Here is a 461,373-nt window from a genome sequence, read left to right as displayed (position 1 = left end):
TGCTGGCGGGCAAACCTTTGAAGCTGATTTGGTCATCTTGAACGGCGACTTGTTGTCCGCTTACCCGAAGCTGGTCGAAGAAAAGCACCGGCCGTCTTTCACAGACGCCAAAATCAGCCGCTTTGAACCGTCGATTTCGGCATTTGTCATTACCGCCGGACTGAACATTCATCATGCGGACTTAAAGCATCACAATATCTTTTTTTCAGGCAATTACCGGCAGGAATTTGCCGACTTGTTCGACACCCAAAGCTACAGCCAGGAGCCGACTGTCTATATCAGCAATTCCTCTTATACGGATTCAACCGTTTCTCCGGAAGGAAGCAACCTGTTCATCCTGGTCAATGCCCCCGCACTCGGTGCTGACGGGGAACTGCAAATTGATCCTGAACAGTACAAAGAGCGGATTTATGACTTTCTTGAAACTTATGGCATCGACATCCGGAGCCATCTGGCAGAAGAACGGATATTTACCCCTTTATTCTTGAAGGAGGCTTTCAGTGCCTACCGGGGGGCTTTATATGGGCCTTCCTCCCATCGCAAAGCCGACGCGTTCCTGCGCCCGGCAAACGCCAGTTCCGATATCGAGGACCTATACTTTATCGGCGGGAGCACCCATCCCGGCGGCGGCTCGCCGATTGTCACCATAGGTGGACAGAATCTTGCCAAGCGCATCATCAAAAAGTACACAAACTAAAAAAGGATTCAGTGCCAGTTGGCGCTGAATCCTTTTTTAGCTTATACAGTTTCCATGCTCAGAAAAAGCACGCAAGGTACTCTTACAAACAGGCAAGTATCGACTGCTTTGATTTATCGGAAACATAATGCTTTTCCCGGAACACCATGTATTCTTTGTCACGGATGGCAGACAGGATCTCCCGGTAAACAAGCCCGGCCCCTTTAACCGCCATGCGCGACTGCAGCGGATACTCGTGAATGGTTTCAAATGAATGCCGGTAATAACGCTCTGCTTCTGCAGCGAGTTCTTCCCATACGGAAACAAAAGCGCTGTTCACATGGCCTTGCAGCAAATCCGCTTCTGTCAGCCCATGCTTTTGCATGATTTCCTTCGGCAGATAAATGCGGCCGATTTTCAAGTCCTGCCCGATGTCGCGAAGGATATTGGTGATTTGCATCGCATACCCAAGGGACACGGCCCCTTCCTGCAGGACGGCCGTTTTGCCAGGAGCCAGGATTGGAAGCAGCATGAGTCCGACGCAGCTCGCTACATGATAACAATAGTCCATCAAATCATCGAGGGTTTCGTACCGGCTGATCACCAAATCCATTTCCTGTCCTTTGATCAGGCTATGGAAAGCCCCCTCATCCATTTGAAAGTTTTCAAAAACGTCGGCAAGCGCCACCCACATGGCATCGTCCCGGTCATAAAAGCCAGCAAGGAATTGCTGGAAAGAACGTTTAAACCCTTCGAGTTCCAGGACCGGATTGTTTCCTTCATCCACTATGTCATCAACTGTCCGGCAAAATGCATACACCGCCCATACCGCTTTCCTTTTCTCTTTCGGCAGCAGTGAAAACGCCTTGTAAAAGCTTTTGGAATTGGCAGCAATAATTTCTTCGCAGCGATTGTAAGCTTCCCTTATCTCGATCATAATGAACCGCTCCCTTCACTCATGAACTCCCGTTCTACTTCTTCTGCCAGCAATTTGGCTCCCTGCATGACAATCGGAATGCCTCCGCCCGGATGGACCGATGCCCCGACTGCGAACAAGCCGCGGGTTTTATAAGGTTTGACCTGAGGACGGAAAACGCCGGACTGGAATAGCGTCGGACCGATGCCGAAGCTTCCGCCTTTGAATAGTCCGAATGCTTCCGCTTCAGAAGGCGTCCGAACTTCCATCCATTCCGCCGCTTCTCTCAATCCCGGAAAAGCCAATTGCTCTGCTCTGTCTATCACTGCATCAATCCATTCCTTCTCTGAAGCCCAGTCAACATCTGAACCCGAAGGTACAGGAATCAGGACATACAAGACACCTTTTCCTTCCGGAGCAAGCGAAGGGTCGATTTTAGAAGGATGGAATGTATAGAACGCCGGGTCTTCCGGCAATTTCTTTTCTCTGAAAACATTTTTCATATGGTCTGAATAGCTGGTGCCGATGAAAAACTGGTGTACATTGACATCTTCGTATACTTTGTCGAGCCCGAAATAAAGCAGGACACACCCCGAAGAAGGTGTAAATTCTTTCTTTTTCGGAGCTGGCAGGACATTTTCAATTGACGGAAAGTCTCCATTATAGATTACGCCGTCGAACGGCAGAAATCCTTCCTCCGTTTCAACTCCTTTTGCTGCATCCCCTTCGATCCGGATTCTTTTTATCGGCGTCGAAGTGTGGATGGCAGCATTCGGCCGGCTCCGCAGTTCTTGTTCGAGAAGCGGAATCAAGCTGCCGTAGCCGCCTCTCAAATAGTGAACGCCATGCTCATGTTCACTGAACGGCACAAGTGAATAAATGGCCGGTGCATTGAACGGATCTCCACCAATGTACAGCGCCTGCAGCGTATAAGCCAGCTGCAGCCTTTCATCCCTAAAATAATTGGACATCAATTTTTTTACAGACTGCTGCGGCTTTAGTTTCAGCAATTTTTTCACATTGCCAGGCGTCCAGAAATCCGCCTTGTTTACAAAAGAATGTTCCAGGAACGCAGGCGCCCCGATTTCAAAACGTTCTTTGCCTTCTGCCATAAAACGACGGAATCCTTCCTGTTCTCCCGGAAAGACTTTTTCCACTTCTTTCAATTGGCGGTCAAAATCGGGATATTTCGTATAAACCTTGCCGTCCGGAAAACGAATCGTATAAAGCGGATCGCACAACAGCAACTCATAGCGGTCTTTCTCTATTCCCGCTTCTTCCAGCAGTTTTTGAAACATTTTCGGCAAAAGGACAATGGTCGGACCTTCATCAATGCGGAACCCGTCCCGTTCGACAAACGTCAGACGGCCGCCGAGTTTCGGTTCTTTTTCAAAGATGGTGACTTCATGGCCTTGGCGGGTCAGAAAAAGCGCACTCATCAGGCCGCCAACTCCGCCTCCTATAATGGCAAATTTCATCGGGACCCCTCCCATGCCGGAAGCGGGGAAATCGGCACCGCTTTTTTCCCGTACTGTTCAAAAATGCCGTTGGCCGTAATCCGCGCTGATTCTAAAATGGTTGGAAGCCCGCTTCCCGGATGCGTTCCACCTCCCACTAGCCAGCAATTGTCCAGTTCTTCGAATTTATTATGCGGGCGGAAAATCATCATTTGCGATAATTGATGCCCCAGATTGAAGGTTGCACCCTTATATACCGAGTAATCCTGTTCCCAGCCAAACGGCGTCAACAATTTTTCTTCTACGATATGGTTTCGCAGCCCTTTAAATTCGGTTTTCTCTTCGATGATATCCAGTACGAGGTCACGGAATGCTTCCTGTTCCTGCTCCCATCCGACTTCACTGAAATTGTTCGGCACAGGTGCCAGAACATATAAAGCGGACTTGCCTTCAGGCGCCAAAGTCGGGTCAGTGACGCTGGCGTTTTGGATGTAGATGGACGGATCTGCCGATAAAATGCGGGAATTGGTGATTTCTTCGACGTTTTTCTTGTAATCCTTTGAAAACACAATGGTATGGTGTGACAAATCGTATTTCTTATCAAGGCCAAGATACATCATGAATGTCGAACAGGAGTATTTCTTTTTCTCCAATTTCTCAGGGGTGTACTTTTTCAAGATGCCCGGTTCCACTAAATGGGTCATCACATGGGCGAAATCCCCGTTGATGATCACTTCATCCGCCAGTTCCGTTTCTCCGTTTTCCAGTTCCACGCCTTTGACGGCACGGTTTTCAATCACCAGTTTTTTCACGCCGTTGCCGGTATGGATACGGCCGCCAAGTTCCTTAACGACTTTAGCCATGGCTTGTGACAATTGGTTCACCCCACCTATAGGATGGTAAATGCCGTATGCATGCTCCATATAAGAGAGAATCGTAAAAGCCCCTGGGCATTCCCAAGGCGACATGCCCAAATATTTCGATTGGAAAGCAAATGCCATTTTCAGGCGCTCATCTTTGAAATAGCGCGATAGCACTTCATAAAGCGTTTTATTGACTTCAAGTTCCGGCAGCGCTTTGATCACTTTTGGCTGCATCATGTGAATCAAGCGGTCCATGCGAGATTGCAGCAAAGGCGTCAGCGCTTCCAGCTTTTTCCCGGTCTCTTTCATAAAACGGACGTATCCTTCTCCGCTTCCTTCAAAGTTTTCATCAATCTGTTTTTTCATCTCATCGAAATTGTGGGTCATCACTAGATTTTGATCCTCAAAAATCAATTCGTACATCGGGTCCAGTTTTACAGCCTCCATATAATCGTTTAAATTCCGCCCTGCAATTTCAAACAGTTCCTCGACTAAATGAATCATGCTCAGGAAAGTCGGACCGGTATCGAAGACAAATTCCCCGAGCCGCAATTCTGCATTGCGCCCTCCTACTCGATCATGTTTTTCATAGACATCCACTTCATATCCTTGGCTTGCCAATAACATTGCAGCGGCTAAGCCGCCAGGACCTGCGCCAATAACAATCATTCTTTTTTCCATGACTTAACCTCCGTTCAGCCTAACTTCTAAAAAAGTTAGACATTTCTTATACATATTATATATAACAGCTCTCATATAAACCAGTGATAAGGATTTTAAAGAATTTAGAATTGCCACTTATTCATTTTCCTATGACGTAATAATCAGGTTAAGCGGGAGTTTCTGCAGACGCTATTGCAGCGTAAAAAATCCATATGAACCGGAAGATGGGGCAGAAGCGATCTAAATGGAAAAAGGTTGGCTATTCGCTATTTAAATTAGACTACATATGAAAAATTTCCCTCTTCCTTTCTTCTTTAAACGCTTGCCATACTCCTTTAATATGGCCGATAAACATATTCCCTTCCATGATTAGCTGAAAGCAGCCCAGTAAAAAGGCACAAAAAACCCGGCAAGCAGATTTCTTCGCTTGCCGGGTTTCAAGTATTTATTTCAGGATTTTAATTTTGACATTTTTTCTTCCCCATTTAAGCGCAGCGCTTTTTGTTGGGATGAAAACATCGATTTTGTTGCCTTTGATCGCTCCGCCAGTGTCGCCGGCGACTGCATAACCGTAGCCTTCAACATGAACTTTGGTGCCTAATTTGATGACTCTCGGATCCACGGCAATCACTTTCAAGCCGGGGTTTTTCTTCAGGTTAATGCCGGTTCTCGTAATTCCGGAACATCCTTTGCATGAAGCCGTATAAGCCGATGCAGAAACGGTGAATTCCTTAACCACTGATCCGGAAGTTGAACGTGATGGTGTTTTCGCTTTTGCTTTTGCTGGTTTAGCAGCTGAGCCTGTGACTTTTAATTTTTGTTTCGGTTTGATGACATCGGATTTTAATTTATTCCAAGATTTCAGGTTGCTGACGGATACTTTGTGCATTTTAGAAATTTTATATAGGGTATCTCCACTTTTAACTGTGTATGTACTTGCTGCTGCCGAACTCTCAAGTGATGTGCTAAGGAATAAAGCTAGTGCAAAACTTAGAATGATCAATAGTTTTTTCAAGCTGTTCTCTCCCTTTGTTTGTGTTTTATTAACTTAAACAAAAATAGCACGCCAATATTACAGGCATGTAACAATAAGGGACAGGTTTCATTACAATTTGACTCTTTTTCGTGACATAAGTACCCGAAATCGTAATAGAAGATAATTCAATGTATTCATTTTATAGGGATATTAGTTATATAATATGTAGGATATTTCCTTTTATCACTTCATTATCTGCTAAAAAACATAGAAAAACGGATGCTTTCAACAAGCATCCGTTTTTAGAAATCATTTATTTGCTTTATGCACTTTTAAGGTTTTGCCTTTTACGGTTTTGTCTTTCATCGCCTTCAGCACCATCGGCCCTTTGCCGTTCAGGATGTCAATATACGTTACGGTATCCTGAATTTTAATGATTCCGATGTCTTCTGCCGTCACACCCGGAATGCTCGTGAGCGTGCCGACAAAATCGAATGCCCGCAATTTCTTCTTTTTCCCGCCGTTGAAATATAGCTTTAAGATATCTTTGTTCACTTGCTCGTTCTTGTTCTTTTTCAGCGCTGGGCGGCTTTCCATCTTTTCCTGGAAGGCCGGTTTTGCTAAGCTGATTTCTTCGGCTGACGGTGCACTCCGCTCCGGAATTTCAAAACCGATATAAGCTTCGATTTCTTTTAGGAACTTGTCTTCATAAGGTGTCGCGAATGTAATGGCTTTTCCTTTTTTGCCGGCGCGTCCGGTTCTGCCGGCGCGGTGCACATAGCTTTCCTTTTCCAGTGGCACATCGAAATTGACAACATGCGTAATGCTGTCAATGTCGATTCCGCGGGCCGCTACATCTGTCGCCACCAAATAACGGAACTCGCCGCGCTTGAACTCATTCATGACAGCAAATCGGTCTTCCTGCATCATGCCGCCGTGCAATTTATCGCAAGTGTAATCGTGTTTTTCAAGCTGCTCCACCACAAAGTCGACATTGTCTTTCGTTCGGCAGAAAATGATGCAGCTGTCCGGGTTTTCAACAATCGTAATATCCCGCAGCAATGCAAATTTCTTTTTCTCTTCCACCCGGTAAAGCGAATGTTCAATCCGGTCTGTCAGCGTTTCAGTAGAAGCAATCTTAATATGTTCAGGGTTGTTCATGTATTTGCGTTGAAGATTCTCCACATTCTCCGGCAGCGTCGCCGAAAACAGCATTGTTGTCCGCTCGGCAGGAAGCTTGTTGATGATGGCCTCCACTTGTTCAATAAAGCCCATATTCAGCATTTCGTCCGCTTCATCCAGCACCAAGTATTCAATCCGGCTCAAGTTCAGCGTGCCCCGTTCGATATGGTCCATTACGCGGCCCGGCGTTCCAACGACCACATGGCATTTCTGTTTCAATTCTGCCTGCTGGTAAGCAAAAGGCTGTTTGCCATAGACGGCTGCCGCTTTGATGCGCTTGAAGCGTCCGATATTGGTGATGTCTTCTTTTACCTGATCGGCGAGTTCCCGTGTCGGCGTTAAAATAAGCGCCTGCGGTTTGTTTTCTTCCCAGTCGACCAATTCACAGATGGGAATTCCGAAAGCTGCAGTTTTTCCGCTGCCTGTCTGCGACTTTACCGCAACGTCAGTCTTTGAAAGTGCAGACGGGATGACTTTTTCCTGCACTTCTGTCGGCTTCGTATACCCCAATCCTTCCAGTGCCCGCAGTATCGGTTCACTAATCTTGTAATCTTCAAATCGTTTTTCGTTCATGTGTTTGTTTGCTCCTTCTCCGCTCAAAAATATATAGGTTGCTCTATTATGGCACGAAATGACCGCTTGCTTCCATTAAACAACTATTAAGTTTTATTTCAGAAAAGCGGAAGCGCCTGATCAGCTTCGACAAGCGCTGGAGGGACTGGCCGCTACAGCTGGACAAAACAAGACAAGACAAGACAAGAAAACCAAAAATAACTGCTTAAACAAAAAATCAGCGGAAGCTTCTCCGCTGATTTTTTTGTTATTGATCCAACAAGCTGACGGATACTTTGACATCGAGCTCCTGGCTGCCGCCTCTGTATACGCCCTGCACCGGGCTGACGTCATTATAGTCACGGCCGACGCCGACCCGGATATGATGTTCAAGCGCTTCTACGTTGTTGGTCGGGTCAAGGCCTACCCAGCCGATTCCCGGAACCATCACTTCGACCCAGGCATGGCTCGCAGCGTCCCCAACCAAAGCAGAGTTCTCGCCAACGTACAAATAGCCGCTGACGTAGCGGGCGGGAATTTGGCTGCCGCGCAAAATCCCCAGCATGACGTGCGTGATGTCCTGGCAGACACCCTTCATCAAATCAAATGACTCTTCCGCTTTGGTCGAAACGGTGGTGGATTCCCCGTCATAGGTAAAACGGTCATGGAGATAGCCCATCACATCAATGGCAAACTGAACCGGATTGTCCATTTCGCCGATATCTTGCTTCACTTGCTCTACTTGTTCCGGCGACAGGTACGTATATGCGGTATTGCTCAAATAAGGCAAATACTGCTCGCTGAACAGTTTGGAATGGAAAATTGCATTCATTTCCGGTGAATATTCGATGCGGTGGATAAATGGGCTTTTTTGGATGCTGACAATCGACGTTGTCTTCACTTCCAGATGCTGATGATGTTCAGCGATAAAGAAAGTTTCCACATCGTTGCCCCAAATATCGATATGCTCTTTAGTCAGCGTCGCCGGCGTGATGTCGGCCCGGTAGGACAAGAGGCGCTGCGTTTCATCCGTTTTCGGTTTCAGGCGGATGGAGTTCATGCTTTGGTCGACAATCGTTTCGTACTTGAATATATTTGTATGCTCTACTTTATATTTCATCGTAGTAATTCCCTTCGTACTCATGGACTGAGATTGGGTTTGAGTTTGGGTGCCGGTTTGTTCAGATGCCGGATCGATCAAATAATAGGTTTTTGAAAATAACTGGCTGATTTCATTGCAGCCGTCCTGGAAATGATTTAAAAAGTCCATCATTTCGTCAGCGGTCAGATGGTCAATATCAACTTCGTTGAATTCGGTTCTTACTTGGTCAAGCTTAGCAAGAAGCTCCCAGGAATAGTGGGATACCTTCCCGCCTTCCAATTCCTCCACCGCTTCCCTCACATGATCCAGGCAATAGCGGATCGAACGGGGGAACGCTTTATCGGAAATCAGGAAACTAAGCACTTGGCGCGGATCCATTTTGGGAAGATGGGCTTTTAAATACGCCTCGTAGCCTTTCGTCATCCGCAAGGCAGCGAGCCAGTAATAATAGTCTTCCGTTTCTTCCTGCAATTGCTGCTCATACGTCCGCTCGCACACAACATTTAAAATGCGTGCTGTTTTCTCTGCCCGCTCCAGCCACTTGCCAATTTTGATAATCTGATATTCCACACCCCGCTGCATAGCGGATTCAATGATCCCTTGGGAAGTAAGGGAAGTCATTTTTACCAGCTCTAAAAAGCTGCGCATTTCATGGGTTGCACATTGCTGCGGATCGATATTCTGCAGCGCCAAATAACAGCTGTTCCATATTTGCCAGTACTCATCGGTGATATGGTCCCGGCTCACCCGTGCATTTTCCCGTATATAGCGGACACAGTTCGCCACTGAATTCAAGTTTTCATCGGCCATCACCAAGTAATGAATCAGCTTATCTTCATTGTAAGGAGAGAGGGAATGCAGCCCTTCCAGCTCCTGGGCGGAGGCACAGATTTCATATGTCAGCCTCCAATCGCTTTCCCGGATCAGATCTTCATCGGAAGCTTCAATCATCTGCAGGAGCTGCACATCCAATATGCGCGCATTGTTTTCCGCCCGTTCTGCGTTTCGGGACATCCAATACAAGGAATTGGCTACTCGACTCAGCATTAAAGAGCCCCCCTCTCTTCTTTTTCTTTATAAACCCATGTATCCTTGCCGCCGCCCCCTTGAGAAGAATTGACCACAAGTGAGCCTTGCTTCAACGCCACACGGGACAAGCCGCCCGGAAGGACGCGCGTTTCCGCACCCCTCATAACAAATACCCGCAAATCCACATGGCACGGATAAAATTCCTCTCCTTGATAAGCCGGTGCCCTCGACAGTTTAATCGTCGGCTGCGCAATATACTGATGCGGCGTTTCGATGATTTTCTCCCTGAAAATTTCAATAAGTTCCTTAGAGGCATGCGGCCCGACAAGCATGTCATAGCCGCCGGATGCTCCGACATTTTTCACTACCAGCTCTTCCAGATGTTCAAGCACCCATTCCCGCTCTTCGGGGTTATCAAGCAGATACGTCTTCACATTGTCGATAATGGGTTCTTCTTTCAGGTAGTAGCGGATCATATCAGGCACATACGCATAGATTGCTTTGTCGTCTGCCACTCCGTTCCCAATACCGTTCAATATTGCGACGTTTCCGTTGCGATAAGCCTCTACAAGGCCTGGCACGCCAAGCGCTGAGTCTTCCCGGAAAGCTTCCGGATCCAAGAAGTCGTCGTCGATGCGGCGATAAATAATATCTACCCGCTTAAGCCCACGGATAGACTTCATGTACACAATATTTTTCCGGACGACAAGGTCCCGCCCTTCAACTAAATCGATGCCCATTTGCTGTGCCAGGAATACATGGTCATAATAAGCGGAATTGTACATGCCCGGCGTCAACAGCACGGCAAACGGCTTGTCTCCCGTAGATTTGGGTGCATGGTCCAAAATGGCTTTATGTAAGTGGGACAATTGATGTTCGAGCGCATGGACCGAATGATTGCTGAAAAATTCAGGATACACTTGCCGCATCACATAGCGGTTTTGATACACATAGGACATACCGGAAGGGTTGCGCAAATTGTCTTCGAGCACATGATACTTGCCATTTTCATCACGGATCAAATCGATGCCAGCCAGAAAAATATGGTTTTTTAGCGGAACATCAATTCCTTGTACTTGTTTCGCATAGTAATAAGGATTTTCTTCAACCAGTCTTCGGGGAACTACGCCGTCATCAAGAATTTTTTGCTCGTGGTAAACATCGTCCAAAAAACGGTTGAGGGCTTCTGTCCGTTGAACCATTCCTTTTTCAATGGTTTTCCATTCATCCGGCGAAATGATAATCGGCACAAAATCAAAAGGCATGGTCCTTTCGGTGCCGACGTTATTGTTGTAGACGGTGAATGTGATGCCTTGGCGCAAAAATGAAAGCTGGGCCGTTTCATGTTTTTCCTTTAATTCGTCTTTTGAAAACCCATTGAGCAGTTCATAGAACTTCCGGTAATGGGGTTTCGGCAGACCTTCTGCTGTAAACATTTCATCAAAAAAAGGTTTTACATTATATGACTCAAACATGGTAGCCCTCCCTCTTTTAAATAGAATTTTCTGTTAATTTTAGAGTTACAAAAAAGCTATAGCTCTTTCGTAAAGGAGCGATAGCTTTTCCATGTTTTTATTTTAACCTTTTTTACTTGTAAAATGTTGAATTTTTAGAAGATTTCGAGTCATTGGAATCTTTTTCGGCTAAGTCTTTTTTCAGCGATTCTGTGTATTCCGTGCTGCCGCCGTAAATGCCGCCTGACGGAGTAGAATCAATCGCAGAGCTTCCGCTTGTAGCCCCAGTTGCACCGGCTCCAGTCGTTGTAGATCCAGGAGTTGTAGATCCAACAGAACCTGCTGAACCGCCGGCTGTTCCTGATGTACCGCTGCCGGTTAGGTCAGAGCTCGATAAGCCTGAAGTGCTTGTAGTTGATGTGGAAGAAGTCTTATCTGAAGAACCGCCCACTTCGTCCTGAAGCGTCTTGTTGGCTTTATCCAACGTATCCTTCTCTTTATCCATCATTTTCTGCTGGCTCTCAATTGCACTTTTAACTGACTCTACAGCTTTGTTGACGCTTGGCTTCACTTTATCTACCATGCCGCCTGATTGCTCGTTAAAACGCTCCAACCCTTTTTTCACGTTTTCTTTAAGGTTACCGGCTTGAGTGGTAGTAGTTCCATCCGACTCCACTTTTTTCTGGGTCATTGCCGCACCAATCGCAGCTCCGATTCCCAATAGCACTAATTTGCTGAACACACCGCCTGAACGTCTGGCCATAGTTATCCACTCCTTTTAATTTTAAAAATATACTGTCTTCTTAGTATTTACTGCTTTAGCCAATTTTAAACCTTTAAAGAAAAATAAAAGACACCTTTTGGCATAGAAGGTGTCTTTACAGTCCGATTCAGTTTATATAATCTTGCCTTCTTCGATCATTACCTGTTCAAATGCCTCTACAACTTCCGGATCATATTGGATGCCGGCCAGCCGTTTAATTTCATCCACTGCGTACTGCGCCGTAAAAGCTTTGCGGTAGGCCCGGTCTTCCGTCATAGCATCAAATGTATCGCAAACACCGATAATTTTCGCTTCCACCAAAATTTCATCGCCTTTTAAACCAAATGGATACCCTCGGCCATTCACACGTTCATGATGCTGTTCTACAATATCCGCCAAATCTGCATACGCAGTCTTGCGCAGCATTGCTGCACCGTCACCCGGATGCTTTTTTACCAATTCAAACTCCTCATCCGTCAGTTTATCCGGCTTTTTCAGCACTTCTTCCGGAATGTTGATCTTTCCGATGTCGTGGAGGATGGATGTAACAAATAAATTATGAATCTTCTCTCTACCTAATTCTAATTTTGCTGCAGTTTTCACAGCATAATGAGCAACTCTAGAACTATGTTTGAAAGTATACCGATCTTTCCGTTCCACTTCTTCCCCAATTTTTCGTAAATCGTTTATTTCATTACTTAACGTATGGAAAGTAGGATGAGTTGAAACATACAACAAAGTTACATCTGTTTTTGCGCTAATAGAAACAGGTTCTTTCAAATTTCTAGCTGAAAAGAAATCATCCGGTCCTATTAGAATTAACTTCCCATCTATTTCTACTTCCATTTCTCCTGATAATATATAAAAGAATTCCTGTACACTGGCATCTTCGCCAGGAAAAAGGACTACTAATTTATCTTTTACCACGGTTTGTTTCATCATTTCGATTCCACCACCGCGTCCTAATAAACTAAGAGAAGTGGCACCATTTCTCACAGTTTCTAAATAGCCATCTTTTAAAATTTCCAAGCCTTCCACCAACGCACTTCCTTTCAAAACACTACAGGAGTATAGATAATCTATACTCCCATAGTACTCTAAATATATAGTTGTAGACAACCATTCTTACCAACCGATAACTACTAAAGGATCAATCAATGCTACACGGTCAGGGAATTGGACAGGCACCCATTCAATTTCAACAGTGATTCCAGCTGCTGTGGCATTTTCAACGCCGATACGCGTCATTTCTCTCGTTTTCATATCCAATTCGTGGATCAATGCAGTTACTTCTTCATCGTATTTTGCTGTCAAAGCTGCTTTCGTCCCAGCATCCTTAGCAGCATAATACTCATCGCGGTACTGATCATACATATTTTGTGCTTCTAGTTGCGCTTCAGCAATTTCAGCGTAAATCTTCGCATTTACATTCTCTATTTCAGTTAAGCCTTGCGCTATTTCCGGGCTCATTGCAGCTTTCTCTGCGGCAAATACTGGCGTACCTGCCATTACTGCTAAAAGAACAAACAACATCACAGCAACCAAACTCTTTTTAAACATCTTTTTTCCTCCACTCATTCTTTATTGTGACGAACGGGACAGGTTTTAAAACTTACCGAGGGCTCCCCTATTGCCTTCAGTGCATAAACCATCAAAAATCTGTCAGTTCACCCACCTTAGTATATATGAACTAGGCATAAAGAACAATGATTTTCGGTATTTTTCTGCACGTTTAGAATTTATTTACTTTTAATCACTTTTTTACATACAAAAAGAACCAGGGCAAGTGCCTGGTTCTCATTTTTTTATGGCAATACCGTTGTCCCCATGAGGAAGCGATCGCATTCCCGGGCAGCTTCGCGCCCTTCGTTGATAGCCCAAACAATCAGGCTTTGTCCGCGGCGCATATCTCCCGCCGCAAATACGCCTTCTACATTGGTCATGTATTTGCCGTATTCAGCTTTTACTGTTGAATTTGCTTCTGTTTCTACATTCAATTTTTGGATCAAGCCTTGATCCGGTCCGCTGAATCCGATGGCAAGCAGCACCAAGTCCGCTTTCCAGACTTTTTCCGTACCTGGAATTTCCTCGCGGATACGGGTACCGTCTTCGCCAATTCTCAGTTTCACGTTAACAGTATGCACTTCTTTTACATTGCCTTCTGCATCGCCGACAAACTTTTTCGTCATGACGGCGTACGCTCTTGGGTCATCTCCGAATGCAGCTGCCGCTTCTTTTTGCCCGTATTCCACCCGGTGAACACGCGGATACTGCGGCCATGGGTTGCCTACTTCGTCGCGGATGGCCCCTTTTTTATCATATACATCGAATTGGACAAGGCTTTTGCAATTATGACGGACGGAAGTCGCTAAGCAATCCGTTCCTGTATCTCCGCCGCCAATGACGATGACGTCCTTGCCTTCTGCTGAGATATAATTGCCGTCTTCCAAATTGGAATCGAGCAAGCTCTTTGTATTGCTGTGCAGAAAATCCATTGCATAGTGGATGCCTTTCAGCTCCCGCCCTTCTACTTGAAGATTGCGGTGAATGGTAGCACCCGCACACATGATGACCGCATCAAAATCGGAACGCAATGCCGATACCGGATAATCTTTGCCGACTTCGGTATTGGTAATGAAGATGATGCCTTCCTGTTCCAGAATCCGGACGCGGCGCATGACGACGTCATAAGACAGTTTCATTTCCGGTATGCCATAAGTCAACAGTCCGCCGACCCGGTCACTGCGTTCAAACACCGTGACCAAATGTCCTGCTTTATTCAACTGGGCAGCTGCTGCAAGGCCGGCAGGGCCCGACCCGATGACGGCCACTTTTTTGCCGGTCCGTGTTTTTGGCGGTTCCGGTACGACCCAGCCTTCCGCAAAGCCGCGTTCGATAATGGAACGCTCCACTGTGCGGATAGCGACAGGCGGTTCATTAATGCCCAACACACACGCTCCTTCACAAGGAGCCGGGCACGCCATGCCGGTAAACTCCGGAAAATTATTCATAACATGTTCGCGGTGCAGCGCTTCTTTCCATTGCCCGCGGTAAACCAGATCGTTCCATTCCGGTATAAGGTGGTAAACCGGGCATCCGGTCGTGACACCGCCGATTTCCATCCCGGACTGGCAAGTCGGCACGCCGCAATCCATGCAGCGCGCACCTTGCTTTCTTACTTCTTCATCCGATAGCGGAATCGTGTAATCGGACCAGTCTTTTGTCCGCTCCGCCGGATTGCGTTCTTTCAATGTCTGCCGGCTGTATTCCATAAATCCAGTCGCTTTCCCCATCGTATCCCTCCTATTCGCTTATCCCGTTTTAACGGCCAGTGCACTGTTTCACTGATTGAAGTTTGCTGTTTACTTTCCTGCGCCGGCCATTTTGCTTTCTTCAAAAGCGGCCATTTCGGCATCAAACTTGGACATGCCGCTGTTTTGCAGGTTATTGATGCGCTCATTGATCTTCAAGTAAGCTTTCGGAATGACCCGTACAAATTTAGCAGAGTAAATTTCCCAATTTGCCAGAAGGCGCTTGCCGTTCTTACTATTTGTATAGCCGACATGCTTGGCAATCATTTCACGCAGTTCTTCAATTTCTGCTGGGTCTGCCATGGGCTGCAGATGAACCATTTCCGCGTTGCAGCGGTTTCCGAATGTGCCATCTTCATCAAGCACATAGGCGATTCCGCCGGACATTCCAGCTGCAAAGTTTTTGCCCGTTTTCCCGAGAATCGCGACACGGCCGCCGGTCATGTATTCGCAGCCATGGTCGCCGACTCCTTCAACGACAATGTTCGCTCCGCTGTTGCGGACAGCAAAACGCTCGCCTGCCAACCCGTAAATATAGGCTTCACCGGCAGAAGCTCCGTAGAACGCGACATTGCCGATAATAATATTGTTTTCAGGCAGGAATGTTGAATCGCCTGCCGGGTAAGTGATGATTTTTCCGCCGGATAAACCTTTGCCGACGAAGTCATTGGCATCGCCGACTAATTTCATGGTCATCCCTTTTGGTGTAAAAGCACCGAACGCTTGTCCTGCTGATCCTTTGAAATTCAAGTTAATCGTATCTTCCGGCAATCCTTCTGCGCCGTACTTCTTGGAAATGGCACTTCCGACAATGGTCCCTGTTGCCCGGTGGATATTGCGGATGGCCGTGGTTACCTCAACCCGTTCTCCGGTTTCAATCGCTTTTTCACAGCGCGGCAACAATTCCTGGCAATCCAGGGTCTTTTCCAACTCATGGTTTTGCTTAACCGTGGCATAGCGGCCTACTTTTTCAGGCAGGTCCGGCTGGTACAGCAGCGCTGATAAATCGATGCCTTCCGCTTTCCAGTGATCGATCGCTTTATTGGCTTCAAGCACATCGGTCCGGCCAATCATTTCGTTGATCGTACGGAAGCCGAGTTCCGCCATCAATTCACGGGCTTCTCTCGCGATAAAGCGCATGAAGTTGGCTACGTGTTCCGGATCTCCCATATATTTTTTGCGGAGTTCCGGATTTTGCGTCGCAATGCCGACCGGACATGTATCCAAATGGCAAACGCGCATCATGACACAGCCAAGAACAACCAATGGCGCTGTTGAAAAGCCGTATTCTTCTGCTCCCAGAAGTGCGGCAACCACTACATCACGGCCAGTCATCATTTTGCCGTCTGTCTCGACGACGATGCGGTCACGCAAACCGTTCAGCATCAAAGTCTGGTGGGTTTCTGCAAGCCCGATTTCCCAAGGAAGCCCCGTATGCTTCAAGCTGGTTTTCGGCGCGGCGCCCGTCCCGCCGTCATAGCCGCTGATCAGAACAAGATCCGCACGCCCTTTTGCTACGCCTGCTGCAATCGTTCCGACGCCGACAGCTGAAACAAGTTTTACGCTGATGCGGGCCGTCGGATTGGCGTTTTTCAAATTGAAAATCAGTTCCGCTAAATCTTCGATCGAATAGATATCGTGATGCGGCGGCGGGGAAATCAATTCCACACCGGGTGTTGATCCACGCACTTCAGCAACCCATGGGTAGACTTTTTTGCCTGGCAGATGGCCGCCTTCTCCCGGTTTCGCGCCTTGTGCAACTTTAATCTGGATTTCGTCGGCATTGACCAAATAATGGCTCGTAACACCGAAGCGGCCGGATGCCACCTGCTTGATTGCACTCCGTCGATTGTCGCCGTTTTCATCCGGGATAAAGCGTGCGACTTGTTCGCCGCCTTCTCCTGAATTGCTTCGTCCGCCAATCCGGTTCATGGCGATTGCCAGTGCTTCATGCGCTTCCTGGCTGATCGATCCAAAACTCATGGCGCCTGTTTTAAAACGGGCACAAATCTCTTCAATCGATTCCACTTCTTCAATCGGCACAGGTGTCCGTTTTTTAAATGCCATCAAGCCGCGGAGCGATTGGACATTGGACGTTTCCTTCGTGAGGAGGTTGGTATATTTTTTAAACGCTTCGTAATTATTGGTCCGGCAGGCATGCTGCAAAGTGTGAATTGTCGACGGGTTGTACTGATGGGTTTCCCCGTTCGCCCGGTACTGGTATTCATCGCCCGGCTGTAGGAAAGTATCGCCGGCTACGCGTTCCGGATAAGCCTGTTCGTGCCGCATCAGTACTTCTTTTGCAATGATATCCAAGCCGATGCCGCCGAGGCGCGATGAAGTTCGTGTAAAGTAGCGGTCGATGACATCCATATGAATGCCGACAGCTTCAAAAATCTGCGCTCCCCGGTAACTTTGGATGGTTGAAATCCCCATTTTCGACAGCACTTTGATGATCCCGTCCGTGACAGCATTGACATAGTTGGTCTCGGCTTCCTCAAACGGGATGCCAGTAATATCATCTATCGTAATCAATTCGTTGATCGATCGGAACGCCAAATAAGGGTTGATCCCTTCTGCACCGTAGCCAAGCAGCATGGCAAAGTGATGGACTTCCCGGGCTTCCGCCGTTTCAATCAGCAGGCTCATTTTGATGCGGGTTCCTTGGCGGATCAAATGGTGGTGAAGGCCGGACACAGCCAGCAAAGCCGGGATGGCTGCATACTCTTTATCGACGCCGCGGTCGGATAAGATCAGCAAAGTAGCTCCTGCTTGAACTGCCTCATCCGCTTTTAAGAACAGAGCTTCAAGTTCCTGTTCCATCGCTTGCGGGCCTCCCGCTTTCGGGAACAGAATCGGAAGCGTCACTGCTTTAAATCCATCAATTTTTTGCTGGCGCAATTTCTCCAATTGCAGATTCGTCAAAATTGGCGTCTCCAAGCGGATGTGGCGGCTGCTTTCAGGTCCTGGCTGCACCAGATTGCCTTCTGCCCCGATGGTCGTGCGGGCTGCGGTGATAATATGTTCCCGGATAGCATCAATCGGTGGATTGGTGACTTGGGCAAATAATTGTTTGAAATAATTGTACAAAAGCTGCGGTTTTTTCGATAAAACAGCCAACGGCGAATCATAGCCCATAGAACCGACCGGATCTTTTCCGTCTGTCGCAAGCGGTTTGACGATTTTCTGCAGCTCTTCCGTCGTATAGCCGAAAGCCAGCTGCTGTTCCAGCAACACCGACGAAAGGTCAGCTTTTTGGTTGTCTGCCATTTCCGGCTCCGGAAGGTCTTCCAGATCCATCATATTGTTTTCAATCCAATCGCGGTAAGGCAGTTCGGCCGCGATTTCCAGCTTAATCTCTTCGTCGGGAATGATTTTTCCGGCTTCCAGGTCAACCAACAGCATCTTCCCTGGATGCAGACGCTCTTTGTAAATGATGTCGTCCGCAAAGATATCGAGTGCCCCGACTTCGGAACCGAGAACAATCATGCCGCTTTTCGTCACATAGTAACGCGCAGGGCGCAAACCGTTGCGGTCCAGGCACGCCGCAATTTGCTTGCCGTCCGTAAAGACGAGCGCCGCCGGTCCATCCCACGGCTCCATCAATGTGCTGTGGTATTCGTAAAAATCTTTTTTCTCCTGTTTGATCGTTGGATCGTTTACCCAAGGCTCGGGTACCATCATCATCGCTGTGTGGGCTAGAGATCTTCCAGACAAATGCAAAAATTCAAAGCAGTTGTCGAACATCGAAGAATCGCTTCCAGTTTCATCAATAACCGGCAAGACTTTTTTCAGGTCTTCGTCATTAAAGTAGGGCGAAGTGCAAAGTTCCTGCCGGGCGCGCATCCAGTTGACGTTGCCTCTTAAAGTATTGAACTCACCGTTATGGATCGAGTAGCGGTTTGGATGGGATCGCTGCCAACTCGGGAATGTATTGGTACTGAAACGGGAATGAACAAGCGCAAGCGCTGATTTAAATTCCGGATGATTAAGATCAATGTAAAAAGAATCCAGCTGCTCCGGAATCAGCATTCCTTTATAAACGATGGTGCTCGATGAAAGGCTACTGAAATACACATCTTTGTATTTTTCCTCCAAGCCCATTTCGTGTTCAATCCGTTTACGGATGATGTACAGGCGACGTTCCAAGTCCATACGGTCTGTCAATTCATCTGAAGCGCCGATAAATACTTGGCGAATAACCGGTTTTGTTTTAGATGCCACTTTACCGACGAATGAATCATTGACTGGAACCGGGCGCCAACCTAAACAGTTTTGCCCTTCTTCTTTTACAATCCGGCGGATAATTTCCTTGATTTCCATACGCAGGTCGTAATCTTTCGGCATGAACAGCATGCCGATTCCATATTTTCCTTCATCCGGTAAAGTGATACCTTCTTTGTCGCATTGTTTTTGAAAAAAGCGGTGCGGGATTTGAGTCAGGATTCCTGCTCCGTCCCCGGTACTCGTATCGGAAGATTGGCCACCCCGATGTTCCAGATTACAAAGTATATTTACGGCATTCTGTACAATTGCATGTGATTTTTCACCATTTATATTGGCAATCATTCCAATTCCGCACGCTTCATGCTCCTGGTCCGGTTGGTATAAGCCTTGCTGTCGCGGGTATTCTTTCATTTTCATAAAAACGCCTCCCTCTATTACACATAACTATTGTAATGTCAGAATATTTTAACACAGAATACGCATATATATACAGTTTTTTTGCGTAAAAAATTACATTTTTTTATCTAAAAAAAGTCGATTAATTATTGAAAACGCTTACATATCAATAGTATACCAAGTCAAAATCTTAAAATTCCGTGTGCATATATATACATAAACGTAAATAAAAAAGCCCTACTCCTATGTAGGGCTTTTCCGGTTTTTCACTGTTATTTCGCAGTTTCTTTAAACGAACGAATGACTTCAAGGAACGCTTCGCCGTATTTTTCAAGCTTGTTGGCGCCGACGCCATTCACTTCCAGGAACTCTTCTGCCGTTTGTGGACGGCGAGCGCACATATCCTGCAATGTTTTATCCGAAAAGATGACAAACGGCGGAACGCCGCCTTCATCAGCAAGTTCTTTCCGTATTTTTCGCAGTTCTTCAAACAAGGGATCATTTTCTGAAATGCGTTTGGTCACAACCGCTCCTTTTCGCATCACTTTCCGTTTGCCGAGCAGGACGTCTCTGCCGCCGTCCGGCACATAAATGGTCGGATACGCGCCTTGTTCTACGGCGAGCAGCTCCTGCGAAATCATGAATTCAATCAGATTGGATACTTCTTTTGCCGATTGGTGTTTTAAAATGCCATACGTCGACAGTTTATCGAAACCGAAATCCAGGATTTTTTTATTGCGTGAGCCTGTCAGCACCTGTGCTGTCATCATCTTCCCGAATTTCTGCCCCATCCGCACCACACAAGACAGCACCATCTGCACATCTTTTGTAACGTCCTGGCTTTCCCGCTCATCGTTGCAGCTTCCGCAATGCCCGCAAGGTTCAGCCTGCAGGTCCCCGAAGTAGTGGATGATGAATTGCTGCAGGCAGTTTTCCGTATGGCAATAATCGACCATGGCCTGCAGTTTCACCAGTTCACCGGGAATCCGGCTTGGGTCCTGTGCCTGATCGATCAAAAAGCGCTGAGTTTGAACATCCTGGGATGCATAAAGCACAATGCACTCACTCGGCAAGCCGTCACGGCCTGCACGCCCCGCTTCCTGATAATAGCTTTCCATGTTTTTCGGCAGCTGGTAATGGATGACGTAGCGGATATTGGATTTATTGATGCCCATTCCGAAGGCGTTGGTCGCCACCATCACATTCACTTCGTCGTTCAAAAATTGTTCCTGCCCGGCTTTCCGTTCCGCATCCGGCATTCCGGCATGGTATTTGGCCGCTTTTACGCCTTTCTTAATCAGCATATCGTAAACCGAATCCACCGTTTTGCGGGTAGCAGCGTAAATGATGCCAGCCTCTTTATCGTTTTTCTTTACGTACTCTTTCACAAACCGCTCCCGGTCCTGTCCTTGGACCACGGAAAAAGTTAAATTTGCCCGTTCAAAACCGGTCATGACCGTGTGCTGTTCTTCAATGTCCAAAATACGGCAAATGTCTTCGCGCACTTGCGGTGTCGCTGTTGCAGTCAAAGCCAGCACCGTCGGATTGTTCGGGAATAGTCCCGCCATCCGGCTGATCAATCGGTAGCTTGGCCGGAAATCATGGCCCCATTGCGAAATACAGTGGGCTTCATCCACCGCGATCAATGGCACGTGCACCCCCTGCAGTTCGTTTAAAAACATTTCCGAATCCAGGCGTTCCGGTGCAATATACAAGAGCTTCACGGCTCCGCGCTGAACGTCATATAAAGTTTCCCGCACTTCATCAAAGCCGAGGGAACTATTGATATAAGCTGCCGGAATCCCCGCAGCCAATAACGCATCCACTTGGTCCTTCATAAGGGAAATCAGTGGGGAGATGACAATTGTCGTCCCTTCCATCACCAATGCAGGAATCTGGTAGCACATCGATTTCCCGCCGCCTGTCGGCATGACACAGATCGAATTATGGCCTTCGAAAACTTGCGTAATGGCTTGCTCCTGGCCGGTCCGGAACGTCTCATAACCAAAATACGACTGCAATAATTTTCTTGCTTCTTCCAACAAAATTAAACACTCCCATAACTCGTCTCGTAATGAGTAGCTTATCATATTTCCAGCCAAATTTTCTCTTTCCGAATTCGCTGACACCGGCAAAACAAAAAAACTGTTCTAAAAGCCTAAGCTTCCGGAACAGTTTCCGCTTTTTCCAGTATGAAAAAATAAGGTTCTTTATCGCCTTTATGATCCATCATGCCCAACAGCACCCCTTGCTCCACTTTCCGGAAATGGTCGATGATCGGCAAATGGTCATAAACCATAGCGGCGCTGGATTTTCCGCGATGCTCTACCCGGCGCATCCTCGCTTTTCCACCTTTCGCTTTCACCAGTTTCCGCATATCCATAATGGGGACCGGGTCAACGGCAAACACTTCACCGTTGAGTCCTGTAAATAATAACGGATCAACGTTTTCCGCATCGTGAAAAGCTTTGCCGTACCAGTTCAGTTTCTTCAAGACGCCGTCAAGCGAGTGGCCGGTCCGGAATTCATGCCCTTCCCAAGTGCCAAGCAATTCTTCCAAACTCACCGGTTCCAATTCATCAAAAATCCGGCAGGCTGTATGGGCATCTGTTTCTCCTTGATTTCTGATAGCCCAGAATTCCGCTGCAGCATCCATCTCGGTCACTCCTTTAAATTTCCATATCCCAGAGTTTCGCCTCTTCTTCTTTCATCTGCTTTTCCGTTTCCGGCGGATAAACCGTCCGGTACTTATGAGAATCAAGCGGAATGATTTCAATCATTTTTTCAATCATATCTGCCGGGTCGAATTGATTCTCAAGCGCCTGGTCCGCTTCCTCCATATCTTCTTTTTTGGTGAAATGGATCCCTTCGTCGTACCATTTCCATTTCGCTTCTGCACTCCTGTCGTTAAAGCCTGTTTCGAAAGCACCCGGATTAATGGTCGCCACCTGGACGCCAAACCCTTCCAGTTCTTTTTGCATGGTAGCTGCAATTCCTTCGATCGCATGCTTTGTAGCTGTATAAGGCCCGACGTAAGGAGTTGTGGTGATCCCTGCCATCGACGATATGAAAATGATTTTCCCTTTCCCTTTTTCGACAAATTTGCGCGCCGCAATCTGCGCCGTTTCAAGTGTGCTGAAAACGTTCACTTCAAACAACTCACGGAAATTCATCATCGGCACTTCCGCAAGCGGACCACCTTCGTTGATGGCCGCGTTAGCGACAAAGATATCAAAGTCATACTCCAGCATCTGAGCAAGATCCTGCGGATTCTTGATGTCCATTTTAAAAACTTCCAAGTCCACGCCCTTTGCTTTTGCTTCTTCTCTTAAAGAAGTCACTTGCGGTGCAGTCTCTACAGGCGCAATCACCCGGTGCCCTTTTTCAGCGAGTCCCAGCGCAGCGCCTTTCCCCAGCCCACTGCCAGCTCCTGTGATAAGTATTGTCTTCTCCATTCATTTAGCCTCCTAATTCTTGTGCGTTTATTTTCTATCTTCCCGGACATTGCAGAGATAAACAATTTCACGAAAAAGGGCCTCGCACTTCTGCTTGGCGGGGCAATTCCGCTCCCGATACGGGCAGTGATTTTAAGTTTCTACTATTAAAATAGCTTTAAGATGCAGAATGAAATAGCAGGCAGGAAGTGCTTTACTCCTGCTTCCGTTATTTAAAAATCCGAAGGGACCTAGAATTGTTCTCATTTCTTATAGAACGTCGCCTGACCCTTGCCTGATTACCCAAAAATCCTGCTGCCTTTTTTAGTTGTCGTTCCTTATACCTTTTTTCATCCAACTGGATTTTAAAGAAACGATTTCACATAAACAATAAGACCTCTGAAATTTATAAAAGCAATAGAAAAAAGCCCATTCGTAATAAAAATGGGCTTTTTTCTAAAGTTTTTTCAAAATAACAATTAAGAATTAACGGCACCGTAACTTCCCATACGGCGTTTCACTTGAATATATGACGCTGCTTCAGCTATCTCATTTTTATTTAACGGCTTATTATCAAGCACTAAATTGTAATCACTTATAGTCGAGTCGTCTTGCAGATCCAGGTCAATGACTTTCTCAGTCCGATCCAATAGACGATCAACTGAAACATCGAAAAAATCAGCAAGCATGGAAAGATGGCTGACAGAAATCTGTTTTTTCCCACTTTCATAAGCCCAAACTGTACTTTTCGCAAACCCGACCTCTTCAGCTAATTGTTCTGGGGACAATGATCTTTCTTCTCGCAAGTCTTTAATTTTTTTCCCTAGATCTTTCATATATGTTCCTGCTCCTTCTATGAGTTAATTTCTAACTATTTCAAATATACTGTATGTTGAAACATACTTCAATATATTTCTATAACATTTAGAAAGATTTTTGAAAATTTCAGTAACATTTTCGACATAATTCGATTCTCTCTCTTAATAAAACCGGTTTATTTCTAATTTCCCTTTTCTTTTGCGGTGTACACCCCTATTAAATCGCCATTTCTTTAAAAATACCAAATTATTTCAACTATTCAATCTAAAGAGTTATTCTAATAAAACTTTAACCTGGAATTCGTTTAAGAACTAAATTAATTTTTCTACTTTTAGAGCCTATTTTACTAATTCTCAAATTTATTTTGATTTTTAATAATAAAAAAAGTATTATAGTAACATACATTAAAAGGAGGTTGTAAGATGTCTGACAAATTCAGTCGACAAGACATCGTAAACAGTGTTCCGCAAAAAGGTTTTTTCGGACATCCTAAAGGGCTGTTTACATTATTCTTTACAGAGTTTTGGGAGCGTTTCTCGTATTATGGTATGAGAGCCATCCTTGTTTACTATATGTACTATGAACTGTCCCAAGGCGGACTCGGGCTTGATCAAACTATCGCCCTTTCCATCATGTCCATTTACGGTTCACTCGTATACATGTCAGGTATTATTGGCGGATGGTTAGCCGATAGAGTCTTCGGTACTTCAAAAGCCGTATTCTACGGTGGTATTTTGATTATGGCTGGTCACATAGCTCTTGCTATTCCAGGAAGCCTGCCATTATTCTTCGTTTCCATGGTATTAATCGTTTTGGGTACCGGATTATTAAAACCGAACGTTTCTAGTGTAGTCGGTGAAATTTACGCAGAAAACGACAACCGCCGCGATGCCGGTTTCAGTATTTTCTACATGGGCATCAACTTGGGTGCATTTATTGCTCCTTTAATCGTCGGTACTGTCGGCATGGACATCAACTTCCACCTTGGCTTCAGTATTGCCGCCGTTGGGATGTTCTTAGGGCTAGTACTGTTTGTCGCAACGAAAAAGAAAAATCTTGGACTTGCGGGAACAATTGTACACAACCCGTTATCTCCAGCTGAAAAATCACGCACCATCAAAATCTTTTCAATCAGTGCGATTGTTATCGCTGCAGCCGTTTACTTCGGACTCCAATATGGTTTCCTGACGTTCGATAGTTTCATTGCAATTGTCGGAATCTTCGGCTTGGTTATTCCAACAGCTTACTTTATTGTGATGTACCGCAGCAAGAAAACAACCGAAGTGGAACGTTCACGCATCTTGGCTTACATTCCATTGTTTATCGCTTCGGTCATGTTCTGGGCAATCCAGGAGCAAGGTTCGACCATTCTTGCAGCTTATGCGGATACACGGACCGATTTGGAATTTGCAGGGATCACCATCTCTCCTGCCTGGTTCCAGTCGCTTAATCCTTTGTTCATCATCACATTAGCACCAGTATTTGCTTGGCTTTGGGTACGCTTAGGCAGCCGCCAGCCATCAATTCCGCAAAAGTTCTCATTGGGCCTATTGTTTGCCGGGATTTCCTTCCTGGTCATTCTTTTGCCAGCTTACTTCGGCGGAACAGATACATTAGTAAATCCTTTATGGTTAGTCCTAAGTTACTTGATCGTTGTATTGGGTGAACTTTGTTTATCTCCTGTCGGTTTATCCGCAACAACAAAACTGGCGCCTGCTGCTTTCTCTGCACAAACAATGAGCCTTTGGTTCTTGTCAAACGCAGCAGCACAGGCAATCAATGCTCAGCTCGTTAAATTCTATACAGTCGAAAACGAAATGATGTACTTCGGAATCATCGGTGGAGCTTCCATCGTCTTAAGTATTATCCTGTTCCTTTTCGCACCAACCATCCAGCGCTTTATGAAAGGCGTAAGATAATAGATAAAAGGACTGCCGAAAACTATCGGCAGTCCTTTTATTTTCGCTTCACACGGCTGCTCAAAATTAACCGCTGGACAATATTGTGAAATTAAAAAGGCCCGGAAGCAACATGCTTCCGGGCCTTTTCCATCTATATTCTTAACTTTCCTTAATAACTAATCCCATCTGCCGCGCAAATGCCAGGGCCTGCTCAGTGGAGACTTCACATCCTGCAAGTTTTTCTGTTGTCACTTGAATGTTCTCAAACGAATTGCTGCTCAAGTCGATGCCATTCAAGCTGGTCTCCACAAAGTTTACATCATTCATGTCGCATTTGTGGAATTCCGTCCCTTTCAGCTCAGCTTCGTAAAAGTCTGCGTATCGCAGCGAGGAAGTTTCAAAACGGGCTGTGTTGCACAAAGAAAAGCCGAAGGTTGCATAATTCAATATACAGTCCTTGAACAAGGTATGACGGATACCCGCTTCGGCAAAATTGGTGCCAACCAGTTTCGAATTATGGAACTCCGTCCGGTGAAACACTGCGCGGCTAAAATCGGCATTCGATAAATCACAATTTAAAAACAGTACATCCATAAATTCGCTCCGCGGCCAGACGACTTCTAAAAAATTCACATTCTCAAAAATCACCCGATCGACATGCAGCGCTTCTTCCCTGCCGTAGTCGATGGTTTCTTGTGTGATTTTGCAGTTGCTTATGTATTGGTCATCAAGAGACTCGAGGAATGATGCCGTTTCGAGATTATCCGGAATGACAGGTACTGAACGCTTCGTTTTTTTCATTTTTTTATTTCTCCTTCTATATATAGGTAACGGCTGCTTCATAGTAAGAAGCAGCCGCCAGTGGAGCATCCATTTTATTTACTTACTAACTCTTTGTTCAAACAAGATTCGATGACGCGCGGTTCTGTAAGCCGGTCATCTGTCACTTCTGCCTGATATAGTTTGTTGTTATGCATGAATTTGAAAATCCCGTTATTGAAATCGGTTCCGATGTCTTTAAAGAAAATGCCTTCGTACTGGCATTCTTTTGTCTGGGAAAAACTGATTTTGTAAGTTTCTCCGTCCCGGACCAGATAACAGCGGACGCCTTTTTCAAATTCTTCGTGGTCATCGCCCTTGATGCTCCGTTCAACTGAAACCACATGGAAATCGACAAAAGGAATTTCCCGCAGCAGCGTGTTCATGAATGAACCTTTGGTAATCTCTTCCCAGCGGCTTCTTGCCGTTTGGCCAACAATAATTTGGGTGATATTTAAATTATGGGCCACTTCCGCAATAACTTTTGCAGAGGGGCGTTTCTCATTATCGCGAATAATGAATTCTTCTGCTCCATATTCTTCAGCCAGCTCTTTCCAGCGCTCGACATAAGCAGATTTTTCCGCATCAAATTCATCGAACGGAAGAGCATCCACCGTTAAGATATATAAGGGGCAATCCAGCATGTTTGCGAGTTTGTTGCCCCGGTTGATCAGGCGCTCACCGTTCGGTCCGTAAAATACACAAACCAATATGCTTTCATCCATCCGTCCTCTAATTTTTTTCATTGTGTTTACCCCTCCAGGGATTGTTATTCATAAGCCGTCATTTCAAAACTATGAAATTATACTGCGAATCCATCTAAAAATCAAGAGATGATGGTTTTTCATTTCGCCAGGCCTTCCGTTTGATTGCTTAGTTTAGACCATAGCGGACTTCACAAATGAAAGCAAGCCCTTTTTCCTGTATAATTTAATACGTATGCTTATACTTGGACAATAACCGGACAAGGGGTTTTAAAAATTCTTTTCTTTCTTATTTCTATTCCCGTTTTTCTTTTTTCTATTCTGATTCAGGAGGTTTTGCTATGCACTTATTGATTTTAGCCATTTTGTTCCCTTTTCTTGCTGCAGCTCTCATCCCTATCATACATAGGCGTCTCGGCCCCTTGAATATTGGCTGGCTTGTATTAGCTGTCCCGTTTATCTTGTTTGGAATTTTCGCCTGGCAGATTCCCGGGATCTCCTCAGGGGATACAATTGCTGCAACGCTAAATTGGATTCCTTCCCTCGGCATTAATTTTTCGATTTACCTGGATGGGCTCAGCCTGATACTTGCTTTATTAATTACAGGCATGGGAACCCTTGTCATTCTCTATTCCATCTATTATTTATCCCCAACTGATTCACTGCCGCATTTCTATGTTTATTTGCTCCTGTTTATGGGGGCGATGCTTGGAGTCGTACTGTCGGACAATTTGCTTGTCCTATACGTCTTCTGGGAATTAACAAGCATTTCCTCATTCCTATTGATCGCTTTCTGGTTCCACCGGAAAAACTCGCGCTACGGAGCACAAAAATCCTTATTGATCACTGTATTTGGCGGATTCGGGATGCTTGCTGGATTTATCATGCTGCATACGATGACCGGTACGTTCAGTGTCCGCGAAATTGTGTCAACCATTGGACAATATGCGGACCATGGACTTTTTTATCCGGCGATGTTCCTGGTACTCCTCGGAGCATTCACGAAATCCGCCCAATTCCCATTTCATATCTGGCTGCCTGACGCGATGGAAGCCCCTACGCCAGTCAGTGCGTATTTGCACTCCGCCACTATGGTTAAAGCCGGAATTTATCTGGTTGCCCGCTTCACTCCGGTTTTCGGCGGCACGTCTGCCTGGTTCTGGACAGTGACACTTGTCGGCCTCGTAACCTTGTTCTGGGGTTCGTTCTGTGCAGTCCGGCAAACCGACCTGAAAGCGCTGCTCGCTTATTCAACGGTCAGCCAGCTCGGTTTGATCATGAGCCTATTCGGAATGGGGTCTGCCGCCCTTCATTTTGGAGACGGTGAAGCCGGTGCTGTTTATGGCCTGGCAACATTTGCTGCCTTGTTCCATTTAGTGAACCATTCCACGTTCAAAGGCGCATTGTTCATGGTTGTCGGCATCGTCGACCACCAAGTCGGAACACGGGACATCAGGCGCCTCGGCGGACTGATGGCATTTTTGCCAATTACATTCACGTTTGCTCTCATCGGCAGTTTTTCGATGGCCGGGCTTCCCTTGTTCAACGGATTTTTGAGCAAGGAAATGTTTTTCACTGCTTCCATCAATGCCGCGAGCCTTCCCGCTTTTTCTGCAGAAACCTGGGGTTGGCTGATTCCGGTCATCGCTTGGACGGCAAGCGTCCTGACTTTCGTCTACTCCATGATCATCGTTTTCAGAACGTTCTTCGGCAAGCACCAGCCGAAGAAATTGGATAAGAAACCGGTGGAGCCGCCGTTTGGCATGCTCGTCTCACCTGCCATCTTGTCCATCCTGATCATTGGTATATTCTTTGTGCCAAACCTGCTTGGCGACCATTTGCTGCGGCCTGCATTAAACGGCATTCTGCCAGGTATTACAGGTGCAGCCCCCCATATCTCGGCTTGGCACGGCTTCAATACAGAGTTATGGATGACCATCGGCATCATTGTCATCGGCTTTCTTCTATATAAATACTTGCGCATCTGGAAAAAAGTTTACGCAATCATTCCGGATGGCTGGACTTTTAACGCCCTGTACAATAAATTCCTGGAGTCGCTAGAAGAAAATTCAAAGTGGGTGACATCCAAGTACATGACAGGTTATTTGCCTCATTACTTCGCTTATATTTTCGGCTTTTTCATCTTAGCAGCCGGCGGAACGCTCCTATTGACCGGTGCGCTCTCCATCGACTTTTCGTCAGACACACCGATTCCAAGCTACGAAGTGATCCTGGCAATTGTAATGGCAATCGCCGCAGTGGCGATATTGTTTGTCAAATCGCGCCTGACTTCGGTTTTGCTGAACGGAGTTCTTGGTTATTCCATCGCCATTTTCTTTGTCCTGTTCCGGGCACCGGACTTGGCGTTGACCCAGCTTGTTATCGAGACGGTGACGACAGCGCTATTCCTTTTATGCTTCTATTTCCTTCCTGAATGGAAACCGGAAGCATCTTCTAAGAACCTTAAAATCCGGAATGCCGTTATCGCGGTTGCGGGAGGGCTGACCGTCACTTTAATTGCTTTGTCGGTCCGCGCGGACAATTTGTTTGAGTCGATTTCAAGTTATTACGAAAATGCCTACGAACTGGCTGGCGGAAAAAATATCGTCAATGCCATTTTAGGGGATTTCCGCGGCTTTGATACAATGCTTGAAACGCTTGTTCTTTTCATTGCCGGCATCGGAGTCTATACACTCATCCGGATTAAAGGCGGAAAGGAGACACGAAAAAATGAAGATTAACGACGTAATATTAAAAACGGTATCCCAAGCAGGCGTGCTGATCATTTTAACTTTCGGCGTCTACCTTTTCCTCTCCGGCCATAATCAGCCGGGCGGTGGATTTATCGGCGGCCTGGTTCTGGCTACGGCTTTCGTGCTGATGTTTTTGACTTTCGACTCGGAGACCGTCAATAAAGCCATTCCGTTTGATTTCAAGAAAATATCGGCTCTTGGCGTGCTGCTCGCCTTTTCAAGCAGTGCGCTGCCCATGTTTTTCGGCCAGCCTTTTATGAGCCAGACGTTCGGCTATTTCGATCTGCCGATTTTCGGAAAGACTGAACTGGCTACCGTAACCCTTTTTGAATCCGGAGTGGCTCTGACGGTAATCGGAGTAGTCGTAAATATTATTACTAGTATAAGTGAGGATGAATAGCGGATGGAAACGATAATCATATTGTTGGTCGGCATACTTACTGCCGTTGCCATCTACCTACTCTTATCCAAAAGTTTGGTTCGCGTCATCCTCGGAACCGCCATCCTGTCGCATGCAGTGCACTTGCTGATTCTTGCGATGGGCGGCTTAAAAGAAGGCACTGTCCCGTTGCTCGGCGAAGAAGCAGAAAGTTATGTTGATGCGTTGCCGCAGGCATTGATTTTGACGGCCATCGTCATCAGTTTCGCTGTTACAGCTTTCATTCTTGTTTTGGCCTACCGTGCTTATCAAGAACTCGGCACAGATGACCTAGATGAAATGAGAGGTGTGAACGATGAATAACATCATATTGCTTCCTGTTTTAATTCCCGTTATGGTCGGGATACTGCTGATTTTCTTGCGTTCCTACGGCCGAACACAGGCATGGTTCAGCATCGGAACGATGGCCGCAGTGGCCGGCATTTCTTATTATCTATTGGAAAAAGTGCAAAGCGACGGCATCCAGCGACTCGATTTCGGTGGATGGGCACCGCCTTTCGGCATCTCGTTTGTTGCCGATTCGTTTTCGCTTTTGCTGGTGCTGACGGCTAGCATCGTTACGTTTGTCTGTCTGATGTATGCCCTGTTTTCCACGAACAGATTGCTGCAGACAATGTATTACTATCCTTCTGTACTGTTTTTGATTGCCGGTGTAAACGGATCTTTCTTGACCGGCGACTTGTTCAACTTATTTGTTTGCTTCGAAGTCATGCTCTTGGCGTCTTATGTTCTTCTGACACTTGGAGGCGCAAAAAGGCAGCTTCGCGAAGCCATCAAATACGTGGTTATCAACATTGTTTCTTCCTGGTTCTTTTTGGTCGCATTGGCGTATCTTTACGGAGCCGTCGGAACATTGAATATGGCCCACTTGTCGGTTCGCGTAGCTGAAGCCGGACAAGGGCCGCTCCTTACGACGATTAGTATTGTATTCATGATTGTCTTCAGCCTCAAAGCCGGGCTTCTTCTTTATTTCTGGCTGCCGGGTTCTTATAGTACACCTCCTGCCGTGACTTCCGCCCTTTTCGGCGCTTTGCTGACCAAAGTCGGCATTTACGCATTGTTCCGGGTATTTTCACTGATTTTCAATCACCAGCCGGAAATTACCCATGCCATCATCGGAATCATGGCCGGCTTAACGCTGATCGGCGGGAGCATCGGGGCTATCGCTTATAACGACATCCGAAAAATCGCCGCTTACAATGTCGTTATTGCGGTCGGGTTTATCCTGGTCGGCCTTGCCATTTCCACACCGAATGCAATAGAAGGCGCAATCTATTATCTGATCCATGACATGGTTGTAAAAGCGCTGCTCTTCTTGCTGGTCGGCACTGTCATTGCACTTACCGGAACTGCCCAGCTTCATCAGATGAGCGGTTTGATGAAAAACTACCCGCTGCTCGGCTGGTCTTTCTTTATCACGATGCTGTCGCTTGCCGGCGTTCCGCCGCTCAGCGGTTTTATTGGGAAAGTCCTGGTTTCGGAAGGAGCGATTGAAAGCGGCGCCTATATCTTATTGGCATTGTCGCTCCTGTCCAGCTTGTTTGTGCTGTATTCACTGCTCCGCATTTTCAAAAACAGTTTTTGGGGAGAAACCATCGTTGGTAAAGAAGATCAGGTGCCTTTAAACAGCCGCTTCTTAGTTCCATGTTTGGTGCTTGTTCTTCTGACGTTTGGAATCGGACTCGGAACAGAAGGTTTGTCTGCCTACGTTACAAACGCTGCAGAAACTTTGCTGAATCCCGACATTTATGTGGATGCGGTACTGGAAGGTGACCGTCCATGACGCTTGATATTCTGCTACTAATCCGCAGTGGAGAAAGGACTGTTTGCTGATGCCCGCTCAATTTCTGATCAATATTATGATTGCCATCCTCTGGACTCTGCTGATGGATGAAGATGCCTTTTACTTGTCCACCTTTATTGGCGGATATTTGATCGGCATCGGCATCCTGTTCATGATGCACCGTTTTTTCGGCGCCAAGTTTTATTTGCTTAGAATTTACTCCACCATTCGATTATTGTTTATATTCATTTCAGAGCTGGCCCAATCCAGCTTGCTGATCATAAAACAGATCCTGAGCCCCAAACTCAATATTAAACCGGGGATTTTCACTTACGAACACAGCATGGAAGGCGCTTACGAATTAACGACGCTTGCGCTTTTATTGACCTTGACTCCAGGTTCGGTCGTCATGGAAGTTTCCCCGGACGGAAAAGTCTTTTACATCCATGCCATGGATGTCGAAGAATCGAGAGACACGGTACTGCGTTCCATCAAGACATTCGAAAAAGCCATCATGGAGGTGACCAGAGGATGATTGAAACGATTTTAACGATTTCCCTGTCCCTATTCTGCCTGGCCATTTTGCTGGCCCTTTACCGCATTATCTGGGGCCCGTCGATGCCGGACCGTGTTGTCGCACTGGATATGATCGGTGTAAACCTCATTTCAGGAGTGGCAGTATTTTCAGTGGCACTGAACACGCATGCTTTTTTGGAAGTAATCCTGATTGTCGGCATTCTTGCTTTTATCAGCACCATTGCGTTTGCCCGCTTCGTGGAGAGGGGGGATATCGTTGAGCATAAGAGAAATTATTGAATGGGTGGGGGTTATCCTGATCCTCCTCGGCTCTATTATGGCCGTGATCAGCGCCTTCGGCATTCTCCGCCTGCCCGATGTCTATACACGCTCCCACGCAGCAACGAAAAGTTCGACGCTCGCGGTTCTATTGTCCCTCAGCGGCACGTTCATCTATTTTTGGGCTACCGAGGACTTCATCAGCGTCCGCTTATTCCTCGGAATCACTTTCGTGTTCCTGACAGCCCCGGTTTCAGGGCATTTGATCACGCGGGCTGCTTACCGGTCAAACGTTAAGCTTGCTGATATTTCCACTGAAGATGCCTTAAAAGAAGTCATCCATAAAAAAGATACAGAACAATAAAAACAGGCTGTCGAGAAACCCTGACAGTCTAGAACCATTCCGCTTCAGGCGGACGCTTTTCGCGGGCTCGCGCCGAGCCGCTTCGTCGCTTTGCGACTCCAGGGTCTCGACGGCTTCGCTGTCCCGCAGAAGTCGCCGCCTTCCGCTTCATTCTATTTTCCCGCTTCTTTACAAGATGTCACGTGTAAAGAAGCGGGAAAATCAAGCAATCCGTAGTTTCATGCCCTTTCTTGATATGGAGCAAAACAGCGGAGACTCCCGCGGGACAGCGCAGTGCCGAAATCCACTCGGCTCTCTGGCCGAGTTAGTTCGGCGCAAGCCCGCAGGAAAGACATTGGGCGAAGCCTGCGAGCCCAAGTCTTTGCGACGAAGCTAGCACAGCGATGCAGGAGCATATGTTTTTAGCGGAGCTGTTTTGCGGAATATCGGCGATATTCTAATGGGGGATCTTTTCTACATCTTTCTCAACAATCTAAAAACAGGCTGGAATCATTTCCAGCCTGTTTTTTTGCTATGTCACGTTTATGTTAAAAATGCTAAGGGAATAACAGGAAAAAAAGCAGTGGAGGAGTTGTAGATGGAAAACGTCAAAGATACGTTCAAGGAAGTTGCCGCTGCTATCTTGCCTGTCACCATTGTCGTCATCATTTTGCAAGTCGCGTTGATGCGCCTTCCTCTTGAAGCCCTGCTCCAATTCTTAATCGGCGTCCTCTTTGTCAGCATCGGTTTTTTCCTTTTTCTTCTCGGAGTAACCGCCGGATTATTGCCAGTGGGCGAAATGATCGGCAAGAAGCTCCCTAAAACCAAAAAATCCTGGCTGATCATCGGCACTGGCTTTCTTCTCGGACTGGCGGTGACCATTGCAGAACCGGATGTCCGGGTTCTTGCCAAACAAATCGACCAAGTGTCCGCCGGCTCAATCAGTTCAGGCATATTGGTGATGGCAGTAGCGCTCGGCCTGGCTATTTTTGTGGCTGCCGCTATGGTTCGCACGATTTTTAGCATCCCCATCCATTACATGCTGATTGGCGGATATGTATTGGTGTTTGCTTTGTCCATTTTTGTCCCTGACGCTTTTATCTCCATCTCATTTGATGCCGGCGGTGTAACGACCGGACCGATGGCAGTACCTTTCATACTGGCTCTCGGCGTCGGTGTCGCTTCCGTTTTGCGCACTCCTTCCGCTTCTTCCAGTGAAGGCTTTGGATTGATCGGCCTTGCTTCCATCGGCCCTATTCTGGCAATCATGCTTCTGGGGGTGCTTTTCAAATGAATCTTCATGTATTCGACGGCTTTTTGGGCATCCTCACGGAAGTCGGCATGGCACTCGTCCCCCTCTTCATCTTCTTTGCCCTATTTCAGGTTTTCATGCTTAAATTGCCCAGGCAACGGGTATTTCAAATACTACTTGGATTTGTCCTGACATTTTTTGGGCTGGCTTTCTTTTTGCAAGGCGTCCATGTTGGATTTTTTCCGATTGGCCAAATGATGGGTGAATCGCTCGGAGAAATGCCTTATCAATGGATCATCATCCCAATCGGCTTTGTTCTCGGATTTGTTGCCACTTTTGCGGAACCCGCTGTGAGCATCATGAACGATGAAGTCGACCGCGTGACAGGGGGCTATATTTCTGCCAAATTGATGCTGTATACCGTTTCAACCGGCGTCGGCATTTCCGTGGCCTTGTCGATGGTGCGCATCCTTTTCGGGATTCCGCTTTGGTACTTTCTCATTCCAGGATACTTGCTTGCTTTTATTCTCGTATTTTTTTCACAAGCTATCTTTATTGGGATTGCATTCGATTCCGGAGGCGTCTCCACTGGACCAATGACGGTAACTTTTATTTCGGCAATGGCGGTTGGCGTGGCTTCGGTTACCGAAGGGCGGGATCCTTTGGTGGATGGATTCGGACTGATTGCTCTCGTCGCCCTTACGCCCATTCTGGCTGTGCTGATATTAGGGCTTATTTTCACAAGAAAAGGTGGGGCTGAAAACGATGAATCTGAATCATAGACTGATGATCGCCATAGTTAAACGGGGCCATTCCCGGGCTGTCATTGCTGCCGCCAAGGAGGCAGGCGCGGACGGAGCCACCATTCTTTACGGTGAAGGGATTGGCCGCAACGAAAAGCCGACTTTTTTTGGCCTGCCGGCAACCCATGAAAAAGACGTCGTATTCATCGCCATCGACGGCAGCCTGGAAGACGCCGTCGCCGAAGCTGTTTCCCGTGTAGGGAAGCTCGGCATTCCGGGGTATGGCCTCGGCTTCACTTTGCACTTGAACAAATTGCTGGGTGTCCAGCATCTCTCAAACCGTGTAAACTATGTTAGAGCCAAGAAAGGTGGACAAACGATGCAGTCGTCTCCTGAACGCTTCCAACTGATTGTAACCATTGTGAACAGCGGAGATTCGGAAAAAGTGGTGGCCGCTGCTGCAAAAGCTGGCGCAGAAGGTGGAACCATTCTTACTGGCAGAGGGACCGGCATCAATGAACAGCGCAAATTTTTCAATTTTACGATAGAACCGGAAAAAGACGTGGTCCTCACGCTCGTACCGGAGAGCTATACCGAGGCAATCGTCGACAGCATCCAAAACGCCATCGACCTTTATGCTCCAGGGAAAGGCATCGCGTTTTTGATTGATATTGAAAAAGTATTCGGCGTCAACCATTCTTCCCTTGACCGGTATCATAAATGAAAAACGCTGGAACCTTTTACGGTTCCAGCGTTTTTACTTGGATTTGTGCAAATGCAGGAAGGTCAGAAGCACAATCCAAAACGGAGTTCCTTTTTGCTTTCCGGTTTTTTTAAACTGGCTGCGCATCCGGTCCCGCTCGATTTCTGTCCGGATATCTTTCATTCTTTGGCGCACTACAAATTCATCTGTTCGGAACATTTGAATCCCCTCCTTTTCAAAGAGCCAGTTCTCCAATGTTCTGCAATCCCGTTCTCACTTTTTCTTCCGCTTGCCCCTGTTCGACAATCCGCCCTTCATTTACACGCAATTTGCTCTGCAGGGCTCCTTTTACTTTTTTGTCCGTCACTTGTATTTCCCCTAATAAGTCAATAGCCGCGACTTTGGTGCGCAAAACTTCTTCTGTAACATCATCCTTCAACACAAGTATGCCTTCCACAATCAAATTAACCGGATGATCCATCCACAAAAACTGATCATTTGACCATCCCTGCTCTCCTTCAATTAACACGTAGTGATGCTCATAAGAAAGCACTTCCGTTTCCAGCCGGTCCAGCCGCTCATACAGGAGGTCTTCCAGTTCCTCACTGCAGACAATATAAGATTTGGAATCAATTTTTCCGATTGCTTTTTCAAACATTTCCCGGGAAATATCTTTTTCAAAAATCACCGGTTTTTTAGTCCACAGCTTTTTTTCCTGGAAACTTTGGATTGAGCGGGAATTGAATTTCACTTTCTTCTTCAGGACATCGTATCCATTTGGAATCACGATCATTACCCCGTTGGGCAAAGACGCCATTTTCTTGTATACGTACGCTTCGTGCTCTTCCTGAATAGTCAGCACTCCATTAACGTCAAGGTTGTGGATACTTTCATCAAACAGTTCCATGTCGACTTCTTTCGGTATGTTGAAGACTCCGTTCATCACCAGGTACATGGGCTCTTCTGCCGCTTGCAGAAATGCATTGCTTAAAACAAAATTACCTTCCAGAAATTGCGGTGGTGCGCCTGCATAGCCCTTTATTTTCCGGCTTCCTTTTGCAAAAATCCGGTTAACCGCCCCCAACAGGCGAGAAGGCGCATAAATCTCGCCGTTGACAATAAAATCCAGCCGCTTGCCCTCCAATTGTTCCGGCTGGACGTCTTTGCCGATAATGACGGTGCCGTTAATGAGCTGCCTAATATCGCCTTCTAACGAATCGAAATATGCTGCATCCATTTCCAAAGTTCCGTTATAATAAACAAAGCCTTCCGGCAATTCAATGGCCGCTCCCACATTTCCGATATTCAGCAGCGAAAGCAGGTGCGAGTTGCCTGCCCGGTACAAAACCGCTCCCACATTGTCGATTCTTTCATACTCTCTTGTGCTTTCTTCCGTCGCATTCAATAAATTCAAAACGCCCACGTTGCCAATTCGCTGTCCCATCAAAGATCATCCTCCAAAAAGTTTCTCAATTTGTTGATCGCGTAACGCAGTTTATACCGGACTGTGGCGGCGGGAATGCCCAGCTGTTCACCGATTTCTTTGCTGTTCATACCGAGCCAGTACCGTTTGAAGACAAGGTCGCTCAATTCCGGTGTTAACCGCCCAAGCAATTCAGTTGTTTCAAGCCTGTGCATCGCCAGCGGCTCTTCCGGCTGCTCCAGTTCTTCTTCCCAAACCGACAACCGGTTTTCTTTTCTCCGGTCATCGATCAAGCGATTTTTCATCACCCGGAAAAACCATGCCCGTTGTTTATAGATAGGCAACTCTGAGAGAGCTTCCTGTTTTAATGACTTTTCCCAGGCGTCCTGCACCAAATCATAAGCTTCCTGCTCGTGCCGGGAAATGGAGCGGGCGAAACGAAGCAGGTCATCTTTTAAATTTTCATGCATCGTTTCCGCTTCCATTCTACTCCCCGCTTTCTGTTGTCTTTCCTTATTCATTAAGATAACGGATGAAGAAGGCGAAGTGTTTGAAAAAATGATAACTTTTTTGAAAAGAATAAAAGCATCTTACTACTAGAAGCATATTTATTGAACAACGGGGCGTATTTTAATGTTAATCGAGCGTATTTCGCGGCTAGCTGTGCGTATTTTAACCTTAGTGGAGCGTATTATAATAAAAGACAAAAAAAACCGGCAAACCGCTGTCGCGGCTTGCCGGTTCTTGCTATTCCTTAATACGGTTCTGCTTCGTGCCCTTTTGCAGCTGCACCTTGCGCTACTTTATTGGCTGCTGGCTTGCCGTAAACTTTAGGCTCTCCAGCTTTCATTTCTTCATTAGCTTTAATCTTCTGTTCCATGTTTTCACGAACACGGCGGCCGTAGTCTTCATCCGCCTGCGTGAAGTGGTGGATCATTTCTTCCTGGATTCTTGGATCGCATACCGATAATGCATCCCCCAGGTTGTTGATCAATTCTTCTCGTTCCCAGTCCTCAAAACTGCGGTATGTTTCTCCAGCCTGTCCGTAGTTGTTTGTACGGTCAATCGGCTGGCTCACCACTTTGTCGTTGTAAGCCGGTTCATGAGGCGGTGCCACTTTTTCCGCTTCTTTTACGCCGCCAAGAACAGATGGCTCGTAATTGATATGCGGGTTTGGCACATGTTCTGCCGGACGGTCCATCATGCCGCCGTACTGGTTCGTGGCGACACGTTTTTTCGGTGCGTTGACCGGCAATTGCAGGTAGTTTGCCCCTACACGGTAACGCTGCGTATCAGAGTACGAGAACGTGCGCCCTTGCAGCATCTTATCGTCAGAGAAATCAAGGCCGTCTACTAGAACTCCGGTACCGAATGCAGCTTGTTCAATTTCAGCATGGTAGTTTTCCGGATTGCGGTTCAAGACCATTTTACCGACAGGAAGGAACGGGAATTTATCCTGCGGCCATAATTTTGTGTCATCCAGCGGATCGAAATCAAGTTCCGCATGCTCATCATCGCTCATGATCTGAACGAACAATTCCCATTCCGGATAATCGCCGCGCTCAATGGATTCAAACAAGTCCTGCGTGGCATGTCCGGTATTTTCCGCCTGGATTTCATTGGCTTCTGCCTGCGTTAAGTTGCGGATGCCCTGTTTTGGCTCCCAGTGGTATTTAACGAGAACTGCTTCGCCTTTTTCGTTGACCCATTTGTATGTGTTTACGCCTGAGCCTTGCATGTGGCGGTAAGTTGCTGGAATGCCCCACGGCGAGAACAGGAACGTAATCATATGCGTCGCTTCCGGAGTGCGTGCTACAAAGTCAAACATGCGCTCAGGATTCGGTACGTTTGAAACCGGATCGTTCTTAAATGCGTGGATCATATCCGGGAACTTCATCGCATCACGGATAAAGAAGATTTTTAAGTTGTTGCCGACCAAATCCCAGTTGCCGTCTTCTGTATACATTTTAACTGCAAATCCGCGCGGGTCGCGTGCCGTTTCGGAAGAGTGGCGTGATCCAGCCACCGTAGAAAAGCGCACCATAAGCGGCGTCTGTTTGCCTGCACCTGAAAATACTTTTGCGCGCGTATACTTTTCTACCGGCTCATCGCCGACTTTGCCGTATGTTTCAAAATATCCAAACGCACCTGCCCCGCGTGCGTGAACAATCCGTTCAGGAATTTCTTCACGGTCAAAATGTGAAATTTTTTCAATGAAATGGTAGTTCTCCAAAGTGGCTGGCCCACGATTTCCGACCGTCCGTATATTCTGGTTGTCTTTGACCGGATGCCCTTGGCGGGTCGTTAAAGTTTCTTCGCTTTCGCCTGTGCCCATTTTGTTCTTGAAGTCTTCATTTTTTTCAGTCATGAAAATCCTCCTCCACAATAGTCTATCAACCTATAATCTTCCCATTTCCAGAAGAAATTAAACATTTCCGCTTCGTAAAAAGGAGCAGATGTCCGCATTTTTCTTCTAGATAGACAAAACCCCTAAAATGTGAAAAACTTGAAGAAGTATTTTATAGAGAAAGCAGGGCTGGAAATGAGTGTAACACTGAAAGAAAAAGGGAAATTGGACCCTTTGAAAGTATTTTTAAAAGTATCCGCCGCTTTTTTGGTGTCTGTCTTTTCGAGAAAGAAAGAACAGAAAAAAATTGCTTTGGTCGGGGGAAATCTCGGTGAAAAATACGAAGACAATGCAGCAATTTTCCATACATACTTGCACAATCATCATGCGGACCAAGTAACTGCGTACTGGATGTACGATCCGAAGACAAGCTATGCGACAGACGGACAAATACCGAATGCTGTGCCGCTTGGGAGTTTCCGCAACTATCTGCTCTTTTTCAAAGCGGATTATACCTTTCACGGACATTCGCTGATGTACGATATCGCCCCTTCCGTCGATAAGTTTTTATTCCTTAACCGGAAAACGATTATTACCCACGTCAGCCATGGCATCGAAGGATTCAAAAAAATTCTGATCCAAAAAGAAGATGTACCGCTTTTGAAACGGACCAATTACTTTAACTGTGCGTCTGTTTACGAAAAAGACTTGAAACTGAACGAATGGAAAATTCCTGAACGCAAATTAATTGTGACGGGACTGCCGCGTTTTGACCGCTACGCCCATATCAAACCGGCTAAAGAAGTAAAAAACATCCTGATGATGATGACTTGGCGCGAATGGCTGTTTGATTTAAGCGAAGAAGAATTTATGGAAAGCGCTTATTTCAAAAACACGTACGGTTTGATCAGCCATCCCGGCATCCGTGAACTGATTCAGCAAAACGGATTGAAAATGCAGATTACGCTGCACCCCTTTATGAAGAAGTTTAAAAAGCATTTTGTTGGCCTAGCTGACCCGGCAAGCGGAATCGAATTCCTGTCATCGACCAACCCATCCATCTCGCAGGCCATTGTCGAGAATGACATGCTGCTGACCGATATCACGAGTGTTTCGTGGGACTTTTTGTATTTGAACAAACCCATCATTTTCAATATGTTTGACCGCGAGGAATATTTAGCGCAGCGCGGCACTTATTTAAGCTTGGAAACGGATTTATACGGATACAAAGCCGATACCATCGAAGAAGTTTATTTTTATCTGAAAAAAATCGTTGAAGAAGGCATTACGACGAATGAATGGTTCCCGAAAGCCACCGACTACATCGATTATTTTGACCATCAGAACTGTCAGCGCCTGGCGAAAAGAGTGCTGGGTGTCTAAAACAATGTAAAGCACCTGAAGAAACCGGTTGAACCGGCTTCTTCAGGTGCTTTTGTTTGTCCGGTTCAAGTTCCGGATTTATCCAAATAGTTATACAGCGTATATTTGGATACATCCATCAGTTTAGCCATCCGCTGGACCGCCCCCTTAATCAGGAACAACCCTTTTTCGTCCAGGTAAGTCAAAAACGCCGTGCGCTCGTCCTTGTTCATGGCCGATATCGGCTTCCCTATTTGTTCGATGCCTTCCTGGATGATTTGCGTTTCCAAATCATTGATGGTGATTGAAAACGCTTCGTCCGACTCTTTTTCCGGACCCGTGGATGTCAGGCCATCCATCACGGATTGCGCCATCATCAAATGAGTGAGATCAAGATTGATGCACAGGCAGCCTACCAGATTTCCGGCTTCATCGTGTATCATCATTGAGCTTGATTTCATCTTTTTCTGGTACGGGGAAACATTCGGATAGTTGACGATAACGGTTTCCCCGCTTTGCCCTTGCCTAAGGATCTCCAGACCCAGATTGGTTACCGGGGACCCTACATTCCTTCCCGTGACGTGCCGATTGAAAATAGCGACGATGGAAGCTGCTACATTCGTGAAGTCATGGACGGATACTTCACAAAAATCGCCGAAGGTTCTGGCGATGCCTTCTGCAACAGAGATATAACTTTGGAGTGCGGGATGAACGGATTCAGCTACCATATCTTTGTTCACAGCGGTCGCGCCTCTTGAACCGGCTTTTCACTTGCCCCCTGGAAAAGCCGGCCGTTTGCAAAGACGTATTTCGGTGTTTTCAAGGTCTCCAAGTCTTCCAAAGGATTGCCTTCCACCACAAGCAGATCGGCCAGCTTCCCTTTTTCAATCGACCCGATCAGGGAATCTGCTTTTACTGCTTTAGCAGCCATGAGTGTGGCTGAACGAATTGCTTCTTGATTGCTCATGCCGTTTGATGCCATTAACATCAGCTCTTCTGCAAGCAAGCCCGGAAAGTTGAACGGAGTACCTGCATCCGTTCCTGCCGCAATCGGCACTCCCGCTTCCAGCGCCAGCTGGAAACTGACCGAATGGTCGTCAATGATTTTCTCGACTTTTGAAACCATATAATCCGGAACGGAACCAGGCTGATCCAGTATCAAGCGCGGCGCGATGAGTGTCGGCACAAGAAAAGTCCCCCGTTCAAGCATCAGTTCGACCGCTTCAACATCCAGCAAATAAGCATGTTCGATAGTCGTAACCCCTGCACGGACTGCATTTTTAATGCCTTCGGTGCCGATGGTGTGCGCAGCCGTCGTTTTCGCTGCATGTTCCGCCTCCTGGCACACGCAGCGCATTTCTTCTTCGGACAGCTGTACAGCGCCCGGATCGGTCCCTTTTGTCAGCACACCGCCGGTCGCCATCACCTTCAGCACATCCGCACCTGCTTTCAGCTGCTCACGTGCCGCCCGCGTGACGGCGTCCACTCCGTCCGCTTCAATCGCCATGACATGTCCGTGCCCGCCGGTCATGACAATCGGCCGGCCCGCAGCAAATACCCGGGGACCGGTAATCGTCCCTGCCTGTACCGCATTGCGGTAGCTGATATCCGCATTATAGCGGGTACCGAGATTGCGGACAGCCGTTATTCCTGCCGCGAGAAACTGCGTGCCTTGCTGGACTGCCCGATAAGCGATGTCTGCCGGGCTTTCGTCTTTCATTTTCGCAAAGGGATCCGGAGATGCATCCATCCCCAAATGCACATGCGAATCGATCAAGCCAGGCAGGACCGTCATTCCGGCGCCATCGATAAGAGTCGCTTTTCCGCCTCCTCCTTCGACGGTTTGGCCGACTTCCAAAATGCCTTCTTCATTAAACAGAACTTCCCCTGATTCAATCACATCGCTGCTCCCGAAAGCGAGAATCCGAATATTCGTCAGTTTGTACACAGGCCGCACCTCACAGTTTCATATAGTTTTTTTCGTTATATTGCTGAATCAATGCGTGATACAATTCAAAGCTGATATTCCCGCCGCTGACCATGACCACAACTTTCTTACCTTTCAGATCTACACTTCCGCTCAGCATTGCCGCCATCGCAGCAGCACCTGAGGGCTCCACCACAAGCTTGGCGCGCTCTGCCATAAATGCTACACAATTGGCAATTTCCGCTTCCGACACCAGTACCAAATCGTCCACATAGCGCTGCGTATGGGCGAATGTCAGGTCTCCCGGTTTTTTCGCCATCAACCCGTCGGCAATCGTCTCCACTTTGTCCACTTCGGTCGGCTTCCTGTGCTGCAGCGACGTGTACATCGCCATCGCACCTTCTGTATTCACGCCAATCACTTTCAGCGTTGGTTTGAGTTCCTTCAATGCTGCGGCGACACCCGATATCAAGCCACCGCCGCTTACCGGCACAATCACCGCATCCGTTTCCGGCAGGTCTTGCAAAATTTCCAAACCGATTGTCCCTTGTCCGGCAATGACGTACGGGTCTTCAAACGGATGAATCATCGTACGCCCTTCTTCGCGGTGAAGTTCAAGCGCTTTTTCGTACATATCAATTGAAGTGGTGCCATATTCAATCGCCTGGGCGCCGTATTGCATGATGGCATTCTTTTTGCTCGCTACCGGATTTGTCGGCATGACAACCGTGGCACTGATGCCAAGCTGCTGTGCCGCATAGGCAGTTCCTGCCCCGTGGTTGCCGGCAGAAAAAGCGACGATGCCATTTTCCTTTTCTTCATCGGTCAGATTTGCGACTTTGTTATAGGCGCCCCGAATTTTGAATGATCCGGTTTTCTGGAGATTTTCCGTCTTCAAGTAAATCTGGTTTCCTGTCAGTTCGGAAAAGGTACGGCTGTCCTGCAGCGGAGTCGGAATAATCACTCCCGCAAGATTCGCTTTTGCCTGATGGATTTGCTGCAATGTGACGTACATGAAAGAACTCCCTTCTAGTTTTGGATTTCTGCAATCATTTCAATTTCCACTGGAATATTAAACGGCAAAACGCTCGTGCCGATCGCCGACCTGGCATGGCGTCCGTTCTCCCCAAGCAACTCAGCCAATAAATCGGAAGCGGCATCGATAACAGATGGCTGAGCGTAGAAATCTTTCGCGCTGCTGACAAAGCCGAGCAGCTTCACCACTCGCACATTTTCCAGGCTCCCCACTTCTCCGTGGATCATACTCAGCAGATTGACTGCCGAAATTCTCGCGGCTTGCCTTGCATCTTCCAAGGAAACCTCTTTTCCAACCTTTCCTGTATAAGCCGCCTGTCCTTCCACAAATGGACCGGCTCCTGAAACAAACAATAAATTCCCCGTTCTTCTCACCGTCACGTAATTCGCCATAGCGGCTGGGGGTGACTTTGGCCATTCGAGGCCGCGCTCTATCAACTGCTGTTCGATTGTCATGGCTCTCCTCCTTTTTCCATGACTCCATTCTATGTCAAAACTTTCACACAATTCAATAATTTTTTTGAATTCTTAAAATTTTTTGTGATATAGTAGTTTTATTAACTTTAATTCTTGAATAAAGGATGGATCACATGACAAAAGAATTGTTCTTGGAAGACAGTTATTTAACATCATGCGAAGCAGAAATTACGGCTATCGATGGAGATAAAGTGACATTGGATCAGACGGTTTTCTATCCCGCTGGCGGCGGACAGGAAACCGATACCGGTGTATTGATCCAAAACGGGCAGGAAATAACAGTCGTGAAAGTGAAGAAAGAAAACGGGGAAATCTTCCATTACGTCAGTGAGCCCGATAAGCTGTCGCTTGGACCTGTGACGGCTAAATTGGATTGGGACCGGAGACAAAATCTGATGAAGCACCATACCTTGCTCCATGTCATCGCTGCTGTTTTTAATCAGGAGCATGATTCCTTATGCACGGGCAATCAAATCTATCCGGATAAAGCGCGTATCGACCTGACCGGCATAACTGAACTCAGCCAAGAAGAAATCGATGCGCTTGTCTCCAAAGCGAATGATGAGCTGGAGCGCAACCACGAAGTGAGTGTCCGGACTTTGCCGCGGGAAGAAGCAGAAAATATTTCAGGTGTAATCAAAACCATCGTCAACTTGATTCCGAAAGCGGTTAAGGAAATCCGGCTCGTGAAAATTGGAGATATTGATGAACAGGCCTGCGGGGGCACGCATGTGAAGCAAACCGGTGCAGTCGGAAAGTTTGTTCTCGATAAAACCAAAAACAAAGGCAAAGGCGTTACCCGCCTCGAAGTCCGCACCATTTAAAAACAAGCCCTCACTTAGCGTGAGGGCTTGTTTTATATCGTAACGGTCAGTTCAACCGGGCAATGATCCGATCCCCATACGTCTTTATGGATTTTCGCACCTTTTAGCATAGGAGCCAAATTTTCAGAAGCGATGAAATAGTCGATGCGCCATCCGACGTTCTTTTCCCGGCAGTTGGAGCGGTACGACCACCACGAATAGCTGCCCGTCTGTTCCGGATAAAAATAGCGGAACGTGTCGACAAATCCGCTGTTCAGGAAGTCCGTCATTTTGCCTCTTTCTTCCGGAGTGAAGCCGGAGTTTTTCAGATTTGCCCGCGGATTCTTCAAATCGATTTCCTGGTGGGCGACGTTCAAGTCTCCGCACAGGATCACCGGCTTTTTGCGGTCCAGTTCTTTTATATAGGAAAGAATGGCGTCTTCCCATTCCAGGCGGTAATCCAGCCGCAGCAAGCCGTGCTGGGAATTCGGCGTGTAGACGGTCACGACGAAATGTGTGTCGTATTCGAGGGTGATGATGCGCCCTTCTGTATCATGTTCTTCGATTCCGAGCCCGTAATAGACAGCCAGCGGCTTTTTCTTTGTGAATATCGCCGTACCGGAATAGCCTTTTTTCTGAGCATAATTCCAATATGTATAGTAACCCGGAAGATCCATCTCAATCTGGCCTTCCTGCAGCTTTATTTCCTGCAGGCAGAACACATCTGCATCCACGGCTGCAAAAAAATCCATAAAGCCTTTTTTCATCACGGCCCGCAAGCCGTTGACATTCCACGAAATCAGTTTCAAAACACTTACCTTCTTTCATTCAGATACTCTCAGTCTATCGGAAGACCCTGCCTCTCTCAAACAAAGCGTATTCCTCGAGGAAGGTGTTACAGTTAATTGCCATCCGTAATAAAATTTTGTAAAATTTCAGTGAATTTAAAGAATGGTGCATCATTTTTGCTTGCCATCTTGTACAATGGGTTTATCTGGTACTTAAGGGGAATGAGACATGAAAAAATTCACCAAAGAAGAGAAAAGCTGGGCGTTTTACGATTGGGGAAGTTCCGCTTATTCCATCATTATCACCACTGCTGTTTTTCCATTGTTCTATAAAAATGCGGCAACTGAAGCAGGCGTCAGCCTGTCCGATTCCACCGCTTATCTCGGCTACACCATTGCCATCTTCACATTCATTTTGGCGCTGATCGGGCCTATTTTAGGAACGCTTGCCGATTACGAAGGCATGAAGCGAAAATTCTTCACAGCGTTCTTCCTGCTCGGCACCATTTCTACGGCGATGCTGGCGTTTATTCCAAGCGATAATTGGCTGATGCTGCTTATCTGCTATACATTTGCCGCTCTTGGCGCTACGGGTGCCAATGTGTTTTATGATGCCTTTATCGTAGATGTTACCACTGAAAAACGCATGAACAATGTCTCGGCATTCGGCTACGGCCTTGGCTATATCGGATCGACGATTCCGTTTATCCTGTCGATTGCAGTCATCCTGCTGGCAAGCAATGGTGTAATCCCGATTTCTACAATCAATGCAAGCCGCATCGCGTTTCTGATTACAGCTATATGGTGGGTTGCGTTCTCGCTGCCCCTGTTCCGGAATGTGCGCCAGCGCTATTTTATCGAGAAAGAACCGAATCCGGTTGCCCAGAGCTTTAAGCGCCTCAGCAAAACCGTCCGGGAGATCCGCCAGTATCGTGCGCTGTTCCTGTTTTTGCTGGCTTATTTCTTTTATATCGACGGCGTCGGCACCATTATCTCGATGTCCACCGCTTACGGGACGGATCTTGGGCTGTCGTCGACCAGTTTGCTGATTGTCCTATTTGTTACCCAAGTAGTGGCCGCACCGTTCGCCATTTTGTATGGCCGTCTGTCTGAGCGCTTCACCGGCAAGAAAATGCTGTACGTCGGGATTTGTGTGTATATTGTCGTCTGCATCTACGCCTTCTTCCTGGAAACAATCACCGATTTCTGGATTCTGGCGATGCTTGTGGCCACCAGTCAAGGCGGCATCCAGGCGCTCAGCCGCTCATATTTCGGTAAACTCGTACCAAAAGAAAATTCCAATGAATTTTTCGGATTCTACAATATCTTCGGCAAATTCGCCGCCATCCTGGGCCCGCTTCTGGTAGCTGTCACTTCGCAGATTACCGGGAATTCCAGCATGGGCGTCTTCAGCCTCGTCGTCTTATTCGTCATCGGCCTTGTGATTCTGTCACGTGTGCCGGAACCGGTTCCGCATGCACCGGTCGATGAAGTGGCGCCTGATTGATGAATGAATAAACCGATCCGGCGCGTGCCGGATCGGTTTTTTTCGTGGTTGGGCGTTAATGGTCGGGGTTGGCATATCTTATTGGCGGTTTAGCAAAAGGCCGCCTGACCTCCTATTGGCGCTCGCGAAATCTCATTTTTGCGCCTTTTTCCTGCTCTAAATATTTATTATGAAAAGAAGTATAGCCACTCCCTTTCTTGCATGCTATGGTTTTATTTAAAAAAATGGAGGGATGGCTGTGATTTTGAAAACCAGGGGAATTTCACTCGAAAGGGAGCGGCTTGAGATGCTGCTCCGGCGGCTGCCGAAAACGCATGCTTTATACAAGGAAGTGAAGGAAGATTACTACAACGATTCCGCCGGGATTGGCGGCGAACAGCGTTTTGATGATTATGTAGCCGCCAGCCGATTGCCATTCCCCCATATTTTCCTGCACAATGTATCGTTAAGGTCTTTCCAGGCTTTTCAGTTGGATTCGCTGATGATTACGCCATGGTGTGTTTATGTCTGCGAAGTCAAAAACATGAGCGGGCGCCTCCGCTTTCAACAATCTCCCCTGCAGCTCATCCAGACCAAAGAAGACGGCAGCGTCATTGGGCGCAAAAGCCCCATCGAGCAAATCGACACGAACGGGTGGCTGCTGGATGAATGGCTGCACGCTTCCGGTGTCTCTTTGCCGATCCGCTCTGTACTTATCCTCTCCTACCCAAAACAAATTCCCGAAAATGTGCCTGATACCCACACCATTCTGTTTTCCCACCAGTTGCCGATGTTCCTCAATAAACCCCAAAGTGCATCAGCAGTCATGGGTCTTAGTGAAATGACCGAGTTGGCGAATAAAATCCTGGCTGCCCATTCGGATTATGTACCCAAACCGATCTGCAGCAATCCGGCATACCCGCTGCAAATGATGATCCGCGGCGTATGGTGCGTGGCATGCGGGCGTATCGGCATGAAGCGAACTTACGGCACCTGGCTGTGTCCATTTTGCGGGGAATCCGATAAACATGCGCATGTCCAGGCCATTCAAGACTGGCACCGGCTGACTGGCGGGCCGATTACGAACCGGATGTGCCGGGAAGTGCTGCAGATTGAGGACCGCCATTTGGCTAAACGGCTTTTGCACGATATGGATTTGAAGAAAAAGGGGACTTTTAAGGGTGCAAAATACGTTTTGGAGGCGAGTTGCTCGTATAGGGTATGAAGTTGCTCGTATATGCCCCGAAGTTGCTCGTATATTACTTGAAGTTGCTCATAACGCGCCAGCAGTTGCTCGTAAATGAAAACACAAAAAACCCGGCAGCCATTTCAGGGGCTGCCGGGTTTTTCAACGCTTATTTTTTATTGTTTTTATTCGCTTCCGTGGAAACGATTGTAGCTCCGCCTGATGCATTTGTTGTTACATCTGCATCGCCAAGCTCTACTACTTCAATCGACCCTTTGTCTTTAGAAGCTTCTTTTTCAGCTTTTTTGATTTCTTTTTCAGCTTGCTTTTCAGCTTTTTCGTGCTCTTTTTGCGCCTTTTCTTCAGCTTTCGCTTCCTGCTTAACGACTTTTTCCTGCTTTTTCAGTTCTTTTGTTTCCTGCATTTCCTGGCGTTTTGCTTTCAAATTGTCCACTGGGCCTTTAACTTTTTCTTTGACGGTGCTTGTGACACCGCTTGTCTTTTCTTTAGCTTGCCCCAGCGTGCCTTTCGCTTTATCCGTAACGCCGCTTGTCTTTTCTTTCACTTGGCCGACAGTGCCCTTGGCTTTTTCCGTAACACCGCCAAGCTTCTCTTTCGTGTCGGACGTTTTTTCTTTTACAACCGCCTGCATTTCTTTGCCGCTCTTCGGAGTCAGGAGGAGTCCGGCCGCAGCGCCGACAATGGCTCCGGTCGCTGCGCCTTTAAGGAATGAACTGCCGGTGATTCCGCCGCTCGAAGGTGGAGCCGGAATTTTGCCGATGCGGACAAGCCGCTCTTCCACTTCATCCACGATTTCTTCCAACGTGCGCCCTTTTGCTTCAACTAGAGGAACATTCATGTGAAAATCTGTTAAGTCCTCTTTGTCTCTGACGACCACGCAGTCATAATCCATCGCTTCTGTTTTATCATCCAACATCTCAGCTTCGTAGCCTCTTTTTTGCAATGCTTCTTTTACAGATGTAAACGGTTCTTCTACTGCAATTTTCACCATAATCTTGTCCACTCCTTTTTGAAATGTGTTTATCCCTGTATTTCCCCCTAATTCCTTACAACTAAACACAAAGCGGATAATGAAATATTTTTAATTTAACTGTAATTTAGACGAGTTGCGCAAAAGCTTCTTTACGACAACCGCTCCGAGCACTGCCCCGGACAGGCTGGAGATGAAAAAAGGCGGCAGGAAAAACAGTGCGGCCAGGTCTGTTCCCATTAAAATACGGGCATAAGGCACGGCAACGAGCGAAGCGATGATTCCGGTCCCGACTACTTCACCCGCAGCCGCAAACCAGACTTTACCGAATTTGGCATACATCACGCCAGCAATGAGCGCCCCGATCATTCCCCCAGGAAAAGCGAGGAGCGAGCCGGTTCCTGTCAGCACCCGGACAACTGCCGTCAAAAAGGCAATCAGCAATGCCGGCCCCGGCCCCAGGAGGACCGCTGCAATGACGTTCATCGCATGCTGGATCGGATAAGCGCGTGCGATGCCTGCCGGAAAAGAGACAAACGCTGAACCGGCGACACTGATGGCAACAAACATGGCAATCAGCACAAGTTTCTTAGTGCTCATTTTTCAGCACCTGCCTTTATCGATTCATTAAAGCGGCTGATTTGGAGGGGAATGCTCTCCGCTTGGGCAATGGCAGAAATCACCGCCACACCGTCCGCTCCTGCAGACCAAACCTGCCCGGCATTATCTGGCGTGATGCCGCCGATGCCGATTACCGGAAGTTCAGGATAACGGCTTTTCACAGCCACGATTCCTGAAATGCCTGCCGGGCTTTTAGCATCCGCTTTTGACTGCGTGCCAAAAACCGGGCCCATGCCGACGTAATCTGCACCGCTCCTTACGGCTTCTTCCGCTTCTAGCATTGAATGCACGGATACCCCCAAAATCTTGTCCGGCCCCAATAGGTGCCTTGCCGTACTTGCTTCCATATCTTCCTGTCCAATATGGATGCCGTCAGCATCAAGAATGCGGGCAAGCTCGACATCGTCATTGACGATGAACGGCACTTGATAGTCACGGCACAGCTGTTGGCATTCCGCTGCGAAATCCAGCAGCCGGTTCCCGGTTAAAGCACCTGCTCCTTTTTCCCTTAATTGGAAACAGCTAATGCCTCCTGCCAAAGCCGCTTCCAGGATCTCTATCGGATCCCGCCCCGCTGCATTCTGGCTGCCCAATATAAAATAAACTCCCGGCTTACTGAATAACCCGGACATGTTCGACGCCTCCATTTCTGCGCACGTTTGCCTGGTAGGCTGCATGATTGGTCGGCCCGTGTCCGGCGCCGATATGCAATTCTGCGCTGAGCGCTGCCTGGATAAACTGTTTCGCGGTGCAAATAGCGCTTTCCACCGGCTTACCCTTAGCCAGTTCCGCCGTCAGCGCGGCAGCAAATGTGCAGCCGGTTCCATGGGTCTGGCTGGTCTTGATGCGCGGCGAACGAAACAGCCTTTCTTGTCCGTCCTGCGCGAGGTAATAGTCTTCCGCAATTTCCGGATTTGCTGCATGGCCGCCTTTGATCACGACCGATGCGGCACCAAACGACAGGATTTTTTTGGCTGCCTGCTTCCTTGACGTTTCGTCATAGATGGAAACGCCGCTGATCACTTCCGCTTCCGGAAGGTTTGGCGTCACCACGAATGCCAGCGGCAGCAAGTGCTGCTTTAACGCGTCCACCGCTTCCTGCTGCAAAAGGCTTGCGCCGCCCTTGGCAATCATGACCGGGTCCACTACTAGGTTCTGCCAGCCGTATTGCCGGATGGCGGAGGCGGTTTCTTGAATGATTTCCGCATCAAACAGCATGCCCGTTTTCAATGCGGCAATCTGAAAATCCTCTCCGACAGCCCGCAGCTGTTCTCTCACTCCGTATAGCGGCACCGGGTAAATGCCTGTGACGCCAAGCGTGTTCTGTGCGGTCACTGCTGTAATGACCGACGTGGAATAAACACCAAGTTCCTGAAAGGTTTTAATGTCCGCCTGGATACCAGCTCCTCCTCCAGAATCAGATCCGGCAATGGTCAATGTTTGTGGAATCATCGCTTTAGCTCCCCTTCCTTTTGATTCATGAATTTATCCAGTTCGTCTTCGTCTATCGCTGCCAACCGGTCTAAAAATGCACGTTGAAATTCTCCCGGAAATTCTGCCTGCCGGCTCGCCAGTTCTCCTGCAATGGCGTAATAGCGCATGGCAGCTGCCGTTGCTTCAAAATGAGCTTTGGGATACACAGCCAGAAACGCTGCCACTGCAGCGCTGAGCAAGCAGCCCGTTCCTGTTATAGCTGCCATTGTTTTATGGCCGTATCGAATTTTAGAAAGCTGCTCACCGTCCGTGACAAAATCCGTTTCACCGGATACGGCCACAACCAATCCATAACGTTTGGCGGCAGTCCGAGCCAATTCCCCAACATTTCCCTTTCCTTCCCCTGCGTCGACGCCTTTTGCCTGCCAGTCGGCACCCACAATTGCTGCCAATTCTCCGGCATTGCAGCGGATAACAGAGACTCTCACTTCTTCCAGGATTTTATTGACCGCGTTTTTCCGAAATTCCGTCGCGCCTACTCCAACCGGATCGAGCACGACCGGCGTTCCAAGCCCGTTGGCTGTTTTCCCGGCAATCAGCATGCTGTTTAAACTTTGGCTGTTCAAGGTTCCGATATTAAGTGACACCGCATCCGCTAAAGCGGCCAGTTCAGCCGCCTCTTCCGGCGCTTCACCCATAATGGGTGAGGCCCCGAGCGCCAGCAGCCCGTTTGCCTGGAAGTTCGAGACGACGTGATTGGTGATGCAATGGACGATCGGGTTTTCTGCACGCACTTTTTCCAGCATTTCAGACACCTGCCTGGCTATACGTATTTATCGTCCAGGATTCTTGCCGCCATGCCTGCTCCCAGAAATTCCATTCGTAGTAGCTGCTTCGGCGGAACCGGTCTTTCAGCTCTGTCCGGCGTTTTTCCGGCAGGCCGGATGCCAGTCTGTCCATGCGGTCCTTCTGTTCTTTGACCAATTCGCCGAATTCCGCCGATCCGTATGTGCCAATCCAGCGGTCATAGATCGGATGGTCGGGTTTGGCGTTCTTTAGCCGTTCGCCAATTTCGTGGTAAAGCCAGTAGCAGGGCAGAATCGAAGCGACCACATCAGCCAAGTCGCCTTCTGCCGCACGGTACATATGAGAAACATAGGCATAGGCACTCGGTGACGGTTCAAAAACTTCCCAGTCCTCATCCGTAATTCCTAGCAGTTCCATGAACGACTCGTGCAAAGCAAGTTCAGCGGCGCACGTATGCTCGGAATGAAAAGCAAAACGTTTTGTCGTCTCGAGATCGGTTGCTTTGACTGCCCCGATAGCCTGGATTTTTGCGAAATGGCTTAAATAATAGGCGTCCTGCATAACATAATGCCGGAATACATCCAGCGGCAGCGTGCCGTCCGCGATGCCTTTTACAAACGGATGATCAAAACTTGCCTGCCATAACTCGTTGCATTCGCTGCGTACTTCTTCACAAAATTCCATTTCTCCATCTCCTTTGAGTTTCGGCTTTAGCGCCCGGCTTTTTTGGTCTCCGTGCACGTCTGCCGTTTTGCCAAATAAAAAACGCCGCTTTCCAGTAAAGGAAAGCGGCGTATGCAGTCAAATTAAGTAAAGCAGCATGCGTTCGCCACTTCCCTCCGCTGGTATGATCCAGATCAGGTTCAAAGGGTCCGAGCTTATGCCCGTCTCAGCCGATATCCGGCTCCCCTAGTGGTGTTAATTATTCGGTTGTCAAAATCACTTTAACACAAATTTACGAAACTACAACAGGCTTTTCTGATTTTTCAGGCTTGATACGCTCCCCGCTGACCGGATCAAAGAAATGGACGCGCGACATATCGAATGCAAGGCGCGCTGTCTGGCCCGGCTCGATGCGGTTGTCGGCATCCACGCGGGCAATAAATTCCTGTTCGCCGTAAACGGCATAAATGATCGTTTCAGCACCCGTCAGTTCGGATACAGTAATGACCGCATCGATATCGCTGTGCGGAATGCCTGTTAAATCTTCGTTGTTTACATGAATATGTTCAGGCCGGATGCCAAGCGTAATCGGCGCACCGTCATAGCCTTGATTCTTAAGTATATTCAATGTTTCAGCAGGAATGTCGATAATGCGGTCGCCCATGACGAATGCACCGCCTTCTAATTTCCCGTCAAAGAAGTTCATGGCCGGTGAACCGATAAAGCCGCCGACAAAACGGTTGGCCGGGAAATCGTATACTTCTTTCGGGCTGCCTACCTGCTGGATCAGGCCGCTCTTCATGATGACAATGCGCGTCGCCATCGTCATCGCTTCTGTCTGATCGTGCGTCACGTAAATAGTCGTGGTCTTCAGGCGGTTATGGAGCTTGGCGATTTCAGCACGCATTTGAACGCGAAGCTTGGCATCCAGGTTGGATAACGGCTCATCCATCAGGAACACTTTGGCGTCGCGTACAATCGCACGACCCAAAGCAACACGCTGGCGCTGCCCTCCAGAAAGCGCTTTCGGTTTCCGGTCCAGGTATTCTTCCAGGCCGAGAATGGCAGCAGCTTCATTTACCCGTCTTTTGATTTCCTCTTTTTTGAATTTGCGCAGCTTTAATCCGAATGCCATGTTTTCATAGACCGTCATGTGCGGATAAAGCGCATAGTTCTGGAAAACCATCGCGATGTCGCGTTCTTTCGGCTGAACGTCATTCATTCGCTTTCCGTCGATGAAAAACTCTCCGTCTGTTATTTCTTCCAAGCCGGCAATCATGCGAAGCGTTGTGGATTTCCCACAGCCCGAGGGGCCGACAAAGACAATAAATTCTTCGTTTTTGATGTGAAGATTAAAATCGGTTACGGCGGTAGCACCATTATCGTATGTCTTCCCTAAATTGTTGATTAGAATCTCTGCCATTATGCCACTCCCCATTCTTTTTTACCTTAATTATAAACAGTTTTCTGTATATTACAAATCGCAAATTGGAAAATAAATGTTCATACCCAATTTCAAAACCGCTTAAACTCGGTATTTAGTCCTATTATCTGTATATTTAGATTACTCTTTGAAAAGAAGGAGTAGTTGTTATATACTTCTACTAGACATGAGAAGCTGGAAGATTTTACGGTTCTTTTTCTAATGAAAAAGGGGCATTTTTTCGCTGAAAATCAGGCAAAATCGTCTCTTTACTTCGACTGTCGAAGATATTATTTGTACTTATTTTCAAAATACACCAAAAGGAGTGGAACAAGATGAACAAATTAAAAATTTTCATCGTCTTAATTGCCGGCCTTGCTTTGATTCTCAGCGGCTGTTCGGGCTTTCAGACGAACAACAGCGGCGGCGACGAGGCAGCGGTAAACGAAGACGGCAAAACTGTCGTCGATTTTTGGACGTTTTGGGGATCCGAAATCCGCCGTCCGATAATTGAACAAATCATCACGGATTTCAACGAATCGCAGGAGGAAATTGAAGTAAAACACACTTATCTGCCATTCGGCGATATCTGGACCAAAGAATTGGCAGCCATCGCTGCAGGCGATCCGCCTGATGTCGTCATCAACGACATCAATGCCACTGCTCTCCGCGGCCAGAAAAAACAGGCGATGAATTTGTCGACGTTTTTGGAAGAAGATGATATTTCCAAGCGCTTCTATCCGGAACTTTGGGACGCAACTCTTTATGAAGGCGATTCATACGGCATTCCTTTTAATACCGATACACGTGTACTTTTCTATAACAAAGACGCCTTTAAAGAAGCGGGGCTGGATCCTGAAAAACCGCCGACTACCTGGGCAGAGCTGGAAGAATATGCAGCAAAACTCGACAAAAAAGAAGGCAACAACTATGACCAGATCGGCTTCTACCCACTTTGGGGAATCGGCTATGACGTATGGCTCTTGAATGCCAACGGCCAAAACTATTTTGACGAACAAGATAACTTTGAAATTGATACGCCTAAAAACGAAGAAGTGCTGAACTGGCTTAAATCCTGGAAAGACAAATACGGCGATGACGTCATCAACTCCTACCAGGCCCAAATTGACAGCCAGCAAGGACACCCGTTCTTCAGCGGCGATCTGGCGATGATTGCCCAGGCACCGACCTTCTACACACAAATCCGCGACTACGCACCTGATTTGAATTTCGGCGTCGTCGAACTTCCGGAATATGAAGAAGGCAACGGCCACACGAGCTGGGGCGGCGGCTTTGTCGCTGAAATCCCGGAAGGATCGAAAAATTCCGAAGCAGCTTGGGAATTCATCAAATATTTGACAGACGTGGAAGCGCAGGAATACTGGGCAGTGAAAAACTTCGACAATATTGCCAATGTCGAAGCGGCGGAAGCGGCGGCAAAATCCGATGAATTCAATGAAGACGGCACCATGGTATATGAAAAGGCCGTTGAGAACATGGAGCATACTTTATTGACTCCGGTTCCGGTATTTGCACCGGACTTCAGCAGCCTGATCAATCCGAACGTTGATGAATTCCTGCTCGGTTCGATGACAGCGAAAGAAGCGCTGACGAAATCGCAGACCGATGTCGAGAACTTAATCGAGAAAAACAAGTAACAAGGAGGTGTCACTTTGGGGAAAAAAAGATTGACCATGCGGCGCAAAGAAAGCATATATGGCTATATTTTCGTGTTGCCATGGATCATCGGCTTTCTCGCTTTCACTGCGGGGCCTTTGGTATTTTCATTTGTGGCAAGTTTTACAAACTATAATATTACATCGCAGATGGACTTTGTCGGAGCAGAAAATTATCAAGGGCTTTTCACTGAGGACAGTCTTTTTTGGACCTCCCTTTGGAATACCTTGTACTTCGTTATCTTTTCTGTGCCGTTGACCACAATCGGCGCTATTTTCCTATCGGCGCTCTTGAATCAGGACATTCCCGGCATGCGCATATTCCGGACGCTGTATTATTTGCCGGCAGTCCTGTCAGGTGTGGGCGTTTATATGCTGTGGATGCAGCTGCTTGATCCGGGAACCGGGATGGTCAATCTGGTCCTCAGCTGGTTTGGCATTGACGGACCGAACTGGCTGTTTGACCCCGACTGGACAAAGCCTTCCATCATTTTCATGAAGCTATGGAGCGTCGGCGGCTCGATGCTGTTGTATCTGGCGAGCATGCAGGGCGTTTCCAAATCGCTTTATGAAGCGGCTGAAATCGACGGCGCCAATACATGGAAAAAGTTTTTCCACATTACGATTCCGATGATTACGCCGGTCATTTTCTTTGATGTCGTGACCAGCCTGATCGGCGGCTTCCAGATTTTCCAGGAAGCATACGTTATGTCCAATAACGGCGAAGGCGGACCTGCCAACTCCTTGCTGTTCTATAACTTGTACATGTGGAAGCAGGCCTTCACCAACTTCAATATGGGCTACGCCATGGCGATGTCATGGATTCTCTTTGTCATCGTCTTCATCTTGACGATTTTCAATCTTAAACTCGCTCCCCGTTGGGTGCATTACGAAGGGGAGGAGAAGTAAATGGACAAACCGACGGATAATCTCGACTATTTAGACAAGGCAGATGATCTGAAAACCATTGAAACGGCGAATGAAAATCCCAGTTTCTTTGAACACCGGGGCAACCGCAAAAACATCCTGGTGGTTTTCAATTTTGTCCTGCTCGCGATCGGTAGTTTGCTGATTCTCTCCCCTCTCTGGTGGATGTTTGCGACTTCCCTTAAAACGATGGCGGAAGTGATGAGTTTCCCGCCGTCGTTCTGGCCGGAGGATTGGCTGTTCTCAAACTACATCAAGACATGGGAAGCGGCGCCTTTCACCCGCTACACCATCAATACGCTGACCATCACGATTCTGGTCGTCATCGGCAATGTCTTATCCAACTCGTTCATTGCCTACGGCTTTGCAAAAATCCCGTTCCGCGGCAAAAATGTCCTGTTCGCCATCGTTCTGGCGACCATGATGATTCCCGGATTCGTTACCCTGATTCCGCAGTATGTGTTGTTTGCGAACCTCGGCTGGGTTAATACGTATTACCCGCTGATTGTGCCGGCGTTTTTCGGCAGCGCATTCAATATCTTCCTGCTGCGCCAGTTCTATATGACAATTCCGACTGAATTGATCGAAGCCGCAAAAATGGAAGGCGCCAACCATTTCTACATTTGGTGGAAAATCGGATTGCCGCTCACCAAGCCGGCAATCGCCACCGTCGCCATCTTCTCGTTTAACGGCGCTTGGAACGACTTTCTGGGGCCGCTCCTGTACTTGAACGACGAGAACCTGTATACGCTCCAAATCGGCTTGCAGGTATTTAAAGGGCAGCTCAGCACCCAATGGAATTACTTGATGGCCGGCTCGCTTCTTGTATTGCTGCCAGTCATCCTGATTTTCTTCTTTTTCCAGAAATACTTTATCCAGGGCATCAACCTCCAGTCCGGAGGAAAATAAAGAACGCGTGGACGCAAAATCCCATCGGCAACGATTGCCGATGGGATTTTTTATTTTTCATAAATCGCTATTTGTCCGTAAATCACTGAAAGCTTGAGTTTATTTGCGTTTAAAAGTTTTTATTTGCGTTCACACTGGGTTTATTTGCGCTTAAAACAGTTTATTTGCGTTCAACAAAATTCGACACAAAAAAGGGCATCCCACACAGAGGGATGCCCTTTTTCAACCAGCCTGCTCTTATAGAGCAGCTGTTTTTTCTTTTTTGATTTGTTTGCTTCGCAATTGGCCGCAAGCCGCGTCGATGTCCGCGCCTTGTTCCTGGCGCACGCCGCAGTTGATGCCTTTCTTTTTCAAAGCGTCGAAGAAAGCGCTGATCGCTTCCGGTGTGCTTTGCTGGTACTGGTCATGCTCGCTGACGGAGTTGTACGGAATCAAGTTGACGTATGACAAGTGGCGCTTGTCTTCAAGCAGCTTCGCCAATTGGTTCGCTTCTTCAACATGGTCGTTGACGTCGCGCAGCAAGATGTATTCGAATGTGATGCGGCGGTTGGATTTCTCCAAATAGTAATCGATGGCCGCCATCAATTTCTCGATCGGGTAGGCTTTGTTGATTTTCATGATGCGTGAACGCAATTCATTGTTCGGCGCGTGGATAGAAATTGCCAGGTTAACCTGCAGGCCTTCGTCCGCATAATCGTAGATTTTCGGCACGATACCGCTTGTTGAAACGGTAATGTGGCGAGCTCCGATAGCCAAACCCTTTTGTGAGTTGACGACATTCAAGAAGCCCATCAAGTTTGTGTAGTTATCGAACGGTTCGCCGATCCCCATAACCACGATGTGGCTAACGCGCTCATCTTTTTTCTGTGCATCAAAGTGAGCCTGCACTTGCATGATCTGCTCGACGATTTCGCCCGCGTTTAAATCGCGGCTCTTTTTCAAAAGTCCGCTGGCGCAGAAACTGCAGCCGATGTTACAGCCGACCTGTGTCGTTACACAAACCGAGTTGCCGTATTTAAAGCGCATCAAAACCGTTTCAATCAAGTTGCCGTCCTGCAGACGGAAAAGGAATTTGATTGTGCCGTCAGCAGATTCCTGCTTGACCGCTTCTGTTAAAGTACGGATCGCAAAGTTCTCTTCCAAAAGCGCAATGACCTCTTTACTGAGGTTGTTCATCTGGGAGAATTCAGTGACGCGTTTAATATATAGCCAATCCCAAACTTGTTCAGCACGGAATTTCTTTTGTCCATTTTCTAAAAACCATTCTTTTAATTGATCAATCGTCAATCCATAGATGGAATTTTTCATTATTAGTACCCTCATTTCAGAATTTCACAATTGCTTATTATAATACTAAAAATTACCTTTGACAACAACTATTTTTGTTTATACAGAAAAATCTGTTTTTAATAACGGATTAAATCATCTGCTTCTGGGTAAAACTGATATATAAAGGAGGCGATGAAATGGGCGAAATCACACATGTCGGGCTGGCAGTCCCCGATTTGGACCAAGCAATGGACTGGTATTGCAAAGTGTTCGGCTTTTACGTGCTCGCAGGTCCTTTTGACTTTGACGCAGCAGAAGCGGAACCGGATAACATGACCCAGGATCTGCAAGGGCCTGAAGTCCAGAAAATGCGCAATGTGCATTTGATGTCGCTTGGCGGAATCGGCATTGAACTGTTTGAGTTCCAGGAACCCCTATTTAAAGGAGAAATCGCATTTCCCCATAAGGGATTTTTCCATATCTGCCTGATTGTCGACAACCTAATCGAGACCATCGAACGGATCGTCCAACACGGGGGCAAGCAGCGCAGCAAAATCTGGAAAACTTCAAAAACAAAACCGCATTACCTGGTTTATACCGAAGACCCCTTCGGCAACATTGTCGAACTCTACACCCGCAACACATCCGACATGTACGGCGGGCAATAGGAAAAGCGGAAAGAGCCGGTTAGCTTCGACAGGCATAAGACGATTCGGCGAAGCGGCGTTTTTTGCCGCACAGCCGGAGTGGCTTATGACCCGAGAAGCTGGCTCTTGCAGCTGGACAGTAAGAAAAGCGGAAGCGCCCGTTTTAGCCCCGACAAGCGCTGGAAGCCTTGCCGGTAATGGCGTTCTTTGCCATTGCAGGCGAGGCTGAAGCGACTCGAGGGGCAAGGCGCTGGAGTCTGGACAATAACAAAAAGCGGAAAGAGCCGGTTAGCTTCGACAAGCAAGTTATGGGCCAAAGGGAATTTGGAACATAACTTTGCGACGAAGCACGAAGTGCTGCAACGCACTTTCATGTCCCAAAGCTAGCGCAGCGATGCAACGCTCTTTCATGTTCCGAAGCTAGCGCAGCGATGCAGGAACAGGGACAGGGACAGGAGCTGGACAATAAAAAAGCGCAGCCGCTCGCACCATCCCTAAAAAACCAGCCTTTCCGTCGATTCGGAAAGGCTGGTTTTTATCAGTTTACACCAATTGTTCTTTTTTCGGCAGCATCGAACCATGCTGAGCCAAGTTCGTGTGCCATGCAAAAGCTTTTTCCAGCACGTGCGGTGTTTGGCCGCCGCGCGTCAATGCTTCTGCGTAATACTCGCGAAGAGCTTCGCGGTAAGAAGGGTGGACACAGTTTTCAATGATGAGGCCGACGCGTTCACGAGGCGCAAGCCCGCGAAGGTCTGCATAGCCCTGCTCTGTCACAACCACATCCACATCATGTTCCGTATGGTCTATGTGGGACACGAACGGCACAACGCTTGAAACTTTGCCTTCTTTGGCAATCGACTTCGTGACAAAAATAGCAAGGCGTGCGTTTCGGGCAAAATCACCTGACCCTCCGATGCCATTCATCATTTTTGTGCCGCATACATGGGTTGAATTGACGTTTCCGTAGATATCAAATTCAAGTGCTGTATTAATGGAAATCAAACCGAGGCGGCGGATAAGTTCCGGATGATTCGAAATTTCCTGCGGACGAAGAACAATTTTATCGCGGTATTTTTCAAAATCTCCGTAAACCTGCTTCATTTTCTCTTCAGAAAGCGTAATTGAACAGCAGGAAGCGAAATCCACTTTGCCGGCGTCCATCAAATCGAATACAGCGTCCTGCAATACTTCCGAATACACTTCCAGGTTTTTAAACTCCGAATCGATCATGCCATGCAGCACGGCGTTTGCCACGGACCCGATTCCGGATTGAAGCGGCGCCAATTTTTCTGTCAATCGTTCTGCACGGATTTCCGAACGCAGGAATTCAAGCAGATGGTCGGCCATCATTTTCGTTTCCTTGTCCGGCTGGACGATTGTCGAGGCAGAATCTTCCTGCTTTGTAAATACGATGCCTCGGATTTTATCCAATTCGACCGGTATGCCGATTGTTCCAATGCGATCATCGACTTTGGTCAACGGAATCGGCATGCGCTCGCCTTGCTTTCCAGCATCGTAAATATCATGGAGCCCTTCAAATAATTCCGGCTGTGCCATATTGATCTCCACAATGATGTTTTTGGCATGTTTTGCAAAGACCGCTGAATTCCCTACAGACGTTGTCGGGATGATCATTCCATCTTCAGTTATCGAAAGCGCTTCCACAATCGCAAAGTCAATTGTTTCCGTCACATTGGTGCGAATCCATTCCGCTGTATGGGATAAGTGATGGTCGACAAACAGCATTTCGCCTTCGTTGATTTTTTTGCGCATCGCCGGCTCTGCCTGGAACGGCAACCGTTTGTTGACAATGCCCGCTTCTGCAAACAATTTATCGATATCCGAACCCAATGATGCCCCTGTAAATACATTCACTTTGAAGCTTTCTGTTTCCGCCCGCTTTATTAAAGCAAAAGGAACCGCCTTTACATCGCCGGCACGCGTAAATCCGCTAAGGCCCAATGTCATGCCGTCCTGAATCCACGAAGCCGCTTCTTCAGGCGTTACTACACGATTCTCTAATCCAGCAGCTCTTACCCGTCCAAGTTTTTTCTCCATATTTATCACTCTCTTTCGAAGTTAATAGGCAAACCTACATTTGACACGAGATAAAGCGTTTTCATGAGCGACCGCTCAGTTTTAATCCGTTTTGTTCTATTAACAGCGTCTGTTATTTTCTAATTATTAGATAACTTTATCTCAAAATGTGTCTAAAATGTGTTTTGCGGAGTAGAAGAGTGTTAAAAGTGGTTAAGCCAGATAATTTGCCACCTAAAGCAGCACTTTCTAAAATCCGAGCAATTTCCGGAAATAACTTGAATAGGATTGGCTGACCGGTATGCGTGCACCGTCATTCATTGCCAGCACAAAAGTCGAATGCGTATCCGGATAAATTTCTTCTATATGATGGACATTCACGATAAACGATCGGTGGCAGCGGATGAATAAGTCCCTCGGCAGCATATACTCAAATTCCTGCAGCGAGTTTTTATTTGTGCCCCAAAAGTTGTCCGCATAGACATAGGTCTTGCGGTCTTTTACTTCCAAATATTTTACGTTGCCAAACGGAATCGGCTTCCAGCCATCGGCGCTTTTCACAGTGACGACGGACTTGCCGTCTGTAAAAGCCGGATAAATCGCCATTACCACTCCCTCAAGCTGCCCGTCCTGTTCAAACGGAACGGCCATTCCGTGGTAAGGCACCCCAAAGATTTCCTTGTCAATAAACTCCGAAGCTTTCTGCTTTGTTTCCAGCGCTTTGTACGCAATGGTTCCTTCTTTTACCGGATCGCCGATTTGAATCTTCAGATCGATCCGTTTGCTTGGCCTGTAATAGATATATTCCTTTGTATTTGATACCGCAATTGAAATTTCATCCGAAAACAGTTCTCCAATGACATCCAATAGCGAATCGAGTGTAAGCCTTTCCATGAGCGGCCTCCTGTCTTTTTATTCAATGCTTAAATTATAGCGCAGCACCCTGCCCGCTCCCAGTCCAAATTAAAACAGCCACCCCTTTTAAGGGCAGCTGTTCGATTTTTCGCCATATCTCCTTACAGCATTGTGCCGGTTTGCGCCAATTTCGCATGCCACGAAAAGGCCTGTTCCAGCACATGCGGCGTCTGGCCGCCGCGCGGCAAAGCTTCCGCATAATAACTGCGCATTTTTTCTTTATACATCGGATGCACACAGTTCTCGATAATCAGCGCCGCACGTTCCCGCGGGGCCAGCCCCCGCAAGTCCGCATAGCCCTGTTCCGTCACCACGATATCGACGTCGTGTTCCGTGTGGTCAATATGAGTGGCGAATGGAACGACGCTCGATATTCTTCCGCCTTTGGCGATCGATTTGGTGACGAAGATCGAAAGCCGCGCATTGCGGGCGAAATCTCCGGATCCGCCGATGCCGTTCATCATTTTTGTCCCCGACACATGGGTGGAGTTGACGTTTCCATAAATATCGAATTCCAAAGCCGTATTGATCGAAATCAGTCCGAGGCGGCGGATGATTTCGGGATGGTTGGAAATCTCCTGCGGCCGCAGAATCAGTTTGTCGCGATATTTCTCGAAATTGCCATAGACCTGCTTCATCTTTTCCTGAGACAAGGTGATGGAAGAACTGGAGGCGAAACGGACTTTCCCTGCATCGATCAGCTCGAACACGGCATCCTGCAGCACCTCCGAGTAAACTTCCAAATCGCCGAATTCTGAATCAAGCAAGCCGTGCAGGACCGCATTGGCGACAGTCCCGATTCCCGATTGCAGCGGAGCCAGCTTTTCTGTCAGCCTTCCCGCCCGGACCTCGGAACGAAGAAAGTTCAGCAAGTGCTCCGCCATCAATTCTGTCTCTTCGTCTGCTGCCGCAATAGTCGAAGGTGAATCCGGCTGATGCGTAAAAATGATGCCCCGCACTTTCTCCAAATCGACTGGAATCCCGGGAACTCCGATACGGTCGCTCGCACGGGTCAGCGGGATCGGCGAACGCTCCCCTTGTTTGCCAGTGTCGTAAATATCGTGCAGCCCTTCAAACAAAGCCGGCTGGGCCGTATTGATTTCCACTATGACATTTTTTGCGTACTGCACAAAAAGAGCCGAGTTGCCGACCGATGTTGTGGGGATGATCAATCCGTCTTCTGTGATGCCGAGCGCTTCAATAATCGCAAAGTCAATCGGTTCAATGACTCCCGCCTTGATCCATTCAGCGGTTTGGGACAAGTGATGGTCAACAAACAGCATGTCCCCTTCGTTGATTTTCCGGCGCATCACCGGGTCGGCTTGAAATGGCAGGCGTTTGCGCACGATGCCCGCTTCTGCAAACAAACGATCGATATCCGAGCCTAAAGAAGCCCCGGTAAAAACATTCACTTTGAAACTTTCCGTTTCCGCCCGCTTGATCAGCGCAAGCGGCACCGCTTTGGCATCTCCTGCACGCGTAAATCCGCTGAGCCCCAACGTCATGCCGTCCTGAATCCAAGAAGCCGCCAGCTCTGCGTCGATAATCCGTTCCTGCAATTGAATGGCTTTGATCCGTTCAGTGGTATGTCCCATCACAGTCACCTTTCGTGGCTTGAATGTCTTCTGTTACTGCCTTAATTATACCTTACCTTTATGCAGTTTTAATAAACCCCTGTTCCCTGTTTCTACTATATTAAGCTTTATATTCACATCGCTGTAACAAAACCAGCAAGGATTTTAAGCTTTGTAAGCGTTTCATTTGCTTTTAAAAACGTGATTTCCAGATAATTTTCTAAGGGGATTTCGAGCAAAAAGGCTTTGTGACGGGCTTCATAAATGTTGAGAATATTTATATAACGAAATAATAAATTGTTTTGATATCGTGATATTTTTATGTGTAAAACACATTGACTTTGAAGGTTTTTCATCATAATATAGGAAAGTTGTCAAAACAAGTAGAGTTTGTACAATAATTTTAATTGAATCGAGGCACCATTTAATGTCTTCACCTCAACGCAAAAAAATCAGTATATTAATGATTACAATGTTTATTACGATAACAAGTTTCGGGATTACCGGACCGGTGATTCCGGCTTATCTGGAATCGATCAATCAAGGCGGGATGGCTTCGGGAATGATTATCGCCATCTTTGCCGGCGCGCAGCTCCTGTTTGCCCCGCTCGGCGGCAAATGGACCGATCAATTTGGCCGCCGCAAAATGATTATTATCGGTCTGATGCTGATCACTGCCGGCGGTTTTTTATTTTATTCAACTGATACCTTATGGGTTTTATATGCTTCACGGGTGCTCGGCGGAATCGGCGATGCGTTCCTGATTCCGGCTGTCTTCGCTTATACAGCAGACATCACGACGCCTGAACAGCGCGCAAAAGGCACCGGCCTTGTGACGGCTTCCATGTCGATGGGGCTCGTAGCCGGTCCGGCGATCATGCTGTTCATGTCTGATTTCCATGTGAAAGCGCCGTTTTTGATGTCGGCATTCATCACGCTTTTAGCAGTTCTGTTTTCAATCGCCTTTTTGAAAGAAAGCGATCCTTTGCGGACCGGGCAAGCCAATGTACGTGATTTGGATGACGAAGAATCGATGTCCAAAAAAATTGCCCGCTCCACCAAAATGCCGTATTTCATTCCATTGATCATTACGTTCGTGATGAGCTTCGGTTTGATCGCTTACGAATCAATTTTCGGGCTGGTGCTCAACGATGAGTTCAATGCCAGTGTTCAGGATATTGCCCTCATGTGCATCGCCATCCAGGGCGTCAGCGTTCTGACGCAGTTGTTTGCAGTCGAGCGGCTGATCCGCCGCTTTGGCGAAGTGCCTATCCTGATTGCATTCCTCGGAGTCGCTTCGGCCGGCTTCCTGCTGGCGCTTGTGGCCAATACATATGCCATGTTCTTTGCCGTGACATTGATTATTTTCATGGCGATGTCCATTCTTCGCCCGGTGTTGAATATCCTTGTTTCCAAACTGGCAAAAGGCGAAGTCGGCTTTGCCATGGGTCTCAGCACTTCTTTCATGGGCATCGGCAACGTTATTGGACCGATTTCAGCAGGATTGCTGTACGACATCAACCTGGTCTTCCCGTTCATTCTCGGACTTCTTATGCTGGCGGTCACCATTTCGATTACGGTCGGCTGGCACATTACACGCAGCAAAAAAGCTGCAGCAACGTCCGAAGAAGCACTTTCATTTGAAGCCGAATCCGCTCTTTAAGGACCGGCTGGCTGTTTAACCTTTACATTTCCGACGCTTTGCTTTTGGTGAAAGAAATTTATTCTATAGAAATGAGGCTTTTCCTGTAATGTCTTCTCAACAACGCAAAAAAATTACGATCCTGATGGTGAATATGTTTATCGCCATCGCCAGCTTTGGAATTATCGTCCCGATTCTCCCTGCCTATCTCGTGTCCATCAACCAGGGCGGCACCGCCGCCGGGTTGATGATCGCCATATTCGCCGGAGCCCAGCTTCTGTTTTCGCCGCTCGGCGGCAAATGGGCGGATATTTACGGACCGCGCAAAGTCATCATCCTCGGCTTGTCGCTGTTGACCGTTTCCATGCTGATGTTTTATGCGACGGATTCAATTTGGCTTCTTTACGCTTCACGCATCGTCGGCGGAATCGGCGACGCCTTTCTTGTTCCCGGCATCTTTACGTATGTAGCAGGCATCACGACAGCCGCTCAGCGCGCCAAAGGTACCGGCCTTGTAACAGCTTCGATGTCACTCGGATTGGTCATCGGACCTGGAATCGGCGGCTTTTTAGCTGATTTTGACTTGAAATTGCCGTTCCTGGTTTCGGCGATCGTTACGTTCACAGCTGTCGTCTTTTCAATGGTCATGCTGAAAGAAATTGCTCCGACTGCCGACAGCACGAAGCAGGCGGAAGAGTTTGCAAAAGACGAATCGATGCTGGAGCAAATCGGCCGTTCCGTCAAAATGCCGTATTTCATTCCATTGATCATCACGTTTGTCATGAGCTTTGGGCTGGTCGCTTACGAGTCGGTCATCGGCATGTATTTAACGACAGAATACGGTTCGACTTCCAAAGACATCGCCATGATGATTACCGCTACCGGTCTTGTCAGCGTCATTGTCCAAGTATTTGTCGTCGACCGCCTGGTGCGCCGCTTCGGCGAAGTGCCGGTACTGATCGCTTTCCTTGGGCTTGCGACTGCCGGTTTCCTGTTATCGCTGGTTGCTGGAAGCTACGCTTCGTTTTTCGGTGTGTCGCTCGTCATCTTCCTGGCAATGGCCATCTTGCGGCCGGTGCTCAATATCCTGATTTCCAAAATGGCAGAAGGCGAAGTCGGCTTTGCGATGGGCATGAATACGTCCTATATGAGTCTTGGCAATGTACTGGGGCCTTTGTCTGCCGGCCTGCTGTTCGACTTTAACATTAACTATCCGTTCATTCTTGGCCTCGGCCTGTTGATCGTGACACTTTCCATTGCGATGGCATGGCGCAGTTCACGTGCAGCCAAAGCTTTGGCGCTTATGCGCATTGAAGAATCTGAAGCTGAGTCTCTTGTTTAAGAGATTCAGTTTTTTATTGGCAAAAAATACAGGTCGACGAGGCATAAATTTCATCTCCCGAAATAAATTCCCTAAACTCAGTTCAGTTGCATTGACAAAAACTGCCTGCTCAAATTACTATAGGTAGGCTGAGAAAAAAACTCGGAACTATATATAGAAGAAAAGAGGCTGCTGCCCATGTCTACGGACCAAAGAAAAAAGATCATCATATTGATGATCAATATGTTTATTGCCATCGGAAGCTTCGGCATTATCATCCCGATCCTTCCCTCTTATCTCCAATCGATTAACCAAGGCGGCTTGGCTGCCGGCCTCATGATTGCCATATTCGCGGCGGCACAGTTTGTGTTCTCGCCGGTTGCCGGGAAATGGGCGGATCAGTATGGTCGCCGGAAAATGATCATCTACGGGCTGGCCGGTTTGACGCTGTCCATGTTTGTGTTTTATCTATCGGATTCCATCTGGATTCTGTACCTGTCACGCGTAATCGGCGGAGTCGGAGCTGCTATGCTCGTTCCGGCCATCTTTGCCTATATCGCTGACATTACAACGTTCGACCAGCGGGCTAAAGGAAACAGCCTGGTTTCTGCTGCCATGTCGCTTGGCATCGTTGTAGGGCCCGGAATCGGCGGATTCCTGGCTGAGTACGACTTGAAATTGCCGTTTTTGGTATCGGCACTCGTTTCGTTAGTGGCCGTCCTCTTTTCAATGATCTGGCTGAAAGAAAACGATGCCGTTGAAGCGGATCCGGCATTGGCAGCTACCTTGACTGATGAAGAATCCATGATGAAGAAAATCGGACGCTCCGTGACCATGCCGTATTTCATCCCGTTGGTTATCACCCTTGTCATGAGCTTCGGTTTGCTGGCGTATGAATCGGTCGTCGGATTGTATCTCGACAACCAGTTCCAGTCGACCGCTAAAGACATCGCCTTTATGATTACGGCTACTGGCATCGTCGGTGTGATTGTGCAGCTGTTCATCGTGGACCGCATTGTCCGCCGCTTCGGCGAAGTGCCCGTACTGATTGCTTTTATCGGTGTCGCAGCAGCCGGTTTCCTGTTGTCCTTGTTTGCCGGAAGCTACGCGATGTTCTTTACCGTCTCACTGATTATCTTTATGGCCACTTCCATTTTGCGTCCTGTGCTCAATACGCTCATCTCCAAAATGGCTGAAGGCGAAGTCGGATTTGCGATGGGCATGAACAATGCTTACATGAGCATCGGCAATGTCATCGGACCGCTTCTTGCCGGAGTGCTTTACGATTTCAATATTTCTTATCCGTTTATCCTGGGATTTGTGATGCTGATGGTCACCATGATGATTACGGTCACTTGGCAGCGTTCACGCGTAGCGAAAGCCAATCCCGCTTTGTAATTCGATAAAACTGGAACCCTTTGCCGGGGTTCCAGTTTTTTTATACATTCTTTTATCCTCCTGCCCCTAAAGCTTTACTGAATGGCTCCAAAGGTTGTATAATAATTATACAGACATGTTAAAGAAACGGAGGTATAGCTATGTATAATATTAAAGCAGCTGCTAAGCTTTTAGATATGCCAAAGGTAACCATCCGTTCCTGGGAAACCCGATATAATGCCATCACACCAGCGCGCACTGAATCCGGACACCGCCTTTATTCGGATCAGAACCTGGAAGATTTGAAATGGCTTAAAATACAAGTGCAGGAAAAAGGCTTTAAAATCAGTGAAGCCGTCAAGCAGCTTCATGCTTCTAAAAGAAAACCCGCCGAAAAAGCGATGATGCCGACTACGTCGACAGAAGACGATCCGTTCAGCAAGTCAATCCAGGAACTATATTTGGCGGCTTCCGAGATGGATACGGAACGCTTCAACTATCTGCTCGATCTGAACTTTTCTTTATTCCATTATCGTACGGTCTTTTTCTCCATCATCGCACCGTTGATGGTCCACATTGGAGAAGAATGGGAAAACGGCTCACTTACGGTGGCTCATGAACATATGATCAGCCACCTTGTACAACAACGCTTTTCTCATTTCTTCCGCATTTTCCCGACATCCACAGAACTGCCGAAAGTGATGGCGCTGTGTCCAAGCGGCGAAAACCATCAGCTGGGTCTTTTGCTGTTCACTTTGTTCTTGCGGGAAAACGGCTTCCCTGTCATGTATTTCGGACAGGATACACCGATTGACGGGCTGCCGGAAGCCGCGCGGCAGCAGCAGACCGAAATCGTCTGTATGTCGATATTGGACCCTAAGCTTTTGCCGACCGTCGAGCATTACATCGAAGAGTTGTCCAAAGAAAATCCGCGCATGCGTTTTCTTGTGGGCGGCAAGGGCGCAGAGCAAAAGCTGCACTCCAGCAAGGTCTGGTACCTGGGCGAAACTTATGAATCTTGGCAGCAATGGCTTGATGAACAAAAAGAACTCCCTTTAAGCAAAGCTTAAAGGGAGTTCTTTTCTGTATCCGTCCGATTTAATTTCAGCCCATAAAAAAAGATCTGCAATTTATTGCAGATCCAGATCCTGATAATCTTTTTGGTACGGGCCGTTGTCTGTCACTTCCGAATGGTAGAGGGCTTTCAATGCAAAGTTCTTTTCCAATTCCATATCTTTCATCAACGTTTTCAGACGCTTTTTCAACTCCGGATGATCGCTTACGAGCTGTTCCATTTTTGATTTCGTGTATTTCATGGGGATTTCCAACTCCTTTCGATCTCTTTCATCCATTATACCACCACAGGGCGGTTTGGAGGAACTGTGCCGTGCCCACAGAAAAACGCATCTGCCTCAGGACAGATGCGTTTTTTCAATTAACCGATGACATGAAACACAAAGTTCATGAGGAACAAGCCGGCGATGATGTAAAGCGTCATCGATACTTCCCGCCATTTTCCGATCGCAACTTTCAAGATCGGGTACAGGATAAAGCCGATGGCGATGCCGTCCGCAATGCTGTACGTGAAAGGAATCAATGCCACAATCAGCAGCGCCGGGAAGCTTTCGCTCATGTCCTTCATATCCAGGTTGCGGATATTCTGAACCATCAAGCCGCCGACAATGATCAGGATCGGCGCAATGGCGCTGTCCGGAATCAGTTTGATGGCCGGAATGAAGAACACCGAAACCATAAACAGGATTCCTGCCGTAACCGACGTCAAGCCGGTCCGTCCGCCAGCCGCCATGGCCGCCGTACTTTCAGCGCTCGCCACCGTCGGGCTTGTGCCGAAGATGCCGGATGCCATTGATGATACAGAAGTCGACTGGAACGCACGTCCGAATTTCTCAGGGCGTTTCACAAACGACACCTGCCCCTGAACAGTGCCGATGTTCTCGAAAACGATAACCATCGTCAAAGAGAAAACAGCAACCCAAAACGCCATCGACAAAATCCCGTCAAACGACAGCGCACCGAACACAGCGAACGCTTCAGCGGCCTCGATGGACGATCCGCCCAATGCGCTCATATCGATCAGACCGAAAAACGACGCAATCACGGTTCCTGCCACAACCGTAATCAGGAAATTCCCCGGTACATTGCGGATAAACAGCACAATCGCCACGACAAACGTCAAAACCGTCGCCAACACATGCGGTTCACCGAGTGAGCCGAGTGCCAGAATCGATGACGTGCCGCGTTCGACAATGCCGCCTTTTTCCAGGCCAATCAGCATCAGGAACAAGCCGAGCCCTACCGTAATCGCTTCTTTCAGCGAATACGGCACCGCTGCATTCAGCAGTTTCGCAAGAGGCGTGAACGCGATGACGACGAAGATGAGCCCTGAGATGAACACAACAGCCAGTGCTTCCGGCCACGACAAGCCCATCGACTGGACCATCGTGTACGAGAACAAGGCGTTGATCCCCATGCCAGGCACCAAAAGAATCGGCGCATTGCCCCAGAAACCCATCACCAGACAGCCAAATACGGATGCCGCAATCGTTGCGACAATCGCCGCTTCAAGCGGCATGCCGGACTCCGATAAGATCAGCGAATTGACCGCAATGATGTACACGACTGTAAAAAAGCCGATAACACCCGCAGACATTTCCCGTTTCACCGAAGTTCCATTTGTTTGAAGACCAAAAAAGCGGTCCATCCAATTAAACATTCACAAAACCTTCTATTAAATTAGCCCTCTCCCTACCCGCTCTTCCCATATGTAACAGGTGAGCCAATATAGGAGTTTAAGCCAAAAAAAGGATGCTGTCAAGGTATTTAACTTGAATGTGGTTTATTCGTTTTCCACATTCAAACAGCAGCAAATTAATGGGTTTTTGCATCATTTATTTAGCTGATTTCAAGCTGTGTGAATGATGCTATACTGCATTTAATTCACTAGAAGGAGGCATGCATTTGGAATTGCGTATACTGACAAAAACGGAAGCGTTGGAGCGGCTCGCCGGCCGGCTTCCGGCAGCTCATCCCGAAAAGAATTATATACAAAGTGAATGGAACCGGGCAGTTGCCGGGTATAGAGGCGAAAGCCGACTTGCTTCACGTATGAAAGAATTTCATTTGGAAGAGACGTTCGACATGCTGTGGGATGTAAACCTGAAGTTGGGTAATTGGCTCGTACAAATGGATGCTCTTCTGTTGACCGAGCGCTGCGCCATTATTATCGAATCGAAAAACATCAGCGGCAAAATCCATTTTGATGACAACACCGGCGAATTTTACCGGTTTGACGAAGAAGATGTGAAAACGGTGATGGAAGACCCGCGCGTCCAGCTCAACAAACACATCCGCTTTCTGGCGACATGGTTCAAGGCACGGAAAATCACTTTGCCTATCCGCGGCTTGATTGTGTTCACCGCGAAAAAGTGCGAGTTCATTGCCAAACCAGCCGATGCTCCGATCTGCAAAACGTATCAACTGCCCGAAACCCTCTTAAAAATCTGGACAGCTTCTCCCCCAAAAGTGCCGGATGTAAAATTACTGAAAATCAAAAAGACGCTTCTAGCAAATCAAACCCCTTTTAGACAAACTCCATTGTGCAAAAGATACTTCATTGATCCAATTGAGTTGAAACCCGGCGTCTATTGCCGAGGCTGCCAGTCGTATGCCATGCAGCGTGTGAAGCGAAGCTGGCAATGCTCAAGTTGCGGAGAACGAGACAGTTCCGCTCATATACTGGCGGTGCGGGAGTATTTTACGCTGGTCAGCAGCGAACTGACGAATCAGGAGTTCAGGAGATTTTGCGGGATAGAATCTCCGTTTGTGGCTTCCCGTCTTTTAAGACAGTTGGACTTGGATAGGACAGGTGAATTGAAAACCACTACGTACAGATTAAAGTAAATGTCTAAGCTCGTTGCACATACCAACGAGCTTATTTGCCGATTTTTGTTGAACGCAAATAAACCCTTGGCGAACGCAAATAAACTTTTTTAAGCGCAAATAAACTTCTTGCGAACGCAAATAAAACTTTTTAAACGCAAATAAATCTCGATTTTCAAGCCCTTCACCGCATTTCGCCTGCGAAATGCATCCATTCCTGCCCTTAAAAACGCACTTTCGACGCTTTTCAACCCAAAACCAACCCATAAACGGAAAAAGCGGCCGCAACAGACGGCCGCTTCCTTAAAGAAGGACGCTTTTCGCCAGCGAAAAACGTCCGATAAGCAAAAACCCCTCTCCGCCAGTGGACGAAGAGGGGTTTAGTTTGTGAATTTATTATTACATGAACATACCGGCAATGGCCGCACTCAGAAGTGAAGCGAGCATCCCGGCCGCAACCGCTTTGATACCCAAACGCGCGATATCCGGACGGCGGCTTGGAGCCATCGCTCCCAATCCTCCAAGAAGGATTGCCAATGAGCTCAAGTTAGCAAAGCCACATAGTGCGAAGCTGACAACGAGAACCGTTTTTGGTGACAAGTTTGCAATTTCAGGGGCAAATGCAGTGTACGCAACAAATTCGTTAAGCACCAATTTCTGTCCGATGAAACTACCCGCTTGTACAGCTTCTGCCCAAGGCACACCAATTGCCCAAGCCAGAGGTGCAAAGATAACGCCCAAGATTCCTTGGATCGTCAAGTTGTCTGTACCGAACCAGTTGCCGATTCCGCCAAGCATCCCGTTCAATAAGGCAATCAAAGCGATGAACGCAAGCAACATGGCGCCGACATTCAATGCCAATTGCAATCCATCCGCCGCACCGCGTGCAGCAGCGTCTACAACGTTGACTGAAGCATTGTCTTTTTCCATGACAAAATCTTTTTCTTCAACTTTTTCAGTTTCCGGCAACATGATTTTAGCCATGATCAGACCGGCTGGCGCTGCCATGAAGCTGGCTGCCAATAAATATTCAAGAGGTACACCTAAAAGCGCATAACCGGCAAGCGTCGAGCCGGCTACCGAAGCAAGTCCACCCGTCATAACCGCGAAAAGCTCGGATTTTGTCATGCCGGCGATGAACGGACGGATGACAAGCGGTGCTTCTGTCTGCCCAACGAAAATATTCGCCGCAGCTGAAATCGACTCCGCTTTACTTGTTCCAAGAAGCTTCGATAATGCGCCTCCAAGAAGTTTGATGATAATCTGCATAACACCCAAATAGTAAAGCACCGAAATAAGAGACGAGAAGAAAATGATGATCGTCAATACTTGGAAGGCAAATACGAAACCGAAGTTTGTCGTATCAGCTGCAGGGCCGAATACAAACGAAATCCCTTCTCCAGCATAGTTGATGACGTTTTGGACAAGGTTTGAAAGTTTAAGGAGCGCTGTTCTTCCCAATTCCCATTCCAAAACCATAAATGCAAACGTAATTTGGATAGCTAATCCACCCAAAATCGTTCGCGGACTGATTGACTTTCGGCTGCTTGATAATAGGAAAGCGATTCCCAGAACAACGAATACGCCGAAGATGCCCCATAATAAATTCACAATTTCACCTCATTATTTTTTCCGGCTTGAAACGCTTTCATTTCAGCCAGTTCGTCAGTTAATTAGTTTACTGTCGTCAGACATCTTACCAAATCCACGAAAAGAAGTAAATGGCTATCCTGTGACAAATTCTTATCGTAAAAGTTGTTATAATGCAATGAAAATTCAAACAGGCATCCAGTAGAATATCCTTACTTCCTGTTCTTCGCAGGTTCCGCTTTTTTCAGGAAAAATGCCAGAAATACGCCGATGCCACTCAATACACCGACCACGATAAACGAAATATTTACGCCGCGCACGAGCCCTTCTGCACCGTATTGCTGCGGGTCCAAAGCCGTACCGGTCATAATGGTGACGAGCAGCGCTGTGCCGATTGAACCGGAAACTTGGCGCATCGTATTGCTCATCGCCGTGCCATGCGGGATGAGACGTTCAGGCAGCTGATTGAGCCCCGCCGTCGTGACCGGCATCATCACCATTGAAACCCCGAACATCCGGATGGCGTGCATGACAGCCAAATAAGTGAAAGAAGTCGTTGTCGTCAACACAGAAAATTGGAACGTGGAAACCGTGACGATCAGCAGCCCAATCACCGCCAGCCATTTGCCCCCTGCCGCATCGAAAATCTTACCGGCCACCGGATTCATCGCTCCCATGATGATGGCGCCCGGCAGCAGCATCAGGCCCGATTCAAAGGCGGTAAAGCCGTGCATATTCTGCATGTAAATCGGCAAAATGGTCGCACTGCCAATCATCGAAATAAAGACAATAACGCTCAATATCGTCGACAAGGTAAAAATGCCATAAGAAAATACACCGAATTCCAGCAGCGGCTCCTTCAACCGGGATTGACGGCGGATAAACACGATCAGCGAAACAATGCCGACTGCAATCGAGGCGATGACGGGCCAGCTTCCCCACCCCGAATTGCCGGCACTTGAGAAACCGTACAAGATGCCGCCGAAACCAAAAGTGGAAAAGATGACAGACGGCAGATCCAATTTTGGGAAAGTCTGCTTGGTCACATTGCGCAGCAGGAAATACGCCAGCACAAAATCAGCGACGGCAATGGGAATCACGATATAAAAAAGGGCGCGCCATGGATACTGCTCCACAATCCAGCCGGACAAGGTCGGGCCAAGCGCTGGAGCAAATGAAATGACCAGCCCGAACAAGCCCATGGCTTGCCCGCGCTTTTCAACAGGGAACACGATAAATAGAATGGTTTGCGTCAACGGCATCATGATGCCGGCGCCGGAAGCCTGCACAATGCGGCCGACCATTAGCAGCGGAAAGCCGGGAGCAAACGCACAAATGATCGTTCCGGCCGCAAACAAGCCGATGGCCGCCAGGAACAAGCGGCGCGTCGAAAATTTGCCGATCAAAAAGGCGGTAATCGGAATCATGACTCCGTTCACCAGCATAAAAACCGTCGTCAGCCACTGCGCCACATTGGCGTTGATGTCCAAATCGTCCATGATATGCGGCAAGGCGGTGGCAAGCAAGGTTTGGTTCAGAATCGCCACGAACACGCCCGCCATCAATACGGCCAAAAACGGCCCTTTGCGGAAATTTTTATCCGTGATGGATTGCTGCTCATTTCTCAATGCCACTCACCTCCGCATGTTGAAAGTGAAAATCTGTCTATATTGCTGATTACCCGTTGGTGTATCAAAAAAACGCACATCTTTTCAGATGTACGCTGTTTTTTCACAGATTATCCGCAGTCTTTCAAACGGATTTGATTAAACGGTTGTAGGTTCTTCCGCAACCGCCCGCGCCTTTATCTTTTTACGATAACGAACACGGTAAAATACCAGATAAAGCGCTGGAATCATGACCAGCGTAAAGATACTGGAGAAAGCGAGTCCGGCAATGATGGTGATCGCCAGTGCTTCAAACAGCGGATCGCCGGACAATGCCACCGGAATCAATGCCACAATCGAAGTCAACGACGTTAACACAATCGGTTTGATGCGGGCGTAGCCGGATTCGATAATCGCATCCTTAATATTAAAGTCTCCGGACAATCTCCGGACTTCCACGAAATCAATCAAGACCACCGCATTCCGCACCACGATCCCCGTCAAGGAAACGATTCCCATAACGCCAAGGAAGCTAAGCGGCGTCTGGGTGATAAAGAGCCCGAGCATGGCGCCCGATATGCCAAGGTACACAGCAATCAGCACAAGGAACGGCAAGCCGAATGATTTGAACTGGAAGGCAATCACCAGGTAAACCAGCAGGATGACCACCAGGAACAAGAGGCCGATTTCCGTGAAGAAGGCTTCCTGGTCCGAATTTTCCCCGCCGGTTGACAGTTCATAGCCATCTGTCAGATCTGCGCGCTGTTCATCCACCACAGCGAGCATCTTGCTTTCAAAATTATCCACTTCGCCAAATGCCCGCAGCGTAATGGAACGCTCCGCATTTTGATGCGGAATCTGTGCAACAACAGACGTTTCTTCAGGCGTCAGCAATTGATCAAGCCCCACCAGCTGAGGCGGTCCTTGCTGCGGCCCTTGCCCGTTCAATACCGGCAGCTGGAAGTCAGCGAGATCAATGTCTTCTCCGTCTTCAATGCCCGCCTGCTTCAATACCACATCATAAGACGTCTGCCCTTCATAAATGCTATAAAGCGGAACGCCTTGCGTCAGCAGCTGCAGCTGGTTTGTCACCGTGCTGAGCGGAATCCGGTTTTCATCCAATGCGGCATTGTTCGGTTCGTAACGGATGGCCGGCACCGCTTCCCCGAGGTTATCGGTGACAACGTCCGCTCCGCCAGCCAGCATATCTGTTGTCAACTGGTCACGCAGCGCTGTCAATTCCGCCAAGTCAGCGCCTTTTACCGTAACAGTTACCGGTGCTCCGGTCGGTGGCCCCTGGACAATCGTGCTCAGGAAAATTTCTGCATCAGGGTACTGTTCCCGGAGTTCCGGCTGCCATTTGTCGATAAAGTCAGCAGCCGTTGTCTGTTCCCGGTCAATCCGAAACGCAACTTGTCCTGTGTTCGGACCGGTATTGTCCATCGATGAAGCGAACAGATTCGGCAAGCCGTCACCTGTAAAAATCGATACTTCATCAATATGCGGTTCTTCATCCTGCATTTTCCCTGTCAATTCCTGAAGAAACTCATCCGTCTCTTCAATGTTTGTGCCTTCCGCAAGCCGCACATCCATTGTTACTTCTTTGCGGTCAGCTGCCGGGAAAAATTCAAATGGCGTAAAGAATGCCAACGACAACAAGCCGGTTGCCAGCACCAAACCGCTGATTCCCACAAGCAAAGGCCGCTTCAGCACACCGCGCAGGATTTTCTCCGAATAAAACACCGCCATTTTTTCAAGCGGCTTTCCAAGGAACCCAGGCGTATCGGAAACTTTCTTTTTGCCGCCGCGCTTGGTTTTCAAATACTGCATAATCGGCACAAGCGTAATCGACAGCACGGTTGATGCAATGATGGTCGTAATCAAAATGCTCGGCAGTGCTTTGATGAATGCGCCGTTGCCGCCTGACAGCAGCAAGAGCGGCGAGAAGGTTACCACAATCGCAAGGCTCGATGCGATGATCGAAGAATAAACTTCTTTCACGCCGTTGACGGCGCCGTCCATCGGAGAATCTCCGAGCTTATAGCGGCGCTGGATATTGTCGTTGACAACAATGCTGTCATCCACCAGAATCCCGATAGCGATAATCAGGCCGATTACGGAAATCTGGTTCAAATCGACGCCCATGAACGGGATCGGAATCAGGCCGATCAGGACTGAAGCAAGAACAGTCAAGGCGACAGCAAGCGCTCCGTACAAAGTCAAGCCGGCAGTGGTAATGATCAGAACTGCCAGTACCGCAATCAGCAATGATTCATACAAACTGTCAAAAATCGTATTCACATTCTCTGCCTGGGATTCGTAGCGTTCCGCTTCGACTCCGGCCGGCAAGGTATCGACGAAGGCTTCAATCACTTCCGAAGCCTTCTCATCCACAGAAGGCACGTCCTGAGCCGATTTCAAAAAGACGGTATACGAAATGGCCGGCTGCCCTTCATATGTAACAATGTCTGTTTTGTTTTGATTGACGCTTTCGATTGTTGCTACATCTTCAAGAGGCACTGCTGCAGAACCGACGCGCAGTGTTTTTAATTTATCGACCCCTTCTTTCTGCTGTACGGTCAGGAGCAATTGCTCGTTGCCATTGTCATGGGAGCCAAGCGACAGCGGCTGGTTCGCCTGCTGAAGCGATTCAAGCACTTCAAATGGCTGCACTCCGCTCTGGGCAAGCTTGTCCGTCTGGAGTTCAACCAGGATCTGGCGCCCGTCCAAACCTTTAACTTCCGTTCCTGCAACGCCGTTTACCGCTTCCACTTCTTCGCTTAAATCAGCGAACGCCGTTTCCATTTTCGCAAGCTCCGCTTCATCGCCGTAGAACATATACGACACCAGCGGGAAGGTCAAATCAAGCTTTTCGACAGTAGGTGCCTGTGCCTGGTCCGGAAACTGGGACGATGCACGCTGGACTTGCTGCTGCATTTCCGTTACCAAACCATCTGCATCAACCCCGTCCTCGATCTCCAGAGTAATAATAGAAGCCGAATTCGAAGAAACCGACTGCATTGTGGAAATGCCGTCCACTTTCTGCAATTCGCGCTCAATTGGATTTGTGATCGATGTTTCAATTTCTTCGGGGCCTGCGCCGGGCAATATGGTGGAAACCAGCACGAGATTCGGCGGCGTTTCCGGAATTTCACGCTGCGGCAGCGTCGTAAATACATATGCTCCTATAACCGTAAGGATAAAAAACAGGAATAAAAACAATTTGCCCCGTTCAAGTAAATAACGCATATGACACCTTCTTCCTTTAAATTTTGTATAACTATTGTATAACTATTTTCTATGTATAGCTATTCTGAACTCCCGGATGCAAAAAAAAAAGACCGGATTTCTCCGGTCCCTTTTTAAGACAGCGGCAGATGCGTCGTTTTCTGTTTCATGTAATACGCTGCAGCAAAAATGGCGATGGGGACCAAAATGCTGAGCCGGAACCAGATGCCCTGGCCTCCAAGGAAGATCAGCATCATTGGAACCAATATGGCGGCACCGCTCCAAACAAGCGCTTTCCACGAACTTTTCCATAAACCGTAGATGAACAGGATGACTGAAGCGATAACCAGCGACCAGAGCAGTATACCCATGACAAAGAGGCCCATCAGCAGTTCCTCCTCAACCGTAATGTCTTTCTGCTTTTCTATACCCCGTTTATTTTCTTTCAACGCTTTTCAAATAAAAAAACCAGATGCAAAAAGCACATCTGGTCTTCGGAATTATAAATTTTTAAGGAACAGCCGGATCACATCGGCACTGCCGATAATATTGCCGGCCGCCGTTCCCAGGTTGGTGAGAACGACTACCAAAAGGACCCGCGTGACTTTATTGTCCCAGAAGCCTTTCAACGTAAAGACATCTTTCGACAGCGTTTCAAAATCGCCGACATTCGGGCGTCTTACGTAAGCCTGCATCAGGCCTGAAAACCAACCGGCGGCAAGCAGTGGATGCAATGCGCCGACCGGCCCGCCGACAAAGGCGGTCAAAATCGCCAATGGATGGCCAAATGCCAACGCTGCGCCGATTGCGCCAAGCGAAGCGGTCCATAAAATCCAACTGATCGTGCCATCGATGCCCGCTGCCGGGTTATTGTAAAACGTGATGGCAAGCAGCGCGATCAAAAGAATCGGCAGCGCCCATCCGATGATGGTCGGCCATTTCGATTTCGGCGGCACTTCGGACAGCGCTTTTAAATCATGGTCATTATGAATCTCTTTCGTAATCCCCGGTACATGGGCGGCCCCAAGAACAGCCACCACTTTATCCCCCGGTGCGTCTTTGATTTTCTGCGCCAAGTACTGGTCGCGTTCATCGATCAGCGGTTTTTTCAGCCGCGGAAACGATTGAGTGAAATCGTTCAATACTGCGTTCAGCGTATCCTGTGATTTCATTTTTTCAAGGTCTTCCTCGGAAATCGTCTCTTTGCTGAAAATGCTGAAGAATACAGAAGTCAATAGCTGCGCTTTCCCCATAAACCCGATATTGCTCCAAATCCGTGAGAACGTCACTTGGATGTTGCGGTCGGCAAGCACCAGTTCTGCCCCTGTTTCTTTGGCTGACGTAATTCCCTGAATCATTTCCTGGCCAGGCTTGATGCCAAACTGGTCGGCTAAACGGTTCTGAAACGAAGAAATTGCCAAGTTCATCAGCAGCAGGCTGGATTTCTTTTCTTTAATGACTTTGAAAATATCAGTCTCTTTCCATTTGCTGTTTTCCATGACTGACTGGTAGCGCTGTGCATCAAGTTCTATGCAAACCGAATCCGGACGTTCCGTTTCGATGACCTGCTTGACTTGTTCTGCACTTTGGCGCGATACGTGCGCTGTCCCGATGAGGATCAGTTCACGGCCGTCAAGCTGGATGCGTGTAATATTTTCTTCATGCATAAAATTTCTTCCTTCATAGAACTGATTTCTTCCCGCAGGAACGCGAAAAGACTGTCTATTTCAATAATGAATCACAACACCGAAAATATCAATGCAAGGCTCTTCGTTTCCCGATTTTTTTCGCAGGAAAGCGTCACAGTTCCGGCGCATTGAATGTATCGCCGCCTTGGATTGTTCCGCTGTCAAATCCTTTATAGAACCAGCGCTTGCGCTGTTCGGAAGTACCGTGTGTAAAACTTTCCGGAACCGCATAACCGCGCGAACGTTTCTGGATGGTGTCATCTCCGACGGCACTCGCAGCCGTCAAGGCTTCTTCCAAGTCCCCTTCTTCCAAAAGGTCCATGCCTTGTGCGTGGTGAGCCCAGACACCCGCATAATAATCAGCCTGCAATTCGAGCTTGACCTGCAATTTATTGTATTCCTCTTCGCTCAGCTGGTTCCGCAAAGGCTGCACTTGTTCCATAATCCCGAGCAGGTTCTGTACGTGGTGCCCGACTTCATGTGCAATGACATACGCCATCGCAAAATCGCCCGGCGCCTGGAATTGCTGCTGCAGTTCATCATAGAAACTCAAGTCAATATACAGCTTTTGGTCGCCCGGACAATAGAATGGCCCGACTGCCGCTCCCGCTGTTCCACAGGCAGATTCAACACTGCCATTGAAAAGGACGAGCGTCGGTTCAGCGTATTCCATGCCCTGTTCCGCAAAAACCTCTGCCCAGACATATTCCGTATCCGCCAGCACAACCGACACGAAATCGGCCAGCTCCTGTTCCTGCTCGGTTTCCACGTATGGTTCATTCGATTGGGTGCCCGTGCCGATGCCATCCATGAGGACTCCCGGGTCACCTCCGAGAAACGCCACCAGAAGAACAATGAGCAAGCCGCCGATTCCGCCGCCTGCCACTAATCTTCCTCCGCCACCTCCGGAACCTCGCCGGTCTTCGACATTTCTACTGGCTTGTCTGCCTCTCCACTTCATAAAAATTCGCTCCTCGCAAATACACTTTTCTTAAGCTTATACCCCAATTACAGCACGTTCTAATCCACTTTACGGAAGCCGGTAAATCAGGAAGCGTTCCCGGAGGTCGCGTTCGATGCCCGGAAGCGGAATTTCCGCCGCCTGTTCAAAGAGCGTCCGGTTTTCCAAATAGTCTACGTAATCATTCGAGGGAAAAAACAGGATCAAGTCGACCGGACGCGGTGCCCCTTCCACCGACTTTAAAATATTGTTGACGGTAGACATGAAAATCTGGACTGAAAACGGATTAAAGAAATAAAACCGGTTGTCTCCCGGCGCAATATTATAATCCTGTGCCAGGCAGCAGCAAAAATCAATCTTCCCTTTGGCCTGTCTGTGCTTCTTCTCAAAATTTGCCCGATTTTCCAAAGCTTGTTTGTAAAAGGTTTCATCTATCTCGACGCCGGCCGACTCCAGCCCGAAGCGGTGATGCACATAGAAATTCAGCCGACCTTTGCCGCAGCCAAAATCAACGAGCCTGTCTTCAGGCGCCAGCCGGTATTCGCCGAACAGAATGTCCAGCAGCGCATACGGCGTGGGCTCGTAGCGGTTATGGTGCAGCGAGTCCGGAAAGCCCGCTTGGCTTTTTGCCGTGCGGATGTTCAATTGTTCATCGCGTTGATGCTCATTCACAGCACTTCCCTCCATTTCAGTAAAAATAGTACGCCCTTCCCTTGCATTTGGAAAGAGAATTTGATAAAGTTTAGCTAATTCAATATTTTCTTGCTCCTGTAACATGGAGTGAGGATAGAGGCGCAAAAACCATCAGTACACGAACCGAGGAGTATGAGATCCTTTGACGTTCCTGGAAAGGGGGATTTGCCGAAGCGGTGAGACACTCATGGTCGACTCCGCTGGTTCTGCATTAAACAAATGCAGGACTGTCATATAGGAAACTATATGGAGGGCTATCTGACGCACGGAAACGATGGAGTGAACATTGTTTCTATACGCAGCAACGAGACCCTCGTTGCTGCTTTTTTATTTTACATGCGGCTGGTCCATCACCTCTGATTCTAAAAAAAAAATGAGAAAAGGGTGGTATTATGAATTTCGGCCAAATTATTACAGCAATGGTGACGCCATTTGATACAAACGGAGAAATCGATTTTCCAGCAACGAAAAACTTAGTGGAGCATCTAATCGCGAACGGATCAGACGGACTCGTGGTAGCCGGTACGACCGGTGAATCTCCGACCCTATCGACAGAAGAGAAAGTGCAGCTGTTCAAGTTCGTCGTGGAAACTGCAAATGGACGGGTCCCTGTAATTGCAGGAACCGGATCAAACAACACGCGCGCATCCATCTCTTTGACCAAACAAGCCGAGGACGTCGGAGTCGATGCCATTATGCTGGTGACGCCGTATTACAATAAACCTTCACAGGAAGGAATGTTCCAGCATTTCCAGGCCATCGCCGCATCAACGCGCCTGCCAATTATGCTGTATAACATCCCGGGGCGCAGCGTGGTCAACTTATCTGTAGACACCGTTGTTCGTTTGTCCCAAATTGACAACATCGTCTCCATCAAAGAAGCGAGCGGCAACCTGGATGCAGCAGCTGAAATCATTGAACGCACCGCTGATTCCTTTACGCTTTACAGCGGAGACGACAGCTTGACCTTGCCGATTCTTTCAATCGGAGGCAACGGCATCGTGTCGGTTGCGGCGCACATTATCGGCAATGAAATGAAAGACATGATTACCAACTTCCGAAACGGCAACAATACAGCTGCAGCTGCGGCACACCGCGGCCTGCTGCCAGTCATGAATGCATTGTTTGCTGCGCCAAATCCAGTGCCGGTGAAAACGGCCTTGAATCTGTCTGGCGTAGAAGTCGGAGGCGTCCGCTTGCCGATGATTCCATTGAACGAACAGGAGACCCTAACATTACGTCAGGTGTTATCGTCCGGCAGAGTCAACTCTTGATTAGATTTAATAGATGAAAAACAAGAAGAAAAAGAGAGAACTTATCAACCGATATTCCGCAAACCAGCTCCGCTTGCCGCGGGCGTCTCCGCTGGGTTGCTCCATATCGAGGGAGAGCAATGAATAAATAGCATGCTTACTCTTCCACTCTTTTTGATAAAAAGAGTTCTCTATATAAAAGAGTAAACCGAATGAAGCGGAAAGTGGCGACTCCAGCGGGAGCAGCACGAGCTGAAGACCCTGCACTGAGCGCAGCGAAGGAAGCAGCTGAAGCCGTGCCCGCGGAAAGCGTCCACTTGGAGCGAAATGAATAAACGCTTCTTTTGTTTCTCGACCGCTAAAAAAACCGCTGAAGCCAACGCTTCAGCGGTTTTTCTCTTACTTCATTTCAGTCAGTTTTTTAAATGCCTGTTTCAAGCTTCCGCCTAATGACAGCTGATTGACGTCGATTCCGAGCTGGATCATGGTTTGGGCTATTTCCGGACGGATGCCGGTCAATACTGCCTTTACGCCGATCAAGTTCAAGGATTGCGTCAGTTTGATGATTTGCTCGGCAACCATCGAGTCGACTTTTACGACTCCCGATAAATCGACGATCAGAACCGAAACCTGCAGACGGCCAACAGCAAGCAAAGTCTTCTCGAGGATATGCTGCGCCCGGTCCACTTCAATGGCTCCGACAATCGGCAGGACGGCGATTTGGTCATTTACCGGAACAACCGGCGATGACAACTCGAGGAATTCTTTCCTAGCAGCTGCCAGATTCTTCTGATAGGAGTTGATGTAAGTAGAGCTGTACGAATGGGCCGCGTGGTCCAGCAGGGAATGGAAAAACTCCATGACTTCAAACAGAATTTTCAGCGGCACTTTCTTCTGGATTGCCTCTGTTTTAATCACCTTGCCGATATGCTTGCGGTACAGATGCGTTTCTGCCAACGCTTGATCAAGCGACATGCCTTCTTGCAAAAAATAATTCCCGGTAGCTTCTCCCCAACTGGAAATTTCTTCAAAAACCGTCTCCGGATCTGTGTAATTTTGAATTGATTTCCCCAACAGCGTGATAAAGCCCGTCCGGAATTGAGAAACAGATTCAAGAAATTCTTTGTACTGTTCAATCTCTTCAAGGCTGGCGTTTTTTAAAGTTTCTTCCTGTATAAGTTCGGCAATCAAGCGTTGATCTTCTACCACACGCTCTCCAAGCAACCTGATTTCTCTTTCCATTCGGACCTCCATAAGCAACATTCGTAAGATTTGTTGAATTTATTATAACTGCAGAAAGTCCGTTCGGATACGCCCGCAAAGATATTTTTTCTGAGAAGCCTGATATTGTCTGGCTAGACTTTCTTCAAGTAATCCAGAATTTTTTCAATTGTTTCTTCTGAGTGGCTGACATGCGGATTATGGCCTTCCCCTTCTATCCGCACTAACTCGCTGTCCCGTATACGGCTGTGCACAAAAGCTACTGCTTCTACAGGTGCAATGGCGTCATTCTGCATTTGAAGAATCAGCGTCGGAACCGCTACCAGCTGAAGGTCGTCCCGGACATCTGACAAAAACGTCGCTTCCGCAAACTGTTTCATAATGGCCGGATCATTTGAGCACAGGAGCCGTTCAAATTCTTCCGCAAATTCCGGCCGGTCAGCATTTTTCAGGACGACAGGGGCCAAATATTTTGCCCACCCCTTATAATCCGTTTCTAGCATTTCCAGCATTCCTTCAATATCTGCCCGTTCAAACCCGCCATGGTATCCCGGTTCATTCAAGTAATGGGCAGAAGGGGCAATCATGATTAAATTCTTGATCAAATCCGGCCGTTCGATAGCGGCTAATGCACCAATCATGCTGCTGACCGAATGGCCGATAAAAACAATATTTTTCAGACCCAATGCATCACAAAGCTCAATCAAATCCTGCTTATAGCCATGCAAAGTCCCGTAGCGTTCTTTTGAATAAGCTTTTTTATCGCTTCTGCCAGATCCTACATAATCAAACAGCACGACGCGGTATTTCGTTTCAAAGGCTGGCGCAATATTGTCCCATATGTATTGGTCACAGCCGAATCCATGAGCAAAAACCAGCACCTTTTCTCCGTGGCCTAAGCAGCGTACATTATTTCGCTTGCTTACAGTTAAATTCATTTGCGCCTCCAACTCTGGAGCATAAAATTATTATATGCCTTCCTTTCATTCTATCGAACACGCAGGGAATTAAACAGGATAAGACCTTAAAAACCCCTTCTGCCTGCAGGCAGAAGGGGTTTTGGGCCAAATATTGTGATTCTAAACACTTACGCAACTGTAACCCGGTTCCGTCCGGCATTTTTTGAAGCATATAAAGCCTGGTCCGCTCGAGCAAACAACAAATCCGCATTATCACCGGGTTCATAGGCTGCAACACCGATGCTTACCGTGATGGCAACATGGAGCCATTCGCCATGTTCAATTTTTCCGCGAAGTTTTTCCGCGAATTCCTGCGCTTTCCGTTTACCGACACCAGGCAACACAATGACAAACTCTTCTCCACCCATACGGGCGGCAGTGCCGAGCCCGTTTGCTTCATTCAGCAGCTTCCAGGCCAATTCCTGTAAAACTGCATCCCCTGTTTGATGGCCGCAAGTATCATTGATACGTTTGAAGAAATCAATGTCAATCACAAGCAGCGACAGCGGTCTTCCTGCTTCCGCCTGGCCAGCCATTTCGGACATCATTTCTTCCAAATAACGCCGGTTTTTCAATCCGGTCAGCGGATCGGTAGTGGTCATCTGCAAAAGGTTAGCGTTCAGCTCTTCCAGCTCCAGCTGCTTTTGCTCAACTTCAGCCAGCAAGTTTTGAAGCTTGGAATAGGCTTCTGCCGTTTCCTGATTGATTTTTTCAGCATTGCGCTTTGCCAGCAGCAATTCCTTTTCATATTCACCGCGGATGGTCATCGGAATCAAGGCACATTCGTAAAATCCGTTCCGTTTGACCGTGTTCATCAGCACCGGAACCGGTCCAGCCGCACTTTTTACGGTCAAAAACATTTCATCGACCCTTCCGTGTAAAGTAATGGAAGGCATAAAGTACGTTTGGAAATAGACACGGGAGGCGACGGTCAGCAGGTTATGGATATTGCCAGGCACATGATGTTCCGCCCCGACCAATTCCCGCATCGCCAAGTTCATCTCGATAATCTTGTAATTTTCATCAATCACCAAATAGCAAAATGGCGCCAAGTTCAATTGCACATCCATCCCCGAATCCCCTTCCTAGTTTTCCAAGTATTCCTTTATCATCCTTACCGTTTCTTCCGAATCGCTGATATGCGGATTATGTCCGGCCGCATTCATCAACCTTAACTGGCTTCCTTTAATGTTCTCATGGACATACTGTCCCACTTCCGGCGGTGCGATGGCATCAAAGCGCGTCTGAAGAATCAGTGTAGGAACCGAGACTTTCGAAAGCTCGGAGCGGACGTCTGATGTGAAAGTCACTTCCGCAAACTGGCGCGCAATCACGGGATCGTTGGAACACAGGATTTCCTCAAAATCTGTTGCCAGATGTGGTCGATCTTCGTTTTGCATGACGACTGGCGCCAAGTATTTTGCCCATTCTTTATAATTGATTTCCATCATATCGAGCAGCTCATCAATATCGGATTTTTCAAAGCCGCCGTGATAATCCGGTTCGTTCAAATAATAAGGAGAAGGGGCAATCATGATCATCTTATCGATCAAGCCCGGACGTTCAATGGAAGCGAGCATGCCGATCATGCTGCTGACCGAATGGCCGACAAACACAATGTTTTCCAAATTCAACGCATCGCATAAATCGAGCAAATCCTGCTTGTATCCGTGCAAAGTTCCATATCGTTCCGTGGTGTAAGCCGATTTATCGCTTTTCCCTGCTCCTACGTAATCGAACAGCACTACCCGGTACTTTTCTTCGAAAGCCGGGGCAATGTCACTCCAAACGTATTGGTCACAGCCGAAGCCGTGCCCAAAGACCAGCATTTGCTGCCCTTGTCCGAACAACCGGACGTTATTGCGTTTTAAAATATCTGTATCCACCATAAAAAAACACCCCTTTGTAAATTCAAAAACAAGCCATTCTGCTTTTAAACAGTAAGTTCCATCATACCACTAAAAGGAAGAAAGCAAGGACTTATACCAATCCTACTATACACTGACGCCAAAAATGAACAAAAAGGTTCGGTAACTTATACAAATTGACATAGCAAAAAAGGCAGTTGGGAATTGAGTCCAACTGCCTTTTTTATGTAGAATTGCCTGTTTTGAAAAATTGCCGGACTTCATGACTTCAATTACCGTTTCCAGTACATTACCAGCTCGCTTTTTTCACTCCAGGAATCTGCCCTTTATGCGCGAGGTTCCGGAAAGCGATGCGCGACATTCCGAATTTCCGTAAATAAGCTCTCGGCCGCCCGGTCTGCGAACAGCGGTTTTTCAAACGGATGGGGTTTGAATCTTTCGGCAGTTTTGCCAATGCAGCATAATCGCCGTTTCCCTTCAACTCTTTCCGCCGCTCTGCAAATTGCGCTGCCACTCTTCTTTGTTTTTGGTCTTTTGCAATCTTCGATTTTTTAGCCATCTTTTGCTCCTCTTAAAAATATTCATTGTGATTGATTTAAGTTTTTATTTTGTTTCCCGGTGCAGCGTCATTTTTCTAAGCCGGGGACTGTATTTCTTTAACTCAATCCGCTCAGGGTTATTCCGCTTATTTTTTGTAGTCGTGTAATTCCGGTCTCCTGTTTCCGTGCAAGCTAAAATGATATTCACTCTCAATTTTTTCTCCTCCTTGGTAAATTGCTTTTTACCTTAAGCATTAACATGCCGGCAGCGGATCCTTTAATAACTTCCAATCCGATGCGAGCTCTTCATCGGTCAGCAAGCAACCGTCTAACTGTTCTGCAAGTGCTTTCGGATCGATCTGTATTCCGATCAACACAAGTTCCGTCATTTTACTGCCTTCTTCCGCTTCCCAGGTCCCCGCCCTTTCAATGCTTAGAGATGGTCCGGCTTGAGATAACAAGACTGCCGTATCATTGCGGGTCGCAAGCCATAAGAAACCTTTCGCCCGAATCACTTCCACCGGCCAATCGAGCATCCATTTTTCCAAGCGCTCCGGGTGGAACGGCTTGTCGCTGCGGTAAACAAATGAGGAAATACCGTATTCCTCTGTTTCAGGCACATGTTCTTCATTGAGTTCTCTGATCCAGCCTGCACTTTGGCTTGACGTTTCAAAATCAAACAAGCCGGTATTCAGCACTTCGCTTAAAGCGATTTGCGAATAGGACGCTTCGATGATCCGAGCTTCAGGGTTTAGGGCCTGAAGCGCACCTTTTAGCTCCAAGCACTTTTCTTCCGGCAGCAAATCGATTTTGTTTAACACCAAAACATTGGCAAATTCGATCTGGTCAATGAGCAAATCTGCAATTTCACGGTCATCTGCTGCGGCAGCCTGTTGCTTTCGGTCAAGCAATGTCTCTCCAGATGCAAGGTCCTGCCAAAAAGCGTCGCCATCCACCACCGTAACCATCGTGTCCAACCGGCATAAATTCAGCAAGTCCACATTCAAGGTTTCATCTATGTAGGTAAATGTCTGGGCTACCGGAACCGGTTCACTAATTCCGGAAGATTCGATGACGATATAGTCAATATCTCCGCTTTTGGCGAGCTTTTCCACTTCCAAAATCAGATCTTCCCGAAGTGTGCAGCAAATGCAACCGTTTTGCAGTTCCACCAATTTTTCTTCAGCCCTTAAAAAGTTTATCTGCTTCACCAAAGAAGCATCAATATTCACTTCGCTCATGTCGTTCACAATGACCGCCACTTTCAGCTTTTCGCTGTTCTGCAAAATGTGATTCAATAATGTCGTTTTCCCCGAGCCCAAATAGCCGCTCAAAACCGTCACCGGGATTTTGCCTTCCATATGCCTGTTTCCACCCTTCCTTCTTTGCGCACCCCTTAAATCGTAATCATTACGTTTTATATACTACAGACCGTTCTTTCACAAATCAAGCCTTTTATGCATAAATAAAAAATCAGCCGCATTTAGAGCGGCTGATTTAACCTGCAGCTATTTGCCGGCCAACTTCTGCTTGCCTTTTACGAGCGTTTTTCCCGTTTCATCCGTTCGCGCAATCCGCCTTCCACTTCGCTTCCCGCTTCCATCGGTTCATACAGCGAACCGGTATTTGGCTCCATCGGCGGAGCGTCTTGGATGACTTTTTGAACAAACTTGGCATTGGCCGATTCCGTCGCGCCCGGCATCAAATGGCTCGACAGAACCGAGGCTTTCGATTTCGCGCCCACTGCCACAGATTCCTGCGGTTTATCAAGCAGCCCGACGATGGCATCAATGACGATTTGCGGATCGTCCATCGGCTTCATTTCAGCGGCATGGCCGGTATAATTGCCGGTATGGATAAACCAAGGCGTATCGGTCGCCCACGGCATGACTGTACAGACATGGATATCCTCATATCCTTCGAGCCGCATTTCTTCGTTCAGCGCAGCACCCAGTCCGGCAACGGCATGTTTTGACGAGCTGTAGCCGGCGTAATACGGAAACGCAATTTCGCTCGTAACTGAACCAAGATTAATGAGAATGCCTTTTTTCGTTTCCTTAAAATGGCGCAGTGCGAAATGGCTGCCATTGATGACTCCTTTAACGTTCACTTCGATGACGCGCTTCAAATCATCGGTCGGAATATCGGTGAATGGCCCGATAGCCCCGATGCCGGCATTGTTGATCCACACATCGATTTTGCCGAATGCCGAGAGCGCCTCTTCAAACAAATGCGCGACATCCTCTTCTTTGCTGACATCGGTCGTCACTGCAATCGCACGCGGCCCCAGTTCCTCTGCCAGCGCCTCAATCAAAGCGGTACGGCGTGCAGCCAATACGACATTTGCCCCTTCAGCAGCAAGCTGCCGGGCGACGCCTTTCCCAAATCCGCTCGACGCTCCTGTAATAACTACGGTCAGCCCTTCGCGGGACGTTTTTTTGGCCATCATAATTCCTCCTGTCCTTTAATTATTTTTCACCGGCCATTTTCTTTTCAAATCGTTCGCGCAGGTCGCCCGATACACCAGTCCCTTCCGGACGCGGCTCAAACAGGCTGCCTGAAGTCGCAGGCGCAGGGGGTGCTGCTTCGAGCATCTGCTGAAACTGCCGGCTGTTCAGCGAACGTGTCGTTTTCGGCAAGACATTGCTTAACGCTGCAGTTCCTTTCACTTTGGCACCGACTTCCAGATTCTGCTCCGGATTGTCAATCTGGCTAAGGATGGCATCCACCACTTGCTGCGGATCGTCCGCCGGCCCGATGACGATTTCATGGCCGCTGTAATTGCCGGCATGCACTGTCCAAGGCGTATCCGTCACCCACGGATCGACGGAACAGATATGAATGTCCTTGTAGTCTTCCAAACTCAATTCCTGATACAGGCCATTGGTGAGGCCGGATACACCGTATTTGCTTGCGGTATAGGCTGCGCCGAATGCAAGGGGAACTTTGCTGGCAAAAGACGCCACATTGATCAGCGTGCCGTGTTTTTGTTTTTTGAATTGGTTAAGGGCATAATGGCAGCCATAGAGCGTCCCCAGAAAATTGACTTCCACCGTGCGGTTCAGGTCTTTCAGCGGCGTATCGGTAAACGAGCCATACGTTCCGGTTCCGGCATTGTTGATCCAGACATCGATTTTTCCGTACGCAGAGACCGCTGTTTCAAGCAGCCGAGCGATGTCTTCTTCTTTTGTGATATCAGCTGTCACTGCAATCGCATTCGGTCCGCATTCCTCTGCCAGCTTCTCGATTTCGTTGGTTCTGCGCGCGGCGAGCACGACGTTTGCCCCTTCTTTTGCCAGCTGTATAGCCACTCCTTTTCCAATGCCGCTGGATGTGCCGGTGATTACTGCCGTCAAGCCTTCGCGTAAGCGTTCATTAGGCATGCTGTTTCCTCCCCGTTCTTTTAGATTTTCCCCTTCTCACTTGTCTCCTGTAAGTTTCTTTTTCAGCCGATTGCGCATTTCTCCGGAAACTTCGGTGCCTTCATATTTCGGCTGGTGAAGGCTGCCCGCCGAATTCCCCGCTTCCGGTGCAGACCGCAGCATTCCGAGCAGCGACCGGCCATTCAAATATTCGACTACTTGCGGCATGAGTTCGAAAGAAGCCACCGCCGCTTTCGATTTGAACCCAACATCCACATCCGCTTTCGGCTGATCGATCAGACCGATGACAACGCCGATGACTTTTTCCGGAACGTCCACTGGCCCGAGCACAATTTCATGGCCGCTGTAATTGGCGAGATGCTCCACCCAAGGTGTATCTGTCACCCATGGATGCACCGCGCAGATATGGATGTCGCTATGCCCTTCCAGTTTCATTTCTTCATATATACCGCCCGTCATCCCGGTGATGCCGAATTTCGTGGCAGTGTATGCGGCACCGAATGGCAAGGGTACTTTGCTGACAAAGGACGACATGTTGATGAGCGTCCCATGCCCCTGTTTTTTAAATTGCCGGAGCGCCAAGTGGGTGCCGTACATCGTTCCGATCATATTGATGTCGACCAGGCGGTTCAGATCTTTCAACGGCGTATCCGTAAAAGATCCGAGAATGCCAAGGCCGGCGTTATTGAACCAGACATCGACCTTTCCGAACCGGGACAAAGCCGTATCCATCAGGTGCTGCATATCGCCTTCATTACTAATATCAGTGGTGACGGCCACCGCATTCGGGCCGCATTGCCGGGCCAGTTCTTCAATCAGCGAGGTCCGGCGGGCTGCAAGCACCACATTGGCCCCTTCTTCCGAAAGCTTCCGTGCAACGCCTTTTCCAAAACCGCTTGATGCTCCGGTAATGACCACGGTCAGCCCTTCACGCGAAGCGTGCTTCGCCATTTTTATTCCTCCTTTCAACAGGTAAGTTTTAGATGGTTTAGCCATACCCCTTTTCCACTAAGAGAAACGTGCCTGACGCCTCGAGCCGGAACGGTTTCGAACAAAAAAATAAAGCCGGCCAAATGATGAGCCGGCCGGCTTTAATGCGGTTGTTTCTTTATGGACGTTGTACTATTTAATAGCTCAATGCTTTTTCGTAAAGCCATCTTTTCAAATTGCCGATGGACGGGAAAGAGACGGCTTCTCCGGTAAGCTTATTTTCTGCGCTTATAATGACATCAAACTCATCCTGAACGAAAGACCATCCGTCTTCAATAAGAGTGCGCGCCGTTTTGATCATCATGCTAGATCCTTTGATCACTTCCATTTTTATAGCCTCCCTTTCGATTGGTGTAATTTATTATAATAGATAACCTTAAAATTTTCAGACTTTTCTATCAAATTATTTTTCTATTCCTTATTTTTTCTTTAATTAAACCCTCTATCTTTTTTTATTGATCATTTCTCTATAAAAATGTGAAAAATAAACCAAGAGAAAATTTTTTCTTCCATATAGCAGCCTTATCATTATACTTCCTTCAATTATTGGATCACAAACCTGATGCCCTGTTTTAAATTTGTCTATTTTGAGAAGATGTTTAGCCGCTAAAACACCGGGTACATAAACACTACCTTGCTTTTTAAAAGGGATTCATCAACTACAAGGAGGAATTCGAAATGGAAAAAAGAGGTAACAAACTTATAGGTGTATATGACGTACAGGCAGAAGTATTAAGCCAAGTGAACGAATTGAAAGCTCAAGGGTATACCGAGGATGATATTTATGTTATCGCCCGGGACAATGACCAATTGAATATGATCCGGAGACAGACAGATGTCAACCTGGATACGCAAGGCTCTACAGGCCAGCAGCAGGATGAAGGATTCATGGGGAAATTCGTGAACTTCTTATCCGGAGATGACAACACGCGCAGTGCGTTTGACAACATGGGATTAGACCCTGCGGACCGTGATGCATACTACCACCAAGTGGAAAACGGCAAAATCTTATTATACGTAGACAAAGAATACGGTGATTCCTATAACAGCTACCGTGACCGTACAAGAAGCGATTCTGCAATCGCTGGAACTGCAACGGATGCACCGTTCAGCACAGGCGGCACAACGGGTGCGGATTTCGATTCGAGCAGAACAACTGGCACGAATTTTGATTCTACAGACAGCACATTCGGCAGAACAGGCGATACGGATGAAGAAACGCTTCGCCTTCACGAAGAGCGCTTGAACGTAAACAAAGACCGCGTGCAAACCGGCGAAGTGAATGTCGGCAAACACGTTGTTGAAAGCGAACAGTCCATCGAAGTACCGGTGGAACGCGAAGAAGTGTATATCGAACGCCGTCCGGTAAACGAAGAAGCTTCTGCAACTGAAGGCGGTTTGGGTACTACAGGGGCATATGAAGACAATGAAACAATCCACGTACCATTGACGGAAGAACGAGTGGAAGTAACGAAAAAAGACGTCGTTTCTGAAGAAATCGTCGTCGGCAAACGCAAAGTGCAGGATACAGAAACAGTGAACGAAACCGTCCGCCGCGAAGAAGCGGATATTGATGAAGACGGCCAGCTTAACAAAAACCGTACCGATGCAACAAACCGTACGGATCGCGACCGTTTATAATTCATTCAAAAAGCAGCCCTAGCGGCTGCTTTTTTTATTGCCTTTTACTCTTGAGTCGCCGCTATGGCAAAATAAGTCCCTTCAATAGAAGTGTACTCCACCCGTTCGAAATGGGCTTTGAATCCGGCCTCTGCAAGCAGTTCTTCCCACTCCGCCATCGAAAACAAGCCCGACTCGGCCCGGTCGTATTCCCGGAACACATTACCTTCTTCATCCCGCATCACATAGACGTATTCGGTTTCCGTTACATGGTCATCCGGATCGCTGTCATAAGTCCATTCCAGATAGCGCATGCCTTTCTTTCCTTGGTCGATGCCGCCGTGGCTCGTTTCCGTCTGAAAAGTTTCCGTGAAATGGTCCGTCATGATCAGCAAAATTCCGTTTTCGTTCAAGTGCTTTTTTGCGTTGTGCATGACTTCCAGTAAATCAGCCGCCGTCGTCAAATACATAATGGCATCATGGATGAAAACGAGATCGAACTGCGAACCAAGATCCAAGCTCCTCATATCTCCCTGGATATGGTCGCATTCCGGATTCAATTTCCGGCTGATTTCGAGCATGTCCGGCGATAAATCGGTCAACACCATGGAAAAATGCTGCTTGAAGTAATACGCATTGCTGCCTCCGCCGCTGCCGAATTCTACCGCCGTCCGGACGCCAGGATGATAGCGCCGGATAATTTCCAGGTACAGTCCCGCTTCTTCTTCGTATTCTGTATGGGGAGACATCAGCGGCCACCATTCTGCCAATTCCTTGTACAGTTTCATCTCGCTTCTCCGCCTTCCGTTTTTAAATTGATTGAACTATAAGCCCATTCCTTCCACATGTCAATATGGTTCATCCGAACGGATTGAAAATGGTTTTTAAGGGAACAACTAAGTAAAACCGGAAAAGGAGTGGATTCCATGCTGTTTGAACATTTCCGCCAAACCACAATTGATACGGAAGGCGCACAGATCAACCTTCGCTACGGCGGCGAAGGCCCACCGCTCCTGCTGCTTCATGGCCATCCGCAGACGCATGCAATGTGGCATTTGATTGCGCCGTGGCTTGCCGAGCATTTCACCGTGGTGATGCCGGATCTCCGGGGCTACGGCGACAGTTCCAAACCGGAATCGGCCGAGGACCATTCTACTTATTCGAAACGCGAAATGGCAAAAGACCAAGTTGCGGTCATGAAAGAACTCGGATTCGACCGTTTCTCGGTCGCCGGACACGACCGCGGAGCGCGCTGTGCTTACCGGCTGGCACTCGATTTTCCGGAAGCCGTCGAAAAACTGGCCGTGCTGGACATCATCCCGACCGGCGAAACGTTCCGGCGCGCCAACAAGGATTTCGCCATGGGATACTGGCATTGGTTTTTCCTGGCGCAGCCTTTTGATTTTCCGGAACGCGTCATCGGCCAGAACCCGGACAATTTCTATTTTCAGGGCACCCGCCATTTATTCCATCCGGAAGCACTCGCGGAATATTGGCGGGCAATCCATCTTCCCGGTACCATCCATGCAATGTGTGAAGATTACCGGGCGGCCGCTACAATTGACTGTGACATTGACGAACAGGACCGCGCAACCCGAAAAATCAACTGCCCCACTCTTGTACTTTGGGGCGAAAAAGGTTCTTTGCCGAACTGGTACGATGTGCTGGACGTGTGGCGCAGCTGGGCGGACGATGTAGAAGGGCACGGCATCGATTGCGGCCATTACCTGGCTGAAGAAGCGCCGGAGGAAACTTGTGCGGAGTTTTTAAGATTTTTCAAAAGCAACTCTTAAAAAGCAGGTCCAATTAATGGACCCGCTTTTTACGTTGCCCTGTTTAAAATTCTTTATCTACATATCGAAAAATTCAGATAACTATATTGACTTATGCTATTTGTCTTGCTATTTTTGTATTAAGTGTGCGGAATTAACCATTTCTTTCTGCCTAATAAAATAATCATTTTTATTCTTTCCTTCCCTTGCCGATTCATGCCCTAAAGATTCGTCATCCCAACATTCACTGGAGGTAAAAAAATGAAAAAGACGGCCGCCAAAAAAATATTAATCCTTAGCGGAATCTCCCATATGATTGACGTCGTAGAAACCGCAAAAAGAATGGGGTTCTACACCATCGTGACGGACAAGGCACCTGGCTCCCCTGCGAAAGCATACGCCGATCGGTCCTACGATGTCAGCACCTCGGATATGGACCGCTTAGTGGAAATCGCACAGTCGGAAGGGATCGACGGCGTGTTCAATGGTTTTGATGACTTGAATACGTGGAACGCTTTGGCATTGTGCGAAAAATTGGGAATGCGCTATTACGCAACGAAAGAACAGCTGGAAATCTGTTCGAACAAAGACCAGTTCAAGGCATTTTGCCGCCAATTCAACGTGCCGGTCATCGGCGAATATGAAATCGGTGCAGACTTGAATGAGGCAGATCTCGTCGCCTTGAAGTACCCGGTCATCGCCAAACCGGTTGACAGCTATGCGAGCCAGGGCATTACCGTGTGCTACAGCCCGGAAGAACTGAAGGCGGGCTATCAAAAAGCCCTTGATTATTCCAAATCTCAAACAGCCATCATCGAACCGTTTATCGACACGCCTTACGGCACCATGATGTATTATACGGTCCAAAACGGGGAAGTGTACTTGTCCGCTGTCACAGACCGCCACGTGCACAAGCAGGCAAAGGAACATCCGCCGCTGCCGATCGCCGTCGCTTTTCCGTCCCGCCATAAAGAACTTTACCTGGAAAAAGTGGATCCGCAAGTGCGGGAGATGATCCGCGCTATGAATATCAACAACGGCGTTCTGTTGATTCAGGCTTTATATGAAAATGAGGAATTTTATATTTACGAAATGGGCTTCCGGATCAGCGGTTCCCAACACTATACGATCGTTGAAAAGCAAACCGGCGTCAACCTGCTCGAAATGATGCTCGACTATGCCGTCGGCGAAAATGTTGCCAAATACGACATTTCGAAATACGACAACAGCTATATGCCGTATCCTTCGTGCAATTTGCCGATCCTGCTCAATCATGGGACCATCGCTGAAATCAAAGGGCTTGAAGAAATCCTGGCAATGCCCGGCATATTGAACGCGGTCATCAACCGAAAAGTGGGCGATGAAGTCAAACCGAACGGATCCTACAGCCAAATGTTCGGCCGGTTCAATATTTCCGAAAACTCGCTTGCCGCTCTTCACAAGACCATCGATCTCCTTTATACAAAGCTGGAAATTGTCTCAACGGAAGGCCTTGACATGAAGCTAGTGAAATACCAGCCGACAGAAATCGAAGCCATTTCCTAAAGCCTGCGGGACAATCCGGCCAACTAAAAACGGACATCCTCTTTAAGGCTGTCCGTTTTCTCATTTTCAGCTTTTTGCTGTGTATTTTTTCACTGCCGGCAGAATTTCATTGCCGATCAATTCAATATTCCGCAGCAAGCGGTCGAACGGCACACCGCCGAAGTCCATTTGGGCGATATAGCGCTGGTGGTCGAACACTTCATGTTGATACAGGATTTTTTCGATGATTTGCTGCGGGCTGCCGATGTTCATCACATCATGTGGATGCGCCCCCTGGTAGAAATGCGGCTTTGGATAGCCCCGGCCGTTTGTCAGCATCATGCCTTTGTCGATATGCGGATGCATTTCATCAAATGCCTGCTGCGTCGTTTCGGCCGCATGGAAAAATCCGGCCGTCGCCACCGGCAGCTCAGCCGGATCGAAGCCGCTTTCGGCCGCGGCTTCCCGGTAAGCGTCCACCGTGTACTTAAAGCTTTCCGCTGGTCCGCCGAGTGTGGCAAGCATCATCGGAACTCCTGCGTGCCCTGCTTTAATGGCACTTGCCGGATGCCCTCCGACCGCACGCCAAATCGGCAATGAGCCGTTCTGTGGGCGCGGGATGATGCGGGCGTTGCGGAGCGGTGCCCGGAATTCGCCGCTCCAATTGACCACTTCCTGTTCGTTGATCTGAAGCAGCAAGGCAAATTTCTCTTCATATAATTCTTCATAATCTCTGATGTCATAGCCAAGCAATTCAAACAGTCCGATGCGCGACGCGCGGCCGGCGACTATTTCTGCCCGCCCCTCCGAAATCAAATCAATGGTGGCGAAGTCTTCAAACACGCGCACCGGATCGGACGTGCTGATGATGGTCGACGAGCTCGAAATCTTAATCTTTTCGGTCGCTTGGGCAATGGCCGCGATTACCGCGGTATGCGCCTGCGTGGCGAAGTAGTCCTGGTGGCTTTCACCGACACTGAAAAAGTCGATTCCTGCCTGTTCCGCAAGCTTGGCCAACTCAATTATTTGACGGATGCGTTCGCCGGCTGAAATCCGTTCGCCTGTCCGCGGATCCGGGATGTGGTCCCCTAATGTATATAGCCCGAATTCCAGGCCATTTTGCTGATTGATGCGGTATTTCTCCATATCTTCCATCCTTCCCTGATACATGCATTAAAAAATATCTTGAATTCAGTATATCTTGCCATCGACAGTAAAGTAAGTAAAGTGCTCTTCTTTTTTCAAGCTCTTCTCTAAAATCTTTTTATCAGAGAAGGTGGGAATAATTTTACAAAAAATTGTTATAATCTGTAATAAATATGTTTCTTTATTTTCTTTTAAACTCTATAATAAATGAAAGAGAATTTCTTTTTATCAAAAAAGTACTTTTATATCATATATTTTAATTATCAGTAAATTTACAATAAATTTATCGCCGGCTCTTTTGTCCGTGGAATGCCCTTACTCTGAATGAGGTGAAGACCATTTTAAAGCCTGAACCCCACAAACTGTTTATTTCCTATTTAATATTTCACGTAACCATCTATTACATATGGCTTTTTTATGGCGGCTTTAACGAAACGGTTGAAATGGTCGGAACATACGCCATCCCTTTTTCGGCTTCATTGATTGCTACGCTGACGCTTTATGCCGTTTACCGGAAGATGCAAGGCCCAAGAAAGTATTTTTGGTTTCTTTTTGCACTGGGCTGTCTCAGCTATGCCATTGCAGAAGGCATCCGGATCTATTATTCCCTGATTCCCAAAAGCGAAGTGCCTTACCCGGGATGGGCAGACCTTTTTTATTTTCTCCAGATTCTTTTTTTCATCGCTGCTTTTCTTCAGCAGTTGTGGCATAAGAAAAAAAACAGCAATCAAATTAAATTCCTGTTTGATATGTGCATCATTATAGCTGTTTTTACGGCAATCAGCTGGCATTTTGTAATTCAATATGTATTTTCCGAAGGTTCGCTTTCTCCTTTACTGCTCGCTACATCGATCGGTTATCCGGTCGGAGATTTGATGCTCTTGTTCTGTGCGGTCAGTTTTTATATCCGGACGGACATTCTGTTCTCCCGTCCTGTTTTGGCGCTGATTTGTGCAAGCTCGGGCGTCCAGATTTTCGCCGATACAGCCTACCTTTATTATTCTACCAAGTCCGACAGCTATGTTTCCGGAACTCTTTTCGACCCGCTATGGACAGTGGGCCTTTTGCTGACGGCTCTTGCCGGCATATACGCACTGCAGGAACAAAGAAAAGAAGCGGATACGCCGGGCTTGACCGCTGACGCAGGGCCAGCCGACGACGACGGCATTTCGCTGCGAATGTTATTGCCCTACTTTAGCCTCGTGCTGCTGTTCATCGTCATGGTTTTTGAAAAAGACGGCCCCATGAAAGGCCTGATTGCCGGAGCGGGCATATCGGTCGCCCTAATTATATTAAGGCAAGTCTTCACTGTGCTTGAAAACCAGAAATTATTGGCCCAATATCATGATTTAACTTCTATGCTGGAAGAGAAAATCGAACAACGGACCGCCGAACTCAGCACGAAGAACGAACAATTGGCAGTAGCCGTGCAGAAAATGGAGCATATGGCTTACCATGACGCGCTGAGTGGATTGCCGAACCGGAGGCTGTTTTTGGACAAATTGAATGACGCAATTGCTTCAGCCAAACGCCGTTCGCATCAAATCGCGGTAGTCTTTGTCGACTTGGACCGCTTTAAAAACATCAACGATACTTTTGGCCATGAATTCGGCGACTTGCTGCTGCAAGGGTTCTCCAAAAAGATGGCTGAGAACCTGCGCCAAATCGATACGGTATCGCGGCAAGGCGGCGACGAATTCACCATCATCCTGAATGACATCAAAGCCACCGAAGACATTGTGCCGCTTGTCAAAAGAATCCAGTCCATCCTCGAGAAGCCGGTAGTAGTTAACGGCCAGGAATTGCATGTGTCCATGAGCATCGGCATTGCCGTTTATCCACAGGACGGTGAAACGACCGAGGAATTGATGAAACACGCAGATATCGCCATGTACCATGCAAAAGAAAACGGGAAAAACAACTACCAGTTTTTCTCCGGCGATATGCAGGCGACCATATCCCGCAAAATCCAGCTCGAAAACGATTTAAGGGATGCGCTCGATAACGAGGAATTCATTCTGCATTACCAGCCGCAAGTAGAAGCAGCCACTGGAAAAATCATCGGCATGGAAACCTTGATCCGCTGGCAGACATGTAACGGGACGATCATTTCGCCCGCCGAATTTATCCCGCTGGCGGAAGAAACCCGCCTGATCATCCCGATTGGAAAATGGGTGCTGTACAATTCCTGCATGCAGGCGAAAAAATGGCACGACGAGGGCCATCCCCATTTAAAGCTTGCCGTCAACTTGTCGCCCCTACAATTTATGCATGACGAATTGTTGGATACAGTCCAAGAAGTGCTCGAGGCGACCGGCTTTGACGCTTCGTCACTGGAACTGGAAATCACGGAAAGCGTCGCAGTCTATGATGCGGAAAAAACGATTGCCCGTATGCAGGCATTGCGGAATATGGGGGTTCGAATCGCACTGGATGATTTCGGCACCGGCTATTCGTCCTTGGTTTATTTAAAACAATTCCCGATCAACAGCTTGAAGATCGCCCGGCCGTTTATCCAGGACATGGTGGCCAATCCAAAAGACAAAGCACTTGTCGAAGCGATTGTTTCGATGGCCCATAGCCTGGAATTGTCCGTCATTGCAGAAGGTGTGGAAACGCCTGAACAACTCGCGTCCCTAAAAACGCTGAAATGCGACGAGATCCAAGGTTATTTTTTCAGCCAACCGCTGCCTGCAGAAACTCTCGCCTCCTTGATCAATAAAAAAATGGACTCCATTAATATGCGGTAATAATAAAAACCCCCTTTCCCGTTTTAAGTTTTAAACGGAAAGGGGGTTTTAAATGCACCAGGCCGATTTATTATTTTCGGAAATTCAGCTGTCTAAAGACAATCTCCATAAACTCGTCAATCGATGAAGAATAATTGTTCCAGTGATGATACCATTTCCGGATTGTATCCAGCAGCCAGAACGGCATCGGGGTCCCTTTGATCAAACCGTAGTATTCGCTATGCGCTTTTTTCAGATGCTCCCACCGGAAATCGTTGCCCGGCTTGATGTATTCCGATACATCAAGCAGTTTTGCGCGCCCATTTTGCAAAAGGATGTTTTTCAAATGGATGTCGCGCGGATTCATCCCTTGCTTTCGTACAAAATCGCGGGCCGCTTCCACATCGGCAATCACTTGATCCGGAACCGGAATGCCCTGCAGCAGACAGTCAAAAAGCGTCGGCCCTTCTTCGTATTTCAAGACCAGCAGCCGGTCCGTGGCGCCAAAGCATTGGGAGAAAAATCGCGAGTCCCCCAGCCGCTTATACACTTCCGCTTCCGCTTCGAGTTTGTCCTGCTTGCCGTCTGCATATACCTTAAACGCATAGCCGGGTTCTATGAGCGACTGGAACACCGCGGCATCTGTTCCAACGCCGATGCAGCGCATGTCCCCGGCTACCCCTTGTATCGTGACCGGCTCATTGTCCGGGTGTGACGTTACGGTAATGTTGTTCAATGATTTGGAAGCCGCCTGCCATGATTGTTCCATGCCATCTCTCCTTAAATAGGAATTGCCAAAAACCTTCGTCTTGTTCCACTCAGTATAAAGAAAGTCGATTCCGAGGGACAGCAACAGCTCCTTGAAAGCCCAAGGAAAATAGATTGGTACCGTTCAATAAAACTGGAACCGCTCATATATTCGGCTTCGGAACCGAAAGTTTACAAAGCTTAATATTTTCTTTAAAGCAGCTTAGCAATGGTCTGCCATACTGGATGGCGTAAGCGAATGAGAGGAGATGGAGACATTGAAAATTGCAGTAATCGGCGATTTGCATTATCCGGCACTCGAAGAAGGCTATTTGTTGACAGAGGAAGAGCGCAACGCTTTTTACGAGACGTTTCTGGAACGCTTTTTTTCAATTCAAGCAGACTTGTATGTATCCGTTGGCGACTTGACGAATTACGGGCTGAAAGAGGAGCTCGAGGAAGTCTATGCCTTGATCGACCAGCACCAGAAACCGTTCGTTCATGTACTTGGGAATCACGATGTCTACGGTATGACACGCAACGAAGTGCTGATGGTTACCAAGCAGCAGCGCTACCAGGCCATCACGACAGATGCAGCTACCCTCGCTTTTCTCGACACCGCAAAAGAACAGGACAACGAGGACTGGGGAGGCACAATCGACCCGGAGCAGCTGGACTGGTTTGATGACGTAGTTGAAGGAAGCGGAAATCTGCCGCTGATTGTGTTCGCCCATCATCCCGTCCACGGCACGACGACGAACTCCAATCAGGATAAGCTCTGCATCCCTCCCGACATTCCAGTGTGGACTGTGTTAAGCCAAAAACGAGGACGCGGGCTGTATGTCAACGGCCATAACCATTTCAATTCGATTGTCGAGCGGAATCAGTGGAGCTTCATGCAGATTGCCGCCGTTCTCGACGAACAGGCAGTGCGCGTCATCGAAGTGTCGGATTCCGAGATTTCCATCCACTCCATCGACTTGTACGACCCGGAACTCAACAAACAGGCGCAAGTGATCGGCAACGCCATCAGCCATTTTCAGCTCAACCCGCATCCGCTCGGAACCTTGAATGACATGCAGCATCGCATCGCATTTCCTGTACGGACAGATAATCGGGAGAAAGTATAAGCCTTACAGCTGCATCCAGCAGGCAAGCCGCCCATTGGCCTGCCTGTTTTCCATTTACTAGCTTGCCCTGCTTCCAGAATTGAATATTCTGTGTCCGCTCCGCGCGAATAAATTGGTCATGCCCTCAGTAGAACGTGCACTTCCCTTCCGTTTTATATTAATATAGGTAGTGCTTGGAAAATTGGAAGGGGTTTATTATGGCTAAATATTTATATAAATTAGGGCAATGGTCCATGAACCATGCGAAAGCGGTGATTGCAGCAGCACTCATCCTGCTGCTCGTGATGGGCGGGCTTGTGCTCGGTTACGGCTTTGAATTTGATGAAGATTTGTCGATTCCCGGCACGTCTTCGCAAGATACGATCGAAATGATGAAAGAGGAGTTCCCGGAAGTCGGCAATGCCGGCGGCCAGATCCTGCTTGTCCACAAGGCGCCTGAAGGCAAAACCTTGATGGATCCGGATGTTGCGGAGAAACTGAACGAAGTGGTCCAAAGCGTCCAGGAAGACGAGGCAGTCGAAGCGGTCTATACGCCCGACATGCTGATGAACTACAACAAAGACCAGACCATCGCTTACTCAATGGTCATGTACGACACGGTCGCAGCGGATGTGTCCGAGGAGTCGATCGCCCATGTCAAAGAAGCGATTGAGATTACGGAAAACGCCGGCATTCAGACAGAACTGTCCGGCGATGTCGAAGTGCATCCTTTTAAAATGGAAATGGCGACGGAAGTGCTTGGCGTACTCGCAGCCTTTCTGATTCTGTTTTTCACTTTCGGCTCACTGCTTGTCGCAGGCATGCCGATTGTCACTGCCGGAGTCGGTCTTGGGATCGGACTTCTTGGCGTCGTATTCGCGACGAACTTCACGTCCATTTCAACCGTCTGTCTGTCACTTGCTGCGATGCTCGGGCTGGCGGTCGGCATCGACTATGCCTTGTTTATCCTGTCGCGTTTCCGCCAGGAATATGAAAAAGGCTATTCCATCAAACAAGCCGTCGCGATTGCCAACGGCACTGCCGGAAGCGCCGTCGTGTTCGCCGGCCTGACCGTTGTCATCGCGCTGCTCGGTTTGTCCGTGCCGCAAATTCCATTCCTGTCGATGATGGGCTATACGGCTGCGGTCGGCGTATTTCTGGCCATCGTCATTGCAGTGACTGTCGTACCGGCTGTCATTTACCTGCTGGGCGATAAAATGACCCCGCCGGCTGGGCGCAAGAAAACGGTCAGCGAACGGTTTACCGACCGCGTCAAACTGTCCGGCAAGCTCATGAACGGCTGGGCGCGCCTTGTCGGGAAATTCCCGTTGGTGGTTGCTCTTGCCGGCATGGTGATTCTCGGGGTCATTTCTATCCCGTTTTTCCACATGGAACTGGGATTACCGGATGATGGCTTCTACGGAGAAGACACCGATGAACGCCAAGCTTACGATCTTCTGAAAGAAGCCTACGGTGAAGGCTATCACGCTTCCCTTGTCGTCGTTGCAAAAGCGGAAGAAGGCGGCGAAGTTCTGAGCCAGCTGGAAACGCTGCAAGCGGACATTACCGCGATGGACCACGTTGCCTATATCTCGAATGTCATCCCGAAAGAAACGGGCGACATGGCCGTCATCACCTTGAATCCGGTGACTGGCCCGAATGATGCCGAAACAAAAGAGCTTGTCAATGAAATTCGAGATGCCGACTACGAAGGCATGGAATTGTTCGTCACCGGTTTGACCGCCGTCAATATCGACACTTCCGATAAATTGGCCGACGCGCTGCCGGTATTTGCGACGCTGATCATCGGACTGGCATTTGTCCTGCTGGTCATCGTATTCCGTTCGATTCTTGTGCCGCTGAAAGCGGTGCTCGGATTCGTCCTGTCCCTTGGTGCCACTTTAGGGTTTGTCACTTGGGTCATCCAGGACGGCAATTTCTATGAACTGTTTGGCTTCTCTACGTCGGGCCCTGTCCTGAACTTCCTTCCGATCATCGTCGTTGGTATCCTGTTCGGCCTGGCGATGGACTATGAGATGTTTCTCGTCAGCCGGATGCGCGAAGAATTCACGCATTCGGGCGACGCCCGGAAAGCGGTGCTTGCCGGACTCCGCGACAGCGGCGGCGTTGTGACCGCTGCCGGACTCATCATGATTGCGGTATTCACCGGCTTCATGATGGCACCGGACCCGATGGTGAAAGTCATGGGCCTTGCGCTGGCGTTCGGCGTGCTGTTCGATGCATTCATCGTCCGGATGATGATCGTGCCGGCTGTTATGCTCTTGATGGGCAAAGCTGCCTGGTACATGCCAAAATGGCTGGACCGGATCGTGCCAAACATCGATGTGGAAGGCGAAACCATCATGAACGAAATGGAAGCGCCGGAACGGCTGAAAGGCAAAGCCGCTCCAAATACAAAAACTGTGCAGCAGTAAAATTTAAGACCAATAGAAAACAGCCGCCTTTTTGAAGGACGGCTGTTTTTTGTTCTGTTATTCAATTCCGCTGTAGCTGCAGACGACATGGGCAACAGCTTTTGCCGATACCAGCAGCGCGTCTTCATCGATGTCGAATTTCGGGTGGTGGTTCTGGTAGATTTCTTCTCTCCCTTTCGGCATGCAGCCGATATTGAAGAACAGCCCCGGCGTTTTTTCCAGGTAATACGCAAAATCCTCAGATCCTGAGAATACCGGGAACTCCACCACTTCTTTTATGGCCGGATCGTTGGCGTTCTTCAGGATCGACACGACGTTCGCTGTAACTTCCGCATCGTTGCATAGCGGCGGATAGTCCGGTGTATAGGTCAGGCTGCATTCAACGCCGAACTCCAGCTCAATCCCTCTCGTGATGCGCTCTATTTCCCGGGCAATAATTTCCTGCGTCTTGTCGTTCATGTAGCGCACGTCGCCTTCAATTTCGATGCTGTCCTTGATGATATTAAAGGACCCTTTCGCGTCGAACGAACCGATGGTGACAACGCCCATTTCGAACGGGTTCAAGCGGCGGCTGACAACGGTCTGGATCGCTGTGATAAAATGAGCGCCTGCGACGATCGGGTCGTTCGCCTGGTGCGGCGTCGAACCGTGGCCGCCTTTGCCTTGGATGCGCAATTTGAAATACGTACGCCCCGCCATGGCATAGCCGCTGCGGTAGCCGACCGTGCCGGCTGGGTGGCTTGGAAACAGATGCGTGCCGAAGACATAGTCGAGGTCATCCAGTATGCCGGATTCGACAATGCTTTTCGCTCCGCCCGGCGGAGTTTCTTCCGCGTGCTGGTGGATGATTTTAACGGTTCCGGACAATTCCTCTTTTATCCCGATCAGGCAGTCGGCGAGAACCAGCAGGTACGCGGTATGGCCGTCGTGGCCGCATGCATGCATGACGCCTTCGTTCTGCGACTTGAACGGCACGTCTGCTTCCTCAAAGATCGGCAGCGCATCGAAGTCCGCCCGCAGCCCGATTGTTTTGCCGGGCTTGCCGCCTTGGATGGTGACAATGACGCCGTAGCCGTTTCCAACATGCGTCTGTACGTCGACGTCTTTTCCTTTGTAGAAATCCGCGATGAACGCGGCGGTTTTCTCTTCCTGGAACGACAACTCCGGATGCTGATGCAGATGGCGGCGAATCTCGATCATTTCATCTTTTCGGCTTTCGAGCATGTCGAGCAGCCGCTGTTTCACAGAGTTTGCTTTCATTTCCTGTGTCACTTGCTTCCTCTCCTTTTGTCCATATGTATTTTATAGTCCTTCTACCATTAACCTTACAATGGCCGATGTAAAATTGCACAGAAAAAGAGGGCTCTCCCGAATAAATTCTAAGAAGCCCTCTTTTCATTCATTTTTTATAAACTTTTCACGGCCATCCCCAGAACGGATCCGATCCGTTCAGCAGTTAAGTGCCCGGCTTTTCTTTCCAGTCATGCGCACTTCTCACCCAGCCGCCGATTGCGGCCCCCATGGCCGCCTGCGGCGAATCGAATTCGATGTCTTCCATCACCAGCAGCTGATTTTGAAACGGAATGAGCCGCTTCTCAAGCACCAGTTTCTCCCGGGACCGGACGTATTTCTTCGGGCATTTCGGAGAAGTCGTGGCAGCGAATTTCGATCCCTGTTTAACGACGAAGCACTGCCCTTTGCAGTAACCGGCGGCGTCCGCCCCGCGCTTTGACTGGATGTACAGCAGTTCCGGTTCCTGCTCAAATTCCCTGAACATCCCTGCTTCAAACGGAGACACCGCCCGTTGTTCGCCGCTTGCCGGATCCAGTTCGAAAAACTGATACAATTCCCCGTAGGTATCGTGAATAATCTTTCTCAGGTAAACCTCTTTGGCCATGGCGATCCTCTCCTTATACAGACAATCTTCTTTAACTGTATATAGAAGAAATGCGTATAAAAGAAGACAATAAACTCCTTTTCCAATAACGCCGAAATTGCTGAACTTCCTTCGTTAAGCCGGCGAATCACAATCATCATCCGCAAGGAGCAAGAATTACTGTAGTCCACCTTTCAGAGAGGCTATCTATGCTATGATAGAATTGTAATTATTTGTATGAATATCCAATAAGTTTTAATTTTAAGCAAATCTGAAAACAAGAATCATGAAAGAGGTGCCTTTTTGATAAACAGAAATTTGTTAATGTATACTGCAATAGGAGTCCTATTGGGTTTATTCCACGATTCCATTTGGGCCGGAGTCGGAGCAATGGTTTTGATTTACATTGCCGTGCGGCTGGATGAACTCGTCAAACTGATGAAAAACAGCAGGCAGTAAACGATGCGGCCTGCTTCACGCAAAAGCCCGCGGATCCGAAATGGATCCGCGGGCTTTCGTTTTTCATGGACTGCGCCGTTACGCTGCCTTTTCTTTCTTTTTCTTCACACTGATCAACGCGCCGACTGCGACGATTCCAAGCAGGACGCCCCAGAAAATGAGCTTCCATTCTGTCGAATGGGCAAAGTCATACGGCAGAATCCCGAGCTTTTCGTGACCTAAGGTGAGGACGGTCAGCTTGACGCCCACCCAACCGACAATGACAAAAGCGGTGGTTTCCAGTTGCGGGTAGTTTGCCAGGAGCTTGACGAATTTGTGGGCAGCAAAACGCATGATGATGATGCCGACCAATCCGCCGGCAAGCATGACAGCAAACTGGCCGCCGTTGATCCCACCGATTTCAAAATCGCCCAGATGCGGCAACGTAATCGCCAGCGCGACGGCTGCCAGCATCGAATCGATCGCAAAGGCGATATCCGCCAATTCAACTTTCAATACCGTCATCCAGAAGCCGGACCCTTTTGTCGATTCCGGCTCGAGGGAATGCTCTTTCCCTTTCCGCTGATCGTAAATGTGCTTGAATGCGATAAACAATAGATACGCGGCTCCGAGCGCCTGGATCTGCCATACATCCACCAACAAGGTAATCATGAACAGCGCTGCAAACCGGAACACAAATGCCCCCATCAACCCGTAAAACAACGCCCTTTTTTGCTGCTCTTTCGGCAAGTGCTTCACCATAACTGCCATAACTACCGCATTATCGGCAGCGAGCAAGCCTTCCAATGCGACCAGGACCAGCAAGACCCATAAATACTCCAATAAAATTGCTTCCATCTCTTATCCTCCTTTAATTTTGCCAACAAAAAAGACCCCTGCCTAATAAAAGGCAAAGGTCTCGCTAAGCAAAATTATCTGCTATCACATCCGATGGCTACGAACCATGTAATGACGACTGTGAAATAGGTTTCCCTACAGCTACTCCCCTTCGACATAAAGTCAAAAGTCTATTGAGTTGTTATTAATATTATAACCTAGACAAGTAGTCTGTGAACTCTTGAATTTGTCGAAATTATGGCGCATCTTCGTTCTGTGCTGTCTTCTTTAAAATCAGGGTTTCCTTCTTAGATTCAGTTAATTCCGTACTGGCTGATTTTCTTGTATAAGCTGACGCGGGAAATTCCAAGCAGCTTTGCAGCTGCACTTTTGTTTCCATAAGTTTCAAGCAATGCTTGTGCAATGCGCTCTTTTTCCAATTGATTTTTCTCTTGTGCCAATCCACCTTGCTTTGTCTCTTCTGAAATTCGAGGCATGATATATCGGAGATTTTCCGGCTTGATGGACGAGCCATCAATAAGGATGACCATTCGTTCTACCACATTCCGCAACTCACGGATATTCCCCGGCCAATCATAGTTCACACAAAGCTCAATGGCCTTTTCTGAAATGACAGGTGGCTCTTTATGGTGATTAAAGGTAAATTCATGGAGAAAGTTTTCCATCAGCACCGGAATGTCTTCTACTCTTTCGCGCAGCGGCGGAATTTTCAGCGTAACGACGTTCAAACGATAATATAAATCTTCCCGGAACTGTCCCTTTCTGACCATTTTTTCTAAATCGCTGTTAGTTGCAGCAACAATCCGGATATCCACTTTAATCGGCGAATGGCTGCCGATTCGGGATACTTCACGTTCCTGAAGGACACGCAGCAGTTTAACCTGCATATCCAGCGGCAACATGCCCACCTCATCCAGAAATAGCGTCCCGCCGTTTGCCTTCTCCACTTTCCCTGCCTTGCCGTTCTTATCTGCTCCGGTAAACGAACCTTTCTCATAACCGAAAAATTCGCTCTCGAACAGCGCTTCCGGGATCGCTCCGCAATTGATTGGAATGAATGCTTCATTGCTCCGGGCACTGGCTTCATGGATGCCTTGGGCAAACAGCTCTTTTCCGACCCCGCTTTCTCCTTGAATTAAAACTGTAGCATTGGTCTTCGCCACTTTTAGCGTCAGATTCTTAATGGTCTGCAAAGCCGGACTTTGTCCTTTGATGTTTGATAGCGGTCCATTCTGTGCTTTTAGATTATATTGCTGCTTAACTTTTTGAAGTTCCGTTGTCGTCAGTGACAGTTTTTCATTGAGCTGCACAATATTAGAAATGTCTTGGTCAATGGCTACCGCTCCTACCAGTGCGCCTGACGCATTGAATATCGGCGATGAGCTGATTCGGACATGTTTGTCTGGACGCGGCTGATGATATACATTGAACACCGGCTCACGGGTTTTTAAAATCTCAAGTAATTTCAAGTCCTCTTTCTCAAAGAATTTGTTTATCTTTTCCCCAACAATTTTTTCTTTTGAAATACCATACAGGCTTTCCGCTTTATCGTTCCAATATTGTACTTCTCCCTCTTCATTCACGATGGAAATTGCTTCCGATGTTGTTTCAAGCAAAGCCTCTAAATAATATTGGCCATTCTTTTCTGCCTCGCTTTTCATGATTGCCACCTGCTCTCTTGTAGACCTTCTGTTAATTAACACTTTACACACTTGTAAACACTCTGTACATATTTGAGAGACAGAAAATTCTTTTAATGTTTATTCCAATGGGTTTTTGAAAGTTGGCACGCTTCTTGCATATTACTAGTTATGTAAGCGAATTCATTATTCGAAGGAGGCACCCAAATGATTGTTTCTGAGCAACTAATCCAAACAATAGATGCCCATACGATGGGAGAAGCTGCCCGCATCGTTATTGATGGGATCCCTGAAATCCAGGGTGACACTATGATGCAAAAAAAGCAGTACATGCAAACCCACCTTGATTCCATTCGAAAACTATTGATGCATGAACCGCGGGGGCACCTCAATATGTTCGGCGCCATTTTGACAAAGCCTTGCAATCCGGAATGTGACCTTGGGGTTCTATTCATGGATTCTGGCGGTTACTTGAATATGTGCGGGCACGGGACGATTGCTTCTGTAACGGTTGCAATCGACCATGGCCTCATCGAAAAGAAAGACCGCTTGCTTCTCGACACGGCTTCAGGCATCGTCACTTGCTTTGTCAGTTACGAAAACGAGCGTGTGAAAGAAGTATCGTTCGTCAATGTCCCGTCTTTCTTGTTCCTAAAGAACGTATCTGTTGATGTGGCTGAGGTTGGCCCAGTTCAAATGGACATTGCATTCGGCGGCAGTTTCTTTTCCATAGTGGATGCCGCACAGTTCGGACTGGAACTGTCAATCGATGAGCAGGATCAAATTACGCGCCTTGGCATTGCAATCCGCAAAGCAGCAAATGAACAATTAACCATCGCTCATCCCGAAATTCCGGACATCTCCACTGTCGACCTGGTCGAATTCAGTTTGAAACGCGGCGATCACCATTATAAAAACACCGTAGTCTTTGGTGACGGCCAGTTGGACCGTTCCCCCTGCGGCACAGGCACTTGCGCGAAACTCGCTACATTGCCCCTTGCAAAAAACGAAGAAATCATTCAGGAAAGCATCATTGGTTCGAAATTTAAAGGAGCCATAATAGCAGATGCCCAAGTTGGCGACTACAAAGCAATCATCCCGAAAATCACCGGTTCTGCTTGGGTTACAGGAATGCACCAATTTTCATTGGACGTAACCGACCCATTTACAGAAGGTTTTCTATTAAAATAGACGGAGGCGAATAAAAATGAACGCAACAAAAGATTTTTTTATGATGTTGTCACAGAATAAAGCACTAAATGGAGCGGCAAAGCGCTGGGGCTTAAAACTTGGAGCGCAATCTGTCGTTGCCGGCACTACGATTGAAGAAATGGTGGAAAGCATCCGCAAATTAAATGCGGAAGGCATTTCTGCTACGATAGACAATCTTGGAGAGTTTGTTTTCGAAAAAGAAGAAGCTCTCCAGGCGAAACAACAGATTCTAGAAGTGATTGACGCTATTCACCAGCACCAGCTGGATGCCCATATTTCTTTAAAGCCGACCCAACTTGGCCTCGATATCGATTACAAGTTCTGCTTGGAAAATTTGCGAGATATTGTCGCCAAGGCACATGATTACACTATTTTTGTCAATTTCGATATGGAAGACCATTCACATCTGCAGCCTTCATTCGATATTCTCGAAGAATTGCATCAGGATTACGACAATATCGGCACCGTCATCCAAGCCTATTTCTTCCGCGCGGAAGAAGACCTTGAAAAATACAAGAATTATCGTCTCCGCATCGTCAAAGGCGCCTATAAAGAACCAGCCGAACTCGCATATCAGGAAAAAGCGGAAATTGACACCAATTACATCCAATTAATCGAATACCACCTGCTTCACGGAAAGTTCACATCAATTGCAACACATGACCACCATATCATCAATCATGTACTGCAGTTTGTAAAAGAACATAATATCCCGAACAGCCAGTTTGAATTCCAGATGCTGTATGGGTTCCGCAAAGATCTTCAATTGGAGCTGGCCAAAAAAGGTTATAATTTCTGTACGTACGTTCCGTTCGGCAACGACTGGTATGGCTATTTTATGCGCCGCTTGGCCGAACGCCCACAGAATTTAAATCTGGTCGTCCGTCAAACCTTCAACAAAAAAACAAATGCAATGATCGGCATGGGAATGGGCATGTTCTTGCTTGGCCGTTTAAGCAAAGGATCAGCAAAAGGCTAATATACGCTCCATATTACACATTCAAGGGGGAAGGTTAAGATGGAATCAATTAAATTCAGCCAAATTTTCGCTATCGGATTTATGCTTTTCGCCATGTTCCTAGGTGCAGGAAATGTCATTTTTGCGCCAATGGTCGGCCAGCAGGCAGGCACCAATACATGGATTGCCATGGCAGGTTTTTTAGTGACAGGCGTCGGCCTGGTGCTGCTTGCCATTATCGCTTTGACACGCGGCGGCGGGACCGTAGAGAAACTGGCATCACGCGTGCACCCGGTTTTTGCCATCGTCTTTTCAATCCTGCTGTTTTTAACACTTGGACCGATTTATGTAATTCCACGGACAACTTCTGTCGTTTATGAAATCGCTGTTTTTCCGCTGATGGCTGAAAACGCAAGCAATACACTGTTCCTGTTTGTTTTTTCAGTGCTGTTTATTCTTTTAACGGTGATCTTGTCATGGAACACAACAAAATTCGTCGACCGGCTCGGGAAAATCATCACACCGATTTTTGGCATATTGCTGGTTATCCTGATTGCTAAATCACTGATTACGCCAATGGGCGGCTTCGGCAAGCCAATGGGCGAATACATCTCCGCCAGCAGTGCATTCCTCGAAGGCTTTACACAGGGCTATTATACAATGGACGTACTCGCCGCTTTTGTTTTCGGCGGAATTTTCATCAAATCAATCGGAGCCATCGGCATTCAGTCACCGAAAACAATTTCGAAAGTCTTCATCCAAGCAGGCCTTATTACTGTCGCCGGCCTGGTGCTGCTGCAAGTGTCAATGGCGTGGCTAGGCGCTACCAGCCTCGACCAAATCGGCTACAAAGAAAACGGCGGCGAAGTTCTGGCGCAAAGTGCAGTTGTACTGTTCGGCCAGATCGGCATCTTCCTTATCGGGACAGTCATTTTCCTGACTGGCATCACGACTAATGTCGCGTGTTTGTCAGCAGTGGCCGAATATTTCGAACGTCTAATGCCATCCATCTCGTATAAAAAGTGGCTGATTGTGTTTGCACTGATGGGGCTCATCATCACCAACTTCGGCTTAACCACAATTTTGACAATGGCTTCACCGGTTCTGTTGCTGCTTTACCCGCTGGCCATTGCCTTGATTGTCCTGATCTTCGCCAACAATCTATTTAAAGGACATCGTTCTGTCTATATCGGCACGATGATTGGCGTCGGCATCGTTGCTGTATTGGATGCTTTGAAGGAAGCTGGAATTGCGCCCGATGCCATCAACCGGGCATTCGGCTTTATCCCCCTCTTCGAAAATGGGGCAGGGTGGATTGCCACTGGCATTATCGGGTTTTTTATCGGGTTCTTTGTTGCAAAGAGCCGGCAGGAAGATACTGAACTGATTGCGAATACTCCAAGTGAGCAAGTTAATTTAAATTAATAGAGAATGAAGCCAGCCGCTCTTGAGAACGGCTGGCTCTTTTTATATGTTTATTGCTTCCTTTGACTATTGTTAATCTATTACGAAAATTTATTAAGAAACATGTTACAATATCGCTAATTATCTCTTCATATTCTGAATGTGATTGTTCGAAAGGAGCCCAGTATGAAAACTACACTTCAGCAGCAACAAAAACTGAATATCGCTATGACTCCTGAGCTAAGGCAGGCGATTGAACTGCTGCAGTATTCAACTGCCGAGCTTGAACATTATATCCGGGAACAGGAAATAGAAAACCCGCTCATTGAATTGAAGGAAAAGGAGAATCGAGACCTTAGTACAACAGAATCCCTTCGCTCCTATCCTGCTCGGCAAAGCGCAGAATGGCCGCTTGAAGCACTTGTCGGCAACGAGGAAATCACAAGAGACTCTTTGTACAGCAGCGCTAAACTTATTTACTCTGATAAATCCACGCAAAAGCTATTGAAGTTTCTAATCTATAATCTGGATGACAACGGCTATCTGGATTTGTCCGGACAGCCTGTCCCGTTCAGCAAAGACCAGATTGAAGCAGGCATCCTTCTCCTCCAAAAAGCAGGGCCGACAGGGATAGGTGCCAGAGATTTAAAAGAATGCCTGCTGCTGCAGCTCCAAAACTTGCACCCTGAAGAAACTGCTGCAAAAAAGCTGGTGGAGCAATACTTGGATTTGCTAGCCGAACGAAAATGGAAAGAGATATCTTTAAAGATGAAGATTTCCTTAGAGGAAATTAAGAAAATTCATCAGTTGATTCGGACACTTCATCCAAAGCCTTGTACTTTCCTTGGCGCATTCACTCTGGAATACGTGATACCGGATATTATTGTGGCAACTATGAATGGCCAACTCACTTTCAAACTGAATGACAGCCATCTCCCGGATATCCAGATGAACAGTTTCTATTCGCCGGTTCATCGCCCAAAAGATAACGCATCCTCCTACCTCCAGACTCAGTTCCAAAAAGTCCAATGGCTGCTTAACAGTATTGAACAACGGCGTAATACACTCATTAAAATAGTATCTGTCCTTATAAATAGGCAGGAGAAGTTCTTTAAAAACGGTTCCAGCCATTTGAATCCGCTTACACTTAAAGACGTTGCAGAAGAAATCGACATGCACGAATCCACGGTAAGCCGAGCTGTATCAAACAAAGTGGTTCAAACTGCTTTCGGCTCTTTTGAGCTAAAGCAGCTATTTCCTTCCAAACTGACAAACGCTGAAGGTGAAGAAGTGTCCCAGACTTCGGTTAAGTCACTAATACAGGTCTTTATTTCGCACGAAGACAAAGACAAACCGTACTCCGACCAAAAAATTGCCGATTATTTGGCTTTATGCAAAGGCATCCCCATTTCAAGGCGCACCATCAGCAAGTATCGGGAGGAACTGAAAATTCCTGCAGCCAGCAGACGTAAAGAGATATAAATACAGAAAAACCCGCAGATTGATTTTATCATCTTCGGGTTTCATTTTTTCAGTCTCTTCGCCGTTATACCGCCGTCTACCATAAATTCCGAACCTGTGGAATAGGTGGAGTGCTTCAATAAAGCAGCTGGCAAAAAGCCTTTTCCCCACTTAACTGAAAAGGCCCCGATTCTACTATTATTTTTTATATTAGAGTTTTGAATCCAAAGACTTTTGTTGCAGCTTATTGTAATACCGGACACTGGTCATAGCGCCTTCATCCACCATTTCGGCATCGTCAATACCCGAAGGCTTCCCTAAATTCCGGACATATTTGGTGTTTAGTTTTTCTGCGGCTTTGTTCAGCTGCGCTTTTACCTTTTTCCGGTTTTCACTCTTTGAAAGATATGCCGTTCCTGCTACAGCTCCCGCTGCTCCAACTAGCTTAGTGATTTTACCCACTGCTATCAGCTCCTTTCTATCCCTTAATCCACCGCTTTCCTGGCGAAGAGAAAACATCTGCTTTTCACCCGATATTCATTCTTCCTATTCCCTCTTCCTGCAGGAATATGTCTGCAAAGGCAAGATGTCCCTTATAAACTACTTTTAAAAATATAGGGATTGAAGAAGATCCCAGCAACAAGGCATTGCATACAGGAAAAAGGCTCCGGATCCATCTTGGATCTGGAGCCTTTTGTTTATTTACTGCGCCGTCATGCCACCGTCCACCACAAATTCCGAGCCTGTGGAATAGCTGGAGTCGTCCGATGCCAGGAACAGCACCATGTTCGAAACTTCCTCCGACTGGGCCACACGTTTCAACGGGATGTGCTGGGCAAATGCTTCGACAGCCGCTTTTGTGTCTTCCTGCATGATCATCGGTGTCGCGATGACGCCCGGGTGAACCGAATTGACACGGATGCCGTAATGCGCACATTCGATGGCTGCCGCTTTTGTCATGCCGCGCACCGCGAATTTTGTATCGGTGTAGCCGATGGCACCCGCCACCAAACCGTTCATCGATGAAATGTTGACGATCGAACCGCCCCCTGCTTTTTGCATGGATGGGATAATCGCTTTCATGCCAAGAAAGACGGAAACCTGGTTGATGTCGACGATGCGGCGGTATTCTTCTTCCGTCGTCTGTAAAATCGATTTCGCCATCGTAATGCCGGCGTTGTTGACCAACACGTTAACCGGTCCAAATGCTCCTTCCGCTGCTGCGACAACGCTTGCCCAATCCGCTTCGCTTGTGACATTCTGCTTGATGAACAATGCATTGCTGCCCAGTTCCGCAGCAAGTGCCTTTCCTTTTTCTTCGTTCAAGTCCGTCAAAACGACTTTCGCGCCTTCTTTGATGAATTTCTGTGCATGGGCCGCACCCATTCCCTGTGCCGCTCCTGTAATGATGGCAACTTTTCCTTCTAAACGAGCCATGTGTTTTCCTCCTAAAAATTGAATGTGTTAAACTAAAATAAACTACATATGTAAATTTACAGATAAATTTATTGATTGTCCATCTAAATGGTTTGATGTCATAATAAATTCACGAATGCGTTCTTTTCCGGACGATACAGGAGGTTCCCACATGACAAACAGCGAAGACCGGCGTACGATGCGCACCCAAAAAAAGCTGAAAACGGCGCTGCTTACTTTATTGAAGGAAAAAGAACTGAACCGGCTGTCGATCACCGAAGTCACTCAACAAGCGGGATGCAACCGGGTGACGTTCTATTCGCATTACAAAGACTTGCAGGAACTGCTTGCGGCCATTGTGGATGACTACCTGGAAGACCTTCAGACTTATTTCCGCAAAAGCTTCCAGCACCTGGAGCGTTTTTCCTCATCGGATGCAGAGCGCCACCTCCCCATTTTCGAATTCCTCTACCAGAACCAGCGGATCTCCTCACTGGTCATCAAAGGCGAAGTGCTCCCGGGGTCCCAGAACCAGTTCTGCGATAGCCTTTTCCAAGTATCGGAACAATCGCTGCGGCTGGAAGAAGCGAGCGACGTGGAAGTCCCAGCGCTAAATTATTTCATGACTTACGGCAGCCTCGGTTTTTTTCTTCACTGGATCAACGAGGGCTTTAAAGAAGAACCGTTGACGATGGCCCGGAAAATGGCCGCTCTGCACGGGAAAATGTATGGCGGTGCTGTGGTTATTGAGGAGTAAATGTTCATAGACAGGAAAAAACCCGCCGCTTCCCCCGGCGGGTACTGGATATGTGGATGATTTTTCACTAAAACGGGGATAACTTTGCCGTTTCGTCATTCTTTACGACTTATCCACATGTGGATAAAAAATAAACGCATTTCCTCTTTTCTATACACAGCTTATTAAACAAAAACCCGGAGCTGAGTGCTCCGGGTTTTCTATTTTGACACCTTCAATTCGTTCAACCGGTCAATCAATTCACTAAGCGGCATATCCGCCATAGATTCGAGCCGGTGTTCGACTTCGCAGAAATCCATCGTGTGGGTCACTTCATTCGGCACAATGACGCAGCCCATGCCGGCGCGTTTCGCCGCAAGCGAACCGTTTGCCGAATCTTCAAATGCTACACATTCCTCCGGTTCGAGCCTCAGGCACTCCGCCGCTTTTACGTACAACGCGGGATCCGGCTTCACAATTTCCACATCGTCGGAAGTCCGAATGCAGTCGAAGTAGTAGAACAAGCCCAGGTTCTTCAGATGCTTAGACACCCATGCGTAATCAGAGCTGGATGCCAGCGCGACCTTAAGACCAAGCTCTTTTGCCGCCTTCAAATAGTCCTCCACGCCGTCCCTTGCTTTTTCCTCGGCAAGTTTCACGTGGAACTTTTCCTTCAGTTGCTGCTGCAGATGTTTGTGCTCGATTTCTTCTTCAATCATCTCTTCGAGGTAGTGGAAAGGCGAAAAGCCGGTCTGCGTCCCGATCTCTTGCTGCCAGCGCTCAATCGGCAGTTCGCTGCCGTATTCCGCAAATATGTCCTGCAGCACTCGGTAATGATGGGTCTCGGTATCGAGTATGAGTCCGTCAAAATCGAAAATAATTCCTTTGATCATGGTGCAACTTCCTTTCAACTTCAATAATTGATTAAAAAAGCACCGGATAGAGGCACTCTGCTATTCTGTGTAATCCGCTTCAATATAGAATTTCACCCGGTCACCGACCATATAGTACTTAGAATAATGGACAGGCATTTCATTCGGGCCGAAGATAATTTTCTTGACCAGAATAACTGTTGAGGTTTTATTGATTCCCAGATGCCCACAAAGTTCAGTTGTCGGATGGACATATTCAATCTCTTTTTTCACTTTTGTAAAAGGCACTTTGAATTTCTCGCGAATCAGCTTGAACGTAGATACACTGTCGTCCAACAGTTCATAAATGCCCGGATATACGTCCAGCGGCAAATAAGCATAATCAACACTGAAAGGGCCTTCTGCATCTTTCACAAGGCGCACCAGCTCTACAAATTTGGTTTGCTCATGCGAAAAGACTTTCGAGAGATCGGCGTCGCTGCTAATGATCTGCTTGTGCAAAATTTCTTTTTCGATATTGTTTTCTTCTGTTGACAAGCCTTCTGTAAATCCTTTCAAATTCAGCAAATGAAGGTCTTTTTTGGACGCACGAACGAATGTCCCTTTGCCGCGAATTACCTCAATAATGCCTTCTTCCCCGAGTTCTTTAATCGCTCTGCGGATGGTAATGCGGCTGACATCGAAGCGTTCACACAGTTCCGATTCGTTGGGGATCTTGTCTCCGGCTTTCAAGTTATTGGTTTTGATCAATTCCTTGATGCCAGCCTTTATCTGCTCGTATAACAATATTGGGCTATCCAAATTTATGCTGTCTCGATTCATCGCTCAGACTCCCCCTATACTTAAATTTTGATTTTTCCATTGTTTTTACTGTACATGAGGAGCAGTTCTAAAACAAATTTTTAGAATTCTTTTGGATAGCCAAACCCGCCATAAACTCCGCATGTCGTCTCCGCGGATTTCGTCGCTTTTTTTATCGCCTCTTCCATACTTGCTCCGTTTATATAATTCACTAAAAACCCGCCGATTAAACTGTCACCGGCGCCCATCGTATCCAGAACTGGAATTTTTGTCAGTTTCTGCTCGAAAATTTTATTTTGATCGATAAACAAAGCCGGTTCGCTCCCTCTTGTTAATGCGGCCGCTTTAAAATTCAAGCCCTTCAGTCTTTCAATGAACCAGTTCAATTCTTCTTCCGGCAAATCTGCTGCCGAAAAAAAAGCATATTGTATATAAGGAGCGATTTTTTCAATATAGTCCATTTCCAAATGATTTGAGAAGTCATAAGAAATGTCAATTACTCCCGCAAGCTTAGCTAATTCACTTTCCATTGAAGAATAGCAGCTCACATGGCACACATCGAAGCCTTTGATATAGTCAAGATCCTCGTCAATCAGCTGTAGTTTCAACCGGCGCTGAACCGTATTTTTCGCCCCACTTACAAACACCCGATCGCCATCTTCTGTCAGTGCAACCCCCGGTTGGCCGCTGATCCCTTCCGCTGTCCGGGCCAGTTCGAAATTGATCCCTTCTTCCTTCAGCGCGTATTTAATGTGCGCCGCTTTATCATCGGTTGCAAATATTCCGATATACGCAGATTCCTCCGCCCCATTTTTCCGGGCATTGACGGCAACGTTGACGCAGTTGCCTCCCGGATAGTATTTTTTCTGGTCCAAATAACAATCCACCACATTATCTCCCACAGCAATCAATTTCATCCCAAATTCCTCCTCTTATCCTTTCACAGATCCTTCCGACAATCCTCTCACTAAATACCGCTGCAAGAACACCAGCAGAATCACCATTGGAATGGTCGCAATTACCATTCCCGCAAGCAATACTCCCCAATCAGTTCTGAGCGCATCCCTGAAGTTCATCAGGCCTGACGGAATTGTCTTCAATACATCCGAATCAATAAAGACTGTAGCAAACATGAATTCATTCCAGGCAAAGTATGCCGTCAAAACAATCGTCGTCACGATGATCGGAATCGACAACGGTAGATAAATACGGGCATAGATGCCAAACTCACTGCAGCCATCGATGATCGCCGACTCTTCCAGTTCTTTCGGGATGCTCAGAAAGAATGCCCGAATCAGGATGATTGTCAGCGGCAGCCGATATGCCACATATGTCAGAATCAGCGCCCAATGTGTATTAATCAAATTTAGCCACGTCAATAGTTCAAACAACGGAATCAATGCGACCTGAGGATTCATCATGATGCCACCGATAGTAAAAATCAGCGCCACGTCAATCCAGCGTGATTTGTAACGTGACAGTGTAAACGCTGCCATCGAGCCGATCATGACGACCAGCACAATCGTCGCCAATGTTACGAAGAGACTGTTAAAAAAGTATCCAGAGATCCCCATCGACCAGGCCGTTGCATAGTTCTCGAAATGCCAGACGGAAGGCAGACCCCATACATTGTTATAAATCTCATCATAACTTTTTAACGAAGAAACAACCATCCAGAAAAGTGGATAAAGGATGACAAAAGCAAACAGCAATAGGCCGAGAAGAACCATGTTTTTCGTCACTTTGCCCTGAAGGCTGGTTTTCAAGGCGGTTTTGGCTTTTTTTGTAGGCCGCTCCTTGTTAACCATTTTTTCGGGCGCAAGCATATCGACTTTGATATTTTCATTTGTTTTTGTCATCCTACTCATCCTTTCCGGTTCCGGAAACCTTGATTTGAATCAGGGCAAAAATCGCAGTAACAACAAAGATCAGCGTAGCAACAGCCGATGCATAACCCATATTGTCTTTAAAGAACCCTTGCTGATACATATAAACCGACATGGTCATCGAGCTTGTGCCCGGACCGCCGTTGGTCAAGATATATGGTTCGTTGAAAACAAGCATCGAGCCTGTAATGGTAATCAGCATATTGACGAAAAGCGTTTCTTTTACCTGCGGAACCGTGATGCTGAAAAACTGACGGATCTTTCCGGCACCATCTATGTCAGCCGCCTCGTACAATTCTTTCGGAATTTTTTGGATCGCTACGATAAACAGCATCGTGATAAAGCCGATGCTCTGCCATTGCGACATCGCAATGACCGCATAAATCGAGGTCGTCGCATTCCCGAGCCAAGGCACAGCCAAATTTCCTAAGCCAATCAGCTCCAAAAAGCTGTTCAAAAGCCCCATTTGAGGATTGTAGATGAAATTGAAAAGCAGCGCGATGACCGAAATTGAAATCATTACCGGTATGAAATAGACAACCCGCAGCATCGGTGCAATCCGGCGGAACAGCTTGTCTTCAAGGATCGTCGCGAGAACCAGCGCGAAGGCCACTTGGAAAACCACTGAGATGATAGCGTACTTGATGTTGTTGATCAATGCCGTCATGACGATCTTATCCCCAAACAACTGTTCAAAAGCAGAGAAACCAACAAACTCTTTGGTCGGAGAAAATACACTAAAGTCAAAGAAACTGTTATAGAAGTTTTGAATGAGTGGCATATAGATGAAGATGCCTAAAAACAAGAGGCTGGGCAATATGAATAAGATTGGGACAATCCGGTTTCTTCTAGCAATCATACCTGCACCTTCTTTCATTTTAATAAGTCCTAATATTCAAGTGAACATTAGGACTTATCCAGTTCTGCACTGTTGCTATTTCTGATTTTGTGCTTCTTGCTGCGCTTCTTTCAAGATATCCTCAGGGGTTGTCTGTCCTGTAGCCAAGCTTTGTCCGCCACGCATAAAGACATCCGCTACGTTGATATTGACTGCATTGTCGAACCATGGTGCTGTCGAAGTGGCATTGGTGATCAATTCGTATGCCTCAAGGCTTGCCGGATTAACGTTTTCTTCTGTGACCGCCCCTTCAATGGCGTTCAGCTGGCCGTCTGTTTTCGTGAAGTCGGCAGCCGTTTCTTCCGAAGTCAGGAATTTCAGGAAGTCGATCGTTTCTTCCGGTGCGTTTTTGCTGACCATCCAGCCTTCCGGTGCGCCGGTAAGTGCTGTCGGATCGCCTTTTGCCCCTTCAACTTCCGGGAAATCGAAGAATCCGAATTCCACATCTCCCGCTTCCTCGACCATTTTGATTTCCGCGAATTGCATGTACAAGACCGGCACTTCACCGGCAGCAAACATATTGCGCGCCGCCTCGTGGTCGATTGCCGTGGAGACTTCGCCCATATAGCCCGTCAGTTCCTCAAAGATTTCAAGTCCCTGCACATAGCCTTCATCCGTGAATTCGGCCGTTTCGGCATTATAGTCTTTTTCCAATACAGCCGGGTCCACGACACGTTCGAAAATCGTACCGAGGTAATGCGAGATCGCCCAAGTGTTCGTCAAGCCTTCCACCAGCGGCTCTTTATAGCCCGCATCCTGCAACTGATCCAGTGCTGCAATCAGCTCATCGTAAGTTTTCGGCACTGCAATATTGTGCTCTTCAAAAATCGCCTTATTATAGAAGAACGCTTTGCCGTCCACCGTGAACGGAACGCCGTAAGTCGTGTCATCAAAGGTAAAACCGCCAAACTGGGAATCGATGATTTTCGATGACCATTCTTCATCTTCTTTGATGACATCATTCAATGGCATGATGCGCTCGGAAGAAACCAGGTTCTGAGCGAATGAATCCGACCAGGCCGTGAAGATATCCGGCAATTTGTCGCTGGAAACCAAGACGCGAATCTTTTCTTTGTAAGCATCGTTCAGCACATAGTCTACATTAATGTGGACATCGGGATTCTGCTCCATGTATTCCTTAATCTTTTCATCATAGAAGGATTTTCTCGGTTCGTTCGGCCACCTGTGGAAAAAGTCGATTTCGGTTTTCCCATCTGCACTGGCGTTTTGTTTCTCACCTGAACTGCATGCACCCAACATCGTCGAAAGCAGAAGCAACAAAATCGAAAAGAACAGTGTTTTCTTCATTTCGTATCCCCTTTCTTATGAACCCCGCTTGTTTTTAGTAATCCATTTTCCACATATATCTTCTGACGGATAACGGATGGCCCGTGTGTTCAGCCAAGGCATCCGCATACAGGCGAAGAACCGAACCTGTCAGTGCCGGACCGAAATATTCTTTCAAGTCTTCATCGATGCCGCCGTAATTCAAGGTTTCAATGTCGACCACTTCCACTTTGTCACTGAATTTCTGTACGAAATCCAATGCGCGTTCATCAAGCGGGCGGCTCGCTCCGTCGCCTTTTACAACCAGGAACGGCACATCGTAATCTGTGATTTCAAATGGCCCGTGGAAGAACTCGCCTGAATGGATGGCATTAGAGTGGATCCACAGCATTTCCATCAACAGGCAGCTCGTGAACGAGTATGCATGGTGGATGTATGCGCCGCTTGCCATTGTGTAGATGATTTTTTCACGTTTGTTCTTTTTGCCGAATTCGTTCGCCGCATCTGCAAACTGCTCGACGTTTTTCTCGATCAGTTCGCCAACTTTCGGCAATTGATCAACCACGCGTTTGTATTTCTCATTCGGTGCCAATACGTTCAGCACTTCGAAGATTAAGGTATAGAAAATGCCGACTTCGCCGTCAATGGCATCTGAACCGTCTTTATAGTTGTAGTGCACGATGTGTTCCGCAGCCTGGCATAATGGAGACTCCGCTTCCATGGAAATGGACACCGTCAACGCACCTTTTTCACGGGCGAAACTTGCCGCTTCCACCGTTTCAGGAGTCGTGCCTGAGTGCGAACGCAGGATCACCAGCGTGTTTTCGCCGACACCTTTTGGATTGCGATGGATAAATTCATTTGCTGTGTAAACGAAGCTTGGAACTTCTGTTTCTTTGCTAATGAAATATTCCCCGAAAGACAGTGAAGCCATTGAACCGCCGCATGCTACGAAGTAGACATTTTTGATATCGCGAGCCTTAACTGCTTCAACGACACCTGTAATCTGCGCCGCATGTTCCGGTTTCATTGCTACTTCTTTTGATTCTTTAATAATTCCGCCTACTACTTCTTCGATTAATGTGCCTTGATCCTGTTTCATTTCAACACCTCCAAAATTTATAACGTCATATGACGTTATATTATTGAGTATTATATGCTATAGTATTTTAAATAGTCAATATAATTTGATAATTTAATTTATTTTATTTTTTCGAGCAAATGTGACAGAGCGCTTCCTGTAGATTTACCGGCTTTTTACCGCAGTACAGTTTCTTAAATATAGATGTATAAGAAAAGAAATGCCTATAACTCCAATAAAGAGAGGTGTTCAATATGGAAAAAGAATTGTTCTCTCTATTTCCTTCTTGTGAAATGTTCACGGAATATCCAGCAAAACCGGTGCAAGGATTTTACGTTTTCCAGCAAGCCGAAAAAGGCCGTTGGTTCAAAATCCATAAAAAAGATGTCAGCACACGTGACTACGCTCTATTAACTATGCTGTTCACGGAAATAAGACCGGAAGCGGACGCTCCTTCCGTCTCAAGAAGATGGCTGTCTTACTTGGAGAGCGACGGAGAACCGCCAGTGCCTTTCAAAACAGACATCCGGATCATCCAATTGTACTTCGGCGAGCAATTGATAGAACAAACGGAACTTCAAGAAGCAAGCTGCGCATTTTTTGGAAAAGCCGTGCAGCTGGTGTTCGCATCTCCACATGAAGCTTTATTGATTGAAGTAAAAACGTGTGCAGCTCACGAGCCGGAAAGTTTTTCTTCTTATATGAGCGCTTTGGAAAGTGATTTCTATATCAAGGCGAAAATGTATATCGGCAAATTCCAGCCTGCCGACTCCCGCTTTCCTGCCCACTTCGCAACAGAAAAAGAATGGTTCCGAAAATCGCTGGCGAACGGAAGTGCGGAGCACATCTATACAATGGAGAATCTTTTTCCGCTGCATTTAATTGAGCAAATGCCCAGTGATATGAAAGAAATCCTAGTTAAAGAAGTGCTCACACCGCTTAGTTACGACCAGGAAATTCTGGAGACGGTGCGCACCTTTTTCGAAAACGGATTTAATGCTTCCGTCGCATCGAAAAAGCTCTACATCCACCGCAATACATTGCAGTATCGCTTGAACAAATTCCAAGAAATCACCGGCATTTCGCTTAAAGATTTCAACGGTGCACTTGTCGCTTATTGTGCCAGCATACTGTCAAAAGAACCTGAGGCATAAAAAATGCACAAAAAAGGTACCGGATCTTTGTGCATGTTTGCCATAACCAAATGGACGGTGCTGTAGTATTGTGTGTTTTATCATCAAATCACTGAAAGAATCTGGAGGGGATTGGAATGGCAGGATTGAATTTGACGAATATTAAGAAGGTATACGATAAAGGTGTGGTGTCCGTACAAGACTTCAACCTGGAGATCCGGGATAAGGAATTTCTCGTGCTCGTCGGGCCGTCAGGCTGCGGGAAATCAACGACGCTGCGGATGATTGCAGGACTTGAAGACATTTCCGAAGGCGATTTGTATATCGGCGAAAAACGGGTGAACGACGTGTCGCCGAAAGACCGCGACATTGCGATGGTATTCCAGAACTATGCCTTGTATCCGCATATGAACGTCTACGACAATATGGCATTCGGCTTGAAGCTGCGCAAATTCAAAAAAGACGAAATCAAAGAACGTGTCGACAACGCCGCCAAGATTCTCGGGCTTGACGATTACCTCTACCGCAAACCGAAGGCACTGTCCGGCGGCCAGCGCCAACGTGTGGCATTAGGACGTGCCATCGTCCGAGACGCCGAAGTATTCCTGATGGATGAGCCGCTGTCGAACCTGGACGCCAAACTCCGCGTCCAGATGCGTGCGGAAATCCAGAAACTGCATCGCCGGCTACAGACGACAACGATTTACGTGACGCATGATCAGACGGAAGCCATGACCATGGCAACACGCCTTGTCGTCATGAAAGACGGGCTGATTCAGCAGGTCGGCACACCAAAAGAAGTGTATGACGAGCCAAACAATATGTTTGTCGGCGGTTTCCTCGGCTCGCCGTCCATGAATTTTCTAAATGGGCGCCTCGTTGGCGAAAAGTTCGTGATGGGCGATGTCCAAGTGAAAGTGCCGGAAAGCAAACTCGCGGTTCTGCGTGAACAAGGATATGACAGCAAAGAAGTTGTACTCGGCATCCGTCCAGAAGACATCCACGATGAACCGCTCTTTATCCAGCATTCCCCGCAGACAAAAATTCAGGCAGGTGTCGATGTCGCGGAGTTGATGGGCGCGGAAATTATCCTGTACTCGAAATTGAACGGACAAGATATTGTTGCCCGTGTCGATGCACGCTTTAACGTCGAAGCTGGACAAACCCTTGATATGGCATTCGATATGGAGAAAGTGCATTTCTTTGATAAGGAAACGGAACTGCGGATCAAGTAAAAAGGGGCCGGGTATATACATTTTTCCACTAGCCGTATTTATGGATGCGGCTTTTTGCAATTCCTTCTCTTTTTGTCCACATGTGGACAAGTCTTCTAAAGAAATCTTCTTTATCCACACTCCAATGTATTAAAAGTGAATAAATTCCTTCGCTCCCCCACTTCCTGTATGATGAAAAAAAGGAGTGATGACATGATTTTCCTCATTATCTGGCTTCTCCTGATCGGCTATGCCATGTTCTTGGCCCCGCCCGGCGAAAGTCCGGATCCCGTATTTTCAAAAATCCTGAGCGGCGATTGGGGCGGCATCGATCCGCTCGTATTCGCAGTCTTCAATTCGCTCGGCCTGTTTCCGCTCGTCTTTCTAACTATTCTTCTCTTGCACGACCGGCAGAAGTGGCCGGCATGGCCATTCGCTCTTCTGTCGCTCGGGACCGGTGCATTCTCGCTGCTGCCTTATTTCGCATTCGGCGACCGGCCGGCGAAAAACCGGGCCCGCATCCGCATACCGGGCTGGCTTGTGCGTTTCCTGTCTTCGCGCTTCTGGCTCATCGTCCTGATGGTGATGTGGATCGGCAATCTGTTGACCCTGCTGCAAGGGTTCTCGCTCGCAGCTTACCGGGACGCCTACTTCGCTTCCGGCCTCGTGTCTGTCATGACCGTCGACTGGTTTGTGCTGTGGGGCTTGTCCGTCTACGCTACATACCGCTACTTCCCTAACGCGAAAGCTAAAGGCTTGGCGTGGATTCCGATTCTCGGGCCGGTGCTCGTGATGTGGGTCAACCGGAAGGATTTGCCGGCAAAATAAAAGCAGGACAAATCAGTAAGGAGCTCACATACTTGTGAGCTCCTTTTCGTATAAGTGACTGGCGCTGAGATTTATCAATAAATCCTGTATGTGCTCCCGCTTCTTCAAAACAGCAGCCAAACGTTCTCTTCACTGTTCCGCTGCATCATCGCTAAGAACATACGGATCACAGCTGCTGGGCATTCCGCTTTCAAAACCGGCCATGAACGCGGCCGTTCGCTCGGCTGGCGTGCCATGGTCCTCGTCACCGATCCCTTCAAATTGACCGGCACCGGATAAAGTCTCCATTGCTTGTTCAACGACAACCGGCTCCAACAATTCAGGGTCATAAGCCGAGTAAGCCCATACGCCGGTCAGACAATCCGCATTCAGTTCCGTCCTTTTAACGGGCACCAGCCTTTCCTGATCCGCTTGAGAGGACAGCCACCCCCATTCGCCCTGCAGCGAATGGGCGTACACATGAGCCATGGCAGCCGCTACTGCAAAATTTCCAGCGGCAGCGCCGGCTTCCGGATCCTCATTCAATGCCACTAAGCTTTCCCAGATTTCCATCGCCAGCTCATTCGCAAAAACGATCGCATCGTCCTCTGCACAATAGAAGGCATCTTCCGGACCGGTAGTCCCCGTAGAGACGCAACTGCTTGTTTCCGTTTCACCGGCATACGGCAGGCTGTAATCGACAACCGGCATATTGTGGCCTCCCTGAACCATCAACTCCGCCCACAAGTTATGGACATTATTGATAACCAGATCAAGAAAGCTGGTCATGGCTGCACTGCTTTTATCCGCCGTATAACCATAGTCCACTGATTCTCCAGGTCCCGCTGCCGGCGCTTTTGGCAGTTCCATCATTTCAAGCTCCCCGCTTTCTCCCTCCGTTTGCTGTCCGGCATTTTCGGCAGTCGACGTTTCCTGTTCCGGTCCGCATGCCCCCAGCAATAAAACCAACAATGCAACTGCAAGGAAATTGCTATGCTGTTTAGACACGTTAACTTCTCCCTTCCTTAAATTTTTCTTGCTCCTTTGCAACTTAAACTTTCACCTCCGTCTTATGCCGTCCGTATTTTAAAAATTTCAGACTGCATCCGTTGTTCCAGAGAGGCTGCTTCTATGTAAAAACCAGTTTCTTTCCAGTATACTATAATTATCTGATTATTTTGATAAATTCATTATATTTGAGAAACTACTTCAGCTCGCTAGAGGCTTCATTAAAAAATGTACTTCCATCGTTGATCTTTTCCAGCCCCTGCAAAGGAAAAACAGAAAAAGAAGCTTCAAATGGATCGACATTATCCGGTTGAATTTTTCAAAATGTGTTTTTCATTGATTTCACCTCGAACTATCATGAACATACATAAGCGTTAAAACCAGAAGGAGGGATTAGAGTGGATAAATTGATGGAAGGCAAAGCGGGATTGGTGACAGGAGCGGGATCCGGCATCGGACGCGGCAGTGCGCTGGCATTTGCACAGGCAGGCGCAAAAGTGATGGTCTCGGACAAAAATGAGGACAGCGGCATAGAAACGGTGCGCCTGATTCAACAAGCGGGCGGCACCGCAGCCTTCTTCCGCTGCGACGTATCGGAAGAAGACGATGTGAAAGCGTTGGTCGATGCAACAGTGGCTGAATTCGGCCGTTTGGATTTCGCCCATAACAACGCTGGGATCACGGCGAAAGTCGCTCCTATTGCGGAATCCGACAGCGCCGACTTTGACCGGGTCATCAAAACGAATCTGTACGGCACTTATTATTCGATGAAGCATGAAGTGCGGGCCATGCTGAAGACGGGCGGCGGCGCCATCGTCAACACCTCCTCCGGTGCCGGGCTTGAAGGTGTGCAGAACATGATCGACTACGTCGCGTCGAAATTCGGCATCAACGGCATGACGAAAACGGCAGCGCTTGAATACAGCAAGCACGGCATCCGCGTGAACGCCATCTGCCCTGGCCTCACCGCAACGCCTGACGTCGAAAACTGGTTCGCTGCCGCACCGGAACAGGCAAAAGCCATCAAGGCCACACTCCCTTCCGGCAAGCTGGTGACGCCAAACGATTTAGGGAACGCCACAGTGTTCCTTTGTTCGGACTTGGCCGGCCAGATCAACGGCGTTACGCTCCCCGTTGATGGCGGTTTTTCGGTCGGAAAGTTTCAGAGTTGATGCCTGGATTTACGGGAATGGCACTAGAAGGTTCACAACTAAAATGCGACAACGTAAAAATGCTTATGGGCATATCCCGTAAGCATTTTTATTATTTCAAGCAACAATCACCTGAACCAATCTGGCATAAAATATATTTTACTTTAAAAAAATATAAGTTTACTTTACTTTTATAACAAATTAATTTATATTCTTATTAAGAGGTGATGGTTATGAAGAAGAATTTTGGGGATTCGATTTCAAATAAAGTGTATGAATATCGAGTACTTGCCAGAATGTCTCAGCAGGAATTAGCAGAAAAAGTCGGAGTTTCCAAACAAACCATCTTCGTCATGGAAAAAGGAAATTATGTTCCGACTCTCCTATTGGCATTTCGGATCGCCGATTTTTTCGAAGTTGATGTAAATGACATTTTTACTTATGTGAAAGGAAGTGACCAAGTTGACAACTAATTCAACAGAAATTTCCAATGCCATTTTTGAACCGTTAAGATCCTGGGCCGAACAATCCGCAGGAAATTGGAATATGCTTATCGGCAGCGGCTTTATCCTGCTGATTATCGCCTGTATCCTGGCCTACGCTTTTTATAAGAAGATTGGGGATGAGGATGAACGGACAAAGCAAATATCGTTGAACAGTGCTTTTATCCTTTTATGCGTCGTCATTTTCTGCGACATCGTTTTCCCGAAAGACTATATGTGGCAAGTTTTCTTCTTATTTAAATATTCGTTTGCGATCCTCGCCGCCGGCATTTACCTGGCTGTCCGGTACCAAAAAGATTTTCTAAGCTGATCAACTGGAAGGGAAATCCGAAAAACGAAAAAGGCACCGCTCCAAGCGGTGCCTTTTCCTTATTAATAAAGTTGCAGGCATAAACGGCTTTTACACCGTTTTCATCCTTGCCCTGGTTGTTCCTGTCCATCTGCCTTATGCACATGTGGATAACCTGTTTCAGTTAACTTTTCCGGTTATCCACAGAAACATTTACTTCAGTCCTTCAAACAGCAAGACCCGGGCCGGTGAAGCATCCGTGCCGATCAATTTCAACGGAGCCGCAACCATAAAGTAGTCGCCTTGCTCAACGTCCTTCAGACGCAACCCTTCGATAATAATGATGTCGTTCCCGAACAATGTTTTATGCGTCGGATGCCCTTCCTGGCTTCTTTCAACCCCAAGAGCATCGGTGCCGACGCCGCGGATTCCGATTTCAGCCAGATATTCCGCCCCGTCTTTTGCCAGGAAAACAAAGCCAAAATCAAACGCTTCCTCAAACGAATTTCTTGTTTTGAACAAAACAAAGTCGTCCTTCTGGAGGCCAAACCCTTCCAGGTCCGCTTTTGAAACCCGATCCTCCACTCCAGTCAAATCCAGCACTTTGCATGGCCCCACCAATTTATCCAACGCAACCGACTCAAATGTTTCGCCTTCCTCCACCATATGAAGCGGTGCATCGATATGGGTGCCGGTATGGACATCGAGTTCCAACCGCGTTTCCGTGACATAGCCGTTTGTCTGCCGATTGAGTTTCGGCTGTTTCTCCGGTTTGTCTTTGTAGACGGTCATGCCTTCATAAATCGAGCCTGTGATATCGTACATTTTCATCAAATCAACCCTTTCCTTATGGATAGCTGCATAAACACCTTCGCATGTTTTGGATCCCACTGTCCAGTGGAGTATTTGAAAAATATTTCCTGGGGCACGAAATACATTCGTGTTTTTTAAGCCCTTCCCTACCATTGGAGCGCATAAATCATTATACTATAACCTGTTGCTACATCCATTCAGGATGAATTTAGGAGGATTTACAGTATGAACAATCAAAGTCCCATCACAGGATCCAATCCGGAAAATGGTTCTGTCGAACTTCAAAACGATTGGTCCATGGAAGACATGACCCTTGTGTTATTTGGCGCAACGGGCGACCTGGCGAAGCGGAAATTGTTTCCGGCCCTCTATAATTTATATCTTGACGGCAAATTGCCTGCCAAACTCTCCATCATCGGTTTGGGGAGAAAATACATTTCAGACGAGGACTTTCAGTCAAATGTGGAAAAAGCGCTTCGCGCCTATTCAAGAAGAAGCGTCCAAGCTTCAAATCTGCCGGATTTTCTATCAAAATTCCGCTATTTCACTTTTGACGCGACAATTAAAGAATCTTACGAGAAGCTGCTGGAACTGGTGGAGAGCCGGGAAAACGAACTCGGAATTCCGCAAAATCGGCTGTTCTATTTGTCCGTAGCGCCAAGTCTAGTGGACGTAATCACGACCAACCTCCACGCAAGCGGCCTGGACCAAAACGAAGGCTGGAAACGCCTGATCATTGAAAAGCCGTTCGGCAGCAATGTGGAAACGGCTAGACGATTAAACGATAAATTGCGGAAAACCTTCAGCGAAGATGAAATTTACCGAATCGACCACTACCTGGGGAAACCGATGGTCCAAAGCCTTAATACCTTGATCTTGGCGAACCCCGTGCTGGATTCCTTGCTGGACCAAAAACTGATTTCCAATGTCCAGATTACAGCAAGTGAAGTTGTAGGGGTGGAAACGCGGGCTGATTATTACGATAAAGCCGGGGCAATCCGGGATATGGTTCAAAACCATCTCCTTCAGCTTGTCATGATGGCGGCCCTTTACCTGCCGGAGAACCTGGCGGAAAACAAAACCCGGGCCAAGAAAACGGAAATCATCGAGTCTCTTCGGCCGATTCCAAAAGAAGAAGCCCACCAGCATGTGGTCCGCGGCCAGTATGAAGCCGGGGAAATCCACGACGTCCCGGTCATCGACTATAAAGAGGAACCGGGAGTTGACGCTTCCTCAAAAAATGACACGTATTTTGCGGCGCGTCTGGCAATCGACCATCCATCCTGGGAAGGCATCCCGTTTTATATACGCACCGGGAAGCGGATGGACAAGAAGTCCACACAGATCGTCGTCGAATTCAAACACAAGATGGTCGATTCCAATCGATTGCCGGGAACTTCTCCGAACTTACTGGTGCTGGAAATCAGCCCGAACGAAAGCATTTCGCTGCGCGTCAATTTGAAAGAGCCTTCCGACAATCAGTTCAAACCGGTGTGGATCGACTTCTCGGTCAACTCGGAAAACCAGCCGGAAGCCTATGAACTTCTGCTGTTTGACGCCATCCTCGGCGATTCAACGTTTTTCGCACACTGGAAAGAAGTCGAGCTGTCATGGGAATGGATCGAGCCGCTGCTGGAGGCCTATCAGGAAGACCTGCTGCCTTTGCATACGTACCGCGCAGGCTCAACAGGTCCCGAAGCTGCAGATGAGCTGCTGCAGAAAGACCAGCATAAATGGTGGTAATACCAGCTTTCGATATATAAGTTAAACTAGTAATCTTTCATTACCGATATTTCGCAAAACAGCTGTGTAAAATCGTGTGCTCCTGCGCGCTACGTCGCAAAGGCATGGCACAAATTTCCTTTGAGCCATGCCTTTGCCGCGGGCGTCTCCGCTGTTTTGCTCCATATCTCAGATAGTAAAGCTAAACAAGAGAATTGTTAAATTCCCAAAGTGCTAACCCAGCGCCGGCGCGTCCATGGGATGGGCGAAGTAATGAGACGAGTGGGCTTCTCGGCTCATTGCGGGGGCCATGCCCAAAGCGTCCGAAGCGGTGTATGAAATGATGATTCTTAAGTTTAACTTATATAAAAATATTTGAAAAAGAAGTCCGGGAAAACCGGAATTCGGTGTTCAAAAAATCATAAAAGAATGGGGCAGGATAACATGAAACAGCAAATCGGCGTGATCGGTTTAGGCGTAATGGGCACAAATCTCGCATTGAATATGGAAAGCAAAGGCTATTCGGTAGCTGTCTATGATTACTGGACAGAACGGGTCGACGGGCTATCTCTGAACGAAGCCCAGGGGAAAAACATCCAAGGTGCATACAGCATCGAAGAATTTGTTTCTTCCCTGGAAACACCTCGCAAAATTCTACTGATGGTCCAAGCGGGAAACACGACCGATTCGGTCATTGAATCGCTCATCCCCCATCTTCAAAAAGGGGATATCCTGATGGACGGCGGAAATTCGTTCTTCAAAGACACCAACCGGCGGACGGCCGCCATCGAAGAAGCCGGCCTGCATTTTATCGGCGCAGGCATTTCCGGCGGTGAGGAAGGCGCCCGCAACGGCCCGTCCATCATGCCGGGCGGATCGAAAGAAGCCTACGAACAGGTCCAGCCGATTCTAGATGCCATTGCCGCGAAAGTGGACGGCACTCCCTGCAGCACGTATATGGGTCCTCTTGGTGCCGGACATTATGTGAAGATGGTCCATAACGGCATCGAATACGGCGATATGCAGCTGATTTCCGAAGCGTATTTCATCATGAAACAGGCATTCGGCATGAGCGCCCCGGAAATGCATGGCATCTTTGCCGAATGGAACAAAGGGGAACTGGACAGCTACCTCATCGAAATCACGGCGGACATTTTGGCTAAGAAAGATGACGAAACCGGCAATCCGCTCATCGACCAGGTGCTCGATGCAGCCGAACAGAAAGGCACCGGGAAATGGACAAGCCAAAACGCATTGGACTTAGGGGTCTCCCTCCCGATCGTGACGGAATCGGTATTTGCCCGGTTCATCTCCGCCATCAAGGATGAACGCGTCGCGGCAAGCAAGATCCTGAAAGGCCCGGAAGCGGAAAAACCTGCAGGAGATTCCAAGGAATTGATCGAAGCCATCCGCAAAGCGCTGTATATGAGCAAAATCTGCTCGTACGCCCAAGGCTTTGCGCAGATGCGCGCCGCTTCCGACGAATACGGCTGGAACATTCCCTACGGCGATGTCGCGATGATTTTCCGCGGCGGATGCATCATCCGGGCACGGTTCCTGCAAAAGATCAAAGAGGCGTTCGACCGCGATCCGGAACTGCCTAACCTTTTGGTAGATCCATACTTCCAAGGAATCATCGAAGAATACCAGCAGTCCCTGCGCCAAGTAGTAACCTTGGCCATCCAGCAAGGCATCCCGGCGCCTGCTTTCTCAAGCGCCCTGGCTTACTTTGACAGCTACCGCTCTGCGGTATTGCCGGCCAACATGATCCAAGCGCAGCGGGATTATTTCGGTGCCCATACGTATAAGCGCACCGACAAAGAAGGCATTTTCCATACAGATTGGTCATCTAATTAACAGCTAGAACAGAAAATTGACAATCCAATAAAGTCATCTGCTGACATGAGTCCGGTTTTCCTGCCGGACTCATTTTTATATTTTTTCCATCCCCCTGCAGGCAGCAGAAACGGACGCCCGTTGACTCTTTTAATGATTTGCTAGGTATTTTCAGCTACTAATTAATTTTTAAGGAATAAGACATCGTTAAAAAGTATATACAAAAAAATCCTTAAAAATAGACATAAAGTAATTAGACCAAAGTCACGCCCCCAAGTACAATGAGGAAAATCATCTGAAAAAGGCAAACTTATCCGAAAGGGAAGGACGCAAAGCCATGAGCCTATCCACTGCATCTGCAGTGCACGGTCGTCAGGTTGCCAGGCACCCATTCTGCGGGCCTCGGCTTACAGAATGGAGGAAAAATAGAATGTTGAAAAAAACGTTGGTAATTATCATGACAGCAGTTTCGCTGATGGCTGCTGCCATCCCAGGGCACGCGCAAGCAAGTGAAGTTTCCCAGCCCGTCCGTGCGACATGGCTTTGGAATCCCTGGATGTTCGTGAATGATGAAGAAGGCACTTTGGCGTTCCTCGAAAGCAAACAAGTGAACAAAGTATATGTCCAGATCGACCCGGACGTTTCAAAAGCGGCTTATGGCAGTTTCATCAGCAAAGCGAAAGCGGTGGGAATCGCCGTTTATGCACTTGATGGGGCCCCTTCCTGGGTGGCGCCAAAAGGATATATCAACCAGGACCGGTTCTTGTCCTGGTTGACCGATTATCAAAACCAAGCGCTACAAACTACCCGATTTGAAGGTGTTCATCTGGACGTTGAACCATATCTGTACAGCGGCTGGAACTCCAACCGTGCGGCCACCGTGAAATCATACCAGGCACTTCTGAAAAGAGCTTCTGCAACCACTGTGAAACTGGGGCTTCCGCTCGAGGCCGACATGCCGTTCTGGTTTGACGAAATCTCTTACAAAAACACTTACGGCAACGGCCTGCTTGCAGAATGGGTCATCGCCAATACCGCTGGCGTGACCATCATGGCGTACCGTGATTCCGCGCCGATGCTGATCGAAATCGTCAAAAACGAAATGGCCATGGCCCAGCGCCTTGGCAAAGGCGTTGTCGTCGGCGTTGAAACCGGAGAGACCGATGAAGGCAGCATCATCACGTTTGCAGAAGAAGGCGAAGCCTTCATGAACCAGCAACTTGCAGCCGTCGCTTCCCATTACTCCGGCAATCCCGCCTACAAAGGCAATGCCATCCACCACGTCGGCAGCTGGATGACGCTTCGTCCGTAAAAAAATCCGAGACGCTTTGATGCATGCCATCAAAGTGTCTTTTTTATTGACTTCCCTTCATTATCACTGCTTTTGCACGGCCGCTGCCTGAAAAACAAACTGTATTGAAATTAAGCATGAGATTTTATATACAAATTTTCTATTTATAAGTGACTTTACAAATTATTACTGTTTACAAAAGCATCCTGTAACCCTTTATAGTATAATATCAACCATCCAGATACTTTTTTAAGAAGGTGACCAAGATGGCTAAGACAAATTACAAAGCATTGCTTGCCAATAGAATGGAGCAGGACTTTTCCAAATGGCTCGCACAACCGCACGTCCAAGAACGGGAAGTTTACCGGTTTTTACATACTATGAAAGGCACGGCAGGCACGATTGGGCTTATGGAACTGTCCGAGTTTTGCGGACAGCAGCTGGATTCTTTTGCAGAAGACAGCACGGAGTTGCTGCCCGTCCAGGCATTGAACTCGCTTATGGAAACATTGAAGGGCTTTTTCGCGTCAGAAGGAGCCGTTTCGGAAAAAGCAGCAAGCGATCGTGAAGAAGCGCCGGTCAAGGAATCGTTTGTATTGGTCATTGATGCGGACGCACAATTTGCGGCTTCCGTAAAAGAAGCACTGGAAGCAAAAGGCATTCCCGTCGTCATTGCGCTCGATGCCCAAAAAGGGATGGAATTTTTCTATACCCTGCAGCCGCAGATGGTCATTTTGGATCGGACCTTGCCGGACGCCGACGGGTTTGAACTGGTGGCCCAGATCCATGAAGCCACCAAGAACCGCTTTCTTCCGATTGCCGTAATCAGTGCGGACGACCGGATGGAGAACCGGATCCGGTCGATGGAACTGGGCGCCACCGATTTTCTTGCCAAGCCCTTGGATATGCCCTTTTTCACGGCTTATGTCAGCAACCGCCTGCGCAGCCAAGAAGGGCTTTCGCATGGATCGCTTTACGATGAACTGACTGGCGCCGGCAACCGGACGTATTTCAATCAGGTCTTGCAGCAAACGGCCGCATTGGCAGACAAGACCAAAACCGTTTTCACCCTTGTCCTGCTGGATCTGGATCATTTCAGGAAAGTGAATGACACTTACGGCCACTTGGCCGGAGATGAAGTTCTGCGCACATTCAGCGCGCTCCTTTTGAAAATGAAGCGGGAGTCGGATTATTTCTTCCGGTACGGCGGGGATCAATTCGCCTTGATCCTGCCGGATACAAACGCCAAAACAGCCGCCGCGCTGATTGACCAAATCCGCTCCGCTTTTGCGGAAACCGGCTTTTCATTTTCTTTGTCCGAGCCGTTCCAGGTCAGCTTTTCTGCCGGCATCAGCGAATACCGGCAAAAACGAGATGTACCAGTGAACATGGCTGACAGCGCCTTGTACCAGGCGAAGCAGAATGGCCGCAGCCAGACCATCGTCTCCGAACGGACAGCGGACGACATCAGGCGCCACCTTAACCTCATCATTGTCGATGACGATTCCCTTGTGCGCCGCCTGGTTTCCAAGCAGTTTTCGGGCTGGAAGCCGCAAGATTTCGACCTCCGCATCGAGGAATATATCGACGGGGCGAGTTTTGTGGAATCCTCGTGGTACAAGCCCGAGGAAAACTACATGATCCTGCTTGATGGCATCATGCCGAAAATGGACGGCCTTGAGGTCCTGAATCATATGCGCAGCCAGTATCCGCATGAAAACATCATCATATCCATGCTCACTTCCCGCAACAATGAATCGGATATTGTCCTGGCACTGAAAAACGGGGCGGATGATTATATCGTCAAACCGTTCTATGCCCAGGAAGTTGTGGCGCGCGTCGAGCGGCTGACGATGAGGATGTTCAAATGAGCCTTTATTTCGCCTTGATCCTGAGTCTCTCCCTATTCCTTGCCCAACTCATCTTGCTGCTCATCCTGGCTTGGCGCAAACAGAAAATGGCCGCGAAAGAACAAGCCATCGCCGAGCAATACCTGGCATTAACCGATTCGTTCAGCTCTTATATGATGGATCCTGCCGATGACCGGTTCATCCAGGAAATCCGCAGCACCCCGCACCGGACCGTCGTTCTTGAACGGCTGCTGAACGGCTACGTGTCCGTGACAAAAGGCGGTGTCCATTCGCCGCTTGTCGCAAAGCTGTCGGAAGAGTTCCTGGCCGCGCATTATGCCAAACAGCTCAAGCGCAACAATTGGGCCTTCCGGATGAATACACTGTACTTTATCGAGGACTTCCATATCGAGTCCCTCAAGCCCTTGCTGAAGGAAAAGCTCCGCAAGAGCTCCCAGCTGGACCAGGAAATGCAGCAGCTTATCCGGACCCTCGCTTCTTTGAACGAACCGGAGACCCTTTCTGTATTGGCGCAGTATCCCGATGCACCGGTCCGCCTGTACATCGATGTCTTTAAACGGCTCGAAGAACCAACAAGGCTCGAAGAGCTGGATGCCGCGCTGCGGAATGATCCCCCGAACAAAGCGCGGAAGCATGCAGCGATTTCCTATATCGGCATGGCCGGACTGATCGCCTTCCTTCCCCGCATCGAGGAAGAATTGGGGACACAGGAAGGGGAATTGCGCATCCAGGCTTTGAAAGCGATCCTCAATTTGCAATACTTGAGCGACCCCGGCTTATTGCTGCCTTTTTTCCAGTCGGCTTTCTGGCCGGAGCGGATGTATGCCTCCCGGATTGCCGGAAGGCTGCAATTGTCCCGCTTTAAAGAAGTGCTCAGCGATCTGCTCGGCGATTCCGTTTGGTGGGTGCGCTATTCTGCAGCTGAAGCGCTGGTCCAATTTTCGGACGGCGATATTCTGCTTGCCCACCTGTCCGCCAACCATCCCGACCGTTATGCCCGCGATATGGCAGACCAGTGGAAATCGTCCCTGTTAGGAAGTGAAACCTGATGCAAAGTTTTTTCGAAATTACCGCCTATGCCATCATCGCGTATATGCTTTTTTCAAGTTTAAGTTATTTAGGCTTCTTTATGCTGGCATTCCGGAAAGTGAAGCGGGAGGATAAACTCGACCGGAGGGAATCCACCGAAGACTTTCTCCGGAACCAGAATACGTATCCGGTGTCGATCCTGGTGCCCGCCTATAATGAAGAAGTCGGTGTTGTCAGCACGGTCCGCTCCCTTTTGGCGCTGGAATACCCGGAAAAAGAAATCATCGTCATTGACGACGGATCGAAAGACGAAACGTCCAACCGGATGATTGCCGAATTCCAGATGAAAGAGATTCAATTCGCTTTACGCAAGCATATCGAAACGGCCGAAGTCCTGGCGATCTACCAGTCCAGCATCTTCCCTTTTATCCGCTTGATCAAAAAAGCGAATGGCGGAAAAGCGGATGCCCTGAATGCAGGCGTCAACTTATCTTCCTACCCGTATTTCTGCGCAATTGACGGAGACTCGATCCTGGAAAATGACGGGCTCCTCAAAACGATGAAGCCCATCATCGAGTCCGATGGCCAGATCATCGTAACCGGCGGATCTGTCCGGATCGCCAACGGCTCCACCATTTCCCGCAGCAAGGTGGAAGCGATCGACCTGCCGAAGAGCCCGGTCGTCCTCATGCAGATCGTGGAGTATTTCCGTGCGTTCCTGATCGGCCGGATCGCATTGAGCCACATGAACATCCTGCTGATCGTCTCCGGCGCATTCGGGGTTTTCAACAAAGAGCGCGTCATCCAGGCAGGCGGATACAACAAGAACACCGTGGGCGAAGATATGGAATTGGTCGTCCGGCTGCACCGCCTGCTCCGGGAAGAGAAATCCAGACAGCGCATTGAATACGTCCCGGACCCCGTGTGCTGGACCGAAGCGCCGGAATCGCTCGATGTGCTCCGCTCGCAGCGGATACGCTGGCAGCGCGGTTTGTTCGAAACGCTGTGGACCCACCGCAAGATGATGATGAACCCGAGATACGGCTCGGTCGGTCTGTTGTCGATGCCTTATTTCCTGCTTGTGGAACTTCTCGGGGCGGTGTTTGAGTTTGTCGGGTATTTCATCATATTCGGGGGCTTTTTCTTCTCGCTCGTCGATCCGACTACAGCCGGCATCCTCTTTTTAGTGACGGTCTTCTACGGTTCGTTCGTTTCCGCACTGGCTGTCCTGCTGGAGGAATTGACGCTCCATAAATACCCGAAAGCCTCCCATCTGGCCCGCCTCTATTTCTGGGCGCTGACCGAAGCCTTCTGGTACCGGCCGCTCATGGTCGTGTGGAGAGTCCAGGGAATCTTCGCTGCGTTCCGCAAAAAAGCCCATTGGGGCGACATGAAACGCAAAGGCATCTCATCTTAAGTTTTAGGAGGCAAGATACATGAAGAAAATACTCGTGGCAGATGACGAAGACATTTTGCGTATCCTGATTTCCGATACGCTCGAAGACGATTTTGAAATCGAGGAAGCGGAAGACGGCAAAGAAGCGCTGGAGAAAATCCGGGAGAACGATTATGACTTGATCATCCTCGATTACATGATGCCTTACCTGACCGGCCTGGAAGTGCTCGAACAGATCCGGAAAGACCAAAATGCTACCCGCGTGCTGATGCTGACGGCAAAGGCCCAGGATGCAGACCGGGAACAGGCGATCCAAAAAGGGGCGGATTATTTCATGTCCAAGCCGTTTAGTCCGATTGAACTCCTCGGACTGGTAGAGAAAATATTGGTTTCCTAACAAAAACGAACAGGCCCCAAGCGGACCTGTTCGTTTTTCGTTGCAGCCTATTCCAGCAAGCCCCTGTTTAATGGTCGCCGTCCAAAACCGGCTCTTTTTCGGGGTAGAAAATAACGCCGCTCTCATGCTGGCCATCGAGCAGTTTTTTCATCACTTTCGATAAATCGACCGGTGCATACGGTTTTGTCAGGTAATGGCTGATTTTCGTGATTTTCTGGACGTCTGCGCCCGGCTCCAGGGCAGATGAAATCACAATCGGGATCGCCTTCGTTTCCGCATCTTTCTTCATCATATCGACCAAGTCCCAGCCGTTCAATTCTTCGCCGAGCATGATGTCGACGACCGCCCCGACAAGCGGGGAGCGTTTCGCCTCTTTGAATGCTTCCTGCGGGCTCGTGTGGTAGATCACTTTAAAGCCGTTCTGCTTCAGTTCCTCCGACAGCAATAGCGCAAGGCTCATATCGTCTTCGACGATCATCACCGGCGGATTGCCTTCTGTGCCTTCGTGATTGGTGTATTCAACCGTCTCCGACAGCAGCGGCAATTCAAAATGGATCGCCGTGCCCTGCCCTTCCTCCGACTCGATCCAGATCGTCCCATCGTGCTTCTGGATGATTTCCTGGCAGATGGCCAGGCCGAGGCCGGTTCCCCCGATTTTCCGGCGCGAACTATTGTCGATGCGCTGGAATTTGGAGAATAGTTTCGGGATGTCTTCAGCCGGTATGCCGATGCCTTGGTCCTGAATCGACACATGCAGGTTTTTCGAATCGTTTCTCAGGGAAATCGTTACGTTGCCCCCCTGCGGCGAGAACTTGATGGCGTTGCCGATGAGATTCATCAGCACCTGCGCCAGACGCTCGCGGTCTCCTTCGACGATGACATCGGAGGCATCATCGACCAGGACGATCGGATGCGTCGTCTGTGTACGGAATTTTTCCGCCGTCTCGATGATCATTTCACTCATCGACAGCTTGCCCATGCGATAAACCTGGTTGCCGGACTCCATGCGCTGCAGATCCAAAAAGTCATTGATCAAATTGGTCAGGCGCCGCGCTTCTTTGTAGATCGTCTTCAAATAGCGTTCCTGTTTTTCGGGCTTCAGCTGCTTGTTTAACAGCAGTTCAGTGAAGCCGAGCACGCTCGACAGCGGCGTCCGCAGTTCATGGCTGACGGTGCTGACAAGCTCGGACTTCATCTTGTCCACTTCGCGCTCCTGTGTCACGTCCCGGTGCACGAAAATCGTCCCTGTCTTCTCTTTATCCACGACAACCGACGTGCTGTAAACATCGATCACGCGTTCATTCGGTTCTGTGACGGTATACTGGAAGGAATTCGACGCCGAATCTTTTTCGTCGATGCATTTGTGCAAGAACGCCAGCATCGCTTCAGGAGCGGTCGTCTGCTCCGCCATGGCGCGCATCCATACTTTCTGTTCGACATTCGCATCAAGCGGCACATCGCCGCAGTCCAGCATAAGGCTCATCGTTTTGTTGCGCTGAACCATATCGCCGTTCTTCGAAATAAACTGAATCCCTTCGTTGATGTTATTGATGATGCGTTCGTTGAGCGTCCGCTCGTGGATCGCGGCGTCATACAACTGAATGCGGTCGATCGCCAGATGAATCCGGTTCAAAAGCCCGCTGATGTCCTGCTCTTCTTCTTTCGAGAACGTCCGGCCGACACGGGACAAACCGATCAGCGCAATGTTTTCCTGTGCTGCGTTTTTCACGGCAGCGTACAGATCACTGATGTACACTTTCCCCACCGCAATGCCTTTTTCATGATGCGCTTCCCGCTGCATCACAAACGACTCACGGCCCTTCAGCCGCTCGGTCAGATACGGGGTCCGCTCGTCCCGGAACTGCAGGAACATATCCTCTGTAAATCCTTCCAAGGCGAACTCCCCGGTCTTTGGCAGCCACAACACCCCGCTATCGATTTCATAGGTGTCCTTGAAATACCGGAGCGTCGCGTCAGCCAATTTCTGCTTGTCCAAGGTGAAGGACAGGATGTGGTTCAGATCGTTGTACCGGATGAGCCGGTCTTTTGCCTTCTCGGTTTCTTCCAGCGATTCTTCCAGTTCGGTCTGCTTTGCCTGCAATTCGCCCTTGTTCAGCAGCAGCGCCTGGTTCTGCGATGTCAGCTCTTCCTGGTTCTCCTGAATGGTGCGGATCATATTGTGGAATGTCTTCGATAAAACGCCCAGTTCATCCGACCGGTCAAGCGGCTTGTAAGCGACTTCCCGGCCGCCGACAAATCCTTCGATCGATTCCCGCATGCCCTCTAAAGGCTTCACGATATCATTCAGCGCGCGCAGAATAATCAGCGCGATGACGAGGAACAGCAAGACGAACAGCAGCGTCAGTACAAAAGCAAAGTTCTCAGCTTCGTCTAAAAGGTCTTGGTTCAATTGCTGTAAGCTTTTCTCTGAAGCCCTCTCATACGCCTCAGCAAAGGCAATGAATTCGTTCACCTCTGTGTTGGTGCCGCTGCGTGAGATTTCACCCAGCAGCGCGTAATCATCCGCGCGTACAGCTGCAATCGAATTTGGCAGCGATTCACTTTCATACCATTCAAGGAACTCGGCCAAATCCGCAATCGGCTCCCGTTCATCCGGAGTCAGCGACAGCTCGTTTATTTGCTCGATTGTCCCTTTTAAATTTCGGAGTTCCGCAAAGGCGAGTTCAAGATCCTCTTCATATTTGAAAGAGTAAAAGCCCCTTATCCGGAAAAACAAATGATTCACCGAGTTGGAAAGTTCTCTCACCATTTCCTGCTTTTCTAAAAGCGCGGTGTACTCAGCTTTCTGTTCCTCTTGCTGCTTGTTCATATAAAAATAAATTCCAGCAACCAATAACGAGCAAACGAGCAAGGAGGATATGGTCAACCTCAAATATTTATGCCTGATTCCTTTTTCCCTTGAATTATGCATGCATGTGCCTCCTGGATTGTGTTTGCTTCCATTCCTGTTCTTGGGTCTATCTTATTTACATTGTAATGCAATTTCCATAAATATGCTTTTTTATTTTCACAATAAATGACAATCCGCTAACGTGCAGGCGGACGGAAAAACATGCTAAAAAAGCGGGTAAAATGTTCACTAAAAATTAAAACAACACGCTGATTTGTCATCAAGGCCTCGGCCGGATGCATCAGCGTGCTGTTTTTTTATCTTATGAATGAAAAGCCACGGACCGTTGAAGTTATTCGAACAACGGGCTGACCGGCTTCTCGTTGTGGACGTGCTCAATTGCTTCCGCGAGCAGCGGCGCAACTGAAAGAATGGTGATTTTCGGAATGCGTTTTTCCGCCGGCACGTGAATCGTATTCGTAACGACCAGTTCCGTAAGGGCCGACTCTTCGATGCGGCGGATAGCGTCGCCCGATAAGACACCGTGCGTGCAACACGCATAAACCGCTTTGGCGCCGTTTTCCACCAAGACATTGGCCGCTAAGGTGATGGTCGCTGCCGTATCCACGATATCGACGATGATGATGACGTTCTTGTCCTGGATATCCCCGACGATGTTGACCGTCTCGGGCTGGCCCGGACGTGAGCGGCGCTTGTCGATAAAGCCGATCGGCACATCAAGATGATCCGCCAGCTTGCGGGCTCTTCCCAATCCGCCGTTGTCCGGCGCCACAACAATCGCATTTTCCAACGCTTTGTCGTGGAGATGGTCGGCAAGGATGGTTCCGCCAAGCAACTGGTCCACCGGCATGTCGAAGAAGCCTTGGAGCTGCGGTGCGTGAAGGTCCATTGTAATGATGCGGCTCGCCCCGGAAGTTTCCAGCATATTGGCCACCAGCTTCGCCGTAATCGGCTCGCGTGAACTCGCTTTCCGGTCCTGGCGCGCATAGCCGTAATACGGAATGACGACATTGATTGATTCCGCGGATGCCCGCTTCAGTGCATCAATCATGATCAAAAGTTCCATGATGTGCTCATTTCCCGGCTGCGACGTCGACTGGACGAGATACACTTCGTCCCCACGGACGCTTTCCTCGATATTGATCTGGACTTCCCCGTCGCTGAAGCGCGTAATGGAACTCTTGCCGAGCTCACAGCCAAGGCGCTCCGCGATTTCCTGAGCGAGTTCCGGATTTGAATTCAAGGTGAAGAGCTTGAAGTTTTTTCGTAATTGGTATGGCAATGTGTGGTCCTCCTTCGAGGGGGTTTATTTTGTGAAACTTGATAACTGGGTGATTGTTATGAAGGTCATGGCTGCCGTTAATTGGTTGCAGTTAACTTTATAATAACCTTTTGCTAATGTAATAACCAACTCTTAGGAGGTATTTTTATTTATGAATATTTCTGTAATGACCTTAAATTGCCTTATACGATTTAATACTTACAGAATTTAATCCGTATTGTAAAAATGCTGAGTCTAATATAATTGTTTTAATTCATTTTTAAAGATACCGACTTTCTTTCAAAATAGGCATGCAGCCGATACTCTGCTATCTCTCGAGTCCACTTGTACAGGTACTCATTTTCTTCCTCAGAAGGCTGCAACTTAATCTCAAAAATCCCATCCTCAAATGAGACAACTCTCTCTTTTGCACTCCCGCTCCATTTAGTCATAGGCATCGATGATATCAAGTCAGCAATCTTCTTCTGATCATATTCCTGAAGTCTTTTCCCTTGAGCATCGCTAAAATCAATATTCATGCGATAGTCCTTTTCAGTTAAGTATCTATGGAAAAACGGAGCTGCTTCTTCCGGAGTTATCGGCTCTAACCATCTATCTACACCTTTTGAAAGCATATAGCTCAGGACGACCATCTTATAGCTTTTGGTCATACCCGTCTTTTCAACTTCCAGAAGCCAGTTCTTGTATTTCAACCATATGTCTTTTTCTTCTTCTGTCAGTTCACCTGCATAGGCCAGCATTCCAAAATAGCTGCCGAATTCTTGTTTTACGGTTTTCGAATCGACATTCGCATGCAGATGAAACTCCAAATACGTCGGACGGCTTCCCGTTTCTTTTTTCAATTCCCGGTAAGCCATTACAAGCGCTTCTTTTCGGGGAGCTCTTTTTCTGCGCATTTCCTCCAGCAGATTGATTACTTGCAAATCTAAATTGAAATTACAATTGATTGGGACAAGCGGTTGAATCGTTTTATTTCCCTTTGACTTCTCTTCTTTATCAAAGACCGCCAGTTTCAAATCGGCATTGCGGTAATTTCCGATGAAATCGATGATGACGCAATGCGACTTTCCTTCCGCTATTCGTAACCCCCGACCAATTTGCTGCGTATAAACCGAGAGGGATTCAGTCGGCCGAATGAAAAGAAGTGTATCCACTTTTGGAATATCGACGCCTTCATTGAATAGATCCACCGCAAAAATAATCTCAAGTTCCCCGGAATCCAGTTTGGTTCGGGCCGTTTTGCGCTCTTCCGGATGAGACTCACCGTGAAGCGCAATAGAGCTAGTTCCCTGACGCTGGAAGAAGTTACTCATATAAACAGCTTGTTTCACTGAAGAACAAAAGACAATCGTTCTGGTCTGCTTATACCGGTTCCATTCATCAAAGATTTTCTGCGCAAAATCTTCACGGAGCTGGACTTGAAGCAATTCCTGTTCATCGTACCGGGTTCCCCGCCACGGAATTGCTGAATAATCCGTATCGTCATAAACCCCGTAATAATTAAAGGGAGCCAGCCAATTGCGTTCAATCGCATCGAGGAAATGAATCGAAATCGCCACGTTTCCATCACATAAAGCGTAAACGTCTTTATTATCCATACGATCAGGGGTCGCAGTTATCCCCAACAAAAACTTCGGCTCAAAATGACTCAGTAAACGCTCATAAGTCGGGGCTGCCGCATGATGGAATTCATCCACTACAATCAAATCAAAGGCATCTTTTTCAAAGCGGTCCAGGTGATACTGGCTGCCCAATGTATAAATAGAAGCAAAAATAAAATCCGCATCCGTCCTTTTTTCGGAAGCATTGTAAAAAGCGCTCGACCGCTCCGGATGGACATGCTTGAACGATTGCTCAGCCTGAGTTAAGATTTCTTCTCGATGTGCGACAAATAAAACACGCTTAAATTTTTCTGCAAAAAAAGCAGCTAGATATGTCTTTCCTAGCCCTGTCGCTAATACCACCATTGCCCGGCTGTAATCTTCAGCCATTGCATTTCCCAAGGCATTCAATGCCTCTTGCTGGGCGGGTCTTGGAGAAATATCCATACTGTAAGGCACAGAAGTCTCTGCCACTTCCAGCTGTTGTGGAAAAGCTGATCCTACTGTCATCTCTATTTCTTCCGCTTCCGACCATACCGGACTAATCGGGCGCTTAATATTCGCTTCTGTATGTAAGGACCGATACTCAGCTAATGTCTCTGTATTCAAAGGCACTGTCTGATCGGCATAGAAATACTTATGAAACTGCGTAACCGCTTCATCAAAAACTTCCGCATCAACAGATGTCGGAGCGATCAAGTTCCATTCCACTCCTGTTGTTAAAGCGGATGCCGATAAATTCGAGGAACCTACAACCAAATTCGCAGTCTCAGTCCCTCTAAACAAATAAGATTTCGGGTGGAAAGATGTTCCGCCACTTTTCCAGATTCGAATCTCTGCAGAAGGCACTTCTTCTAACAATATTTGAAGAGCATCGGGCTGCGTCACAAAAAGATAATCGCCTACCAGTAGTTTAACCGGTACCCCTCTTTCGGTTGCTTGCCGCAAGAAAGGAAGGATCTTTTTCACTCCTGATTTCATGGCAAAAGCAGTAATCCAATGAATCTCGACTGCTTCTTTTGATAACCGCTCTAAATGCGATAGCAAATGAGAAGTCACCAGTTCCAGCTTAGTCATCTTCAACCTCAATTAAGAAAATACGCTTTTCAAAGCCTCCGCGCTTTTCCGCTTTTGCCTTACGAACTTTTTCCAGTTCTTCAAAAGAGGAACCATGGATTTTTGTGGCTGCGTGAAGGAGTTCCAGGATGTCCGCTAATTCTTCTACTGCTTCTTTATTAGTTTTTGCTTCGTTGTATTCGGTAAGTTCTTCGCCTAATTTCTTTTTTAATTCAATCTCGTATTCTTTTTCCTTAAGAATGCGAGACGATAATTCTTTTCCTGTCTTTTGAATCACTTGAGGTATATAATCACGGACTAGCTTATTGTATATCGGCATAAACATCTTCCTTTCTATCTTATTCTTAGCTCTCTTCGCTTGTAATGTAATGATATAACTTACTCTCCAAGCCCTTCTCCATCACCAAATGCATATGCACCACAGGAATCTCTTTCCCATTCTTATCTTCCATCGTACTCTGCTCAATCATATTTTTATCCGGAACAACTTCCCCTAAGTAATAGAAGTCGCCGCCTTCATCGTCGTCTTTTTTCACAAATAAATGCAGATCGATGCCTTGTTCTTTCGCATTGATGATTTTGATGACTTCTTCAGAGGCTAAAGTTCGGTTACTTCTAGTCGACCATTTAAATACCTCTGGATTGATAAAGCCTTCAGTATAAGCGACACTCGATTCGACTTCATCGTGTTTATGGTACGTGACGAAGATTGGGCAGGTGCCGTGTTTTGTTTTATAGCCGTAAATAGTTGAGCTTTCGTCATTGGACCAATTTAATAAGCGGCACGCATCTTTTCGTGTGTATTTTTTGTACAATGTTAATGGCTTTTCACAGGAATATTGTTCATTCAGAAAGGTGGCACTGCTTACAATATCCTGAAGCATTTCTTTAAACCTTAGATTAGCGTTTAAGCGTTCTTTAATCTCCGTATTAAAAGACAAAGCGTCCTCTGCTTCAAATAAGACAAGCGGCTTGTTTCCATACTTTTTCTGCGTAGCCTCCGTGTAAAACGATAGATTCAAAATACGCTCCACTGATTTAAAATTATCTTTATTGGCGGTGCACCCTTGAAGTTCTAACTCTTCGAAATATCTCTCTTTAGAAATACTTCCTTCATTTAAAAGTAGTTCGAGTAACTCCACTTCATGTTTCCGCTTACCGTTTAAGATTTCTTGCGACAGCATCGTGATCACTTGGTCTTCGTAAGTGGAAAGAACCGGTTCGATTTCTTTTAACTTCAAGAGGAAGCGGTAGTAATTCACGTATTTTTGTACGATGACGAGTGGATCTAGCGAATTGTGAATGATGAAATCTTGCAACTTTGGAACTTCGCCAATTCGATTCTTGAGTTCGTTATAGGCATCTCGCAGTAATTTCATATCCGTTAAGTTGCTGCGCTTGATGGCATTAAAGACGCGGTTCTTGGCAATTTCTTCGAAGTTGACGGTCGAAACCCCTTTGATGTAACTGGTGTCTTTCATATGCCGGCGGATATTGTCTTTGTTTTGAGAGCGATCACCGGATAACGCGACGGGAATCAGGTAATTATTTTTGTAATTCCCGATAAAATCGATGATCGTTACGAATTCTTTAGAATTGTGCTTGCGTAGTCCTCGACCCAACTGCTGGATAAAGATAATGCTCGATTGTGTTTGCCGCAGCATTACGACTTGATTTACGCTCGGAATATCAATTCCTTCATTAAAAATATCGACGGTTAAAATATAATCGAGCAAACCATTCTCTAGACGATCAACCTGGCGAATTCGTTCCTCTTGCGAATGATCACCTGTTAAGGCTATTGTTTGAAGCCCTCTTTTATTTAACGCCACCGACAGCTTTTCCGCTTCGTCTTTTCGGCTGCAGAACATCAAGCCTCTAACGTCTTCACCTGAGTGGCCGTAATAATGAATTTTTTCGAGAATGTGCTCCACGCGCTCTTCGGTGACCAGTTTTGAAAAAGCCGTCGTTTCATCAATGACACCTCCTTCGTACTCGATATCGGTCACACCGAAATAATGAAACGGACACAGCATGTCTTCTTCAAGCGCTTCTTGTAGACGAATTTCATAAGCGATATTGTAATCAAACAGTTCGTAAATATTAAAGTCGTCGGTTCGTTCCGGTGTCGCGGTCATGCCCATTAGAAATTGGGGTCGGAAGTAATCAATAACTTTCTGGTACGATTTCGCTCCGGCTTTATGTACTTCGTCGATTAAAATATAATCAAATGCTTCCGGATCAAATTGTCGAAGTGTCTCTTCTTTTGAAATGGTTTGAATAGTAGCGAACAAGTACCGAGCATCTGTTTGTCTCGAAGACCCCGATAAAATACCAAAGTCTTCTTCTGCCCCGCCTAAAATTTGAAGAAAATCAGACTTTGCTTTTTGCAATATTTGTTCGCGGTGAACGATAAACAACATTCTTTTTGGTGCGAAGCTCCGAACATCAAATGCCGATAAGTACGTTTTCCCCGTTCCGGTTGCTGAAATGACCAAGCCTTTATCATGACCGGCTTCTCGCACCAATTGGATTTCTTGAAGCGCCGCTTGCTGCATTTTATTTGGCTTAATTTTCAAAGCTTCTTCAATCGCATTTGTTTGGTACACTGCTGGAAAGTCGGTGACTAAGCTTACTTCACGATTATTTACAGGCGGCACATAGGAAGATGCATAGTGTTCGATCCATTCTTCTGTTAGAGGAATGGCAGTCTCCCACACTTCTTCAAATTGATCGTTAAAATGGTTAACGATTTCTCCATTTTCTAAGGAAGTTAATTTAACGTTCCATTCGTAATTCACCTTTAATGCATTGGCCGTTAGATTGGAGCTGCCCACAATTAAGGAATGGTGCGTTTCATGATTAAAGATATATCCTTTTGAATGGAATCCTTTTTTATTAGCCAGGCGTACTTCGACATTTGTAATTTTCAATAGCTCTTTAAACACTTTGGGCTGATTAAAGTTAAGAAACGTCGATGTTAAAATACGCCCTTTGATCCCTTTTCGTTCTAAGTCTAGAAAATGCGATTTCAATGTAGCCAAACCACTTTCCGTTACAAAAGCAACGGAGAAAAGAAACGACTGGCAGTGATCGAGCTCTTCAAGAAGTGCATTTAATACATTTTCGTTTGTATTGTTAACAAGTAAAGTTGGTTTAAACCGCTCTCCACTGTGTTGAGTTTGATCGATAAATCCTTTGTATAAAGACTCCTGTAAATTCTGCAGTAAATTCATCGTCAACCACCATTCGTTTTCTACTTAGTTTTGATTCACAAAAGTCCGTGCAATTTTTTCAATCGCTGGAATGTCAGCTGGTGCCCACTCCAATTGTTCTAATTCATTTGATTTTAACCATTTGATCGCAATATGCTCTGTTAAGATCGGTTCGCCTTTTAGAAGCGTGCAGTAAAACGTTGTTAAATGCACAATGCCGAAATCGTATTTGTGGACAGTGTGTTCCACTTGTTCACCGATCTCAATTTCGCAATGCATTTCTTCTTGAATTTCACGCTGCAGGGCTTGTTGAGGTGACTCGTTTTGTTCGATCTTGCCACCCGGGAACTCCCATAGTCCAGGTAAGGCTTTTTTCGTTCCTCGCTGTGCGCAAAGAATTTTATCGTTGTCTGTGATGACCGCTCCTACTACATGGATGTTTTTCTTCATTAGATCCTTCCTCACTTCATAGATTTATAAATACTTCCGATAATTCCCTCTCAAAAACACTTCCTCAATCTGGCTTGTAAAGACCTTCGTATTCAAAATCTTTTTCCCAATCAACCGGCTGGCGATCATTTCGGTTTCCTTGAAATCCATGTCCAGGTCTTCGGCCGCCTTCTTCACTTCGACAATTGCGGCGTCTTTCGCGTTTCCGCCGGACTCTTTCGCTTTTCTGCTTTCTTCAAATACGTAAGTCAGGACACGAGCTTCTTCATGGTTGAGCTTGCCCGTTTCGACAAACTTCTCGATAAAGCTCTTTTCGTTCAGGATGTCTTTCAGCACTTTTGCCGCTTTGAACTGCGGGGCCTTCGAGGCCGGAATGGTGATTTCTTCGCCGGTCTGCGGGTTGCGGCCTTTCCGTTCTTTTTTGTCGGTGATCCCGAACGTGCCGAAGTCGTTGATTTTCACTTCGTCGCCGTTTATCAAGGCCTGGGTGATGCCGCTCGTGATTTCATTGACCACTTTGGCCGCCTGGTCTTTTGTGATGCTGCTTTTATTTGATACGGCTTGGATCAGCTCTTTTTTGTTCATCGTCTTTCCCCCTGTTTGGTAAGGCGCCTGCTTTTTGCCGCCTTTTTCTCCTATCCTCCATTATACATTTATAAAAGTGGGAATTGTGGAAATAAGGGCTTTCCGGATGTAGTATAATTCGGTTAAGGAGTTGCTTGCTATGGATGAAAAAGACTGGCTGATCATTACGACCATCTACGAGGAAAAGAACATCACGAAAGCGGCGAACAAGCTGTTCACTTCGCAGCCGGCGATCACGTATAGGCTGAACCAGCTGGAGGAGGAAGTCGGCGTGCGCCTCATCTGGCGCCATAAGAAAGGCATCAAGTTCACGCCTCAAGGCGAATACGTCGTGCAGTACGCCAAGGAAATGCTGATGAAGCTCCAGCAGACGAAAGACTACCTGCTCAACACGGGCGACGAATTCGCCGGCATGATCCGCCTGGGCGTATCGAGCAATTATGCCCGCTTCGTCCTGCCCGATGTTCTGAAGGAGTTTTCCGAGAAGTACAGCAACGTCCAGTTCAAGGTGTTCACCGGCTGGAGCTACGAAGTGCTGAAGGAAATGGAGCAGGACAATATCGTCCTCGGGATTGTGCGCGGCGACATCTACTGGCAAAGCAACAAAGTGCTCTTGAACCGGGAGAACCTGTGCGTCATTTCAAAGGATCCCATCGACTTGCCGAACCTCCCGAAAGCGCCGCGCATCGTGTTCAATACCGACCCGAAGCTCCAACAGATGATGGACAGCTGGTGGTACAGCAACTACTCCCAGCCGCCGACCATCAATATGGAGATTGATAATATTGAGACTTGTACGAAGCTCGTCTCAAGAGGCCTTGGCTATGCCATCGTACCGGAGCTTGCCATTACGGAAATGCCGGAGCTCCACAAAATGACCTTGCTGGACCAGAACGGGCAGCCGTTCGACCGGCCGACCTGGCTCATCTACAAAGAAACGGACGCGCTGTATCCGGCGGTCCAGAATTTCATCGACTTTTTGACTGGCTCTTCCGCCGCAGGTGAAACAGATTCAACCGACGAAACGGCAACCTAAAAGGATTTCTCAGGAATGGCAAACCCCCTGGCTTTGGATCAGCCAGGGGGTTATTGTTGCCTCTTCTTTATGCATTTACTTTCGCTTGCTTGGAACACGTTGCCGCTGCGGCTCCCGCAATTTTTCCGAAGACGGCACCGGACATCAAGCCGGATCCGCCTGGGTAATTGTCGTAGAAAATGCCGCCGATCATTTCGCCTGCTGCAAACAGCCCGTCGATTGCCTGGCCGCCTCTATCCAACACTTCGCCTTCCGGATTCACATGCAATCCGCCGAACGAGAACGTGACGCCGCACGTAACGGGATATGCATAGAACGGGCCTTGTTCGATCTTCAATGCCCAGTTCGATTTCGGCGGTGTGATGCCCCGAGTGCCTTTGCCGTCTTTCTCGTTCGGGCTGTACTCGCCTTCCTGGACAGCCGCATTGTATTCCTGAATCGTCTCCAAAAACTGCTCCCGGTCGACCGGCAATTGCGCAATCAGTTCTTCCAGGGTGTCCCCTTTATATTCCGTTGTCTCTTCCAGATTGTATTCTTTCCGGAGCAGATACCGGACCTGGGCGTCGTAGATCTGGACCGCCATCTGGTCCGGCTGCTTCAGAATTTCGCGGCCGTATTTGGCGTACGTGTAGTTCCTGAGGTCCGCGCCTTCGTCGACAAAGCGCTTGCCGTCCTTATTCAGCATGATGCCGAGCGGATACGAATGCTTTTTGAAGATGTCGCCGGGTTTCGAGAAGTCGCCGACTTTCGGCGCGTTGTAGTCCGTGCCGATCGAGTGGCAGCCGGACCACTGGCCAAATGTTGCAGCGCCCGCTGCCACTGCCATGGACAGCCCGTCGCCCGTATTGAATTCCGTCCCCCGGACGATGGCCGCTTCCCATTCTTCCCCTAAATGCTCCATCCGCATTTTCTTGTTCGCTTCAAAGCCGCCGCACGCGAGCACGACCGCGTTCGTCTCTACCGTCAGCTCCTCGTCTTTTCGGTTGACGGTGATGCCGGTGATCCTGCCCGCTTCTTTTTGCAGGCCGGTTGCCGCCGCTTCGTACCAGACCTCGATGCCGAGCTTCGCGGCGCGTTCGTTCAATTGCTTGATCAAGCCGACGCCTTTGTCCGCCGTCTTGACCGGCAGCCCGCCCCAGAAATGCCGCTTGCCGTCTTTTTCGAACGACTGGTTGTCGTAGATCAGTTCAAACGTGATATCGTTGTCTTTCATCCAGGCAATCGTTTCAAACGACTTCGACACCAATTGGCGGGCAAGTCCCGGTTCGCTCCGGTTGCCGGTCACCCGCATGAGGTCGTTGTAGTAATCTTCCTCGCTGTAGTTCGGCATCTCGATCTTTTGCGCTTCTTCTTCCGAGATGTTGACAATTTCCTTGATGGACTCCAGCCCGTTATAGGCGAAGCGGATCGCACCGTCCGTGAAGAACGAGTTGCCGCCTCTTTTTTCTTTCGGCCCTTTTTCCAACACCAGCACCTTCGCCCCGGATTCGTGCGCGGAAATCGCCGCACAAAGCGCCGCATTCCCTGCTCCTACTACCACTACGTCATATGTCTTCTCTGCCATCGTGATTCCTCCTTAAAGTTCTTCCTGCTTTTATGATAGAGTGAAATTATCAGAAAATAAAATTGAAAAAATCTATAAAAAATCATAAAAGAATTTTATCGTTAACTTAATTTTTAACAACATTTATTTATTATGATTATTGATACCTTCAATTGATGAAAATAAAGGCTGTTCTCTACCAAACCGGGCGGTTGGAACGCTATAATGAAGGCATAGTTCAATGGCAAATACAGTCGAAGGTGGTATGGATTCATGCATACTTTTCGGAAATATAAAAACTCGCATCTGCAAGTGCCGGTGAAGGCGCCTCTGCATTTCAACGAAGCGACCGGGAACGAGGAAATGGGCTTGCTCATTGCGAAACTGAAGACCATCTTTTCGGAAGCGAAAGAGCAGCAGCGCGAAGTCGTTTTCCTGTGCATCGGCTCGGACCGCTACATCGGTGATTCGCTCGGCCCGCTGATCGGCAGCATGATGCAGGAGAACGGCATTTCCCATTCGGTTTACGGCACCTTGGAAGAACCGGTCCACGCCTTTAATTTGAAAGCCGCCTTAAAAGACATTCATAGGCAAAACCGCAATCCGCTTGTCATCAGCATCGACGCGAGCCTTGGCACAAAAGAACAGGTGGGCAATGTGCTGTTCAACGAAGGCCCGCTGGTTCCGGGGAAAGCGCTTGAAAAGATGCTGCCGGAAGTCGGCGACTACCACTTCCAGGGCATCGTCAATTACCTCGATCCGTTTCCGAGTTCCCAGTTTTTGAACGACACGCGCCTTCATACGGTCATGAAACTGGCCAAGCTGATCACAGAGATCATTGTGGACAGCGACAACGAACAATAAAAAGGGATTCCGCCGAAGTTGGCGCAATCCCTTTTTGAGTTAAATTGCTCCGGTGATAAACGCCACTGCGATGATGGCGATGCAGCAGATAAAGGCCCATTTGAACGCAAACTTCTGCAGTTCGCCGATATCTTTTTGCACCATGCCGGCAACCAGCAGCGTGGAAGCGACTAGCGGGCTCAGGAAGTGGATCGGCTGGCCGAGAACAGACGCCCGCGCTATGTCGAGCGGGCTGACGCCGTAAGCGGCTCCCGCTTCTGCCAGGATCGGCAGGACGCCGAAATAATAGGCGTCGTTCGAAAGCGCAAACGTAAACGGCATGCTGGTGATCGCCACCACGAGCGGGTAGAACGAACCGACGGAAGTGGGAATGATGGAGATCAAGGAATTGGAGATGGCATCAACCATCTGCGTTCCGGAAAAGATCCCTGAGAAGATCCCGGCTGCAAAAACCAGCACAACAACGGTAATGGCGTTGCCGGAATGTGCCAGAATCCGTTCTTTTTGAAGAGCCAGGTTCGGATAGTTGATCGCTGCTGCCAGGACAAAACCGATGATAAAGCTGATCGGCGCCGGCAGCAAGCCGATCACCAAAACCGTCATGACGGTCACGGCCAGAATCAGGTTGACCCAGATCAGTTTCGGCCGTTTCAAGTCGTTTTCCACCGCATGCGTAGCGGCGACTTGCAGCATGCTTTCCGAGCCTGACGGAATCTTCTCCACGGAGATGATGCCAAGTCGGGCCCGTTCTTTCTTGCCCATCAGATACGCGACACCTAATACGCTGAGCATCCCTGCCAGCATCGTCGGCACAATCGGGATGAAGAATTCATTGGCATCCAGGCCAAGCGAGGCGATGGCTCGTGTTGCCGGACCGCCCCACGGCGTCATGCCGCTGACGATACTTACAGACAAAATGGAGATCGTCGCGAGCACCAGCGGGTTCATCCCCAAGCGCAGATAAAGCGCCAGCATCGCCGAAACGGTGATCATGTGCGTCGTCGTCCCGTCGCCGTCGAGCGCTGCAATCATCGCAATGACGGCTGTGCCCAGTGCAATTTTCACCGGGTCCCCTTTGACGATTTTCATGACTTTGTTGATCAATGGATCAAACAAGCCGGCATCGATCAAAATGCCGAAGAACAAAATCGCGAACAGCAGGAGCGCTGCCGAAGGCGCAACTTGCTTCAGCCCCTCCATCATCATATCGCCAAGCCCCGACCAGAACCCGCCGATTAACGCAAAAATTATCGGAACCACTACTAATGCCGCTACCGGCGACATCTTTTTCGCCATAATCAGATACGTAAATACAACAACCATCGATACCCCTAAAAATGTAAGAATAACAATTACCCCCTTTGAATGTATTCGCTTACAATTCTTCCAAAAGCGCTCTGTCCCTTTGGCAGCTTAGATTTTGAATTAGTTATAAGAATATTTCATCTACTCCAATAAGTAAAATAGATAAATCTTATTAGAAATGAACAAAAAAACTTATAATCCATTTTTATAACCGGTTCATTTTAAAAAGAAGGGTGGTCGTTGAGAAAATCGATGAATGTCCGGACCGTTGATAGCTTCAGAAATTCCTGGTTGTACATGAGCCACGTGTCCCTTGTAACCGGTTCCCCGTTCTCGTAAAACAACGGGTATTTATAAAGCTCGTCTGAAGGGCGCAGGCAGATCTCCGGCAAAATGGCGATTCCGAGATCGTTTTTCACCATCTCTTTGCAGGTTTCCTGCCGGTCCGTTTCCATCGTGATCATCGGCGGCTCGATATAGCGGTTATGCCACCAACTGCTGATGATGTCTTTTAATGAACTGTCCGTCTTGTAATTGATGAACGGCAGTTCAGGAACTTTCTCCAGGTCGACTTCCTTCTTGGAGATCAAAAACAATTGCTCCGTCTGCAGCAAAGTCTTCGATCCTGTCCAATTGTAATCGCCGCGCAGGATTCCGAGATGAACCTCTGATGAATTAAGGAGCCCCATGACATCCGCACTCCACCCCGTGTTTACGCTGAACTGGACGTTTGGATGGGCTGTTAAAAATTCCTTCAATAATGGCGGCAGTTTGTACTGCGCAAAATTGCTCGAAACACCTAAACGGATCGTCCCCCGGATTTCCTGCTGCATATTTTGCAGATAATCTTTTGTATTTTGAAGCTTCGTGATCATCTCTTCCGCGTACTGGGATAAATAAATTCCTTCCGCCGTCAGTTCAATCCCTTTTTTCGTTTTGAAAAAAAGTTTGGTCCCGACTTCTTTTTCCAGGTTTTTTAGGCGGTACGTTAAAGCCGGCTGCGAAATGTATAAGCGCTCCGACGCGCGGCTGATGTTCTTTTCTTCATATAGTACTTGCATGGCTTCCCAATCTTTTTCATCCATTTTCGTCACTCCATTTATGTTATAAGTATTTTCGATAAGGGTTCGAACAAAATATCTATTTCACTTATGACTCAAAATACCATAGTCTATTTTTAGAAGCAATAGAATTTTCAGAAAGGTGGTTCATCCGATGAGAATACCGATTGCCGTGATGCGCGGCGGAACCAGCAAAGGAGTATTTATCAATTATGGAGATATGCCGGAGGACCGTGTGTTGTGGGACAGCTTCCTGCTCGACATCATGGGAAGCCCGGACCAGCGGCAAATCGATGGCCTCGGCGGAGGAAACTCCCTAACCAGCAAAGCCGCCATCATAAAAAAGTCGGACATCGACGGAATCGATGTGGAATATACCTTTGCGCAGGTCAGCATCGAAAATCAGCTGGTGGATTTCAAGGGGAATTGCGGGAACATCTCTTCTGCGGTCGGCCCGTATGCCATTGAACAGGGCCTCGTCGCAGCAGTTGCACCTGTCACAGCCGTCCGGATCTTTAATACCAACACACAGAAAGTGATCATCGCAGAAGTCGAAGTGGAGGATGGACGGGTGAAAACGGAAGGGCAATGCGAAATCCCTGGTGTTCCTGGGACCGGCTCCCCCATCTATTTGTCGTTTACCGATGCGCAAGGCGCTGTCACCGGCAAGCTGTTTCCGACCGACAACCCGATTGACCGGATCGACACACGAAACGGCCCGATTGACGTATCCATCATCGATGTCGCCAATCCCCTCGTTTTTGTGAAAGCGGAAGACGTCGGACTCACCGGGTCGGAACTGCCGCATGAATTCACGGCGGAAAAGCTGGCGGAGTTGGAAGAAATCCGTTCCGTTGCTGCTGAAATGTGCCTGTTTTCCACAAAGGAAGAAGCGACGGTAAAATCGCCTGCCGTACCGAAACTGACGATCATTGCACCTCCCGAAACGTATTTCGACGTCAACGGCGTTGAACGGAAAGCGGACGGAATGGATTGCCGCATCCGGATGATGTCGATGCAAAAACCGCATCAGGCCTTGGCCATCACCGGCGCCATTTGCACCACTGCCGGCGCCTTTCTAAAAGACACGGTTTTGAACGACGTCATCCGAGTCGAGAATACGATCCTGCGCTTAGGCCACCCGTCCGGCATCATCGAGACGAAAGTGGACATGATTGCGGGACATATCAGCAACATCAAAGTCGTCCGCACCGCCCGGATGATCCTGGAAGGGTTTGTTTATACGAAACACCATTACCATTACAGCAAACCCTTGGCTTCAGGAAATGTCTCTTAAAGCTTGGAGCGTTGTGTATAAAATAGAAAAAGGGCTTTCCAGGAGACTGGAAAGCCCTTGTTTCTTCACTTTTCTTTCTCCAAAACCAGCTCATACATTTTCTTCGGCCGGCCGCGTTTCCCGGAGTTATTTTCCTCGGTCAGCGCACGGACCAGCCCCATTTGTTCGAGTTCGCTCAAGATTCTTCTCGAGTTCCGGTCCGTGTTTTTCAACAGCGACGTCAGCATGTCACTGGAAAAATGCGAAATGTTCTTCATCTTGATGTATTGATAAACTTTCAACGGAATCTGTTCCCGGTATCCCTTCTCCTTTAAAACCACACTCCAAAAAGCGGGCAAAGGAATGTTCGGCACCGAGTCGGCGCCTTCCTCTCCAAACTGGCTTGTACTGACGCCCTCTTCATCCACATAGATAATCTTTCTGCCGTCTTCTATCCCTTCGTACTCGAACGCCTGCTGCACATGTTGCTCGGCGCCGTGGATGGTATAGCCGCTGCCGATCCCGATATTGAAGCGGAGCGACGTTTTCAGGCTGATTTCATCTGCAATCCGGGAAAAAGGCAGCTCCGAAGTAAGGAGTTCGTAATCCCCTTGTGTCGTGTAGATAAAGTGGGTGCCGGCTCCTCTGTTGATTAGCGAGCCATTCAGTTTCCTGGTGATCTGGAGAAGTTCCAGTTCAAATTCCAGTTCTTTTTGCTTTTCAGCAAAATTGTAAACCGTCTTTTTCAGGTTTTCTCCGCCCCCGACCAATTCAAAGCCGATGATTGCGACTTTCTGCTTTTCGTAGACTTGGCTTTCAGCGCGGGAGACCAAAAGATCCAGCACGGTTTTGATCGCCAATTTCGAAGGCACGACCCGGTAACAAGGAATGCCCAGTTTTTGCAGCGCCAAATAAACCTTCAATAAACAAGTAATCGCCACTTGGGTTCTTCCCGATTTAACGTTCTCAAAATGGAATTTGATAATCTCATCGTATTCGATATAGCCCTTATAGGACAAAAGCTCAAACGAAATCTTATCTAGACGGTATTCCGAGAACAATGAATTTACAATCGATTCGTCAACCGTATCCAAACTCATTCGTGAAACGAATTGGCCATGTTCCTGCATCACTTGCAGACAAGTACCGAGCAGGGACACACCGTGCTGAGGCGGAAATAGGGCCTCATTTTCTGAAATCAGGCCTCTTTCCAAGCAATAGTAATAAGGTACTTGACCTGAAAAAATCCATTGCGTGACATCATAGCGATGCGCCGATAAAATTTTCGGCAACTCTTCAGAACCGAAATACTCAAATTCCACCAATTCAATCCGTGGATCCAATTCAGCGACTTCACGTATAACTTGCAAGGAGTCTGGAGGGCCAAGTGCTCCAATTCGAACTTTCATAATGTCAACACCTTTTCATTAAACTGTAGCGGAATCCGGCAGTATGCTGGTGTCTTCATTTAATAACGGGTGATGACAAGCAACAAAGTGATCAGGCAAAATTTCTCGATATTCCGGCATATCTACTTTACACTTTTCTGTCGCCTTTGGACATCGGGGATGAAAAGGGCAGCCGGAAGGAGGATTGCTGGGGCTCGGAATTTCCCCTTTGATCAATTGGTGTTCCTTCCTTAATCTCGGATCCGGTATCGGAACGGAATCAAGCAAAGCGTGCGTATAGGGATGCAGCGGATTTTCAAACAGCTCGTCGCGGCCGGCAAGCTCCACCATTTTCCCGAGGTACATGACGCCGATCCGGTCGCTGATATGGCGTACCGCCGGCAAGCCATGAGCGATGAAAATATATGTCAGATCCATTTCCTTCTGCAGCTTTTTCAAGAGATTCAGAATCTGCGCCTGGATGGAGACATCCAAAGCCGAAACAGCTTCGTCGCATACAATCACTTTCGGCTTTAGCGCCAAAGCCCGGGCAATTCCGATGCGCTGCCGCTGTCCGCCTGAGAATTCATGCGGATACAACTTCATCTGGTGCTCCCGGAGCCCTACCAGTTCCAGCAGTTCCGTGACCTGCTTTTTCAGTTCTTTTCCCGAAGCCAGCCCATGGACGACCAGCGGCTCCCCCACCAGCTGCTCCACGGTCATGCGGGGGTTCAGGGACGAGTAAGGGTCCTGGAAGATGACCTGCAAATCCCGCCTTGCCTTGCGGAGCTCCGCCTGTGTCATATGGGCAATATCTTCGTTCTGGAAGTAAATATTCCCTTCCGTCGCATCCAGTAAACCGAGCATCAAGTTGCCGGTGGTCGATTTGCCGCAGCCCGACTCGCCTACGATGCCGAGCGTTTCGCCTTTATAAACTTTAAAATTGAGCCCGTCCACCGCCCGCACTTTCGTGTTCGTCTTTTTGATAAAGCCCTTTGACATATCAAAATGCTTTTTTAAATTTTTCACTTCCATGATTACTTGGTCTTCTGCAGTGTTCATTCAGGTCCCTCCTATCCTTTCACCTTGATGCAGCGCTTGGAATGGGTTTCGGACACAAATTCCAGAGCGGGATGGACTTTCGTACATTCAATGTCCCCCAACGGACAACGCGGGTGGAATTTACAGCCGGTCGGCATCGCCGCCGGATTCGGAACTGTGCCTTCGATGGAATACAATTCATCCACCACATCGTGGATTTTCGGGATGGAGGCCATTAACCCCTGTGTATAAGGGTGGAGCGGACGTTCAAACAATTCATTGATCGGCGCCTGTTCCACGACTTCCCCGGCATACATGACGATGACCCGGTCGGCAAGCTCGGCCACAACACCCAAATCGTGCGTGATGATCATGATGCTTGTATTGGACTTTTCCTTCAAATTCCGCAGCAAAGTCAGAATTTGCGCCTGTATCGTCACATCGAGCGCGGTAGTCGGCTCATCAGCAATCAACAGCTTCGGATTGCACGACAGCGCCATCGCAATCATGACCCGCTGCCTCATCCCGCCGGAAAGCTGATGCGGAAACCGCCCCATCACTTTCTCGGCATCCGGAATCCCGACCGTCTCGAGCATTTCAATGCCTTTTTTCTGCGCCTGGTCTTTCGACAGTTTATAGTGAAGCATCAAGGTTTCGCGCAATTGATAGCCGATTGTGAAAACCGGATTCAATGCGGTCATCGGTTCCTGGAAAATCATCGCGATTTCATTGCCGCGCAATTGCCGGTACTGTTTTTTTGTTAAATTCCGCAAATCTTTATCTTCAAATAGTAGTTCTCCGTTATACACTTCTCCATTGGCCGGCAGAATGCCCATCAAGGCAAGCGACGTGACGCTTTTGCCGCTGCCCGATTCTCCGACAATCGCCAGCGTCTCTCCTTTTTCTACATCAAAAGAAACACCGTTGACAGTCGAAACATAGCCATCCTCGGTCTTAAAACGGACCTTTAAATCATCTACGCTTAAAAGGCTTTCACGCATGCCTTCACCTTCCTTCATTAATCTTTGATTTTCGGATCTAATACGTCACGCAGCCAGTCGCCTAGGAAGATGACTCCCAGCACCGTTACCGTTATGGCAATGCCCGGGAATGTGGCTACCCACCAGCTTGTCGCGATGTATTCTCTCCCATCACTCAGCATCAGGCCCCAGGAGACATCCGGCGGCTGTATACCAAGTCCGAGAAAACTTAAACTTGCTTCCAGAATAATTGTGGTGGCAACATTCAATGTGGCAATGACGATAAACGAAGAAATGACGTTCGGCAAAATGTATTTCATGATGATCCGGAAATCTTTTGCGCCGATCGCTTTGGCAGAACGGACATAATCCCTTTCTTTTATGCTGAGCGTTTCGCTTCGGACCATGCGGGCATAGACCACCCACGACGTTCCTCCAAGAACCAAAATCAGCGTAATCAGGCTCGGCCCCATTACTGCCAGAATAATTAGCATGAACAGGATATTCGGGATGGCCAACAGCGAATCCACTGTCCGCATGATGATGAAATCCCAAACTTTTCCGTAATAACCCGCAACCAGCCCCAACGCCATGCCGATTGCACCGGCAAGAAGAACGGCACTAATCCCGATCAGCAGTGAGATGCGGGAGCCGTAGATGATCCGGCTCAGGATATCCCTTCCGAGATTGTCCGTCCCCAGAAGAAATTCCGTATTGCCGCCTTCCAGCCAAAACGGCGGCAGCAGGCGGTTGATGACATCCGTTTTAGCCGGATCATGCTGCGCCAGCAGCGGAGCCAAAATGGCCATCAGCACTACAGCCGCCACAATGATGAGGCCAATCATTCCTGTCTTGCTTCTGAGCAGCCGTTTCCCAAGCTTTTTATAAGAGGCCTGGGTTTTAACTTTTCCGCTTTCTGCGATAGGTTCCATTACCTTTGTCAATTCCATGACCTCCTTTAATCATATTTAATGCGAGGGTCCAGCAAGCGATAAACCAAATCCGCAATCAAATTGCTCAGAATTACAAATATGGCAATGATGAACGTAGCAGCCTGTACGACCGCCATATCCCGCAAGTTCACAGATTGAACGAGCAATTGGCCAAGCCCCGGCCAAGCAAATACCGTTTCCGTGATCAATGTACCGCCGATGAGCGTCGACGTCTGCAGCGCCATGATGGTCACAACCGGAATCAGGGCATTCCGGAAAGCATGCTTATTGACAATGATCGCTTCGCCCAGCCCCTTGCTTCGGGCGGTGCGGATAAAGTCCTGCCCCAGAATTTCAAGCATGCTTGAGCGGATCAGCCGGGTCATTTCCGCTGCAATGCCCGTACCTAAAGTTAAAGCGGGCAGCACCAGATGGCCTAATGTCCCCCTGCCGGAAACCGGAAAGAATTGAAACGTTACGGATAGCAAAAGAATGAGCATGATGCCCAGCCAGAAATTCGGCATCGCTTTCCCCAGCACCGCTCCACCGGTGATAAATAAGTCAAAAAAACTGTTTCTTTTAACAGCTGATAATATGCCGAGCGGAACCGAAATGATGATGGCGACAATCATAGCGGCAATGGCAAGTTCCAATGTAGCAGGCAGCCTTTCTAAAATGAGGTTCAGCGCGTCCGTGTTGTAGCGGAACGAATCCCCGAAATCCCCGGTAACCAAATCGCCCAGATAATTGAAATACTGAATCATGATTGGATCGTTGAACCCCATCGACTCTCTCAACGAATCCCTTTCCGCATCGGTTGCCGTTTCAGGCAGCATCAAGGAGACCGGGTCGCCTGTCACCCTCACCAGCAAAAAGACAATCAGCGTGATCAGAATCAGAACAGGAATCGTCTTTAGCAAGCTTTGGAAAAAATACTTCATATGAAACCTCCCGATTAAAAAAAAGGGGGCATGCCCCCTTCTTTTATTTCAATGTAATTGAGTCTGCATAGAACATTTCGTTTAAGAGCGGTTCGAACTCAACACGGTCGTTGACTCCGGTAATGGCGTTCAACTGGAACATGTAGATCTGCGGGCGCTCTTCCGCAATAATTTCCTGTGCTTTTTGGTATTGCTGCGCTCGCTCTTCTGCATTCATGTTTTGTTCAGCAGCCAACAGCAAATCATTGACTTCAGGATTGTTGTAATCCGATTCGCCTTTCGCTTCTTCCGTCGTCAAACGGTCCAGCGCCAAAGAAGCATCGAACATCGAGTTTCCGTAGCCGATATAGAACATTTCATTGAACGCTCTTTCTTGGTAGCGCTGGTTGAACGCACTCCATTCCATCAATTCCAGGTTTACTGTGATTCCGACTTCCGAAAGCATTGCTGTAACCAGTTCGACCGTTTCCTTATCTTTCAAGTAACGGCCGTTCGGTGCTGCCATCGAAATTTCAAGTCCGTCCGCATAGCCTGCTTCTTCAAGAAGCTGTTTTGCTTTTTCCGGATCGTAAAGTGTTTGTTCGTACAGATCTTCGTTGGCTCCGACGTTTCCTGGCGTGACTCTTGTACGTGTAACCGTACCTGCACCGCCAAGCAACGAATCCACAATCGCCTGCTTGTCAATCGCCAAATCAATCGCTTCTCTGACTTTCGGGTCGCCTGTCACACTGTCGGCATCCGTGCGCAGCGTGAACATCATGACCCGTTGAGTAGGTGATTGAACAACCGATACCCCGTCCGTGTTGTCAATTCGTTCAATATCTGTAGGAGGAATGTTCACGGCAACGTCAACTCCGCCTGTCAGCAATTCCGAAACACGCGTTGAATCTTCCGGGATGCTGCGGAAAACAAGCTCTTCCCATTTAGGCGCATCACCGAAGTATTCCGCATTCGCTTCAAGCGTCAAACGGTCGTCTTTTTTCCATTCTTTAAATTTGTATGGTCCTGTGCCGATCGGCTGCTCAAGGAACACTTCCCAGCCTTCTGTTTCAATATAATCCTTCGGCAAAATACTTGAACCCAGGCGCGATAGTCTGTTCAAAAGCGCTGGCTCCGGGTTTTTCGTGATGATTTCAAACTCATAATCGCTTACCACTTTCACTTCCTGGATCTGATTGTAGTTCCCGTGCTCGAGCAAGGTATCGTCTTTCGCGATTCTTTCCAAAGTGAATTTCACGTCATCTGCTGTCAAATCTTCGCCGTTATGGAATTTGACGCCTTCTTTCAATTTGAAAGACCATGTCGTATCGTTCACGTTTTCCCAGCTTTCAGCAAGATCGGGCTGGAAGCCTCCTTCACCGTCATTGGTTACAAGGTAATTGAACATGTTGACATGGACCGCTTCTGTAGAAGTCGTGTTATGATCGTGGATGTCGAATGTCACAATATCTGTTCCGTTTGCAATCGTCAGCGTTTTGCTGTCGCTTTTCTCAACCGGTTCTTCCCCTTCGGAGCTGCTGCTTTCCCCGCCGCCTGAACATCCAGCCAAAACCAGCACCAGCACAAGGAATAATGCCCATAGTTTTTTCTTCATCCTTTTTCCCCCTCATTCTTTTTTAAGTAGTTGTATGTCAACAAACCAAGCACCGATATCCCGTAAAGGAACGCTTGTTCATCTACATCAAAGCGCGTATTGTGATTCGGGAAAGCGGTCGCTTCTCCGTTTTTCGTGCCCAGCCGGAAAAAGACGGATGGCACTTCCTGTGAGAAATAGGCGAAATCTTCCCCGCCCATCGAGGGCAGGCTGATCTTTAATGCATCTTCTCCATACAATTCACTGATGGTATCCGAAAGCAATTCACGTGCTGAGCCGTCAATTTTGATGGAAGGTGTTATAAACTGATAGTCCAGCTCGCATTCTCCCCCGAAACTTTGTGCGATTCCGGAAGCGATGGCCGCCATCCGCTCCGGCATCTCTTTGCGGGTTTCAGGCTTCAGCGTACGGACCGTCCCTTTTAGTAGAACGGAATTCGGGATGATCGTCGCTTTGCTGCCTGCTTCGATCTGTCCGAAACTCAGTACGACCGAGTCGAGCGGATCAACCTGCCGGCTGACAATCTGCTGGAGCGCCACGAGAATCTGGGCGGAAATCATGATCGGATCGACGGTTTGGTGCGGGTGGGCTGCGTGCCCTCCCTTCCCTTTCACTTCAAGTTCAAAGATGTCAACCGCCGCACAGCTGTATTCGGCTGTGGTGACCGAAAATTCTCCCGTGTGAAGTGTGGGATGGACATGGAGCCCAGCCATCAAATCGACTTTGGGGTTTTGGAGGGCGCCGTCTGCAATCATGGCAGCCGCTCCTTCTCCAATTTCTTCAGCAGGCTGGAAAATCAGCTTGAGCGTCCCGCACGGAAGACCTTTCTCCGAATATAGTTTTGCCACCCCCAACAAGATGGCCGTATGGGCATCATGTCCGCATGTATGGGCTGCCCCGTCCCGCTGGCTCCGGTAATCCGCCGCAATTTCATCCATCATCGGAAGAGCGTCCATATCGGCCCGCAGTCCAACGACCGGGCCCGGCACCCCGCTCTTCAGGAGGCCGACAACGCCTGTTCCTCCGACGTTTTCCGTGACTTCGTATCCCCATTCCCGCAAGCGCGCCGAAACGATGCCTGCTGTCCGCGTCTCCTGGAACGACAATTCCGGATTTTTGTGCAAGTCTCGCCGGATTGCTACGACTTCTTCAAACAGGGAACCGATTGCCTCATGCCACTCCGGATGTGTATTCGCTAAATTTGAAAATTCCCGGCTGCTGCCGACAGTTACTGTCATGAATGCACACTTCCTTCTTTTTCAAATTGCTTGCTGAATTCAAAAACAAGTGCTGCGATCATTTTAATGCCTTCTATATAGTCTTCTACGTTAATATTTTCATTCGGCGCGTGGTTATTGGACTCGAAATTCCCCACCCCGAAAGATGCTGAAGGAATTCCGAGGGCCTGGCATAATTCATACATTGGACCTGTCCCGGGAGTATTCGGGACGATATTCGGTTTTTTATCACCGTACTGCTCCGCCACTGCAATCATCGCTTCTACAATGGCTTCGTCGGGTTTCGTGCGCGCCGCCCTTTCAGAGCTTGTCACATGGATTGAAATGTCTTCAAAGCCATTGGCATCCAGATGCTGCCTCAACTGCGCCAAAACTTTTTCAGGATCTTGCCCGGGCACTAACCGGAAATCGAGTTTCGCTTTCGCTTCTGAAGGAAGCACAGTCTTCGTCCCTTCCCCGGTGTAGCCTGAAACAATGCCGCAAATATTGCATGTCGGTTCGAAAATATGCTTTTCTTTTAAACGATGCCCTTCCAGGTTCAACACGAAATGCTCAAGGCCGAGCTTGTTCAGCGTTTCTTTTTCATCGAGCCTGTAACGCGAAAGCATTTCATCGTCTAAAGCTGTAATCGGTTCAATGTCATCATAAAATCCAGGAATGAGAATTTTTTCGTTTTGATCTTTCAATGAGTTCAATGCCCAAACCAATTTCCATACCGGACTTTCGATGATGGCGGCTTGAGCAGAATGCAGATCGGTATTTGCCCCTCTGGCTTGCAGTTCGATATACAACATTCCTTTGACCCCGAGGCTGACTTGCGTAGCGCCGTCCGCATCCCGATACCCGAACTCCCAGACACAGCCATCGGAATGTATCTTCTCTGCATACTTCTCAGCAAATTCCGGCAGATTCAAACTGCCGATCTCTTCTTCCCCTTCAAATATGCATTTGATATTGACCGGCAATTCTTCCCCCACCTCCTGGATGGCATGAAGGGCAGCTAAGCGGGCAATCAGATTCCCTTTATTATCGGCTACTCCACGGGCAAAGATTTTCCCATTCCGAATGTCCGGTTCAAACGCCGGAGTTTCCCACAATTCAACCGGATCTTCCGGCTGCACATCGTAGTGGTTATAGAAACTTAAAGTTCTATCGGATTTTCCCTTTAATTCGGCAAAAACTACCGGAAAACCGGAAGTCTGCAATTTTTCCGGTTCAATGGAAAAAGCCGTGTCGAATAATTCATCCAAATATTTTACCGCGTCTTCCATTCCTCTATTCTGAGCAGCTACACTTGGAATTTCACAAAAATCAGTCAGCCATTTTATGTACAGGTCCCGGTTGCGTTCAATAAATTGATCAATTTTTCCCATCCATTTATCCGCTCCATTCAATTAAGGAAATTTTCCTTAATGTTTTCTAATACTTTACACGCCTTATCAAATACATGTCAATACAATTTTCAGTTTTTTCAAAATCAATTGATTTATTAATTTATTTATGATTATGTATAAATAAAGATGAATTCAAAAGGAGAATGAGGCCCATGAACGCAATTTATGACTATTTAGAACAAAATAAAGATCGAATCAAGGAAGATTTACTGGAATTGGTAAAAGCGGAGTCACCAAGCCACCGCAAAGAAAAGGTCGATAATTGTGGGAACATTTTAAAGGAAATCTTCCAAAATAGGTTAAATGGTAATTGGAAGCTTGAAAATTTTAACAGAGAACTTACTGGAGACCACTTTTTATTTACGCTCGAAGAGCCCTCTCCAAAACCCCGCATCCTTTTTCTAAGTCATTTTGATACGGTATGGGAAGTAGGTGCCCTTCCGATAATTGAAAAAGGCGAAGATATTTACGGTCCTGGTGTTTTTGATATGAAAGCAGGGCTGCTGTCATCTATCTGGGCTGTCCGTTCCCTTCAGCAGCAGATGGAAGAGTTGCCTTTCTCCCCGGTTTATCTTTTCACAGCCGATGAAGAAATCGGCAGCAAAACTTCCCGTTCGGTAATCGAAGAAGCAGCCAAAACGTGTGACGCTGTATTTGTGATGGAGCCGCCTGTCTCTGAATCATTTGCGTTGAAGACGGAAAGAAAAGGAGTAGGCAGGTATACACTGGAAGTAAAAGGGGTCAGTTCACATGCCGGGAATCATCACGAAGACGGCGTCAGCGCCATATATGAACTGGCACAGCAAATCATTACATTAGAAGAACTGACAAATTACGATAAAGGCACTACCGTAAATGTCGGGGTGATCAAAGGAGGAACGAGCAGCAATGTAGTTTCCGCTTCTGCAGTGGCTGAAATCGATTTCCGCGTAACATCCACCGATGAGGCAGATAAATTAATCCAGGTCCTTGAAAATCTGCATCCGCTTCACCCTTCTGCCGAACTTTCCATCACTGGCGAATTGAACCGGCCGCCTATGGAAAAGAGCCTCGGAAGCGAGCAGCTTTACCAAAAAGCAAAACTTGCCGGAAAACGTCTCGGGTTTGAGATCTACGAAGCAAAAGCTGGTGGTGGAAGCGACGGCAATTTTACGGCCGCTCTCGGCATCCCGACGCTTGATGGTTTAGGAATTCCAGGCGATGGCCCGCATGCCATCCACGAACATATTCATTTTGACCGCTTCAGTGAGCGCTGTGCTCTTGTAGCGGAGCTTTGTTTGGAGATTGGGAACAGTTAAGCTAAGAATCGAATCTCCTCATAGAAAAAGGGCTCTCCAGTCTCCTGGAAAGCCCTTTTCTTATTTATTTCTGAATCATTTCCGTAAATTCCCCAAGCCGCTCCAACCCATTCAGGTTGCCGTTGCAGACTTCGGGGTCCTGGCAGATGTAGTTGCCGCGCTTGATGTAATTGTCCTGCCCGGAGCTTTTCGTCTTGGCAGTGAACATGCCGACTTCGCTGTGGCGGTTGCAGATGGCGCAGATGCCTTTTTTGTGGCTGCGCGCCAAGGATCCGTGGATGCCTTCCAGGCGCCCGTCCTTTTCGTAGACGAGGTACATCAGGTTCGAACTTTCGGTCCAGGCGAGGTACGACAGCTTCTTGAAGTCGATGTTCTCGAACTTCGGCCCTTTCAGCTTTTTCGCTTTCGGGAACAATTTTTTTAAAGCTCCGTCGGTCACCGTCTTGAACGGGATGATGTACGGCTCGAGCCCTTCGAGAAACGCTTCGGCGTCCGCCTTTTCCTTGACGCTTGCGAGCGGGTTCAGCACCGCTTTTTGTTTGGCGTTCAGCGACGGGAACAAATTGAACACTTTTTCGTGCGAGAGATGCCGGAGGACGCTCAGCACTTCGGCGTCGTTGCCGGTCGCCTGCCCGGTCACGAGGATCCGCGTCTGGTCTTTAATAAAGTTAAACTGGTCGTTCCGGATGAATGCTTCCGGACGTGCGCCAGTATTTCCTGTTTTATCGGTTGTTTCTTTTACATGTATCATTGGAGCCACTCCTTATTTTTTGGATTGAATATCTATAAGGGAGCCGTGTACAGGGAATGACACATTGACGGGCGATCTAGTTCTTGCTTGCCCCACACAAAGTATCGCCATTCGGAGTAACCGGCTTTGCATGAGTTTTGCGTGACGCTGACAATTGATGCTGCATTGTCATCTGATACCACTTCCTTTCAAAAACAGGGATTTCTCCCTCATGGGTTTATCATACTCGAATTGCCTGTTGGTTTCCAATTGAAAAGTCCAAAAGTACACAAGCCGCTAGTATGGAAAATCGCTGGAAAGTAAAGCATAAAAATATCATTGCCGCCCAAGATTTGATATCCGATAATTGAGAAGACCAAACCGACTGGAAATCGATTACTGAAAAGGAGTTTTTTATTTGAAGCAAACAATTTGGACGACAGTCATCAGCTTTGGAGCGATTGCCCTGCTTGCGGTCGGCGGCTATTGGTTCATTCAGCGCGAAGCCGCAAAAGGCGAAGAGCCGCGTGCCGTTTCTGCCAGCGTCCAGGCTCCGGAAGTGCAGCAACCCGAACGGACGCTGGAATTTACCGATACCCCTTTTTCTGCCGACATGGATGAAAAGAAGCTGCAGGACCACCTTCACGAGATGAGCCACAGCAAAGTCTACGCAGCCGACAAATGGGGACAGGTGCGGCTGATCACGCCGGCGAATATCGCAGAGCTGCAGACGATTGTCGAAGCGGGGGATTTCGAGGAAAAAGATTTTTACCAGAGTACGCTCGAAGCTTGGCAGAAAGGCGACTTTTCCAATGCCGTCGATGTCCATAACACCATTTGGAGCTGGCACGGCGGAACCATTGGCAAAGCGAGCCGGCTGATGACCGAAGAAGAAGAACAGGCCTATACCCGTTCAAACTTCTAAGCCAAACCGTCCACTATAAAAAAGAAGATGCTTGTAACGGCATCTTCTTTCCAAGCAATAACGAAATTTTATGTAAGATCGAGTTTCTCAAAATGCTCCACAACCGGAAACGGTTCATAAAAGGGATGCAACAATCGCTTCCATTCCAAGTATTCAGGAGATTGCCTGAACCCTACAGTATGGTCTTCTAATCTTTCCCATTCCACTAGCAGCAAATACTTCCCTGTCACTTCCATGCACCGCTGCAATTCGTGGGACAAGTAGCCGTTCATCGAAGAAATAATCGCAGATGCTTGTCGAAAAGCCTCTTCGTACTCTTTCTCCATGCCCGGTTTTACGTAAAGAACTGCAGCCTCTAAAATCATGTGAACCCTCCTTCTTCTGCCAATTATGACTTCTTTTATTGATTCCCTTTAAAATTCCCGATTCCTTCTTTTCGAACAGAAAGGGAAGAGACAGCACCGCGCATGCGGCGTGTCTCTTCATTTTCTTGTGCCTATTCTTATGACTTTCTCATGATCAGCTGGCGCAGTTTCAAGTTCTCCCCGAAGTGCAGGATGCCTTTCGGGTAGACTTTGGCTGCAAAATAGCCGAATGCAAATGTGGTCAGGACAAGCAGCCCGATGGACAGGCTGATTTCCGCAAACGAAGCCGCATCTTTCATAATCAGGATGATCATATTGAATGGCGACGTAAACGGGAATGTTGCCATGAACTTCGACAGCGTCGAAGTCGGGTCATCAAGTACGAACAGGATGCCGGAAAAAGCGCTGACCATCAACAGGATGGAAATCGGCATCGTTGTGCCGTTGAGTTCTTCGGGACGGCTCACCATCGAACCAAATACCGCATACAGGGAGGCATATAACAAATATCCCAGTAAGAAGAAGATAAAGAAGTACACGCAGTGCTCGATGGTCAAAGCCGAAAGATTCAATTCAAAGTTTCCGAGGCTCTGTGCCGGTTCCACGATTCCTGATTTCAAATACAGCGCGACTGATCCGAAGAAAGCCGCAAACTGCACGAGGCTCGCCAGCGCAATGCCGAAAATTTTTCCGAAGATCATCGCCAGCGGGTTCACTTTAGTCACCATCACTTCCATGACGCGCGACGCTTTTTCCGAGGCGACGCCGGTGGCAATGGTGGTGCCGTACATCATGACCGCCATCAAGATGAACATCAGCATCAAGTAAATCACAAAGACCGAAACTTCGTTCTCTGAAGTGAACGACCCTTTTTCCATGGCGACTGGCACGAACAGGGCTTGCTGGTCAGCCGCCGATATGCCGTTGCTGTCGGCAATCCGTTGCGTATTTTTCGCTTGCAGATACTGAGACAGCGACGAATTCAAGACGACGTCGTTGTTTTTTGAGAAGTACGTGACGGAATAATTGCTTTCGCCTTTATCGATTATGTACAAGCCCGCAATTTTTCCTTCCTGGGCATCTTCCTTCAACGAACTCACCTGGCTGTCCGTTCCTTCTTTCCACTCCCAGTCTGTCAATTGCCCTTCCAGTTCCGCCAGCTGGATCTCCGGCGCGTTGGAGATGACCGCCACTTCCTCTTTCGCGTCTGCAAAATTCTCGAGTAGGCTCGGCAGCGAAATGGCGAAGATGGAAATCAGGATCAAGGCGAGCGTTGTCGTCAGGTACGACTTGGATGTCACTCTTTCCCGGAACGATTGCTTGAAGACCAAATAGAAGTTTCTCATCGTTAATCCCCTGCCTTTTCAATAAATATTTGGTTGAGCGACGGGTCAGCGATGCCGATTTTCCGGATCGCCACCAAGCTTTTCAGTTTCTCGATGAGGTGCAGCCCCTGTTCCATGGAACTGACCTGCAATTGATATTCTCTTCCTTTTTTCACGAAATCCGTCTGCAGCCCCACTAAATGTTCCTCTAGCGGCTGCGAAGATTCAATATTCACATACTTGAAGCCGTACCGTGTTTTGATGTCTGAAATGGCGCCCGACAGCACCACTTCGCCGTGCTTCATCAAATACACGCGGTCGCAGAACGATTCCACGCTTTCCATCCGGTGGCTCGAAAAGATCAGCGTTTTCTTCAGCCCGATCAAATCTTCGATCACACTTTCGAGCATTTGTGCATTGACCGGATCCAAACCGCTGAAAGGCTCATCCAGGATGATCAGGTCCGGATCGTGCATCAGCGCCGCGATCAATTGAATTTTTTGCTGGTTTCCTTTTGATAAATCCCCGGTGTCTTTTTTGAGGTACTCACTGATTCCCAGGCGCTCGATCCATTTCAAGGCTTCCTGTTTGGCGGCGCGCTTGCTCATGCCTTCCAATTGGCCGAAATACACCAATTGGTCGAGCATGTTCATCTTGGGGTACAGCCCTCTTTCCTCCGGCAGATATCCGAGTTTCACTTCTTTGCGGGAAAACGGCCGGCCTCCCCATTCAATGCTGCCGCTTTCCTGCTGCAATAACCCGAGAATCATCCGGATTGTCGTGGTTTTCCCCGCTCCGTTTCTTCCCAGCAGCCCCACGGCTTCGCCTTGGTTGACCGATAAAGACAAGTTCTTTACCGCGTGGTAAGGTCCGAAATGCTTGTTTAAATCGTTGATCGTCAGGTTCATCCTAATCTCCCTCTCTTTAGAAAAATGCTTTATACACGACAATGACCAGCACACCCGCCAGTACACACAATGCGTATTGCCATAACTTGTTCATCCAACTCATCTCCTTAGTCTGTAATCCACTGAATGGCCGTTTCTTTTGAATTCACTTGCCTGTTTTCGAAGACAATTGACAGCTCCCCGTGCAGCAGAACCGCCTTTTCGTAGCTTTCAAGCACTTGCTTTTCATCGGTGTTCTTTTCATGCGAAAGACCCAACCGAAATCTTTTTTCTTTTGCCAGCTCTGAACCGATTTCCCCAGTTTTTTTAAAGTAATTGTGATCAAAATCCAGTTCGAACCGGCCCGGCTGGCTGATGCCTTCCACGGCTTGATGATCCAGGATGACAATTTCGGGTTTTGGAAAATCCGGCGCCTGTGAAAAAGCGCGGAAGCAGATCTGGGCAAGTGTATTCACGTGGATTAAGGGCTTGCTTCCGGCTGCCAACAAGTCCTCTTCCGCATTTTTGTAAATCGTAAACGGGTAAGCAATTTCCATTTTGTTCTCCTTTCTCATTTTCATTCTAAGTTATGCAGAAATTAAAGTTTTTGGGTAAAAAAACTTGTTTAAATATAAGTTTTCAGACGAAATAAAAGAGCTAATTTTACTAATTATTTTCAACTAAGCTTCCGTCTTATGATGAATACAAGAAAAAATACTTAAACAAAAAGGGGATTAATACTAATGAAAAAATTACTTGTTTCTCTTACAATCATCGCTTCTCTTGCTGCTGCCGCTGATTATTCTGCCACTGCTTCCCAACCTACTGAGATCAACATTGGAACTTCTACTGAAGTCAGTGAACTAAATGTTCCTATCATAATAGATCTATTGGATCGAGAAAACGATACTGTTTAATAGGTTTTTATCAGAAGCCATTCAGTGAAATTGCTGAATGGCTTCTTTTTTACAATACTTTTTGGTAAATGGGATCGAACAAGCCTTTGATTTTATCCTGCTCATAGAAATGAGCTAAATATTCACTTGACGCCCCTTCCACTCCCATCATTTCTTCATTGGATAGTTCAACTAAATGATGATCCGTTTTCAGTGAAGTTTCTTTCTTTCGCAGAAAACCAAGTAAATTATTCTTCATTTTGCTTCCTCCTTTTACTTCTTCATTTATTTAATCAAGGCAAGAGAGTTGTAGGCATTGACGATTCCTGCTCCAAAGCTCTTTTTGTCGCCCTTCAGAGCACCTTTTTCGAGGATTTTTTTAACTTCATGGACTTTAGGTTTTTTCCCATGCATTTCTTCATATTCAGCAATTACAAGGGCCGCTGTTGCCGAAACTTTAGGTGCTGCTAAAGAAGTGCCGGTCATGAATTCATAGCCTTTTTCAAATCCGGCGTACTCGCTTGTTATTGACTGCATCAAATTAGTCGGATAAGTCGTAAGGGTCATATGCCTGACATCATAGAGACCCTGATCGGCAAGAGGGCCGTAATCCCCTCCTGGCGCACCAATTGATACATTCTTTCCATAGTTAGAGTAAAAAGTTAACGCATTGTCTTTGTTGGTTGCAGCTACTGTAAACACGTCATCTAGCCCCCCGGGCATGTGGAGCTGAGCATCTTTCGAGAACCCTCGGGCAGCTGCCAGTTTTTTCGCGTTGAAAATATCGTATCCGGCACTTTCCGTACCTGAAGATGCAACGACAAAGCTATTTTCTTTTTCTGCATATTTCAATGCACGTTTGTATGCTTCATAAACAGCTTTTTCGTCCTTGTTCTTTAAGGATTTGTAAACACCTAAGCTTAAGTTAATCACGTCCATGTCGTCGTTCGCAGCCGCTACAATGGCTTCAATAACGTCGCTTGAATCGGCATTTCCAGTGTGGAACACTTTATAGGGAACTATTCCGATTTCCGGGGCAATCCCTTTTATATGGCCGTTGGCAGCAATCGAACCTGCTACCATCGTGCCATGTCCCATATAATCCTGCGTATCTGCCACTCCATCAACGAAGGATCGGCCCTTCGAAACAATATTCGCCTTTAAATCCGGATGATTGAAATCCACGCCACTGTCTACAATCCCGACTTTTACGCCGTGGTTTCCGCTTTCTATATCCCGGCTTGCTCCATTTTGAGTGACGAGTTCAATATCCCATAGCCATTTTGTATAAGTGGAATCTTCTTCATTCTCCATGTCTTGAGAAGCGGAAACGGCAGCCAGCGACGTTAAAGTTGAAACAGGCGGCATACTGCTTGGCCGGACATCCCCCGCTTTAACGGTCTGGTCTTCCCCTTTTTCCGTAATCAGCGTTCCGAATTCATTTTGAACATGCTTCTTGATTTTCTTGCTTTGAGCGGGATTGGAAGCTTTTACCGTCAAGGTTTCAATTTCTTGGACCGCATCGATTGACGCACCGGGATCGATTCCTTGGATATCTTCAGCAATCATCCGCAGATTTGTACCTTCTTGAAACAGATAAATCATTTTCGCTTCTTCTTCCGCTTGAACCGGTAGTTTAGGGAATCCGGCAGCCTGGGCAGAAGGCGTTAAACAGCTCATGCTGACACTTAAAGCCAAAATTCCTGCCAGTGCTTTTGGCAATTTATGCTGAACGTTCATTTTTCAACTCTCCTATCAAAGTCTGGGCTTTACACAGATTGTAGTAATATCCTTTTTCTTTCGTTAATTCTTCGTGATTGCCGATTTCCACGATTTGGCCATTATCCATAACGATGATTTTGTCTGCATTTTGAACTGTACTTAGCCGGTGGGCAATGACAACCCGGGTGCATGACATATAGTTGAGCTCACGATCGATAACACTTTCTGATAAGGTGTCTAATGCGCTGGTCGCTTCATCCAGAATCAGAATCGGCGGATCGGCGGCCAATCCCCGTGCAATCAATAGGCGCTGCCTTTGGCCACCGGAAAAGTTCGCTCCGAACTCAGAAACCGTCGTGTCAAAGTTCAAGGGCAAATCCATGATTTCTTTGTAAATATTGGCTTTTTGGGCGGCCACAATTACATTTTTCTTTTCAACATGGGTTCTTTGCGCCCTGATATTTTCAGCGATTGTCTTATTAAAGAGCCGGGCTTCCTGAAATACAACGCCCATGGATTTGCGCAAAGCCGCAATATTCATCATGCTGCTTTCTTTTCCATCAAATTTAATCTTTCCTGCTGTAGGGGTATAGAGCCCTAACAGCAATTTAACAACCGTACTTTTTCCAGATCCGGAAGATCCGACAATCGCCACTTTTTCTCCCGCAGAAATTTTAAACGAGACATCTTTGATGGCCATTTCACTAAAGTGATTATGCCGGAAAAACACATTTTCAAACTCAATGTCTCCTTTTAGGACAGGGTTTTGAATTTTCAATGCTTCGTTTTTCTGATCTTCAACTTCTGATTTGGCTTGCATGACGTCATATAGGCGCTGGAGATAGGATCCTAAATAAGTCAGCTCGCCGTATCCATTGCCAATAGAGATAATAGGTGTAATGAAAGCCATTGCTAAAGCATTAAAACCCAGCACAGTGCCTAAGGTCATCGTTCCTGCAAGAATGGCTGAACTGCTGTACCACAGCAGAAAAACAGGAAGGATGAACTGGACAGAAGAAGCAACGGTATTAATGGATGCTACCCAGATCGAGCGTTTTTCCGCTGTTTTCAATTGACTGTGGAAAAGGCCTTTCCATTCAGAAAACACCATGTTCTCCAGGCCCATCACTTTAATATCACTGATTCCATTGATGCTTTCCGATAGGATTCTCTGCACTTTTGATTGGGCCGAAACATCCTGATCCGATAATTTCCTCGAAACTTTTGTACTGGTCACCAATAAAGCAAACACTGTAATCCCGATTAAAAGCACCGTTGTCGTCATTTGGATTGAATATTGAAACATGATCGCTAAATACGTGAAGACCAAAATACCATCTATCAAAAAAGAAATAACCTTTGTGGATAGGATTTGCCTGATATATACATTGGAATTAGCGCGAAACAGCAATTCACCTACCGAACGATTTTCAAAGAAGTTATAAGGCAAAGTCAGCAGTTTTCCGATAAACGTTTCCATCAGTGATTTGTCGATGCTGGTTTGCAGTTTAGCAACCAGGAAACCTCTGAACCATGAAAGAATTTGAAAACTGATAAATAACACGAACAAGCCAATACCGATCGAACTCATTGCATCGCCATTTTTCGGCACAATGATATTATCAGTGATCCAAGTAGTCATCCATGGCACTACAAGGGTGAAAAGCTGCAAAACCAAAGAGCCGAACAGAATCAAGAAAATCAATTTCGGTTTTTTCAGTGCAAAGGATAAAAAGAATTTGATATGCGAAGGTCCCTTGCCTTTAACAAACTGTTCCGTTGGCGTTAAACAAAGAGCAAAGCCTGTATATTTTTCATCGAACTCTTCATGGCGGATTTTTCTTCTGCCTAAAGCTGGATCCACCACCACAATGTGTTTTCTTGAAATGGATTCCAATACAACATAGTGCTTATTTTCCCAATGGATAATTGCCGGGAGCGTCATGTCCATAAGAGCTTCTTTGGCAGCTTTAAACCCTTTCACGTCTAAATCGTAATGCTTCCCGATCAGCATCAGCTGATACAAGGAAGTTCCGCCTTTAGGCACTCCAAAGTTTTCTCGCAATTCAGCCAGCGAAACGTATTTTCCATGGAACGCAAATACCATGGCCAGGCTTGCAAGCCCGCACTCACTATGTTCCATTTGTTCGATGAAGGGTACTTTACTAGCCATATATCCCTCCCCTTTCTAAACTTGAACTTCTTTAAAATGGTTTATTGTATAAAAGGGAGGCCTCGAAGTTTGATCTATAGAACGTTCTTCCTGGGCATGAAGCCAGCCGAAATAATAAACACCAATTCCAATTTCAACTCGTGAAGTAATCTCCCACTTTTCTTTAATGTTAAAAATCAATTCCCCTACTCTTCTGCGGCTGATAAATAGCAGCTTTGCTATCTCCACGTCCTTTTTTCCTTTAGCGACTAAGACAGCAACTTCACGTTCTCTGTTACTTAATTGCTTAATCTCCATCCGATTGTGTCCCCCCATTAATAAATGAATTTATTTGTTAAGTTAACTATAAAGAAAGGCGATAGGTGAATAGAATAGGTAAAAAAACAGGAAGTACACTGCGAAAAAAAGCGGTATAAAACCTACCCTTTTAACCAAATTCCCTTTATATGGATTTTTTAAGAAGGCGGGAATCTAAGCGCCTTTAGCATCTTTCTTCCATATAAAAAGCAGTTCAATCAATAGGGATCATGGACGGATCCCCTCGACTGAACTGCGCTTATACTCTTTCAATTATTTAACCCAATAATAAGACTGGCGGTACTTCTTCGGGATTCGACAGCCTCAATAACTGCAGGCCGATCCCAGCCAGGCCGGTAAATAAGCTGGGCTGGATAAATCCTTTTGGCCCGTCTACTTGATAATAGCCGCGTGCTTCTTTTTGCAGCACGTGATTGTATCCTCTCCGTTTCGCTTCTTCTAAAAAATCGGCTTTCCGGAAGTGTTTTACTGCTTGCAAAAACAGCTCTGTATCTCCAAAGTTTCCATGGCATAAAGAGTCCGAACGCTTATAGCCATGCTTCCGAAGATTTTGAATCGCTTGGTTTATCTCCCCCTCCAGTGATGGAGCGGCTGTGTATTCAGACATCACAATCCTGCTTAACCCAATCCCCATGGAGCCATGGCACCACTGATGGACATACTGATTTTCAGTGCTGCGGTTATCCTTCCAGGCCCCTTTTTCAACATTAAAAAGCGATTGATCAAAACGCAGAGCTTTTTCGGCGGTTTCTTGGTAAGGCTGTTTTCCGGTCAGGTGGGCTAACCTAAAGAGGCTTTGGGCTATTCCGCTTGTGCCATGTGAAAAGCCGCCTAAATAATTGCCGGATTCCCCGGATGCCCAAGCTGCTTGGTCCGGAGCTGGAGCATGGCGGTTTGCCAACAAATGATCACCGTACAGTTCAGCTATTTCCAGATACTCACGGTCACTTGTCCATTCATAGGCATTCATTAACAAATGGCAAATGCCTGCAGCTCCGCCCAGGAAATCAAAAACTTCGTCCTTTTGGACATTTTGCTTCAACTTTTCTTTGATTTCTTCGATTTTCCAATCGTATTCGTTGCTGCCGAAGTTTTTATGGAAATGCAAAATCGGATATAGCAGAGAAGCGGATCCGGTGAATGAAGAAACCAATCCCTGGTTTTCAACCATTGGCGCCACCGCTGACTCCAATGTGGCTTCTGCAGCCAGTTTATAACGCTCTTCCCCTGTTTCTTTCCATAAGTATTGGAAAAAGAGAGACATACCGCCAAGGCCATCGTAAAGTCCTTGCAGGGCAGGCGCTACAGACCAATTCCCTTCACCTGTCGGCGTTAAGCACAGAAGAGAAGCTTTGTCTTTTTTCTTCGAATAGCGGAGCTTACTCAGAATTTCGTCTCCAATCGATTGGGCTTCCTTTACAAACAACCGGTCCACGTCAGTTGGCACGGGTTTGTTGTTCCACTTTTCTTCTTGAGGATGCACCTCTTCTTTTTTTGTGCCGACAAGCGAAGTTCGAATCCATCCCAGCTGCGTTTGAAGTTCTTCTTGATCATATCTTTGAATTCGATCAACCACTAAGTCATACCCGCTTTGCGCAAATACATCGTCGATTTTCGCTCCGGTACTCGAATATAGATTTCTTGAATCAACTAGCGAGTTAAAAAAAGGAATATCTCCTGCCATTAAATCCAAAATCTCATGATGGATGATGCGCTTGTCCTTATAAGGATAGAACCATAAGCGATCGTATAGATTTTCCAAATACAATGCATCTCTCATATAATCGGGATGGCTGGATTCATTAAGGAAATTGAAGTACTGCTGAGTGGCTCTGGCTACCACACGGATTTTCTCATGTCGAAACGCTTCAAGCGGCCCTTTGGTGCTTAGCAGTTCTTCTTTATGGTCAATAAAGAAATTAAAGATGTTTTCAAACCCGGTTAAAATATCCTCTAAATAGTCTCCCGCATCGATTCCTTCTCCATTCAAAGCAGGAAGATTATTGGCACCCCGGAACCGCTCAGACTGCATGGAAAATTTCATGTCATCCGTCATGGAATTTTCAAGTTTCAGCACTTTAAAAGGCAGCTCCTGCTCTTTCCCATTAAGGGCACTGAGATCAATGCCTTTTCCTTCTGCATTCTTAAACATAGCAATAGGAAGCAATCCGGTGCCCACTACAGAATCAGCCTGTTCATACTTCAAGTCCACTTCGACGGAATCCGGAAAATCCAATTTTGGACTTTGATGAAATAAAGTTTCATGGTCAATGATATACGGCGTGTCGCCGCCTGCTATAATATTTTCCAGGTGGAAGTCGGCCCCTTTGATCGAGTGCATCAATCCCAGAAGAACACCGAACCGCTGATAGTAGTGTTTCACTTCTTGCTGCGTAAGGCAGCTGCTGTACAAGACGCACTCTTCCCAACCATGTGTACCACAATCCAGAATTTTATAGGGAGATAATGTGGGGAATTCCACTCTTTCGGCAATCCAATTCAGCAAGTCGTGATATTTTAATGAGATGGAGAGCCCTTTAGGTTTATAGATGATTGTTTTTCCGTTTTGAAAAACAAACTTTCCGACCGTCTTGCCTTTCTGGTGGGTATCGCCCAGACCAAATTCAATGGAATCCAACACCAGGTTCTCTAAACTAAACATCTCGGTCAATGAGTTGAAATCATTCATATATCTTTCGAGAGTAAGCTTTACATTCTCAAGAAAAAACTCGCTCCGCAAAATAAGGATTCTCGTCAGCACCGCATACTCTTCATAAAACTTTATCAACTCAGAGGAATTCAACGCTTTCTCTCTAATGAATGACTGGAATCGTTCTTCAGCTGTCGAACCATAAAGTTCATCTTTCAATTTGGAAATGTGCATTTCCAAAACAATGGACCTGGACGCTTGGGTGATCAATTGGCTGCCGATCGCAAACATCAGCGTTTCTTTAATCTTCGCGATATTCGCCTGTTGTTTGCCAGAAAGCCCATTCAACATCACATCCAGCCGATTGGAGATATACGATAGGAATGGGTGAATAAATAAGCCTAAGTCGAGCTGTTCTTTCATTTTTTCTTTTCCTTTAGAAAGATTCAGTCCTTCTACCACAAGATCTAAATTCATTTCTGATTTTAGGAAAGCTGTCATTTCTTGAATTTCTTTTTCACCTAATTTTTTTTCATTCAGAGGTGTAACCATTTCAGCAAAGCGTTGTTCGGAAAGGCCCGAGACCGTTAATTTTGATTGGAAAATGTCATCAGAAGCCATTGAAAGCCGATTTCTCCATTTGTTTATAACCGGAGCAGGATCAATTCCTTCCTCTTTTAAAAAACGGCTTCTCTCGTGACTAAATAGGGCATGGATATATTCTCTGTGATTTGTCTGGTTCAATACTTTCTCCATCTCTTCCACTCCTTTTCAATGATAAATTTGAGAATATATACGAATAATCATAAATATTCTCAAATTCACTATTCCTAAAAATAATAGTGGAGGAATGTCCTCCACTATTAAAGTTGATCAGCAATATTTGATTGAGAAGAGCATGCCCGTCGCAAATGCTGCGATACAAGCTGGTGTCGTTTCAGGTGCTACATCTGACGCGCCTTGTACTTCTGCCAGCTCTTCCATAGTCAATTCGTTAAAGGCTTTTCCAGATGGATGAGGCGTCACTTTTTCAATACCATCACGAATTTCAGGGTTTTTCCATGCATCGATAATTTGTTGTTTAGTCATTTTAATTCCTCCATTTTTTTAGTTTTAATTTGATCAGCAGTTTCTCATTGAAAAGATAATAGTGGCGCCAATTGATGCGGCAATACATAATGGCGTTGTTTCCGCGTTTACATCGGAAGCTCCTTGAATTCCAGCTAATTCTTCACTTGAAAGCTCATTCATTGTTTTGCCTACCGGATTTTCAATTTCATGATTGCGGATTTCAGGATTTTTCAATGCGTTGATTTTTTCTTCTCTCGACATGGATGTCATCTCCTCTTTTTTTTATTGTTATGGTCTTGCTATACTCATATTATTATGCGCTAGAATTTTCTAACACTACGCAAAATTGCAAAATATTGTATAATGAGATTTAATTGTATAAACTTGTAAATATATTGATGTTTCATCCATATGACCGGCTGGCTAAGGATACATTTGAAATAAGATTGAGACGAAAAGGGTGAGAGAATGGAAATAGGTGAAAGAATACGTCAGGTCAGAATACATAAAGGACTCACTCAAACTGAGTTAATCAAGGGGATTTGTTCTAATACGTATATAAGTAAAATTGAGAGCGGCAAAGCAAAACCTTCGTATTCGTTTATTATAAAGGTTGCCAAAGTGATGGAAGTGGATCCGGAATTTTTGCTCAACATGAATATGAAAAACGTTGAACCGGACATCTATAGGATTTATGAAACTTATATTCAGACCGAGAAAATCGATTCCCAGGACCTTGCTTTATTAAAACTCCATACAAGAGAAAGCCATTCAACTTCCACTTTAATCAAAATCTACTATGTATTAATTTCTTATTACACCAAATACGATATGGAAGAAGCGCATAATTTAGTCGAACAGGCAAAAAATATTATTTCATCTGCTCATACCACAGATGAAAACGAAATTTCTTATTACTTTCATGCCCTTTTTACTTACTTCTATATCAATAAAAAATATTCAGAAGCCTTATTCTATGCGGGTCTTCACCTCGACTCTTTACAGCATGAAGAAACTTCGCTGCGGGCTGGAAAAGCTTATTTGAACTTGGCACAAGTCCGAACAAAAAGTGACGAAGATTTAGAGCTTGCAAGGATTTATACAAAAAAAGCATTACAGATTTTTAAGGACCATAACTTCAATGTCGGAATTGGAAATTCTCTGGTTCAATTATCTATCCAATATCATCGCAATGAATTATACGATGACGCGTTAAAAAGTCTGGATGAACTTTCACAGTTCTCTGAAGGGTTTAATAAGCATTATTATGCGCCGATTATAGAATACAACTACGGAAGGACTTACCAAAAACTCGGAAATTTTGATCAAGCCGTTGAACATTTTGTAAACAGCATCAAATATGACATGGATCAAAATGAAGAAAAACAAACCATTTATGCCATTATGGCTTTAGCGGAAATACATATTGAAAGAAAAAATTGGGAAGAAGCTAATAATTATATAAATAGAGGCTTCCGTTTAACCACATTGTTTACACTGCCCAATACACATATTAAACTTTTGCACTTGCGCTCTCACATTTATAAGGCTCGATTTGATTTTCCTGCCTACGAAAAGGAACTCCAACAAGCGGTCCAGCTGGCTCAGGAAGGAAATTACCCATTGCTCGTCAAAGAAATCAGCATCGAACTCGCCGAGCATTATCATGAGGCCCGCGCCTATAAGATGGCAGCCAAGTATTATCAAATTGCGCTTCTTCGCTGAATTGCCTCCTGCAAACCACAATCAAAAAGCACCCCGGAAGTTAGGTTTCAACCTAGCTTCCGGAGTGCTTCTTTTTTGTTCTGTATGGTGTTCCCCTTAAACCCGCTCATATAAATCCATCGACTTTGAGCGATAAGCCGGGAAAAATTCCGTCTCTTCCTGTATATCGAGCTCCGCACACAATTTTTGGTACACGGTGCCGTTCCAGATTTTGCGTCCTGTGTAGAATTTAAAGGCGGTCTGTCTGCCGAATTGCTTTTTGAATACCAACAGATTGTCATCCGCGCTGTTCGTTCTTCCGCCGCCGCCGTGGATGACGTCGATGCCATGTTCTTTTGCCCAAAGCGTCAAGGCATAGTTCAGAATCGAGGCCGGCGAGAAGCAATTGAATTCCGACAAAGTTCCCGATAAATGTGTGTGTGCCAGATTTTTATAGACGAAGTTTAAGCCGGCGCCGATGACGCGCCCTTCGTACAGCACTTCGACGAGCAGCACATTTTCGCCTAACAGCGTAAGCAGCTGATCGAAATACACATCTCCGAAAAAGTAATACGTATCGGCATGATTGCGCTCCATCGTGGCACAGTAGATGTTCTTGAATTCACTCAAGTCGCTTGGGTTTCGGGTCACGCGGTATTCCACTCCTGCTTTTAAAGCCTGGCGGATGTTTTTCCGGGCCGATTTTGAGAATTCCACTTCCACCGGCTGGTCACAATCCTTCAGGTTTGTGCCAACCGTATCGCGAAGGTGCGTGACATCGTAGCAGGCCAGAAAATCTTCCGCATTGTTCAGCACGGGATGGAACCGGATAAATTCACTGACGATCCGACGCTCAGTGCAGTACTCCTGGAACGCGGCTTCAAACGCTCCAACCAACTCCGCCTTCCGCCCCTCTTCACAATGCAGGATTTGCGGTCCGCCATAACCGTAAGGCGTCACCAGATCATAGTACGTTTCGCCGTCAACCGGCAGCGGGATTTCACGCATGATGAACGAATGCTTTACGGTTCCGTACATATGCTGGAAGGTAAAAACCTGAAAAATCCCTTTTTCGATTTTTTCAAACAACCGTCCATACTTTTCCTCAAAATAGATATCCTGCATCCCAATGCACCCCTTTTCTCTATAAATGAACGGCCTCTCCTGCATCTCCAGCTTAGGAGACTTGTCTATATTCCATATGGTACAAAAGTTAAGTGAAAATCAGGTGAAATTCGGAGGACGTTTTAAAGTTTTTAAAATAAATTTTATTTTATCGCACAAGATTTTCTTGCAAGATTTATCCAGCAAACTTTTTTGGCTAGGTGGTTATCATCGCAATATTCATCATTCTGGTTACTCTAACTAGACACCTGAAGGGGGCTCATTCAATTTACCGGGAGCCTTAATTGAGCACTTGTAATCGATTTATTAATTAATAAAAAATTACCAATAAACATATAATATTAATAAAAATGTTTTTTTATTTGCTTGATGACAAAAGTTAAAGGAGGCAGCTCATATATTACATTTGTGCGGCTATAACTTTAATTAGTGCGTCAATCAGTTTGTATTTTTCTGTTTTAACGGTTAGAAAAAGTGAAGGAGAAGGCAAAATTACGGCTTTATATGTAACTGTACGCAGCTTTGCTTTAGTATGTATTTCCATCGTGCCTTTCTTTATCCTTTCAAAGGAGCTAGTAAGCATCACGGCTGCAGCAATGATCATAGTACAGTTTTTGGATGGATGGATCGGGATTAAAATCGGGGATAAATTTGAAACGTTGGGGCCATTTATAACTTCGGCTGTGCATTTGGTTGTTTTAATTGTTTATCTTTCCTGATAAGTTGCCGTCAGGAGTTTAATCTGATTAGCCCCCAGCAAACGAGTGCTTTAGTAAAAAACTGAAAACCAGCCCGCTATAGTAAAAGGCCGTGCTGCAAATGTCGAATTTGCAGCACGGCCTTTTACTTTCTGTTGCCCATTATCAGAGCACCTTGTACCAAATCTCCACTTGCTTGCCGGTCTCAATGGTACGGATTTTTTCCAAATCGATTTCAAGGTCTTCCAACTGTTCAAACAAACGGAGCCCTTTTCCAAGAATAATCGGGGCAATTGCCATCTGCAGCTCCTCCACCAGCCCTGCTTTGAGTGCCTGCCGGAAAACATCCGCCCCAAGAATCAGCACATCTTTTTCCCCCGCCGCTTCCTTTGCTTGCCGGACCGCGCTTTCAACGCCATCAGTGACAAAGGTGAACGTCAACTGTTCGTTTTCTTTTGGATGCTTAGCCGGCGGATGGTGCGTCACTACAAAAATCGGCACCTGAAACTCATAGTCCGCGGCGTAGGAATCCGCATCTCCCAAATCAAACGTACGGCGACCTAATATGACCGCTCCGGTCCTTGCCATCATGTCGTTGATTTCCTCGTTCGGCTCAAAACTGGCATACAGCTTGTCCATTCCCCCCTCACGGTCGTTGACATATCCATCGAGCGACATGATCATTCCAAAACAGACCTTTGCCACATTGTTTCCTCCCTTTTCTCCGGTTAATTTGGATTGTGCAGCCCGCTAACAGCAGCATCTTGGTTTATTTCTTGCTAGTAGATTCCTTGCCGCAGCCGGTTTTTCCTGCTTTCAATACAGCTATTAGCAACTAAGTTATTTCCAAAAAAATGAAACCATTACAGTTAAAAACGGTATATATAGTATCAGATTAATTTTTCTCCTCCCGAAAGGAATGAAGACATGTTTAAATCTAATGCCTCCAACCAGATTCTGCGAATTGCAGGATTATGGATTGTTTATTTTATCGTTTTCTTCACCAGTGACACCTTTTCCTATTCTCAAAATACAGGCTTTTTCATGATTGCTACAGGATTCTACATTTTGATGACGCTTCTTTTGCTGTGGAGGATCAAAAACACACGCTACAGAAAAAGCGAAGGCAGAGAAGAAGCATAAATCGATTTAATCGAAAACTACCGGTAGTCATTTGAATGTTGAAAGGTTCTTGCCACCCTTTTTATCATTCAGGATTAACGGACTGTTATCCGTATACTCTAGGGGTGTTCTATGAAAAAAATAAACTTTTCCATCCTGATAAAATTTGCAGTTCTCGTATTTTTATTTGCCACTTTTTTTCTTCAATACGAATTCTTATTTGCCACTCGCATCGTTTCAGTTGTTTTTGTCCTGACAATTTTAATGGTCGAAATCAAAAAAGATTATTTTGCCGCTCACAAAGTGGCGTTTGTCTTATTAAATGCAGTCATTATGGCCGCATTGATTGGAAGTATTTTATTTGATAATAGTACAGTAAACACCCCGGCTAATAGCCGCGACTTTTTAATTCCGGTCTTTGTGTACACATTGATGGTTATTGAGTATAAAGATTTATATAACCAAACAAGTAATGAGAACCTCTCGTAGATTGATATATTTTTGCGGCACCAGAATTGTTAGATACAACTGACAATTCTGGTGCCGTCTTCATAACAGGCAATATTAGTTCACATCATTTATCGTCAGCTCCTGTTCCGGGGCAAAGCTGACGTATTCTTCCCCGTCCACTGCGGCGTCCATTCCTCGCCTTTACATCCTATGTATTCTATAGATTGATGAAAATCACAAACGACAATAGAGCAATGACAATCATACTTTTCATTTTGCTGTCTTTCCACTGATTAAACGTGTTAAATATGCCGCCAAGAACCAATAAACTTATCCCGCTTATTTTGATTATATCTATACCAAACAATGATGCCACTTGCATTAGGAGCGTGCCGGCTGAGATAAAGCCGATCGTGGAGATGAACCGCCATGAGCTGAAATCACTCCGCACATCCGCTTTATCCTCTGCACTCATTTTCCAGTAAGCCCAGCTCATCATGACAAGCGGTGTCCCCCACATAATGATGAATGTTACGAGCCCATCCGTATCTATATTCAATTACCGTCCCTCCCGTTCAATCAATATCCGTCATAAAACTAAAACGACAGGCTTTGAAAAAGTGTAATAGTAATAACGAACGCTGACACAGATCCCGCAGATAATAAGGTGATTATTTTCAAGCGATTGATCTCTTTTGCAGGTTTTACAGCTTCTTTGGAAACTGCAATCCATATTACTGTGGATACTATAGCTAAAATAATCATAAAACTATTGGACATATTCAATTCCTCCTTCTTCAAATTTCAAAATCGCGCTCTTTTCTTATGGTTTTTGGAGTTGAATTTCTTTTCGAGTTCGTCAAATTCGTCACTGTCAGCCGCTGGAGGTTCTAGTTCTTCTTCTCTCACTTTCATATTGATCGATCCGGAACACAAAGCGAAGATTAATGCACCTTGCCAACTGATTGAAATACCTGCCATGAAGTGGTCAAGTAATGCGACTAATCCGAAGGTGGAACCTGTCTGCAAAACAAATGCCGGCCAACCTTTGCTGGAATTTATCATATCAAGCGATTTTAACGCCCGGGGTATCGCATTTGTAATGAGCGAAAGAGGCAATTCCAAGAAAAGATATACAACAAAGAAAAGCACTAAAGCGCCAATAGAGTCATAGTGAAAACCAAGAAGCCTTAAAAATACGTATTCAAAAAATGTAATTGCCATCACTATTGCGAGGACAATACCTGCGCTGACGGCGATCGGAATGAACTTCTTTATTTATAACGCCCCCCGCCTGCTTATGCCTCGATGATCAAGAACCGTAAATCATTAGTGCAAGTTCTCAAGTTATTCGTTTGGCTATCCTTGGAGTTCCATGCTAAAGAAACATAAGAAATTACTATCATTCTTTTTTCTTAAAACAGTTTTCACAAATGAATTCCCCTTCGTTCTTTAAGTAGGCTTTAATTTCGGTAAATCCTTTTCTTTTGGGGTAGCTCATTTTAATGAAGACGACTTCGTCCCCTTCAATTTCTTTATTGCATGAAGCGCATCGGGGTTTTTCGTTGAACAAAATCATCGCCTCCAGTTATTGTTCTTAAAATCGGTCCCTTAAACAAACCTGCAGTTGAAGCATAACTTGATTGCACTTATAAATACTTCACAGCACCTGCAGTTCTCTAAGAGCCCTCGACATTTCACTTCTTGTAACGGAAATCTTATTCTTAAGGTGTTCATTTTCCCAGACTTCGTCACTAAAAAAGCTTTTAAACGATTGGTTTTTCTCTCTTGGCACGACATGCATATGGTAGTGAGTTAATTCATCTACCCCTCCGCCGTTTTGGCAAATCGTTATTCCATAAGGGCTGTATAATTTTTTAATCGTTTTTGAAAGCAATTGAGCAGCGTTCATGACGGCAACCGCTGTTTCTGCATCAAAGTCATCAACATAGCGAAAATGTTTTTTCGGCAATATCAAGGTATGCCCTTCATTGAACGGATCGTGATCCAATATGCACGTGACAAAGTCATCTTCGTAAACTATATTCACCGGCAACTTTTCATTCGCTAAAGAACAACCCAGACATTCTTCATCGTTATGTACTTGATTATTTCCCATTTAATGAACCCCCCGCAGAAAAATTTGCAACACTGAACAACAAACAATTGGCCCAGAAGGCTTTTTACGGATTCTCAGCAACGACTCGTTTTAAGTAGCCCTCCGGAACTTCCATCGTTTCCGCTAAATGCCTTGTGTGGTGCTTTCCATCCATCGTTTCAATATCCACCAGAAGCTTGTCATCGCTGGCGAGTTGATAAGGTCCATCAAAATTCAACTCAACAGTTTCTCCCTCTTCCAATTCAATAGAAGACGGCAGTTCCTGGCCCTTGTATGAATAGCCCAGCGACGCCGCCGAATCGTAATGTCCGATGGTGGTGATGGCCATCGGTTCCGGCGCCGTAAATGCATAGTGGATGCCTTGCTGATCCATGATGCCTTCCGCCGCTTCGTCTTCTTTCAAGACAATAAGCGTCGTTTCAACCGGTTCATAATCCGAATACGTAATCGTGGCAGACGGAGCACGCCAAGACATTTTCTCGAAGTAATCAAGTTCTTCCTCCGTTAACCGGATCACGTCTTCCCGCAATTGATAGCCATCTTGGTCAAGAAGGCTTTTTGTTTCGATGGTCTCCCGAGTCGTTCCGGCTGGATAGAATCCTCTGCCGTCAATTACGGCTTCTTCCAAGCGGGTCTCGTCTTTTTTGATGGTAATATACGAAATCGTTATAGTTTTATTTGTTTCATTCATCTGCGCAGAAACTACGACCGGTTTCTCAATACTCGCTTTTGGCCATATCATATAAATGCCCACTGCAAGAAGAACAGCCAATGCCGCTATCCATTTTTTCATGTTAAAACCTCTTTCTTTTTCCTTCTAATTGTATTACGTGGAAGAACCTGGATGGTTTCATTCTCACCGAAAGAGGCCAAACGCCTTTAGATTCTTTTTCATGCATTATCCGGGAAGTTTTTTGGATGAAGGAAGACAAGTTCAAATGGGTTCAGAGTGAAATTGACCAGACGCCAGTTCTTTTTGGAAAGAACGGGCGTCTGGTCAAAATTATCAGGATTCAATTCAGAAGCAAGGCATTTTCGTTCAAGCGTTTCTTCCAAGTGCAGCAGCATGATTTATCAGAACAAATTCAATAAAACGAAAGCCAGGACGAATGCCACAATAAATAAAATGACCCGTGCCAGCCGTTTTTCTTTTTCTGTCAAGATTATATCCAGCAGTATGGCAATTGCAATAAGAGCTAATGATATGTATGTTGCTGCGGTTGTCTGGAAGATGAGATTAATTGCAAGAGCCGCAATAAGAATCAGGAGACCTATTGGTTTCGGGATACGCATCACCTCTTTCTTAAACGTATGTATTCTTTTGATAGTAGACTATGGAAAAGATGAACTCAAGGAATGTAGGAGTAGAAAGAAATCTACTCCACATTTAAAGGAAAAACATAATGGCTAGCACCCTGTTCCCAAGTCGCTACCACTTCATAGACCGTTCTTCCGCTTTCTCCGTTAAGCTGCACCTCTTTGAACGACCCTTTCAACTTATCCGCAGTGTCCCATATGTTCACTTTGTAGGAGATTGGTTCTTCTTCAAATTTGAGTTTAATGGAAGTAGCTAAGTTTACTGCAGGAGCTTTTCGGCCACCGGCCAATTTAGAAGGCGGCAGCGACTCTGCTTCTACAGCGACCATGCCGCCTGCTTCTTGATCAAAATAACTCCATGTATAGGCACCTAAAGCAGCAGCAATTTCTTCTTCATGAATTGTTACTGTTAAAGAAGGCGGTTTTTGTGAAGCGGCGTTTAAGTCTTCGTCAGGATTGCTGTTTTCAATTTCGATGGCTTCTTTTTCTGGTGAACAACTCCACAGGATAAGAATGGCCATTAAGCTTATGTATAAAATTTTAAAGTTCATTTTAAGTTCCCCTTTATTTCTATTGGACACATTATGGGGTGAAAAGTTACAGAACCACCTGCTGGTTTGAAATTCTTCAGAGCAAGGTTAAAACTTTACTCCTTATAAACTTCTTCAAACTTCCTTTATTTGGTAAATTTCCATTGGTTTTATATTTTTATAACCCTTGAGATTTATCTATGTACAATTACGGAGGTAAGGCTTGTGCGAAAAACGATTATCTATTTTATCGGTTTCTTGGTTTATGCTGCATTTTTAGTAGGTTTAGATTACGTGGAAGAAGACCAATTAAATCTCCAATATAACCTTTCCCGCGCGTTATTTATTATCGCTTTTATAAGAGTGGCTTTTTGGTTCACTCGTAAAATGGAAAAAGAATCTGATGAAGAAACCCGGAAGTAATAAGTGTACATGATTTCCTGGCGCTCATCGGTTTCTTGCTTTTGATAGGAAGGAGTTGTTTGGTTTGAATGAATTGCTTTTATCCAAAAAGTTCATTCCTGTTTATTTCATCACTGGTCTATTAGCTATTGCCCTGTTTCGATCTATCGATTTTTCATGGCTGGAAGTTTTTTTATCGACCTTTCTTGTTTTTTTAGTCGGCATGATCTCTTTCATCCAGAATTTCGTGCTGACTAATGAAATTAAATAAAGTAAATAAAAACAGCAAAAAGCCTCAGATTATTGAGGCTTTTTTCCGAAATAATGGCGGGCATTCACATAAAAAGCAGTGCCTACTAAAAATAGCAGCAAACAAATCCAGGTTGCAATGCCGGAGTATTGGTCGTTGAATACATAGACGCTTAAAAAATTGACGGCCATAAAGAGAACCAGAACGGTATACATCCCTATTATAGATTTCACATTATTCCCTCCTCTAATTTCACTTCGATATTGCCGGAGCTTTTTTTCATTCCGTGCCTTTGGATCTGCAGTTGCTAGATCATAAAAAGAGTTTTACTTTCTTTCAGCACTTATCTTCCGCAGTAAGAGATTGCCTTCCTACAAAACCGCTTTACGCTGTCGACTATTCTCTTTTACCAGATTCAAAATCTGCAGCCCATCACTTGGCCCCCCGCCTAAAAAGGAAGGATAGGTAAAGGGAATCAACGGACTTGCGAATAGGAAGAAACTCGCTCCTGCAAGATTGATCAGGATATTGCCTGGTACCCCAGAGAAGAAATGAGAGATATAATACAAGGCGGCAAATCCCAATAATGAAGCAACCGGCCCGCCTATCAGCATCGTCAGTCTTTGTTTATAGGTAGGGGGCGGCAACTCTTTTGAATTGATAGGTTGACAGAAAGCGTAAAGCGCTACGGTTAAATAGCAGGTAATTCTTCCAAGCTTCAGCTTCAGTTTTTTCTCTTTGCTCGATGAACCCATATAAATTTCCGCTTTCGCTTTTTTATTCCGTAAAATTGTTGCTATTGCATGGCCCATCTCGTGTATAAAGAGAGCCGTTGAAATAATCAGGAAGACCATCATTACTTCTAATAACATCCCCAAAAAGATCCCTCCGTTTTCCTTTTAGTCACTTGCACCCCTCGTTTTATTCCCTGGAAATGATAAGGCTAAAAAAATCCTTTTCTTTACTACGTTGGAAATAAATAAAAGATTCAATTAACATGAAATTTCCATTTGGTTTTCAACCCATTCGTAAAGGTACACCTAGTAAAAAAGAGAAAAAGCATGCTGATCAGCTCTGCTTTTTCTCTTTGGTACTTGTTATTAGAGGATTTCTTCCCTATTGATGAACGGTCGCGATTGAATCGTCAAGAGCGATGGTTGAGGGAAGAGATGCTTATCCGGTTTCTGCCTTCGTCTTTTGACCGATAGAGCGCTGTATCCGCCAAGCGGAATAGCTCTTCCAACGACTCCGTCTGGGTTGGAAACTCTGAGATTCCGATCGAAACTGTGACAGTACGGCCGGGAACCAATAAGGTCTGTTCCACTTCTTTCCGTATTTTTTCTGCCACCTGGTAGGCAGCTAGGCGATCCGCATCCGGCAGAAGAAGGACAAATTCTTCTCCCCCATATCGAAAACAATAATCTGTGTTCCGGATAAGCGTTTGAAGCGCTTCAGCCAAGCCTTTTAATGCCCGGTCCCCCATTTGATGGCCAAATGAGTCGTTAATCGATTTAAAATGGTCGATGTCCAGTATGAGCAAGGAAAAATGCCGATTCTGGCTGGACCAGACGTCCAGCACTTCTTCCAGTTTCCGGCGGTTCGGCAAGCCCGTTAGCGCGTCCGTCCGTGCTGACTGCGTGAGTTCCTGGTTGTTTCTTTCGAGTATTTCAAAAGCGATTGCCACACTCTTCGTTAAGATATCGGCTTCCCGGTTCCAATGGGGCTTCATCAGATTGTCCTTGAGAGGCTGCGATACGCTCTTTCCTTCCGCTAATCCATTCACCAGATTTCCCAGATGCGTGAAAGGGGCTGCCAATTTGCGGGCGATGAAGATGGAAAACAGGAGCAGCAGCAAAGACGGCAGCAATAAATTCTTCAGCACCTGCAGAAATTGATCAACCAACAAATCTTCTGCAAATGAATAAGGCGTCTGCTGCACAATCCCCCATCCCGCTTCAGATACGTTACTGTAAGCAGCAAGCATTGGAATTCCCTCGGTATTCGTAATTAATTCCATGCCGTCTTTTCCTTGCGTCAATTGACGGACCACCGGATTTTCAATGACGTTTTCTCCGATTTTTTCACTCTTCGGATGAAACAAAAGTGTTCCGGCCGGACCCACAACATAATAATAGGAACCGTTTTGTTCTACCGCATCATTGCCAAGAAGATGGTTCAGGACGTTCTGCTCCTGAAGAAAGATCGTTCCGCCAATCATCCCCCGATACGTGCCGTCTTTGGAATAAATCGGCTGGCTCATCAAAATGATTAAGCGGTTTGATAAGCCTGTATAGGGAGTAGTCAAACCGGGCTGTTTGGCATCCAACGCTTCTTTTGCTGATCCTTCTGTTATTTTTTCTCCTTTTAACCCGATGCTGTGGGGGCTGATAGCCCGGAACATGCCTGTTTCGTCTATCCAGGAAAGAGAATTGAAATAGCCGCTGCTTGTTTGCAGAAGATCCAAATGTTCCTGAATTTCCTGGTCGCTCATCCCTTCATTTTCCTCCAGAAAATCCACGGTGGCTTCCAGATTTTTTCGCATCGAGACGAATAACGAATCGACCGAATGGCTCATCTTTTCCGCTTTGGAGTAATTCAGGGATAAATAAGTCGTCGCCAAAGAATTCTTACTGGAATGATAAGAAGAGATGGTAAGAATCAGCAATGTAAGAATGACTGAGGCAGAGACTAGAGAAGTCAGCAAGGTGGCCAAGTTCACTTTCCGTCCGTTGAATAATGGCTTCATTCAAAAATTTCCTTTCAAAACGCTTTTGAGAAAAATCAACTTCTTCCATTATATAGATATTCCCTTTTATTTATCTAGTTAAAAGGCAAATGCTTCTAAATAATAATGAGCTTGGAGATCCATCTCCAAGCTCATGGCATGCTGCTAGTCATTAAACAATTCCGGTCCTCCATTCAAAACATTCCACCTTGATCGTTGTGCCTTCCTGCCTCCCGTCGTGCATCTGCTTCCGCTAAGTTCTGGTTCAAAGTCTTTTCTTTCTTTTTAAGGCTATATTTCCCCCTCGTTAAAAAGTCCACCAGATAACCGCCTACAAATAACGCTGCCAAGGAGCCCCAAAAAATCCACATCATCCAATGCATATACTTCTCCCCTTTCATTTCGTTATCACTTCGATCGCCTTCCTTATCATACGAATTTAGCTGGAATAAGTTTCAATAATTATAATTTTCTGAACATAAACTCGAAATAAAAAAATTTAAAATAAATTTCCAAATAGAAGACTTTTATTTCCCAATTGCGTCTAACAAGTAGAAGCAATAAATGAGGGGGCGAGGTTCTTTGTCGAGTGAGAGAAAAAGCGAAATCACTGAGTGGTATCAGCAGCACAGCGATTCGATATTCAGGTATATATTGCTGATGGTCCGCGACAATCAACAAGCTGAGGATTTAACGCAAGAGACGTTTATAAAAGCATTCAATTATTATGACAATTTTGAACGAAAGGCAAATCCGAAAACCTGGCTTTTTCGCATTGCCCATAATCTCACCATCGATTTTATTCGAAAGCAAAAGCCGCTCGAGCTGTTAAAGGACCTTGTCTTTCCCGGAAAAAATACGAACAATACCCCTGAAGGAATTGCGGAAATAAAAGAGAACTCAACAGAACTTTATCAGGCGTTAGGAAGGCTGAAAAGTCCGTATCGCGAAGTCATCATCCTGAGAAAAATAAGAGAGTTCAGTATAGAAGAAACGGGAGAAATACTAAATTGGCCCCAAAGCAAAGTGAAAAACACCCTTTTCCGTGCCCTTTCCGCATTGGAAAAACAATTAAATAAGGAGGGGATTATCCATGAAAAAAACTGATGGTACTCATACCTCTTTGGATGATCAGCTGAAACAATTGGATCAGGATATCATTTGGGACCCGAAGCACAAAGCAAAGCTGCATTCCCGAATTTTATCGAGCTTGGATAAGCAACAATCCAAAACCCGGTTTTTCAGTGGCTTTAAATTCGCCTCCAGTTTAGTGCTGTGCATGATCATTTTAATAGCGGGCTATCTGTTCCTTTCACAAACTATCCTGCAAGAAAGCGGCGAAATGACCACAGGAACAGGCAACAGCTCGGATGAAAAACCTGCCTCGGCAGGAGAAGATGAGGTGGATGCCAATAAAAGCAAAGAATCCATTCAAGCTGTCATTGAAGAAGAGTTCAATGGGCCAGACGAAAAATATAAAGAATTATCGAGCGCCGCTATGGAAGCCCAAAACAAGGTGGAAACCCAGGAAGAGTTCGATGCGTTACAGCAAACACCGGTATGGCAGGATTATATGAACTACATGGCAGATACGTACGCTTCCTATTTCACCGCAAATGGATACGACAATTTTTTAAATGCGACGCCAGCTTTCATGTATAGTGGATTTGATAACGACTATGAAATGGCAGCGTCGGATATAAAAATCAGCCAAAACGAACACAACCCGAAAATGTACAAGTTTACTTTCGCAGTGGAATACAAAAACGCCGACGGAGAAACTGCGCTGTATAATTTCGAAGGCGAAGCCTTTGCTTCTGAAGAAGGCAAAATTGAAAAGCTTCAATTCCTGGACAAGGAGGACCTGCTTGGACATATGAATGAGAATCATCTAGATTGACGCTGCCTTCTGGCGGCGTTTTTTCTGTACTGAAAAAGAGAAAAAGTATTGCCAATCAGCCCTTCTTTTTCTCTTAAGATAACTAATGCTTTTGATGGTATGTGAATATAACTAATCCTAAAAAAAATTTGCCAAATCGCAACAAAGTTATTTCATACTGTATCCACCTATTTTCTCTTTGTAAGTTAGAGACAAAATGTTATTAAAACGTTTCAGTTACTTTTATATTTCGTTATTTTCCCCGAAGTTCCGTTCTATCAGTTGTGCTTTTCTTCAAAGACTGTAGTCGATGAAAGTAATGCGTTGCGATTTGATAAAGTTTTCCCTAAGATCCATAAAATCGATTATCGGTAATCTCAAAACTCTTGTGGTTATTTAATTACCGGTAGTGATTAGTTCTACTACTATGATTTCATAAAAATGATGCAGCCTGACGAGAAGGCTAGGCAAAGGGAGTAACCCTTGTTTAGCCTTTATGAATGTAACTTATTTCTTAATAAGCTACATTCATAAGAGTAAGTTTTTTATATTTTTAGTAAATTAAAAAAATGTATAAATAATCCTTTATTTAAATTTACTTATATGTAATAATTTGTATTGAGTTCAAAAAAAAAGAAAAAGAGGTGTTTTTATGAAGAAAATTTTTTCGGTTTTATTGGCAGTAGTTCTTACAGTAGTTTCATTCGGCTTAGCTAACGGAGAAGCATCAGCAGCAACAGCTACAAACAGAACAGTCGCATTGTCTTCAAGTGAACCAACTGACTCTACTACTCGGGTAGTAGCGAATTATATGGGGAGTTGGAGTGTAGTAAACACTGGTAAGTACAATGTAAGCTTCCGAATATTTAAGAATGGAGATCCTATTGGAGGATATACCACTGTGGCACCAGGTGTAAGAAATGGTACTAACTTCGCTACAACGCCAGGAGCTGGATATTCTTTAAGAATTTACTGCAATAGCCCTTCAGGCACTGGATGTGGAGCAGCAGGAGTAATTGCAAATTACAAGAATTAATTTAATGATTTAAACAACTTTTATCTTGATTAAATCCAATATAATATGGATTAAGAAAAAACGTTCAGCCGAGAAAAATCGGCTGAACGTTTTTTTATTTTAGTGGTCCAATAAGGCCTATTATGGTCTTTTTCTGATGTATTCTCAAAATATGAAAGGGTTTTTAAGAATAATCGCTAATTTGCCGGATAATGTCATGCACATTGACATGGGATCTTTTCTCGACAATCTTCCCATCAGCGATTCGCAGAAGCATCATAAGAGAAAATTGTACATCTTTTCCTGTAGCTTGAACCCCCATTAACGGGATGCCTGTATGTTTGCCTTCAAAAATCAAATAAACAGCCACTTGATCTCCTTCAGCGAACACCGATTGAACCGGCATCCTGAAGCCAGGAAAAGCATCGAAGTTCTTCTTTTCGGATTCCACAAGGCCTTCTGCCCCCTAAAATGGTGTATCGATTTTTGGATAGAACACAAAGTCAGGATGAACAAACTCTTTTAAAGCCCCGTAATCTTCTCGTCCAATCGCTTCGTAAAAACGGCGAACCAGTTCTTTAATCGTTTCAACTGACACGGCAATCGTTCCTTCCATTATTATATGGATAGGGCAGCAGAACTGCTCGATTTAAAGCTTAGAATGAATAGGAATCACCATCATTTGGAATAACTACATTCGAATCCATGTCTTTTTCTTCCGCAAATCTCTTCAAATCTGCTCTGGAGAGGTTCCAGTGGTTGACCGCTTCCATGTGAACAGCGATAATTGTCGCTTCAGGCGCCGCTTTATGCACTTCGTAGACATCTTCTTCGTTCATGACAAGGGAACCTCCTTGCAGGAATTGGTTGTCTCCTGCGTTCACAACGATGACTTCCGGGTTGTGGGCATCAATCGTTTTTTGCACTTCTTCATACCATACCGTGTCTCCGGCTACATAAAGCGTTTTTTCATCTTCATGCTTGAAGACAACACCGCATACATGGCCGGCCATTTTCAAGATTTCGCCTCTGCCGTGCTCGCCTTTTGTTTTGATCAATTGGATGCCTTCAAATACCGTATTTTCCTGAAGAACTTCGATGTTGGTGAAGCCTGTGCCTTCAATCTCGGTTTTATCCTCTTCATTTTGCGTGAACAACTTTATGCCTTTTGGCAACGCGTCTTTTGCTGCATCGTCCCAATGGTCCAAGTGCGTATGCGTAACAATTACAGCATCCACGCCAGCAATGACTTCTTCAATTGAAACGGGTAAGCTCACGAGCGGATTGTTCTGGTCTTGTCTTGCTGAATTTGGAAAAGGCGGAAGCGTTCCTTTCTCTGATAAAAATGGATCAACTAAAAACTTTTTCCCTGCATAGTCTACAACTAATGTTGCGTTGCGAATGGGGCGGATGTTCATAATTCCAACTCCTTTTGTTTGATGTCCACCCATTGTATACTAGAGCCAATTCGAATTTAAATAGATTAAATAAAGTCTTTTGCCGCTTTGACTTTATAAATGAAGGGAATTGAAAAAATCTTGGATCAGACGGATTTGCGAATTTTGGACGAACTTTCCAAGAACAGCCGAATCACCATGAAAGAGTTGAGCGAAAGGGTCCATTTAAGCAGCCCCGCCACTTCGGCACGGGTGGAAAAATTGGAAACCTCGGGCATCATTGAAGGGTATACCATTCAAGTGAACCAACTGAAAATGGGCTACTTTGTCCATGCAATGATTAGCGTCATCATGAAAAGCAGCCACCACGAACCCTATCTTTCCTATATAAAAGCACAAGCTCCTTTTGTCATTCAGAACTATAAAATCAGCGGGGACAGTTGTTACCTCCTGGAATGCAAATTCCCCTCCAACGAAGTACTGGATAAATTTTTGGTTGGATTGAGCGACTTTGTCAATTACAAATTATCCATCATCATTAGCAAATAAATCCCACTTGTAAAGACCCCCGTGTAATGGCTGCTTTTAGAAAGCTTCATTACACGGGGGCTTTTTAACTGTCAGCTCATGAAACTATCTTTAAGTAACCGTTCGTAAAAGTACACTTATACAGACAACAAAATAGGAAAAAAGCTATTAAGCTCTTTCCCTTCCGATAACCCCTCATATGTAAACCAATTTTAAAATCAGAAGGTGCATCTACTTAAAACCTTTAACTTAAGAACACATATTTCATATTAATTTACTGACAGTATTTTGTTTGTCTGATGCGCTTTGAATAAGTTGTTCGAAGCAAAGAACAAAAATATTGGTGGAAGCAATGTGAAAATTGATAACACTCCAGCCAAAGAGAGTAAAAGAGCTGAAATAAATTTATTGAGTTTCATTGTGAAGAGTGTAATCAAACTCAACAATGCTGATATTCCTAGCATGTAAAACGGGTATTTTAAAAATTTCTGTACAAAAATCAAAATGTCACTTGTAAATTGTTCAGAGGTTGCAGAAATTTCCTCACTGCTCATTTCTCGTTGTGCTTTTGGATCATTCTCGAATATCTCAATAAGAACATTTTGAACTGATTGATTTGTATTAAGAGAGTTTGCGAAAAAACCAGTACCTATAAATAGAATAAACAAGAGCAAAAAGGAAATAGCTACCAGTCTATACGGAAGACGTCTTTTATTCGTTTCGATATGTATTCCTCCCATTTTTGAATATTATGATTTATTTTATTGTAACCAAAATTTAACATTCCTTCAATCAGTCTCTGGAATTGAATGTATCTAAGACCTCAGACTTACATAGAAATCTAAAGATATTACTTCTATTAAATCTTTATTAAACCATTCGTAAAACCATACTCTTACAAATTTAAAAGTAAAGAAACTCAATTTCGAGCTTCTTTACTTCCGATAAACTCATGATATGTAAACTTATTAATTGGCAAGTATACCAAATCTTCAGGATGGCAAAACTCTTTCTAGTGATGTAAAATTTTTGTTATCTAATTTCAACAGTGGCCAGGAGGAGCGCCCATGCCAATCGAAAAAAAAGGGAATCTGAAGTGAGTAGTTATATTTCCAGTTTATTGCGCAACCATTTCGGAAAAGGTCCATCGTCCGTACATGTGGTCATCCGGCCTCCCTTTATCACCCTCAATATACACGGCTTTTTGTCCCCAATGGAAAAGGCCTTAGAAAAAAACAAGAATTCGCAAAAAGTCATCGAAGAAACAAGACAACTCGTCATGAAGGAGTTGAAAGTGGCTATTAAACAACACTTTCACGAGGAGTTTGGAATTGAGCTTAACGAACTTTACGTGGATTGGCATCTCAAAACAAGAACCGGTTTGATTTGGGGAGTCATGGAAGAGGAAGTCAGAAAAAATCCATTTGGATGGCCGAATGACGTAAATAAAAAAGCGTTTCATAAAAGGAGCAATGAGGCACACAGTAGAGCAGTTAAAATTCCTGCACACACAGAATCGTATTGGTTGGATAATCGCACAATTCTGGTAAGGCGATCAGGAATTCTGACAGGAATTGAAAAATCGTTGGTCAAAAATGGCCTTACTAAGGAATTAAGGATTGCCAGGCGCCCTTTGGAATACAAGGCGTTTAGCGAAGCAGGTGTAGAATCCGTGTTGAAACGTAAAATTAGGGATGTATTCCTGGATTGGAATTTCGAGACCGATATGGGGTACCTTGTCTGCATCTTGGAACCGCAAACGCCATAAATTCACATCAACGTTGAGGGACTTCGAACTCAGTGTATCAGCAGCCACTTTTCCGCTGATAGATGCGTAGGCTTTGTCTGCACTTCAAAAGTTCCAATTAAGAACTGATGAACAATTTTCTTTAGATGTGCAGTGCAATTAAACGCTGATTTTACTTTATGAACGCAGAATGGTGTGTTGTCAGAATTTCCTTTCAATAGTAAGTCATATTGATAGGTGTTTGAACGCCTTCATGTTAGGCTTGCCTTGCAGCGAACATTCTAAAGGTTCCCTGTTAGACCACCGAAGTATCAACAAACCGGACTGTTGTCTGTTCTTAGGCTTTATCTTCAAAGTTGCTATTCACAGGCAAGCAGGCGTTGTGAAAGCATTCCGTACCCTCTATCAAAACGATAGAGGGTTTTTCTTATTTTTCACTTAAACTAAAATTAAGCTCTCTAATTCAAATATAAGCGTTCGTAAAAGTACACCTTTTCGAACGCTCTAAATCTGCTTCAAAACTTATAAAAAGAACGTTCGTAAACGTGTCAAAACACTTTACGAACGTTCTTTTATTTCCACCCAGGTTTACGAACGATCACTCATTGCTTCGCCCTGTTTGATTGATCCACAGAAGCCAACTCATTCCTCAACCCGAACCAGCCCTTCCTGCAGCGCTTCCTCCAGAAACGGACTTGGTTTGCTGACGGAGAAAAGCTGCAGTTCGTGCATCGCCCGTGTGCAGGCGGTGTAGAACAGCCGCCGCAGGCTTTCCTGGCCGTAAACTTGTTCCGAGGCGTCATAGAGGATGACGGCGTCAAACTCGATGCCTTTTGCCAAATACGACGGGATGACGATGACGCCCTGCTCGTATTCGGCAGAGCCGGTCTTCAGCCGCTTCAGCCCTTCGATGCCGGACAGGGCTTCATGGGCTTGCGCGGCTTCGGAAGCTGACTGGCAGATGATAGCAATCGTACCGAACTCCTCCCGCAGTTCCGCGACCCGTTCCATGATGCGGCGATGCAGTTCTGCATGATCCTCGACTTGCGTCAAAATCGGCTTTTCGCCTTCCCGCTCAAACGGGATGATGGCATCTCCTTCCGGCACGAGCCTGCGGGTGAATTCAATGATTGGTTTGGTGGCGCGGTAGCTTTGTGTCAGACGGATCGTTTCGGTTTGATCTGCTCCGTACAGATTGGTCAGCACGTCAAAATTATGGAATTCACCGGCATGTGCAAAAATTGCCTGATTGAAATCACCGAGCACCGTCATGCGCGCTGCGGGGAACAGCCGCTTCAGAAATTCAAACTGGAACGGCGAGTAGTCCTGCGCTTCGTCGATGACAATGTGGCGGATCGCCGTGTTCGTCTGAAATCCGAGAATCAGCTCTTTCAACAGCAAAAACGGTGTGGCATCTTCGTAGAACAATTCCCCTTCCGCGAGCTGATCGAGCGTCTGCCGGCAAATGGCTTCCCATTCCGTGGGCAACTGTTCCTGGCCGTTTTCCAAAAAGCCTGCAAAAAGCTGGCGGTACAGCGCTTTGACATCGACAAAGCGGTAAGCCCGGATCTTTTTTCGGAGCGGCTTCAGCTTTTGGTGCACCACAAGCCGGGCCAGTTCTTCCGGTTCCATTTCGTAGTCGCTCACTGCTTTTCCTTTAAAACCTTTTTTCGCTGCCAAGTAGGCGTGCGCTTTCTGATAGGAATCGTTGCTGAGCAGCTCCATCTCCTCTTCTACCCATGGCTCTTCCCACTCCTGCTTTTCAAATTCATCAAGCTCTTTCAATAGCCAGTCCTTTAAAAGCTCCAACCGGTTATGAAAACGCAGCGTGGTGTCGCGGGAATAAAACCGCGCTTCGATGGCTTTGGCGCTCGCAATCGGATGTCCAGCGAAACTGATGCGCTTGAATATCATGCCGGACTTCTCCAATGTCCGCCGGTACGATTTGATGGCTTCGAAAAACTGGACCGACGCCTTGAAGCGGATGCCTGCCACACGGGCCGCATACGCCGGGTCGTCCCCGTTCGTCAGCACATATTCCAATTGGCCATACGGATTCTCGAGTTCGAACTGCGCACTCAACCGGTGATTCAGGTATTCCTGGAACGTCACTTGCTGCATATTCTCTTCGCCGAGTTCCGGCAGCACGTTCGACACATAGCTCGAGAACATCGCGTTCGGTGAAAACAGGATGATCTGGTCGGCGTTCAATTGGTCCCGGTATTTATAGAGAAGATACGCGATGCGCTGCAGTGCAGCTGAAGTCTTGCCGCTGCCGGCTGCCCCCTGTACAATCAGCAGGCGTGTCCGGTCATGGCGGATGATGCGGTTCTGTTCCTGCTGGATCGTAGCGACGATGCTGTGCATCTTTTTGTCGGCGCTTTTGCCGAGCACTTGCTGCAGGATTTCATCCCCGATCGTCACGCTCGTATCGAACATCGACTGCAGGACGCCGCCGTGGATCAAGTACTGCCATTTCTTCTCAAGCTGCCCGTTGACTTCGCCGCCCGGCGTACTGTAGGATGCAGGACCCGGCTGGTGGTCGTAATAGACGCTCGAGACCGGCGCCCGCCAGTCGTAGACGAGAAATTCATCGCCTGTTGAATCGGTCAATGTCGAGATGCCGATATAGACTTCTTCTTTTTCAGGTTCCCCTTCTTCATGAAAGTCGATGCGCCCGAAATACGGCGTCCTCTGCAGACTTCGGAGTGCCGCCAGCTTTTTGGCGGACTGCCGGTGGGTGCTTTCACTGACGGACAAGGCTTGCGCCTCCTGCCGCAAACCGATGATCGTTTCCAGAAAATCGTCGAACGAATCAAGGCTTACTTTGTTTTCATCCCAGAAATGGCGTCGGATGTTGACCACTTCGTCTTTTTGGCGCGATGTGTCTGCTTCCAATCTTCGGAGCTGTCCGGTGACTTCCTGCATCACGCGGTCCACCCGTTTTTGCTCCTGCTGAAATTCCGGATTCACATGAACCACTCCTTACAAAATGACTAATCCCTGTGCGAATTAAGAATCGAATACCATTTGGTTTTCTTCATTAAATTGTAGTTGGATTTGGAATCTAACATAGGGCTCCCGCTAAAGCATCAGCCGCCGATGATGAGCTGGTAGCGTTCAGCGGCGCTGTAGATCTGTTTCGCCTTTTCGATGATCGGTCGGTCGACCATTTTGCCGTCCAGCATGAAGACGCCGGCGCCTTTCGCTTCGTGTTCGGCATGGTGCAGCACTTTCAACGCCCAGTCGATGTCTTCCCGCGACGGGCTGTAGACTTCGTGGATCGTCTCCAGCTGTTTCGGATGCACCGCCATTTGGCCGTTGAAGCCGAGTCCACGCGCTGAAACGGCGCGCTTTTGCAGGCTTTCCGTATTGTGGATGTCGGCGAACACAGTGTCGTAAATGCCTTCGACGCCCGCCGCTTTCGCATAGGTGACGATGCGGGAGCGCGCATAAATCGCTTCAAGCCCCGCTTCCGTCAGCGTCAAGTCTGCATCCACTGCATAGTCGATGGCGCCGAATGCGACCCCGCTGACGTTCGGGTTGCTGAAGATGTCTTCCAGGTGTACAATGCCGACGGCGGTTTCGACAAGGACGATCAGTTCGCCGTAAGCTCCCATGCCTTCCCACGTTTCCTGTACTTGCTGGGCATTTTCCGCTTTCGGCAGCATGATGCCGTTGACGTTTTCATGCCGGGCAAGTTTGACGTCTTCCGTGTACCATTCGGTGCCGTACTGGTTGACGCGCAGGAAAATGGGTTTTGCCGGTTTGTCCTCCAGTTCGTCGAGCGCCTCCTTAATAACAGCGCGGGCAGCCGCTTTTTCATCCGGATGAACGGCGTCCTCCAAATCCCACAGCAAAGCATCCGCTTCGCTGCTGACGGATTTCAGTAGCCGCTCTTTGTTCGTTCCTGGTGTAAACATCAGACTTCGGTAAATCATCCTTTATCCCCCTTAAATGATGCCGTCTTTTTTTAGTCCTTCAATTTCTTCCGGAGTCATCCCCAATTCGCCGTACAGTGTTTCATTGTACGAACCGAGTTCCGCTCCGGTATGGCGGATTTCTCCCGGTGTACGCGACAGTTTCGGTGCCACATTGAGCATCTTGACGCTGCCGAAATGTGCATCCGGCACGTCCGCGATGTTTTCCCGGTGGTTGAAATGCGGGTCATTCACAATGTCTTCAACCGTATAGACCGGCGCAATCGTCGCTTCAAATTGGACAAAGCGCTCGAGGATTTCGTCTTGCGTGTACCCTTTCATCCAGTCGGCGATGATCGCTTCCAGTTCATCGACGTTCTCGAGCCGCTTCTGATTGGTGGCGAACTTCGGATTCGTTATCAAGTCTTCCCGGCCGATCGCCTTGAAAATGCGTTCGACAATCGGCTGCGAAGTGCCGGATATCGCGAGCCATTTTCCGTCTTTCGTTTCGTATAAATTGCGCGGAACGGTCCAGCCCGTGCGGTTCCCTTTCCGTCCCGGAATGACGCCAAGCTGGTCGTATTCCATAACCTGATTGCCAAGCATGCCCATGAGCGCTTCGTAAATCGGCAAATCGATGTACTGGCCCCGTCCGTCCTCCGAATGGTCGCGTTCATAAATTGCCACCATCGTGGCATAGGCACCCATCAGCGCCGTCGCGTAATCGGCGAGCGCGAAACTTGGCAGCACCGGACCTCTATCCGGAAAACCGTTGACCTGCGCAAAGCCGGACATCGCTTCCGCGAGCGTACCGAATCCCGGCCGTTCCTTGTAAGGACCGTCTTCGCCGAAGCCCGACACCTTCACAACAATCAACCCGGGATTGTCTTTTGACAATGATTCATAGGTGATGTTCCATTTCTCCAAAGTCTTCGGCCGGAAATTCGTAATGACGACGTCTGCTGTTGCAGCCAGTTTATGGAACAGTTCCTGGCCTTTCGGCGTACTGAAATTCAGCGTAATCGGCTTTTTGTTGCGCGACACGAGCTTCCACTCAAGCGACTCGCCGTCTTTCTGGCGGCCGGCATTCCGCAGCGGGTCTCCTGCAGGGTGCTCCACTTTGATGACGTCCGCCCCGAAATCCCCCAAATATGTCGCCAGCATCGGACCGGCAAGCACCGTGGACGCGTCAACGACCCGCAGTCCTGCAAGCGGCAGCTTTCTGTTTTCTTCCATTGCTTCACTCCTCGGATGCTTCTGAAAACGTTTTCAGAATTTTCTCTTATCATATAGTCAATTTTGTGAATTGTAAACCTCTTGGATACAAAAACCAAAATTCTTATCCTTTGATTTAATAGGTAATGCGATGAATATTTTTAGAAGAAATCGTTTAGGCAAACAAAAAACGCAAGCAACTAGTTATTAGTTACATGCGCTTCTTTAAACTGATGTGTATAGAAATGCCTTTTCAATTTCACCCCGCTTTTTTCATTTCTTTGATCAACCGAAACAATTGGGCTGTGGTTACTTGCAGGTTCATACTTGCTGCCTCTGGATTTATTGCCTCAGCTAGTGACATCGGTTTTGTCAAAATCGAGAAATATGAAGTGATTCCCCGGTCATTCAAATCGCCTGCTTCTTCCGTGACACTTCCTGCTAAAGCAATGACTGGGACCCCGAAGCTTTTAGCTAATTGGGCGACACCCAGCGCAGTTTTGCCCATAGAAGTTTGGGCATCCAGCTTTCCTTCCCCTGTCAGGACGATATCAGCCGTTTGAATTTTCTCCGGCATTCCAATGCTTTCGAGGATCAAGTCGATGCCGCTGTTTAAATCCGCTTGTAAAAAGCCCAGGAATGCTGCCCCTAAACCACCTGCTGCTCCTGCTCCTTCAACCAAACAAATGTCCACCTTCAGATCTTTGGCCATTACATCTGCCAAATTTCGGAGCCCCCGGTCAAGTTCCGCTACTATTTCAGGAGTGGCACCTTTTTGCGGACCGAAAATATGAGCAGCCCCTTTCGCACCGAAAAGTGGATTGGTTACATCGCAAGCCACTTTAAATGTCGCTTTTTTTATGGACGGATGAATTCCTTCGTCGTCGATTCGATAAATGTCATTCAGTGTTTGCCCCCCTAAACCCACTTCTTTGTTTTCAGAATCCAGAAAACGGAATCCCAGCGCTTGAAGCATGCCGACACCCCCGTCATTTGTCGAACTTCCTCCCAACCCGATGACGAAGTCCTGACATCCTTTTTCTAGGGCATCTATAATCAGTTCGCCTACACCATAGGTTGTGGTGAACATCGGATTTCTCTGTTCATCTGAAACAAGCGGCAGCCCGCATGCTGCAGCTATTTCGATAACCGCAGTCTGTTGATTTCCCAGAACCCCGTATGTTGCATCCACTTTTTGCTGAAGCGGACCTGTTATCGGAACCGTGACAAGAGTTCCGCCTGTAGCGGTTACAAGTGACTCCACTGTCCCTTCTCCGCCATCCGCCAAGGGCAAGACTTCAATATCTGCGTGCGGGTAAACTTCTTTGATTCCCATTGCAATTGCTTTACTGCTTTCTACAGAAGATAAACTTCCTTTAAACGAGTCCATTGCAATTAATACCTTCACATTTACACCTACCTTGTCTGACTTAGAAAAAAGTCGCAATCGAATTTGAACGATTACGACTTTTCCTCCCAATTAAACTTCCGCTTTCACTTTTGCCAAATTCTGAATAATTGCATCTGTAACTTCCACTGTATCATAGGAACCGCCTAAATCCCGGGTTAGTATTCCTTGTCTTGTCGTTTCTTCAATCGCTTTATTTAAGCGGACCGCTTCTTCTTTCAGGCCAAGATGATCCAACATCAATGCCGCACTGCCGATGGTGCCGATCGGATTTGCAATTCCTTTCCCGGCGATATCCGGAGCAGATCCATGAACCGATTCGAACATGCTCGGTGTTCTTCTTTCCAGATTCAGGTTTGCACTCGCTGCAACTCCAAGGCTTCCGGCAAGAGCACTTCCCAAATCCGATAAAATATCGGCGAACAGATTAGACGCCACGACAACTTCCAAGTCTTCGGGATGCAAGACAAACTCTGCAGCCATTGCATCAACAAGCCGCTGATCCGTTTCAACATCCGGGTAGTCTTTGCTGACACGCGCAAATACTTCATCCCATAGCACCATGCCGTATTGCTGGGCATTGCTCTTTGTGACGCTTGTCACTTTTTTCCGGTCGCGGGTCCGCGCCAAATCAAATGCAAAACGGATAATGCGTTCGCAGCCTTTTTCCGTGAACAAAGCCGATTGGACTGCGACTTCATTGCCCGTTCCGCGGCCGGCGAAATTACGTCCGCCGATCCCCGAATATTCCCCTTCGGAATTTTCGCGCACCAAAATCCAATTTAACTCATCTACATTCGGATGGTTCAACCTTCTTGGCACTCCCGGCAAAAATTCAACCGGCCGTATATTGGCCCATTGATCGAACCCTTGGCAAATGGCGAGGCGCAAGCCCCATAAACTGATATGATCCGGCACTCCCGGGAAACCGACCGCTCCGAAATAAATCGCATCGTGGTTTCGGATCTGCTCCACGCCGTCTTCGTCCATCATTTTGCCGTTTTCCAAATAATATTCACAGCCCCAAGGAAAGTAATCGCTTTCAAAAGAAAACTTGCCTTCAGACTCTTCAGCCATATAATCCAATATGCGCATGCCTTCTTTAATAACTTCTTTTCCAATTCCATCGCCTGGAATAACCGCTAACCGAAATGTTTTTGTTTCACTCATTATATAATTCCTCCTCTAGTTGCCATGATTGGCATATTTCTTAGTATTAATCTGTATATTAGATTAATGTATACGTTGTTGTCAATAACTATTTCAACTTTTTCGATAATTAAACTAATAACTTATATTTCAGGTTTATTTTAAGGTTAAAATCAACAGTTTTGAATATTTACTAAATTCATGTTGACATTAACGTATACGTAGTTATAAAATTCTAGCAAGCAAGACGATTGCAGCGAATTGAAAGGCGTCATGGATTTTGTGTAAGCGGTATCATTATCCCAAAAAAATTTATGGAGAAAGAAGGTTGAATTTATGATGACTGCAAAACGGGTTTGGGTTCAAATGTGGGCGTGGAATGATCAGGCTAAAGCAATGTTAAAAGCAATTTTGACCCTTAATGTCTTGGCTATGAGCACTGCCGCCCGTTCAACGGGGAATTTATCAAAAGAAGAAAAGGCAGAATACGCCAATTCCAAAAAGCCGAACGAAAAATCGGCAAACTATACGAAGCTTCAATTAATCGGTTTGGTACTCGGCCCGCTCCTTTTCCTATTGATCAAGACCTTAGTGTCTCCTGCAGATATGTCCCCTACAGCCGTAACCGTTTTGGCCGTCGTTGCTTGGATTGCTGCCTGGTGGGTGACGGAAGCGATGCCGATTCCGGTCACTTCGCTGCTTCCTTTATTGTTATTCCCGCTTCTCGGCGTCATGGAGACCGGCGCTGTTTCCGCAAACTACGGAGATCCATTGATTTTCCTTTTTGCTGGGAGCTTCATGATCGCTTTATCAATGGAAAAATGGAATTTGCATAAACGCATTGCGTTATCCATCATTTCGTTTGTCGGCACCAACCCAAGTACGCTTATTCTCGGATTTATGGTAGCTACAGCCTTTTTATCGATGTTTATTTCGAATACTGCTACGACGATGATGATGGTTCCGATCAGTTTGGCCGTTACGAAGCATGTTGCAGATTCACTTAAAGAGAACAGCGGAATCGACACCACGCCGGGCAAGTTTCCATTCGGCACTGCCTTGATGCTAGGTACTGCTTATGCCGCGACTATTGGAGGGTTCGGCTCGCTTGTGGGAGCACCGGCAAATATTATTTTAGCGGCAACGGTCAATAGCCTGTACGGCATTGAAATCTCATTTGCCCGCTGGCTGCTATTCGGTGTTCCGATGGTGCTGCTTTTAATTCCAATTATTTGGCTTTACTTAACCAAAATCGCGTTTCCTTTAAAAGTAAAAAGCATTCCTGGCGGCAGGGACATCGTTAAGAAAGAACTGACCGGCTTGGGCAAGATGAGCTACGAAGAAAAAGTGGTGTTAACGGTTTTCACTTTAACGGGCCTCGCCTGGATCACCCGCAGTTTTATCCTGAATAATTTCATCCCTGGCTTGGACGATACCTTGATCGCTTTGTTTGCGGGTATCCTTCTCTTTGCCATTCCTGCAAAGAACAAAGAAGGCCATATTCTGGATTGGGACACCGTTTTGAAATTGCCTTGGGGAATTTTGTGGCTCTTTGGCGGCGGCCTGGCACTGGCAGCCGGCATTATGGAATCCGGGCTCGACCAATGGATCGGCGGGCAATTGACTGAGTTCGGAAATATCCCGCTCTTCATCACCATTGCGTTGATTGTCGGAACCATCACGATCATGACAGAATTCACTTCAAACACAGCTACCGCTACAATGGTCTATCCGATTGTTGCTGTAGCTGCTGCAACACTTGGAACTGACCCGATTGTCCTGATGGTTGCAGCCAATATGGGCGCGACATTCGCTTACATGTTCCCGGTTGCCGCTCCGCCAAACGCCATCGTCTTTGGCACCGGCTATGTGAAGATGAGCACCATGGCATTGACCGGTATTTGGCTCAATTTGTTCTCCCTCGTTTTCACGGTTATCGTCGTTTACTTCTACGTGCCGATTATTTTCGGAAATCTGATGTAAACAACTCCAATGCTATAGAAAAAGCGGCTTTCTCCATTCCGGAGAAAGCCGCTTTTCTAATTGTTAATAATTTCAATTTGATTGATTTCACCCAGAACTTCAAGGATTTCTTTCTGTGCGCGCCTCCGATGAGATTGAATCAGCATACTGGCTGCTTTGCCATCTTTTGCACGCATGCAAAAAACAATCGCTTTATGTTCGGTAATTGAACGCAGCGGAAGAGGACGGTTCTTAATCGTAAATAATCTTGCCCGATACGACTGATCCGCAAAGCTGTCAATTACCGTTTTTAAACGCTTATTGTGCGCATACTTAATGATAGTTGCATGAAATAAATCGTCCAGATAAGACCATTTTTTTAAATCTTCTTGAGCGAGTGCCGCTTGCTGATCATCGATAATCGTTTCTAAATAATCTAATTCTTCTTCTGTGGCATTAGCAGTCGCTATTTCGATGGCCAGGCTATCGAGAGTGGTGATAATTTCATACACTTCTTTCAAATCTTCCTGCTCGATTGGTTCTACAATGAATCCACGTCTTGGAACTAGTCGAACGACACCTTCAATTTCTAATCGAACCAATGCTTCTCTGACAGGTGTACGGCTCATCTGAAGAGTTTCGCTGATTTCGCGTTCAAGAAGAGCTGTGCCTGGCGGAAGAATTAAATCCCGAATCGCAAGCCGTATTGTATGATAAGCCCTTTGAGGCAACCGATACTGTTCCATTCCTTTTAAATTCTGAATGAATAGTTGAAGTTCTTCTTCTAAATTCATACTTGATGTCACTCCAAACTATTTCAATTTTGCCTTTCGGCTTACTTATCATTCATTATAACTGCATAAAAAATTTCCAACAATTACTTACCAAACTTTCTTATTCATTAAAGTTATTTAATCCGCTCGGGATGCGTATACAGATTAAACGAGCCTTTTCGGATAAAACCGACCGTCGTGATGCCGAGCTCTTCAGCAAGCGACAGCGCAAGTTCCGTCGGGGCCGATTTTGACAGGATGATTTCGCAGCCGATCTTGGCCACTTTCAACAGGATCTCCGACGAAATGCGGCCGCTGAAAACGATCACTTTGTCGCGCACGTCGATGTCGTTTCGCAGGCAATGGCCGTAGATTTTGTCGAGCGCATTGTGCCGGCCAATGTCCATGCGCGGCAGGAAAAAGCCGTCGGTGCTGCAAAGCGCGGCGTTGTGCACGCCGCCGGTCTGCCGGAACATGTCGGCGCTGCCGTCAAGCTTTTCCATCAAGGAAAAACAGTCTTCCGGCGACAGGGTCACCCGGACGCTATCCATCGTTTTCGCCGTCAAGGCGTCGTGGGCAAATACAAAACCCTGCCGGCTCATGCCGCAGCACGATGTAACAAAGCGTTTGTTCTGCAAATTCTCATAGAACGGATACACTTTATCCGCTTCGATATGGACGATGCCCTGTTCGGTGTCGACGCGGATGTTCCGGATGTCGCGGTGGTTCGGGATGATGCCTTCCGACGCCAGAAAGCCAACTGCCATGTCTTCGATGAACTCCGGCGAGCAGACGATCGTGATGAATTCACGGCCGTTGATCCGGATGGTGATCGGCTCTTCGGTCACGATCCGGTCTTCCTGCCCGCTGAAGACGCCGTCTGTATAGCGGAGCACTGTCCGCGTTTTTTGCTGCTCTTTTTGCATAATCGCCAACCCCCCTTCCGAAAAACCATTTATTGATTGATTATTCCGTTAATTTATTGTAGCACTCTATGAAATTGATTATACTATTACCACAGAGGATAAAGCGCCGCAAAAGGACGGCGCCGTTTTTATTTTGAGGAATGAGGGAATGTTCGAGTAAAAAAAGGAGGTGCCGGCATGCCGGTCAAAATCAACGGTTCGCTGTATCCGTTCCAGGAAGGCCAGACGATTCTCCAGGTGATCAATGCGCACGGCATTACACATCCGCAGATCTGTTATTTGCCGGAAGTCGATCCGATCGAAACCTGCGACACGTGCATCGCGGAAGTCGACGGACAGCTGGTGCGGACTTGTTCCACCAAAGCCGCTTCCGGGATGGATGTCCGATTAGCTTCGGCCCGGGCAAAAGAAGCCCAAATGGAAGCGATGGACCGGATTTTAGAGAATCATATGCTGTACTGTACGGTCTGCGACAACAACAACGGCAACTGCAAAGTACATAATACCGTGGACATGATGGAAATCGAACACCAGAAATACCCGTTCGAGCCGAAATGTTCAACAGATGCCGTCGATTTCACTAATCCGTTTTACCGCTACGACCCCAACCAGTGCATCGCCTGCGGGCAGTGCGTCGAAGCGTGCCAGAACCTGCAGGTCAATGAAACCTTGTCGATGGACTGGGAACGGGACCGTCCGATTGTCTTATGGGACGGCGGCGCGAAAATCAACGACTCATCTTGCGTCAGCTGCGGCCACTGCGTCACGGTGTGCCCGTGCAATGCGCTCATGGAAAATTCGATGCAAGGCGAAGCCGGCTTTATGACCGGCTTGAAAGACGAAGTGCTGACGCCGCTGATCGATCTTGTCAAAGACGTTGAACCGGGCTACAGCGGCATCCTGGCAGTTTCCGATGCGGAAGCGGCGATGCGTGAAACCCGCACGAAAAAAACCAAGACGGTGTGCACGTTCTGCGGCGTCGGCTGCACGTTCGAAGTCTGGACGAAAGACCGGAAAATCCTGAAAGTCCAGCCGGTCTCGGAAGCGCCGGCGAATGCCATCTCCACCTGCGTCAAAGGGAAATTCGGCTGGGATTTCGTCAACAGCGAAGAACGCCTGACCACCCCGCTGATCCGCCGCGGCGATGAATTTGTCGAAGCCACGTGGGAAGATGCGCTCGACCTCGTCGCCAAACGCCTCGGGGAAATCCGGCGGGAGCACGGCAAGGATGGCGTCGGCATCATTTCTTCGTCGAAAATCACCAACGAAGACAATTACGTCATCCAAAAATTGACCCGCCAAGTATTCGAATCGAACAATGTCGACAACTGCTCGCGCTATTGCCAGACACCGGCAACGGACGGTTTGTTCCGAACGGTCGGCATGGGCGGCGATGCCGGCACCATCAAGGATATTGCAAGTGCAGGCCTCGTCATCATCGTCGGCGCCAATCCGGCGGAAAGCCACCCGGTTCTGGCGACGCGCGTGAAGCGGGCGCATAAGCTGCACGGCCAGAAACTGATTGTTGCGGACCTGCGGAAAAACGAAATGGCTGAACGCGCCGACATCTTTATCCGTCCGAAGCAAGGCACGGACCAGGTGTGGCTGATGGCCGTCACCAAATATATGATTGACCAGGGCTGGAACGACCAGCGCTTTATCGATGACAACGTCCACTATTTTGAAGACTTTAAAGAAGTGCTGGAAAAATACACGCTCCGCTATGCCGAGCAGGAAACCGGCCTCTCGCCGGAAACGCTCATCGGAATCGCCGAAGCAATCCGCGATGCAGACGGCACGTGCATCCTGTGGGGCATGGGCGTCACTCAGAACACCGGCGGCTCGGACACGTCCGCTGCCATCTCAAATCTGCTATTGGCGACCGGCAATTACCGCCGTCCGGGAGCCGGGGCGTATCCGCTCCGCGGACACAACAACGTGCAAGGCGCCTGCGATATGGGTTCCCTTCCCGCCTGGCTGCCGGGCTACCAGCACGTGTCGGATGATGCGGCACGCGAGAAGTTCGAACAGGCATACGGCGTCAAAATCAGCGACAAACCGGGCTTTGACAACGTGTCGATGCTGCGCGCCGTTGACGACGGCATCATGAAAGCGATGTATGTCGTCGGCGAGGACATGGCGCTGGTCGATTCCAACTCGAACCACGTCGATGAAGTCCTGTCGAAACTGGAGTTTTTCGTGGTGCAGGATATCTTCTTCTCCCGCACGGCGCAATACGCCGATGTCATCCTGCCAGCGGTGCCGTCGCTCGAAAAAGACGGCACGTTCACAAATACGGAACGCCGCGTGCAGCGGCTTTACCAGGCGCTGCCGGAACTTGGAGATGCAAAGCCCGACTGGTGGATTGTCCAGGAAATCGCGAAACGGCTCGGCGCGGACTGGGATTACAGCCATCCTGGGGAAATCTTCGCCGAAATGGCCAGCCTGACGCCGCTCTTTGCTCAAGCCGACTACGAGTCGCTCGAAGACTGGGAAAGCTTCCTGTGGGGCAGCCATGACGGATCGAGCACACCGCTCCTGTATGTCGACGGCTTTAACTTTGACGACAAAAAAGCGCGTTTTGCCTTGTCGGACTGGGTCGAACCCGTCAAGTTCGCGGCAGAATTTGACCTTCACATCAACAACGGCCGCCTGCTCGAGCATTTCCATGAAGGCAATTTGACGGACCGCTCAACGGGCATCCACGAGAAAATCCCGGAAAACTTCGTCGAAGTGTCGCCTGAACTCGCAGAAGCGCGGGACATTTTGGACGGTTCAATTGTCCGGCTGGTTTCTCCTTACGGCGCCGTCAAAGTGCCGGTCGTCGTGACTTCGCGGGTACAGGGCAATGAACTCTTTTTGCCGATGCATTCCACGAATAAGGAACGCGCCATCAACTTTTTGACCGGTCCGGCAACCGATCAGCGGACCAACACGCCGGCCTTCAAGCAGACGAAAGTCCGCATGGAAGTGCTGCAAAGGGACGGCCACAACCCGCTGCCAAAATCGAACCACCGCACCAAAAAGCGCCATCCGACTCGCGGCGTGGAAGTCGAACGCAAATGGCGGCGGCCGGATCACGTGCCGCTGACCGACCAACCGAAAGAAAGGTGATGTGCTTTGGCAACACCGATTACGCGAATCAAGAAAAAACAGCTCACACCGGAAGAGCTCAAGCTGCAGCGGCTTTTTGAACTGGAAACCCAGGTGGCCGAACAGCAGCAGTCGCTCAAAAAGGTGCTGGAAATTACCGGGGAACTCGATAAAGCGGGAATCCTGGATGCGGTCAATGCGATGGTGAAGGCACGCGAAGATTTGATGGATATCACTGTCCAGCAAGCCACACGCGAACCCGTCACGACGCTCATCAACAATTTAATGAATGCGGCGGGGGCGTTGACGGCCATTGACCCGGCGACGACGGCGAAACTATCGGCCAGTGTGCAGCGCGGCCTCCAGAACGCGGAAGCCGGCCAGTCCGATCGCCGCAAACTGAGCATGTTCGGCCTGTATAAAGCGCTGCGCGACCCGGACATCAACCGCTCAATCCGCTATGGCCTGCATTTTTTGAAAGGCATGGGGAAAGAGCTGGAGCGGAAGTAGAACTCTTCCGTAAGGTACGGGTTCAGAGTATGCATAAGAAAAGCACTCCTGACGTGAAGGTCGGAGTGCTTTTTTGCTTGGATTCTTTTTTATACTTCTTCCGAACGGTCCGTGGCCGGCGGCGGTGTGATGGAAAGGTCCGAAATTTCCTGGCGCCATTCCGATGTCATCTGGATGTCGAGTGCGCCGAGAGACGGTTCCAATTGTTCCAGGTTGCGGGCGCCGATGATCGGCGCGGTAACGCCTGGATGCGCCATGACCCAGGAAACGGCAAGTGACGCCGGGTGATGCCCTTTGTCTTTCGCATACTGCGCGAAGCGGTCAGCCGTTTCGAAGTAAGCGGCATCGGCGTAGCGCTTTTCGTAATTTTTCTGTTCGACGAGGCGGCCCTGTTCCGGCTTTTTGCCGCCGCCGTATTTGCCTGTCAAGAGCCCGCCGCCGAGCGGGCTATACGTAATAACTCCCATATTTTCTGCTTCTGCGAGCGGCAGAATCTCGACTTCCGCCTGCCGCTTCACGAGATTGTACATCGGCTGGATGCACTCGAATCGCGCCAGGCTTTCCCTGTAGGAAATGCCGAGTGAGGTCGCGATTTGCCAGGCCGCCCAGTTGCTGACGGCCGGATACAGGATTTTGCCCTGGCGCTGGAGATCGTCCATCGCCCGCAACGTTTCCTCGATCGGCGTTGCCAGGTCGAAGGCATGGACAAAATAGAATTCGATGCGGTCGGTGTTCAGCCGCTTCAGGCTCTTCTCCACTTCAAGCATGATGTGGCGTCGCGACAAGCCGCGGTTGTTGACGTCTGTTCCCGTCGGCCCGTTCACTTTTGTGGTCAGCACCAAATCGTCGCGGCTGTCTGCGATGCACCTGCCCAAAATCTCTTCCGATACGCCTTTGTTGTAGACATTCGCGCAGTCAAAAAAATTGATGCCAGCTTCCCGGCAGCGTTTGAACATCGCTTTCGACGTCTCTTCATCGGCATTGCCTCCGAATGACATCGTGCCAAAGCAAAGGCTTGATACTTTGATGCCTGTTTTCCCTAATGTGCGGTATTCCATTCGGTTTCCTCCTTTATGGATGGCGGATTGGTTTGGATTTCACGTGGTGTCTGAAAAAAATTGTGTAGGTCCATTATTGCGGAGTTGAATTTTTCAGTCAATTATTTCAATCAATCAACGGCATGGCCTTCTCCATAGAAAGAGCATGCCTATTTCCTGGGAAATAAAATTGGCGCCTAACGTAAAGTGCAAAAATAAAAGCGTGCCAGAAATCATTCTTTCTGGCACGCTTTCTATATAAGCTCTTTTAAATACATTTGGAATGCAGCGGCCATATCGTGTAGCGGCTCGCGTATCCGGCACCGCCACGTTTCTGTAACCGCTGCATTGGTATTCTGTACCCGATTATAACTCAAGAAAACAAAAAATTCAAACAATTTGAATCGCGGTTTGATTCATCTTATTTTACTCGCCTTTTTCTTTGCTTTCCTTCGTTACTATCCTCATCGCCGCAAGCAGCAGCACAATGACCACGGTGAGTATGCCGGCCATGAACAGCCAGGCGTATGTAAAGGCACCGGTCGCATCGACGATGTAGCCGAACAACGGCGGGCCGATGATGACGCCCCACGAACCGAGCATCAAACTGAAGCCGCTGGCAATGCCGGCTTGCCCAATCGGCACCAGTTCCGTCGCGGCATTCATCCAGATTCCGTTAAAGCCGGAAATGCAGAAGCCGAACAGGATGGTAATCGGTACAAGCACCCAAAACGGCGTACCCGGCGGCAGCAGCGCCATGCCGAGCGCTACTCCGATGGAAACAGCAGCTACGATTACGAGCACGATGATCCGCTTGCCGTGAAAGATGCTGTCGCTGATCATCCCCCAAGCCACCCGGCCGAACGAACCGCTGACTTCGGAAATGACGAGCAGCATGCCGGCAAGGACCAGCGGGATGCCAAGGGATTCATAAGCGAACAGCACAATATAGGTGTTCAAAATCAGCTGGCTCCCGCTTAGACCCATCGCACCGAGGCTGACCAAGACGAGCGGCTTTTCTTTAAACAGCTGCAAAATCGAAGCGAACAGGCGGGCCGGTTTCTCGGAAGCTCCGCTTTTTTCCTGCTCGGCTTGCGGGTCAAGATAGAATCTATAGGCAAAGATGCCGGTGAGGATCAGAAGCACGCAGGCGCCGATCATCACCGGGCGCCACCCAAAAGCCACAGCGGCCGGAAAAAGCAGCAGCGCAGCAAGCGCTGACCCGAGCGTTACGCCCATCTGCTTGATGCCCATGGCGGTTCCCCGCTTTTCGGAAAACCAGTAAAGGATGCCTTTGTTCGAAGTCGGATGCATGGCGCCGTAGCCCGCTCCGCCGAGAACGACCAACAGGAGGATCAGCCAGTAAAACGAAGTCACAGCCATCAGAATAAAGGAAAGGCCAAGGCAAAGCGACAACAGGAACAGCAGCCTTTTCGAACCGACGCGGTCCACCAGGAAGCCGGCCGGAATTGCAATGAGCGACTGGCCAAGGAACAAGGCAGCCGGCAGCATGCCGATCTGCGCTTTCGTCAAACTCAGGTCGTCCCCGATCAATACGCCAAGAGGCGCCAGGCTTCTGCCGACAAATGCCACCATGATCTGGGCAATCAGCAGCCAGGTCAGCATTCGCCACGGATTGACCGACAGAAAAGCCCCATTATGCAGGATTGTCTTGTTCATCTCATCATCTCTTTTCAAGCTTGGAGCGGCCGTTTGCCTGCCCCTTTAAGCAAAGTGTATTTCCAAGGATACCCGGATCCTAAAAAAAGCCTGTATAGAATGAATTCTATACAGGCCATGAAGTTCCTTGTTTTGTAGCTTATTCAATTGGATCGTTCTCTCTCTTAAATTTCGGAACTCAGGACGATTTCGCCTTCCGGGGTTTCATTGCCGGCTTCCGGTTCACGAGTGATGGCAATCGTGTCCCAGCCTTCCGTGTTTTCTGTGATCGAGTAATAGGCGGAGCCTTGCTGGTCTGCATCCGGCGTGAATGCACCCGCCGGCACCGGCTGCCCTTCTTTCAGGAGCCAGATCTGGTACACTTCATCGCCTTGGAGCTGTTCAAGCTGTTCCGCCTGCACTACGACTTCGAAGGAACCCTCTTCCTGGATGATGGCGGCTTTCGCCGATCCGCCAAAGGCTTCTCCCGGCTGGAGTTCGATTGACTGGAACGCACTTTCCGTTGCCGGCTGCTGTTCGTCCGCCAGTTTGAAAAATGCATAAGCATTGCCGAGAAGCGACAGCAGCAACACGGCAGCAATCAACGGCGTCCAAGGGCTGCGTCTGGCTTTCGGTTTGGCCATCGGCACCGTTTTTTCTTTTTCCACCGGACGTTCAGGTTTTGCCGGCTGTTGCGGTTCTTCTTCAAAAACATTGGCGAGGATCCGGGATTTCATTCCCACTGGCGGTTCTGTGGGTTCTGCAAGATACGGGAGCTCACCGACTGCATCCACCAGTTCGCGGCAGTCTGCACATGTTGCCAGATGCTGTTCAAATGCCTGTTTTCCTTCCGCTGTCAGTGTTCCATTCAGATAGTCCACTACCTGTTCACAGTTAGTATTCGTCATCGATAGCCCCCCTTTCTTGCACTCCGTGCAGTGTTTTTTTCAATTTACTTAACGCCAGCCTGATCCGGCTTTTGACCGTGCCAAGCGGAATATCGCACATCGTTGAAATCGTTTCATGGGTCATGCCTTTAAAATAGAACAGCTGGATCATTTTCTGCTGTTCGCCTGAAAGCTCCGACACTGCTTCTTGGATCTGTTCTTTTTGTTCCTGCCATTCGGCCAACTCGTCGACGGCCGTCTCGGAACTCACCAGGTCGCCGATTTCTTCAAGCGGCACCGCAGGCTTTTTCTGTTTGCGGATCAAGTCAATCGCGGAATTGCGGGACATGGTGAACAGCCAGGACGTGAATTTGCCCTTGCTTTCGTCGTACTCCCCTTTGCCCCGCCACAATTTGATGAATACTTCCTGCAGCGCTTCTTCCGCCAAATCGCGGTCTTCTGTCATTTTATACAGAAACGAGAACAGGATTTTCTCATAGCGGTCATATAATTGTTCAAGTGCAGCTTTATCTTTTTGCTGTATGCGCGTGTATAGCATAAAGTCGGAACTTTTCTCCATGGATGTTCTCCTTTTTTCCGCTGTCATTTCTCAAGCTTACTACAAAGGGAAAGGGAGGAGAATGCTGGCGGATTGAAAATATGGAATTTGTAGAAAATATGTGAAAATTGATGTCCAGCCAACCCTTCGATCACGGTTCTACTGACTAAACGCTCCATAACCGATTCTAGTTCACTTTCAGAACAATTAAAGACCTTATGTTTGATAAACTAGCGTCACATCGTTACCATTTTTATTTTATTCGAATTGTTTAATAAATGGTTAGAGGGGAATCCTAGCTATTAGGAATAGACAGTACATACCTACTCAAAGGAGGAAAAGAATTGGGACATTATGTAGAAGTGGAAAGCGGCGTCAAAGTATTCGTAGAAGATGTGGGCATCGGACAGCCGGTTGTCTTTATCCATGGCTGGCCATTGAATAACAAATCGTTTGAAATGCAAATTGGAGAAGTGGTACAGGCCGGGTTCCGCTATATCGGAATCGATTTGCGCGGTTATGGAAAATCGGATAAACCGTGGTCCGGCTATGACTACACTACTCAAGCAGGCGATGTAAAAGCCGTCGTCGATCACCTCGGACTTGAAAATATCGTGCTTGGCGGTTTTTCCATGGGTGGGCCGATTGCCATCCGGTATTTGACCAAATACGGAGCAGAAGGCGTGGATAAATTATTGCTGATGGGTGCGGCGGCTCCGCTTTTCACGCAGCGGAATGATTTCACCATTGGCATGCAGCCGGCTGAAGTGGATGACATCATCGCCCAAATCAAAAAAGACCGCCCTGCTTTTCTTGCGCAATTCGCCGATATGTTCTTCGAGCAGAAAAAATCGGAGGAATTTCTTGTCTGGTTCCAGTCGCTTGGCCTTGAAGCAGCGGCACATTCGACCATCCATTCCGCCATTGCCCTACGTGATGAAGACTTGCGGGATGAACTGGCTGGCATTTCCCTGCCGACTGCCATTTTCCACGGACAGAAAGACCAGATCTGCCCTTATGAGCTGGGAGAGGAATTGGAACGGCAAATTTCCAATGCTTACTTGGTGCCCTTTGCAGACAGCGGGCACGGCATCAATGGCGACGAGCCCGATAAATTCAACGAAGAATTGGTGCGGTTTTTGAAGGGTGCCACTGCCCCAAAAACGGAATAATTTCGTGGACCCTTGTCGGTTCAGAAAAAATAAGATGCAAACACGCCCAAAGCCATTCTTTGGGCGTGTTTCTTTTGTTCCCATTTGTGATGTTCAAATAAACAATATTGCATGGACTAGCTTATCTTCTGATTTTCTGGAGAGCCGCCGCAGAAACAGCAAGAATGGCTCCCAAAAGAATGAACAACCGCCAGTTTATTGAGTTGTTTTCGGCATCTTCTAAAACAAGTTCCTCTTTGTCGGCAAATACTGCATCTGCCAAATCCGTATTGGCGGTCGTCGGTGAACAAAGGGGATGCACCCAGTTCTCCCCTTCTTTGTTAAGGAAAAATAACAGACTCGAGTGAAGCTGGCTTTGCCCCCACATCAAATCTTCCTTTACTGTGATGATTTCTCGGTCCACGCCCTTAAAGCTTTTCTCAACCCTTACCGTCATCGTTTTCACACTGGTGCTTTCGCTGATTTCTTCTATTGTACCGATTATGACCGCGTCGTATTCCTCGTAAGCGATTTCGGGCGGCGCTGGTTCTTCACAGGACAAAGCGCGGCTGTATTCCGGCCATAAAACGATGGAGAGGAACAGCAAGACGATTATTAATTTTTTCATATCGGCACCCCTGATTTCCATTTACTCTCTATTAAATGAAGTAGACGGTGGCCTGATAAATTTCGTTTCGCCCACTCTTATTTTATTTCTCCAAAAAGTGATCTAAACCCAAAACCGCTCCGTTAGGTGTGTAAGAAATAAAAAAACGAGGAGTGGTTTTATGAAATGGAGAAAAATTTTAGCACCGGTACTTGGGGCAGCCTTGCTGATTCCCGGAATGGGCACCACCGCATTCGCGGATGAAATGCCGAAAACAGACACAACGGGCGTGGAGCTTCGCACGGCACTCGATTCCCTGTTATCTGAACACTATGTGCTTGCAGTCGATTCGATGATGAAAATTTATGACGGAGACCCTGCTGCTGAAGCAGCTTCCGCAGCGCTTGAAGCCAATGCGAAAGACATGGAACCGGTCATTGCATCGGTATACGGCGAAGAAGGCGGAGCGGCTTTCGGGGACATTTTCAATAAGCACAATCTTGGAACCGATGACTACGCGATGGCCGTAAAAGACGGCAACAAAGACATGGAGAAGCAATCACTCGATCAGATTCAGGCATTTACTGAAGACATGGCGGCTTTCCTTGCTACTGCAACCGAAGGCAAACTGCCCGAACAAGCAGCCCAATCGGCACTCCGTGAGCACGAAGATTTCGTCCAGGACACATTCGACCTTTATGCAGCCGGTGAATACGAAGCGGCTTATACGTCTTACCTGGCCGGCTCCAAACAAATCTTCGGCGCTGGCAGTGCCATCAGTGGCGCAATTGCAGCGCAATTCCCGGACAAATTTACCGATCCGAATACAGCAGCCGGTGATTTCCGCTCAACTGTGAACCGCATCGCCGCTGAACATTTTGCCTTGGCACAGCTCAGCATGGCAAAAGGCTTTAACGGAGCCGAAGACTTCGACTTTGCCGATTGGGCACAAGACCAGAACACTGAAGAATTCCGTGCAGCCATTGCATCTCTTTACGGAGAAGAAGCAGGTACACAATTCGTCCAGATTTGGGACAATGAACATATTTCCATCCAAAGCGAATTAGCGGCAGCCGCGGCTTCAAAAGACCAACCGGCTGTGGACCAGGCGACAACGGCTTTAACCGGAGACTTTGCTGAATCATTAGGAACATTTCTGAGCACAGCTACGGAAAACCGTATGCCAAAAGACGGCACAGTTGCCGGAATAACAGCTCACGAACAATCGGTTGCCGACACGTTCAATCAGTATGCAGCCAGTGACTACGATGCTTCCTACGATTCTTACCGTGCGGGCTACGCTATCATGTTTGATATCGGAAAAGGCTTGAGTGCAGCCGTTGTTGATCAGTTCCCGGACAACTTCCAAACGGCAACGCCAGAAAAAATGCCGAAAACCGGCTTTGGCGGCACTGCTGAAGAGTCCAATACCATGATGCTGTGGGTTGTATTGAGCAGCTTGATCTTAGCTATCGCTGGAACTGTTACGTATTGTCAAAGTAAACAATCTTAAGTGGGTGAGAGAGCGATTCGCTCTCTCTAGTCCCGTTTGGAAGGAGAGCTGAAAATGAAGCCTTTTGTGACCATGGGCATCGCCGTTTTCTTGTGCGGCGTCCTGTTTTTCCTGCTGAACCCTTTAGCAGAGGATTCTCTTTTAAATGAAACAGCCAGCCCCTCGGAAGAAACTGCGAGTGGCTTGGCAGCAGAAACAAAAGAAGAGCCAGCTGTCGATAAAATTGCTGAATTTCCGGTCTTTCCTGAACAACGGGAAAAACTGAAAGCCTTGCAGCAAAGCCGGCTCGAAAGCACCAAAGGCATGGAACCCGTTTTCATTGATATTCCTTCAATTAATGTAAAAGCGGCCATCGAACCGACGGGTGTTTTGGAAAACGGCGAAATGGGCGTCCCCGAAAATGTAGATCAGGTCGGCTGGTTTGAACCGGGATACAAACCCGGTGCGAAGGGCCATTCCGTATTTGCAGGACATGTCGACAGCTTGACCGGCCCGGCTATTTTCTATGACTTGAAGAAAGTGAAAGCAGACGAAAAAGTGGTGTTAACGGACGCCGACGGGCGAAAGATGGTATTCAACATCACCGCCATCAAGAGCTACGAAACCGATGAGGCACCGATTGAAAAGATCTTCGGAAAATCGGATGCGCGCATGATCAACCTGATTACATGCACCGGAGATTTCAACCGCTCGATCGGTTCGCACGAAGAGCGGCTGGTCGTCACGGCGAAGCTCGTTTCAGACTCCGCTACTGCCGAAAAGCTCCCTGCTCCACCGTCGCAAGTGACGGCCACTTCCTCTAGTCTTTCCTGGCATGCGGTGCGGGATGACGCCATTATCGGCTACCGAGTGTATGAAGAAAATCCGGAAACAGGCGAAATTAAGAAAATCGAAACGGTTTCCCTGTTTGACCGTAAAAAAGTGGCCATTCAAAATACTGCTGGCAAACGCTATTTCATCACTTCCGTTGATGTCGATTTGAACGAATCGGAAAAAGCGGAAGCCATGCAATGAATGTTATTTCTGAAGATTGTCGGACCATCTGCTTCGTAAAAAGCAGATGGTCCGACTTTTTGTTTTTATTTTTTGCTGACCGGGGTCAAACAGGAAATTTATGTTAATGTATAGAAATATATAACCAGGCAGGGGTGCTCCTTTTGAAAAGAAGTTTTGCAATGATGATTTTCGCACTTTTATTATTCGTTTTATCTGCTCCGCTTGCCGCCCGAATGGTACTTGAAAAATTTCATGAAGCTTCTATGGAGCGACAGTTTCAAATCGAAAGTCCAGCGTACTTGTCCGGCAATTATTCCTGGCATGGCACGGATGTTTCGGTCTCCTATGATAACGTGACCGATTCGTATCAGGATCCTTGGGGTGAACCTTTTCTGGCAGCGGACATCCAACTGGCAATCAATGATGAGATTGCTGTTGAATTGCCAAACTACGCGGTAAGGGAAGATTATGTGGGGAGAGGACAATACAGCAGCCATATGGTGCATTTTCTCGTCCGAGAGAAGAACCTTGAAAAATTGGTCATTTTTTTGAATATGTCACGGCAGCATATTACCGAAAACGAAAACGGAGACCATATCGGCTACGTATCTGATGAAGAATTGGCATTTCGCACTTATACGATTTCCCAAGACGGCTCCATCGAAAAAGATGATTTCTTGTTCACGGAGCGTACTGGCTATCAGACAGAACTCATCAACCACAGTGCCATGTATCCCGTTATCATCGGTTACTATACAGACGCCTGGCATTCCTTCCCTCTCTTCCTTTTTCCATTTAGCTTTCCTTTTTTCACGTTTATACTAGGAGGAACAATTTTGATCTCTCAAGTTATTGTCTTCTTAAAAAACCGTAGTTTTAAAACCACCGGTTAATATGAAAGACAAGCTTTCCCCACTTGAACATGCAAGGGCTGTGAAAGTTAATATAGCCTGAACGCCACCTTGAAAGATTTCCGGCATCGGGCTATGCTACCCTTAGTAAACTAATCTTTGCATCGGTGTTAATATCCACACTTGTTTATCCAGCAGTTTGGAATTAGAAATAATTGAATGCATGAAGGGGTTGTAACGATGAATTCTTTTGAGGAAATATACGACCGGAAAAACAGCCGGTCCGTCAAATGGGATGCGATAGCAGACATCTACAATGTAGAGGATGCTTCCGGCATCTTGCCGATGTGGATAGCGGATATGGATTTTCCTGCTCCGCCGCCGGTCCTGAAAGCTCTGCATGACCGGGTCGAGCATTCTATTTTTGGCTACTCAATCATGTGCGAAGGCTGCCGGACTGCCGTAATCAATTGGCAAGCCAAACGAAATGACTGGAAAATCGAACCGGATTGGATGATGTTCCATCACGGCATCATTCCGGCGATTGCATCGATCATTGAAACTTTCACAGAAAAACACGACAAAATTCTGGTCACACCGCCTGTCTATCCGCCGTTTTTCCAGCTTGCCGAAAATCAGGATAGGGAAGTTCTATATTCCGCATTGCTGGAGCAGGATGGCTACTACACCATCGATTTTGAAGATTTTGAGGAGAAGCTGCAGAGTGCTGCTCTTTTCATTTTCTGCAATCCACATAATCCCGGCGGCCGTGTATGGACACAGGAGGAACTGCAGGAAATCATCAGGTTGTGCACCAAGCACGATGTCCTGATTATTTCGGATGAAATCCATGGCGACTTAATCCTCGAATCCAACCGCCATATTCCCTTAGCAAAAATTGCCGGCGAAGAAAGCGGACGGATCTTTACTTGCCTGTCACCCACGAAAACCTTTAACTTAGCCGGCATCCAAGTCGCGATGATCGTGGCCACCGATAAAGAGAAACGCGCCAAGCTGGAAAAGCATGCACTGGCTCATGGAACCGGAATACTGAATGCTTTCGCGCCGGTCGCGTTGACAGCTGCCTATAACGAAAGCGAGCCTTGGCTGGAGCAGGTGCTGCAGGTAATTTCGGATAATATGGACTTTGCAATCCAGGAATTGGCGCAGAAAATCCCCACCCTTCGAGCAGTGAAGCCCGAGGCCACTTATTTGCTGTGGATCGACTACCGGGCATTGGGGTTATCAGAAGCTGACATCATGGAGAAATTGCTCGTCACCGGAAAAGTCGCTTTGGAACCCGGCAGCAAATACGGGGAAGTTGGCCTCGGGTACTTGCGCCTGAATGTAGCTTGTCCGCGGGCTGTACTAGCAGACGGAATCAATCGGATGGCCGCTGCATTAGCGTAAGCGAAAAATTGAAACTGTTTTTAAAAGCCGGTCCCAACGACCGGCTTTTTCATGTTCTGTTTGTGTCGAGGGAATTTGAAGCATGATAAAAAACCGCAGAAATTCTGCGGTTTTCGTGCTTCTTGTTAGTTGTTAAGCAAATCGTTGTATTCTTTCTTGATTTTTTCCATCGTTTCAGGCAATTCCTCGCCCCACCGGTCGTTCGCTTCATTGAACACGACATTGCCTTCAGTATCCAGCATGCCATATCCTCTGTACGGAACGTCTCCATTTTTCATATTGAGCAGATCCACAATTTCCAAATCCGGATCCGATACGAATGGAAGGCTTTCCCCGTATTCATTCTTCAAGGCGGTATACAGTTCCAATTGCTGTTCTGGCGTATCGCCGCTAATAACATACGTGTTTACATCCAAGCCCTCTAACACGTCCAAGTTTGAGTGCAACTGAACCAGTTGCTGTTGGCAGTGGCTTCAGGTGTAAGTCGTGATAAAGAAGAAAAGAACAGGCTTTTCTTGCGGGAACGCCACTTCTTGCTTTTCCTGATTCAGTAATGTGGTGGGTTCGCTCATTTTCTCCGTACCACAGCCCGAAATGACAACAGCAGAAATCAATAAAAGGAGGAGCAGTTTTGATTTCATCGAAAATTTCTCTCCTTTCTGTCGGTTAAATTAAATCCATCCTATTCTAACACTGAAACGATCCCCCTTCTTTGAAATAGAGGAAAAGTTGATAAAATGCCATAATTTTTACTAAAGAATGAACGTTTTAAGTTCCTCCAGAAATTTACATGATTTTACATAAACTTTTCAATGAATTCATACCCCTGAAACATTCGCCCTCTACACTGATAGTGAGCAGATTCCCAAGGCTTATATTATTTTAGAGGAGGACAAGAACATGAATCGCAATTTGAAAAAGAAGGCAGCTGGAATTTCAATCGCTGCTGCTGTTGCCATTTCTTCTTTAGGACTTGCAACAAACGCGGATTTGACCGAAGCAAAGGACAAGAAAAATGAACCAACCAACGTCATCATGATGGTGATGGATGGAACAAGTGCAGGCGCCACGAACCTGGCAAGATGGTACAAAGGCGGAGACCTCGCCATGGATGAAATCCTGGTAGGCGGCATGCGCACCCATTCAGCAGAATCTGCCATTACTGACTCTGCTCCAGCAGCGACTGCTTTAGCGACCGGAAACAAATCCAACGATAAGGTTGTTGGCCTTCTTCCTAAAATCGTAAATACGCCCGGAGTCGACCCGGTAGATCCGGAAGATACATACAAACCCATTGCCAACGTATTAGAAGGAGCTAAATTATCAGGGAAAGCCACGGGAATTATCTCGACTTCCGAAATTCAGCATGCAACACCGGCAGGCTTTTCTTCCCATGCCCTTCACCGCAGCAACTACCAAGACATTGCGGAGCAGCAGGTATACCAAGGGATTGACGTAGTACTTGGAGGCGGAAAAGAGTCCCTTGCTCCAGGATCTACGAAAAATGCACGCGTTGACGGTGAAAACCTGATCAATGTGATCAACGAAAACGGCTACGATTTTGTTGAATCGAGAGAAGACCTTTTAAATTCAACATCTGACAAATTGTGGGGTTCATTCGCCCCTTCCGCTCTTGCCTATGATTTTGACCGAAAGGCAACAGAAAACAGCGAACCTTCCCTTGCGGAAATGACCAAAAAAGGAATCGATACGCTTTCCAAAGATAAAGACGGCTTCTTCATGTTTGTTGAAGGAAGCAAAGTCGATTGGGCAGCACATGCAAATGATACAGTCGGGATTCTCAGCGATGTACTGGCTTTTGACGACGCCGTAAAAGAAGCAGTGGACTTTGCGAAGAAAGACGGCAATACAATGGTAATTGCAGTCAGTGACCACGGAAACAGCGGGATTACGATGGGGAACGTCAATACAAACTCCAATTACCCGGAAATTCCGGTTTCAACGTATATTGACCCACTGAAAAAAGCGACAATGACGGTTGAAGGCGCGTTAAAGCAATTAAAATCCGACCGCTCGAATATAAAAGAAGTGGCAGCACTGTACGGCCTTGATAACTTGTCTTCAAACGAGCTCAACAGCTTAAAAGCATCCAAAACTTTGCAGAGCGATATGACCAAAATGCTGGCGAACCGTGCGAACATCGGCTATTCGACGGCCGGCCACACAGGAGAAGATGTCTTCCTATACGCTTACGGCCCGTCTAAGCCAAGCGGTCTTGTCGATAATACGGACATTGCGAAAGCGATGGCAGGATTCATGGCATTCGACCTTGAAAAAGTCTCGGACAAGCTGTTTGTCAATGCCCGGGAGTCTTTCGAAAGCAAGGGCTATACAACTCGCATTGATGTAACCGATGCGAACAATCCGGTGTTCATCGCCGAAAAAGCGAAGATTAAAATCGAATTGCCGATCAATAAAAACATTGCACACGTAACACAAAACAAAAAGTCTTACACAAAAACACTTGATGGGGTAACCGTCTATAACGGAACAGATTTCTACGTATCCAAAAAAGCGTTGAACCTTTCCAAGTAACATGCACCTACCCGCTGCCTCCCGGTATTTTCATTACCGGAAGGCAGCTTTTTTTATTTTTCGAGATGCAGGGCTTCCTCTAAGGCGTATTTTAACGTTAACCGAGCGTATTCTTGCCTTAACCGAGCGTATTTTAACTCCAACCGAGCGTATTTCTTTCATTACTGGGCGTATTTTCGAAAATCGCCTAAAACGGGGCTGTTTAATGAAAGACAATATTTCCACAACAAAAAAAGCTAACCTTTTAAGGCTAGCTTTACATATTTTTCATTTAGTTCTGTTTGCGTGCGCGAAGCCCGATTGTTGTTGCCAAGCCAGCAAGCATCAGCCCGCCAAGGATCCACATGATTGGCATTGACGATTCGTCAGCTGTTCCGCCCATGCCTGTTTTTGGCATTTCTGATGGCATTGCCGCTTCACCGAACTGATCCGGGAATTGATCGACAATCGCTGCCGATAATCCAGCCGCCGGCATTGTCATATGCGCGTATGCTTCGCGGATCGAGTTGTAAGCTGTATCGTAATCACCCGCTGCGTAAGAATCGAACGCAACTAGCAATTGGTCCACGTGTGCAGTCAAGCCTTCTTCCAACGCATCCGCGGGCACTCGTCCTTCAGTTGCCGCATCCAACAACGCTGCTTGTTCTTTAATGTACTCGTCCAAGTCGGCTTTAGCCTGCTCCTGGCCTTCTGCATTGCCTTCACCTGTCGCCACTACGTAATCCACGAAATAGCCGATATGCGATTTCCAGATTTCCGAAAACTGCGCGCCCGCTTCTTCGCCGTAGACAGAAGCCACTGCTGCTGATAAGTCATCCGCATTGGCAATCAAAGCCGCAGATGCCTGGCCGAAACTTTCTGCGCCATCAGCACCGTCCTGCATCGCCATCGCCGCTAATCCGGCATGTTCCGTAAATGTCATGTTCAACTGCGCACGAAGATCAACAGCCGGTGTGTCAGGGTTGGTGTTATCGAATTTCTCCGGGAACTGGTCCGTGATTGCGATGGAAAGTGTTTCTGCGAACATGCTCATATGATGGATCGACTCGCGCTCCAGTCCATAAGCCGTTTCAAAGTCTCCCGCAACGTAAGCGTCAAACGCTTCAACTAGCTGGTCGACGTGCATGTCCAAACCTTCCTGAACAGCAGCTGCCGGCAATCGGCCTTCTGTTGCTGTATCAAAGAATTCGGACTGGGTTTTCTTGTATTCTTCCAAGTCGGCAAGCGCTTTATCTTTTCCTGCCTGGTCTTCTTTAGCTGTAGCTGTTACGTAATCAACGAAGTAACCGATATGCGACTTCCAGATTTCATCAAACTGCGCCGCCCCTTCTTCGCCGTAAACAGAAGCCACTGCCGCTTTCAAATCATCTGCGTTTGCCAATAGCGCGCTGGATGCCTGATCAAAGTCTTCCGCTCCGTCTACACCTTTTCTCATGGCTTCAACTGCTAAAAAGGCATGTTCCGTTAAAACCGTGTCCAGTGCAATGCGAAGCTCAGCAGCCGGTGTTGCTGTGCCGCTTTCCATAGAAGCTTCATTTGAAGAATGCGCGCCGTGCCCATCTGCCAGTGCAGCCGTCGGTACGAGTAAAGAAAGTGTCAATGGAAGTGCCACCAATAATTTGTTCAGTTTCATCTAAAACATCTCCTTTTTCCTGTTTAATTTAGTTCTGACTACTAAACGGGGCAAGGATCGGTTTTAGATCACTTTTTTAAAAAATAAATAAAATATATAAAAAAAGCTTTCCAGTTAGCCGGAAAGCTGAGATTGTAGACAAAAGAATATTTACGCAATATAGCCGAATTAACATACAACAGGACATACCGGATCCTTAATATGGAGACAATCTAGAGGTGTCGCTTTTCTTCCTCAACTAGATCATTGTTCACTCTCATATTGAAAAGAGAGATCCAACCGGACCGGCCACGAAGACTCCTGTGGGAGCAGTAAAGGAGCAACGCGACTGAGCGATGAGAGCTGAAGACCCCGCAGGAAAGGCATTGACCGAAGCCTGCGAGGCCAAGCCTTTGCGACGAAGCTAGCGCAGCGATGCAGAAACAGGAGCACATGGTTTTCAGTGACGAGGAGGCTGAAGCCGAACCCACGGAAAGCGAAGTGGCCGGACCGGTTGATTTTATTCACTATTCATCATTTTTTCTACAGTTTAATCCTCTTCAGGCAAATTCAATATTTTAATCGTTTTAAAACCCAGGATCACTTTGTAATGGAGTCCCCAGTTCGCTGAAAACACTTCAAATTCCGAATCGCTTACGGAAAAGTGCATGACGGTGTCGTTCTCGTCGTCCAGAATGACGTAGGAATTGGCATTTGAAAAAAGTTTAAATGATTTGTCGATAATCAATGTCCAGCCGTTTTTCAGGCCGTGGCTTTTGTTTGCCATTTCAACACCCCTAGTTGGATTATAACGGAGAATTGAAAGATTGGTCACGCTTTATTTTACTTCTATATTTATTACTGCAATCCCTGTCACACAAATGAAATGGCTAAAATGGTTTTCTTCGCTACGCAATTCTTCTATAATGAAAGAAGTCTCAAATAGAAGGAAATGACTTATGGAACAAACATTTTGGTTTATTTATGCAGCATTACTCGGTACAACTACAATCGGTTTTCTATTGCATAGCCGCAAGGCAGCTTTTCCGGTCAAATTCGATTTGGTCGTTTCTGTTGTGACCTGGATTGGATTGTTCGGATTTGTCACCAACAACCAGATCCTTGATCCGCTTGTCTGGAAAATCGTCTTTTTCGGCGCCCTCCTTTGGGATGTCCTTTTCGCTTTTAAATTAAAAAGCCAGTTTGAAGCCGAAGAACCGGAAGCAGCAACCGGCGCGGCCGGCACTATTTTCATGGCAGTCTCGACTGTCATCCTGCTGGGGCCTTTGTATTACGGGCTATTCCAGTACGCATTTTAACTAAAATAAGGAACTTCCCGATAACAGGGAGTTCCTTGTTTTTATTTTAGACTGCCTGCTGTGCGGTTTTTTCACGCTTTTTAGCCGCTTCTGCCAGTAAACTTACGGAAACCATCGAGAAGAAACCGAGTACGGAGCTGAAAAACATGGCTTGGAAAACGTGTTCGACCGTACCGGAGCCCGTCAGGTACATATAACAACCTGCGCCGCTCAAGACAGAGGCGATAGCGCCTGATTTATTGGCATGCTTCCAGAAATAGCCAAGGCCGATTGGTGCCACGATGCCGCTGATGATTGCCGATGTGCCGAAATTGGTCAACAGCGCCAGGGATTCCGGCCGGCTGAATGACATATACAAAGACACGAGGCCGATGAAAATCAAGGAGACTTTCGATGCTTTCAGCACTTTGCCGTCGAGTTCCTGTGCCGTCAGGTTTTTGTTTTTATACAACACAGGAACCGCAAGCACCTTGAACAAGTCATTCCCGATGCTGTTGGTGATGCCGAGATATAAGCTGTCAGTCGTCGACAGGATGGCGGAAATCAAGCCCATCACCATCAAAGCGACGATGACCACAGGGAAAGCTTCCAGGATATACGCCGGAATGGCGCTGTCCGCCGAAGCTAGACCGGGCAGGATAATGCGTGCGGCAAGGCCTGCAAATACCGAAAAGACGGATAGAACAAACAGTGAGACGCCGGCCGTTAAGGTGAACGTCCGCAAGTCCTCTTCTTTTTCGACCGTCAGCACTTTGTTCATCAAATGCGGCAACAGCACAAACGAGAACAGCAGCCACTGGATGCTCAAGATGGCAAAGCCGCTATAGAACGGGCCGCCGGTAGACAAAGGCGATACGAGCGCCGGATCGATTGCCCGCAGTTGGGTGTGGAGCGTGCCGAAGACATTCCAGCCGCCGCCGATTGTCCACAGGAGCGACACGAACAGCAGAATCGAGACCAATGACATCGCTAAGCCCTGTACACCGTCGCTGACAATCTGGGCAAACGCGCCGCCGAGGCTCACATAGACGATTGTGATGCCGACACCGATGGCGATGCCCCACATATACGGAATGCCGATGACCGTTTCAAACATCGTCGCCAGACCGACGTTCTGCCCGACGATGTAGTAAATATTGAACAGCACCAACAGCGCCACGAGTACTTGCAAAGTTTTGCTTTTGTAGCGGTTCCCGAGCCACTGCGGAAGCGTCAGGCTGCCGCCGTTTTTCTGGCCGTAGCGCCAGAATGTTTTGGTGAACAGCAAGAGACCGAGCCACGTGACGCCAAAGCAGCCGATCGTGTACCAAAGCGTCGACAATCCGTATGTATAAGCCCAGCCCGGAACGCCGAGAAATAGATTTGCGCTGGCATAGGAAGTGCCAAAGCTCAGGCCGACAATCGCCGGGCTGATTTTCCCTTTGGCAAGGGCAAAGCCTTTCATCGAACCGCTGTGGACTGCTCCTTTTCGGCCGAGCCATGTGGTCCAGGCAAAATAGCCGACGAGCATCACAATGATGAACGGCAAAAGCCATGTTGTGTCTTCACGCATTGCCTTCCTCCCCTTTCCGTTTCGGTTTCGGTTTCGGATAGATCTTATTCCACAAAGTCAGTCCCGCAATCCAGAAAACCGCGACGCCGATCCAGTAAGCTGTCATCATCCCATTCCCCCTTCAGTTTTTCACCGGTTCATGCAATTGCTTGTAGGCTGCACCTGGATGCGATTCTTTCAATTTGCTCTCGCCTTTTCCGTAGATTTTCTCGCGGTACGTTCCTTCTGCGTATTCTTTTTGGACGAGCCCGCGCTCCTGCAGTACGGGAACCACCAGTTCCACAAAGTCCACGAAACTTCCCGGAGCCAGTGTGTAGGCAAGATTCAAGCCATCGGCGCCTGTTTGCTCCACCCAGTTTTCGACTTCATCCGCAATCTGTTCTGGAGTTCCGACCGCAACCGGCCCCCGTCCGCCGATGCCGACAAATGTGGCGAGTTCCCGGATGGTCCATTTGCGGTCCGGATCGGCGCGTGTGAACACTTCCACTGCCGACTGCATCGCGTTGCTCTGGATGTATTCCAAAGTGTCGTCAGGGTCGTAGCCGGAAAAATCGATGCCGGTCCAGCCGCCAAGCAGTGCAAGTGCACCCTCGTAGCTGACATAGCTCTTCAGTTCTTCGTATTTGGCCTGCGCTTCTTCTTCCGTCTTGCCGACAATGGCGGTGAACGTCGTGTAGACGATGACGTCTTCCGGTTCCCGGCCGTTTGCCGTAATCCGTTCGCGCAGGGCGTCGATTCCTTTTTTCACTACTTGGACGGTCGGGCCGGCTGTGAAGACGGATTCCGCGTGCTTGGAAGCAAATTCACGGCCGCGCGGCGAAGCGCCTGCCTGGAACAAAACAGGGGTGCGCTGCGGCGAAGGTTCCGATAAATGCGCGCCCGGCACTTTGAAATACTCCCCTTCATGCCGGATGTCATGGACTTTTGAAGGGTCGGTGTAGACTTGCGATTCTTTATCACGGACTACTGCCCCGTCTTCCCAGCTTCCTTCCCACAGCTTGTAGCAGACTTCCAAGTATTCCGCTGCGTAGTCATAGCGCTGGTCGTGGCTCATCTGGTCTTCGAGGCCGATATTGAGGGCCGCACTTTTCAGGTAGGACGTGACGACATTCCAGCCGACCCGCCCTTTCGTCAAATGGTCAAGCGTCGACATTCGCCGCGCAAATGTATAAGGATGTTCATGGCTGACCGAAGCCGTCACGCCGAAACTTAAATGTTTGGTGGCTGAAGACATCAGCGGCACGACGAGCAAAGGATCGTTGACCGGCGTCTGGACCGCGTTGCGGAGAGCGGCGTCACGTGAACCATCGTACACATCGTATGTACCCAATACGTCGGCTAGAAAGATGGCATCAAACTTCCCTTTTTCCAAAAGCTTCGCAAGCTCGATCCAGTACTCGCTGTCTTTATACGTATGGGAGCGGTCGTCTTCATGCCGCCATAAGCCCGGGGACTGGTGCCCACCTGCACATACCATTTCAAATGCATTCAAGTAAATCCGTTTCTTCGTCATATTATTCCTCCTCATTTTTTGTTTCGGAATTTGTGCGGCTTCGTTTTGCCAAAATATAAAAAGCCCTCTTTTCTCAACAAACGAGAAAAGAGGGCTGTGTAATGGACGATTCCGCTCTCTTATCTCCCAAGAAAAATTCTTGCTGGAATTAGCACCTTTCTGACAAAATGTCAGAGGTTGCTGAAGCGTCAACGGGCCAGTCCCTCGGCTTCTCTGGATAAGATTATTAAATTTAAATCCAATCATAGTACTAGGAAATTGATAAGTCAACCAAACATTTTAAATTATTTGATTATTCATCCAACATTTATTTACCTCTGATTTCTCTAAAGCTTTAGCTCATCACCTTTAAAGCGCTTCCAACTTTTTTGAAATTTTTTTATTTTTATTGTCTTCTTTCTCCATAAATCCTATGATGAAATGAATAAGGAATAAGGGGTTGGGGTTATTGCGGAAAACAGAGGCGTATTTGATAAATGAGGTGTTCACCAATTCCAAACATTGAGGAGAAAAACATGACAAACATTATTCCAAACCTGTTTACCGGAGAAAAGCTGAAGCTTTCTCAGCCGCGTGAAGAAGATACAGAACTGATGCTGAAGTGGGGAGAAGATTCCGATTATCTGCGGAACATCGATACTGAGTTCGCACTTCCCCGCACGCAGGAACAGCTCGCGAGCGAAGGCGCACCGAATCCCCATGAAGTATATTTCCGTTTGCGGACAATTGAGGAGGACCGTTTGATCGGCTTTATCGTCATCCATTCCATCGAGTGGAACAACCGCGCGGGCTTGCTGGCAATCGGCATCGGCAATGCCGAAGACCGCAGCAAAGGCTTCGGAACGGATGCCTTGAAACTGATTCTGCGCTATGCATTCCATGAACTGAACCTGGACCGCGTCGGTCTTGAAGTAATCGAGTACAATGGAGGCGGCATCCGCGCTTACGAAAAAGTAGGCTTTCAAATTGAAGGCCGCAAACGCTCGATGGTATACCGCGACGGCAAGCGCTTTGACGTCATTGTCATGGGCATTTTGCGCTCGGAATGGGAAGCGATTCAAGCTGAAAATTAACGGAAAGAAGCCGGACATCTCAATGGATGTCCGGCTTTTTTATGTCAGCTTTCTCATTCTTCCAGCTGTTTGATGGTTCTGATCGGATTGCCGCCGACGAAAGCATTGGCTGGAACATCTTTGTTGACGACCGCACCGGAAGCGATGACCGCGTTGTCGCCGATGGTGATGCCCGGATTGATGACAGCACGCCCGCCGATCCAGACATTGTCTCCGATTCGAACAGGCCTCCCGGCTTCCGGTCCGGCAATCCGTTCTTTGGCATTTAAGGGGTGCGTTGCCGTGTAGATGTGGACGCCCGGCCCCATGAGGCAGTTTGCACCGATCCGGATTTCGTTGACGTCCAGAAAAACGCAGTCAAAATTGGCGTAGAAGTTTTCACCGACATGGATGTTGTAGCCGTAATCACAGCGGAATGCCGGTTCGACCACCAAAACCTCCCCCGTCGAGCCAAACAGTTCTTTCAACAGGGCGGTTCGCCGGTCCGTGTCCGCTTCGAGCGACTGGTTGAATAGCCGGGTCAGGCGCCGCGCATGCAGCCGTTCTTCCTGCAGTTCCGAATCCGCCGCATCGTAAAGTTCGCCTTTCAGCATCTTCTCTTTCTCGCTTTTCATCTGATGCCCTCCTCTTTCTGCATTTATTGCTCTTATCATCCTATTTTTCAGGTTAAATGGCTACCGGAAAAATCAATTGCGACAGGTAAATGACGAGCGCCACGGTAAAACAGCTGAATAAGGTAGTGAGGACAACAACTGATGAAGCGACTTCGGGATAATTATTGTATTCCAGCGCCAGGAGCGACGCACTCCGGTTGGAAGGAAATGAACTGGCAATAAACAGCGCCTGCGCGACTGTCCCTTCGATCTGCAGTAGGAAAATGATGGCGAGGCCGACAAGCGGGGACAGCACGAGCCGGAACAACGACGAGAAAATGACCACTTTCGAAAAAGATTTGATCTGGATATAAGCGACTTGTCCGCCAAGTGTAATGAGCGCAATTGCAATAAAGGCGTCGGCCGCATTTTCCATCGGCACATAGATGAATTGCGGCAATCGGATATCGAAAATCCGGAATAGGAAGCCGAGGACCAACGCATGCAAAATGGGCAGCCGAATGATTTTTTTCAAGACATCTTTGCCGTCTGAAGATGCAGCTACGGAATTATAAAATCCCCATGTATAGGTCAGGATATTCTGAGCGATGGCCACAATGATCTGGATCGACAGGCCGACGGGATTATGAACAAACACCAGGCTGCTGACGGGAAGACCGTAATTGGCGGAATTGCTCAGGACAGAACTGTTCTGAAACGTAGACGACAGCTTGCGGTCGAAATGAAAGCCCTTCGTAATGAGCGCCGACGCGAGAATCAGAATTCCGTTGAACAAAGCCAGGTAAAACAGCACCAACCCCACCGTGCTGCCTGAAATATCTGCTTCGTAAATATTGATAAAACAGACGATCGGCAGCAGTAAATAAATAAGCAGTTGGCTGAACGTCTGCAGATTGAAATGGAATTTGCGGTGCAGCAGCACGCCGCTGAGTACCAGTACAAACATCGGCACGATGACGTTAATGATGACATCTAAAAAAATGGCCATTGAGAACCTCCTTTCTCTCAGCAAACAAAACGCAAGAAAGAGCCTCTGTAAACAAAGGCTCTTTCTTTCACATCAGTTGATCGCTTTTTCCAAATGAGCTTTTGTCAATCCGATCAATTCGGTCAAATCTCTCTTTTCGTCAATCGTGTACATCGCAGTCCGCAGTTTGTTCGCCTGTTCAGCGCCGATGATCGGATGGGTCAGATTATTGAATTTCCGCGCCAAGTCCTCATCGGTCATTGGGTTCTCGATTGAACCGGTTGCGTGTTTCACGACATGTTCGATTGTGCTTCCGTCTTTCAGGAACGCCGTGGCGTAGACTTCTTCTTCCTTGATGCTGACGTCGACTTTCGGCGAAATTTTCGAGCGAAATTCAACAACTGCCGGATCCACGACTTTGTCGTCTGCGTATTGTGCTTCACTGGCATCGCCTTCCAAGAACGCGACAGCACCTGTGTGATAAATGCTGAATTTGCCGGCAAGGCCGGTCGGCGGCGTCGGTTTGCCGGTCAGCTCCAGGACATACGGATTCACCGTCAGTTCGATGCGCTCCACGTCTTCCGCCTTCACTTGCTTGCCAAGTGCGATGCAGGCATCAATCGACGGATGCAGAACTATGCCGCAAGCGTAGGGTTTGAAGGCATTCTTCAGCAACTCCCACTGTCCGCCCCAATTGACATTCACTTTTGACAGGTCGTGTTCAGGCGCCAGCACATTGGCAAACCCGCGTTTCGCTTCCAATACTTCGGTGGAACTGGTGAAATTCTTTTTGGCGAGCAGTGCCGCCATCAGGCCGTTCTGTGCCGCTTTTCCCGGATGGAACGGCTTCGTCATCGTCCCGAACATTTCACGAAGGCCAAACGACTGCGTGCCCGCGATGCCGAGCGCCCAAATCATCTGCTCCTCGTCGAGTTCAAGCAAGATGCCCGCTGCGACAGCCGCCCCGAACACTCCTGTCGAACTCGTGATGTGGTAGCCCAGATGGTAATGGCTTGGATAGACGGCATTAGCAATGCGCAGTTCCGCTTCACAGCCGAGGATAAACGCATGCAGCACCTGCTCGCCAGTCAGATTGAATTTCTCAGCGAGCGCCAAAACAACCGGCGCAACCGGACCGCTTGGATGATGGATGGTATCGAGGTGCGTATCATCGTAATCGAAAATATGCGAAGACATGCCGTTGATCAAACTGCCGAGCAACAGATCCACTTTTTCCGTACGGCCGAAAATCGATACTTGTTCTGCTGAATTAATATCTTCTTTCAGGCCAAGCACCATATCGACCGATGGATGTTGAGATGCGCCGATAGCTACACCCATCCAGTTGAACAAACTTCGTTTGCCGTGAAGCTTCACTTCTTCCGGAATGTCGCTCATTTTTGTCTTCATTATGTTTTGTACCAATGTTTTGGTTTCCATCATCCATTTCCACCCTCTTCAATTTTTTTAAGCGCATTTTCTTTTGCTTTTCGCACATGGAACCTTGCCGTGCTTTCCGCAAAATTCCCATCCCCCGATTGGATTGCGCCGATCATCATTTTGTGTTCTTCGATATTCTCAAGCGGACGCCCCTCGTGCGACAGCGATGTCGCCATCATCAGACTGATTTGCGTCTGCAGCATCGTCATGATCGCTTCCAAGTAGAAGTTCTCGGACAGCCGCGCCAGCGTCAGGTGGAATTCTGAATTGATTTCAGACAACTCCTTGATATTGTTTGCGACCGCTTCTTTTTCCGCCCGCGCAACGTAGTCCGTCAACTCATCAATGATTTCAGGCGTCTGGATTTGTGAAAGCGTCCGCGCCGCCAACCCTTCAAGAAGCTCCCGCACTTCATACAGCTGCTTTACTTTCTCGACCGTCAACGTAACAACTTTCACGCCTTTATGCGGTACATGTGTCACAAGCCCTTGCTCTTCCAGCTTCCGGATCGCTTCCCGGACCGGTGTCCGGCTGACGCCGATTTTATTGGCCAGGTCTCTTTCCGTCAGCGTCTGCCCTGCTTTTATGTCGCCTGTGCGGATGGCGTTGTATAAATAATCATAGACGGAGTTTTTCTTTACTTCAGTAATGGGAATCATGGATTGGCTCCTGTTCTTTCGTTGAATGGTATACCATCTTTTAATTCAGTATAGATAGTAGGGAATATCTAGTCAATATAATATCTGAATTTCATAAATTGTATACCAAATAAACAGTGCCGAAATTGTCTCAGTGCCATGCATCCATTGCTGGGGCGTGTAAAAAAGAAAAAGGCTTTTCGGAAAATCAGTCCGAAAAGCCTTTTTTTGTTGTATATCGGTGAAAATACGTGCGGACAATTTGTTCGGCGCTTTCTTCCAGCAGTTCTGCCGCATTTTGCATCGCTTCCTGGAGCGTCATGGGTGAGTTGATGATGCTGTGGACACTGACAACACCGTAATTGTGCAAAACATCGGTGCCTTTTCCAACGGAGCCAGCGAGAATAATGGTTGGCACATTCCGGCCGTCCGCCCGCTGCGCAACCCCGAGAGCAGTTTTTCCGAATGCCGTCTGGCGGTCCACTTTTCCTTCACCTGTCATGACCAGATCGGCATCCTGCAGATGGCCATCGAGCCCGATATAATCCAGGACCACATCGATGCCGCGTTTCAGTTCAGACGGGAAGAATGCCTGGAATGCACCGCCGATTCCACCTGCTGCCCCTGCACCTGGCCGGTTATGCAATTCCATGCCGGTTGCCTCCCGAATCCGGTCCGCCCAGTTCGTCAGGCTCCGGTCCAAAAACTCCACGTCTTTCGGCGAAGCGCCTTTTTGGGGGCCGAAAACATGGGATGCTCCGTCTAGCCCGATTAGCGGATTTTCCACATCCGAAGCAATGACGAAACGGCTCTGGCGGATCCGCTCATCAAAATTTGTGAAGTCCAGTCCACTGGCTTTCTCCAATTCACCGCCGCCTGGACCGATTTCCTGGCCGCTGTTGTCGAAAATCCGCAAACCCAAGGCTTGCAGCATACCGGCGCCGCCATCATTTGTGGCCGAACCGCCAAGCCCGACGATGAATGAGGAAAAGCCGTCATCAAGCGCCTGGCGAATCAATTCGCCGGTGCCGAACGTCGTCGTTTTCAGCGGAGCAAGCTCTCCTTCCGGCACCAGATGCAAGCCGGAAGCGGCTGCCATTTCAATGACACAGGTTTTTCCGTCCCCCAATACGCCATACGCCGCTTCAACTCTATTGCCGAGCGGTCCGGTTACGCTTAACGCCTTTACTTTTCCGCCGGTCGCCGCCACTAAGGTTTCCATCGTTCCTTCGCCGCCGTCCCCGATCGGAAGCAATACCGTTTCAACATCCGAAAAAGCTTTGCGGACTCCTTTGGCGATTGCTGCTGCCGCCTCGACGGCGCTTAAACTTCCTTTAAACGAATCCGGTGCAATAATGATTTTCATCCGATTCCCTCCAAACCGCTTCCTTCTGCTTACCCAAATTATAGGGATATGGCGGCCATTCGTCTATCGCTTCCACAACTCCAAGTTTTTTTCATTATGCAGCCTCTGTGCTTGTCTATTCCCTGCTCATTTCATACGATAAAAGAAAATGAGGAGGCTGATGGAATGGACAACGAAGAACGTTCGGTTTATATTGACGCCGATCCTGAAACTGTCTGGCATGCGCTGACCATTGAAGACAATTTCTCTGCCTGGTATGCGCCGGGATCAGTATGGCGGATTCCGGAGCTGGAAGTCGGCTGCAAAGCGCTCTTCACATTGATGCCAAGCGAACACAATCAGCTCGAAGAAGGCGAACACGTCGACATGAGTTTTACGATTACGGAAGTCGTGCCGTATAGCCGCTTTTCCTATACGGCTGATGAAGATGAGCTTCATTTTATTTTTGATGTGCGGCCGGAAAATGCCGGCAGCCGGGTAACGGTCAACATGGACGGTTTTGGATTGAGCCTCGAAAACTTGAAGGCTTTCGCAGAAGGCAGGGAACTTCCGAATGTCTAAGCATACAAAAAAGCCGCCGCTCTTTTTAAGGAGCAGCGGCTTTTTTGCTTCAGATGCCTCGGTCTTCCAACCGTTTTAAGTCATTCCGGTGTCCCATGACAATCAGAATGTCGCCGAGTTGCAGCTGGTCATTCGGAAGCGGCGCAATGTCCACTTCTTCCTGCCGCTTGATCGCCAGTACGATGCATTTGTATTTTTCACGGAAGTTCAACTGGTTCAGCGTTTTATCCGCCACTTTAGCGGATGCCACCAGTTCAATGATGCTGTATTCGTTGGACAAATCGATGTAATCGATGATTTTATCGGAGTGCATATGCTGCGCAACGCGGATGCCCATTTCGTTTTCAGGCTGGATCACTTTGTCCGCGCCCACTTTCTCTAAAATCTTCTGGTGCTGCAGGTCCCGTGCCTTTACCCAGATTTTGGCGATGCCAATTTCCTTCAGCATCAACGTACACAGAACACTTGCCTGCAAATTATCTCCGATTGCCACGATGGCGTGGTCAAAATTCCGGACGCCGAGCGATTTCAATTCGCTTTCGTCGGTCGCATTGGCCACAACAGCATGAGAGGAATAATCCCGCAAATAATCCACCCGGTCAACATTGGTATCAATGGCCAGCACTTCATGGCCCAGCCGGTATAGCTCTTTGCATACACTGGTGCCGAATCGGCCCAGCCCAATTACCACAACTTGTTTTTTCACTGCATTCCCTCTTTTCTGCCGCATCCTGCCTCTTGGCTACAGTATAGCTTCTCGCACCCAGGAGTTGAAGCATTTCATTTTAATCGCTTGAAATTAGCAGAAGTCTCTATGAGCTGCAGCCAATGCGCAGTGAATTGCGACCAATCTCTCCTGAGTTGCAACCACCATGCAATTTCATCAACTGCCTCCTTACTGCTCAAGCGGCAGCATCGGCTTTTCTTCCGAGTAGCGCGAATACATCGTGCCGGCAATTTCCATCTTTCCACAAGCCGAATCGGTGCAGGAGAAAATATAGGATTGCTGCTCAGTCTCCACTACGACACCGTAATGATAGGGATAGGCACCGCCTTTGTTGCGGTCCACTCCCGGCTTGACGGCAAAAACCTGTTCCGTTTCCGCCAGCTTTTGATAATCCGCACTCGCTGCGACAAGCGCCGTCATTTCCCCGAGCATGATGCGGTCTTCTTCGTTGGGTGTAGACTGCCCCACCCAAACTCCTTTGCCAATCAAATAGACATTCAACAGCAAACTGCCTACAAGCAGCCAGATTCTCCATTTTTTCATCTTTCTATTCTCCTCCAGCAGGAAATTTCTGTCTTATACTATCAACGCCTTTAGATAACAAAAGTTACCAATGAATTCAACTTCTTATTCACAAAAGCACTTTAGCGCACCAACGCGTTAATTCATGAAAATTTTTCTTGATTTTTGTCAGAATATTTTTTATAGTTATCTCTATATAATTTTTTAAAACTTAGAAGATACAGGAGTGTTGGCGATGAAAGAATTTATCAGCAAGCTGTTGAACGGCATGAGCATTGGCGTGGTCGTTGCTTTGATACCGAACGCATTATTGGGAGAAATTTTAAAGCTGCTGATTCCTCATTTTCCGCCTTTGCAGCATTTATTGGACATTACCGTATTCACCATGAGCTTATTGCCGGTTTTGATCGGCGTCATGGTAGGGATTTCATTTAAATTAACGCCGATTCAAACTGCCAGCGTCGGCATCGCTTCAATGGTCGGCAGCGGCGTCATCATCAAAACCGCTGAAGGAGTAATGACTTTGAACGGCATCGGAATCGTGCTGAATATCGGGATTACGGCCGCGTTGACGGTGCTGTTTGTCCAGTTTCTTGGCGATAAATTGAAAGCTTATGCCATTCTATTGATGCCGACTCTGAGCATCTTGATTCCTGGTATGGCTGGATATTTGCTATTGCCGTATATGAAACAGTCCACCGGCTTTCTCGGCCAGATTGTCGAACAGATCACAATGCTTCAGCCCGTGCTGATGGGCGCCATCATCGCCATGATTTTCTGCATCATCATTCTGCTGCCGATTTCCACTGTCGGCGTCGCAACGGTCATCATGCTGTCGGGCATCGGCGCCGGTGCAGCCAATCTCGGAATCGTAGCAGCTGGAGTCGGCCTCGCCATCACCAGCTATAAAGCGAATTCGCTTGGAACCGCACTTGCCCATGTTCTCGGTTCACCGAAAATCCAGATGAAGAACTTTTTGATGAAGCCGAAAATCGCAATTCCGATGCTGATTACAGCCGCTGTCCTCGGTGCGCTTGCCGGCGTTCTCAATATCCAAGGCACGCCTTACAGCGCAGGCTTCGGTTTGTCAGGTCTTGTAGGGCCGCTGAATTACATGAACCTGGCCGAGGGCGGCTGGAATCCCCGCAATGTAACGGTCATGCTCAGTACATTCCTGGTGCTGCCCATTTTGCTGAATATCGGCTTGATCTATCTCTTCTCACGCAAGCTGAAAATGATAAAATCCGAAGACTATAAATTGAATTTCGATTGATTGTGGAAAAGAGGCTCTTTGCAGCCTCTTTTTTTGTTTTTAAAAAGGGATACAACTCCCGTATAATGGGCTAACACCCACTATTCGGTCTGCCATAAAGGAGAATTCTAATGAAGACAATAAAGTTTGGAGAACAAACAGAAGGCATGGAATACCCCGTGAGAAAAGGCGTTTACGCGGTCATTTTCAATGAGCAGAAAGACAAGCTCGCCGTCGTGCAATTGACGCGCGGACCGGTTTTCCTACCGGGCGGCGGGCTGGAAGAAAACGAATCCCCTGAAGAATGCCTGAGACGGGAAATGTTTGAGGAAACGGGCCATGAGCTGGTTGTCGGAACGTATATCGGGCACGCGCAGCAAGTCTACCGATCCAGCCAAAACGGCCCCGTCATAAATGACGGCTCTTTCTACCTCGCCGCAATCGGCGGCAAAGTGCAGGAGCCGATTGAAGAAGACCATCACCTGAAATGGCTTCCGGTCAGTGAAGCCGTTGAACGCCTTTTCCATGAACACCATCGCTGGGCGGTGCAGGAAGGGCAGAAGAAAAGCGGCTTGAATTAAAAGAAGCATCAAAAAAGCAAGAAGCTCATAAAGCTTCTTGCTTCAGACTGTAGACAAAGTGTAAATGAATCGAAATGCATAAAACCAACCGGACCGGCCACTTCGCTTTCCGTGGGCTCAGCTTCAGCCTCCTCGTCACTAACGTTCCTGCGGGGTCTTCAGCTTTCGCTGTCCCACAGGAGTCTTCGTGGCCAAACCGGTTGGGGCGTCTCTCTTTGATTCGAAAGTGAACGGTGATCCTATCGAACCAATCATCTAGTTAAAAAGAAAAGCGGCACCTCTAGGTAGCCGCTACGCTAAGGATCCGAAGTGGAAGCCCGCGGAACGCGTCCAGCTGAAACGGAGGATCCGGGACGCCCTGTTGTCTGTTCATTCATTTCTCATGCGTAAAAATTCTTTTGTCTACAAGCTCAGGCAAGAAGCTCATAAAGCTTCTTGCTTTTTTCAGTATCCCACTTTACTTTCCTGCTCGATCGCCGCAAACCCTTTCACCATCTCCGCCAGTTCCGGCTCTTCAATGGTGCGGAAGTCGAGGCAAACCCGTTCGTCCTGGATCCGGGCAATAATAGCGGGCCGGCAATTCCGCATTTTTGCCGCCAATTCCTGGGCCGACAGGTGAATATGCGAAACGGCTACCATGAATGTCGGCAGTTCCACGCCCGGCATTGTACCGCCGCCGACCTGGGAGGTGCTTTCTTTTAAATAAAGGCGGTAGGCAGACGTTTGCGTCTCCATCTCCGCAATAAAGGCTTCCGCCTGTAGACGGATGTCTTCCGGCGTCCGGATGACGTCCCGGACTGTCGGCAATTCCATCGCCGCCGCTTCGCCGATAACATAGGCTTTTAAGGTTTCCTCGAGTGCCGCAAAGGTCAGTTTGTCGACCCGCAGCACGCGTGCCAGCTGATGCTTTTTCAGCCGATCAATCAGTTCTTTTTTCCCGGCGATGATGCCGGCCTGCGGTCCGCCAAGCAGCTTGTCGCCGCTGAAGGACACAAGGTCGGCACCTGCAGCGATTACTTCCTGCACGAGTGGTTCATCGCCAATGCCGTATTTTTTGAAGTCGTAAAGCGCACCGCTTCCCAAGTCTTCATAAAACAAGACTTCTGCGTGGCGACGCTTCAACTCGGCAAGTACAGCAGTATCCACAGTTTCGGTAAAACCGGTGATCAGGAAATTGCTGGTGTGGACTTTCATCATCATAGCAGTTTCTTCCGTAAGGGCATTTTCATAGTCGGCCAAATGTGTTTTATTGGTCGTCCCCACTTCCACCAGATGCGCACCGCTTTCTTCCATAATGGAAGAAATCCGGAAAGAGCCGCCGATTTCAACAAGCTGGCCGCGCGACACCAGCACTTCTTTGTTTTTTGCGAGAGCGCTCAATACCAAAAACACTGCCGCTGCGTTATTGTTGACCACCATTGCCGCTTCAGCTCCGGTCACTTCCTTGAGCAAATCCTCAATGATGTCGTGGCGAGAGCCCCGCTTGCCTTCTTCAATATGATATTCCAAATTTGAATAATTGCGTGCCGCTTTAGTGATGTGGGCGACAGCACGTTCGCTCAGCCGTGAACGCCCCAAGTTGGTATGCAGGACCGTGCCGGTGGCGTTAATAACCCGCATCAAGCGATCATCGTTCCACTTCCGGGCTTTTTGGGAGGCATTTCCGAAAATGACATTCGTGAAGTTATCGGCAGAAGGCGCAAAAGCCAATTGGCCGCTCAATACCTCTTCACGCAATTCACGGAGTTCCTGCTGGATGAATCTCGTCGCCTGTTCAGTGGTTAGCCGAAATTCGTTAAGGAATTCCGTAAAGCGTCTGTCTTTTTGCAGTTCATGTACCGGCGGAAGCTGGCGCAAATATTGTTTCATCTCAAATCCTCCATCTGCTCGCGGAACTTCCTGTTTCCGCAGGCAGCCTTTCCGCAATCTCTATTTTTCTATTAGCCGGATGACTTTATCGATATCCGGATACTTTCCCGTCTCGAGCTTTGAATGGACCTTGACGCCATTGGCCGTCACTTCAAAAGCTCCTCCTGAACTTGGAATCAATTCCAGTGAGTCAATCTTTGAAGAAAAGTGGTTGAATAACTGTTCCGCAAACCTTGCGGCTTTAGGGGCGTAGTTTCACTGCATGCAAAATTGAACTGAAATTTTGTAGCCCATGCCGATTCCTCCTTGGTTTTCTTCTATAATAACTATTGCTCTTTTTTAATTCCAGTCGTCCAATAGCGCTGTTCTTCCCGGCGTTCCGTCAGATTCAGGCCATCCAGCAATTCCAAAAATGGAATCAAATATTTTCTGGAGACATCGAGCGCATCCTTGGCTTCTTTCAAGCCGAACGCCTCTTCCGTTTCGTTCCGCAGTTTAGCGGCTGCTTCGTCAAAAGCCGTGCGGTGGATCAACGTATCGTCAAGCAGACGGTAAGCCTGCCGGGTATTCAATAAATAAAGCGTCAGTTCAGGGATGTCGTTTTTCGGAAGCGGCGTGCCTTCAAAATATTCGTCCCACTTTTTCACTTTCAGTCCGTCCTTTTCCAGTGCAGCGATAATATTTTCCATACGTGTCTTCCACTTTTTCGGCAAATGCGGCTCAAAAGAAGCGAGCGCCACGAACTGGCCGGTTTTCTTGATATCGCCTCCGCCGCTGAGTGCAGTTAAACTGAATTCGATAAACGGTTTCGGGTAAGCGGCACTGAGCGACTGGACCAGTTCCGCTTTGCCGAGGCCGGCTCTCATCGGAAATTCTTCGTGGTAATCGGCAAGGCGGGCCGCTATTTCGTCCGTTATTTTCGCCAGCGTTTTCGTTAGGCTGTATCGTTTCGGAGCCACTTCCAAAAAGCGCCCTTCTTCGATTCCGGATGCTAAGGTATCCAAAAGCACATGCTCATCGAGCGAAGTGTGCTGGATCAGTTGCTGAAGGTCAAGGATGACGTGCTTGTCTAATGCATCTTCCACTAAATCTTGCGGCGTGCCTTCTTTTCTCGACTGCAGCATCTCCATGGTTTCTCTGCCAAAGCGGTACTTCACGCCTTTCGGCTGAATCACCCAGCCGCCGCCGAGCGTTTCCACCGGCGTCGGCCGCCGCAGAATAAACCGGTCTCCGCGCCGTACGACAATTTCCTCATCCAGCCGGATTTGGCACAGCACCTCTTCCTGCGCCGGCGCCAATTCGTTGCGGTCGAAAAAAACGATGGTGCCCATGACTTCAGACGTGCCGACATGAACTTTTACCGGGGAGCGCTGCTTAAGCGGCGTGAAGTCCGCCTCGATAGGCTGAAGCGCTACATCAATCGTATCGGTTACGACAAAATGGTCGGATGCGACAAGCACATCGCCGCGTGTGACCTCTGCTTTGTCGATGCCGCCCAAATTGATGGCTGTCCGCTGCCCTGCACGCGCCTGCGGCTGTTCCTCGTGATGAACCTGGATCTGCCGCGCTTTCACTTTCAAGCCTTTCGGAAGCAGCGTCAGCTGGCTGCCTTGCTGGACAACGCCTTCATAAATCGTGCCGCGAACCACCGTGCCCTGGCCCTGGACAGTAAACACCTGGTCAATCGGAAGCCGGAATGAACCGTAGGCATCTCGGAATTTTACTCTTTTCAATTCCCGAAAAATCGTTTCTTTCAGTTCATCAAGGCCTTTGCCGGACAAGCTGTCGACTGCGACATAAGGTGCTCCGTCAAAAATCGTTCCTGCCAGCCGGTCCTGAATATCTTCCGTCACCAGCTCCAGCATGTCTTCATCGACCCGGTCGATTTTGGAAATGGCGACGATGCAATGTTCAACGCCAAGAAACTGAAGGATTTCAAGATGCTCTTCGGTCTGCGGCATGACGCCTTCATCCGCTGCCACGACCAGAATCACCAAATCGATGCCGGCTACGCCCGCGATCATTTGGCGAATAAACCGTTCATGCCCCGGAACGTCAACAATCGAGACATGGGCACCGTCTTCGGTCTGAAGCGGCGCGTAGCCAGGCTCAATCGAAATGCCGCGTTCTTTTTCTTCTTTCAGCCGATCGGTATCGACGTTTGTCAGCGCTTTCGTCAATGTTGTTTTGCCATGGTCAATATGCCCGGCCATGCCGATTGTAAAATAAGTTTCGTCCATTCCGCTTCCACTCTTTCCTTAATTTCTCATACCCTTACTTTAATCCTCGCCCAAAGGGGTTTCAAGTGAAGGGGTCCGGTTTCATAAAAACCCCTCTTTTGGCATTCCTAAAGCACCTTCCTTGCGCTTCCCTTTTTTTCGTTATAAACTAAGACAGGCTTAGTCATTACGGGGTTGGATGGGTGACTGGTGTCTTCCTGGGTCTTCAAAACCCTGAGGGGCCTGCGTGCCAGGCTCGGTGGGTTCGATTCCCACACAATCCCGCCATACATAGAACTTTCGAAAGGCTGCCTTTTCCAGGCAGCCTTTTTTCATGCTTGCATGCAGGCACGAAAAGTGACAAATCCCCCTAATTTCATGATAATTGATAAAGGAACTTGTTATAGTCCTGTAGTTTGCCAAAACCCTCTGCCTTCAGAGTGAATAAAGGATTGAAAAACTTATGAAGATTGTACTGGCCGCGCCGAATTATCCGCAGCTGCGGGGCAACACGGTAACGGTCCGGCGAATGGCCGCCAACCTGGAGCAGCTCGGCGTTGAAACACGGATTGTGTCGACCACTGGAGAAAACCGGGCAGCCTCTCTTCCCTCTGCAGATCTTGTCCATGGTTTTCATGCGTATTATTTCCATCAGTTCCTGCAGAGTCTGGATAAGTTGCCGGACCCGTATATCATCACGATGACCGGTACGGATTTAAACGTGGATTTATTTGATCCCCAAAAGCGCGAAGGCGTATTATCCGCTCTTGCCGGCGCAAAAGCGATTCATGTGTTTGACCAATCCGCGCAGGACTTGCTGCTGAAGGAAGCGCCGGAGTTTAAAGGGAAGGTTTTCCCGATTGCCCAGGGAGCCAGCAGTTTCCCGAAAGACCGTCCGCCTTTCCCCAAAGAAGACGGAACGTTTTTATTCGTCCTTCCTGCTGGCATACGGAAAGTGAAAAACATTCCGTTTGCCGTCTCGGCGTTGGAAAAGCTTCACCAAAGCTATCCGCACCTCCGGCTCTGGCTGGTGGGGCCGGTTCTTGAAGAAGCCGAAGCGGAGACTGTACTGGCCCTGACCGAAAAGCATGCCGGCTGGATCCGCTATCTCGGCGCTCTGCCCCATGAACAAATGGGCGCTGTCTATGAACAAGCAGATGCAGTATTAAATACATCGCTGTCGGAAGGCCAGCCTGCTGCTATTCTCGAAGCGATGGGCTACGGGCTTCCGGTGCTGGTTTCGGATGTCCAAGGAAACAACGGAATGGTTGAACATCGCAGAACCGGGTATTTATACAATGGCCAGAATGAATTTCTGGAGTATGCCGAACAGTTGATGAATAATAAGGAAGTGCGGCAGCGGATCGGCCAGCAGGCAAAGCAATATGCAGCTGACGAGCATTCCGCTTTGCATGAAGCGGAAGCGCTGCTGAAGATTTACAAGCGCGCCGTAGAATAAGCTTTGTTTTTCTGCGACGCGGCAAGTGATTTTATTCGAATAAAAGGAGTGAATCAATATGACTGAAAAAGATATGGTCAAATTAACGTCTTTATCATCTAAAGGTGGTTGAGGCTGCAAAATTGGTCCTGAGGACCTGGCGCAGGTTCTGCGTCATTTACCGAGAAATGTAGAAGACCCTAATTTGCTTGTCGGACTGGATACAGCCGACGATGCAGGTGTTTATAAAATTAGCGATGAAGTCGCACTTGTTCAGACACTGGATTTCTTCACGCCAATCGTGGACGATCCGTATATGTTCGGACAGATCGGTGCGGCCAATTCACTGAGCGACGTTTATGCGATGGGCGGCAAGCCGCTGACCGTCATGAACATTGTCGCTTTCCCAATCAACACACTTGATAAAAGCATCCTGGCCGATATTTTAGCCGGCGCTTCCGATAAAGTGAAAGAATCGGGTGCCACACTTGTCGGCGGGCATTCGATTGATGACAAAGAGCCGAAGTTCGGCCTTTCCGTCACCGGAACCATCCATCCGGACCGCATCCGTTCAAACGCCGGTGCGCGTCCTGGGGACCGCTTGATCTTGACAAAACCGATCGGCGTCGGCATTCTGACAACTGCCATCAAACAAGGCATTCTGGAAGAAGACGATTTGAACGAAGTGATGAACGTGATGGCGACATTGAACAAAGCCGCGGCGGAAGCCATGGATTCTTATACTGTCAATGCCTGCACCGATATCACCGGTTTCGGCCTTCTTGGCCATGCGATGGAAATCGCCAAAGGCGGAAACGTCGGCGTGACCATTTCAAACAAAAACGTGCCGGTACTTTCCAAAGCGAAAGAACTGGCTGAAAAGCATATCATTCCAGGCGGAACTTACAAAAACCACAGCTGGCTGGCACCAGACATCGATTACGATGACAGCATCAGCAAGCTCGACCAATTGATTCTGTGCGACGCTGTTACATCCGGCGGATTGCTGATTTCCCTGCCGGCTGATGAAGCGGAAGCGCTGCAGCGCGATTTGCAGGAACGCAACGTCCAATCGGCCATTGTCGGCGAAGTAACCAGTGAAAACGCAGGACGCATTCACGTGATTTAATCTAAAGCAAGGACTGTAGATAAAGTCAAAAGTAGATAAAGATGTATAAACCCAACCGGACCGGCCACTTCGCTTTCCGTGGGCTCGGCTTCAGCCTCCTCGTCACTGAAAAACATGTGCTCCTGCTGTGTCATGTTGAATGACAGCGACTCTTTATCCACAATTTCAGAATCCGGAACGTAAGGCGGCGACTCCAGCGGGATAGCGAAGTGCCGAAATCCACTCGGGACGCAAGTTCCGAGTTAGTTCGGCGCGAGCCTGCGGAAAGCGTCCGCCTGAAGTGGAGGAGTCGTTTTCGATTCAGGTGATTTCTCTTAATTCCAGCGAACGAATAAGTATCCTTTTGTCTACAAACTAAAACAAGGACTCAAAAAGAGTCCTTGTTTTACATAATGCTTTAAAACTAAAAAACAGAATAAGTGAGGTGTTTCCATTGAAAAAATGGAACCTATTAGCACTTCTGCTGTTCCTGGCCATTATTTTGGCAGCATGCGGAAGCAGTTCAGAAGAAGAAAGTTCAACATCCGACGGAGAAGCAGAAAAAGACGCCTTTACAATCGGAGTTATTCCGGTTCAGACAGAAGGCCAAATGGATACCGCAATGAAAAAGCTTCAAACTCTTTTAAGCGATGAACTTGGCCGTGAAGTTACGATTGAAGTTTATCCCGACTACAACGGTGTGGTTGAAGCAATGAATTACGACAAGATCGACATGGCTTACCTTGGGCCTTTGACTTATGTCATCGCCGAGGCGAACAGCAATGCCAAAGCGATCATCACGCAATTGATTGACGGTGTGCCGTACTACCATTCTTATATCGTGACCCATAAAGACAGCCCATTGACTTCCATTGAAGACCTTGTGGCAAACGCCGGAGAAACCGATTTCGCGTTTGGTGACATCAACTCCACTTCCGGTTCCTTGATTCCTTCCATTGAATTGCAGGACCAAGGCGTCTATACCTCTGAAAATGACAATAAATTCGCTTCTGTGCGCTTTACCGGTTCACATGATGCGACTGCTTTAGCTATTCAGAACAAACAAGTAGATGCCGGTGCAATCGACAGCGCCATTTACGACCAATTGGTCGAATCCGGAAAAATTGACGGCGACCAATTCAAGACCATCTGGAAATCAGAGGAATTGTTCCAGTATCCATGGGCAGTCCTGGAAAGCACAGACGAAGAAACCATCAAAACTTTGCAGGAAACCTTCCTGGCAATCGAAGATCCTGAAATTCTCGATGCATTTGGAGCAAGCGGCTTTACCGAAGCGACCAATGCCGATTACGAAAGTATCAAACAAGCAGCAATCAAGCAGGGAATCATTAAAGAATAGAGTTGATCATGGGTGTGGTTTAAAAAAAGCAATCTACTGACATTGGCGATATTGATTCTTTTTGTGTTTATCAGCATGCGGCTGACAGAATTCGATTTATCGAAATTCAAGGATTTCCGCAATATGATCGATTTTCTGTCGCAGTGGTTCCCGATGGACTTTTCTTTGCTGCCGGATATGGTACAGGATACGCTTGAAACATTGGCGATGGCCTTCCTCGGAAGCGTGCTTGGCCTTGTGATTGCGCTGCCGATCAGTTTTATCGCAGCCCGCAACACATCGCCTTCGCCGTTCCTGTTCCAAACTTCACGCGTTGTGCTGAGTTTTGTCCGTTCGATTCCGGAAATCGTTTTCGGGTTAATCCTGCTGACGACACTTGGTCTTGGGCCATTTCCGGCAGTAATTGCCATCATGTTCCATAACGTCGGCGTGTTCGGCAAATTGATTTCGGAGTTGATCGAAGCAGCAGACCCGGGCCCGCAGGAAGCTATGAAAGCGGTCGGGTCAAGAACATGGGTAGCCAATCTGTTCAGCATTTTGCCGCAGATTTGGCCGAATGTCCTGTCCCAGTTTTTTTATCGTTTCGAAGTGGCCATCCGGACGTCACTCGTTCTCGGATTTATCGGCGGCGGCGGGATCGGGCAGCGCTTGTTCAACGACTTTAAAACCTTCCAGTACTCGTCCGTTTCACTGGACGTACTGATTATCATGGTGATGGTCATCATCATCGACTTTTTAGCCAGCTATATCCGGAAGCGGATTATATGAAGGAGGCAGGCTCAATGATTGAAATCAACAACCTCTCTGTCCTTTACGAAGGAAACACGGTGGAATCTCTTTCGGATGTGAATCTGTCGCTTCAAAAAGGCGATTTTATCTGCGTGCTCGGCAAAAGCGGCGCCGGAAAATCCACTTTCATCCGCTGCATCAACGGCCTGCAGAAACCGACATCCGGAGAAATCCATTTGAACGGCAAGACGATCACCAATGCCAGTGAAGACGAATTGCGGAAAATCAGACGGGAAATGGGCATGATTTTCCAGCATTTCAATTTAATTCCCCGGCTTAGTGTAATGCAAAACGTATTGACCGGCACATTCGGTTACCGCCCTTCTTTCAAAAACCTGGTCGGCTGGTTTTCAGCGGAAGAACTGGCTTTCGCCAAAAGCGTCATTGCGGAAGTCGGCCTTTCTGAAATGATGGACCGCCGGGTGGAACAGCTGAGCGGTGGACAGAAACAGCGTGTCGGCATCGCCCGCGCCATGGTTCAAAAACCGTGTGTGCTGCTCGGCGATGAACCGGTCGCGAGTCTTGACCCCGGCACTTCCAACCGGATTTTCACTTTGCTGAAAGAAATGCACGAGCGGCTCGATTTATTGACCATCATCAATGTGCACGATATTGATCTGGCGAAGCGTTATGCCACGCGCATCATCGCTTTGAAAGACGGCAAAGTCATTTTTGACGGCCTGCCGAAAGATTTTACAGAAGCGGAATATCAGGAAACGTACGAATCGCAGTCTCAGGAATATTATTTTGGCGCGGAAATTTGAATGGAGAAGGAGTGGAGTCGCATGATTAAAAGCCCTTGAGCAGTGGACAGTTCCAGAGTCGTGTACGACTCTTCCAACCCGGATATTTTAACCAGCGTTCCAGGCGAAAAATCTATTATCCTTACATTTGACGACGGTCCCAGCCGCGTGCTGCCGCAGATTCTGGATGTGCTTAAACAGGAAAACATCCCTGCCGCTTTCTTTTGGCAAACACGCCTGCTGCATCCGAAACGGCCGTGGAAACGCGTGCTGGAAGAAGGCCACCAAATCGGTTCGCATACCGTTAACCATTCCAATTTGGTAAATCTGCCTTTCGAAAAACAATACAAAGATATTCAAAACAGCATCGAAAAAATCGAACAAGTGACGGGCGAGGAAGTTACGTATTTCCGCCCACCGTTCGGCCAGTTTAATGATGATACTTTGCGGGCCGCGGAAGCGCTGAATGTAAAACCCGTCATGTGGCGAGTGGCTTCGATGGATTGGGAGCTGCAGAACAACCCGCAGCAAGTGGTCTGCACCGTTAAAGATAATCTCGAAGACGGTGCGATCATCCTGCTCCATGAACTCCAGCACACTGCCGATATCCTGCCGGACCTGATTCGGGCAATCCGGGAACAGGGCTACGGGTTCAAAAGCCTGCCAAATGGATAACATAAAAAAACAGGATTCCTCTAATGGGGAATCCTGTTTTTTTATGTTACGACTGCGCGAATTCTTTTACGGCGTCATCCGGGATAAACCCGACTGAACGGTTCGCTTCTTCGCCGTCTTTTATCAAGATCAAAGTCGGAATGCTTTGGACACCGAATTGCCGGGCAAGTTCCGGCGCTTCATCCACATCGACTTTGTAAAAATGCACTGAATCGAGTTGTTCAGCTACGTTTGAGACCACCGGCCCCAAGAAACGGCAGCTTGGTCACCAGTCGGCAGTGAAATCGAGAACTACCGGTTTGTTGGCATTTTTTACAAGCGTGTTGTATTCGTCTGTTTTGATTGATTTAACCATTTTCAAACCTCCCTTGATTGCTCTTGATGTTACTTGTTCAGTGTAAGGGCTAGCGTTTTTTACATCAACCTATCTGCTCTAGCCGGAGCTAAGGATGCTCAGATTTACGGCTGGACGAACTTTTCGATGTCATCAGACAAGGATTCCTCATCCCATGGATACCATAGCCATTGCCCATCTTCGTTATAAAGGTGAAATGCATGAGCAAACGGCTCATCGGTGTAAAAGATCATTCGATACAGTTCCGGGTCCGGCCGGTTTGCGCTCTGGGCTTTCGGTTCAACATCCTCAGTCAGCAATTCTTTGAATTCTTCCAGCTCCCCTTTTGTGATGCGGTTCAGCAATTCCGGGGTTTGCTCTCCGGTGTAAAATTCAACCGCCTTCACTCTATCCAACACCACTTCTTTGAAGTGGTGAGGAAAATCTTCCTCCGCTTCTTCTGCCAGATACAGGCGATAGCCATTCACTTCTTGCTCGTCCTTTACCGCCAGAAAGTCCGCCAATTTCTTGACTTCATATAGGGCTGTGCCTTTTTCCCAGAAAGCGGCATCCCCATTTTTCACCTTGTAATTGGTGCTGTTGATATTGTCCGCTACTTTGAAATCCACTTCCCCTGCCTTTTTCCCAATTCCATTTTTGTCGCTGACAATAGCCGTACTGACTGCTGTATAATGCTTGCCTTCAAATTGGATAAAATCCACCCAATCGATGATGCTAGCCCCTTCTTCTGCGGGCTGCAATTTCTGCTTTTCAATCTCTTCCGCTTCTGCATTGCTTGCCGGAACATCCCTTTGGCAAGCCGTTAAAGCCAATGTAGCCATCATCAATACCACAAATCTTTTCATCCTATTGTCCCCCAATGGTTTCTTTCAAGAGAAGACGTTCCGAGGAAATAAATGGTTACACTAGTATTTACTTGAACCCGCTGATTGGCCAAAATTTATTGCTCCAACATGGCTGCTACAATCGCTTCGACATGAATTCCCGTTGTGTTCAGCTGTAGAATAGCTGAATCTTCCGGTTTGATCAGCATCGGCAATTCCGTGCAGCCGAGAATGACGCCTTCGATCCCGTCTTCTTCGGCCATGCGGGAGACGATCTTCAAGAAAGCTTCCTTTGTATCGCCTTTGACCACACCTTTTTCCAGTTCATCGACAATTTTCTGATGGATGAGATCCTGCTCCTGCTGCGTCGGGACCACGATTTCTTTTTGCCGGCTGTTGAATACTTGTTGAAAAAAATCATTTTTCATCGTAAATTTGGTGCCGAGCAAGCCAATTTTGCCAAGCTTCATGTCATCAGCCCGCCGGACACTTTCTTCCACAATACTGATCAATGGAATTTTAGTTCTTTGCTGGACCGCATCAAAGACGATATGCGCCGTATTCGCCGTCAGTACAGCGAATTCTGCTCCGCCTTTCTCAAGAACGCCGACCGCTTCTACCAGATAATCCGTCAGCTCTTGTGTTTGATTGTCCTCAAGCATTCCAAAGATTTTGTACATATTGATGCTATGAATCAGGAATTCAGGCAAACTTTCCGGGTCTCCCGTCTTTTCCTGGTATTTCGTAATGATGGATTGATAGTAATCCACTGTAGCTTCCGGTCCTGTACCGCCAATCATGCCAAGCTTTTTCATTGGGTTCTCTCCTTTGCTGATGTGATTCTGCCTATTGTTTCCTATACCCGTTATTTCCGTCGCCTCACCAATCAGCTGTGCATCTTAATCAGGACAATAAAAAAGGAGAAACAGAAGTTTCTCCTTTCAAAATTTATCCCTGATTGGTCGGGCGGACGATGATTTCATTGACTGCCACGCCGTCCGGCTGGGAAGCTGCGTAGTAAACGGCGTTCGCCACATCTTCACTCGTCAGCGACGGAATATTCGGGTCTTCAAAACGCGGCTTGATGTCCGGGTCGGTAATGAACGAAGCCAGTTCGGTCTGGACGACGCCTGGTGAAATGCTGGTCGTCTTAATATTCGTCTGCGCGAGCTCTTTGCTCAAGCCTTCCATGAAAATCCGGGCTGCAAATTTTGTGCCGGAGTAGACCGTTCCGGAAGGGAATACATTGTGGCCCGCTACTGATGACGTCGTAATGATGTGGCCGCTGTTGCGTTCCTGCATATGCGGCAGCACTGCCGCAATGCCGTACAGGACGCCTTTGACATTCACATCAACCATGCGGTCCCATTCGTCTATTTTCAATTTGTCCATAAACGACAAAGGCATCAGCCCGGCGTTGTTGAACATGACATCGATTTGGCCGTATGTATCAATCGCAAACTCCGCCAGCTCTTCCACTTCAGGATAAGACGTTACATCCGTCACTTTAATGACCGCTTCTCCGCCTTCTTGTTCAATCGCTTCTTTCAGTGTTTGCAGCCGGTCTTCCCGCCTTGCAGCAAGCACCACTTTGCCGCCTTCACGGGCGAACTTTTTGGCTGTCGCTTCGCCGATCCCGCTCGATGCCCCGGTGATGATGATTACTTTTCCTTCTACAGTAGACATTCCCCATCCTCCTTAATAAATAACCCACAATTCTTCAACTGCCAGCATTCAAAACGGCTTCCAGTTGAACCCCTTATTGCCTCAGGCTTTATTGTTTCCTTCGCCAAACGCTTTCTGTTTTCCTGCATGGAGAAGAATCCTGTCAGCAAACAGGCTTGATTGTCGAATGTTTTCTATCAAAAAAACAGGCCGTTGAAACTTATGGGCCTGTTTTAACAACTTTATATTCTCTGACTGTGATTATTGCGCAGTATATCAACCATCAATGTGATGCCAGTCACAATTGCCGCTTTCCCTGCCAATTGCCGCTTTCCCTGCCAATTGCATCTCTACTGTCTCTTTATATGGAAAATCTCTTCCAGACACTTATAACCATGTTTTCCTGAAAAATTATAACACCCATCTTTCAAGATATATAAAAGGCATTCCATCCTTTTGAACGGATTCCTGGTTCACCAATTTCAGCCTATCAGTTTAGTACGTACTTTTTTTTTGAACAGTGTTCAATGAAATCTTTCGTTTCTGCGGTTGCCCGCATCTCGCGGTCCTGCATTAGAAGCTGAATTTTTTCAATCATTTTATGTCCCAGCCCTTCGCCCCGGAAAGAAGGAAGTACAGAGATGTGGTGGACTGTAAAATACGTATCGGCGACTTCCACGCCAACCAGTCCGATATAATCTTCTTCATTTTTCAGCAAGTACAATTGCCAATCCGGATCTTCGGTGTAGCGGTTCATGGTTTGGCACAGATTTTTTACGTTCCGCTCATTCGGCATAAAGGACAATAACCCCATCGCAATTTTCTGGCATGATTTCTTATATCTGACTAACATAAGCCCGTCCTCGCTTCGTTTTAATGTGTTGGTTTTGCTGTCTGCAGGCGTTTTTAATTCATGTATACCTGGCCATCTAATTCCTCAAGCACTTCAAGTGCTGCTGCCAGCCGTTCGGCAAAGTATTCTGGACGCTCTTTCGACTCTAAATGCACACAGACAATATTCGGATTCGAAATCAGGCGCTGATTAAAATCCGTTGGCAATGGAATTGGATAAGCGTTGAAATTGGATAAGAAGCACGGAAACTCTTCAGGCAAAAGATAAATTTCCGCTTTGTTGTGTGCCATTCCGTCTTCTCGGAAACGATTAAAGGAGATGTCAAAATCCAAAGTACAGCTGAAAAAAGCGGTATTGGCATGAATTTCAAGCGTTCTTTTCTTTTTGACAATACAGCCTTTGGGCTGCAGCTCAACTTCCGACTTTAGCAGCATCCCCACTTTTTCAGCCACTTCTTCTAAATGTTCCATCTTAACCCACTCCTTATAAATTTTTAACATTCCTTTTAGTTCAACTGGATAAAGTCGTTTGAAACGATTTACAATGAGCACATCTTTTGTACTTCTTTTCTTTTATAAGCAGGTCCACATAGTTTGGACAATTCGTAAACTCTCTGCTTTCAATCGGCGTTCCCACAAAGCCACAACGATCTCCCGCAAACTTTTGCTGATGAATACTTTTTTTGTTGTGATCAATAAAATACTTCATCAATTCCGCTCCTTTTTCCGGTCCAAACATACAAAAAACGCCGAAAAGAATGTGAAGAAATTCTTTTCGGCGTTGTTTCCAGCTCTATTGTCTGTAACATCCAACCAGAGTATTTAGTTATTTATGATAAGGTAAAGTTTTTAGATTTCGGTCAGCACAGAAACACTAATGTTTTCTGATTACTTACATCCTATAACGCGTTCACCAAAATGTAAAATCTTTAGACCTATTTTCGCCAAAAAAATTTAACAAAAAGTTAAAAATTCGACCCGGAAGTTGCGGATACTTTTTTATACCCTTCCCTAAAATTTGTTAAACCCATTTTAACAAAGGCAAATTTCTCATTCGAATCTGAATTTTACTTGACGAAAACTTTCATCCACCCTCTGACACTGTTGATGAACCACAACGCGTCAACGTCCACCAGTTCATTTTTCAGCATCACTTTTTCTTCAATCTCCCCCCCATCAATCAAGTACTGACGGAAAGTTCCCGGCAATAATCCACAACTGACAGGTGGGGTAAAAAACTTTCCGTTTTTTTCAACAACCAGATTGCCGATTGTAAATTCAGTCAGTTCTTCTTTTTCATTCCATAACAACACCGAAAAAATATCGCCGCTGCTCTTATGTTCATCGTAGATTTTTCTATAAGTCGTTTTATGGAATAGAAAAGGATTGGCACTGTCTATCGGAGAAGCAGCCAGCCTGCACATAACCGGTGCTTTGATTGGCTGGGTTTCGAGTGCTTCCACAAAGACATTTCCACCTTTATCTAAAAGCAGCCGCACTTTGAAAAAGCCCACTGGATGTTGTCGTGCCAAGTTTTTAAGTGCTTGTTCTATCTCTTCCTTATTTCTCGGGAAATGAAAATACTTAGCTGAATCGCTCAAGCGTTCCAAATGATAGGCCATTAACGGATACGTTCCGTCTTCCAGCTTTAAGGATTCCAGCAGTTCAAACTCCGGACGCTTCGCTGTCAGGATTTGTGCCTTGGTGTACAGCTCCTGGTATTCGCCTTCTGAAGTCGAGTCCCAAGTAATGCCTCCACCGACGCCGTAGCGCGCCGTTTCCCTTTCTGCATCAATGACGACTGTCCGGATCGGCACATTGAACACCGCATTTTTTTCCGGCGTGATAAAGCCGATTGCGCCGCAATACACTTCACGCGGCGACTGCTCCAGTTCCGCGATTGTTTTCATCGTGCTGATTTTCGGTGCGCCCGTGATCGAGCCGCATGGAAACAGCGCTTTGAACCAATCGTATACAGTCGCTCCGCCTATGAGTTCCGCTTCCACGGTCGACGTTAACTGATGGACCGTGGGATAGGTTTCCACTTCGAAGAGTTTTGCGGCATGCACCGTTCCGGGTTTCGCCAGGCGGCTCAGGTCATTGCGAAGCAAATCGACGATCATCAAGTTCTCGGCCCGTTCTTTTTCTGAAGCTACCAGGTGCCCGACGTTTGCTTCGTCTTCTGCCGCCGTGCGTCCGCGAGGCGCCGTCCCTTTCATCGGCTTAGTGGTCAATTTGCCGTTGTCGACACGGAAAAACAGCTCGGGCGATGCTGACAAGATCCGGTATTTCCCCAGATCCAAATAAGCGCCATAGCCCGCTTGCTGATTTCTGGCCAGCTGATGATAAAACGAACGGTCGCTTCCCGAGAACTTTGCATGCAGCCTTTCCGTGTAGTTCACTTGATAGGTGTGCCCTTCTTCGATGGCTTCTTTGATTTTTCCAATGCCTTGTTTATAGCGGCTCACCGAACTCGCCATATTCCAATCCGATACTTGGTAGGGTTCTTCTATTGCTGCGTGTTCCAGTGCAAGCGGCTGTTCAAAAAGTCCGAACCAGACGAGCGGCATTTCTGCACCTCGGCGGACCTGCATTTCCGGCTGAAATGCGGGAGCTGCTTCGTAGGACACATAACCGGCCGCATAATAGCCGTCTTTAATTGCCTCTTCGATGCTTTCCATAATGGCCGGCACTTCTTCTAAACGCTCCGTCTGCAGCACTTTTACGGGGTTTTGGAATACGGTAGGCTGGATATTGCCATTGGCATCTTGGAACTCAAACATAAGGTAAGGGTTAGTCATTGCGCCGCCCTCCTCTTCTGACTGGCCTTCCATGCTCGCGCATCTTCATAGCAGTTTTGCAGCATGCGGAAGCCCTCTTCCGTCAAAATCGACTCTGGATGAAACTGAATGCCGGTGATCGGCAGCGTCCGGTGCCGTACGCCCATCACGACGCCGTCTTCCGTTTCAGCAGTAACGATCAAACAATGCGGCATCTCCGCTTGATCGGCAATCAGTGAATGGTAGCGGGTGACGTTTGTGGGAGAAGCAATTCCTGCAAATACCCCTTTTCCATCGTGGTTCATCAGCGAAACTTTGCCATGCATCGGCTGCATTCCTTTGATGATGCGCCCGCCGAAATGCTCGACGATGGTCTGATGCCCCAGGCAAACGCCCAGGATGGGAAACTCTTCCGTAAGTGAACAGAGAATTTCCTTGGTCGCGCCCGACTGGACCGGCCGCCCTGGACCCGGTGACAGCACAATCAAATCCGGCGAGAAGTTTCTCACTTCTTCGGCTGTAATTTGTCTTTTTTGAAAAACGGCCACTTCCGGGTCAAACTGCTCCAGGTAATGGACCAGGTTATAAGTAAACGAATCGTGGTTGTCGATGATGACAATCATGGGTGCACCTCTTTGCATTCATTCTATTGGTGGTTTCATTATACTTTTTTGTGCTCGCAATGTGTGAATTCGGAGATAAAAAAGGAGTGCTGCAAGTAAACTCGGATTTGCCGCAAGTAATGTCCCAATTACCACAAGTAAATTCTCTTTGCTGCAAGTAAAATCTTCTTTCCGCCAAGAAAGCCCGGCCATATGAAATGGCCGGGCTTTCTATTATTCAAAAGACGAGCTATTGGCTGCGGCAAGCGCCTGGCCGATCTGTTCGGCAGCTTCTTGGAGCAGCGGCAGAAATTCTTCGCGCAGCACATTCTTGCTGACGCGCCCCGCATGCACGGAACAGTTCATGGCGGCAATCACTTTGCCCTGGGCGTTGCGGATCGGCACGGCAATGGAACGCAGACCTTCTTCGAACTGCTGATCGACGCCGCCCCAATCTTTCTGGCGCACCCCTTCCAGCACTTTAAGAAACTCCTCTTTGTCGGTAATGGTTTTATCCGTGAATTTTTCGAAGTTCATTCTTTCCAGGTACGTTTCCAGTTCCGCTTTCGGCAGATTGGCGAGAAGCACATGCCCCATGGATGTCGCATATGCCGGAAGGCGGGAACCGACGCCGAGGTTGATCGACATGATGCGTTTTGTGGAGACACGGGCAACATAAAGGACATCTGTTCCATCCAAGATGGAAATGGAGCACGACTCCCCGGTCTGGTCCACGAATTGTTTCATAAATGGATGCGCCATGCTCCAAGTATTATTGGAAGACAGATAGGCATAGCCCAATGATAACGTCCGTGCCGTTAAAGAATAGCTGCCGTTTTTCGATTCTGCAAAGCCGAGCGCTTCAAGCGTCAAGAGAATACGCCGTGCTGCCGGTCTGCTAAGCCCCGTTTTTTTGGCCGTATCGCTGACTGTCATGGATGGATTTTGCTGCGAAAAAGCTTGTATGACTTGTAATCCACGCTCCAGCGACTGGACATAGTCCCCCGATTTTTTAAAATTGTCTAATTCTTCTGTTGACATTTGCTTGGCCCCCTGTGTAAGATGAATTTGTACGAATAACGATGCGTTGTACGTTAATCGTACAACAAAATCATTAACATTGCAAGCGCTATTTCCGATCTTTTCTTTTTTGCTAAAGATGAATGCGTTTACATTTTATGAACTGGCTTATGAAGGCAATTAGAAACGACCATACTAAATTATTGGGAGGAATTCAGATGACAGAAACGACCGTAAAAAATGAGCGTGTATTGACAGCTTATGAAGGCTTTGTGAAACACTTGAAAAACTTTTTGGATGAGCAGCAATTCAATCATGAAGAATACACGAACTTTGTAAAATGGGCAGACCGCCTTGGACGCAGCGGTGAAATTCCGCTGTTCTTGGATGTCTTCGTTGAGACGCATGTGCTTGAATCGAAATACAAAAACTCCCCTGGCACAGAACCTTCTCTTTTAGGGCCATATTATGTAGAAAACTCGCCATTGCTTGAAGAAGCGCCATTCGTTATCCCACAGCGCGAAAACGAACCTGGCGACAAATTGGTATTCTTCGGCAACGTCAGCTCCGTAAACGGACCGCTTAAAAACACAAAAGTGGAATGGTGGCAGGACGACGCGGACGGTTTGTATTCGAACTTTGACTCAACAGCTCCGGATTTCAATCTGCGCGGCCAGTTCCATACAGATGAAAACGGCGATTTCGAAGTGCATTCAATTGTCCCGATCCCTTATCAGATCCCGACGAGCGGACCGACTGGCGAATTTACGTTTGCAGCAGGCTACCACGCTTACCGCCCTGCACATATCCATATCAAGTTCGAACACGAAGGTCATGAAACATTGATCACTCAGGTATTCTTTGAAGGCGACGAATGGCTGGAGACGGATGTGGCCGGCGGGGTTCGCTCCACTTTGCTGACTAAATTGGTCGACAAAGGCGACCATAAAGAAGCCGCATTGAACTTCGTTATGAGAACTGAATAAGCGTAAATCCTATGGCTGTCGAGGAACTCTTGGCAGCTTCTTCTTCTTTATAGGCATGGCTAATCTTTGAACCGAGGTGGAACCGATGGAATTGTACAAAGTGAATGTGAACGGTAATGAGATTCAAATAGCGGATTATCCAGGGGAAAAAGGTCCGATTCTGGCGATCCACGGGCTGACCGGCACCCATAAGAATATGCATTATTACGCAGAAAAGCTGAAAGGCGATTACCGGTTTATCGCGGTGGACCTCCGGGGACGCGGAAACAGCTCGGAAGCAGATTCCGATACGTCTATTTTCAAGCACGCGGAAGATATACTCGGGCTGATTGACGAACTGAAGCTGGAAAACCCGATTTTACTCGGTTATTCGATGGGCGGCTTTATCTCTGCCATCGTGGCAAGCCGGTTAGAGTCCGTAAAAGGACTGATTTTATTGGACGGAGCTGCAAAAACGACCGAACACCAGCGCGGAATTATCCAGCCGTCGCTTGGCCGAATCAGCCGCCATTTCAACTCCAAGGAGCATTACACAGAAGAAATAAAAAAAATCTACGCAAACCTTGGCATCAAATGGACAGATGTCTTGCAGGATACGGCAGAATACGAAGTCGGGCCGGCCGATGGGCACTGGGAAAACAAAGCGGATGAATCCCGTATTGTTGCCGATTTCGAAAGCTTCTATGCATTCGACCCGGCAGCAACCGGCAAAACTATCAGGTGCCCGACTCTGCTTGTGTATGCCGAAGGAAATATCGGATCCATGCCGCCGCTGTTTTATCTCGACGATTACAAAGAAACACAGGCTTCCATCAAACAAATCGACACGGTCGTTTCGGACTCTAACCATTACACCATGGTATTTGAAGAACGGAATGATATTCAGAAAGAAATCGATGCTTTTTTAGCGAAATTGTAATTCAGTAACCATGGGGAATGGGAGGAACATCAATGAGTTTTTCATTTAAAAAGTTGAATCAAAGTATGTGGAAATCCCACAAAGAAACGAAAGACCTGGTGACCATGGCAGAACTCCGGGCACACGGCAATGCCGGGGCGGCAACTGCTGAATTGCCGGGAAAGAAGAAGTTGGCAGACGCTGGAAACGAGCAAACGGAGCGCAATAACTCGTATAGTACGATGCAATTGGTTGGGCTCATCTTAGGGCCAATCCTGTTTTTCCTGATCCTCTTCGCCCTGCCGCTGCCCGGCCTTAGCTTTGAAGGGAGCGCGGTGCTCGCCACTACGGCCTGGATGGCGGTTTGGTGGGTGACAGAAGCGATCCCACTCGGCATCACTTCTCTGATGCCGCTAATTTTATTGCCATTATTGGGGGCTGTCGACGGCAACACTGCCGCTTCGAGCTACGGCGCATCGTTGATTTTCCTGTTTATCGGGGGATTTGCGCTCGCTTTGGCGCTCGAACGCTGGAATCTTCATGAACGGATTGCCATCACAATCATCAGTGCGGTAGGCGCCAGCACATCCGGCCTTGTTCTCGGGTTCATGCTGGCCACCGGCTTCCTGTCGATGTGGGTTTCCAATATGGCGACCGTCATGCTGATGATTCCGATCGGCCTGGCGATTATTGCCAAAGTCGTGACGTTGATGAAAGAAGACGATGTCTATACAAAAGAAGAAGAAACGAAATTCACCAAATCGATCATTTTTGCCATCGGTTTTGGCGGCACGATCGGCGGCAGCGCCACTTTGATCGGAACCCCGACCAATCTTTTGCTGGCTGGCTTAGCTGGCGAATTGCTGGGCATTGATATATCCTTTGGCCACTTTTTCCTTTTCGCCTTTCCATTAATCGTCCTTTTGATGCTGTTTGCCATTTTCTACATCACAAAAATTGCTTATCCAATGAAAGTTAAAAAGATTACGAACGGCAAACAATTTGTCATCGACCGCAAAAAAGAGCTCGGCAAAATGTCTTATGAAGAAAAAATTGTACTGACGATTTTTACGATTACCGCCTTTATGTGGGTAACCAGAACGTTCATCTGGTCGGATATCATCCCTGGATTGAGCGATACGATGATCGCTATGGTCGCAGCCGTTCTGCTGCATGCGATTCCGTCGAGGGGGAAACCGGGTGAGCGCATTCTGACCGCTGATTCCTTGAAGCACATGCCATGGGGGGTTCTGCTTCTGGTCGGCGGCGGCCTGGCACTGGCATCCGGATTTAACGGAACGGATCTGGCTGGCTGGATCGGCAATCAATTGCTGCTGCTGGAAGGCACTTCTTACTTCCTTGTTCTGATTGTCACAGTGCTTTTGGGGATTGCGATGACGCAAGTCACTTCAAATACGGCGACTGTAACGATTCTTATTCCAATTACAGCTGCATTGGCAATGGCGATTGACGTCCATCCCCTGCCGTTGATGACCGCTGTTGCCATGGGTGCCGGTTTTGCGTTTATGCTGCCAATCGGAACGCCTTCAAATGCCATCATCTTTGCCACAGGCAAAATTACAATGATGGATATGGTCAGAAAAGGCACGTGGCTGACGGTTCTTGCATTTGTTTTGATCGTGGCATTTGTTTACTTTATATTGCCGATTGTTTTCGGCATCAACCAGTTCGAATATCCGGCAAATTTAAAATAATTTTTTCTAGGAGTGCACTATATGAGCAAAGCGTTGGAGTATTTCAAAGAAGTTTATGATGTTGTTCCCGGGTGGGTTCAGAAAATGCACGATTACAGCCCGGAAGTCCTGGATAAATATACCGGCCTCCGCGGAGAAATCATGCAGGACGGCTCGCTGTCCCGCAAAGAAAAAGACGCATTGATTGCCAGCATGAACGCAGCGCGCCTGTATTCACGCAGCATGCTGTTCCACACGAAAGGCGCCGTCGATTTCGGCTATTCCGCCTCTGAACTGCTGGAGTTTTTCCTGACCGCTTACTTGTACAAAGGCAATGCGGCCTTGAAAAAAGCATTCGAAGCAGTGCCTTACGCGCTCGAATTGAGCGGCAAACCGGTTGTGCTTCCGGAAGCCGCTCCTGAAACGGCCGATGATTTGCTCGGCACGATGATCGGCTGGCTGAAAGATGAGGAGACGGCTTATCTTGAACAAGTGGTTTCAGCAATTAAGCACGGGAACGAAGAAGAACTATCGGCTTTGATTCTGTCAGACGGAAAAGTTTCTTCAAAATTGAAGTATTTGAATATGGCTGGCAACTTTATCGTGGAACTCGACGGCAGCGGAGCTGCACCTTGGATGGAAACAGCGCGCGCAGCCGGTGCATCAGAAGCGGACTTGGCCGACCTTGGCTATATCTGTATCCTGACGGCCGGCATCCCTGCCTGGTTTGAACTAAGCGACTCATTAAAAACAGTGGAATAAGCACGGAATGGAGGAACACGATGTCAAAAATACAGCATGACATACAGCAAGCATTATCCCATGTAAAAACCGGAGACACGGTTCTGGTCGGCGGCTTCGGCTTGATCGGCGCTCCTCTTACCTTAATAGATGGTTTAACGGAGAAAGACGTCCGCGATTTGACGATTGTCAGCAACAACCTCGGAGAGTCCGGCAAAGGACTCGGCATTCTTCTGAATCAGAATAAAATCAAAAAAGGCATCGGCTCTTATTTCACGAGCAACCGCGATGTCGGCGATAAATACCAAAGGGGTGAAATTGAACTCGAACTCCTGCCGCAAGGGACGCTCGCCGAATCGATGCGGGCGGGCGGTGCCGGAATCGGCGGCTATTACACAACGACCGGCGTCGGCACGGACCTTGCCAAAGGAAAAGAAGAACGTGAAATCGATGGCGTAAAATACATTCTGGAAAAAGCGATCCGTGCAGATGTCGCCTTAATCCGCGCCCATAAAGCAGACACGTTAGGAAATCTCGTTTACTACAAAACGGCACGGAACTTCAATCCTTTGATGGCGACCGCTGCCAAAACGGTCATTGTCGAAGTGGACGAAATTGTCGAACCCGGCGAGCTGGACCCGGAAGCCGTTGTGACGCCGTTCATCTACGTCGATGTGATTGTAAAAGCGCAGCAAGTCCTGACGAAAGAAGGAGTGGTGAGCGTATGACGGTCCAAATGAGCAAAGCGGAAACCCAGCACATGATTGCAAAACGTGTAGCCCTTGAACTCCAGGGCCCTTGTACGGTTAATCTCGGCATCGGCATCCCGACACTCGTTGCTGAATACATGACCGCAGAGGATATCTACCTCCACACGGAAAACGGTCTGCTTGGAGTCACCGATGTCGAGGAAGCGGATATCGATCCGAATTTGGTTAATGCCGGAAAATTGCCGGTCGGAGAAGCAATCGGTTCGTCCTTCTTCAACAGTTCGGATTCGTTTGCGATGATTCGCGGCGGCCATGTCGATGTTGCGATTCTCGGCGCACTGCAAGTCGACGAAACCGGTGTGATTGCCAACTGGGCGGTTCCCGGCAAGAACATCATGGGCGTCGGCGGTGCGATGGATCTGCTTGTCGGTGCAAAAAAAGTCTTTGTAACAATGAGCCATACGTCCAAAGACGGAAGTTCCAAACTGCTGCAAGAGTGCACGTACCCGATTACGTCAACACGCCAAGTGGACATGATTTTCACGGAACTGGCCGTATTCAAAGTGGAGGATGGACAATTAAAACTGGTTGATTTGATGCCGGGTGCAACGATTGAAGAAGTCCGTGAGAAAACGGAAGCGGCATTTATGGAGTAAAATGCAGAAAGTGGGTTTATTCGCATGAAAATACGTTCTTTTGAAGTTTATATATTGGATTTGCCGACCATCCGCCCCCATCAGCTGGCGATGCACACGATTACCGTGCAGACGATTGTGGTCGGCTGCGTGAAGGACGACGAAGGCCGCGAAGGCTGGTCGGAAGTAGCGACGATTGGCGGCGCTTCCTACGGCGAATCGACGCCGGAAGCCATCAAGGCGAATATCGATGCCTATATCACCCCTCTGATTATCGGACAGAATCCGAATCATTTTGACCGGATCATGAACGATGTCGCGAAACTTGTCCGCGGCAATTATTTTGCCAAAACCGTTGTGGAAAATGCCATTATCGACTTGGCGGCGAAAGCGAAAAACATCCCCGCTTTCGAGTTGTTCGGCGGCCAGATTCATACATCCCTGCCGATTGCATGGACGCTCGCCAGCGGCAATACCGAAAAAGACATTGAAGAAGCACAGGAAATGCTGGAGAAAAGACGCCATAACATCTTCAAGCTGAAAATCGGCAAAGGCGATCCGTTCAAGAACGTCGAGCACGTCCGCCGCATCAAAGAAGCGCTCGGCGACGCGGCGCGCCTGACGGTCGACGTCAACCAGGCGTGGGATGAAGACACGTCAAACTATTGCATCGCAGCACTCCAGGACGGCGGCGTGTCGATGGTTGAGCAGCCCTTGCAGGCCTGGGATTTTGAAGGCATGTCCCGGCTGACCGCTAAATTCAGCGTGCCGATCATGGCAGATGAAGCGGCGACCAGCATCCAGGACGTTTTCCGGATTGCCAAAACCCGAGCCGGCAATTCGATTGCCTTGAAACCGTGCAAGCACGGCGGCATGACGCAGACGAAAAAAGTGGTCGGCATTGCCGAAGCGGCAGGCCTCGGCCTATACGGCGGCACGATGATCGAGTCGAGCCTCGGCACGGCGGCCTGCGCCCAGCTGTACTCAACCGTTTCCGACTTGAAATTCGGCACCGAAATTTTCGGTCCCCTATTGTTTAAAGACAACGTCACGGTCAATGACATTAAGTTCGAGAATTTTGAAGTAGTTGTTCCGGACGGTCCAGGATTCGGCATGGAAATCGACAAGGAAAAAGTGAAGCATTACGCACGGGAATTTTCCGGAAAACAGGAGATGATGAATTGAAGAATGCAGTGATCGTAGATTCTGTCAGAACCGCCATCGGAAAACTGGGCGGCACAATCGGCAATGAAACCGTCGATCGGATCGGCGCCCATGTTATCGAAGAATTGCTCCGCCGCACAGGGCTCGAACCCGCTTCAGTAGAAGAAGTGATTATGGGACAGGCGAAGCAAAGTGCAGACGTTTCAAACTTGGCGCGCGTTGCTTTGCTGCGCGCCGGCCTCCCGGTCGAAGTGCCGGGCTATACGCTGCACCGCCAATGCGGTTCAGGCGTCCAGGCAGTCAACTCCGCGGTTCAGCAAATCGGCATGGGCTTGAGTAATATCATCATCGCAGGCGGCGCCGAATCGATGAGCACCGCGCCTTATTACGTCAATAAAGTGCGCTTCGGTACGGGTTCAGGCGACGTCATGCTGAAAGACCCGAACACAGCGAGCCAGCCCGGTTCGCAGCCGGTGGAAACATACGGCGAGCTGAATATGGGCATCACGGCGGAAAACGTCGCAGAGAAATACAAGATTTCGCGGGCAGAACAGGATGAGTTCGCTTTAGAGAGCCAGGAACGGGCAGCGAATGCGATTGAAAAAGGCTTGTTTGATTCGCAGATTGCGCCTTATTCTGTGAAAGCACGCAAAGAGACAATTGCTTTTAAAACGGATGAGCATCCGCGCCAAACTTCGCTCGAAAAACTGGCGGCATTAAAACCGGTATTCAAAGAAGGCGGCACCGTTACCGCAGGAAATGCCAGCGGCCGCAACGACGGCGCAGCCGCATTACTTGTCATGTCGGAAGATGAAGCATTGAAACAAGGATTCCAGCCGAAAGCGCGCGTCATTGCACAGGCCGCAGTCGGCTGCTCCCCGGAATTAATGGGAATGGGTCCCGTGCACGCAACGTTCAAAGCGTTGAAGCAAGCGGACTTGAAAATTGAAGACATCGACATCATCGAACTGAACGAAGCCTTCGCTTCTCAGGCCGTTGCCTGCATCAACGAGCTTGGTGCAGACCGCAGCCGGGTCAATCCGAACGGCGGCGCCATTGCGATGGGCCACCCGATCGGTGCGACAGGCGCCATCCTGTTGACCAAGCTCGTGCATGAACTCGAGCGCACCGGCAAGAAATACGGCGTTGTAACGCTGTGCATCGCCGGCGGCATGGGGATTGCGTCGGTTGTGGAGAATTTGAGGGTTTAAAGACTAAATAGAAAAGCCGGCAGATATCAAAATCTGCCGGCCTTTTTATTTATTAGTCTAAAAATTGGGTATCCGCAAGGGATGCGAAATCAGGTTTTTCTTTCAGGAATTTAAGATCGAATGAAGCGTCGCCGAATGCCTGAATTTCTTCAGGAGCAAGTGCAGTGTCGAAAATCATGTTCTTCCACGCGCCGTCGATTACTGATTTGTCCAGCTTCTGGCCAGTGATATCATCAATCGCAGTGATGGTGATTTCCTTCGCTTCTTCCGGGTTTTCAGCGATAAAGGCAGTCGCTTCTTTATGCGCATCTACAATGCCTTGGACCATTTCCGGGTTTTCTTCAACCAATTGTCCCGTAGTGACCAATACGGAGGCCGGCAATGTTGTCCCGAACGAAATTTCATCCGATTCAATGATCACTTCAGCGCCAGTATTCTGTTCGAGAACGGTTGCCCATGGTTCAGGAGCTACAGCCACATCCACTTTTTCTGTAGCAAACATGGCTTCATATTGAGCCGGTTTGCCGGTTTGGTGAAGCATTTTCCCGCCGATGCGGTTGGAAGTGATTCCCGCTTCTTTCATAAAAGTTTCAAATTGAACATCGTGCGTGCAGCCTACGCGAGGCGTAATGAATGTTTTTCCAGCCATATCTTCGACCGATTCAATGCCGCTGCCTTTTCTCGCCATTACTACCGTACCGCCTGAAGCGCCGCCAGCAATCATGGTCACGTCAGCGCCATTCGTATAGTTGTTCATCGCCGGACCCGGCCCTACCAAACCTCCATCAATGTCTCCGGTTTTCAAAGCCGTCATGAAGTCTGATCCATCCGCAAATGTAACATACTCGACTTTTGTTCCTTCCGGCAGATTTTTCTCATACAAGGCTTTTTCTTTCGCGACCATCGATGGGACGTGGTCAAGGTTCGGGAAATAGCCGATTGTCACGGTTGAAGCATCATCTTTTGCTGTTTCCGCTGAACCGCAAGCTGCAAGAATTCCAGCTAAGGCGATGATGGCCATAAATCCAATGAATTTTTTCATTCTATAGTTCCTCCTAAAGGTTTTATTCTGCTATGAATTATGCTTCCAATCCCCATCGTCTGAGGACGTTTTTTTCAATGCGCTGGAAAATCAATTGATCGACCACTGCGCCGACCACCCCAATGATGATCATGACGCCGATAACGAGCGACATATTGCCGAAATCGGATGCATACCGAAGCGTGTACCCAAGCCCGGGACCTGCACTGAGCAATTCCCCGGCCATCAGTGCCCGCCATGCAAATGCCCAGGCAAGTCGCGCCCCGGTTACCAAATAAGGGACAGAAGCCGGGATAATGACTTTCATGAATAAATCAATGCCGTTCGATCCCATCGTCCGGGCTGCCCGGATATAGAGCGGATTGACGTTTTTAATGCCTGTCCGGACATTCAATGTCATGACGAATGTTCCGCCCAAGATGACAACGAATATGATCGCGCCTTCGCCAAGCCCGAACCACATCATCGCCAGAGGCAGCCAAACGATGCTCGGTACGCTTTGCAAAGCAAGCACCATGGTGCCGAGTGTATCATCGGCCGTTTGAGAACGGGCGAGCAAGATCCCGACGCCCGTACCGATCAAGATGGATACCACAAGACCAATGAGCAGCCGGCGGAAACTCGCCGCCAAATCATAGACCAAGGTTAAATCGGAAAAGCCGGCAACCAATGATTCGTAAACACTAAGTGGTGAAGGCAAGATGGTTTCATGCCAGAGTTCAAACCGTGACCCCAGTTCCCAGAAAACGATGAGTGCTGCAAAGAAAATCAGGCGTTTAACTAGTGGCTTCATATGCAAGCTCCTCATTGACAACCTTATCAATTTCTTTCTTCAGCATTTCCATAATGTCCCCTTCAAGAACGGCCATTTCCGGCTTATGCTCTTCGCGCGGGCGGGGAATATTCACTTTGATGTCAGCCAGAACCGTTCCAGGCCGTGTGCCCATGACGATAATTCGGTCAGACAGTTTAATCGATTCAGAAATACTATGTGTGACAAAGACAATTGTCTTTTTCGTATCGATCCAGATTTTCTCCAATTGGCCATGCAGGCGGCTTCTGGTCTGCTCATCGAGCGCACCAAAAGGTTCATCCATCAATAACACAGCCGGATCCATCGCAAGAGAACGGGCAATCGATACGCGCTGCTGCATACCACCCGACAATTCATGCGGATAATGGTTGGCGTAATTGCTAAGCTGGACCATCGCCAGGAAATGGCGGGCCCGCTCCAAGCCATCCTTTTTGGACATTTCTTTCCGCAAAGGAAACATCACGTTTTCTGTCACATTCATCCAAGGAAAAAGCGCAGCTTCCTGGAAAACCATCCCTCTGTCCTTGCCCGGCTTTTCCACTTTTTTGGCGTTGACAATAATTTCTCCCGAAGTTGCTCCGGTCAAACCGGCAATCATCGAAAGCAGTGTGGATTTGCCGCAGCCTGAAGGTCCGAGAATGGAGACGAATTCCCCTTTTTGAATGGATAAATCGATATCCTTCAGAATGGTATTTGGCTTTTGATTTTGATCTAAATAAACTTTATTAATTTGTTTTATATCAATGAACATATTAAAACATACCTTTCCTATCGGATTACATTATATAAAGTATAGAGAACTCTAAAAGATTGTCAAGCTTGCTTTTTTATCCATAAAAAAAGAAGAGAGGACTTCCTCTCTTCTAAAAAATGTTCTATTCATCAAACAGGTTCATACTAAGGTATCGTTCGCCTGTATCTGGTGCGATGCAAAGGACTTTTTTGCCTTTCCCGAGGCGCTTGGCAATTTCGATCGCTGCGTAAATGGTAGCTCCAGCTGATGGGCCAACAAAAATCCCTTCTTCGCGGGCAACTCTTTTGAAAATATCGATGGCATCTTCATCGTTGATCGCCATAATTTCATCGTAGACTTGGGTATTTAGGATATCGGGTATAAATCCAGGGCTGGTGCCCACCAATTTATGTTTTCCGGGTTTTCCGCCGGACAAAACCGGCGAGCCTTTTGGTTCCACGACTGCTATATATAATTCCGGCAAATGTTCTTTCAAGGTTTCTCCGGTTCCTGTAATCGTTCCGCCGGTACCTGCGGAAGCGATGAAAGCGTCCAACTCGCCGTCCATTTGTTCAAGTATTTCCAAAGCGGTGGTGGTGCGATGGATATCCGGATTCGCCTCGTTTTCAAATTGCTGCGGGATGAAACTATTTGGAATTTCTTCTTTTAGTTCAAGTGCTTTTTTTATGGCTCCCGGCATTTTTTCATGGTCCGGCGTCAGCACAACTTCAGCGCCGAATGCTTTCAATAAATTAATGCGTTCTTGTGTCGCATTATCCGGCAGCACAAGAATGGAACGGTAGCCTTTGGCAGCTGCCACCATCGCAAGGCCGATGCCGGTATTTCCGCTAGTCGGTTCGATGATTGTTGCTTGTTCTCCAATAAGTCCTTGTTCTTCAGCCATTTTAATCATATTAAAGGCTGCCCGGTCTTTGACGCTTTTGGACGGATTGAACATCTCGAGTTTGACATAGACATCCGCTGCATCCTCTGGCACGATTCGATTCAATTTGACAACCGGAGTGTTGCCAATCAGATCGGTTATATTATTAACTGGTTTCATGAAGAAAAACGACCTTTCTTTATCTGGGTTATAGGATTTATCTTATATTGTAATACAAGTGGAGCAGGCAACCAACCAGGAATCCTCCAACATTCTAAAAGCATACTCATCTGAACGCTGAAAAACCGGTTAAGTAAGTTCCATAAAATACCTGCAAATACCTCTACAACCTTTTTTGGCTTTTCTTCTTATGATTTTTTCTTCCACTCAACCATCAATAGCCTGAGAAATAAAAAACAGGCCGCAACTATTGCGCAGCCTGCTTCGATTTCATTTAATCATTGTCGTTGTCATCATCTGAATCGTTATCATTGTCGTTGTCATCATCTGAATCATTGTCGTCATCGTTATTGTCGTCGTTCTGGTTGTCATTCATCTCATTCTGGTCATCGTTATTCGAATCATCGTTGTTGCCGTTGCCGCATCCTGCAAGTACACCGATTGATAAAACGGCTGCGGCACCAAGTTTCCACCATTTGTTTACTGCCATTCATTTTCCTCCTTCAGCATGGATATTCTCCTTTTAAGCTCTATACCCGTCTGCTTTCCAGGAAAACACCGCTAGCCGCTTGAGGAGGCTGGCCATCAGTTTCTCACAGCGTGAAACATCTGTTTCCTGCGGCGCCAGTTCAATTTTCAAAGTGGCCGCCAAATCCGTCTTTACAAACAGCATGTCCCGGAAGCGGTCGACAGCGCCGCAGAATTCGGCGAAAAAGCTGTCGCCGGTTCCGAAAACAGCCGTCACCAATCCGGGTTGTTCCGAGCTCTCAAATGCCTCAAACAAACCATGCATTTCTTTCGGAATCTCGCCGCTGCCCCATGTGTATGTGCCGACCAGAACTGCATCGTAACGGGAGAGTTCACTAAGCGGAAAGTCCGTTACTGGCCAAAGCTCCACTTCCATCCCCTTGGAAAGGCCGATTTCCTGCAATATCTCCGCCACCGCTTTCGTATTCCCAGTGACAGATGCGTAGACGATGGCAATCCGCGGCTCATAGTTCGTCAAAGCCATTCGACTGCGACACTTTCGAATAGGTCCGGGATTTCTGCTCGAAAAAGTCCGATTTGGTTTCATTCATCATGTCATCGCCAAACACCTGGATCCATGGCATCGGGTTGCTTTGTTCTGCGTACAGATTGTCGAGACCGAGCTGGCGCAGGCGTTTGTTGGCCAAGTATTCGACATAGCCTTCAAATTCGTCCAAATCAAGTCCCTGGATGTCCTTCAGAATGTGGCGCGCCCATTCTTTCTCCAGCCCTACCGCTTTGTCAACAGCGTCGTAGACGTATTGGATATTTTCTTCGGTATTCAGTTCCGGATTTTCCGTCAGCATGATGCGGATAAACTGGGAAATGAAATACGCATGCTGCATTTCATCGCGTTGGATGTAGCTGATCATCGTACTCGTTTTGAGCATTTTCTGCTGGCGCGCCAAATGATAGAAAAAGGCGAAGCCGGCGTAGAAATAAATGCCTTCCAGGTTGATCGAATTGACGCTCAAGCGGAACAAGGTCTGCGGCGTTGGGTTCTGGCGGAACGCCTCGTAGGCATCCAGAATCAGGTCGTTGCGCTTTCTTACGATTGGATCGCTTTTCGCCTGGTTGAAGCGCGCATTTTGCTCGCTGATCGACACCAGTGAACTCAGGATATACGAATACGACTCGTTGTGCACCGCTTCCTGCTGGGAAATGACCGCGAAAATCGCCTTGAAGCTCGAGTCGGTGACATAGTCCATCGCCTGGCTCATTGTCGGCGTCTGCAGGCTGTCGAGCGACGCCAGCTGCGTGTTGATGCGCAGAAACACGTCGCGTTCGACGTCCGTCAAATGATCCCATTGCTTGATGTCGTCCTGCATATTGATTTCCTGGGCTTTCCAGAAGTTCGACAAAAGCGTTTGGTACAAGTCGTACATTTGCGGATAGGCGATATCGTTCCAGTTCAGTAAACCAGAAGACTCCCCGTTGATGATGCTGGTGGATTTATTCGGCTGCTCGGGATTGAGCAGCTTGATCTTTTGCAATGGTGCGTGAATGGACATAGTGGTTCCTCCTTAGCTTTGGCATGCTTCGCATTCTTCGATTTCCGCCTGGGATGTGCTGCGGACGTAATACGTCGTCTTCAAGCCCTGCTCCCATGCTTCAAAATGCAGTCCCAGCAATTCTTTCGCTTTGATGGTATGCGGCACATAGAAATTGAAGCTGATGGCCTGGTCGATATGGCGCTGGCGGGCCGCGTTTTGGCGGATGCTCCAGTTCTGGTCGAGCACGTGGCGCGCGCGGCGGTAATAATCATAGGTGTTGTGGTCAAGGTCCGGCGCCGTCACTTTGAATTTGAAGTTTTTCTTTTCTTCCGCAAATTCCACCGCATAGAGCGGATCAATGCCGTCTGTGGAGCCGCCGATTTTGGCCGTCGATGAGTTCGGTGCCACCGCCATCATCCAGCCGTTGCGGACACCATTTTCCGTAATGGCGCTTTGCAGTTCGTTCCAGCGAACGCTTGTGTAGCCTTTGCGTTCAAAATACTCGCCAGTCTCCCATTCGGAGCCTGCAAATTCGCGGTAAGCGCCTTTTTCCTTGGCGAGTTCCATGGAAGAGCGGATCGTGTGGTAGGCGATTTCTTCATATAATTTATCGGCGAAGGCCACGGCTTCTTCGGTTTCCCAGTGGATGCCTTCGAGCGCCAAAAGATGGTGCCATCCGAAAGTTCCTAAACCAACTGCTCTATATTTCTTATTTGTTGCATCGGCTTGGCCGACGGAAATGGTATTCAAATCAATGACGTTATCCAGCATGCGCATCTGAATCGGCACAAGGCGCTCCAGTACTTCCGCTTTCACTGCGCGCGGCAAGTTGATCGATGACAAGTTGCAGACGACAAAATCGCCCGGCTTGCGGATCATTACTAGGTTGCCGTCTTCGTCCGTATACTCTTTCGTGATCGTTGTAGCTGACATATTCTGGGTTATTTCTGTACACAAATTACTGCAGTAAATCGACGTACGCCCTTTGCCGCGCAAGTGCTTGTTCGGGTTCTGGCGGTTGACTTCGTCGCGGTAGAACATATACGGCGTGCCGGTCTCAAGCTGCGACACCATGATGCGTGCCATGATGTCCATCGCCCGGTAGGTTTTCCGCGGCAATAACGGGTTGCCCACCGCTTCTTCGTATTTTTCCTGGAAGTGCTTAATGTCCGTTTCATCGTAAAAGTCTTCCAGGCCAAGCGCAGTTCCGGCTTCGTCTTTCCAGCCCATGATGGTCTTCACTTGGTGGGGGCAGAACGTATGCCATTCGCCGGTGCTGCGGCCGTTTTCATCGGTTTCCTTCAGCTTTTCCATGAACAGGTCCGGAATCGCCACGCCGGTGAAAATGTCGTGTGCTTTCCGGCGCTCGTCGCCGTTGTTTGTCTTCAAATCCAGGAAGCCGTTCATGATGTCTTTATGGAACACGTCCAGGTAAATCGCCACCGCGCCTTGGCGCTGGCCGAGCTGGTCGACGCTGACCGCAGTGTCGTTGACAAGGCGGATCCACGGAATGACGCCGGACGAGTTGCCTTTGAATTTTTTGATGTCGGAGCCGAGCGCCCGCACTTTTCCGTAATAAACGCCGATGCCGCCGCCGTCTTTGCTGAGGCGCGCAATGTCCCAGTTGTTCAAGTAAATGCCGTCAAGCGAATCGTCCACCGTATCGATAAAGCAGGAAGACAGCTGGCCAAAGCTCTTGCCGGCGTTTGACAGCGTCGGCGTGGCAACGGTCATATACAGATTGCTCATCGCCCAATAAGCTTCCTTCACTAAGTCCAGCCGCTTTTCCTGCGGTTCGTTTTGCATCAAAGTCATCGCGATGACGAGGAAACGCTCCTGCGGCAATTCGTGGACATTTCCTTCGTAATCCTTCGCCAAATAGCGGTCTGCCAGTAAAAACAACCCGATGTAATTGAACAATAAATCGCGGTCTGCCTGGATTTCATTGCCCAGAGCCTGAATTTCCTCTTTTGAATAGCTCTTCAGCAAATCGCCGGAATAGATGCCGATGCTGCTCAGTTTTTCCACCAGTTCATAAAAATCTCCGTATTTGGATTCTGCCTGGTAGCCCCGGCTTTTCGCCGCTCCTTTATACAAATCGTTCAAATAAAGTTCCGCGGCAACAAATGTCCAATCCGGCTCGGCCATGGAAATGCGGTTGAGCGCATAAATCAAAGACTGCTCGCCTTTTGCCTGCGTTTCCAGGTCTGCAACTTTTTCGAGCAGCGGTGCGGCGTCGAGTTTGTAGACATCTCTCGCCCGCAGGATCGCGTTTGTCACTGCATCCTTTTCTGTGTGGGTGATTGTATTCATATCAAACCAGCTCCTTTGCGTATTCGTTGATTTTCATGCGGCGCTGCTTGCGGTCCTGTGCACTTTTGAACAGCTTTTTCTCGTGTTCCGTTTCCGGCACCACTCCCGGCACCGGCGTCGGCTTTCCTGCTTCATCGACGGCGACCATGGTCAAAATGGCGGTGGTCGTCAAGGTTTTCTCGCCTGACTCGATGCTTTGGCATTCCGCTTTCACGTACACTTCCATCGAAGTGCGCCCCGTGGAAATGACCACGCCTTCCAGAAGCAGGACATTGCCGACCCGTGCGGACGACAGGAAGTTCACCGTATCGATCGATGCGGTCACCACCGCTTTGCCGCTGTGTTTCATCGCCGTAACGGCGGCGATTTCATCGATATAGGCGAGCACTGCACCGCCGAAAATGGTCCCCATGTGGTTCGTGTCCGGCGGCAGCACCAATTTGGTCTGGATGGTCCGCGAACGGCCTGCTGTAATTTGCTGTGTCATTTTCATTCCTCCAGTCGGTATTTGTGCATACAAAAAACCCATCTTCTCAAGCGAGAGGATGGGTCGGATAAACGTAAATAATCAGGCGGAAACCGGCAAAAAACCGCTGCACCGCGCAGAGTACCTTCGTTATACCTCCCAGCTCCCGGAGAAGGTCATTAACTTATAACGATGGCAGGTCTCCTGGCTCGTGCGTCTTCCTACACTATGTCCTTCCCGTCCGTTGGACAGTGGATTGCCATAGTTCGTCAGCACTTACAGTTGCGGGTACAGCTCCGTTTTTCAGCGGATTCCCTATTAAGCCTTTTCAGGCACCATTGTTATTGGTTTTACTATATATGGGGTTGTTAGTCTTTAAATACACTAAATATTGTATTCCTAAACTATAAAGGAGCAAATGTTTTTTTACAAGCCTTTACAGATAAACAATATAAATCAATGCAGCAAGGACAATTCGGTAAATTGCAAAAGGCACCAGTTTGATTTTGTCGATCAATTTCAGGAAGAATTTGACGACGACGAGCGCCACGATAAAGGCACTGATGAAACCGACGATAAAGAACGGAAGGGCATCCATCGTGAAGTACTCCCAGTTTTTCAACAGTGACAGGCCGCTGGCGCCCAGCATGATCGGCACCGCCATGATGAATGTGAAGTCAGCTGCTGAGTGGTGGCTCATTCTCAGCAAAACCCCGCCGGCAATCGTTGAACCGGAACGCGAGAATCCGGGCCAGAGGCCGAGGCACTGGAACAGCCCCATTCCGAATGCCTGCTTGTAGGTCATCTGGTCAACCGTGTCGATATGCGGTTTTTTCTTGGTGACGTAATCGGCGATCAGCATCAGAATCGCTCCAAGAACAAGCCCGATGATGACCGTTTCCACAGAAAACAAATATTCATCTATGTAATCTTCGAACAATAAGCCGAGAACTCCGGCCGGAATCAATCCGACAATTACTTTTGTTAAGCTGAGCCGCTGTTTTTTGCCGGCTGTCTCTTTTCGGTTCAATCCGAGCAAATCTTTGAAACGGTCTTTAAAAACGATGACAACAGCGAGGATCGATCCCAGCTGAATGACGACTTTGAACGTGTTCGCGACCGGCTCTGTGTAAAGTTCTTTTGAATTCAGCCAAATGTCATCGACGATGATCATATGGCCCGTTGAAGAGACCGGCGCAAATTCCGTCAAGCCTTCAACAATCCCCAATACCATTGCCACAAATAATTCCCAAAACTGCATGTTCTTTTTCTCCTTTGCCCTCAACTAATTATCCTCTTTATAAAATAACCCAAATAGGCAGTAAAAACAGCCGGCCTTAATGAAAAATTTTGCCAAGTATTTTTGCCTATTGCTTTTAAATTTTTGCCAGTCTTATCATACACCTTTTTCAGCCATTTACACAGCCTATCCGAAAAAATTTATAAGCGTAAGAAAGATTAAAAAAGCAGCCATTTACCTGTTATATGAAAATACTAACTTTCTGAATCCTTTTACTTTTCGCTGTTGAATACTTAACTCTTTCATTAAATTAAAATCGTGCTATGATATTAAATTGTGATTTTAAAATAATTATTTGATAAAAAGTTTACATAGTTCAGTTAATCTTATAAAAATGGAGATGCACGATGAAACACCAGACAGGTTATTCTTTCCACTACGGCTGGGTGATTATTGCCTTAGCGGCTTTATCCCAGTTTTTCTCTGGCCCCGGACAAACGTATTCCAATGCGATTTTTATTGATTATTATATAGACGAATTCGGTTGGAGCCGTTCAACGGTTTCCGCCATCTACTCAAGCGCTACCTTGGCAGCAGGATTTCTGCTGTTCTTTATCGGCCGGCTCATTGACCGCAACGGTTCAAGAAAGATGGCCGTCATTGTCTCTTTTGCCTTGGCGATCGCCTGCTTTTTCAATAGTTTCGTAACGAGTCTCGTCATGCTCTTTATCGGGTTCTTTTTTATCCGGCTTCTCGGACAAGGGTCGATGGGGCTGATTTCAAGTTCCTTGATTCCACAATGGTTTGTTAAAAAAAGAGGGCGCGCCATCAGCATCGCTGCCATTGGCGGGCTGGTCAGTTCAGCCGCTTTCCCGCTGATGAACGTCTGGCTCATCGATGCTTTCGGCTGGCGGGCTTCGTGGCTCATCCTTGGCGCCATTGTCGTTGTCTGCTTTACCCCGCTCGCTTTTTTCCTGATCCAAAACTCCCCTGAAGACATGGGCTTGCTTCCGGATAACGGCAGTGCCGCCAAAGCAGAAAAATCCAATCCTGCACTCAAAGAAGCCAGTTGGACCGTCAAAGAAGCAGCCGCTACCCGGTCGTTCTGGCTGCTGCTGGTCTGCGCCATCATTCCCGGCATCGTCAATACCGGCCTGACGTTCCATTTGCTGTCGATTTTCTCTGAGAAATCACTATCCCGTGAAGCGGCTGCCAGTGTATTGAGCTTAACCGCATTAATCGGCCTTCCGGTGACGTTTCTTGCGGGAATCGTTCTCGAGAAAGTAAAATTGCAATACATGCTCACTCTTGTTTTTGCCGGCGAAATCGCTTCGTTGCTTTTATTGCAAACCGCTTCCAGCTTTTCCGTCGCCATCTTGTTCGGGATAGTTTGGGGCGTCAGCATGGGGATCGAGCGAATCGTCATGGCTGTGGTCTGGCCCAACTATTTCGGCCGCAAGCATATCGGCAGCATCAGCGGCATTTCGATGGCCATGATTGTTACCGGATCGGCTCTTGGACCGTTGCCGCTCGGCATCGCGTTCGACCATTTCCATGGCTACGCTGAAATCTTGTGGGGCATCATGCTGTTTCCGGCAATCGGGATTCTGGCCGCTTTGGCGGCCCATCCTCCCGTCAAACAACATCAGCCAAAAGCAGAAGAAGAAAAATCAGCTACCGCGAATCACCCGGCGCCTTTACTCCAAGAGTAATGGCGTTTTTGTATGCCTGCGGAACCGGCTGCTCCAGTCCATAACGGACAAAAGCGGTATCCACCTGCGGATACAGGCGCTCTGCGAGTGCTACCGTTTCTTCCAGTATCGCTGTCAATTGCTTCACGGCAGAAAGCGGCGGTTCCACATATAGTTGACGCAGCCGGAAATCGATTTGTTCCGGCACCACCGGCAATTCGGCAAGGCGTTTGTAAAACCATTTGTAAGTCGGAAAATAAGACTTATTCAATGCAAGCAAGACCAGGAACAAGCCGTCCAGAATGGAGTTTAAAATGCTGTAAAATGCCGTCGGATTGTCCCGCCTCGCTGCATACAATAACTGCCGAAGATGAAAATGAGGCAAATAGGCTTCCAGAAATTCCACCGCTAATTGGTCCGGATACGCACCGATCCGCTCTTTGATTGGCTGCAGATAGCCGGCACCGTAAAGCGGAATGGCGAATTGCATCGTATCCAGCACATTGCTGGCATCGAGGTCGATGCTGAACTGGTCCACCACCTTGTCTGCAACTGCCTCTTCCTCCTCCATGGTTCTATGCCAAACATCGACAGGAAACCCGTCAATCAGATAGGCGCTGTCATAGCCGATATCCATTTTGGGATAGCGGCGCTCTGCATTCAAACAGTTGAAAACTGCAAGCCGGGTTTCGGCATCAGGCTGATGATGCCAGTAAACAAGCAATTCCAAATCCGAATAGGCATCGGCGTATCCTCTCGCTACCGAACCGCCAGCAGCAACCGCATGCACTCCGCTGAAATTCGACAGTTGTTTGCTTAAATTTTGCGCGAGTTCAAGCCGCCACTTGGCATGCTGATTCATTCTCGGCAGTTTATTAGAATTTCTCATGATCCGCTTTTTTCCTTTCGCACCAGAAGCGTTCGACGCCCGGGTACTTCTCACCAAGGCTGACCGCTGTAAAACCTGCTTTCCGGTAGAATTCCACAGCTTCCTGGTCCGTTTCAGCTACTACGACGAAAGGTGAGTGTTCCGCTTGAATCCACTCAATCATTCGGCCGCCGATCCCTTGTCCTCTCGCTTCAGGAGATACGGCGATGTGTCTGATTTCCAGCTGGCCTTCTTCCAAATGAACACCAATACATCCAACAATGCCTTCTTGAATTTTAAATCCGTACAGCCGGTGATTGGCGGCCGCCATATATCCCTCATATGCCTTCTCTGCCTGGCCGGACGACGTGGCGTAGCCCAGCAGGCTCTTTATTTCCCGGGAAATAAAAGGGGAAACAAGTTCTTCCACTGTTAATGGACTTTGCTGCAAGCCCTTGAGCCATTCTATAAAAGCAGCGGCCATTTCATCCGTAAACTGATGGCCGACACCGTCGTATAAAATCATCTTTGTCTGTTGGGGCCCGTACTTATCAACTCGGCACTCATAATAAGCCCTCTGCCCTTCGACTGGAATGACCGGATCCTCTTTTCCGTGAAGCAGCAGCAAAGGCGCCGGACACCGCGCCGACTTTGCCGGGTCGTATTTTTTCCATTGCTGTTCTTCTTCTGGTGATAAAGCCAGCCGCTGATCCCTTTTTCTCAAAAGCTGTTCTGTCAGGAGAAACGCTCCTGAACCATTGATGCTTGCCACTCCGGCCAATTGGTTTTGCTGCGCTCCGATGCCCGCCGCGATAAAGCCGCCCATAGAACTGCCGGCCACAATCAATTGGCTCGCCGGAATTTCGAGTGCTCTCAGAAATTCGTCGAATTCATCGATGCTTTCAAAAATCGTTTTCCAAAAATATTCTTGCAAAATTGTTGGATAGAAAGGATTGGCCAACGGATTTCGCGAGTCATGATAAGGAAGCTCAGGCAAAACGACGGTATACCCTTCCCCGGCCAAAGTTTCGGCAAATTCCAAGTAGCTTTCAGCAGTCGTCCCCCAGCCGTGGTAGAAAATGACCGTCAGTCCTGCATTTTTTCCGTTCACCGGTTCGACTGTATGATAGGGAAATCGCCCATTTGTGATTGTCTTCATCAAACTTCTCCTTTTTTCTTTACCGGTTCCCACTACCGTTTTGCTATCAGCAGAAACCGCTTTGAATTGGTGCGGATGCCTTGTTCTTGCCTGTTCTCTTCAATAAATCCATTCAGCACTGCTAAATCATCCGGCTTCTCGCCGAAATCCGGAATGATCGGCGTGTGGGTCAACAGGAAAATCAAGTCTTCCGGCGTTTCGTAATATTCATCCGCATCATACTCAAACGCCTCTACTTTTGAAAAGCCCGCTGTCTTTAGTTTTTGTATGTAGGCCTTTTTCAAGGTTCCGTCCTTTTCCCCAAAATTCTGCCCCCGCCCGAATGCCTTCTTCAAATTCAGCTTGTCGCCTTCACTGACTTGCTGCGTCAAGAAATAGCCTCCCTTTTTCAAGACCTTGGCAAGCTCTAAAGCGTCAAATGAACAATGCCGGCTTGATGCCAAGTCGAAAAAGCCTTCCGGAAATCTCAAGTGTTCCGCTGGCAGCTGGAAAAACCGGACATTCGAAACCTGTGAGTTTGCCAGATTGGCGCGGGCCGTATTGATCATTTGTTTGGAATTGTCGATTCCGACAACTAGAGAAAAAGAGCCGGCGATTTCCAGCACTTTTTCCCCTCCCCCTGTACCGATGTCCAGTAGAATATCGGAAGGTTTTGCCTTGTTTACCACTTCTCTGTAAAAATCCCAACCTGTCCCTTCTACAATGCAGCGAACCGAGCTGAAATCCCAGCCGTTCGTTTGGCCGATTTTGTCGTAAAATTCCTGTTCCATCATGCGAATCCGCCTTCCCTTAACTTCACCAGTGTATTAAAATCTTTTCGGTCTTTTTGCTTCTTTCTGTTTTCCCTCTTCTTTAATCTTTTCTTCTTTTTGAAGCGAAAACCCTTTTTATTTGCTAAGGCAGGAATGGCTGCAAAAAGCGCGAAGTTAAAGAAGAAGAAACGGTGGTGTAGATGGAGGACAATAAAATGGCAAACATGAAACTGCAGTTTGAAGGGAAAGAAGTGAGCTACCTGCAATACGGCGATAACAGCAAGCCGCTCCTGGTCTGTTTCCACGGACTGGCGGGCAGTGGCTTGTACAGTTTCGGCAAATTGATTCCTCGGTTGGAAGAACGGTACCAGCTCCTTGTACTGGACAGTCCCGGACACGGAAAATCAGCAGCGCTTGACCGGGAAGAAGATTATCTCTTTTCAAATCTGGCCCTTTGGTTCAAGAGAGTTTTGGATCAGCTGACAGAGAAGCCGTTTTTTGTCATGGGGCATTCCTGGGGTGCGGACCTTGCTTTGCATTTTGCCCGGCATTATCCCGACCGGGTGCTTGGAATCGTCCTTCTTGATGGCGGCTTTACGTTTCCGCAGAACCAACCTGAAATGACATTCGATTATGCGCTTTCCGGCTGGAACGATTATATGGATAACCGGACATGGTTCCGAAATTGGTCCGCTGCTGCAACAGAATACAGGCCATACGCAAAAAAATGGGACAGTGATATAGAAACATCTATTCAAACGATTTTTCACCGGAATGAAAAAGGTGAATTTGAATTACGGGTGTCTAAATTTACGGTGCTGTCAATCATCCATGCGTTTTTCCAGGAGCCCTTTACCAGCGTATATCCTTTTATCCAGGCACCTTTGCTGCTAATTTATCCAGATTCACCGAAAGAGCTGGAGGATGCCCGGGCTTTGGGGATTGCACAGCTGCAGGAAGCCATAGAAGATGTAAGCATCCGGAGAATTGAACATGCAGGCCACATGCTGCAATGGGATAAACCGGACGAAACGGCGGATGCCGTATCAACATGGTTGGATGAAATATGCCATTCTGCCAGCACTTCATAAAAAACGCCCCGGAGCATCGATTGCTCTGGGGCGTTGATGGTTATCCTGTTTTTATTTCGCCAGTACTTTTTGGATTTCTTTCTCGAATGATTCGGGTTTGTCTTTCGGCGAATAACGGCCGACGATGTTGCCTTCTCCATCCACGAGAAACTTCGTGAAATTCCATTTGATGCTGCTGCCGAGCAGCCCTTTGGTGTTGTCGGTTAAGTATTTAAACAGCGGATGTGCTTCTTTGCCGTTGACTTTGATGATGTCGTGCATCGGGAACGTGACGCCATAGCTCATCCGGCATGCCTCTTCCGCTTCTTTTGCATTTGCCAGTTCCTGTGCAAACTGATCAGATGGAAAACCAAGAACTACAAGGCCTTGGTCTTTATATGTTTTGTACAAATTTTCAAGGCTGTCGAATTGACCGCTGAGTCCGCATTTGGTCGCCGTGTTGACAATCAGCATCGCTTTGCCCTGGTATTCGCTCATGGGGTAGGTTTTTCCGTTTGCATCCGTTACCGTTAAATCATAAATTCCCATTGCACATCACTCCTTTTCTTGGCTTTGCCATTCTACAAATCCATTTCGCTGAAAAAAGCGTTCAGTTCTTTCAGGTTTTTCATCAGCGTGATGGCGTTGACGTCTATAAAATTGCAATCAATCAGTTTTTCTGCGACCGCCTGTTCAATCGGCTGATGCTCCCTCTTCGCTTTTTCTGTCAGCGAAATGATGAAAGCACGCTTGTCGCCAGGCGATTGTTCTTTGACAAGCCAACCGCGTTCCATCATCCGGTTGATGATTGGATTGAGCGTCCCGGTCCCGAGGCCGAGCCTTTCTCCGATGTCTTTCATCAATAAATGATCTTCTTCCCATAACACAAGCAGCACCAGGTACTGTGTGAATGTCAGATTGAACGGTTCGAGCACCCGTGCGTACATCTTTGTGAAATTGCTTGATGCTTTATAAACTTCAAAACATAATTGCTGATCCAGTTTCGACAGCTGATCCATTTCAACCACATCCATTATCTATTTAGATAACGACAATTTCTACATCAATGGAATTTTTGACTGCTTTGGAGTACGGGCAGTAGTTATGCGCTTTTTCCACGTATTTGTGTTTCAGCTCATCGTCAATGCCGGTAATTGTTACTTCCAGTTTGGCCGCTAATTTAACGCCGCCATTTTCTTTGTCACCGATGAGAGAAATTGTCGCTTTGACTTCGCTTTTTTCCACTTTCACTTTATCATGTTCCAATACCAATTCCAATGCGCTGTTAAAGCAAGAACTATAGCCTGCTGCAAATAGTTGCTCCGGATTGGTCGCTGTTGTCGCTTCGCCGCCAAGTGCCTGTGGTTTTGCTACGTCCATGTAGAAGATATTGTCTTCTGAAAAAACTTCCCCTTGTCTGCCGCCCGTATTAATAACTGTAGTTTCGTAAAGTGCTTTCATCATTCATTCCTCCAATGTGTTTGTATCGTACACGATTTACATTAAACTAAATCGTGCGCGATGTAAATTAATCTGCTTGAGCCACCGTTTTATTTTTTTGCACAAAAAAAGCTGCCTCTCTCGGCAGCTTGTCTTCCATCAATCTACGTCAACCCAGCCTGTTCCCTCATCTTTCGGCTGGCTGTTCTTTAGATCGTTCGCTTTTTTGTTTTTGCTCGTATATGGCTTGGCATTTTTAGCTTTCTTGGCGCCTGTTTGCCAGCGCGTCCAGCCTTTTTTGCCGGTTCCCCGTCCAATTCCGCTTTTTGCTTTATCTTTTTTAGGCATGTTATCACTCCCGTACTGTTGCCCTGTTATAGCGCGATGACATAAAGCTTATCACATCTGGCAGTAAGAGTGAACTTTTTTCTCCGGATGGAGGATGGGTGGGTTTTATTCGCCCAGCCAGGAAGAAGCCGATCTGCTTTGCCATTCCTGTTCCAGCATTCCATAAATCAGCGAATCCCGCCAGCCGTCTTTCATGCGCAGATTTTCTCGGAGCGTCCCTTCCCACATCATGCCTGCTTTTTGCAGCACTTTTTTTGATCCAGCATTTGCGGGATCGCATGTAGCAAAAATTCGGTGGAGGCCCTGTTTGCTGAACCCGTAGCCAATCAGCAATTCCGCCACTTCGGTCGCAATTCCTTTCCCCCAGTAATCCGGATGGAGGATATAGCCGATTTCCCCGACACGGTTCACCGCATCCTGAAGAAACAGTTCCCCTGCACCGATCAGCTGGCCGTTTTCTTTCCAAACTACTGCATAAGCAAACTGAATCCTATCGGTTTTCGCAGCGTGTTCCAGCAATTGCTTGACATAGGTCCGGCTATCTTCTTCTGTATTGGGCCCCCACGGCTGATAGCGGCTGACGGCTTCGAGTGCAGCGTACCGATGGACAGCCGGCCAATCCCCTTTTTCAAATTCCCTTAGGTAAAACCGGTGTGTTGAAAGTTCCGTTTCCATCCCTTTCACCCTTTCCGCAATCGCCGCTTGATAGCCCGGATTTGGCCCCGATGGCTGATTTCATCCTCCATGACGTGAAACCAGAGATAGTAGTTATTGTACGGTACACCGTTCGGCCAATAGCGCTCTTCGTAAAGCCAGCTGTCTTCTTTTGTTCGAAGCTTATCGAGCGTCGCGGACCGGAGCTGTTCCAGTCCGGTTAAATAATCAGCCAAAGTTCTCCCTTTGAATTCTGAACGCGCCTCGTCCCCTAGTTCAATCGCAGCTCCCCATTGCTGCCATTCCTCTTCGGTAAAGTCCCGGTCTTCAAATGAAATCAGCTGATGCACTTTCTCGATGGCCGCGATATGGGCAAGCAGTGCGCCGATTGAATTGCCGCCAGCCTCTTCTATGAAGTCCAATTCGCTCGTTTGAAGTTCTTTTACGTCATTCAGTGTGACGCTGCGTGAGTGTTCAAGCATAAAAGCCAGTTCCCTGATTTTTTCCGTAAACCCTTCCAGCGGCTTGATGGCATAGTTCATCGTTCCACATCCTTCAGCAGTTTTTTAAAATAGCCGAGCGTCGCTTTTTCATTTAATTGATACGCTGCGCCGGTCCGGACGTAGCCGGCTTTTTCGTATAGCCGGCAATTGCCTTCTTCTTCAAGGATCGTCGCAAGCTCCCAGCTAACGGCTTCCGGAAACTGTTTTTCTGCCAATGCCATTGCTTTTGAAGCGATTCCTCTCCCCTGGTAATCCGGATGAATAAACAAAGGGCTGACCCAAAAGCGGTTTCCCGCTTTCCAGTGTATGCGAATCGCACCGCATAACCGGCCGGCCTCCATAATTTTAAAGAACGTGCTGTCGGGCCGGATTAAGCGTTCAGCGATTTTGTCGATTGATTCATTCGCCGGGCTGGTATCGTGATCCTGGTATTTTTCAAGCAATGGCAAAAAGGCATCATACTGCATCCCGAAAAGGGAGTTTGCATCTTTCAAATGTGCTTTCTCCAATTTTATAGCCAACTCATTTCGCCCCTTTGCCTACGCTTCTAAACAAGCAAGAATTTTTGTTGAAAAAATAGCCCCCTTCTCCGCCGTTTGAGCGAAAAAGGAGGTATGTTCAGCCTGCACTCTAGTAAAGAAACGGAATCAGCCGCGCACGCTTTTTCATCCATTCTTCATACTGCACACCGAATTTCTCGATTAGCAGTTTTTCTTCGTAATCGATCCGTTTCAAGAGTGCCCATATCATCAATGCTCCGCCCACAACTGCCGCAATCGGGCTGGTAAAATAAAGCGGCATGCCGATGGCGATGAAAAAAAGGCCGGTATAAAGCGGATGCCGCAGTTTCCGGTAAGGCCCCGTGCTGACAATTTCATCTCCTTCGCGTACCGTCACGTGGCGCGTGAATTGCGATTTCAAGTGCAGGATGCCCCAAAATCGGAAAAAGACGCCCGCGGCAAATAGAATTGTGCCAATCACCTTGAGAACCGGTGCGATTTCTTCGGCCCGCATTTCCCGAAGGAGAAACGCCGCCAGAATCGTTCCAAGCAAAACCGCCAAGATCCGGTAAAACGACCCTCTTTCCACTGGGTCGCTTGCAGTCCCGCGGTTCCGAAACAGCAGAAACTCAGCAATCCAAACTGCTCCGATTAATGTGAAAATCCAATCAATTAGCGTCATTATCCATGCCCCATTTTCTAGTCTGTTCCTTAAAATATAAAGAACATTCCAACAGAATACAACTTCCAGTCCAACCCCTCCAAATAAAACAAGCTTTCTTTCCGTTTAATGCGGAAAGAAAGCTTGCCGGTTTTCAATCTTCGGTTGTCGACACTTCAACCAGCATGGCGGTAAAGACGGTGAATATTACCATTAAAGATAAGACCATCGTGAACATGTTTATCATCTCCTACCAAGTTTTAAGTCCTTCTGAGCCAGGTGGTGCGTGCTGGATCATGCTGCTGAGCGGAATCGCATAAGCGATGAAGATCAAAGCGAATGCAATGCCGATCCAGATTTTCCAGTTCTCCAAAAACTTCGGTGAGCTTTCTCTGTCGCTGTCGGCGAGCGGAAACTCGACGATGTCTTCCGGTTTTACGGCTTTCGGCGACAGGAACATCGTCATGACAACGATATACATCAGCATCATCGCGGATATGAACAGGATGCTTCCTCCGATCGCCATTGTTACGTGGCTGGTCAGGATGCCGTCAAACCACTCCAATGCAGCCGGATGGTTATTGTAAGAAGAATAAGCGGTCCGGCGCGGTGCTCCAAGAAGCCCCAGTACGTGCTGCGCTGTCGACATCAAGAGCATGCCGATGGACCAAGTGATGATTTGGACAAAGCCGAGTCTTTGCATCGATTTGGTGAACTTGCGGCCGGTCAAATACGGAACCAGCCAGAACGTCATGCCCATGAACGTCATCGCAACAGGCGTGCCGACCGTGATATGGAAATGTCCGACAATCCATAGTGTGTTGTGGACGACTTCATTCAATTGGAAACTTGCATTGATGATGCCGCCGGCACCGCCGGGAATGAAGAATGCCATTGCGATGAAAATCGATGTGAAGCGAACGTCTTTCCAAGGCAGCATGGTAAACCAGCCGAACAAGCCTTTTGCGCCTTTTTTGCGCCCCGAAGTTTCAAAAGTGGCGAACATCGAGAAAGCGGTCATAAGCGACGGGATGATTACCATGAACGTCAGTACAACCTGCAGGAATTTCCAGAAGTTCGAAATGCCGGGTTCGGTCAATTGGTGGTGGAAGCCGACCGGAATCGAGAACAGGATAAACAAGACAAATGACAGACGCGCCAGGGAATCACTGAATACTTTTACGCCAAGTAGTTTTGGCACGATCAAATACCAGGCCATGTATGCCGGCAGCAGCCAGAAATACACGAGCGGGTGTCCGAAATACCAGAACAGGGAGCGGCTCAGTTCAACGTTGATCGTGTCGGTCCAGCCGAATGCCCAAGGGATGTATTGGAACAGGACCGTTGCTACAACGCCGAGGCAAGCAATCAGCCATAACACAAGCGTCGCAATCGTCATGAACGCGAAGAGCGGACTCATTTCGCCTTTATGGGCTTTTCGCCATACCAGGTAATGGGCGATCAACGCGAAACTGCTGATCCATGTGCCGACTACATAAAGCGCCAGTCCGACATAATACCAGCCACTTGCTTTCAGCGGTGCATAAAACGTATAAAGAACAGATGCTTCTCCGGAAACGATCATAATTGTAGCCAGAACCGTACCGGCTAAAGTCACCCAGAAACCGATCCAGGAAAACAGCCAGACTTTCGGGCCGAACGTTCCAAGTGTTTTGCTCATGCCGGTAACAAAAAATCCGAAAATGAAAAAGGCGGTATAAATAAGGGCTAAAAGCACGCCATGAGCAGTTAAGATTTGGTAATAATCAAGCCAAGCAGGCAATTGCAAGGCATCGTTGCGGATAAATACTTGAAGCAGGCCGCATAATGTGCCGATTAAGAATGCCGTATAGGCGACACCGATATTCCATAATGCGATTTTCCGGTCTTTTGCAGCAATCATGTTAATACACCTCTATTTCGTTGTACATCAAATGGTGTCCCGTTCCGCAGTACTCATTGCAAAGAATCAAATACTTGCCGGGCTTTTCGAATGTGTAGGATTTGGTTGTAATCTGGCCGGGAACGACCATCAAATTGACTTTTGTGTTATCAATGGTAAAACTGTGGACCACGTCCGTGCTGGTCACTTTAAAAATGATTTCTTTTCCGGCCGGCACTTTCAGATCCGGTGCGTTATAACCAAACGCCATCGAGACCACTGCCACTTGATACGTGTCGTCATCAAGCTGCGTCACTCCCGGGTTGTCAAAAGGCGCCGTTTCGTTCACTTTCTTGGGATCAATCGTTTCCATTCCCCCTGCCGGTGTGTGGTCATGTGAAAATGCACTTACGCCGACAACGCTTAAAAACACCACCAGTGCCGCTACCCCGAAGGCCAGCCAGATTTTTTCGTATTTATGAAGATGCATCTTGATCTACTCCTTTTTCTTCTACTTGGATTAAGCACTCTCACTTATCTTGCGACATACATTAAATACACAGCCACCCACATGGCAACAATGACAATTCCAACAAAAAGTACGCTGATCAGCGTCCCTCTTAAGTCGACATCGTGCGCTTCATTTTTTTTGCTCATTTCCCTCACCTCTTATGGTTCATCTCTTGAGTACAGAGTAATCTTTTCCACTAACAGACAATGTGACTTTTCTCACACCTGTGTGATTTTTTATAGGGGTTGTCAATTTTTAGACAAAAAAAGAAGCCGCACCGGACTTTTCCCGGTCAGCTTCTTCGTTTTATGTCCAACTTTTCTTTTTTACGTCCAACTCAAATTGCTTTACGCCCAACTGCCTTTTCTTAGCCTGCTCAGTCAATCCTGCACAAAGAAATGGGGCAGTTTTCACAATTGATTTCCACTTTTAAATGGCGGAGATCCCGCACCAGCAGCTTTCCATCCACCACAGAAAGTTTCCCTTCTTTTTTCAAATCACTCAGCATCCGGTTCACCACTTCCCGCGTCATGCCGCAGAAATTTGCCAAATCCTGATTGGTCAGAACCAAGTCAATCAAGATGGCATCGCCTTTTTCCACGCCGTGGCTATTGCACAGCCGGATCAACGTAGAATACAGCGCCCCTTTTTTGCCGTGAAGCATCAGATCGCGGAATTTTGTCTGGGTCTTCTGCTGGTCAATGCCCATCCACTTCATAAAAGCGGCAGCCAGCCGTGCGTTTTCAAGCAATGCATCTTCCAGATCCTGTATGGCAATTTTGAGGCAGCTGACATCTTCAAGCGCTTTGGCATCGAGCATATAAAGCGGATGCTCTGAAAAAACCGTGACTTCTCCGACCAATTGGCCTGGACCGCAAATCCGCAAGGTCAGTTCACGTCCTTCCGTCGTCACTTTGCCGATCTGTACTTTTCCGGAACGGATGATATAGATGCCTTTGACGGAATCTCCTTCCCGGAACAGGTACGCCCCTTTTTTATATTCTTTCGTCACATGCTGAATGGACAGCAATTCTTTTAACTCTGGAGATATCGCTGCACCTGATGTTTTCTTGACCATACAATCACCTCGATTATGCCTTTAATTTTGCATTTTATTGATTAATATCGTACCATATGTGCGTTTTGTTAGCTGTTGCATTTTTCCCATCCCTCCATAAATTGGACAAATCTCTCTTGAAAATTTCGCGAAAAGAAGGAACTGTTTATCCGTTTCACGAAATTAACTATTATAGAGAAGGAGGAAGCTGCTATGACTATGTTATACAAACAGATTTTGGTGGCAGTTGACGGTTCCAGACAAGCCGAACTGGCTTTTAAGAAATCCGTTGGCATTGCCGCAAGAAACAAAGCGGTCTTATACTTAACAAGTGTCATCGATAACCAATCTTTCGGAACCATCGAATCCTACGGCCGTGAATTTGTCGAGGAATCTAAAAAATATGCCGAAAAATTGCTGGCAGATTACCAGGCAAGAGCTGTCGCAGCTGGCGTACCTGATGTAAACATTGTCATCGAAGTCGGTTCTCCGAAAACGCTCATCCCTGTTGAACTGGTTCGCCGCTTCAATATCGATTTGATCATCTGTGGAGCTACCGGCACCAATTCCGCTGAACGCATCTTCATGGGAAGCGTCTCCGAACGCATTGTGCGCGCCGCTAAATGCGATGTTTTGATTGTACGGACGGAAGAAAAAGAAGAGCAATAATAATAAAATTATTTCACAAAAACCTTTGCTGTTATAACCAGCAAAGGTTTTTTTCTGTTTTTTCGCTCAATTATTGAAATTATCTATATTACCCAATATTACTCCCTTTAAACTATTTGATACAAAACTGTAATAAAAAATAGTTTTTTATGATGGTACAATACCTTTGTCGGTTTTTTTAAGGACATTGTCCTTACAGAATATTTAATTACATCTTCTCGAAGATTTTATAGGAAGAAAAGGCATAAGCCGCAGATAGTTGGAAGGGGAAAAGCAACGTGAACAAATTATCAAAATGGGCACTCGCTGCCATCGCAGCAATATTGGCTTTATCAATTTCAATTCCTGAAGCAAGCGCAGATAAGCTAAGCGACTTGGAAAACAAGAAACAGCAAGTCGAGCAGAAACAGGGCGAATTGAACTCAGGAATTCAGCAAAAAGCCAACGAAATTTCTCAAAACGATTCGAAACTTGAAGAAATCGCCAGAAAAATTTTCGAATTGGACAGCAAAATTCAGGAAACACAAAACAAAATCAACGATGTACAGGCTCAAATCGACCAAACCAAAGCCGAAATTGACGCTTTGCAGGCTTCGATCACTGAATTGCAGCGCAAAATTGATGAAAGAACCGCTTTGCTCCAGGAACGCGCACGTGCAATCCAATTGAGCGGCGGGTCCGTGGATTACATAGATGTCTTGCTTGGCGCAAACAGCTTCATTGATTTTATCGACCGTTTTTCAGCAGTTAATACCTTAATCGAAGCGGATCGTGAAATCATGCGCGAACAAGCCGCAGATAAAAAGCTGCTGGCAGAGCAAAAAGCCCAAGTTGAAAAGAAATTGGCAGAGCAGGAAGTCCGGAAAGCCGAGCTTGTCGGATTGAAAAACTCGCTTGACGGCCAGAAAAAAGAGCAGGCTCAGCTTGAAAAAGAATTGAACGCGGAACAGAAGCGTTTGGCGAATGAAAAAGCAGCACTTGAAAAAGAACACCAGAAACAAATGAACATCAGTGCAGGACTGGAAAGCCAGATTGCCAAAGAACAGGCGCGCCTTGCAAAAATTGCAAGAGAAGCGGAATTGAAGCGCCAGCGTGAAGCGGCCGCTGCAAGAAAAGCACAAGCGGCTAAAGCAGCTGCCAGCTCAAGTTCTGTTTCAGCTGTCTCTCACGCTTCCATGCCTAAAGCCGGAAGTTCTACATTCATTAAACCTTCTGCTGGCCGTTACTCATCCGGCTTCGGCGGACGTGACATCGGAGCAGGAGCTGAATCCCATTTAGGGCTTGATATCGCTGCCCCTACCGGCACACCAATCGGCGCTTCGGCAAGCGGATACGTATCATATGCCGGTTACATGGGCGGATACGGAAATGTTGTCATTTTGACGCATTCCATCAACGGCCGTTCATATGCCACTGTTTATGGACATATGAGCCGTGTCGGTACTTCAGTAGGACAAGCAGTTTCACAAGGCCAGAAAATTGGTGAAGTTGGAAGCACCGGGCGTTCTACAGGCCCTCACCTTCACTTTGAAATCCATATCGGTTCTTGGAATGGCGCGCGTTCAAACGCAGTCAACCCGGCACCTTATATTCGATAAATTTAAAAAGGCGGCCCCAGACAATCACTGGGCCGCCTTTTTGATATTTCGAGATTAACTTGTTGATATTCCAGCACATACGGCCGGTTGTTTCTGAAATACGATTCACAGCAAGGAAAATACGATTTCAGTTTTTATTTGCCGCCGTACAATTGCTGCAGTTCTTCTTCTTTCATCGTAAAACGGTGTTCTTCTGCCGGAAAAGCGCCGGATTTCACTTCGTCTACGTAAGCACTCAGACCATTTTTCATGATTTCGCCCGTTTCTGCATAAGAACGCACAAACTTTGGCAGATGGTGCGAGCCGTATTTCAATGTGTCGTGGTAAACCAATACCTGTCCGTCGGTTTCCGCCCCTGCCCCAATGCCGATCACCGGAATCGACAAAGCCGCGGTTACTTCGCGCGCCAATTGATAAGGAATGCACTCAAGGACCAGCATACAAGCGCCGGCCGCTTCGCAGGCCTTGGCATCTTCCAGCAGTTTCTGGGCAGCATGCGCAGTTTTCCCCTGCACTTTATAGCCGCCGAGTACACCTGCCGTCTGCGGCGTTAATCCAAGATGGCCCACTATCGGAATGCCGGTGCGCGTCAGCAAACGGATTACATCCAGCACTTCATCGGCACCTTCCAGTTTTAAGGCTTCTGCGCCGGTTTCCTGGAAAATCCGTATGGCCTGCTGGAGGCTGCGGTCCAAACTGCCATGGTAGGAACCGAATGGCATATCGACTACGATGAACGTATCTTTCGCTCCCCGCCGCACCGCTTTTCCGTGGTGAATCATGTCTTCCACTGTCACTTTTACTGTCGAGTCATACCCCAGCACGACCATGCCGAGAGAGTCCCCGACCAGAATGACATCCACTCCTGACTCTTCTGCCAGTTTGGCGGAGGGATAATCATAGGCAGTAAGCATGGCGATTTTTTCGCTTTGTGTTTTCATCTTGATGAATGAGGCTGTGTTCTTCATTTCTTTCTCTCCTTCCGGGAGGAAAACCGGCTAAAAAGCCCGTCTGTCCTGAATTGGACAGACGGGCAGAAATTTATCAAGTAGGTTTCTCCGTCCCTGTCATTTTCAGATCAAGGCAGAACTATTCAATTGCTTCGTGTGGCCTTGCCGGTGCAGTTCGCTTGGGATACTGCCCTCATCCTCACTATATCAGAAGCCGAACTGGAGTGGCAATCTTCAGAATTCATTTGCCGTCTGATTTTACCAATAAGGTTTAGCCCTTTTGCATAAGCGGGTATGTAAAGGTAATCAGAAAACAAGTAGCGTTTCTGGTTTAACAAGTTAGGTAGCAAGAGTCAGCTGCTCGATTCAAAATAGAAGAATTTATCATTTGGTTGGATGTGGCAGACAGTAGCGCTGTAAACAACGCCGAAAAGGGTCTTAGGATTCTTTTCGGCTTTTTTGTAGTTAACTCAAAGAAAGGATGGAGAGTGCAATGAAATACGTAGTGGACCATCAAAAAAAACATGTTCATGAACAGCGATATTCACAAGACCGGTGTGGAGTGGACCGTATCCCATCTGACGCAACTGAATTTACAGACTCAAAGGACTATATCCAGAATCTTGAGAGCAGCCACTCCTATATGAAATGCCCATACTGCCATGAAGTTCCTCTTTTGATCGATTAAAATTTTCAGCGCCATAAATGAGAAAGGAGTACCGATTGCGGCACTCCTTTTTTATGATAAGGGATGATTATTTTTGCTGTTTTTCCAACGATTCCAAGACAAGGATCATATAGCCGATGTCCTTCTCAAAGTTCCAGTCGACAAAGGTTTCCAGGATATTTCGTTTTAATGATTGTTGTATATTCGACTCTGCCACTACTGTATACTCCACGGGCCTTTTGGCAATTTTCAGCTGTTCTTCAAAACCGTTTTTTATCAGTTCTTTTTCAAGTTGAAGCAAAATGCCAAAACGCCGGATTAAGACTGTCCGATCATTCAACCAGTAAATATATGTTTCTTCCGGTTCTTTCTGCGCTTCTATGCTGCCGATTTTCACTTGCCTGTAGAGGTCTTCTTCATCTACGTCTTCCGGCCATTGCCAGGCTTTCTGCTCTTCTTCTTCGTTCAACACCACGAAAATCATTCCGGTTTTTTGCTCAAGATGCCAATCTGCATAAACTTCTTTAACATCCAGCTCTGCAATTTTCCACAAATTCAGTTTGATTTCCTGTTTCAATTCATTCATCAGAAGATCCCGTGTTTCAAGCACTCGTTTCCATTCCTGCTGCTCCACCAAGATCCTTTCCGTAGGAGCTAAAAAACCACGGAGATGGATGGCGATAAATGGCCGGGCAATTGTTACGTACACCGATGTTGGCCCTTTGCCGAAATGCGTGCGCAGCAATGTAGAAAGATAGCCCCCGATTTCACTTTGCATCGTTTTTTCCTTTGGCATAAGACCGCATCCCCCTTTTTCCAAATTTCACCAATACTTTCATTTGCCTGTATTGTTTCTGTTTTTCCCCACTGAACAAATTGCAAACCACTCCGGCTCTTGCCGCCGCATATTTTAAATAAAAACGGGCGCTAGAAAAAATCACCGTCCCTTTGGCAGACGGTGCTTCTCCTCGCGTTGCTCATTAGTTGATTTGTCCTGTTTAATCAGGCTTTTGATTTAACAGTGGCATTCCAAAGGAGCGAACCGACCCCTGCAATGGCGGCAGCTGTCAGAACGGGGTGCTTGGTCGCTTTCACGTACCAGCTGCCGGAACGGATCCAGCCCACATGGGTCCCTCTTTCATGCATGCCATACCCGGCCTCATATAAAGCGTTGTCTTCCACCGAACGGGACGGCCGTTCCGATTGCTGCGTACGGAACATTGTGAGTTCCATTGCTTTATCTGTCAGGCGCGGCGCCAGACCGCCGACAACGCCTCCCCATTTTGCCTGGAAACCGACATACATGTCCCGTTTTGGATGTTCGGCTGTATAAAGGATTGCCTCTGCTACAGCTTCAGGAGGATAAATCATGCCGACATGCGCCGGCTGTTTCTCCAAATAGCTGCGGGCATGCTCGTTGTAAGGCGTATCGATTCTTCCTGGATGGATCAGTGTGACGGATACTGGAGCTTTTTCTTTTTCCAGTTCCATGCGCAAGTTTTCCGTCCAGCCGTGCACCGCAAATTTGGCTGCCGAATACGTTGACTGCACTACCACTCCCCGGTCTCCAAATACACTGCCTACATTAATCAAGGCACCGGGAACGCCTCTTTCCTTAAAGTGGTTGACGGCAATTCTCGATCCGTAAACCTGGCTCCAGAAATTTGTGTCAAACATCCGCTTCATATCATCAATGCTGACTTCCATCGCTTTCCCGAAAATCGAAACCCCCGCATTATTGACCCAGGTATCAAAAGTTCCAAATTCGCTGATTGCTGTTTCCGCGATTCGCTGCACATCTTCTTCGCGTCCGACGTCCGCTTTCACCCAAACGGCTTCATGCCCCTGTTCTTTCAGCTCGTTGACCAACTGCTTTAACGCTTCTTCATTGCGGGCAGCCGCTACGATTTTCGCCCCTTTTGCCGCTGCCATTCTGGCTGTCACCAGGCCGATGCCGCTCGATGCACCGGTAATGACCATGACTTGGTCCTTTAGTTTCTTTAATTTGATTTTGCCTTTATACGGTTTGCTTTGCTTTCCCGAAAACCGGCTGCTGGGGTTTGACTGATTAGTATCCATCATATATCCCTCCTTAAATCGTTATCCCCCTTTTACCCGCTGAACCGATCATTAAGCCATATTCCCCCATTTTTTAGACATCTGCAATATTTCAACCAGATAAAAAAACACCCCGAAAGTTAGTTTTTCAACTTTACCTTTCGGGGTGTACAGCCGGTCCAAATTCTATCTTTTCATGATTTATTCGTTCGCTGCACCCAGAATTCCATCGGGTTATCCTGGCTTTCTGCCAGCGGCATCTGCGTCATCGACAAGCGGCGTTCTGATGCAGGTTTCTGCAGGTCTTCATAAATGATTTTAGATTTCCCAAGCCCGGCCTGCACCGCTTCTTCAAGGGAAGCACAGTAATAAGCCGTTTCTATTCCCGCCAGATACATCGCGCTTAAACACATCGGGCACGGCTCGCCGCTCGCGTACATAATGGTTCCCGCCAAGCTGTCTGTGTTCAACGCTTGCTGAGCGCGCCGGATGGCGAGCATTTCAGCATGGCCGCTGACGTCCTGCACTTTATGCAGCTCATTGGCGCCTTCCGCTATGATGGCGCTGTCTTTGACCAAAACCGCACCGAACGGCTGACCGCCTTCCTGGACATTCTGCAGTGACAGTTCCACTGCCCTTTCCATGAACCGATCCATTTTCAGCCCTCCTTTTAAACCGACAGCACAAGTACTCCGCCGCAATGCGACACCGGGTGGAATTCACAGCGGCAAATTCCTTTTAGTGCTTCACGAATTTCTTCATATACAAAATAAAATTCATCGTGGTCCCAATATTTGATGCTGTCTTGTTTGCACTGCTCCAATTGCTCCCGCGTTTCAAAAGCGATATCCCCAATGTAGATTTTTCCGCCTTCCCCCAAGGAAGGCAGCAGCTCCTGGATAAAGTCCACTTTTTGATCATCGTTCAAGTGATGCAGTGCATACGTGCTGATGATGGAATCGTAGGTTTCCTCTTTCAGTTCCGCCGGCAAACCGTCTGCGATATCCCCTTCAATCAGTTTCGCTTTCGGCATTTTCACTTGGGCAATGGCTATCATTTCTGCGGAAAAATCCACGCCGTCGATCTGGTGGCCTTCCTCATACAGCCTGCTTGCCAATATCCCTGTACCGAATCCGATGTCGAGGATATGGGAACATTCTTTTTGCATGGCTTCATTGAAAATCGTATTGAGGATTTCTTTGTATCCTGCAAACGGATATTGGTTATTTTCTTCACTGATTTTCACTGTCTGATCATAATCGTTCGCCCATAAATCAAAGCCTTGTTTGTTTAACATTCTTTTCCTCCTGAATATCCTCTATAGTTGATGTTTCCAGCGCATAGACGCATACGTCCTGGCCGGACAATTGAATTTCCTTCTCCAATGCTAAGCCGGTCCGTTCGGCCACTTTTCTGGAACCGATATTTCCCGGCTGAATCAGCGAAATCAACCGCTTTTTGCCGAGCTGTTCCGTGCCGTGATCACGGAGTGCGGCGGCCGCTTCTGTCGCATAGCCTTGTCCCCAGTAATCCCTGGCAATCCAGTAGCCAATTTCCAGCTCTTCTTTGCCTTCAATTTTCTGCTTGACGAGACCGGCATGGCCGATTGGCACATCGTCTTCCGAGCGAACCAGAAGCCGCAATCCGAGTTCCGGGTTTTCGCGGTATGAACGGTAAATCCAATACAAAAATTCCAATGCCCCTTCCCGGCTGCGCGTCTGTCCGTTGCCAATAAAACGGACCACTTCCGGATCATTTAAAAGAGAGCAGAGAAAATCGAAATCCTCATCCCGGTACTTCCGGAATTCCAGTCTCGCTGTTTTTATTCTTCCGCCGCGCTTGTCATCCTTTTCCCACTCTTGACGCTTTAAAGGCTGCACCTTCACTTTCGGCCATTTGGCTTTCCAGTCCTTTTTCTGCAAGCGGCTTTCGTAAGCAGCCGCCAATTCTTTGTTCATCTTGAAATGCGGCGTCGGCTTCACTGTCATTTCCAAAACATCTTGTATGCCGCATGGTGCTGCCAGCACAAGTTTTGCTTCCGAATCCAGCTTCACACCCAGAGCTGTTGCGGTTTCCGGGAATTTTGAAATGGCATCGACCGAAGAGCTGTAAGGTGCAAGTCCATTGATTTGGTGCATCCGCGCCTGGTTTTTGACCGACCACGGAACATCCGGCATCAGCGTCTGCAGCTGTTGTTCAATTTTCTTTTCTTCCGATTCTTCCGTCTGGTTTTTGTCGAAATAAATGACATCGATGTCTGCTAAAGGAGTCCGTTCCTTATAGCCATGAAGGTCGTCCCAGACTTTGGAGCGCACAAATCCTGCGCATATCCACCAATCCGGCAAATCCAGTGTTTTAACAGCTTTTAGAATTTCCATCATCCGGACATCCTGCTCGATGGCCGACACGATATCCTGTTCACTTTTAAACATAACGCACTCCTTCTACTCCTTTTTATAGACCACAAACTGCAGCAGAAAAGCCCGCAATACATTCCGCAATTCCAACGGCCGGGTAAGCATCGGCAAATGGCCGGCATGAAAAGTTTCAACCAAATCGGGCTGAAAGTTCACAATCATCCGATCCTGCAAGGAAACGCTGAGTTCTTCGTCTTTCATCAATTTGATGTAGAGTTTGGGCACTTCGGGAAGATTTGCCTCGACCCGGTCGGTATACAGCCGCACGGACTCAGAAGAAAAGCGCTGCACAATTTCTGCGGCCTGCTCCTCCGGCAGCTCTTTGCATAAACCTTTTCGAATGGCTTTTTCTGGAGGCTTTGTACCGGCTATCCGCAACAGAACGTGCAGCGACAGGCGTTTGGCAACCGGCAATACTGAAAGGAACGATTGGCCCGGCTGCGGAACAGCCGCGCCGATTGCCACCGCACCCACAATGCGATCTCCTAATTTCTCCGCAAGCTCCATCGCCAGTACGCCGCCGAGTGAATGCGCTACGAGCACGAACTTCTCCACTTCCCATTTGGCAATTTGCTGGCCGATAGAGGTTGCATAGTCGCGCAAAGACAAGCGGTTGTGCTCTTTTCCAGAAAGTTGCCTCGCCGGAAAATCGACCAATAAATAAGGGATTTCCAGGCCATTCGTGACCGGCTGCCAAATTGAACGGTCCAATCCAGCGCCTTGGATAAACACAAAACCCACCAACTCGTCCGGTTTCATCCTCTCCACTCCCTCTACCTATTTTAGACCCAGATAGTCAGCAGGCAGCTCCTCTTCATGTATTTGGCCATCGAAGAAAACACGATAGGCGTGGGCATTCGGCCGCGAACTGACAATCCGGTGAATGTTTTGGCCAATGTAATGGAGAGCCGCGCCGTCGTCCGCAGCTACGCCGCCCTTGATTGTTCCCGCTGCAATCATCTGTTGATACGCAGGCCTTCTGTCCATTTCTCCGTCATAATGCGGACAGTTGCTTCCTTTAAGAAACCCAAGGCTCTGTATGGGCATCAATTGTTCCCCGTAGGAATCGGTCACTCCGTCTTCAAACCAGCACAGCGAGCCTGCACTGATGCCTGCCAGCACAATTCCCTGCTCCCAGGCTTTCCGCAAAATCGTGTCTAATCCCCACTCTCGCCAGAGGACCAGTAAATTTTTCGTATTTCCGCCGCCCACGTAAATAATGTCTTTCTCCAAAACAAACGCTTCCAAATCTTGAGCGGGTGGTTTAAACAGCGACAAATGGGAAGGCTCACAATCCTGTTCATCAAAAAAACGATAAAAATTAGCGATATAGGTATCGGAATCTCCGCTCGCCGTCGGTACAAAACAGATTTTCGGTTTAGGCTTTTGGGATTGGTCCAGTATGTATCGATCGAGCAGCGGATTGTCCGGCTCCATTGAAAATCCCCCGCCGCCAAGTGCAATGATTTGTTTCATCCTACTTCGTCCAATCTGATTTTAATAAGGAAAACAGCAAGGCGTCGTGCGATTTTCCGGCTTGGTACAGATAACTCCGCAGCTTTCCTTCTTCTATAAAGCCAATTTTTTTTAAAAGATGGCTCGATGCCTCGTTGTCCGGAAACGTCACTGCCCCCATCCGCACCAAATCCAGGTGTTCAAATGCATAAAGAAGCACCGCTTGGACTGCTTCTTGCATCAGGCCCTTCCGCCAATAATCGGGGTGCAGTTCATAACCGATTTCGGATTTTTTGGCCCGCACATTCAAATTGTTCAGGCCGATGGTGCCGATAAATTCTTCACTTTCCTTCCATACGATTCCCCAGCGGATTCCCCGTTTGCTTTCAAAAAGCAGCTGAAACGAATCAATGACAGCGCCTGCTTCCTGCAAATTGAGCAACGGATTCATGCCGTAGTAGCGGGTCACGTCTTCCCGGGACATGATGCGATAAAAAGGTTCGGCATATTGCTGGCCGATGTGCACCAGACTCATCCTCTCGGTTTCAAGCACCGGAAATTCCATGGCAACTCCCCCTTTAAATTCCATATATCCCTTTTTCGCCGTCTCTTCCCTACTATCCTGTTTTTTTGCCTAATAAAAAAGGCCCGCTGCGCATAATCAGCGCAACAGGCCTTGCATTTCTTTAGATAAAGCGGGCGATGTCTTCAAGCGGCAGACGGGAAGTGCCAAAAGCTGGCGCTGCTGCTTTTCCGACTGCGATCAATACGATCGGGAAAAGGTGGTCCGGCAACTCAAAGCGCTCCGCAAATTTCGCTTTGTCAAAACCGCCCATCGGAATGGTATCGTAGCCGCGGTCTTTGGCAATCAGCATCAACTGCATCGAAATCAAACCGGCGTCGTATGCGGCGATGTTCATTCGTGCTTCTACTGGAGCATTCGGGTACACTTTGTACGTGTTTTCAATGGTCCGCTCTTTGATGGACTCATCCATGTGGCCTTCTTCTACATTTTGTGTATAGATCTTTTCTACGTTCTTATACGCATCGATGTTGCCAAGAACGGCGATGATGGCTGAAGACGTTTCAACCTGCGCCTGGTTATTGGCAATCGCACGCAATTCTTTTTTCACTTCCTGGTCCTGGATGACGATGAAATTCCAAGACTGCAAGTTGCTTGAAGAAGGAGCGGTAGACGCAAGCGTCAGCATTTCTTCCAATTCATCTTTTGAAATTTTAAAGTCCGGATCGTATGCCCGCACTGATTTTCTTTCTTGCATTACTTTCACTACTGGGGATTCTACATTGACTGTCATGGTGTTGCCTCCTTAAATTCAGCTTACTTTTAGTAAGTCACTGAGCATAACTTACCACTGCTGAAATAAAGAGTCAAAAGAGTTGCTCAGCTCCGCATAGTCCCTGCCCTTAATCTTCGGGATTGATGATCGCCAGAATTTGATGGTCCTGCCAGGCGCCATTAATCTGGACATTTTTAATAGCGATGCCTTCTTTATGGAATCCGGCTTTTTCCAGGACGCGAATCGATGCCTCGTGATGCGGCATGACTCCCGCTTCGATGCGGTGCAGCCCCAGTTCGCGGAATCCGTACTCGGCCAGCAGCCGGACCGCCTCTGTCGCATACCCCCTGCCATTGTGGTTCTGGTCGATGGTATAGCCCATAATGGCGCTTTGTACTGGCCCCCGAACCACCTGAACCAGATTAATTGAACCGACCAGCACATCCCCGTCATTTAGAAAAACACCGAAATTGTACTGGTCATCGTTCTGCCAGCTTGCTTCCTGCATTTGCAGCCGAAGCGCCTGCCCTTCAATTGAATAGAAATCCGGACGGCGAGTGACGGAAAACTGTTCAAACAGTTCTTTGTTCCGTATTTCCATATCCACTAAATCCTCTAAATCATTTACTGTCAGCTTTCGCAGGTAAATTTTTTCACCCTTCATCATTTTTCACTTCCCTTTCTCTTACTTATTTCCAGATAAATGAAACATTTTCCTGCTCTTTGCCGTATAAAAGGGGAGGTGAAAGATATGTATATAAATATAGAAGAACCGACCCGAATGATTTCTCCTGATGCGGTCCGTGTCTGGCGCTTGTCGAATTTCACAATGGAAGCCGCCATGTTTATCGTGATTTGCGCACTTCTTTTTGCCAGCAATCATTTCGGCTGGTGGCAATGGGTCACCTGGATTTTATGGGCAGCAATCGGAATTTCTTTGCTTTCTTCCTTCTACTCGGTTTGGTTCGAACCCGCATGGCTGCAAAAAACCTGGCGCTACGAAATTGATGAAGAGTATATTCAATTGCAGCATGGACGGTTCAACACGCACCATACCTTAATCCCCATGGCCAAAGTGGAATACGTGACGACCAACCAAGGGCCGTTCCTGAGAAAATACGATTTGTATGACCTGACAATCGGAACCGTCACTTCTTCCCATAAAATTCCGGCCATCCCGAAAGAACAGGCGCTTGCCCTTCGCGCGCAAATTGGAGTTCTGGCAAAAATCAAAGATAGCGACGAAGAAATGGATGTGGCCCCATGATGGAAGCCGAAAGACAGCAATTCCATTTTAGCTGGCCGTTGTTTCAATTGGTGTCGTTGGTGAAAGGCAGTGTCTTCTTCATTTTTTATCTGTTTATCTTGAAAGCCGGCAGCGACTCGGCTTTTATCCTGACGCTGAAAGGCCTGTTTATTGCATCCATGGTTTTTTCCGTCATCAAGATTTTTTTGAATTGGGTATACACCCGGTATGAAATTTCCGAAACCACCGTTATGTTATACCTTGGAATTTTCGTCAAAAAGCAGCGCAATGTGGAGCTGAAGCGGATTCAGAACATCCAGCAGACCACTAATTTTCTGCATCGTCTGTTAAAACTGACGTCGTTGACGCTTGAAACCGGTACGGCCGGAGAAAATGCCGCTATCAAATTCCCGGTATTGTCCCATGCCGAAGCCGACCGGATCAAAGGGCTTGTCGAAGAAGCAAAACGGGTGCATGCCAAACCGCATAATCCGGAAATTGAAGAAGAAGTGCCGGCTGCCCCGCCACCGCTTCCTGAACGCAAGGTTCATTTCACAGCAGGCACTAAAGATCTGGTGAAGGCTGCCTTTACATCGCTAAGCATGTTCGCCATTTTTCCCATTCTCTTTTCGTTGTATTTTCAGTTTGATGACTTTTTCAACCTGGATGAAACATCCCAGTCTGTTTTCGCCTTTTTTGCATCCCGGCTTTGGCTGCTTATCCCTGTTATCGCAATAGCTATCCTGCTTTCAGCCATTATCGGGTTTATCACTACGTATTCGAAATACGGAAAATTCGTCATTTCCGCTGACCATCAACGGATTTACATCCGCAAAGGTGTTTTTACGGAAACCCAATTCTCGATCCGAAAAGACAAAGTTCAGGCAATCAAAATTGAACAGCCTGTTCTGAAACGCTTTCTCGGGATGGCAGAAGTGAAGTTGCTGAGTGCCGGAAGTATCGGAGATGAGGACAATGAAATCAATTCCCTTTTCCCATTTTTGCCTGTGAAAGAAGCATACCGCCTTGTAGAGGAGCTTTTGCCGCAGCATCAGATTTCCCGTTCGGCACAAGCCTTGCCAAAAAACGCTCTATGGCTTCGGCTGCTGCGCCCGTACTATTTCTGGATTGCAGCAACAATAGCCCTTGCCGTTTTTAAAATGGAATGGCTCTGGCTGTCGGCTCCGCTTTTCGCGATTTTCATCATTGCCCGAATTCTGGAGTACCGCTGCACGCGCTACAATATAACGGAACGGTTTATCCAGATTCGGACAGGTGCATTTTCAACCAATACTTTATTGACAAAGCGTGTGAAAATACAGGAAATCCAAGTCACGCATAGTTGGCTGCAACGGAAGTTCGGCGTTTCAAGCCTTCATTTCCATAACCGCAGCAAGCCGCTTCTCGTCTCTGAACTGAAAGACGTTCCACGTGAAACAGGTGCACAGTTTTATCACTGGTTTAAAGATCGTACGCTTTTCGTGAAATAACCTGAAAAAAGGGACTGTCCCATAAGTCTATTAGTCGACTTATGGGACAGTCCCTTGCTTCTCACAAAGCTTTGTGGAATACTATTGTTCTGTTTCTGTTTCTGCATCGCTGCGCTAGCTTCGAAACATGAAAGAGCGTTGCATCGCTGCGCTAGCTTCGTCGCAAAGGAGTTGTCCCAAATTACTTTTGGGACAACTCCTTTGCTTGTTGAGAAAGATATAGAAAAGATCTCTCTTAGAATATCTCCGATATTCCGCAAACCAGCTGCGCTTGCCGCGGGCGATTCGCCAAGCCTCCTCAGCCGCTGCGCGTCTTGCGGGGTCTCGGCTGTCTCGCTTTCCCGCAGGCGTCTCCGCTGGTTTGCTCCATATCGACAGTGAACTGCGAATAAAAAGCATGTATACTCATCGATTCTTTCTGATAAAAACAATTCTTTATTAAAGGAGTGATCCGAATGAAGCGGAAAGTGGCGACTCCTGCGGGAGCAGCGCGAAGGAAGCGGCTGAAGCCGGACCCGCGGAAAGCGTCCATTTGGAGCGAAATGGATTATAAAGTGGAATGTTTCTCGACAACTCCTTTATCGTTTTGCTGATTGGATGCGCATCCGCCACAGTTCCTCTGCAGCACCGGAGCCGAACAGCACTCCAAAGGCGATCAGTATAAATCCGAGAAAATGCGCCTCGGTTAAAACTTCCCCGAGGAAATAAGCGGATCCCAGGAGTGCGAATAAAGTATTCAAATTGATGAAAATTGCTGTTTTTGTCGGTCCTATCTGCCCCACTGAGTAGTTGTACAGCATATGGCCTATTGCTGTGCCAAGAACTCCGGAAGCGACGACCAGCAGCCAGAACAGGCCATCCATTTCTGCAAACATGCGCCATTCCCCCGGTTCCCGGAATAGGCTGATCAGAAATAATCCTGCTGAACCCAAGAGAAACATATACGCAGTCAGCAGGCGCGGATCGAGTGTCTTTGATGCTTTGCTTATCACCATGTAGCTTAACACCTGGCCGAGTATCGCCAGGAATATGTATGCATCTCCAACCGAAATCCTGCTTGTTTCGCCATTTCCCGCGAGCACCGTCGCCGTCACCCCGACCAAACCTAAGATAAATCCAAGCCATTGCAGCCTAGACGGTTTTGAGCGCAGAAGAAATAAACCAAAGACAGCTGTCATAATCGGACCCGTGCCGATGATCAATCCTGCATTGGTTCCGGATGTCAGCGACAGGCCGACGGATATAAAATAATGATGGATCACTACGTTCAGCGCAGACCCCGCTATGACGTAGCGCCATTCCTTTCTTGTCAGTTTTCGGACAAGCCCTGTAAAAAACAGCACGGTGAAAACCGTAACAGCCGCAAGAAAAATACGGAAAGACGTCATGGTCACCGGTTCCATTTGAGCTGTTAAATATTTGACTGCAGGAAGATTAATGCCCCATACAAACATGACGCCGACAAGGATGATATATAGTCTTAGATGACTCATCGCTATCCCTCTTTTTACGGATCTTTCAACCCCTCATTTTGTTTTCTTCATAAGGACAGGCGGCTTTGAAATAACGCTGATGTTCTTTTAAGTTCCTCTTTTTCTTCGCCTATAAACGCTTTACAGACATAAATTCGCCTACAGATTTACTAACCCGCTGCTATTCGTCTATGGTTTTTCGGAACCCACAAAAAGCCCGGTAGCCGAGAGATTCATAAAATGTCCGGGAGGTCTGGCTCGCCAAGAGCTCAAAGCGGGTCTTCGGATAAAGCGAATGGATAAAGTTTAACAAGTAAGTGCCCAGTTTCTGCCCTCTCCAGTCTGGATGAACCAGCAGCTCCGCAATATAAAATGTGATATGTCCATCCGTAAGGCCGCGCAGGCAGCCCACCACTTGCCCTTCCATTTCTGCTATAAAAGCGGCGTTGGAATGGCGCCAGGCTTGTTTCGTGTCCTCGCGCTTTTCTGCCAGGTTGCTCCACCCTTCTGCTTTATTCAGTTCATGGATTGCCGGGAAGTCGCGTTCTTCGTAAGGGCGGATGGTGATCGATTTTTTCAGTTCCAAGACGGGCTCTTCCTTTCCTTGATCAAGCATCTTCGCTTTGTTTTAAGTGGAGCTCTGTTCGGCTGCTTTCTTCTGCTTCATCGAATAACACGGATGTAAAAAATGTCAGAATGCCAATCAGCAGACCCGCCCCGAACAAAATGCCGCCAATCAGCATAAAACTGCCGGTATAGGTCTCGACGACCAAATAATAAAGTTCAGGATCGCTCCCGATATCCATATTCCGCAAAAGCCAATTGTTCCCCTGTGCCATGCCGAAATGAACACTGGTAAAAATCAATATCAACCCGGCAAGCATCAATAATAAGACAAGCCATACCAGGCCTTTAATATGTTTCGCCATTACTCTATCCCCCTTCCGCCCACTGCTCTTCCGGCTACTCTCCCTGAAAACAGGCAGCCGCCGAGAAAAGTCCCTTCAAGCGAGCGGTAGCCGTGGACGCCCCCGCCGCCAAATCCACTTACTTCCCCGGCCGCATATAGACCGGGAATCGGCTGTCCGGCATCATTCAAAACGCGGGCTGACAAATCCGTCTGCAGACCGCCGAGTGTCTTGCGGCTGACAATGTTCAAGCGCACGGCAATCAACGGACCGTTTGCAGGGTCTAGAATTTTATGCGGCTTCGCCACCCGGATCAATTTATCGCCGATGTATTTGCGTGCACCGTGCAGCGCAGTCACCTGCAGGTCTTTTCCGAATTTATTGGTCAGCTGAAGGTCGCGTGCTGCAATCTGGCGCCGGATATGTTCGGTGTCTAGCAGCGCTTCGCCGGTCAGCCGGTTCATCCCGTCGACCAGTTCTTCTAATGTATCGGCAATGATAAAGTCTTCGCCTTTGTCCATAAATGCCTGCACCGGCGCTGTGGCACCCGGACGGATGCGCTCCAATACCTGCCGTATGCTTTTGCCGGTGAGGTCCGGATTTTGCTCAGAACCCGACAACGCAAATTCTTTCTCAATGATTTTTTGCGTCAAAATGAACCACGAATAGCTGTAGCCGGTTTTCTGGATCGCTTCCAAGGTGCCGAGCGTATCGAATCCCGGGAAATTCGGCGCCGGAAATCGGTCACCCTTCGCGTCCAGCCAGATGGATGATGGACCAGGCAAAATCCGGATGCCGTGTTTGCTCCAGACCGGATTCCAGTTTTTGATGCCTTCCGTGTAATGCCACATACGGTCGCGGTTAACGATGCGCCCTCCGGTGTTTTCCGTGATGGCGAGCATCCGGCCGTCGACATGCGCCGGCACCCCGGACAGCATTTCCTGCGGCGCTTTTCCCAGTCTTTCCGGCCAGTTTTTCCGGATCAGCTCATGGTTGCCGCCAATGCCGCCGCTCGTAACAACGACCGCTGCCGCTTCATGGGAGAATTCTCCGATTTTCTCACGTGAGCTCGCTTCGCCGCGCTGCGCATCGCTTGGAGCGAGCACTGAACCGAACACTCCCGTTACAGCAGAGTCCGCAGTCACTAGCCCATCCACTTGGTGGCGCGGGCGGTATTCAACTATTCCTGCCTTTATGTACTCCCGCAGCTTCCGCTCAAACGGCTCGACGATTCCAGGACCCGTTCCCCAGACAATATGAAAGCGGGGAACCGAGTTGCCGTGCCCTTCTGCCAGATAGCCGCCGCGTTCCGCCCAACCGACCACCGGGAAAAATTTCACGCCCATTTCGGCCAGCCATGCCCGCTTTTCGCCGGAGGCGAAATCAACATAGGCCTCGGCCCATTTCCTGCCCCAGAAATCTTCATCTTCTTCTCTATCAAAGCCGGCTGCACCGAGCCAGTCCTGCCAGGCCAGCTCTTTTGAATCCTTGATGCCAAGGCGCCGCTGTTCCGGCGAATCGACCAAAAACAAGCCGCCAAAAGACCACCACGCCTGCCCGCCGAGCGATGCTTCCGGTTCCTGATCGAGCAGCAGCACTTTTTTGCCGCTATCCGCGATTTCGGTTGCTGCCACTAACCCTGCAAGCCCTGCCCCTACTACGATTGCATCGTACTTCATCCCGTCATTCCCCCTTTTGCTTCCAATCTTCTTCTCTATTTCCATCGTAGCAGAAGCGTTTAGGAGATTATAGCTATTTTTTAGTATTTTCTGATAACATGGAATGACTAAGCAAAATACGATTAACATTAGGGGGAATCCAGAGGGTATGAATTTACAGACTTCTAATCCACCTGCTTCCGTTATGCTTCGATTCAAGGCTTTCCTGTTTGATTACCTTTTAATTTTCATCTATTTAGTTCTGCTGGCAGCTCTCAACGTCCTGCTCTTCCCATCCTTGCAGGAATTCTTTAACGGATCTCTGGCAGTTGCCCAGTTTACCGGCTTTTTGATGGTTACCTTGCCCGTATCCCTTTACTTTATTGCCAGTGATTCAACGCTTTTCGGCCAGTCTTTCGGCAAAAAGAAGATGGGCATATGGGTAGTGAATCGAAATGGAAAGCCGCTTTCTTTCCTCCATTCGGCTTTTCGGACGGTTTTGAAATTCCTGCCTTGGGAACTGTCCCATTATCTCGTTTACCGGCTGGTGTATTTAGGGGATTCGCCGGTGCCGGTCGGCTACTCTATGGTTGGTGGAATTATTTATGCACTGATGTTCGCTTACCTCCTGACAGCTTTGTTCACAAAAAACAAACAGTCTTTATACGATTTAATGGCCGGAACGGCTGTCATCAAATCGGCCGGGAAATAAAAGCTTTGGAAAAGTCCAAGTTTCCGATAGATACACCCAAATTCGCCCGCTTTATGCTCACACCACTCCATATCAATATAAAAAGCGTTCGAACTTGCTGGAAGACAAGTCCGAAACGCTTTTTTCATTCCATATGATTGCGCTGAAATTCGGCAATGCTTTCATACTCTTCTTTCAAAAGACGCGATAACCGGATATAGATTGGCAGCAGTTCTCTGTAGGTTTTGCTTGGCGTCTTGTCCGGGTGATGGGTACGAGTTTCGCCGATCATGTCAGAGACGATGCTGAAGTCTTCAATTTCGCCCGTTGCATACATGCCGAGCACGACCGCTCCGAGGCAGGAACTCTCAAAGCTTTCCGGCACGGTGACCGGTTTATCGAAGACGTCTGCCATCAACTGGCGCCACATGTCCGAGCGGGCAAATCCGCCAGACGCTTGGATATGCACGGGTTCGCCTATCAACTCTTCAACGGCGAGCAGAACCGTATACAAATTGAAGACAATGCCTTCCAGCACAGCCCGGATCATGTGCTGTTTTTGATGATGGATGCTTAGTCCAAAAAAGGAGCCTCGGGCGTTGGCGTCCCAAAGTGGCGCCCGTTCGCCCGTCAGATAGGGATGAAACAACAGCCCGTCTGCACCGGCATTTACGGTGGAAGCGATTTGAGTTAATACGTCGTAAGGATCGATTCCCAGCCGCTTGGCGGTTTCCACTTCCGAAGGCGCAAACTCATCCCGCAGCCAGCGCAGGACGATGCCGCCATTATTGACCGGCCCCCCAACGACCCACTGGTTTTCCGTCAATGCATAACAGAACGTCCGCCCTTTTGGATCGGTTTTCGGCTTTGGCAAAACCGTTCGGACCGCCCCGCTTGTCCCGATCGTAACAGCCACAATGCCAGGGGCAACGGCACCTACGCCCAGGTTTGCCAAAACACCGTCACTGGCCCCAACGACAAATGGCACATCTTCCCGGATTCCCATAAATGCGGCATATTCCGGCTTCACTCCTGCCATCTGATATGTCGTCGGTACAAGGTGCGACAAACGGCTGGCTTCCACTCCGGCAACTTCTAGTGCGCCTTCGTCCCAATCGAGGTTCTCCAAATTGAACAATCCGGTGGCAGAAGCAAGCGAATGATCAATAACATATTCACCGAATAATTTATGGAAAATAAATTCTTTGATGCCGATAAATTTTTCGGCCTGTTCAAAGATAGCCGGTTCCTCTTCCTTTAGCCAAACCAATTTGGACAGCGGCGACATCGCATGAATCGGCGTACCTGTCCGAAGGTAGATGGCATGCCCGTCCATTTCTTCCTTGATCTTTTTTGACTGCTTGGCACTACGGGTATCCGCCCAGGTGATGCTTCGGGTCAGCAGCTTTCCGTCTTTTCCGACAGCAATCAAACTGTGCATCGCCGCACTGAAAGCCACCAGCTTTAAAGCTTGCGCAGGAATGCGGCTTTTGCGGATCGCTTCCCTCACAGTAGCCAATACTGCATGGAAAATTTCTTCCGGGTCCTGCTCGGCCACAAGCTGGTTCGGCGTATGGAGCGGATAGAAAACGGTTTCGCTTTCTTTTACTGTCCCGCCCCTATCGAAGAGCACTGCTTTCGTTGAAGTTGTTCCTATATCGACGCCAAGATAATAGGATTTTTCGGGCACCCGGTTTCCCCCTTTCTGGATGTTTCGGTGAGATTTTAATTCGTTCCCTTACCTTTCTTCACCCAGCGGCTGAATCCTCTTTCTCTTCGCGGTGCCTGACAGCCGCACAATCCAGGCACAATTGAAAAAAGCAGCTGCACCAAGTGAAGGCCGCTTTTTCCAGTTCACTCTTCTTTGTTTTTCAACGGAATCCAAATTTCCGAATAGGAATCCGGCTGGTACGCATTTTCGTGTGGGTATACTTCGAGCTCCGGTGTGCCTGCTGGTTCGTAAGGATTGGATGGAAACCATTCTGTGAAAATCTTTTTCCAGGCATCCTGCATGGCATCCGGCATCGGGCCATGCACTTCAAACACGCCCCATTTGGATGCCGGAATCTCCATCTCTTCGAATTCTCCTGCCGTGCTGTCTGTCTCAGCTGCAATCCAGTAATCCATATGGGTGCCTTCTCCTGCAACGCAGACACCCAACACCCCTTCAATCTCTCCGCGGTTCAATTCAAACAGCTTTTCATCCAAACCGCTGGCGTTGGTTTCCTGCCACATCTGCGGGATGCCCCGCATGTTTTCATCGTTCAAAGTTGAAAATGTCCGCTTGAAGCCCACCACTTTAAAGCTGCCTCTTTCCACGACTTTGTACTTCATCGGTTCTGCTCCTCTCAGTTTCACCTGGATCACCAGGCGGTTATAGGATTTCAGCCCTCCCAGATTTCTTCGGGCTTCGCTCGGCGTGATGCCGTGCTGCCGCCGAAAAGCCTTGGCGAACGCTTCCGGAGTGTCATAGCCATATTTGTAGGCGATATCGATGATCTTGTTGTCCGTAGTCGACAATTCATGGGCCGCCAAGGTCAAACGCCTCCCCCGCAGATATTCTCCAACCGTCATATCAGTCAAAATCGTAAATGTCCGCTGAAAATGAAACACCGAAGCATTTGCCCGCCTTGCAATTTGTTCGATGGCCAGCGGCTCCTCCAAATGGTCTTCCATATAGTCGATTGCCTGTTGCAGCGATTCCACCCATCCCATATCGCTCACTCCTTACTTGTATCTTATTCCTTTCGAAGAGCAGGTTCCTGTCAATAAATGCTCACTTCAGACAGGTCTTCATAATGTTTGCAGATTCCTTCCGCCTCGTTCATACTTCTATCATAATGTGTGATTTTTCAAAAAACTACTTTAATTGGAGGTCAAACGATATGGAGCACTTGCAAGATACCACCACTTTGCATAATGGCGTGAAAATGCCCTGGTTCGGTCTGGGGCTATCCGGGGCTGAAGACGGCGACGAAGTAGCCAATGCGGTCAAAACCGCCATCGGCCATGGCTACCGAAGCTTCGACACCGCTGCCTTGTATGGCAATGAAAAAGGAGTCGGCCGAGGAATCCGTGAAGGACTTCAAGCAACCGGCCTCTCGCGCGAAGATTTGTTCATCACTTCAAAGGTCTGGAATTCGGACCTTGGCTATGAATCAGCGCTTGCCGCTTATAACACGAGCCTCAAGAAAACCGGTTTGGATTATCTGGACCTGTATTTGATTCATTGGCCAGTTAAAGGCAAATTCAAAGACGCCTGGCGCGCGCTGGAGACTTTGTATAAGGAAGGCCGCGTCAAAGCAATCGGCGTCAGCAATTTCCATATCCACCACTTGGAAGAACTGCTGAAAGATGCCGAAATCAAACCGATGGTCAACCAGGTCGAATACCATCCGCTTCTGACACAAAAAGAGCTTCACGAATTCTGCAAATCCCACAGTATTCAGCTGGAAGCCTGGTCCCCGCTTATGCAAGGCAAACTGCTCGAGGAGCCGCTGCTCGTGGAAATTGCTTCGAAGCTTGAAAAAACTGTAGCCCAAGTCATTCTTCGCTGGGACCTGCAAAACGGCGTCGTCACCATTCCAAAATCGGCCAAGGAATTCCGCATCATCCAGAACTCCCAGGTTTTTGATTTCGAACTTACGGAAGAGGATATGGAACGTATTTCCGCATTGAATGAAAACAAACGGAGCGGAGCCGATCCGGATAATTTCAATTTCTAAACAAAACCGCTGCCCTCAAAAGGCAGCGGTTTTCTGATTCAAATGATTGAAAAGCAGTTGGAGTCCTGTAAACAGCAAAATTCCATCTGATTTGCAGGTTTGATACCGACTTTATCTTCCTATTCTTCCTCTCTAAAAAGATTCTGTCTGCGCCCCCTTGTATTCCCGCTTCAAAATTGTGTACATGGCAAGATCGACAAATTTCCCTTTGATGACCATATGGTCCCGCGCTATGCCCTCCTGCTGCATGCCGAGCTTTTCCGCGAGGCGCCGGGACTGGACATTATCCAGCATAATCGGCGCTTCGACTTTGTTTAATCCCATTTGGTCAAAACCGAATGCCAATAAGCCATCCGCGGCTTCCCTCATCAAGCCTTGGCCCCAGTATTCATGTGATAGCGTATAAGCAATTTCCGCTTTAAAGCGCTTTGGCAGCCAGTTAACATAGTCGATGGTGCCGATCATTTGACCGGTTGCCTTCAATTCAATTGCCCACGTCAGTTTTTTCTGCTGTTCGTATGCTTTTAGAATAAAAGCCAAAAACTCTTTTGTATCTTCAATTGTTTTATGTACATCCCATGGCATGAACCGGGAAACAGCCGGCTCAGAAGCGTAGCGGAACATGTCTATTGCATCGGCCATCACCAATTTCCGCAGAATCAACCGCTCAGTTTCCAGAATCGGCACTGTTTGATAAATCTCGTTCATCCTCAACATTCCTTCCCTCTTCATTGATTGCTGGCCATTGCTGCTTTTTCATAAATCGATATTTCCCAGGAAATCACGGTGGTGCTGTCTCGCACACCTTTTTCCCGGATATTTTCCAACAGCGCCGCTACACCTTGCTCATTTGAAACGTCTTTAAAACGTTCCTTTATCGCTTGCGGTTCCGCGAACGGTTCACCCGGGCATTCAATCAAACCATCGGTCGTCAGGAACAAATGATTATCCCCTTGGCGCAATTCCCGGGTGCCGCTTGAATAACAAGGCACTGCTCCTTCAAAAGTGTTCACTTGCCCTATCCATTCGTAAAATTGGCGCTGGTTCAGCTGATATTGCCCAAATTTAGCCAGTTCCGGATGAAACAGATACAACAGGCAGTCGCCGACCGAAAACCACCAGACGTATTTGCCTTTTCGGACGGCAATCAAACAAGCCGTTTCTCCCTGGACATTCCGGCAGACTTTGCGGAATTCTTCCGCTTGGAACATAGCGAGCACCTTTTTTTCAAACGACTGAAAATAGGCAAGACCAAGCGGCTGATTCAACAAAATTTCCAGCGTTGCTTTATGGGATTCCACTTGTTCCAAGACTTTCTCCGCGCTCTCTGCCGTATTGTGCGCATCCAGCAATAGGACGAATTCCCAATCTGTCTGTGCGTTCATCCACACCAGGCAGCCGTCTTCGTTCTTGTACTGCCCCGCCGCTGAATTGCCGCCGAAGCGCCCAATAGTTAAATGGCTGAAAGAAAGGACATGCGGCCGGTCGACAAAATTGTCGCCGCTCCCGACCCAACTAAAGCTTTCCGCTGCTTTTTCCAAATGCCCTTCCCCCTTTTTGGATATTTCTAAAATTATATGGGAATTGGTGGAGGAATGGAACAAAATTCCTTAAGGTAAATGAGAAATCCGTTTTTTTGTACAAAAAAAGCCGCTTGCCGAAGCAACCCGCTTTTTCTTTAGTTTGCTATTCATTTAAAATACTTTCTTCCAGCATGTCGGATTTATTGCCGTAAACTTTCGTAATATGGCCGTCTCCCCATGTGCAAAGTGAATTCAAGATTCCTTCAAGGCTTTCCCCGTATTCACTCAATTCGTACTCCACTTTTGGCGGCACCTGATTGTAAACAATGCGGTTAATGACGCCATCAGACTCCAATTCGCGCAATTGCTGCGTCAGCATTTTCTGAGTAATGTCCGGCATCAAGCGACGCAATTCACTGGTCCGCTTCTTGCCTCGCATCAGGTGGCACAAAATGACGCATTTCCATTTGCCTCCAATGACTTCCAGTGTTGCTTCTACCGATATGTTGTATTTCTTATGCTTCATCATTTCTTCTCCTTTTCATGGGAACCAAAAAGTTCCTATAGTACTTTTCAGTGTCTATAGCACTTTAAAGTGCGTACTTCTCTTTGTTTTCTGTATGTCCCATACTAACATTTATCGGTTGAAACACAACGATATTATTCTTATTTTGGAGGAGAAAAGAATGTCTACAGATAGAAAAAGAAGCACCTTTGCCCTTTTAGCTTTAGCACTCAGTGCATTTGCCATTGGCACTACAGAATTCATCAGCGTCGGCCTGTTGCCGATGATTGCAGAAGATCTGGATATCTCGGTTACCACCGCTGGCCTCACCGTATCCATCTATGCACTGGGCGTCATGTTCGGAGCACCGGTCCTTACCTCGCTGACGTCCAATATGTCACGGAAATCTTTATTGCTTTGGATTATGGTGGTTTTTATCGCCGGAAATTTGATGGCGGCCATGGCCGGAACAGTTGGTTTGCTGCTGATTGCCCGTGTCGTTTCTGCTCTTGCCCATGGCATCTTCATGGCAATTGGCGCAACGATTGCCGCAGACCTTGTTCCTTCTCATAAAAGAGCAAGTGCCATTGCCATCATGTTTACTGGATTAACGGTTGCGACCGTCACGGGCGTCCCATTCGGCACTTTTATCGGTCAATTATTCGGATGGCGCTTTGCATTTTTCACAATTGTCATCATCGGGGTTATTGCGTTGATCGGCAACAGCATCCTGGTTCCATCCGATTTGCCGAAAGGAGCCCGCACGACATTTGGCGATCAGCTTAAATTAGTTACAAATGGCCGATTGCTATTGGTTTTTATCATCACTGCATTGGGGTATGGAGGAACGTTCGTTGTTTTCACGTATTTATCGCCTTTGCTGCAAGAAGTTACCGGATTCAAATCCGGAACCGTCACGCTGATTCTGCTGGTTTATGGCCTTGCCATTGCTGCCGGGAATACCATCGGCGGCAAATTATCCAACCGCAACCCGATCAACGCGCTGTTTTACATGTTTTTGATCCAGGCAGTCATCTTGATGGTTTTAACGTTTACCGCTCCTTTTAAAGTTGCCGGACTAATTACTATTCTACTGATGGGCTTGTTCGCTTTCATGAACGTACCGGGTCTGCAGGTATATGTAGTGATGCTCGCTGAACGTTTCGTACCAAGTGCAGTCGATGTCGCTTCTGCTATCAATATTGCCGCATTTAACGCCGGCATTGCATTAGGCGCTTATTTCGGCGGCCTGATCGCTGACTCTATGGGGCTCATTCATACTGCTTGGGCAGGCGGATTGATGGTATTTGCCGCTGTCATTTTGACCGGCTGGAGCCGTTTGCTCGAGCGCAAGTCCCTGAGTAAGGAAATGCCGCTGCATCCGGTACAGGACACCCAGCTGGGTTGAGGCATAGGATTTTGGGTTATGAATTTACTAACAGGAATATTTTTATTACACAGGAGGATGATCAATAATGGAAAAAACCTTGCAAGATACAGTTAAATTACAAAATGGTGTAGAAATGCCCTGGTTCGGATTAGGTGTTTTTAGAGTTTCTGAAGGACCTGAGCTCGTAAATGCAGTCAAAGCCGCTATTAAAAATGGCTATCGCAGCATTGATACCGCAGCCATCTATGGCAATGAAGAAGGCGTCGGCCAAGGAATCCGGGAAGGGATGGCAGAAGCCGGCATTTCACGAAAGGATTTGTTTGTGACCTCAAAAGTCTGGAATGCAGATTTAGGCTATGAATCCACCATTGCTGCCTATGAAGCAAGTTTGCAGCGACTTGGTTTGGAATACTTGGATTTATACCTTATCCACTGGCCGGTTGAAGGAAAATACAAAGAGGCCTGGAAAGCTTTAGAAACTTTGTACAAAGACGGACGCGTCAAATCCATCGGCGTCAGCAACTTCCAGGTCCATCATTTGAAAGATCTGCTGCAAGAAGCCGAGATCAAACCGATGGTCAACCAGGTTGAATACCATCCGTACCTTACGCAAAAAGAAGTTCAGGCTTTTTGCATAGAACAAGGCATTCAGTTGGAAGCCTGGTCGCCATTGATGGCCGGTGAATTATTGAATCAGCCTGTGCTGAAAGAAATTGCAGAGAAATACAATAAATCAGTTGCCCAAGTGATTTTGAGATGGGATCTGCAAAACGGGGTCGTGACCATCCCGAAATCGACCAATGAACAGCGGATCATTGAAAATGCTTCTATTTATGATTTCGAACTTTCGATAGAAGATATGGACCGCATGGAAGCATTAAACCAAAACAAGCGCGTAGGGCCCGACCCGGATAACTTTGATTTTTAATTGGCAACAGACAATCTCTTTAAAAGAGCTTGTCTGTTTTTTCTTTTCCTAAATACGAATTAGACAGATGCCTTCAAATTTGATAATATATATTAGTTAGCTTAACTAACTATTAACCAGACTAACTATTTTTAAGAGGAGGTCTTCCCATTAAAACGTTTCAGCAATTTTTCCACCAATTTATGCTGTTGTACCGGCCTTTTGAGCACCACCTCAATATAGAGCTTGGCAAACATGGCTTGTACCGGGCGGAATGGACAATTCTCTATTACCTGGCCAATAACGAATCTGCAACATTGGTCGAGCTTGCCCAGTATCAGCGCGTCGAAAAACCGACAATGACCCGGATTATCAGAAGCTTGGAGGAATCCGGCTTTATCGAGCACATTCCTGGAAAAGACCGGCGCGAAAAGCCGATGAAGCTGACCGCGCTTGGTCAAAAAGTATACACAGAAGTCCGGGTGACGGTCGACCGGTTTGAACAGGATATTCTCGAAGGAATTTCCGAGGAGCAGCAGCTGGAAGCTATCGAAGTCATGAACGCAATACGCAATCAACTAATCAGTAAGGAGTCGAGCAAGTGAATCAAAACAAACCGCCATTATGGACAAAGAATTTTATCATAGCGTCCTTAATCAACTTTTTTCTTATTTTAATCTTTTATCTATTAATTGTTACCATCGGCAAATATGCCGTTGAGGAATTCAGCGCCACTACCAGTGAAGCAGGCCTCGTTACCGGGATTTTCATCATCGGCACGTTGATCGGCCGTTTAGGGATTGGCCGGGTCATCGACAAAATCGGCCGGAAACGGACCTTGCTTATCGGCCTCGCCTTGTTCACCGTCACCACCCTTCTTTACTACGTGCAGCTCGGCCTTCCTTTCTTGATGGTCAACCGCCTGTTGCACGGCATGACCTTAGGAATCGCCAGTACGGCAGCGGGTACCATCGTAGCTCAGATCATCCCGATGTCCCGCAAAGGGGAAGGCATCGGCTATTTCAGTATGAGTGCCACAATGGCGACGGCGATCGGCCCTTTTATCGGCCTTTTCATGACTCAGCGCACCAGCTTTGAAGTCATTTTCGGCCTTTGCCTCGCTTTAGGAGCCATCAGTTTACTCGTTTCCTTGTTTGTTCAGGTGCCACCTTTGGAAGCAGCTCCCGCGTCGGCACAAACAAAAGGTTTCAGCCTTTCGAATTTCCTCGAACCGAAAGCGGTTCCGATCGCCTTTATTACACTAGCGGTCAGCTTATGTTACGCGAGTGTGCTGTCGTTCATCAATTTCTACGCCATTGAAATCGACCTGGTCGACACGGCCAGCATGTTCTTCGTGGTCTACGCATTAGCCGTCTTGGCTTCGCGCCCATTCACCGGCCGTTTGATGGACGTGAAAGGCGCGAACTACGTCATGTATCCCGCTTTTGCTGTCTTTGCCCTTGGTCTATTTTTGCTGAGTACGGCAGACAATAGTGTTACGTTACTGTTGTCGGGTGCACTGATCGGCCTTGGTTTCGGCAATATGCAATCAACCACACAGGCAGTGGCCGTCAAATTGACGCCGCCTCACCGCATGGGGCTTGCCACTTCAACATTCTTTATCTTTATGGACGCCGGCCTCGGATTCGGTCCGTATATTTTGGGTTTTATGATTCCCATTACCGGCTACAGCAATATGTACGTGATTTTAGCCATTGCGGCGCTGGCCACAGCGTTCTTGTATTACTTGCTGCATGGCAAGAAAGAACACGCAGCAAACGAGACCATGTCGGTATCATAAGTTTGAAAGGCATCCTTATAGGGATGCCTTTTTTGGTTTTCCGCAGCCGACAAATTGCTTTCCCATCCTTCATCTGGGAAACTAGTAAAAAAAGAGATAAAGGAGTGACGCTTGAAATTGATTTCATCAAATCCCCGGCTATGGACTAAGGATTTTATCCTTACCTCTTCCGTCAACTTCTTTCTGGTCTTGATTTTTTACCTTTTGATGGTAACTATCGCGGTTTATGCCGGCGACACTTATGGAGCTTCCACTAGCGAAGCGGGCCTCGTGACCGGCATTTTCATCATTGGCGTATTGGCCGGCCGCCTGATGATCGGACGATTTTTGGATCGCATTGGACGCAAAAGAACGATGGTAATCGGTCTCGCCCTGTTCACGCTTACCACATTCTTTTATTTTCTGGAGCTTGGGCTTCCGTTTCTGATGTTCAACCGCTTTTTGCATGGCATGATGCTCGGGTTTGCGGCAACCGCCGCCGGCACAATCGTAGCCCAGATCATCCCGGCATCACGAAAAGGCGAAGGAATCGGTTATTTCAGCCTCAGCAACACGTTGGCGACAGCCATCGGACCGTTTATCGGCCTTTACATGAACCAGCACTCGAGCTATGAAATGCTCTTTGCGCTGTGTCTTGCCTGTGGTGCAGCCAGCCTGGCCATTTCCTTTTTTGTCACCGTGCCGCCCATCGATGCTCTGCCTGCTAAAGATGAAATAAAAGGATTCAAACTGTCTCATTTTGTAGAACCGAAAGCGGTGCCGATTACGTTGGTCATCTTCATTGTCGCTTTTTGCTACGCGGGCGTTTTGTCGTTCATCAACTTCTATGCCGTCGAACGCGGGCTAGTGGAAGCTGCGAGCTTTTTCTTCATCGTTTACTCCATCGCGGTTCTTTTCTCAAGGCCCTTCACCGGCCGGCTTATGGATGCCAAAGGTGCGAATTACGTCATGTATCCGGCATTCTTCATTTTCGCGGTGGGGCTTCTGCTGCTAAGCACCGCAGAAACGACTTTACCGTTTTTGCTTTCCGGTTTCTTGATCGGCCTTGGCTTCGGCAATATGCAGTCCACAAGCCAAGCCGTCGCCATCAAACTGACGCCGCCGCACCGCATGGGATTGGCAACGTCGACTTTCTTTATTTTCATGGATGCCGGGCTTGGATTTGGCCCTTATCTTCTTGGTTTTATCATAGTCATGACCGGCTACAGCACAATGTATGCCATTTTAGGCGGGGTAGTCGCTGCAGTTTCCATTCTTTATTATTTTCTGCACGGTAAAAAAGAACACCAGGCCAACCGGCTTGCTTCGGCTTAACGTAAAAAAGGGCATCCTCAGAGGATGCCCTTTTCATATATGCTTTTATTCTTCTTCCGCTTCTGCAGCGTCCGCTTCGGCTTTTGTCTTGTGGACAGTGCCCGGCTCATGTTCAGGCGGTGCGTAGATAGAGTAGACTTTCAATGGCTCATCGCCTTTATTGGTTACGTTATGGTATTTGCCGGCTGGAATCATGATGGCGTCGTCGTCTTTTGCATCCTGTTCAAACGTCAGGTTGTCTTCGCTGTCGCCCATCTGGACAAATCCGCTGCCGCCTTCGATGCGCAGGAATTGGTCGCCTTCATGCTTTTCGAGTCCGATGTCATCGCCCGGTTCAACGCTCATGACCGTGACTTGCAAGTTTTCGCCGGTCCAAATCGTCGTCCGGAAATTATCATTTTTCGTTGTCGCTTCTTCGATATTCACCACGTACGGTTCTTTTCCGTGATCTTTAAAATCCATTCAGAATTCCTCCTTTGAATTTAATTAGACATCCCTTCTATACCTTTGAATGTAGCCGTTCAAACAAGGATTCCTTCAGATTAATTGATCAACTGCTTGACCAGTTCTTTGTTGCGCTCTTTGAAAACTTCGTTATGCGATGACACCATGGCCATACCATAGGCATCCGGCTGGATAAACTGCTTCGCTTTGTTGACAGCATTTGCCGCATCCTGGAATGTCCCGGCGATCAGGTTAAGTTTTCCTGGATGCTGCAGGATGTCACCTGCTGCGTACAAGCCCGGAACGGAAGATTCACTGTTGGCGTTGCCAGCGATATAATAGCCGTCTGCAATTTCAATATCCAGTCCGCTTTGCTCCAGCAAGGTTGCATCGCGTTCGTAGCCATGGTTGATGATGACTTCATCAATTGGCAGCAGCGAAGTGGCGCCCGTTTCCTGATTTGTCAGTTCAACGAGTTCAATGGCATCGCGGCCGTCAGAAGCGATCAATTTTGTAATTGTGGTATTCAATAGGCATTCAGCTGAACTGTTCATCAGCTGCTTCACTTGGGCTTCGTGGCCGGCCAGCTCCTGCTTCCGGTAGGTCACATAGACTTTTTCCGCAATCGGTTCCAGTTCATTGGCCCAGTCGACAGCGGAATTGCCTCCGCCCGAAATCAGGACGGTCTTGCCTTTAAAGCGGCCGAGTGATTTCACGGTGTAGTTGAGATTCGACACTTCAAAACGTTCTGCACCGTTGATTTCAAGTTTTTGAGGGTTTAAGATGCCTCCTCCTACAGCGACAATGATTGTTTTAGACAAGTGGCGTTCACCTGAAGAACCGGTCAATTCAAAAAGACCGTCTTCATTCCGGTTAATCGCTTCGATTTTCTCATTTAATACGACTTCCGGATTGAACGTCAGTCCTTGTGTAACAAGCTGATCAATGAGCTTAGCGCCTTGGATTGGCATCTGCCCGCCGACGTCCCAAATCATTTTTTCCGGATAGACATGGATTTTTCCGCCAAGCTGCGGCTGGTACTCAATCAGTTTGGTTTTCATTTCTCTTAATCCACTGTAAAAAGCTGAATATAGTCCGGCTGGCCCACCGCCGATGATGGTGACGTCGAAAATATCTGTTTCGCCCATAAATAATCCACTCCTCTTGTCAATTTTCAGTTGACACTGAAAAAATTACGACTTATAGTATTGATTGTACTGAAATTGATAATCATTATCAATGGATATATTATTAATTTGTTTTGAACGCTTAAAGGAAGTTTTTATACATAGGAAATTTGCTTCTTTTGGTTTATTTCATCCCAAAGAAGTTAAAGGAGAGGTTTTGCAGGATGGTCCGTCTTTTAACAGAGGAATTGAATGTCGGCTACGGGGAGCGGCTGATCGTCAAAGATTTGAGCGTTGAAATCCCGGATAAAAAAATCACTACCATTATCGGATCGAACGGCTGCGGCAAGTCGACTCTGCTAAAAGCGATTACCCGCATCATTTCTCAGCAGTCCGGTTCGGTTGTACTCGATGGCGGCAATATTGCGAAAGAAAGCACCAAAGCGCTCGCCAAAAAAATGGCGATTCTGCCGCAGACGCCGGAAAGCGCCAACGGTTTGACTGTCGGAGAACTCGTCTCTTATGGAAGGTTTCCTTATCAGAAAGGCTTCGGCCGCCTGTCCAAAAAAGATTACGATATGATCAACTGGGCGCTGGATGTTACCGGCACACAGTTTTTCAAGTACCACCCGGTGGATGCACTGTCCGGCGGCCAACGCCAGCGTGTCTGGATTGCCATGGCTTTGGCACAGGACACGGAAATGATTTTCCTGGATGAGCCGACCACTTACCTGGACATGGCCCATCAGCTGGAAATCCTGGAATTGCTGGAGAAGCTCAACCGCGAACAAGGGCGCACCATTATCATGGTGCTCCATGACTTGAACCAGGCCGCCCGCTTTGCCGACCACATCATTGCCATGAAAGACGGCCAGGTCGTGAAAGCCGGTACGTGCGAAGAAGTCATTACGCAGCCTGTATTGAAGAAAGTTTTCCGGATTGACGCCGAAATCGGGCTCGATCCGCGCACGCAAAAACCGATGTGCATCACTTATAACTTAATCAAAGGAGTATGACCCATGAAAAAATACTTGTTACCTTTTCTTTTATTAGCCATCCTGCTGCTTGCAGCTTGCAGCAATGAAAAATCGAACGAAGCAGAAGCTAAAAGCACAGAAGGCAAGGCTGAAACGATTACATACGAATCCGAGAACGGCCCGGTAGAAGTCCCTGCTGATCCGCAGCGCGTCATCGTCCTGTCTACTTATGCAGGGGATGTTATGGCGCTTGATGTACCGTTAGTGGGCGTAGATGCCTGGTCAAAAAACAACCCTCGTTTTGACAAAGATTTAGCAAATGTAGAAGAAGTGACAGAAGACAATTTGGAGAAAATCATCGAATTGGAACCGGATTTGATCGTCGGTCTTTCTACCATCAAAAATATCGACAAATTAAAGGAAATTGCACCAACCGTGACGTTCACTTATGGTAAAGTGGATTATCTGACACAGCACCTGGAAATCGGGAAACTGCTGAACAAAGAAAAAGAAGCTCAAGACTGGATCACTGACTTCCAAAAACGCGCTCAACAAGCCGGCGATGACATCCGTGCTGAAATCGGCGAAGACGCAACCGTATCCGTCATTGAAAACTTCGACAAGCAGCTTTACGTCTTTGGCGACAATTGGGGACGCGGAACCGAAATCCTTTACCAGGAAATGAAATTGAAGATGCCAGAAAAAGTAAAAGAAATGGCATTGAAAGATGGATACTATGCCTTGTCTCAAGAAGTGCTGCCTGAGTACATGGGCGACTATGTCATCTTCAGCAAAGACAGCGAACAGGACAATTCATTCCAGGAAACCGATTTGTATAAAAACACTCCAGCAGTGAAGAACGGCCAAGTGTTTGAAGCCAATGCCAAAGAATTTTACTTTAACGACCCCCTCACATTAGAATATCAGCTCGAATTCTTTATCGAGAAATTTTTAGGCAAACAATAAGCAAAGAGGGATTCTTTTACCAGAATCCCTCTTTTATTCTCTTACAGAAAAGATGATGATCGATGTACGGCAAAATGCCATTTTTGACGAAATTACTTATAAGCTTTGCAGTGTTTGTTTTAATATTTGTTACAGCGATTGTTTTCGGAGCCGCTGATATCTCGTTGAAAGATGTTTGGCTGGCCTTGTTTTCAAGTGCAACAAGTGACGACATCAACGTTATCCGGGAAATTCGCCTGCCTCGGGAAGCTGCCGCTGTTTTGGTTGGAGCGGCACTTGCCGTTTCGGGCGCGATGATGCAAGGGATGACACGCAATCCATTGGCCGACCCTTCCCTTCTTGGTTTAACATCCGGCGCCAACGCAGCACTCGCTGTGACGCTCGCGTTTATTCCGGGAGCCAATTACTTCTGGATCACCATCGCCTGCTTTATCGGTGCGGCAATCGGCGCCGGCATCGTTTTCGGGCTTGGCGCCTCGCAGCGGGGCGGGTTCTCGCCTTTTCGCATCGTATTGGCCGGAGCCGCCGTTTCGGCGTTTCTTTCCGCTTTGGCAGAAGGCATCGGCCTGTACTTCAAAATTTCCAAAGATGTCTCGATGTGGACAGCCGGCGGCCTAATCGGCACGTCCTGGGGCCAGCTGCAGATCGTGATTCCGTTCATCGTTCTCGGCCTTTTGATTGCGCTCTTTTTATCACGTCAGCTGACCATCCTGAGCTTGAGCGAAGAAACAGCTGTCGGGCTTGGCCAGCGGACCACTTACATTAAAGGCGTTCTGTTTGTGGCCATTACGATTCTTGCGGGTGCTGCAGTAGCACTTGCCGGAAACCTGGCCTTTATCGGCTTGATGATTCCGCATATCGTGCGGGCCATTGTCGGCACCGACTACCGCTTCATCATTCCGATGTCTGCAGTTGCCGGCGCTATTTTCATGCTGTTCGCAGACTTGCTCGGACGGATTATCAATGCGCCGTTTGAAACGCCGGTCGCAGCCATTGTGGCGTTATTCGGCTTGCCGTTCTTCTTGCTGATTGTCCGGAAAGGAGGGCGTGCATTCGCATGATCCATCCAACTTTACTGAAAAAACAACGCCTTTATTTCGGCATTCTTCTTGCTTTGATCGCAGCAACCGGAATCCTCAGCATGGGGATGGGCTATTCCCCCCTTTCATATGACCGCCTGCTTCCTGCTATTTTGGGCAACGGCACATTTAAAGAAGATTTTATCTTGTTCTCTATCCGGCTGCCTCGCATTCTCATTACTCTGCTTGCCGGAATGGCTCTTGCCTTGTCGGGAGCCATCCTTCAGGGCGTGACGCGCAATGACCTGGCAGACCCGGGGATTATCGGCATCAATTCCGGTGCCGGCGTCGCCATTGCGGTGTTTTTCCTGTTCATGCCGATTGAAGCCGGTTCTTTCGTTTATTTATTGCCGCTTGTCGCTTTTGCAGGTGCTTTGGTGACCGCGCTGTTAATATACGTTTGTTCCTACAATAAAAATGCCGGCCTTCAGCCGGTCCGGCTTGTATTGGTCGGCATCGGCTTTTCGACGGCGCTGTCCGGCGTCATGATTATCCTGATTTCCTCTGCGGAACGCGAAAAAGTCGATTTTATCGCCAATTGGCTGGCGGGCAATATTTGGGGCACGGACTGGCCGTTCATTTGGGCATTGCTGCCTTGGCTCATCATCCTGCTGCCGTTCACTTTGTACAAAGCAAACCGGCTGAACATCCTGAATCTCAGCGAACCGGTGGCTGTCGGCATCGGGGTCTCGCTGGAAAAAGAGCGCATTGTCCTGTTGCTGACAGCGGTCGCGCTTGCCGCTTCTGCGGTATCCGTGACCGGCGGCATTGCGTTTATCGGCTTGATGGCTCCGCATATCGCGAAGACGCTTGTCGGCCCGCGCAATCAGCTGTTTCTGCCGCTGGCCATTTTGATCGGCGGCTGGCTGCTGCTGCTCGCAGATACCGTCGGGCGGAATTTGCTTGAGCCAAGCGGAGTCCCGGCCGGCATCATGGCCGCTTTGATCGGTGCGCCTTATTTCATGTATTTGCTGTTAAGAAAATAACAACAGCCATTGAGAACCCGAAAGTTCTCAATGGCTGTTTTTTGTTTAATCCGGCCGTTTCATGGAAAAAATTTCGCCAAGCTTGGCATAATTGGTGCCTGCCAGGCGGCTGACCGGTTTTAAGGTTTCGGGATTGATGCGGCCGTTTTCATAAATCGATTCATCAATATGGAAACGAACCACTTTGCCGATTAAAAGCCGAGTGCCGCCGAGTTCCACTGCCTGCTCCAGCTGGCATTCAAAACGAACTTTCGCCTGTTCGACCGACGGAACTTTCACTATTTCGCTCGGAATAAGCGTCAGTCCGGTCAAATCGATTTCACTTTCTTCCGGCGAAAGCGAAGCCGCAGTTTTATTGACTTCAGCAACATTCGATTCATCCACTACATGTATGACGAATTCCCCCGCTTCAATGGCGTTCCGCGCGGTGTCTTTCAGCACGCCTGCCCTGCTTTGGACAGAAACCGATAAAAGCGGCGGATCGGATGACACAATATTGAAGTAGCTGAATGGCGCCGCATTCACAAGGCCGTCTGCGGACATGCTGGTTACAAATGCAATCGGACGCGGAATGACGCTGCCGACCAGCAATTTGTAATTTTCGCGTTCTGTCTGTTGGGTTGGATCGATTGAAATCATGGAAACTCCTCCTGAAAGTTAGTTTTTCCCTTTGGAAGTGATTTGCCGCGATAATTTAAGAATCATCGTCAGCATGACACCAATTCCGGAAATCATGTAAATGACAGTGAAGACTTTGCCGAAATCAGTGGCAGGTTCTAAATTAGCAGACCCGACCGTCGTTAAGGTCGCTGCACTGAAGTACAGCGCATCAATAATCGAAAACTTTTCAACGGTTGAGTAAAAAATCGTTCCCGACACCAGAATTGCAAGCGTGATGACCAAAAGCACCTGAAATTCCTTGTCTTTGATCAATTGAATCATCGCTTTCAGCATGCGCCGCAAAGTCAATATAAATGAAATCATAGATGTATCCTCTCTGGCTCTAATCTTGGCGTACTCTGTCTTTCATTATAAATGTTTTCAAGAAGAATATGTTTTTCAAGCAAAAAAAGAAGCGCTGCTGGGCAAGCGCACTTCTCTTTTATATGCCAATAGCCCTTACAGTGCAAGAGCCAGATCCACTTCCATCGGTGTTGGAGAAGGCTTTCCGAAATAATATCCTTGGAAAAGCTGATAGCCCTGCTGCTTCAGCCAGTCGAAATCCGCCCGTTCTTCAATTCCTTCAGCCAAAGGCACAGATCCAACTTCGAGCGCTTTCCGAAGAAACTGGAGCGCTATTTTCTGCTTGGCTGAATCACATGCAATGCCTTGTACGTATTGCATGTCCAGCTTCATATAATTCGGCTTTAAATCAGCCAGCATCTCAATGGTGCTATAGCCTTCTCCGACATCGTCAAGCGCGTACTCAAAGCCTTTTTCCTTATAATAAGCCAAAATCGTTTTCAAATGATCCAAATCTTCCACTTTTTCGGTTTCTACCACTTCAAAGACAAGCTGTTCCGGATTCACGCCCAGTTGATTGGCCAGATGGGTTGTTGAACGCAGGCAAAATTCCGGCGAATAAATCGACGTCGGGATGAAATTGATAAACGCTTTCGCTTCTTTTAAGGCCACAGCATATTTGACAGCCGTCATCCGGCAAACCCGGTCCAGGGCATACAGGCGCCCACGGCTTTTAGCTGCAGGAAAAATCTCCCCCGGATAAATCACCGAGCCGTCTTCGTTTTGAAAACGTGCCAGCATTTCATACGCATAAATTTTCCCATGGGCATCGACAATCGGCTGGTAATGGCATCGGATGAGTTCTTTTCGAATTACTTCATCAATCCATTGCATGTCCATCACCGTTTCAATGTCGGCAAATGGCTTCCACCGTTCGCGGTTGATCCGGAACAGCACTTGTTCCGTCTCCATAAAATGATGGCAGAAATCCATGAACTCTTTTGCGCCGGATTCCGGAACAACAAGCCCCTGCTCTTTCGCTTTAACGGTAATGCCACGCCGTTCCATATATTCAACGATTTGCGGCAAAGTTTCTATGTTGGTATTGCCCTTTACTTTAATCTCAAATTCCAGCTCCAAAACAGAGCAATTATTGCATTTCATGCAGATGGCCTCCCTTTTCCTGTTAACTAGAGTTTACTTGAACAGCAAAAGATAGAAAAGGAAATTAATTCTAAAAATGAGAAAGGCTTTTTATTTCCCAGGAAATAAAAAGCCTTTCTCATCTAGTCTCATCCTGTTATCTGTGTCTGTCGGAAGTTTCCACCGCTTTAACATTTGAGAACAAATTCACGATGAATACGATGGTGGCTCCTACTACAGTAAATGCTCCGACAAATGCCAATGGAAAAGCAATCCCTTCTTCTTCATTCACAAATAGGACCATTCCAAGTATTACAAGTAGTGTCCCAATGTTATGGAGCCAAAAATGAGTTTTCCCTAACTTACTGTTTCCAGCTCTAGGAAAAGCACTATAGACCAATCCAAATATACCCATCGTGGCCCAACCAAGCAAATTTACATGGGCATGGATAGGAGTGTATTCAAAATTTTCTATAATACCCATATAAATCCCTAAGCTGATGCCGATCAACAAATAGACAGCCGCTATCTTAATGAAAGCCGTGCCCATCTTACTCCAGACTCCTTCCAAATTCACTAAAACTTCTACGAAATCTAAGCTTCTTCCTGAAGCCCTGCCGCAGTTCAGTATTAGCTGGTTGAATAAGAAAAAGTCTAACCTCCTTTCAGCGAATTCACCTTAAACTTTTCAGAACAGTGACTTCTTTTTTAAATTACTGCCTAATAGTCGGACAAGATGCTTTTCTTTTATGTATGTATATTTATCTGAAAATTCAATTATCTATTTCATTTTAATTATACTCTGTTTGTATTGACTGTCCAATAGCATCTTTCAAAATAAAGGATTTCTTTTGCTGATAGAGAATTTATACATTATTGTCCATTGTTTCTTTAGAGCTAATAAAAAGGAGCTGTTCGTATGGGGAAAATTGTCGTATCGATGTATGTGACGCTGGACGGAATCATGGAGATGCCTTCCTGGACCGCCCCTTATTGGAACGATGAAATTGCTAAATTTGAATTGGACTTGCTGTCTGCGAGTGATGCCCTGCTGCTCGGACGCATCACCTACGAAGAATTTGCCGCACGATGGCCGGAACGGGACAACGAAGAAGGGTTTGCCGACCAGATCAATTCCATGCCGAAATACGTCACCACCACGACGTTAACAAAAGCCGAATGGAATGCGACCTTCATAAAAGAAAATGCCGGAAAAGAAATCGCCGAGCTGAAGAAAGCCAATCAGAAGTTATTGGTCTATGGAAGCGGCACTTTGGTTGAGAAACTGCTGGAACATGATTTAGTCGATGAATTGCATTTACTGACGTTTCCCTTGGTGCTGGGCGAAGGGAAATGCCTTTTCCAGCAAGGAATGGATTCGAAAAAATTCATGCTGATCAACAATTGGGTGACAGAAACCGGAGTGGTCATTTCAAGCTATGCACCGGAAAAATAAAAAAGGCTCCCTTATGGGGAGTCTTTTCTATTGCTGGAAATCAAGTTTTCGCGAATTTATTCTTAGCGTAAATATAAGTAACAGCCAAAGCCGCTACCAAGACGCCGCCTTTGATGATGTCAAACGCGTAATAAGGAAGGTTGAGGATGGTCAGCCCATTCAGCAGGATGCCAATGACGGCTGCCCCGAAAAAGGTGCCCAGTGCGTTCGGTTTGCCGGCGCCGAGCACCGAATAGCCGACGAAAACGGCCGCTACCGCTTCCATCAATAACGGAGCCCCGGCATCAATCTGGCCGGAGCCGACGCGTGCAGTAAACAGGATCCCAGCCATGGAAGCAAATACACCCGACACGACATAAGCTGTAAATTTCACCTTTTTGACGTTCACACCGGACAATGTCGCCGCTTCGGCGTTGCCGCCGGTCATGTAGAGGATCCGGCCCCAACGTGTGTGGTTCAGCACGACGTAAGAAGCGAGCACCAAAACCAGCATGATCCAGACTGGAACCGGCAAGCCGAGCATCTGTCCTTGGCCGATCCACAGGAACGCATCCGATAATTGGCCCGGTGCAGTGCCACCGGATGTCAGCGGCATATTGTTGTAGATGGAGTAGCCTTCCGTATACGTCCGGTGCAGACCGGCTACGATGTACATCATGCTCAAAGTCGCAAGCAAATCCGGAATGCCGACCACGACAATCAGGAAACTGTTGACTACTCCGACCAAGACACCGACAAGAAGCGGCAACAGCAGCACCAGCCACAACGGCATTTCATACCAAACCATCAAAGAAGCCGTCACTACCGTCGACAATGACATCGTTGAGCCGACCGACAAATCAAAACCGTCCACGACAAGCGTAAACGTCACTCCCAGCGCCAACAGCGTCACAATGGAAATCGAACGAAGGATATCCGTAAAGTTGCCGTATGTGAAAAAGGCATCGCTGATGGTGCTGAAATATAAAATGATAAAGGCCAGCAAGGCAATCGCCCCGTATTTAAACAGAAACTGAATGGCTCTCTCTTTTGCTGAGCTGCCGGTCTTCGGCAGGCTCTTCTTTTCCACCGCTTGCATATAACAAAATCCTTTCCTGGGTCGCTTCTTGCCGTGAAAACTCCTTCACGATCTGACCGTTGTACATAACCAATATCCTGTCCGATATTCCGACGGCTTCATGGATTTCACTGGAGAAATAAAGGCAGCCTTTGCCGCTTTCCGCCAGGCTCCGAATGAGCTTGAAAATATCCACTTTGGCGCCGATGTCGACGCCTTTTGTCGGCTCGTCAAAGAGATAGACGGCCGAATCGAGTGAAATCCATTTGCCGATTGCCACTTTCTGCTGGTTGCCGCCGCTTAAATGAACCAGCGGTGTATCGGTGCTGTCTGTTTTGATTTGCAGCCGGCGAATGATTTCCTCTGCAAAGCCCTTTTCCGACTTTTTATTCATGAACAGTCCGGGTGAGAATTTCTTCAAATTCGGAAACGATGCATTTGCCTGAAGGGATTCGTGGACAAACAGCCCTTCTTTCCGCCGCTCTTCCGGCACCAGTGCGATTCCCGCTTTGATGGCATCTCCTGGGTGCTTGAATTCCAACCGATTTCCTGACAGCTCGACCGTACCCGATGTTAACGGCGTTTCGCCGAACAAGGCTTTTGCCAATTCCGTCTTTCCTGCTCCGACTAGTCCAACGACGCCGACAATTTCACTAGACGCTACTGTAAGTGACACATCGTTGACTTTTTGCCCGTCGGATATGTTTTCCACAGTCAGCAACGGATCGCCGATCTCATGACGCCGGTGAACGAGTTCCTCGCTGAGCGTTTTACCGAGCATCGCTTCCACAATTTCTCCTTGTCCTGCCTGCTCCGTATCAAAAGTATGGACCCATTTCCCTTCTGCCATCACCGTGATGCGGTCGCTGATTTCAAATACTTCCGGCAGCCGGTGGGAAATAAAAATACAGCCGACTCCCTGGCTTTTCAGTTTACGGATGACTGCAAACAGCTTGTCCGCTTCGCGCAGCGACAAGGGAGCGGTCGGCTCATCAAAAATGATAATTTTTGCAGAATGGACGAGAGCCCGGGCAATGAGCACCAACTGCTTCTCGGCCAAGGTCAGATGGGCCGCTTTTTGTTTGACGTTGATGTCTTCAGACTGCAATTCGGCTAGTGCCGCTTGTGCCTGTGCATACAGCTTTGTTCTGGAAACAAACAAACCGCCTTTTGTAAAGGTGTCGAGGAGGATGTTTTCAGCTACCGATAATTCGGGGACAATCGCCGTATCCACTTCCTGGTATACACAGTAGATGCCCTGCTGTTTTGCCGCTTTTGGCGATGGCAGCTGGATGTTTTTGCCGTCCAATTCAATTTCTCCCGCGTCCTGTTCATAAACGCCTGACAGGATTTTGATCAATGTGCTTTTTCCGGCACCGTTGACGCCCAGGAGCGCATGCACTTCCCCTTGCTCAAGGCCGAACTCGGCATGCTCCAGCGCAGTCACTTTGCCAAAGGATTTCCGGATGCCTGTCATCTTCAGCAATGAATTTCCCACCGGCTTTGCCCCTTTCTTGGAAAGGAGCCGCCCCGTTGTACAGGACAGCTCCGCTTGGTTTTCTATTTAGCACCTGCGCCTTTCCATACAGCTATCGTAGTTGACCAGGTGCCTCCGCTTTTCTTTGTTGTCCAGACTCCGGCGATCAAACCTTCGGGTCATAAGCCATCCCAGCTATGTGGCAAAGTACGCCACTTCGCCGGTCTGTCTTATGCCTGTCAGGTTTTGCCCGATCGCCTCCGCTTTTCTTTTTACTTTTCCAACTCGCGAAGCGCATCCGTATACCCTTGTTCGCTTGCGCCCCAGCCCTCGATATACTCACTCAACTCAGCGGTCGTGATCGCTTCTTCCGGCAGTTTTTCCGCATCTACGAAAATCGGCTCCAATACCACTTTTTCTTCCGGTTTTTCGCCGTTGATCTGCTGGTACAGGTAACGCACCTGAATGCGTCCGATATCAACCGGATCCACCGCTGCTGAGGCAACCCATGGGCTGCCGTCTTTTTGGATCATCTGCAAATCTTCATCGCTCATGTCGATGCTGTACACGTTGATGTCTGTGCGTCCGGACTGTTCAATCGCGCGTACGGCGCCTTTTGCAAATTCATCCCATGCAGCCCAGACCGCCGTAACTTCGCCTTCGTTCGGATATTGCTTCAATACCGCTTCCATCTGCGCTTGTGTATCAAGTGCGGTATTTTGTGTAGCCGCACCAAAAGCCGTTACTTCTTTGATGCCTGTATTGGTTTTCAAAAATTCCTCGTAAGCGATTTGGCGGCGTTCCATCGGCGCGAAGCCGGCCACCCAGATTTTTACGATATTCGCTTGGCCGTTATGGTCTTCAGCTAATTTTTCCAAAGTCAGTTCGGCCATCTTTTGGTCGCCTTGCTCCAAAGAAACAACGCCTTCTACGTCTACTCCTGCGTCAAATGCGACAACCGGAATGCCTTTTTCGACCGCTTTTTCAACGCCCTGGTTCAACGCCTCTTTTGTACCGTGGTCAATCAGAATGCCGTCAAAGCCTTGGTTGATTGCAGCATCCAGGTTAGATGCCATTTTTGCCAGGTCGCCGTCCGAGGTAAAAACGGTCACTTCGCCGCCGAATTTCCCGACTTGCTCTTCTACCCCTTCAATATACTGAGCGGAAAAGGTGCCAAGGTTCTGCTGTATGATGAGCGCCACTTTCTTGCCGGACAACGGATTGTCCGAAGCTTCCGCTTTCGTGCCGTCCACCGGCTTTTCCGCGCTCCCTTCGCCTTTTGGCTGGCAGGCTGCCAGAACTGCACTGATGATCAATAAAATCGTTAACAATAAGAGCGACTGTTTTTTCATGTTCTTTCTCCTTTTCCTGCATATAAATTAAGAACTTCGGGAATGTTTCGCTGAAAATCGCCTTGGATGATCCCTTTTTCTGTGATGATGGCGGAAATCAAGTGCGCCGGCGTTACGTCAAATGCCGGATTGAAGACTTTTGTGCCAAGAGGCGCCACCGGCTGATTGCCGATATGGGTGATTTCTTCCGCTTTCCGTTCTTCAATCGGAATTTCTTCCCCGCTTCGGGTCGCAAGGTCAAACGTCGATGCGGGGGCTGCCACATAAAATGGAATCCCGTAGGCATCCGCCAGAATCGCGAGATTAAGGGTGCCGATTTTATTGGCCGTGTCGCCGTTTGCCGCGATGCGGTCTGCCCCGACGATAATGGCTTCAATGTCTTTTGCACCGATGGTATGGGCGGCCATGCTGTCGGTGATGAGAGTGACATCTACTCCCGACTGCTGAAGTTCCCAGACGGTCAGCCGTGCACCTTGGAAAACCGGCCGGGTTTCGCAGGCATACACTTCAAACTTTCGGCCGCGTTCACTTCCCAAGTGAAACGGCGCCAGCGCAGTCCCGTATTTGGCCGTGGCAATCGAACCGGCATTGCAGATGGTCATGACGCGCTCCCGCCCTTCCAACAGCGACAAGGCGTATTCGCCGATTTGGCGGCAAGATGCTTCGTCTTCCTGATGGATGAGCTCGGCTTCTTCGATGAGAAGCGCTTTTCCGGCTTCGACCGTTTCGGCTTTCTGAACGGTTTCAAGCAGCCGCTCAAGCGCCCAGACCAAATTTACCGCTGTCGGCCGCGACTGGCCCAGATATTCTGCATCTCTTTGCACAGCCTTCAAAAAAGCTTCTACCGTTTCCGTGCTATGGCGCTGGGCGGCAAGCGCCAGCCCGTAGGCAGCGGCAATGCCGATGGCCGGCGCACCACGCACTTTCAGTGTAAAAATCGCTTCATATACATCTTCTATGGTTTCAAGCGTCAAATAATCGATTTCATGCGGCAGTTTCTGTTGGTCTAAGATAACCAGCTGCCCGTCTGTCCAGACAATAGATAACGGAATACTCATGGCTGCAACTCCTCAAGCAGTCCAGCTACCGCGCCGATTGACTTTACTTCGGCACGCTTTAGAATCAAAGCTTCTCCGATTTGCAAAGTTTGCTTTTTCAAACGGATGCGCTGCTCCGCATTTTCAATGCCGTCCAGGTCTTTCACATGCGCGAGACCAATTGTGCGGCGAATCAATTCACAGCCGGCAAAGCCAAGCGCATCGCGGAAAATCTTTTCCAGTATAAATTCTTTATAGCCTTCCGTTTCTTTGAATGCTTCAATGCCTTCCTGCTCCCACAGCTGCGTGAATCGGGCAGAGAAAACGTCCCATGTATTTTCAATATGGCTTAAAACGATTTGCCGTTCTTCGCCGCTTCGCGTAATCGACTGGACAATCAAATTTGCCAGAAACAAACCGACATCAAAGCCGATCGGTCCGTAAAACGCGAATTCCGGGTCGATGACTTTGGTTTCCGACTCACTCGCAAAAATGCTTCCGGTATGAAGATCGCCGTGCAACAGCGCTTCCGCTTCCGTCAAAAAGCTGAACTTCAGCTTCGCCGCTTCCAGTTTCAGCGGAGCGTTGTTCCAAATCGCTTCTACCGCACTCTGCAGTTCCGGTTCGTAGTCGTTGGTGTCGTTGTTGAAGAACGGATCGGTGAAAATCAGGTCTTCTGTGATTTTGCACAGTTCAGGGTTCGAATACTCAGCCACCAAACGTTTTTTCTCAAACGGGTGAAGCGCAAAATCGGATGTATGGAACAGCGTACGCGCCAAATATTCGCCGATGTCTTCGGAAAGTTTCGGGTAGGCTTCCCCTTGGATCAATCCTTCGCGTGCTATCGTCAAATGCGACAAATCTTCCATCACCGTAATCGCCAGTTCCTCATCGGTTGCATAGACAGCCGGAACAAGGCCCGGTGCGAATTCGCCGTGCTTTTGAAGAGCGTTCGCTTCAATGGCTGCACGCTTCAAGGTCAGCGGCCAGCTTTCCCCCACCACTTTCGCATAGGGCAACGCCTGTTTGATGATCAGTCCCTTTCCGCTTTTCGGATCTTTGATCTGGAATACATAATTCAAATTGCCATCGCCGATTTCGCGGCACACCAGTTCCGCGCCTTCAGGGAATGGATATAAGCTGCGGGCCAGTGCGATGGCTGTTTCTTCGGTTAATGCTTCGTATTGTTTGGTTGCGATTGTCATGATTCATCTACCTCTCCGGTTCAATATAAAAAGCCTCTTTCCGCAAAGAAAGAGGCTTAGAACGACAGATTCCGCGCCTCTTATCTTTCAGAAATGCTAGTTTCTGATGGAATTAGCACCGTGCCTTGCGGAATCTGCATTCCGGCGCAAAAGCGCCCCTTCTCACGAAGGTATTACGGTCGGTTGCTGGGCGTCATAGGGCCAATATCCCTCTGCCTGCTCTTGATAAGAGTACTGTTTAAGTAACTTTATGCTGTTTGAAAAGAATCCTATCACGGTTCAGAATTGAGTGTCAATTACTTTTTTTATTACATAAAATTTTTCAAATATTCATTGACAGAAAGTTTCCGGCATGAAATAATCAGAATTAATTTCTTTAACTAAACCAATTGAATACCATTCTTATTCAGAGCAGGTGGAGGGACGAGCCCTATGAAGCCCGGCAACCGGTCCAATGTGGACACGGTGCTAATTCTTGCAGCCATTCGATGCGGCTGGGAAATAAGAAGTTGTTAAGCCTATTAACCTCTTCTTGTTTGAAGAGGTTTTTTATTTTGATTTTTAACAGGAGTGTGAATGCAGTGAGCAATTTAATAGCGACATATCAGCTGTACGGCAAACCCGGGTCGTTCGGGAAAAAAGCGGAAGGAATTGCCCTTGGCTTGACGATCGGTTCATGGACCGACTTGCCTTTGCTGGAACAACAGCAATTGGAGAAGCATAAAGGAAATGTCGTTTCCGTAGCGGAATTCGAAGATTCACCGCATCCGCTAAAGCCGGATGAAATCAAAGCAGTGGCGAAGATTTCCTATCCAAGCGCCAATTTCTCAGCGGATTTGCCGGCGATTTTAACTACTGTATTCGGCAAGTTATCGCTCGATGGTGAAGTAAAGCTGCTCGATCTGGAGTTTGACGAAGAGCTTCTCTCTCACTTCCCTGGGCCGCGGTACGGCATTAACGGCATCCGAGAATTGCTCGGGGTAACCGGCCGACCGCTTGTCATGAGCATTTTCAAGGGCGTTATCGGGCGCGATCTTGATTTTCTGGCTGCGCAGCTGCGGCAGCAGGCGCTTGGCGGTGTGGATTTGGTAAAAGACGATGAAATCCTTTTCGACAATCCGCTGACGCCTTTTGAACAGCGGATCACGACCGGGAAGAACGTCTTGCAGCAAGTCTTTGAAGAATCCGGACACCGGACGCTTTACGCGGTGAACTTGTCGGGACGCACTTCCGGTCTGCGGGACAAAGCGAAAAAAGCGCGCGAATTGGGAGCGGATGCGTTGCTGTTCAATGTCCATGCTTACGGGCTTGATGTACTGCAGGAACTGGCCGAAGATCCGGATATCGGGCTGCCGCTCATGGCGCATCCGGCATTCAGCGGCGCATTCACTTCATCCAGCTTCTATGGCCTGGCGACTCCTCTTGCCCTTGGCAAACTGGTCCGTTACGCAGGCGCCGACTTCTCGCTGTTTCCCTCACCATACGGCAGTGTTGCACTCGAAAAAGCGCAGGCACTTGCTTTAGGCGAGGAATTGATAAAAGAAAGTCCTTTGAAGCGCAGTTTCCCGGTCCCTTCCGCGGGCATCCACCCCGGTCTGGTGCCGCTGTTGATCAACGATTTCGGCATCGACAGCATCATCAATGCCGGCGGCGGTGTGCACGGCCATCCGGACGGTGCAGCGGGCGGCGGACGGGCTTTCCGCCAGGCAGTCGATGCGGTTTTGAGCAAAACAACACTCACTGACGCTTCCGAACAGCATGAAGAACTAAAAACAGCATTGGAAATATGGGGGTAAGCATGTTGAGCAAACCAGTAATATTCTGTGACTTTGATGGCACCGTCACCAACAACGACAACATCATCGCCATCATGAAAAAATTTAATCCACCCGGCTGGGAAACAATCAAAGACGATATCCTGGCCCAGCGTGTGTCCATAAAAGAAGGCGTGGCAAACATGTTCTCGCTGCTGCCGTCTTCGAAAAAAGATGACATTATCCACTTTGTGCTTGACCAGGCGGAAATCCGCGACGGCTTTGCCGAATTTGTAGCCTATGCCAAGAAACAAGACATCCCGCTTTACATCGTCAGCGGTGGCATCGACTTTTTTGTCCATCCGCTGCTTGAGCCATTCGGCCCTTTTGCCGGCATCTATTGCAACGAAGCGGATTTTTCCGGTGAAACGATTCAAATCCATTTCCCGCACGGCTGCGACGGCGACTGCACGAGCCAAGGCTGTGGCTGCTGCAAGCCGTCCATCATCCGGGAGCTGCTTCAAGGCAGTTCCAAAAGCATTGTCATCGGTGATTCCATTACCGATCTTGAAGCGGCGAAACGGGCAGACCTTGTCATTGCCCGCGATTTTCTGATCGAGAAATGCGAAGAACTCGGTTTGCCGTATGAACCATTTGAAAACTTCCGGGATGTCACTTCCATCATTGATGCCCGGCTGGGTGTGAAACTATGACGGCCCTTCAGGAACGGTGGCAGGAACTCGCAGACGTCAAAGACGAATTGGCGCTCCGTGACTGGTTTATGGGAACGAGCGGCAACCTGGCCATTAAAGTACAGGACTCGCCAACCGAATTTCTGGTGACCGCCAGCGGCAAAGACAAGCGCAAACGCACAGCAGAAGATTTTCTGCTGGTGGATGCCGGGGGACAGGCCATCGAAGAGACCCATTTAAAGCCGTCTGCGGAAACCCTTCTGCACTGCGAAATCTACTCAAAAACGGCCGCGGGCTGCAGCCTTCATATCCATACTGTGGCGAATAATGTCATTTCGGAAATCTACGGAGACCGTGGACAAATCGAGTTTCAAGGCCTCGAATTGATCAAAGCATTTGGTTTATGGGATGAAGATGCAGTGCTGACCATCCCGATTATTTCGAACCACGCCCATATCCCTGACCTAGCGGCAGAGTTCGAGAAACACATCTACGGCGACAGCGGCGCGGTGCTGATCCGGAACCACGGCATAACCGTATGGGGCAAAAACGCTTTTGAAGCCAAGAAGCTGCTGGAAGCCAGTGAATTTCTGTTCCAGTATCAGCTGGCTTTATATCAAATACAATCACAATAAAACCCAAATCAGAGAGGAAGATTCATAATGGCAATCATCAAAATTCAAGGCACAAACGAAACAATCGAAGCACAAAACGAAGTGGCAGCATTCCTGGAGCAGCAGGAAGTCATCTATGAACACTGGGACATCAACAAATTGCCGGAGCACCTGCGCGAGAAATTCGACCTCAGCGATGAAGAAAAAGAGGAAATTTTGGCTGCTTTCAAAGCGGAGATCGACGATATCTCTTCACGCCGCGGCTACCAGGCAGCAGACATCATCTCGCTTTCCGACTCCAACCCGAAACTCGATGAACTGCTGAAAAACTTCCAGCGCAAGCACATCCATACAGACGACGAAGTGCGCTATATCGTCAGCGGCCACGGCGTTTTCATCATCCAAGGAAAAGACGAGCGCTTTTTTGAAGTCCACTTGTCCCCTGGCGACCTCATTTCTGTTCCTGAAAACATCACGCATTACTTCACGTTGGCAGACGACCGCAAAGTGGTTGCAGTCCGCATCTTCGTGACGACTGAAGGATGGGTTCCGGTCTACCAGGAAGAAGAAGCCGTTCAAAACTAAATCGCAAAAAGAAACACCGGCGCTCTCGTGCCGGTGTTTCTTTTTATGTGAAACTTTTCCTTTTACTGACCGTAAATTAAGTACATAGCAGAAAGGATGAGTTGATGATGGCAAAGAAAACGTTCGAACCGAATTTTGGAACGGGCATAGCGATCGGTATGCCATTCTTCGTACTGGGCATTGTCCAGGAAAACGTCGCTTTTTTCCTTATCGGCATTGCACTGGCCTTGTCGCTTGGTGCTTCATTCAAGTCAGATTCGTCAAATGAAAAAGAATAAAGGCAGGCTCCGTTTCTGTGATGGAACGGAGCCTGTTTTATTTAACTAATACCTGATTTCGAGTTCTCCTTCTTTATTCTTACTAATCTACTCTGTATACTTATAAATAATTCAAGGAGGCTTCCCTATGACGATTCCAAAACCGCTTGTCCAAACCAATCAATCATTCATCGTTATTAGCGTCATTCTGGCGCTGATTTTCCATAAAGCGATTCTGCTCCTGCCCTTTGCAGTAGGCGTCTGGACACTTGCTACAGGCAAGAACCCGATCATCCTGTTCGCCCGGAGATTCTTGAAAAAACCGGCGAATACCTATATACAGGAAGACCGCGACCAACAGCTGTTCAACCAATGGATCGCCACGGTCTGCCTGGGGCTGTCACTGCTGGCTTTCGCGTTTGGCTACACGGCAATCGCGTACGCTTTCAGCTTGATGGTCGTCACAGCGGCCGGAGTCGCGCTGATGGGCTATTGCATCGGCTGTACGATCCGCTACCGCTATATGATGTGGAAACATAAGAGAACGAAAGCAGTCAGTTAACAAACTATAGAAAAAAGGCCGGAGCGCTGATTGCGCTCCGGCCTTTTGCCTGTTATTTTACTTGTCCGTTTCCTCGAATCAAGTATTTGGTAGAAGTTAACGCCGGCAAGCCCATAGGCCCGCGTGCGTGGAGTTTTTGTGTACTGATGCCAATTTCCGCCCCGAATCCGAATTCAAAGCCGTCCGTGAATCGGGTCGATGCGTTATGGTAAACTGCCGCGGCATCCACTTCCATGAAGAATTGGTCGACGCTCTCAAGCGTTTCCGAAACAATCGCTTCCGAATGTTTCGTGCCGTACATATTGATGTGCGCAATCGCTTCGCCAACAGAATCCACCACTTTGATGGCAACTTCAAGCCCCAGGTATTCAGTGCCCCAATCTTCATCGCCTGCCGGAATCACTTCGCCGTATTGCTGGACCGCCTCATCGCCGTGGATCTGCACATTGTGCTGCTGCAGCGCTTCGACCAGTTTGCCTAAGTGATCCTTTGCCCATTCTTGATGAACAAGAATTGATTCACAGGAATTGCAGACAGATGGACGCTGAGTTTTCGCATTTAAGGCGATTGAGACCGCCATGTCCGCATCGGCCGTTTCATCGATATAGACATGGCAGTTTCCGGCCCCTGTTTCAAGGACCGGCACGCTGGCGTTCTGCACAACCGTCTGGATCAGTTTGGCGCCGCCTCGCGGAATCAGCACATCAAGATGCGAGTTCAGCTTGAACATTTGGGCCGCCGTCTCTCTTCTCGTATCTTCAATCAGCTGCACCGCTTCTTCCGGCAATGCACTTTTTTGGAGCGCATGGTGAATCACCTGGACAAGGGCTTTATTGGAATGGATAGCTGTTGAACTGCCGCGAAGCACTACCGCATTGCCGGTTTTCAGGCACAGGCTGGAAGCATCTACCGTCACATTGGGACGTGCCTCATAAATCATGCCGATGACACCAAGCGGCACTCGGATTTTCGTCATGGAAAGGCCATTCGGGCGCTCCCATTGTTCGAGCACTTCACCGACCGGATCGGCCAGTTCGGTTAACTGAATCAACGCTTCCGCCATGTCACTCAAACGGCCTGCGTCCAGCTTCAGGCGGTCAATCAGCGACTCGCTCATGCCGCCTGCTCTACCTGCAGCGACATCTTTTTCATTTTCACCTAAAATGAACGCCTGCTCTTCCAACAACTGGGTGGAAATCAACTGCAACGCCTCGTTTTTTTCAGCCGTCGTTGTTTTTGCCATGATGGCTGCCGCCGTTTTGGCAAGTTGTGCTTTTTGAAGCAAGTCGTTTGCTTCGCCTACTTGAAGAAGTTCACTCATGCGTTATTGTCCCCTTTCCTGTATGGCTGAACCACTGGTTGCGGTGGATGACGACTTGGCGTTTGCCCGTCTTCGTAATGACATTCGCTTCCTGGCTGCAAAGGCCCTTGATTTCCAATAATTCCTCCGATGAATAATTCACTTGTCCGCGACCGACAATTTGCCCGGCCGGATCAACGACTTCCACCACATCATTTGCAGTGAAATTGCCGGCAATATCAATTACGCCGACCGGGAGCAAACTTCTTCCTTGCTCTGAAATCGCGAGTGCGGCGCCGTTATCCACTTTGATCTTTCCAAGCGGGATGGAATGCAGGGCAAGCCATTGCTTGGAGTTTTTCACAGTGGCCTGCGGATCGTCGCCAATGTATGTGCCATCTCCATTGCCTTCCAAAATTTTTAGAAGTTTTTCGCTTCCGGCACCAGTTCCGATAAATACTTGCGCACCCAGCGCCAGCGCAGTCTGTGCCGCTTCCACTTTCGACTTCATGCCGCCCGTGCCAAGTTCCGAGCCTTCACTTGAAGTCGCTTCGACCAGTTCATTCGGAATTTCAGAAAGAAAATCGTACCTTTCGGCATTTGGATTGTTGCGGGGGTTTTCCCGGTAGATGCCATTGATGTCTGTTAAAATCACCAGCAGTTGCGCTTGGACAAGGCCGCTGACCAATGCCGACAGCATGTCGTTGTCGCCGAATGTCAGCCCTTCTACAGAAACAGAATCATTTTCATTGATGATCGGCAGCACATTGCGCTTCAATAATTCGCTTAACGTGGCTTCGGCATTCTGGTACAAATCTTTAGCCAGCAAGTTTTGGCGGGTCAGCAGCAATTGCGCCGACACCACTCCGTGCTTCTTGAATTCCTCTGAGTATGCCTGCAGCAGCTGCCCTTGCCCGACTGATGCCGCCGCCTGTTTGCCGACGATGCTCACCGGGCGCACGGCGTAGCCGAGGTCTGTGAAACCTGCTGCTACTGCTCCGGAAGAAACCAGGATTACTTCATGCCCCGCTTCTTTTAAACGCGCGAGCGCTTCCACATGCTCCTGCAGTTTTTCCAGGCACAATCCACCGTTTACGTTCGTCAAAGAACTGCTTCCGATTTTAACGACAATCCTCTTTTTCTTCACTTACCGTCACCACCTGTTTTTAATCACAAAAGCTGTTTTACGAAAGATGAATAGAATTATTATGCAACATTTAGAATTTTTAATCAACCCATTCCGGCATTTATTAAAAGATAATTTAAAAGAACAAAAAAACGAGGTCCGAAAGGAAATTTTAAAAATATTTTTTAGTTACTTTATTACCAAGGAGAAAAAGAGAACTTAATACCCATTAAATACTCAGTCCGCAAGAAACAGAAAGAAGGAAGCATTGTTCAGCAAGTTCGCACTTTATGCATAAAACTGTATAAAGACCCTGCAAGGAAAACGCATAAAAAAACAGATGAAGAGATTAGATCTCCCCACCTGTTTTCATTTCCGTTTATTAAATCAAGGCGCCATTGTCTTCCAGCTGTCTATATAGTGGACCGCAATGCCGCCATATCCTGGTGTGCCAGCATAATGGGCTTGAACTTCAGCCAATTGACTGTTCATATAGGCTTCGCCTTCTTCAAAAAACGAAATTGCATCGCCTTCATCGGTTGGCGCTGTTTCAACACCGATTACTGTCGACTTGCCGTATTTTGCTGCAAAGTCCACTTCGTTTTTCACCAGATCGATAATGAAAGGCGCCGTATCCCGGTAAGCCATAATGGTGACGCTGCTGGTATTTGCAATTACCCACTCCGCGAGCAGCCCCCGGCCTAATGTATTGTTATAAGAAACTTCATCAAACCAGAATGGCATATCCGCCTCCAATGGAAGCGCCAAACTGCTCGCACTGGCTTTCGCTTTTATCAGCAAATTCTGGTAAGCGAGAATCGTCGCTTTCTGGTTCGTGGACCAGCCTCTGTATAAATATGGTTCAACGTCTAAATGGATGCCCGCAAACTCCTGCAAATTGCTTGAAGCGGCTTGATAACTCTTTAGCCACGCCATCAATTGATCCTGGCTTGTATATCCTTTTTTGGCTACCCACCCCGGTGCCCCGTCCAATGCATACACATCCATGCCTTTTGCAGAAGCCTTTTCTACAAATCCGCGATAGACATTTGCCGGAATATCCCGGTCAATCTGGACATAAACTTTATTGACGTTTTTGCTTTCCAAAAAAGCCAAGGTGCCGGCTTCATCACTGATAAGATCCCACGAATTCCATAACCATGTCGCCCTAACTTCAGTTGCCGCTTCTCCAGACAAACCATTTGAAAATACCATCATCATTAGCAAAACAGCTCCAATCAAACATCCCTTCATCAATACATGACTTCTATTTTGAACTCATCTAACAGAAAACGAAACAAGCATATACTTTATTCTATATTTTTTCCTTATATTGATACCTATACACTCTTTTTACTACCATTAAAATTATGTATTGCCTATTTTTCTTATACATATCCCCGTTATAATAGAGCCAACAAAAGAGAAATCTGAAATTTTTCCATGCAAAGTCCAATGTCTACTTTAGGAAAGCGGGGGAATGATAGATGGATCACTCGGAAATCGCACAAAAACGGCTGGCTGCTCAGCGCATTGAAGGGCAAAAACTCAAAGAGCCGGAACAAGTCGTTCAATGGATGGGCGCCATGCAAGCTCAAAATTATCCGCAGGCTTTATGGGCAATCGGAAAACGGATGGAATCCGCTACTCAGGCACATGTGGAACAGGCCATTGCCGAAGGGAAAATTATCCGCACCTGGCCGATGCGGGGTACGCTCCATTTTATCGCGCCGGAAGACAGCAAATGGCTGCTGAGTTTAACCTCTCCGCGCATGCTGGCTTCAAGCAAGGGACGCCTGAAACAACTGGAGCTGGATGATGCCGTCTTGCAGCAGTCCGCGAAAATTTTCCAGCGAGCTTTAACCGGAGGCAAGCGGCTATCCCGCGCCGATATGATGAATCTCTTGGAGAATTCGGGCATCCGGGTGGATGGCCAGCGCGGTTATCATACTCTCTGGCACTGGTCCCAAAAAGGCTTGATCTGCCTTGGCCCTATTGAAGCCAAACAGCAAACCTATGTGCTGCTGGCAGAATGGGCCCCGCAGGCAAAAGAACTGATGCGGGAAGAAGCCCTTCTGAAACTGGCCAAGCGGTATTTCATAAGCCATGGCCCCGCTACGTTGCGGGACTTTGCCTGGTGGTGCGGTTTGCCAATGAAAGATGTTCGCCTTGCCTTGGAGTTGGCAAAGCCTTTTCTGATCTCGGAAGAAGTAGAGGGCAACGAGTACTGGTTTTCTGAAGAAGTTTCTTTTTCGGATGCCGTCCATCCGTCCTTTCACCTGCTTCCTGCTTTTGATGAATATTTGCTCGGTTATACGAACCGAAGCGCCGTGCTGCCTTTAGAATATTCCGGTAAGGTCGTCCCTGGCAAAAACGGCGTTTTCTTTCCAGTTATCGTTGAAGACAGCCAAGTGACCGGTACTTGGAAAAGAAAAATCTCCTCAAAAAGCGTTGCTCTTGAATTTGATCTGTTTTCGCCCCAATATCGTTTGCCGGCTGCCTCGCAAAAAGAAGCCGAAGATTTTGGTGCTTTCCTTGGAATGCCGGTCACTCTGTAAAATAGGAAAAAGCGGCTGAGTCCAATACTCAGCCGCTTTTTATGGATGTTTTTTATTTTGCAGGATTTATCATCGCTTTCCGGAAACCTTGGTACATATCACTAACCGCAACAATGACTACCGTCAGAATAATTGCCCCTGCAATCCAGCTCAAGCCCGAAGTTCCACCAAATACTGTGCCAATTTCATCCAAAAATGCTTGGTTAACCAATCTCGAGTTGGTGAGAATCAGAACGATAATCCCTGTCGATACGATTTGGACGATTGCATTGAAGAATGCCACACGCCTTGTCCACTGGCCTTCCCGCCATTTATAAACCGCCAAGGCGATTTCCAGAACAACCATCAATATGATCAGTGGCCAGTATGACAGCAGGACATCCTGATTGAAAGTCGGTGCGACAAACTCAAGACCCTCCCCTCTATTGTGATAGACGCCCAACAGCCGATCCGCATTGAAATAGCCCACCGCCCAAATCACAGTCCAGATTAAACTGCCCGCAATTTCAAATTTGGAAATCGCTTTTTCCTTCGGAATATAAACGACTTCTTTTAAATCATCCGGCGTCCACTCCTTGCTGTTCATTGTCAATGGCGCCTGCGACGAAGAACGATCTGCCCGTTCAATCAATGCAATGACAAGTGTTAACCAAAAGAAAACTTGCATAGCCGCATTCACACTGGCACTTATTGCATCACCGATCAAAGAAACCGTTGCATCCAAAATTGTCGTTTCTCCGCTGTTGGTGAAAATGGCTACGATAATGACCACAATCAGCGTCACTGTAATGGCAATGGGCAGGATGAGCTTTAACAGGCTGATATACAGGTCAAAATAACGCGGGCCTATTAAGTGCATCGGCTTGTCCCGGTAACCGCTTGCCAGAACAGCGGGATTTCCCATTTCAGCCAGCACCGCCTTCACTTCCTGTTCCGAAGGATCCTCCGGCAGCATGTCTTCGATAGCCGAACGCAATTCCAGTGCAATGTCCTGCCGGTTCTTTTCCGACAGCCTGCGCGTCACTTCGCCGATATACAGGTCAATCAAGTTCATTTGAACCCTCTCCTTTTAACAGATTGTAAAGTTCCTGCGACGTTTTTTCCCATTCCTTTTTTAATTGTCCAAAAATCTCTTTTCCGTATTCACTTAGGACATAATATTTCCGTGGCCGGCTTTCCGTCGTATCCCAGCTGCTGGTGACGAGTTCCTGCTTTTCCAGGCGGCGCAATAACGGATACAATGTGCTTTGTTCCATCGCAATGCCATTGCGTTCCAGCAATTGCACCAATGAATAACCGTACTGAGGCTTTTGCAATTGGCTGAGCACTGCCAGCGTTAAAGTGCCTCTGCGAAGCTCTGTGGACAAGCTGTTGAACAGGGAATCGTCCATCTGTACACCTCCGTTCCTATACTATGTGACGTACACTATATTTACTGTGTATCATACACTATTTTATTTTTAATAACAATAGTAATTTGATAATTCCATAAATTATTTAATAAATAAAAATTACTGCATTCAAAGCAAGTAAGTATGTTCCCATTTCTCAACAACAAAAGGCATAAATCCAGATTGACTGGATTCATGCCTTGTTCGGGGTCTTTATTTTATTATGCTGCGTATTCCGAATCGCTTGCTTTCAAGCTTCTGTATTTGATAATTTGCACCGCATACCAAAGCAGAACCACTAAGGTGATGCAGGAGCCGATAATCATTGAAATTTGATAATCCATGTTCAGGCCTTCCGGTGCGTAGAAGATATACGTGGATACCACGCCTGTCATAAAGCTTGCCGGCACTCCGGAAATCCAGTGGAATTTGTAGCTTCTCAGCAAGAAGACGGTCGCTGTCCATAGCATCACGGTGGCTACAACCTGATTGGTCCAGCCGACGTATCTCCAGAGGAATGTGTAATCGATTGTTGATAAGTAAAACGTCGGAATCGCCAGTGGAATTGTCACCAAAAGGATCTTCCATTTGCCTTCCATGTTCGTGAATTTTGAAAGGATATCGGTGACGATCATACGAGACGAGCGCAATGCTGTATCACCCGTTGTAATCGGCAGGATGATGACCCCAAGGATTGCCAAGATGCCGCCCAATGAACCCAATAGGGAAATGGAGATTTCATTGACTACGCCTGAAGGTCCTCCAGCCGCCAAAGCCGCCTGCAGTCCGCTCGTGCCGTTGAAGAACGTCATGCCCGCAGCTGCCCAGATCAATGCAATAACCCCTTCAATCACCATAGCGCCATAGAAAATCTTGCGGCCATCTGTTTCTTTCTTCATCGTGCAGGCAATAATCGGGCTTTGCGTAGAATGGAAGCCGGAAATGGCGCCGCATGAAATGGTCACCATCAACAGCGGCCAGATCGGCAGGTCGCCCGGATGCAAATTGGAAAGCGTCAGGTTTGGCATCGGTTTTCCGGAGAATACAAGAGCCACAGCCACCGCAATAGCCATGAACAGAAGAATTCCGCCCAACAGCGGGTAAATCCGGCCGATGATGCGATTGATCGGCAAGATCGTAGCCAGAATAAAATAAAAGAAGATAAGGGCTAAAGCAGCCATAAAACTCAGCGGTGAAATTTGGGAAATCAGCTGGGCCGGCCCTGCCGTAAACGCAGCGGCCACCAACAGCATCAGTACAAGTGAAATTCCGTTGATGAACAATTTCATGTGCTTACCAAGGTACTTTCCGACAATCGTCGGGAATTGCGCGCCGCCATGGCGCAAAGACATCATTCCGGAGAAATAATCATGAACGCCTCCTGCAAAGATGCAGCCGACTACGATCCAGATAAACGCGACAGGTCCGTACAAAGCTCCAGCAACTGCTCCGTATATCGGGCCAAGTCCGGCAATGTTCAATAGCTGGATCAGATTGCCTTTCCACCAGCTCATTGGCATAAAATCAAGGTTGTCTCTTTTTGTATAGGCAGGTGTCGGCGTATTGTCGTCCACTCCGAAAACCTTCTCGATAAATTTCGAATAAAATACATATCCTAGAACTAGAAATAAAAGTGCTCCGAAAAATGTGATCATCTGTTTGGCCTCCTGTTGTCTTGTTTACATTGTGCAATGATACCATGTTTTTTCTAATGATAAATATAATATTTTGAAAAAACAATATTTTCTAACAATTTTAATCTATATTACCCTTTTCCTTTATTTTTTTCAAATAAAAATAAGGAAGAAGTGCCTATTAAACAGGCTCCATTCCCTTTAATCGAAGATAATTTAATTTAGGATTTTTGTTGCTGAGACTCGCATTAAATCTTCTTTTTATTATTTCAATAGTTTTTTGCGCTTTCCAATGGTCTTCTTTGTCTTTTAAGGAATTGGCATTTCAGGTGGTTAACGGAAGAAAAATTGAAAATCAATTTTTCTTCTAAAGAGAAAACTACAGCCTAAAAGCCAATAAAAAAATGCCCTCTAATCGTTAGAGGGCATTCGACGATCAAGCTTTGTTCATATTATGCCCGTTGCCTAATCGCTTCTTGGGCTAATCGTTTCTGTTTCTCATATCTTTTCACAAAAAATAGATACGCGAGCAAAGCCAGCAAACACATCGAGAAAATTGTGAGACCCATAGGAACGGCTGTATCTTCCCCGCCAACTCCAACCAGCGGTGCCGCGAGAGCTCCTAATACAAATGGCAAGAGGCCAAGCAAAGCAGATGCACTTCCCGCTAAATGGCTTTGCGATTCCATCGCGAGTGAAAAAGAAGAAGTGCTCACGGTTCCGATGGATGTCACAAAGAAGAAAATTGGCACGACGACCGCCCATAGCGGTCCTTCTGCAATCACCACAGCCAATAGAATCGTTCCCGCAATCGTCGCCACATACAAAGCCGTTTCCAAAAACTTCTTCTCCGAGATTACGTGAGCGAAGCGGCCGACCGCATAGCTGCCGACAATCAAGCCGATGCCGTTCATTCCGAAAAGAATGCTGAAGGCCTGCGGCGATACACCATAAATGTTCTGGTAAATAAACGGAGTGCCTGAAACATACGCAAAAACACCGCCGATCAGCAGCCCTTGCGCCAATGCATAACCGGTAAACTGACGGTCTTTTAATATCGAAGTGAAATTTGAAAAAGTGGCTCCCAAATTGCTTGCCACCCTTTTTTCAAGTGGCAGGCTCTCGGGCAAACGAAACGCTGTGATTAGAAGAAGAATAAGTCCTACAACCGATAAAGTGAAAAAGACGCCTTTCCAATCTGAAAACAACAAGATGCCTCCACCCATTGAAGGAGCGAGCAACGGCACCAGGTTATTTATAACCATCAGCAAAGCGAAGAGCCTTGTCAGCTCCGGCCCGTCGCTGACATCCCGGACTATTGCCCGGGAAATAACAAGCCCTGCAGCTGCGGCAAAACCTTGTGCAAAGCGCAATGCAATGAATATGTAGATATTTGGAGCAAAGATGCATACAGTAGAAGCTGCAACGTAGACGACCAATGAAAGAATCAGCGGCTTTCTCCGGCCGTGCATATCGCTAAGGGCGCCTGCAACCAACTGGCCGATTGCCAACCCAAGCAGGCAGGCAGTTAAACTGAGCTGGACAAAGGAAGCCTTGGTATCGAAGACCTCTGTAATGTTCGGGAATGCCGGCAAATACATATCAATCGTAAACGGTATAAGCGATGTCAGTGCTCCTAAAAGGATGATAAACCGTGCACGTTTCGCTCCACTTAAATTTTCCATTAAAACAGCTGCCTTTCCTCTTGCTTTTATAAAACTTCATAAAGTTATTTTACCAACTTCGTTTAACTAGTAAACTAACTTTTTTAATATATTGATAATTTTCATATAAAAAAGCGTTTTTCTCAAGTAAGAGAAAAACGCTTTAGACTGTCAAGAAAACCTGACAGTCTGAACCATTCCGCTTCAAGCGGACGCTTTTCGCGGGCTCGCAGAAGTCGCCGCCTTCCGCTTCATTCCATTTTCCTGCTTCTTTACAAGATGTCACGTGTAAAAAAGCGGGAAAATCAAGCATCTTGTAGTTTCTTGCCCTTTCTTGATATGGAGCAAAACAGCGGAGACTCCCGTGGGACAGCGCAGTGCCGAAATCCACTCGGCTGCCAGGCCGAGTTAGTTCGGCGCACGCCCGTAGGAAAGACATCGGGCGAAGCCTGCGAGCCCAAGTCTTTGCGACGAAGCTAGCGCAGCGATGCAGAAACAGGAGCATATATTTTCAGCTGAGCTGTTTTGCGAAATATCAGGGATATTCTAAGGGGGAATTTTTCTATATCTTTCTCAACAAGCTCAAGCGTTTTTCTCGAATAAGAGAAAAACGCTTTTCGCCTTTTAAGCCCCGGGACGCAATTCCTGCCGGTTCATCCATTCCCTGATTACATCGACATACGCTTGCGGTTCTTCCAGGCTCGGCATATGGGAGCTGTTTTCAAACACGTGCACTTCCGAATCCGGAGTCAGGCTTGCGTAATATTCGGTGGTTTCAGGCGTCGCTTCGTCGTATCGCCCGCAAGTGAAAAGAGCCGGTATATCAATTTCGTGCAGGCGTTCGGTTGCGTCGAAATCCTTTAATGTTCCCGTGACGGTAAATTCCGATGCGCCCCACATATAATGATAGATTTGATCATTTGATGCTTCAAAGTCTTTCCTCATTTCGTCCGGCCATGGATCCAGCCGGCATAAGTGGCGTTTGTAAAAAGCCATCATTGCCTGCTTGTATTCTTCCGAATCCGTCGTTTGGTTCTGTTCGCTTTGTTCAATGGCATCCTGCATCTCCTGCGGCAGCTCTTTCAGGTAATTGTGCTGATCAGCTACCCACCGGTGGGCGCTCAATGCCGGCCCTGAAAAAATCACGCTGCGGACGCCGGCCGGTTTTTTTAAAAGATAAGAAGCGGCAAGCATGGATCCCCAGGAGTGGCCGAGAAGATGAAACTCCTCCAGTTCAAGGGCTTCGACCACATGCTCAAGCTCTTCTAGATAATGTTCGACGGTCCATAATTCTTTATCAGCCGGGTGGCCTGAGTTCCCGCACCCCAGTTGGTCATACTGAATGATTGGACGCTCTGCCCCAAGCCCGCGCAGCGGATCTTTGTCATTGCTTTTTCCGCCGGGCCCCCCGTGCAGCAGGAGCAGTGGAATGCCGGGGCCATTGCCAGTGATCCGATACCAGACGTTTCCTCCTTTAACCGGGATAAACCCTTCCGTTACGTTTTCCATTTACTTGTCCTCCTCATCTTTTACCTGTTTTAGTAGATATTCCCCTCTTTTTTGCAAATTCCTTTATTAACCGAAAAAAGAGCTGTTCCGCATATAGCAGAACAGCTCTTAAAGCAATTTTTTAATTATTTCACTTCAACCGTCCAGCCGAGTGTGTCTTCCACTTTGCCTGTCTGGATGCCCGTAATTGTGTCGTATAGTTTTTGGGACAATTCCCCGATTTCATGGTTGTTGATGATCATTTTCTTGCCTTGCCAGTTGAGTTCACCCACCGGCGAAATAACGGCTGCCGTTCCGGTGCCGAATACTTCCTCGATCAAGCCGTCCTGGAATGCCTGGTAAATTTCGTCGATGGAGATTTTTTTCTCTGTGACCGAAATCCCCCAAGAATTCAGCAATTCAATGATCGACATGCGGGTAATTCCTTTTAGGATGCTGCCGTTGAGTGCAGGCGTTACCACTTCGCCGTTGATCTTGAAGAAGATGTTCATGCTGCCGACTTCTTCGATGTATTTCTTTTCAACTCCGTCCAGCCACAGTACGTCCGCATTGCCGAGCTTTTTCGCATTGGCCTGCGCCTGGTATCCGGATGAATAGTTGCCCGCGGTCTTCGCCATTCCGGTACCGCCTTTTACGGCTCTCGTGAATTGGTCTTCGACGTGGATTGTGACCGGCTTCAAGCCGCCGGTGAAATACGAACCGACTGGCGACATGATAACCATGAATTTATAGGTCTTTGACGGAGCGACCGCCAAATTCGCTTCTGTCGAAATGATGAACGGGCGGATATAGAGCGATGTGCCGGCTGTCGATGGCACCCAGTCCTTTTCCAGTTCAATCAGTTTCGTCAAATATTCCAGCACAACATTCTCGTCGATTGGCGGAATGCTTAAGCGTTCGCTCGACAAATTCAAGCGTTCAAAGTTTTTCTCCGGACGGAATAGCAAGACGCGCCCCTCTTCGGTGCGATAGGCTTTCATGCCTTCAAAAACCGTTTGGCCATAATGGAAAATCATAGCAGCCGGATCTAGTGTAATTGGTGCATAAGGAACGATTTTCGGCTCAAACCAGCCTTTGCCCGCTTCGTATTCCATCGTAAACATGTGATCGGTAAAGATGGTTCCGAAAGGCACTTGGTCCTGTGACGGTTTATCTTTCTTTGATGTGCTTTGTACGATTTCCAATTCATTGGTGGTCAACAAGATGAAGCACTCCTTCCAAAGTGAACAATTTATCACGTAATGTGAATAATTATACGCTCACATACAAGTTTTCGAAAGGACTTTTTTTAATACTGAAAAAATTAAGAGAAAAGACCTGCTATCGACAGGTCTTTCATATAAGATATTTAATCTTCAATTGGTACAAGTCCTTCAAAACCTTCAATATCTCCATGCTTTTTATACATTTTTTCCGCATACTCTTTAAATGGCAAGTGAAAATTTTCAGTTGGGTTCCCTAATATAATTTCGAAAACGCCTTCCGTATAGGTGACCAAAAAACTTTTTTTCAATTCCGGATCTGTTGCTAAAATTTCAGCTTTGCATTGTTCCAAATCAACCGGAAAACAATTGAACATCGTCATTTCCAAGTGTCCTCCCTTCGCAATTGATAGACAAACTCCGTATCCTAGATTTTCATGTACATCATGTCCATATCTGCTGGCTTCTTCAGGATTCCGGGATGTAACGGCATTATAGCCGCATCGTCTGCAATGGATATACGTTACGTCAATCTTATAATAATTATCGGCAAAAGCTGAACGTCCGCACTGTGGACATTCCATAGCGTACATAATAGAAGCCATTTTGAATTCTCCCTTTCTCTATCGGAATCTATTTGATAAAAGGGGGTGGTTTTTCCGTCCAGGAATGGTTTTAAACAAGAGGGGGATGGTTGAAGGCAGTGTACGTGGAGGATGTTCCATTCCAGTATATATAATTAGGTTTTTCTGTCAATTTTATCTGAAGAAATTCAATCAGGAAAGAGGAAAGAAGAAAAGAAAATGCTCTGTTCGAGAGCATTCGCTTTCCTTATTTAGCTAAGATACATATTGTATTTCCGATAATCTGATGATATGTAAACTCAACATCCAGTAATAGTTCTGTCAGTTGGAATTTAAAAAATTATCGTAATACAACAGGAAAAACTTAGGTAAAAGGTTCCCTGAAAAATAGTTACCTAAGGTTTTCAACTCTCCTTTTTCTTTTCAACGCTTTCAGCTACTTGAAAAATTTCTACTTCTTTTATCGTTAACATTTTTTGAAAGACGGCTGGTTTCATTAAGTACATATTCACCCAGAAGTTTTCGACATCATCGAATGTTTTCTCTCCGTTTAACGCACAAACCACTGCTTCCTCAAAAACCTTAATTATATATGCTCTCCCATTGCGCACCCTAAAAATTTCACTTCCTTCTTTTAAAGCTCTTATGATGAATTTAATCGGATTAGAATGTTTTGTCATTTACTTTAGCTTCTATGCTTATCCCTACTACAATCAAATTTTATACCAATAAGCACGAAGCAATTATTTTCTTATATTTTTAAGTTAAGTGTTCATAAATGGGAGGGAAGATGCAACATTTCCCCCTTTCTATCCCTCTTTTTTCAATCCATTGCCTAACATCCTCATATGTAAATCATTAAAAAAATAGGGGAGAGATACAACCGCTCTATGGCTCCCGATAAGAAGAAATTTTGGACGAAGGAACAATTATCCTATAAAGTTATATTATCAGAATATTTAGGAGGTTTAATTCATATGCACTTCCATCACTCTGTATACGAAAAATCATTATTTCGGTCGTAATTTGGATCTCGAATTGACGTACGGTGAAGTCATAACCATCACGCCCAGAAATTTCCCGTTCAAGTTCCATAAGGTACAGGATCTTCCAACCCATTTCGCGTTGATTGGCATGGGCATTGTGGTTGATAATTATCCCTTGTATTTCGATGCAACCAACGAAAAAGGGTTAAGTATGGCTGGATTGAACTTCCCGGAATACGCTCATTTCTTCCCGGAGGCGGAGGATAAAGACAACGTTACTCCGTTTGAATTTATCCCCTGGATTCTCGGCCAGTGCCAAACCGTGGAAGAGGCGAAAGAACTTCTTGTGAAAGTGAATCTGGTGAATATTAATTTCAGCGATGAACTGCCGCTGTCCCCCTTGCACTGGATGATTGCGGATCAAACCCAATCGATTGTCGTGGAATCCACAAAAGACGGATTGCATATATACGACAATCCCGTGGGTGTCCTGACCAACAATCCTACATTCGATTATCATTTATTTAACCTGAACAATTACCGTCACCTGTCTTCCACAGTTTCGGACAATACATTTTCAGATCACCTGCAATTGAATGTCTATAGCCGCGGCATGGGGGGCATCGGTCTTCCTGGCGACCTGTCTTCCGCTTCCCGGTTCGTCAAAGCTGCTTTTACAAAATTGAATTCGATTTCTGGTGAGTCCGAGTCTGAAAGCGTTGGCCAGTTTTTCCATATCCTGAAATCCGTGGAACAGCAAAAAGGGCTTTGCGATGTAGGCGGCGGGGAATACGAATTCACCATCTACTCATCCTGTTGCAACATGGATAAAGGAATCTATTACTATACGACCTATGACAATAACCAAATTACAGCGGTGGATCTGCACAAAGAAAATCTCGACGGGATGCAATTGGTCACCTATCCTTTGGTAAAAGATCAACAGATTCACTTCGTGAATTAATGCCCGGAAATAATAGCTGGCCTCAAGCGGTGGGGCATTGCTCCATCAGCACGAAGAGCGAAACCCTTACAATCAGGGACTTCGCTTTTTTGTCGTTTGTTTCAAATTAGTTTTGTACTGCGATAAACCGTTCGTAAAAGTACACTTTTACGAACAGGCTAAAAATGACCCAAAAAGCGAAAAAAAGAACGTTCGTAAATGTCTGAAAACACTTTACGAACGTTCGCTTATTCATAGATACTTTTATGAACACTTTTTGAGTAGTAAGGAGAGAAAAAGGCCATGTTCGAGACGAATCGTGGAGACATTTGCTATGCAAGAAGCGAAACAACACTGCCAATTACTGCTTAAAGTGACAGCTCCTCCGAACTTGAAGCAAAATCAGCGCTTTCTATTTGATAATATCAATAAAATGCGACAGGATCCGGGCAGTCAGCCCCCAAATCACTTTATCTTCATAAAGGTAGAAATATTCCTCCAGATTCCGCGTGCGCCAGCTGTAATCCCGGCCTCCTACAATCAAATCATAAGGGAAGCTTTCCTCCGGCTGGACATCGAAATTGATCTGGTAAACACGCGGCGGATTCTCAAGGAAAAAAGAAAGCGGCACACTGAACAGTTCGCCCACTTCATCCGGATTCGGCTTGAACTCAGCCGACGAGTCAATAAAACCGGCAAACGCGTAAATGATCATACCGAACGGCGATACCATATAATCGAGCGGGAACAAATCCGAAATTTCGTCTTCACTGATTCCCAATTCTTCATCGGTTTCGCGTAAAGCCGCTGATTTCGGCGAAAGGTCCTCGGGGTCAATTCTGCCTCCTGGGAAACAAACTTCTCCTGGCTGTTTCCGGAGTGTTTCCGCCCGTTTTTCAAACAGCACATGGACTTCCCCGTCCTTTTCAATCAATGGGAGGAGAATGGCAAACTTCGCAAAATCGCGGCTCCCCAGCACTTCGGGTTTATGGGTTTGGATTTTTTCGGTTATCTTTCTAGCGTCCATCCAATCACCTCTCATGTAATCGTCAGTATTTCCCTTATGTCTTCCTCCGTCAAAGCAGCAAATGATTCCTGCCCCGACTGGATCACTTCATCAATGAGATTTTTCTTTTTCTCCTGGAGTTCACTGATTTTCTCTTCAATGGTGCCTTTTGCAAGCATCCGGATGACCTGCACTTCGTTTTCCTGGCCCATGCGGTGCGCCCGGTCCGCCGCCTGCTGTTCAACAGCCGGATTCCACCAGAGGTCATACAAAATGACTGTATCGGCTCCCGTCAGGTTCAGCCCGGTGCCACCTGCTTTCAAGGAAATCAAAAACAGATTGCCTTCGCCTTCGTTGAAACGGTCGCATAACTCGACCCGCTCTACCGGAGGCGTCTGGCCGTCCAAGTAAAAATAAGGCAGGCCATGCTTGCTGAGTTGGCGCCCGATGAGGCCGAGCATTTGGGTAAACTGGGAAAAAATCAGGACACGCCGGCCCGAGAGCCGGCATTCTTCTACGATTTCCATCAGCTGATCGAATTTGGCCGACCCTCCTGTGTAGCCCTCGACAAATAATGCCGGATGGCAGCAGATCTGCCGCAGGCGGGTCAGTCCGGCCAAAATCCGGATGCGGTTTTTGCGGAAGCTGCCTTTTGCCAGATGCTTCAGCGCATCGTGCTTCAATTCTGCGAGATAGGCTGCATATAATTTTTTCTGTTCCGCCTGCAGCTCTGAAAACTGAACCGTTTCGACCTTGTCCGGCAGCTCCGTCAAGACCTCTTCCTTCGTGCGGCGCAAAACGAACGGCCGCACCCGTTTGGCGATATTTTCACGCCTTAACTCACTAAACACCCGCCGGTTCGGCAGCAGGTCCGGAAACACGACCTGAAAGATAGACCATAATTCATCAAGTGAATTCTCTATTGGTGTTCCCGTTAATGCGAATCGGTAATCCGCCTTCACCGCTTTTGCCGCTTTTGCCGTTTGGGTTACGGGATTCTTAAAGGCCTGTGCCTCGTCAAAAAAGACGGTATGGAATTGCTTGTCCCGGTAGAGCAAACTGTCCATCCGCAAAGACGGGTAGGAAGTGATGACGACGTCAACCTCCGCCCAATCTTTTAGCGCAGAAGTTCTAATAGCTTTGTTGCCGTCAATGATTTTCGCCTTTAGTTCCGGCGCGAATTTTTTCAGTTCGTTCGACCAGTTGTAGACGAGCGAAGACGGGCAGACAACGAGCACCGGCTGCCGCTTTTTGCGGATGTTCGGCAGCACCGATACGATAAACGCAATGCTTTGCAAGGTTTTCCCAAGCCCCATATCATCTGCCAGAATACCGCCGAAGCGATAGGAGGCCAAAAGCTTGAGCCAATTGAATCCAGTTTTCTGGTAATCGCGGAGCACCGGTTCAAGCGATTCCGGCAATGCTTCATTGATCCGGTCGGGTTCGTTCAGACTCAGCATGAGTTTCGCGAAAGTTTTCCCTGGTTCCGCAAGGCCGCCTTCTTCCAGCCCCTCTACCAATTGCATGCCGTGGATCAGCGGCACGCGGATTTCTTCTTCATCGAGCTCTTCCGCAGACAATCCGAGGTCTTCCAGAAAATGATCGAGCGCCCAAAATTTCGGCGTTTCGATGGACATCAACGTGCCATTCGGAACGCGGTAGTATTTCCGCTTCTCGGAAATGGCCTTTAGCAGCTGCTGGATTTCTTTTTCAGGAATGCCTTTCAGGTCAAAGCGAAAAGCCAGCCAGTCTGTGCGCTCTTTGATTTCCACGCGGATTTTCGGAGCCACGGCCGCTTTCTGGACGCGCAATTTCACTGCGGTCGTGGCATAGACCTGGACCAGCTCTTCCAGTACAGGCACGGCGTGGTAAAGAAAGTCGTACTCGGCTTCTTCATCCTGCAGGTAAAAACCGCCGGGCGTCTGCACAAATTGGCTGTCCTGCATTTTCTTCAGGATGCGCTGTTCCTTGTCCCGCTGGCGCCTCACACCTGGCAAGTACTGATAGCCCTGCTCCAGTTCTTCGCTTGGATTGATCGACATGCGGCCGTAATGGAACTCGAGTCCTGCCAGCAGCCGGTTGTTGACCCGGTCCAAAAAAAGCTTCGCTTTCAGCGGCGTTTCGTTCAGCCCTTTCGTTGCCCGTTCTGCTATATCCACCTCGCCGAGCCGCATCAATCCTGGAATGGCCGTTTCGATGAAATCGCGCAGTCCCGCTGCCGGAATTTGCAGCTCACTTTTGCCAGTTTCTTCAACCAATCGCTGCAATTCAAAAAGCCGGCTGCAGTCTTCCTCTTCCATTTTGAGCCACTGGCCTTCCGAGAAAGCGTAGCCGTACAACTTGAAAACCGTGACCCGCTCAAGCCCTTCCATAAGGAGGCGGTAACCGGCAGGAGCTGTATCCACTTCAAACCACAGCGGCAACCGTTCGCCATACCGGACGCCGTCATACAGCCGCTCTCCCTGCTCAAACACAACCTCTTCCGCCTGCTCCAATAACGACAGCAGCAATTCCCATTCGGCTGCTGAAATCAATAGCGCTTCTTGTTCGCCCGTTTTTGTCAGCTGGCTTTTCATCAATAAACGCAGAACAGCATCCGTTGCCCGGCTGAAATTATGGCGTTCCGGGTTGTAAATGCGTCCCGGCGCATATTCGAATGGCCGGCGGCTGGCGATGTTTCGGAGAAAATCGAACGGATCCGGTATTTTCTCCAAAACTTTCTGGCCGGCATGCAGTTCGATTCCGATTATATTGCCCGCATCACCAAAACTGACCGACCCGCAAACGAATTCCACACGCAAGGTTTGCCGTTTGTCGAAATGCAGGCCTTTGCCGCTCGACTGCACCGGCTGAGTGCTGAACAATCCGTGCATCCGGTCTGCTAAGGGGTTTTGGGTTTGCTGAACTTCTTCGATCGCCAACAGGACGGCCGCAATATGCTGGCAATGAGTCGTTACAAAGCCGACAGGCGGACAGCTGCATGACGCTTCAATTTGTCCCGCAGTCCCTGATTTCACCGTCACGTGAAAACCGCTGCCCACATTGACCGTCCCTTCATGCCCGGCATCTTCCCCAGGCTGCGGCTCAAGTTCGACTTTTCCGCTCAGGAAATAAGACTTGCCCTTTTTGTAGGCAGCCTCACCGCACAGATTTTTAATTTTTGTTTTATTCAGCACCAAATTCATCAGCTGAGCCTTCCTTCAGTCCATATCAGGTACTTCATATTATCGCTAAAACACTCGAGTTAAACAATGTTTACCCCTTTTTCCCAGGTCTTCTTTACAGAAAAAAACCAGGCAGAAGCCCTGGTTTTTTGATTTGTTTTTTAAGGTTTCACGTGAAACGCGCCTATCCTTTTTTGACGAATTCCGATTTTAATTTCATCGGGCCAAAGCCGTCAATTTTGCAGTCGATATTGTGGTCACCCTCTACCAGCCGAATGCCTTTCACTTTCGTGCCGATTTTCAAGACAGATGAACTGCCCTTTACTTTTAAATCTTTGATCACTGTCACGGAGTCCCCGTCTGCCAGCACATTGCCATTGGCGTCTTTCACGACTTTTTCGGCTTCCACGGTTTCCGCTTCTGCACTAAGCACCCATTCATTGGCGCATTCCGGGCACACCAGCATATTCCCGTCTTCGTATGTATATTCAGATCCGCATACCGGACAATTCGGCAAGTTTTCCATTTTGCATTTCCCCCATTCGGTTTCTTAAGTGCATTGAGAAGTTTCTTCTATCCTACCATGCCTGTCCGTTTTGCCGCATAGAAAAAACCTGTATGAGATTTGCCCATACAGGTTTTCAATCCTTAATTTAATTCTCCGGATTTGCGATAGGCGCTCTTCCGAGTTTTTTCAGTTTAACCATTTCTGTGAAGGCTTCTTCGCGTTTGGTTTCGTCAAACTCGCCTACGCTTTTCGCGACAACGATTGTGGCGATTCCGTTCCCGATCAAGTTGACAATCGCACGCCCTTCACTCATGAAGCGGTCGACGCCAAGCAGCAAGGCCAATCCTTCAAGCGGAATTACCTGAAGGGCAGCGAGCGTCGAAGCGAGGACGATAAAGCCGCTTCCTGTAACTCCTGCAGCCCCTTTTGACGTCAGCATCAGTACCAAAATGATGGTGATTTGCTGGCCAATCGACAAGTCCACCCCGAATACTTGCGCAAGAAACACAACAGCCATGGAAAGATAAATCGATGTACCGTCCAAGTTGAACGAGTAGCCTGTCGGAATCACCAGGCCGACAACTGATTTTGAAGCTCCGTAGCGCTCCATTTTGTCCATCATCCGCGGCAATACCGATTCGGAAGAACTTGTGCCGAGCACAATCAGGATTTCGTCTTTAATGAATTTCAAGTAATTCCAAAGGCTAAAGCCGTTCATTTTACAGATGATGTTCAGCACTACAAAGATGAAGATGAACATGGTCGTGTAAACCGAGAACATCAATTTGGCCAACGGCACCAGTGAAGTTAAACCGAAATGGCCGATTGTGTACGCCATTGCTGCAAATGCCCCGATAGGAGCTGCTTTCATGACATAGCCGATGATTTTAAAGAACACCAAGGAAACCCGATCTAAAAAGTCGATGATTGGCTCTCCCTTTTTCCCAAGAGAAGCCAGTGCTACTCCGAATAATACAGAGAAGAACAAGACTTGCAGAATGTCACCTTTTGCAAAAGCATCCACCATATTTGAAGGAACAATATGCGTTACGAATTCAATCCAGTTGATTCCTTGTCCTCCGTTTTCCGTGTACTGAGACACATCGCCTTTTTCCAGTTCACTGAAATCCAGCCCCGCTCCCGGTTTAACGATATTGACAACGATCAAACCGATAACCAATGCCAGTGTGGTCACTACTTCAAAATAGATAAAAGCCTTTCCTCCGACTTTCCCTACTTTTTTCATGTCCCCCATTTTTGCAATTCCCAGCACAATCGTCAAGAAAATAATCGGTGCGATGACCATTTTGACAGCGTTGATGAACGTGTCGCCGACCGGCTTCATTTCTTTTCCGATATTCGGCCAAATCAAGCCAAGAAGCACACCCAATACGATAGCAGCTAAAACCTGAAAGGTTAGATTTTTATAAATTCGCTTTTTCATTTGTTCTCCTCCTTGTGTGAATAGTTAGTCATTTGGATTTCTTCAAATGATAACGCTTTCACTAAAAGAGGAATAGCTTATGGTCATAATGGATGTTTTGGTCATTTTGGTCTTAACTTTTTTCTTTATTGTAAACGTAGCGGTTTACCGGCCGGCCGACTCCTCCGTACTGCAAGTCCAGACGGATGACGCCGTTTTTCTCCAAGTAATCCAAATAACGGCGTGCCGTTACCCGCGCGATTCCGATGGCTCCCGCCACTTCTTCAGCCGAGCGCGGTACTTCCTGCGACTGGATCGTAGCTGTAATTTCGTTCAATGTAAATTCATTCAAACCTTTGGGCAAATAAGCTTCGTCCTTTTTCTTGGCTTGTTCCGAGTACAGCAGTGAATCCAGCTGTTCCTGTGACACTGTTTCCGAACCGGCCAAGCTTATGCGATAATTCCGGTATTTTTCCAGCGCTTGCTGAATCCGGTGAAGCTTAAAGGGTTTCATGATATAATCCACTGCACCGTTTTGCAGCATCAATTTAACCGTTTCGCTGTCTTTGGCCGCCGAAACCACAATAACGTCGACTTCCAGCTTCTGCTTTCGGATTTCCTGCAAAGTTTTAATGCCGTCTTTTTTCGGCATGAAGACATCCAAAATCACTAAATCCGGGTTCAGTTCTTTGATCAGCGCGAGTCCTTCTTCGCCGTTTCCTGCGACTGCTGCCACACGGAACCCTTCGACGCTTTCGATGAATTCCTTGTTGACTTCCCGTACCATCGGATCGTCTTCTATCAATAAAACCATCACTCCGTTGTTAACCGGCATATGCTTCGTCCTCCTCGTCCATCGGGAAAGTAATGAGGAAAGAAGTTCCCTCATCCGGTTGAGATAACACCTGAATTTCCCCTCTTCCTTTGTCGACAATCTGTTTCACCAAGTACAGGCCGTACCCGGTGCCCTCCGCTTTATTGGCGGTGAATCCTTTTTCGTAGAGCTTAGGCAAGTGTTCCGGCCGAATCCCCGAACCGTTGTCTTCTACAAGAATCGCACACATCCCTTCTGACTGCTCGATGCTGACATCGATCCGTTTCGGGTCAATTTCCATCCCTTCAAATGAGCCAAACGCATTTTCAATCAAATTGCCGAGCAGCAGGACAAAGTCATGCTGGTCCAACTCGTTTGGAAATGCGGCAAAATGGCTGTTCGGATCAACTTCCATCTCAATGCCAAGTTCTTTCCCTCGTTTGATTTTGCTTAAAAGAAGGCCTGCGACTGCATCATTGTTGATTTTGTCGTTCAGGAAGTTGGTGACATTTTCTTGTTCTTCCGCTGAATTATGGGCAAGCTGCAGCGCTTTTTCAGGCTTGCCCAGTTGAATGAGGCCCGCTATGGTGTGCAGCTTGTTCATATGCTCGTGGCTTTGGACCCGCAAGGCTTCTACGAAATTTTTTACGCCGGTCAGTTCTTCTGCCAGTTTTGCCGCTTCCGTGCGATCCTGGAAAATCGCCACCGCTCCGATCAGTTCCTCGTCTTTCCGGATCGGGATGCGCGTGCTGACAATCACTTTCCCGCTTACTTTGATTTCTTCATTGTACACGGCTTCGTTTGTTTCAACAATTTCAGGCAAGCGTGTGTCGCTTAGAACGGCACGGATCGGCTGGCCAACGAACGATCCTTTCACTTTGAAAACCTTCTTAGCTTTTTCATTGAAAATCGTAATGATTTCATTGTTGTCTATCGCGATGACCCCTTCATTCATTGCATGAAAAGTAGCGGTCCGTTCTTCATGCATCCGTTTGATTTCGAAGGGCTCCAGCTGAAACATCTGCCTTTTGATGTGGTTCGCCAACAGAAACGAACCCGCTAGCCCAAACAGCAGCGTCAATAAGACAATCAACCCGATCTCCTTTGATAACCCTGCCATAATATCGAAGACGCCTGGAATTTTGTTTCCTACGACGACGACGCCAATCTGATTCAAGTCAGCGTCTTTGATCGGCACAAAAGCGCGGATGACGGTGCCGATTTCCCCTTTCGCTTTTGAAAAATATATATGCTCAGCAAATGCCGGATCTTCATCTGCCCCTGCGGAAAGGGTTCCGATCTTTTCTTTCACGGGATGGGAAAAACGGACTTTATCCATATTCATGACGACGATATAATTACTTTCGTTTATGATCCGGATTTCATCAACCACCGGATCCACTGTTTTCCATCCCCCGGGCTGCTGAACAGCGCTTTTTATATCGGACAATTCCGCAACGGTCCGTGCGGTGTTCATCGACCGGAGCCTCAAATCTCTTTCTTCGGTTTGCTGGATATTTGCAACGATTACAATGCCGCCAATCAGCAGGGAGAAAATGACGACGGCATATGACAGAATCATTATTTTCCAGCGGATCGGCAACTGTTTCATCTTTTGTGCTCCTTTCCCTTTACGAATGAAGGGCTGGTGATTATGCTTACAGTAAAGATTTTTCTTAACTATAACGAACAGTAAGGGTTGCAGCCTCTGCTGATTGAAGTTTCTACAAGGAGGTCCGCTATGAAGAAATCCTCAATTGCTGTGCTCTTTTTGAGCATCAGCATTGTGCTTGTGGTTTACCTGGGCTATCAAAACTTATTCCCTCAAGCAGAACCGCCTTACGATGACGACCAGGAGGGCTTAAACGGCCAGCTCATTTTCAAGTTTAGCCATGTAGTTGCCGAGAATACCCCTAAAGGACAGGCGGCAGCCAAATTCGCCGAACTTGTTGATGAAAAATCCAATGGCACCATTCAGATTGTAGTCTTCCCTAACGGCAGTTTATATTCCGATATTGAAGAAATCAATGCGTTAAAAGATGAACAGGTTCATATGATTGCTCCTTCTACTTCAAAACTCGATATGCTTTCTCCAGAGTGGGGCGTGCTGGATCTTCCCTTCGCTTTTTCAGAATATGACGCAATTACGGAAGGCGTACACGGTCCGATTGGCGAAAAGCTGCTGCAGTCGCTGCAGAAAGAAGGGATTAAAGGGCTTGCGCACTGGCCTAACGGCTTTAAACAGATTACGACCAATAAAGGTCCTGTGATCAGCCCGGAAGACCTGGCGGGCCAGAATTTCCGGATTATGCAGAGCAAAATCATTCAGGCACAGTTCGGCATGCTGGGTGCGATTGCGCAGCAGGAATCGTTTAACTCTACATTTAAATTGATTGAAGAAGGAAAAGTAGACGGTGAAGAAAACACCATTTCCAATATCTACTCGAGGAAATTCTATACTGTTCAAAAGCATATGACAATCACCAACCACGGATATTTGGGATATGCCGTCATGATGAACCAGGATGTTTGGGACCGGCAATCCAACAATACCCAGCAAATCCTGCTGGAAGCGATGGAAGAAACCACCGCTTGGAACGATGAAAATGCACAAAAGCTGAACGAAGAGCAACTCGCTCTTATCAAAGAAAATTCTTCCATCGAAATCCACGAATTGTCCCAAGCGGAGCAGCGGCAGTGGATGGAACGACTCAAACCGTTATACGAAGAATACGAAGAAATAATTGGCCAGGAATTAATGGAGGAACTGCAAGAATTAAAAAAGCGCTACACTTATGAAGATTAATTTTTGCCAGCTGTACAGGAAAGGACCTGCTTCCAAGCAGGTCCTTTTTACAATTTCCCGCTCTTTATTTCTCTCAATATATTAATATTGACTTTTTAAAAAAGCGGAGTAGAATAACGTTCATCGAGAACTAAATACCTCGGCCTAATCCTTGAAAAAGGAACGGAGGAACCAATTTATTGGGGCTAATTCTGCGGTTTTGCAGAAGGGATGAGAGCAACTCTTTCGCCATCCTGCCCGTCAGCTAACTTCGTCGGCTAAAGCGAAGGAGGTCCAAGGACCCCTTTATTCGGGATGCTTTTTTGCACAGCGCAAAAAAAATTCCGAAAAAATGCAGGTCTTTTTGTTATGCCTGCTTTTAGCAAGAGGAACCGTTCAAACATCGCAGGAGAGCCGGGATGAGAAAAATTAGAATGACGCCACTAACACGATAAACCAGCAGAAAAACTAGTTACAGCCACATACTAAAAAACGGAAGGTGTACATCATGGTCTCTGCAATCAAACGATTCTTTATTGGACGGCCGTTAAAATCCAACATGCTGGGCGAACAAAAACTCAATAAAAAGAAAGCCTTGGCAATTCTCTCTTCCGATGCGCTTTCTTCTGTAGCTTATGGGCCGGAGCAAATCCTGATTGTTTTAATCACTGTCAGTGCCACAGCGTTTTGGTACTCGATTCCGATCGCCTGTGCCGTGTTGGTGCTGTTGTCGGTGCTGATTTTGTCGTACCGGCAAATTATTTTCGCCTACCCTCACGGCGGCGGAGCATATATTGTGTCGAAAGAAAATTTAGGCACCAATCCCGGCCTGATTGCCGGCGGTTCTTTGCTGGTCGATTATATATTGACCGTTTCCGTTAGCGTCTCGGCCGGAACGGATGCGCTCACTTCTGCTTTTCCAGGGTTGCATGGCCATAATGTCGCAATAGCTGTGGCGTTTGTGGTGTTTCTTACGCTCTTGAATTTAAGGGGCGTAACAGAATCGGCTTCGATTTTGGCATACCCGGTTTATTTATTTGTCCTGGCGCTTTTTGTCTTGATCGGCGTCGGCATTTATCAGATCCTGACCGGCACGGTGCCTGCTGATCTGCACCCACAGCTTGGCGCGCCTGTCGCGGGCATCAGTTTGTTTATCCTGCTGCGCGCATTTGCCTCAGGCAGCTCCGCACTGACAGGAGTCGAAGCGATTTCCAATGCCATTCCCAACTTTAAAGATCCCGCTCCTGTCAATGCCGCCAAAACCTTGACAGCCATGGGAATTCTATTGGGGCTGCTGTTTTCAGGAATTGTTTTTCTTGCTTATTACTACGGCATTTCGCCGCTTGCGGAAGTGACCGTAGTTTCCCAAATTGCCGAAGAGACATTCGGCCGCAACTTCCTGTACTTTTTCGTTCAAGGGACAACCGCCTTGATTTTGATTTTGGCAGCCAATACCGGCTATTCTGCGTTTCCCTTACTGGCAGTCAATTTGGCGACCGATAAATTCATCCCAAGAATGTTTACGGTGCGCGGCGACCGGCTGGGCTACTCAAATGGGATTCTGATTCTGGGGCTGGCTTCCATCCTGCTGATTGTGGCATTCGGCGGACATACAGAACAACTGATTCCGCTCTATGCCGTCGGGGTTTTCATCCCGTTCACATTGTCCCAGACCGGAATGATGATGAAGTGGATCCGCGAAAAACCGAAAGGCTGGGAACTGAAGTTTGCCATCAACTCAGCTGGGGCTTTGATCTGCTTTACCGTCACCATCATCTTTTTCCTGACGAAATTCACGCAAGTATGGCCGGTCCTTGTTTTCCTTCCGATCATCCTGTATGTTTTTTACCGGATCAAGAGCCATTACCTGGCGGTGGCGGAACAGCTGCGGATTTCGGACCGGGCCCGAGCAGTAGCGGTTGAAGGGAATGTCATGATCATTCCGGTGGCCGGCATCACACAAGTCGTGCAGACTTCCATCGATTATGCCCGTTCATTGAAAGTAGATCAGATTATCGCTGTTTACATCGCCTTCGATAAAGAAGATGAAAAGAAATTTGAAGCCAAGTGGAAACAGTGGCAGCCCGATGTCCGGCTCGCGACGCTGTATTCGCCTTACCGGAGCGTGATTCATCCGCTGATGAAGTTTATCGATACAGTCGAGCACAAAGCCAACGAACTGCATTACCGGGTGACTGTGGTCATCCCTCAATTTATTCCTAAAAGAGGGTGGCAGAATATCCTCCATAATCAGTCGGGATTTCTCATCCGAGCCGCTTTGCTGCTCCGGAAAAACTTGATCGTCATCACAGTGCCTTTTCACTTGAAAAAATAAAAAAGCAAAGTCCGCAAATAAAGCGGGCTTTGCTTTTTTATGAAGTAGTTTTGGCTGAGGCATCTTTATTTTGCCGATTTTTGACTTCTTCCATCTTGCCATAGAAACTTTCTTCCAAATCGATGTCAAAGAAATTCGCAAACTTCATGATGTAAGCAAGGCAATCGGCCATTTCTTTGCCGATATCTTCTTTTACGGTTTCCGACGCCAATTGGAACGCTTCTTCTTCATCCATGCCATTCTGCACATATTTATAAGTCAGGTTAAACGCTTTTCGCAATTCTTCCGCGATTTCAGCCACTTCTGTCGTCAACAGCATGTAATTGTTTAGAAGCGAAGCCCGGTTTTTTTCAAAATCGCCGTCTTCAATGCTCCAGCCCATTTCTTTTTGGTACTGCTTCGCAAATGCCTGTGCTTCTTTCATCTTCTCCCTCCTCCTTCAATCAGTTTCTTTTATTGGCAAGACTGTTGAATACTTGACTTCCCGAAGCGCCAAGTTGGTTTGGATCTTGTTGATGCCCAGCTCATTCAACTTCCGGATGAACGCCTGCAAGTCACTTCGGTTCCGGTTTGCGACTTTCAGCAAATAATCGTACTCTCCCGTGATGCACTGGCATTCCAGCACTTCCGCCATTTCCAGCAAGGCATTTTCCAATGTGTTCAGTTCTTCCGCCTGATGAAGATTTGTGCTGATGAAAATAAAACACAGTAAATCGAAGCCAAGCTTTTCCTGATTCAGTATGGCGACTTGCCGGCTAATGTATCCTTCACTCTCCAGCCGCTTGATCCGGGCGTGAACAGCAGGAGACGATAAATTCACCCGTTTCGCAATTTCTGTATTGTTCATGTCTGCCTGCTTTTGCAAAATATCCAGAATCTCGACATCTATTGGGTCGAGCACTTTGCGGACAATCGATTCCATCGCTTTCCTTCCTTTCATTCTTTTTGCAGAGCCCAAATTTTTAGATTAAAAAATGAATAAATTAAAGATAACATATTATTTTATTTTAATAAATTTCGAATTTATCTTATATAACAGAATAATAATCAGCATCGAACGTTAAAATGATAAAATGTTTTATATCAATTAACCGTTTTTCCCCTCAAAGGCTGAAAGGAAGTTGCCCATGCGTTATTTTTATTATTTATTATTGCTGCTTACCAGCTTTTTATGGGCAGGCAATTTCGTGGTCGGCAAATGGCTGGTGGGCCATGCGTCTCCTATGACTTTGACCAGCCTGCGCTGGATGATTGCGGTCCTTTGCCTGATTCCCTTCGTCTGGATGACAGAAAAAAAGATCCTGCCGCCGCGAAAAGCGATTGTACCGCTAATTTTCATGGGAATTACAGGAGTCGCGCTGTTTAATATCCTGCAGTTTTTTGCACTGGAAAATACGTCAGCCACCAATATCGGTTTGATTTCCACGTTAAACGCGATTTCCATTGCTGTTTTTTCAGCTTTTTTGTTGAAAGAAAAAATCCGGCCACTTCAAGCTGCCGCAATGGGCTTATCGCTGTTTGGCGTCATTTTGGTTCTGACAAAAGGAAACACGGCGCTCCTGTTTACGATGCAGTTCAATAGAGGCGATTTGTATATGCTTGCAGCCGTTGCCATCTGGGGCATTTATTCGGTCTGCAGCAAATGGGCGATGGCTTCCACTTCTCCGGCAATGGCCACTTTGTATTCGGGCATTTTCGGCGTCCTGGTCCTGCTGCCGTTTAATCTAACGGACTTTACGGTAACGGATATCAATGCTTCTTTCGTCTCCTCAATTTTGTACACCGGCGTCATTTCGACCGTTGTCTGCTTTGTGCTGTGGAATATCGGCGTCAAAAAATTGGGTGCTACGACGTCCGGCTTGTTCCTGAACTTCAATCCGGTCTTCACCGCCGTTTTAGCATTTTTCATTCTCGGCGAACAAATGACGGGAGCCCAGTTGCTGGGCAGCGCTGTGGTGATTGGCGGATGTTTCCTCTTCAGCTATTTCGGCACGGTAAAACCGTCCGCTACACGTTCTCAAGACGCAATAAAGGAGTTGTCCCAAAGTGAATTTGGGACAACTCCTTTGCGACGAAGCTAGCGCAGCGATGCAGGAGCAATAGTATTCCCCCACCATTTATTAGAAGCAAGGGGCCGCAAAGAAAGTTTTATTTGCTTGGCTGCATTTGCTTGTTTTTTCCGCTCAACTGCGGAAGGTTGTCTTTTACAGACTGGATGGCTTCTTCGATATTGCCGACAGGCAAAAACTGTTTCTGCGAATCCGGATACTGAAGGCCGGTATGCTTGTAGCGGGAATCGTAATAATGCTCCAGCAGCAATTGGATGGCCGAAGCGAAATCGCCGGATTCCAAATCTTCTTCAATCTGTTTAGCGACCGGCACATGGATGCGCGACTTGATCAATTGGAAAGCTTCCATGCATTCGCTTTGGTGTTCGGTTGGCCGGTAATCCAACAGGATTTCCTTGACCCGCTCTTCCATCGGCATGTCGACGATCAACTGCTGGCTGCTGTTTTTCAAATCGAACAAAAACGGTGGAATCACCACTTTGCCGATGCGGTGGCTTTCCGCTTCGAATAATACGTAAGGGGCATCTTTCAGCGCTCTCAACTGGTGGACCAGCAACGAATCAAACACTTTTTGGTTATGCGGCTCCAGGCCGATCTGGCCGAAAATCGATCCTTTGTGGTTGGCCATCCCTTCAAAATCAATCACCGGATAGCCTTCTTTCTCCAATGCCTTCAGGATTCGAGTTTTTCCTGCCCCGGTATAGCCGTTTAACACAAAAGCTTTTTCAGGTGCTTGCATGACTTCCAACTCGGCCACGACCCATTTCCGGTATGCACGGATGCCTTCTTCCAGGCGGCTGACGTGGATGTTCATCAAGCTCAGGAGCGTCGCAGTTGTCTTGCTGCGCATGCCGCCGCGCCAGCAAAATACCACTTTGTCTCCTTCAATTTTTTTAAAGGAACGGATAAATTCCGGCAATTTTGCTGAGATGATTTCCAAACCGCGCTCTTTTGCCGCGTCTATGCTGACTTGTTTATACAGCGTTCCCACTTCAGCGCGTTCCGCATCATCAAAAAAAGGAATATTGATGCTTCCCGGAATGGAAAAATTCTTATATTCAGAGGGCGACCGGACATCAATGAGCGTCTTGGTCCCATTTTCAATAACTGGTATCAATTGTTCTACATTTATATTGCTATACATCTTTTTTCCTCCAAAAAGCTCTTCAAAGAGCTTTGTCGTTTGTCCTAATTTTTTCAAGTTTGCCTTTTAAGTATACACCCATTGATTTTACTTTGAAGCTTTCGCGCCTCAAACCTCCATCCTGATCGGGCAAATAAAAAAGGCAGACTGTTGCCGCAGTCATGCCTTTTCGAACCTGGCCTTATTTTATCGCCTCATAAAGCCGCATCGGCGGGAGGTTGCGTAGGAGGTATTGATCGTGCGCTTCGGAAAAGTAATCCTGCAAATGAACCATCAGATGCTCGTCTTTCTGGAAAAAAGTCTGGTACGGCAAAAATTTTCCGCCCGGCTTTAGTACGTGGCTGGTCCTTTTTACGATGTCTTCCCGAGTTTCTTCATCCATCAACGAAAACGGAATGCCGGATATGACGTAATCCACTTTACCGATCCCGTACTGCTTGACGATGTTATGTACATTTTCTGCGCTGTCATGGTGAACTTTTAAGCGTTCGTCCCTTGTATTTTTAGTTAAGTAGTCCACAAAATTTTCGTTCTGTTCAATGGCAATGACCATGGAATCCGCAGTTATGTGTTCAAGCAAGTAATCGGTGAACACGCCGGTAGCCGGTCCGTATTCGATGATGACCACTTTCTTGCTGAGGTCCATTTTCCCGCACACTTTCTGCACGCCTGCCTTGGAAGTCGGTGTAATCGAAGCAATGTTCGGATCTTTGATCAGATTTTTCACGTATTCTTTCGTAGTCATTTTTTGGCCCCCTGTTTTTCAATGGTCTGGCTGCAAACAAACTCGTTCCTATAGAACACATTTAAACTATAGCCGCTTCACTGCCTGTCTTTATCCTTTTTCAAAAATTCGTAAAATGTTATTTTTATCATATACCCTTGAAAAAAACGGGTCAATCTATTCCTTAGGCCTTAAGTTGGGGAAGCTGTTAAAAAACTGACCACAACGGTTCAAGTTTTTAGAATCCCTTTCCGGAACCTTCCTCACCCACATGAAAACGGTATGATAGAAACAAGGATGGTGATTAGATGAACACAAAAATTTATTTTGACAATGAGAAATTTACGGCTGGCATGACGCTCCAAGATCCGGCCGAATTCGAAGTGAATAATATGGCGCTCCATGTTTGCGAAAACCCGCAGCACATTGTGGAAAACCGTAAAAAATTGGCGGCTTCCCTGCGCCTTGATCTGAAAGACTTTGTTTGTGCCCATCAAACACACAGCGCAAATTTCCACCGTGCAACAGCGGCTGACAAAGGGCGCGGAGCTGAGCGGCAGGACACGGCCATTGCGGATACCGATGCCTTGTATACAGATGAGCAGGATTTGTTATTGGCAAGCTTTTCCGCCGATTGTGTGCCGGTAATGTTTTACCATGAAGAAAAGGGGCTTGCCGGAGTGGTCCATTCCGGCTGGCAAGGAACGGTTAAAGAAATCACGTTAAAGCTGTTCGCACATTTAATACAGGAAGAACACTGCCGTCCGGAAGACTTTCACGTCCAGCTCGGTGCCGCTCTCAGCCAGGAGAAATTTGAAGTGGACGAAGACGTCTATTTGAAATTCAAGAACCTGGGCTATGCGGACGACTTCATGTATTTCAACGAAGCCAGCGGCAAATACCATATCGACAACCAGCTGACCGTCAAAAAGCAATGCGAACTCGCCGGCATCCCGCCGGAGCAGATCCATATCGACCGCACCTGTACATTTGAAAGCCCCGATGGTTTTTCCTACCGCCAGGACAAGAAAAGCGGCCGGCATTTGAGTTTCATTGTAAAAAAATAACGAAATTGGCGAGCTGCAAGCAAAAGCTAACTCCGGTTCACGGAGTTCGGCTTTTGCTTTTTTCTTTGGTGCCAATCGGATACAGGCTTAGTGTCTTATAAGATGGGGTAAACAAAAACGAAATTGAATCCGCTTTCCTTACGCTAGCGAAAAGGGATTTTCAGCTTTAATTAACTGTAAGAATCTGTTATATTCTAAAAAATGAAACTTCTTCGCAATGAGCTCGTATTTTTTAAAAGAGGTGAGAAGATGGGGTTTTTCAGCCGATTATTTTCCGGAACAGATAAAGGCAAAAAAGCGCCGGCCGTTGAAAAACGGACATTGCGCAATCTGCAAGTAAAAGATTTTGTAACGTATGACCTGATGGACTACGAAGTGGTCGGAAAAATCCATTACAACGACAGCGGCTACACATGGGATGCCTATCAATTGGCAGCTGCCGGAAAGAATATCTGGCTTAGTGTGGAGATGGATGACGAGCTCGAAGTCGGCGTCTACGAAAAAATCCGGATAGCCGGGCTAGAACCCGGCAAAAAGGAAATCAGCTACGACGGAAAAACGTATTTTCTTGAAGAACAAGGACGCGCCTACGTCACTTCATTCGGCCGCAGCGAAAATGTGAACGGGGCTGAAATGGCCTATTATGAATACCTCGATGAAGCGGGAGAATCGTATTTATCCGTGGAAGTTTGGGGCAGCGAAGTGGAAGTCAGCAAGGGGTATGAAATTGAAGAATACGAAGTCACCATTTTAGCAGGAAGTTAACGAAATTGGAGGAGAGAATATGTTTCAATTTTTTAAGCGTGTACAAACCTATGTAGAATCCGAGCTGAATGCGGCACTTGATAAAGCGGAAGATCCAGTAAAAATGCTCGATCAGTTTATGCGGGATATGGCACTGGACATCCGGGAAGCCGAGACGGCTGTCGCCAAACAACTGGCTAATGAAAAGATTTTGAAAAAGAAATACGATGATGCCAGCAGCATGGTTGAAAAGCGTCAGCAGCAGGCTGTGGAAGCGATTGAAGCCGGGAACGAGGACTTGGCCCGCCGTGCGCTCGAAGACAAGCAGAACCATGTCGTTCAGGCGAATTCCATGAAAGAAGCCCACGAACGGGCAGCGAGCGATTCCTCTGTGCTGCGCGAAAAATTGGCAGAAATGAAGCGGGAATACGAACAAATGCAGATCAAGAAAGATTCGTTGAAAGCCCGTGCTGAATCGGCCAAAACGCGCACCAAAATCAACCGGACGATGAGCTCTGTCGGCAGCGACGAATCGCGCCAGGGCTTTGAACGAATGGAAGAAAAAGTCATGCATTTGGAAGCTGAAGCTGAAACATCAGAAGACATGCGCACAGGATCGCGCAGCCTCGATGATGAATTTGAAGCGCTTAAAAAAGGCAGCGCCGTCGATACGGAACTGGCGGCCCTTAAAAAACAGCTTGGAAAAGAATAATGAACTGCGGTCTGCTCTTCTGCGGGCAGACCGTTTCCGTTCAGTTGGAGTGTTCATCTTATGACAAAAAAACGATGGCTAACAGGCCTGGTGGCTGTGGTGCTTTTCCTGTCGGCATGCGGCAGCCTCTCGCAGGCAGAGGATTATGTAGAAAACAATTATACTTTTGTAAATGCCGTGCAAAGTGAAGGCGGCTCAAACAGCCGCGCCATGATGTACCGTTCCGATAAAGACTTGGCGGGCACTGTCGCAGAGCTAAGTGAAGTTCAGGAACCTGAACAGGTCGGAGAGGAAGTCGAAGGCCGTCAGGTCATGGTCTATAATGATGATTTCATCATTTTGACAGAAGACCCGGACAACCCGGGCTCAACGCTTGTCGAAGTGGCGGATGAAGAATTTGTCCGGACGCATTACAATCCCGGCTTTTTCACCGGAATGTTTTTCGGCTCCTTCTTAAGCAACCGGTTTGGATCCGGCTGGAGCCAGTCGCAGGCGACCCGCTGTGCACGCGGCGGATGCTATTCAGGCGGCGGCGGATACAGTTCCATTCCATCAACCAGCACAGGCCGAGGTTCCGTATTCCGCGGCGGCGGGCCTGGTGTCGGGAAATAAATCATAGCAAAGGAGCTTGACCAGTGAATTCATTCTTACTGACTTTTTTGTATTTCCTCGCAGCAATTGCTGTTGTACTCGTAGGCCTAGTCATTTTTGAACTACTGACAAGAAAGTACAAGGACTGGGAAGAAATTAAAGGAAACAATACGGCTGTCGCATTGTCGATTGCCGGAAAGATTATCGGTACATGTGTCATCCTTACGTTTTCCATCCTGCACAATGACACGATTTTAGAAACCGTCGTATGGGGGCTGTTCGGGTTGCTTTTGCAATTCATCGCTTACTTCCTGTTCGAATTGCTGACTCCCCGTTTCTCGGTGGAAGTTCAGTTGAAGGAACGCAATACGGCAGTAGGCATCATTTCATTCGCCGTTTCAGTTGGATTGGCGTTCGTCATCGGCGCCTCGATTACATAAGGCGGTGTGTTGAATGGTATTAGAACAAGAATCCGTCCGGCAAAGCCGGGCGATTTACTATGCATCCGGGATTGTTTCCATCTGCGGCATTATCTTTGAAGTATTATTTGGAGCGCTTGGTTCCTACATTTTAGGAGATGGTGTGAAGCAATACACGCTCACCATCTCTCTTTTTTTAACCGGCATGGGCATTGGCGCGTATATCAGCGAGAAAATGACGCGCCATTTGATCGCGTCGTTCATCTGGATTGAATATTCCATCGGCATCATCGGCGGTTTTTCGGCGATGCTGCTGTTTGGCGTTACCGCTTACCTGCCGCCCGGCACAGGTTCCCTGTTTTTATACAGCGTCATCCTGATTGTCGGTTCTTTGACGGGTGTGGAACTGCCGATTTTGATCCGAAAAGCAAATGAAATCGGTGTGTCTCTCCAAAAAAGCGCGGCCAAAGTGCTGTTTTCCGACTATGCCGGCGGGCTTGTCGGCGGACTGCTCTTTTTGTTCTTGCTGCGCCCTTATTTCGGGCTCGTGAAAACGTCTTTTCTCGTCGCCTTGATCAACGTGGCAGTCGCACTTTGGATTGTCTTCCGTTTTAAGCACGAATTAAAGCGGTTCAAGCTCCATGCTGCATTCGGCGTTTTTTTCCTGGCTATTTTAATCGTCGGCGCTTTGTTCGGGGAACAGGCAGCTTTCCATTTTGAGCAGCAACTCTACAAAGATCCGGTGATTTTTTCCGAGCAGACCTCTTACCAGAAAATTATTTTGACGAAGCAGCAGGACGATACCCGCTTGTATTTGGACGGACAGCTGCAGTTCAGTTCGCTAGACGAGCACCGCTATCATGAAATCCTTGTCCATCCCCCGATGGCTGCAGCAGCCCGCCACGACCGCGTCCTGGTTCTGGGAGGCGGCGACGGGCTGGCGGTCCGTGAATTGCTGAAGTACGAAAATCTGGGCCAAGTCGATTTGATCGACCTGGATCCAGAAATGACCGGACTCGCCCAGACCAATCATTTGTTGACGGAGCTGAACGGCGGCTCCCTTTCCCATCCGAAAGTCAACGTAGTCAACGAAGATGCTTTCCGTTTCCTGGAGACCGCTGACGGCTTTTACGATGTCATCATTATCGATTTGCCCGACCCGAACAATGAATCACTCAACAAACTGTATACAACGGAATTTTACTCACTTGCCCGCAATCACCTCCATCCCGACGGTGCCATGATGGTCCAGGCAACGAGCCCGGTATTTGCGCCGCAAGTGTACTGGACCATTGATAAGACAATCCAGTCGACCGGTCTTCAGACGGAAAATCTGCACGCCGACATTCCAAGTTTCGGCGGTTGGGGCTATGTGCTGGCATCACGCTCTAAAGTGCAGGCAGAAGGCCTCCAAATCATTGAAGATACAGAGTATCTGACCACAGATCTGCTGCCGGCACTCACTGCATTTGGAAAAGACGAAGATGCCGTAATCGAAGACGGCAATGGCAAGATCATCGCTTTGGAGCCCAATTCGCTGATCCGGCCGAATTTGATCGGGATTTACGAAAAGTCCTGGAAGAATTATTAATAAGCAAACAGAGCAAATTAAAAAGGTGCTGAAGCGTAAAAATTTCAGCACCTTAGACTGTAGACAAAGTGTAGAAAAATATAATAGCGATATATAAACCAACCGGACCAGCCACTTCGCTTTCCGTGGGCTCAGCTTCAGTCTCCTCGTCACTAACGTTCCTGCGGGGTCTTCAGCTTTCGCTGTCCCACAGGAGTCTTCGTGGCCGGACCGGTTGGGCGTGTCACTTTCATTCGAAAGTAAACAATAGACTGAATGACGCTCAGCTTTTTAGTTACAGAAGAAAAGCGACACCTTTGGGTAGCCTCCACGCTAAGGATCCGAAGTGAAAGCCGGCGACTCCTGCGGGATAGCGAAGTGCCGAAATCCACTCGGGACGTAAGTTCCGAGTTAGTTCGGCGCGAGCCCGCGGAACGCGTCCGGCTGTAACGGAGGATCCGGGATATCCAAATAGTATGTTGTTTTAGCTCTCATACATAAAAATCCTTTTGTCTACAAGCACAGTGCTGAAGCGTAAAAGCTTTAGCACCTTTCTCATTTAATAGAGTTTATTCAAACAACCCACGTTATCGTTTAAAATATTTCCAATAGTTCATTGAATTCATCAATAGCATAGTCGTAATCTTCCACTTCGCCGAATCCGTATTTCGCAAAGACAAAAGGAATGCCCGCGTCTTTGGCCGCTTTCCGGTCCCCCACTGTATCTCCGACGTACACCGGATCTTTCAAGCCGTTCCGCTCAATGATTAACTTAATGTTTTCTCCTTTTGACAGCCCGGTTCGTCCCGGGTTCTCAAAGTCCTGGAAATATTTGTCTAATCCGTGATAGTCATAGAAGGCTTCGATATAGCCTTCCTGGCAATTGCTGACGATGAACAATTTGTATTTCTTCGACAGGGCAATTAGTACCTCTTCCAGGTTGTCGTAAAGGATGCCGCCCCGTTCGCTGATAAAATCGCCTTCGATTTCTCCGCAGGATTGAATGATTTCATTGTGCATTTCGGCATTCAGATGCGGGAACAGCTTTTGCATGATTTCATGCATCTGGAGCCCCATCGTTTCTTTCAAATGCTGCTTTGTCAGCGTATGATCTATTTTGTCATTCTGTTCAATCGCTTTGTTCCAAGCCATGACGACGGTTTCTCTTGAGTCCCATAATGTGCCATCCAAGTCAAAAATGATGCTGTCCATTAAACCCTCTCCTCTGAACTGATATGACTCCATTCTACCCTTTTCTGCCAAGTAAACCAAACCCTGTGCCACAGCGTAAATTCTTCGTTCTTTTCAGTTGAATTGGGCTCTTTCTTTTATGTATGATAGCGAAAAGCATTGATTTGCAGAGGAGGAGCCGAATGCCTTATACCGATGCACCAAAGAAGTCTGGACAAGAATCAGTACACAATCAGGAACTGCTGGTTGAGCTTTACGAAAAGTACGAACGCCTCGTCTACTCCTTTGCTTACCGGATTGCAAAAGATACGGACATTGCCGAAGTGGCGGTTCAAAAGGTTTTCATGAAACTTTGGCAATCCCACCACTCCGCCCTAAAAGATAGTGAAGATTTTCTTTATCAGCTACTCGCTTTGACACGCAAAACTGCTCTTGAAGTATTGAAGGAAGGTATTGAAGCAACTGCTTCGCCGGAAGAACTGCCCGAATGGCAGGAAAAAGGAGCAGCCCTATCAAACTCTTTGCTGCATTTGACTGCGAAACAGAAAAAACTTTTGCGCTGGTTCTACTTTGAAGGTTTGTCTCAATACGCCATTGCCAAAAAGTTGAATATTCCTCAAGGTACGGTCCATCTCCATATTCGTGAAGCCATTCAGCAGCTGCGCCCTCCCGGGGAAGACGAACGGGAAAAATCCCGTTGCATCATGATTCAGAAATTGCCGGATTACTTCAATCTTCAGATGGCTCAAACGGAAAAAGAGGCTTTCGAAGAGCATCTCGCGGCCTGCATAGGATGCCAGACCGAACTTGCCGAATGGGAAGCATTAACTGAACAGCTCCCTTATTTATCCGAACTGCAACAACCGCCAGCCGGCATGAAAGAACTTGTGCTGACAGCTGTCTTTGGAGAATCTGAACCTGCGCCGCCTCCGCAGCAAACCAATTGGCTTCCTGCACTAGCAGCTGTGGCAGTTCTGTCGGTGGGAGCGAATACCTATCTCGTCTCCCGGCTGGCGAAAAAGAAAAAAGCCCGAAAAAGAAAAGCTTTTCGGAAATGAAATAAACCCCGGATCCCGCTCTCGTTGCGAGCATGGATCCGGGGTCTTTTATTTTTTACTTCCCTTCAATCCGAGCCAAGCACCGACAGCGACAATTCCTACTAGAACACTCCAGAAAGTAATCGTCCAAGCGAACGAATGCGGAAAATCATGGGGCAGGACATGGATTTTTTCATGGGACAAGGTCATGACCAAGAGCTTTACGCCGACCCAGCCCACGATGATGAAAGCGGCAGTCTCCAGCTGCGGATAAGTTTCAAGCAGCTGGACGAATTTATGCGCCGCAAATCGCATGATAATGACGCCGATCAATCCACCGCTTAGCATAACGACAAAAGGTCCTGCATTGATGCCCCCGATATTCGCATCCCCGAGATGCGGCAAGGTCAGGGCCAAAGCAACAGCAGCCAGCATTGAATCGACGGCAAAGGCAATATCCGCCAATTCAATCTTGAACACGGTGGTCCAAAATCCGGAGCCCTTTTTCACTTTCAGGACCGTATTTTCCCCCAGCCCTTTCCGATGATCGTATATATACTTAAACGCAATGAATAAAAGGTAAGCCGCTCCCAGCGCCTGAATCTGCCAGACGCCCACCAAAAGCGTAATCATAAAAAGAGCAGCAAACCGGAAAACAAATGCGGCAGCCAGCCCGTAGAACAAGGCTTTCTTCTTTTGTTCCCCTGGCAAGTGCTTAACCATCACGGCCATGACCACCGCGTTGTCCGCAGCGAGAATTCCCTCCAGCCCCACCAGAACGAGCATCACCCAGGCATATTCCAATAGAATTGCTCCCATTGCTTTTCCTCCTGCCGGTTTTGGCATGTGGTTTCATACTGATTAGTGGCGTCCTTTAATCTACTAAATTTCACTTCCCTAAATACTTCATATGATATACCGATACAGGCAAATGACAACAAAAATCTTATAAAAAAGAATAAAAACCTTAAGCGAAATTTGCGTCCCATGGAAACTTCCGCAACAGAAAAGCCTGTGCACGGATGGCCAATCGCCGCCGTACACAGACTTTCTTAAGTGCTTAAGATTTTAATGACCTGCCGGGAAATGTCATGCGTATTAATGGCCGACTCCACTTGTCCGGCTTCTGCGCAGTCCATAAATTCCTTTAATTCGTAATACATCGTTTCATACTCCTGTGGAATGGAAAGGTCTTCCGTCCGGCCGTCGCGGTATTTAATGATGACTTGGCGCGGGTCGCTGATCTTATTGATTTCGATGACGCCTTCTTCGCCCTGGATTTCGCACGGCACATACGAGTCGGTGATTTTCGAATACATGACGATTGCTTCAAATTCTTTGTAAGCCAGGATCATGCTGCCTTGTCCGTCTGCTCCCGTCGATAAGGAATAGCTATTCGCCAGGACTTTTTCCGGTTCGCCGACAAGATGGATGATCGGCGCGATGCAATAGACCCCGAGATCCATTTTTGCACCGTTGCCGAATTCCGGTTTAAAGGCGTTTTCAATGATGCCTTCTTTGTACTTGTCGTAGCGGGAAGAATACTGGTTGAAATGGAACACAAGACGCCGGATTTGACCGATCTTGTGCAGGTTCTTTTTCAAGTTCAAGAAAGTCGGCGCAACGGTTGATTTCATCGCTTCCATATATGTAGTTTGGTGTTTTCGGGAAGCTTCCATAATGCGCTCCATCTCCGCTTCAGAAATCACCGCAGGCTTTTCACACAGTACATGAATGCCGTGCTCCAACGCTAAAAGGCTTTGTTCCACGTGGAACGAATTAGGAGATGCAATGTAAACCGCATCAATTTTCCCACTTTGAAACATCTCGGCCATATCCGTATAGACGGCTTCCACGCCATATTTTTCCGCAAACTCCCTGCCCCGTTCTTCTGTCCGGGAATAAACAGCCCCTACACTAAAATCAGGCAAATCTTTTGCCGCTTTAAGCAGCCGGTCGGTAATCCAGTTTGTTCCGATAATGCCGAATCTCATAGCAATCCCTCTCCCTTTAACAACACATAATAATTAAGTATAAATTATTTTAGCAGCTGCGTCTTTCATTGTTGAAAACTGAAACAAAATTGGGTCTTAATTTTCTTCCAATCGTTGCGCCTCCACCTTTTTAATTAGGTTGTAAGGAAGTTTAAGCGCTAAACTGCGCCGGATTGCGAACATACGGACCGTCACCACCATAAAAACAGCGAGCGTAAGTTGAAGCGGCGTTGTCCAGTCCATCCAGACATAAAACCCGCAGAGCAAGGCCAACACTGCATGAATTTCTTCTTTCAATGCGAGGGGTTTCTTTCCCGCCAATAAATCACGGATCATACCGCCGCCAAGTCCGGTGAACATGGCCGCCACTAGCATCAAACCCAGGTGGCCGTCAATGAGTTTTACGGTCAGCGCGCCTTGGATGGCGAACGTCGCCAGCCCGATTGAATCAAAGAACAACCCCCACCTCTTCCAGTGCTGTGTCCATTTTAGCGGCAGCATCACAATCACAGCGAGCGTTAAGAACACAATTACAATGGTTTGGGTATCCCAAGTAGCTGATACCGGAGCGCCAATAAGAACATTTCTGATGGTTCCTCCTCCGAAAGCCGTCGTTAACCCCAATACAAATACCCCAACAAAGGAGTATTCCGCTTCAATTGCTACAAGCGCTCCGCTTGCTGCATATGCTGCGATTCCAATAATGAGCAATATTGTCCAATACAATTCAAGTCCTCCTTTTAAAAAACAAAACCACCATTCATCGGGAATCGCTTCCCTGACAAATGGTGGTTAGTTAATAGCACATATGTACCTTATCCCAATCCAACAATCCTTATATGGTATTCATTTCTTGTTCCTGGCCAATCGGCCGGTCGAAAACAAAAACAGAAATTACTTCGTCGTTCTCCACATTGATATCTGTAAATAACCTTTCAAACTTAGCCCCTACCAATTCTTCCATTTCCACTGGCCGAATGTGATTGTACAGCTCCTTGATCATCTGGGTACGAGCCTGCCAAATCATATTCTGTCCATTCTCATTTTGAAGAATAAAATGTTCCACTGCACTTAGGCTGCCACTCATATAAGCGATGGCCCAATTCTTTTGAAACGTAACTTTTATCTTTTCAGGACCTTTTCCGATATGTTTTTTCCGGTAGGACCTGACTAAATTCGCAAATTGCTGTTCAGTCTGCTGCTGTTTGGATGGCGAAATAATCCCAACCTTCTTTCGTAAATACATCATTTTTCCATTTAAATAGTATAGCTACTCTATTATGTTGAAGCAAGTTTTTTGAACCGAATCGCTTCTGACATATAGGAGCTTCACTAGAAAAGCATCCACCGCCAAAATAGACGGTAGATGCTTTTAAATGGATTTCCGTTTTATTGCCCTGTGTTTCGTCTGCCTTGTTCTAGCGCTTGATCTCTGCCAATACTTTTTCATACATCTCGTCAGTGCCGATGCCCGTCAGAAGCGGAACGCCGTCAATGACCTTGTCGCGAATTTTATCCGGCACCAACGTTGTTGACAGCACCACATCGTATTCATCAATCCGGCTGATTTCGTCGCTGACCTTAGACTGGTAGATTTTCACTTCCTGGCTTAAATTGTTTTCTTTCAGCCATTCTTCCACTTTTCCCTTTACGACGGTCGATGTCGCAATGCCCGTTCCGCACATGATCAATAGTTTTTTCATTTAAACCCTCTTCCCTTCTACTGTTTCATCTTCATCTTTCAGTTTTTCCGCATCCGGATGATCGCGTCTCGGCTTGATCTTGTTCTGGTAAATCAAGCCGAACAGAATGAGCAGCCCGAGTGCCGACATGCCGTACCAGCTGAGGATTTTCGGAATCCATACGAATATGAAGGTCGTCCATACCGCTCCGTCAATCAACGAGGAAATGCTCGTGTTCTCCCCCATATCGAAGTTGGAGGCGATGGCCGCTTCTGTAAACAGCGGCGCAATCCAGGTGGCAATGTACAAGCCGATTCCGATATAGATAGCGCCGCCGATTACGGTCCGGATGATATTCCCTCTGAAAATCGGCACCATCAAACAAATCAGGAATGGAATCGAAGCCAGATCGGCAAACGGCAGAACGGAGTTTCCAGGCAGCAGCACCGCCAGGAAAATCGTAATCGGAATCAGCAATAACGCCGAAGACAAGACCGCCGGATGGCCGATTGCCAAGGCACTGTCCATGCCGATGTACAAATCTCGGCCCGGGAAGCGTTTTTTAACAAATGCCCCTGCCGCTTCGGATACGGGTGTCAACCCTTCCATCAACAGCGCCACCATGCGCGGCAATAACACCATGACAGCACCGGTCTGGATAGCGAGCTGCAGGATGCCCGGTATGTCATAGCCCGCCAGAATCCCAATCAGGATACCAATTAGCACCCCGATGATGGTTGAATCCCCCAAAACGCCGAGCCGTTTCTGGATGGTTTCGGGATCTGCCTCCAGTTTGTTGAAGCCTGGAATCCGGTCGAATACCCAGTTCATCGGGATTGCCAGAAAGGCCGACGGCGCGGAAGTCCCGTGTGGAAACGTGATGTTCTGGAAGCCGTAAAATCGCTCGATGTATTTTGCCAATACGTCCGCCATGAGATACAGCAGCAGCAAATGCACAATGATGGTCAGAATGCCGAGCCAGAAGTCGTTCGTCAAAGCGTAGACCAATGAGCCGGTCAACGCGACATGCCAGAAGTTCCAGATGTCGACGTTCAAAGTTTTCGTCAGGCCGAACGTCAATAGCAGGATATTGACGCCGACGCCAAGCGGAATTGCCAGGCTGCCAAGAGACGTCCCATATGCAATCGCTGCAGCTGCAGGCCAGCCTACATCGATTGTGCTCAAGTTAAATCCGAAGTTGTCGACCATCGCCTGTGCTGCCGGCCCGAGGCTGTCCACCAGCAACCCGATGACCAAGTTGATTCCGACAAATCCGATGCCGACGATGATCCCGGCGCGGAGAGCCTTCCCCGGTTTTGTTCCAAGAGCCAGTGCAAAAATAAAAATTAAGATTGGCAGTAAGACCGTAGCACCCAGATCAACAAACCATTGCAGAAACCCCATCGTGTTCCCTCCTTAATTCAATTTTATTTGCGTTTCAAGCGTGTTTTGCGTTTCGCTTCTACGCTTTGCTGGCGATCAGTTCATTCAGCCCTTCTGCATCTTTCACGCCGGCTAATTGCGAGACCGTTTCCGGATCCTGGAACAAGCCGACCAGTTTTTGCAGCGTCTCCAATTGGTCAGCCGGGTTTTTCAACGCCAGCATAAACACCAGTTTCACTTCCACTTCCAAGTCTCCCTGCCCCATGGCCGTAAATCCCACCGGATTTTTTAAAGATGCAAAAGCGATTTTCGATTCGTTGACCATATCCCCGTCGGTATGCGGAATTGCAACCCCGTGAGGCTGAGTCGGCAAACCTGTCGGATAGGACGCTTCCCGCTGAAGGACACTGGCTACAAATCCTTCTTTTACAAATCCTTTATCCAGCAATTTGTTTCCAAGCAGCTCCAGCACTTCTTCCTTGGAAGCGGCATCAATATTGATCAACGCCAATTCTTTGTCTAATTTCACGTTCACTCCCCCTCCTGTTTGTGTAAATGAGTTCAGCGTCTCTAAAAATGTTCCGTTCGATTACAATTGTTCCAACACGGCACATTTGATGTCACTTACATTATAAAAGCGCTTTCATAAATTAGCAATAAAGATTTGCAATATTTAAAAAACAATAGAAATAAAAAACGATCTTTTCTGCTTTGATTCCAGAAGGATCATTTTCTTCATCTATAAAATTTATTGCGCTACCCAATGCAGGTCTTTCATATTCACGGCCAACAAAACAGTGTTGCCCTTTGAAATGCCCTGTGCTTGCTGGCCGGAAAGGCTGCACTCCAGCTTCAGGCCCCCCACCTCTACTTTGCATGTATAAAATCCGTGGTTGAACCGCAGGTCTTGGACGATGCCTTCAAAATTCCATCGACCTTCTCGGCTGGGTTCAGCATTGCCATTCATCAGCTGCAGCGTTTCTGCCCGAAGAATCAAAAAAGCCGGTCCGGTTAAACCGGCACCAGCCGCCGGAAAATCAAAGCCTGCGGATGGTGCGGAAAACCGGCCTTCCGCGATTGTGCCCGGAACGATATTTTTCATCCCTAAGAACGAGGCAACTTCTGCAGTGGCAGGCCGCTCGTACAGCTCTTTAGCGGTACCGACTTGCAACAGGTCCCCTTCGCTCATAATTCCGATCCGGTCTGACAGATGAAACGCTTCTTCGCGGTCATGGGTCACAAAAACCACTGTGACCCCGAGCTCTTTCTGGATGCGGCCGAGCAATTCCCTCATTTCTTCCCGGAGACTCGGGTCCAGCGCACTGAACGGCTCATCCATCAGCAACAGACGGGGATCTGCGACGAGAGCACGCGCCAGCGCTACCCGCTGCTGCTGGCCGCCGCTCAGTTCATTTGGAAAACGGCGGCCGTACCCTTCCAGCCCAACATGAGAAAGCATATTGCGGGCGCGTTCGATGCGTTCCTTTTTGCCGGCTTTCTGCATTTTCAGGCCGAAGGCGACATTGTCTTCCACCGTCATATGCGGAAAAAGCAGCGGCTGTTGGAACACCATGGCAAAGCGCCTTGCTTCCGGAGGGACCTTTGTGAGGTTGGTGTCTCCCGCCCACAGCTCTCCTTTGTCGGCTTCGAGCAATCCTGCCACTAATTTCAACAGCGTCGTCTTGCCGCAGCCGGAAGGGCCAAGCAAGGAAAAAAACTCACCTTCTTGGATGGCCAAATCAACCGGCTTTAAGGAAAACGCGGGGCGCCCGGTTTGTTGAAGCGATCCATATTGTTTTTCGATATTGACGATGCGCAACTCACTCACATTCTCACTCCTCCACTGCTTTTCCAATCCCTGTTTTTTTATTGCGGTAATACCTTTTCAATGCGAAGTCCAGAGCCAGTAATGTCCCAATTGCCATAGCGGCAAATAGCAGGGAATAAGCCGAAGCAATCGCCGGATCTCCGCCGCTGATAAATGGAAACAGCAGGATCGGCAAGGTCACCACCCGGCCGCTGCCGATGATAAATGTGATCAAATACTGGCTTAAGGAAATCAGGATGCTTAAACTGGCTCCGGCTGCAATCCCCGGCAGCAAATGCGGCAGCACGACGTGGTAAAAACGGGAAAATGCGCCGGCTCCGAGCATCCGTGCCTGGTCTTCCCAGTCGGTCGACAAGGTGTTGTAGCTGATAATGACCGCTCGCACGACATACGGCAAGGTCGGTGAAATATGGGCCAGAACAACACCCAGCATGGTCTCAGTCAATCCGATCCGCAAAAACGTCAGATGGATTCCCATGACCGCAACAAATGGCGGAATGACAATAGGAGCGAAAATGACAGCTTCCATTAGCCACTTCCCTTTTATCTGATAGCGGGCCAAGGCATTAGCAGCAGGCACAGCAAGCACTACATTAACGGCAGTTACAATAAGCGCGATCAGCAGACTCACACCGATTGCCCGCAAGGCATCCGAACTTCCGAACAGCACGTATTCCCAGGCCCGCAGGCTGAATGATTCCGGCAAGACATTTGGCCATTGCCAGCCATAAGAGACGCTGGACAAGATCAACGGGATAAATGGGAAAACGATGAAGGCGAACAGGAACAGGAACAAAAGAGCTTTTATAAAGCGTGGAAAGCCTTTCATCAATCCCACCCCTTCAGCACATTCCAGCGTTTGCTGAAGTAATAGACCACCAGCCCCAACAGAACAGTCAGTGCCGCTAAAATGATATTGACCGCCAGCGCTTCCGGCCGGTCAGCCAGCGTGCCGCTTGTATACAGCTGGTACGAATACACCGGCAGGACGCTTGGATAAGTGACGCCCAATAAAAAAGGAACTTCAAATGCAGAAAAAGTAAAGACAAACACAATAAATGTGGCAATGGTCCAGGCAGGCATCATCACCGGCAATACGATATCACGGACAAATTCCCAGCTGCCCGCCCCGAAAACGCGTGAAACATCACGCCAAGACCGGTGAATCCGTGCGAGCACCGGGTACACCATCAATGCGATGAACGGGGCTTCTTTCCAGGCATATGCCAAAATAATGCCCCATCCAAACGAATCGTTGACCAGTACAGGAAAATCCGTTATTTCATCGACCCAGCCAGCGGATGCTGCCAGTTTCGACAAAAAACCGCTTTGCATAAACAATAAAACAATAATATAGCCTCCCACGAGATGCGGAATCGTTAGAGGCAATTGGAACAGGCGCTGCCAAAACCGGGAGCTCCGGCCTTTTTCAGAAGCCTGCAGCATAAACAGCAAAACCGACATCGCTGCTCCTAAAAGAGCGGCGATCACCGAAGACAATGCAGCGATCCGCAGAGTGGTGGCCAGGGAATCCCAAAATGCCTCAGAGTTCAGCAAATCCCGGTACGCAGCAACTCCAAAACTGGTTTCGCCGATTGCCGGGAAGTAGCCCAGGCTTTTCAGGAAACCATCAAAAAGCCCCCCAAAAAACAGGAGGACGATGGTTCCAACGGCTGGAAACAGCAAGAGATATGGTTTAATCTTTTGCAACATTTTCCATCCATCCTTTTTCGATGATCTCGATGTAATCGGATGAAAGTTCAGGGAGGCGCTTTTGCTCCAATTCTTCTATCGGCAGTGTCGCAGCGCCTAAATCGACATCATTTATGGCTTGCTGCTGTTCTGCAGACAACTTTTCAAAATTCAAAGCGGATAAATCGCCCCAGTTTTCAGGGGACAGTTTCGCTGTCTGTGCTTCAGGAGACATCATTTCGTTGATGGCCACCATCGCACCTGCTTTTTGGGAGGAATTGAACGGAATCGACAAATAATGGGTGTTTGCCAATGTTCCGCCATCCAGTACATAAGTGCGGGTCGATTCAGGGAATCGGCCTTTCAGGACTTCACTGGCTGCAAGCGCCGGGTCGTAGCTCATGGTCATCCACACTTCACCGCTCGCAAACAATTGCTCTTGCTTTGCCAGGCTTTCCGGATAGGTTTCCCCTTTGCGCCACAAATAAGGTTCGATGTCATTCAAATACTGCCACATCGGTTCCAAGCGCGTTTCCAAGTCGGCTATTTCAGCTGCCGGCTGCTGATACTGCTCATGCCCTCCCGTTGTTTCGTAGAGCACATGGCGGATAAACGCACTGCCTGTAAAATCCGGCAAAGCCGGATATGTGAATTTCCCCGGATTCTCTTTTGCCCATGCAGTCAGTTCTTCCATCGATTTCGGCGGATTTTTCACCTTGTCTTCATCGTAGACGAGGACAAATTGGGCTTTCCCCCATGGCGCTTCCAAACCTTCTACAGGCTCTCCAAAATCTGCTGCAATTTCAGGTGCCTCCGGGTCGATGTAATCCTGGAAATTAGGCAATTGTCCGCTGAAATCCCCCCACAACAAGCCATTGTCTTTGGCGGCTTTGAAATTCTCGCCGTTGATCCAAATGATGTCCATGCTGCCTTCAGTCTTGCCAGCTGATTTTTCGTCCACCAATTGATTGACGAAATCCTGGGCATCATTCACCGGCACCCGGTTCAATTCGACATCATGCTCTTCCTGGAGGCGTGGAGCCACCCATTCATCCAGGTAGCGGTTAATGTTTTCGTTTCCGCCCCACATATACATATTGACTTCCTGCCCGGCCGCTTCTTCGGTGACGCTTTCCCAGTCGCTTTTCAGCAGATTGTCCACTTCTTCCGCTGTGCTATTTCCCGTTTCATTGGAGCAGGCAGCGAGCGTAAGCGCCAGCAATCCTGAAGCCATGAGTGAAATTTTCTTCATTCGTCCACTTCCTATATTCTTTGATAAATTACGTTTTGCTTGCCGAGTTGTTGAGGCGGCTTCTCCGTTTCTGCACGGCAAGCGGAATGCCCGCCACAATACTAAATACTACAATGGCCAGAATCACAATTTTCGGATTGCCGCTGATAAAACTGCTGCCTAAAAAATTCAAGGCAAAAGTACCCGGAATGATGCCGATGACTGTTGCCAGTGCAAAAGAGATGAACCGGACCTTTGCGACCCCGGCTGCATAACTGACCAAGTCAAAGCTTAATCCCGGAAACAGCCGGAACAGCAGGACATAAAAAAAGCCGTTCTGTTCCATCTGGGACTGAATTTTCCCGGCATTTCCGGTCCACTTGCCCTTGCCCAGGCCGGCGCCCAATTTTCGGGCCACGAAAAACGACAGAAACGCGCCCAGCGACGCGCCGAGAACGGTATAGAGGGTGCCCATCCAGGCGCCGAAGGCCAAGCCTCCGGCGAGGGACAGGATTGAAGCTGGAAAGAACAGCAAAGGCCGGATGGTATATGCCGCAATGTAAATGACGGGCGCCCATAGCCCGAACGACAAAATCCAGCTGCGGAGGTTGTCCACATCAAACTGGAGAACCGAACGGCTAAACCAAACCGCCAAACCCACAGCAACAATCACTAACAGCCATTTTCCCGCCTTTACAGCCTTGTTCTTTCTCACGCGTTGCGGGTATGCGTTGAAATGCCGATGTAGCGGTTTCTCATTTCATTATAACGCTTGCGGTTGACTCCGGCATCTGAGTAGCCGACGCGTGAAGCGGAGCGGAATTCGATTTGCTGGGCTGCATCATTAAAATAGAATTCAATATCGTCTTTAAACTTCAATCCTTTCGATTTCGCAATTGCATGGACATAGTTCTCTTGAACTTGAACGATTGATACGCCTTCATAGCCTTTCAGCATGCCGATCAAGTTTTTCTTCGCCTCTTCCTTGCTGCCATTGTAAGGCCAGGCCGGAACAAATTTGTCCGCTTTGGCGGATTGGGAAGAAACCGCGTTCGGTGTTGATGGAACTTCTTTTAAGCGGCCGTTTTCCACGCCCAATTTCGGCTGGGCATTGTTTTTGATGGCCATGTTCGCGATGCCGATGCCGGCTGCTGCAACGGTTCCATAGATTCCTATTTTTTTCGCAGGAAGTTCCCCGGCTTTTGCCTTGTTGAAGGTTTTGACGACCGGCTGGTTCAATAGATTGTCGACATAGACTTTCTTGCCGATTTTCACCAGTACTTCGCTGTAGGTCGGATACGGATGGATCACGCCCGATAATTTGCCCATGTTGATGTTCAACGACTTGATGGTCTGGATTTGGCTGATGATTTCACCCGCGCGGTCTCCCAAAATGCTGGCTCCCAGGATATATCCTTTTTTGTCCAAAATAATTTTCACTTTGCCGATGCTGTCTTTTTTCGTATTCGCCCGGTCCAAGTCAGCATATTCGTGTTCATAAACCCGAATCGAATCACCGTGTTTCTCCCGCGCTTCTTCTTCCGACAAGCCGGATCTGCCCAGTTCCGGATCCGTGTATGTACACCATGTGACATGCTCGTAATCCATTTTTTTATTGATTGGCAAGATGGCGTTTTGTGTGGCTGTAATGCCTTGCACGTTGGCCATATGTGACAACTGGTAAGGGCCTGCTACATCGCCGATGGCATAGATCCCTTTGGCCGTCGTTTCCAGATGTTCATCCACTTGGATGCTCTTCGAATCGTATTGGACGCCCGCTTTTTCCAGGTCATATCCTGAGACATTCGCCTTACGGCCAAGTGCCACGAGCAAGCCTTCTCCGGAAACGGTCATTTCCTTGCCGTTTTTTTCAATGGTCAAATCGATGCGGCTGCCTTCCTGATTCGCTTTCACAGCGGTAGCTGAAGTATGGATCGTTACGCCTTCATCCACCAGGCGCTGCTGAATCATCAAGACCAATTCCTCTTCGTCTTTCGGCAGGATCCGTTCGGATTTCTCAACAAGCGTCACTTTAATGCCCAAACGGTTTAAGGCCTGCGCCATTTCGACGCCAATCGCGCCTCCGCCAAGAATGGTCATCGATTGCGGGAAAGATTTCTGCTTAAATATGGTTTCATTCGTTAAATAAGATACTTTGTCGAGTCCTTCAATTGGCGGAACCATCGGAGATGAACCTGTGGAAAGGATGATTTTCTTCGCTTCGATGCGCTCTCCGTTCACTTCCACTGTGCGCGGACCCACAAATTTCGCATACCCGTTGATAAAATCAATGCCGGATTGCTTCAACACTTCCGGAGATTCGCCTGAGTATACTTTTTGGATGATGTCCTGGATGTCTTTTAATACGACCGATGTATCGACTTTCAAATCGGGGGTGTATTTTTTTGCGTGGTGAACTTCTTCCGCAATATTGATCAGCGACTTGCTTGGAATACAGCCTGACCACGTACATTCTCCGCCTGGCAGGTTTTTGTCGATCAAGACGACTTTCTTAGAAAAGCCCGCTCCTGTAAATGCGGCTGTCAGCCCGGCTGCACCGGCTCCTATTACTGCGATGTCATACTTCTTTGCCATGTTTACCATTCCCTTTCTGTTTGTCAAAATTTATATTGTAAAACCATCATTCACGTTGCCGTGTTTTAGCGCCCTGCTATTTCAACACGTAAGCGCGATAGCAGGTTCGAAAGCCGAATCTGTTATATACTGGTCCTATCTTATTAACGAAAAGGTGAAGCAGATGCTCGATACACATGCCCGAAAACACGTGCAGCCACTGGTGGAAAAAACAGCTGATTTCCTTTTAAAAAGAGGATTTACTGCCGATGGCGTAACTAAAATCGCCTTCGTGATCGGGGTGTCTTCAGGAGCTTTCATTTACTGGGACCAGCCGGTTCTGGCGGTGCTCGTTCTGTGGGTCTCCGGTTACCTCGATGTCGTCGATGGCACCATGGCACGGAAAACCAAACCTTCCCCTTGGGGCACTTTGCTGGATATCAGCTTTGACCGGCTCGTAGAACTGAGCATCATTATCGGACTGGCGTTCCGTTTTCCGGATTCGATGTGGGCGCTGCTGCTTTTGAGTGCTTCCATCGTCGTCGCCATGACCGTTTTCCTGACAGTCGGCGCCTTGTCTGATAAAAAAGGAATGAAATCTTTTTACTACCAGGCCGGGCTTGCTGAAAGAACAGAAGGCTTTATTCTGTTTACCCTAATGATCGTTTTTTCAACACATTTAACGACATTTACGCTGCTTTTTTTAGCAGTCCAGATATTTACGATTGGCCAGCGCATGGCCGAAGCTAGGCGCCTTTTGAAGTAAAGGAGAGACACAAAGCATGAAGACATTAGTGTTGGTTGGAGGCGGACATGCACATTTGCACTGCCTTGAGCAGTTGAAAAAAGAGCCGCAAAGAGACTGGCGGGTCGTTCTGATTTCCCCTTCCCGCCATCAGTATTATTCCGGCATGTTTTCGGGCTATGCAGAAGGCATTTACCGATTGGACGACATCCGGATCGATCTGCAAAAACTTTGCGAACAAGTAGGCGCAGTCTTTCTCGAAGACCGGATTGCCGGTGTCGACGGCCGCAATAAAAGATTGGCTGGAACAAAAGGCGTTTACCCGTTTGATGTGGCCTCATTCGATGTCGGATCGCAGAGCGATATTCCGGCTGAATTGGTTGAACGGGTTTCCAAGATCAAACCGAATTACCGGTTTCCGGAAGCTTTGGTGAAGTTCCGGGAAGCCGCTTATCCGGTGATTGCCGGCGGTGGAGCTTCCGGAGTCGAAATGGCATTTTCCGTATTAGCCTGGAGAAAAAAGAACGGCTTGCCGTCCAATGTCACTTTGTTCAGTTCCTCTTCTTTGCTGCCTGGCCACGGGGCAGCGGCCAGCAAAAAAATTGAAGCGATTGCCAGGCGAAAAGCCTTGTCTTTTTTCACGGATGAACGAATTGCAGCGATTGATGAACACTCCGTATCAACCCAAAGCGGCCGAACCTATCCGCAATCAGATCTGCTCTGGCTGACCGGCCCAAAAAGCCCCGGCTTTTTTAAGCATTCCGGTTTGATGACAGATGCCGGCGGCTTTCTGCTCGTCAATGAATCCTTGCAGAGCCTCTCGCATCCAGACCTTTTTGGCGCCGGCGACTGCATTGCCATTGGCCGCTATCCTTCGCTGGCTAAAAACGGCGTCTATGCAGTCCGCCAAGGCTCCGTGCTTTGGAATAACTTGAGAAACCAGTTAGCCGGAAAAAAACTGGCTGCTTTCACGCCCCAGAAAAACTTCTTATCCATCTTGTCTACAGGCGGAAGTGAAGCTTTGCTAATGTACGGAAAACGGGCCGCCCACGGAAAACTTCCTTGGCTGCTGAAGCAGCGCCTCGACCAACAGTTCATGCAGCGCTTTAAAAGACTTTATAAATAAGCCAAACCTTCTTTATAGAAAAACAAAGAACGTCCGTACCGGTTTCCAATCCTCGGCGAACGTTCTTTTTGTCCTTTTTTCACTTATAAATTCTTTGCACTATGCCTTTTTCTCCATCACCGCAAAATAATTTTCTTCCCGGTCGGCGAAATTGAACACACGCCCAAATGGCATCTCATCGATTTCCCCAACGGTAATGCCCTGTTCTGACAGGCGGTTATGCAATTGATCGAGCTTGTCTGTATAAAACATCAGCGAAGGCGTTCCCAGGTTCAAGCCTGGCGACATGCTCGCGACAGCTTCTTTGTTATGCAGAACAAGCGTTGTGCCAGCTCCGCTATTCGGCGCAACTTCAACCCATCTCATGCCGCCTGTCGCCTGTTCTGCAACCACTTGAAAACCGACTGCCTCTGTCCAAAACCGTTTAGCCTCCTCCTGGTCATTGACATACAGCATCACTTGCCCAAGTTTATCGATCATTGGTTTCCCTCCTTCGTTAGTTGAACATATATATTCTGAATATTAAAACAACTAATCATCCATGTAAACACTTCTCGATGAATAAAAAAAGAACCTCCATCCCGAAAAGGAATGAAGGTTCATTTACGTATTATTTGCTTAGTACTTCTTCTTTCGCCATCGAAGCAAGTTCGTCTTCTAACTGAAGCGTCTCGGCTGTTGTTTTGTGGACTTCACGGAGAAGTTCCGGATTTTCCATCAAGGAAACGCCGTAAGACGGAATCATTTCTTTGATTTTCGGCTCCCAGCTATTGATTTGTTCTGGGAAGCATTTTTCAAAAATCTCAAGCATCGCATGCACTGCAGTTGAAGCTCCTGGAGAAGCACCAAGAAGTGCTGCAATCGATCCGTCTTCAGCTGTTACGATTTCCGTACCGAACTGAAGCGTTCCTTTGCCTTTGTCGGTGTCTTTGATGACTTGAACGCGCTGTCCAGCGACAACTACATCCCAATCTTCCACTTTGGCATTCGGGATGAATTCACGCAGTTCTTCAACGCGCTTTTCATTCGACAGCAATACTTGCTGAACCAAATACTTGGTCAAGGACATTTCTTTCGCTCCTGCTGCAAGCATGGTGAAGACGTTATTCGGTTTAACTGAACCAATCAAGTCCATGTTCGAGCCTGTTTTCAGGAACTTCGGAGAGAAGCCGGCAAACGGTCCGAACAACAAGGATTTTTTGTTGTCGATAAAACGTGTATCCAAGTGAGGAACGGACATCGGCGGAGCACCAAGCTTCGCTTTGCCGTACACTTTTGCATGATGCTGCTCGACGATTTCCGGATCTTTACAAACCAGGAACAGCCCGCTTACCGGGAAGCCGCCAATATGCTTGGATTCAGGAATGCCTGTTTTTTGAAGCAATGGAAGGCTTCCGCCTCCGCCGCCGATAAATACGAAGTCAGCGTTATGGTATTTGATTTTATCGTCAGCAGTGTCCAGCACTTTAACTTCCCATTTGCCGTCGCCGCTGCGTTTGATGTCTTTTACTGTGTGGTTGTAATTGATCTCCACATCTTGCTCTTTCAAATGCTCAAATAGCATTTTAGTCAATGCACCAAAGTTGACGTCTGTTCCGGAGTCGATTTTTGTTGCAGCAATCGGCTCGTCCACAGTCCGGCCTTCCATAATCAAAGGAATCCATTCTTTCAGTTTTTCAGGGTTATCGGAAAATTCCATTCCGTGGAACAATGGGTTTTTCGACAAAGCTTCAAAACGTTTGTTCAGAAAGTTTACATTGTCTTCCCCTTGTACCAGACTCATATGCGGAATAGACATGATAAAATCCTGAGGGTTGGCGATGCGTTTGTTTTTCACAAGGAAAGACCAGAACTGTCTTGAAAGCTGGAACTGCTCGTTGATATTGATCGCTTTTTTGATCTCAACGGTGCCGTCTTCTTTCTCTGGCGTATAGTTAAGCTCGCAAAGAGCAGCGTGGCCGGTACCGGCGTTGTTCCATTCATTGGAACTTTCTGCTCCTGCCTGTTCAAGCTTTTCAAATACTTTGACGTTCCATTCCGGTGCCAATTCTTTGATCATTGATCCCAAAGTGGCACTCATAATTCCAGCACCGATTAAAATAATGTCTTTCTTATTTTGTTGGTTGCCCATTATAACCTTCCTTTTCTACTCTATTGTTGGCAGATCGAATGCAAATCTTCCGGCTCAGGAAATTCCGAAAATGGCCAAAAACCGCACTTTTTCTGTCTTTATACTAACTACATCACAGCGAATGGTTATTATTTACGTATTCAAACATCTTCTATTATACGGGATTTGAATGGAAAAGTCCGTTTAAAAAACTCGAAAAACATAGAAAAACAAAGCCCTTTTCCACTTTTTCGGGAACTGGGCTTTGTTATCTTCTTTTAGGCGATAAATCGCTGGATGAGGCAGCTCAGCGATTTTTTGTTTTCAATTTGTTACTGCCGATGCCGCCGATTCCCTTTAAGCGTTCGCTAAAAATCATCTTTCTCATCGCCTTCATCACAATTTCAGTATTAAAGAAGGTCTCGTTGAAATAAAGCTAGTTCTAGGTACACTAAGGCGCAACCTTAAGTTGCAAGCTTGTAACCCTTTAAACATAATGCTTTTTAAAGCGCCAGAGTTTCCCTGTAAAATAAAACAAAGAGATTGGACAGCCCAATCTCTTTTTCCTTTTAATAAATACATTCGATATTCAAGATTGGAGTTGTTGTTTCGCAGTATACACCATTACTCGATTGCGGCCTTCTTCCTTTGCCATATAAAGAGCTTGATCTGCCTGGTTCAACAGCTGAAAAAGCTTTCCCTCCGGCTCATTCGGCATTTCCGCTACACCTAAACTCAAGGTGACAGAAATAGCTTCTTTCCCCATAAAGAACGGCTGGCTTTCTATGCCTTTACGAAGCCTGTGGGCTAGTGCCTCTGCTTCTTTTCTTGAATAAGCTTTCAAGGCCAGGACAAACTCTTCCCCGCCGTACCGGGCAAAAATCTGTCCTTCCGTCAATTGTGCTTGGCATACTCTCACTACATGCATCAGCAGCTGGTCCCCTATGGCATGTCCATACGTGTCATTGACCCGTTTGAAATGATCGATATCCATAAGTATGACGCTAAAAGGCATCGAGTTTTCTTTTGCTGCTTTGAATTCCAGCTCGCATTGCTGCAAAAAGGCACGGCGATTGTAGATTTGCGTCAGTTCGTCCGTGTAAGCCTGTTGCTCCAATTTTTCTTGAAGCTTTTTCAATTCGGTGATGTCTGTAAAAATAAGCAATTGCCCTTTTTTATTTCCAGATTGCTCGAGCGGTGAATTCCGGACTTGGAAAACTTGTTCAGATTGCGGGAGTTTCAATTCCTGGGTTTTTGCATCCGTCTCCAGCTTCAACGGAAACGGAGAGCCCGTCAATTCGACCCACAAAAGTTCAAAGTCTGTCCCGTACATCGTTTTGTTCAACTTCGGCCAATTGTGCCGACATGCTTGATTAAACTCAATGAGCCGGTTTGACTCATCGAGGACCATCACTCCATCATTGATGCTATTGAAAATCACATCTTTGGCAATCGGCATTATTGTAAACAGACGGGATGAATTGATGGCCCATAAATACAAGACAGAAGAAATCCACAGCACCATTGGCACCGGATCAATTCCAGGAGGCGCAACTCCAACCAAGTATAAAAAGGACGACGACATCGGAATCAGTTGTCCAAACGCCAACGCAACCAGCTGCAGCCGATACGTTTTGGCTGTTTCCCTCCACCGGAAAACCAGCAGCGAAAAAGCTGCAAACATGCATGCGAATGTAAAAATGCCGTGGACGGCGTACCACGGTCCGATTTCCTGGTAGATAAAAGGAATACCCAGTGCGGCATCAATTTCGAAAGACCGGTAATGCAAATGATGCCAGTCGTTCGTAGCCACCATAATGAAAGATATAAGCGGGATCAGAAGGAGGGCTGCGGCTCTTTTGCAAGTCACTTGGATACCAAGATAGTACATGATGAACAATAGGCCTAACGGGGAAGAAACCGGCATGCCGATATACTGGACCGTTGTCCAAAACTTCATCTGCCCCAAGTTGGCAGCCAATAAGCCCATAGCAGCGGCAAAGCAATAAATGCTGATGGATGCTGTATAAAGCATAAACAAGACGGCAATTTTACTGTAATGATGGCGTTTCAAGAAGACGTATAAAAATAAATACAAATTCAGCACACCGGATGTGCATATTAACGTGACATAGGTGGTCAATTGGGAAGTCAAGGGTCGCTACCTTCTTTATCGGTTACATTTTTCTTTTAATGTAGCACAATCCGAAAAGAAAAACGCCGTTTTTTTATGAATTAACCCAGGGGGAATTTGGAAAGAAGCAATGCAGGAATTTGGGGTTCTTTTCTTGAATAATACAGCAGCGTTTTTTTCAAAAACAGGTACAGTATAAAAACAAAGCGGAGGCGACATTCATGCAATTAGGTGCTTTTTCACTCAGTCTTAATGTAAAAGATATTCATGCATCCAAAGCGTTTTATGAAAAAATCGGATTTGAAGTATTCAGCGGCGATATCGATCAAAATTGGCTCATCATGAAAAATGGCAAAACGGTGATTGGTTTATTTCAAGGGATGTTTGAAAAAAATATACTGACGTTTAATCCAGGATGGGATGAAAATGCGCAGAACCTTGAGGCTTTCGAAGACATCCGCAGCATTCAAAAAAAGCTGAAGGCTGAAGGAATCCCCTTCACTACCGTGGTCGATGAAACAACACATGGCCCTGCCAGCTTTTCCATCGAAGATCCGGACGGAAATCCGATATTGTTTGATCAGCATCGATAAAAAATGGAAAAATGAAAAGGCAATCTGCATACCCTACAAGCAGGATGCAAATTGCCTTTTCTATAGGAATCTTGTTAAATGAGGTTGACCTTACGTCGCAGCTGCCGAAGAAGCCGCCGCCTGGTCCGCTTTGACGCAGTCAATGGCCACAACTAACGCAATCACTACGGTCTCCATTTCTTCATCCAATACCTGTACTTTATAGCTGTCGCCCCAGGTAAACCATTCTTTGCTTACCTGGCCGACCACTTCGCCGTTCTGTAAAATTTGAAAATCCATGTCCCACCAATTCCCCTGGACATCCAAGCCTGCCCCTTCAATCGTGTAACGGGCCTTTAAGAAAGTGAATTCCTTCTTGATCGCCAAAGCTTCCCGGCCATTCACTTCCACGAAAAACTTCGGCAGGAAACTGAAGGTTTTTTTCGTAATCAGTGCGACTTCATCCCTTTTGGTGTTCAGGATGGAAAACGTCTTTGGAATTTGCATAAAACTCCCTTCTACGTAATACACGTCCTGTTCCTGCTGATCTTTCACCGTAAATTTGCCGCTTAGGCTGAAGACTTTTTGTTTGATATAGAATTGCTTCATGGGTGGACCTCCTTTGTAAGTTGGTGAGGAAGAATGAAAAGCATTATCTATAGACTTTTATACGTATCGAATTTAAAAAAGCTTCGTTTATTTTTGATATAGTTGCTTGAGAATGAAATTAAGACAGAGAAGGATGATCCCATGCATAATTCCCTCGCACACATTTTAGAGAATTGGGTCGAACAAATAAATCTAGATGAGTTCTATTTGGTTCACTCATTCGATCGGCTCCTCGCTGAGAAAAGCAGCAGTGAAGCATATGAGTTTATCCCATATATAATTGAGGCCGTCCTCTTAACAACGGACGGCTTCCTAGCCTCTCAACTAATCTTTTATTTGAATTGTTTCTACGGAAAGGCAGATACAACAGAACTTCATCCCGTACTTCTAGATAAGCGAAAAGAACTGGAGAATCATATCTCCCGTCTAAAGGACCCTGACGCTGCAAGGGAATATGAAGAATTAAAAAAGGAATTGCGTTTAAAATAAAAATTTAAGCGCTTTTGAGCTGAAGACCGTCCATTCCTATTTTTAGAGCCCCTGATTTGTCTTCACTTTCGGTTCTGTTTATTAGAACCAGATCAGGCATTATACTAAAGGCAATTGTTCCTTTCAGAAAGGATTTGGGCAAAATGGAAATCGAGAATTTAATCCGGGCAAAGACCCGGCAGGAACTGAGAGATTGGCTGGAGGCAAATGCAGCGGCCGAAAAGTTTTGCTGGGTCGTGGTCAGCGTAATTCCCGAACCCGGCGTCATCCAGTATTTAGATGCCGTAGAAGAAGCTTTATGCTTCGGCTGGATCGACAGCACGAAAAAGCGCATATCCGATACGGAAGTGGCCCAACGGCTTTCTCCGCGGAAGAAAAACAGCAATTTTACCGAATTGAACAAAGAGCGGATCCGCAGGCTGGAGAAATTGGGCTTGATGAAAGAAGCTGGCTTGAAAGTTCTGCCGGATATGCGGCCGGAATCGTTTGTAATCGACCCTGAAATCGAATTCCGCCTGAAACAAGACCCGCACGTATACCGGAACTTTCTCGGTTTCCCGGAACTGTACAGGCGGATTCGGATTGACACCATCCAAAGCTACAGAAGCGAGCCGGATGTGTTCAATAGGAAGCTGGAAAAACTCATTGAAAATACAAGGAAGAACAACATGTATGGTCAGTGGAATGACAACGGCCGCTTGATCGACTATTAAGACACGGAACTGAAGCAACCCCCTGCTTTTAGATTGCTCCGTGATTTTCTATCCATTAAAAAGGGCGAGCAAAGCCTTCATTGACCTTTTATTTTCATTTCTAATATTTTCCTAAATTCTACACAAATTCTCATGTTACTCTCATAATTTTCTCATAATCGCAGGGTAGCTTAGAGAGTATCAGAAGTTGAGGAGGAGTTTAGAGATGAAAATTGTAATCGTGCCTTCAGGTTTTAAAGAGTGTTTGGATTCGGAAGATGTAGCGGCAGCAATGGAACGGGGCGTTAAACGGTTTGATCCGTCAATCGAGACGGTCGTCATTCCGATGATTGACGGCGGTGAAGGGTTTGTCAAAACGATTATCCGTTTAAAAGGCGGCACGGTGGTGGAAAAGCAAGTGACAGGACCCGTCGGCAAACCCATCAGCAGCTATTTTGGGGTTTACAAAGAACACGGCAAACGGATTGCAGTGATTGAGATGGCGGCAGTCGCCGGGCTGAGACTTGTGCCCCGCGATGAACGAAATCCGCTGAAAACCACCACTTACGGTGTCGGCGAATTGATAACGGCGGCTCTTGATTATGGTATTGACCGCATTTTGATCGGCTGCGGCGATTCCGGCACTTCAGACGGCGGTGCCGGCATGGCCCAGGCACTCGGTGTGCAATTTTTGGACAAACACCAGCAACCCGTTCATATCAACGGAGGTGAAGACTTGTTGAAAGTGGCCTCCCTCGCTACTTCCAATGTAGACAGGCGGCTGGAGGACATCACGATTGACGTGGCATGCAATTGGCAGAATGTCTTGTGCGGCGAAAGAGGCGTGGCACGCGTATTCGGGCCGCAAAAAGGCGCCACACCGAAGCAGGTGGACCTTCTCTCTTCAGCACTGGAGCAATATGCCGGGGCCATTCAGCAAGCGACGGGGCTCGATGTCCGCACCTTGCCCGGCAGCGGCGCATCGGGCGGATTAGGTGCAGGCTTATTGGCATTTACCAACGCCACTTTGCATCCCCGCTTTGAAATCATTATGGACTTTATCAATATCGACAAAGAAATTTCCACAGCTGACATCGTCTTTACCGCAGAAGGCAGCTTGGATTTCCAGACGCCGAACGGAAAAATTCCATCGGAAGTGGCGCGGATCGCCAAAATGAGCCATATTCCGGTGATCGCCTTGACCGGAACCATCGGCGAAGGCGCCGACCTCAATTACAAGGCGGGCATCGACGCTTACAGCTGCATCATCCAAAAACCGGTTTCTTTGGAACTGGCGATGAAAAATGCGCCGAAATGGATCGAGGAAAGCACCTATTCCGTGCTGCGCAAAGTCGCGATCGGCTGGCGGATGACCAATAAAGGCGGGTTGAAGAAGGTGTCCAGTTAATATGATGGAAGGATTGGAAAAACAACTCCAAAAGAATCGGCTGTCCATTTCCAGAGATCGCTTATTTTCAAAATCGGCTGTCCTCATTGGCTTGCATTTGTTTTTCCTGGCAGCCATCTTGTTGGCCGATGGATTGGACTACCCGGCCAAAATTTCGTTATTCGCCTTTTTGTCGGCGATGGTTTTATGGGTGGCTACGAAAATCCCCGCCGGATTCGTCGCCGTTTCCCTTATTGCCTTCGTCATCCTGATGAATGCCGCAGAGCCGGAACTTTTATATGAATCGCTTTCCGAGGAAGTCGTATGGCTTATGATCGGGTCGTTTATCATTGGCCAGGCCGTCAAAGAATCGGGACTCGCGGAACGCTTGTCGCTCGCCCTGCTCCGTAAATCGAAGGAAAAAGGACTCTTGCTTGCGGGAATTAGCGCCGTTTTATTCGCCACTGTCTTTTTCATTCCGTCCACTTCCGGCCGGGCTGCACTCGCCATGCCGATCATCAGCCAATTAAGCCAAAAATACAGCGAAAAAGAACAGCGGGTGCTGGTTCTGCTAGCGCCCGTCGTCATCCTGATGAGCACATCCGCTACCTTGATCGGGGCAGGTTCCCACTTAATCGGCATCGGGCTCCTTGAAAGTACTGCCCAGCAATCCATTTCGTTCATTCAATGGTTCGTTTGGGGACTGCCGTTTGCTGTGGCGGCGACACTCCTTTCCTTCTTGGCAATCAAGTGGCTGTTTTGGCCAAAACACGGGGAAAAGCGATTGGAAGTTGAACAAACTGTTGGCTCCTCCCTGATGAAAAAGCAGCTGAAACCGATCGAGAAAAAGACGCTGATCCTGCTGGTCGCGTTGATTGTTTTTTGGATGACCGAAAGCCTGCACGGCTACGACATCGCATTTGTCGCAATGGTAGGTGCCATCCTGGTGATGACACCGAACTACGGAGTCATCAGCTGGAAACAGGGCATGAAATCTGTTTCCTGGAATTTGATCGTGTTTGTTGCCGCCGCTGCAGCGCTCGGGAAAATTTTAGTGGACACCGGCGTTGTGGAATGGCTGGAAGGAGGCATGGTGAACTTTCTGCAGTCGTTTACGGATGCACCGGAATGGCAGATCGTTTTCGTCATCCTGTTTGTATCAGTGACCAGCCATTTGTACATCACTTCCCATACGACACGGGCCATAGTCTTTATTCCGGCGTTCTTGCTGTTCAGCGAAGCGATCGGCGTCAACCCTTCCTCTGTGGTGTTCTTGAGTTTAATCGGTATGAACTATTGCGTGACGTTCCCGGTCAGCTCCAAAGCTTTGCTGCTGTTTTACGAAGACGAAGGCCTCTCGTACGATGCTGGCAGCCTCGTCAAGCTGAGTGCCGTCTTGATGCCGCTTTATATTGCCGTGATGATGCTGTTTTATTTCACGTATTGGCAGTGGACCGGGCTGCAGCTGTAAAAGAAGAGCAAAACAGAGTCATGCGGCAGAGGCTCTGTTTTTTTTGCGTACTTGTATACAGCTTTTTACACCTCTTTCTTCCAGGCCTGAATTTCCCTCTCAATTACCATTTTCTATATGAGAACCCTTTCATTAATTTAAAAATTAAAATTATTTTGAAATACTATAAATTTCTAATTGAGCTTTAAAGCATATTTTTGAAATGAATGACAGGGCTTACTGCATAGGCATTTTAACTAGTTTTTTAAGTTACTCATTAAATCTCGAGGTACCCTTTGACAAAAATTCTATTTCCTATACCATTAAAAATAGAATTAGAATTATTATAGTTAAATAATCATATTAATTGAGGCGAACAACTTTGATTAATATTTTTTTATGGAGTTATTGACTATGATCATTCTAAAAAATTATTAGGAGGAATTTGATATGTCTTTGATCGGAAAAGAAATCCAGCCATTCGCAGCTTCTGCTTACAACGCTGGAAACGGTGAATTTATCGAGGTAACGGAAGAAAACCTGAAAGGCCAATGGAGTGTGGTTTGCTTCTATCCTGCAGACTTTACATTCGTTTGCCCTACTGAACTTGAGGACCTTCAAAAACAATACGCCACCCTTAAAAACCTGGGTGTGGAAGTGTATTCCGTTTCAACAGATACTCACTTCACGCATAAAGCATGGCACGATCATTCAGATGCAATCAGCACGCTTGAGTACGTCATGATCGGCGACCCTTCTCAACGCATCTCCCGCAGCTTTGATGTGTTGGACGAAGAAGCCGGACTTGCACAGCGCGGTACGTTCATCGTTGACCCGGACGGCATTGTACAAGCAGCAGAAATCAATGCTGATGGCATTGGCCGTGATGCAAGCACGCTTGTCGGCAAGATTAAAGCCGCTCAATATGTCCGCAACAACCCAGGTGAAGTTTGCCCGGCTAAATGGGAAGAAGGCAGCGCGACACTTAAGCCGAGCCTTGACCTTGTAGGGAAAATATAAGGAGTTCTGATCATGATATTAGATGCAGATATAAAAGCACAATTAGCGCAATACCTAGAATTGTTGGAAGGCGATGTGCTGCTGAAAGTCAGCGCAGGATCGGACGGCGTTTCCCGAGATATGTTGGCTTTGGTAGACGAACTGTCCTTAATGTCTGCGCGCATCAAAGTGGAACGTGTACAGCTTGAAAGAACACCGAGCTTCAGTGTCAACCGCATCGGCGAAGATACCGGCATCACGTTTGCCGGCATCCCGCTTGGCCATGAATTTACTTCACTGGTCCTTGCTTTGCTGCAAGTAAGCGGTCGGGCTCCAAAAGCCGACGCGAAAGTCATCGACCAAATCAAAAACATCGAAGGCAACTACCATTTCGACTCTTACATCAGTTTAAGCTGCCAAAACTGTCCGGAAGTGGTCCAGAGCCTGAACTTGATGAGTGTGCTCAACCCGAATATCTCGCATACGATGATTGACGGCGGAGCATTCAAAGAAGAGGTTGAAAGCAAAGACATCATGGCGGTACCGACGGTCTTCCTGAACGGCGAACCGTTCTCCAGCGGACGCATGTCGCTGGAAGAATTGCTTGCCAAATTGGGCAGTGCACCGGATGCGTCCGAATTTGCGGACAAGGACCCGTACGATGTTCTTGTCGTCGGCGGAGGGCCGGCTGGTGCCAGTGCGGCCATTTATGCTGCGCGCAAAGGCATCCGGACAGGCATCGTTGCTGAACGTTTCGGCGGCCAGGTGCTGGATACGATGAGCATCGAAAACTTCATCAGCGTCAAGCAGACGGATGGTCCGAAGTTCGCTGCGAGCCTTGAAGAGCATGTAAAAGAGTACAACATCGATGTGATGAATCTGCAGCGCGCCAAGCGTTTGGAGAAAAAAGAATTCATCGAACTGGAACTAGAAAACGGCGCTGTCCTAAAAGGCAAAACCGTCATCCTTTCCACAGGTGCGCGCTGGCGCAACATCGGTGTGCCGGGCGAGGCTGAATTCAAGAACAAAGGCGTGGCTTACTGCCCTCACTGTGACGGACCATTGTTTGCCGGCAAAGACGTAGCAGTTGTCGGAGGCGGCAACTCCGGCATCGAGGCGGCCATCGACCTGGCAAACATCGTCAACCACGTAACCGTTCTGGAATACAAGGCAGAGCTAAAAGCGGATTCTGTGCTGCAGGACCGCCTGAAGAGCTTGCCGAACGTTACGGTTTTGACAAACGCCCGCACACACGAAATTACCGGCACGGACAAAGTGAACGGCATTTCCTATATTGACCTTCAAACAGGAGACGAAAAGCATATCGAACTGTCCGGCGTCTTCGTCCAGATTGGTCTTGTTCCGAATACCGACTGGCTGGGCGACACGGTTGACCGCAATAAATTCGGTGAGATTGTCATCGATCAGCGCGGAGCAACGAATATCCCTGGCGTGTTTGCTGCAGGCGACTGCACAAACAACCCGTATAAACAGATCATCATTTCGATGGGATCCGGTGCGACAGCTTCATTGAGTGCGTTCGACCACCTCATCAGAAGTGAAGTTCCGGTTTTGACATAAAAGACGATAAAAGGACTGTGGAAGAGAGTTGCTCTCTTGCCACAGTCCTTTTTTGCTGCTGGTGTCTGATTCTTATCTATAACCGCCTTGGATATGTCCATCTTCTCTCCTAAGCGATTTGATCAGTGATTCCCCTTATATATTCACTTAAAAATATAGCCAGAAAAAAGCATCTTTTATGGAGATGCTTTTTTTCACGGTTTATATTTGAGGTCGAAGAAAGTGAAAAGAGAATTTACGGCTACCTTTAGCAATACCTCATTTATTTCCCGGGAAATAGACGAAATTTGATAGTCTTAGGACAGCATATTTTCGCTGGCTAAGGAATCGTTCAATCCCCTACTCCAGTTGCTCTTCCTCAAACAGTTGAAATTCTTCAATTCCGCTTCGACCAGGATGCAGCGTTTGCCGCCGCAACCGTCCTCTTTAACGTAACGTAAGTCTTTCGGGTATTGTTAATATCCACGGCTTTTTTTGATTTTAATGGATGCACGTTCAACATTTGTAGATATCGCCTATATCTGTATTACATATTTCTATTTCCATCCTCATGCGTTTTTTATAAATGTGTAATGTTTTATATTTTCCTTTCCCCATTCGTACATCAGCAGAACAATCGGCATTAGGCTTTCTCCTAAGTTGGTTAAAGAATATTCTACTCTTGGAGGAACTTCGGGAAATACTTCCCGGTGGACAATGCCATCTTCTTCTAACTCCCTGATCTGCTTGGTTAATACCTTATGTGTGATTTTTGGGAGCAAACGTTTAATCTCACTAAATCTTAAAATACCTTCTGTTGCCAAATGATAAATAATAACAATTTTCCATTTGCCGCTAATGAGGGACAAGGTCAATTCTTTCTCACAATTAAATTCACCGTTTTCAATTTTCCTTTTTACTTCCGACCGCAGCTCATCCATTAGGCTTCCCCTTTCCTTCTGGTTCTCAAAAGTATCCTTTTGGTAACCTTCTCACAAAAAAGTGCCTTCTTCCAATAAAAAGTATTATATTTTAGAATATATAGAATATAATGAATTTTTATCTTTCCGCAAAGTTGTTTTAGGTCACATCTGGAAGAAAAGCTTGGCATAAACGCCAAATCTCGTATTTGAAAAAATAGGATAGGAGATGGAAAAATGGCAGGAAACAGAGCAGTGGTCTATAGAGGTGCAGGAACGGTAACAGTCGAGGATATCAGCTACCCCGAATTAATTATCAGAGACGGCCCTGGAGTAAACCCTTTAAATGTAGGGCGCAAATGTGATCATGGCGTGATTGTAAAAATCGTTACTACAAATATTTGCGGAAGCGACCAACACATGGTGCGCGGACGCACAACCGCGCCTGAAGGGCTTGTCCTCGGCCATGAAATTACCGGTGAAGTCATTGAAGTAGGGCGTGATGTCGAATTCATTAAAAAGGGAGACCTCGTCTCTGTACCTTTTAATATTGCCTGCGGCCGCTGCCGCAGCTGCAAAGAGCGAGACACGCATATTTGCGAGAATGTAAATCCGGACCGTCCTGGCTCCGCTTATGGATACGTGGACATGGGCGGATGGGTCGGCGGCCAATCGGAATATGTCATGGTCCCTTACGCAGATTTCCAGCTGCTGAAATTCCCGGACAAAGACCAGGCAATGGAAAAAATTCTGGATTTAACGATGCTTTCGGATATTTTCCCAACAGGCTATCACGGCGCGGTAAGTGCCGGCGTCAAACCGGGATCTACGGTCTATGTTGCCGGGGCCGGTCCTGTAGGTTTAGCCGCTGCCCACTCCGCCCAATTGCTGGGCGCATCTGTCGTAATCGTTGGCGATTTAATCGATGAACGCCTTGCCCAAGCCCGAAGCTTCGGCTGTGAAACGGTAAACTTAAGAAAACATCCGGACCTCGGAGAGCAAATCGCTGAAATCCTTGGCGTGCCGGAAGTGGATTGCGCCATTGACTGCGTCGGCTTTGAAGCTCACGGACACGGTGCAGAAGCCGGCGAAGCACCGGCGGCTGTACTGAACTCCATCATGGAAGTTACTCGTGCAGGCGGGCGCCTCGGGATTCCTGGACTGTATGTAACCGGCGACCCGGGAGCTGTCGATGAAGATGCGAAAATCGGAACTTTGAAGGTGCGCTTAGGGCTTGGCTGGGCAAAAGCACACACTTTTGTAACGGGCCAAACACCGGTCATGAGATATCACCGTGACTTGATGATGTCGATTTTAAGCGGAAAAGCACAAATTGCCAAAGCGGTAAATGCCACGGTAATTTCGTTGGACCAGGCACCGGGAGCATATGCTGAATTTGACCAAGGAGCTTCCAAGAAATTTGTCATCGACCCTCACGGAATTCTTAAGTAAGCAAGGTATTCTTCTACATGCCCATAAAAAACAAGGAGGTTCGTCCCTGTGAATAAAATCACTTTGGATTTGGCAAAAGAACTCATTGCCGGTGCAGAAGAAGAAGCAAAGAATATTGGAGTTGCGATGGTTATAACGGTGGTCGATGACGGCGGGAACCTGGTGGCGATCCACCGGATGGACGATGCCTGGCTGGCAAGCATTGACATTGCCCAAAATAAAGCATGGACAGCCGTGGCGCTAAAAATGCCTACATCGGCCCTGGCAGAAGCAACGGTCCCTGCTGCTGAACTTTACGGGTTAAATACGACCAATAATGGGCGCCTTGTCGTCTTTGGCGGTGGAATCCCTCTTGTCGTGGAAGATAAGGTAGTAGGGGCAATAGGCGTCAGTGGAAGTACCGTGCCTCACGACGTTCAAGTGGCGGAAGCAGGCGTAAATGCGTTCAACAGCAAACTAACATAGTTAACATCTTTATATAAAAAAGAGTCAGTATGAGTATACTGACTCTTTTTTATTGGAGCAATCAGAACAAAGTGATGGAATTTGCTACAATCCTGCTCTCCTACTCCAATTGCTCTTCCTCAAGCAGCTTGAACCCTTCAATCATCGTATCTTCTTCCACTTCAATCAGGATGCAGCGTTTGCCGTTGTAATTGACTCCTTTGACGTAGCGCAAGTCTTGCGGGCTGATCTTGATTTCCGCCACTTTCGTGTTGATTTTGATGGATTTGGAGGTGTAGCTCGGAACGACGTGGCTTGCTTTCATTTCGTAATTTTTGTCTTCCACGACTTGCTGAAAGGCTCTTTCCACTTTTTCCGGACTGATGTCTTTGGCACCGCTTGCCTTCAAGACGCGCGTCACCTCCACCGTATCCAGAACCGGCGTTTCTACATCTTCCTTCTCCGCTTCTTTTTCCACTTCCAGCATGAGGTTGATTTCATCGTAAAGCCCGGCAAGGGTTCTTGAATTCACTTCTTCGCCGATCACCGCTTTGACGATTTCCTCAAACACCGCCTTGTCTTCCTCGGCCGTCATGATTTCATCGCCATTTAATACGGTCTCGATAAACCGGTAATCGGGTTTGTTCACTTTGCCCGAAGCATAGACGATGTGATTGACATCTGCGGCATTGTCCGTAAAGCTCGGGAACAGGAAACCGCCGATCGGGGAAGCCAGTTTAATGACCGGGTCGACCAGCACATTCGATTTGAATTCTTTCTCCACAAAATCAAATACCAGCGAACTTTTCGGCAGTTCGGTCTGGTTCATGCTGCAGAGGATAAAAGGAGTGGTAAATACTTCATCCCGCATATCGATTTCCGTTTCATCCGGCTGGCGTTTTGTCGTCTTGAAATACGTCCCGCGAATGAAAGTGACGACCATGTCTTTTTCATAAGGGGTTTCTTCCACCATCTTTAAGGCGATGCGCTGCATATTTTCTTTCCAGTCATCCACGTCATCTGTCTCAAGCCCTTCGTACAAGAGCCGCTGTGTATGGTCAGCCTGGCCTTCTTCCTGCGGCTGGAATTTCACTTCAAACAGCTTCTGGTCCAGTTTCCCGCCAAGCACTTTCTTGAAATTGTTCAGAAACAGCTCCTGCTGCTCCCGGTCCAACAGGGAGAATGAACGGTTCTCTTCATGAAAGATCTCCGTGCTCTCGCCTTGAATGTATACATTATAAATTTCAGCGATTTTCAGTAAATCCGTATCAAGCTTAAATCGTTTGCGAATATCGGCTATATCTTTCGTATTCATTGCTATTTCCAACTCCCTGGCTAGTTAAAATCATTAAGTCACAAAAAAAGAACCGCCAAAGCGATGGTTCTGCTTTTGGCGCTCCTTTATTATAACAAGTTTTCAGATGGAAGAAGACATACGGCCCATTTGGGATTTATCCAATCCAATGAGAGCTGTAAAAACAGGTTTGAGCTATATGATTTAATTGGCAATGCCGATCGACGAATTTTCATATCGGGCATCATTCAACGCCTTTAAGATGAAATGAGCCACGTCCTCTCGGGCAATCGACTTGGATTTCTCTGGGACCCCCGTCGCAGCTTCTCGGTAATTGCCTGTAAAAGATCCATTCGTTAAGCCCATCGGCCGGACAATGGTGCAGGTTAAGCCATGCGCTTCAATCCAATCCACAGCGGCCCGGTGATCCTTCAGGGCGTTTTTCAGCATGCCCATCATCAGTTTCCCGCTGACGCCTGGAAGCTCCTGATAGATTCCTGCTGATGCGGTATAGATGATCCGTTTCACGCCGTGCTCCTCCATGCCAGCCACAATGTTTTTCACCATTTCTTCGAGCTCGGATGGTTTTTTCATCCCCTGGCTGGAGCCGAGGCAAGACACAACCGCGTCATGGCCCGCAATGGCAGCGGAAACTTCCGCCGGATTGAAGGCATCTCCTTGAACGACGTTCAAATTCTCATGTGTGACTCCTAGCTTGGACGGCGTCCGTACAAACGCTGTGACTTCGAACCCGTTATCTACTGCCTGCTTCACGACGGATTTTCCGACACCGCCGGTTGCGCCGAATACGATGATTTTCATGGGATTCACCTCTTTCACTTGTTTCCTGCTTATTACTTACTTATGATACGGTTCTCCGTAGTAAATCTAAATGAGGTTTTATTCAATTATTCTACTTTAAAGAATGTTTTCTTCAATTACAGTGGATTCTATTCTTAGCTAGGTTTCATCAATTCTCTTACATGATTTGCAAACTCATTAAAATCGTATCCTTGTTTATTTATAGTCATTTTTTGGTCCCTGATCCATCATAACCTCTACCATATTTGAAGATCCCATCTTAAGTTTAGGTCTATATTCCGAGTTCGGCTTACTGTACAGCTCTATTGGACTGATAATCACACCGTCCTCTGTATTTTGAAGAATACCGGGCACACAAGTATAAATTCTGTCATTATTGTTTGCATTTTTGGAGGAGATGGTAACGGAAGTGCCGTTGTGATTATCTATACTCATGGATACCTTGTATCTGTAGAATGAGCCTGTTCCATTTGACTGAGCAGAATAAACCACAGGAACCACTGCGAGAATATCATTCGTCAATCTTAATTTAATGATCTCTTTCTTAACTGAGCCACTGTTTCGCCCAACGTCTCCCATATGTTCTACTGCGCCGTTGCCAAATCGGCTGAGAGGCGGGGTTCCCATCGCCCCAAACATAGCGACATCCACCTGCTTGCCATTCTTCGTGTAGACTAAAGCATATATATCGTAGTCTGTTCCCGTCTTCCAGGATACTGTAGCTGTAATCTCCGGTGTTTTATCAATTATAATCGGCTTTTGACCTTTATCAAGATTTATCTTGCCTTTTACTTTTTCAAGATTTATCGATGAAAATGCATTCTGGCTGCTTTTATTTTTAGGTTCCGCGGAGAGGTTCTCAGGCTCTTTCGGCTCTGAAGGCTTTATCGACTCCATCGGCTCAACTTCTACTCCGTAATTCTTACATAGCCCTTCAAGACCCGAATTAAATCCACGCCAGATTGATTTGGCTTTTGTTTGGCCATTCCTTAAGTATAATTCCAATACTACTATTCCATTTTCCTTTGAGAAGTTAGCGGGGGTTAACTGGATACTACTATCACCGCTGCGTATCTCTGCCTTTAAGTTTTTTACATTTGAAAAACCCGTGTTATTATCCTCTGTAAGCGTAACAGCTATTTTAGTAATGCCTGGAGGGACTTTACTCAGATCAAAATCAATTTTATGTACTTTTGTATTCCCTAATTTCGTAGATGGCCTAAGAGTGGCTGCTCCGGAAGAGCTCTCTGGCTGATTATAAAATATAATCCCATTGTCTCCCTGCACCTTTTCTAGATCAGTTAAGAGAAAAGCCGTTAAGGAAATATCTATTGCATCAGAAATTTCGTAGCTCACCGTAACCTCACCTTTTGGAGAATTCAAAGCGGTGTTTGCCCCCATTTGAAGCAGTTGATTCATTTAAACCACGCCTTCCTCATTTATGGATTAACTAGGTGTTGTAAAGTTTTTTTTTATGATCTATTTTCTTTCATTGTAACAAAAATTTACATTTCGTTGGAATATATTTATTGGTATTCAGCAACCAAACTTCAATAAAAAGAAGCACGCTTGATTAATTCAATAAAGCATAAAGGTGTAGCCTTCTCATTAAAGAAGAGTGCGCCTTTCTAGTAAACTCTATAAATGAAAAACACCTGCCTCAGACTTCTATGTAAGAAGAAAAAGGCAGGTGTTTTCTAAAATTTAATTGTAATACAGGTTCTCAGTTGGATATACCGGATCATTGGTGATGTCGATTCCAAGCTTCTTAAAGGTTTGTTCATTTTCTCTATTCAATATAACCGTGGAATGAGCTTGGGTGTCTTTTAAATTTGGCAATTGCTTATAAGCCAGCTCAGAAGTAGGATTGGTGACCGCACTGATTGCCAGTGCAATGAGCACTTCATTGGCGCTTAATGTCGGGACGCGGCTGTTCAAGTCCTCGGTTTTCAACCGTTGAATCGTTTGTAAAATCATCGGCGACAACAAATTAATTTCATCGGAAATATTGGTCAATTTCTTCAACCCATTCAGAATCGCGGCTGCCGAAGCATCCATCAGAGTGGTCGTTCGACCGGTGATCATCTCGCCATTCGGCAGTTCTATCGCAATTACGGCTTGTAAATTCGTGCTGTCATTTTGCGCTTGGATTGCTTTCGCATAATTGCGGGCCGGCAATACAGGTGCCCGGTCCTCTTTCTTTAAGCCGGTCTCTTCCAGAATCACTTGCATGTGGCGTACACTGTCTTCATCGGCAAGCCCTTTTTTATAGTCGTTCTCTACGACAAAACTGCGCCGAATGATTTCCTGCTTGGCAGCTTCCTGCACGACCATATCGTCGGTGATGCCCGATTTCAGGCGATTAACCCCCATATCAGTCGGTGAGCTGTAAACAGAGTCTTTGCCGGTAATCCTTTCAATAATCCGTTTGATGACAGGAAATGTCTCAATATCACGATTGTAATTGATCGCTACTTTCCCGTATGCTTCATAGTGATAATTATCAATCATATTTACGTCTTTTAAATCGACGGTAGCCGCTTCATAAGCGATGTTTACCGGGTGCTTTAGCGGCAAGTTCCAAACTGGAAAAGTCTCAAACTTGGCATAGCCAACTTCATTTCCCAGTTTGTTCTCATGGTACATTTGGTTAAGGCAGGTGGCAAGCTTTCCGCTTCCCGGGCCAGGAGCCGTTACGACCACGATTGGCTTTGTCGTTTTAATATAAGGATTCGTCGCAAATCCTTCTTCCCCAAGGACCGCGTCCACGTTTGTCGGATAACCTTCGATTTCGCGGTGAATACAGACGCTAATTCCGCTTCTCTCAAGCTTTGTCATAAATACTTTGACTGTTGGTTGTCCTTGGTAACGAGTGATCAGGACACTGTTGACAGAAATGCCATATGCCCGGTATTCATCAATTAAGCGCAAGACATCTTGGTCATAAGTGATGCCGTAATCTTCACGGACTTTGTTTCGTTCGATGTCTCCAGCGTACACACAGATGATGATTTCCGCATTTTCTTTCAGTGTATGCAATAGCTTGATTTTGGCATCTTCATCAAATCCAGGCAAGACACGCTTGGCATGTTTGTCGCCTATCAATTTTCCGCCAAATTCCAAGTAAAGTTTATCGTACTGCTGCACCCGTTCTAGGATGTAGGCTGATTGTTCTTGCAAATATTTCTCCGAATCAAATCCAATTTTTTTCATTAATTTCAGTCCCGCCTTCTATGCTTCAAGCTTTCTCTTAACTCGCTAGATAAAAACGCCTTAAGAGAAAATCCTAGCTAAAATTCACCTTTTACCATTATAAAGCTTTGAAAAAAAAAGACAAAGAAAACCCAACCTACGCATTCGATGATTGAATGATTCTAATAAGCGCACTGACCTCACTGCCAATGTAATCAACCGAAATAACGAAATTTAGAACTGTGTTTAGCAAATCCAAACGTCCTAAACCTTATTTACTTATGATAAGGCTCATTCTTCATTATCCGGAAAGCCCGGTAAATCTGCTCCACCAAAATCAGCTTCATCAACTGATGGGGAAATGTCATTTTCGAAAACGACAATTTCTCATCCGCCCGCTTCAATACTTCCTCATGGAGGCCAAGCGATCCACCGATGACAAAGACAATCTTGCTGCGGCCGTAGGTCATGAGGGATTCGATGTCCTTCGCCAGCCCTTCGGAAGTTTTCATCTTGCCGTCGATTGCCAGCGCAATGACGTATGCATCCGGCGAGACTTTTGCGAGGATCCGGTCCGCTTCTTTCTTTTTCACGATTTCCATATCCGCCTCGCTTAACTGCTCCGGCGCTTTTTCATCCGCTACTTCAATTTCAGCGATTTTTGCGTAGCTTCCAAGCCGCTTCGTATATTCTTCAATCCCGGCTTTCAAGTATTTCTCTTTTAGCTTCCCAACACTGATAATCGAGATATTCACAACTTATCCCCTTTTACGCTAAATTTACAAACAAGTTACCCACAAATGTTATGCACATATCCACAACTTTTTCTACATCTTGTGCCCGCTCATTCGTTCGCCACAAGATACAACGCAGCTTCCTCACAGTAATCGCATTTTGTGGATAACCTTTCTTGTTCTGATAATTCTGTAAGAATAGGATAACTTTTTGTCTCTGCCACAAACATGTCCAAGCCATGCTCCACATGGGTTTTACAGCACATTATCTTCATATTTTCTCCCCCTTTCGATTTCCGAATATTCCACACAGTTATGCACAATTTATTCACCTTTATCCACAATCTATTCTAACAGAAGTCAAACCCTCCGGATAGCGAAGCTTTTACCAAGCTGTGGATAGTTGGTAACTCTCGTTTATCCTAAAAGTTATCCACATGTTATTTTTCTGCTTTCACGAACGATAGTTGTCATTTGTTAAGAGGGAGTTCATAAATATTACAATAGCATTACAAAGGAAAAGACTTAATTTAAGATGAAATCATTCTATTAATTCTCCTTTATTTAGCACTTTAAATAATTCTTATATGGACAAAAACGAAGGTCTTTTCCCTCTCAATTTGCTCCTTTCCTTCTACAGAAAGAGCGGATGACGGTGAAAAACGTCCATCAGGAGCGATTTCTTAAGTGCTCTCCCTGTAAAACTCTACAAAAAAACCACCAAACGCCGTTAAACGTTTAGTGGTCTCTTCTCCCTCTATCAAACTTCCGGAGGCGGTGCACCCATAGCGGCCCATTCCTCTTTCGCCGGCCCGTACAGCCCCGGCACCTTCAATCCGGCTTGACGCATCAACACCGTCATCTGGCCGCGGTGATGGATCTGGTGCGTATACAGCACCTTCAAAATCGTTGCCACATTCCACATCTCACCGTACATATCGTGCTCTTCTTTTAAAGTCTCGTCCGTCCAATTTTCTTTCATCGCCGTCACCATCGATTGATTGGAAAAACGGTACGCTTCTGCAATTTCTTCCGCTGTCTCCGGAACCGGCGCGCCAAACTTCGCACTTGAAAATTGAAGGCCCGTGTGGCTGACCATTTCATCCAGGCTCGTCACTAAATGCCACCCCAAGCGCCCGAGTGTCCGATAGCCATCCGCAACTTGCTGCTGGAGCGATTCGTCCGTCAAGGCATCTAGGATCCGCTGGGTCGCTGCCGCTTCATCGTGCCAATCCGTAAAAAATTCTTCCAAATTGGTAAACATCGTCTTCCTCCTGTCATGTCTTTGTTTGTACTTTATTCGTGAAAAAATCCGCTTTTCCTGCATAAAAAAAGGAGTTGTCCCAAAAGCAATTTAGGGCAACTCCTTTGCGACGAAGCTAGCGCAGCGATGCAGGAGTACAATGTTTGCCCTCGCCACTTTCCGCTTCACTTCGTTCACTTTTTTTATAAAGTATCTCTTTTATTATAAAAAGTGAAAGAGCAGACATGCTATTTATTCATAGTTATCTAACGATATGGAGCAAACCAGCGGAGAAAACCGTACTGCTCCTGCGCAAGCTCGTCGCAAAGACATGGCTTCGCAAGCTTCAGCCATTGTCTTGCCTGCGGGAAAGCGAGACAGCTGAGACCCCGCAAGAAATGATTGGGCTTTGCCCAATCATTTGCGACGAAGCTAGCGCAGCGATGCAGGAGCACAAGGTTTTCGAAGCGGCTGAGGAGGCTTGGCGGATCGCCCGCGGCAAGCGCAGCTGGTTTGCGAAATATCGGAGATATTCTAAGGGGAATTTTTTTTATATCTTTTTCAACAAGCTGAAAAACGGATCCATGTATGGATCCGTTTCTCTTTTTTACAACGCGGAGTTATCAACAAGCTCCAGTTCAAAGTCCATCAATTCGCCATTTCGGTAAGCTTTGACTGCCAAGGTATCGCCAATTTTCTTTTCGTTGTATAAATGCTTCCGCAATTCGATGATGTCGCCGACCGGTTCGCCGTCCATCTCAACAATTACATCAAATTGCTGCATGCCTGCTTTAGCCGCTGCGGAGCCGTTCACAACCGAGTTGACGACTACACCTTCCTTGACGTCTGCCGGTAGGTTCAAGGTCTCTTCACGCTGCGCCTGAGGCACTTGTACCAAGTCCATTAACGTGACGCCCATCGCCGGACGGATCATTTCGCCGTTCTGTTCAATCGACTCGAGTACCGGCAACGCTGAATTGATCGGAATGGCGAAGCCGATTCCTTCAACCGCATCGGTCGCAATTTTCATTGAGTTGATGCCGATCAGCTGCCCTGCCAAGTTAACAAGGGCGCCTCCACTGTTGCCTGGGTTGATCGCTGCATCTGTCTGCAGCACTTCTGCCTGCCAGTCTTCTGAGCCATTGCCGTCCAGATCCACCGGAACCGCCCGGTCTGTCCCGGAGACCACGCCGGTCGTTACCGAACCTGAAAAATCAAGGCCGAGCGGGTTGCCGATTGCAATGACTGTTTCGCCACGTTTCAATACATCCGAATCTCCAAGTTCCACAACATCTGGCACATTGGTATCGTCCATCTCCAGTACCGCCAGATCCGTCCAGACATCGCTTCCAACAAGGGTCGCTTCCACTTTTGAACCATCTGACAGCGTCAATTCGATGCCGCTTGCGCCTTCAATCACGTGATGGTTTGTCACCACATACGCTTTTCCGCCTTCATTTTTATAAATGACTCCTGAGCCGGTTCCAACCGCCTGTTCCTGCCCTTGGCCCTGTGACCAGAAATCGTTGGCCGCCTGCAGATTCGACACACCGACTACCGCATCCGCTGCCTCTTCCACCGCTGCTGTTACATCTGTCGTGATTTCAACGGAAGTTGTCGCTGATTGCCGGTCCGTTTCCGTTAGTTGTGTACTGGTAGCTGTGTCATTTTTCGGAGCAAGCCCCGGCACTGAAGAAAACAATAGCCACACCAACAACGCGCCAATTGCCACTCCTGCTAGGCCAGCCAAAAATGTGCCTGCGCGGCGCGGTTTCGGCTGTCCTGACGGATTATTGTAATATCCCATTCGTTTCATCCTCTCTTCGCTCTTCCTATACTCTTATATAGCCTTAGTTTATGAAGGCGAAACAGACAATTCAAGCGGTAAATATGGCGAAAATGAAAATAAAAAACCGGAAGCATGGCTGCTTCCGGTTTTTATTCACTCACACAATCACTAATTCAGTCGGCACATTGGCGTCGGTATCCAGTAAATCAACGTATTCCCCGACAATGATGCCTTTGGTTTGCAAGGTTTGCTCGACGCTCATGCGCGCCAAGTCCTTCATATTGTTGTCTTTGCTTAAATGCGACAAGTAAATGCGCGTCGGCTTTTCCGCCATGACTTCGCTCATCGCCACTGCCGCATCTTCGTTTGATACGTGTCCGACATCACTGAGGATGCGGCGTTTGACGGACCAAGGGTAGCGGCCCATCTGCAGCATGCCGACGTCGTGGTTGCTTTCAAACACAAATGCATCAGCTGCCTGGATGACGCCCTTCATCCGGTCGCTGACATAGCCCGTATCGGTGATGAGCGCCAGCTTGCGGCCATTTTCATGGAACACATAAAACATGGGATCTGCTGCATCGTGCGATACCGCAAAAGATTCGATATCAAGTGAGCCGAAGGTTTTCACCGTATCCATGTCAAAGTGGAAGCGCTGTTCCATAGGAATCGCGCCCACCAGCCCGTCCATCGCCTGCCAGGTTTTCGCATTGGCGTAGATCGGCACTTTGTGTTTCCGCGCGACAATTCCGAGGCCTTTAATATGGTCACTGTGCTCATGCGTCACCAGAATGCCGTCCAGGTTATTCATTTTTTTGCCGATTGCGGCAAACAGCTCTTCCATTTTCCGTCCGCTGAGCCCTGCATCGACCAAAAATGAATGCTGGTCATTTTCTATATAAATAGCATTGCCGCTTGAGCCGCTTGCTAATACGCTAAACCGCATAATAAAAATCTCCTTATTGTGTAACTTCTGCTTGCTCTGTCTTTTTCAGTTCAATGACATCCCCTTTTACCGCATTCACAAAAAATTCTTCTGCCGTTCCGTCTTCGAACGTCGCTTGAATGCGCCATGTTGGAAGGAACATCTGTGTATTTTCTGATACCGTTACGTATTCCGAATAGCCAAGATCGGCTGAATCGATTTCCGTATTGGATGGCAGGAATCTCTTCTGATAAAGGTTATGAATCGCCTGAACAGGTGAAATCAGGTCTTTTTGCTGTTCCCCTTCGACGATATTCTCGAAGATGGCTTGTTCATAATGCGTAATTTCTCCATCGTCGTTCCAGTAAACCTGCAAGTTTCCACTGTCGCTGTAGAACAAGGGCTCCCCGTTGATTTCCTGAAAAAACATGGCTCTTTTTTGTTGTTCTTCAATCTTCCATAAGCCATATTGTTCTCCTTCGTAAATGGTTTCTTCTACGAATTCCTCCAGTGTTTCCGTGCTTATTTTATCGTCAAGCGGTATGGGTTCCGTAAAGCTGACGGACAATAATTTATCATTTCTCCGGTTCTCTTTCAAGTCTACACCCGGAACGTCCGTCGCTACAAATGTTTTCATCGTGCCCGTCACATAAGGCAAAGTTCCAGCGGATTCCGGCAAATCAGCGTACGTGATGCCTTCCGCTTCCAGCTTTTCTTCATTCGAAGATTCTGTGAGGAAAACCACGCTTTCCGCTTCTTTGTACCGCTCCAGATACAGAGAGTACAAAAACACATTGAGTATGGCAAAGACAATGATGAAAATGGATTTGGTTTTATTCCAATCCAACTTGCCCACCTCCTAACTCTTCTTTCGTTAAGCGGGTCCATACGCCTTCGGATTTAAAGTACCAGGCCGGCTGCAAACTCAACAGCCGCGCCGGGTCTTTGTCGTCCAGCGTCAGCTCATAGCCAGGTACGATATCGGTAATGTTCTTCAGGTCCTGCTCTTTTAAATGAGTGATGGCATGCAGCGCCGCTTTTCCTGAAGGCAAAATGGCTGTGCCGGTTTCCGCCCACGATTCCAATACATAGAAAGGGCGTTTATAGCGGAATACCTGCTCCATTTCCGCGTCAATTCCCCATACCAGCTCCAACTCGGTTGAAAGTGTCGGGCTGAATACCGGCATATTGTCTAAGAAAAGCCGGTACTCGATCTGCTGATTCAAAGGACTCATCGAAAAGTAGCGGTAGTCATTTGTCCAGCCGCTATGGCTATTGACAAAGTCGACCGTTTCAAAAAGCAATTCGGACGGAATAGCGGGATCCTGTGTTTCCGCTTTTGGCTGGACGTAATTGATGCTTTTTTGGCTGCTGTCAACGCTCATCAATGCATCTGATTCATCGCTGTATTCTTCATTCGCCAAATCGCCGGTAGATTGGACGCGGCCTGGATTTTCAAAAAGCCCGTCCACAAACTTCTGGCTCGCGATATCTTCCTGCAAGTATCGGTAGGTATTCATTTCGAATGCACTTTCCGGCACATAAATCGGCAAAGCCCCGATGTCTTCATTGGTGATAAAAGTTTCATACTTAAAAGCGGGCTCCACCACTACCGATTGGAATTGTTCCAATTCTGAAGCGGGCACATTTGCCTGGAGCACGCGGCCGGTTCGGGTGTTGATGAAGTAAAGCGTGAAATCGGCATTTCCCGTTTCGCTCCAGTCAACTACCAGCCGGTCGAACGATGCTTCCGGGATGGTGTCAGCAGACACTTCCATGATGGTATCGAAAACCGGAAACGGCACCGGTCCCGGGAAATACAAGACGGCACGGTTCGGTTCATGCATATAGGATTTCAACACATTCATCGGCGCTTCTTCAGCAAGCGACAGCACATCCCGGATTTGCCATTGCTTCATGACTTCCAGGAGCCGATCGACTTGCTCTTTTTCGGTTGTTCCGGTAACCACATCATTATAATGATAAAGCACTTTGCTCGGTTGGACGACTTCTTCCATGGTTTTCGTCTTTCCAAGAGCCACTTCAATGGCCGGCGTCGTTTCAATCCGGTCAAATCCCGGCGTAAATGTCCAAATGATAAAGGTCAGGAAAAGGCTGAGCGCAATCAGCAAAAACAAAGCGATTGATTTGATGTATTCGATATACTTCATTCCCACTCACCTCCGACATCCTCTTCAAATGGCAGCGTGAAGAAAATAGTCGTCCCTTTTCCGTACTGGCTTTCAGCCCAGATATGGCCGCCATGTGCATTGATCATTTCTTTTGAAATGGCAAGGCCAAGGCCCGTGCCTCCCATTGCCCGGGAACGCGCCCGGTCAACCCGGTAGAACCGGTCAAAAATCTTATCCACATTCTCTTTTGGAATGCCCATGCCCTGGTCGGCAATGCGGATCAGAATAAAACCATCTTCGATGGTCATCGCAAAGCGGATTTTCCCGCCTTCCGGCGAATACTTGAGCGCATTGGAAATGATGTTGTCGATGACTTGCGTCAATTTGTCCGGATCGATTTCGACAAAATACTGTTCGTCCGGAAGTTCGCGCTCAAAATAGACATTTTGGGATTTCGACATCTCAAAGCGGTCGATGATGCGGTTGAAGAATACATTGAACTCGACCATTTCTTTGTTGGTTTCCGTTTCGCTGGCATCCATTTTCGATAGCTTCAGCAAATCGTTGACCAGGCGGATCATCCGTTCCGTTTCAGTCTGCGTAACATTCAAAAACGTCGGAGCCAGTTCCTGGTCTTGCCACGCTCCGTCAGCAAGCGCTTCAAGATAGCTTCTCATCGTAGTCAACGGCGTACGCAATTCATGCGATACATTGGCCACAAATTCACGGCGTTCCATATCGATTTTTTCCTGTTCGGTATTGTCATGCAATACTGCAATAACACCGTTCACAAAGCCGGTTTCTTTCTGGATGACTGAAAAACTTGCCCGCAGGAGCGCACTTTCGTCATACGAACTGAAATCCAGCGTGATGGCATCTTTTAAATGGATCAAATCTTCAAAGGTATATTCGGAATCCAGCCCCAACACGGAAGTGATTGGCCGGTTGATGACCGTTTCACGTGAAACATTCAGCAATCGGAGTCCGGGATCGTTGATTAAAATAACGCGCCCTCTCCGGTCGGTCGACAGAACGCCGTCGGTCATATTGGCAAGTACAGACGCCAGCTTCCGCCGTTCGCTTTCTGTGGACTGCTGGGATTCCTGCAGCCGGTTGGTCAGGTTATTGAACGACTTCGCCAATTGCCCGATTTCGTCATTTCCGTAAACGCGCACCTTCCGGGAGAAATTCCCTCTCGCCATTGCCTGGGCTTGCCGCCGCATATCGGAAATCGGCTTGGAAATCGTCTGGGCTACCAGCACACCGAGCACTGCCGTTACAGCCAGTGCAATGGCGGTCCCGACTGCCAAAATGGCGTTGATGTCGTCCATCTGGTTGTAGACATTTTCAATATCCGCTTCCATATATAAAGTACCGAGCACTTCGCCGCCCTCTGCGATAATCGGCTGAGTTCGGACCCACACTCGGTCTGCTTGGTTATTTACATACGTCCGTTCATCGGGCGTTTCCGCCACAATCGACTGCGTCACGATATCCAGTGTGGAACGCTGGCCGACCAAAGACTGGTTGTCTGTGGCGGAAGAAGCCAAAATCCGGTACCTGGCATCCACTACCCGGATTTCATCAATGTCCGATGATTGAAAACCAGCCAGTACAGAGCGCAGGCTTTCTTCAATCGTCGATTCTTCTTCGGTCCGCGGTTTGACCATTTCTTCCCGTACACTGAACTCGACAATATTCATTCGTTCTTCGATCGAGTCCTTAAAGTTCTTAGTTAAAGTTTCCTCAAGCTCTTGCGCAAAATAAAGGCCGATGATCTGCATCGCCAATAAGATCAATAAGAGGTAAATCAACACAAATTTCACATGAATCGATTTAAAAAAACTTACTTTCTGCATTCAACCTACTCCTGTTCAGGATTCCGCAAGTAATACCCTACTCCCCTGCGGGTAACGATCCATGCCGGATGGCTCGGATTGTCTTCAATTTTTTCACGAAGGCGCCGGATGGTTACATCGACTGTCCGGACGTCCCCGAAATAATCATAGCCCCAGACGGTCTGCAGCAAATGCTCGCGCGTCATCACTTGGCCAATATGTTTTCCAAGGTAATGCAATAATTCAAATTCACGGTGCGTCAGTTCAATTGTTTCATCGCGTTTTTGAACCAGATAGGCATCCGGCTGGATGATCAATGACCCGACTTCGATATCATTCGAATTCGGCCCTTCTTCTTCAAGCGGCACAACATTCTGGCGGCGCAGGTTGGCTTTCACCCGTGCAATCAGTTCACGTGTAGAAAACGGCTTGGTAACATAATCATCCGCTCCCAGTTCAAGGCCCAGCACTTTATCGATTTCCGAGTCTTTGGCCGTTAGCATGATAATCGGAAAATCGAATTTCTTACGGATTTCCCGGCATACTTCCATGCCGTCGCGGTTTGGAAGCATGATGTCCAAAAGCATCAAATCCGGCTGCACTTCCTCCGCGATTTTGATGGCTTCATCCCCGTCGTACGCACACAAAACATTAAAGCCCTCTTTTTTCAAATTAAACTGCAGAATGTCTGCAATCGGTTTTTCATCGTCAACAACCAAAATGGTTTTACTCATTTTTCTTTTCCCCCTTAGTCCAACATTTACTGATGGAATTTCGTCCGATGTACATTCTTTTCTACCCTTTACTTTATCACTGTTTTGGCGGTTTCGCACCTCTCACTGTCTGCCCGCTATTTCCCGGGAAATAACGAGGGGACGAAATGAAAAGGCCGGACGCTAAAAGGCGTCCGGCCTGTAGATGGTTACTTGATATATTTTAACGGGTCTTGCGTAACGCCGTTCAAAGAGACTTCAAAATGCAAATGGACGCCGGTAGATCGCCCGGTATTGCCCATATTCCCCAATTTCGTTCCTTGCGGGACTACATCTCCGACTTTGACGTCAATCGAAGACAAATGGGCATAGATGGTTTCATAACCGTTTTGATGGTCCACCACTACCCGCTTTCCAAATGTTCCCGCTGCTCCGGCCGCTTTTACCACACCATGGTCAGCAGACTTGATGGCCGGTCCGCTTGAACGGGCAATGTCGATGCCGTTATGGAGACGCCCCCAGCGATGGCCTCTTTTGCTGGTGATTTCGCCGCCTTCGGCCGGCCACGTGAATGTTCCGGTGCCGACTGACGGGGGAGGCATCGTACCGTTTGAAACGATATGGTCAATCGGCTCTAAGGTGGCTTGTTCTGCTAGGACTTCTTTCGAAACTTCCTGGCCGTTGACGGTTTCCACTTCCGAGGTAACATGCTTTCGGCCGTTTTTGCCTTGCTGCTTAAGCTTCGTTTCGCCCTTCAATAACTTGGGATCGTCTTCTTTCAGAGACTTATGCGGAATCAGTGCAATCTGTTTCTGCTGTTTTTTCACGTTCACCGTCACTAAAGGTCCGGCTGCCGATACATTCAACTGGGTGCCTGGCGCTAATTGAGCAAGGTTGATGCCCGGATTCAAAGCCGCAAGCTCTTCTGTTTCCATGCCGAACGCATCCGCCAATTTTTCGGCTTCATCGCCTTCACGGACAATGTAAGAACGCTCTCCCGTCAGCAAGTATTTCGCAGCCTGATCCGGTTCCATGACACCCGCCGGATTTGCCTGTTTCGCAGCTCCCGACAAGTTCTTGGTAATTGTTAAATCGATAAGGTTCGCCTGTCCCGGCTCCAATTCCGGCAAAGGTGCATTTGTCCGCTTCCGCTCTTCCCAGGCGGCCAGCTCTTCCGGGGTGGCGTAGGCCAGTTTCAATTGCTGGATCAAGGCCTCGTATGCCGCTTGATCTTTCACTTGAAGCACTTCCCGGCCATTGACTGATAATGCAAAAGCGGAAGCTTGGATTTCCACTTCTTTAGCAGCTGCCGCTAAAATTTCCTGTTCGTTTGGCAAACTGCGTTCAAACACTTTCTCTTCAACCACATTGAAGCTTTCGTCCACTTCCAGATCCAAAGCGGCAAATTGCGGCTGCAGCTGACTGCGTTTTTCGTCCATCATTTTTTCCACTGCCTGGTCGTCCGAAACTGTCCCCAGGTAGTGCCCATCATTATACAAGTGGTAAACCGGCTGAAGGCTGTGCTTGTTCTCTGACGTTGCAAATACCGGTGTGAAACTGAGCCCTGTCAGCAACAATGCTGAAGCTGCAGCTGCCTTTAAAAACGTCCGGCCGGCTGCCGGTTGTTGAATGTTCTTCATAAGTATTCGGTAACTCCTTTTGCTTCTATGTAAAGCCCGCTGGCTTTCGTGTGATTTAAATGAACCTTTCCCACTCTAGCACAATTTACCTTTAAATTAGCTGATTTTGAGGTCTGTAATCCAACTGAAGCATTCTTGCCAAATCCTTCTAAAAAGCCGAGAAAGACCAAAAAACCGACCCTTTTCTTGTATGCAGAAAGTAACAATCTTTTTTGCTTAACTTCAATAAAACACGTTTTTCCTATCACTTTTCTGTAATATTTGTCATATTGCATCCTGAAAATACCATGGGAAATGTGTCTTTTCTGTTAAATCCGTTTCCACTCATCAAAAAAGAGCTGAAACGGATACCGTTTCAGCTCTTTTAGGCTGTCGAGAAACCTTCGAGAACCTTTATGCATGTAGCTCTAAGTGGACGCGTTTCGCTTCATTCAGTTTAACTCTTTTTATTATAAAGAGTTGAAGAGTATGCATGCTATTTATTCATTTCTCTCTGCCGATATGTAGCAAACCAGCGCAGACGCCAGCGGGAAAGCGAGAAAGCCGAGACCCTGCAGGAGCGAAGCGACGAAGCGGCTTGGCGCTCGCCCGCGGCAAGCGAAGCTGGTTTGCGGAATATCGATTTAATAAGAAATATCTTTCTCAACATGATAAAAGAGCTGAAACGGATTTCGTTTCAGCTCTTTATATTTAATTTCCATTATTGCATATTAACGCCAAACGCTTGTTACGATGTTCGTCTGGTTGCGGTCTGGACCGACTGAGAAGATGGAAATCTGGACGCCTGTCAACTGGGCAATGCGCTCCAAGTAATGGCGTGCGTTTTCCGGAAGTTCATCCAACGATTTGCATTTCGTTACATCTTCCGACCAACCTGGCAGTTCTTCATAGACCGGTTCGCAATCTGCAAGCATGCGCAGGTTTGCCGGGTATTCTGTGATCAGCTCACCGTTGTAGCGGTAAGCTGTACAGATTTTCACCGTTTCAAGGCCTGTCAATACGTCAATCGAGTTAACCGTCAAATCCGTTAATCCGCTGACGCGACGTGCATGGCGGACAACGACACTGTCGAACCAGCCGATGCGGCGCGGACGTCCTGTTGTCGTGCCGTACTCTTTGCCGACTTCACGGATCTGCTGGCCGACTTCATCAAACAATTCCGTAGGGAACGGGCCGTCGCCAACGCGTGACGTATAGGCTTTACATACGCCGATGACGTGCTGGATCGTTGTCGGGCCGACGCCGGCACCGATCGTCACTCCGCCCGCTACCGGGTTTGAAGAAGTAACAAATGGATATGTACCTTGGTCGATATCCAGCATCACGCCTTGTGCGCCTTCAAAAAGAACGCGACGGCCGTCATCGATGGCATCGTTCAATACTTTTGAAGTATCGGTTACATACTTCGCAATTTCCTGGCCGTATTCATAATACTCTTCCATGATTTCTTCAACCGTGAAGCCTTCCGTTTCATAGAACTTCTCGAACATCCGGTTTTTCTCGTTCAAGTTCATGCGAAGCTTCTCCTCGAACACAATATGATCCAAAAGATCCGCCATGCGGATGCCGACACGCGCCGCTTTGTCCATATAAGCGGGCCCGATGCCTTTTCCTGTTGTTCCGATTTTGTTGGCTCCGCGTCTTGCTTCTTCCACTTCGTCCTGCTTGATGTGGTAAGGCAAGATGACGTGTGCGCGGTTGGAAATGCGCAGGTTTTCAGTTGTGACGCCTCGTGTATGCAGCGCTTTAAGTTCTTTTACAAGTGCTTTCGGATCTACTACCATACCGTTGCCGATCACTGAAATTTTATCCTTGTAGAAAATCCCTGATGGAATCAAATGCAGCTTGTACGTTTCGCCGTCGAAAATGATGGTATGTCCGGCATTGTTGCCGCCTTGGTAACGCGCAATTACTTCTGCGTGTTCGGATAGAAAATCCGTAATTTTCCCTTTTCCTTCGTCTCCCCATTGCGTTCCTACTACTACGACTGATGTCATCGTCCGCACCTCCGTTAGGCTTATGCCCTTGTTTCAACAGACTCAATTGTACCAAGCAAAAGGATCCGAGTCAATGAAAAATACAAGAAAACACGAACGATGAATGCAAACTCACATTCATACGTTCGTGTTTTTAAAAGTCACCACCGGATTCGTGCTGGCTCCAGTCGATTGTGACGAATTTATTGTATTCCTTCACGAATGCCAATTTAACCGTTCCGGTCGGGCCGTTACGCTGCTTGGCAATAATGATCTCAATCATGTTCTGATCTTCAGTTTCTTTGTCGTAGTAATCTTCACGGTACAGGAAGGAAACGATATCGGCATCCTGCTCAATCGATCCGGATTCACGCAAATCCGACATCATCGGCCGTTTGTCTTGCCGCTGCTCAACGCCACGGGACAACTGGGAAAGCGCGATAACCGGCACTTCCAATTCCCGCGCCAAGCCTTTCAGCGAGCGGGAGATATCCGATACTTCCTGCTGGCGGTTCTCACCGGATTTTCCGGGTCCCTGGATCAGCTGAAGATAATCGATCATGATCATGCCTAGACCGTATTCCTGTTTCAGACGGCGGCATTTCGCACGGATATCATTGACCCGGATTCCCGGTGTATCATCGATAAAAATTCCGGCGTTGGACAAGCTGCCCATCGCCATCGTCAATTTGCGCCAGTCTTCGTTCTGGAGCGCCCCGGTCCGCATGACTTGTGCATCGATATTTCCTTCTGCACAAAGCATACGCATGACTAGCTGTTCAGCACCCATCTCGAGACTGAAAATCGCGACGTTTTCGTCCGTTTTGGTGGCTACGTTCTGCGCCACGTTCAATGCGAAAGCCGTCTTACCGACAGAAGGCCGTGCAGCCACAATAATGAGGTCGTTTCGCTGGAACCCTGCCGTTATCTTATCCAGGTCCCGGAAGCCCGTAGGAATGCCTGTAACGTCGCCTTTGCGGGTATGCAACAGTTCAATGTTGTCGTAGGTCTTCACTAAGACATCTTTGATGTGAATAAAGTCGCCGGCATTTTTTCGGCTAGACACTTCCATCATTTTCTTCTCTGCTTCAGCAAGCAGCGCCTGCACTTCGTCTTCGCGCGTAAAGCCGTCTTCCACAATTGAAGTCGCTACGCGGATCAGACGCCGAAGAAGCGATTTCTCTTCAACGATATGGGCGTAATGCGCTACGTTCGCCGCAGTCGGAACCGCATTGGCAATTTCCGTTAAATACGACAGGCCGCCGACGTCTTCCAGTTCTTTTTTGGCGGATAATTCTTCTGTAACCGTTACAACATCAATCGCTTTGCCATGGTCCGATAAATTGAGCATGGTCTGGAAGATTTTCTGGTGCGCGATGCGGTAAAAATCTTCCGGCATGACAATTTCAGCCACGGAGATGAGCGACTGTGGTTCTAAAAAGATGGCCCCAATAACCGATTGCTCGGCTTCATGGTTATGCGGAGGGACGCGATCTATTGTTTCGTTCATTTGGTTCATGGGCTTACGCTTCTTCTGTTACGTGGACTTTAAGCGTAGCCGTGACATCCTGGTGTAATTTAACCGGAACGTTCGTGTAGCCTAGAGCGCGGATAGCATCGTCCAACTCCATCTTGCGCTTGTCCAGTTTGATGCCGTGTGTTTTTTCAAGTGCTGTCGCTACTTGTTTTGTTGTAATCGAACCGAATAGGCGGCCGCCTTCACCGGATTTCGCTTTCAGTTCAATCGTCAGGCTTTCCAGTTTTTCTTTCAGCGCTTTTGCATCTTCCAGCTCTTGGGCCGCTTCTTTTTCCTGCTTTTTCTTTTGGCCGGCCAATTGGCTGATAGCTGCCTGGTCCGCTTCTTTCGCCAAGTTGTTTTTCAGCAGAAAGTTATGGGCATAGCCGTCTGCTACGTTTTTCACTTCACCTTTTTTGCCTTTGCCTTTTACATCTTTCAAAAATATTACTCTCATTCCACTTTTCCTCCCTCATACTGTTCCGTTATCACTTGCTTTAATTGAGCGATTGCTTCGTCTATCGTCGCATCAGGCATCTGGGTTGCCGCATTCGTTAAATGGCCGCCGCCGCCCAGGTTCTCCATAGCAATCTGGACATTGACTTCACCCAATGAGCGGGCTGAAATGCCGATTCCGCCTTCGCTGCGTTCTGCAACCACAAATGACGCGTTGACGTCCTTCATCGTTAACAGGATGTCCGCCGTCTGGGCAATCAACACCGGGCTGTAGATCCGTCCGGCCTCGCCTCTGGCAATGGCAATGCCATTGCCGACAAATTCAACCGTCTGAACGATTTTGGCGCGTTCGACGTAGGTGTCCAGGTCTTCTTTCAATAAACGCTGTACAAGCACCGTATCGGCCCCGTTTGAGCGCAAATAAGAAGCTGCTTCAAACGTTCGGGCGCCGGTGCGCAGTGTAAAGCTTTTGGTATCGACAATAATGCCGGCAAGCATTGCCGTCGCTTCCAGCATCGACAGCTTCTCGTGTTTCGGCTGATACTCAATCAGCTCCGTGACCAATTCCGCTGTCGATGATGCATAAGGTTCCATATATACAAGCATCGTATTGGTGATGAATTCTTCTCCGCGGCGGTGATGGTCGATCAAGACAACCCGTTCCATCCGCTGAAGCACCCGTTCATCGATCACCATCGACGGTTTATGGGTATCCACAATGACCAGAAGGGAGTTGTCCGTCATTTCGGCCAGCGCTTCTTCCGGCGTGATAAAGCGGTCAAACAATTCGTCGTCCTGGCGTATCTCTTCCATCAGGCGCATAACCGAACGGTCGTATTCATTGAAATCAAGCACGATGCTGCTTTTAACTTTGTTCATCGCTGCCATTTTCGATACACCGACGGCTGCCCCGATGGCATCCATATCCGGCAATTTATGGCCCATCACGAAAACGTGGTCGCTTTCCTGGATCAAATCACGCAGCGCGTGCGAAATGACGCGCGCCCGCACCCGTGTCCGTTTTTCGACCGGATTCGTTTTGCCGCCGTAAAATTTCACTTTGCCGCTCGGGTTTTTAATCGCGACTTGGTCGCCGCCGCGTCCGAGCACCAAATCAAGGCCGGACTGGGCCATGCTGCCAAGCTCGACAAGTGATGCAGATCCCGCACCCACTCCAATGCTCAAAGTCAGCGCCAGATTGTCTTTTGACGTCACTTCCCGGATATCGTCCAGAATGGCGAACTTCGACAGTTCCAGCTCTTTTAAAATCGATTCATTGAAGACCGCCATGAAGCGGTCTGAAGAAATCCTTTTGACGAAAATGCCGTAATGCGCGCCCCATTCGTTGATGAGCGATGTCACCAGGCTGTTTAAATTGCTTCGTGTCTGGTCATCCATCCCTTGGGACAATTCATCGTAGTTATCGATAAACAAGATGCCGATCACTGTCCGGTCGGCGTAGTACAAGGTTTCGATTTCCACTTGTTCGGTAATATCGAATAAATAAAACAAACGGTCATCCGCCTTGTAATAAACCCGGTATTTGCGTTCGCCCAAGGCAATGATCATATCGGAAGCTTCTTCAGATTTCACCAATGTTTGAAATTCATCCGATAAGCTGTAAAGCGATTCCCCGATCAATGTGTCGTATTCCAGCGTTGATGTCATATAAGGGTTTGCCCATTCAATATCGAAGTTCTCATTGACCAGCAAAATCCCGATCGGCATTTCCAGAAGTGCTTCTTCGCCGACTTTTTTCATCCGGTAAGACAGCGTTTCTATGTGTTTTTCGGTGGCTTCGTACACCCGCTTTTCGGTAATCCAGGCATAGACAAACAGTGCACCGAAAAGAATGATGAATATGCCTCCTACCCATTCTGACCTCAACGAGATCAAAATTGCCGCTGCCAAACCAAGTATCAGCAGCGCCAATAAGGGGATTCGAAGTTTTCTTTGTCTAAAAAAAGCCGACATTTCTTTTCAGCTCCTCATTTTCCTTTGAAGTCATGTGCCCGTTTTACCCATCCCCGGATATCAAAACCGAGATCTACAATTCCGACAATGCTCGTAAACGACTGCAATGGAAATGCCAGAATCGTTACAAGAACAGCCACCCATTTTGGCCAGCCTTCTTGCTTGATGTAAAAATGATAAAAAGATACACCTTGCAGGAAAAGCAGGAATTGAAGCACAACGGATGCATTCATGAAAATCATATAAGGCATCGTTCCCGGCTGCAAATCTGACAGCATCGAAACGAGCAAAACAATTAAATAATACCATAATACACTTTTCGGCAATTTCATATCCCGAAAAGGCGGAAATTTTGGAACTTCAATGCCCAGACGCTTTAACACCGGCAGCAAAATCAGCAGCAACAGCCATACCGATATGAAAACCGACAGCACCAGCAAAGCCGGCAGCAAGGTTTCAAATGTCAGCGTCAGCTGATTGGCCATTTCATCAAACTCTTCCGTAGAAGCGCCGACCCGGTCCATTAAGGCACCGGTCTGTTTAAAAGATGCTTCCATCGCTGTCAGCATTTCTTCAATCACATTGATCCCGAGCAGCCAGATCGATGCCATGTACTGGAGCATCACCGATAACAGCAGCACGATGCTTGAAGCCATGAACATGAACAGTTTACTTTTTTTATAAAAAATCGACAGACCGATGACAAGGCCCAGCGGAATGTGGATCAGCGCAATCGGCAAGGCGAGAAGGCCGCCGACAATCGCTGATAAGATCAAACAGACCACCGAAAACAGAGCTGATGCTTGCCAGGCGTACTTGGCGCTGTACCAGGCGATCGGCACCGCTAAAAATAATGTCGTGACGACATTTAAAAGAGGCACGTATACAGAGATGGCCAGTAATACGGTAAATACGGCCGCCATCAATGCCCCTTGAGTAAGTTGGCTGGTTTGTTGATTTTGCATTTGCTTGTTTTTCCCCTTCTTTCGGGTGGATTTCATCCTTGTAATTGTAACATGATTAAGGTTTTGGAACAAAAAAGGGAAGTCCCGGAAGAAAGCAGGGACCGATTTTGGACCAAAAAAAAAAGACCGGTTTCCCGGTCTCTTCTTTCGAAAGTAAAAAAGCATAATTGCTTTTCTTACTTATCTTTCTTCCGCAACAAACGGTAGAAGTGCCATGATACGAGCGCGTTTGATAGCGATTGTCAACTTACGTTGCCATTTAGCGCTTGTGCCTGTAACACGACGTGGCAAGATTTTTCCTCGTTCAGAAATGAATTTCTTCAACAAGTCAGTATCTTTGTAGTCGATGTATGTGATGTTGTTAGAAGTGAAATAACAAACCTTTTTGCGTTTCTTTCCTCCGCGACGTGGTGCCATATCGAATTACCTCCCTTTTAGTAGAATTTTTCGTTCACCGTAAGTCCAGTCCGTCTTAGAACGGCAAATCGTCATCCGATACTTCGATCGGGCCGCTGCCGCTTGAGAATGGATCCTGGTCTACACGTGTATAGTTTTGCTGACTTGGCGATTGATTGTTCTGCTGATAGGACGGCTGTTGTCCTTGTGAACGATCTGCATTAGCCCCAGAGTTTTTCGGTTCAAGGAATTGAACACTGTCTGCGACTACTTCAGTCGTATAAACGCGTTTTCCGTCTTGTCCCTCGTAGCTTCCGGTTTGAATGCGGCCTTCTACACCTGCCAAGCTTCCTTTTTTCAGGAAGTTTGCTGTGTTTTCAGCTTGTTTGCGCCAAACAGTACAATTGATAAAATCCGTTTCCTTTTCGCCTTGCGCATTGGAGAAGGTACGGTTTACAGCAAGTGTAAAACGGGCCACCGCCGCTCCGCTTGGAGTATAGCGAAGATCAGGATCTTTTGTCAGTCTTCCGACTAAAACAACTCGGTTAATCATCAGAATTCAACCTCCTTTAGTCAATATTTACAGCTTCATATGCTTACGCGTCTTTGCGTACAGCGATATGACGGATAATGTCTTCGTTAATGTTCGCAAGACGTGTGTATTCGTTGATAGCTTCAGAACCAGCGTTTACTTTTACGATTTGGTAGAAACCTTCACGTAAATCGTTGATTTCGTAAGCTAAACGACGTTTACCCCACTCTTTCGACTCGATGATTTCAGCACCGTTTGAAGTAAGGATCTCGTTAAAACGCTCAACTAGCGCTTTTTTCGCTTCCTCTTCAATTGCAGGCTGCATGATGTACATTAATTCATACTCTCTCATCGTGTTGTCACCTCCTCATGGACTTGGGCCCTGCTGATTCCAGCGGGCAAGGAGCAAGCAATTCATATTATTACTCACATCAATGTATTGTATCATAGATGAAGATGCGCCGCAAGCATGTTTTTCAGCTATGGATGGGCTATACTGAAAGCAATTAGCGAAGGAAGTGATGGGATGGAACCGACGCATACGATTGAACTCAAAATGGAAGAAATCGCGCCAAAGGCATTATGGACCAACGTCTTTTTAGTCGTGCTTTTTGCCGCTGCCTACCATTACCTGGCCGAACCGTTGTCGTTCCGCTTTTCTTTGACTGGCATTTTCCTATTTATTTTCGGCTATATCGCCCTGATTGTGCTTCACGAAGCGTTTCATTTGATCGGCTTTCTATTGTTCGGCAAGGTTACGCTTGCGTCTTTGAAATACGGCGTCAATTTAAAACTGGGCATCGCCTATGCCACAACGACCACCGCTCTCCGCAACAGGGCCATGAAAAAAGCGCTGCTGCTGCCTTTTTGGGCCACTGCTGTTATTCCGACTATCCTTGGTTTCTGGCTGGACAGCCAAGTGCTCGTCCTGCTCGGCGCTATGCTCGCTGCCGGTGCCATCGGCGACTTTTACATGTACCGGGCGCTTCTTAAAGAACGCAAGGATGCCTGGGTGCTGGACGATCCGGAATTGCCCCGGCTCCATATATATGAACATAACCCCAATCAAAAAAGCGCTGATCAATGATCAGCGCTTTTTCATATGAATTAATAGGCGCCTTCAACTGCTAATACGTCCCAGTTGCCGCTCTCCACTTTTTCTTTTAATTGTTCTTTCATGGTGGCTACATAAACGGCCGTTTGCAAAACTTCTCCGTCTGTCTCCACTTCGATTCTCACTTTGTTGAAAAGATCTGTGGCAGCTCCGCCTGAATAATCTTCCAGGTAGTCGATTGCCGGCCAAAGCGCTTCAGGAATGTCGTAGACTTCTCCCTGCACTTCGCCTTTGCCGTTTACATCCATTGCCGGATAGCCAAGCCCGGTATCGTAGAGATCCCCTTTTGCTACTGCGTGTTTTGCTACTAATGCTGCTTCTCCCAGATAATCATGGTACTTGCCGCCGCGTTTCAATGTTCCATATACAAATAATAACATTTTAATCCTCCTATTCAAAAACCGAATGCGATTAGGCATCCGGTCATTTTTTAGTTTTATCCATGGCTAAGGGGTCTTTACGTTTTCGGACTTGCTTATTTTAATAAATGGCCTGTAGAAAGGGAACGCCGTTTCGCTTTTATTATCCAGCTGCAACGGCCAGGTTCTCGGGTCATAAGCCAACCCGGTGTCTAGTTCAGTGCCTAGCTCTTCGGCTCATAAGCCAACCCGACTGTGTGGCATAAATCGCCGCTTCGCCGGTCCGTCTTATGCCTGTCGAACCTGAACGGCCGTTTCACTTTTAAACGTTAAATCTAAATAGCATGACGTCTCCGTCTTGTACTACGTATTCTTTTCCTTCTTGGCGCACTTTACCGGCTTCTTTAGCAGCAGCCATGGAACCTGTTTCGATAAGGTCCTCGTAAGCTACGGTTTCTGCACGGATAAATCCGCGTTCGAAGTCCGAGTGGATGACGCCTGCGCATTGAGGGGCTTTCATGCCTTTTTTGAATGTCCAAGCACGTACTTCCTGCACACCGGCAGTAAAGTAAGTAGCAAGGCCAAGCAAATTATACGAAGCTTTGATCAATTGATCCAAACCGGATTCTTTGATGCCTAGCTCTTCCAGGAACATTTCTTTTTCTTCGTCTTCCAGTTCAGCCATTTCTTCTTCGATCTTCGCACAAACGACGATGACCTGTGAATTTTGCTGAGCAGCATAGTCGCGGACTTTTTGTACATATTCGTTGTCTTCTGCATCAGCAATTTCATCTTCTGCTACGTTTGCTACGTAAAGCATCGGTTTCAATGTCAACAGATTCAAGTTTTTCGCAATGCGCAATTCGTCTTCCGTGAAATCGATTGAACGCGCCAAATCTCCAGCTTCAAATGCTTCACGAAGTTTCATCAATACCGGCTCTTCTGCAACGGCATCTTTGTCTTTTTGCTTCACTAATTTAGCAGCACGGGCAATTCGTTTTTCGATGCTTTCCATGTCCGCAAGAATCAATTCCAAGTTAATGACTTCAATATCTGAAATCGGATCAACTTTCCCGGATACATGCGTAACGTTTTCGTCAGCAAAGCAGCGTACCACTTGAACGATCGCATCCACTTCGCGGATATGCGAAAGGAATTTGTTTCCAAGTCCTTCACCTTTGCTGGCGCCTTTTACGATGCCGGCGATGTCAGTGAATTCAAAAGCTGTAGGAACGGTTTTCTTAGGCACAACCAGCTCAGTCAATTTGTTTAAGCGCTCATCCGGAACTTCTACGATCCCGACGTTTGGATCTATCGTACAGAACGGATAGTTGGCTGCTTCAGCCCCCGCCTTTGTAATAGCGTTGAATAATGTGGATTTCCCCACGTTTGGTAAACCTACAATCCCTGCAGTTAATGCCAAAGGATTCACGACCTTTCTTCTCTCTAACACGAATTATTTTTAGCAACCATTCCATTATAGGAACGAAATATCAATCTGTCCATTTTTCAAAACTTATATAAATTCATTACTATTCCTATATAAGTATTGTCTTTATACTCATATAGAGTTTTGTTTTATTCCTCTTCTGCTTTCACTAAAACTTTCTTGATTTTTTTATTGAATTCAACGCGTGGAATCATGACGCTGTGCTGGCAGCCTTCACATTTGATGCGGATATCTGCACCCATTCGGATAATTTTCCAGGCATTTGCCCCGCACGGATGCCCTTTCTTCATTTCCACGACATCATTCAGACCATATTCTTTCTTATCCATGGCTCTGTCTCCTTTATCACTTTTTGGCAATAACGGATGGATTGGACTCTTCAGGCGACCGCTGTACCATAACCATCCGCGGGTACGGAATTTCTACACCTTTTTGATCCAAATATTCTTTTAAGTCCCGGCGAATCCCGCGGGAAACGGCAAAATGCTGCATTGGCAATGTTTCTGCCGTAATTCTCATGATGATTTCTGTTGTAGTAATGTTTTGTACGCCCAACAATTCCGGCGGTTTTATAATCTGCTCGTACTTTTCAGGAAGATCCACGAGAAATTCCTGGATCAAGCGCTCCACGCGTGCAATATCCGATTCATATGAAATATTTACATCCACTACTGCAATCGAATTATGGATCGAGAAATTTACCACATCCGTCACATTGCCATTCGGGAAAATGAAGAGCTCCCCCGTAAAACCTTTTACCTTTGTGGTCCGTAAACCAATTTCTTCGACGGTACCTTCTGCTTGGCCGATCCGGACATAGTCACCTACCGAAAACTGATCTTCAAAAATGATGAAGAATCCGGTAATGACATCTTTCACTAAGTTCTGGGCACCAAAACCAACAGCAAGACCTAATACCCCGGCCCCGGCAATCAGCCCTGTAATGTCAATTGTAAAAGCAGACAACACTGCGATGATCGCCATAAAATAGACAGCATAGGTAACAACATTTTCCAGCAGTTTCGACATCGTCTGCTGCCGCCGTTCGTTGTATTTTAACGGACCTTTAATGCGCACCGAGAAAGTTTTCCGAATCAGCATTTTTGCCACCCGAACGACAATTCCAGCTACGACAATAATCATAAGAACTTTCAAGCCGACAAAACCGATATTGAGCCACATTTCATTGTCGAGGAGAAGTTTCTTCCCCTCTTCTACCACTTCTTCTGTTTTCCTTACCGTTTCTGAAGTTACTGTTTCTGCAGTCACTGTAACACCTTCCTACCTCCGGTTAACCTAAATTCATCTTATAGATTACCGTAACAATTAATCCTACTACCAATACTCCAGGCAACAAATTAGCAACTCTTATTTTCGTGAGGCCGATCATGTTCAGGCCAATGGCCACAATCATGACGCCTCCCGTTGCGGTCATTTCCGTAATAAACATATCAAGCGCATCATCCGGAATGATCAAACTGATCTGCGTCGCAAACAACGCGATCAACCCTTGATAAACAAATACGGGAATAGCAGCCAGCATGACGCCAATTCCAAGCGTGGAAGCCAAAATGATCGATGTAAAACCATCAATCAAGCCTTTGGAAATCAAGACACCATGTTCATTGCTAAGCCCGCTCTCCAAAGCACCGATGATTCCCATCGCACCAATTACAAAGATGAGTGTCGCTGTGACAAAGCCTTGGGCAATACTGCCTTTGCTTTCTTTTTTTGCACCCATCACGTCTTCCAGCCAGTGTCCAAAATCATTCAACTTGTCATCTAAATTCATCCATTCGCCGATAACCGCACCCAAGACCAGACTAATAATCACTACGATGAAATTCTGGCTTTCAAAGCCCATTTGCAGGCCAAGAACCACGACTGCCAGGCCAATCGCATACATTACCGTTTCTTTCATCTTCTCAGGAATGTTTCGGAGCGCACGGCCGATGAATGTTCCAACTACAATCAAAATAGCGTTGATCAGCGTTCCCAAGAGAACCATCTTTCAATTTCCCCTTCCGCTCTCCTTTTACAAAACAGAACCTATTCCCTTACTCAGGGAATAGGCACGGATCAGTTTAAAAGTTCGAGTATGCGTTCCAAATCTTCTTCAGAGAAGAACTCTATTTCAATTTTCCCTTTGTTCTTCGTTTTTTTAATTTGGACATTTGTTCCGAAACGGTCTCTCAGTTCCGACTGTTTTTCTTCGATAAACAAATCTTTCTTTTTCTCGATTGTTTCACGTGGAACATCTTCATTTAAACGCTGAACCAGGTTTTCCAACTGACGGACATTCAAGTTTTCTTTCACTACTTTTTCAGCAGTTTCGGGAATCAGCTTTTTCAAGCGCAGTCCAAGCAAAGTACGGCCATGTCCCATCGTCAATTTCTTGTCTGAAATCATATCGCGTACGTCTTCAGGCAAAGCCAGCAAACGGATGTGATTGGCAATATGTGGCCGGCTTTTGCCAAGGCGGAATGCCAATTGCTCCTGTGTGATATTCAATGCTTCCATTAACTTCTGATAAGCCTCTGCTTCTTCAATCGGCGTCAAGTCTTCCCGCTGCAGGTTTTCAAGGATAGCCAATTCCATCATCTGCTGGTCTGTCAATTCTTTGACGAGTGCCGGCACTTCAGTCAATTTTGCCAATTTAGCTGCGCGGAACCTTCTTTCCCCTACAACCAGTTCAAAATGCTTTCCAGATTTCCGGACAACAACCGGCTGCAAAATGCCATGTTCTTTGATCGATTCCGACAATTCCTGCAAAGCGGTTTCATCAAAAACTTTGCGCGGTTGGTAAGGATTAGTGCGGATTTGCGTGATGCTGATCTGGTTGATTGTTTCTGTCTCGCTTAATGATTCGCCAGGGAACAATGCATTGATTCCTTTTCCTAATCCTTTAGCCATTCTTAATCACTTCCCTTGCTAATTCTAAGTATACTTCTGCCCCGCGGGATTTCGGATCGTATATAATGATCGGTTCTCCATGGCTTGGCGCTTCGCTTAATCTTACGTTCCGTGGAATGATCGTCCGGTAAACTTTGTCCTGGAAATACTTCTTCACTTCTTCAATTACCTGGATCCCTAAGTTTGTCCGCGCATCGAGCATCGTCAATAAGACGCCGTCAATTGCCAGGTCATGATTTAAATGCTTCTGGACAAGACGGATCGTGCTCAACAGCTGGCTCAATCCTTCCAATGCATAGTATTCACATTGTACCGGAATAATAATCGCATCTGAGGCAGTCAACGAATTGATCGTTAATAATCCCAATGACGGAGGACAATCAATGATGATGTAGTCATACAGTTCTTTAACTTCTTGAAGCGCATGCTTGAGGCGCACTTCTCTTGAAATAGTGGAAACCAGTTCAATTTCTGCACCTGCCAGCGAAATGGTTGCAGGCACTACGTGAAGATTTTCAACTTTTGTTTCCTTGATGGTATCTTTCACATCCACGTCATCAATCAGTACTTCGTAGATGCACTGGTCAACGTCGCCTTTGTTTACCCCGACCCCACTTGTCGCGTTTCCTTGGGGATCGATATCTATTAAGAGAACTTTCTGGCCCAAATAAGCAAGGCAGGCACTCAAGTTTACTGATGATGTTGTTTTTCCTACGCCGCCTTTTTGATTGGCGATCGCAATAATTCTACCCACTCTTGCACCAACTTTCTTTCATACTTCTCTCATTTTACTGCTCAAGTATAACTAATTCCATTATAAAAACAAAAATAATGACAGTTTCTTTCCTTATTGTAACAAAACAATAGCCATTTTATCGTTACATTCCCATTAAAAAAGCTCTTTCCGAAATCGGAAAGAGCTTTTTTATGCTTTTTTCTTAGGGATCTTCACGGTAATCTGGTAATACTCTTCGTGTTCTTCTTCTTCAGCCGATAAGTTGATCCCGCTTTTGGTGACCATGCTTAACGATTCCTTGATGGTGTTCATCGCAATCCGAATATCGCGGCTGACCGCTTTTCTTCTCGGCTTGGCCTTTTTCGGTTCAGTGGACAGCAATTTTTCGACCCGCATCTCCAGCTGCTTGACGTTCAAACTTTGTTCAACAGTTTCATCGAACATTTTTTTCTGCTTGTCTACATCTTTGATTTTCAGCAATACCCGTGCATGGCGTTCTGTAATGATGCGGTTTAATAAAGCCGTCTGGATTTCTTCAGGCAGTTTCAACAGCCGAAGTTTATTCGCAACTGTCGATTGCCCTTTTCCAAGACGTTGTGCAAGGGCTTCCTGGGTAATGCCCTGGATTTCCAGCAGGTTCTGATAAGCATTTGCTTCTTCAATCGACGTAAGTTCTTCCCGCTGCAAGTTTTCGATTAAAGCAATTGATGCTGTTTCTTTATCGCTTAGCTGGCGGATGATGGCCGGAACTTCTTCCCATCCGAGAGAAGACATCGCCCGAAAACGCCGTTCCCCTGCAATGATTTCGTAATCGCCTTCTTGATCCGATGCCCGGACTACAATAGGCTGAATAACGCCATGTATTTCAATTGTGCGAGCCAGCTCTTCAATCTTCTCTTCATCGAAAACTGTACGAGGCTGAAACTTGTTCGCGCTGATTTTAGCAATCGGCAATTTCACTACTTCTTCTGCAGCTTTATTGACTGATTTCACTTCTGTTGCCTGTTCTGCTTCTTCTGCTTTATCGCCGCTCCCGAAAAATCGGGAAAAAGGACTCTTCATCCTCTAGCACCACCTTTTAAAAGCTCACTTGCTTACTTTATAGTTGTCTTAACCGCTTCTTCTCGGTTTCCATGTTCCACGTGAAACATTGCATGTTCTCTTTTTATGCCTTAAGCAATTGGAGATTTATTTGGCACCCCGGGTTTGCGCGGGTACTTTTTCGGCGTTTCTTTAAACTTGCGGAAAACCTGAATGTGACGGTCGCTTTCTTCTATAGGCAATTTAAACGAATGGATGCTTTCTTCTTTAACCCCTAGTTTCAGCAAAGCTTTCTCAGCATCCTTTAATTCGTCAGGCGCTGATGCTGCTTTCATCGCAGCAAAAAGCCCGCCATTTTTTACGAGCGGCACACACAGTTCCGCTAAAACGGAAAGCCTTGCCACTGCTCGGGCCGTGACCAAGTCATAGCTTTCCCGGTGTTCGGACTGGCCAAAATCTTCGGCGCGGGAATGAATGAACCGGACATTTGATAAGTTCAGCTTATCGCTTAAATGATTCAAGAATTGGATGCGCTTGTTCAATGAGTCTACGATGGTCACTTCAATATGAGGGAAGCAGATTTTCAAAGGAATGCTCGGGAATCCTGCCCCGGCTCCCACATCACAAACTTTAAGCGGCTTCGTGAAATCTATGTAGAAAGCAGCCGTAATCGAATCAAAAAAATGTTTCAAGTAGACAGACGGCTGGTCTGTAATGGCCGTTAAATTCATTTTTTCGTTCCACTCAACCAGTTCTTCGAAGTAGATGCGGAATTGATCAAGTTGAGCCGGAGTCAAATTGATTCCTTTTTCGCTGAGGGCGTCTTTGAATTGTTGTTCGTTCACTTGGTTTTTTCCTCCCTCTTTTTTATGCTGTTCTATGTGTCAACCAATAGGCATTCCATTATGTAAAAATGGGCTGGTCTCTGCCAGCCCATTTGTTATGTGTCTAGCTTATCGCCTTTTTTGCTCGGTCAGGCGCCTGCGCTTTTATTTCTACAGCTTCGGCCCCAGATAGGCGTCTGCGCTTTTTTATATCCAGCTCCGGCGCCTGGGGCCTCGAGGTCTTAAGTCATCCCACTCTGGAAATCAGGATTTCCGGCGTGTTCTGCCTTAAGCTTGTCGGCCCCAGATAGGCGCCTGCGCTTTTTTTATATCAAGATGGAATTTTTGCAATTCTACCTTGTTCAATATACACCAAAAGAATTGAAATGTCAGCAGGGTTCACACCTGAAATCCGGGAAGCCTGTGCAATCGACAGCGGACGCACTTCGGCCAGTTTGCCGCGTGCTTCTGTTGCCAGACCGGAAATTGAGTGGTAATCAATGTTTTCCGGGATTTTCTTGTCTTCCATTTTTTTCAGTTTAGCCACTTGCTGAAGCGATTTTTCAATATAGCCTTCGTATTTGATATGGATTTCGACTTGTTCTTTCACTTCGTCTTCCAATTCAACTTCTGAAGCCGTCAATTGGGCAATCATGTCATAAGTCATTTCAGGGCGCTTCAATAAATCTGCTGCCCGGATGCCGTCTTTCAATTCACTGCCTCCTGCATCACGGATCAATTGCTGCGTGATGTCATTCGGTTTGATCATTATGCCGCGGAGGCGTTTGATTTCCGCTTCGATGCGGTCTTTTTTCGCCAGGAATTTGGCATAGCGCTCATCGGAAATCATGCCGATTTTGTGGCCCAGTTCCGTCAAACGCATATCTGCATTATCGTGGCGCAGCAAGAGGCGATATTCCGCACGCGACGTCAGCAAACGATAAGGCTCGTTTGTGCCTTTCGTGACCAAATCATCGATCAATACACCGATATAGGCATCGGAACGGCTCAGAATCACTTCTTCTTTGCCCAAAACTTTAGCTGCAGCATTAATGCCGGCCATCAAGCCCTGCCCCGCCGCTTCTTCGTAGCCGGAAGTTCCGTTGATCTGTCCTGCTGTGTAGAGATTTTCAAGCTGTTTTGACTCGAGCGTCGGCCATAATTGCGTCGGTACGATTGCATCGTATTCGATGGCGTATCCAGCACGCATCATTTCCGCTTTTTCAAGCCCTGGAATCGATTCTAACAGTTTTCTTTGCACATGTTCAGGCAAACTTGTTGAAAGCCCTTGTACGTAAACCTCGCGCGTATTGCGGCCTTCCGGTTCAAGGAAAATCTGATGGCGCGGTTTGTCGTTGAAACGCACCACTTTGTCTTCTATTGATGGGCAATATCTTGGGCCTGTCCCTTTGATCATGCCGGAATACATCGGCGACAAGTGAAGATTTTCGTCGATGATCTGATGGGTTTTTTCGTTTGTATACGTTAGCCAGCATGGCAGCTGATCCATGATGAATTCAGTTGTTTCGTAACTGAACGCACGCGGTTCTTCATCGCCCGGCTGGATTTCTGTTTTGCTGTAATCAATGGAGTTGCTGTTGACACGCGGCGGCGTCCCTGTTTTAAAGCGGACGGTTTCAAAGCCGAGCTCTTCCAGGTTTTCTGCCAGCTTGATTGATGGCTGCTGATTGTTCGGCCCGCTGGAATAGCGCAAATCGCCAATGATGATTTCGCCGCGCAGGAAAGTTCCTGTCGTGATGACAACGGATTTTGCCCGGTAGATGCCGCCAACTTGCGTGATCAAGCCGGTCACTTTGCCGTCTTCCACCACTAATTTTTCAGCAATCCCTTGGTGAAGCGTCAAATTCTTTTCTTCTTCCATCAGGCGTTTCATTTCCTGCTGGTAAAGCACTTTGTCGGCTTGTGCGCGCAGTGCGCGGACAGCCGGCCCTTTTGCTGTGTTCAACATTCTCATTTGAATGTGTGTTTTATCGATAACGCGCCCCATGGCTCCGCCAAGTGCGTCAATTTCCCGTACAACGATGCCTTTTGCGGGTCCGCCAATTGACGGGTTGCATGGCATAAATGCGATCATATCCAGATTCATCGTCAACACAAGTGTTTTCGCACCCATGCGAGCGGATGCAAGAGCAGCTTCTGCTCCGGCATGTCCGGCTCCTACGACGATGACATCGAACGTGCCTGCTTCGTATTGTGGCATGTTCGTTCATTCCCTTCGAAGTTTATTTCCCTAAACAGAACTGAGAAAATAATTGGTTCAACAAGCCATCATCTGCTGTATCGCCGATGATTTCCCCTAAAATTCCCCATGTTCGAGTGACATCAATTTGAATCATATCGACCGGCACATCCATATCCGCCGCCTCAATGGCATCCGAAATGGTCTGGTGTGCCTGGTGAAGCAGCGCAATATGGCGCGCATTGGAAACATACGTCATATCCCCTGCTTCGATTTGCCCTTCAAAAAACAGTTCAGCAATGGCTTCTTCCAGCTGGTCAATGCCTTCTTCTTCAATCAGCGAAGTGGTAACCAACAGTTTATCGCCTGCCAGCTGCTGTACGTGATCCAGATCGATTTTCTGCGGCAAATCGGTTTTATTGATGACTACAATATAATCCATATCCCGAACCGCTTCAAACAATCGTTCATCTTCTTCCGTCAGCGCTTCCGAATAATTCAAGACATAAAGAATCAAATCAGCTTCTTTCAGCACTTTGCGCGAACGTTCCACGCCGATCCGTTCCACAATATCTTCCGTTTCCCGGATACCGGCTGTATCCACCAAACGCAGCGGCACACCGCGGACGTTTACATATTCCTCGATTATATCACGGGTCGTTCCCGCAATTTCCGTTACAATGGCTTTGTTTTCTTGCACCAGGCTGTTCAAGAGAGAGGATTTTCCGACATTCGGACGTCCCACAATAACAGTTGAAAGGCCTTCTCTCAAGATTTTGCCTTGTGAAGAAGTCTGCAGTAATTTTTCAATTTCTGAACGCACCCATAAGGCTTTTTCAAGCATAATCGGACGTGTCATTTCTTCGACGTCGTCATACTCCGGGTAATCGATATTCACTTCCATTTGTGCAATGGATTCGAGCAAGGCTTGGCGAAGCGTCCCAATGAGCTTCGACAGGCGCCCTTCCATCTGGTTCAATGCCACATCCATCGCCCGGTCGGTTTTGGCGCGGATCAAATCCATGACCGCTTCCGCTTGGGATAGGTCGATACGGCCGTTTAAAAATGCCCGTTTCGTGAATTCTCCAGGCTCGGCCAAACGCGCGCCGGCGCGAAGCACAAGAGCCAATACCCGATTGACGGACACAATGCCGCCATGGCAATTGATTTCAATGACGTCTTCGCGGGTGAAGGTTTTTGGGGCTTTCATGAACGATACCATGACTTCTTCCACTACTTCCTCCGTCCATGGATCTGCCAAATGGCCGTAATGAATCGTATGCGTAGGCTGCGTCGCCAATTGTTTTCCGCTGGGGGCGCGGAACAGTTTATCCGCAATCCCGATCGCCTCCGGCCCGCTAAGGCGGACGATGGCAATGGCGCCTTCACCGCTTGGCGTGGAGATTGCAGCAATTGTATCGAATTCCATGGTACTTCGTCCTCTCTATTATAGAAAAGTACAGGGGCCTCTATTAAACCTGCACTTAAAATGAATAAAAACAAAAAAATCTGGCCAGAAACTTATCCCCAGACTTTTTTCGAGCGCAAAAAACGGATTTTCCCTTTAAAAAAGTTGTCCACATGTGGACAACCAGCAAAAGCACATGACTTTCTAACATATTACAATAGCATAAATGGCTGGAATCCGAAAGGTGAAGCGCTTGGTTTTCCCAAAAGTTTCATAAAAGAATGCATAAAAAAACGGCTTGCAAAGAGCAAGCCGTACACAATTCTTTATTTGGCCGGATCAGCCGCGTTATTTCAGAGGTTCGATGACCAGATAACGGTTTGGATCTTTTCCTTCTGAATAGGTGTCGATATCCATCCGGCGCGATAATGCCTGATGGATGACTTTCCGTTCGTAAGACGGCATCGGTTCAAATTGAACGCGGCCGCCGGTCCGAATCGCTTTGTCCGCCATCCGATCCGCCAACTGCTCCAATGTTTCCTGGCGCCGCTCCCGGTAATTTTCCGCATCCAGCTCCACCATCATAAATTGGTTAGAGTATTTATTCGCGACCAGCTGGGCAAGCTGCTGAAGGGAATTCAGCGTATTGCCGCGTTTGCCGATCAGCATGGCCACTTTTTCACTTTCCAGATAGAAACTGACTTGTTTGCCGCTTTGCTTATGCGTAATTTTTAAGTCTTCAATCATCATGCCTTTGGCAATGGATTGAATGTAATCTTTCGTTTCCTGGATGGCTCGCTCATTTGTTGCTTTTGGCGCTTCTTCCACCAGTTCTTCAAAAATTTCTTCCGGTTCCGCTACCGCCGTCTCCGCCACTGCTTCCTCTTTTTCAAGCGGTGCAGCTTCCGGTTCGTTTACGATGACTTCGACTTCAGCCGGTTTGGATCCAAAGCCCAAAAATCCCTTTTTTTCGTTCTGGATCACATTGACCGTTACTTCTTCACGTGTTGCCTGGAGTTTTTCTAATGCTGCAGATATCGCGTTTTCAACAGTTGTACCCGTCTGCGTAATCTGTTTCACTTTTTAGCCCCTCCTGCTTTCGCTTTCGTTTTAACAGGTTGCTTCACTTCTTTTCTTGCTCCAGCTGCTGGCGCCGCCGGAACCGGCTCTTTTTTCTCCCATGGCTTGTAAATAACCAGGTTTTGAATCAAGGAGATGATGTTTCCGATTACCCAATACAAGGTCAATGCGGATGGCAATACGACACCAAATCCGATGATCATGACCGGCATGAAATACATCATGATCTTCATTTGCGGGTTGTCCATAGCAGGACCGGTGCGCAAAACGATAAATTGCATCAAGCCAGCAATAACAGCCAAGATAATGCTTGGTTCAGCTAGCGGGAAAATCAAAAATGAACCAAGGTCGATCGACGGAGTACTGTTCATCCGGCTGATTGCGTGATAAAAACCGATCAAAATCGGCATTTGGATCAATACCGGCAAACAGCCCGCCATCGGGTTCACGCCGTTTTCCTGGAACAATGCCATCATTTCCTGCTGGTATTTCTGCTGCGTGACTGCATCTTTCGATTTGTATTTCGCTTGCAGCTCTTTCAATTTCGGTTGTACTTCCTGCATGCGTTTTGAGCTGCGGGTCTGCTTCACCATCAATGGCAAAAGCACCAAACGGATAATGATTGTTACTGCAATAATCCCAAGTCCGTACGTTCCAAGCAAGCCTTTGAAATACGTAATGACCGAGACTAGAGGCCAAACTATAAATTCGTTCCAAAATCCTTCACTGTTTCCACTGATCGGCTCATTGAACTCTGTACAGCCGGCAAGCAGCACGGTCGCTGCCACCAGTGAAATAAGCAGTACTATTCGCTTATTCAACCTTCTTCCCCCAAACTTATTTTCAATTGCTTCTATAATAGCATTCTTGCAATAACTCTTTCTACTTCCGAGGCAAAGCACGGGCAATTTTTAAAACGTGCTCCAAACTTTTCTTGCTTTCATGAAAATCCAAATTGGCCGCCTGTTGTCGGGCGATAATAACGTAATCCGCATTTGGCAGCACATCGTCTTTCAATTCGAGGAAAGTTTGACGGATATAGCGCTTGATGCGGTTTCGCGTAACTGCGTTTCCTACTTTTTTGCTGACGGATAATCCCACCCGAAACTCCGGCTGATCGTTTTTCAAGACGTAGACGATAAACTGGCGATTGGCAAAGGATTTTCCTTTTTTAAAGATTCGTTGAAATTCCGTGTTTTTCTTGATTCGTTGTTGCTTATTCATTTTTTCACCTGCTTATTTTGGTTCATTTCCGCTGAAAATCAGCAGAAAAGAAAAAAAGACCACTGATGCGGTCAGTGGACTTAAGCTGATAATACTTTTCTTCCTTTGCGACGGCGTGCAGCAATTACTCTACGTCCGTTTTTAGTGCTCATACGTGCTCTGAAGCCGTGTACTTTGCTGTGTTTACGAGTATTTGGTTGGTATGTGCGTAATGTCATGGTGACACCTCCTGAATAAAAGTTAACTCTTTTCTCAAAGACAGTCTTGACTATTATATAGCCGGCATGCTTCAAATGTCAATGTCTTATTAAAAAGGAGAAACAATCACCGATTTTGCACTATAAATACCAGGGTTTGCAGATCTCCAGCAAAACTGTCCCTCTTTTCTGCTTACCTCCCCTTATTTTCTTCTCCCTCTTTTACTGAACGGATTCGAAAAGAAGTTTTGCCCTTGCTGCTTCATATGGGAGAAAAATTAAAATCCATCTACAAAATCGCTTGAATTCTTCTTGGATTTTTCATTCTCCTTTTCGCTTCGAGTTATCCACATTTGCTTCAGGAAACCCAAAAATTATTGTGCACCAATATTTTCCGAAAAAATTTTATCCACACCCCTTATCTACAACTTCTGCACATAAGAACCCCCTGTGGATAGCTTTCATGTGTACAATAAAGGAAATGTGGATAAGTATAAGTCGTTCTTGTAATGTCTCGTTTTTTTTGTTAACATAGACTTGTTTTCACTTGTTAATAATTTTTAGCCTAAATAAGTTATCCACAAACTGTGGGTAAGATGTGGACAGTTATTCACGGGCTTGTTTATAAAGGTTATCCACAGCCTGTGGTTTTGTGTATGGTATACTTAAAAAATATTTACATATAAAGGAGACGAGCTATTGGAACACTTAGACGAACTTTGGTCGAGTGTCTTAGCCCAAGTTGAAACTAAAATCTCCAAACCAAGTTTTGAAACGTGGTTAAAATCAACAAAACTTTTATCTTATCAGAATGATACAGTGACAATTTCAGCGCCTAATTCATTTGCACGTGACTGGTTGGAAAACCATTACGTGCATTTAATTACTGGGATTCTTTCGGATTCAACAGGTGATGATCTGCTGATAAAATTTGTTGTGCCCAAAGATCAGGATATGGACGATTTTCAACTCCCAGCCCCTCGCGTAAAACCAGGGCAGAATGAGCATCAGGAATTTTTGCCTGGCATGCTGAATCCCAAATATACATTCGATACGTTTGTAATTGGATCCGGCAACCGCTTTGCCCATGCTGCGTCACTGGCCGTAGCGGAAGCGCCTGCAAAAGCGTACAATCCGTTGTTTATTTACGGGGGAGTAGGACTTGGCAAGACACATTTAATGCATGCAATCGGACATTATGTCCTTGAACACAACCCGAATGCCAAAGTGGTTTATTTGTCTTCGGAGAAATTTACCAATGAATTCATCAACTCGATCCGGGACAACCAAACCGTTGATTTCCGGAACAAATACCGTAGTGTCGATATTCTTTTGATTGATGACATTCAATTTTTGGCCGGCAAAGAGCAGACGCAGGAGGAATTTTTCCATACGTTTAATACACTCCATGAAGAGTCGAAACAGATTATCATCTCGAGTGACCGGCCGCCAAAAGAAATTCCGACACTGGAAGACCGCTTAAGATCCCGCTTTGAATGGGGATTGATCACGGATATTACACCGCCGGATCTGGAAACCCGGATCGCCATTTTGCGCAAAAAAGCGAAAGCGGACGGCCTTGATATTCCAAACGATGTGATGACCTATATCGCCAATTCCATTGATTCGAATATCCGGGAACTTGAAGGGGCATTGATCCGCGTAGTGGCTTATTCTTCTTTGATCAACCGGGATATGAGTGCCGAACTTGCAGCAGAAGCGCTAAAAGACATCATGCCGAATTCAAAACCGAAAGTGATTACGATTTTGGATATCCAGCATGCTGTCGGAGAGCAATTTAATGTGAAATTAGAAGATTTCAAAACAAAACGCCGTACAAAAGACATTGCATATCCACGCCAAGTGGCCATGTATCTGTCCAGAGAAATGACGGATTTTTCTTTGCCGAAAATCGGGGAAGAATTCGGTGGGCGTGACCATACAACAGTCATCCATGCGCACGAGAAAATTTCAAAAATGCTGAAAGACAATCAGCAGCTTCAACAAGACGTCAAAGATATTCGAAGCGCGCTTGGCAAGCAATGACCTTGTGGATAACCGCATAATTTACAAAGCAGTTTGTGCACAGCTTATCTACATGTGGATAAGCTGCTTTTGTTCAGAAAAACGGGGTTATCCACATATTCACAGGCCCTACTACTATTACTGTTTTAAGTTCCTTAAATAAAATATATATATAAGCGAGGTTCGAGAATGAAATTCGAGATAAAGCGTGAACGATTAGTCGAAGGTTTAAATGATGTAATGAAAGCAGTAAGTTCAAAAACAACGATTCCGATTTTGACAGGGATCAAAATGGATGTTTCTTCAGAAGGAATGAGATTGACAGGAAGCGATTCAGATATCACGATCCAGACATTCATTCCGGCAGAAGAAGATGGAGAAGAAATCATCGGCGTATCTCAAGGCGGAAGCATTGTTCTTCAAGCAAAAGTATTTGGAGAAATAATCCGTAAGTTGCCAACGAATGAAGTGGAAATCGAAATTACTGGAAACTTCCAAACGCATATCCGTTCAGGGAAATCTGAATTCCACTTGATTGGCTTGGATGCATTGGATTATCCGCAGCTTCCGGATATCCAGGATGACCGTTTGTTTACCATTCCGGCGGATCTGTTAAAAACAATCAACCGCGAAACGGTATTTGCTGTTTCGAGTTCGGAAACACGCCCGGTATTAACTGGGGTTCATTGGGAAGTAAAAGACGGGGAATTGGTTTGTGTTGCAACAGACAGCCACCGTTTGGCACGCCGCAAAACAAAATTAGAAACTTTGCCGGAAGGGGAATACAGTGTCGTAATCCCTGGGAAAAGCTTGACCGAACTCAACAAAATTCTGGACGATACTTCAGATCCTGTTGAAATCGTCATGACGAACCAGCAAGTTCTGTTTAAATCCAAGCATATTTTGTTCTTTTCGCGTCTGCTTGAAGGAAACTACCCGGATACATCCCGTTTGATTCCTTCTGAATACAAAACAGAAGTGACGGTCAACGGGCGTTCGCTTCTTCAGGCAATCGACCGTGCTTCTTTGCTTGCCCGAGAAGAACGCAATAACGTTGTGCGTTTTTCTACAAATTCCGGCAATGAAGTAGAAGTTTCTTCTAATTCACCGGAAGTCGGAAAAGTGGAAGAGCAGCTTCAAGCCCAAAGCATTGAAGGCGAAGAATTGAAAATTTCATTTAGCGCCAAATTCATGATGGATGCTTTGAAAGCAATTGATGGCCAGGACGTACTGATTCAATTTACCGGAGCGATGCGCCCGTTCATTTTGAAATCTGCGCTTGACGATTCGATTTTGCAATTGATTCTTCCTGTCCGGACCTATTAAAAACAGAAAAGACCCTCTAGGATAGCCATAAAGGCTATCCTTTTTACTTTTTACCCTAAATAGGGTAAAATAGAGGGATAGACTACGAATTGAAGGATGAGTGCATTTTGAAAGAAATCGGGATTGAAACAGAATTTATTACACTTGGGCAATTGCTGAAAATGACAGATACGATCAGTTCAGGAGGCATGGCAAAGTGGTTTTTGAGTGAGCATGAAGTTTTTGTAAACGGAGAAGCGGAAGATCGGAGAGGCCGTAAGTTGCGTCCGAACGATACGGTAACGATTCCAGAAGTAGGGGAGTTTCGTATTGCAGTAGCTGAAGGCATGAGCTTCGATGTGGATTGACCGCCTCGAGCTCCGCGACTACCGGAATTACGAGACGCTTGACTTGTCTTTTTCTCCTGAAATAAATGTCTTTATCGGGGAGAATGCGCAAGGAAAAACCAATATTATGGAATCCTTGTACGTTTTGTCGATGGCAAAATCGCATCGAACCACCAATGATAAAGAATTGATACGCTGGAATGCCGATTATGGTAAAATTAAAGGTGATGTTTTCCGTAAATACGGGAAATTGCCTTTGGAAATCACTTTGTCCAAAAAAGGCAAAAAAGCAAAGGTCAATCATTTGGAACAGCGGCGGCTCAGTGATTACATTGGCCAATTGAATGTTGTGATGTTTGCGCCTGAAGATTTGAATTTAGTCAAAGGGAGTCCGCAAATCCGCCGTCGGTTTATCGATATGGAAATCGGCCAAATTTCTCCTGTCTATCTTCATGATTTATTGACATATCAGAAATTGTTGAAGCAACGGAATCATATACTTAAGCAAAATTACGGCAAACAGGCCATCAACGATGTCATGTTCGATGTTTACACGGAACAATTTATCGAAGCCGCAGTAAAAATCATCCAAAAACGTTATCAGTTCATGGAATTATTGCAAAAATGGGCTGAACCGATCCATCACGGCATTTCCCGGGGGCTGGAACAACTGCAAATCCGCTATCAACCGATCAGCGGTTTAAAGCCCGAATGGACGCCGACCGAGATGGCGTCTTTTTTAGAGCAGAAACTTGCTGAAGTTCGCAAACGGGAAATTGAGCGCGGTTTGACTCTTGTCGGCCCTCACCGCGATGAATTGCAGTTTTTCGTGAACGGCTATGATGTCCAGACTTATGGTTCGCAAGGCCAGCAGCGGACCACAGCGCTTTCCTTAAAGCTGGCGGAAATTGAATTGATCAAGCAGGAAGTCGGCGAAGCGCCTGTTTTGCTGCTGGATGATGTACTGTCAGAGCTGGATGATTACCGGCAGTCCCATTTGCTGAATACCATCCATGGTTCTGTCCAGACCTTTGTGACGACAACCAATGTAGATGGAATTCAGCACGAAACAATTCAAAATGCCCGTCTTTTCGAAGTATCCCAAGGGATGGTTAAGGAGTGACGCGTTATTTATGTGCACATTGGAAAAGAGCAGACAATCCGAATAGCTGAAATTGTTGCCGTCACCGCGCATGAACATTACGTGCCGGCTGCTTTTGTGCGGCTTCTCGTCCCTTTAGATAAAGTAAAATCATTTATTGTGACCGACGATTTTGTCTACGGTTCGCCTTTGCGGGCGCAGGCCATCTTGAAAAAGATCCGGCAAAACCGGTTATAAACAAACCAATGGAAAACAGAATGTTGTAAGAAAGAGCAGGTGAACGCAGTGGCAATGGAAGAAAAAAATCTTCAACCCTCATATGATGCGAATCAGATTCAAGTTCTTGAAGGCTTGGAAGCAGTACGCAAAAGACCCGGAATGTATATCGGTTCAACAAGTTCAAAAGGGCTTCACCATTTAGTTTGGGAAATCGTAGATAACAGTATCGATGAAGCATTAGCCGGTTATTGCGATGAAATCCAGGTAACAATCGAACCCGGCGAATGGATTCGTGTAGATGACAACGGGCGAGGCATTCCAGTTGGCATGCAGGAAAAAATGGGCCGTCCGGCTGTAGAAGTCATTATGACTGTCTTGCACGCAGGCGGTAAATTCGGCGGCGGCGGATATAAAGTATCCGGCGGTCTGCACGGTGTTGGGGCATCGGTTGTTAACGCTTTGTCCGAAGTGACAGAAGTATACGTTAACCGCGATGGCAAACGCCATTACATTAAATTTGAACGCGGAGCGGTTACAGAAGAACTGCATGTGATCGGCGACGCTGAAAATACAGGTACCACCATCCGTTTTAAAGCGGACCCGGAAATCTTTAAAGAAACGACCGTCTATGAATTTGATATTTTGGACCATCGCTTGCGGGAACTGGCTTATTTGAACCGTGGTTTGAGAATTGTTGCCCGTGATGAGCGTGAAGGCGAGCAAAAAGAGAAGGTCTACCATTTTGAAGGCGGGATCAAATCTTACGTTGAACATATGAATAAATCCAAAGACCCTCTTCACGAAGAGGCGATTTTTGTAGAAGCTGAACGAGAAGGCATTTCCGTAGAAGTCGCGATGCAATATAATGCCGGCTATGCAGCCAATATTTTTTCATTTGCCAATAATATCAACACGCATGAAGGCGGAACGCACGAATCCGGCTTTAAGACAGCTTTGACGCGTGTTGTGAATGACTACGGCCGCAAAAACGGCATGCTGAAAGAACAAGATGCCAATTTAACGGGCGATGACGTTCGTGAAGGGTTGACTGCTATTATTTCGGTTAAACACCCGGATCCCCAGTTTGAAGGCCAAACCAAAACGAAGCTGGGCAATACTGAAGTCAGCACAATCGTCAACAACCTGTTCTCAGGCGGTTTTGAGCGATTCCTTTTGGAGAATCCAACGGTTTCTCGCAAAATTGTGGAAAAAGGCATCATGGCTTCGCATGCCCGTATGGCGGCCAAAAAAGCACGCGAATTCACGCGCCGCAAATCAGTGCTCGAAGTATCGAGCTTGCCTGGTAAACTGGCGGACTGTTCTTCGCGTGATCCGAAAATCAGCGAGATTTACATTGTTGAGGGTGACTCAGCCGGCGGCTCGGCAAAATCAGGCCGTGACCGCCATTTCCAAGCCATTTTGCCGCTGCGCGGTAAGATCTTGAATGTTGAAAAAGCCCGTCTTGATAAAATCCTGACAAACGCTGAAATCCGCAACATCATTACAGCACTAGGCACAGGAATCGGCGAAGAATTCAATTTGGCGAAAGCGCGTTACCATAAAGTAGTCATCATGACAGATGCGGACGTCGACGGCGCCCATATCCGGACTTTGTTATTGACGTTCTTCTTCCGCTACATGCGTCCATTGCTTGAAGCGGGTTATATTTACATCGCCCAGCCGCCTTTGTTCCAGATCAAACAAGGCAAGCACGTGGATTATGTTTATACCGATGCGCAATTGAAAGAAGCGCTCGAAAACTTGTCTCCAACACCGAAACCGAATATCCAGCGCTACAAAGGGTTGGGAGAAATGAACGCGGAGCAGTTATGGGATACGACAATGGATCCGGACGTCCGTACCTTGCTGCAAGTGACGTTGACCGACGCGATGGTGGCAGATGAAACTTTCCATATTTTAATGGGAGACGAAGTTGAACCGCGCCGTAACTTTATCGAAGAAAATGCGAAATACGTTAAAAACTTGGACGTTTAAGTGATGTAGAGTTGAGAGGAGGCTGCGGATATGGCTGAACGGCCTAGCAGTGGTGTTGAAGAAATAAATATAAGCACGGAGATGCGCACATCGTTTTTGGATTATGCAATGAGCGTTATCGTTTCCCGTGCACTACCGGATGTGCGTGACGGGCTGAAACCTGTCCATCGCCGCATCCTATATGCAATGCATGATTTGGGAATTACATCGGATAAAGCCTATAAAAAATCAGCACGTATCGTCGGGGATGTTATTGGTAAATACCATCCACACGGCGATAGCGCTGTTTATGAAACGATGGTCCGGATGGCGCAGGATTTCAGTTACCGTTATATGCTCGTTGACGGACACGGAAACTTCGGTTCGGTCGACGGCGATGCAGCAGCTGCCATGCGTTATACAGAATCAAGAATGTCAAAAATCTCCATGGAACTATTGCGTGATTTAAATAAAAATACGATCGATTACCGGGATAACTACGATGGCCAGGAAAAAGAGCCAATTGTTCTGCCGAGCCGATTCCCGAACTTACTGGTAAACGGAACATCTGGTATCGCAGTTGGTATGGCTACTAATATTCCGCCGCATCATTTGGGTGAAACAATTGACGGTGTGTTGGCATTAGCTGAAAACCCGGCGATTACGACAGAAGAATTGATGGAATTTATTCCAGGTCCTGATTTCCCGACTGGCGGCATTATTTTAGGGCGCAGCGGTATTCGACGCGCTTATGAAACCGGCAGAGGCTCTATCATGATCCGTTCGGTGGTGGATATTGAAACCAAACCGAACGGCAAAGAAGTAATCATCGTCAACGAACTTCCTTATCAAGTGAACAAAGCCCGCTTGATTGAAAAAATTGCGGAGCTCGTGCGCGATAAGCGAATTGACGGCATCACGGATTTACGGGACGAATCTGACCGCAACGGTATGCGCATTGTCATTGAAGTGCGCAGAGATGCGAGTGCCAGCGTCCTGTTGAACAACTTATACAAACAGACAGCAATGCAAACAAGTTTCGGGATCAACATGCTGGCGCTTGTCGACGGCCATCCGAAAGTGTTGGGAATTAAAGAAGTGCTTTTCCACTACTTAGAGCACCAGAAAGTGGTCATTCGCCGCCGTACTCAATTTGATTTGACGAAAGCGGAAGACCGCGCACATATCCTTGAAGGTTTGCGTATTGCATTGGATCATATTGATGCCATTATCGCTTTGATCCGCGGCTCACAGACGACTGAAGAAGCCCGCAATGGCTTGATGAGCAATTTCAATCTGTCAGAGCGCCAATCACAAGCGATTTTGGATATGCGACTGCAGCGTTTAACCGGACTGGAACGCGATAAAATCGAAGAAGAATACCAAGGTTTGGTTAAGCTGATCGATGAACTTCGCGAAATTTTGGCGAACGAATACCGGATTCTCGAAATTATCCGTGAAGAATTGACAGAAGTGAAAGAACGTTTCAGCGACGAGCGCAGAACGGAAATCACTTCAGGCGGTACGGAAATGTTCGAAGATGAAGATTTGATCCCAAGAGAAGCGTCTGTTCTGACATTGACCCATAACGGGTATATCAAACGGATGCCGGCAAACACGTTCCGCAGCCAAAACCGCGGTGGCCGCGGCGTCCAGGGAATGGGCACCAACGAAGATGATTTCGTTGAGCACATGCTTTATACCTCTACCCACGATACAATCCTGTTCTTCACGAGCAAAGGGAAAGTGTATCGCAAAAAAGGGTATCAAGTGCCGGAATACGGAAGAACTGCAAAAGGCCTTCCGCTAGTCAATTTGCTGGAAATCAGCAAAGACGAAAAAGTGACGGCTGTCATCCGCGTGAAAGAATTTAAAGAAGATGCCTTCTTCTTCTTTACGACACGGGAAGGAATCAGCAAGCGGACACCGGTGTCCAATTACGCCAACATCCGCCAAAACGGGCTAATTGCCATCAGCTTGCGCGAAGAAGATGAATTGATTTCCGTTAAGCTAACCGACGGCAACCAGGAAATCGTCATCGGAACACGCGACGGCGCATTGATCCGTTTCCCTGAAACCGATATCCGCAGCATGGGCCGGACAGCAAGCGGGGTCCGTGGAATCCGTTTGCGCGAAGGCGACCAGGTTGTCGGCATGGAGATTCTGGAGAAGGACGATAACATCCTTGTCATCACAGAAAAAGGATACGGCAAACAAACCAAAGAATCCGAATACCGTGTTCAATCCAGAGGCGGTATGGGAATCAAAACTTGCCAAATCACCGACAAGAACGGACCGCTCGTGGCTGTCCGGACAGTCAACGGAACAGAAGACATCATGCTGATCACCATCAATGGTATTTTAATCCGCATGGACGTCAACGATATTTCACAGACTGGCCGAAGCACACAAGGCGTCCGCCTAATTAAGCTCGCTGAAGAAGAAACCGTAGCTACGGTTGCCCGAGTGAAAAAAGATATTGAAATTCCAGAAGGCGCAGAAGAAGCCGAAGAAGATGTCGATTCCACATTGATTGAAGAAAGTGCGGAAGCGGATGTCTATACGGAGGACGAAGTTGTGGCTGATGAAGAAGTAGATCGTGTAGAAGAAGAAATAGATGAAGACGAAGAGTAAGATTTTTAAACCCGCTGATTTGTTCAGCGGGTTTTTTTATTTGGCGCTAAACGAATATTTCTTGAACGAGAGAAGCTTTGGGTTGCCAAAAGAGTCCGGAAAGAATGAAGCGGGATCCTGTTCTTTCTATATAGAGGAAAAAGAAAACGGAAGCAGAAATCTTCTTACGGCTGTCGGATCGATCTAGTTTATAGTGGCTCAGGAAGATGAAGATCAGAGCGAAGAACAGCCAGCAAAAACTGAAAAGTTTCCTGGAAGAAAAAGAATTTACCAAAAGCAGAAGTTTTTTTCGTAAAACTGTTGACGCGAATATTATGGCATGGTATATTAATCAAGTCGCCAATGAGTGACACACAACATGAACCTTGAAAACTGAACAGCAAAACGTCAACATAAATTGTTTGAGCGCTTTGGCGCGAAAACGAATTTATGCGAGGATCGTCGCAAAGCGATCCGAGCACAACTTACTGATCAGGCAGTGCCAGATCAAGCGACTCGCGCGTTCTTCGGAACAGCGAGACGCCAGCAGAATTTGAGCAATCGGTTCTCTATAATGGAGAGTTTGATCCTGGCTCAGGACGAACGCTGGCGGCGTGCCTAATACATGCAAGTCGAGCGGAAGTTGAAGAGCTTGCTCCTTCAACTTTAGCGGCGGACGGGTGAGTAACACGTGGGCAACCTGCCCTGCAGATCGGGATAACTCCGGGAAACCGGTGCTAATACCGAATAGTTTTGGGTCCCTCCTGGGACCTAACGGAAAGACGGTTTCGGCTGTCACTGCAGGATGGGCCCGCGGCGCATTAGCTAGTTGGTGGGGTAACGGCCCACCAAGGCGACGATGCGTAGCCGACCTGAGAGGGTGATCGGCCACACTGGGACT

Annotated in this window: 445 protein-coding genes, 1 tRNA gene, 1 rRNA gene, 4 pseudogenes and 8 riboswitches (1 of these 459 only partly in view); of the genes and pseudogenes, 154 read left to right on the top strand and 297 right to left on the bottom strand. The window is 47.5% G+C overall.

Going from position 1 to position 461,373, the window contains the following annotated elements; translation table 11 throughout:
• A protein-coding gene (locus tag HU147_RS02245; RefSeq protein WP_224074685.1) for a phytoene desaturase family protein crosses the window boundary here: on the top strand, window positions 1–697 show its 3' end. The gene continues 782 nt to the left of window position 1, outside the view; only the last 697 of its 1,479 coding nucleotides appear in the window; its start codon lies beyond the left edge, outside the window; its stop codon occupies window positions 695–697.
• Window positions 698–779: 82 nt separating this feature from the next.
• Here the strand turns inward: HU147_RS02245 and HU147_RS02240 are convergent, their stop codons facing one another.
• From HU147_RS02240 to HU147_RS02165, 16 genes are all read right to left on the bottom strand, one after another.
• Window positions 780–1,613 (bottom strand): phytoene/squalene synthase family protein, encoded by an 834-nt coding sequence (locus HU147_RS02240; RefSeq protein WP_224074684.1) that lies wholly within the window; start codon window positions 1,611–1,613, stop codon window positions 780–782.
• Complete coding sequence (locus HU147_RS02235; RefSeq protein WP_224074683.1) at window positions 1,610–3,070, bottom strand: phytoene desaturase family protein; 1,461 nt, start codon at window positions 3,068–3,070, stop codon at window positions 1,610–1,612. The genes HU147_RS02240 and HU147_RS02235 overlap by 4 nt, the downstream gene beginning before the upstream one ends.
• Window positions 3,067–4,593, bottom strand: coding sequence for a phytoene desaturase family protein (locus HU147_RS02230; RefSeq protein ID WP_224074682.1), 1,527 nt, complete (start codon window positions 4,591–4,593; stop codon window positions 3,067–3,069). Before HU147_RS02230 ends, HU147_RS02235 begins: the two co-directional genes overlap by 4 nt.
• Before the next feature lie 427 nt (window positions 4,594–5,020).
• Window positions 5,021–5,590, bottom strand: coding sequence for a 3D domain-containing protein (locus HU147_RS02225; protein WP_036805237.1), 570 nt, complete (start codon window positions 5,588–5,590; stop codon window positions 5,021–5,023).
• A gap of 270 nt (window positions 5,591–5,860) precedes the next feature.
• Window positions 5,861–7,306 (bottom strand): DEAD/DEAH box helicase, encoded by a 1,446-nt coding sequence (locus HU147_RS02220; protein ID WP_224074681.1) that lies wholly within the window; start codon window positions 7,304–7,306, stop codon window positions 5,861–5,863.
• 247 nt (window positions 7,307–7,553) lie between these two features.
• Window positions 7,554–9,434, bottom strand: coding sequence for an alpha-E domain-containing protein (locus tag HU147_RS02215; protein WP_074508781.1), 1,881 nt, complete (start codon window positions 9,432–9,434; stop codon window positions 7,554–7,556).
• Window positions 9,434–10,891, bottom strand: coding sequence for a circularly permuted type 2 ATP-grasp protein (locus tag HU147_RS02210; RefSeq protein WP_053165041.1), 1,458 nt, complete (start codon window positions 10,889–10,891; stop codon window positions 9,434–9,436). The genes HU147_RS02215 and HU147_RS02210 overlap by 1 nt, the downstream gene beginning before the upstream one ends.
• Before the next feature lie 112 nt (window positions 10,892–11,003).
• A complete protein-coding gene (locus tag HU147_RS02205; protein ID WP_224074680.1) occupies window positions 11,004–11,633 on the bottom strand; it encodes a hypothetical protein in 630 nt (209 codons plus the stop codon).
• Between the two features lie 132 nt (window positions 11,634–11,765).
• Window positions 11,766–12,671 carry an HD domain-containing phosphohydrolase gene (locus HU147_RS02200; RefSeq protein ID WP_036805260.1) on the bottom strand — a complete coding sequence of 302 codons (906 nt, stop codon included), beginning with the start codon at window positions 12,669–12,671 and terminating at the stop codon, window positions 11,766–11,768.
• A gap of 87 nt (window positions 12,672–12,758) precedes the next feature.
• Window positions 12,759–13,193, bottom strand: coding sequence for a hypothetical protein (locus tag HU147_RS02195; protein ID WP_224074679.1), 435 nt, complete (start codon window positions 13,191–13,193; stop codon window positions 12,759–12,761).
• A gap of 245 nt (window positions 13,194–13,438) precedes the next feature.
• Window positions 13,439–14,926, bottom strand: coding sequence for a glutamate synthase subunit beta (locus HU147_RS02190; protein WP_224074678.1), 1,488 nt, complete (start codon window positions 14,924–14,926; stop codon window positions 13,439–13,441).
• Window positions 14,927–14,995: 69 nt separating this feature from the next.
• Window positions 14,996–19,588 (bottom strand): glutamate synthase large subunit, encoded by a 4,593-nt coding sequence (gene gltB / locus HU147_RS02185; RefSeq protein WP_224074677.1) that lies wholly within the window; start codon window positions 19,586–19,588, stop codon window positions 14,996–14,998.
• Window positions 19,589–19,839: 251 nt separating this feature from the next.
• Complete coding sequence (gene recQ / locus HU147_RS02180) at window positions 19,840–21,612, bottom strand: DNA helicase RecQ (protein WP_224074676.1); 1,773 nt, start codon at window positions 21,610–21,612, stop codon at window positions 19,840–19,842.
• 113 nt (window positions 21,613–21,725) lie between these two features.
• The gene (locus tag HU147_RS02175; protein ID WP_224074675.1) at window positions 21,726–22,223 is read right to left on the bottom strand and encodes a DUF4334 domain-containing protein; all 498 of its coding nucleotides are present in this window, start codon (window positions 22,221–22,223) and stop codon (window positions 21,726–21,728) included.
• A 13-nt stretch (window positions 22,224–22,236) separates the two neighbouring features.
• Complete coding sequence (locus tag HU147_RS02170) at window positions 22,237–23,022, bottom strand: SDR family oxidoreductase (RefSeq protein WP_224074674.1); 786 nt, start codon at window positions 23,020–23,022, stop codon at window positions 22,237–22,239.
• Between the two features lie 458 nt (window positions 23,023–23,480).
• A complete protein-coding gene (locus tag HU147_RS02165) occupies window positions 23,481–23,837 on the bottom strand; it encodes a helix-turn-helix domain-containing protein (protein ID WP_036805279.1) in 357 nt (118 codons plus the stop codon).
• A 405-nt stretch (window positions 23,838–24,242) separates the two neighbouring features.
• Here HU147_RS02165 and HU147_RS02160 point away from each other — a divergent pair, with 405 nt between their 5' ends.
• On the top strand, window positions 24,243–25,739 hold the full coding sequence (locus tag HU147_RS02160; RefSeq protein ID WP_224074673.1) for a peptide MFS transporter: 1,497 nt from the start codon (window positions 24,243–24,245) through the stop codon (window positions 25,737–25,739).
• Window positions 25,740–25,880: 141 nt separating this feature from the next.
• Here HU147_RS02160 and HU147_RS02155 read toward each other — a convergent pair whose 3' ends face one another.
• Window positions 25,881–26,522 (bottom strand): pentapeptide repeat-containing protein, encoded by a 642-nt coding sequence (locus HU147_RS02155; RefSeq protein ID WP_224074672.1) that lies wholly within the window; start codon window positions 26,520–26,522, stop codon window positions 25,881–25,883.
• Between the two features lie 74 nt (window positions 26,523–26,596).
• On the bottom strand, window positions 26,597–27,286 hold the full coding sequence (locus tag HU147_RS02150; protein ID WP_224074671.1) for a universal stress protein: 690 nt from the start codon (window positions 27,284–27,286) through the stop codon (window positions 26,597–26,599).
• Window positions 27,287–27,585: 299 nt separating this feature from the next.
• Here HU147_RS02150 and HU147_RS02145 point away from each other — a divergent pair, with 299 nt between their 5' ends.
• The 10 genes from HU147_RS02145 (at window position 27,586) to HU147_RS02100 (ending at window position 36,076) form a co-directional block, all read left to right on the top strand.
• Window positions 27,586–29,985 carry a Na+/H+ antiporter subunit A gene (locus HU147_RS02145; RefSeq protein ID WP_224074670.1) on the top strand — a complete coding sequence of 800 codons (2,400 nt, stop codon included), beginning with the start codon at window positions 27,586–27,588 and terminating at the stop codon, window positions 29,983–29,985.
• Window positions 29,975–30,397 (top strand): Na(+)/H(+) antiporter subunit B, encoded by a 423-nt coding sequence (locus HU147_RS02140; RefSeq protein ID WP_053165023.1) that lies wholly within the window; start codon window positions 29,975–29,977, stop codon window positions 30,395–30,397. The genes HU147_RS02145 and HU147_RS02140 overlap by 11 nt, the downstream gene beginning before the upstream one ends.
• 3 nt (window positions 30,398–30,400) lie before the next feature.
• Window positions 30,401–30,739, top strand: a complete 339-nt coding sequence (locus HU147_RS02135; protein ID WP_224074669.1) for a Na(+)/H(+) antiporter subunit C — start codon at window positions 30,401–30,403, stop codon at window positions 30,737–30,739.
• A complete protein-coding gene (locus HU147_RS02130; RefSeq protein ID WP_224074668.1) occupies window positions 30,732–32,219 on the top strand; it encodes a Na+/H+ antiporter subunit D in 1,488 nt (495 codons plus the stop codon). Before HU147_RS02135 ends, HU147_RS02130 begins: the two co-directional genes overlap by 8 nt.
• A gap of 49 nt (window positions 32,220–32,268) precedes the next feature.
• Window positions 32,269–32,754 (top strand): Na+/H+ antiporter subunit E, encoded by a 486-nt coding sequence (locus HU147_RS02125; RefSeq protein ID WP_224074667.1) that lies wholly within the window; start codon window positions 32,269–32,271, stop codon window positions 32,752–32,754.
• Window positions 32,751–33,035 carry a Na(+)/H(+) antiporter subunit F1 gene (locus HU147_RS02120; protein WP_224074666.1) on the top strand — a complete coding sequence of 95 codons (285 nt, stop codon included), beginning with the start codon at window positions 32,751–32,753 and terminating at the stop codon, window positions 33,033–33,035. Before HU147_RS02125 ends, HU147_RS02120 begins: the two co-directional genes overlap by 4 nt.
• Complete coding sequence (locus HU147_RS02115; RefSeq protein ID WP_224074665.1) at window positions 33,013–33,378, top strand: Na+/H+ antiporter subunit G; 366 nt, start codon at window positions 33,013–33,015, stop codon at window positions 33,376–33,378. The genes HU147_RS02120 and HU147_RS02115 overlap by 23 nt, the downstream gene beginning before the upstream one ends.
• A gap of 577 nt (window positions 33,379–33,955) precedes the next feature.
• On the top strand, window positions 33,956–34,651 hold the full coding sequence (locus HU147_RS02110; protein WP_224074664.1) for a DUF1538 domain-containing protein: 696 nt from the start codon (window positions 33,956–33,958) through the stop codon (window positions 34,649–34,651).
• Window positions 34,648–35,391: a DUF1538 domain-containing protein gene (locus tag HU147_RS02105; RefSeq protein WP_224074663.1), complete on the top strand. Its 744-nt coding sequence runs from the start codon at window positions 34,648–34,650 to the stop codon at window positions 35,389–35,391. Before HU147_RS02110 ends, HU147_RS02105 begins: the two co-directional genes overlap by 4 nt.
• On the top strand, window positions 35,375–36,076 hold the full coding sequence (locus HU147_RS02100) for a P-II family nitrogen regulator (protein WP_224074662.1): 702 nt from the start codon (window positions 35,375–35,377) through the stop codon (window positions 36,074–36,076). Before HU147_RS02105 ends, HU147_RS02100 begins: the two co-directional genes overlap by 17 nt.
• A gap of 33 nt (window positions 36,077–36,109) precedes the next feature.
• Here the strand turns inward: HU147_RS02100 and HU147_RS02095 are convergent, their stop codons facing one another.
• The 4 genes from HU147_RS02095 to HU147_RS02080 all read right to left on the bottom strand — a co-directional run bounded on the left by HU147_RS02095 (window position 36,110) and on the right by HU147_RS02080 (window position 39,846).
• Window positions 36,110–36,274 carry a hypothetical protein gene (locus tag HU147_RS02095; protein WP_224074661.1) on the bottom strand — a complete coding sequence of 55 codons (165 nt, stop codon included), beginning with the start codon at window positions 36,272–36,274 and terminating at the stop codon, window positions 36,110–36,112.
• A gap of 16 nt (window positions 36,275–36,290) precedes the next feature.
• Window positions 36,291–37,499 carry a hypothetical protein gene (locus tag HU147_RS02090; RefSeq protein ID WP_224074660.1) on the bottom strand — a complete coding sequence of 403 codons (1,209 nt, stop codon included), beginning with the start codon at window positions 37,497–37,499 and terminating at the stop codon, window positions 36,291–36,293.
• The gene (locus tag HU147_RS02085; protein ID WP_224074659.1) at window positions 37,499–37,999 is read right to left on the bottom strand and encodes an RNA polymerase sigma factor; all 501 of its coding nucleotides are present in this window, start codon (window positions 37,997–37,999) and stop codon (window positions 37,499–37,501) included. The genes HU147_RS02090 and HU147_RS02085 overlap by 1 nt, the downstream gene beginning before the upstream one ends.
• A 233-nt stretch (window positions 38,000–38,232) precedes the next feature.
• Window positions 38,233–39,846, bottom strand: coding sequence for a catalase (locus HU147_RS02080; protein ID WP_224074658.1), 1,614 nt, complete (start codon window positions 39,844–39,846; stop codon window positions 38,233–38,235).
• Window positions 39,847–40,020: 174 nt separating this feature from the next.
• Here HU147_RS02080 and HU147_RS02075 point away from each other — a divergent pair, with 174 nt between their 5' ends.
• Window positions 40,021–41,208, top strand: coding sequence for a CDP-glycerol glycerophosphotransferase family protein (locus HU147_RS02075; RefSeq protein ID WP_224074657.1), 1,188 nt, complete (start codon window positions 40,021–40,023; stop codon window positions 41,206–41,208).
• Between the two features lie 65 nt (window positions 41,209–41,273).
• On the opposite strand, the gene HU147_RS02070 is transcribed toward HU147_RS02075, so the two are convergent.
• The 4 genes from HU147_RS02070 to HU147_RS02055 are packed head-to-tail and all read right to left on the bottom strand — an operon-like array spanning window position 41,274 to window position 44,605.
• Window positions 41,274–41,927 (bottom strand): helix-turn-helix transcriptional regulator, encoded by a 654-nt coding sequence (locus HU147_RS02070; RefSeq protein ID WP_224074656.1) that lies wholly within the window; start codon window positions 41,925–41,927, stop codon window positions 41,274–41,276.
• Entirely contained in the window at window positions 41,924–43,135 is a 1,212-nt protein-coding gene (locus tag HU147_RS02065; protein ID WP_224074655.1) for a metal-dependent hydrolase family protein, read from the bottom strand. Before HU147_RS02065 ends, HU147_RS02070 begins: the two co-directional genes overlap by 4 nt.
• Window positions 43,136–43,145: 10 nt before the next feature.
• The gene (gene ilvA, locus HU147_RS02060) at window positions 43,146–44,129 is read right to left on the bottom strand and encodes a threonine ammonia-lyase (protein WP_224074654.1); all 984 of its coding nucleotides are present in this window, start codon (window positions 44,127–44,129) and stop codon (window positions 43,146–43,148) included.
• A gap of 14 nt (window positions 44,130–44,143) precedes the next feature.
• Window positions 44,144–44,605, bottom strand: a complete 462-nt coding sequence (locus tag HU147_RS02055) for a RidA family protein (RefSeq protein ID WP_224074653.1) — start codon at window positions 44,603–44,605, stop codon at window positions 44,144–44,146.
• A 134-nt stretch (window positions 44,606–44,739) separates the two neighbouring features.
• Here HU147_RS02055 and HU147_RS02050 point away from each other — a divergent pair, with 134 nt between their 5' ends.
• Window positions 44,740–45,450, top strand: a complete 711-nt coding sequence (locus tag HU147_RS02050; protein ID WP_224074652.1) for an alanyl-tRNA editing protein — start codon at window positions 44,740–44,742, stop codon at window positions 45,448–45,450.
• A gap of 32 nt (window positions 45,451–45,482) precedes the next feature.
• Here the strand turns inward: HU147_RS02050 and HU147_RS02045 are convergent, their stop codons facing one another.
• Complete coding sequence (locus HU147_RS02045; protein WP_224074651.1) at window positions 45,483–46,238, bottom strand: exodeoxyribonuclease III; 756 nt, start codon at window positions 46,236–46,238, stop codon at window positions 45,483–45,485.
• A gap of 208 nt (window positions 46,239–46,446) precedes the next feature.
• Between HU147_RS02045 and HU147_RS02040 the strand changes: the two genes are divergently transcribed.
• Complete coding sequence (locus HU147_RS02040) at window positions 46,447–47,724, top strand: MFS transporter (protein ID WP_224074650.1); 1,278 nt, start codon at window positions 46,447–46,449, stop codon at window positions 47,722–47,724.
• 238 nt (window positions 47,725–47,962) lie between these two features.
• Window positions 47,963–48,928: a nuclease-related domain-containing protein gene (locus tag HU147_RS02035; RefSeq protein ID WP_224074649.1), complete on the top strand. Its 966-nt coding sequence runs from the start codon at window positions 47,963–47,965 to the stop codon at window positions 48,926–48,928.
• Window positions 48,929–49,058: 130 nt separating this feature from the next.
• Here the strand turns inward: HU147_RS02035 and HU147_RS02030 are convergent, their stop codons facing one another.
• The 7 genes from HU147_RS02030 to HU147_RS02000 form a co-directional block, all read right to left on the bottom strand.
• Window positions 49,059–49,901, bottom strand: a complete 843-nt coding sequence (locus HU147_RS02030; protein WP_224074648.1) for a YkuS family protein — start codon at window positions 49,899–49,901, stop codon at window positions 49,059–49,061.
• 90 nt (window positions 49,902–49,991) lie between these two features.
• Window positions 49,992–50,480, bottom strand: coding sequence for an energy coupling factor transporter S component ThiW (gene thiW, locus HU147_RS02025; protein WP_224074647.1), 489 nt, complete (start codon window positions 50,478–50,480; stop codon window positions 49,992–49,994).
• Window positions 50,477–51,133, bottom strand: a complete 657-nt coding sequence (gene thiE, locus HU147_RS02020) for a thiamine phosphate synthase (RefSeq protein ID WP_224074646.1) — start codon at window positions 51,131–51,133, stop codon at window positions 50,477–50,479. Before thiE ends, thiW begins: the two co-directional genes overlap by 4 nt.
• Entirely contained in the window at window positions 51,114–51,953 is an 840-nt protein-coding gene (thiD, locus tag HU147_RS02015) for a bifunctional hydroxymethylpyrimidine kinase/phosphomethylpyrimidine kinase (protein WP_224074645.1), read from the bottom strand. The genes thiE and thiD overlap by 20 nt, the downstream gene beginning before the upstream one ends.
• Window positions 51,950–52,741: a hydroxyethylthiazole kinase gene (gene thiM / locus HU147_RS02010; protein ID WP_224074644.1), complete on the bottom strand. Its 792-nt coding sequence runs from the start codon at window positions 52,739–52,741 to the stop codon at window positions 51,950–51,952. The genes thiD and thiM overlap by 4 nt, the downstream gene beginning before the upstream one ends.
• A 1-nt stretch (window position 52,742) precedes the next feature.
• Window positions 52,743–53,426 carry a thiaminase II gene (tenA, locus tag HU147_RS02005; RefSeq protein ID WP_224074643.1) on the bottom strand — a complete coding sequence of 228 codons (684 nt, stop codon included), beginning with the start codon at window positions 53,424–53,426 and terminating at the stop codon, window positions 52,743–52,745.
• A gap of 133 nt (window positions 53,427–53,559) precedes the next feature.
• A riboswitch (TPP riboswitch) is annotated at window positions 53,560–53,663 on the bottom strand.
• A gap of 34 nt (window positions 53,664–53,697) precedes the next feature.
• Window positions 53,698–54,828, bottom strand: a complete 1,131-nt coding sequence (locus HU147_RS02000; RefSeq protein WP_224074642.1) for an ABC transporter ATP-binding protein — start codon at window positions 54,826–54,828, stop codon at window positions 53,698–53,700.
• Window positions 54,829–55,163: 335 nt separating this feature from the next.
• On the opposite strand from HU147_RS02000, the gene HU147_RS01995 reads away from it, so the two are divergent.
• The 3 genes from HU147_RS01995 to HU147_RS01985 are packed head-to-tail and all read left to right on the top strand — an operon-like array spanning window position 55,164 to window position 58,340.
• Entirely contained in the window at window positions 55,164–56,486 is a 1,323-nt protein-coding gene (locus HU147_RS01995; RefSeq protein ID WP_224074641.1) for an ABC transporter substrate-binding protein, read from the top strand.
• A 15-nt stretch (window positions 56,487–56,501) separates the two neighbouring features.
• Window positions 56,502–57,413 (top strand): carbohydrate ABC transporter permease, encoded by a 912-nt coding sequence (locus tag HU147_RS01990; RefSeq protein ID WP_224074640.1) that lies wholly within the window; start codon window positions 56,502–56,504, stop codon window positions 57,411–57,413.
• Complete coding sequence (locus HU147_RS01985; protein WP_224074639.1) at window positions 57,414–58,340, top strand: carbohydrate ABC transporter permease; 927 nt, start codon at window positions 57,414–57,416, stop codon at window positions 58,338–58,340.
• Between the two features lie 237 nt (window positions 58,341–58,577).
• On the opposite strand, the gene rlmN is transcribed toward HU147_RS01985, so the two are convergent.
• Window positions 58,578–59,648: a 23S rRNA (adenine(2503)-C(2))-methyltransferase RlmN gene (rlmN, locus tag HU147_RS01980; RefSeq protein ID WP_224074638.1), complete on the bottom strand. Its 1,071-nt coding sequence runs from the start codon at window positions 59,646–59,648 to the stop codon at window positions 58,578–58,580.
• 158 nt (window positions 59,649–59,806) lie between these two features.
• Between rlmN and HU147_RS01975 the strand changes: the two genes are divergently transcribed.
• On the top strand, window positions 59,807–60,277 hold the full coding sequence (locus HU147_RS01975) for a VOC family protein (RefSeq protein WP_224074637.1): 471 nt from the start codon (window positions 59,807–59,809) through the stop codon (window positions 60,275–60,277).
• A 522-nt stretch (window positions 60,278–60,799) separates the two neighbouring features.
• Here the strand turns inward: HU147_RS01975 and HU147_RS01970 are convergent.
• The 3 genes from HU147_RS01970 to HU147_RS01960 all read right to left on the bottom strand — a co-directional run bounded on the left by HU147_RS01970 (window position 60,800) and on the right by HU147_RS01960 (window position 64,803).
• Window positions 60,800–62,314 carry an acetyl-CoA hydrolase/transferase family protein gene (locus tag HU147_RS01970; RefSeq protein ID WP_224074636.1) on the bottom strand — a complete coding sequence of 505 codons (1,515 nt, stop codon included), beginning with the start codon at window positions 62,312–62,314 and terminating at the stop codon, window positions 60,800–60,802.
• 228 nt (window positions 62,315–62,542) lie between these two features.
• Window positions 62,543–63,187 carry a LytTR family DNA-binding domain-containing protein gene (locus HU147_RS01965; protein WP_224074635.1) on the bottom strand — a complete coding sequence of 215 codons (645 nt, stop codon included), beginning with the start codon at window positions 63,185–63,187 and terminating at the stop codon, window positions 62,543–62,545.
• A gap of 122 nt (window positions 63,188–63,309) precedes the next feature.
• The gene (locus HU147_RS01960; protein WP_224074634.1) at window positions 63,310–64,803 is read right to left on the bottom strand and encodes an acetyl-CoA hydrolase/transferase family protein; all 1,494 of its coding nucleotides are present in this window, start codon (window positions 64,801–64,803) and stop codon (window positions 63,310–63,312) included.
• A 406-nt stretch (window positions 64,804–65,209) separates the two neighbouring features.
• On the opposite strand from HU147_RS01960, the gene HU147_RS01955 reads away from it, so the two are divergent.
• The 4 genes from HU147_RS01955 (at window position 65,210) to HU147_RS01940 (ending at window position 70,192) form a co-directional block, all read left to right on the top strand.
• Window positions 65,210–66,445, top strand: a complete 1,236-nt coding sequence (locus HU147_RS01955; protein ID WP_224074633.1) for an MFS transporter — start codon at window positions 65,210–65,212, stop codon at window positions 66,443–66,445.
• An 88-nt stretch (window positions 66,446–66,533) separates the two neighbouring features.
• Window positions 66,534–67,766: an MFS transporter gene (locus tag HU147_RS01950; RefSeq protein ID WP_224074632.1), complete on the top strand. Its 1,233-nt coding sequence runs from the start codon at window positions 66,534–66,536 to the stop codon at window positions 67,764–67,766.
• Window positions 67,767–67,943: 177 nt separating this feature from the next.
• The gene (locus tag HU147_RS01945; protein WP_224074631.1) at window positions 67,944–69,143 is read left to right on the top strand and encodes an MFS transporter; all 1,200 of its coding nucleotides are present in this window, start codon (window positions 67,944–67,946) and stop codon (window positions 69,141–69,143) included.
• Window positions 69,144–69,283: 140 nt separating this feature from the next.
• On the top strand, window positions 69,284–70,192 hold the full coding sequence (locus HU147_RS01940) for a MerR family transcriptional regulator (RefSeq protein WP_224074630.1): 909 nt from the start codon (window positions 69,284–69,286) through the stop codon (window positions 70,190–70,192).
• Window positions 70,193–70,252: 60 nt separating this feature from the next.
• Here HU147_RS01940 and HU147_RS01935 read toward each other — a convergent pair whose 3' ends face one another.
• Both HU147_RS01935 and HU147_RS01930 read right to left on the bottom strand, forming a co-directional pair.
• Window positions 70,253–70,438, bottom strand: coding sequence for a hypothetical protein (locus HU147_RS01935; RefSeq protein WP_224074629.1), 186 nt, complete (start codon window positions 70,436–70,438; stop codon window positions 70,253–70,255).
• Between the two features lie 119 nt (window positions 70,439–70,557).
• Window positions 70,558–71,856, bottom strand: a complete 1,299-nt coding sequence (locus HU147_RS01930) for an NCS2 family permease (protein WP_224074628.1) — start codon at window positions 71,854–71,856, stop codon at window positions 70,558–70,560.
• Window positions 71,857–72,101: 245 nt separating this feature from the next.
• Between HU147_RS01930 and HU147_RS01925 the strand changes: the two genes are divergently transcribed.
• On the top strand, window positions 72,102–73,043 hold the full coding sequence (locus HU147_RS01925; protein WP_224074627.1) for a nuclease-related domain-containing protein: 942 nt from the start codon (window positions 72,102–72,104) through the stop codon (window positions 73,041–73,043).
• A 378-nt stretch (window positions 73,044–73,421) separates the two neighbouring features.
• Here HU147_RS01925 and HU147_RS01920 read toward each other — a convergent pair whose 3' ends face one another.
• From HU147_RS01920 to HU147_RS01890, 7 genes are all read right to left on the bottom strand, one after another.
• On the bottom strand, window positions 73,422–74,633 hold the full coding sequence (locus HU147_RS01920; protein ID WP_224074626.1) for a NupC/NupG family nucleoside CNT transporter: 1,212 nt from the start codon (window positions 74,631–74,633) through the stop codon (window positions 73,422–73,424).
• Window positions 74,634–74,824: 191 nt separating this feature from the next.
• Window positions 74,825–76,174: an MDR family MFS transporter gene (locus HU147_RS01915; protein WP_224074867.1), complete on the bottom strand. Its 1,350-nt coding sequence runs from the start codon at window positions 76,172–76,174 to the stop codon at window positions 74,825–74,827.
• 204 nt (window positions 76,175–76,378) lie between these two features.
• The gene (locus tag HU147_RS01910; RefSeq protein ID WP_224074625.1) at window positions 76,379–79,468 is read right to left on the bottom strand and encodes an efflux RND transporter permease subunit; all 3,090 of its coding nucleotides are present in this window, start codon (window positions 79,466–79,468) and stop codon (window positions 76,379–76,381) included.
• Between the two features lie 113 nt (window positions 79,469–79,581).
• Entirely contained in the window at window positions 79,582–79,896 is a 315-nt protein-coding gene (locus tag HU147_RS01905; protein WP_224074624.1) for a hypothetical protein, read from the bottom strand.
• Between the two features lie 51 nt (window positions 79,897–79,947).
• A complete protein-coding gene (locus tag HU147_RS01900; RefSeq protein WP_224074623.1) occupies window positions 79,948–81,114 on the bottom strand; it encodes a TraB/GumN family protein in 1,167 nt (388 codons plus the stop codon).
• A gap of 133 nt (window positions 81,115–81,247) precedes the next feature.
• Entirely contained in the window at window positions 81,248–82,096 is an 849-nt protein-coding gene (ypfJ, locus tag HU147_RS01895; RefSeq protein ID WP_224074622.1) for a KPN_02809 family neutral zinc metallopeptidase, read from the bottom strand.
• A 69-nt stretch (window positions 82,097–82,165) separates the two neighbouring features.
• Window positions 82,166–82,768 carry an SAM-dependent methyltransferase gene (locus tag HU147_RS01890; RefSeq protein ID WP_224074621.1) on the bottom strand — a complete coding sequence of 201 codons (603 nt, stop codon included), beginning with the start codon at window positions 82,766–82,768 and terminating at the stop codon, window positions 82,166–82,168.
• A 107-nt stretch (window positions 82,769–82,875) separates the two neighbouring features.
• A riboswitch (Lysine riboswitch) is annotated at window positions 82,876–83,054 on the top strand.
• A gap of 127 nt (window positions 83,055–83,181) precedes the next feature.
• On the opposite strand from HU147_RS01890, the gene dapA reads away from it, so the two are divergent.
• Both dapA and HU147_RS19380 read left to right on the top strand, forming a co-directional pair.
• Window positions 83,182–84,063 carry a 4-hydroxy-tetrahydrodipicolinate synthase gene (gene dapA, locus HU147_RS01885; RefSeq protein WP_224074620.1) on the top strand — a complete coding sequence of 294 codons (882 nt, stop codon included), beginning with the start codon at window positions 83,182–83,184 and terminating at the stop codon, window positions 84,061–84,063.
• 191 nt (window positions 84,064–84,254) lie between these two features.
• Entirely contained in the window at window positions 84,255–84,377 is a 123-nt protein-coding gene (locus HU147_RS19380) for a hypothetical protein (protein WP_263427570.1), read from the top strand.
• A gap of 64 nt (window positions 84,378–84,441) precedes the next feature.
• Here the strand turns inward: HU147_RS19380 and HU147_RS01880 are convergent, their stop codons facing one another.
• From HU147_RS01880 to HU147_RS01830, 11 genes are all read right to left on the bottom strand, one after another.
• Window positions 84,442–85,284, bottom strand: coding sequence for an STAS domain-containing protein (locus HU147_RS01880; protein ID WP_224074619.1), 843 nt, complete (start codon window positions 85,282–85,284; stop codon window positions 84,442–84,444).
• Window positions 85,285–85,397: 113 nt separating this feature from the next.
• Entirely contained in the window at window positions 85,398–86,201 is an 804-nt protein-coding gene (locus HU147_RS01875; protein WP_224074618.1) for an alpha/beta fold hydrolase, read from the bottom strand.
• A 149-nt stretch (window positions 86,202–86,350) separates the two neighbouring features.
• Complete coding sequence (locus tag HU147_RS01870; protein WP_224074617.1) at window positions 86,351–87,292, bottom strand: GGDEF domain-containing protein; 942 nt, start codon at window positions 87,290–87,292, stop codon at window positions 86,351–86,353.
• A 15-nt stretch (window positions 87,293–87,307) separates the two neighbouring features.
• Entirely contained in the window at window positions 87,308–88,108 is an 801-nt protein-coding gene (locus HU147_RS01865) for an alpha/beta fold hydrolase (RefSeq protein WP_224074866.1), read from the bottom strand.
• Window positions 88,109–88,379: 271 nt separating this feature from the next.
• The gene (rpsN, locus tag HU147_RS01860; RefSeq protein WP_224074616.1) at window positions 88,380–88,649 is read right to left on the bottom strand and encodes a 30S ribosomal protein S14; all 270 of its coding nucleotides are present in this window, start codon (window positions 88,647–88,649) and stop codon (window positions 88,380–88,382) included.
• 44 nt (window positions 88,650–88,693) lie between these two features.
• Window positions 88,694–88,843, bottom strand: a complete 150-nt coding sequence (gene rpmG, locus HU147_RS01855; protein WP_036811835.1) for a 50S ribosomal protein L33 — start codon at window positions 88,841–88,843, stop codon at window positions 88,694–88,696.
• Window positions 88,844–88,883: 40 nt separating this feature from the next.
• Window positions 88,884–89,990: a GTP-binding protein gene (locus HU147_RS01850; protein ID WP_224074615.1), complete on the bottom strand. Its 1,107-nt coding sequence runs from the start codon at window positions 89,988–89,990 to the stop codon at window positions 88,884–88,886.
• Window positions 89,991–90,166: 176 nt separating this feature from the next.
• Window positions 90,167–91,075 carry an SDR family NAD(P)-dependent oxidoreductase gene (locus tag HU147_RS01845; RefSeq protein WP_224074614.1) on the bottom strand — a complete coding sequence of 303 codons (909 nt, stop codon included), beginning with the start codon at window positions 91,073–91,075 and terminating at the stop codon, window positions 90,167–90,169.
• A gap of 22 nt (window positions 91,076–91,097) precedes the next feature.
• A complete protein-coding gene (locus tag HU147_RS01840) occupies window positions 91,098–92,012 on the bottom strand; it encodes an SDR family NAD(P)-dependent oxidoreductase (protein ID WP_224074613.1) in 915 nt (304 codons plus the stop codon).
• A gap of 36 nt (window positions 92,013–92,048) precedes the next feature.
• Entirely contained in the window at window positions 92,049–92,963 is a 915-nt protein-coding gene (locus HU147_RS01835; RefSeq protein WP_224074612.1) for an SDR family NAD(P)-dependent oxidoreductase, read from the bottom strand.
• Between the two features lie 175 nt (window positions 92,964–93,138).
• Entirely contained in the window at window positions 93,139–93,330 is a 192-nt protein-coding gene (locus HU147_RS01830) for a hypothetical protein (RefSeq protein WP_036811823.1), read from the bottom strand.
• Between the two features lie 350 nt (window positions 93,331–93,680).
• Here HU147_RS01830 and HU147_RS01825 point away from each other — a divergent pair, with 350 nt between their 5' ends.
• Window positions 93,681–94,643: a YsnF/AvaK domain-containing protein gene (locus tag HU147_RS01825; RefSeq protein WP_224074611.1), complete on the top strand. Its 963-nt coding sequence runs from the start codon at window positions 93,681–93,683 to the stop codon at window positions 94,641–94,643.
• Between the two features lie 44 nt (window positions 94,644–94,687).
• Here HU147_RS01825 and HU147_RS01820 read toward each other — a convergent pair whose 3' ends face one another.
• A complete protein-coding gene (locus tag HU147_RS01820) occupies window positions 94,688–95,410 on the bottom strand; it encodes a class I SAM-dependent methyltransferase (protein WP_224074610.1) in 723 nt (240 codons plus the stop codon).
• Window positions 95,411–95,548: 138 nt separating this feature from the next.
• Between HU147_RS01820 and HU147_RS01815 the strand changes: the two genes are divergently transcribed.
• Window positions 95,549–96,415 carry an alpha/beta fold hydrolase gene (locus HU147_RS01815; RefSeq protein WP_224074609.1) on the top strand — a complete coding sequence of 289 codons (867 nt, stop codon included), beginning with the start codon at window positions 95,549–95,551 and terminating at the stop codon, window positions 96,413–96,415.
• Window positions 96,416–96,655: 240 nt separating this feature from the next.
• Entirely contained in the window at window positions 96,656–97,939 is a 1,284-nt protein-coding gene (locus HU147_RS01810) for an ATP-binding protein (protein ID WP_224074608.1), read from the top strand.
• 66 nt (window positions 97,940–98,005) lie between these two features.
• Here the strand turns inward: HU147_RS01810 and HU147_RS01805 are convergent, their stop codons facing one another.
• A complete protein-coding gene (locus HU147_RS01805) occupies window positions 98,006–99,064 on the bottom strand; it encodes an LLM class flavin-dependent oxidoreductase (RefSeq protein ID WP_224074607.1) in 1,059 nt (352 codons plus the stop codon).
• A 329-nt stretch (window positions 99,065–99,393) separates the two neighbouring features.
• On the opposite strand from HU147_RS01805, the gene HU147_RS01800 reads away from it, so the two are divergent.
• On the top strand, window positions 99,394–101,814 hold the full coding sequence (locus HU147_RS01800; protein ID WP_224074606.1) for a DUF4084 domain-containing protein: 2,421 nt from the start codon (window positions 99,394–99,396) through the stop codon (window positions 101,812–101,814).
• A gap of 70 nt (window positions 101,815–101,884) precedes the next feature.
• Here the strand turns inward: HU147_RS01800 and HU147_RS01795 are convergent, their stop codons facing one another.
• Window positions 101,885–102,562, bottom strand: coding sequence for a serine/threonine protein kinase (locus HU147_RS01795; RefSeq protein WP_224074605.1), 678 nt, complete (start codon window positions 102,560–102,562; stop codon window positions 101,885–101,887).
• Between the two features lie 256 nt (window positions 102,563–102,818).
• Between HU147_RS01795 and HU147_RS01790 the strand changes: the two genes are divergently transcribed.
• Together HU147_RS01790 and HU147_RS01785 are read left to right on the top strand one after the other, a co-directional pair.
• Entirely contained in the window at window positions 102,819–103,670 is an 852-nt protein-coding gene (locus HU147_RS01790; protein WP_224074604.1) for a metallophosphoesterase family protein, read from the top strand.
• 197 nt (window positions 103,671–103,867) lie between these two features.
• On the top strand, window positions 103,868–106,084 hold the full coding sequence (locus HU147_RS01785; protein ID WP_224074603.1) for an MMPL family transporter: 2,217 nt from the start codon (window positions 103,868–103,870) through the stop codon (window positions 106,082–106,084).
• 57 nt (window positions 106,085–106,141) lie between these two features.
• Here the strand turns inward: HU147_RS01785 and HU147_RS01780 are convergent, their stop codons facing one another.
• Together HU147_RS01780 and HU147_RS01775 are read right to left on the bottom strand one after the other, a co-directional pair.
• Window positions 106,142–107,329, bottom strand: a complete 1,188-nt coding sequence (locus HU147_RS01780) for an amidohydrolase (protein ID WP_224074865.1) — start codon at window positions 107,327–107,329, stop codon at window positions 106,142–106,144.
• A 211-nt stretch (window positions 107,330–107,540) separates the two neighbouring features.
• Window positions 107,541–107,981 carry a methionine sulfoxide reductase gene (locus tag HU147_RS01775; RefSeq protein ID WP_224074602.1) on the bottom strand — a complete coding sequence of 147 codons (441 nt, stop codon included), beginning with the start codon at window positions 107,979–107,981 and terminating at the stop codon, window positions 107,541–107,543.
• A 303-nt stretch (window positions 107,982–108,284) separates the two neighbouring features.
• On the opposite strand from HU147_RS01775, the gene HU147_RS19375 reads away from it, so the two are divergent.
• Complete coding sequence (locus HU147_RS19375) at window positions 108,285–108,419, top strand: hypothetical protein (protein WP_263427557.1); 135 nt, start codon at window positions 108,285–108,287, stop codon at window positions 108,417–108,419.
• A gap of 78 nt (window positions 108,420–108,497) precedes the next feature.
• Here HU147_RS19375 and HU147_RS01770 read toward each other — a convergent pair whose 3' ends face one another.
• Both HU147_RS01770 and HU147_RS01765 read right to left on the bottom strand, forming a co-directional pair.
• Window positions 108,498–109,256 (bottom strand): TerC family protein, encoded by a 759-nt coding sequence (locus HU147_RS01770; protein ID WP_224074601.1) that lies wholly within the window; start codon window positions 109,254–109,256, stop codon window positions 108,498–108,500.
• Between the two features lie 293 nt (window positions 109,257–109,549).
• A complete protein-coding gene (locus tag HU147_RS01765) occupies window positions 109,550–110,917 on the bottom strand; it encodes a sigma-54 interaction domain-containing protein (protein ID WP_224074864.1) in 1,368 nt (455 codons plus the stop codon).
• Between the two features lie 186 nt (window positions 110,918–111,103).
• Between HU147_RS01765 and HU147_RS01760 the strand changes: the two genes are divergently transcribed.
• The 4 genes from HU147_RS01760 (at window position 111,104) to rpoN (ending at window position 115,952) form a co-directional block, all read left to right on the top strand.
• Window positions 111,104–112,087 (top strand): proline racemase family protein, encoded by a 984-nt coding sequence (locus HU147_RS01760; RefSeq protein ID WP_224074600.1) that lies wholly within the window; start codon window positions 111,104–111,106, stop codon window positions 112,085–112,087.
• A gap of 16 nt (window positions 112,088–112,103) precedes the next feature.
• Window positions 112,104–113,087 (top strand): proline dehydrogenase family protein, encoded by a 984-nt coding sequence (locus HU147_RS01755; RefSeq protein ID WP_224074599.1) that lies wholly within the window; start codon window positions 112,104–112,106, stop codon window positions 113,085–113,087.
• 39 nt (window positions 113,088–113,126) lie between these two features.
• Entirely contained in the window at window positions 113,127–114,491 is a 1,365-nt protein-coding gene (gene brnQ / locus HU147_RS01750; RefSeq protein ID WP_224074598.1) for a branched-chain amino acid transport system II carrier protein, read from the top strand.
• A 165-nt stretch (window positions 114,492–114,656) separates the two neighbouring features.
• Window positions 114,657–115,952, top strand: a complete 1,296-nt coding sequence (gene rpoN, locus HU147_RS01745) for an RNA polymerase factor sigma-54 (RefSeq protein ID WP_224074597.1) — start codon at window positions 114,657–114,659, stop codon at window positions 115,950–115,952.
• A gap of 189 nt (window positions 115,953–116,141) precedes the next feature.
• On the opposite strand, the gene HU147_RS01740 is transcribed toward rpoN, so the two are convergent.
• Window positions 116,142–116,393: a hypothetical protein gene (locus HU147_RS01740; protein WP_036812068.1), complete on the bottom strand. Its 252-nt coding sequence runs from the start codon at window positions 116,391–116,393 to the stop codon at window positions 116,142–116,144.
• Window positions 116,394–116,633: 240 nt separating this feature from the next.
• Window positions 116,634–117,368: a glucose 1-dehydrogenase gene (locus HU147_RS01735; RefSeq protein ID WP_224074596.1), complete on the bottom strand. Its 735-nt coding sequence runs from the start codon at window positions 117,366–117,368 to the stop codon at window positions 116,634–116,636.
• A gap of 151 nt (window positions 117,369–117,519) precedes the next feature.
• On the opposite strand from HU147_RS01735, the gene HU147_RS01730 reads away from it, so the two are divergent.
• Window positions 117,520–118,104 carry a TetR/AcrR family transcriptional regulator gene (locus tag HU147_RS01730; protein WP_224074595.1) on the top strand — a complete coding sequence of 195 codons (585 nt, stop codon included), beginning with the start codon at window positions 117,520–117,522 and terminating at the stop codon, window positions 118,102–118,104.
• 200 nt (window positions 118,105–118,304) lie between these two features.
• Here the strand turns inward: HU147_RS01730 and HU147_RS01725 are convergent, their stop codons facing one another.
• The 7 genes from HU147_RS01725 to HU147_RS01695 form a co-directional block, all read right to left on the bottom strand.
• Window positions 118,305–118,976, bottom strand: a complete 672-nt coding sequence (locus HU147_RS01725) for an HAD family hydrolase (protein ID WP_224074594.1) — start codon at window positions 118,974–118,976, stop codon at window positions 118,305–118,307.
• A 60-nt stretch (window positions 118,977–119,036) separates the two neighbouring features.
• Complete coding sequence (locus HU147_RS01720) at window positions 119,037–119,777, bottom strand: GntR family transcriptional regulator (RefSeq protein ID WP_224074593.1); 741 nt, start codon at window positions 119,775–119,777, stop codon at window positions 119,037–119,039.
• An 80-nt stretch (window positions 119,778–119,857) separates the two neighbouring features.
• Window positions 119,858–120,673 carry a PfkB family carbohydrate kinase gene (locus tag HU147_RS01715; protein ID WP_224074592.1) on the bottom strand — a complete coding sequence of 272 codons (816 nt, stop codon included), beginning with the start codon at window positions 120,671–120,673 and terminating at the stop codon, window positions 119,858–119,860.
• Window positions 120,674–120,688: 15 nt separating this feature from the next.
• The gene (locus tag HU147_RS01710; protein ID WP_224074863.1) at window positions 120,689–121,564 is read right to left on the bottom strand and encodes a carbohydrate ABC transporter permease; all 876 of its coding nucleotides are present in this window, start codon (window positions 121,562–121,564) and stop codon (window positions 120,689–120,691) included.
• Between the two features lie 52 nt (window positions 121,565–121,616).
• Window positions 121,617–122,498 carry a carbohydrate ABC transporter permease gene (locus HU147_RS01705; RefSeq protein WP_036812063.1) on the bottom strand — a complete coding sequence of 294 codons (882 nt, stop codon included), beginning with the start codon at window positions 122,496–122,498 and terminating at the stop codon, window positions 121,617–121,619.
• A 78-nt stretch (window positions 122,499–122,576) separates the two neighbouring features.
• A complete protein-coding gene (locus tag HU147_RS01700) occupies window positions 122,577–123,848 on the bottom strand; it encodes an ABC transporter substrate-binding protein (protein ID WP_224074591.1) in 1,272 nt (423 codons plus the stop codon).
• A gap of 34 nt (window positions 123,849–123,882) precedes the next feature.
• Window positions 123,883–124,929 carry an SIS domain-containing protein gene (locus HU147_RS01695; protein ID WP_224074590.1) on the bottom strand — a complete coding sequence of 349 codons (1,047 nt, stop codon included), beginning with the start codon at window positions 124,927–124,929 and terminating at the stop codon, window positions 123,883–123,885.
• 233 nt (window positions 124,930–125,162) lie between these two features.
• On the opposite strand from HU147_RS01695, the gene HU147_RS01690 reads away from it, so the two are divergent.
• The 3 genes from HU147_RS01690 to HU147_RS01680 all read left to right on the top strand — a co-directional run bounded on the left by HU147_RS01690 (window position 125,163) and on the right by HU147_RS01680 (window position 128,083).
• Window positions 125,163–126,062, top strand: a complete 900-nt coding sequence (locus HU147_RS01690) for a PucR family transcriptional regulator (protein WP_224074589.1) — start codon at window positions 125,163–125,165, stop codon at window positions 126,060–126,062.
• A gap of 116 nt (window positions 126,063–126,178) precedes the next feature.
• Window positions 126,179–127,276, top strand: a complete 1,098-nt coding sequence (locus HU147_RS01685) for an ABC transporter ATP-binding protein (RefSeq protein WP_224074588.1) — start codon at window positions 126,179–126,181, stop codon at window positions 127,274–127,276.
• Between the two features lie 192 nt (window positions 127,277–127,468).
• Window positions 127,469–128,083 (top strand): hypothetical protein, encoded by a 615-nt coding sequence (locus HU147_RS01680; RefSeq protein ID WP_224074587.1) that lies wholly within the window; start codon window positions 127,469–127,471, stop codon window positions 128,081–128,083.
• Between the two features lie 129 nt (window positions 128,084–128,212).
• Here the strand turns inward: HU147_RS01680 and HU147_RS01675 are convergent, their stop codons facing one another.
• A complete protein-coding gene (locus HU147_RS01675; protein ID WP_224074586.1) occupies window positions 128,213–129,070 on the bottom strand; it encodes a neutral zinc metallopeptidase in 858 nt (285 codons plus the stop codon).
• A gap of 398 nt (window positions 129,071–129,468) precedes the next feature.
• On the opposite strand from HU147_RS01675, the gene HU147_RS01670 reads away from it, so the two are divergent.
• From HU147_RS01670 to HU147_RS01660, 3 genes are all read left to right on the top strand, one after another.
• Window positions 129,469–130,242 (top strand): SDR family NAD(P)-dependent oxidoreductase, encoded by a 774-nt coding sequence (locus tag HU147_RS01670; protein WP_224074585.1) that lies wholly within the window; start codon window positions 129,469–129,471, stop codon window positions 130,240–130,242.
• Between the two features lie 212 nt (window positions 130,243–130,454).
• Window positions 130,455–130,694 (top strand): helix-turn-helix transcriptional regulator, encoded by a 240-nt coding sequence (locus HU147_RS01665; RefSeq protein ID WP_224074584.1) that lies wholly within the window; start codon window positions 130,455–130,457, stop codon window positions 130,692–130,694.
• Window positions 130,684–131,034, top strand: coding sequence for a DUF2178 domain-containing protein (locus HU147_RS01660; RefSeq protein ID WP_224074583.1), 351 nt, complete (start codon window positions 130,684–130,686; stop codon window positions 131,032–131,034). Before HU147_RS01665 ends, HU147_RS01660 begins: the two co-directional genes overlap by 11 nt.
• Before the next feature lie 192 nt (window positions 131,035–131,226).
• Here the strand turns inward: HU147_RS01660 and HU147_RS01655 are convergent, their stop codons facing one another.
• Window positions 131,227–131,844, bottom strand: a complete 618-nt coding sequence (locus tag HU147_RS01655; RefSeq protein WP_224074582.1) for a cyclase family protein — start codon at window positions 131,842–131,844, stop codon at window positions 131,227–131,229.
• Window positions 131,845–132,123: 279 nt separating this feature from the next.
• Here HU147_RS01655 and zwf point away from each other — a divergent pair, with 279 nt between their 5' ends.
• The 7 genes from zwf to HU147_RS01620 all read left to right on the top strand — a co-directional run bounded on the left by zwf (window position 132,124) and on the right by HU147_RS01620 (window position 141,368).
• Complete coding sequence (zwf, locus tag HU147_RS01650) at window positions 132,124–133,569, top strand: glucose-6-phosphate dehydrogenase (protein ID WP_224074862.1); 1,446 nt, start codon at window positions 132,124–132,126, stop codon at window positions 133,567–133,569.
• Between the two features lie 423 nt (window positions 133,570–133,992).
• A complete protein-coding gene (gndA, locus tag HU147_RS01645) occupies window positions 133,993–135,405 on the top strand; it encodes an NADP-dependent phosphogluconate dehydrogenase (protein ID WP_224074581.1) in 1,413 nt (470 codons plus the stop codon).
• Between the two features lie 272 nt (window positions 135,406–135,677).
• Window positions 135,678–135,769, top strand: a riboswitch (cyclic di-GMP riboswitch).
• Between the two features lie 45 nt (window positions 135,770–135,814).
• A complete protein-coding gene (locus HU147_RS01640) occupies window positions 135,815–136,696 on the top strand; it encodes an amidase (protein ID WP_224074580.1) in 882 nt (293 codons plus the stop codon).
• 245 nt (window positions 136,697–136,941) lie between these two features.
• Window positions 136,942–138,546 carry a diguanylate cyclase gene (locus HU147_RS01635; protein ID WP_224074579.1) on the top strand — a complete coding sequence of 535 codons (1,605 nt, stop codon included), beginning with the start codon at window positions 136,942–136,944 and terminating at the stop codon, window positions 138,544–138,546.
• Window positions 138,543–139,595, top strand: coding sequence for a HEAT repeat domain-containing protein (locus tag HU147_RS01630; RefSeq protein ID WP_224074578.1), 1,053 nt, complete (start codon window positions 138,543–138,545; stop codon window positions 139,593–139,595). Before HU147_RS01635 ends, HU147_RS01630 begins: the two co-directional genes overlap by 4 nt.
• Entirely contained in the window at window positions 139,595–140,992 is a 1,398-nt protein-coding gene (locus tag HU147_RS01625) for a glycosyltransferase family 2 protein (protein WP_224074577.1), read from the top strand. The genes HU147_RS01630 and HU147_RS01625 overlap by 1 nt, the downstream gene beginning before the upstream one ends.
• A 19-nt stretch (window positions 140,993–141,011) precedes the next feature.
• Window positions 141,012–141,368, top strand: a complete 357-nt coding sequence (locus HU147_RS01620; protein ID WP_224074576.1) for a response regulator transcription factor — start codon at window positions 141,012–141,014, stop codon at window positions 141,366–141,368.
• A 67-nt stretch (window positions 141,369–141,435) separates the two neighbouring features.
• On the opposite strand, the gene HU147_RS01615 is transcribed toward HU147_RS01620, so the two are convergent.
• From HU147_RS01615 to HU147_RS19505, 7 genes are all read right to left on the bottom strand, one after another.
• The gene (locus HU147_RS01615; protein WP_224074575.1) at window positions 141,436–144,300 is read right to left on the bottom strand and encodes an ATP-binding protein; all 2,865 of its coding nucleotides are present in this window, start codon (window positions 144,298–144,300) and stop codon (window positions 141,436–141,438) included.
• A 271-nt stretch (window positions 144,301–144,571) separates the two neighbouring features.
• Window positions 144,572–145,522, bottom strand: a complete 951-nt coding sequence (locus tag HU147_RS01610) for a ribose-phosphate diphosphokinase (RefSeq protein WP_224074574.1) — start codon at window positions 145,520–145,522, stop codon at window positions 144,572–144,574.
• A 248-nt stretch (window positions 145,523–145,770) separates the two neighbouring features.
• Complete coding sequence (locus HU147_RS01605; protein ID WP_224074573.1) at window positions 145,771–148,200, bottom strand: DEAD/DEAH box helicase family protein; 2,430 nt, start codon at window positions 148,198–148,200, stop codon at window positions 145,771–145,773.
• Window positions 148,193–148,519, bottom strand: coding sequence for a nucleoside triphosphate pyrophosphohydrolase (locus tag HU147_RS01600; protein ID WP_224074572.1), 327 nt, complete (start codon window positions 148,517–148,519; stop codon window positions 148,193–148,195). The genes HU147_RS01605 and HU147_RS01600 overlap by 8 nt, the downstream gene beginning before the upstream one ends.
• Before the next feature lie 25 nt (window positions 148,520–148,544).
• Window positions 148,545–151,436: a DUF3427 domain-containing protein gene (locus tag HU147_RS01595; protein ID WP_224074571.1), complete on the bottom strand. Its 2,892-nt coding sequence runs from the start codon at window positions 151,434–151,436 to the stop codon at window positions 148,545–148,547.
• A 24-nt stretch (window positions 151,437–151,460) separates the two neighbouring features.
• A complete protein-coding gene (locus HU147_RS01590) occupies window positions 151,461–151,865 on the bottom strand; it encodes a (deoxy)nucleoside triphosphate pyrophosphohydrolase (RefSeq protein ID WP_224074570.1) in 405 nt (134 codons plus the stop codon).
• Between the two features lie 24 nt (window positions 151,866–151,889).
• Window positions 151,890–152,450: an HU family DNA-binding protein gene (locus HU147_RS19505; protein ID WP_317985481.1), complete on the bottom strand. Its 561-nt coding sequence runs from the start codon at window positions 152,448–152,450 to the stop codon at window positions 151,890–151,892.
• 139 nt (window positions 152,451–152,589) lie between these two features.
• On the opposite strand from HU147_RS19505, the gene HU147_RS01580 reads away from it, so the two are divergent.
• The gene (locus HU147_RS01580; protein WP_224074569.1) at window positions 152,590–153,486 is read left to right on the top strand and encodes a LysR family transcriptional regulator; all 897 of its coding nucleotides are present in this window, start codon (window positions 152,590–152,592) and stop codon (window positions 153,484–153,486) included.
• A 67-nt stretch (window positions 153,487–153,553) separates the two neighbouring features.
• On the opposite strand, the gene tcuA is transcribed toward HU147_RS01580, so the two are convergent.
• Complete coding sequence (tcuA, locus tag HU147_RS01575; protein ID WP_224074568.1) at window positions 153,554–155,050, bottom strand: FAD-dependent tricarballylate dehydrogenase TcuA; 1,497 nt, start codon at window positions 155,048–155,050, stop codon at window positions 153,554–153,556.
• Between the two features lie 252 nt (window positions 155,051–155,302).
• On the opposite strand from tcuA, the gene yyaC reads away from it, so the two are divergent.
• Window positions 155,303–155,893: a spore protease YyaC gene (gene yyaC, locus HU147_RS01570; RefSeq protein ID WP_224074567.1), complete on the top strand. Its 591-nt coding sequence runs from the start codon at window positions 155,303–155,305 to the stop codon at window positions 155,891–155,893.
• A 39-nt stretch (window positions 155,894–155,932) separates the two neighbouring features.
• Here the strand turns inward: yyaC and HU147_RS01565 are convergent, their stop codons facing one another.
• Both HU147_RS01565 and HU147_RS01560 read right to left on the bottom strand, forming a co-directional pair.
• Complete coding sequence (locus HU147_RS01565) at window positions 155,933–157,240, bottom strand: CitMHS family transporter (RefSeq protein WP_176295128.1); 1,308 nt, start codon at window positions 157,238–157,240, stop codon at window positions 155,933–155,935.
• 179 nt (window positions 157,241–157,419) lie between these two features.
• Window positions 157,420–158,283 (bottom strand): LysR family transcriptional regulator, encoded by an 864-nt coding sequence (locus HU147_RS01560; RefSeq protein WP_224074566.1) that lies wholly within the window; start codon window positions 158,281–158,283, stop codon window positions 157,420–157,422.
• A gap of 130 nt (window positions 158,284–158,413) precedes the next feature.
• On the opposite strand from HU147_RS01560, the gene HU147_RS01555 reads away from it, so the two are divergent.
• The gene (locus HU147_RS01555; protein WP_224074565.1) at window positions 158,414–159,556 is read left to right on the top strand and encodes a 2-methylaconitate cis-trans isomerase PrpF family protein; all 1,143 of its coding nucleotides are present in this window, start codon (window positions 158,414–158,416) and stop codon (window positions 159,554–159,556) included.
• A 65-nt stretch (window positions 159,557–159,621) separates the two neighbouring features.
• Here the strand turns inward: HU147_RS01555 and HU147_RS01550 are convergent, their stop codons facing one another.
• From HU147_RS01550 to HU147_RS01515, 8 genes are read right to left on the bottom strand one after another with little or no spacing between them, the layout of a single operon-like run.
• On the bottom strand, window positions 159,622–160,944 hold the full coding sequence (locus tag HU147_RS01550) for a hypothetical protein (RefSeq protein ID WP_224074564.1): 1,323 nt from the start codon (window positions 160,942–160,944) through the stop codon (window positions 159,622–159,624).
• An 18-nt stretch (window positions 160,945–160,962) separates the two neighbouring features.
• Window positions 160,963–161,985 carry an ABC transporter ATP-binding protein gene (locus tag HU147_RS01545; RefSeq protein WP_224074563.1) on the bottom strand — a complete coding sequence of 341 codons (1,023 nt, stop codon included), beginning with the start codon at window positions 161,983–161,985 and terminating at the stop codon, window positions 160,963–160,965.
• An 11-nt stretch (window positions 161,986–161,996) separates the two neighbouring features.
• Window positions 161,997–162,965, bottom strand: coding sequence for an ABC transporter ATP-binding protein (locus HU147_RS01540; RefSeq protein ID WP_224074562.1), 969 nt, complete (start codon window positions 162,963–162,965; stop codon window positions 161,997–161,999).
• Window positions 162,966–162,982: 17 nt separating this feature from the next.
• Entirely contained in the window at window positions 162,983–163,876 is an 894-nt protein-coding gene (locus HU147_RS01535) for an ABC transporter permease (protein WP_224074861.1), read from the bottom strand.
• Window positions 163,877–163,902: 26 nt separating this feature from the next.
• Window positions 163,903–164,817 carry an ABC transporter permease gene (locus HU147_RS01530; protein ID WP_224074561.1) on the bottom strand — a complete coding sequence of 305 codons (915 nt, stop codon included), beginning with the start codon at window positions 164,815–164,817 and terminating at the stop codon, window positions 163,903–163,905.
• Between the two features lie 43 nt (window positions 164,818–164,860).
• Window positions 164,861–166,411: an ABC transporter substrate-binding protein gene (locus HU147_RS01525; protein ID WP_224074560.1), complete on the bottom strand. Its 1,551-nt coding sequence runs from the start codon at window positions 166,409–166,411 to the stop codon at window positions 164,861–164,863.
• A complete protein-coding gene (locus tag HU147_RS01520) occupies window positions 166,408–167,649 on the bottom strand; it encodes a M20 metallopeptidase family protein (RefSeq protein WP_224074559.1) in 1,242 nt (413 codons plus the stop codon). Before HU147_RS01520 ends, HU147_RS01525 begins: the two co-directional genes overlap by 4 nt.
• Window positions 167,646–169,022, bottom strand: a complete 1,377-nt coding sequence (locus HU147_RS01515) for a M20/M25/M40 family metallo-hydrolase (protein WP_224074558.1) — start codon at window positions 169,020–169,022, stop codon at window positions 167,646–167,648. Before HU147_RS01515 ends, HU147_RS01520 begins: the two co-directional genes overlap by 4 nt.
• Window positions 169,023–169,195: 173 nt before the next feature.
• Here HU147_RS01515 and HU147_RS01510 point away from each other — a divergent pair, with 173 nt between their 5' ends.
• Window positions 169,196–170,341, top strand: a complete 1,146-nt coding sequence (locus tag HU147_RS01510) for a M20 family metallopeptidase (RefSeq protein WP_224074557.1) — start codon at window positions 169,196–169,198, stop codon at window positions 170,339–170,341.
• Window positions 170,342–170,405: 64 nt separating this feature from the next.
• Here the strand turns inward: HU147_RS01510 and HU147_RS01505 are convergent, their stop codons facing one another.
• The gene (locus HU147_RS01505) at window positions 170,406–171,092 is read right to left on the bottom strand and encodes a FusB/FusC family EF-G-binding protein (protein ID WP_224074556.1); all 687 of its coding nucleotides are present in this window, start codon (window positions 171,090–171,092) and stop codon (window positions 170,406–170,408) included.
• Between the two features lie 397 nt (window positions 171,093–171,489).
• Here HU147_RS01505 and HU147_RS01500 point away from each other — a divergent pair, with 397 nt between their 5' ends.
• On the top strand, window positions 171,490–171,996 hold the full coding sequence (locus HU147_RS01500; RefSeq protein WP_224074555.1) for a DUF6241 domain-containing protein: 507 nt from the start codon (window positions 171,490–171,492) through the stop codon (window positions 171,994–171,996).
• A gap of 68 nt (window positions 171,997–172,064) precedes the next feature.
• Here the strand turns inward: HU147_RS01500 and HU147_RS01495 are convergent, their stop codons facing one another.
• The 4 genes from HU147_RS01495 to HU147_RS01480 form a co-directional block, all read right to left on the bottom strand.
• The gene (locus HU147_RS01495; RefSeq protein ID WP_224074554.1) at window positions 172,065–172,361 is read right to left on the bottom strand and encodes an antibiotic biosynthesis monooxygenase family protein; all 297 of its coding nucleotides are present in this window, start codon (window positions 172,359–172,361) and stop codon (window positions 172,065–172,067) included.
• A 137-nt stretch (window positions 172,362–172,498) separates the two neighbouring features.
• On the bottom strand, window positions 172,499–173,707 hold the full coding sequence (locus HU147_RS01490; protein WP_224074553.1) for an ABC transporter permease: 1,209 nt from the start codon (window positions 173,705–173,707) through the stop codon (window positions 172,499–172,501).
• 2 nt (window positions 173,708–173,709) lie between these two features.
• The gene (locus HU147_RS01485) at window positions 173,710–174,594 is read right to left on the bottom strand and encodes an ABC transporter ATP-binding protein (RefSeq protein WP_224074552.1); all 885 of its coding nucleotides are present in this window, start codon (window positions 174,592–174,594) and stop codon (window positions 173,710–173,712) included.
• A gap of 107 nt (window positions 174,595–174,701) precedes the next feature.
• On the bottom strand, window positions 174,702–175,154 hold the full coding sequence (locus HU147_RS01480) for a hypothetical protein (protein WP_224074551.1): 453 nt from the start codon (window positions 175,152–175,154) through the stop codon (window positions 174,702–174,704).
• A gap of 162 nt (window positions 175,155–175,316) precedes the next feature.
• Between HU147_RS01480 and HU147_RS01475 the strand changes: the two genes are divergently transcribed.
• Window positions 175,317–175,490 (top strand): hypothetical protein, encoded by a 174-nt coding sequence (locus HU147_RS01475; RefSeq protein ID WP_224074550.1) that lies wholly within the window; start codon window positions 175,317–175,319, stop codon window positions 175,488–175,490.
• Window positions 175,491–175,539: 49 nt separating this feature from the next.
• Here HU147_RS01475 and HU147_RS01470 read toward each other — a convergent pair whose 3' ends face one another.
• The 7 genes from HU147_RS01470 to HU147_RS01440 all read right to left on the bottom strand — a co-directional run bounded on the left by HU147_RS01470 (window position 175,540) and on the right by HU147_RS01440 (window position 183,664).
• The gene (locus tag HU147_RS01470; RefSeq protein ID WP_224074549.1) at window positions 175,540–175,728 is read right to left on the bottom strand and encodes a hypothetical protein; all 189 of its coding nucleotides are present in this window, start codon (window positions 175,726–175,728) and stop codon (window positions 175,540–175,542) included.
• 26 nt (window positions 175,729–175,754) lie between these two features.
• Window positions 175,755–177,209, bottom strand: a complete 1,455-nt coding sequence (locus HU147_RS01465; RefSeq protein WP_224074548.1) for a S8 family serine peptidase — start codon at window positions 177,207–177,209, stop codon at window positions 175,755–175,757.
• Window positions 177,193–179,364, bottom strand: a complete 2,172-nt coding sequence (locus HU147_RS01460; RefSeq protein WP_224074547.1) for a peptidase domain-containing ABC transporter — start codon at window positions 179,362–179,364, stop codon at window positions 177,193–177,195. Before HU147_RS01460 ends, HU147_RS01465 begins: the two co-directional genes overlap by 17 nt.
• A gap of 15 nt (window positions 179,365–179,379) precedes the next feature.
• On the bottom strand, window positions 179,380–179,661 hold the full coding sequence (locus HU147_RS01455; protein ID WP_224074546.1) for a response regulator transcription factor: 282 nt from the start codon (window positions 179,659–179,661) through the stop codon (window positions 179,380–179,382).
• A 277-nt stretch (window positions 179,662–179,938) separates the two neighbouring features.
• Entirely contained in the window at window positions 179,939–183,088 is a 3,150-nt protein-coding gene (locus HU147_RS01450) for a type 2 lanthipeptide synthetase LanM family protein (RefSeq protein ID WP_224074545.1), read from the bottom strand.
• A 117-nt stretch (window positions 183,089–183,205) separates the two neighbouring features.
• Window positions 183,206–183,421, bottom strand: a complete 216-nt coding sequence (locus HU147_RS01445; protein ID WP_224074544.1) for a mersacidin family lantibiotic — start codon at window positions 183,419–183,421, stop codon at window positions 183,206–183,208.
• 33 nt (window positions 183,422–183,454) lie between these two features.
• A complete protein-coding gene (locus tag HU147_RS01440; RefSeq protein WP_224074543.1) occupies window positions 183,455–183,664 on the bottom strand; it encodes a mersacidin family lantibiotic in 210 nt (69 codons plus the stop codon).
• A 207-nt stretch (window positions 183,665–183,871) separates the two neighbouring features.
• Between HU147_RS01440 and HU147_RS01435 the strand changes: the two genes are divergently transcribed.
• Window positions 183,872–185,128: a helix-turn-helix domain-containing protein gene (locus HU147_RS01435; RefSeq protein ID WP_224074542.1), complete on the top strand. Its 1,257-nt coding sequence runs from the start codon at window positions 183,872–183,874 to the stop codon at window positions 185,126–185,128.
• 96 nt (window positions 185,129–185,224) lie between these two features.
• On the opposite strand, the gene HU147_RS01430 is transcribed toward HU147_RS01435, so the two are convergent.
• The 3 genes from HU147_RS01430 to HU147_RS01420 all read right to left on the bottom strand — a co-directional run bounded on the left by HU147_RS01430 (window position 185,225) and on the right by HU147_RS01420 (window position 187,635).
• Window positions 185,225–186,232 (bottom strand): GNAT family N-acetyltransferase, encoded by a 1,008-nt coding sequence (locus HU147_RS01430; protein ID WP_224074541.1) that lies wholly within the window; start codon window positions 186,230–186,232, stop codon window positions 185,225–185,227.
• 400 nt (window positions 186,233–186,632) lie between these two features.
• Entirely contained in the window at window positions 186,633–186,836 is a 204-nt protein-coding gene (locus tag HU147_RS01425; RefSeq protein WP_224074540.1) for a hypothetical protein, read from the bottom strand.
• Between the two features lie 259 nt (window positions 186,837–187,095).
• Entirely contained in the window at window positions 187,096–187,635 is a 540-nt protein-coding gene (locus HU147_RS01420; protein ID WP_224074539.1) for a dihydrofolate reductase family protein, read from the bottom strand.
• A gap of 222 nt (window positions 187,636–187,857) precedes the next feature.
• On the opposite strand from HU147_RS01420, the gene HU147_RS01415 reads away from it, so the two are divergent.
• Both HU147_RS01415 and HU147_RS01410 read left to right on the top strand, forming a co-directional pair.
• Entirely contained in the window at window positions 187,858–188,073 is a 216-nt protein-coding gene (locus HU147_RS01415; protein WP_224074538.1) for a hypothetical protein, read from the top strand.
• 111 nt (window positions 188,074–188,184) lie between these two features.
• Window positions 188,185–188,541 (top strand): hypothetical protein, encoded by a 357-nt coding sequence (locus tag HU147_RS01410; protein WP_224074537.1) that lies wholly within the window; start codon window positions 188,185–188,187, stop codon window positions 188,539–188,541.
• A gap of 178 nt (window positions 188,542–188,719) precedes the next feature.
• Here HU147_RS01410 and HU147_RS01405 read toward each other — a convergent pair whose 3' ends face one another.
• The 5 genes from HU147_RS01405 to HU147_RS01385 form a co-directional block, all read right to left on the bottom strand.
• Window positions 188,720–189,061 (bottom strand): hypothetical protein, encoded by a 342-nt coding sequence (locus tag HU147_RS01405; protein ID WP_224074536.1) that lies wholly within the window; start codon window positions 189,059–189,061, stop codon window positions 188,720–188,722.
• Between the two features lie 245 nt (window positions 189,062–189,306).
• The gene (locus tag HU147_RS01400) at window positions 189,307–189,762 is read right to left on the bottom strand and encodes a YrvL family regulatory protein (protein ID WP_224074860.1); all 456 of its coding nucleotides are present in this window, start codon (window positions 189,760–189,762) and stop codon (window positions 189,307–189,309) included.
• Between the two features lie 142 nt (window positions 189,763–189,904).
• Window positions 189,905–190,081, bottom strand: coding sequence for a Fe3+ hydroxamate ABC transporter substrate-binding protein (locus HU147_RS01395; RefSeq protein WP_224074535.1), 177 nt, complete (start codon window positions 190,079–190,081; stop codon window positions 189,905–189,907).
• An 81-nt stretch (window positions 190,082–190,162) separates the two neighbouring features.
• Window positions 190,163–190,621 (bottom strand): HIT family protein, encoded by a 459-nt coding sequence (locus tag HU147_RS01390; RefSeq protein WP_224074534.1) that lies wholly within the window; start codon window positions 190,619–190,621, stop codon window positions 190,163–190,165.
• A 64-nt stretch (window positions 190,622–190,685) separates the two neighbouring features.
• The gene (locus HU147_RS01385) at window positions 190,686–191,414 is read right to left on the bottom strand and encodes a hypothetical protein (RefSeq protein WP_224074533.1); all 729 of its coding nucleotides are present in this window, start codon (window positions 191,412–191,414) and stop codon (window positions 190,686–190,688) included.
• Between the two features lie 125 nt (window positions 191,415–191,539).
• Between HU147_RS01385 and HU147_RS01380 the strand changes: the two genes are divergently transcribed.
• Window positions 191,540–191,713 carry a hypothetical protein gene (locus HU147_RS01380; RefSeq protein ID WP_224074532.1) on the top strand — a complete coding sequence of 58 codons (174 nt, stop codon included), beginning with the start codon at window positions 191,540–191,542 and terminating at the stop codon, window positions 191,711–191,713.
• Here HU147_RS01380 and HU147_RS01375 read toward each other — a convergent pair.
• Together HU147_RS01375 and HU147_RS01370 are read right to left on the bottom strand one after the other, a co-directional pair.
• Window positions 191,696–191,914 carry a hypothetical protein gene (locus tag HU147_RS01375; RefSeq protein WP_224074531.1) on the bottom strand — a complete coding sequence of 73 codons (219 nt, stop codon included), beginning with the start codon at window positions 191,912–191,914 and terminating at the stop codon, window positions 191,696–191,698. The two genes, HU147_RS01380 and HU147_RS01375, sit on opposite strands and share 18 nt — an antisense overlap.
• Window positions 191,915–191,997: 83 nt before the next feature.
• Window positions 191,998–192,489, bottom strand: coding sequence for a hypothetical protein (locus HU147_RS01370; RefSeq protein ID WP_224074530.1), 492 nt, complete (start codon window positions 192,487–192,489; stop codon window positions 191,998–192,000).
• 204 nt (window positions 192,490–192,693) lie between these two features.
• Between HU147_RS01370 and HU147_RS01365 the strand changes: the two genes are divergently transcribed.
• Window positions 192,694–192,891, top strand: a complete 198-nt coding sequence (locus HU147_RS01365; protein WP_224074529.1) for a hypothetical protein — start codon at window positions 192,694–192,696, stop codon at window positions 192,889–192,891.
• A gap of 279 nt (window positions 192,892–193,170) precedes the next feature.
• On the opposite strand, the gene HU147_RS01360 is transcribed toward HU147_RS01365, so the two are convergent.
• From HU147_RS01360 to HU147_RS01345, 4 genes are all read right to left on the bottom strand, one after another.
• Window positions 193,171–193,353: a hypothetical protein gene (locus tag HU147_RS01360; protein WP_224074528.1), complete on the bottom strand. Its 183-nt coding sequence runs from the start codon at window positions 193,351–193,353 to the stop codon at window positions 193,171–193,173.
• 138 nt (window positions 193,354–193,491) lie between these two features.
• Window positions 193,492–193,992: a site-2 protease family protein gene (locus tag HU147_RS01355; protein ID WP_224074859.1), complete on the bottom strand. Its 501-nt coding sequence runs from the start codon at window positions 193,990–193,992 to the stop codon at window positions 193,492–193,494.
• A gap of 272 nt (window positions 193,993–194,264) precedes the next feature.
• Complete coding sequence (locus HU147_RS01350; protein ID WP_224074527.1) at window positions 194,265–195,866, bottom strand: sensor domain-containing diguanylate cyclase; 1,602 nt, start codon at window positions 195,864–195,866, stop codon at window positions 194,265–194,267.
• Between the two features lie 173 nt (window positions 195,867–196,039).
• A complete protein-coding gene (locus HU147_RS01345; protein ID WP_224074526.1) occupies window positions 196,040–196,228 on the bottom strand; it encodes a hypothetical protein in 189 nt (62 codons plus the stop codon).
• A 181-nt stretch (window positions 196,229–196,409) separates the two neighbouring features.
• Between HU147_RS01345 and HU147_RS01340 the strand changes: the two genes are divergently transcribed.
• The 3 genes from HU147_RS01340 to HU147_RS01330 all read left to right on the top strand — a co-directional run bounded on the left by HU147_RS01340 (window position 196,410) and on the right by HU147_RS01330 (window position 198,760).
• Window positions 196,410–196,952 carry an RNA polymerase sigma factor gene (locus HU147_RS01340; protein WP_317985480.1) on the top strand — a complete coding sequence of 181 codons (543 nt, stop codon included), beginning with the start codon at window positions 196,410–196,412 and terminating at the stop codon, window positions 196,950–196,952.
• Window positions 196,939–197,745 (top strand): hypothetical protein, encoded by an 807-nt coding sequence (locus HU147_RS01335; protein WP_224074524.1) that lies wholly within the window; start codon window positions 196,939–196,941, stop codon window positions 197,743–197,745. Before HU147_RS01340 ends, HU147_RS01335 begins: the two co-directional genes overlap by 14 nt.
• A gap of 631 nt (window positions 197,746–198,376) precedes the next feature.
• A complete protein-coding gene (locus HU147_RS01330) occupies window positions 198,377–198,760 on the top strand; it encodes a hypothetical protein (RefSeq protein WP_224074523.1) in 384 nt (127 codons plus the stop codon).
• A gap of 163 nt (window positions 198,761–198,923) precedes the next feature.
• Here HU147_RS01330 and HU147_RS01325 read toward each other — a convergent pair.
• From HU147_RS01325 to HU147_RS01315, 3 genes and pseudogenes are all read right to left on the bottom strand, one after another.
• A pseudogene (locus HU147_RS01325) lies at window positions 198,924–199,193 on the bottom strand (ester cyclase); the annotation flags it as partial.
• 12 nt (window positions 199,194–199,205) lie between these two features.
• Window positions 199,206–199,355: a nuclear transport factor 2 family protein gene (locus HU147_RS01320; protein ID WP_224074521.1), complete on the bottom strand. Its 150-nt coding sequence runs from the start codon at window positions 199,353–199,355 to the stop codon at window positions 199,206–199,208.
• Between the two features lie 40 nt (window positions 199,356–199,395).
• Entirely contained in the window at window positions 199,396–200,157 is a 762-nt protein-coding gene (locus HU147_RS01315) for an MBL fold metallo-hydrolase (protein WP_224074520.1), read from the bottom strand.
• A 117-nt stretch (window positions 200,158–200,274) separates the two neighbouring features.
• On the opposite strand from HU147_RS01315, the gene HU147_RS01310 reads away from it, so the two are divergent.
• Window positions 200,275–200,685 (top strand): Lrp/AsnC family transcriptional regulator, encoded by a 411-nt coding sequence (locus HU147_RS01310; RefSeq protein WP_224074858.1) that lies wholly within the window; start codon window positions 200,275–200,277, stop codon window positions 200,683–200,685.
• 248 nt (window positions 200,686–200,933) lie between these two features.
• Here the strand turns inward: HU147_RS01310 and HU147_RS01305 are convergent, their stop codons facing one another.
• Entirely contained in the window at window positions 200,934–201,404 is a 471-nt protein-coding gene (locus HU147_RS01305; protein WP_224074519.1) for a DUF4064 domain-containing protein, read from the bottom strand.
• 308 nt (window positions 201,405–201,712) lie between these two features.
• Between HU147_RS01305 and HU147_RS19500 the strand changes: the two genes are divergently transcribed.
• Window positions 201,713–202,432 (top strand): Na-translocating system protein MpsC family protein, encoded by a 720-nt coding sequence (locus tag HU147_RS19500; RefSeq protein WP_224074518.1) that lies wholly within the window; start codon window positions 201,713–201,715, stop codon window positions 202,430–202,432.
• A 621-nt stretch (window positions 202,433–203,053) separates the two neighbouring features.
• Here HU147_RS19500 and helD read toward each other — a convergent pair.
• The 5 genes from helD to HU147_RS01275 form a co-directional block, all read right to left on the bottom strand.
• Window positions 203,054–205,384, bottom strand: coding sequence for an RNA polymerase recycling motor HelD (gene helD / locus HU147_RS01295; RefSeq protein ID WP_224074517.1), 2,331 nt, complete (start codon window positions 205,382–205,384; stop codon window positions 203,054–203,056).
• 119 nt (window positions 205,385–205,503) lie between these two features.
• Entirely contained in the window at window positions 205,504–206,352 is an 849-nt protein-coding gene (locus HU147_RS01290) for an HpcH/HpaI aldolase/citrate lyase family protein (RefSeq protein ID WP_224074516.1), read from the bottom strand.
• A gap of 12 nt (window positions 206,353–206,364) precedes the next feature.
• Entirely contained in the window at window positions 206,365–207,567 is a 1,203-nt protein-coding gene (locus HU147_RS01285) for a CaiB/BaiF CoA transferase family protein (protein ID WP_224074515.1), read from the bottom strand.
• 238 nt (window positions 207,568–207,805) lie between these two features.
• Window positions 207,806–208,954 carry a glycerate kinase family protein gene (locus HU147_RS01280; protein WP_224074514.1) on the bottom strand — a complete coding sequence of 383 codons (1,149 nt, stop codon included), beginning with the start codon at window positions 208,952–208,954 and terminating at the stop codon, window positions 207,806–207,808.
• 72 nt (window positions 208,955–209,026) lie between these two features.
• Complete coding sequence (locus HU147_RS01275; RefSeq protein ID WP_224074513.1) at window positions 209,027–210,124, bottom strand: tartrate dehydrogenase; 1,098 nt, start codon at window positions 210,122–210,124, stop codon at window positions 209,027–209,029.
• A gap of 315 nt (window positions 210,125–210,439) precedes the next feature.
• Here HU147_RS01275 and HU147_RS01270 point away from each other — a divergent pair, with 315 nt between their 5' ends.
• On the top strand, window positions 210,440–212,086 hold the full coding sequence (locus HU147_RS01270) for an SLC13 family permease (RefSeq protein ID WP_224074512.1): 1,647 nt from the start codon (window positions 210,440–210,442) through the stop codon (window positions 212,084–212,086).
• 56 nt (window positions 212,087–212,142) lie between these two features.
• Here HU147_RS01270 and HU147_RS01265 read toward each other — a convergent pair whose 3' ends face one another.
• Window positions 212,143–212,859, bottom strand: coding sequence for a GntR family transcriptional regulator (locus tag HU147_RS01265; protein WP_036811486.1), 717 nt, complete (start codon window positions 212,857–212,859; stop codon window positions 212,143–212,145).
• A 113-nt stretch (window positions 212,860–212,972) separates the two neighbouring features.
• On the bottom strand, window positions 212,973–213,764 hold the full coding sequence (fdhD, locus tag HU147_RS01260) for a formate dehydrogenase accessory sulfurtransferase FdhD (protein WP_224074511.1): 792 nt from the start codon (window positions 213,762–213,764) through the stop codon (window positions 212,973–212,975).
• 177 nt (window positions 213,765–213,941) lie between these two features.
• On the opposite strand from fdhD, the gene fdhF reads away from it, so the two are divergent.
• Both fdhF and HU147_RS01250 read left to right on the top strand, forming a co-directional pair.
• Complete coding sequence (gene fdhF, locus HU147_RS01255; protein WP_224074510.1) at window positions 213,942–216,878, top strand: formate dehydrogenase subunit alpha; 2,937 nt, start codon at window positions 213,942–213,944, stop codon at window positions 216,876–216,878.
• Between the two features lie 6 nt (window positions 216,879–216,884).
• On the top strand, window positions 216,885–217,367 hold the full coding sequence (locus HU147_RS01250; protein ID WP_224074509.1) for a DUF1641 domain-containing protein: 483 nt from the start codon (window positions 216,885–216,887) through the stop codon (window positions 217,365–217,367).
• Between the two features lie 89 nt (window positions 217,368–217,456).
• On the opposite strand, the gene HU147_RS01245 is transcribed toward HU147_RS01250, so the two are convergent.
• From HU147_RS01245 to HU147_RS01230, 4 genes are all read right to left on the bottom strand, one after another.
• Entirely contained in the window at window positions 217,457–218,425 is a 969-nt protein-coding gene (locus HU147_RS01245; RefSeq protein ID WP_224074508.1) for an aldo/keto reductase, read from the bottom strand.
• Between the two features lie 405 nt (window positions 218,426–218,830).
• Complete coding sequence (locus HU147_RS01240; protein ID WP_224074507.1) at window positions 218,831–220,084, bottom strand: MFS transporter; 1,254 nt, start codon at window positions 220,082–220,084, stop codon at window positions 218,831–218,833.
• A 164-nt stretch (window positions 220,085–220,248) separates the two neighbouring features.
• Complete coding sequence (locus tag HU147_RS01235; RefSeq protein ID WP_224074506.1) at window positions 220,249–220,971, bottom strand: anti-sigma factor; 723 nt, start codon at window positions 220,969–220,971, stop codon at window positions 220,249–220,251.
• Complete coding sequence (locus HU147_RS01230) at window positions 220,958–221,530, bottom strand: RNA polymerase sigma factor (RefSeq protein WP_224074505.1); 573 nt, start codon at window positions 221,528–221,530, stop codon at window positions 220,958–220,960. Before HU147_RS01230 ends, HU147_RS01235 begins: the two co-directional genes overlap by 14 nt.
• Before the next feature lie 323 nt (window positions 221,531–221,853).
• Here HU147_RS01230 and HU147_RS01225 point away from each other — a divergent pair, with 323 nt between their 5' ends.
• The gene (locus HU147_RS01225; RefSeq protein ID WP_224074504.1) at window positions 221,854–222,681 is read left to right on the top strand and encodes an alpha/beta fold hydrolase; all 828 of its coding nucleotides are present in this window, start codon (window positions 221,854–221,856) and stop codon (window positions 222,679–222,681) included.
• A 121-nt stretch (window positions 222,682–222,802) separates the two neighbouring features.
• Here HU147_RS01225 and HU147_RS01220 read toward each other — a convergent pair whose 3' ends face one another.
• Window positions 222,803–223,288 carry a hypothetical protein gene (locus HU147_RS01220; RefSeq protein ID WP_224074503.1) on the bottom strand — a complete coding sequence of 162 codons (486 nt, stop codon included), beginning with the start codon at window positions 223,286–223,288 and terminating at the stop codon, window positions 222,803–222,805.
• 160 nt (window positions 223,289–223,448) lie between these two features.
• On the opposite strand from HU147_RS01220, the gene HU147_RS01215 reads away from it, so the two are divergent.
• From HU147_RS01215 to HU147_RS01200, 4 genes are all read left to right on the top strand, one after another.
• The gene (locus HU147_RS01215) at window positions 223,449–224,780 is read left to right on the top strand and encodes a hypothetical protein (RefSeq protein ID WP_224074502.1); all 1,332 of its coding nucleotides are present in this window, start codon (window positions 223,449–223,451) and stop codon (window positions 224,778–224,780) included.
• Window positions 224,781–224,834: 54 nt separating this feature from the next.
• The gene (locus HU147_RS01210) at window positions 224,835–225,794 is read left to right on the top strand and encodes a class F sortase (RefSeq protein WP_224074501.1); all 960 of its coding nucleotides are present in this window, start codon (window positions 224,835–224,837) and stop codon (window positions 225,792–225,794) included.
• Between the two features lie 245 nt (window positions 225,795–226,039).
• Complete coding sequence (locus tag HU147_RS01205; protein WP_224074500.1) at window positions 226,040–226,669, top strand: hypothetical protein; 630 nt, start codon at window positions 226,040–226,042, stop codon at window positions 226,667–226,669.
• A 198-nt stretch (window positions 226,670–226,867) separates the two neighbouring features.
• The gene (locus tag HU147_RS01200; protein WP_224074499.1) at window positions 226,868–228,037 is read left to right on the top strand and encodes a MalY/PatB family protein; all 1,170 of its coding nucleotides are present in this window, start codon (window positions 226,868–226,870) and stop codon (window positions 228,035–228,037) included.
• Between the two features lie 125 nt (window positions 228,038–228,162).
• Here HU147_RS01200 and HU147_RS01195 read toward each other — a convergent pair.
• Window positions 228,163–228,495, bottom strand: a pseudogene (locus HU147_RS01195) (hypothetical protein); the annotation flags it as partial.
• 15 nt (window positions 228,496–228,510) lie between these two features.
• Complete coding sequence (locus HU147_RS01190; RefSeq protein ID WP_224074498.1) at window positions 228,511–228,678, bottom strand: hypothetical protein; 168 nt, start codon at window positions 228,676–228,678, stop codon at window positions 228,511–228,513.
• A 259-nt stretch (window positions 228,679–228,937) separates the two neighbouring features.
• On the opposite strand from HU147_RS01190, the gene HU147_RS01185 reads away from it, so the two are divergent.
• Window positions 228,938–230,593, top strand: coding sequence for an alkaline phosphatase (locus HU147_RS01185; RefSeq protein WP_224074497.1), 1,656 nt, complete (start codon window positions 228,938–228,940; stop codon window positions 230,591–230,593).
• Window positions 230,594–230,864: 271 nt separating this feature from the next.
• Here the strand turns inward: HU147_RS01185 and HU147_RS01180 are convergent, their stop codons facing one another.
• Together HU147_RS01180 and HU147_RS01175 are read right to left on the bottom strand one after the other, a co-directional pair.
• Window positions 230,865–232,226, bottom strand: a complete 1,362-nt coding sequence (locus HU147_RS01180; protein ID WP_224074496.1) for a copper amine oxidase — start codon at window positions 232,224–232,226, stop codon at window positions 230,865–230,867.
• 529 nt (window positions 232,227–232,755) lie between these two features.
• Complete coding sequence (locus HU147_RS01175; RefSeq protein ID WP_224074495.1) at window positions 232,756–232,992, bottom strand: hypothetical protein; 237 nt, start codon at window positions 232,990–232,992, stop codon at window positions 232,756–232,758.
• Between the two features lie 172 nt (window positions 232,993–233,164).
• Between HU147_RS01175 and HU147_RS01170 the strand changes: the two genes are divergently transcribed.
• Window positions 233,165–233,524: a hypothetical protein gene (locus HU147_RS01170; RefSeq protein ID WP_224074494.1), complete on the top strand. Its 360-nt coding sequence runs from the start codon at window positions 233,165–233,167 to the stop codon at window positions 233,522–233,524.
• 46 nt (window positions 233,525–233,570) lie between these two features.
• Here HU147_RS01170 and HU147_RS01165 read toward each other — a convergent pair whose 3' ends face one another.
• On the bottom strand, window positions 233,571–235,076 hold the full coding sequence (locus tag HU147_RS01165) for a sodium:solute symporter family protein (protein WP_224074493.1): 1,506 nt from the start codon (window positions 235,074–235,076) through the stop codon (window positions 233,571–233,573).
• Window positions 235,077–235,197: 121 nt separating this feature from the next.
• Entirely contained in the window at window positions 235,198–236,589 is a 1,392-nt protein-coding gene (locus HU147_RS01160; protein ID WP_224074492.1) for an LLM class flavin-dependent oxidoreductase, read from the bottom strand.
• 116 nt (window positions 236,590–236,705) lie between these two features.
• A riboswitch (SAM riboswitch) is annotated at window positions 236,706–236,813 on the bottom strand.
• Window positions 236,814–237,104: 291 nt separating this feature from the next.
• Here HU147_RS01160 and HU147_RS01155 point away from each other — a divergent pair.
• On the top strand, window positions 237,105–237,662 hold the full coding sequence (locus HU147_RS01155) for a GNAT family N-acetyltransferase (protein WP_263427529.1): 558 nt from the start codon (window positions 237,105–237,107) through the stop codon (window positions 237,660–237,662).
• Window positions 237,663–237,715: 53 nt separating this feature from the next.
• Here HU147_RS01155 and HU147_RS01150 read toward each other — a convergent pair whose 3' ends face one another.
• The 5 genes from HU147_RS01150 to HU147_RS01130 all read right to left on the bottom strand — a co-directional run bounded on the left by HU147_RS01150 (window position 237,716) and on the right by HU147_RS01130 (window position 242,687).
• Window positions 237,716–238,276 carry a maltose acetyltransferase domain-containing protein gene (locus HU147_RS01150; protein WP_224074491.1) on the bottom strand — a complete coding sequence of 187 codons (561 nt, stop codon included), beginning with the start codon at window positions 238,274–238,276 and terminating at the stop codon, window positions 237,716–237,718.
• 52 nt (window positions 238,277–238,328) lie between these two features.
• Entirely contained in the window at window positions 238,329–239,264 is a 936-nt protein-coding gene (locus tag HU147_RS01145) for an AEC family transporter (RefSeq protein WP_224074490.1), read from the bottom strand.
• A gap of 72 nt (window positions 239,265–239,336) precedes the next feature.
• A complete protein-coding gene (locus tag HU147_RS01140; RefSeq protein WP_224074489.1) occupies window positions 239,337–240,653 on the bottom strand; it encodes an MmgE/PrpD family protein in 1,317 nt (438 codons plus the stop codon).
• 29 nt (window positions 240,654–240,682) lie between these two features.
• Complete coding sequence (locus HU147_RS01135) at window positions 240,683–241,342, bottom strand: GntR family transcriptional regulator (RefSeq protein WP_224074488.1); 660 nt, start codon at window positions 241,340–241,342, stop codon at window positions 240,683–240,685.
• A gap of 187 nt (window positions 241,343–241,529) precedes the next feature.
• Window positions 241,530–242,687, bottom strand: coding sequence for a glycerate kinase (locus HU147_RS01130; RefSeq protein WP_224074487.1), 1,158 nt, complete (start codon window positions 242,685–242,687; stop codon window positions 241,530–241,532).
• 165 nt (window positions 242,688–242,852) lie between these two features.
• On the opposite strand from HU147_RS01130, the gene HU147_RS01125 reads away from it, so the two are divergent.
• The gene (locus HU147_RS01125; protein ID WP_224074486.1) at window positions 242,853–243,248 is read left to right on the top strand and encodes an SRPBCC family protein; all 396 of its coding nucleotides are present in this window, start codon (window positions 242,853–242,855) and stop codon (window positions 243,246–243,248) included.
• A 49-nt stretch (window positions 243,249–243,297) separates the two neighbouring features.
• Here the strand turns inward: HU147_RS01125 and HU147_RS01120 are convergent, their stop codons facing one another.
• Window positions 243,298–243,954, bottom strand: a complete 657-nt coding sequence (locus HU147_RS01120; RefSeq protein ID WP_317985479.1) for a potassium channel family protein — start codon at window positions 243,952–243,954, stop codon at window positions 243,298–243,300.
• A gap of 189 nt (window positions 243,955–244,143) precedes the next feature.
• Complete coding sequence (locus tag HU147_RS01115) at window positions 244,144–244,518, bottom strand: hypothetical protein (RefSeq protein ID WP_224074484.1); 375 nt, start codon at window positions 244,516–244,518, stop codon at window positions 244,144–244,146.
• A 214-nt stretch (window positions 244,519–244,732) separates the two neighbouring features.
• Here HU147_RS01115 and HU147_RS01110 point away from each other — a divergent pair, with 214 nt between their 5' ends.
• Together HU147_RS01110 and HU147_RS01105 are read left to right on the top strand one after the other, a co-directional pair.
• Window positions 244,733–245,770: a PTS transporter subunit IIC gene (locus HU147_RS01110; protein ID WP_224074483.1), complete on the top strand. Its 1,038-nt coding sequence runs from the start codon at window positions 244,733–244,735 to the stop codon at window positions 245,768–245,770.
• Window positions 245,771–245,880: 110 nt separating this feature from the next.
• On the top strand, window positions 245,881–246,330 hold the full coding sequence (locus HU147_RS01105) for an NUDIX hydrolase (protein WP_224074482.1): 450 nt from the start codon (window positions 245,881–245,883) through the stop codon (window positions 246,328–246,330).
• 444 nt (window positions 246,331–246,774) lie between these two features.
• On the opposite strand, the gene selA is transcribed toward HU147_RS01105, so the two are convergent.
• The 3 genes and pseudogenes from selA to selB all read right to left on the bottom strand — a co-directional run bounded on the left by selA (window position 246,775) and on the right by selB (window position 250,439).
• Window positions 246,775–248,199, bottom strand: a complete 1,425-nt coding sequence (gene selA / locus HU147_RS01100; protein ID WP_224074481.1) for an L-seryl-tRNA(Sec) selenium transferase — start codon at window positions 248,197–248,199, stop codon at window positions 246,775–246,777.
• Window positions 248,200–248,259: 60 nt separating this feature from the next.
• Window positions 248,260–248,442 (bottom strand): annotated as a pseudogene (locus HU147_RS19565) (Rdx family protein); the annotation flags it as partial.
• Window positions 248,443–248,525: 83 nt separating this feature from the next.
• Window positions 248,526–250,439, bottom strand: coding sequence for a selenocysteine-specific translation elongation factor (gene selB / locus HU147_RS01090; protein ID WP_224074480.1), 1,914 nt, complete (start codon window positions 250,437–250,439; stop codon window positions 248,526–248,528).
• A gap of 170 nt (window positions 250,440–250,609) precedes the next feature.
• On the opposite strand from selB, the gene HU147_RS01085 reads away from it, so the two are divergent.
• The 7 genes from HU147_RS01085 (at window position 250,610) to HU147_RS01055 (ending at window position 256,531) form a co-directional block, all read left to right on the top strand.
• Window positions 250,610–250,706 (top strand) — tRNA-Sec (locus tag HU147_RS01085).
• Between the two features lie 175 nt (window positions 250,707–250,881).
• Entirely contained in the window at window positions 250,882–251,877 is a 996-nt protein-coding gene (locus HU147_RS01080; RefSeq protein WP_224074479.1) for a glycosyltransferase family 4 protein, read from the top strand.
• Window positions 251,878–251,935: 58 nt separating this feature from the next.
• Window positions 251,936–252,985, top strand: a complete 1,050-nt coding sequence (gene selD, locus HU147_RS01075) for a selenide, water dikinase SelD (protein ID WP_224074478.1) — start codon at window positions 251,936–251,938, stop codon at window positions 252,983–252,985.
• Window positions 252,986–253,418: 433 nt separating this feature from the next.
• Window positions 253,419–254,324, top strand: coding sequence for a phosphate/phosphite/phosphonate ABC transporter substrate-binding protein (phnD, locus tag HU147_RS01070; protein WP_224074477.1), 906 nt, complete (start codon window positions 253,419–253,421; stop codon window positions 254,322–254,324).
• Between the two features lie 12 nt (window positions 254,325–254,336).
• Window positions 254,337–255,092: a phosphonate ABC transporter, permease protein PhnE gene (gene phnE / locus HU147_RS01065; RefSeq protein ID WP_224074476.1), complete on the top strand. Its 756-nt coding sequence runs from the start codon at window positions 254,337–254,339 to the stop codon at window positions 255,090–255,092.
• A gap of 14 nt (window positions 255,093–255,106) precedes the next feature.
• The gene (phnC, locus tag HU147_RS01060; protein ID WP_224074475.1) at window positions 255,107–255,877 is read left to right on the top strand and encodes a phosphonate ABC transporter ATP-binding protein; all 771 of its coding nucleotides are present in this window, start codon (window positions 255,107–255,109) and stop codon (window positions 255,875–255,877) included.
• Window positions 255,878–255,919: 42 nt separating this feature from the next.
• The gene (locus HU147_RS01055) at window positions 255,920–256,531 is read left to right on the top strand and encodes a polysaccharide deacetylase family protein (protein WP_224074474.1); all 612 of its coding nucleotides are present in this window, start codon (window positions 255,920–255,922) and stop codon (window positions 256,529–256,531) included.
• A 46-nt stretch (window positions 256,532–256,577) separates the two neighbouring features.
• Here HU147_RS01055 and HU147_RS01050 read toward each other — a convergent pair whose 3' ends face one another.
• The 10 genes from HU147_RS01050 to HU147_RS01005 all read right to left on the bottom strand — a co-directional run bounded on the left by HU147_RS01050 (window position 256,578) and on the right by HU147_RS01005 (window position 264,650).
• Entirely contained in the window at window positions 256,578–256,781 is a 204-nt protein-coding gene (locus tag HU147_RS01050) for a thioredoxin family protein (RefSeq protein ID WP_051413909.1), read from the bottom strand.
• 209 nt (window positions 256,782–256,990) lie between these two features.
• Window positions 256,991–257,731, bottom strand: coding sequence for a hypothetical protein (locus HU147_RS01045; RefSeq protein WP_224074473.1), 741 nt, complete (start codon window positions 257,729–257,731; stop codon window positions 256,991–256,993).
• 95 nt (window positions 257,732–257,826) lie between these two features.
• Entirely contained in the window at window positions 257,827–258,525 is a 699-nt protein-coding gene (locus HU147_RS01040; RefSeq protein WP_224074472.1) for an aspartate/glutamate racemase family protein, read from the bottom strand.
• A gap of 133 nt (window positions 258,526–258,658) precedes the next feature.
• Window positions 258,659–259,396, bottom strand: a complete 738-nt coding sequence (locus HU147_RS01035; protein ID WP_224074471.1) for an SDR family oxidoreductase — start codon at window positions 259,394–259,396, stop codon at window positions 258,659–258,661.
• Between the two features lie 469 nt (window positions 259,397–259,865).
• Window positions 259,866–260,228, bottom strand: coding sequence for a GNAT family N-acetyltransferase (locus tag HU147_RS01030; protein WP_224074470.1), 363 nt, complete (start codon window positions 260,226–260,228; stop codon window positions 259,866–259,868).
• A 53-nt stretch (window positions 260,229–260,281) separates the two neighbouring features.
• On the bottom strand, window positions 260,282–260,698 hold the full coding sequence (locus HU147_RS01025) for a hypothetical protein (protein WP_224074469.1): 417 nt from the start codon (window positions 260,696–260,698) through the stop codon (window positions 260,282–260,284).
• Window positions 260,699–260,738: 40 nt separating this feature from the next.
• On the bottom strand, window positions 260,739–260,936 hold the full coding sequence (locus HU147_RS01020; RefSeq protein WP_224074468.1) for a hypothetical protein: 198 nt from the start codon (window positions 260,934–260,936) through the stop codon (window positions 260,739–260,741).
• Window positions 260,937–261,294: 358 nt separating this feature from the next.
• Window positions 261,295–263,028 carry an aminodeoxychorismate synthase component I gene (pabB, locus tag HU147_RS01015; RefSeq protein WP_224074467.1) on the bottom strand — a complete coding sequence of 578 codons (1,734 nt, stop codon included), beginning with the start codon at window positions 263,026–263,028 and terminating at the stop codon, window positions 261,295–261,297.
• Entirely contained in the window at window positions 263,025–263,630 is a 606-nt protein-coding gene (locus tag HU147_RS01010) for an anthranilate synthase component II (RefSeq protein ID WP_224074466.1), read from the bottom strand. Before HU147_RS01010 ends, pabB begins: the two co-directional genes overlap by 4 nt.
• 213 nt (window positions 263,631–263,843) lie before the next feature.
• On the bottom strand, window positions 263,844–264,650 hold the full coding sequence (locus HU147_RS01005; RefSeq protein WP_224074465.1) for an IclR family transcriptional regulator: 807 nt from the start codon (window positions 264,648–264,650) through the stop codon (window positions 263,844–263,846).
• Window positions 264,651–264,847: 197 nt separating this feature from the next.
• Between HU147_RS01005 and HU147_RS01000 the strand changes: the two genes are divergently transcribed.
• The 8 genes from HU147_RS01000 to HU147_RS00965 all read left to right on the top strand — a co-directional run bounded on the left by HU147_RS01000 (window position 264,848) and on the right by HU147_RS00965 (window position 272,668).
• The gene (locus HU147_RS01000; RefSeq protein ID WP_224074464.1) at window positions 264,848–265,615 is read left to right on the top strand and encodes a dioxygenase family protein; all 768 of its coding nucleotides are present in this window, start codon (window positions 264,848–264,850) and stop codon (window positions 265,613–265,615) included.
• A gap of 85 nt (window positions 265,616–265,700) precedes the next feature.
• Entirely contained in the window at window positions 265,701–266,534 is an 834-nt protein-coding gene (locus tag HU147_RS00995; RefSeq protein ID WP_224074463.1) for an alpha/beta fold hydrolase, read from the top strand.
• Between the two features lie 32 nt (window positions 266,535–266,566).
• Complete coding sequence (locus tag HU147_RS00990; RefSeq protein WP_224074462.1) at window positions 266,567–268,228, top strand: SLC13 family permease; 1,662 nt, start codon at window positions 266,567–266,569, stop codon at window positions 268,226–268,228.
• A 21-nt stretch (window positions 268,229–268,249) separates the two neighbouring features.
• Window positions 268,250–268,969, top strand: coding sequence for a carboxymuconolactone decarboxylase family protein (locus HU147_RS00985; protein WP_224074461.1), 720 nt, complete (start codon window positions 268,250–268,252; stop codon window positions 268,967–268,969).
• A 20-nt stretch (window positions 268,970–268,989) separates the two neighbouring features.
• The gene (locus HU147_RS00980) at window positions 268,990–269,676 is read left to right on the top strand and encodes a CoA transferase subunit A (protein WP_224074460.1); all 687 of its coding nucleotides are present in this window, start codon (window positions 268,990–268,992) and stop codon (window positions 269,674–269,676) included.
• On the top strand, window positions 269,673–270,314 hold the full coding sequence (locus HU147_RS00975; RefSeq protein WP_224074459.1) for a 3-oxoacid CoA-transferase subunit B: 642 nt from the start codon (window positions 269,673–269,675) through the stop codon (window positions 270,312–270,314). Before HU147_RS00980 ends, HU147_RS00975 begins: the two co-directional genes overlap by 4 nt.
• Before the next feature lie 24 nt (window positions 270,315–270,338).
• Entirely contained in the window at window positions 270,339–271,478 is a 1,140-nt protein-coding gene (locus HU147_RS00970) for a muconate cycloisomerase family protein (RefSeq protein WP_224074458.1), read from the top strand.
• Complete coding sequence (locus HU147_RS00965; protein ID WP_224074457.1) at window positions 271,475–272,668, top strand: thiolase family protein; 1,194 nt, start codon at window positions 271,475–271,477, stop codon at window positions 272,666–272,668. Before HU147_RS00970 ends, HU147_RS00965 begins: the two co-directional genes overlap by 4 nt.
• A 52-nt stretch (window positions 272,669–272,720) precedes the next feature.
• Here HU147_RS00965 and HU147_RS00960 read toward each other — a convergent pair whose 3' ends face one another.
• From HU147_RS00960 to HU147_RS00915, 10 genes are all read right to left on the bottom strand, one after another.
• On the bottom strand, window positions 272,721–273,710 hold the full coding sequence (locus HU147_RS00960) for an ABC transporter substrate-binding protein (protein WP_224074456.1): 990 nt from the start codon (window positions 273,708–273,710) through the stop codon (window positions 272,721–272,723).
• Between the two features lie 37 nt (window positions 273,711–273,747).
• Window positions 273,748–274,503, bottom strand: coding sequence for an ABC transporter permease (locus HU147_RS00955; RefSeq protein ID WP_224074455.1), 756 nt, complete (start codon window positions 274,501–274,503; stop codon window positions 273,748–273,750).
• Window positions 274,487–275,275 carry an ABC transporter ATP-binding protein gene (locus HU147_RS00950; protein WP_224074454.1) on the bottom strand — a complete coding sequence of 263 codons (789 nt, stop codon included), beginning with the start codon at window positions 275,273–275,275 and terminating at the stop codon, window positions 274,487–274,489. The genes HU147_RS00955 and HU147_RS00950 overlap by 17 nt, the downstream gene beginning before the upstream one ends.
• Before the next feature lie 124 nt (window positions 275,276–275,399).
• On the bottom strand, window positions 275,400–276,320 hold the full coding sequence (gene cysK / locus HU147_RS00945; RefSeq protein ID WP_224074453.1) for a cysteine synthase A: 921 nt from the start codon (window positions 276,318–276,320) through the stop codon (window positions 275,400–275,402).
• Between the two features lie 274 nt (window positions 276,321–276,594).
• A complete protein-coding gene (locus HU147_RS00940; protein WP_224074452.1) occupies window positions 276,595–276,810 on the bottom strand; it encodes a hypothetical protein in 216 nt (71 codons plus the stop codon).
• 33 nt (window positions 276,811–276,843) lie between these two features.
• Complete coding sequence (locus HU147_RS00935; RefSeq protein ID WP_224074451.1) at window positions 276,844–277,332, bottom strand: flavodoxin domain-containing protein; 489 nt, start codon at window positions 277,330–277,332, stop codon at window positions 276,844–276,846.
• Window positions 277,313–278,359 (bottom strand): ribonucleotide-diphosphate reductase subunit beta, encoded by a 1,047-nt coding sequence (locus HU147_RS00930; RefSeq protein WP_224074450.1) that lies wholly within the window; start codon window positions 278,357–278,359, stop codon window positions 277,313–277,315. The genes HU147_RS00935 and HU147_RS00930 overlap by 20 nt, the downstream gene beginning before the upstream one ends.
• A gap of 12 nt (window positions 278,360–278,371) precedes the next feature.
• Window positions 278,372–280,654 (bottom strand): ribonucleoside-diphosphate reductase subunit alpha, encoded by a 2,283-nt coding sequence (locus HU147_RS00925; protein ID WP_224074449.1) that lies wholly within the window; start codon window positions 280,652–280,654, stop codon window positions 278,372–278,374.
• A 1-nt stretch (window position 280,655) separates the two neighbouring features.
• Window positions 280,656–281,141: an acyl-CoA thioesterase gene (locus tag HU147_RS00920; protein ID WP_224074448.1), complete on the bottom strand. Its 486-nt coding sequence runs from the start codon at window positions 281,139–281,141 to the stop codon at window positions 280,656–280,658.
• 156 nt (window positions 281,142–281,297) lie between these two features.
• A riboswitch (cobalamin riboswitch) is annotated at window positions 281,298–281,475 on the bottom strand.
• 81 nt (window positions 281,476–281,556) lie between these two features.
• Complete coding sequence (locus HU147_RS00915; RefSeq protein WP_224074447.1) at window positions 281,557–282,381, bottom strand: undecaprenyl-diphosphate phosphatase; 825 nt, start codon at window positions 282,379–282,381, stop codon at window positions 281,557–281,559.
• A 386-nt stretch (window positions 282,382–282,767) separates the two neighbouring features.
• On the opposite strand from HU147_RS00915, the gene HU147_RS00910 reads away from it, so the two are divergent.
• On the top strand, window positions 282,768–284,072 hold the full coding sequence (locus HU147_RS00910; protein ID WP_224074446.1) for an MFS transporter: 1,305 nt from the start codon (window positions 282,768–282,770) through the stop codon (window positions 284,070–284,072).
• On the opposite strand, the gene HU147_RS00905 is transcribed toward HU147_RS00910, so the two are convergent.
• The 3 genes from HU147_RS00905 to HU147_RS00895 are packed head-to-tail and all read right to left on the bottom strand — an operon-like array spanning window position 284,035 to window position 286,851.
• Window positions 284,035–284,940 (bottom strand): nucleotidyltransferase domain-containing protein, encoded by a 906-nt coding sequence (locus HU147_RS00905; protein WP_224074445.1) that lies wholly within the window; start codon window positions 284,938–284,940, stop codon window positions 284,035–284,037. The genes HU147_RS00910 and HU147_RS00905 overlap by 38 nt on opposite strands.
• Window positions 284,927–286,078 (bottom strand): GNAT family N-acetyltransferase, encoded by a 1,152-nt coding sequence (locus HU147_RS00900; RefSeq protein WP_224074444.1) that lies wholly within the window; start codon window positions 286,076–286,078, stop codon window positions 284,927–284,929. The genes HU147_RS00905 and HU147_RS00900 overlap by 14 nt, the downstream gene beginning before the upstream one ends.
• A 32-nt stretch (window positions 286,079–286,110) precedes the next feature.
• On the bottom strand, window positions 286,111–286,851 hold the full coding sequence (locus HU147_RS00895; RefSeq protein WP_224074443.1) for a class I SAM-dependent methyltransferase: 741 nt from the start codon (window positions 286,849–286,851) through the stop codon (window positions 286,111–286,113).
• A 194-nt stretch (window positions 286,852–287,045) separates the two neighbouring features.
• Here HU147_RS00895 and HU147_RS00890 point away from each other — a divergent pair, with 194 nt between their 5' ends.
• Entirely contained in the window at window positions 287,046–287,921 is an 876-nt protein-coding gene (locus HU147_RS00890; RefSeq protein WP_224074442.1) for an alpha/beta fold hydrolase, read from the top strand.
• Between the two features lie 51 nt (window positions 287,922–287,972).
• Here the strand turns inward: HU147_RS00890 and HU147_RS00885 are convergent, their stop codons facing one another.
• The 12 genes from HU147_RS00885 to HU147_RS00830 all read right to left on the bottom strand — a co-directional run bounded on the left by HU147_RS00885 (window position 287,973) and on the right by HU147_RS00830 (window position 295,477).
• Complete coding sequence (locus HU147_RS00885; protein ID WP_224074441.1) at window positions 287,973–288,449, bottom strand: glutathione peroxidase; 477 nt, start codon at window positions 288,447–288,449, stop codon at window positions 287,973–287,975.
• 32 nt (window positions 288,450–288,481) lie between these two features.
• Window positions 288,482–288,934: a MarR family winged helix-turn-helix transcriptional regulator gene (locus HU147_RS00880; protein ID WP_224074440.1), complete on the bottom strand. Its 453-nt coding sequence runs from the start codon at window positions 288,932–288,934 to the stop codon at window positions 288,482–288,484.
• 7 nt (window positions 288,935–288,941) lie between these two features.
• A complete protein-coding gene (locus HU147_RS00875; RefSeq protein WP_224074439.1) occupies window positions 288,942–289,364 on the bottom strand; it encodes an organic hydroperoxide resistance protein in 423 nt (140 codons plus the stop codon).
• A gap of 135 nt (window positions 289,365–289,499) precedes the next feature.
• Window positions 289,500–289,688: a DUF3934 domain-containing protein gene (locus tag HU147_RS00870; protein WP_036811240.1), complete on the bottom strand. Its 189-nt coding sequence runs from the start codon at window positions 289,686–289,688 to the stop codon at window positions 289,500–289,502.
• Window positions 289,689–289,793: 105 nt separating this feature from the next.
• Window positions 289,794–290,363 carry a GNAT family N-acetyltransferase gene (locus HU147_RS00865; RefSeq protein WP_224074438.1) on the bottom strand — a complete coding sequence of 190 codons (570 nt, stop codon included), beginning with the start codon at window positions 290,361–290,363 and terminating at the stop codon, window positions 289,794–289,796.
• Window positions 290,364–290,368: 5 nt separating this feature from the next.
• Window positions 290,369–290,884 carry a DinB family protein gene (locus tag HU147_RS00860; protein ID WP_224074437.1) on the bottom strand — a complete coding sequence of 172 codons (516 nt, stop codon included), beginning with the start codon at window positions 290,882–290,884 and terminating at the stop codon, window positions 290,369–290,371.
• On the bottom strand, window positions 290,881–291,366 hold the full coding sequence (locus tag HU147_RS00855; protein WP_224074436.1) for a GNAT family N-acetyltransferase: 486 nt from the start codon (window positions 291,364–291,366) through the stop codon (window positions 290,881–290,883). Before HU147_RS00855 ends, HU147_RS00860 begins: the two co-directional genes overlap by 4 nt.
• A gap of 109 nt (window positions 291,367–291,475) precedes the next feature.
• On the bottom strand, window positions 291,476–292,027 hold the full coding sequence (locus HU147_RS00850) for a methyltransferase family protein (RefSeq protein ID WP_224074435.1): 552 nt from the start codon (window positions 292,025–292,027) through the stop codon (window positions 291,476–291,478).
• Window positions 292,028–292,256: 229 nt separating this feature from the next.
• Window positions 292,257–293,909 (bottom strand): b(o/a)3-type cytochrome-c oxidase subunit 1, encoded by a 1,653-nt coding sequence (locus HU147_RS00845; protein WP_224074434.1) that lies wholly within the window; start codon window positions 293,907–293,909, stop codon window positions 292,257–292,259.
• A gap of 1 nt (window position 293,910) precedes the next feature.
• Window positions 293,911–294,378: a cytochrome c oxidase subunit II gene (locus HU147_RS00840; protein WP_224074433.1), complete on the bottom strand. Its 468-nt coding sequence runs from the start codon at window positions 294,376–294,378 to the stop codon at window positions 293,911–293,913.
• A 44-nt stretch (window positions 294,379–294,422) separates the two neighbouring features.
• Entirely contained in the window at window positions 294,423–294,545 is a 123-nt protein-coding gene (locus HU147_RS00835; RefSeq protein ID WP_224074432.1) for a cytochrome C oxidase subunit II, read from the bottom strand.
• A 230-nt stretch (window positions 294,546–294,775) separates the two neighbouring features.
• The gene (locus HU147_RS00830; RefSeq protein ID WP_224074431.1) at window positions 294,776–295,477 is read right to left on the bottom strand and encodes a Crp/Fnr family transcriptional regulator; all 702 of its coding nucleotides are present in this window, start codon (window positions 295,475–295,477) and stop codon (window positions 294,776–294,778) included.
• A 192-nt stretch (window positions 295,478–295,669) separates the two neighbouring features.
• On the opposite strand from HU147_RS00830, the gene HU147_RS00825 reads away from it, so the two are divergent.
• Window positions 295,670–296,125: a universal stress protein gene (locus tag HU147_RS00825; RefSeq protein ID WP_224074430.1), complete on the top strand. Its 456-nt coding sequence runs from the start codon at window positions 295,670–295,672 to the stop codon at window positions 296,123–296,125.
• Window positions 296,126–296,403: 278 nt separating this feature from the next.
• Window positions 296,404–297,723: a murein hydrolase activator EnvC family protein gene (locus HU147_RS00820; RefSeq protein WP_224074429.1), complete on the top strand. Its 1,320-nt coding sequence runs from the start codon at window positions 296,404–296,406 to the stop codon at window positions 297,721–297,723.
• Window positions 297,724–297,857: 134 nt separating this feature from the next.
• Here the strand turns inward: HU147_RS00820 and panB are convergent, their stop codons facing one another.
• The 12 genes and pseudogenes from panB to HU147_RS00760 all read right to left on the bottom strand — a co-directional run bounded on the left by panB (window position 297,858) and on the right by HU147_RS00760 (window position 307,235).
• Window positions 297,858–298,691 carry a 3-methyl-2-oxobutanoate hydroxymethyltransferase gene (gene panB / locus HU147_RS00815; protein ID WP_224074428.1) on the bottom strand — a complete coding sequence of 278 codons (834 nt, stop codon included), beginning with the start codon at window positions 298,689–298,691 and terminating at the stop codon, window positions 297,858–297,860.
• Window positions 298,692–299,428: 737 nt separating this feature from the next.
• The gene (locus tag HU147_RS00810) at window positions 299,429–300,136 is read right to left on the bottom strand and encodes a DUF2294 domain-containing protein (protein ID WP_224074427.1); all 708 of its coding nucleotides are present in this window, start codon (window positions 300,134–300,136) and stop codon (window positions 299,429–299,431) included.
• Between the two features lie 206 nt (window positions 300,137–300,342).
• Window positions 300,343–301,419 (bottom strand): SDR family oxidoreductase, encoded by a 1,077-nt coding sequence (locus HU147_RS00805; RefSeq protein WP_224074426.1) that lies wholly within the window; start codon window positions 301,417–301,419, stop codon window positions 300,343–300,345.
• A gap of 173 nt (window positions 301,420–301,592) precedes the next feature.
• Window positions 301,593–302,054 carry a nucleoside deaminase gene (locus HU147_RS00800; protein WP_224074425.1) on the bottom strand — a complete coding sequence of 154 codons (462 nt, stop codon included), beginning with the start codon at window positions 302,052–302,054 and terminating at the stop codon, window positions 301,593–301,595.
• A 14-nt stretch (window positions 302,055–302,068) separates the two neighbouring features.
• Window positions 302,069–302,695, bottom strand: a complete 627-nt coding sequence (locus HU147_RS00795) for a class I SAM-dependent methyltransferase (RefSeq protein WP_224074424.1) — start codon at window positions 302,693–302,695, stop codon at window positions 302,069–302,071.
• Entirely contained in the window at window positions 302,673–303,278 is a 606-nt protein-coding gene (locus HU147_RS00790) for a GNAT family N-acetyltransferase (protein ID WP_224074855.1), read from the bottom strand. Before HU147_RS00790 ends, HU147_RS00795 begins: the two co-directional genes overlap by 23 nt.
• Window positions 303,276–303,830, bottom strand: a pseudogene (locus HU147_RS00785) (nucleotidyltransferase family protein); the annotation flags it as partial. The pseudogene HU147_RS00785 and the gene HU147_RS00790, both read right to left, overlap by 3 nt.
• Window positions 303,831–303,842: 12 nt before the next feature.
• Window positions 303,843–304,574, bottom strand: coding sequence for an alpha/beta fold hydrolase (locus tag HU147_RS00780; RefSeq protein WP_224074423.1), 732 nt, complete (start codon window positions 304,572–304,574; stop codon window positions 303,843–303,845).
• Between the two features lie 18 nt (window positions 304,575–304,592).
• A complete protein-coding gene (locus HU147_RS00775) occupies window positions 304,593–305,291 on the bottom strand; it encodes a Type 1 glutamine amidotransferase-like domain-containing protein (protein WP_224074422.1) in 699 nt (232 codons plus the stop codon).
• 1 nt (window position 305,292) lies between these two features.
• Window positions 305,293–305,835, bottom strand: coding sequence for a GNAT family N-acetyltransferase (locus HU147_RS00770; protein ID WP_224074421.1), 543 nt, complete (start codon window positions 305,833–305,835; stop codon window positions 305,293–305,295).
• Between the two features lie 121 nt (window positions 305,836–305,956).
• Complete coding sequence (locus tag HU147_RS00765) at window positions 305,957–306,586, bottom strand: nitroreductase family protein (protein WP_224074420.1); 630 nt, start codon at window positions 306,584–306,586, stop codon at window positions 305,957–305,959.
• Window positions 306,587–306,695: 109 nt separating this feature from the next.
• On the bottom strand, window positions 306,696–307,235 hold the full coding sequence (locus tag HU147_RS00760; RefSeq protein ID WP_224074419.1) for a GNAT family N-acetyltransferase: 540 nt from the start codon (window positions 307,233–307,235) through the stop codon (window positions 306,696–306,698).
• A gap of 84 nt (window positions 307,236–307,319) precedes the next feature.
• Here HU147_RS00760 and HU147_RS00755 point away from each other — a divergent pair, with 84 nt between their 5' ends.
• The 3 genes from HU147_RS00755 to HU147_RS00745 all read left to right on the top strand — a co-directional run bounded on the left by HU147_RS00755 (window position 307,320) and on the right by HU147_RS00745 (window position 309,897).
• Window positions 307,320–307,835 (top strand): PH domain-containing protein, encoded by a 516-nt coding sequence (locus HU147_RS00755; RefSeq protein ID WP_224074418.1) that lies wholly within the window; start codon window positions 307,320–307,322, stop codon window positions 307,833–307,835.
• Window positions 307,832–309,304, top strand: a complete 1,473-nt coding sequence (locus tag HU147_RS00750; RefSeq protein WP_224074417.1) for a PH domain-containing protein — start codon at window positions 307,832–307,834, stop codon at window positions 309,302–309,304. Before HU147_RS00755 ends, HU147_RS00750 begins: the two co-directional genes overlap by 4 nt.
• Before the next feature lie 455 nt (window positions 309,305–309,759).
• Complete coding sequence (locus HU147_RS00745; protein WP_224074416.1) at window positions 309,760–309,897, top strand: hypothetical protein; 138 nt, start codon at window positions 309,760–309,762, stop codon at window positions 309,895–309,897.
• Here HU147_RS00745 and HU147_RS00740 read toward each other — a convergent pair.
• From HU147_RS00740 to HU147_RS00725, 4 genes are all read right to left on the bottom strand, one after another.
• Window positions 309,883–310,797, bottom strand: a complete 915-nt coding sequence (locus tag HU147_RS00740) for a DMT family transporter (RefSeq protein WP_224074415.1) — start codon at window positions 310,795–310,797, stop codon at window positions 309,883–309,885. The genes HU147_RS00745 and HU147_RS00740 overlap by 15 nt on opposite strands.
• A 160-nt stretch (window positions 310,798–310,957) precedes the next feature.
• On the bottom strand, window positions 310,958–311,392 hold the full coding sequence (locus HU147_RS00735) for a GNAT family N-acetyltransferase (RefSeq protein ID WP_224074414.1): 435 nt from the start codon (window positions 311,390–311,392) through the stop codon (window positions 310,958–310,960).
• Window positions 311,385–311,705 carry a hypothetical protein gene (locus HU147_RS00730; protein ID WP_224074413.1) on the bottom strand — a complete coding sequence of 107 codons (321 nt, stop codon included), beginning with the start codon at window positions 311,703–311,705 and terminating at the stop codon, window positions 311,385–311,387. Before HU147_RS00730 ends, HU147_RS00735 begins: the two co-directional genes overlap by 8 nt.
• The gene (locus HU147_RS00725) at window positions 311,705–313,363 is read right to left on the bottom strand and encodes an FAD-binding dehydrogenase (protein ID WP_224074412.1); all 1,659 of its coding nucleotides are present in this window, start codon (window positions 313,361–313,363) and stop codon (window positions 311,705–311,707) included. The genes HU147_RS00730 and HU147_RS00725 overlap by 1 nt, the downstream gene beginning before the upstream one ends.
• A 148-nt stretch (window positions 313,364–313,511) precedes the next feature.
• On the opposite strand from HU147_RS00725, the gene HU147_RS00720 reads away from it, so the two are divergent.
• Entirely contained in the window at window positions 313,512–314,054 is a 543-nt protein-coding gene (locus tag HU147_RS00720) for an RDD family protein (protein WP_224074411.1), read from the top strand.
• A 124-nt stretch (window positions 314,055–314,178) separates the two neighbouring features.
• Here the strand turns inward: HU147_RS00720 and gntK are convergent, their stop codons facing one another.
• Together gntK and HU147_RS00710 are read right to left on the bottom strand one after the other, a co-directional pair.
• Complete coding sequence (gene gntK / locus HU147_RS00715; protein WP_224074410.1) at window positions 314,179–315,723, bottom strand: gluconokinase; 1,545 nt, start codon at window positions 315,721–315,723, stop codon at window positions 314,179–314,181.
• A 164-nt stretch (window positions 315,724–315,887) separates the two neighbouring features.
• A complete protein-coding gene (locus HU147_RS00710; protein WP_224074409.1) occupies window positions 315,888–316,748 on the bottom strand; it encodes an AraC family transcriptional regulator in 861 nt (286 codons plus the stop codon).
• A gap of 170 nt (window positions 316,749–316,918) precedes the next feature.
• On the opposite strand from HU147_RS00710, the gene HU147_RS00705 reads away from it, so the two are divergent.
• Window positions 316,919–317,758, top strand: coding sequence for an aldo/keto reductase (locus HU147_RS00705; protein WP_224074408.1), 840 nt, complete (start codon window positions 316,919–316,921; stop codon window positions 317,756–317,758).
• A gap of 132 nt (window positions 317,759–317,890) precedes the next feature.
• Here HU147_RS00705 and HU147_RS00700 read toward each other — a convergent pair whose 3' ends face one another.
• The 3 genes from HU147_RS00700 to HU147_RS00690 all read right to left on the bottom strand — a co-directional run bounded on the left by HU147_RS00700 (window position 317,891) and on the right by HU147_RS00690 (window position 319,807).
• The gene (locus tag HU147_RS00700; protein ID WP_224074407.1) at window positions 317,891–318,466 is read right to left on the bottom strand and encodes a GNAT family N-acetyltransferase; all 576 of its coding nucleotides are present in this window, start codon (window positions 318,464–318,466) and stop codon (window positions 317,891–317,893) included.
• Window positions 318,467–318,486: 20 nt separating this feature from the next.
• Window positions 318,487–319,299, bottom strand: coding sequence for a protein phosphatase 2C domain-containing protein (locus HU147_RS00695; protein ID WP_224074406.1), 813 nt, complete (start codon window positions 319,297–319,299; stop codon window positions 318,487–318,489).
• A 145-nt stretch (window positions 319,300–319,444) separates the two neighbouring features.
• Entirely contained in the window at window positions 319,445–319,807 is a 363-nt protein-coding gene (locus tag HU147_RS00690; protein WP_224074405.1) for a winged helix-turn-helix transcriptional regulator, read from the bottom strand.
• Window positions 319,808–319,967: 160 nt separating this feature from the next.
• Between HU147_RS00690 and HU147_RS00685 the strand changes: the two genes are divergently transcribed.
• From HU147_RS00685 to HU147_RS00665, 5 genes are all read left to right on the top strand, one after another.
• Entirely contained in the window at window positions 319,968–321,194 is a 1,227-nt protein-coding gene (locus HU147_RS00685; RefSeq protein WP_224074404.1) for an MFS transporter, read from the top strand.
• A 67-nt stretch (window positions 321,195–321,261) separates the two neighbouring features.
• On the top strand, window positions 321,262–322,104 hold the full coding sequence (locus HU147_RS00680; protein WP_224074403.1) for an aldo/keto reductase: 843 nt from the start codon (window positions 321,262–321,264) through the stop codon (window positions 322,102–322,104).
• Window positions 322,105–322,286: 182 nt separating this feature from the next.
• On the top strand, window positions 322,287–322,688 hold the full coding sequence (locus HU147_RS00675; RefSeq protein ID WP_224074402.1) for a MarR family winged helix-turn-helix transcriptional regulator: 402 nt from the start codon (window positions 322,287–322,289) through the stop codon (window positions 322,686–322,688).
• Window positions 322,685–323,884: an MFS transporter gene (locus HU147_RS00670; RefSeq protein WP_224074401.1), complete on the top strand. Its 1,200-nt coding sequence runs from the start codon at window positions 322,685–322,687 to the stop codon at window positions 323,882–323,884. Before HU147_RS00675 ends, HU147_RS00670 begins: the two co-directional genes overlap by 4 nt.
• A gap of 117 nt (window positions 323,885–324,001) precedes the next feature.
• Window positions 324,002–325,198, top strand: a complete 1,197-nt coding sequence (locus HU147_RS00665) for an MFS transporter (RefSeq protein ID WP_224074854.1) — start codon at window positions 324,002–324,004, stop codon at window positions 325,196–325,198.
• A 45-nt stretch (window positions 325,199–325,243) separates the two neighbouring features.
• Here HU147_RS00665 and HU147_RS00660 read toward each other — a convergent pair whose 3' ends face one another.
• Both HU147_RS00660 and HU147_RS00655 read right to left on the bottom strand, forming a co-directional pair.
• Window positions 325,244–325,660, bottom strand: a complete 417-nt coding sequence (locus HU147_RS00660) for a cupin domain-containing protein (protein WP_224074400.1) — start codon at window positions 325,658–325,660, stop codon at window positions 325,244–325,246.
• 80 nt (window positions 325,661–325,740) lie between these two features.
• Entirely contained in the window at window positions 325,741–326,790 is a 1,050-nt protein-coding gene (locus tag HU147_RS00655; RefSeq protein WP_224074399.1) for an NAD(P)/FAD-dependent oxidoreductase, read from the bottom strand.
• A 203-nt stretch (window positions 326,791–326,993) separates the two neighbouring features.
• Here HU147_RS00655 and HU147_RS00650 point away from each other — a divergent pair, with 203 nt between their 5' ends.
• The 4 genes from HU147_RS00650 (at window position 326,994) to HU147_RS00635 (ending at window position 330,777) form a co-directional block, all read left to right on the top strand.
• Window positions 326,994–327,785, top strand: a complete 792-nt coding sequence (locus HU147_RS00650) for an ABC transporter ATP-binding protein (protein WP_036811144.1) — start codon at window positions 326,994–326,996, stop codon at window positions 327,783–327,785.
• A 3-nt stretch (window positions 327,786–327,788) separates the two neighbouring features.
• Window positions 327,789–328,712, top strand: coding sequence for an iron-hydroxamate ABC transporter substrate-binding protein (locus HU147_RS00645; protein WP_220629639.1), 924 nt, complete (start codon window positions 327,789–327,791; stop codon window positions 328,710–328,712).
• 62 nt (window positions 328,713–328,774) lie between these two features.
• Window positions 328,775–329,773 carry a FecCD family ABC transporter permease gene (locus tag HU147_RS00640; RefSeq protein WP_224074398.1) on the top strand — a complete coding sequence of 333 codons (999 nt, stop codon included), beginning with the start codon at window positions 328,775–328,777 and terminating at the stop codon, window positions 329,771–329,773.
• Window positions 329,770–330,777: a FecCD family ABC transporter permease gene (locus HU147_RS00635; protein ID WP_224074397.1), complete on the top strand. Its 1,008-nt coding sequence runs from the start codon at window positions 329,770–329,772 to the stop codon at window positions 330,775–330,777. The genes HU147_RS00640 and HU147_RS00635 overlap by 4 nt, the downstream gene beginning before the upstream one ends.
• 45 nt (window positions 330,778–330,822) lie before the next feature.
• On the opposite strand, the gene HU147_RS00630 is transcribed toward HU147_RS00635, so the two are convergent.
• The 4 genes from HU147_RS00630 to HU147_RS00615 form a co-directional block, all read right to left on the bottom strand.
• Window positions 330,823–331,416 (bottom strand): flavin reductase family protein, encoded by a 594-nt coding sequence (locus tag HU147_RS00630; RefSeq protein WP_224074396.1) that lies wholly within the window; start codon window positions 331,414–331,416, stop codon window positions 330,823–330,825.
• 18 nt (window positions 331,417–331,434) lie between these two features.
• Window positions 331,435–331,761, bottom strand: coding sequence for a potassium channel family protein (locus HU147_RS00625; protein ID WP_224074395.1), 327 nt, complete (start codon window positions 331,759–331,761; stop codon window positions 331,435–331,437).
• A 135-nt stretch (window positions 331,762–331,896) separates the two neighbouring features.
• The gene (locus HU147_RS00620) at window positions 331,897–332,904 is read right to left on the bottom strand and encodes an EAL domain-containing protein (protein ID WP_224074394.1); all 1,008 of its coding nucleotides are present in this window, start codon (window positions 332,902–332,904) and stop codon (window positions 331,897–331,899) included.
• Window positions 332,905–333,040: 136 nt separating this feature from the next.
• Window positions 333,041–333,433 (bottom strand): cbb3-type cytochrome c oxidase subunit I, encoded by a 393-nt coding sequence (locus HU147_RS00615; protein ID WP_224074393.1) that lies wholly within the window; start codon window positions 333,431–333,433, stop codon window positions 333,041–333,043.
• 369 nt (window positions 333,434–333,802) lie between these two features.
• Here HU147_RS00615 and HU147_RS00610 point away from each other — a divergent pair, with 369 nt between their 5' ends.
• On the top strand, window positions 333,803–334,339 hold the full coding sequence (locus HU147_RS00610) for a dihydrofolate reductase family protein (RefSeq protein WP_224074392.1): 537 nt from the start codon (window positions 333,803–333,805) through the stop codon (window positions 334,337–334,339).
• Between the two features lie 40 nt (window positions 334,340–334,379).
• Here the strand turns inward: HU147_RS00610 and HU147_RS00605 are convergent, their stop codons facing one another.
• The 5 genes from HU147_RS00605 to mtnK all read right to left on the bottom strand — a co-directional run bounded on the left by HU147_RS00605 (window position 334,380) and on the right by mtnK (window position 340,467).
• A complete protein-coding gene (locus HU147_RS00605) occupies window positions 334,380–335,417 on the bottom strand; it encodes an ABC transporter permease (protein ID WP_224074391.1) in 1,038 nt (345 codons plus the stop codon).
• The gene (locus tag HU147_RS00600; RefSeq protein ID WP_263427628.1) at window positions 335,341–336,873 is read right to left on the bottom strand and encodes a sugar ABC transporter ATP-binding protein; all 1,533 of its coding nucleotides are present in this window, start codon (window positions 336,871–336,873) and stop codon (window positions 335,341–335,343) included. The genes HU147_RS00605 and HU147_RS00600 overlap by 77 nt, the downstream gene beginning before the upstream one ends.
• 272 nt (window positions 336,874–337,145) lie before the next feature.
• Complete coding sequence (locus tag HU147_RS00595; protein WP_224074389.1) at window positions 337,146–338,225, bottom strand: sugar ABC transporter substrate-binding protein; 1,080 nt, start codon at window positions 338,223–338,225, stop codon at window positions 337,146–337,148.
• Window positions 338,222–339,283: an S-methyl-5-thioribose-1-phosphate isomerase gene (mtnA, locus tag HU147_RS00590; RefSeq protein ID WP_224074388.1), complete on the bottom strand. Its 1,062-nt coding sequence runs from the start codon at window positions 339,281–339,283 to the stop codon at window positions 338,222–338,224. The genes HU147_RS00595 and mtnA overlap by 4 nt, the downstream gene beginning before the upstream one ends.
• Window positions 339,280–340,467: an S-methyl-5-thioribose kinase gene (gene mtnK, locus HU147_RS00585; RefSeq protein WP_224074387.1), complete on the bottom strand. Its 1,188-nt coding sequence runs from the start codon at window positions 340,465–340,467 to the stop codon at window positions 339,280–339,282. Before mtnK ends, mtnA begins: the two co-directional genes overlap by 4 nt.
• A 77-nt stretch (window positions 340,468–340,544) precedes the next feature.
• Window positions 340,545–340,699: riboswitch (SAM riboswitch) on the bottom strand.
• Window positions 340,700–340,866: 167 nt separating this feature from the next.
• A riboswitch (SAM riboswitch) is annotated at window positions 340,867–340,975 on the top strand.
• 73 nt (window positions 340,976–341,048) lie between these two features.
• Between mtnK and mtnW the strand changes: the two genes are divergently transcribed.
• The 6 genes from mtnW (at window position 341,049) to HU147_RS00555 (ending at window position 344,931) form a co-directional block, all read left to right on the top strand.
• Window positions 341,049–342,263, top strand: a complete 1,215-nt coding sequence (gene mtnW / locus HU147_RS00580; RefSeq protein WP_224074386.1) for a 2,3-diketo-5-methylthiopentyl-1-phosphate enolase — start codon at window positions 341,049–341,051, stop codon at window positions 342,261–342,263.
• A gap of 5 nt (window positions 342,264–342,268) precedes the next feature.
• Window positions 342,269–342,934: a 2-hydroxy-3-keto-5-methylthiopentenyl-1-phosphate phosphatase gene (locus HU147_RS00575; protein ID WP_440137279.1), complete on the top strand. Its 666-nt coding sequence runs from the start codon at window positions 342,269–342,271 to the stop codon at window positions 342,932–342,934.
• Complete coding sequence (locus HU147_RS00570) at window positions 342,931–343,548, top strand: methylthioribulose 1-phosphate dehydratase (RefSeq protein ID WP_224074384.1); 618 nt, start codon at window positions 342,931–342,933, stop codon at window positions 343,546–343,548. Before HU147_RS00575 ends, HU147_RS00570 begins: the two co-directional genes overlap by 4 nt.
• Window positions 343,549–343,575: 27 nt before the next feature.
• Window positions 343,576–344,112, top strand: a complete 537-nt coding sequence (locus HU147_RS00565) for a 1,2-dihydroxy-3-keto-5-methylthiopentene dioxygenase (RefSeq protein WP_224074383.1) — start codon at window positions 343,576–343,578, stop codon at window positions 344,110–344,112.
• 107 nt (window positions 344,113–344,219) lie between these two features.
• Window positions 344,220–344,390, top strand: coding sequence for a hypothetical protein (locus tag HU147_RS00560; protein ID WP_224074382.1), 171 nt, complete (start codon window positions 344,220–344,222; stop codon window positions 344,388–344,390).
• A gap of 127 nt (window positions 344,391–344,517) precedes the next feature.
• Window positions 344,518–344,931: a DUF4395 domain-containing protein gene (locus HU147_RS00555; protein ID WP_224074381.1), complete on the top strand. Its 414-nt coding sequence runs from the start codon at window positions 344,518–344,520 to the stop codon at window positions 344,929–344,931.
• Window positions 344,932–344,983: 52 nt separating this feature from the next.
• Here HU147_RS00555 and HU147_RS00550 read toward each other — a convergent pair whose 3' ends face one another.
• The 3 genes from HU147_RS00550 to HU147_RS00540 all read right to left on the bottom strand — a co-directional run bounded on the left by HU147_RS00550 (window position 344,984) and on the right by HU147_RS00540 (window position 348,578).
• Complete coding sequence (locus HU147_RS00550; RefSeq protein WP_224074380.1) at window positions 344,984–346,252, bottom strand: glutamate-5-semialdehyde dehydrogenase; 1,269 nt, start codon at window positions 346,250–346,252, stop codon at window positions 344,984–344,986.
• On the bottom strand, window positions 346,245–347,378 hold the full coding sequence (proB, locus tag HU147_RS00545; protein WP_224074379.1) for a glutamate 5-kinase: 1,134 nt from the start codon (window positions 347,376–347,378) through the stop codon (window positions 346,245–346,247). Before proB ends, HU147_RS00550 begins: the two co-directional genes overlap by 8 nt.
• Before the next feature lie 366 nt (window positions 347,379–347,744).
• Window positions 347,745–348,578, bottom strand: a complete 834-nt coding sequence (locus tag HU147_RS00540) for an amidase (RefSeq protein ID WP_224074378.1) — start codon at window positions 348,576–348,578, stop codon at window positions 347,745–347,747.
• A 266-nt stretch (window positions 348,579–348,844) separates the two neighbouring features.
• Between HU147_RS00540 and HU147_RS00535 the strand changes: the two genes are divergently transcribed.
• Window positions 348,845–349,915 carry a winged helix DNA-binding domain-containing protein gene (locus tag HU147_RS00535; RefSeq protein WP_224074377.1) on the top strand — a complete coding sequence of 357 codons (1,071 nt, stop codon included), beginning with the start codon at window positions 348,845–348,847 and terminating at the stop codon, window positions 349,913–349,915.
• Window positions 349,916–349,967: 52 nt separating this feature from the next.
• Here HU147_RS00535 and HU147_RS00530 read toward each other — a convergent pair whose 3' ends face one another.
• From HU147_RS00530 to HU147_RS00495, 8 genes are all read right to left on the bottom strand, one after another.
• Window positions 349,968–350,969 (bottom strand): HAAS signaling domain-containing protein, encoded by a 1,002-nt coding sequence (locus tag HU147_RS00530; protein WP_224074376.1) that lies wholly within the window; start codon window positions 350,967–350,969, stop codon window positions 349,968–349,970.
• Entirely contained in the window at window positions 350,956–351,306 is a 351-nt protein-coding gene (locus HU147_RS00525; protein WP_224074375.1) for a PadR family transcriptional regulator, read from the bottom strand. Before HU147_RS00525 ends, HU147_RS00530 begins: the two co-directional genes overlap by 14 nt.
• Before the next feature lie 221 nt (window positions 351,307–351,527).
• Window positions 351,528–352,961: a carbon starvation CstA family protein gene (locus HU147_RS00520; RefSeq protein ID WP_224074374.1), complete on the bottom strand. Its 1,434-nt coding sequence runs from the start codon at window positions 352,959–352,961 to the stop codon at window positions 351,528–351,530.
• Between the two features lie 431 nt (window positions 352,962–353,392).
• Entirely contained in the window at window positions 353,393–354,625 is a 1,233-nt protein-coding gene (locus HU147_RS00515; RefSeq protein WP_224074373.1) for a multidrug effflux MFS transporter, read from the bottom strand.
• Window positions 354,626–355,228: 603 nt separating this feature from the next.
• Window positions 355,229–356,113, bottom strand: coding sequence for a proline iminopeptidase-family hydrolase (locus HU147_RS00510; protein ID WP_224074372.1), 885 nt, complete (start codon window positions 356,111–356,113; stop codon window positions 355,229–355,231).
• Between the two features lie 125 nt (window positions 356,114–356,238).
• Complete coding sequence (locus HU147_RS00505) at window positions 356,239–357,312, bottom strand: branched-chain amino acid aminotransferase (protein ID WP_224074853.1); 1,074 nt, start codon at window positions 357,310–357,312, stop codon at window positions 356,239–356,241.
• 149 nt (window positions 357,313–357,461) lie between these two features.
• Entirely contained in the window at window positions 357,462–357,920 is a 459-nt protein-coding gene (locus HU147_RS00500; protein WP_224074371.1) for a hypothetical protein, read from the bottom strand.
• Between the two features lie 383 nt (window positions 357,921–358,303).
• A complete protein-coding gene (locus HU147_RS00495) occupies window positions 358,304–358,579 on the bottom strand; it encodes a hypothetical protein (protein ID WP_224074370.1) in 276 nt (91 codons plus the stop codon).
• A gap of 295 nt (window positions 358,580–358,874) precedes the next feature.
• On the opposite strand from HU147_RS00495, the gene bsh reads away from it, so the two are divergent.
• The gene (bsh, locus tag HU147_RS00490; protein WP_224074852.1) at window positions 358,875–359,849 is read left to right on the top strand and encodes a choloylglycine hydrolase; all 975 of its coding nucleotides are present in this window, start codon (window positions 358,875–358,877) and stop codon (window positions 359,847–359,849) included.
• A gap of 391 nt (window positions 359,850–360,240) precedes the next feature.
• Here bsh and HU147_RS00485 read toward each other — a convergent pair whose 3' ends face one another.
• The 6 genes from HU147_RS00485 to HU147_RS00460 form a co-directional block, all read right to left on the bottom strand.
• The gene (locus HU147_RS00485) at window positions 360,241–360,855 is read right to left on the bottom strand and encodes an NUDIX hydrolase (protein ID WP_224074369.1); all 615 of its coding nucleotides are present in this window, start codon (window positions 360,853–360,855) and stop codon (window positions 360,241–360,243) included.
• An 11-nt stretch (window positions 360,856–360,866) separates the two neighbouring features.
• On the bottom strand, window positions 360,867–364,019 hold the full coding sequence (locus tag HU147_RS00480) for a DEAD/DEAH box helicase (RefSeq protein WP_224074368.1): 3,153 nt from the start codon (window positions 364,017–364,019) through the stop codon (window positions 360,867–360,869).
• Between the two features lie 163 nt (window positions 364,020–364,182).
• Window positions 364,183–364,524, bottom strand: coding sequence for a zinc ribbon domain-containing protein YjdM (locus HU147_RS00475; RefSeq protein ID WP_224074367.1), 342 nt, complete (start codon window positions 364,522–364,524; stop codon window positions 364,183–364,185).
• Between the two features lie 127 nt (window positions 364,525–364,651).
• Window positions 364,652–365,950, bottom strand: a complete 1,299-nt coding sequence (dctP, locus tag HU147_RS00470) for a C4-dicarboxylate transporter DctP (protein WP_074509033.1) — start codon at window positions 365,948–365,950, stop codon at window positions 364,652–364,654.
• A gap of 112 nt (window positions 365,951–366,062) precedes the next feature.
• A complete protein-coding gene (locus HU147_RS00465; RefSeq protein ID WP_224074366.1) occupies window positions 366,063–366,764 on the bottom strand; it encodes a response regulator in 702 nt (233 codons plus the stop codon).
• Entirely contained in the window at window positions 366,754–368,355 is a 1,602-nt protein-coding gene (locus HU147_RS00460) for an ATP-binding protein (RefSeq protein WP_224074365.1), read from the bottom strand. The genes HU147_RS00465 and HU147_RS00460 overlap by 11 nt, the downstream gene beginning before the upstream one ends.
• A 129-nt stretch (window positions 368,356–368,484) precedes the next feature.
• On the opposite strand from HU147_RS00460, the gene HU147_RS00455 reads away from it, so the two are divergent.
• Window positions 368,485–369,549, top strand: a complete 1,065-nt coding sequence (locus HU147_RS00455) for a TRAP transporter substrate-binding protein (protein WP_224074364.1) — start codon at window positions 368,485–368,487, stop codon at window positions 369,547–369,549.
• A 131-nt stretch (window positions 369,550–369,680) separates the two neighbouring features.
• Window positions 369,681–369,823, top strand: a riboswitch (cyclic di-AMP (ydaO/yuaA leader).
• A gap of 213 nt (window positions 369,824–370,036) precedes the next feature.
• Window positions 370,037–371,863, top strand: coding sequence for an APC family permease (locus tag HU147_RS00450; RefSeq protein ID WP_224074363.1), 1,827 nt, complete (start codon window positions 370,037–370,039; stop codon window positions 371,861–371,863).
• 37 nt (window positions 371,864–371,900) lie between these two features.
• Here the strand turns inward: HU147_RS00450 and HU147_RS00445 are convergent, their stop codons facing one another.
• Both HU147_RS00445 and HU147_RS00440 read right to left on the bottom strand, forming a co-directional pair.
• Window positions 371,901–372,287, bottom strand: coding sequence for a MazG nucleotide pyrophosphohydrolase domain-containing protein (locus tag HU147_RS00445; RefSeq protein ID WP_224074362.1), 387 nt, complete (start codon window positions 372,285–372,287; stop codon window positions 371,901–371,903).
• 15 nt (window positions 372,288–372,302) lie between these two features.
• On the bottom strand, window positions 372,303–372,785 hold the full coding sequence (locus HU147_RS00440) for an Lrp/AsnC family transcriptional regulator (RefSeq protein ID WP_224074851.1): 483 nt from the start codon (window positions 372,783–372,785) through the stop codon (window positions 372,303–372,305).
• A 205-nt stretch (window positions 372,786–372,990) separates the two neighbouring features.
• Here HU147_RS00440 and HU147_RS00435 point away from each other — a divergent pair, with 205 nt between their 5' ends.
• Window positions 372,991–373,944, top strand: a complete 954-nt coding sequence (locus HU147_RS00435; protein WP_224074361.1) for a DMT family transporter — start codon at window positions 372,991–372,993, stop codon at window positions 373,942–373,944.
• A 67-nt stretch (window positions 373,945–374,011) separates the two neighbouring features.
• Here HU147_RS00435 and mnmH read toward each other — a convergent pair whose 3' ends face one another.
• Window positions 374,012–375,076 (bottom strand): tRNA 2-selenouridine(34) synthase MnmH, encoded by a 1,065-nt coding sequence (gene mnmH / locus HU147_RS00430; RefSeq protein ID WP_224074360.1) that lies wholly within the window; start codon window positions 375,074–375,076, stop codon window positions 374,012–374,014.
• Window positions 375,077–375,257: 181 nt separating this feature from the next.
• Entirely contained in the window at window positions 375,258–375,821 is a 564-nt protein-coding gene (locus tag HU147_RS00425) for a class I SAM-dependent methyltransferase (protein WP_224074359.1), read from the bottom strand.
• A gap of 287 nt (window positions 375,822–376,108) precedes the next feature.
• On the opposite strand from HU147_RS00425, the gene pgeF reads away from it, so the two are divergent.
• From pgeF to HU147_RS00395, 6 genes are all read left to right on the top strand, one after another.
• On the top strand, window positions 376,109–376,867 hold the full coding sequence (pgeF, locus tag HU147_RS00420; protein WP_224074358.1) for a peptidoglycan editing factor PgeF: 759 nt from the start codon (window positions 376,109–376,111) through the stop codon (window positions 376,865–376,867).
• A gap of 249 nt (window positions 376,868–377,116) precedes the next feature.
• The gene (locus HU147_RS00415) at window positions 377,117–377,632 is read left to right on the top strand and encodes a DUF4178 domain-containing protein (protein ID WP_224074357.1); all 516 of its coding nucleotides are present in this window, start codon (window positions 377,117–377,119) and stop codon (window positions 377,630–377,632) included.
• A 19-nt stretch (window positions 377,633–377,651) separates the two neighbouring features.
• A complete protein-coding gene (locus HU147_RS00410) occupies window positions 377,652–378,323 on the top strand; it encodes a PspA/IM30 family protein (RefSeq protein WP_224074356.1) in 672 nt (223 codons plus the stop codon).
• A 60-nt stretch (window positions 378,324–378,383) separates the two neighbouring features.
• Window positions 378,384–378,935, top strand: coding sequence for a DUF4247 domain-containing protein (locus HU147_RS00405; RefSeq protein ID WP_224074355.1), 552 nt, complete (start codon window positions 378,384–378,386; stop codon window positions 378,933–378,935).
• A 23-nt stretch (window positions 378,936–378,958) separates the two neighbouring features.
• On the top strand, window positions 378,959–379,354 hold the full coding sequence (locus tag HU147_RS00400) for a DUF350 domain-containing protein (protein ID WP_224074354.1): 396 nt from the start codon (window positions 378,959–378,961) through the stop codon (window positions 379,352–379,354).
• Window positions 379,355–379,367: 13 nt separating this feature from the next.
• On the top strand, window positions 379,368–380,924 hold the full coding sequence (locus HU147_RS00395) for a polyamine aminopropyltransferase (protein WP_224074353.1): 1,557 nt from the start codon (window positions 379,368–379,370) through the stop codon (window positions 380,922–380,924).
• Between the two features lie 573 nt (window positions 380,925–381,497).
• Here the strand turns inward: HU147_RS00395 and HU147_RS00390 are convergent.
• Complete coding sequence (locus HU147_RS00390; protein ID WP_224074352.1) at window positions 381,498–382,115, bottom strand: HAD family hydrolase; 618 nt, start codon at window positions 382,113–382,115, stop codon at window positions 381,498–381,500.
• Window positions 382,116–382,276: 161 nt separating this feature from the next.
• Between HU147_RS00390 and HU147_RS00385 the strand changes: the two genes are divergently transcribed.
• Window positions 382,277–383,152 (top strand): sigma-70 family RNA polymerase sigma factor, encoded by an 876-nt coding sequence (locus HU147_RS00385; protein ID WP_224074351.1) that lies wholly within the window; start codon window positions 382,277–382,279, stop codon window positions 383,150–383,152.
• Between the two features lie 48 nt (window positions 383,153–383,200).
• Here the strand turns inward: HU147_RS00385 and HU147_RS00380 are convergent, their stop codons facing one another.
• The 13 genes from HU147_RS00380 to HU147_RS00320 all read right to left on the bottom strand — a co-directional run bounded on the left by HU147_RS00380 (window position 383,201) and on the right by HU147_RS00320 (window position 395,536).
• A complete protein-coding gene (locus HU147_RS00380) occupies window positions 383,201–383,950 on the bottom strand; it encodes a TerC family protein (protein WP_224074350.1) in 750 nt (249 codons plus the stop codon).
• Window positions 383,951–384,183: 233 nt separating this feature from the next.
• Entirely contained in the window at window positions 384,184–385,125 is a 942-nt protein-coding gene (locus tag HU147_RS00375; RefSeq protein ID WP_224074349.1) for a Gfo/Idh/MocA family protein, read from the bottom strand.
• Between the two features lie 96 nt (window positions 385,126–385,221).
• Window positions 385,222–385,851, bottom strand: coding sequence for a trimeric intracellular cation channel family protein (locus tag HU147_RS00370; RefSeq protein ID WP_224074348.1), 630 nt, complete (start codon window positions 385,849–385,851; stop codon window positions 385,222–385,224).
• Between the two features lie 109 nt (window positions 385,852–385,960).
• Window positions 385,961–386,344, bottom strand: a complete 384-nt coding sequence (locus tag HU147_RS00365; protein WP_440137282.1) for a DUF2294 domain-containing protein — start codon at window positions 386,342–386,344, stop codon at window positions 385,961–385,963.
• A 199-nt stretch (window positions 386,345–386,543) separates the two neighbouring features.
• The gene (locus HU147_RS00360) at window positions 386,544–386,828 is read right to left on the bottom strand and encodes a PTS sugar transporter subunit IIB (protein ID WP_224074346.1); all 285 of its coding nucleotides are present in this window, start codon (window positions 386,826–386,828) and stop codon (window positions 386,544–386,546) included.
• Window positions 386,829–388,211 (bottom strand): PTS galactitol transporter subunit IIC, encoded by a 1,383-nt coding sequence (locus HU147_RS00355; RefSeq protein ID WP_224074345.1) that lies wholly within the window; start codon window positions 388,209–388,211, stop codon window positions 386,829–386,831.
• Window positions 388,212–388,269: 58 nt separating this feature from the next.
• Window positions 388,270–388,719, bottom strand: a complete 450-nt coding sequence (locus HU147_RS00350; protein ID WP_224074344.1) for a PTS sugar transporter subunit IIA — start codon at window positions 388,717–388,719, stop codon at window positions 388,270–388,272.
• Between the two features lie 219 nt (window positions 388,720–388,938).
• Window positions 388,939–390,018, bottom strand: a complete 1,080-nt coding sequence (locus HU147_RS00345; RefSeq protein ID WP_224074343.1) for an ABC transporter ATP-binding protein — start codon at window positions 390,016–390,018, stop codon at window positions 388,939–388,941.
• 4 nt (window positions 390,019–390,022) lie between these two features.
• On the bottom strand, window positions 390,023–390,847 hold the full coding sequence (locus HU147_RS00340; RefSeq protein WP_224074342.1) for an ABC transporter permease: 825 nt from the start codon (window positions 390,845–390,847) through the stop codon (window positions 390,023–390,025).
• Window positions 390,847–391,731: an ABC transporter permease gene (locus HU147_RS00335; RefSeq protein ID WP_224074341.1), complete on the bottom strand. Its 885-nt coding sequence runs from the start codon at window positions 391,729–391,731 to the stop codon at window positions 390,847–390,849. Before HU147_RS00335 ends, HU147_RS00340 begins: the two co-directional genes overlap by 1 nt.
• Entirely contained in the window at window positions 391,715–392,962 is a 1,248-nt protein-coding gene (locus tag HU147_RS00330; protein ID WP_224074340.1) for an ABC transporter substrate-binding protein, read from the bottom strand. Before HU147_RS00330 ends, HU147_RS00335 begins: the two co-directional genes overlap by 17 nt.
• Before the next feature lie 28 nt (window positions 392,963–392,990).
• Window positions 392,991–393,614 carry a TVP38/TMEM64 family protein gene (locus HU147_RS00325; RefSeq protein WP_224074339.1) on the bottom strand — a complete coding sequence of 208 codons (624 nt, stop codon included), beginning with the start codon at window positions 393,612–393,614 and terminating at the stop codon, window positions 392,991–392,993.
• Window positions 393,615–393,652: 38 nt separating this feature from the next.
• Window positions 393,653–395,536 carry an FAD-dependent oxidoreductase gene (locus HU147_RS00320; RefSeq protein WP_224074338.1) on the bottom strand — a complete coding sequence of 628 codons (1,884 nt, stop codon included), beginning with the start codon at window positions 395,534–395,536 and terminating at the stop codon, window positions 393,653–393,655.
• Between the two features lie 163 nt (window positions 395,537–395,699).
• Between HU147_RS00320 and HU147_RS00315 the strand changes: the two genes are divergently transcribed.
• Together HU147_RS00315 and HU147_RS00310 are read left to right on the top strand one after the other, a co-directional pair.
• Complete coding sequence (locus tag HU147_RS00315; protein ID WP_224074850.1) at window positions 395,700–396,281, top strand: CDP-alcohol phosphatidyltransferase family protein; 582 nt, start codon at window positions 395,700–395,702, stop codon at window positions 396,279–396,281.
• A gap of 16 nt (window positions 396,282–396,297) precedes the next feature.
• Window positions 396,298–397,386, top strand: coding sequence for an FAD-dependent oxidoreductase (locus HU147_RS00310; RefSeq protein WP_224074337.1), 1,089 nt, complete (start codon window positions 396,298–396,300; stop codon window positions 397,384–397,386).
• A gap of 99 nt (window positions 397,387–397,485) precedes the next feature.
• Here HU147_RS00310 and HU147_RS00305 read toward each other — a convergent pair whose 3' ends face one another.
• From HU147_RS00305 to HU147_RS00295, 3 genes are all read right to left on the bottom strand, one after another.
• Window positions 397,486–397,866: a VOC family protein gene (locus HU147_RS00305; RefSeq protein WP_224074336.1), complete on the bottom strand. Its 381-nt coding sequence runs from the start codon at window positions 397,864–397,866 to the stop codon at window positions 397,486–397,488.
• A gap of 130 nt (window positions 397,867–397,996) precedes the next feature.
• Window positions 397,997–399,517 carry a malate:quinone oxidoreductase gene (locus tag HU147_RS00300; RefSeq protein ID WP_224074335.1) on the bottom strand — a complete coding sequence of 507 codons (1,521 nt, stop codon included), beginning with the start codon at window positions 399,515–399,517 and terminating at the stop codon, window positions 397,997–397,999.
• Between the two features lie 568 nt (window positions 399,518–400,085).
• Window positions 400,086–401,651 carry a histidine kinase N-terminal 7TM domain-containing diguanylate cyclase gene (locus HU147_RS00295; protein ID WP_224074334.1) on the bottom strand — a complete coding sequence of 522 codons (1,566 nt, stop codon included), beginning with the start codon at window positions 401,649–401,651 and terminating at the stop codon, window positions 400,086–400,088.
• 200 nt (window positions 401,652–401,851) lie between these two features.
• Here HU147_RS00295 and HU147_RS00290 point away from each other — a divergent pair, with 200 nt between their 5' ends.
• Window positions 401,852–402,223, top strand: coding sequence for a VOC family protein (locus HU147_RS00290; protein ID WP_224074333.1), 372 nt, complete (start codon window positions 401,852–401,854; stop codon window positions 402,221–402,223).
• A 90-nt stretch (window positions 402,224–402,313) separates the two neighbouring features.
• Here the strand turns inward: HU147_RS00290 and HU147_RS00285 are convergent, their stop codons facing one another.
• Window positions 402,314–402,811 carry an LURP-one-related/scramblase family protein gene (locus HU147_RS00285; RefSeq protein WP_224074332.1) on the bottom strand — a complete coding sequence of 166 codons (498 nt, stop codon included), beginning with the start codon at window positions 402,809–402,811 and terminating at the stop codon, window positions 402,314–402,316.
• A 102-nt stretch (window positions 402,812–402,913) separates the two neighbouring features.
• Between HU147_RS00285 and HU147_RS00280 the strand changes: the two genes are divergently transcribed.
• From HU147_RS00280 to ahpF, 6 genes are all read left to right on the top strand, one after another.
• A complete protein-coding gene (locus tag HU147_RS00280) occupies window positions 402,914–403,300 on the top strand; it encodes a hypothetical protein (protein WP_224074331.1) in 387 nt (128 codons plus the stop codon).
• A 143-nt stretch (window positions 403,301–403,443) separates the two neighbouring features.
• Window positions 403,444–404,013 (top strand): YdeI/OmpD-associated family protein, encoded by a 570-nt coding sequence (locus tag HU147_RS00275; protein WP_224074330.1) that lies wholly within the window; start codon window positions 403,444–403,446, stop codon window positions 404,011–404,013.
• A gap of 205 nt (window positions 404,014–404,218) precedes the next feature.
• A complete protein-coding gene (locus tag HU147_RS00270) occupies window positions 404,219–405,400 on the top strand; it encodes a glycerate kinase family protein (RefSeq protein ID WP_224074329.1) in 1,182 nt (393 codons plus the stop codon).
• A 1-nt stretch (window position 405,401) separates the two neighbouring features.
• Window positions 405,402–406,850: an SLC13 family permease gene (locus tag HU147_RS00265; RefSeq protein WP_224074328.1), complete on the top strand. Its 1,449-nt coding sequence runs from the start codon at window positions 405,402–405,404 to the stop codon at window positions 406,848–406,850.
• Window positions 406,851–407,279: 429 nt separating this feature from the next.
• The gene (gene ahpC, locus HU147_RS00260) at window positions 407,280–407,849 is read left to right on the top strand and encodes an alkyl hydroperoxide reductase subunit C (protein ID WP_224074327.1); all 570 of its coding nucleotides are present in this window, start codon (window positions 407,280–407,282) and stop codon (window positions 407,847–407,849) included.
• A gap of 12 nt (window positions 407,850–407,861) precedes the next feature.
• Window positions 407,862–409,409, top strand: a complete 1,548-nt coding sequence (ahpF, locus tag HU147_RS00255) for an alkyl hydroperoxide reductase subunit F (protein ID WP_224074326.1) — start codon at window positions 407,862–407,864, stop codon at window positions 409,407–409,409.
• Window positions 409,410–409,957: 548 nt separating this feature from the next.
• On the opposite strand, the gene HU147_RS00250 is transcribed toward ahpF, so the two are convergent.
• Entirely contained in the window at window positions 409,958–410,329 is a 372-nt protein-coding gene (locus tag HU147_RS00250) for a winged helix-turn-helix transcriptional regulator (RefSeq protein ID WP_224074325.1), read from the bottom strand.
• Between the two features lie 216 nt (window positions 410,330–410,545).
• Between HU147_RS00250 and fdhA the strand changes: the two genes are divergently transcribed.
• Window positions 410,546–411,760, top strand: coding sequence for a formaldehyde dehydrogenase, glutathione-independent (gene fdhA, locus HU147_RS00245; protein ID WP_224074324.1), 1,215 nt, complete (start codon window positions 410,546–410,548; stop codon window positions 411,758–411,760).
• Window positions 411,761–411,808: 48 nt separating this feature from the next.
• Window positions 411,809–412,225, top strand: a complete 417-nt coding sequence (locus HU147_RS00240) for a GlcG/HbpS family heme-binding protein (protein WP_224074323.1) — start codon at window positions 411,809–411,811, stop codon at window positions 412,223–412,225.
• A 100-nt stretch (window positions 412,226–412,325) separates the two neighbouring features.
• On the opposite strand, the gene HU147_RS00235 is transcribed toward HU147_RS00240, so the two are convergent.
• The 23 genes from HU147_RS00235 to rpsF form a co-directional block, all read right to left on the bottom strand.
• Window positions 412,326–413,519, bottom strand: coding sequence for a DUF4317 domain-containing protein (locus HU147_RS00235; RefSeq protein ID WP_224074322.1), 1,194 nt, complete (start codon window positions 413,517–413,519; stop codon window positions 412,326–412,328).
• Between the two features lie 183 nt (window positions 413,520–413,702).
• On the bottom strand, window positions 413,703–414,320 hold the full coding sequence (locus HU147_RS00230; protein ID WP_224074321.1) for an NAD(P)-dependent oxidoreductase: 618 nt from the start codon (window positions 414,318–414,320) through the stop codon (window positions 413,703–413,705).
• Window positions 414,321–414,515: 195 nt separating this feature from the next.
• Entirely contained in the window at window positions 414,516–415,739 is a 1,224-nt protein-coding gene (locus tag HU147_RS00225; RefSeq protein WP_224074320.1) for a TerD family protein, read from the bottom strand.
• A gap of 285 nt (window positions 415,740–416,024) precedes the next feature.
• On the bottom strand, window positions 416,025–417,533 hold the full coding sequence (locus HU147_RS00220; protein WP_224074319.1) for a DUF1846 domain-containing protein: 1,509 nt from the start codon (window positions 417,531–417,533) through the stop codon (window positions 416,025–416,027).
• 254 nt (window positions 417,534–417,787) lie between these two features.
• Window positions 417,788–418,267: a 23S rRNA (pseudouridine(1915)-N(3))-methyltransferase RlmH gene (gene rlmH / locus HU147_RS00215; protein WP_036810928.1), complete on the bottom strand. Its 480-nt coding sequence runs from the start codon at window positions 418,265–418,267 to the stop codon at window positions 417,788–417,790.
• An 89-nt stretch (window positions 418,268–418,356) separates the two neighbouring features.
• Window positions 418,357–418,512 carry a CxxH/CxxC protein gene (locus HU147_RS00210; protein ID WP_317985482.1) on the bottom strand — a complete coding sequence of 52 codons (156 nt, stop codon included), beginning with the start codon at window positions 418,510–418,512 and terminating at the stop codon, window positions 418,357–418,359.
• Between the two features lie 494 nt (window positions 418,513–419,006).
• A complete protein-coding gene (locus HU147_RS00205; RefSeq protein WP_224074317.1) occupies window positions 419,007–419,510 on the bottom strand; it encodes a DinB family protein in 504 nt (167 codons plus the stop codon).
• Between the two features lie 586 nt (window positions 419,511–420,096).
• Window positions 420,097–421,296 carry a S1C family serine protease gene (locus HU147_RS00200; protein ID WP_224074849.1) on the bottom strand — a complete coding sequence of 400 codons (1,200 nt, stop codon included), beginning with the start codon at window positions 421,294–421,296 and terminating at the stop codon, window positions 420,097–420,099.
• A gap of 139 nt (window positions 421,297–421,435) precedes the next feature.
• Window positions 421,436–422,224 carry an MBL fold metallo-hydrolase gene (locus HU147_RS00195; RefSeq protein WP_224074316.1) on the bottom strand — a complete coding sequence of 263 codons (789 nt, stop codon included), beginning with the start codon at window positions 422,222–422,224 and terminating at the stop codon, window positions 421,436–421,438.
• 13 nt (window positions 422,225–422,237) lie between these two features.
• Window positions 422,238–423,050, bottom strand: a complete 813-nt coding sequence (locus HU147_RS00190) for a two-component system regulatory protein YycI (protein ID WP_224074315.1) — start codon at window positions 423,048–423,050, stop codon at window positions 422,238–422,240.
• Window positions 423,037–424,374 (bottom strand): YycH family regulatory protein, encoded by a 1,338-nt coding sequence (locus HU147_RS00185; protein ID WP_224074314.1) that lies wholly within the window; start codon window positions 424,372–424,374, stop codon window positions 423,037–423,039. The genes HU147_RS00190 and HU147_RS00185 overlap by 14 nt, the downstream gene beginning before the upstream one ends.
• The gene (gene walK, locus HU147_RS00180; RefSeq protein ID WP_224074313.1) at window positions 424,371–426,194 is read right to left on the bottom strand and encodes a cell wall metabolism sensor histidine kinase WalK; all 1,824 of its coding nucleotides are present in this window, start codon (window positions 426,192–426,194) and stop codon (window positions 424,371–424,373) included. Before walK ends, HU147_RS00185 begins: the two co-directional genes overlap by 4 nt.
• Window positions 426,195–426,199: 5 nt before the next feature.
• Window positions 426,200–426,907 (bottom strand): response regulator YycF, encoded by a 708-nt coding sequence (gene yycF / locus HU147_RS00175; protein ID WP_036810904.1) that lies wholly within the window; start codon window positions 426,905–426,907, stop codon window positions 426,200–426,202.
• A 188-nt stretch (window positions 426,908–427,095) separates the two neighbouring features.
• Complete coding sequence (locus HU147_RS00170) at window positions 427,096–428,526, bottom strand: peptidoglycan DD-metalloendopeptidase family protein (protein WP_224074312.1); 1,431 nt, start codon at window positions 428,524–428,526, stop codon at window positions 427,096–427,098.
• Window positions 428,523–428,801 carry a hypothetical protein gene (locus HU147_RS00165; protein ID WP_224074311.1) on the bottom strand — a complete coding sequence of 93 codons (279 nt, stop codon included), beginning with the start codon at window positions 428,799–428,801 and terminating at the stop codon, window positions 428,523–428,525. The genes HU147_RS00170 and HU147_RS00165 overlap by 4 nt, the downstream gene beginning before the upstream one ends.
• Before the next feature lie 435 nt (window positions 428,802–429,236).
• Window positions 429,237–430,523: an adenylosuccinate synthase gene (locus tag HU147_RS00160; protein ID WP_224074310.1), complete on the bottom strand. Its 1,287-nt coding sequence runs from the start codon at window positions 430,521–430,523 to the stop codon at window positions 429,237–429,239.
• 133 nt (window positions 430,524–430,656) lie between these two features.
• Window positions 430,657–432,012: a replicative DNA helicase gene (gene dnaB, locus HU147_RS00155; protein ID WP_224074848.1), complete on the bottom strand. Its 1,356-nt coding sequence runs from the start codon at window positions 432,010–432,012 to the stop codon at window positions 430,657–430,659.
• Between the two features lie 13 nt (window positions 432,013–432,025).
• On the bottom strand, window positions 432,026–432,475 hold the full coding sequence (gene rplI / locus HU147_RS00150) for a 50S ribosomal protein L9 (RefSeq protein WP_220629586.1): 450 nt from the start codon (window positions 432,473–432,475) through the stop codon (window positions 432,026–432,028).
• Window positions 432,472–434,448: a DHH family phosphoesterase gene (locus HU147_RS00145; RefSeq protein ID WP_224074309.1), complete on the bottom strand. Its 1,977-nt coding sequence runs from the start codon at window positions 434,446–434,448 to the stop codon at window positions 432,472–432,474. Before HU147_RS00145 ends, rplI begins: the two co-directional genes overlap by 4 nt.
• A gap of 14 nt (window positions 434,449–434,462) precedes the next feature.
• A complete protein-coding gene (locus tag HU147_RS00140; protein WP_224074308.1) occupies window positions 434,463–435,413 on the bottom strand; it encodes a YybS family protein in 951 nt (316 codons plus the stop codon).
• Between the two features lie 180 nt (window positions 435,414–435,593).
• A complete protein-coding gene (rpsR, locus tag HU147_RS00135; protein ID WP_146497913.1) occupies window positions 435,594–435,830 on the bottom strand; it encodes a 30S ribosomal protein S18 in 237 nt (78 codons plus the stop codon).
• A 55-nt stretch (window positions 435,831–435,885) separates the two neighbouring features.
• Window positions 435,886–436,362 (bottom strand): single-stranded DNA-binding protein, encoded by a 477-nt coding sequence (gene ssb, locus HU147_RS00130; protein WP_074511801.1) that lies wholly within the window; start codon window positions 436,360–436,362, stop codon window positions 435,886–435,888.
• Between the two features lie 43 nt (window positions 436,363–436,405).
• A complete protein-coding gene (gene rpsF, locus HU147_RS00125) occupies window positions 436,406–436,693 on the bottom strand; it encodes a 30S ribosomal protein S6 (RefSeq protein WP_074511803.1) in 288 nt (95 codons plus the stop codon).
• A gap of 174 nt (window positions 436,694–436,867) precedes the next feature.
• Between rpsF and HU147_RS00120 the strand changes: the two genes are divergently transcribed.
• Window positions 436,868–437,428, top strand: coding sequence for a DUF3267 domain-containing protein (locus HU147_RS00120; RefSeq protein WP_224074307.1), 561 nt, complete (start codon window positions 436,868–436,870; stop codon window positions 437,426–437,428).
• A gap of 20 nt (window positions 437,429–437,448) precedes the next feature.
• Here the strand turns inward: HU147_RS00120 and HU147_RS00115 are convergent, their stop codons facing one another.
• From HU147_RS00115 to rpmH, 15 genes are all read right to left on the bottom strand, one after another.
• A complete protein-coding gene (locus tag HU147_RS00115; RefSeq protein WP_224074306.1) occupies window positions 437,449–437,835 on the bottom strand; it encodes a gamma-glutamylcyclotransferase family protein in 387 nt (128 codons plus the stop codon).
• 301 nt (window positions 437,836–438,136) lie between these two features.
• The gene (gene ychF / locus HU147_RS00110; protein ID WP_224074305.1) at window positions 438,137–439,237 is read right to left on the bottom strand and encodes a redox-regulated ATPase YchF; all 1,101 of its coding nucleotides are present in this window, start codon (window positions 439,235–439,237) and stop codon (window positions 438,137–438,139) included.
• A gap of 155 nt (window positions 439,238–439,392) precedes the next feature.
• Entirely contained in the window at window positions 439,393–439,593 is a 201-nt protein-coding gene (locus HU147_RS00105; protein WP_036810873.1) for a DUF951 domain-containing protein, read from the bottom strand.
• 16 nt (window positions 439,594–439,609) lie between these two features.
• On the bottom strand, window positions 439,610–440,446 hold the full coding sequence (locus tag HU147_RS00100; RefSeq protein ID WP_224074847.1) for a mechanosensitive ion channel family protein: 837 nt from the start codon (window positions 440,444–440,446) through the stop codon (window positions 439,610–439,612).
• Window positions 440,447–440,555: 109 nt separating this feature from the next.
• Window positions 440,556–441,272: a DUF554 domain-containing protein gene (locus HU147_RS00095; RefSeq protein ID WP_224074304.1), complete on the bottom strand. Its 717-nt coding sequence runs from the start codon at window positions 441,270–441,272 to the stop codon at window positions 440,556–440,558.
• Window positions 441,273–441,343: 71 nt separating this feature from the next.
• Complete coding sequence (locus HU147_RS00090; RefSeq protein ID WP_224074303.1) at window positions 441,344–442,177, bottom strand: ParB/RepB/Spo0J family partition protein; 834 nt, start codon at window positions 442,175–442,177, stop codon at window positions 441,344–441,346.
• Entirely contained in the window at window positions 442,170–442,931 is a 762-nt protein-coding gene (locus tag HU147_RS00085; RefSeq protein WP_036810866.1) for a ParA family protein, read from the bottom strand. The genes HU147_RS00090 and HU147_RS00085 overlap by 8 nt, the downstream gene beginning before the upstream one ends.
• Before the next feature lie 171 nt (window positions 442,932–443,102).
• Window positions 443,103–443,975 (bottom strand): nucleoid occlusion protein, encoded by an 873-nt coding sequence (noc, locus tag HU147_RS00080; protein WP_224074302.1) that lies wholly within the window; start codon window positions 443,973–443,975, stop codon window positions 443,103–443,105.
• 110 nt (window positions 443,976–444,085) lie between these two features.
• Entirely contained in the window at window positions 444,086–444,799 is a 714-nt protein-coding gene (gene rsmG / locus HU147_RS00075; protein ID WP_224074301.1) for a 16S rRNA (guanine(527)-N(7))-methyltransferase RsmG, read from the bottom strand.
• 310 nt (window positions 444,800–445,109) lie between these two features.
• Window positions 445,110–446,999, bottom strand: a complete 1,890-nt coding sequence (mnmG, locus tag HU147_RS00070; protein ID WP_224074300.1) for a tRNA uridine-5-carboxymethylaminomethyl(34) synthesis enzyme MnmG — start codon at window positions 446,997–446,999, stop codon at window positions 445,110–445,112.
• A 22-nt stretch (window positions 447,000–447,021) separates the two neighbouring features.
• Window positions 447,022–448,407, bottom strand: a complete 1,386-nt coding sequence (mnmE, locus tag HU147_RS00065) for a tRNA uridine-5-carboxymethylaminomethyl(34) synthesis GTPase MnmE (protein ID WP_224074299.1) — start codon at window positions 448,405–448,407, stop codon at window positions 447,022–447,024.
• Between the two features lie 327 nt (window positions 448,408–448,734).
• Window positions 448,735–449,466: an RNA-binding cell elongation regulator Jag/EloR gene (gene jag / locus HU147_RS00060; RefSeq protein WP_224074298.1), complete on the bottom strand. Its 732-nt coding sequence runs from the start codon at window positions 449,464–449,466 to the stop codon at window positions 448,735–448,737.
• Window positions 449,463–450,287, bottom strand: a complete 825-nt coding sequence (gene yidC / locus HU147_RS00055) for a membrane protein insertase YidC (protein WP_224074297.1) — start codon at window positions 450,285–450,287, stop codon at window positions 449,463–449,465. Before yidC ends, jag begins: the two co-directional genes overlap by 4 nt.
• A gap of 61 nt (window positions 450,288–450,348) precedes the next feature.
• Window positions 450,349–450,690, bottom strand: coding sequence for a ribonuclease P protein component (gene rnpA, locus HU147_RS00050; RefSeq protein WP_224074296.1), 342 nt, complete (start codon window positions 450,688–450,690; stop codon window positions 450,349–450,351).
• An 80-nt stretch (window positions 450,691–450,770) separates the two neighbouring features.
• On the bottom strand, window positions 450,771–450,908 hold the full coding sequence (rpmH, locus tag HU147_RS00045; protein WP_006830546.1) for a 50S ribosomal protein L34: 138 nt from the start codon (window positions 450,906–450,908) through the stop codon (window positions 450,771–450,773).
• Window positions 450,909–451,586: 678 nt separating this feature from the next.
• Between rpmH and dnaA the strand changes: the two genes are divergently transcribed.
• From dnaA to HU147_RS00005, 8 genes are all read left to right on the top strand, one after another.
• Window positions 451,587–452,933 carry a chromosomal replication initiator protein DnaA gene (dnaA, locus tag HU147_RS00040; protein ID WP_036810843.1) on the top strand — a complete coding sequence of 449 codons (1,347 nt, stop codon included), beginning with the start codon at window positions 451,587–451,589 and terminating at the stop codon, window positions 452,931–452,933.
• Between the two features lie 168 nt (window positions 452,934–453,101).
• Window positions 453,102–454,238, top strand: coding sequence for a DNA polymerase III subunit beta (gene dnaN / locus HU147_RS00035; RefSeq protein WP_053166869.1), 1,137 nt, complete (start codon window positions 453,102–453,104; stop codon window positions 454,236–454,238).
• A 107-nt stretch (window positions 454,239–454,345) separates the two neighbouring features.
• Window positions 454,346–454,585, top strand: coding sequence for a S4 domain-containing protein YaaA (yaaA, locus tag HU147_RS00030; RefSeq protein WP_263427495.1), 240 nt, complete (start codon window positions 454,346–454,348; stop codon window positions 454,583–454,585).
• Complete coding sequence (gene recF / locus HU147_RS00025) at window positions 454,575–455,687, top strand: DNA replication/repair protein RecF (protein ID WP_224074295.1); 1,113 nt, start codon at window positions 454,575–454,577, stop codon at window positions 455,685–455,687. The genes yaaA and recF overlap by 11 nt, the downstream gene beginning before the upstream one ends.
• Window positions 455,688–455,699: 12 nt before the next feature.
• Window positions 455,700–455,903: a hypothetical protein gene (locus HU147_RS00020; RefSeq protein ID WP_224074294.1), complete on the top strand. Its 204-nt coding sequence runs from the start codon at window positions 455,700–455,702 to the stop codon at window positions 455,901–455,903.
• Between the two features lie 54 nt (window positions 455,904–455,957).
• Window positions 455,958–457,880, top strand: a complete 1,923-nt coding sequence (gene gyrB, locus HU147_RS00015) for a DNA topoisomerase (ATP-hydrolyzing) subunit B (RefSeq protein ID WP_224074293.1) — start codon at window positions 455,958–455,960, stop codon at window positions 457,878–457,880.
• A gap of 30 nt (window positions 457,881–457,910) precedes the next feature.
• On the top strand, window positions 457,911–460,493 hold the full coding sequence (gene gyrA / locus HU147_RS00010; protein WP_224074292.1) for a DNA gyrase subunit A: 2,583 nt from the start codon (window positions 457,911–457,913) through the stop codon (window positions 460,491–460,493).
• Window positions 460,494–461,043: 550 nt separating this feature from the next.
• Window positions 461,044–461,373 (top strand): 16S ribosomal RNA (locus HU147_RS00005); the annotation flags it as partial.

The sequence above is a fragment of the Planococcus chinensis genome (assembly GCF_020071995.1).
Classification (GTDB): domain Bacteria; phylum Bacillota; class Bacilli; order Bacillales_A; family Planococcaceae; genus Planococcus; species Planococcus chinensis_A.
Note: the sequence above shows the minus strand (reverse complement) of the source record. Positions and strands in the feature narration are given on the sequence as shown.

Bases quoted from the DNA above. Each gene is read 5' to 3' on its own strand.
- HU147_RS02240 (WP_224074684.1), bottom strand. From the start codon at position 1,613: ATGATCGAGATAAGGGAAGCTTACAATCGCTGCGAAGAAATTATTGCT.
- HU147_RS02235 (WP_224074683.1), bottom strand. From the start codon at position 3,070: ATGAAATTTGCCATTATAGGAGGCGGAGTTGGCGGCCTGATGAGTGCG.
- HU147_RS02230 (WP_224074682.1), bottom strand. From the start codon at position 4,593: ATGGAAAAAAGAATGATTGTTATTGGCGCAGGTCCTGGCGGCTTAGCC.
- HU147_RS02220 (WP_224074681.1), bottom strand. From the start codon at position 7,306: ATGAACGAAAAACGATTTGAAGATTACAAGATTAGTGAACCGATACTG.
- HU147_RS02215 (WP_074508781.1), bottom strand. From the start codon at position 9,434: ATGCTGAGTCGAGTAGCCAATTCCTTGTATTGGATGTCCCGAAACGCA.
- HU147_RS02210 (WP_053165041.1), bottom strand. From the start codon at position 10,891: ATGTTTGAGTCATATAATGTAAAACCTTTTTTTGATGAAATGTTTACA.
- HU147_RS02205 (WP_224074680.1), bottom strand. From the start codon at position 11,633: ATGGCCAGACGTTCAGGCGGTGTGTTCAGCAAATTAGTGCTATTGGGA.
- HU147_RS02195 (WP_224074679.1), bottom strand. From the start codon at position 13,193: ATGTTTAAAAAGAGTTTGGTTGCTGTGATGTTGTTTGTTCTTTTAGCA.
- HU147_RS02190 (WP_224074678.1), bottom strand. From the start codon at position 14,926: ATGGGGAAAGCGACTGGATTTATGGAATACAGCCGGCAGACATTGAAA.
- gltB (WP_224074677.1), bottom strand. From the start codon at position 19,588: ATGAAAATGAAAGAATACCCGCGACAGCAAGGCTTATACCAACCGGAC.
- HU147_RS02175 (WP_224074675.1), bottom strand. From the start codon at position 22,223: ATGGATGCTGCAGCGGAATTCTGGGCTATCAGAAATCAAGGAGAAACA.
- HU147_RS02170 (WP_224074674.1), bottom strand. From the start codon at position 23,022: ATGGAGAAGACAATACTTATCACAGGAGCTGGCAGTGGGCTGGGGAAA.
- HU147_RS02165 (WP_036805279.1), bottom strand. From the start codon at position 23,837: ATGAAAGATCTAGGGAAAAAAATTAAAGACTTGCGAGAAGAAAGATCA.
- HU147_RS02160 (WP_224074673.1), top strand. From the start codon at position 24,243: ATGTCTGACAAATTCAGTCGACAAGACATCGTAAACAGTGTTCCGCAA.
- HU147_RS02155 (WP_224074672.1), bottom strand. From the start codon at position 26,522: ATGAAAAAAACGAAGCGTTCAGTACCTGTCATTCCGGATAATCTCGAA.
- HU147_RS02150 (WP_224074671.1), bottom strand. From the start codon at position 27,286: ATGAAAAAAATTAGAGGACGGATGGATGAAAGCATATTGGTTTGTGTA.
- HU147_RS02145 (WP_224074670.1), top strand. From the start codon at position 27,586: ATGCACTTATTGATTTTAGCCATTTTGTTCCCTTTTCTTGCTGCAGCT.
- HU147_RS02140 (WP_053165023.1), top strand. From the start codon at position 29,975: ATGAAGATTAACGACGTAATATTAAAAACGGTATCCCAAGCAGGCGTG.
- HU147_RS02135 (WP_224074669.1), top strand. From the start codon at position 30,401: ATGGAAACGATAATCATATTGTTGGTCGGCATACTTACTGCCGTTGCC.
- HU147_RS02130 (WP_224074668.1), top strand. From the start codon at position 30,732: ATGAATAACATCATATTGCTTCCTGTTTTAATTCCCGTTATGGTCGGG.
- HU147_RS02125 (WP_224074667.1), top strand. From the start codon at position 32,269: ATGCCCGCTCAATTTCTGATCAATATTATGATTGCCATCCTCTGGACT.
- HU147_RS02120 (WP_224074666.1), top strand. From the start codon at position 32,751: ATGATTGAAACGATTTTAACGATTTCCCTGTCCCTATTCTGCCTGGCC.
- HU147_RS02110 (WP_224074664.1), top strand. From the start codon at position 33,956: ATGGAAAACGTCAAAGATACGTTCAAGGAAGTTGCCGCTGCTATCTTG.
- HU147_RS02105 (WP_224074663.1), top strand. From the start codon at position 34,648: ATGAATCTTCATGTATTCGACGGCTTTTTGGGCATCCTCACGGAAGTC.
- HU147_RS02100 (WP_224074662.1), top strand. From the start codon at position 35,375: ATGAATCTGAATCATAGACTGATGATCGCCATAGTTAAACGGGGCCAT.
- HU147_RS02095 (WP_224074661.1), bottom strand. From the start codon at position 36,274: ATGTTCCGAACAGATGAATTTGTAGTGCGCCAAAGAATGAAAGATATC.
- HU147_RS02090 (WP_224074660.1), bottom strand. From the start codon at position 37,499: ATGGGACAGCGAATTGGCAACGTGGGCGTTTTGAATTTATTGAATGCG.
- HU147_RS02085 (WP_224074659.1), bottom strand. From the start codon at position 37,999: ATGAATAAGGAAAGACAACAGAAAGCGGGGAGTAGAATGGAAGCGGAA.
- HU147_RS02080 (WP_224074658.1), bottom strand. From the start codon at position 39,846: ATGACTGAAAAAAATGAAGACTTCAAGAACAAAATGGGCACAGGCGAA.
- HU147_RS02075 (WP_224074657.1), top strand. From the start codon at position 40,021: ATGAGTGTAACACTGAAAGAAAAAGGGAAATTGGACCCTTTGAAAGTA.
- ilvA (WP_224074654.1), bottom strand. From the start codon at position 44,129: ATGTACGTCACATTGCAGCAAATCCATCAGGCAAAAGCGAATCTTGCG.
- HU147_RS02055 (WP_224074653.1), bottom strand. From the start codon at position 44,605: ATGACAATCGAACAGCAGTTGATAGAGCGCGGCCTCGAATGGCCAAAG.
- HU147_RS02050 (WP_224074652.1), top strand. From the start codon at position 44,740: ATGACAAAAGAATTGTTCTTGGAAGACAGTTATTTAACATCATGCGAA.
- HU147_RS02040 (WP_224074650.1), top strand. From the start codon at position 46,447: ATGAAAAAATTCACCAAAGAAGAGAAAAGCTGGGCGTTTTACGATTGG.
- HU147_RS02030 (WP_224074648.1), bottom strand. From the start codon at position 49,901: ATGGTGAAAATTGCAGTAGAAGAACCGTTTACATCTGTAAAAGAAGCA.
- thiW (WP_224074647.1), bottom strand. From the start codon at position 50,480: ATGAGCACTAAGAAACTTGTGCTGATTGCCATGTTTGTTGCCATCAGT.
- thiE (WP_224074646.1), bottom strand. From the start codon at position 51,133: ATGTCCGGGTTATTCAGTAAGCCGGGAGTTTATTTTATATTGGGCAGC.
- thiD (WP_224074645.1), bottom strand. From the start codon at position 51,953: ATGATTCCACAAACATTGACCATTGCCGGATCTGATTCTGGAGGAGGA.
- thiM (WP_224074644.1), bottom strand. From the start codon at position 52,741: ATGCTGGAAAAAGTGCGTGCAGAAAACCCGATCGTCCATTGCATCACC.
- tenA (WP_224074643.1), bottom strand. From the start codon at position 53,426: ATGGAATTTTGTGAAGAAGTACGCAGCGAATGCAACGAGTTATGGCAG.
- HU147_RS02000 (WP_224074642.1), bottom strand. From the start codon at position 54,828: ATGGCAGAGATTCTAATCAACAATTTAGGGAAGACATACGATAATGGT.
- HU147_RS01995 (WP_224074641.1), top strand. From the start codon at position 55,164: ATGAACAAATTAAAAATTTTCATCGTCTTAATTGCCGGCCTTGCTTTG.
- HU147_RS01985 (WP_224074639.1), top strand. From the start codon at position 57,414: ATGGACAAACCGACGGATAATCTCGACTATTTAGACAAGGCAGATGAT.
- rlmN (WP_224074638.1), bottom strand. From the start codon at position 59,648: ATGAAAAATTCCATCTATGGATTGACGATTGATCAATTAAAAGAATGG.
- HU147_RS01975 (WP_224074637.1), top strand. From the start codon at position 59,807: ATGGGCGAAATCACACATGTCGGGCTGGCAGTCCCCGATTTGGACCAA.
- HU147_RS01970 (WP_224074636.1), bottom strand. From the start codon at position 62,314: ATGGAGAAAAAACTTGGACGGGTAAGAGCTGCTGGATTAGAGAATCGT.
- HU147_RS01965 (WP_224074635.1), bottom strand. From the start codon at position 63,187: ATGGAAAGGCTTACACTCGATTCGCTATTGGATGTCATTGGAGAACTG.
- HU147_RS01960 (WP_224074634.1), bottom strand. From the start codon at position 64,803: ATGGGACATACCACTGAACGGATCAAAGCCATTCAATTGCAGGAACGG.
- HU147_RS01955 (WP_224074633.1), top strand. From the start codon at position 65,210: ATGTCTTCACCTCAACGCAAAAAAATCAGTATATTAATGATTACAATG.
- HU147_RS01950 (WP_224074632.1), top strand. From the start codon at position 66,534: ATGTCTTCTCAACAACGCAAAAAAATTACGATCCTGATGGTGAATATG.
- HU147_RS01945 (WP_224074631.1), top strand. From the start codon at position 67,944: ATGTCTACGGACCAAAGAAAAAAGATCATCATATTGATGATCAATATG.
- HU147_RS01940 (WP_224074630.1), top strand. From the start codon at position 69,284: ATGTATAATATTAAAGCAGCTGCTAAGCTTTTAGATATGCCAAAGGTA.
- HU147_RS01935 (WP_224074629.1), bottom strand. From the start codon at position 70,438: ATGAAATACACGAAATCAAAAATGGAACAGCTCGTAAGCGATCATCCG.
- HU147_RS01930 (WP_224074628.1), bottom strand. From the start codon at position 71,856: ATGTTTAATTGGATGGACCGCTTTTTTGGTCTTCAAACAAATGGAACT.
- HU147_RS01915 (WP_224074867.1), bottom strand. From the start codon at position 76,174: ATGGCGGGCGTGTTCGTGGCGATTCTGAACCAAACCTTGCTTGCCACC.
- HU147_RS01910 (WP_224074625.1), bottom strand. From the start codon at position 79,468: ATGCGTTATTTACTTGAACGGGGCAAATTGTTTTTATTCCTGTTTTTT.
- HU147_RS01900 (WP_224074623.1), bottom strand. From the start codon at position 81,114: ATGCATGAAGAAAATATTACACGCATCCAGCTTGACGGCCGTGAACTG.
- ypfJ (WP_224074622.1), bottom strand. From the start codon at position 82,096: ATGAAGTGGAGAGGCAGACAAGCCAGTAGAAATGTCGAAGACCGGCGA.
- dapA (WP_224074620.1), top strand. From the start codon at position 83,182: ATGAATTTCGGCCAAATTATTACAGCAATGGTGACGCCATTTGATACA.
- HU147_RS19380 (WP_263427570.1), top strand. From the start codon at position 84,255: ATGAAGCGGAAAGTGGCGACTCCAGCGGGAGCAGCACGAGCTGAAGAC.
- HU147_RS01880 (WP_224074619.1), bottom strand. From the start codon at position 85,284: ATGGAAAGAGAAATCAGGTTGCTTGGAGAGCGTGTGGTAGAAGATCAA.
- HU147_RS01875 (WP_224074618.1), bottom strand. From the start codon at position 86,201: ATGAATTTAACTGTAAGCAAGCGAAATAATGTACGCTGCTTAGGCCAC.
- HU147_RS01870 (WP_224074617.1), bottom strand. From the start codon at position 87,292: ATGGATGTGCAATTGAACTTGGCGCCATTTTGCTATTTGGTGATTGAT.
- rpsN (WP_224074616.1), bottom strand. From the start codon at position 88,649: ATGGCTAAAAAATCGAAGATTGCAAAAGACCAAAAACAAAGAAGAGTG.
- HU147_RS01850 (WP_224074615.1), bottom strand. From the start codon at position 89,990: ATGGAAGGCAAAATCCCGGTGACGGTTTTGAGCGGCTATTTGGGCTCG.
- HU147_RS01845 (WP_224074614.1), bottom strand. From the start codon at position 91,075: ATGGCCAAAAAAACGTCCCGCGAAGGGCTGACCGTAGTTATTACAGGA.
- HU147_RS01840 (WP_224074613.1), bottom strand. From the start codon at position 92,012: ATGCCTAATGAACGCTTACGCGAAGGCTTGACGGCAGTAATCACCGGC.
- HU147_RS01835 (WP_224074612.1), bottom strand. From the start codon at position 92,963: ATGGCGAAGCACGCTTCGCGTGAAGGGCTGACCGTGGTCATTACCGGA.
- HU147_RS01830 (WP_036811823.1), bottom strand. From the start codon at position 93,330: ATGGAAGTGATCAAAGGATCTAGCATGATGATCAAAACGGCGCGCACT.
- HU147_RS01825 (WP_224074611.1), top strand. From the start codon at position 93,681: ATGGAAAAAAGAGGTAACAAACTTATAGGTGTATATGACGTACAGGCA.
- HU147_RS01820 (WP_224074610.1), bottom strand. From the start codon at position 95,410: ATGAAACTGTACAAGGAATTGGCAGAATGGTGGCCGCTGATGTCTCCC.
- HU147_RS01815 (WP_224074609.1), top strand. From the start codon at position 95,549: ATGCTGTTTGAACATTTCCGCCAAACCACAATTGATACGGAAGGCGCA.
- HU147_RS01810 (WP_224074608.1), top strand. From the start codon at position 96,656: ATGAAAAAGACGGCCGCCAAAAAAATATTAATCCTTAGCGGAATCTCC.
- HU147_RS01805 (WP_224074607.1), bottom strand. From the start codon at position 99,064: ATGGAGAAATACCGCATCAATCAGCAAAATGGCCTGGAATTCGGGCTA.
- HU147_RS01795 (WP_224074605.1), bottom strand. From the start codon at position 102,562: ATGGAACAATCATGGCAGGCGGCTTCCAAATCATTGAACAACATTACC.
- HU147_RS01785 (WP_224074603.1), top strand. From the start codon at position 103,868: ATGGCTAAATATTTATATAAATTAGGGCAATGGTCCATGAACCATGCG.
- HU147_RS01775 (WP_224074602.1), bottom strand. From the start codon at position 107,981: ATGGCCAAAGAGGTTTACCTGAGAAAGATTATTCACGATACCTACGGG.
- HU147_RS19375 (WP_263427557.1), top strand. From the start codon at position 108,285: ATGTATACTGCAATAGGAGTCCTATTGGGTTTATTCCACGATTCCATT.
- HU147_RS01770 (WP_224074601.1), bottom strand. From the start codon at position 109,256: ATGGAAGCAATTTTATTGGAGTATTTATGGGTCTTGCTGGTCCTGGTC.
- HU147_RS01765 (WP_224074864.1), bottom strand. From the start codon at position 110,917: ATGAAAAGCGAGGCAGAAAAGAATGGCCAATATTATTTAGAGGCTTTG.
- HU147_RS01760 (WP_224074600.1), top strand. From the start codon at position 111,104: ATGATTGTTTCTGAGCAACTAATCCAAACAATAGATGCCCATACGATG.
- HU147_RS01755 (WP_224074599.1), top strand. From the start codon at position 112,104: ATGAACGCAACAAAAGATTTTTTTATGATGTTGTCACAGAATAAAGCA.
- brnQ (WP_224074598.1), top strand. From the start codon at position 113,127: ATGGAATCAATTAAATTCAGCCAAATTTTCGCTATCGGATTTATGCTT.
- rpoN (WP_224074597.1), top strand. From the start codon at position 114,657: ATGAAAACTACACTTCAGCAGCAACAAAAACTGAATATCGCTATGACT.
- HU147_RS01735 (WP_224074596.1), bottom strand. From the start codon at position 117,368: ATGGCTCGTTTAGAAGGAAAAGTTGCCATCATTACAGGAGCGGCACAG.
- HU147_RS01730 (WP_224074595.1), top strand. From the start codon at position 117,520: ATGACAAACAGCGAAGACCGGCGTACGATGCGCACCCAAAAAAAGCTG.
- HU147_RS01725 (WP_224074594.1), bottom strand. From the start codon at position 118,976: ATGATCAAAGGAATTATTTTCGATTTTGACGGACTCATACTCGATACC.
- HU147_RS01720 (WP_224074593.1), bottom strand. From the start codon at position 119,777: ATGAATCGAGACAGCATAAATTTGGATAGCCCAATATTGTTATACGAG.
- HU147_RS01715 (WP_224074592.1), bottom strand. From the start codon at position 120,673: ATGAAATTGATTGCTGTGGGAGATAATGTGGTGGATTGTTATTTGGAC.
- HU147_RS01710 (WP_224074863.1), bottom strand. From the start codon at position 121,564: ATGGTTAACAAGGAGCGGCCTACAAAAAAAGCCAAAACCGCCTTGAAA.
- HU147_RS01700 (WP_224074591.1), bottom strand. From the start codon at position 123,848: ATGAAGAAAACACTGTTCTTTTCGATTTTGTTGCTTCTGCTTTCGACG.
- HU147_RS01695 (WP_224074590.1), bottom strand. From the start codon at position 124,929: ATGAAACAGGATCAAGGCACATTAATCGAAGAAGTAGTAGGCGGAATT.
- HU147_RS01690 (WP_224074589.1), top strand. From the start codon at position 125,163: ATGGAAAAAGAATTGTTCTCTCTATTTCCTTCTTGTGAAATGTTCACG.
- HU147_RS01685 (WP_224074588.1), top strand. From the start codon at position 126,179: ATGGCAGGATTGAATTTGACGAATATTAAGAAGGTATACGATAAAGGT.
- HU147_RS01680 (WP_224074587.1), top strand. From the start codon at position 127,469: ATGATTTTCCTCATTATCTGGCTTCTCCTGATCGGCTATGCCATGTTC.
- HU147_RS01665 (WP_224074584.1), top strand. From the start codon at position 130,455: ATGAAGAAGAATTTTGGGGATTCGATTTCAAATAAAGTGTATGAATAT.
- HU147_RS01655 (WP_224074582.1), bottom strand. From the start codon at position 131,844: ATGAAAATGTACGATATCACAGGCTCGATTTATGAAGGCATGACCGTC.
- zwf (WP_224074862.1), top strand. From the start codon at position 132,124: ATGGAAGACATGACCCTTGTGTTATTTGGCGCAACGGGCGACCTGGCG.
- gndA (WP_224074581.1), top strand. From the start codon at position 133,993: ATGAAACAGCAAATCGGCGTGATCGGTTTAGGCGTAATGGGCACAAAT.
- HU147_RS01640 (WP_224074580.1), top strand. From the start codon at position 135,815: ATGTTGAAAAAAACGTTGGTAATTATCATGACAGCAGTTTCGCTGATG.
- HU147_RS01635 (WP_224074579.1), top strand. From the start codon at position 136,942: ATGGCTAAGACAAATTACAAAGCATTGCTTGCCAATAGAATGGAGCAG.
- HU147_RS01630 (WP_224074578.1), top strand. From the start codon at position 138,543: ATGAGCCTTTATTTCGCCTTGATCCTGAGTCTCTCCCTATTCCTTGCC.
- HU147_RS01625 (WP_224074577.1), top strand. From the start codon at position 139,595: ATGCAAAGTTTTTTCGAAATTACCGCCTATGCCATCATCGCGTATATG.
- HU147_RS01620 (WP_224074576.1), top strand. From the start codon at position 141,012: ATGAAGAAAATACTCGTGGCAGATGACGAAGACATTTTGCGTATCCTG.
- HU147_RS01615 (WP_224074575.1), bottom strand. From the start codon at position 144,300: ATGCATAATTCAAGGGAAAAAGGAATCAGGCATAAATATTTGAGGTTG.
- HU147_RS01605 (WP_224074573.1), bottom strand. From the start codon at position 148,200: ATGACTAAGCTGGAACTGGTGACTTCTCATTTGCTATCGCATTTAGAG.
- HU147_RS01600 (WP_224074572.1), bottom strand. From the start codon at position 148,519: ATGCCGATATACAATAAGCTAGTCCGTGATTATATACCTCAAGTGATT.
- HU147_RS01595 (WP_224074571.1), bottom strand. From the start codon at position 151,436: ATGAATTTACTGCAGAATTTACAGGAGTCTTTATACAAAGGATTTATC.
- HU147_RS01590 (WP_224074570.1), bottom strand. From the start codon at position 151,865: ATGAAGAAAAACATCCATGTAGTAGGAGCGGTCATCACAGACAACGAT.
- HU147_RS19505 (WP_317985481.1), bottom strand. From the start codon at position 152,450: ATGAACAAAAAAGAGCTGATCCAAGCCGTATCAAATAAAAGCAGCATC.
- HU147_RS01580 (WP_224074569.1), top strand. From the start codon at position 152,590: ATGGATGAAAAAGACTGGCTGATCATTACGACCATCTACGAGGAAAAG.
- tcuA (WP_224074568.1), bottom strand. From the start codon at position 155,050: ATGGCAGAGAAGACATATGACGTAGTGGTAGTAGGAGCAGGGAATGCG.
- yyaC (WP_224074567.1), top strand. From the start codon at position 155,303: ATGCATACTTTTCGGAAATATAAAAACTCGCATCTGCAAGTGCCGGTG.
- HU147_RS01560 (WP_224074566.1), bottom strand. From the start codon at position 158,283: ATGGATGAAAAAGATTGGGAAGCCATGCAAGTACTATATGAAGAAAAG.
- HU147_RS01555 (WP_224074565.1), top strand. From the start codon at position 158,414: ATGAGAATACCGATTGCCGTGATGCGCGGCGGAACCAGCAAAGGAGTA.
- HU147_RS01550 (WP_224074564.1), bottom strand. From the start codon at position 160,944: ATGAAAGTTCGAATTGGAGCACTTGGCCCTCCAGACTCCTTGCAAGTT.
- HU147_RS01545 (WP_224074563.1), bottom strand. From the start codon at position 161,985: ATGAACACTGCAGAAGACCAAGTAATCATGGAAGTGAAAAATTTAAAA.
- HU147_RS01540 (WP_224074562.1), bottom strand. From the start codon at position 162,965: ATGCGTGAAAGCCTTTTAAGCGTAGATGATTTAAAGGTCCGTTTTAAG.
- HU147_RS01535 (WP_224074861.1), bottom strand. From the start codon at position 163,876: ATGGAACCTATCGCAGAAAGCGGAAAAGTTAAAACCCAGGCCTCTTAT.
- HU147_RS01530 (WP_224074561.1), bottom strand. From the start codon at position 164,817: ATGAAGTATTTTTTCCAAAGCTTGCTAAAGACGATTCCTGTTCTGATT.
- HU147_RS01525 (WP_224074560.1), bottom strand. From the start codon at position 166,411: ATGAAGAAAAAACTATGGGCATTATTCCTTGTGCTGGTGCTGGTTTTG.
- HU147_RS01520 (WP_224074559.1), bottom strand. From the start codon at position 167,649: ATGACAGTAACTGTCGGCAGCAGCCGGGAATTTTCAAATTTAGCGAAT.
- HU147_RS01515 (WP_224074558.1), bottom strand. From the start codon at position 169,022: ATGGGAAAAATTGATCAATTTATTGAACGCAACCGGGACCTGTACATA.
- HU147_RS01510 (WP_224074557.1), top strand. From the start codon at position 169,196: ATGAACGCAATTTATGACTATTTAGAACAAAATAAAGATCGAATCAAG.
- HU147_RS01505 (WP_224074556.1), bottom strand. From the start codon at position 171,092: ATGATACATGTAAAAGAAACAACCGATAAAACAGGAAATACTGGCGCA.
- HU147_RS01495 (WP_224074554.1), bottom strand. From the start codon at position 172,361: ATGATTTTAGAGGCTGCAGTTCTTTACGTAAAACCGGGCATGGAGAAA.
- HU147_RS01490 (WP_224074553.1), bottom strand. From the start codon at position 173,707: ATGAGAAACTTCTATTTGGTCTTCAAGCAATCGTTCCGGGAAAGAGTG.
- HU147_RS01485 (WP_224074552.1), bottom strand. From the start codon at position 174,594: ATGAACCTGACGATCAACGATTTAAACAAGCATTTCGGACCTTACCAC.
- HU147_RS01480 (WP_224074551.1), bottom strand. From the start codon at position 175,154: ATGAAAATGAGAAAGGAGAACAAAATGGAAATTGCTTACCCGTTTACG.
- HU147_RS01475 (WP_224074550.1), top strand. From the start codon at position 175,317: ATGAAAAAATTACTTGTTTCTCTTACAATCATCGCTTCTCTTGCTGCT.
- HU147_RS01470 (WP_224074549.1), bottom strand. From the start codon at position 175,728: ATGAAGAATAATTTACTTGGTTTTCTGCGAAAGAAAGAAACTTCACTG.
- HU147_RS01465 (WP_224074548.1), bottom strand. From the start codon at position 177,209: ATGAACGTTCAGCATAAATTGCCAAAAGCACTGGCAGGAATTTTGGCT.
- HU147_RS01460 (WP_224074547.1), bottom strand. From the start codon at position 179,364: ATGGCTAGTAAAGTACCCTTCATCGAACAAATGGAACATAGTGAGTGC.
- HU147_RS01455 (WP_224074546.1), bottom strand. From the start codon at position 179,661: ATGGAGATTAAGCAATTAAGTAACAGAGAACGTGAAGTTGCTGTCTTA.
- HU147_RS01450 (WP_224074545.1), bottom strand. From the start codon at position 183,088: ATGGAGAAAGTATTGAACCAGACAAATCACAGAGAATATATCCATGCC.
- HU147_RS01445 (WP_224074544.1), bottom strand. From the start codon at position 183,421: ATGACTAAACAACAAATTATCGATGCATGGAAAAACCCTGAAATTCGT.
- HU147_RS01440 (WP_224074543.1), bottom strand. From the start codon at position 183,664: ATGTCGAGAGAAGAAAAAATCAACGCATTGAAAAATCCTGAAATCCGC.
- HU147_RS01435 (WP_224074542.1), top strand. From the start codon at position 183,872: ATGGAAATAGGTGAAAGAATACGTCAGGTCAGAATACATAAAGGACTC.
- HU147_RS01430 (WP_224074541.1), bottom strand. From the start codon at position 186,232: ATGCAGGATATCTATTTTGAGGAAAAGTATGGACGGTTGTTTGAAAAA.
- HU147_RS01425 (WP_224074540.1), bottom strand. From the start codon at position 186,836: ATGATCATTGCTGCAGCCGTGATGCTTACTAGCTCCTTTGAAAGGATA.
- HU147_RS01415 (WP_224074538.1), top strand. From the start codon at position 187,858: ATGTTTAAATCTAATGCCTCCAACCAGATTCTGCGAATTGCAGGATTA.
- HU147_RS01410 (WP_224074537.1), top strand. From the start codon at position 188,185: ATGAAAAAAATAAACTTTTCCATCCTGATAAAATTTGCAGTTCTCGTA.
- HU147_RS01395 (WP_224074535.1), bottom strand. From the start codon at position 190,081: ATGATTTTGTTCAACGAAAAACCCCGATGCGCTTCATGCAATAAAGAA.
- HU147_RS01390 (WP_224074534.1), bottom strand. From the start codon at position 190,621: ATGGGAAATAATCAAGTACATAACGATGAAGAATGTCTGGGTTGTTCT.
- HU147_RS01385 (WP_224074533.1), bottom strand. From the start codon at position 191,414: ATGAAAAAATGGATAGCGGCATTGGCTGTTCTTCTTGCAGTGGGCATT.
- HU147_RS01380 (WP_224074532.1), top strand. From the start codon at position 191,540: ATGAAGGAAGACAAGTTCAAATGGGTTCAGAGTGAAATTGACCAGACG.
- HU147_RS01375 (WP_224074531.1), bottom strand. From the start codon at position 191,914: ATGCGTATCCCGAAACCAATAGGTCTCCTGATTCTTATTGCGGCTCTT.
- HU147_RS01370 (WP_224074530.1), bottom strand. From the start codon at position 192,489: ATGAACTTTAAAATTTTATACATAAGCTTAATGGCCATTCTTATCCTG.
- HU147_RS01355 (WP_224074859.1), bottom strand. From the start codon at position 193,992: ATGTTATTAGAAGTAATGATGGTCTTCCTGATTATTTCAACGGCTCTC.
- HU147_RS01350 (WP_224074527.1), bottom strand. From the start codon at position 195,866: ATGAAGCCATTATTCAACGGACGGAAAGTGAACTTGGCCACCTTGCTG.
- HU147_RS01345 (WP_224074526.1), bottom strand. From the start codon at position 196,228: ATGCATTGGATGATGTGGATTTTTTGGGGCTCCTTGGCAGCGTTATTT.
- HU147_RS01340 (WP_317985480.1), top strand. From the start codon at position 196,410: ATGAGGGGGCGAGGTTCTTTGTCGAGTGAGAGAAAAAGCGAAATCACT.
- HU147_RS01335 (WP_224074524.1), top strand. From the start codon at position 196,939: ATGAAAAAAACTGATGGTACTCATACCTCTTTGGATGATCAGCTGAAA.
- HU147_RS01330 (WP_224074523.1), top strand. From the start codon at position 198,377: ATGAAGAAAATTTTTTCGGTTTTATTGGCAGTAGTTCTTACAGTAGTT.
- HU147_RS01320 (WP_224074521.1), bottom strand. From the start codon at position 199,355: ATGGAAGGAACGATTGCCGTGTCAGTTGAAACGATTAAAGAACTGGTT.
- HU147_RS01315 (WP_224074520.1), bottom strand. From the start codon at position 200,157: ATGAACATCCGCCCCATTCGCAACGCAACATTAGTTGTAGACTATGCA.
- HU147_RS01305 (WP_224074519.1), bottom strand. From the start codon at position 201,404: ATGGGAGGAATACATATCGAAACGAATAAAAGACGTCTTCCGTATAGA.
- HU147_RS01290 (WP_224074516.1), bottom strand. From the start codon at position 206,352: ATGATTTACCGAAGTCTGATGTTTACACCAGGAACGAACAAAGAGCGG.
- HU147_RS01285 (WP_224074515.1), bottom strand. From the start codon at position 207,567: ATGGAAGAAAACAGAAAGCTGCCGCTTGCAGGACTGCGGGTCGTTGAC.
- HU147_RS01275 (WP_224074513.1), bottom strand. From the start codon at position 210,124: ATGAGTGAAACAAAAACATTTCGGTTAGCGGTTATTCCAGGCGATGGA.
- HU147_RS01270 (WP_224074512.1), top strand. From the start codon at position 210,440: ATGATGACTGCAAAACGGGTTTGGGTTCAAATGTGGGCGTGGAATGAT.
- HU147_RS01265 (WP_036811486.1), bottom strand. From the start codon at position 212,859: ATGAATTTAGAAGAAGAACTTCAACTATTCATTCAGAATTTAAAAGGA.
- fdhD (WP_224074511.1), bottom strand. From the start codon at position 213,764: ATGCAAAAAGAGCAGCAAAAAACGCGGACAGTGCTCCGCTATACAGAC.
- fdhF (WP_224074510.1), top strand. From the start codon at position 213,942: ATGCCGGTCAAAATCAACGGTTCGCTGTATCCGTTCCAGGAAGGCCAG.
- HU147_RS01245 (WP_224074508.1), bottom strand. From the start codon at position 218,425: ATGGAATACCGCACATTAGGGAAAACAGGCATCAAAGTATCAAGCCTT.
- HU147_RS01240 (WP_224074507.1), bottom strand. From the start codon at position 220,084: ATGAACAAGACAATCCTGCATAATGGGGCTTTTCTGTCGGTCAATCCG.
- HU147_RS01235 (WP_224074506.1), bottom strand. From the start codon at position 220,971: ATGACGAATACTAACTGTGAACAGGTAGTGGACTATCTGAATGGAACA.
- HU147_RS01230 (WP_224074505.1), bottom strand. From the start codon at position 221,530: ATGGAGAAAAGTTCCGACTTTATGCTATACACGCGCATACAGCAAAAA.
- HU147_RS01220 (WP_224074503.1), bottom strand. From the start codon at position 223,288: ATGAAAAAATTAATAATCGTCTTGCTGTTCCTCTCCATCGTTTTATGG.
- HU147_RS01215 (WP_224074502.1), top strand. From the start codon at position 223,449: ATGAAATGGAGAAAAATTTTAGCACCGGTACTTGGGGCAGCCTTGCTG.
- HU147_RS01210 (WP_224074501.1), top strand. From the start codon at position 224,835: ATGAAGCCTTTTGTGACCATGGGCATCGCCGTTTTCTTGTGCGGCGTC.
- HU147_RS01205 (WP_224074500.1), top strand. From the start codon at position 226,040: ATGGAGCGACAGTTTCAAATCGAAAGTCCAGCGTACTTGTCCGGCAAT.
- HU147_RS01200 (WP_224074499.1), top strand. From the start codon at position 226,868: ATGAATTCTTTTGAGGAAATATACGACCGGAAAAACAGCCGGTCCGTC.
- HU147_RS01190 (WP_224074498.1), bottom strand. From the start codon at position 228,678: ATGAAATCAAAACTGCTCCTCCTTTTATTGATTTCTGCTGTTGTCATT.
- HU147_RS01185 (WP_224074497.1), top strand. From the start codon at position 228,938: ATGAATCGCAATTTGAAAAAGAAGGCAGCTGGAATTTCAATCGCTGCT.
- HU147_RS01180 (WP_224074496.1), bottom strand. From the start codon at position 232,226: ATGAAACTGAACAAATTATTGGTGGCACTTCCATTGACACTTTCTTTA.
- HU147_RS01175 (WP_224074495.1), bottom strand. From the start codon at position 232,992: ATGGCAAACAAAAGCCACGGCCTGAAAAACGGCTGGACATTGATTATC.
- HU147_RS01170 (WP_224074494.1), top strand. From the start codon at position 233,165: ATGGAACAAACATTTTGGTTTATTTATGCAGCATTACTCGGTACAACT.
- HU147_RS01165 (WP_224074493.1), bottom strand. From the start codon at position 235,076: ATGCGTGAAGACACAACATGGCTTTTGCCGTTCATCATTGTGATGCTC.
- HU147_RS01160 (WP_224074492.1), bottom strand. From the start codon at position 236,589: ATGACGAAGAAACGGATTTACTTGAATGCATTTGAAATGGTATGTGCA.
- HU147_RS01155 (WP_263427529.1), top strand. From the start codon at position 237,105: ATGACAAACATTATTCCAAACCTGTTTACCGGAGAAAAGCTGAAGCTT.
- HU147_RS01150 (WP_224074491.1), bottom strand. From the start codon at position 238,276: ATGAAAAGCGAGAAAGAGAAGATGCTGAAAGGCGAACTTTACGATGCG.
- HU147_RS01145 (WP_224074490.1), bottom strand. From the start codon at position 239,264: ATGGCCATTTTTTTAGATGTCATCATTAACGTCATCGTGCCGATGTTT.
- HU147_RS01140 (WP_224074489.1), bottom strand. From the start codon at position 240,653: ATGAAGACAAAAATGAGCGACATTCCGGAAGAAGTGAAGCTTCACGGC.
- HU147_RS01135 (WP_224074488.1), bottom strand. From the start codon at position 241,342: ATGATTCCCATTACTGAAGTAAAGAAAAACTCCGTCTATGATTATTTA.
- HU147_RS01130 (WP_224074487.1), bottom strand. From the start codon at position 242,687: ATGAAAATCATTATTGCACCGGATTCGTTTAAAGGAAGTTTAAGCGCC.
- HU147_RS01125 (WP_224074486.1), top strand. From the start codon at position 242,853: ATGGACAACGAAGAACGTTCGGTTTATATTGACGCCGATCCTGAAACT.
- HU147_RS01115 (WP_224074484.1), bottom strand. From the start codon at position 244,518: ATGAAAAAATGGAGAATCTGGCTGCTTGTAGGCAGTTTGCTGTTGAAT.
- HU147_RS01110 (WP_224074483.1), top strand. From the start codon at position 244,733: ATGAAAGAATTTATCAGCAAGCTGTTGAACGGCATGAGCATTGGCGTG.
- HU147_RS01105 (WP_224074482.1), top strand. From the start codon at position 245,881: ATGAAGACAATAAAGTTTGGAGAACAAACAGAAGGCATGGAATACCCC.
- selA (WP_224074481.1), bottom strand. From the start codon at position 248,199: ATGAAACAATATTTGCGCCAGCTTCCGCCGGTACATGAACTGCAAAAA.
- selB (WP_224074480.1), bottom strand. From the start codon at position 250,439: ATGGACGAAACTTATTTTACAATCGGCATGGCCGGGCATATTGACCAT.
- HU147_RS01080 (WP_224074479.1), top strand. From the start codon at position 250,882: ATGAAGATTGTACTGGCCGCGCCGAATTATCCGCAGCTGCGGGGCAAC.
- phnC (WP_224074475.1), top strand. From the start codon at position 255,107: ATGATTGAAATCAACAACCTCTCTGTCCTTTACGAAGGAAACACGGTG.
- HU147_RS01045 (WP_224074473.1), bottom strand. From the start codon at position 257,731: ATGAAAAGATTTGTGGTATTGATGATGGCTACATTGGCTTTAACGGCT.
- HU147_RS01040 (WP_224074472.1), bottom strand. From the start codon at position 258,525: ATGAAAAAGCTTGGCATGATTGGCGGTACAGGACCGGAAGCTACAGTG.
- HU147_RS01035 (WP_224074471.1), bottom strand. From the start codon at position 259,396: ATGTCTACTGTAGAAGGAAAAGTAATCATCATCACCGGGGCATCGAGC.
- HU147_RS01030 (WP_224074470.1), bottom strand. From the start codon at position 260,228: ATGTTAGTCAGATATAAGAAATCATGCCAGAAAATTGCGATGGGGTTA.
- HU147_RS01025 (WP_224074469.1), bottom strand. From the start codon at position 260,698: ATGGAACATTTAGAAGAAGTGGCTGAAAAAGTGGGGATGCTGCTAAAG.
- HU147_RS01020 (WP_224074468.1), bottom strand. From the start codon at position 260,936: ATGAAGTATTTTATTGATCACAACAAAAAAAGTATTCATCAGCAAAAG.
- pabB (WP_224074467.1), bottom strand. From the start codon at position 263,028: ATGACTAACCCTTACCTTATGTTTGAGTTCCAAGATGCCAATGGCAAT.
- HU147_RS01010 (WP_224074466.1), bottom strand. From the start codon at position 263,630: ATGATTGTCATCATCGACAACCACGATTCGTTTACTTATAACCTGGTC.
- HU147_RS01005 (WP_224074465.1), bottom strand. From the start codon at position 264,650: ATGTCAACAGAAGAATTAGACAATTTTAAAAAATCGGGGGACTATGTC.
- HU147_RS01000 (WP_224074464.1), top strand. From the start codon at position 264,848: ATGACAGAAACGACCGTAAAAAATGAGCGTGTATTGACAGCTTATGAA.
- HU147_RS00995 (WP_224074463.1), top strand. From the start codon at position 265,701: ATGGAATTGTACAAAGTGAATGTGAACGGTAATGAGATTCAAATAGCG.
- HU147_RS00990 (WP_224074462.1), top strand. From the start codon at position 266,567: ATGAGTTTTTCATTTAAAAAGTTGAATCAAAGTATGTGGAAATCCCAC.
- HU147_RS00985 (WP_224074461.1), top strand. From the start codon at position 268,250: ATGAGCAAAGCGTTGGAGTATTTCAAAGAAGTTTATGATGTTGTTCCC.
- HU147_RS00980 (WP_224074460.1), top strand. From the start codon at position 268,990: ATGTCAAAAATACAGCATGACATACAGCAAGCATTATCCCATGTAAAA.
- HU147_RS00975 (WP_224074459.1), top strand. From the start codon at position 269,673: ATGACGGTCCAAATGAGCAAAGCGGAAACCCAGCACATGATTGCAAAA.
- HU147_RS00970 (WP_224074458.1), top strand. From the start codon at position 270,339: ATGAAAATACGTTCTTTTGAAGTTTATATATTGGATTTGCCGACCATC.
- HU147_RS00960 (WP_224074456.1), bottom strand. From the start codon at position 273,710: ATGAAAAAATTCATTGGATTTATGGCCATCATCGCCTTAGCTGGAATT.
- HU147_RS00955 (WP_224074455.1), bottom strand. From the start codon at position 274,503: ATGAAGCCACTAGTTAAACGCCTGATTTTCTTTGCAGCACTCATCGTT.
- HU147_RS00950 (WP_224074454.1), bottom strand. From the start codon at position 275,275: ATGTTCATTGATATAAAACAAATTAATAAAGTTTATTTAGATCAAAAT.
- cysK (WP_224074453.1), bottom strand. From the start codon at position 276,320: ATGAAACCAGTTAATAATATAACCGATCTGATTGGCAACACTCCGGTT.
- HU147_RS00940 (WP_224074452.1), bottom strand. From the start codon at position 276,810: ATGGCAGTAAACAAATGGTGGAAACTTGGTGCCGCAGCCGTTTTATCA.
- HU147_RS00935 (WP_224074451.1), bottom strand. From the start codon at position 277,332: ATGGCTTTGACGAACTATGAGCCGCGGATTGCCATCGTCTACGCATCT.
- HU147_RS00930 (WP_224074450.1), bottom strand. From the start codon at position 278,359: ATGTCCATTCACGCACCATTGCAAAAGATCAAGCTGCTCAATCCCGAG.
- HU147_RS00925 (WP_224074449.1), bottom strand. From the start codon at position 280,654: ATGAATACAATCACCCACACAGAAAAGGATGCAGTGACAAACGCGATC.
- HU147_RS00920 (WP_224074448.1), bottom strand. From the start codon at position 281,141: ATGACACAGCAAATTACAGCAGGCCGTTCGCGGACCATCCAGACCAAA.
- HU147_RS00915 (WP_224074447.1), bottom strand. From the start codon at position 282,381: ATGCAGTTTTGGGAATTATTTGTGGCAATGGTATTGGGGATTGTTGAA.
- HU147_RS00910 (WP_224074446.1), top strand. From the start codon at position 282,768: ATGAAACACCAGACAGGTTATTCTTTCCACTACGGCTGGGTGATTATT.
- HU147_RS00905 (WP_224074445.1), bottom strand. From the start codon at position 284,940: ATGAGAAATTCTAATAAACTGCCGAGAATGAATCAGCATGCCAAGTGG.
- HU147_RS00900 (WP_224074444.1), bottom strand. From the start codon at position 286,078: ATGAAGACAATCACAAATGGGCGATTTCCCTATCATACAGTCGAACCG.
- HU147_RS00895 (WP_224074443.1), bottom strand. From the start codon at position 286,851: ATGATGGAACAGGAATTTTACGACAAAATCGGCCAAACGAACGGCTGG.
- HU147_RS00890 (WP_224074442.1), top strand. From the start codon at position 287,046: ATGGCAAACATGAAACTGCAGTTTGAAGGGAAAGAAGTGAGCTACCTG.
- HU147_RS00885 (WP_224074441.1), bottom strand. From the start codon at position 288,449: ATGGGAATTTATGATTTAACGGTAACGGATGCAAACGGAAAAACCTAC.
- HU147_RS00880 (WP_224074440.1), bottom strand. From the start codon at position 288,934: ATGGATGTGGTTGAAATGGATCAGCTGTCGAAACTGGATCAGCAATTA.
- HU147_RS00875 (WP_224074439.1), bottom strand. From the start codon at position 289,364: ATGATGAAAGCACTTTACGAAACTACAGTTATTAATACGGGCGGCAGA.
- HU147_RS00870 (WP_036811240.1), bottom strand. From the start codon at position 289,688: ATGCCTAAAAAAGATAAAGCAAAAAGCGGAATTGGACGGGGAACCGGC.
- HU147_RS00865 (WP_224074438.1), bottom strand. From the start codon at position 290,363: ATGGAAACGGAACTTTCAACACACCGGTTTTACCTAAGGGAATTTGAA.
- HU147_RS00860 (WP_224074437.1), bottom strand. From the start codon at position 290,884: ATGAACTATGCCATCAAGCCGCTGGAAGGGTTTACGGAAAAAATCAGG.
- HU147_RS00850 (WP_224074435.1), bottom strand. From the start codon at position 292,027: ATGACGCTAATTGATTGGATTTTCACATTAATCGGAGCAGTTTGGATT.
- HU147_RS00845 (WP_224074434.1), bottom strand. From the start codon at position 293,909: ATGATTGCTGCAAAAGACCGGAAAATCGCATTATGGAATATCGGTGTC.
- HU147_RS00840 (WP_224074433.1), bottom strand. From the start codon at position 294,378: ATGCATCTTCATAAATACGAAAAAATCTGGCTGGCCTTCGGGGTAGCG.
- HU147_RS00835 (WP_224074432.1), bottom strand. From the start codon at position 294,545: ATGAGCAAAAAAAATGAAGCGCACGATGTCGACTTAAGAGGGACGCTG.
- HU147_RS00830 (WP_224074431.1), bottom strand. From the start codon at position 295,477: ATGGTCAAGAAAACATCAGGTGCAGCGATATCTCCAGAGTTAAAAGAA.
- HU147_RS00825 (WP_224074430.1), top strand. From the start codon at position 295,670: ATGACTATGTTATACAAACAGATTTTGGTGGCAGTTGACGGTTCCAGA.
- panB (WP_224074428.1), bottom strand. From the start codon at position 298,691: ATGAAGAACACAGCCTCATTCATCAAGATGAAAACACAAAGCGAAAAA.
- HU147_RS00810 (WP_224074427.1), bottom strand. From the start codon at position 300,136: ATGCCAAAGGAAAAAACGATGCAAAGTGAAATCGGGGGCTATCTTTCT.
- HU147_RS00805 (WP_224074426.1), bottom strand. From the start codon at position 301,419: ATGGATACTAATCAGTCAAACCCCAGCAGCCGGTTTTCGGGAAAGCAA.
- HU147_RS00800 (WP_224074425.1), bottom strand. From the start codon at position 302,054: ATGGATCGGTTCATGGAAAGGGCAGTGGAACTGTCACTGCAGAATGTC.
- HU147_RS00795 (WP_224074424.1), bottom strand. From the start codon at position 302,695: ATGTTAAACAAACAAGGCTTTGATTTATGGGCGAACGATTATGATCAG.
- HU147_RS00780 (WP_224074423.1), bottom strand. From the start codon at position 304,574: ATGAAACCGGACGAGTTGGTGGGTTTTGTGTTTATCCAAGGCGCTGGA.
- HU147_RS00775 (WP_224074422.1), bottom strand. From the start codon at position 305,291: ATGAAACAAATCATTGCACTTGGCGGCGGGGGATTTTCAATGGAGCCG.
- HU147_RS00770 (WP_224074421.1), bottom strand. From the start codon at position 305,835: ATGGAATTTCCGGTGCTTGAAACCGAGAGGATGAGTCTGGTGCACATC.
- HU147_RS00765 (WP_224074420.1), bottom strand. From the start codon at position 306,586: ATGACAGTCAATGTAGAATCCCCAGTAGTGAAAGTAATGCAAGAAAGA.
- HU147_RS00760 (WP_224074419.1), bottom strand. From the start codon at position 307,235: ATGATGAAGGGTGAAAAAATTTACCTGCGAAAGCTGACAGTAAATGAT.
- HU147_RS00755 (WP_224074418.1), top strand. From the start codon at position 307,320: ATGTATATAAATATAGAAGAACCGACCCGAATGATTTCTCCTGATGCG.
- HU147_RS00750 (WP_224074417.1), top strand. From the start codon at position 307,832: ATGATGGAAGCCGAAAGACAGCAATTCCATTTTAGCTGGCCGTTGTTT.
- HU147_RS00745 (WP_224074416.1), top strand. From the start codon at position 309,760: ATGAAGCGGAAAGTGGCGACTCCTGCGGGAGCAGCGCGAAGGAAGCGG.
- HU147_RS00740 (WP_224074415.1), bottom strand. From the start codon at position 310,797: ATGAGTCATCTAAGACTATATATCATCCTTGTCGGCGTCATGTTTGTA.
- HU147_RS00735 (WP_224074414.1), bottom strand. From the start codon at position 311,392: ATGCTTGATCAAGGAAAGGAAGAGCCCGTCTTGGAACTGAAAAAATCG.
- HU147_RS00730 (WP_224074413.1), bottom strand. From the start codon at position 311,705: ATGGCGAAACATATTAAAGGCCTGGTATGGCTTGTCTTATTATTGATG.
- HU147_RS00725 (WP_224074412.1), bottom strand. From the start codon at position 313,363: ATGAAGTACGATGCAATCGTAGTAGGGGCAGGGCTTGCAGGGTTAGTG.
- HU147_RS00720 (WP_224074411.1), top strand. From the start codon at position 313,512: ATGAATTTACAGACTTCTAATCCACCTGCTTCCGTTATGCTTCGATTC.
- HU147_RS00710 (WP_224074409.1), bottom strand. From the start codon at position 316,748: ATGGGATGGGTGGAATCGCTGCAACAGGCAATCGACTATATGGAAGAC.
- HU147_RS00705 (WP_224074408.1), top strand. From the start codon at position 316,919: ATGGAGCACTTGCAAGATACCACCACTTTGCATAATGGCGTGAAAATG.
- HU147_RS00700 (WP_224074407.1), bottom strand. From the start codon at position 318,466: ATGAACGAGATTTATCAAACAGTGCCGATTCTGGAAACTGAGCGGTTG.
- HU147_RS00690 (WP_224074405.1), bottom strand. From the start codon at position 319,807: ATGAAGCATAAGAAATACAACATATCGGTAGAAGCAACACTGGAAGTC.
- HU147_RS00685 (WP_224074404.1), top strand. From the start codon at position 319,968: ATGTCTACAGATAGAAAAAGAAGCACCTTTGCCCTTTTAGCTTTAGCA.
- HU147_RS00680 (WP_224074403.1), top strand. From the start codon at position 321,262: ATGGAAAAAACCTTGCAAGATACAGTTAAATTACAAAATGGTGTAGAA.
- HU147_RS00675 (WP_224074402.1), top strand. From the start codon at position 322,287: ATGCTGTTGTACCGGCCTTTTGAGCACCACCTCAATATAGAGCTTGGC.
- HU147_RS00660 (WP_224074400.1), bottom strand. From the start codon at position 325,660: ATGGATTTTAAAGATCACGGAAAAGAACCGTACGTGGTGAATATCGAA.
- HU147_RS00655 (WP_224074399.1), bottom strand. From the start codon at position 326,790: ATGGGCGAAACAGATATTTTCGACGTCACCATCATCGGCGGTGGGCCA.
- HU147_RS00650 (WP_036811144.1), top strand. From the start codon at position 326,994: ATGGTCCGTCTTTTAACAGAGGAATTGAATGTCGGCTACGGGGAGCGG.
- HU147_RS00645 (WP_220629639.1), top strand. From the start codon at position 327,789: ATGAAAAAATACTTGTTACCTTTTCTTTTATTAGCCATCCTGCTGCTT.
- HU147_RS00640 (WP_224074398.1), top strand. From the start codon at position 328,775: ATGTACGGCAAAATGCCATTTTTGACGAAATTACTTATAAGCTTTGCA.
- HU147_RS00635 (WP_224074397.1), top strand. From the start codon at position 329,770: ATGATCCATCCAACTTTACTGAAAAAACAACGCCTTTATTTCGGCATT.
- HU147_RS00630 (WP_224074396.1), bottom strand. From the start codon at position 331,416: ATGATTTCAATCGATCCAACCCAACAGACAGAACGCGAAAATTACAAA.
- HU147_RS00625 (WP_224074395.1), bottom strand. From the start codon at position 331,761: ATGATTTCATTTATATTGACTTTGCGGCGCATGCTGAAAGCGATGATT.
- HU147_RS00620 (WP_224074394.1), bottom strand. From the start codon at position 332,904: ATGAAATGCAATAATTGCTCTGTTTTGGAGCTGGAATTTGAGATTAAA.
- HU147_RS00615 (WP_224074393.1), bottom strand. From the start codon at position 333,433: ATGGGCACGGCTTTCATTAAGATAGCGGCTGTCTATTTGTTGATCGGC.
- HU147_RS00610 (WP_224074392.1), top strand. From the start codon at position 333,803: ATGGGGAAAATTGTCGTATCGATGTATGTGACGCTGGACGGAATCATG.
- HU147_RS00605 (WP_224074391.1), bottom strand. From the start codon at position 335,417: ATGCAAGCGGTGGAAAAGAAGAGCCTGCCGAAGACCGGCAGCTCAGCA.
- HU147_RS00600 (WP_263427628.1), bottom strand. From the start codon at position 336,873: ATGACAGGCATCCGGAAATCCTTTGGCAAAGTGACTGCGCTGGAGCAT.
- HU147_RS00595 (WP_224074389.1), bottom strand. From the start codon at position 338,225: ATGAAAAAACAGTCGCTCTTATTGTTAACGATTTTATTGATCATCAGT.
- mtnA (WP_224074388.1), bottom strand. From the start codon at position 339,283: ATGAGTATTCCGTTATCTATTGTCTGGACAGACGGGCAGCTGGTTATC.
- mtnK (WP_224074387.1), bottom strand. From the start codon at position 340,467: ATGACAATCGCAACCAAACAATACGAAGCATTAACCGAAGAAACAGCC.
- HU147_RS00570 (WP_224074384.1), top strand. From the start codon at position 342,931: ATGACGGCCCTTCAGGAACGGTGGCAGGAACTCGCAGACGTCAAAGAC.
- HU147_RS00565 (WP_224074383.1), top strand. From the start codon at position 343,576: ATGGCAATCATCAAAATTCAAGGCACAAACGAAACAATCGAAGCACAA.
- HU147_RS00560 (WP_224074382.1), top strand. From the start codon at position 344,220: ATGGCAAAGAAAACGTTCGAACCGAATTTTGGAACGGGCATAGCGATC.
- HU147_RS00555 (WP_224074381.1), top strand. From the start codon at position 344,518: ATGACGATTCCAAAACCGCTTGTCCAAACCAATCAATCATTCATCGTT.
- HU147_RS00550 (WP_224074380.1), bottom strand. From the start codon at position 346,252: ATGAGTGAACTTCTTCAAGTAGGCGAAGCAAACGACTTGCTTCAAAAA.
- HU147_RS00540 (WP_224074378.1), bottom strand. From the start codon at position 348,578: ATGATGATGGTATTTTCAAATGGTTTGTCTGGAGAAGCGGCAACTGAA.
- HU147_RS00535 (WP_224074377.1), top strand. From the start codon at position 348,845: ATGGATCACTCGGAAATCGCACAAAAACGGCTGGCTGCTCAGCGCATT.
- HU147_RS00530 (WP_224074376.1), bottom strand. From the start codon at position 350,969: ATGAACTTGATTGACCTGTATATCGGCGAAGTGACGCGCAGGCTGTCG.
- HU147_RS00525 (WP_224074375.1), bottom strand. From the start codon at position 351,306: ATGGACGATTCCCTGTTCAACAGCTTGTCCACAGAGCTTCGCAGAGGC.
- HU147_RS00520 (WP_224074374.1), bottom strand. From the start codon at position 352,961: ATGATCACATTTTTCGGAGCACTTTTATTTCTAGTTCTAGGATATGTA.
- HU147_RS00515 (WP_224074373.1), bottom strand. From the start codon at position 354,625: ATGGAAAATTTAAGTGGAGCGAAACGTGCACGGTTTATCATCCTTTTA.
- HU147_RS00510 (WP_224074372.1), bottom strand. From the start codon at position 356,113: ATGGAAAACGTAACGGAAGGGTTTATCCCGGTTAAAGGAGGAAACGTC.
- HU147_RS00500 (WP_224074371.1), bottom strand. From the start codon at position 357,920: ATGGCTTCTATTATGTACGCTATGGAATGTCCACAGTGCGGACGTTCA.
- HU147_RS00495 (WP_224074370.1), bottom strand. From the start codon at position 358,579: ATGACAAAACATTCTAATCCGATTAAATTCATCATAAGAGCTTTAAAA.
- HU147_RS00485 (WP_224074369.1), bottom strand. From the start codon at position 360,855: ATGGACGCTAGAAAGATAACCGAAAAAATCCAAACCCATAAACCCGAA.
- HU147_RS00480 (WP_224074368.1), bottom strand. From the start codon at position 364,019: ATGAATTTGGTGCTGAATAAAACAAAAATTAAAAATCTGTGCGGTGAG.
- HU147_RS00475 (WP_224074367.1), bottom strand. From the start codon at position 364,524: ATGGAAAACTTGCCGAATTGTCCGGTATGCGGATCTGAATATACATAC.
- dctP (WP_074509033.1), bottom strand. From the start codon at position 365,950: ATGAAAAAGCGAATTTATAAAAATCTAACCTTTCAGGTTTTAGCTGCT.
- HU147_RS00465 (WP_224074366.1), bottom strand. From the start codon at position 366,764: ATGCCGGTTAACAACGGAGTGATGGTTTTATTGATAGAAGACGATCCG.
- HU147_RS00460 (WP_224074365.1), bottom strand. From the start codon at position 368,355: ATGAAACAGTTGCCGATCCGCTGGAAAATAATGATTCTGTCATATGCC.
- HU147_RS00455 (WP_224074364.1), top strand. From the start codon at position 368,485: ATGAAGAAATCCTCAATTGCTGTGCTCTTTTTGAGCATCAGCATTGTG.
- HU147_RS00450 (WP_224074363.1), top strand. From the start codon at position 370,037: ATGGTCTCTGCAATCAAACGATTCTTTATTGGACGGCCGTTAAAATCC.
- HU147_RS00445 (WP_224074362.1), bottom strand. From the start codon at position 372,287: ATGAAAGAAGCACAGGCATTTGCGAAGCAGTACCAAAAAGAAATGGGC.
- HU147_RS00440 (WP_224074851.1), bottom strand. From the start codon at position 372,785: ATGGAATCGATTGTCCGCAAAGTGCTCGACCCAATAGATGTCGAGATT.
- HU147_RS00435 (WP_224074361.1), top strand. From the start codon at position 372,991: ATGCGTTATTTTTATTATTTATTATTGCTGCTTACCAGCTTTTTATGG.
- mnmH (WP_224074360.1), bottom strand. From the start codon at position 375,076: ATGTATAGCAATATAAATGTAGAACAATTGATACCAGTTATTGAAAAT.
- HU147_RS00425 (WP_224074359.1), bottom strand. From the start codon at position 375,821: ATGACTACGAAAGAATACGTGAAAAATCTGATCAAAGATCCGAACATT.
- pgeF (WP_224074358.1), top strand. From the start codon at position 376,109: ATGAACACAAAAATTTATTTTGACAATGAGAAATTTACGGCTGGCATG.
- HU147_RS00415 (WP_224074357.1), top strand. From the start codon at position 377,117: ATGGGGTTTTTCAGCCGATTATTTTCCGGAACAGATAAAGGCAAAAAA.
- HU147_RS00410 (WP_224074356.1), top strand. From the start codon at position 377,652: ATGTTTCAATTTTTTAAGCGTGTACAAACCTATGTAGAATCCGAGCTG.
- HU147_RS00405 (WP_224074355.1), top strand. From the start codon at position 378,384: ATGACAAAAAAACGATGGCTAACAGGCCTGGTGGCTGTGGTGCTTTTC.
- HU147_RS00395 (WP_224074353.1), top strand. From the start codon at position 379,368: ATGGTATTAGAACAAGAATCCGTCCGGCAAAGCCGGGCGATTTACTAT.
- HU147_RS00390 (WP_224074352.1), bottom strand. From the start codon at position 382,115: ATGGACAGCATCATTTTTGACTTGGATGGCACATTATGGGACTCAAGA.
- HU147_RS00385 (WP_224074351.1), top strand. From the start codon at position 382,277: ATGCCTTATACCGATGCACCAAAGAAGTCTGGACAAGAATCAGTACAC.
- HU147_RS00380 (WP_224074350.1), bottom strand. From the start codon at position 383,950: ATGGGAGCAATTCTATTGGAATATGCCTGGGTGATGCTCGTTCTGGTG.
- HU147_RS00375 (WP_224074349.1), bottom strand. From the start codon at position 385,125: ATGAGATTCGGCATTATCGGAACAAACTGGATTACCGACCGGCTGCTT.
- HU147_RS00360 (WP_224074346.1), bottom strand. From the start codon at position 386,828: ATGAAAAAACTATTGATCATGTGCGGAACGGGCATTGCGACATCGACC.
- HU147_RS00355 (WP_224074345.1), bottom strand. From the start codon at position 388,211: ATGGGGTTTCTGCAATGGTTTGTTGATCTGGGTGCTACGGTCTTACTG.
- HU147_RS00340 (WP_224074342.1), bottom strand. From the start codon at position 390,847: ATGAAAGGCTTTCCACGCTTTATAAAAGCTCTTTTGTTCCTGTTCCTG.
- HU147_RS00335 (WP_224074341.1), bottom strand. From the start codon at position 391,731: ATGTTGCAAAAGATTAAACCATATCTCTTGCTGTTTCCAGCCGTTGGA.
- HU147_RS00330 (WP_224074340.1), bottom strand. From the start codon at position 392,962: ATGAAGAAAATTTCACTCATGGCTTCAGGATTGCTGGCGCTTACGCTC.
- HU147_RS00320 (WP_224074338.1), bottom strand. From the start codon at position 395,536: ATGGCAAAGAAGTATGACATCGCAGTAATAGGAGCCGGTGCAGCCGGG.
- HU147_RS00315 (WP_224074850.1), top strand. From the start codon at position 395,700: ATGCTCGATACACATGCCCGAAAACACGTGCAGCCACTGGTGGAAAAA.
- HU147_RS00310 (WP_224074337.1), top strand. From the start codon at position 396,298: ATGAAGACATTAGTGTTGGTTGGAGGCGGACATGCACATTTGCACTGC.
- HU147_RS00305 (WP_224074336.1), bottom strand. From the start codon at position 397,866: ATGATCGATAAACTTGGGCAAGTGATGCTGTATGTCAATGACCAGGAG.
- HU147_RS00300 (WP_224074335.1), bottom strand. From the start codon at position 399,517: ATGGGCAACCAACAAAATAAGAAAGACATTATTTTAATCGGTGCTGGA.
- HU147_RS00290 (WP_224074333.1), top strand. From the start codon at position 401,852: ATGCAATTAGGTGCTTTTTCACTCAGTCTTAATGTAAAAGATATTCAT.
- HU147_RS00285 (WP_224074332.1), bottom strand. From the start codon at position 402,811: ATGAAGCAATTCTATATCAAACAAAAAGTCTTCAGCCTAAGCGGCAAA.
- HU147_RS00275 (WP_224074330.1), top strand. From the start codon at position 403,444: ATGGAAATCGAGAATTTAATCCGGGCAAAGACCCGGCAGGAACTGAGA.
- HU147_RS00270 (WP_224074329.1), top strand. From the start codon at position 404,219: ATGAAAATTGTAATCGTGCCTTCAGGTTTTAAAGAGTGTTTGGATTCG.
- HU147_RS00265 (WP_224074328.1), top strand. From the start codon at position 405,402: ATGATGGAAGGATTGGAAAAACAACTCCAAAAGAATCGGCTGTCCATT.
- ahpC (WP_224074327.1), top strand. From the start codon at position 407,280: ATGTCTTTGATCGGAAAAGAAATCCAGCCATTCGCAGCTTCTGCTTAC.
- ahpF (WP_224074326.1), top strand. From the start codon at position 407,862: ATGATATTAGATGCAGATATAAAAGCACAATTAGCGCAATACCTAGAA.
- HU147_RS00250 (WP_224074325.1), bottom strand. From the start codon at position 410,329: ATGGATGAGCTGCGGTCGGAAGTAAAAAGGAAAATTGAAAACGGTGAA.
- fdhA (WP_224074324.1), top strand. From the start codon at position 410,546: ATGGCAGGAAACAGAGCAGTGGTCTATAGAGGTGCAGGAACGGTAACA.
- HU147_RS00235 (WP_224074322.1), bottom strand. From the start codon at position 413,519: ATGAATACGAAAGATATAGCCGATATTCGCAAACGATTTAAGCTTGAT.
- HU147_RS00230 (WP_224074321.1), bottom strand. From the start codon at position 414,320: ATGAAAATCATCGTATTCGGCGCAACCGGCGGTGTCGGAAAATCCGTC.
- HU147_RS00225 (WP_224074320.1), bottom strand. From the start codon at position 415,739: ATGAATCAACTGCTTCAAATGGGGGCAAACACCGCTTTGAATTCTCCA.
- HU147_RS00220 (WP_224074319.1), bottom strand. From the start codon at position 417,533: ATGAAAAAAATTGGATTTGATTCGGAGAAATATTTGCAAGAACAATCA.
- HU147_RS00210 (WP_317985482.1), bottom strand. From the start codon at position 418,512: ATGTGCTGTAAAACCCATGTGGAGCATGGCTTGGACATGTTTGTGGCA.
- HU147_RS00205 (WP_224074317.1), bottom strand. From the start codon at position 419,510: ATGTTTACCAATTTGGAAGAATTTTTTACGGATTGGCACGATGAAGCG.
- HU147_RS00200 (WP_224074849.1), bottom strand. From the start codon at position 421,296: ATGGGATATTACAATAATCCGTCAGGACAGCCGAAACCGCGCCGCGCA.
- HU147_RS00195 (WP_224074316.1), bottom strand. From the start codon at position 422,224: ATGCGGTTTAGCGTATTAGCAAGCGGCTCAAGCGGCAATGCTATTTAT.
- HU147_RS00185 (WP_224074314.1), bottom strand. From the start codon at position 424,374: ATGAAGTATATCGAATACATCAAATCAATCGCTTTGTTTTTGCTGATT.
- walK (WP_224074313.1), bottom strand. From the start codon at position 426,194: ATGCAGAAAGTAAGTTTTTTTAAATCGATTCATGTGAAATTTGTGTTG.
- yycF (WP_036810904.1), bottom strand. From the start codon at position 426,907: ATGAGTAAAACCATTTTGGTTGTTGACGATGAAAAACCGATTGCAGAC.
- HU147_RS00170 (WP_224074312.1), bottom strand. From the start codon at position 428,526: ATGAAGAACATTCAACAACCGGCAGCCGGCCGGACGTTTTTAAAGGCA.
- HU147_RS00165 (WP_224074311.1), bottom strand. From the start codon at position 428,801: ATGCAATATGACAAATATTACAGAAAAGTGATAGGAAAAACGTGTTTT.
- HU147_RS00160 (WP_224074310.1), bottom strand. From the start codon at position 430,523: ATGACATCAGTCGTAGTAGTAGGAACGCAATGGGGAGACGAAGGAAAA.
- dnaB (WP_224074848.1), bottom strand. From the start codon at position 432,012: ATGAACGAAACAATAGATCGCGTCCCTCCGCATAACCATGAAGCCGAG.
- rplI (WP_220629586.1), bottom strand. From the start codon at position 432,475: ATGAGAGTAATATTTTTGAAAGATGTAAAAGGCAAAGGCAAAAAAGGT.
- HU147_RS00145 (WP_224074309.1), bottom strand. From the start codon at position 434,448: ATGTCGGCTTTTTTTAGACAAAGAAAACTTCGAATCCCCTTATTGGCG.
- HU147_RS00140 (WP_224074308.1), bottom strand. From the start codon at position 435,413: ATGCAAAATCAACAAACCAGCCAACTTACTCAAGGGGCATTGATGGCG.
- rpsR (WP_146497913.1), bottom strand. From the start codon at position 435,830: ATGGCACCACGTCGCGGAGGAAAGAAACGCAAAAAGGTTTGTTATTTC.
- ssb (WP_074511801.1), bottom strand. From the start codon at position 436,362: ATGATTAACCGAGTTGTTTTAGTCGGAAGACTGACAAAAGATCCTGAT.
- rpsF (WP_074511803.1), bottom strand. From the start codon at position 436,693: ATGAGAGAGTATGAATTAATGTACATCATGCAGCCTGCAATTGAAGAG.
- HU147_RS00120 (WP_224074307.1), top strand. From the start codon at position 436,868: ATGGAACCGACGCATACGATTGAACTCAAAATGGAAGAAATCGCGCCA.
- HU147_RS00115 (WP_224074306.1), bottom strand. From the start codon at position 437,835: ATGTTATTATTTGTATATGGAACATTGAAACGCGGCGGCAAGTACCAT.
- HU147_RS00105 (WP_036810873.1), bottom strand. From the start codon at position 439,593: ATGGATAAGAAAGAATATGGTCTGAATGATGTCGTGGAAATGAAGAAA.
- HU147_RS00100 (WP_224074847.1), bottom strand. From the start codon at position 440,446: ATGTGGCTCAATATCGGTTTTGTCGGCTTGAAAGTTCTTATGATTATT.
- HU147_RS00095 (WP_224074304.1), bottom strand. From the start codon at position 441,272: ATGGTTCTCTTGGGAACGCTGATCAACGCTATTTTGATTGTAGTTGGA.
- HU147_RS00090 (WP_224074303.1), bottom strand. From the start codon at position 442,177: ATGGCTAAAGGATTAGGAAAAGGAATCAATGCATTGTTCCCTGGCGAA.
- noc (WP_224074302.1), bottom strand. From the start codon at position 443,975: ATGAAGAGTCCTTTTTCCCGATTTTTCGGGAGCGGCGATAAAGCAGAA.
- mnmG (WP_224074300.1), bottom strand. From the start codon at position 446,999: ATGCCACAATACGAAGCAGGCACGTTCGATGTCATCGTCGTAGGAGCC.
- mnmE (WP_224074299.1), bottom strand. From the start codon at position 448,407: ATGGAATTCGATACAATTGCTGCAATCTCCACGCCAAGCGGTGAAGGC.
- rnpA (WP_224074296.1), bottom strand. From the start codon at position 450,690: ATGAATAAGCAACAACGAATCAAGAAAAACACGGAATTTCAACGAATC.
- rpmH (WP_006830546.1), bottom strand. From the start codon at position 450,908: ATGACATTACGCACATACCAACCAAATACTCGTAAACACAGCAAAGTA.
- dnaN (WP_053166869.1), top strand. From the start codon at position 453,102: ATGAAATTCGAGATAAAGCGTGAACGATTAGTCGAAGGTTTAAATGAT.
- recF (WP_224074295.1), top strand. From the start codon at position 454,575: ATGTGGATTGACCGCCTCGAGCTCCGCGACTACCGGAATTACGAGACG.
- gyrB (WP_224074293.1), top strand. From the start codon at position 455,958: ATGGAAGAAAAAAATCTTCAACCCTCATATGATGCGAATCAGATTCAA.
- gyrA (WP_224074292.1), top strand. From the start codon at position 457,911: ATGGCTGAACGGCCTAGCAGTGGTGTTGAAGAAATAAATATAAGCACG.